This window comes from Streptomyces sp. NBC_00154 (assembly GCF_026342835.1).
In the GTDB taxonomy this organism is placed as follows: domain Bacteria; phylum Actinomycetota; class Actinomycetes; order Streptomycetales; family Streptomycetaceae; genus Streptomyces.
The window spans coordinates 4,099,028-4,560,400 of record NZ_JAPEMI010000001.1; the positions used below are offsets into that span (position 1 = coordinate 4,099,028).

General features: G+C 69.8%; 391 protein-coding genes, 11 tRNA genes, 7 pseudogenes and 1 riboswitch (2 of these 410 only partly in view). Of the genes and pseudogenes, 235 read left to right on the plus strand and 174 right to left on the minus strand.

Annotation, left to right across the window (positions count from 1 at the left end; genetic code table 11):
- The 4 genes from OHA03_RS18370 to OHA03_RS18385 all read left to right on the plus strand — a co-directional run.
- Window positions 1–654: the 3' portion of a xanthine dehydrogenase family protein subunit M gene (locus OHA03_RS18370; RefSeq protein ID WP_267004910.1), read on the plus strand. The gene continues 243 nt to the left of window position 1, outside the view; 654 of the gene's 897 nt are visible here — the last part of the coding sequence; its start codon lies off the left edge, out of view; it ends in the stop codon at window positions 652–654.
- Window positions 651–2,300 (plus strand): (2Fe-2S)-binding protein, encoded by a 1,650-nt coding sequence (locus OHA03_RS18375; protein WP_267004911.1) that lies wholly within the window; start codon window positions 651–653, stop codon window positions 2,298–2,300. The genes OHA03_RS18370 and OHA03_RS18375 overlap by 4 nt, the downstream gene beginning before the upstream one ends.
- Window positions 2,297–4,633, plus strand: coding sequence for a xanthine dehydrogenase family protein molybdopterin-binding subunit (locus OHA03_RS18380; protein ID WP_267004912.1), 2,337 nt, complete (start codon window positions 2,297–2,299; stop codon window positions 4,631–4,633). Before OHA03_RS18375 ends, OHA03_RS18380 begins: the two co-directional genes overlap by 4 nt.
- A 101-nt stretch (window positions 4,634–4,734) precedes the next feature.
- The gene (locus OHA03_RS18385) at window positions 4,735–5,259 is read left to right on the plus strand and encodes a hypothetical protein (protein WP_323181221.1); all 525 of its coding nucleotides are present in this window, start codon (window positions 4,735–4,737) and stop codon (window positions 5,257–5,259) included.
- 309 nt (window positions 5,260–5,568) lie between these two features.
- On the opposite strand, the gene OHA03_RS18390 is transcribed toward OHA03_RS18385, so the two are convergent.
- Entirely contained in the window at window positions 5,569–5,910 is a 342-nt protein-coding gene (locus tag OHA03_RS18390; RefSeq protein ID WP_267004913.1) for a hypothetical protein, read from the minus strand.
- A 1,064-nt stretch (window positions 5,911–6,974) separates the two neighbouring features.
- Between OHA03_RS18390 and mycP the strand changes: the two genes are divergently transcribed.
- From mycP to OHA03_RS18410, 4 genes are all read left to right on the plus strand, one after another.
- Window positions 6,975–8,219 carry a type VII secretion-associated serine protease mycosin gene (gene mycP / locus OHA03_RS18395; protein WP_323181222.1) on the plus strand — a complete coding sequence of 415 codons (1,245 nt, stop codon included), beginning with the start codon at window positions 6,975–6,977 and terminating at the stop codon, window positions 8,217–8,219.
- Window positions 8,220–8,419: 200 nt separating this feature from the next.
- On the plus strand, window positions 8,420–8,719 hold the full coding sequence (locus OHA03_RS18400) for a hypothetical protein (protein ID WP_267004915.1): 300 nt from the start codon (window positions 8,420–8,422) through the stop codon (window positions 8,717–8,719).
- A 26-nt stretch (window positions 8,720–8,745) separates the two neighbouring features.
- Entirely contained in the window at window positions 8,746–9,390 is a 645-nt protein-coding gene (locus OHA03_RS18405; protein WP_267004916.1) for a hypothetical protein, read from the plus strand.
- 74 nt (window positions 9,391–9,464) lie between these two features.
- Window positions 9,465–10,163, plus strand: a complete 699-nt coding sequence (locus OHA03_RS18410; RefSeq protein ID WP_267004917.1) for a hypothetical protein — start codon at window positions 9,465–9,467, stop codon at window positions 10,161–10,163.
- A gap of 157 nt (window positions 10,164–10,320) precedes the next feature.
- On the opposite strand, the gene OHA03_RS18415 is transcribed toward OHA03_RS18410, so the two are convergent.
- On the minus strand, window positions 10,321–11,493 hold the full coding sequence (locus OHA03_RS18415; RefSeq protein ID WP_267004918.1) for an acyltransferase family protein: 1,173 nt from the start codon (window positions 11,491–11,493) through the stop codon (window positions 10,321–10,323).
- Window positions 11,494–11,667: 174 nt separating this feature from the next.
- On the opposite strand from OHA03_RS18415, the gene OHA03_RS18420 reads away from it, so the two are divergent.
- The gene (locus OHA03_RS18420; RefSeq protein ID WP_267008091.1) at window positions 11,668–11,979 is read left to right on the plus strand and encodes a GntR family transcriptional regulator; all 312 of its coding nucleotides are present in this window, start codon (window positions 11,668–11,670) and stop codon (window positions 11,977–11,979) included.
- 125 nt (window positions 11,980–12,104) lie between these two features.
- Here the strand turns inward: OHA03_RS18420 and OHA03_RS18425 are convergent.
- Window positions 12,105–12,176: transfer RNA gene (locus OHA03_RS18425), tRNA-Cys, on the minus strand.
- 229 nt (window positions 12,177–12,405) lie between these two features.
- On the opposite strand from OHA03_RS18425, the gene OHA03_RS18430 reads away from it, so the two are divergent.
- The 5 genes from OHA03_RS18430 to OHA03_RS18450 all read left to right on the plus strand — a co-directional run bounded on the left by OHA03_RS18430 (window position 12,406) and on the right by OHA03_RS18450 (window position 17,567).
- A complete protein-coding gene (locus tag OHA03_RS18430; RefSeq protein WP_267004919.1) occupies window positions 12,406–13,869 on the plus strand; it encodes an MFS transporter in 1,464 nt (487 codons plus the stop codon).
- A gap of 32 nt (window positions 13,870–13,901) precedes the next feature.
- The gene (locus OHA03_RS18435) at window positions 13,902–14,099 is read left to right on the plus strand and encodes an Arc family DNA-binding protein (RefSeq protein WP_114249050.1); all 198 of its coding nucleotides are present in this window, start codon (window positions 13,902–13,904) and stop codon (window positions 14,097–14,099) included.
- Window positions 14,099–14,467 carry a type II toxin-antitoxin system death-on-curing family toxin gene (locus OHA03_RS18440; RefSeq protein WP_267004920.1) on the plus strand — a complete coding sequence of 123 codons (369 nt, stop codon included), beginning with the start codon at window positions 14,099–14,101 and terminating at the stop codon, window positions 14,465–14,467. Before OHA03_RS18435 ends, OHA03_RS18440 begins: the two co-directional genes overlap by 1 nt.
- Window positions 14,468–14,631: 164 nt before the next feature.
- Window positions 14,632–16,413 carry a DEAD/DEAH box helicase gene (locus OHA03_RS18445; protein WP_037822492.1) on the plus strand — a complete coding sequence of 594 codons (1,782 nt, stop codon included), beginning with the start codon at window positions 14,632–14,634 and terminating at the stop codon, window positions 16,411–16,413.
- A gap of 512 nt (window positions 16,414–16,925) precedes the next feature.
- Complete coding sequence (locus OHA03_RS18450; protein WP_030923018.1) at window positions 16,926–17,567, plus strand: IclR family transcriptional regulator; 642 nt, start codon at window positions 16,926–16,928, stop codon at window positions 17,565–17,567.
- Between the two features lie 149 nt (window positions 17,568–17,716).
- Here the strand turns inward: OHA03_RS18450 and OHA03_RS18455 are convergent, their stop codons facing one another.
- Window positions 17,717–18,850, minus strand: a complete 1,134-nt coding sequence (locus OHA03_RS18455) for an IS630 family transposase (RefSeq protein WP_267004921.1) — start codon at window positions 18,848–18,850, stop codon at window positions 17,717–17,719.
- Window positions 18,851–18,951: 101 nt separating this feature from the next.
- Between OHA03_RS18455 and OHA03_RS18460 the strand changes: the two genes are divergently transcribed.
- The gene (locus OHA03_RS18460; RefSeq protein WP_267004922.1) at window positions 18,952–19,740 is read left to right on the plus strand and encodes a S16 family serine protease; all 789 of its coding nucleotides are present in this window, start codon (window positions 18,952–18,954) and stop codon (window positions 19,738–19,740) included.
- A gap of 91 nt (window positions 19,741–19,831) precedes the next feature.
- On the opposite strand, the gene OHA03_RS18465 is transcribed toward OHA03_RS18460, so the two are convergent.
- The 7 genes from OHA03_RS18465 to OHA03_RS18500 form a co-directional block, all read right to left on the minus strand.
- Window positions 19,832–21,124, minus strand: a complete 1,293-nt coding sequence (locus tag OHA03_RS18465) for an MFS transporter (protein ID WP_267004923.1) — start codon at window positions 21,122–21,124, stop codon at window positions 19,832–19,834.
- Between the two features lie 302 nt (window positions 21,125–21,426).
- Window positions 21,427–22,035 carry a winged helix-turn-helix domain-containing protein gene (locus OHA03_RS18475; protein ID WP_267004925.1) on the minus strand — a complete coding sequence of 203 codons (609 nt, stop codon included), beginning with the start codon at window positions 22,033–22,035 and terminating at the stop codon, window positions 21,427–21,429.
- Window positions 22,036–22,118: 83 nt separating this feature from the next.
- A complete protein-coding gene (locus OHA03_RS18480; protein ID WP_267004926.1) occupies window positions 22,119–23,111 on the minus strand; it encodes a glycine betaine ABC transporter substrate-binding protein in 993 nt (330 codons plus the stop codon).
- Window positions 23,111–24,037 carry an ABC transporter permease gene (locus OHA03_RS18485; RefSeq protein ID WP_267004927.1) on the minus strand — a complete coding sequence of 309 codons (927 nt, stop codon included), beginning with the start codon at window positions 24,035–24,037 and terminating at the stop codon, window positions 23,111–23,113. The genes OHA03_RS18480 and OHA03_RS18485 overlap by 1 nt, the downstream gene beginning before the upstream one ends.
- Entirely contained in the window at window positions 24,034–25,290 is a 1,257-nt protein-coding gene (locus tag OHA03_RS18490; protein WP_267004928.1) for an ABC transporter ATP-binding protein, read from the minus strand. The genes OHA03_RS18485 and OHA03_RS18490 overlap by 4 nt, the downstream gene beginning before the upstream one ends.
- Complete coding sequence (locus OHA03_RS18495; protein ID WP_030923046.1) at window positions 25,283–25,930, minus strand: ABC transporter permease; 648 nt, start codon at window positions 25,928–25,930, stop codon at window positions 25,283–25,285. The genes OHA03_RS18490 and OHA03_RS18495 overlap by 8 nt, the downstream gene beginning before the upstream one ends.
- A 15-nt stretch (window positions 25,931–25,945) precedes the next feature.
- On the minus strand, window positions 25,946–26,419 hold the full coding sequence (locus tag OHA03_RS18500) for an Lrp/AsnC family transcriptional regulator (RefSeq protein WP_030923048.1): 474 nt from the start codon (window positions 26,417–26,419) through the stop codon (window positions 25,946–25,948).
- Window positions 26,420–26,541: 122 nt separating this feature from the next.
- Here OHA03_RS18500 and hppD point away from each other — a divergent pair, with 122 nt between their 5' ends.
- Window positions 26,542–27,687, plus strand: coding sequence for a 4-hydroxyphenylpyruvate dioxygenase (gene hppD, locus OHA03_RS18505; RefSeq protein ID WP_267004929.1), 1,146 nt, complete (start codon window positions 26,542–26,544; stop codon window positions 27,685–27,687).
- 137 nt (window positions 27,688–27,824) lie between these two features.
- Here the strand turns inward: hppD and OHA03_RS18510 are convergent, their stop codons facing one another.
- Window positions 27,825–29,492: a lipopolysaccharide assembly protein LapB gene (locus OHA03_RS18510; RefSeq protein ID WP_267004930.1), complete on the minus strand. Its 1,668-nt coding sequence runs from the start codon at window positions 29,490–29,492 to the stop codon at window positions 27,825–27,827.
- Window positions 29,493–29,589: 97 nt separating this feature from the next.
- Between OHA03_RS18510 and OHA03_RS18515 the strand changes: the two genes are divergently transcribed.
- Entirely contained in the window at window positions 29,590–30,957 is a 1,368-nt protein-coding gene (locus OHA03_RS18515) for an FAD-binding oxidoreductase (RefSeq protein ID WP_267004931.1), read from the plus strand.
- A 42-nt stretch (window positions 30,958–30,999) separates the two neighbouring features.
- On the opposite strand, the gene OHA03_RS18520 is transcribed toward OHA03_RS18515, so the two are convergent.
- Window positions 31,000–31,476: an SsgA family sporulation/cell division regulator gene (locus OHA03_RS18520; protein ID WP_267004932.1), complete on the minus strand. Its 477-nt coding sequence runs from the start codon at window positions 31,474–31,476 to the stop codon at window positions 31,000–31,002.
- 212 nt (window positions 31,477–31,688) lie between these two features.
- Between OHA03_RS18520 and OHA03_RS18525 the strand changes: the two genes are divergently transcribed.
- Window positions 31,689–33,266 carry an RDD family protein gene (locus tag OHA03_RS18525; RefSeq protein ID WP_267004933.1) on the plus strand — a complete coding sequence of 526 codons (1,578 nt, stop codon included), beginning with the start codon at window positions 31,689–31,691 and terminating at the stop codon, window positions 33,264–33,266.
- 108 nt (window positions 33,267–33,374) lie between these two features.
- Window positions 33,375–34,136 (plus strand): RDD family protein, encoded by a 762-nt coding sequence (locus OHA03_RS18530; protein WP_267004934.1) that lies wholly within the window; start codon window positions 33,375–33,377, stop codon window positions 34,134–34,136.
- 12 nt (window positions 34,137–34,148) lie between these two features.
- On the opposite strand, the gene OHA03_RS18535 is transcribed toward OHA03_RS18530, so the two are convergent.
- Window positions 34,149–34,496, minus strand: coding sequence for a hypothetical protein (locus OHA03_RS18535; RefSeq protein ID WP_267004935.1), 348 nt, complete (start codon window positions 34,494–34,496; stop codon window positions 34,149–34,151).
- A 370-nt stretch (window positions 34,497–34,866) separates the two neighbouring features.
- Between OHA03_RS18535 and OHA03_RS18540 the strand changes: the two genes are divergently transcribed.
- Together OHA03_RS18540 and OHA03_RS18545 are read left to right on the plus strand one after the other, a co-directional pair.
- Window positions 34,867–37,266 carry an immune inhibitor A domain-containing protein gene (locus tag OHA03_RS18540; protein ID WP_267004936.1) on the plus strand — a complete coding sequence of 800 codons (2,400 nt, stop codon included), beginning with the start codon at window positions 34,867–34,869 and terminating at the stop codon, window positions 37,264–37,266.
- A gap of 124 nt (window positions 37,267–37,390) precedes the next feature.
- A complete protein-coding gene (locus OHA03_RS18545; protein WP_267004937.1) occupies window positions 37,391–37,723 on the plus strand; it encodes a hypothetical protein in 333 nt (110 codons plus the stop codon).
- 92 nt (window positions 37,724–37,815) lie between these two features.
- Here OHA03_RS18545 and OHA03_RS18550 read toward each other — a convergent pair whose 3' ends face one another.
- Window positions 37,816–38,400, minus strand: a complete 585-nt coding sequence (locus OHA03_RS18550) for an isochorismatase family protein (RefSeq protein WP_267004938.1) — start codon at window positions 38,398–38,400, stop codon at window positions 37,816–37,818.
- A 168-nt stretch (window positions 38,401–38,568) separates the two neighbouring features.
- A complete protein-coding gene (locus OHA03_RS18555; RefSeq protein WP_267004939.1) occupies window positions 38,569–39,897 on the minus strand; it encodes a nicotinate phosphoribosyltransferase in 1,329 nt (442 codons plus the stop codon).
- A 79-nt stretch (window positions 39,898–39,976) separates the two neighbouring features.
- On the opposite strand from OHA03_RS18555, the gene clpS reads away from it, so the two are divergent.
- The 7 genes from clpS (at window position 39,977) to OHA03_RS18590 (ending at window position 44,873) form a co-directional block, all read left to right on the plus strand.
- Window positions 39,977–40,291 carry an ATP-dependent Clp protease adapter ClpS gene (gene clpS, locus OHA03_RS18560; RefSeq protein WP_030971071.1) on the plus strand — a complete coding sequence of 105 codons (315 nt, stop codon included), beginning with the start codon at window positions 39,977–39,979 and terminating at the stop codon, window positions 40,289–40,291.
- Window positions 40,292–40,355: 64 nt separating this feature from the next.
- Window positions 40,356–40,937, plus strand: coding sequence for a DUF2017 domain-containing protein (locus tag OHA03_RS18565; RefSeq protein WP_267004940.1), 582 nt, complete (start codon window positions 40,356–40,358; stop codon window positions 40,935–40,937).
- A 375-nt stretch (window positions 40,938–41,312) separates the two neighbouring features.
- Window positions 41,313–42,752 (plus strand): amino acid permease, encoded by a 1,440-nt coding sequence (locus tag OHA03_RS18570; RefSeq protein ID WP_267004941.1) that lies wholly within the window; start codon window positions 41,313–41,315, stop codon window positions 42,750–42,752.
- An 89-nt stretch (window positions 42,753–42,841) separates the two neighbouring features.
- Window positions 42,842–43,273: a Mov34/MPN/PAD-1 family protein gene (locus OHA03_RS18575; protein WP_030923086.1), complete on the plus strand. Its 432-nt coding sequence runs from the start codon at window positions 42,842–42,844 to the stop codon at window positions 43,271–43,273.
- 136 nt (window positions 43,274–43,409) lie between these two features.
- Window positions 43,410–43,535 (plus strand): putative leader peptide, encoded by a 126-nt coding sequence (locus tag OHA03_RS18580; RefSeq protein WP_256223732.1) that lies wholly within the window; start codon window positions 43,410–43,412, stop codon window positions 43,533–43,535.
- Window positions 43,536–43,644: 109 nt separating this feature from the next.
- Complete coding sequence (locus OHA03_RS18585; protein ID WP_030971063.1) at window positions 43,645–43,923, plus strand: MoaD/ThiS family protein; 279 nt, start codon at window positions 43,645–43,647, stop codon at window positions 43,921–43,923.
- Complete coding sequence (locus OHA03_RS18590) at window positions 43,923–44,873, plus strand: PLP-dependent cysteine synthase family protein (protein WP_030923093.1); 951 nt, start codon at window positions 43,923–43,925, stop codon at window positions 44,871–44,873. The genes OHA03_RS18585 and OHA03_RS18590 overlap by 1 nt, the downstream gene beginning before the upstream one ends.
- Before the next feature lie 169 nt (window positions 44,874–45,042).
- On the opposite strand, the gene OHA03_RS18595 is transcribed toward OHA03_RS18590, so the two are convergent.
- A complete protein-coding gene (locus OHA03_RS18595) occupies window positions 45,043–45,522 on the minus strand; it encodes a type II toxin-antitoxin system PemK/MazF family toxin (RefSeq protein WP_267004942.1) in 480 nt (159 codons plus the stop codon).
- A 182-nt stretch (window positions 45,523–45,704) separates the two neighbouring features.
- On the opposite strand from OHA03_RS18595, the gene OHA03_RS18600 reads away from it, so the two are divergent.
- On the plus strand, window positions 45,705–46,457 hold the full coding sequence (locus OHA03_RS18600; protein WP_267004943.1) for an MBL fold metallo-hydrolase: 753 nt from the start codon (window positions 45,705–45,707) through the stop codon (window positions 46,455–46,457).
- Window positions 46,458–46,532: 75 nt separating this feature from the next.
- Here the strand turns inward: OHA03_RS18600 and OHA03_RS18605 are convergent, their stop codons facing one another.
- Both OHA03_RS18605 and OHA03_RS18610 read right to left on the minus strand, forming a co-directional pair.
- Window positions 46,533–47,837 carry a PTS transporter subunit EIIC gene (locus OHA03_RS18605; RefSeq protein ID WP_267004944.1) on the minus strand — a complete coding sequence of 435 codons (1,305 nt, stop codon included), beginning with the start codon at window positions 47,835–47,837 and terminating at the stop codon, window positions 46,533–46,535.
- Between the two features lie 264 nt (window positions 47,838–48,101).
- Window positions 48,102–49,412, minus strand: a complete 1,311-nt coding sequence (locus tag OHA03_RS18610) for a PTS transporter subunit EIIC (RefSeq protein ID WP_267004945.1) — start codon at window positions 49,410–49,412, stop codon at window positions 48,102–48,104.
- Between the two features lie 191 nt (window positions 49,413–49,603).
- Between OHA03_RS18610 and OHA03_RS18615 the strand changes: the two genes are divergently transcribed.
- The 4 genes from OHA03_RS18615 (at window position 49,604) to rdgB (ending at window position 51,833) form a co-directional block, all read left to right on the plus strand.
- Complete coding sequence (locus tag OHA03_RS18615; RefSeq protein WP_267004946.1) at window positions 49,604–49,867, plus strand: PTS glucose/sucrose transporter subunit IIB; 264 nt, start codon at window positions 49,604–49,606, stop codon at window positions 49,865–49,867.
- Between the two features lie 89 nt (window positions 49,868–49,956).
- A complete protein-coding gene (gene rph, locus OHA03_RS18620; RefSeq protein WP_267004947.1) occupies window positions 49,957–50,694 on the plus strand; it encodes a ribonuclease PH in 738 nt (245 codons plus the stop codon).
- A gap of 103 nt (window positions 50,695–50,797) precedes the next feature.
- Complete coding sequence (locus OHA03_RS18625) at window positions 50,798–51,196, plus strand: hypothetical protein (RefSeq protein WP_267004948.1); 399 nt, start codon at window positions 50,798–50,800, stop codon at window positions 51,194–51,196.
- Between the two features lie 34 nt (window positions 51,197–51,230).
- On the plus strand, window positions 51,231–51,833 hold the full coding sequence (rdgB, locus tag OHA03_RS18630; RefSeq protein WP_267004949.1) for an RdgB/HAM1 family non-canonical purine NTP pyrophosphatase: 603 nt from the start codon (window positions 51,231–51,233) through the stop codon (window positions 51,831–51,833).
- A 52-nt stretch (window positions 51,834–51,885) separates the two neighbouring features.
- On the opposite strand, the gene OHA03_RS18635 is transcribed toward rdgB, so the two are convergent.
- The 5 genes from OHA03_RS18635 to bcp form a co-directional block, all read right to left on the minus strand.
- Window positions 51,886–51,960 (minus strand) — tRNA-Leu (locus OHA03_RS18635).
- Window positions 51,961–51,971: 11 nt separating this feature from the next.
- Entirely contained in the window at window positions 51,972–52,748 is a 777-nt protein-coding gene (locus OHA03_RS18640) for an HNH endonuclease (RefSeq protein WP_267008092.1), read from the minus strand.
- 56 nt (window positions 52,749–52,804) lie between these two features.
- Window positions 52,805–53,422, minus strand: a complete 618-nt coding sequence (locus tag OHA03_RS18645; protein WP_267004950.1) for an HNH endonuclease — start codon at window positions 53,420–53,422, stop codon at window positions 52,805–52,807.
- A 169-nt stretch (window positions 53,423–53,591) separates the two neighbouring features.
- Window positions 53,592–55,088, minus strand: coding sequence for a glycine betaine/L-proline transporter ProP (proP, locus tag OHA03_RS18650; protein ID WP_267004951.1), 1,497 nt, complete (start codon window positions 55,086–55,088; stop codon window positions 53,592–53,594).
- 112 nt (window positions 55,089–55,200) lie between these two features.
- The gene (gene bcp / locus OHA03_RS18655; protein WP_267004952.1) at window positions 55,201–55,668 is read right to left on the minus strand and encodes a thioredoxin-dependent thiol peroxidase; all 468 of its coding nucleotides are present in this window, start codon (window positions 55,666–55,668) and stop codon (window positions 55,201–55,203) included.
- A 127-nt stretch (window positions 55,669–55,795) separates the two neighbouring features.
- On the opposite strand from bcp, the gene OHA03_RS18660 reads away from it, so the two are divergent.
- The 3 genes from OHA03_RS18660 (at window position 55,796) to OHA03_RS18670 (ending at window position 56,995) form a co-directional block, all read left to right on the plus strand.
- Entirely contained in the window at window positions 55,796–56,116 is a 321-nt protein-coding gene (locus tag OHA03_RS18660) for a DUF3618 domain-containing protein (RefSeq protein WP_267004953.1), read from the plus strand.
- Window positions 56,117–56,171: 55 nt separating this feature from the next.
- Complete coding sequence (locus tag OHA03_RS18665) at window positions 56,172–56,510, plus strand: co-chaperone GroES (RefSeq protein WP_030923137.1); 339 nt, start codon at window positions 56,172–56,174, stop codon at window positions 56,508–56,510.
- A 58-nt stretch (window positions 56,511–56,568) separates the two neighbouring features.
- A riboswitch (guanidine-III (ykkC-III) riboswitch) is annotated at window positions 56,569–56,635 on the plus strand.
- 39 nt (window positions 56,636–56,674) lie between these two features.
- Window positions 56,675–56,995 (plus strand): multidrug efflux SMR transporter, encoded by a 321-nt coding sequence (locus tag OHA03_RS18670; RefSeq protein WP_030971037.1) that lies wholly within the window; start codon window positions 56,675–56,677, stop codon window positions 56,993–56,995.
- Window positions 56,996–57,013: 18 nt separating this feature from the next.
- Here the strand turns inward: OHA03_RS18670 and OHA03_RS18675 are convergent, their stop codons facing one another.
- Entirely contained in the window at window positions 57,014–59,389 is a 2,376-nt protein-coding gene (locus OHA03_RS18675; protein WP_267004954.1) for a transglycosylase domain-containing protein, read from the minus strand.
- 191 nt (window positions 59,390–59,580) lie between these two features.
- Here OHA03_RS18675 and OHA03_RS18680 point away from each other — a divergent pair, with 191 nt between their 5' ends.
- From OHA03_RS18680 to OHA03_RS18695, 4 genes are all read left to right on the plus strand, one after another.
- Window positions 59,581–60,381 carry an ABC-2 family transporter protein gene (locus tag OHA03_RS18680; RefSeq protein ID WP_267004955.1) on the plus strand — a complete coding sequence of 267 codons (801 nt, stop codon included), beginning with the start codon at window positions 59,581–59,583 and terminating at the stop codon, window positions 60,379–60,381.
- On the plus strand, window positions 60,374–61,264 hold the full coding sequence (locus OHA03_RS18685) for an ABC transporter permease (RefSeq protein WP_267004956.1): 891 nt from the start codon (window positions 60,374–60,376) through the stop codon (window positions 61,262–61,264). Before OHA03_RS18680 ends, OHA03_RS18685 begins: the two co-directional genes overlap by 8 nt.
- 32 nt (window positions 61,265–61,296) lie before the next feature.
- Window positions 61,297–62,277 (plus strand): ATP-binding cassette domain-containing protein, encoded by a 981-nt coding sequence (locus tag OHA03_RS18690; protein WP_267004957.1) that lies wholly within the window; start codon window positions 61,297–61,299, stop codon window positions 62,275–62,277.
- A 102-nt stretch (window positions 62,278–62,379) separates the two neighbouring features.
- Window positions 62,380–63,039, plus strand: a complete 660-nt coding sequence (locus OHA03_RS18695; protein WP_267004958.1) for a DUF1707 domain-containing protein — start codon at window positions 62,380–62,382, stop codon at window positions 63,037–63,039.
- 66 nt (window positions 63,040–63,105) lie between these two features.
- On the opposite strand, the gene OHA03_RS18700 is transcribed toward OHA03_RS18695, so the two are convergent.
- The gene (locus OHA03_RS18700; protein ID WP_267004959.1) at window positions 63,106–64,359 is read right to left on the minus strand and encodes an SGNH/GDSL hydrolase family protein; all 1,254 of its coding nucleotides are present in this window, start codon (window positions 64,357–64,359) and stop codon (window positions 63,106–63,108) included.
- A 152-nt stretch (window positions 64,360–64,511) separates the two neighbouring features.
- On the opposite strand from OHA03_RS18700, the gene OHA03_RS18705 reads away from it, so the two are divergent.
- Window positions 64,512–65,906 carry a DUF445 domain-containing protein gene (locus tag OHA03_RS18705; protein ID WP_267004960.1) on the plus strand — a complete coding sequence of 465 codons (1,395 nt, stop codon included), beginning with the start codon at window positions 64,512–64,514 and terminating at the stop codon, window positions 65,904–65,906.
- A 139-nt stretch (window positions 65,907–66,045) separates the two neighbouring features.
- On the opposite strand, the gene OHA03_RS18710 is transcribed toward OHA03_RS18705, so the two are convergent.
- Window positions 66,046–66,348 (minus strand): hypothetical protein, encoded by a 303-nt coding sequence (locus OHA03_RS18710; RefSeq protein ID WP_267004961.1) that lies wholly within the window; start codon window positions 66,346–66,348, stop codon window positions 66,046–66,048.
- A gap of 194 nt (window positions 66,349–66,542) precedes the next feature.
- Between OHA03_RS18710 and OHA03_RS18715 the strand changes: the two genes are divergently transcribed.
- The 3 genes from OHA03_RS18715 (at window position 66,543) to OHA03_RS18725 (ending at window position 69,286) form a co-directional block, all read left to right on the plus strand.
- Window positions 66,543–68,045 (plus strand): MFS transporter, encoded by a 1,503-nt coding sequence (locus tag OHA03_RS18715; RefSeq protein WP_267004962.1) that lies wholly within the window; start codon window positions 66,543–66,545, stop codon window positions 68,043–68,045.
- Window positions 68,042–68,632 (plus strand): TetR/AcrR family transcriptional regulator, encoded by a 591-nt coding sequence (locus tag OHA03_RS18720; protein ID WP_267004963.1) that lies wholly within the window; start codon window positions 68,042–68,044, stop codon window positions 68,630–68,632. The genes OHA03_RS18715 and OHA03_RS18720 overlap by 4 nt, the downstream gene beginning before the upstream one ends.
- Before the next feature lie 66 nt (window positions 68,633–68,698).
- A complete protein-coding gene (locus OHA03_RS18725; protein ID WP_267004964.1) occupies window positions 68,699–69,286 on the plus strand; it encodes a hypothetical protein in 588 nt (195 codons plus the stop codon).
- A 14-nt stretch (window positions 69,287–69,300) separates the two neighbouring features.
- Here OHA03_RS18725 and OHA03_RS18730 read toward each other — a convergent pair whose 3' ends face one another.
- The 4 genes from OHA03_RS18730 to OHA03_RS18745 all read right to left on the minus strand — a co-directional run bounded on the left by OHA03_RS18730 (window position 69,301) and on the right by OHA03_RS18745 (window position 73,438).
- Window positions 69,301–70,032 carry an SDR family oxidoreductase gene (locus OHA03_RS18730; RefSeq protein WP_267004965.1) on the minus strand — a complete coding sequence of 244 codons (732 nt, stop codon included), beginning with the start codon at window positions 70,030–70,032 and terminating at the stop codon, window positions 69,301–69,303.
- 241 nt (window positions 70,033–70,273) lie between these two features.
- Window positions 70,274–70,711 (minus strand): cupin domain-containing protein, encoded by a 438-nt coding sequence (locus OHA03_RS18735; RefSeq protein ID WP_267004966.1) that lies wholly within the window; start codon window positions 70,709–70,711, stop codon window positions 70,274–70,276.
- Between the two features lie 339 nt (window positions 70,712–71,050).
- Window positions 71,051–72,772 (minus strand): NAD-dependent malic enzyme, encoded by a 1,722-nt coding sequence (locus OHA03_RS18740; RefSeq protein ID WP_267004967.1) that lies wholly within the window; start codon window positions 72,770–72,772, stop codon window positions 71,051–71,053.
- A gap of 318 nt (window positions 72,773–73,090) precedes the next feature.
- Entirely contained in the window at window positions 73,091–73,438 is a 348-nt protein-coding gene (locus OHA03_RS18745; RefSeq protein WP_267004968.1) for a hypothetical protein, read from the minus strand.
- 752 nt (window positions 73,439–74,190) lie between these two features.
- Here OHA03_RS18745 and OHA03_RS18750 point away from each other — a divergent pair.
- Window positions 74,191–75,168, plus strand: coding sequence for a hypothetical protein (locus OHA03_RS18750; RefSeq protein ID WP_267004969.1), 978 nt, complete (start codon window positions 74,191–74,193; stop codon window positions 75,166–75,168).
- A gap of 375 nt (window positions 75,169–75,543) precedes the next feature.
- Here OHA03_RS18750 and OHA03_RS18755 read toward each other — a convergent pair whose 3' ends face one another.
- Window positions 75,544–76,953, minus strand: coding sequence for an LCP family protein (locus OHA03_RS18755; RefSeq protein WP_267004970.1), 1,410 nt, complete (start codon window positions 76,951–76,953; stop codon window positions 75,544–75,546).
- 320 nt (window positions 76,954–77,273) lie between these two features.
- The gene (locus OHA03_RS18760; protein WP_267004971.1) at window positions 77,274–78,497 is read right to left on the minus strand and encodes a hypothetical protein; all 1,224 of its coding nucleotides are present in this window, start codon (window positions 78,495–78,497) and stop codon (window positions 77,274–77,276) included.
- A gap of 130 nt (window positions 78,498–78,627) precedes the next feature.
- On the opposite strand from OHA03_RS18760, the pseudogene OHA03_RS18765 reads away from it, so the two are divergent.
- A pseudogene (locus OHA03_RS18765) lies at window positions 78,628–79,304 on the plus strand (cellulose binding domain-containing protein); the annotation flags it as partial.
- A gap of 116 nt (window positions 79,305–79,420) precedes the next feature.
- Here OHA03_RS18765 and OHA03_RS18770 read toward each other — a convergent pair.
- Both OHA03_RS18770 and OHA03_RS18775 read right to left on the minus strand, forming a co-directional pair.
- Complete coding sequence (locus tag OHA03_RS18770; RefSeq protein ID WP_267004972.1) at window positions 79,421–79,597, minus strand: DUF397 domain-containing protein; 177 nt, start codon at window positions 79,595–79,597, stop codon at window positions 79,421–79,423.
- Window positions 79,597–80,442 carry a helix-turn-helix transcriptional regulator gene (locus tag OHA03_RS18775; protein WP_267004973.1) on the minus strand — a complete coding sequence of 282 codons (846 nt, stop codon included), beginning with the start codon at window positions 80,440–80,442 and terminating at the stop codon, window positions 79,597–79,599. Before OHA03_RS18775 ends, OHA03_RS18770 begins: the two co-directional genes overlap by 1 nt.
- Window positions 80,443–80,636: 194 nt before the next feature.
- Here OHA03_RS18775 and OHA03_RS18780 point away from each other — a divergent pair, with 194 nt between their 5' ends.
- A complete protein-coding gene (locus tag OHA03_RS18780) occupies window positions 80,637–81,299 on the plus strand; it encodes an ATP-binding protein (RefSeq protein WP_267004974.1) in 663 nt (220 codons plus the stop codon).
- A 567-nt stretch (window positions 81,300–81,866) separates the two neighbouring features.
- Here OHA03_RS18780 and OHA03_RS18785 read toward each other — a convergent pair.
- The 5 genes from OHA03_RS18785 to OHA03_RS18805 all read right to left on the minus strand — a co-directional run bounded on the left by OHA03_RS18785 (window position 81,867) and on the right by OHA03_RS18805 (window position 91,798).
- Window positions 81,867–84,833, minus strand: coding sequence for a Z1 domain-containing protein (locus OHA03_RS18785; protein ID WP_267004975.1), 2,967 nt, complete (start codon window positions 84,831–84,833; stop codon window positions 81,867–81,869).
- A gap of 13 nt (window positions 84,834–84,846) precedes the next feature.
- Window positions 84,847–86,382, minus strand: coding sequence for an ATP-binding protein (locus tag OHA03_RS18790; protein WP_267004976.1), 1,536 nt, complete (start codon window positions 86,380–86,382; stop codon window positions 84,847–84,849).
- A 665-nt stretch (window positions 86,383–87,047) separates the two neighbouring features.
- Complete coding sequence (locus OHA03_RS18795; RefSeq protein WP_267004977.1) at window positions 87,048–87,368, minus strand: DUF6444 domain-containing protein; 321 nt, start codon at window positions 87,366–87,368, stop codon at window positions 87,048–87,050.
- A gap of 119 nt (window positions 87,369–87,487) precedes the next feature.
- On the minus strand, window positions 87,488–90,628 hold the full coding sequence (locus OHA03_RS18800; protein WP_267004978.1) for a DUF3427 domain-containing protein: 3,141 nt from the start codon (window positions 90,626–90,628) through the stop codon (window positions 87,488–87,490).
- A gap of 174 nt (window positions 90,629–90,802) precedes the next feature.
- Window positions 90,803–91,798, minus strand: a complete 996-nt coding sequence (locus OHA03_RS18805; RefSeq protein WP_267004979.1) for an SEC-C domain-containing protein — start codon at window positions 91,796–91,798, stop codon at window positions 90,803–90,805.
- Between the two features lie 108 nt (window positions 91,799–91,906).
- Here OHA03_RS18805 and OHA03_RS18810 point away from each other — a divergent pair, with 108 nt between their 5' ends.
- From OHA03_RS18810 to OHA03_RS18820, 3 genes are read left to right on the plus strand one after another with little or no spacing between them, the layout of a single operon-like run.
- Window positions 91,907–92,683, plus strand: a complete 777-nt coding sequence (locus tag OHA03_RS18810; protein WP_267008093.1) for a class E sortase — start codon at window positions 91,907–91,909, stop codon at window positions 92,681–92,683.
- A 54-nt stretch (window positions 92,684–92,737) separates the two neighbouring features.
- Window positions 92,738–92,896 (plus strand): DUF3311 domain-containing protein, encoded by a 159-nt coding sequence (locus tag OHA03_RS18815; protein WP_078852680.1) that lies wholly within the window; start codon window positions 92,738–92,740, stop codon window positions 92,894–92,896.
- On the plus strand, window positions 92,893–94,455 hold the full coding sequence (locus OHA03_RS18820; RefSeq protein ID WP_267004980.1) for a sodium:solute symporter: 1,563 nt from the start codon (window positions 92,893–92,895) through the stop codon (window positions 94,453–94,455). The genes OHA03_RS18815 and OHA03_RS18820 overlap by 4 nt, the downstream gene beginning before the upstream one ends.
- Here OHA03_RS18820 and OHA03_RS18825 read toward each other — a convergent pair.
- Window positions 94,421–95,800, minus strand: a complete 1,380-nt coding sequence (locus OHA03_RS18825; RefSeq protein WP_267004981.1) for an MFS transporter — start codon at window positions 95,798–95,800, stop codon at window positions 94,421–94,423. The two genes, OHA03_RS18820 and OHA03_RS18825, sit on opposite strands and share 35 nt — an antisense overlap.
- Window positions 95,801–96,009: 209 nt before the next feature.
- Here OHA03_RS18825 and OHA03_RS18830 point away from each other — a divergent pair, with 209 nt between their 5' ends.
- The 4 genes from OHA03_RS18830 to OHA03_RS18845 all read left to right on the plus strand — a co-directional run bounded on the left by OHA03_RS18830 (window position 96,010) and on the right by OHA03_RS18845 (window position 98,877).
- On the plus strand, window positions 96,010–96,537 hold the full coding sequence (locus tag OHA03_RS18830; RefSeq protein ID WP_267004982.1) for a helix-turn-helix domain-containing protein: 528 nt from the start codon (window positions 96,010–96,012) through the stop codon (window positions 96,535–96,537).
- 86 nt (window positions 96,538–96,623) lie between these two features.
- Window positions 96,624–96,959, plus strand: a complete 336-nt coding sequence (locus OHA03_RS18835) for a DUF6412 domain-containing protein (RefSeq protein WP_267004983.1) — start codon at window positions 96,624–96,626, stop codon at window positions 96,957–96,959.
- A gap of 127 nt (window positions 96,960–97,086) precedes the next feature.
- On the plus strand, window positions 97,087–97,857 hold the full coding sequence (locus tag OHA03_RS18840) for a YidC/Oxa1 family membrane protein insertase (protein ID WP_267004984.1): 771 nt from the start codon (window positions 97,087–97,089) through the stop codon (window positions 97,855–97,857).
- Window positions 97,858–98,016: 159 nt separating this feature from the next.
- Entirely contained in the window at window positions 98,017–98,877 is an 861-nt protein-coding gene (locus OHA03_RS18845; protein ID WP_267004985.1) for a fumarylacetoacetate hydrolase family protein, read from the plus strand.
- A gap of 87 nt (window positions 98,878–98,964) precedes the next feature.
- Here the strand turns inward: OHA03_RS18845 and OHA03_RS18850 are convergent, their stop codons facing one another.
- Together OHA03_RS18850 and OHA03_RS18855 are read right to left on the minus strand one after the other, a co-directional pair.
- Complete coding sequence (locus OHA03_RS18850) at window positions 98,965–99,444, minus strand: heme-degrading domain-containing protein (RefSeq protein ID WP_030923248.1); 480 nt, start codon at window positions 99,442–99,444, stop codon at window positions 98,965–98,967.
- On the minus strand, window positions 99,441–100,595 hold the full coding sequence (locus OHA03_RS18855) for a Gfo/Idh/MocA family oxidoreductase (RefSeq protein WP_267004986.1): 1,155 nt from the start codon (window positions 100,593–100,595) through the stop codon (window positions 99,441–99,443). Before OHA03_RS18855 ends, OHA03_RS18850 begins: the two co-directional genes overlap by 4 nt.
- A gap of 56 nt (window positions 100,596–100,651) precedes the next feature.
- On the opposite strand from OHA03_RS18855, the gene OHA03_RS18860 reads away from it, so the two are divergent.
- The 13 genes from OHA03_RS18860 to OHA03_RS18920 all read left to right on the plus strand — a co-directional run bounded on the left by OHA03_RS18860 (window position 100,652) and on the right by OHA03_RS18920 (window position 113,681).
- The gene (locus OHA03_RS18860; protein ID WP_267004987.1) at window positions 100,652–101,881 is read left to right on the plus strand and encodes an ROK family transcriptional regulator; all 1,230 of its coding nucleotides are present in this window, start codon (window positions 100,652–100,654) and stop codon (window positions 101,879–101,881) included.
- Between the two features lie 177 nt (window positions 101,882–102,058).
- Complete coding sequence (locus OHA03_RS18865) at window positions 102,059–103,279, plus strand: hypothetical protein (protein WP_267004988.1); 1,221 nt, start codon at window positions 102,059–102,061, stop codon at window positions 103,277–103,279.
- 54 nt (window positions 103,280–103,333) lie between these two features.
- The gene (locus tag OHA03_RS18870) at window positions 103,334–104,098 is read left to right on the plus strand and encodes a GntR family transcriptional regulator (protein WP_267004989.1); all 765 of its coding nucleotides are present in this window, start codon (window positions 103,334–103,336) and stop codon (window positions 104,096–104,098) included.
- A gap of 132 nt (window positions 104,099–104,230) precedes the next feature.
- The gene (locus OHA03_RS18875) at window positions 104,231–105,355 is read left to right on the plus strand and encodes a TIGR03364 family FAD-dependent oxidoreductase (protein WP_267004990.1); all 1,125 of its coding nucleotides are present in this window, start codon (window positions 104,231–104,233) and stop codon (window positions 105,353–105,355) included.
- Between the two features lie 71 nt (window positions 105,356–105,426).
- The gene (locus OHA03_RS18880) at window positions 105,427–106,101 is read left to right on the plus strand and encodes a phosphonatase-like hydrolase (RefSeq protein ID WP_267008094.1); all 675 of its coding nucleotides are present in this window, start codon (window positions 105,427–105,429) and stop codon (window positions 106,099–106,101) included.
- Window positions 106,098–107,210: an ABC transporter ATP-binding protein gene (locus tag OHA03_RS18885; protein ID WP_267004991.1), complete on the plus strand. Its 1,113-nt coding sequence runs from the start codon at window positions 106,098–106,100 to the stop codon at window positions 107,208–107,210. The genes OHA03_RS18880 and OHA03_RS18885 overlap by 4 nt, the downstream gene beginning before the upstream one ends.
- A gap of 79 nt (window positions 107,211–107,289) precedes the next feature.
- Window positions 107,290–108,108: a 2-aminoethylphosphonate ABC transporter permease subunit gene (locus OHA03_RS18890; protein ID WP_267008095.1), complete on the plus strand. Its 819-nt coding sequence runs from the start codon at window positions 107,290–107,292 to the stop codon at window positions 108,106–108,108.
- Window positions 108,095–108,892 carry an ABC transporter permease gene (locus OHA03_RS18895; protein ID WP_267004992.1) on the plus strand — a complete coding sequence of 266 codons (798 nt, stop codon included), beginning with the start codon at window positions 108,095–108,097 and terminating at the stop codon, window positions 108,890–108,892. Before OHA03_RS18890 ends, OHA03_RS18895 begins: the two co-directional genes overlap by 14 nt.
- Window positions 108,893–108,931: 39 nt before the next feature.
- Complete coding sequence (locus OHA03_RS18900) at window positions 108,932–109,993, plus strand: 2-aminoethylphosphonate ABC transporter substrate-binding protein (protein ID WP_267004993.1); 1,062 nt, start codon at window positions 108,932–108,934, stop codon at window positions 109,991–109,993.
- A 113-nt stretch (window positions 109,994–110,106) separates the two neighbouring features.
- Window positions 110,107–110,895 (plus strand): HAD-IIA family hydrolase, encoded by a 789-nt coding sequence (locus tag OHA03_RS18905; protein ID WP_267004994.1) that lies wholly within the window; start codon window positions 110,107–110,109, stop codon window positions 110,893–110,895.
- Window positions 110,896–111,033: 138 nt separating this feature from the next.
- Window positions 111,034–111,609 carry a hypothetical protein gene (locus tag OHA03_RS18910; protein WP_267004995.1) on the plus strand — a complete coding sequence of 192 codons (576 nt, stop codon included), beginning with the start codon at window positions 111,034–111,036 and terminating at the stop codon, window positions 111,607–111,609.
- Window positions 111,610–111,614: 5 nt separating this feature from the next.
- Entirely contained in the window at window positions 111,615–112,346 is a 732-nt protein-coding gene (locus tag OHA03_RS18915) for a class F sortase (protein WP_267004996.1), read from the plus strand.
- Window positions 112,347–112,667: 321 nt separating this feature from the next.
- Window positions 112,668–113,681 carry a glycoside hydrolase family 6 protein gene (locus OHA03_RS18920; RefSeq protein WP_267004997.1) on the plus strand — a complete coding sequence of 338 codons (1,014 nt, stop codon included), beginning with the start codon at window positions 112,668–112,670 and terminating at the stop codon, window positions 113,679–113,681.
- 51 nt (window positions 113,682–113,732) lie between these two features.
- Here the strand turns inward: OHA03_RS18920 and OHA03_RS18925 are convergent, their stop codons facing one another.
- The 3 genes from OHA03_RS18925 to OHA03_RS18935 all read right to left on the minus strand — a co-directional run bounded on the left by OHA03_RS18925 (window position 113,733) and on the right by OHA03_RS18935 (window position 118,092).
- Window positions 113,733–115,667, minus strand: a complete 1,935-nt coding sequence (locus OHA03_RS18925; protein WP_267004998.1) for a kelch motif-containing protein — start codon at window positions 115,665–115,667, stop codon at window positions 113,733–113,735.
- On the minus strand, window positions 115,664–117,595 hold the full coding sequence (locus tag OHA03_RS18930) for a cellulose synthase catalytic subunit (RefSeq protein WP_267004999.1): 1,932 nt from the start codon (window positions 117,593–117,595) through the stop codon (window positions 115,664–115,666). Before OHA03_RS18930 ends, OHA03_RS18925 begins: the two co-directional genes overlap by 4 nt.
- A 423-nt stretch (window positions 117,596–118,018) precedes the next feature.
- Window positions 118,019–118,092: transfer RNA gene (locus tag OHA03_RS18935), tRNA-Lys, on the minus strand.
- Window positions 118,093–118,275: 183 nt separating this feature from the next.
- Between OHA03_RS18935 and OHA03_RS18940 the strand changes: the two genes are divergently transcribed.
- The 4 genes from OHA03_RS18940 to OHA03_RS18955 all read left to right on the plus strand — a co-directional run bounded on the left by OHA03_RS18940 (window position 118,276) and on the right by OHA03_RS18955 (window position 124,403).
- Window positions 118,276–119,754 (plus strand): peptidoglycan-binding protein, encoded by a 1,479-nt coding sequence (locus OHA03_RS18940; RefSeq protein WP_267005000.1) that lies wholly within the window; start codon window positions 118,276–118,278, stop codon window positions 119,752–119,754.
- A 26-nt stretch (window positions 119,755–119,780) separates the two neighbouring features.
- A complete protein-coding gene (locus OHA03_RS18945) occupies window positions 119,781–121,946 on the plus strand; it encodes an SPFH domain-containing protein (protein ID WP_267005001.1) in 2,166 nt (721 codons plus the stop codon).
- 160 nt (window positions 121,947–122,106) lie between these two features.
- Window positions 122,107–122,697, plus strand: coding sequence for a lytic polysaccharide monooxygenase (locus OHA03_RS18950; RefSeq protein WP_267005002.1), 591 nt, complete (start codon window positions 122,107–122,109; stop codon window positions 122,695–122,697).
- A gap of 26 nt (window positions 122,698–122,723) precedes the next feature.
- Window positions 122,724–124,403: an AMP-binding protein gene (locus tag OHA03_RS18955; RefSeq protein WP_267005003.1), complete on the plus strand. Its 1,680-nt coding sequence runs from the start codon at window positions 122,724–122,726 to the stop codon at window positions 124,401–124,403.
- 84 nt (window positions 124,404–124,487) lie between these two features.
- Here the strand turns inward: OHA03_RS18955 and OHA03_RS18960 are convergent, their stop codons facing one another.
- From OHA03_RS18960 to OHA03_RS19000, 9 genes are all read right to left on the minus strand, one after another.
- Entirely contained in the window at window positions 124,488–125,999 is a 1,512-nt protein-coding gene (locus OHA03_RS18960) for an MFS transporter (protein WP_267005004.1), read from the minus strand.
- Between the two features lie 133 nt (window positions 126,000–126,132).
- A tRNA-Lys gene (locus tag OHA03_RS18965) sits at window positions 126,133–126,206 on the minus strand.
- 93 nt (window positions 126,207–126,299) lie between these two features.
- Window positions 126,300–126,644 (minus strand): HAMP domain-containing sensor histidine kinase, encoded by a 345-nt coding sequence (locus tag OHA03_RS18970; RefSeq protein WP_267008096.1) that lies wholly within the window; start codon window positions 126,642–126,644, stop codon window positions 126,300–126,302.
- A gap of 40 nt (window positions 126,645–126,684) precedes the next feature.
- The gene (locus tag OHA03_RS18975; protein WP_267005005.1) at window positions 126,685–127,443 is read right to left on the minus strand and encodes an IclR family transcriptional regulator; all 759 of its coding nucleotides are present in this window, start codon (window positions 127,441–127,443) and stop codon (window positions 126,685–126,687) included.
- A 185-nt stretch (window positions 127,444–127,628) separates the two neighbouring features.
- Window positions 127,629–128,480 (minus strand): ectoine/hydroxyectoine ABC transporter ATP-binding protein EhuA, encoded by an 852-nt coding sequence (gene ehuA / locus OHA03_RS18980; protein ID WP_267005006.1) that lies wholly within the window; start codon window positions 128,478–128,480, stop codon window positions 127,629–127,631.
- Complete coding sequence (gene ehuD / locus OHA03_RS18985; protein ID WP_267005007.1) at window positions 128,470–129,111, minus strand: ectoine/hydroxyectoine ABC transporter permease subunit EhuD; 642 nt, start codon at window positions 129,109–129,111, stop codon at window positions 128,470–128,472. Before ehuD ends, ehuA begins: the two co-directional genes overlap by 11 nt.
- Entirely contained in the window at window positions 129,108–129,848 is a 741-nt protein-coding gene (gene ehuC / locus OHA03_RS18990; RefSeq protein WP_267005008.1) for an ectoine/hydroxyectoine ABC transporter permease subunit EhuC, read from the minus strand. Before ehuC ends, ehuD begins: the two co-directional genes overlap by 4 nt.
- A gap of 19 nt (window positions 129,849–129,867) precedes the next feature.
- Complete coding sequence (gene ehuB / locus OHA03_RS18995; RefSeq protein ID WP_267005009.1) at window positions 129,868–130,770, minus strand: ectoine/hydroxyectoine ABC transporter substrate-binding protein EhuB; 903 nt, start codon at window positions 130,768–130,770, stop codon at window positions 129,868–129,870.
- Window positions 130,771–131,026: 256 nt separating this feature from the next.
- Window positions 131,027–131,986: a D-2-hydroxyacid dehydrogenase gene (locus OHA03_RS19000; RefSeq protein WP_267005010.1), complete on the minus strand. Its 960-nt coding sequence runs from the start codon at window positions 131,984–131,986 to the stop codon at window positions 131,027–131,029.
- 163 nt (window positions 131,987–132,149) lie between these two features.
- Between OHA03_RS19000 and OHA03_RS19005 the strand changes: the two genes are divergently transcribed.
- Both OHA03_RS19005 and OHA03_RS19010 read left to right on the plus strand, forming a co-directional pair.
- A complete protein-coding gene (locus tag OHA03_RS19005) occupies window positions 132,150–132,893 on the plus strand; it encodes a decarboxylase (protein ID WP_267005011.1) in 744 nt (247 codons plus the stop codon).
- Between the two features lie 103 nt (window positions 132,894–132,996).
- The gene (locus tag OHA03_RS19010) at window positions 132,997–134,070 is read left to right on the plus strand and encodes an LLM class flavin-dependent oxidoreductase (protein ID WP_267005012.1); all 1,074 of its coding nucleotides are present in this window, start codon (window positions 132,997–132,999) and stop codon (window positions 134,068–134,070) included.
- Between the two features lie 124 nt (window positions 134,071–134,194).
- Here OHA03_RS19010 and OHA03_RS19015 read toward each other — a convergent pair whose 3' ends face one another.
- Window positions 134,195–136,144 carry a bifunctional diguanylate cyclase/phosphodiesterase gene (locus OHA03_RS19015; protein WP_267005013.1) on the minus strand — a complete coding sequence of 650 codons (1,950 nt, stop codon included), beginning with the start codon at window positions 136,142–136,144 and terminating at the stop codon, window positions 134,195–134,197.
- A 435-nt stretch (window positions 136,145–136,579) separates the two neighbouring features.
- Between OHA03_RS19015 and OHA03_RS19020 the strand changes: the two genes are divergently transcribed.
- The gene (locus OHA03_RS19020) at window positions 136,580–137,794 is read left to right on the plus strand and encodes a M6 family metalloprotease domain-containing protein (RefSeq protein ID WP_267005014.1); all 1,215 of its coding nucleotides are present in this window, start codon (window positions 136,580–136,582) and stop codon (window positions 137,792–137,794) included.
- A 68-nt stretch (window positions 137,795–137,862) separates the two neighbouring features.
- Here the strand turns inward: OHA03_RS19020 and OHA03_RS19025 are convergent.
- From OHA03_RS19025 to OHA03_RS19055, 7 genes are all read right to left on the minus strand, one after another.
- Window positions 137,863–137,936 (minus strand) — tRNA-Lys (locus tag OHA03_RS19025).
- The gene (locus tag OHA03_RS19030) at window positions 137,927–138,691 is read right to left on the minus strand and encodes a bifunctional DNA primase/polymerase (protein WP_267005015.1); all 765 of its coding nucleotides are present in this window, start codon (window positions 138,689–138,691) and stop codon (window positions 137,927–137,929) included. Before OHA03_RS19030 ends, OHA03_RS19025 begins: the two co-directional genes overlap by 10 nt.
- Window positions 138,692–138,840: 149 nt before the next feature.
- A complete protein-coding gene (locus OHA03_RS19035; RefSeq protein ID WP_267005016.1) occupies window positions 138,841–139,182 on the minus strand; it encodes a hypothetical protein in 342 nt (113 codons plus the stop codon).
- A gap of 232 nt (window positions 139,183–139,414) precedes the next feature.
- Window positions 139,415–140,749, minus strand: a complete 1,335-nt coding sequence (locus OHA03_RS19040; protein WP_267005017.1) for an AAA domain-containing protein — start codon at window positions 140,747–140,749, stop codon at window positions 139,415–139,417.
- The gene (locus OHA03_RS19045) at window positions 140,746–142,353 is read right to left on the minus strand and encodes a hypothetical protein (protein ID WP_267005018.1); all 1,608 of its coding nucleotides are present in this window, start codon (window positions 142,351–142,353) and stop codon (window positions 140,746–140,748) included. The genes OHA03_RS19040 and OHA03_RS19045 overlap by 4 nt, the downstream gene beginning before the upstream one ends.
- On the minus strand, window positions 142,344–143,498 hold the full coding sequence (locus tag OHA03_RS19050) for a hypothetical protein (RefSeq protein ID WP_267005019.1): 1,155 nt from the start codon (window positions 143,496–143,498) through the stop codon (window positions 142,344–142,346). The genes OHA03_RS19045 and OHA03_RS19050 overlap by 10 nt, the downstream gene beginning before the upstream one ends.
- Window positions 143,443–144,372: a phosphatase PAP2 family protein gene (locus OHA03_RS19055; RefSeq protein ID WP_267005020.1), complete on the minus strand. Its 930-nt coding sequence runs from the start codon at window positions 144,370–144,372 to the stop codon at window positions 143,443–143,445. Before OHA03_RS19055 ends, OHA03_RS19050 begins: the two co-directional genes overlap by 56 nt.
- Before the next feature lie 247 nt (window positions 144,373–144,619).
- On the opposite strand from OHA03_RS19055, the gene OHA03_RS19060 reads away from it, so the two are divergent.
- Window positions 144,620–145,216, plus strand: a complete 597-nt coding sequence (locus OHA03_RS19060) for a histidine phosphatase family protein (protein WP_267005021.1) — start codon at window positions 144,620–144,622, stop codon at window positions 145,214–145,216.
- 185 nt (window positions 145,217–145,401) lie between these two features.
- Here the strand turns inward: OHA03_RS19060 and OHA03_RS19065 are convergent, their stop codons facing one another.
- Window positions 145,402–146,772 carry a tetratricopeptide repeat protein gene (locus OHA03_RS19065; RefSeq protein ID WP_267005022.1) on the minus strand — a complete coding sequence of 457 codons (1,371 nt, stop codon included), beginning with the start codon at window positions 146,770–146,772 and terminating at the stop codon, window positions 145,402–145,404.
- Between the two features lie 240 nt (window positions 146,773–147,012).
- Between OHA03_RS19065 and OHA03_RS19070 the strand changes: the two genes are divergently transcribed.
- Both OHA03_RS19070 and OHA03_RS19075 read left to right on the plus strand, forming a co-directional pair.
- On the plus strand, window positions 147,013–147,495 hold the full coding sequence (locus tag OHA03_RS19070) for a hypothetical protein (protein WP_267005023.1): 483 nt from the start codon (window positions 147,013–147,015) through the stop codon (window positions 147,493–147,495).
- 89 nt (window positions 147,496–147,584) lie between these two features.
- The gene (locus OHA03_RS19075; protein WP_267005024.1) at window positions 147,585–148,487 is read left to right on the plus strand and encodes a spermidine synthase; all 903 of its coding nucleotides are present in this window, start codon (window positions 147,585–147,587) and stop codon (window positions 148,485–148,487) included.
- An 11-nt stretch (window positions 148,488–148,498) separates the two neighbouring features.
- On the opposite strand, the gene OHA03_RS19080 is transcribed toward OHA03_RS19075, so the two are convergent.
- A complete protein-coding gene (locus OHA03_RS19080; protein ID WP_267005025.1) occupies window positions 148,499–149,038 on the minus strand; it encodes a hypothetical protein in 540 nt (179 codons plus the stop codon).
- 89 nt (window positions 149,039–149,127) lie between these two features.
- Between OHA03_RS19080 and OHA03_RS19085 the strand changes: the two genes are divergently transcribed.
- The 3 genes from OHA03_RS19085 (at window position 149,128) to OHA03_RS19095 (ending at window position 152,880) form a co-directional block, all read left to right on the plus strand.
- Window positions 149,128–149,847, plus strand: a complete 720-nt coding sequence (locus tag OHA03_RS19085) for a response regulator transcription factor (protein ID WP_267005026.1) — start codon at window positions 149,128–149,130, stop codon at window positions 149,845–149,847.
- Window positions 149,844–151,262 (plus strand): HAMP domain-containing sensor histidine kinase, encoded by a 1,419-nt coding sequence (locus OHA03_RS19090; RefSeq protein WP_267005027.1) that lies wholly within the window; start codon window positions 149,844–149,846, stop codon window positions 151,260–151,262. The genes OHA03_RS19085 and OHA03_RS19090 overlap by 4 nt, the downstream gene beginning before the upstream one ends.
- 130 nt (window positions 151,263–151,392) lie before the next feature.
- Complete coding sequence (locus tag OHA03_RS19095; protein WP_267005028.1) at window positions 151,393–152,880, plus strand: cellulose binding domain-containing protein; 1,488 nt, start codon at window positions 151,393–151,395, stop codon at window positions 152,878–152,880.
- A 178-nt stretch (window positions 152,881–153,058) separates the two neighbouring features.
- Here the strand turns inward: OHA03_RS19095 and OHA03_RS19100 are convergent, their stop codons facing one another.
- A complete protein-coding gene (locus OHA03_RS19100) occupies window positions 153,059–153,316 on the minus strand; it encodes an alpha-isopropylmalate synthase regulatory domain-containing protein (protein ID WP_267005029.1) in 258 nt (85 codons plus the stop codon).
- Window positions 153,317–153,836: 520 nt separating this feature from the next.
- On the opposite strand from OHA03_RS19100, the gene OHA03_RS19105 reads away from it, so the two are divergent.
- The 5 genes from OHA03_RS19105 (at window position 153,837) to OHA03_RS19125 (ending at window position 160,291) form a co-directional block, all read left to right on the plus strand.
- Entirely contained in the window at window positions 153,837–155,165 is a 1,329-nt protein-coding gene (locus tag OHA03_RS19105) for an ABC transporter substrate-binding protein (protein ID WP_267005030.1), read from the plus strand.
- 211 nt (window positions 155,166–155,376) lie between these two features.
- Window positions 155,377–156,375, plus strand: coding sequence for a carbohydrate ABC transporter permease (locus OHA03_RS19110; protein ID WP_267005031.1), 999 nt, complete (start codon window positions 155,377–155,379; stop codon window positions 156,373–156,375).
- Window positions 156,376–156,390: 15 nt separating this feature from the next.
- On the plus strand, window positions 156,391–157,311 hold the full coding sequence (locus tag OHA03_RS19115; protein WP_267005032.1) for a carbohydrate ABC transporter permease: 921 nt from the start codon (window positions 156,391–156,393) through the stop codon (window positions 157,309–157,311).
- 172 nt (window positions 157,312–157,483) lie between these two features.
- Window positions 157,484–158,959, plus strand: coding sequence for a GH1 family beta-glucosidase (locus OHA03_RS19120; protein ID WP_267005033.1), 1,476 nt, complete (start codon window positions 157,484–157,486; stop codon window positions 158,957–158,959).
- A gap of 300 nt (window positions 158,960–159,259) precedes the next feature.
- Window positions 159,260–160,291: a LacI family DNA-binding transcriptional regulator gene (locus OHA03_RS19125; protein ID WP_267005034.1), complete on the plus strand. Its 1,032-nt coding sequence runs from the start codon at window positions 159,260–159,262 to the stop codon at window positions 160,289–160,291.
- Between the two features lie 119 nt (window positions 160,292–160,410).
- Here the strand turns inward: OHA03_RS19125 and OHA03_RS19130 are convergent.
- The 3 genes from OHA03_RS19130 to OHA03_RS19140 form a co-directional block, all read right to left on the minus strand.
- Window positions 160,411–160,483 (minus strand) — tRNA-His (locus tag OHA03_RS19130).
- A 126-nt stretch (window positions 160,484–160,609) separates the two neighbouring features.
- Window positions 160,610–161,212: an oligoribonuclease gene (gene orn / locus OHA03_RS19135; RefSeq protein WP_267005035.1), complete on the minus strand. Its 603-nt coding sequence runs from the start codon at window positions 161,210–161,212 to the stop codon at window positions 160,610–160,612.
- A 10-nt stretch (window positions 161,213–161,222) separates the two neighbouring features.
- On the minus strand, window positions 161,223–162,458 hold the full coding sequence (locus OHA03_RS19140; protein ID WP_267005036.1) for a helix-turn-helix domain-containing protein: 1,236 nt from the start codon (window positions 162,456–162,458) through the stop codon (window positions 161,223–161,225).
- Window positions 162,459–162,974: 516 nt separating this feature from the next.
- Here OHA03_RS19140 and OHA03_RS19145 point away from each other — a divergent pair.
- From OHA03_RS19145 to OHA03_RS19155, 3 genes are all read left to right on the plus strand, one after another.
- Window positions 162,975–163,133 carry a hypothetical protein gene (locus OHA03_RS19145; protein ID WP_267005037.1) on the plus strand — a complete coding sequence of 53 codons (159 nt, stop codon included), beginning with the start codon at window positions 162,975–162,977 and terminating at the stop codon, window positions 163,131–163,133.
- Window positions 163,134–163,431: 298 nt separating this feature from the next.
- Entirely contained in the window at window positions 163,432–163,953 is a 522-nt protein-coding gene (locus OHA03_RS19150; protein ID WP_030923407.1) for a universal stress protein, read from the plus strand.
- 174 nt (window positions 163,954–164,127) lie between these two features.
- Window positions 164,128–164,700, plus strand: a complete 573-nt coding sequence (locus tag OHA03_RS19155) for an acetate uptake transporter (protein ID WP_267005038.1) — start codon at window positions 164,128–164,130, stop codon at window positions 164,698–164,700.
- A 103-nt stretch (window positions 164,701–164,803) separates the two neighbouring features.
- Here OHA03_RS19155 and glmS read toward each other — a convergent pair whose 3' ends face one another.
- Window positions 164,804–166,633 (minus strand): glutamine--fructose-6-phosphate transaminase (isomerizing), encoded by a 1,830-nt coding sequence (gene glmS, locus OHA03_RS19160; protein WP_267005039.1) that lies wholly within the window; start codon window positions 166,631–166,633, stop codon window positions 164,804–164,806.
- A 44-nt stretch (window positions 166,634–166,677) separates the two neighbouring features.
- Window positions 166,678–166,953 (minus strand): hypothetical protein, encoded by a 276-nt coding sequence (locus tag OHA03_RS19165; RefSeq protein ID WP_267005040.1) that lies wholly within the window; start codon window positions 166,951–166,953, stop codon window positions 166,678–166,680.
- Window positions 166,954–167,278: 325 nt separating this feature from the next.
- On the opposite strand from OHA03_RS19165, the gene OHA03_RS19170 reads away from it, so the two are divergent.
- Window positions 167,279–168,916: a beta-N-acetylhexosaminidase gene (locus OHA03_RS19170; protein ID WP_267005041.1), complete on the plus strand. Its 1,638-nt coding sequence runs from the start codon at window positions 167,279–167,281 to the stop codon at window positions 168,914–168,916.
- 91 nt (window positions 168,917–169,007) lie between these two features.
- Here OHA03_RS19170 and OHA03_RS19175 read toward each other — a convergent pair whose 3' ends face one another.
- The 12 genes from OHA03_RS19175 to OHA03_RS19230 form a co-directional block, all read right to left on the minus strand.
- Window positions 169,008–170,783 (minus strand): IucA/IucC family siderophore biosynthesis protein, encoded by a 1,776-nt coding sequence (locus OHA03_RS19175; RefSeq protein ID WP_267005042.1) that lies wholly within the window; start codon window positions 170,781–170,783, stop codon window positions 169,008–169,010.
- On the minus strand, window positions 170,780–171,331 hold the full coding sequence (locus OHA03_RS19180) for a GNAT family N-acetyltransferase (RefSeq protein WP_267005043.1): 552 nt from the start codon (window positions 171,329–171,331) through the stop codon (window positions 170,780–170,782). The genes OHA03_RS19175 and OHA03_RS19180 overlap by 4 nt, the downstream gene beginning before the upstream one ends.
- Entirely contained in the window at window positions 171,328–172,605 is a 1,278-nt protein-coding gene (locus OHA03_RS19185; RefSeq protein ID WP_267005044.1) for a lysine N(6)-hydroxylase/L-ornithine N(5)-oxygenase family protein, read from the minus strand. The genes OHA03_RS19180 and OHA03_RS19185 overlap by 4 nt, the downstream gene beginning before the upstream one ends.
- Entirely contained in the window at window positions 172,589–174,037 is a 1,449-nt protein-coding gene (locus OHA03_RS19190; RefSeq protein ID WP_267005045.1) for an aspartate aminotransferase family protein, read from the minus strand. Before OHA03_RS19190 ends, OHA03_RS19185 begins: the two co-directional genes overlap by 17 nt.
- Before the next feature lie 157 nt (window positions 174,038–174,194).
- Window positions 174,195–175,046, minus strand: coding sequence for a siderophore-interacting protein (locus OHA03_RS19195; RefSeq protein ID WP_267005046.1), 852 nt, complete (start codon window positions 175,044–175,046; stop codon window positions 174,195–174,197).
- A gap of 141 nt (window positions 175,047–175,187) precedes the next feature.
- The gene (locus OHA03_RS19200; RefSeq protein ID WP_267005047.1) at window positions 175,188–176,213 is read right to left on the minus strand and encodes an ABC transporter substrate-binding protein; all 1,026 of its coding nucleotides are present in this window, start codon (window positions 176,211–176,213) and stop codon (window positions 175,188–175,190) included.
- 113 nt (window positions 176,214–176,326) lie between these two features.
- Entirely contained in the window at window positions 176,327–176,686 is a 360-nt protein-coding gene (locus OHA03_RS19205) for a hypothetical protein (protein WP_267005048.1), read from the minus strand.
- A complete protein-coding gene (locus tag OHA03_RS19210; protein WP_267005049.1) occupies window positions 176,683–177,324 on the minus strand; it encodes a GNAT family N-acetyltransferase in 642 nt (213 codons plus the stop codon). The genes OHA03_RS19205 and OHA03_RS19210 overlap by 4 nt, the downstream gene beginning before the upstream one ends.
- A gap of 92 nt (window positions 177,325–177,416) precedes the next feature.
- Complete coding sequence (locus tag OHA03_RS19215) at window positions 177,417–178,577, minus strand: acyl-CoA dehydrogenase family protein (RefSeq protein WP_267005050.1); 1,161 nt, start codon at window positions 178,575–178,577, stop codon at window positions 177,417–177,419.
- 8 nt (window positions 178,578–178,585) lie between these two features.
- Window positions 178,586–179,530: a hydroxymethylglutaryl-CoA lyase gene (locus OHA03_RS19220; protein WP_267005051.1), complete on the minus strand. Its 945-nt coding sequence runs from the start codon at window positions 179,528–179,530 to the stop codon at window positions 178,586–178,588.
- Complete coding sequence (locus OHA03_RS19225; RefSeq protein ID WP_267005052.1) at window positions 179,527–181,620, minus strand: acetyl/propionyl/methylcrotonyl-CoA carboxylase subunit alpha; 2,094 nt, start codon at window positions 181,618–181,620, stop codon at window positions 179,527–179,529. The genes OHA03_RS19220 and OHA03_RS19225 overlap by 4 nt, the downstream gene beginning before the upstream one ends.
- Window positions 181,621–181,628: 8 nt before the next feature.
- Window positions 181,629–183,236 carry a carboxyl transferase domain-containing protein gene (locus tag OHA03_RS19230; protein WP_267005053.1) on the minus strand — a complete coding sequence of 536 codons (1,608 nt, stop codon included), beginning with the start codon at window positions 183,234–183,236 and terminating at the stop codon, window positions 181,629–181,631.
- Window positions 183,237–183,345: 109 nt separating this feature from the next.
- On the opposite strand from OHA03_RS19230, the gene OHA03_RS19235 reads away from it, so the two are divergent.
- The 4 genes from OHA03_RS19235 to OHA03_RS19250 all read left to right on the plus strand — a co-directional run bounded on the left by OHA03_RS19235 (window position 183,346) and on the right by OHA03_RS19250 (window position 185,909).
- Window positions 183,346–183,954: a TetR/AcrR family transcriptional regulator gene (locus OHA03_RS19235; protein ID WP_267005054.1), complete on the plus strand. Its 609-nt coding sequence runs from the start codon at window positions 183,346–183,348 to the stop codon at window positions 183,952–183,954.
- Window positions 183,955–183,995: 41 nt separating this feature from the next.
- Window positions 183,996–184,349 (plus strand): hypothetical protein, encoded by a 354-nt coding sequence (locus OHA03_RS19240; protein ID WP_267005055.1) that lies wholly within the window; start codon window positions 183,996–183,998, stop codon window positions 184,347–184,349.
- Between the two features lie 160 nt (window positions 184,350–184,509).
- The gene (locus OHA03_RS19245; protein ID WP_267005056.1) at window positions 184,510–185,037 is read left to right on the plus strand and encodes a GNAT family N-acetyltransferase; all 528 of its coding nucleotides are present in this window, start codon (window positions 184,510–184,512) and stop codon (window positions 185,035–185,037) included.
- Between the two features lie 92 nt (window positions 185,038–185,129).
- Window positions 185,130–185,909 carry a phosphatase gene (locus tag OHA03_RS19250; protein ID WP_267005057.1) on the plus strand — a complete coding sequence of 260 codons (780 nt, stop codon included), beginning with the start codon at window positions 185,130–185,132 and terminating at the stop codon, window positions 185,907–185,909.
- 13 nt (window positions 185,910–185,922) lie between these two features.
- Here the strand turns inward: OHA03_RS19250 and OHA03_RS19255 are convergent, their stop codons facing one another.
- The 4 genes from OHA03_RS19255 to OHA03_RS19270 form a co-directional block, all read right to left on the minus strand.
- The gene (locus OHA03_RS19255; protein ID WP_267005058.1) at window positions 185,923–186,915 is read right to left on the minus strand and encodes a cation diffusion facilitator family transporter; all 993 of its coding nucleotides are present in this window, start codon (window positions 186,913–186,915) and stop codon (window positions 185,923–185,925) included.
- A gap of 38 nt (window positions 186,916–186,953) precedes the next feature.
- Window positions 186,954–187,829: an acyl-CoA thioesterase II gene (gene tesB, locus OHA03_RS19260; RefSeq protein WP_267005059.1), complete on the minus strand. Its 876-nt coding sequence runs from the start codon at window positions 187,827–187,829 to the stop codon at window positions 186,954–186,956.
- Between the two features lie 19 nt (window positions 187,830–187,848).
- Window positions 187,849–189,006: an acyl-CoA dehydrogenase family protein gene (locus OHA03_RS19265; protein WP_267005060.1), complete on the minus strand. Its 1,158-nt coding sequence runs from the start codon at window positions 189,004–189,006 to the stop codon at window positions 187,849–187,851.
- A gap of 231 nt (window positions 189,007–189,237) precedes the next feature.
- Window positions 189,238–190,785 carry a PucR family transcriptional regulator gene (locus OHA03_RS19270; protein ID WP_267005061.1) on the minus strand — a complete coding sequence of 516 codons (1,548 nt, stop codon included), beginning with the start codon at window positions 190,783–190,785 and terminating at the stop codon, window positions 189,238–189,240.
- Window positions 190,786–190,917: 132 nt separating this feature from the next.
- Here OHA03_RS19270 and OHA03_RS19275 point away from each other — a divergent pair, with 132 nt between their 5' ends.
- The 7 genes from OHA03_RS19275 to OHA03_RS19305 all read left to right on the plus strand — a co-directional run bounded on the left by OHA03_RS19275 (window position 190,918) and on the right by OHA03_RS19305 (window position 202,578).
- Window positions 190,918–192,384, plus strand: a complete 1,467-nt coding sequence (locus OHA03_RS19275) for a sodium:solute symporter (protein WP_267005062.1) — start codon at window positions 190,918–190,920, stop codon at window positions 192,382–192,384.
- A 178-nt stretch (window positions 192,385–192,562) separates the two neighbouring features.
- Window positions 192,563–193,540 (plus strand): agmatinase, encoded by a 978-nt coding sequence (gene speB, locus OHA03_RS19280; protein ID WP_030970834.1) that lies wholly within the window; start codon window positions 192,563–192,565, stop codon window positions 193,538–193,540.
- Window positions 193,537–195,222 (plus strand): thiamine pyrophosphate-binding protein, encoded by a 1,686-nt coding sequence (locus OHA03_RS19285; protein ID WP_267005063.1) that lies wholly within the window; start codon window positions 193,537–193,539, stop codon window positions 195,220–195,222. Before speB ends, OHA03_RS19285 begins: the two co-directional genes overlap by 4 nt.
- Window positions 195,223–195,451: 229 nt before the next feature.
- Window positions 195,452–196,417: a serine hydrolase gene (locus OHA03_RS19290; RefSeq protein ID WP_267005064.1), complete on the plus strand. Its 966-nt coding sequence runs from the start codon at window positions 195,452–195,454 to the stop codon at window positions 196,415–196,417.
- A gap of 119 nt (window positions 196,418–196,536) precedes the next feature.
- Window positions 196,537–200,277, plus strand: a complete 3,741-nt coding sequence (locus OHA03_RS19295) for an ABC transporter ATP-binding protein (RefSeq protein ID WP_267005065.1) — start codon at window positions 196,537–196,539, stop codon at window positions 200,275–200,277.
- Window positions 200,278–200,554: 277 nt separating this feature from the next.
- On the plus strand, window positions 200,555–200,992 hold the full coding sequence (locus OHA03_RS19300; RefSeq protein ID WP_267008097.1) for a hypothetical protein: 438 nt from the start codon (window positions 200,555–200,557) through the stop codon (window positions 200,990–200,992).
- Window positions 200,993–201,087: 95 nt separating this feature from the next.
- Window positions 201,088–202,578: a S28 family serine protease gene (locus OHA03_RS19305; RefSeq protein WP_267005066.1), complete on the plus strand. Its 1,491-nt coding sequence runs from the start codon at window positions 201,088–201,090 to the stop codon at window positions 202,576–202,578.
- A gap of 75 nt (window positions 202,579–202,653) precedes the next feature.
- Here OHA03_RS19305 and OHA03_RS19310 read toward each other — a convergent pair whose 3' ends face one another.
- Both OHA03_RS19310 and OHA03_RS19315 read right to left on the minus strand, forming a co-directional pair.
- On the minus strand, window positions 202,654–204,480 hold the full coding sequence (locus OHA03_RS19310; protein ID WP_267005067.1) for a glycoside hydrolase family 3 protein: 1,827 nt from the start codon (window positions 204,478–204,480) through the stop codon (window positions 202,654–202,656).
- 216 nt (window positions 204,481–204,696) lie between these two features.
- Complete coding sequence (locus tag OHA03_RS19315) at window positions 204,697–205,605, minus strand: LysR family transcriptional regulator (RefSeq protein ID WP_267005068.1); 909 nt, start codon at window positions 205,603–205,605, stop codon at window positions 204,697–204,699.
- Window positions 205,606–205,705: 100 nt separating this feature from the next.
- Here OHA03_RS19315 and OHA03_RS19320 point away from each other — a divergent pair, with 100 nt between their 5' ends.
- Window positions 205,706–206,614 (plus strand): EamA family transporter, encoded by a 909-nt coding sequence (locus tag OHA03_RS19320; RefSeq protein ID WP_267005069.1) that lies wholly within the window; start codon window positions 205,706–205,708, stop codon window positions 206,612–206,614.
- Window positions 206,615–206,624: 10 nt separating this feature from the next.
- Here the strand turns inward: OHA03_RS19320 and OHA03_RS19325 are convergent, their stop codons facing one another.
- Window positions 206,625–207,413, minus strand: coding sequence for a sugar phosphate isomerase/epimerase (locus OHA03_RS19325; RefSeq protein ID WP_267005070.1), 789 nt, complete (start codon window positions 207,411–207,413; stop codon window positions 206,625–206,627).
- 121 nt (window positions 207,414–207,534) lie between these two features.
- Entirely contained in the window at window positions 207,535–208,599 is a 1,065-nt protein-coding gene (locus tag OHA03_RS19330) for a LacI family DNA-binding transcriptional regulator (RefSeq protein WP_267005071.1), read from the minus strand.
- 107 nt (window positions 208,600–208,706) lie between these two features.
- Between OHA03_RS19330 and OHA03_RS19335 the strand changes: the two genes are divergently transcribed.
- From OHA03_RS19335 to OHA03_RS19345, 3 genes are read left to right on the plus strand one after another with little or no spacing between them, the layout of a single operon-like run.
- Window positions 208,707–209,858, plus strand: coding sequence for a Gfo/Idh/MocA family protein (locus OHA03_RS19335; protein ID WP_267005072.1), 1,152 nt, complete (start codon window positions 208,707–208,709; stop codon window positions 209,856–209,858).
- A complete protein-coding gene (locus OHA03_RS19340) occupies window positions 209,855–211,000 on the plus strand; it encodes a dihydrodipicolinate synthase family protein (protein ID WP_267005073.1) in 1,146 nt (381 codons plus the stop codon). The genes OHA03_RS19335 and OHA03_RS19340 overlap by 4 nt, the downstream gene beginning before the upstream one ends.
- Window positions 210,997–211,827 carry a sugar phosphate isomerase/epimerase gene (locus OHA03_RS19345; protein WP_267005074.1) on the plus strand — a complete coding sequence of 277 codons (831 nt, stop codon included), beginning with the start codon at window positions 210,997–210,999 and terminating at the stop codon, window positions 211,825–211,827. The genes OHA03_RS19340 and OHA03_RS19345 overlap by 4 nt, the downstream gene beginning before the upstream one ends.
- A gap of 268 nt (window positions 211,828–212,095) precedes the next feature.
- Here OHA03_RS19345 and OHA03_RS19350 read toward each other — a convergent pair whose 3' ends face one another.
- A complete protein-coding gene (locus OHA03_RS19350) occupies window positions 212,096–212,563 on the minus strand; it encodes a transglycosylase SLT domain-containing protein (RefSeq protein ID WP_267005075.1) in 468 nt (155 codons plus the stop codon).
- A 432-nt stretch (window positions 212,564–212,995) separates the two neighbouring features.
- Here OHA03_RS19350 and OHA03_RS19355 point away from each other — a divergent pair, with 432 nt between their 5' ends.
- Both OHA03_RS19355 and OHA03_RS19360 read left to right on the plus strand, forming a co-directional pair.
- The gene (locus OHA03_RS19355) at window positions 212,996–215,296 is read left to right on the plus strand and encodes an ATP-dependent RecD-like DNA helicase (protein ID WP_267005076.1); all 2,301 of its coding nucleotides are present in this window, start codon (window positions 212,996–212,998) and stop codon (window positions 215,294–215,296) included.
- A gap of 129 nt (window positions 215,297–215,425) precedes the next feature.
- Window positions 215,426–216,715, plus strand: a complete 1,290-nt coding sequence (locus OHA03_RS19360; protein WP_030935925.1) for a citrate synthase — start codon at window positions 215,426–215,428, stop codon at window positions 216,713–216,715.
- Between the two features lie 528 nt (window positions 216,716–217,243).
- On the opposite strand, the gene OHA03_RS19365 is transcribed toward OHA03_RS19360, so the two are convergent.
- Together OHA03_RS19365 and OHA03_RS19370 are read right to left on the minus strand one after the other, a co-directional pair.
- Window positions 217,244–219,703 (minus strand): cation-translocating P-type ATPase, encoded by a 2,460-nt coding sequence (locus OHA03_RS19365; protein WP_267005077.1) that lies wholly within the window; start codon window positions 219,701–219,703, stop codon window positions 217,244–217,246.
- A 147-nt stretch (window positions 219,704–219,850) separates the two neighbouring features.
- Entirely contained in the window at window positions 219,851–220,159 is a 309-nt protein-coding gene (locus OHA03_RS19370; protein WP_267005078.1) for a heavy-metal-associated domain-containing protein, read from the minus strand.
- 331 nt (window positions 220,160–220,490) lie between these two features.
- Here OHA03_RS19370 and OHA03_RS19375 point away from each other — a divergent pair, with 331 nt between their 5' ends.
- On the plus strand, window positions 220,491–221,537 hold the full coding sequence (locus OHA03_RS19375) for a zinc-dependent alcohol dehydrogenase family protein (protein WP_267008098.1): 1,047 nt from the start codon (window positions 220,491–220,493) through the stop codon (window positions 221,535–221,537).
- A 112-nt stretch (window positions 221,538–221,649) separates the two neighbouring features.
- On the opposite strand, the gene OHA03_RS19380 is transcribed toward OHA03_RS19375, so the two are convergent.
- The 3 genes from OHA03_RS19380 to OHA03_RS19390 form a co-directional block, all read right to left on the minus strand.
- The gene (locus tag OHA03_RS19380) at window positions 221,650–221,847 is read right to left on the minus strand and encodes an AlpA family transcriptional regulator (RefSeq protein WP_030935124.1); all 198 of its coding nucleotides are present in this window, start codon (window positions 221,845–221,847) and stop codon (window positions 221,650–221,652) included.
- A gap of 218 nt (window positions 221,848–222,065) precedes the next feature.
- Window positions 222,066–222,449 (minus strand): peptidoglycan-binding protein, encoded by a 384-nt coding sequence (locus OHA03_RS19385; protein ID WP_267005079.1) that lies wholly within the window; start codon window positions 222,447–222,449, stop codon window positions 222,066–222,068.
- An 85-nt stretch (window positions 222,450–222,534) separates the two neighbouring features.
- The gene (locus OHA03_RS19390; protein ID WP_267005080.1) at window positions 222,535–223,485 is read right to left on the minus strand and encodes a sugar phosphate isomerase/epimerase; all 951 of its coding nucleotides are present in this window, start codon (window positions 223,483–223,485) and stop codon (window positions 222,535–222,537) included.
- Window positions 223,486–223,619: 134 nt separating this feature from the next.
- On the opposite strand from OHA03_RS19390, the gene iolC reads away from it, so the two are divergent.
- The 7 genes and pseudogenes from iolC (at window position 223,620) to OHA03_RS19425 (ending at window position 231,326) form a co-directional block, all read left to right on the plus strand.
- Window positions 223,620–224,672 carry a 5-dehydro-2-deoxygluconokinase gene (gene iolC / locus OHA03_RS19395; protein WP_267005081.1) on the plus strand — a complete coding sequence of 351 codons (1,053 nt, stop codon included), beginning with the start codon at window positions 223,620–223,622 and terminating at the stop codon, window positions 224,670–224,672.
- Window positions 224,669–225,556 (plus strand): deoxyribose-phosphate aldolase, encoded by an 888-nt coding sequence (locus OHA03_RS19400; RefSeq protein ID WP_267005082.1) that lies wholly within the window; start codon window positions 224,669–224,671, stop codon window positions 225,554–225,556. The genes iolC and OHA03_RS19400 overlap by 4 nt, the downstream gene beginning before the upstream one ends.
- 31 nt (window positions 225,557–225,587) lie before the next feature.
- Window positions 225,588–226,532, plus strand: coding sequence for a 5-deoxy-glucuronate isomerase (gene iolB / locus OHA03_RS19405; RefSeq protein ID WP_267005083.1), 945 nt, complete (start codon window positions 225,588–225,590; stop codon window positions 226,530–226,532).
- Window positions 226,529–228,439, plus strand: coding sequence for a 3D-(3,5/4)-trihydroxycyclohexane-1,2-dione acylhydrolase (decyclizing) (iolD, locus tag OHA03_RS19410; protein WP_267005084.1), 1,911 nt, complete (start codon window positions 226,529–226,531; stop codon window positions 228,437–228,439). Before iolB ends, iolD begins: the two co-directional genes overlap by 4 nt.
- Before the next feature lie 19 nt (window positions 228,440–228,458).
- A complete protein-coding gene (mmsA, locus tag OHA03_RS19415; protein WP_267005085.1) occupies window positions 228,459–229,958 on the plus strand; it encodes a CoA-acylating methylmalonate-semialdehyde dehydrogenase in 1,500 nt (499 codons plus the stop codon).
- A gap of 181 nt (window positions 229,959–230,139) precedes the next feature.
- Window positions 230,140–230,294, plus strand: a pseudogene (locus OHA03_RS19420) (DUF4291 family protein); the annotation flags it as partial.
- A 195-nt stretch (window positions 230,295–230,489) separates the two neighbouring features.
- The gene (locus OHA03_RS19425) at window positions 230,490–231,326 is read left to right on the plus strand and encodes a phosphotransferase family protein (RefSeq protein ID WP_267005086.1); all 837 of its coding nucleotides are present in this window, start codon (window positions 230,490–230,492) and stop codon (window positions 231,324–231,326) included.
- 127 nt (window positions 231,327–231,453) lie between these two features.
- Here OHA03_RS19425 and OHA03_RS19430 read toward each other — a convergent pair whose 3' ends face one another.
- Window positions 231,454–232,890 carry an FG-GAP and VCBS repeat-containing protein gene (locus OHA03_RS19430; protein WP_267005087.1) on the minus strand — a complete coding sequence of 479 codons (1,437 nt, stop codon included), beginning with the start codon at window positions 232,888–232,890 and terminating at the stop codon, window positions 231,454–231,456.
- A gap of 349 nt (window positions 232,891–233,239) precedes the next feature.
- On the opposite strand from OHA03_RS19430, the gene OHA03_RS19435 reads away from it, so the two are divergent.
- The 8 genes from OHA03_RS19435 (at window position 233,240) to OHA03_RS19470 (ending at window position 245,570) form a co-directional block, all read left to right on the plus strand.
- Window positions 233,240–234,058 carry a maleylpyruvate isomerase family mycothiol-dependent enzyme gene (locus OHA03_RS19435; protein ID WP_267005088.1) on the plus strand — a complete coding sequence of 273 codons (819 nt, stop codon included), beginning with the start codon at window positions 233,240–233,242 and terminating at the stop codon, window positions 234,056–234,058.
- Window positions 234,059–234,181: 123 nt separating this feature from the next.
- Window positions 234,182–236,938, plus strand: a complete 2,757-nt coding sequence (locus tag OHA03_RS19440) for an alpha/beta fold hydrolase (protein ID WP_267005089.1) — start codon at window positions 234,182–234,184, stop codon at window positions 236,936–236,938.
- On the plus strand, window positions 236,935–237,810 hold the full coding sequence (locus tag OHA03_RS19445) for an ABC transporter permease (RefSeq protein WP_267005090.1): 876 nt from the start codon (window positions 236,935–236,937) through the stop codon (window positions 237,808–237,810). Before OHA03_RS19440 ends, OHA03_RS19445 begins: the two co-directional genes overlap by 4 nt.
- 139 nt (window positions 237,811–237,949) lie before the next feature.
- A complete protein-coding gene (locus OHA03_RS19450) occupies window positions 237,950–239,563 on the plus strand; it encodes a von Willebrand factor type A domain-containing protein (protein WP_267005091.1) in 1,614 nt (537 codons plus the stop codon).
- Window positions 239,564–239,688: 125 nt separating this feature from the next.
- Window positions 239,689–240,147 carry a DUF1772 domain-containing protein gene (locus OHA03_RS19455; RefSeq protein WP_267008099.1) on the plus strand — a complete coding sequence of 153 codons (459 nt, stop codon included), beginning with the start codon at window positions 239,689–239,691 and terminating at the stop codon, window positions 240,145–240,147.
- A 176-nt stretch (window positions 240,148–240,323) separates the two neighbouring features.
- Window positions 240,324–241,634, plus strand: coding sequence for a sensor histidine kinase (locus tag OHA03_RS19460; RefSeq protein ID WP_267005092.1), 1,311 nt, complete (start codon window positions 240,324–240,326; stop codon window positions 241,632–241,634).
- Window positions 241,634–242,266: a response regulator transcription factor gene (locus tag OHA03_RS19465; protein ID WP_323181227.1), complete on the plus strand. Its 633-nt coding sequence runs from the start codon at window positions 241,634–241,636 to the stop codon at window positions 242,264–242,266. The genes OHA03_RS19460 and OHA03_RS19465 overlap by 1 nt, the downstream gene beginning before the upstream one ends.
- Window positions 242,267–242,525: 259 nt before the next feature.
- Window positions 242,526–245,570, plus strand: a complete 3,045-nt coding sequence (locus OHA03_RS19470) for a SpoIIE family protein phosphatase (RefSeq protein ID WP_267005093.1) — start codon at window positions 242,526–242,528, stop codon at window positions 245,568–245,570.
- A 153-nt stretch (window positions 245,571–245,723) separates the two neighbouring features.
- Here the strand turns inward: OHA03_RS19470 and OHA03_RS19475 are convergent, their stop codons facing one another.
- The 5 genes from OHA03_RS19475 to OHA03_RS19495 form a co-directional block, all read right to left on the minus strand.
- The gene (locus OHA03_RS19475; protein WP_267005094.1) at window positions 245,724–245,897 is read right to left on the minus strand and encodes a hypothetical protein; all 174 of its coding nucleotides are present in this window, start codon (window positions 245,895–245,897) and stop codon (window positions 245,724–245,726) included.
- A 168-nt stretch (window positions 245,898–246,065) separates the two neighbouring features.
- On the minus strand, window positions 246,066–247,157 hold the full coding sequence (locus tag OHA03_RS19480) for an ABC transporter ATP-binding protein (protein WP_267005095.1): 1,092 nt from the start codon (window positions 247,155–247,157) through the stop codon (window positions 246,066–246,068).
- Complete coding sequence (gene modB, locus OHA03_RS19485; RefSeq protein WP_267005096.1) at window positions 247,154–248,011, minus strand: molybdate ABC transporter permease subunit; 858 nt, start codon at window positions 248,009–248,011, stop codon at window positions 247,154–247,156. Before modB ends, OHA03_RS19480 begins: the two co-directional genes overlap by 4 nt.
- Window positions 248,008–248,838: a molybdate ABC transporter substrate-binding protein gene (gene modA, locus OHA03_RS19490; RefSeq protein ID WP_267005097.1), complete on the minus strand. Its 831-nt coding sequence runs from the start codon at window positions 248,836–248,838 to the stop codon at window positions 248,008–248,010. Before modA ends, modB begins: the two co-directional genes overlap by 4 nt.
- Entirely contained in the window at window positions 248,838–249,002 is a 165-nt protein-coding gene (locus tag OHA03_RS19495; RefSeq protein WP_267005098.1) for a hypothetical protein, read from the minus strand. Before OHA03_RS19495 ends, modA begins: the two co-directional genes overlap by 1 nt.
- A 151-nt stretch (window positions 249,003–249,153) precedes the next feature.
- On the opposite strand from OHA03_RS19495, the gene OHA03_RS19500 reads away from it, so the two are divergent.
- Window positions 249,154–249,618, plus strand: coding sequence for a molybdopterin-dependent oxidoreductase (locus OHA03_RS19500; RefSeq protein WP_267005099.1), 465 nt, complete (start codon window positions 249,154–249,156; stop codon window positions 249,616–249,618).
- Between the two features lie 61 nt (window positions 249,619–249,679).
- On the opposite strand, the gene OHA03_RS19505 is transcribed toward OHA03_RS19500, so the two are convergent.
- From OHA03_RS19505 to OHA03_RS19530, 6 genes are all read right to left on the minus strand, one after another.
- The gene (locus OHA03_RS19505) at window positions 249,680–250,075 is read right to left on the minus strand and encodes a molybdopterin-binding protein (protein ID WP_030921540.1); all 396 of its coding nucleotides are present in this window, start codon (window positions 250,073–250,075) and stop codon (window positions 249,680–249,682) included.
- Between the two features lie 151 nt (window positions 250,076–250,226).
- Window positions 250,227–250,655: an aspartate 1-decarboxylase gene (gene panD / locus OHA03_RS19510; RefSeq protein WP_267005100.1), complete on the minus strand. Its 429-nt coding sequence runs from the start codon at window positions 250,653–250,655 to the stop codon at window positions 250,227–250,229.
- On the minus strand, window positions 250,639–251,931 hold the full coding sequence (locus OHA03_RS19515; RefSeq protein ID WP_267005101.1) for an MFS transporter: 1,293 nt from the start codon (window positions 251,929–251,931) through the stop codon (window positions 250,639–250,641). The genes panD and OHA03_RS19515 overlap by 17 nt, the downstream gene beginning before the upstream one ends.
- Window positions 251,913–253,289 (minus strand): acetyl-CoA carboxylase biotin carboxylase subunit family protein, encoded by a 1,377-nt coding sequence (locus OHA03_RS19520; protein WP_267005102.1) that lies wholly within the window; start codon window positions 253,287–253,289, stop codon window positions 251,913–251,915. The genes OHA03_RS19515 and OHA03_RS19520 overlap by 19 nt, the downstream gene beginning before the upstream one ends.
- Window position 253,290: 1 nt before the next feature.
- Window positions 253,291–254,562: an ATP-grasp domain-containing protein gene (locus tag OHA03_RS19525; RefSeq protein ID WP_267005103.1), complete on the minus strand. Its 1,272-nt coding sequence runs from the start codon at window positions 254,560–254,562 to the stop codon at window positions 253,291–253,293.
- Window positions 254,563–254,612: 50 nt separating this feature from the next.
- Entirely contained in the window at window positions 254,613–255,644 is a 1,032-nt protein-coding gene (locus tag OHA03_RS19530) for an Inducer of phenazine A (protein ID WP_267005104.1), read from the minus strand.
- 251 nt (window positions 255,645–255,895) lie between these two features.
- Between OHA03_RS19530 and OHA03_RS19535 the strand changes: the two genes are divergently transcribed.
- From OHA03_RS19535 to OHA03_RS19595, 13 genes are all read left to right on the plus strand, one after another.
- On the plus strand, window positions 255,896–256,642 hold the full coding sequence (locus OHA03_RS19535; RefSeq protein ID WP_267005105.1) for an SDR family oxidoreductase: 747 nt from the start codon (window positions 255,896–255,898) through the stop codon (window positions 256,640–256,642).
- A gap of 240 nt (window positions 256,643–256,882) precedes the next feature.
- A complete protein-coding gene (locus OHA03_RS19540) occupies window positions 256,883–259,021 on the plus strand; it encodes an iron-containing redox enzyme family protein (protein WP_267005106.1) in 2,139 nt (712 codons plus the stop codon).
- A complete protein-coding gene (locus OHA03_RS19545) occupies window positions 259,014–260,852 on the plus strand; it encodes a carbamoyltransferase (protein WP_267005107.1) in 1,839 nt (612 codons plus the stop codon). Before OHA03_RS19540 ends, OHA03_RS19545 begins: the two co-directional genes overlap by 8 nt.
- An 86-nt stretch (window positions 260,853–260,938) precedes the next feature.
- Window positions 260,939–261,070 (plus strand): hypothetical protein, encoded by a 132-nt coding sequence (locus OHA03_RS19550; RefSeq protein ID WP_267005108.1) that lies wholly within the window; start codon window positions 260,939–260,941, stop codon window positions 261,068–261,070.
- On the plus strand, window positions 261,067–262,023 hold the full coding sequence (locus OHA03_RS19555) for a TauD/TfdA family dioxygenase (protein ID WP_267005109.1): 957 nt from the start codon (window positions 261,067–261,069) through the stop codon (window positions 262,021–262,023). The genes OHA03_RS19550 and OHA03_RS19555 overlap by 4 nt, the downstream gene beginning before the upstream one ends.
- A 103-nt stretch (window positions 262,024–262,126) precedes the next feature.
- Window positions 262,127–263,380, plus strand: a complete 1,254-nt coding sequence (locus OHA03_RS19560; protein WP_323181230.1) for an ATP-grasp domain-containing protein — start codon at window positions 262,127–262,129, stop codon at window positions 263,378–263,380.
- A 29-nt stretch (window positions 263,381–263,409) separates the two neighbouring features.
- Window positions 263,410–263,754, plus strand: a complete 345-nt coding sequence (locus tag OHA03_RS19565; RefSeq protein WP_267005111.1) for a hypothetical protein — start codon at window positions 263,410–263,412, stop codon at window positions 263,752–263,754.
- A gap of 224 nt (window positions 263,755–263,978) precedes the next feature.
- Window positions 263,979–264,176, plus strand: coding sequence for a hypothetical protein (locus tag OHA03_RS19570; protein ID WP_267005112.1), 198 nt, complete (start codon window positions 263,979–263,981; stop codon window positions 264,174–264,176).
- A gap of 64 nt (window positions 264,177–264,240) precedes the next feature.
- The gene (thyX, locus tag OHA03_RS19575; protein WP_093774214.1) at window positions 264,241–265,005 is read left to right on the plus strand and encodes an FAD-dependent thymidylate synthase; all 765 of its coding nucleotides are present in this window, start codon (window positions 264,241–264,243) and stop codon (window positions 265,003–265,005) included.
- A gap of 30 nt (window positions 265,006–265,035) precedes the next feature.
- Window positions 265,036–265,596, plus strand: coding sequence for a TIGR00730 family Rossman fold protein (locus OHA03_RS19580; RefSeq protein WP_267005113.1), 561 nt, complete (start codon window positions 265,036–265,038; stop codon window positions 265,594–265,596).
- A 17-nt stretch (window positions 265,597–265,613) separates the two neighbouring features.
- Window positions 265,614–266,663 (plus strand): isopenicillin N synthase family oxygenase, encoded by a 1,050-nt coding sequence (locus OHA03_RS19585; RefSeq protein ID WP_267005114.1) that lies wholly within the window; start codon window positions 265,614–265,616, stop codon window positions 266,661–266,663.
- A 59-nt stretch (window positions 266,664–266,722) separates the two neighbouring features.
- Window positions 266,723–267,958: an ATP-grasp domain-containing protein gene (locus tag OHA03_RS19590; protein ID WP_267005115.1), complete on the plus strand. Its 1,236-nt coding sequence runs from the start codon at window positions 266,723–266,725 to the stop codon at window positions 267,956–267,958.
- Between the two features lie 115 nt (window positions 267,959–268,073).
- On the plus strand, window positions 268,074–269,585 hold the full coding sequence (locus OHA03_RS19595; RefSeq protein ID WP_267005116.1) for a uracil-xanthine permease family protein: 1,512 nt from the start codon (window positions 268,074–268,076) through the stop codon (window positions 269,583–269,585).
- Window positions 269,586–269,664: 79 nt separating this feature from the next.
- Here the strand turns inward: OHA03_RS19595 and OHA03_RS19600 are convergent, their stop codons facing one another.
- Together OHA03_RS19600 and OHA03_RS19605 are read right to left on the minus strand one after the other, a co-directional pair.
- Complete coding sequence (locus OHA03_RS19600) at window positions 269,665–270,555, minus strand: LuxR family transcriptional regulator (protein ID WP_267005117.1); 891 nt, start codon at window positions 270,553–270,555, stop codon at window positions 269,665–269,667.
- A gap of 412 nt (window positions 270,556–270,967) precedes the next feature.
- Window positions 270,968–272,020, minus strand: a complete 1,053-nt coding sequence (locus OHA03_RS19605) for a helix-turn-helix domain-containing protein (protein ID WP_267005118.1) — start codon at window positions 272,018–272,020, stop codon at window positions 270,968–270,970.
- Between the two features lie 142 nt (window positions 272,021–272,162).
- On the opposite strand from OHA03_RS19605, the gene OHA03_RS19610 reads away from it, so the two are divergent.
- The 7 genes from OHA03_RS19610 (at window position 272,163) to OHA03_RS19640 (ending at window position 280,107) form a co-directional block, all read left to right on the plus strand.
- Complete coding sequence (locus tag OHA03_RS19610; protein WP_267005119.1) at window positions 272,163–273,452, plus strand: acetyl-CoA carboxylase biotin carboxylase subunit family protein; 1,290 nt, start codon at window positions 272,163–272,165, stop codon at window positions 273,450–273,452.
- Window positions 273,453–273,500: 48 nt separating this feature from the next.
- On the plus strand, window positions 273,501–274,724 hold the full coding sequence (locus OHA03_RS19615) for an MFS transporter (RefSeq protein ID WP_267005120.1): 1,224 nt from the start codon (window positions 273,501–273,503) through the stop codon (window positions 274,722–274,724).
- A gap of 48 nt (window positions 274,725–274,772) precedes the next feature.
- Window positions 274,773–276,029 (plus strand): ATP-grasp domain-containing protein, encoded by a 1,257-nt coding sequence (locus OHA03_RS19620; RefSeq protein ID WP_267005121.1) that lies wholly within the window; start codon window positions 274,773–274,775, stop codon window positions 276,027–276,029.
- A 4-nt stretch (window positions 276,030–276,033) separates the two neighbouring features.
- A complete protein-coding gene (locus tag OHA03_RS19625; protein ID WP_267005122.1) occupies window positions 276,034–277,320 on the plus strand; it encodes an acetyl-CoA carboxylase biotin carboxylase subunit family protein in 1,287 nt (428 codons plus the stop codon).
- 120 nt (window positions 277,321–277,440) lie between these two features.
- Window positions 277,441–278,166, plus strand: coding sequence for a 2OG-Fe dioxygenase family protein (locus OHA03_RS19630; RefSeq protein ID WP_267005123.1), 726 nt, complete (start codon window positions 277,441–277,443; stop codon window positions 278,164–278,166).
- Between the two features lie 173 nt (window positions 278,167–278,339).
- A complete protein-coding gene (locus OHA03_RS19635; protein ID WP_267005124.1) occupies window positions 278,340–278,771 on the plus strand; it encodes a PPOX class F420-dependent oxidoreductase in 432 nt (143 codons plus the stop codon).
- A gap of 766 nt (window positions 278,772–279,537) precedes the next feature.
- The gene (locus OHA03_RS19640) at window positions 279,538–280,107 is read left to right on the plus strand and encodes a hypothetical protein (RefSeq protein ID WP_267005125.1); all 570 of its coding nucleotides are present in this window, start codon (window positions 279,538–279,540) and stop codon (window positions 280,105–280,107) included.
- Window positions 280,108–280,603: 496 nt separating this feature from the next.
- Here OHA03_RS19640 and OHA03_RS19645 read toward each other — a convergent pair whose 3' ends face one another.
- Window positions 280,604–280,879 (minus strand): hypothetical protein, encoded by a 276-nt coding sequence (locus tag OHA03_RS19645; protein WP_267005126.1) that lies wholly within the window; start codon window positions 280,877–280,879, stop codon window positions 280,604–280,606.
- Between the two features lie 392 nt (window positions 280,880–281,271).
- Window positions 281,272–281,344: transfer RNA gene (locus OHA03_RS19650), tRNA-Arg, on the minus strand.
- 318 nt (window positions 281,345–281,662) lie between these two features.
- Between OHA03_RS19650 and OHA03_RS19655 the strand changes: the two genes are divergently transcribed.
- The 4 genes from OHA03_RS19655 (at window position 281,663) to OHA03_RS19670 (ending at window position 287,681) form a co-directional block, all read left to right on the plus strand.
- The gene (locus OHA03_RS19655) at window positions 281,663–283,315 is read left to right on the plus strand and encodes a dynamin family protein (protein WP_267005127.1); all 1,653 of its coding nucleotides are present in this window, start codon (window positions 281,663–281,665) and stop codon (window positions 283,313–283,315) included.
- On the plus strand, window positions 283,312–285,333 hold the full coding sequence (locus OHA03_RS19660; protein WP_267005128.1) for a YfjP family GTPase: 2,022 nt from the start codon (window positions 283,312–283,314) through the stop codon (window positions 285,331–285,333). The genes OHA03_RS19655 and OHA03_RS19660 overlap by 4 nt, the downstream gene beginning before the upstream one ends.
- 93 nt (window positions 285,334–285,426) lie before the next feature.
- Entirely contained in the window at window positions 285,427–286,035 is a 609-nt protein-coding gene (locus OHA03_RS19665; protein WP_267005129.1) for a single-stranded DNA-binding protein, read from the plus strand.
- 191 nt (window positions 286,036–286,226) lie between these two features.
- A complete protein-coding gene (locus OHA03_RS19670) occupies window positions 286,227–287,681 on the plus strand; it encodes an LAETG motif-containing sortase-dependent surface protein (RefSeq protein ID WP_267005130.1) in 1,455 nt (484 codons plus the stop codon).
- A 197-nt stretch (window positions 287,682–287,878) separates the two neighbouring features.
- On the opposite strand, the gene OHA03_RS19675 is transcribed toward OHA03_RS19670, so the two are convergent.
- From OHA03_RS19675 to OHA03_RS19685, 3 genes are all read right to left on the minus strand, one after another.
- On the minus strand, window positions 287,879–288,976 hold the full coding sequence (locus tag OHA03_RS19675) for a CU044_5270 family protein (RefSeq protein ID WP_267005131.1): 1,098 nt from the start codon (window positions 288,974–288,976) through the stop codon (window positions 287,879–287,881).
- Window positions 288,973–289,644 (minus strand): RNA polymerase sigma factor, encoded by a 672-nt coding sequence (locus OHA03_RS19680; RefSeq protein WP_267008101.1) that lies wholly within the window; start codon window positions 289,642–289,644, stop codon window positions 288,973–288,975. Before OHA03_RS19680 ends, OHA03_RS19675 begins: the two co-directional genes overlap by 4 nt.
- 503 nt (window positions 289,645–290,147) lie before the next feature.
- Window positions 290,148–291,098 carry a GlxA family transcriptional regulator gene (locus OHA03_RS19685; RefSeq protein ID WP_267005132.1) on the minus strand — a complete coding sequence of 317 codons (951 nt, stop codon included), beginning with the start codon at window positions 291,096–291,098 and terminating at the stop codon, window positions 290,148–290,150.
- 159 nt (window positions 291,099–291,257) lie between these two features.
- On the opposite strand from OHA03_RS19685, the gene OHA03_RS19690 reads away from it, so the two are divergent.
- The 5 genes from OHA03_RS19690 (at window position 291,258) to OHA03_RS19710 (ending at window position 296,377) form a co-directional block, all read left to right on the plus strand.
- Window positions 291,258–291,896, plus strand: coding sequence for an HD domain-containing protein (locus OHA03_RS19690; protein WP_267005133.1), 639 nt, complete (start codon window positions 291,258–291,260; stop codon window positions 291,894–291,896).
- A gap of 486 nt (window positions 291,897–292,382) precedes the next feature.
- Window positions 292,383–293,306, plus strand: a complete 924-nt coding sequence (locus OHA03_RS19695; protein ID WP_267005134.1) for an NADP-dependent oxidoreductase — start codon at window positions 292,383–292,385, stop codon at window positions 293,304–293,306.
- Window positions 293,307–293,592: 286 nt separating this feature from the next.
- On the plus strand, window positions 293,593–295,257 hold the full coding sequence (gene ettA, locus OHA03_RS19700) for an energy-dependent translational throttle protein EttA (RefSeq protein ID WP_267005135.1): 1,665 nt from the start codon (window positions 293,593–293,595) through the stop codon (window positions 295,255–295,257).
- 5 nt (window positions 295,258–295,262) lie between these two features.
- Window positions 295,263–295,685 (plus strand): thioesterase family protein, encoded by a 423-nt coding sequence (locus OHA03_RS19705; protein WP_030921448.1) that lies wholly within the window; start codon window positions 295,263–295,265, stop codon window positions 295,683–295,685.
- The gene (locus tag OHA03_RS19710) at window positions 295,682–296,377 is read left to right on the plus strand and encodes a hypothetical protein (protein ID WP_267005136.1); all 696 of its coding nucleotides are present in this window, start codon (window positions 295,682–295,684) and stop codon (window positions 296,375–296,377) included. Before OHA03_RS19705 ends, OHA03_RS19710 begins: the two co-directional genes overlap by 4 nt.
- Before the next feature lie 37 nt (window positions 296,378–296,414).
- On the opposite strand, the gene OHA03_RS19715 is transcribed toward OHA03_RS19710, so the two are convergent.
- The 4 genes from OHA03_RS19715 to OHA03_RS19730 all read right to left on the minus strand — a co-directional run bounded on the left by OHA03_RS19715 (window position 296,415) and on the right by OHA03_RS19730 (window position 304,145).
- Window positions 296,415–297,377: an ABC transporter ATP-binding protein gene (locus OHA03_RS19715; protein WP_267005137.1), complete on the minus strand. Its 963-nt coding sequence runs from the start codon at window positions 297,375–297,377 to the stop codon at window positions 296,415–296,417.
- Window positions 297,374–300,202 carry an FtsX-like permease family protein gene (locus tag OHA03_RS19720; RefSeq protein ID WP_267005138.1) on the minus strand — a complete coding sequence of 943 codons (2,829 nt, stop codon included), beginning with the start codon at window positions 300,200–300,202 and terminating at the stop codon, window positions 297,374–297,376. Before OHA03_RS19720 ends, OHA03_RS19715 begins: the two co-directional genes overlap by 4 nt.
- A 1-nt stretch (window position 300,203) precedes the next feature.
- The gene (locus OHA03_RS19725) at window positions 300,204–303,527 is read right to left on the minus strand and encodes an ABC transporter permease (RefSeq protein WP_267005139.1); all 3,324 of its coding nucleotides are present in this window, start codon (window positions 303,525–303,527) and stop codon (window positions 300,204–300,206) included.
- 213 nt (window positions 303,528–303,740) lie between these two features.
- Window positions 303,741–304,145 carry a globin gene (locus tag OHA03_RS19730; RefSeq protein WP_267005140.1) on the minus strand — a complete coding sequence of 135 codons (405 nt, stop codon included), beginning with the start codon at window positions 304,143–304,145 and terminating at the stop codon, window positions 303,741–303,743.
- A gap of 111 nt (window positions 304,146–304,256) precedes the next feature.
- Between OHA03_RS19730 and OHA03_RS19735 the strand changes: the two genes are divergently transcribed.
- Window positions 304,257–305,252: a methyltransferase domain-containing protein gene (locus OHA03_RS19735; protein WP_267005141.1), complete on the plus strand. Its 996-nt coding sequence runs from the start codon at window positions 304,257–304,259 to the stop codon at window positions 305,250–305,252.
- Between the two features lie 9 nt (window positions 305,253–305,261).
- Here the strand turns inward: OHA03_RS19735 and OHA03_RS19740 are convergent, their stop codons facing one another.
- From OHA03_RS19740 to OHA03_RS19805, 14 genes are all read right to left on the minus strand, one after another.
- Window positions 305,262–306,416 (minus strand): FHA domain-containing protein, encoded by a 1,155-nt coding sequence (locus OHA03_RS19740; protein ID WP_267005142.1) that lies wholly within the window; start codon window positions 306,414–306,416, stop codon window positions 305,262–305,264.
- A gap of 97 nt (window positions 306,417–306,513) precedes the next feature.
- The gene (locus OHA03_RS19745) at window positions 306,514–307,875 is read right to left on the minus strand and encodes a VWA domain-containing protein (protein WP_267005143.1); all 1,362 of its coding nucleotides are present in this window, start codon (window positions 307,873–307,875) and stop codon (window positions 306,514–306,516) included.
- Between the two features lie 83 nt (window positions 307,876–307,958).
- Window positions 307,959–309,332, minus strand: a complete 1,374-nt coding sequence (locus OHA03_RS19750) for a PP2C family serine/threonine-protein phosphatase (protein WP_267005144.1) — start codon at window positions 309,330–309,332, stop codon at window positions 307,959–307,961.
- A 2-nt stretch (window positions 309,333–309,334) separates the two neighbouring features.
- The gene (locus tag OHA03_RS19755; RefSeq protein WP_267005145.1) at window positions 309,335–312,094 is read right to left on the minus strand and encodes a serine/threonine-protein kinase; all 2,760 of its coding nucleotides are present in this window, start codon (window positions 312,092–312,094) and stop codon (window positions 309,335–309,337) included.
- A gap of 67 nt (window positions 312,095–312,161) precedes the next feature.
- Window positions 312,162–313,487 (minus strand): hypothetical protein, encoded by a 1,326-nt coding sequence (locus tag OHA03_RS19760; protein ID WP_267005146.1) that lies wholly within the window; start codon window positions 313,485–313,487, stop codon window positions 312,162–312,164.
- 50 nt (window positions 313,488–313,537) lie between these two features.
- A complete protein-coding gene (locus tag OHA03_RS19765) occupies window positions 313,538–314,569 on the minus strand; it encodes a glutamate ABC transporter substrate-binding protein (protein WP_267005147.1) in 1,032 nt (343 codons plus the stop codon).
- A gap of 11 nt (window positions 314,570–314,580) precedes the next feature.
- The gene (locus tag OHA03_RS19770; RefSeq protein WP_267008102.1) at window positions 314,581–315,906 is read right to left on the minus strand and encodes a hypothetical protein; all 1,326 of its coding nucleotides are present in this window, start codon (window positions 315,904–315,906) and stop codon (window positions 314,581–314,583) included.
- A 385-nt stretch (window positions 315,907–316,291) separates the two neighbouring features.
- Window positions 316,292–317,275 carry an N-acetylglucosamine kinase gene (locus OHA03_RS19775; RefSeq protein WP_267005148.1) on the minus strand — a complete coding sequence of 328 codons (984 nt, stop codon included), beginning with the start codon at window positions 317,273–317,275 and terminating at the stop codon, window positions 316,292–316,294.
- Window positions 317,266–318,531, minus strand: coding sequence for a 6-phospho-beta-glucosidase (locus tag OHA03_RS19780; protein ID WP_267005149.1), 1,266 nt, complete (start codon window positions 318,529–318,531; stop codon window positions 317,266–317,268). The genes OHA03_RS19775 and OHA03_RS19780 overlap by 10 nt, the downstream gene beginning before the upstream one ends.
- Before the next feature lie 3 nt (window positions 318,532–318,534).
- Window positions 318,535–319,437 (minus strand): carbohydrate ABC transporter permease, encoded by a 903-nt coding sequence (locus tag OHA03_RS19785; RefSeq protein ID WP_267005150.1) that lies wholly within the window; start codon window positions 319,435–319,437, stop codon window positions 318,535–318,537.
- A gap of 1 nt (window position 319,438) precedes the next feature.
- Window positions 319,439–320,380, minus strand: coding sequence for a carbohydrate ABC transporter permease (locus OHA03_RS19790; protein ID WP_267005151.1), 942 nt, complete (start codon window positions 320,378–320,380; stop codon window positions 319,439–319,441).
- A 7-nt stretch (window positions 320,381–320,387) separates the two neighbouring features.
- Complete coding sequence (locus tag OHA03_RS19795; RefSeq protein WP_267005152.1) at window positions 320,388–321,725, minus strand: ABC transporter substrate-binding protein; 1,338 nt, start codon at window positions 321,723–321,725, stop codon at window positions 320,388–320,390.
- A gap of 101 nt (window positions 321,726–321,826) precedes the next feature.
- Entirely contained in the window at window positions 321,827–323,050 is a 1,224-nt protein-coding gene (locus OHA03_RS19800) for an ROK family transcriptional regulator (RefSeq protein WP_267005153.1), read from the minus strand.
- Window positions 323,051–323,279: 229 nt separating this feature from the next.
- Window positions 323,280–324,350 carry a mechanosensitive ion channel family protein gene (locus tag OHA03_RS19805; protein ID WP_267005154.1) on the minus strand — a complete coding sequence of 357 codons (1,071 nt, stop codon included), beginning with the start codon at window positions 324,348–324,350 and terminating at the stop codon, window positions 323,280–323,282.
- 364 nt (window positions 324,351–324,714) lie between these two features.
- On the opposite strand from OHA03_RS19805, the gene OHA03_RS19810 reads away from it, so the two are divergent.
- The gene (locus OHA03_RS19810) at window positions 324,715–325,251 is read left to right on the plus strand and encodes an HNH endonuclease (RefSeq protein WP_018552807.1); all 537 of its coding nucleotides are present in this window, start codon (window positions 324,715–324,717) and stop codon (window positions 325,249–325,251) included.
- Between the two features lie 52 nt (window positions 325,252–325,303).
- Here OHA03_RS19810 and OHA03_RS19815 read toward each other — a convergent pair whose 3' ends face one another.
- From OHA03_RS19815 to OHA03_RS19830, 4 genes are all read right to left on the minus strand, one after another.
- Window positions 325,304–326,644, minus strand: coding sequence for an FtsX-like permease family protein (locus tag OHA03_RS19815; RefSeq protein ID WP_267005155.1), 1,341 nt, complete (start codon window positions 326,642–326,644; stop codon window positions 325,304–325,306).
- Window positions 326,634–327,377, minus strand: a complete 744-nt coding sequence (locus OHA03_RS19820; RefSeq protein ID WP_267005156.1) for an ABC transporter ATP-binding protein — start codon at window positions 327,375–327,377, stop codon at window positions 326,634–326,636. The genes OHA03_RS19815 and OHA03_RS19820 overlap by 11 nt, the downstream gene beginning before the upstream one ends.
- A complete protein-coding gene (locus OHA03_RS19825; protein WP_267005157.1) occupies window positions 327,374–327,934 on the minus strand; it encodes a PadR family transcriptional regulator in 561 nt (186 codons plus the stop codon). Before OHA03_RS19825 ends, OHA03_RS19820 begins: the two co-directional genes overlap by 4 nt.
- Before the next feature lie 113 nt (window positions 327,935–328,047).
- Window positions 328,048–331,041, minus strand: a complete 2,994-nt coding sequence (locus tag OHA03_RS19830) for a beta-N-acetylglucosaminidase domain-containing protein (protein ID WP_267005158.1) — start codon at window positions 331,039–331,041, stop codon at window positions 328,048–328,050.
- Window positions 331,042–331,351: 310 nt separating this feature from the next.
- On the opposite strand from OHA03_RS19830, the gene OHA03_RS19835 reads away from it, so the two are divergent.
- From OHA03_RS19835 to alc, 5 genes are all read left to right on the plus strand, one after another.
- Complete coding sequence (locus OHA03_RS19835) at window positions 331,352–331,582, plus strand: hypothetical protein (RefSeq protein WP_267005159.1); 231 nt, start codon at window positions 331,352–331,354, stop codon at window positions 331,580–331,582.
- Complete coding sequence (gene malQ / locus OHA03_RS19840; RefSeq protein WP_267005160.1) at window positions 331,583–333,799, plus strand: 4-alpha-glucanotransferase; 2,217 nt, start codon at window positions 331,583–331,585, stop codon at window positions 333,797–333,799.
- A gap of 20 nt (window positions 333,800–333,819) precedes the next feature.
- On the plus strand, window positions 333,820–334,050 hold the full coding sequence (locus tag OHA03_RS19845; protein WP_267005161.1) for a hypothetical protein: 231 nt from the start codon (window positions 333,820–333,822) through the stop codon (window positions 334,048–334,050).
- A 143-nt stretch (window positions 334,051–334,193) separates the two neighbouring features.
- A complete protein-coding gene (locus OHA03_RS19850; RefSeq protein WP_267005162.1) occupies window positions 334,194–335,114 on the plus strand; it encodes a LysR substrate-binding domain-containing protein in 921 nt (306 codons plus the stop codon).
- A 65-nt stretch (window positions 335,115–335,179) separates the two neighbouring features.
- A complete protein-coding gene (gene alc, locus OHA03_RS19855; protein ID WP_267005163.1) occupies window positions 335,180–336,325 on the plus strand; it encodes an allantoicase in 1,146 nt (381 codons plus the stop codon).
- 94 nt (window positions 336,326–336,419) lie between these two features.
- Here the strand turns inward: alc and pepN (OHA03_RS19860) are convergent.
- Window positions 336,420–338,992: pseudogene (gene pepN, locus OHA03_RS19860) on the minus strand (aminopeptidase N).
- Window positions 338,993–339,095: 103 nt separating this feature from the next.
- On the opposite strand from pepN (OHA03_RS19860), the gene OHA03_RS19865 reads away from it, so the two are divergent.
- Both OHA03_RS19865 and OHA03_RS19870 read left to right on the plus strand, forming a co-directional pair.
- Complete coding sequence (locus OHA03_RS19865) at window positions 339,096–339,320, plus strand: ribbon-helix-helix domain-containing protein (RefSeq protein ID WP_030921349.1); 225 nt, start codon at window positions 339,096–339,098, stop codon at window positions 339,318–339,320.
- On the plus strand, window positions 339,313–339,660 hold the full coding sequence (locus OHA03_RS19870) for a type II toxin-antitoxin system PemK/MazF family toxin (protein WP_093774296.1): 348 nt from the start codon (window positions 339,313–339,315) through the stop codon (window positions 339,658–339,660). Before OHA03_RS19865 ends, OHA03_RS19870 begins: the two co-directional genes overlap by 8 nt.
- Window positions 339,661–339,755: 95 nt before the next feature.
- Here the strand turns inward: OHA03_RS19870 and OHA03_RS19875 are convergent, their stop codons facing one another.
- From OHA03_RS19875 to pepN (OHA03_RS19890), 4 genes are all read right to left on the minus strand, one after another.
- The gene (locus OHA03_RS19875) at window positions 339,756–340,784 is read right to left on the minus strand and encodes an aspartate-semialdehyde dehydrogenase (protein WP_030921345.1); all 1,029 of its coding nucleotides are present in this window, start codon (window positions 340,782–340,784) and stop codon (window positions 339,756–339,758) included.
- Between the two features lie 186 nt (window positions 340,785–340,970).
- Window positions 340,971–344,270, minus strand: coding sequence for a S8 family serine peptidase (locus tag OHA03_RS19880; protein ID WP_267005164.1), 3,300 nt, complete (start codon window positions 344,268–344,270; stop codon window positions 340,971–340,973).
- A gap of 168 nt (window positions 344,271–344,438) precedes the next feature.
- A complete protein-coding gene (locus OHA03_RS19885; protein ID WP_267005165.1) occupies window positions 344,439–345,494 on the minus strand; it encodes a hypothetical protein in 1,056 nt (351 codons plus the stop codon).
- Window positions 345,495–345,755: 261 nt separating this feature from the next.
- The gene (gene pepN / locus OHA03_RS19890; RefSeq protein ID WP_267005166.1) at window positions 345,756–348,371 is read right to left on the minus strand and encodes an aminopeptidase N; all 2,616 of its coding nucleotides are present in this window, start codon (window positions 348,369–348,371) and stop codon (window positions 345,756–345,758) included.
- Window positions 348,372–348,502: 131 nt separating this feature from the next.
- Between pepN (OHA03_RS19890) and OHA03_RS19895 the strand changes: the two genes are divergently transcribed.
- Window positions 348,503–349,153: a DsbA family protein gene (locus OHA03_RS19895; RefSeq protein ID WP_267005167.1), complete on the plus strand. Its 651-nt coding sequence runs from the start codon at window positions 348,503–348,505 to the stop codon at window positions 349,151–349,153.
- 288 nt (window positions 349,154–349,441) lie between these two features.
- Here the strand turns inward: OHA03_RS19895 and OHA03_RS19900 are convergent, their stop codons facing one another.
- Window positions 349,442–350,260, minus strand: a complete 819-nt coding sequence (locus tag OHA03_RS19900) for an NAD(P)H-binding protein (protein ID WP_267005168.1) — start codon at window positions 350,258–350,260, stop codon at window positions 349,442–349,444.
- Between the two features lie 80 nt (window positions 350,261–350,340).
- Here OHA03_RS19900 and OHA03_RS19905 point away from each other — a divergent pair, with 80 nt between their 5' ends.
- Window positions 350,341–350,943 carry a TetR/AcrR family transcriptional regulator gene (locus tag OHA03_RS19905; RefSeq protein WP_267005169.1) on the plus strand — a complete coding sequence of 201 codons (603 nt, stop codon included), beginning with the start codon at window positions 350,341–350,343 and terminating at the stop codon, window positions 350,941–350,943.
- Here OHA03_RS19905 and OHA03_RS19910 read toward each other — a convergent pair.
- Window positions 350,927–351,583, minus strand: a pseudogene (locus OHA03_RS19910) (transposase); the annotation flags it as partial. The gene OHA03_RS19905 and the pseudogene OHA03_RS19910 sit on opposite strands and share 17 nt — an antisense overlap.
- Before the next feature lie 597 nt (window positions 351,584–352,180).
- On the opposite strand from OHA03_RS19910, the gene ltrA reads away from it, so the two are divergent.
- Entirely contained in the window at window positions 352,181–353,431 is a 1,251-nt protein-coding gene (ltrA, locus tag OHA03_RS19915; protein ID WP_267005170.1) for a group II intron reverse transcriptase/maturase, read from the plus strand.
- An 84-nt stretch (window positions 353,432–353,515) separates the two neighbouring features.
- Here ltrA and OHA03_RS19920 read toward each other — a convergent pair.
- The 6 genes and pseudogenes from OHA03_RS19920 to OHA03_RS19945 form a co-directional block, all read right to left on the minus strand.
- Window positions 353,516–354,049 (minus strand): annotated as a pseudogene (locus OHA03_RS19920) (IS110 family transposase); the annotation flags it as partial.
- Window positions 354,050–354,290: 241 nt separating this feature from the next.
- Window positions 354,291–355,130: an MOSC domain-containing protein gene (locus tag OHA03_RS19925; RefSeq protein ID WP_267005171.1), complete on the minus strand. Its 840-nt coding sequence runs from the start codon at window positions 355,128–355,130 to the stop codon at window positions 354,291–354,293.
- The gene (locus tag OHA03_RS19930) at window positions 355,127–355,777 is read right to left on the minus strand and encodes a CatB-related O-acetyltransferase (protein ID WP_267005172.1); all 651 of its coding nucleotides are present in this window, start codon (window positions 355,775–355,777) and stop codon (window positions 355,127–355,129) included. Before OHA03_RS19930 ends, OHA03_RS19925 begins: the two co-directional genes overlap by 4 nt.
- 203 nt (window positions 355,778–355,980) lie before the next feature.
- The gene (locus tag OHA03_RS19935; protein WP_267005173.1) at window positions 355,981–356,712 is read right to left on the minus strand and encodes a DUF2071 domain-containing protein; all 732 of its coding nucleotides are present in this window, start codon (window positions 356,710–356,712) and stop codon (window positions 355,981–355,983) included.
- Entirely contained in the window at window positions 356,709–357,047 is a 339-nt protein-coding gene (locus OHA03_RS19940) for a metalloregulator ArsR/SmtB family transcription factor (RefSeq protein ID WP_030970052.1), read from the minus strand. Before OHA03_RS19940 ends, OHA03_RS19935 begins: the two co-directional genes overlap by 4 nt.
- A gap of 157 nt (window positions 357,048–357,204) precedes the next feature.
- Window positions 357,205–357,846: a superoxide dismutase gene (locus OHA03_RS19945; protein ID WP_030921315.1), complete on the minus strand. Its 642-nt coding sequence runs from the start codon at window positions 357,844–357,846 to the stop codon at window positions 357,205–357,207.
- A gap of 153 nt (window positions 357,847–357,999) precedes the next feature.
- On the opposite strand from OHA03_RS19945, the gene OHA03_RS47840 reads away from it, so the two are divergent.
- Together OHA03_RS47840 and OHA03_RS19955 are read left to right on the plus strand one after the other, a co-directional pair.
- A complete protein-coding gene (locus OHA03_RS47840; protein WP_323181234.1) occupies window positions 358,000–358,497 on the plus strand; it encodes a hypothetical protein in 498 nt (165 codons plus the stop codon).
- Entirely contained in the window at window positions 358,494–359,126 is a 633-nt protein-coding gene (locus OHA03_RS19955; protein ID WP_267005174.1) for a histidine phosphatase family protein, read from the plus strand. The genes OHA03_RS47840 and OHA03_RS19955 overlap by 4 nt, the downstream gene beginning before the upstream one ends.
- Here the strand turns inward: OHA03_RS19955 and OHA03_RS19960 are convergent.
- Both OHA03_RS19960 and OHA03_RS19965 read right to left on the minus strand, forming a co-directional pair.
- Window positions 359,116–360,054 (minus strand): annotated as a pseudogene (locus tag OHA03_RS19960) (amino acid permease); the annotation flags it as partial. The gene OHA03_RS19955 and the pseudogene OHA03_RS19960 overlap by 11 nt on opposite strands.
- Before the next feature lie 30 nt (window positions 360,055–360,084).
- Window positions 360,085–361,476 carry an amino acid permease gene (locus tag OHA03_RS19965; protein WP_267005175.1) on the minus strand — a complete coding sequence of 464 codons (1,392 nt, stop codon included), beginning with the start codon at window positions 361,474–361,476 and terminating at the stop codon, window positions 360,085–360,087.
- 260 nt (window positions 361,477–361,736) lie between these two features.
- Between OHA03_RS19965 and OHA03_RS19970 the strand changes: the two genes are divergently transcribed.
- Window positions 361,737–362,330 carry a biotin transporter BioY gene (locus tag OHA03_RS19970; protein WP_267005176.1) on the plus strand — a complete coding sequence of 198 codons (594 nt, stop codon included), beginning with the start codon at window positions 361,737–361,739 and terminating at the stop codon, window positions 362,328–362,330.
- Window positions 362,331–362,337: 7 nt separating this feature from the next.
- On the opposite strand, the pseudogene OHA03_RS19975 reads toward OHA03_RS19970, so the two are convergent.
- Both OHA03_RS19975 and OHA03_RS19980 read right to left on the minus strand, forming a co-directional pair.
- Window positions 362,338–362,481, minus strand: a pseudogene (locus OHA03_RS19975) (FAD-binding protein); the annotation flags it as partial.
- A gap of 393 nt (window positions 362,482–362,874) precedes the next feature.
- Window positions 362,875–364,344, minus strand: a complete 1,470-nt coding sequence (locus OHA03_RS19980; RefSeq protein WP_267005177.1) for an amino acid permease — start codon at window positions 364,342–364,344, stop codon at window positions 362,875–362,877.
- A gap of 251 nt (window positions 364,345–364,595) precedes the next feature.
- Here OHA03_RS19980 and OHA03_RS19985 point away from each other — a divergent pair, with 251 nt between their 5' ends.
- Together OHA03_RS19985 and OHA03_RS19990 are read left to right on the plus strand one after the other, a co-directional pair.
- The gene (locus OHA03_RS19985) at window positions 364,596–365,084 is read left to right on the plus strand and encodes a ribose-5-phosphate isomerase (protein WP_267005178.1); all 489 of its coding nucleotides are present in this window, start codon (window positions 364,596–364,598) and stop codon (window positions 365,082–365,084) included.
- Window positions 365,085–365,166: 82 nt separating this feature from the next.
- Window positions 365,167–365,976 carry an Fpg/Nei family DNA glycosylase gene (locus OHA03_RS19990; RefSeq protein ID WP_267005179.1) on the plus strand — a complete coding sequence of 270 codons (810 nt, stop codon included), beginning with the start codon at window positions 365,167–365,169 and terminating at the stop codon, window positions 365,974–365,976.
- A gap of 200 nt (window positions 365,977–366,176) precedes the next feature.
- Here OHA03_RS19990 and OHA03_RS19995 read toward each other — a convergent pair whose 3' ends face one another.
- Window positions 366,177–367,409, minus strand: a complete 1,233-nt coding sequence (locus OHA03_RS19995; RefSeq protein WP_267005180.1) for a GNAT family N-acetyltransferase — start codon at window positions 367,407–367,409, stop codon at window positions 366,177–366,179.
- Between the two features lie 105 nt (window positions 367,410–367,514).
- Here OHA03_RS19995 and OHA03_RS20000 point away from each other — a divergent pair, with 105 nt between their 5' ends.
- Both OHA03_RS20000 and OHA03_RS20005 read left to right on the plus strand, forming a co-directional pair.
- Window positions 367,515–368,660: a PP2C family protein-serine/threonine phosphatase gene (locus OHA03_RS20000; RefSeq protein WP_267005181.1), complete on the plus strand. Its 1,146-nt coding sequence runs from the start codon at window positions 367,515–367,517 to the stop codon at window positions 368,658–368,660.
- Between the two features lie 99 nt (window positions 368,661–368,759).
- Window positions 368,760–369,266: an HD domain-containing protein gene (locus OHA03_RS20005; protein ID WP_267005182.1), complete on the plus strand. Its 507-nt coding sequence runs from the start codon at window positions 368,760–368,762 to the stop codon at window positions 369,264–369,266.
- Between the two features lie 5 nt (window positions 369,267–369,271).
- Here OHA03_RS20005 and OHA03_RS20010 read toward each other — a convergent pair whose 3' ends face one another.
- Entirely contained in the window at window positions 369,272–370,426 is a 1,155-nt protein-coding gene (locus tag OHA03_RS20010; RefSeq protein WP_267005183.1) for an acyltransferase family protein, read from the minus strand.
- A 478-nt stretch (window positions 370,427–370,904) separates the two neighbouring features.
- Here OHA03_RS20010 and OHA03_RS20015 point away from each other — a divergent pair, with 478 nt between their 5' ends.
- On the plus strand, window positions 370,905–371,099 hold the full coding sequence (locus OHA03_RS20015) for a hypothetical protein (RefSeq protein ID WP_136325240.1): 195 nt from the start codon (window positions 370,905–370,907) through the stop codon (window positions 371,097–371,099).
- Between the two features lie 242 nt (window positions 371,100–371,341).
- On the opposite strand, the gene OHA03_RS20020 is transcribed toward OHA03_RS20015, so the two are convergent.
- The 3 genes from OHA03_RS20020 to OHA03_RS20030 form a co-directional block, all read right to left on the minus strand.
- On the minus strand, window positions 371,342–371,530 hold the full coding sequence (locus OHA03_RS20020; protein ID WP_267005184.1) for a hypothetical protein: 189 nt from the start codon (window positions 371,528–371,530) through the stop codon (window positions 371,342–371,344).
- A 238-nt stretch (window positions 371,531–371,768) separates the two neighbouring features.
- A complete protein-coding gene (locus OHA03_RS20025) occupies window positions 371,769–372,551 on the minus strand; it encodes an IS630 family transposase (protein WP_267005185.1) in 783 nt (260 codons plus the stop codon).
- Complete coding sequence (locus OHA03_RS20030; RefSeq protein ID WP_267005186.1) at window positions 372,440–372,847, minus strand: helix-turn-helix domain-containing protein; 408 nt, start codon at window positions 372,845–372,847, stop codon at window positions 372,440–372,442. The genes OHA03_RS20025 and OHA03_RS20030 overlap by 112 nt, the downstream gene beginning before the upstream one ends.
- A 203-nt stretch (window positions 372,848–373,050) precedes the next feature.
- Between OHA03_RS20030 and OHA03_RS20035 the strand changes: the two genes are divergently transcribed.
- The 3 genes from OHA03_RS20035 to OHA03_RS20045 all read left to right on the plus strand — a co-directional run bounded on the left by OHA03_RS20035 (window position 373,051) and on the right by OHA03_RS20045 (window position 376,358).
- Window positions 373,051–373,836, plus strand: coding sequence for a sulfite exporter TauE/SafE family protein (locus OHA03_RS20035; RefSeq protein ID WP_267005187.1), 786 nt, complete (start codon window positions 373,051–373,053; stop codon window positions 373,834–373,836).
- A 223-nt stretch (window positions 373,837–374,059) separates the two neighbouring features.
- A complete protein-coding gene (locus OHA03_RS20040; RefSeq protein ID WP_267005188.1) occupies window positions 374,060–374,572 on the plus strand; it encodes an NUDIX domain-containing protein in 513 nt (170 codons plus the stop codon).
- 1,177 nt (window positions 374,573–375,749) lie between these two features.
- The gene (locus OHA03_RS20045; protein WP_267005189.1) at window positions 375,750–376,358 is read left to right on the plus strand and encodes a hypothetical protein; all 609 of its coding nucleotides are present in this window, start codon (window positions 375,750–375,752) and stop codon (window positions 376,356–376,358) included.
- A 27-nt stretch (window positions 376,359–376,385) separates the two neighbouring features.
- Here the strand turns inward: OHA03_RS20045 and OHA03_RS20050 are convergent, their stop codons facing one another.
- Both OHA03_RS20050 and OHA03_RS20055 read right to left on the minus strand, forming a co-directional pair.
- Window positions 376,386–377,618, minus strand: coding sequence for an XRE family transcriptional regulator (locus tag OHA03_RS20050; protein ID WP_267005190.1), 1,233 nt, complete (start codon window positions 377,616–377,618; stop codon window positions 376,386–376,388).
- A gap of 156 nt (window positions 377,619–377,774) precedes the next feature.
- Entirely contained in the window at window positions 377,775–378,146 is a 372-nt protein-coding gene (locus OHA03_RS20055) for a winged helix-turn-helix domain-containing protein (protein WP_267005191.1), read from the minus strand.
- A 175-nt stretch (window positions 378,147–378,321) separates the two neighbouring features.
- On the opposite strand from OHA03_RS20055, the gene OHA03_RS20060 reads away from it, so the two are divergent.
- Genes OHA03_RS20060 through OHA03_RS20080 form a run of 5 tightly spaced genes read left to right on the plus strand, consistent with a single transcriptional unit; the run spans window position 378,322 to window position 381,740 of the window.
- Window positions 378,322–378,576: a hypothetical protein gene (locus OHA03_RS20060; RefSeq protein WP_267005192.1), complete on the plus strand. Its 255-nt coding sequence runs from the start codon at window positions 378,322–378,324 to the stop codon at window positions 378,574–378,576.
- Window positions 378,573–378,962, plus strand: coding sequence for an XRE family transcriptional regulator (locus tag OHA03_RS20065; RefSeq protein ID WP_267005193.1), 390 nt, complete (start codon window positions 378,573–378,575; stop codon window positions 378,960–378,962). Before OHA03_RS20060 ends, OHA03_RS20065 begins: the two co-directional genes overlap by 4 nt.
- 26 nt (window positions 378,963–378,988) lie before the next feature.
- The gene (gene repSA / locus OHA03_RS20070) at window positions 378,989–380,398 is read left to right on the plus strand and encodes a replication initiator protein RepSA (protein ID WP_323181332.1); all 1,410 of its coding nucleotides are present in this window, start codon (window positions 378,989–378,991) and stop codon (window positions 380,396–380,398) included.
- Window positions 380,399–380,400: 2 nt separating this feature from the next.
- Window positions 380,401–380,601 carry an excisionase family DNA-binding protein gene (locus OHA03_RS20075; RefSeq protein ID WP_267005194.1) on the plus strand — a complete coding sequence of 67 codons (201 nt, stop codon included), beginning with the start codon at window positions 380,401–380,403 and terminating at the stop codon, window positions 380,599–380,601.
- Window positions 380,601–381,740 (plus strand): site-specific integrase, encoded by a 1,140-nt coding sequence (locus OHA03_RS20080; protein WP_267005195.1) that lies wholly within the window; start codon window positions 380,601–380,603, stop codon window positions 381,738–381,740. The genes OHA03_RS20075 and OHA03_RS20080 overlap by 1 nt, the downstream gene beginning before the upstream one ends.
- Window positions 381,741–381,811: 71 nt before the next feature.
- Here OHA03_RS20080 and OHA03_RS20085 read toward each other — a convergent pair.
- Window positions 381,812–381,885: transfer RNA gene (locus OHA03_RS20085), tRNA-Gly, on the minus strand.
- 160 nt (window positions 381,886–382,045) lie between these two features.
- On the opposite strand from OHA03_RS20085, the gene OHA03_RS20090 reads away from it, so the two are divergent.
- The 5 genes from OHA03_RS20090 to clpX all read left to right on the plus strand — a co-directional run bounded on the left by OHA03_RS20090 (window position 382,046) and on the right by clpX (window position 386,718).
- A tRNA-Pro gene (locus tag OHA03_RS20090) sits at window positions 382,046–382,122 on the plus strand.
- Between the two features lie 150 nt (window positions 382,123–382,272).
- Entirely contained in the window at window positions 382,273–383,661 is a 1,389-nt protein-coding gene (gene tig / locus OHA03_RS20095) for a trigger factor (RefSeq protein WP_267005196.1), read from the plus strand.
- A gap of 264 nt (window positions 383,662–383,925) precedes the next feature.
- Window positions 383,926–384,531 (plus strand): ATP-dependent Clp protease proteolytic subunit, encoded by a 606-nt coding sequence (locus OHA03_RS20100; protein WP_267008104.1) that lies wholly within the window; start codon window positions 383,926–383,928, stop codon window positions 384,529–384,531.
- 47 nt (window positions 384,532–384,578) lie between these two features.
- Window positions 384,579–385,262, plus strand: a complete 684-nt coding sequence (locus tag OHA03_RS20105; RefSeq protein ID WP_030921266.1) for an ATP-dependent Clp protease proteolytic subunit — start codon at window positions 384,579–384,581, stop codon at window positions 385,260–385,262.
- 157 nt (window positions 385,263–385,419) lie between these two features.
- The gene (clpX, locus tag OHA03_RS20110) at window positions 385,420–386,718 is read left to right on the plus strand and encodes an ATP-dependent Clp protease ATP-binding subunit ClpX (protein ID WP_030970081.1); all 1,299 of its coding nucleotides are present in this window, start codon (window positions 385,420–385,422) and stop codon (window positions 386,716–386,718) included.
- Window positions 386,719–386,794: 76 nt separating this feature from the next.
- On the opposite strand, the gene OHA03_RS20115 is transcribed toward clpX, so the two are convergent.
- Entirely contained in the window at window positions 386,795–387,778 is a 984-nt protein-coding gene (locus tag OHA03_RS20115; protein ID WP_267005197.1) for a hypothetical protein, read from the minus strand.
- A 138-nt stretch (window positions 387,779–387,916) separates the two neighbouring features.
- On the opposite strand from OHA03_RS20115, the gene OHA03_RS20120 reads away from it, so the two are divergent.
- The 20 genes from OHA03_RS20120 (at window position 387,917) to OHA03_RS20215 (ending at window position 416,526) form a co-directional block, all read left to right on the plus strand.
- Complete coding sequence (locus tag OHA03_RS20120; RefSeq protein ID WP_267005198.1) at window positions 387,917–390,538, plus strand: valine--tRNA ligase; 2,622 nt, start codon at window positions 387,917–387,919, stop codon at window positions 390,536–390,538.
- Between the two features lie 130 nt (window positions 390,539–390,668).
- Complete coding sequence (locus tag OHA03_RS20125) at window positions 390,669–392,192, plus strand: folylpolyglutamate synthase/dihydrofolate synthase family protein (RefSeq protein ID WP_267005199.1); 1,524 nt, start codon at window positions 390,669–390,671, stop codon at window positions 392,190–392,192.
- Between the two features lie 4 nt (window positions 392,193–392,196).
- Window positions 392,197–392,538: a DUF4233 domain-containing protein gene (locus OHA03_RS20130; protein WP_267005200.1), complete on the plus strand. Its 342-nt coding sequence runs from the start codon at window positions 392,197–392,199 to the stop codon at window positions 392,536–392,538.
- Between the two features lie 112 nt (window positions 392,539–392,650).
- Complete coding sequence (gene ndk, locus OHA03_RS20135) at window positions 392,651–393,064, plus strand: nucleoside-diphosphate kinase (protein WP_267005201.1); 414 nt, start codon at window positions 392,651–392,653, stop codon at window positions 393,062–393,064.
- 292 nt (window positions 393,065–393,356) lie between these two features.
- Window positions 393,357–394,376, plus strand: a complete 1,020-nt coding sequence (locus OHA03_RS20140) for a rod shape-determining protein (protein WP_267005202.1) — start codon at window positions 393,357–393,359, stop codon at window positions 394,374–394,376.
- Window positions 394,377–394,485: 109 nt separating this feature from the next.
- Window positions 394,486–395,505, plus strand: coding sequence for a rod shape-determining protein MreC (gene mreC / locus OHA03_RS20145; RefSeq protein ID WP_267005203.1), 1,020 nt, complete (start codon window positions 394,486–394,488; stop codon window positions 395,503–395,505).
- Between the two features lie 11 nt (window positions 395,506–395,516).
- Window positions 395,517–396,179 (plus strand): rod shape-determining protein MreD, encoded by a 663-nt coding sequence (gene mreD / locus OHA03_RS20150; protein ID WP_267005204.1) that lies wholly within the window; start codon window positions 395,517–395,519, stop codon window positions 396,177–396,179.
- Between the two features lie 61 nt (window positions 396,180–396,240).
- Window positions 396,241–398,415: a penicillin-binding protein 2 gene (gene mrdA, locus OHA03_RS20155; protein WP_267005205.1), complete on the plus strand. Its 2,175-nt coding sequence runs from the start codon at window positions 396,241–396,243 to the stop codon at window positions 398,413–398,415.
- Window positions 398,415–399,605 carry a rod shape-determining protein RodA gene (gene rodA, locus OHA03_RS20160; RefSeq protein ID WP_267005206.1) on the plus strand — a complete coding sequence of 397 codons (1,191 nt, stop codon included), beginning with the start codon at window positions 398,415–398,417 and terminating at the stop codon, window positions 399,603–399,605. Before mrdA ends, rodA begins: the two co-directional genes overlap by 1 nt.
- A 61-nt stretch (window positions 399,606–399,666) precedes the next feature.
- Window positions 399,667–401,208, plus strand: a complete 1,542-nt coding sequence (locus OHA03_RS20165) for a CYTH and CHAD domain-containing protein (protein ID WP_267005207.1) — start codon at window positions 399,667–399,669, stop codon at window positions 401,206–401,208.
- A gap of 50 nt (window positions 401,209–401,258) precedes the next feature.
- Window positions 401,259–403,214, plus strand: a complete 1,956-nt coding sequence (locus tag OHA03_RS20170; RefSeq protein WP_267005208.1) for a TIGR03960 family B12-binding radical SAM protein — start codon at window positions 401,259–401,261, stop codon at window positions 403,212–403,214.
- Between the two features lie 148 nt (window positions 403,215–403,362).
- The gene (locus tag OHA03_RS20175) at window positions 403,363–404,559 is read left to right on the plus strand and encodes a hypothetical protein (RefSeq protein ID WP_267005209.1); all 1,197 of its coding nucleotides are present in this window, start codon (window positions 403,363–403,365) and stop codon (window positions 404,557–404,559) included.
- A 123-nt stretch (window positions 404,560–404,682) separates the two neighbouring features.
- On the plus strand, window positions 404,683–405,465 hold the full coding sequence (locus tag OHA03_RS20180; protein ID WP_267005210.1) for a TIGR03936 family radical SAM-associated protein: 783 nt from the start codon (window positions 404,683–404,685) through the stop codon (window positions 405,463–405,465).
- 232 nt (window positions 405,466–405,697) lie between these two features.
- Window positions 405,698–409,702, plus strand: a complete 4,005-nt coding sequence (locus OHA03_RS20185; protein WP_267005211.1) for a ribonuclease E/G — start codon at window positions 405,698–405,700, stop codon at window positions 409,700–409,702.
- 268 nt (window positions 409,703–409,970) lie between these two features.
- Window positions 409,971–410,723: a phosphocholine cytidylyltransferase family protein gene (locus OHA03_RS20190; RefSeq protein WP_267005212.1), complete on the plus strand. Its 753-nt coding sequence runs from the start codon at window positions 409,971–409,973 to the stop codon at window positions 410,721–410,723.
- Entirely contained in the window at window positions 410,711–411,772 is a 1,062-nt protein-coding gene (locus OHA03_RS20195) for an iron-containing alcohol dehydrogenase family protein (RefSeq protein WP_267005213.1), read from the plus strand. Before OHA03_RS20190 ends, OHA03_RS20195 begins: the two co-directional genes overlap by 13 nt.
- Window positions 411,773–411,967: 195 nt before the next feature.
- On the plus strand, window positions 411,968–412,288 hold the full coding sequence (gene rplU / locus OHA03_RS20200) for a 50S ribosomal protein L21 (RefSeq protein ID WP_073723125.1): 321 nt from the start codon (window positions 411,968–411,970) through the stop codon (window positions 412,286–412,288).
- Between the two features lie 14 nt (window positions 412,289–412,302).
- Window positions 412,303–412,560, plus strand: coding sequence for a 50S ribosomal protein L27 (gene rpmA / locus OHA03_RS20205; protein ID WP_028813462.1), 258 nt, complete (start codon window positions 412,303–412,305; stop codon window positions 412,558–412,560).
- Between the two features lie 142 nt (window positions 412,561–412,702).
- On the plus strand, window positions 412,703–414,142 hold the full coding sequence (obgE, locus tag OHA03_RS20210) for a GTPase ObgE (RefSeq protein ID WP_267005214.1): 1,440 nt from the start codon (window positions 412,703–412,705) through the stop codon (window positions 414,140–414,142).
- A gap of 350 nt (window positions 414,143–414,492) precedes the next feature.
- Window positions 414,493–416,526 (plus strand): glycosyltransferase family 4 protein, encoded by a 2,034-nt coding sequence (locus OHA03_RS20215; RefSeq protein WP_267005215.1) that lies wholly within the window; start codon window positions 414,493–414,495, stop codon window positions 416,524–416,526.
- 72 nt (window positions 416,527–416,598) lie between these two features.
- On the opposite strand, the gene OHA03_RS20220 is transcribed toward OHA03_RS20215, so the two are convergent.
- The gene (locus OHA03_RS20220; protein ID WP_267005216.1) at window positions 416,599–420,174 is read right to left on the minus strand and encodes a bifunctional glycosyltransferase/CDP-glycerol:glycerophosphate glycerophosphotransferase; all 3,576 of its coding nucleotides are present in this window, start codon (window positions 420,172–420,174) and stop codon (window positions 416,599–416,601) included.
- A 22-nt stretch (window positions 420,175–420,196) separates the two neighbouring features.
- A complete protein-coding gene (locus tag OHA03_RS20225) occupies window positions 420,197–422,428 on the minus strand; it encodes a bifunctional glycosyltransferase/CDP-glycerol:glycerophosphate glycerophosphotransferase (RefSeq protein ID WP_267005217.1) in 2,232 nt (743 codons plus the stop codon).
- A gap of 282 nt (window positions 422,429–422,710) precedes the next feature.
- Between OHA03_RS20225 and galE the strand changes: the two genes are divergently transcribed.
- Window positions 422,711–423,682: a UDP-glucose 4-epimerase GalE gene (gene galE, locus OHA03_RS20230; RefSeq protein WP_267005218.1), complete on the plus strand. Its 972-nt coding sequence runs from the start codon at window positions 422,711–422,713 to the stop codon at window positions 423,680–423,682.
- Window positions 423,683–423,766: 84 nt separating this feature from the next.
- Here galE and OHA03_RS20235 read toward each other — a convergent pair whose 3' ends face one another.
- Window positions 423,767–425,830, minus strand: coding sequence for a hypothetical protein (locus OHA03_RS20235; RefSeq protein ID WP_267008105.1), 2,064 nt, complete (start codon window positions 425,828–425,830; stop codon window positions 423,767–423,769).
- A 552-nt stretch (window positions 425,831–426,382) separates the two neighbouring features.
- Here OHA03_RS20235 and OHA03_RS20240 point away from each other — a divergent pair.
- Genes OHA03_RS20240 through rfbD form a run of 3 tightly spaced genes read left to right on the plus strand, consistent with a single transcriptional unit; the run spans window position 426,383 to window position 429,329 of the window.
- Complete coding sequence (locus tag OHA03_RS20240) at window positions 426,383–427,453, plus strand: glucose-1-phosphate thymidylyltransferase (protein ID WP_267005219.1); 1,071 nt, start codon at window positions 426,383–426,385, stop codon at window positions 427,451–427,453.
- On the plus strand, window positions 427,450–428,436 hold the full coding sequence (rfbB, locus tag OHA03_RS20245) for a dTDP-glucose 4,6-dehydratase (RefSeq protein WP_267005220.1): 987 nt from the start codon (window positions 427,450–427,452) through the stop codon (window positions 428,434–428,436). Before OHA03_RS20240 ends, rfbB begins: the two co-directional genes overlap by 4 nt.
- Entirely contained in the window at window positions 428,433–429,329 is an 897-nt protein-coding gene (rfbD, locus tag OHA03_RS20250; protein ID WP_267005221.1) for a dTDP-4-dehydrorhamnose reductase, read from the plus strand. The genes rfbB and rfbD overlap by 4 nt, the downstream gene beginning before the upstream one ends.
- A gap of 57 nt (window positions 429,330–429,386) precedes the next feature.
- On the opposite strand, the gene OHA03_RS20255 is transcribed toward rfbD, so the two are convergent.
- On the minus strand, window positions 429,387–429,986 hold the full coding sequence (locus OHA03_RS20255; protein WP_267005222.1) for a dTDP-4-dehydrorhamnose 3,5-epimerase family protein: 600 nt from the start codon (window positions 429,984–429,986) through the stop codon (window positions 429,387–429,389).
- Between the two features lie 377 nt (window positions 429,987–430,363).
- Between OHA03_RS20255 and proB the strand changes: the two genes are divergently transcribed.
- From proB to OHA03_RS20280, 5 genes are all read left to right on the plus strand, one after another.
- Window positions 430,364–431,470 carry a glutamate 5-kinase gene (gene proB, locus OHA03_RS20260; RefSeq protein ID WP_267008106.1) on the plus strand — a complete coding sequence of 369 codons (1,107 nt, stop codon included), beginning with the start codon at window positions 430,364–430,366 and terminating at the stop codon, window positions 431,468–431,470.
- Between the two features lie 143 nt (window positions 431,471–431,613).
- Window positions 431,614–432,117 (plus strand): hypothetical protein, encoded by a 504-nt coding sequence (locus tag OHA03_RS20265; protein ID WP_267005223.1) that lies wholly within the window; start codon window positions 431,614–431,616, stop codon window positions 432,115–432,117.
- A gap of 82 nt (window positions 432,118–432,199) precedes the next feature.
- Complete coding sequence (locus tag OHA03_RS20270) at window positions 432,200–433,483, plus strand: glutamate-5-semialdehyde dehydrogenase (RefSeq protein WP_267005224.1); 1,284 nt, start codon at window positions 432,200–432,202, stop codon at window positions 433,481–433,483.
- Window positions 433,484–433,549: 66 nt separating this feature from the next.
- A complete protein-coding gene (locus OHA03_RS20275) occupies window positions 433,550–434,149 on the plus strand; it encodes a hypothetical protein (protein ID WP_267005225.1) in 600 nt (199 codons plus the stop codon).
- Between the two features lie 228 nt (window positions 434,150–434,377).
- The gene (locus OHA03_RS20280) at window positions 434,378–435,514 is read left to right on the plus strand and encodes a hypothetical protein (RefSeq protein WP_267005226.1); all 1,137 of its coding nucleotides are present in this window, start codon (window positions 434,378–434,380) and stop codon (window positions 435,512–435,514) included.
- Here the strand turns inward: OHA03_RS20280 and OHA03_RS20285 are convergent.
- Window positions 435,432–436,577 carry a M48 family metallopeptidase gene (locus OHA03_RS20285; protein WP_267005227.1) on the minus strand — a complete coding sequence of 382 codons (1,146 nt, stop codon included), beginning with the start codon at window positions 436,575–436,577 and terminating at the stop codon, window positions 435,432–435,434. The genes OHA03_RS20280 and OHA03_RS20285 overlap by 83 nt on opposite strands.
- 111 nt (window positions 436,578–436,688) lie before the next feature.
- On the opposite strand from OHA03_RS20285, the gene OHA03_RS20290 reads away from it, so the two are divergent.
- From OHA03_RS20290 to OHA03_RS20340, 11 genes are all read left to right on the plus strand, one after another.
- Entirely contained in the window at window positions 436,689–436,841 is a 153-nt protein-coding gene (locus tag OHA03_RS20290) for a hypothetical protein (protein ID WP_176902209.1), read from the plus strand.
- An 84-nt stretch (window positions 436,842–436,925) separates the two neighbouring features.
- On the plus strand, window positions 436,926–437,090 hold the full coding sequence (locus OHA03_RS20295) for a hypothetical protein (protein WP_030921167.1): 165 nt from the start codon (window positions 436,926–436,928) through the stop codon (window positions 437,088–437,090).
- A gap of 38 nt (window positions 437,091–437,128) precedes the next feature.
- On the plus strand, window positions 437,129–437,746 hold the full coding sequence (gene nadD, locus OHA03_RS20300) for a nicotinate-nucleotide adenylyltransferase (protein ID WP_267005228.1): 618 nt from the start codon (window positions 437,129–437,131) through the stop codon (window positions 437,744–437,746).
- Between the two features lie 19 nt (window positions 437,747–437,765).
- On the plus strand, window positions 437,766–439,502 hold the full coding sequence (locus tag OHA03_RS20305) for an LCP family protein (protein ID WP_267005229.1): 1,737 nt from the start codon (window positions 437,766–437,768) through the stop codon (window positions 439,500–439,502).
- A 103-nt stretch (window positions 439,503–439,605) separates the two neighbouring features.
- On the plus strand, window positions 439,606–440,037 hold the full coding sequence (gene rsfS, locus OHA03_RS20310) for a ribosome silencing factor (protein ID WP_267005230.1): 432 nt from the start codon (window positions 439,606–439,608) through the stop codon (window positions 440,035–440,037).
- Window positions 440,034–440,687 (plus strand): histidine phosphatase family protein, encoded by a 654-nt coding sequence (locus OHA03_RS20315; protein ID WP_030921157.1) that lies wholly within the window; start codon window positions 440,034–440,036, stop codon window positions 440,685–440,687. Before rsfS ends, OHA03_RS20315 begins: the two co-directional genes overlap by 4 nt.
- A gap of 140 nt (window positions 440,688–440,827) precedes the next feature.
- Window positions 440,828–440,900, plus strand: a tRNA-Ala gene (locus tag OHA03_RS20320).
- Between the two features lie 463 nt (window positions 440,901–441,363).
- Entirely contained in the window at window positions 441,364–441,537 is a 174-nt protein-coding gene (locus OHA03_RS20325; protein WP_267005231.1) for a hypothetical protein, read from the plus strand.
- Window positions 441,534–441,905 (plus strand): hypothetical protein, encoded by a 372-nt coding sequence (locus tag OHA03_RS20330; protein ID WP_267005232.1) that lies wholly within the window; start codon window positions 441,534–441,536, stop codon window positions 441,903–441,905. Before OHA03_RS20325 ends, OHA03_RS20330 begins: the two co-directional genes overlap by 4 nt.
- Window positions 441,906–441,908: 3 nt before the next feature.
- Window positions 441,909–442,142, plus strand: a complete 234-nt coding sequence (locus tag OHA03_RS20335) for a hypothetical protein (protein ID WP_030921150.1) — start codon at window positions 441,909–441,911, stop codon at window positions 442,140–442,142.
- A gap of 127 nt (window positions 442,143–442,269) precedes the next feature.
- Window positions 442,270–442,342, plus strand: a tRNA-Ala gene (locus tag OHA03_RS20340).
- A gap of 75 nt (window positions 442,343–442,417) precedes the next feature.
- On the opposite strand, the gene OHA03_RS20345 is transcribed toward OHA03_RS20340, so the two are convergent.
- Together OHA03_RS20345 and OHA03_RS20350 are read right to left on the minus strand one after the other, a co-directional pair.
- On the minus strand, window positions 442,418–443,995 hold the full coding sequence (locus OHA03_RS20345) for an NADH-quinone oxidoreductase subunit NuoF family protein (protein WP_267005233.1): 1,578 nt from the start codon (window positions 443,993–443,995) through the stop codon (window positions 442,418–442,420).
- Complete coding sequence (locus OHA03_RS20350; RefSeq protein WP_267005234.1) at window positions 443,992–445,356, minus strand: hypothetical protein; 1,365 nt, start codon at window positions 445,354–445,356, stop codon at window positions 443,992–443,994. The genes OHA03_RS20345 and OHA03_RS20350 overlap by 4 nt, the downstream gene beginning before the upstream one ends.
- 461 nt (window positions 445,357–445,817) lie before the next feature.
- On the opposite strand from OHA03_RS20350, the gene leuS reads away from it, so the two are divergent.
- The 5 genes from leuS (at window position 445,818) to OHA03_RS20375 (ending at window position 454,362) form a co-directional block, all read left to right on the plus strand.
- Window positions 445,818–448,691: a leucine--tRNA ligase gene (gene leuS, locus OHA03_RS20355; protein WP_267005235.1), complete on the plus strand. Its 2,874-nt coding sequence runs from the start codon at window positions 445,818–445,820 to the stop codon at window positions 448,689–448,691.
- A gap of 152 nt (window positions 448,692–448,843) precedes the next feature.
- Window positions 448,844–449,572, plus strand: coding sequence for a hypothetical protein (locus tag OHA03_RS20360; RefSeq protein WP_267005236.1), 729 nt, complete (start codon window positions 448,844–448,846; stop codon window positions 449,570–449,572).
- Window positions 449,573–449,710: 138 nt separating this feature from the next.
- Window positions 449,711–450,556, plus strand: coding sequence for a DegV family protein (locus OHA03_RS20365; RefSeq protein WP_267005237.1), 846 nt, complete (start codon window positions 449,711–449,713; stop codon window positions 450,554–450,556).
- Between the two features lie 102 nt (window positions 450,557–450,658).
- Window positions 450,659–451,774 carry a ComEA family DNA-binding protein gene (locus tag OHA03_RS20370; protein WP_267005238.1) on the plus strand — a complete coding sequence of 372 codons (1,116 nt, stop codon included), beginning with the start codon at window positions 450,659–450,661 and terminating at the stop codon, window positions 451,772–451,774.
- The gene (locus OHA03_RS20375) at window positions 451,771–454,362 is read left to right on the plus strand and encodes a ComEC/Rec2 family competence protein (RefSeq protein WP_267005239.1); all 2,592 of its coding nucleotides are present in this window, start codon (window positions 451,771–451,773) and stop codon (window positions 454,360–454,362) included. The genes OHA03_RS20370 and OHA03_RS20375 overlap by 4 nt, the downstream gene beginning before the upstream one ends.
- 26 nt (window positions 454,363–454,388) lie before the next feature.
- Here OHA03_RS20375 and OHA03_RS20380 read toward each other — a convergent pair whose 3' ends face one another.
- On the minus strand, window positions 454,389–454,844 hold the full coding sequence (locus OHA03_RS20380; protein WP_267005240.1) for a pyridoxamine 5'-phosphate oxidase family protein: 456 nt from the start codon (window positions 454,842–454,844) through the stop codon (window positions 454,389–454,391).
- Window positions 454,845–454,945: 101 nt separating this feature from the next.
- On the opposite strand from OHA03_RS20380, the gene OHA03_RS20385 reads away from it, so the two are divergent.
- A complete protein-coding gene (locus tag OHA03_RS20385) occupies window positions 454,946–455,773 on the plus strand; it encodes an arylamine N-acetyltransferase (protein ID WP_267005241.1) in 828 nt (275 codons plus the stop codon).
- Between the two features lie 184 nt (window positions 455,774–455,957).
- Window positions 455,958–456,842, plus strand: a complete 885-nt coding sequence (locus OHA03_RS20390; protein ID WP_267005242.1) for a YceI family protein — start codon at window positions 455,958–455,960, stop codon at window positions 456,840–456,842.
- 28 nt (window positions 456,843–456,870) lie between these two features.
- Here OHA03_RS20390 and OHA03_RS20395 read toward each other — a convergent pair whose 3' ends face one another.
- Window positions 456,871–457,116, minus strand: coding sequence for a hypothetical protein (locus tag OHA03_RS20395; RefSeq protein ID WP_267005243.1), 246 nt, complete (start codon window positions 457,114–457,116; stop codon window positions 456,871–456,873).
- A gap of 85 nt (window positions 457,117–457,201) precedes the next feature.
- Here OHA03_RS20395 and holA point away from each other — a divergent pair, with 85 nt between their 5' ends.
- Window positions 457,202–458,188 carry a DNA polymerase III subunit delta gene (holA, locus tag OHA03_RS20400; protein WP_267005244.1) on the plus strand — a complete coding sequence of 329 codons (987 nt, stop codon included), beginning with the start codon at window positions 457,202–457,204 and terminating at the stop codon, window positions 458,186–458,188.
- Window positions 458,189–458,411: 223 nt separating this feature from the next.
- Here the strand turns inward: holA and rpsT are convergent, their stop codons facing one another.
- Window positions 458,412–458,678 carry a 30S ribosomal protein S20 gene (rpsT, locus tag OHA03_RS20405; RefSeq protein ID WP_030921110.1) on the minus strand — a complete coding sequence of 89 codons (267 nt, stop codon included), beginning with the start codon at window positions 458,676–458,678 and terminating at the stop codon, window positions 458,412–458,414.
- A gap of 215 nt (window positions 458,679–458,893) precedes the next feature.
- Here rpsT and lepA point away from each other — a divergent pair, with 215 nt between their 5' ends.
- Window positions 458,894–460,768 (plus strand): translation elongation factor 4, encoded by a 1,875-nt coding sequence (lepA, locus tag OHA03_RS20410; RefSeq protein ID WP_267005245.1) that lies wholly within the window; start codon window positions 458,894–458,896, stop codon window positions 460,766–460,768.
- A 315-nt stretch (window positions 460,769–461,083) separates the two neighbouring features.
- On the plus strand, window positions 461,084–461,373 hold the start of the coding sequence (locus OHA03_RS20415; RefSeq protein WP_267005246.1) for a long-chain fatty acid--CoA ligase. 1,600 nt of this gene lie beyond the right edge of the window; 290 of the gene's 1,890 nt are visible here — the first part of the coding sequence; the start codon lies at window positions 461,084–461,086; its stop codon lies off the right edge, out of view.

Here is a 461,373-nt window from a genome sequence, read left to right on the forward strand (position 1 = left end):
GCCCGCATGGGGCGGCCCGACTTCGCCGCCCTGATCCCCGCCCTGGCCGCGTCCGCGCGCGCCGCCGGCCCGCCCCAGATCCGTAACGCCGGGACGCTCGGCGGCAACATCGCCACCGCCGCCCCGACCGGCGACGCCCTGCCGGTGCTCGCCGCCCTGGAGGCCGAGCTCGTCATCGCGGGCCCCGGCGGCGCCCGCCGCGAGATCCCCGTCTCGCACCTGCTGGCCGGCCGCGAGATGCTCGAACCCGCGGAGCTGATCGGCTTCGTCCGCGTACCGCTGCTGCACGCCCCGCAGGTCTTCCTGAAAGCGACCGGCCGCACCGGCCCCGGCCGCGCCACCGCTTCCGTCGCGATCGTCCTCGACCCGGCCCGGCGCGGGGTGCGCTGCGCGGTCGGCGCCATAGCGCCGATGCCGCTGCGCCCGCTGGAGGCCGAGCGGTGGATCGCCTCGCTGATCGACTGGGACGGCGAACGGGGCCTGGCACCCGACGCGCTGGCCGCGTTCGGCGAGTACGTCGCAGCGGCGTGCATCCCGGACCAGGCACCGCCCGCCGACGGGGGCGAGGCGCCACCGCTGCCCCCCGCCGTAATGCATCTGCGGCGCACGGTCGCCGCGCTCGCCCGACGCGCGCTGGGGAGGGCACTGTCGTGAGCAACAGCAACGCCAACCACGAGGACCACAACGAGCAGCACGGGGGCTGGCAGCCGACCCCGCAGGGCGGCGAGTACGACTCCGAGGCGACCGCCTTCGTCCACCTGCCGCCGGAGGACCTGGCGAACGCACCGCTGGCTGCCCCCGGCCATGGCTACGTACCGCCGATGATCCTGCCGCTGACCCCTGCGGCCGGGCTCGACCCGGCGGCGACGGGCAGCTGGGTGGTCCAGACGCAGGGCCTGCCGGAGGGCGGCGCGGAGCAGCCCGCGCAGGGCACGGTGCACTGGCCGGATCCGAACCAGCAGCACGGCTACCCGCAGCACGAGCAGCAGGCCCCGGGCGAGCAGTACCCCCAGCACCAGCAGCACTCCGCGGGCGAGCAGTACCCGCAGCACGAGCGGCACACCGCGGGGGAGCAGTATCCCCCGCACGAGCAGCACTCCCAGCACGAGCAGCACTCCCAGCACGAGCAGCACGGTGAGCCGCCGGCCGCGACGGGCCAGTGGGACTTCGCCGAGGCGACGGCCCCGGAGCCCCTCGGCCACACCGGCCAGTGGACGATCCCGGTGGCCGAGGGCGACCTCCCGGACGAGTCCGGCGAGTTCACGACCTCGGCGCTGGCCTCCCAGTGGTACAGGGACCGGACGCCGCCGGCCACGCTGCCGGGCGGCGCGCCCGCGCCGTGGGCGACGCAGCCCGAGCCGGCCCCCGAGGCCCCCGAAACGGCTGTGGGGACGCCGGCGCACGGCGTGGACGTCACGCAGGCACCTGTCCCGGAGTCCACGCGCGTCCACGTGCAGCGCGACGCGGACGCCGAGCTGCCGACGGAGCCTGCCGCCGACCCGACGGCAGACCTCGTTCCGGGCCCGACCCCGGACCTGGTCCCCGACCTCTCCCCGGACCTGGTCCCCGGCGTCGGGACCGACGCCGACATCCCCGCCGCCGACATCCCCGCCGCCGCGCTCGCTGCGGAGGAGGCCCCGGCCGACGCACCGCCCCTCGACCCGGCACTCCTCGACACATCGAGCGAGCACCCCGCCGCCTCCTACGTCCTGCATGTGAACGGCGCCGACCGCCCGGTCACCGACGCCTGGATCGGCGAGTCGCTGCTGTACGTGCTGCGCGAGCGGCTCGGCCTCGCCGGTGCCAAGGACGGCTGCTCGCAGGGCGAGTGCGGTGCCTGCAACGTCCAGGTCGACGGCCGGCTCGTCGCCTCCTGCCTGGTCCCCGCGGCCACGGCTGCGGGCAGCGAGGTCCGTACGGTCGAGGGCCTGGCCGTCGACGGCGAGCCGTCCGACGTCCAGCGGGCCCTGGCCAACTGCGGCGCCGTCCAGTGCGGCTTCTGCATCCCCGGCATGGCCATGACCGTCCACGACCTGCTGGAGGGCAACCACGCCCCCAGCGAGCTGGAGACCCGCCAGGCGCTCTGCGGCAACCTCTGCCGCTGCTCCGGCTACCGCGGCGTGCTCGACGCCGTGAGCGAGGTCATCGCGGGCCGCGAGGCCAGTGCCGAAGCCGCCGCCGTGCCCGGCCCCACGTCCGCATCCGCGGAAGCGCACGCCGACGAGGCGCGCATCCCGCACCAGGCAGCCCCGGGTGCCGGTAGTGTCCAGCCACATCTGCAGGACGGAGGCATGGCGTGAGCAACGACGCAGCCACCGCGGCCAACGCGACCCGCACGACGCTCACCACCCCGCCGGTCGACAGCCCCGACACCGAGCCGCCCGTGTTCGGTCTCGGCGCCTCGCTGCCGCCGGCCGACGCCCGTGCCAAGTCCGAGGGCACCTTCCCGTACGCGGCCGACCTCTGGGCCGAGGGACTGTTGTGGGCGGCGGTGCTGCGTTCCCCGCACCCGCACGCCCGAATCCTGTCCATCGACACCACCGCCGCCGCCGGGATGCCGGGCGTGCGTGCGGTCGTCACGCACGAGGACGTCCCCGGCGACGGCGCGTACGGCCGCCGTGTGGTCGACCGCCCGGTCTTCGCGTCCGAACTGGTCCGCCACCACGGCGAGCCGATCGCCGCGGTCGCCGCCGACCACCCCGACACGGCCCGCCTCGCCGCGGCGGCGGTCGTCGTCGAGTACGAGATCCTGGAACCGGTCACCGACCCGGAGAAGGCCTTCGAGGCCGAGCCCCTGCACCCCGACGGCAACCTGATCCGTCACATCCCGCTGCGCTACGGCGACCCGGACGTCGCGGGCGAGGTCATCGTCGAGGGCCTGTACCGCATCGGCCGCCAGGACCCGGCCCCGATCGGTGCCGAGGCCGGACTCGCCGTGCCCCGCCCGGACGGCGGCGTGGAGATCTACACCGCCTCCACCGACCCGCACACCGACCGCGACCTCGCCGCCGCCTGCTTCGGCCTGGAACCGGACCGGGTGAAGATCGTCGTCACCGGTGTCCCCGGCGCGACCGGCGACCGTGAGGACCCGGGCTTCCAGCTGCCGCTCGGCCTGCTCGCCCTGCGCACCGGCTGCCCGGTCAAACTGGCCGCCACCCGCGAGGAGTCGTTCCTCGGCCACGCCCACCGCCACCCGACGCTGCTCCGCTACCGCCACCACGCGGACGCGGAGGGCCGGCTGGTGAAGGTGGAGGCGCAGATCCTCCTCGACGCGGGCGCGTACGCCGACGCCTCGTCCGAGTCCCTGGCCGCCGCGGTGGCCTTCGCCTGCGGTCCGTACGTCGTTCCGCACGCCTTCATCGAGGGCTGGGCGGTCCGTACGAACAACCCGCCGTCCGGCCATGTGCGCGGCGAGGGCGCGATGCAGGTCTGCGCCGCGTACGAGGGCCAGATGGACAAACTGGCGGCGAAGCTGGGCATCGAACCGGCCGAACTCCGCCTGCGCAACTCCCTCTCGACCGGCGACATCCTGCCCACCGGTCAGACCGTGACGTGCCCCGCTCCGGTCGCCGAACTTCTGCGAGCGGTAAGGGACTTCCCGCTCCCCACACTCCCGAAGGACTCTCCCGAGGACGACTGGCTGCTGCCGGGCGGCCCGGAGGGCGCGGGCGAGCCGGGCGCGGTGCGCCGCGGCGTCGGCTATGCACTGGGCATGGTCCACATGCTCGGCGCCGAGGGAGCGGACGAGGTCTCCACGGCCACGGTCAAGGTCCACGACGGCGTCGCCACGGTCATCTGCGCGGCGGTCGAAACCGGCCAGGGTTTCTCGACTCTGGCCCGCCAGGTGGTCCAGGAGACCCTGGGCATCGAGGAGGTCCACGTGGCCTCGGTCGACACCGACCAGCCCCCGGCCGGCCCCGCCACGCACGGCCGCCACACCTGGGTCTCCGCCGGTGCCGTCGAACGGGCCGCCAAGATGGTCCGTACACAGCTCCTCCAGCCGCTGGCCCACAAGTTCGGCATGTCCACGGAGCTGCTCCAGATCGCCAACGGCAAGATCACCTCGTACGACGGAGTGCTGTCCACGACGGTCACAGAAGCGATGGACGGCAAAGAGCTCTGGGCCACCGCCCAGTGCCGCCCCCACCCCACCGAGCCGCTCGACGAGTCCGGCCAGGGCGACGCGTTCGTCGGCCTCGCCTTCTGCGCGGTCCGCGCGGTAGTGGACGTCGACATCGAACTCGGCTCGATCCGCGTGGTGGAGATGGCCGTCGCCCAGGACGTCGGCCGGGTCCTCAACCCGTCCCAGCTGGCGACCCGTATCGAAGCCGGCATCACCCAGGGCATCGGCACGGCACTGACCGAAAACCTCCGCACGGCCCGCGGTCTGATCCGCCACCCCGACCTAACGGGTTACGCACTGCCGACATCGCTTGACGCGCCGGACATTCGCATCGTCAAACTCGTCGAGGAGCGCGACGTGGTGGCCCCCTTCGGCGCCAAGCCCGTCTCGGCCGTCCCGGTGGTGACGTCCCCGGCAGCGGTGGCCGCGGCAGTCCGCGCGGCGACGGGCCGCCCGATAAACCGTCTCCCGATCCGACCGCAGGCGGCTGTGGCGGCGGCCAACTCCTGACCGAATTGCGTTGCACATGCAACACGGAGATGCGCGCTGTCCTCGCTGCTGACTACAGTGATCCCCAAAGCTGAAGACAGCTGCATACGGGGGAGGGTGCTGTGCTGCCGAGTGACGCCGGAGGATCGGCGGAAACACCGGGCGGGCCATTCGGGTCCGTCGTCGGTTTCGCGCAGAACGCGGTCGGTGAACTGGTCACCGAGCTTTCGTCGTTCACGAAGTTCCGCGACCGGATCGACGAACTCCTGCGTGACCTGAAGGCATCGCCGGCCGGACCGAAGAAGGTGGGCGAAGAGCCCATGGTCCGCACCCAGTTCGGCGGCGGCCACAACGGCTGGGCCGAGGCGGCCGACCTGTTCCTCTCGTACCAGACGGTCATCACCCAGCTCGAATCGCTGTCGAAGCTGCTGTCGGACTCGATAGAGGGCATGGGCATCGCGGTGCTCGCGTCCCACAAGGGCTACGAGAACCTCGACGTGGACATCCGGCGCCGCATGCTCGCGATCAACGACAACGCGCAGGCGCACTACGGGGGTTCGTACGACCCGACGGTGCCGGCCAAGCAGCATGCCGACCAGCGGGCGGCGGCGAAGCCGACGCCCGGCGAGTCCACCGGGACCATCTGACCGATGCAGACGACGATCAGCGGCTTGGCACGGGCATAGACGGGGGCACGAGATGGACCACGGGGAAAGCGGCTCGGGCACGCCGTTCGAGAGCATGTCCCACGAGGAGATGCTGGCATGGCTGGACCAGGCCAACAGCGGGGCGATACAGGGTGCGGCCGACCGACTGGTGAGCGCGGCCACGGAGATCCGCAAGATCGCGGAAGACCTGAAGGTGCGCCCGCAGTGGGTCGAATGGAAGGGCGAGGGCGCCGACGCATTCCGCACGTGGAGCGCGGACCTGGCCAACTCCACGTTGCGCCTGGGGGATTACAGCGAGGGTGCGTCGAAGTGGCTGACGCAGGCTTCGAACGCGATCGCGTCGGCCCAGGCGGCGATTCCGCGCACCCAGGCGGGTGCACAGGCCAACTTGGACGCGGCGTTGGCGGCGCGCAATGACCCGGATGCGTCGGCGGTTGCGCAGAAGTCGGCGGAGACGCTGATCGCAACCCAGGAGGCGAACCGCCAGGAGGCGGCTGCGCAGATGCGGAAGCTGGCGCAGACGTACTCGTTGTCGGCTTCACAGATGGACGGACTGGAGAAGCCTGCGTTTCCGCCGCCGCCGCAGGCGTTTGTGCCGCCCGACGAGGACCGTCGTGGCGGAGAAGGCAACGTAGGGCTTCACGAAGCCGGGCAGAGTTCCAGTACCACAGGCAGGGATTATGGATTGGCGGCAGAGGGACAGAGCCGCGAATCATCGGGCGGCGTGGCTACACCCTCAGGGAACACGGTGGCGTCCCAGTCGTTGAGCAACACCCCCGTGTCACGGCCGGTCGGCATGGAGATCGACGGAGTCGCCACCCTGCCGGACGCTACGTCAGTTCCGTCTGTGACGCCGTCAGGTCTTCCGGGAGGAGGCAGGCCTGAAAGCGTCCTTCCTTCCACGGGATTTCCCGTACCTCCCGCCATCGGCGGCGGACCTGTGATGCCATCCGGTCCAAGTGGCGGGGGCAGGCCGACAGGGATCTCGCGTCCGTCGATGCCGGGCACCGGGGCAGGTCCACTCGGTTCTGGTCCTATCGGTCGACCCTCTGGAGGCGGCGGAATCACCGGGGGACGTGCTGTTCCCCAGACTTCAGGGCGTCCGGCGGGTGGAATTCCTCGTGGGACAGTGATCGGCGGCGAGGGGGCGCAGGGGCGTGCGCCGATGGGCCGTGCCACGGGCACGGGAGGTATGGGTACCGGCACCGGTCCTGGCCAAAGCGGGGTGAGCGGCGGCCGCCGTCTGGCAGGCGAAACAGGCGGCGTTGTCGGCGGTCGTTCTCAGCAGCCAGGCCGTACCGGCACGCGCCCATTCACGCCCGGGGGCTCCGGTTTGGTAAGGGCGGCGACGTCGACCGAAGGTGTGCGTGGCACCGGTTCTGTAGGACGAGGTGTGCCGTTGTCTCCACATGGTTCCCGGACGGGCGATTCGCGCCGAGACGCGGGCGGTGAACGGCCGGACTATCTCACAGAGGACGAGGAAACCTGGCAGCAACGCGTTCGACGCGTTGTCCCTCCAGTCATCGACTGATCAGCACAGTACTGGCGAAGGAATGCAAATGCACACCGGCAGTAGAGGACTGACCCGACAGCGAACCACGGTGTCGACTGTGTTGGGGCTGCTACTGGTGGCCGTCGCTGTCACACCAGCACATGCGGACTCCGTCCGATCCAAGCAGTGGCACCTCGATGCCATGAAGGCCGAGGAGATGTGGGAGACGAGTACCGGTGACGGCGTCACCGTTGCTGTTATCGACTCCGGAGTGGACGAGACGAATCCGGACCTTGCAGGACAGGTTCTCAAGGGATTGAACCTGGAACACAATGTTTCAGGGGATGAATTCAAGGACTACAACGGTCACGGCACCGGAATGGCTGGCATCATCGCCGGTACGGGAAAAAGCCGTGGTGGCGACGGAGCATTCGGACTCGCCCCCGGAGCGAAAATTCTTCCTATTAGGATCTTCGACTCCACTAAGACCGCGAACCAGGCATCAGCTGACCGGCAGTTCAATAGAGAAGCCCCCGCCGCAATTCGGTATGCGGTTGACCACGGGGCGAAGATTGTTAACATTTCCCTGGGGCATGAGACCGGGTCGCAGCAATTGACGTCTGCCGTAAAATACGCGCTCGAAAAGGGTTCGCTGATCTTCGCTGCTGTTGGAAACAGCGGTGACAAAGCGAACATGGTTGAGTATCCGGCTGGAACCCCAGGCGTCGTCGGGGTGGGTGCCATCGGCGAAGATCTCCGCAAGACGGATGAGTCCCAGTACGGGGGGCAGGTGGACCTCTCAGCACCCGGTGAAGACGTGGTCTATGCATGCGCAGGGGAGACCGGCGTGTGCCGGGGGCACGGCACCAGTGACGCGACCGCCATCGCCTCCGCCTCCGCCGCGCTCATCTGGTCCAAGCACCGCGACTGGACCAACAACCAGGTCCTCCGCGTCATGCTCAACACGGCTGGCGGCCCGACCAGCGGCGCCGAGCGTACCGACTACATCGGCTACGGCATCGTCCGCCCCCGCATCGCCCTGAAGACCCCCGGCGACCCCGGTCCAGCCGACGAGTACCCACTCCCCGATCTCGCTGCAGCCGAGAGTGCTCAGCCCTCCGCCAAGCCCTCCAAGGCGACCGGAAGTTCAGAGAGCGACGACACGCCGGCCACCGCAGCCCCTGCATCCGACACCGACAGCAACATTGGTCTCTGGATCGGCCTCGGTATCGGTGTCGCCGCTCTCATCGGCGCAGCCGTCACTGCCCTGGCCATTCGCTCGCGCCGCCGCAAGGCCACTGTCGCGACCGCCCCGCCCGCGTACCCGCATCCGTACCAGCAATTTCCCTCTCAGCCCACGCAGCCGGCCTACGGCTCCCCTCCGTCCGCACCCCCCGGTTCCAACTCGCCGCGTGGAGGTCCTCCGACGCAAGGTCCTTACGCTTGAATTCGCGAATGGGACCTTGCGGACAAGGAGATGCGTGGGTGTGAGAGTTCTGCGGGAATGACTCGAACATGCTGGTCCGCGCATACATGCTCCAGATAGCGTTGATCCGCTCAGGGGATTCGCGTCGCTGGCCGTGCAGTGACTTCGCGTTGGCAACGAGTCCACCTGTGCGTGTGAGCAGGATCTGAAACGGGGACAGGGTGTCGTTCGACGAGGAATGGGCTGAGCTGCGCGCCGAAGCGGCGGCAAAGCAGACAGCGACGATGCAGCTCAACAGCTTCCAAGCCGGAGATGGCCCGTCCGGGGCCAAGGAGAAGGTGAAGATCACCGGCGCCGAGCTGCGACGGCGGGCCGGCAAGGCCGACATTGTCCGGGGAGACTCCCGGGACGCCGACAACAAGACGATGACGGAGACCGAGCAAGTAGGCCCCAGTCTCAAAGGATTCGCGTCGCGGTCGGCATTCGAGGTTTTCGTGAAGCGTTGGAATGCGCAGAATTGATGAATAATCATCGGAAGAGGCGTTTGGTGGCGGCGATGCTGGCCGGCGCCACGATGGGCTTCGGGGCGGGAGCATGTGATGGTAAGGAAGACGCGAAGAAAACCGATGTGTCTGGCGCTTCCGTCTCGGTAAGTAAGGTATGCGGCGGGATATTTGATGAAGAGTCGGTTTCTGTAGTCAAGTCCGAACTCGGAACCGAAATGGTAAGGAAACCGCGCGCTGGGGAATCGTATTCGGATGATCCCCCGAAAGCTGGACGAGTACTCGATGGGGCGAATTGGCGTGGTCGCGTAGTTTCGGTATGCAGTTTCTCCGGAGGCGACAAGGGCAAGGACAGCCTGGAGATCACTGCCGAGTGGGGACAAGGAGAATTCTCTGACAAGAGGGAGCTCGCCGATCCGGGCATGGCAACCGATTCCGTGGTCTTCGAGTTGGAGGAAGAATATCCGTTGATATCGGCGTTGTACGTGGCCTGCGAACGGCCTGATCTCTTTCGTGTGGGTGAAGAGCAGCCCCCTCTGAAGTTCGCCGTAACAGATCACATATCGCTAAATGCGCGCACGCGTGCGAAGATCCTCCAGAATTCGGCCCACCGGGTCCTGGAGGCTCTGCAGTGCCGGAATGAGGTCACATTCATCAAGCCGCCAGTGACCGTACCCGGCCTCAAGTAGCAGCGGCCCGCTGGCAGAACGGCCGCAGCTGCAGTGCGAGAACAGCGCGCGGCCTGAGGGGCGAGTTGATGTTCATGAGTGGTAGGTGTACCCGCAGATGGCTCTCCCGCGCGGTTGTCGCAGCCGCCCTGCTGGCCGGTGCCGTCGGCTGCGGAGGGGACGGGGACGACCCCGCCAAGGCGGCCCGTGAGCAGTCCGTGGCCCCCGAGCGGCTCTGCGGAGGTGCCGCCGTGTCCGCCGGGGCGGGGAAGGCGCTGAAGGCCATCACCGGCTCGTCGCGGTTCGAGGCGTCCGCCGAGAAGTCCACGGTGGCCCACGCCGCAGAGGAGGTGGTCGGCATTGTCTCTGGCCGTATCCCCGAGCCCGTCGGCAACAAGGGCGACGTCTGCCGCATCTATACCCCGGTCGGGACGCCTGACCACGAACTCCGCGTTACCTGGAGATTGTCCAACGAGGCCACGGGGGCGGACACCAGGCCACCCTCGGGGTTTACTCGGCTGGAGATCGGGGAGTGGGCGGCTGCCGCCCACGACGAGGCCTATGTCCGGTTCATCTGCCGGAGCCAGAAGCTGCCCGGGTCCGTGCAGAACCCTGCGTACGTCGAGATGAACGTCGAGCGGATGGGGATGCCGAAGGAGCCCGAGGGTGACGTCGAGGCACTGAAGAGGGCCTACGCGACCGTGGCGCACTCCGTGTCGCTGGCCATGGCGAAGCAGCTGGGCTGCGAGGGGGACGGCGGACTCGAGGCGCAGCCGTCACTGGACCCCGCGTAACGCAGGGAGCACAAGGGACGGTCGCCCTTGCATCATGGGGGCGACCGTCCCTTGTGCTCCCGCTGGAGGCCGCGACCGGAATCGAACCCGCGTAACTCGCTTTGCAGGCGAGTCTCTCAACCACTCGGGCACATGGCCCAGTGTGCGCGTCGCACGATCAAGTCGTCGTGGTCGGCTGCTCGGCGGCACTGCGGGGCGCCGGAACTGTCGCCGTCACCGTGGACGGGGCGGGCGCAGTGAACGTCTCCGTGAACACCGGTTGCGGACGTGGCGGGGCAGGGGCGAACATCCAGCCGATGGACGGTCGGGTCAGTGGCTGAACCAGTCGGCGGACCGGCGGAGAGCCGAGCGTCATCGTCAGCAGGACCGCGCAAAGCACCAGACCGGCGATCTCGATGGGGGTATTCACCCGGGCGATCCAGCCGTGTTCCCGGAACGGCATGATGACCAACGGGTGCAGCAGATAGATGGTGAAGCCGCCCGCCCCCAAAGCGGAGATCAGCGGCAGCCGTCGTCGGGGCATCAGCCTCAGCAGGCAGAGCACCAGGGCCGCGGCCGAGGCCAGCACCAGCAGCCGGATGACCCAGGCCCATTCCAGGCTCATCGGATCGGCGACGGAGTAGGGGTGGCGCATCGACAGCCAGTTGCCCTTGATGTCCCGGTGCCACAGCCAACCGGCGACACAGGAGGCCAGAATGCCGGCGACCGCCACCGGTAGGCTCCAGCGGCTGGTGAACCAGGTGTGCAGATAGCCCTGGCCGATCCGCCAGCCGAGGTAGAACAACGGCATATAGACAAGGGTCCGGCTGGCGGAGAAGGCCATCCCGAACTCGTCGATGTACCCCACCGCGAGGGCGACGCCGGTGGTGACCACCAGCGGGTGACGCAGCTGCACCACCAGGGGCAGCAGCAGCCGCCAGAAGAAGAGGGACATCAGGAACCACAAGGTCCACGGCAGTTGGACGACATGCAGGGTGAACTCGGCGCCCAGCCAACGGCTCTCCAGCGAGAAGAGCAGACTGAACACCAGGGCGGGCAGCACGATGCTCTGCAGCAGGGAGCGCAGGGGGCGGGGGCCGAGCGGACCCGGGCTGCTGAACACACCCGCCAACATGACGAAGGCCGGCACTCGGAAGGCCCAGCTTGCGATGTGGAAGGAGTGCAGCACGTCCTCCCGTTCCATGATGCTGCCCACGGTGTGCAGAACCACGATCAGTGTGGCGGAGACGAACCGAGTGTTGTCCCACCATGGATCCCTGGCCCGTTCGGCCCGCGCAGTCCCTTGGGGATTGCCGGTGACGGTGGCGGATCTCGGGGGTGGCTTGTCCATCGCGGCGAGGCTCCTGACAGCGGGCCGGCCGTGACATGGGCTGCCGCACTGGTGATCGAATCGGGTGGGTGGGCACACTGTGCCCGACCGTCGCGAAGGAGCCGGTTGCCGCTTCAGGTTCATACGGTGAACCCCGCATGTACATCAGGGGCAAGGGGTGCCGAGAGCGTGACGATGCCTGCGCCGGAGTACCAGGGGGCCGTGTCGGCCCTGGGGGTGGAAGCGGTGACGGGCCGGGGCGGGCCGCGGGCTCGGAACCTGGGCGTCTGGACCGGCCTGGGCATCGCCGCAGCGGCGGTGATCACTGCTCGCATCGCGAACGGGGCTTACCCGGTGGGCGGAAAGGTCCCCAGCGTGGTGGAGCTGTCGACGGAGTTCGGGATTGCGGCCTCGACGGCTCAGAAGGCGTTGACCCACCTGAAGGCTGAAGGACTCATCCGTACCGAGGTCGGGCTCGGCTCGTTCGTTGCCGATGGGCCGTCGTAGCTCCGGTCGTGGCTTCGGGCCGACCTGGCCGTGGGGCGGACCCTGGGCGGGAAATGAAGGTGGGGAAGTGGCCCCGAACGGGCCGCTTCCCCACCTTCAGCAGATCCGCGTGACTCCCGGACCGGAGACCGTGACCGGATTCGAACCGGTGTAACTCGAGTTGCAGTCGAGCCCCTGAACCACTCGGGCACACGGTCGTGCGCTTCTTGCGTTTTCTGCGTGTCCTGCTGATGTGTCGACCGTAGGGGCGGTGGGGGCGGGTGCTCAAGGGTGCGGGGTGGGGTGCAATGCGACTGCCATACGCCGTTCATGGTCGGTGTCCTGTTCCGCGCCCTGTTCCGCGCCCCGGTCCTACGACCAAGGGACCAGTGCGCGACCGACTCGCGCCAGGGGTCAAAGCGGATCTTGCCCCTTACTCTTGGGCTCATGACCGCCCTTGAACCGCGTGACGCCGATGTCTCGCCCCATGTTGTGGACGCTCCCGTCGTCGCCGAATCCGAAGGGCTGCTGGGCCGGACCTATCGGGCGCTCAGCATCGGCATCGTCTCCGTCGTGTTCCTGATCGCCTTCGAGGCGACCGCCGTCGGGACCGCGATGCCGGTCGCCGCCCGTGAGCTGCAGGGCATTCCGTTGTACGCGTTCGCGTTCTCCGCGTACTTCACGACCAGTCTCTTCGCCATGGTGCTCTCCGGGCAGTGGGCGGACCGGCGCGGGCCGCTGGCGCCGCTGGCCACCGGGATCAGTGCTTTCGGGGCCGGGCTGCTGCTGTCGGGGACGGCGGGCAGCATGTGGATGTTCATCGCCGGGCGGGCTGTGCAGGGGCTCGGTGGCGGGCTGGTGATCGTGGCGTTGTACGTGGTGGTCAGCCGGGCCTATCCGGAGCGGATCCGGCCGGCGATCATGGCCGCTTTCGCCGCGAGCTGGGTCGTCCCGTCCGTCGTCGGGCCGCTCGCCTCCGGCAGCGTGACCGAGCATCTGGGCTGGCGCTGGGTCTTCGTCGGGATTCCGGTGCTGGTGGTCTTCCCGCTGGCCCTCGCGCTGCCCGCGATCCGGCGCATGGCGTCCGGGCCTGCCGATCCGTCGGCGCCCGTCGAACCGTACGACCGCCGGCGCATCGGTCTGGCGCTCGGTATTTCGGTGGGGGCCGGTCTGCTGCAGTACGCGGGGCAGGAGCGGAACTGGTTTGCGCTGGTTCCGGCCGCCGCGGGCGTCGCTCTGCTCGTTCCCGCTGTACGGGGGCTGCTGCCCACGGGCACCGGGCGGGCGGCGCGCGGACTGCCGTCGGTGGTGCTGCTGCGCGGGATCGCCGCCGGGTCGTTCATCGCCGCCGAGTCCTTCGTGCCGCTGATGCTGGTGACGCAGCGCGGACTGTCCCCGACGATGGCCGGGCTGTCGCTCGCCGCCGGGGGCGGGACCTGGGCGCTCGGCTCGTACGTGCAGGCCCGGCCGCGCCTGGAGCCGTACCGGGAGCGGCTGATGGTGGGCGGCATGGTGCTGGTCGTGGCGGCGATCGCGGGCGCACCGTCGGTGCTGATCACGTCGGTGCCGGTGTGGACGGTGGCCGTCGCCTGGGCCGTCGGGTGCTTCGGCATGGGCATGGTGATCGCTTCGACGAGCGTGCTGCTGCTGAAGCTGTCGGCGCCGGAGGAGGCGGGGGCCAACTCCGCCGCGCTGCAGATCTCGGACGGGCTGTCGAACGTGCTGCTGCTGGCCGCGGGCGGCGCGGCGTTTGCCGCGCTCGGCGGCGGTGCGGTGGGGGCGGCGCACGACGCCGTGGAGGCGGGGGCGTCCGGGGCGCATCCGGGGGCGTTCGCGGTGGTGTTCCTGCCGATGGCGGGGGTGGCGCTGGTGGGGGCGTGGGTGGCGCGGCGGGTGCGGGTAGAGCCTTAGTACCGTCCGGTACCACGCGGTACCATTCATTCATGGCTGGTCTGAATCTGCGGTTCACCGAGGAAGAGCTGGACGCATTGCGTGCGCGTGCCGAGTCGGAGGGGCGAAGCATGCAGTCGTTTGCCCACGACGCGGTGATCACCGCCATAAACGAACACTCGCGCCTCTTCAACGAGGCAGCGGATCATGTGCTGAAGGTCAGTGAGGAGCTCAACCGGAGGCTGGCCTGATGCAGTACCTCACGCTGCCCGAGCTGCTGAACCTCGCGGAGCGGCTCGGTGTCGCCGAGGTGCGCGACTACGGGCTGCTCGAATCCGCCCTGGCTCGTCCTCGGGCGAGCGTGTTCGGCCAGGACGCATATCCGGATGTGTGGCAGAAGGCCGCGGCACTGATGGAGTCCCTGGCCCGCAACCATGGGCTCGTGGACGGCAACAAGCGCATCGCCTGGTATGCGACCTGGGTTTTCCTGCACATGAACGGCCATCCGCTGGACGCGGGTTTCGACGTGGACGAAGCCGAGCGGTTCGTGCTGGACGTGTGTCAGGGGGCGCTGGACATGCCCAAGATCGCGGAGCAGCTGCCCGGGTTCGCCAGGTAGGCATTCCCTGTGAAGAGAGTCTCAGCGGTCCCGAACCACGGCTGGTTCGTACGGGGTTCCGGCCGGGCCCCCGGTAGGGTGGCCCGGTTGTCGTATCGCGTGCGAGCCCTTCCCGGCCCGTGCGGACAGCGCCCCACGTACCCGAGAGCCCCGAACCGGAGACCGTGACTACTACCGCCTCCCACCACCTCTCACCCGCCTTTCCCGGCCGCGCCCCCTGGGGCACGGCCGGCAAGCTGCGAGCCTGGCAGCAGGGCGCCATGGAGAAGTACATCCAGGAGCAGCCGCGTGACTTCCTCGCGGTTGCCACGCCCGGCGCAGGGAAGACCACCTTCGCGCTGACCCTCGCGTCATGGCTGTTGCACCACCATGTCGTGCAGCAGATCACCGTCGTCGCGCCGACCGAGCATCTGAAGAAGCAGTGGGCGGAGGCGGCCGCCCGGATAGGGATCAAGCTCGACCCCGAGTACAGCGCGGGACCCGTGAGCAAGGAGTACCACGGGGTCGCGGTCACGTACGCGGGTGTCGGCGTCCGTCCGATGCTGCACCGCAACCGGTGCGAGCAGCGCAAGACCCTCGTGATCCTCGACGAGATCCACCACGCCGGTGACTCGAAGTCGTGGGGTGAGGCCTGCCAGGAGGCGTTCGACCCGGCGACCCGGCGGCTCGCGCTCACCGGTACGCCGTTCCGGTCCGACACGAACCCGATCCCGTTCGTCGCGTACGAGGAGGGGAACGACGGGATCCGGCGGTCCTCGGCCGACTACACGTACGGGTACGGGAACGCTCTCGCCGACGGCGTCGTCCGCCCTGTGATCTTCCTCAGCTACAGCGGCAACATGCGCTGGCGCACCAAGGCCGGTGACGAGATCGCCGCCCGCCTCGGCGAGCCCATGACCAAGGACGCGATCGGGCAGGCCTGGCGGACCGCGCTGTCGCCCACCGGTGACTGGATCCCGAACGTCCTCTCGGCCGCCGACAAGCGGCTGACCGAAGTGCGCAAGGGCATTCCGGACGCGGGCGGTCTCGTCATCGCGACCGACCAGGAGTCGGCACGCGAATACGCCAAGATCCTCAAGAAGGTCACCGGTGAGAAGGTGACCGTGGTCCTCTCCGACGAGAAGGCCGCGTCGAAGAAGATCGACAAGTTCAGCGAGGACGACTCGCGATGGATGGTCGCGGTCCGGATGGTGTCGGAGGGCGTCGACGTGCCGCGCCTCGCGGTCGGTGTGTACGCCACCACCATCTCGACCCCGCTCTTCTTCGCCCAGGCCGTCGGGCGTTTCGTACGGTCGCGTCGGCGCGGCGAGACCGCTTCCGTCTTCGTGCCGACCATCCCGATGCTCCTCGACTTCGCCAACGAGATGGAGGTCGAGCGGGACCACGTCCTCGACAAGCCCAAGAAGGGCAGCGACGAGGAGAACCCGTTCTCGGAGGAGGACAAGCTCCTCGCCGACGCGGAGCGGCTGGAGGACGAGGAGACCGAGGAGCAGCTGCCGTTCGAGGCGCTGGAGTCCGACGCGGTCTTCGACCGGGTGCTGTACGACGGTGCCGAGTTCGGCATGCAGGCGCACCCGGGCAGCGAGGAGGAGCAGGACTACCTGGGCATCCCCGGGCTGCTCGAACCCGACCAGGTGCAGCTGCTGCTCCAGAAGCGGCAGACCCGGCAGATCGCGCACAGCAGGCAGAAGCCGGCCGGGGAGGCCGACCTGCTGGAGAAGCCGGCCGAGGCCCGGCCGGTGGTCACCCACAAGCAGCTGCTGGGGCTGCGCAAGCAGCTCAACACGATGGTGTCGGCGTACACGCACCAGAGCGGCAAGCCGCACGGTGTGATCCACACAGAGCTGCGGCGGGTCTGCGGCGGGCCGCCGAGTGCGGAGGCGACGGCCGGGCAGATCCAGCAGCGGATCAAGAAGGTGCAGGAGTGGGCCACGCGCATGACGTGAGGCCGTGAGGCCGCCCGGTCGTGAGGCCGCGCGGTGACGGGTGTCGGGTGTCGGTCGGGGCGGGGCTGCGGGCCCCGGACCGACCCCGGTTCTGCCGTCCGGGGCCCGGCGAGGCGGTGATCCGGGCCGGCGAGGCCCTGACGGACAGAAAAATTGCGCCACATTCGTTCACGGTGAGTTAACGATGGTTCACTTCCGCACACGGAGCGTCGCGAAGACGTCGGCCGACCTGGACGCGCGTAGATGCTCGAAATCCCGTCGGCGCCGCGCTGACCGGCACTTATGCTTCCGAGGCACAACCGCATTTCCGCGGACGCCCGGATTCTGGACGAGGTCTTCCGCTGAGCGGACTGGCTCGCTACTGTCCCAAAAAAAGTGAACGCCCCGTGGCAATGCCGCCGCGGAGCGCAGACGGTGCCTTGGCCGCCGGCGGCCTCTCCGTGCATCGCCGCTGGGACCGGCGACGCAACCTCCGTGAGAGTGCCGCCACTCACCAAAGAGGAGAGGGCGTCGTGACCGCGGAGACCTCCCAGACGCTCGACCGGGGACTACGCGTCCTCAAGCTGCTTGCCGACACCGACCACGGTCTGACTGTCACCGAGTTGTCCAACAAACTCGGCGTGAACCGCACCGTCGTCTACCGTCTGCTCGCCACACTGGAACAACATGCCCTGGTACGCCGCGACTTGGGCGGCCGGGCCAGAGTCGGCCTGGGCGTGCTGCGCCTGGGCCGCCAGGTGCATCCGCTCGTACGGGAGGCAGCGCTGCCCGCGCTGCGGTCCCTCGCCGAGGACATCGGAGCCACCGCCCACCTGACCCTGGTCGACGGCACCGACGCGCTGGCGGTCGCGGTCGTCGAACCGACCTGGACCGACTACCACGTGGCGTACCGGGCCGGCTTCCGTCATCCCCTCGACCGCGGGGCAGCGGGCCGGGCGATCCTTGCCGCCCGGGCGAAGCCGGTGGCCGAACCCGCCTTCACCCTCACCCACGGCGAACTCGAAGCGGGTGCGAGTGGCGCTGCGGCCGCGCTGATGGGTGTGACGGGGGTCGAGGGCAGCGTGGGTGTGGTGATGCTCGCGGACGCGGTACCGGAGAGGGTCGGCCCACGGGTCGTCGACGCGGCCCGTGAGGTCGCGGACGCGCTGCGGTAGTGACTGGCGCCGTCCGGTGGCTGTGCACCTCAAGCGCCGGACGGGCTTCAAGCATCTGACGGGCCGGTCCGGCCGGGCGGGTGTCCTCGGGCGCCGGCCGGGCCGGGGGTGGCCGCACCCGCCCTCCGCCCCCGGCGGCTAGTGCCGGATCAGGCAATGTTTGCCCTGTCGACGACGGCGCGTAGGCGTCGGTCGTCGGCGTGGCGGTTTCGCCAAATGATGTAGCGGCGGATCATGCTGCCCTGTTCCTTGTGGTCGGCGTGGTCCGTGCCGTCGAGGGTGAAGTAGCGCAGGGCCGTGAACTGGGCCTCGATGCGGTTGAGCCAGGAGCTGTTGGTCGGGGTGTAGGCCATCTCGACGTTGTTTGCCGCAGCCCAGGTGCCGACGCGCTGGCACTTCTTCGTGGTCAGGTGCGGGGAGAAGTTGTCACTGATGATCGCGATCCGGACCTCTCGCGGGTAGAGCGTCCGCAGGTAGCGGCAAAACTCCAGGAACTGGGTGCGCCGCTTGACCGGTTTGATGTGGCCGTAGAGCTTGTCCTTGGCCAGATCCAGGGCGGCGAACAGGTGTCGCACCCCGCCGTAGCGGTTGTAGGTCGCTCGCCGCCGTCGGCGCGGTTCGCGATCTGGGTTCTTGTGCTTGCCGCCGCGCTCGGCCCACTGCCGGCCCGGGTGGGGCATCAGGTTGAGCGGCCCGAACTCGTCCATGCAGAAGATGACTTCGGGTTCGCCGTCCTCGGGTATGACCTCGCCGTCGGCGATCGCGTACAGGTGCTCGACCCGCGCTTTCTTGGCCGCGTAGTCCGGATCGCGGGAGGTCTTCCAGGTCTTCAGGCGTTGAAAGGAGACGCCTTCCTCGCGGAGCAGGATGCGCAGGCCCTCGTGGCTGATGTCGTCGACCACCCCCTCGGCGACCAGGAAGTCCGCCAGCTTGGTCAGACTCCAGGTCGAGAACGGCAGATCGTGCTCGGTGGGCCTGGACTTGGCGATCTTCTTGATCTCGCGGCGTTCAGGCAGTGTGAACGTCTTCGGCCGGCCGCCCTTGTACTTCGGGTACAGCGACTCGAAGCCGTCCGTGTTGAAGTTATGGATCACGTCCCGGACCCGGTCGTCGCTGGTGAACGACACCTCGGCGATCCTGGCCACGGGCATGCCCTGCGCGGACAGCAGCACCATCTGGGCCCGCCGCCAGGTCACCACCGACCCGGTGCCCCTGCGGACGATCCGCAGAAGCCGCTGCCCCTCGTCATCATCGATCTCACGGACCTGCACTCGTATCGCCACCCGGACAGGGTGACCGTCACACGCCGCCCGGCACAGCACCCGGACGGCGCGTCACATCACAACAGGGCAAACATTGCCTGATCCGGCACTAGATTGGGCGGGTGGTCACTCGTCTCTCGCGCCCCCGCACCCTCGCCCTCTGCGCCCTGCCCGTCGTCGCGCTGTTCGGCGTGGCCGCCTTCGCGCCGCTGCCGTTCACGCTGGCGCAGCCCGGTACGACCGCGAACGTGCTCGGGGACGTGCGCGGCACGCCCGTGATCAGCATCGAGGGCACGCCGACCCGGTCCACCAGCGGTCAGCTGCGGATGACGACGATCATTGCGACCGGGCCGAAGGCGGACGTCGGTCTGGGGGATGTGATCGACAGCTGGTTCCGGACGGACCGTGCGGTCCTGCCCCGCGACTCGGTCTACCCGACCGGCGGCTCCGAGAAGGAGATCGAGAAGCACAACCTCGAGGACATGGAGAAGTCGCAGAACGCCGCCGTCGACGCGGCCCTGACGTACCTCGGAAAGCCCCCCGGCTCGGTGGACGTCACCCTGCATCTCGCCAATGTGGGCGGGCCCAGCGCCGGCCTGTTCTTCGCGCTCGGCATTGTCGACAAGCTCGACGGCAACGGCTCCGGCGGCGATCTCACCGGGGGCCGCACCGTCGCCGGCACGGGCACGATCGAGGCGAACGGCAATGTCGGCGCGGTCGGCGGGGTCTCGCTGAAGACCCAGGCGGCCAAGCGCGACGGGGCGACCGTCTTCCTCGTCCCGAAGGCCGAGTGCAAGGAGGCGGGCGCCGAGCTCCCGAAGGGGCTCAAGCTGATCCCCGTCACGACGCTGAAGAGCGCGGTGTCCTCGCTGCAGGCGCTGGAGCAGGGGCACAAGGTCCCGAGCTGCTGACGGCCGGGCCGTGATCCGGCCCGGCGCGACTCGGTCGGTGCCGCCCCGACCTGACCCGACCCGACCCGGTCGGTGCGTGCGGGCCGCCCGCCTACTCGCGTGAGACGTCTGCCTTCACCGCGGCGGCCGCGTCACCGCCCCGCACTCCCTCGGACGGCCTGTCGTCCATCGTGCGCCACACGGGGAAGACCATCGGGCTCACCGTCGCCAGCAGGTACACCCCGCCCAGCGCCAGCAGCGCCCCGTCCACACCCACGCTCTCGACCAGCAGCCCCGCCACCAGGCCGCCCACCGGCAGTGCCAGCTCGCAGCCCGCGGTGATCGCCCCGGAGACCCGGCTGCGGAGCCGTTGCGGTACGCGTTCGTACATCACCGTGGTCAGGATCGGGTTCAGCACCCCGCCCGCGAGACCGCCGAGCAGCATCGTCACGGCGAGCGGCAGCGTCGTGTCCGTCAGCGCGGCCACCACGAACCTCGGCCCGCCGCAGAGCACCACGCACACCGTGAACACCGCCCGCCGTGAGAACCGGTGCCCCACCGCCCCGTACACCAGCGCGCCGGTCAGGCCGCCCGCCCCGAACAGTGCGGTGAGCAGCCCCAGTTGGGTCGCGCCGCCCAGTTCACGCTCGGCGTGCACCGGCAGCAGTACGGCGTTCCAGCCCTGGTCGGTGCCGTTCATGAAAAGCACCATCACCACGACGGCCAGCAGCAGCCGGTTGCCGAACAAGTAGGTGTAGCCCTCGCGCAGTTCGGCGCGGTACGTGCGCAGCGAGACCGGCGCGGCCGACCTGCGCGGCTCGGCCGACCGTACCCCTCGTACGCCTGCCGCGATCAGCAGTGCGGACGCGCCGAACGTCGCGGCGTCCAGCAGCAGTACGGTCTCCGCGCCCACGAATGCGATGAGCACCCCGGCCAGCGCCGCCCCGGTCATCCTGGCGCCGCGCGAGGTGGCGTCGAAGAGGCTGGCCGCGCGGGTGATCGTGGTCCCGGCGTGTTCGGCGAGATCCGGCAGAAGGACGTAGCGCGCGGTGTTGCCGGGCGTGTGGACGAGTCCGTTGAGCGCCATCAGCGCGCAGAGCATCCAGAACTCGAGCGCTCCCGCGTAGTGCAGGAGCGGGACGGCGGCGATGGCGAGACCGCACACCGTGTCGGAGGCGACGGAGACCCGCCGCCGTCCTGCCCGGTCGATGACGGGCCCGCCGATCACCGCGGAGACGACGATCGGCAGCGTGGCGCAGAAGGCGACGAGGCCGGCCCGGCCGGCGCTGCCGGTGGTCTGCAGGACGAACCACGGGACCCCGATCAGGGTGAGCGAAGTGCCCGCAGTCGATATCGAGTTGGCTGCGAGAAGAGCAGCGAGCGGTTTGCGGTTCCCCCCGTCCATGGCTAAGCCGTGCGAGGGGTGCTGGGGGCGGGCAGGCCATGGCGGTTCGGTAGGACGTGCAGACCCAATTCGACCAGGGCCCATCCCAGGCGCATGCGGAGGCTCTGCCGCGGTGACTGGCGGGGCGGGCGGCACAGGCGGAACTCGGAGGCCCGCTGCTGCAGTTCGGCGGAGCGGAGGTGGTGCAGCGGCAGGTGCATGTCGGAGTGCATGGCGAAGTCCTCTCGGGCGGTGAGGTCAGGCGGTGCGGACAGGCGGTGCGGCCGGGCGATGGGGTCAGGCGGCGCGGCTGGGCCGTGGGGTCAGTCGGTGGGGCGCGGGAAGACGTGCAGATGGGTGCGGACGACGGCCGAGCCCTCGGTGTCCTCGGCGACCCGGCCCCGGTAGCTGTCGACCAGGTCGTGGATCTTCTCGGCGAGCTCCAGCGAGAGCTCCGGCGTGAGCCGCACCTTGAAGTCGCTCACGTCCCACGAGTGCTGCCACTCCTCGGACCACTCGTGCATGGTGCCGAGCCAGGTGTTCAGCTCCTGCGTGTGCGAGCCGGCGATCTCGTGCAGGACGACTCCCATGGCGCCGCGCACTTCGGGGTTCGGGTCACGCAGGAACTCCGCCGTCCGGTCGAACGCCGTACCCATGTGCACGGCCCGCCACCACCGCTCGCGGCCCTTGCCGAGCGTCGGGTCGTCCTCGACGAAGCCGTACGTGGCCAGTTGGCGCAGGTGGTAGCTGGTGGCGCCGCTGGACTCGCCGAGCCGGTCCGCCAGTCCCGACGCGGTGGCGGGGCCGAACTCCCGGAGGGTGTTGAGCAGGCGGAGCCGCAGGGGGTGGGCGAGGCCGCGCAGGGTGCGGGCGTCGACGCGGTGGATGTTCGGGTCGAGCGGCTTCTCGCCGTCGGCTTCGTTCGCTGCCATGCTTCGACGATAGACATGCAAAGGTATCTTTGCAACGCTTCTTTGCAACGAATTCTTTGTAACTTCTCGGCGGGCGGGCGCCCCTAGCCGTTCTTGATGAAGCCTTCCTGGATCAGCCAGTCCTTCGCCACGATGTGCGGGTCCTGCCCGTCCACGTCCACCTTCGCGTTCAGCTCCTGCGCGACCTCCGTGGTCAGCCGTCGGCTGACCGGATCCAGCAGCCCCGCGATCTCCGGGTACTTGTCGAAGGTCGCGGTGTGGATGACGGGCGCCGCGTTGTAGTTGGGGAAGAAGTGCTTGTCGTCCGCGAGGACGTCGAGGTCCATCGCCTTGATCCGGCCGTCCGTGGTGAACACCTCGCCCAGCAGGCAGGAGTTGGACTTCGACACCTGTGTGTAGATGATCCCGGCGTCCATCTTCTTGATGTTGCCGGGCGGGATCGACATCCCGTACGCCTTCTCCATGCCCGGCAGCCCGTCGTCGCGCGAAGCGAACTCGTTCTCCACGCAGATCGTCACCGCCGACGGGTTCCTCTTCGCCAGCGCGGCGACGTCGGAAAGCGTCCTCAGGTGGTACTTCGCGTTGTTCTTCCTGCTGATGGCCAGGGCGTAGGTGTTGTTGAGGGTGGACTGCGGCAGCCAGGTCACCCCGTTCTTCCGGTCCTCGTCCCGGACCGCCTCCCACTGCTTCAGCGGGTCGGTGATCGGCTTCGCATGGCCGAGGTAGGTGATCCAGGCGGTGCCCGTGTATTCGTACATCGCATCGGCGTCGCCCTTGATGATGGCCTCGCGCGCGCTGATCGACCCGGGCAGGTTCGTCCGGTCCAGGACCTCGGCACCGGCGGCCTTGAAGACCAGGCCGATCATCTGGCCGAGGATGATGTTCTCGCTGAAGTTCTTCGAGGTGACGGTCAGCGAGGCGCCGTCCAGCGGCCGGCCCTGGCCGACGGAGCCCGGCACGACGTCGTCGGCCATCGGCGAACCGCTCTTGAGCCCGCAGCCGGCGAGCACGGGGGTGAGCACCAGCACACCGACGAGACCGGCCCGGATCTTGCGCGACGCCCCCGCCGTACGCATCACCCCACCTCCAGTCCGCGTGGCGTCAGCGCCACCTCGACCAGGGAGGCCATCCAGTCCACCAGCAGAGCCAGCACCACCGTCAGCACGGAACCGAGCACCAGCACCGGCATCCGCTGCGTCTGGATGCCCGAGGTGATCAGGTCCCCGAGCCCGCCACCGCCGCCGAACGTCGCCAGGGTCGCCGTGCCGACGTTGAGCACCAGCGCCGTCCGTACGCCCGCCAGGATCAGCGGGACGGCGAGCGGCAGTTCGACCTTCGTGAGCGTTCCCATCGCCGACATGCCGATGCCGCGCGAGGCCTCGACCAGGTTCGGTTCGATCGCCTTCAGGCCGGCCACCGTATTGGAGAGCACCGGCAGCACCGCGTAGATCACCATGCCGATGATCGCCGTCCGGGGGCCGATGCCCAGCCAGATCACCAGCAGCGCCAGCAGCCCGATCGCCGGGGTGGCCTGCCCGACGTTGGCGACCACCGTGACCAACGGGGCACCCTTGCGGAACCTGCGCCGGGTGAGCGCGATCCCGAGCGGGATGGCGATGATCAGCACCCAGAAGGTGGAGATCGCGGTCAGTTTGACGTGCTGCCACCAGCGAAGTTGCACATTGCCGCCGGAGAGCGAGTTCCTTGCGATCGAGTCGAGAGGGACGTTGGTGATCCACAGGTACGTGGCGACGAGGACGATCGCCAGGGCGACCGGTACCAGCACCAGCTTGCGCCAGGTGATCCGGCGCGGCGGTCCTGCGGGCGGCGGTGCGGGCTCCTCCTCCTCGTCGTGGAAGGCTCGGCCCCTGACCTCGAGCTCGCCGGGCGGCCGGGCGGGCGTCGACTGCTCACCGGTCCTGGGCGGCACCGGAACGATGGGGGGAATCGAACCGTTGGGGGGAATCGGCTGGTCGGGCGGGACCGGCTGGTTGGGGTTCATTCGCCTGCACCGCCCTCCTGGTCCCGCTCGGCCTGGTGGGCGCGCAGCTCCTCCAGGTCGTGCTGGTGCTCCATGGCGGTGAGCCGGTCGGCCTCCAGGAGTTCATGGACGGAGTTCATCAGGGTCTGCATGTCGACGACGCCGATGAACTCGCCGCGCCGCCCGGTCACCGCGACCCGCCCGCCGCTGTCGATGAGCACGGCCTCCAGCGCGTCGTGCAGCGTGCCGTCCCGCGTCACCGTGTCGTGGACCAGCTGCCCGGCACGCGCCAGCGAGCCACGGGCCCGCATCAGGTCACCGCGCCGCAGCCACTTGTACGGACGGTTCCTGCGGTCCAGCATCAGCAGCTCGTTGTGCGGGCCGGAGCGCAGCTTGTTGAAGATCTCCTGGAGCGGGTCGTCGACCGTCACCGTCGGGAAGTCGGCGATCTCCACTTCCCGTACGCGGGTGAGGTTGAGCCGCTTCAGGGCCGCGCCCGCGCCGACGAACCCGGACACGAAATCGTCCGTCGGGTTGGTGAGGATCGCCTCCGGGGTGTCGAACTGCGCGATGTGCGATCGCTCCCGCAACACGGCGATCCGGTCGCCCAGCTTGATCGCCTCGTCGAAGTCATGGGTGACGAAGACGATCGTCTTGTGCAGCTCGTGCTGGAGCCTGATCAGCTCGTCCTGGAGATGGTCGCGGGTGATCGGGTCGACGGCGCCGAACGGCTCGTCCATGAGTAGCACCGGCGGATCGGCGGCCAGCGCCCGCGCCACGCCCACCCGCTGCTGCTGACCGCCGGACAGCTGGCGCGGGTAGCGCCCGTGGAACTCCCGCGGGTCCAGCCCGACCAGGTCGAGCATCTCCTCGACGCGGTCCTTCACCTTCGACTTCGACCAGCCGACCATCTTCGGTACGAGGGCGATGTTCTCGGCGACCGTCATGTGCGGGAAGAGCCCGGACGACTGGATCGCGTACCCGACCTTGCGGCGCAGCTTCACCGGGTCGATGTCGGTGACGTCCTCGTCGTTGATCCTGATCCGGCCGGACGTCGGCTCGATCAGCCGGTTGATCATCTTCAGGGTGGTGGACTTCCCGCAGCCGGACGGACCGACGAAGATCACCGTCTCGCCGGCCTTGATGTCCATGGAGACGCTGTCCACGGCCGGGTTCGGGTTGCCGGGATAGCGTTTGGTCAGTTCCTCCAGCTGGATGGTTGCCCCGGAGGTGGCGGTGGGCTTGTCGGCGGCCCCGGTGTCGGTCTCAGGCACGGATCCCCCTGGGGATGGTGAGCCTCCCGAGCAGGACGTACGCGGCGTCGAAGAGCAGGGCGAGGATGACGATGCCGAGCGTGCCGGCGAGGACCTGATTGATCGCGTTGGCGCTGCCCAGCGAGGCGATGCCACGGAAGATCTCGTTGCCGAGGCCGGGGCCGGAGGCGTACGCGGCGATGGCGGCGATACCCATCAGCATCTGCGTCGACACCCGGATGCCGGTGAGGATCGGCGGCCAGGCGAGCGGCAGCTCCACCCTGCAGAGCCGGGCGATCCGCGACATCCCGATGCCCTTGGCCGCGTCGACGAGCGCGGGATCGACGCCGCGCAGTCCGACGATGGAGTTACGGACGACGGGCAGCAGCCCGTACAGCGTCAGCGTGATCACGGTGGGCGGGACCCCCAGCCCGACGAGCGGGATCAGCAGACCGATCGCGGCGAGGGACGGGATGGTGAGGATCGCCGCCGTCGAGGTGATGGCCAGTGAGCCGCCCCAGCTGCTGCGATAGGTGACGATCCCGATCAGGATGCCGAGCACGGTGGCGATGACCATGCACTGGAACACGGCGCTGACATGCTGGTACGCGTCGGTGAGCAGCTGCTGGTGCCGATTGACCAGGTACTCCCAGAAGCTCACGCGCCACTCCTTGACTCAGTCGCTGTCCTCCGCGGCCTGCTGGACGAGCGGGATGATGCGCAGAGGCACCGGATTCTCCATGACGATCGCCGTGGAGGCCCGGACAATGCCATCAAAACCGACAACACGGTCGATCACCCGCTGGAGGTCGGCGTTGGAACGGGCGACGAGCCGGCAGAGCATGTCGCCGTGCCCGGTCGTGGTGTGCAGCTCCAGCACTTCGGGAACGCCGTCCAAATGGGCCCGTACGTCGGCGCCTTGCCCCTGCTTGATCTCCAGCGTGGCGAAGGCGGTGACGGGGTAGCCGAGCGCTGCCGGATCGACGTCAGGGCCGAATCCGCGGATGACTCCGTTCGACTGAAGCCGGTCGAGCCGCGCCTGCACGGTCCCGCGGGCCACCCCGAGCCGGCGGGACGCTTCCAGTACGCCTATCCGCGGTTCGCGGGCGAGCAGCACGATGAGCCGCCCGTCCAGATGATCGATCGCCACGTGCGACTCCCTATGGTCACCCTGTACAGATAGTCCGCCCATCCAAGCAAACGGCTGTACAGACTGCCCAGTGGATGCGTGAACTATTGCGCACCTTGCGATGCGGGGGAGAGTCTTCGAGCATGACTGAGACGCTGCACAACACCCCCGTTACCGCCAGGCAGGCCGATCCCTTCCCGGTCAAGGGAATGGACGCCGTCGTCTTCGCCGTGGGCAATGCCAAGCAGGCCGCGCACTACTACTCGACCGCCTTCGGCATGAAGCTCGTCGCCTACTCCGGACCGGAGAACGGCAGCCGCGAGACCGCCAGTTATGTGCTGACCAACGGTTCGGCACGCTTTGTATTCACCTCCGTCATCAAGGCATCCACCGACCATGGCCGCTTCCTCGCCGGCCATGTCGCCGAGCACGGCGACGGCGTGGTCGACCTGGCCATCGAGGTCCCGGACGCGCGGGCGGCCTACGCGTACGCCGTCGAACACGGCGCGCTGGGTCTCGCCGAGCCGCACGAGATCAAGGACGAGTACGGCACGGTCGTGCTGGCCGCGATCGCCACGTACGGCCAGACCCGCCACACCCTCGTCGACCGCAGCGGTTACGACGGCCCGTACCTCCCCGGCTTCGCAGCAGCCGCGCCGATCGTCGAACCGCCCGCCAAGCGCACCTTCCAGGCCGTCGACCACTGCGTCGGCAATGTGGAGCTGGGCCGGATGAACGAGTGGGTCGGCTTCTACAACAAGGTTATGGGCTTCACCAACATGAAGGAGTTCGTGGGTGACGACATCGCCACCGAGTACTCCGCCCTCATGTCGAAGGTCGTCGCCGACGGCACCCTGAAGGTGAAGTTCCCGATCAACGAACCGGCGATCGCGAAGAAGAAGTCGCAGATCGACGAGTACCTGGAGTTCTACGGCGGCGCGGGTGTCCAGCACATCGCCCTCGCCACGAACGACATCGTCGCGTCGGTACGTGCGATGCGCGCGGCCGGCGTCCAGTTCCTGGACACCCCCGACTCGTACTACGACACCCTCGGCGAGTGGGCCGGCGAGACCCGTGTCCCGGTGGAGACGCTCCGCGAGCTGAAGATCCTCGTCGACCGCGACGAGGACGGCTACCTGCTGCAGATCTTCACGAAGCCGGTCCAGGACCGCCCCACGGTCTTCTTCGAGATGATCGAACGCCACGGCTCGATGGGCTTCGGCAAGGGCAACTTCAAGGCCCTGTTCGAGGCGATCGAGCGCGAGCAGGAGAAGCGCGGCAACCTCTGAGCCGGACGCTCGGATGTGAAGGGCGGGGCCTCCGGCGAACGCGGAGGCCCCGCCCTTCGTGCTGCTCCGTGCCGGAAGACGTGCGCCCGGCACGGGCTCCGCAGGCCGATCGGGCGCGACGCCGGGCACCGGCCCTGTCAGTGGACGCCCGGCGCAGGCGACGCCGCCCCGGCCGGAGCGTGCGTGTTGCGGCCCGGGCCGGCGGCCATGCGATCCGGCCCCGGGGTGGGCTGCACGTCTCGCGGGCCGGTCGCCGACGGCCGGCTCAGGGCGTCCAGGGCCTTCCGGGCCGCCGGGGCCGCCAGCGGTGAGAACTGCGCGTTGGTCCGCAGCGCCTCCTCCAGGTGGCGGCGGGCCGGGCCGAACTCCCTCAGATCCCGCTCGATCGCACCCAGGTGATACGCGTAGAGCGCCGTCCCTCCGCCCGTGTCCGCCGCCTTCTGCGCGTACTGCAGCGCACTCGCCGAGTCGCCCGAGCGGTGCAGCGCCCAGCCCAGCGCGTCGGCGACCGCCGCGCTGTGATGCCGGCGCTGCCACTCCGTCTTCAGGAGTTTCACCGCCGCGGCCGCGTTCCCGTGGTCGGCCTCGAAGCGGCCCAGCAGGAGCGCGTCGTCGACTCCGTAGCCGTCGGCTCGGGCCAGGCTCTCGCGAAGCCGGGTGTACTGGCTGAGGGACTCGTTGTCCAGGCCCAGCGACTCGTACAACTCGCCCAGTTCCAGCATGTATTCGGGGCGGGGGAGCCGGGACAACGCCGCCCGGTAGTCGCGCTGCGCCTCGTCCGTGCGGCCCAGGGCCGCCAGCGCCCGTGCCCGGCCGGCGAGCGACGGATGGTGGGCCGGATCGGTCCGCAGGGCCGCGCTGTACTGCGCCACCGCCTTCTCGGACTCGCCCCGCTCCCAGGCGAGTTCGCCCAGCCGGTGCAGGCAGTTCGCCTTCTCGGCGGGTGCCGTGGCCCGGTCCGCCGCGTTCTGCGCGGTGGCGAGCGCGTCCTCGTGACGGCCCTGGTTCCGGTACATCTGTGCCGTCCGTGAGAGCGCCGGGACGCCCGAGCGCAGCGCCGTGAACTTCTCCGCAGCCTTGCCCGCCGCCGTGTACTCACCGAGCCCGTCGTACGCGTCGATCAGTACCGGATACACCGTCCAGTCCTTCGGCTGCCGAGTCCGTACCGTCTCGCCCCACTTCTTCGCCGTGACGAAGTCGTGCCGCGCGTTGGCCAGCGCCGCCAGGCCCACCAGGGCCGCCGTGTTCCCGCGGTCACCCGGCTGTGCGTCCAGGGAGCGCTTCAGCGCCTGCTCGGCCCGCCCGTAGTACGCCGCGTCCGCCGAACGCTGCCCCCACTCCACGTAAGCCGTTCCGAGCACCGCCCACGACCGCGCGTCGGACGGATGCGTGCCCACCCAGCTCTGCCGGTCCCCGATCATCGCCTTCAGATCGGAGAGGGAGGCGGGAGAGCCCGAGTTCGTCGCCGCCAGGGCGCGCGAGACCCCTCCCGGCACGGACGGTGGCGCGGCCTTCTTGCCGTCGTCCGGTACGGCCACGACCGCACCCGTCACCAGCACGGCAGCCGCCACCATGCCGAACGCCGCCCTGCGCAGCGTCGTGTGCAACGAGGCGGGCGGCGGGTCCGCCGACGACTCCGGGTCCAGGTCGAAGGGCGGTTCTCTATCGGGCGTCGGCGGCGTCTCCGGCGGGACGTCGTCGCACGGCTCGGAGGGCGACGAGACAGGGGGCGGGCGATCCAGATGGTCCGGATCCGAGTGGTCCGAGTGCGGGGGCTCCGGAGGCTGCTGCGGCGTGACATCCATGCCGATCACTCTGCGTCAGTACGAAGAGCACACCGCACCTTGGGAACGCTGCCGCAGACGGGTTCACACCATTGGCCGTGGGTGTCACGCTTGGATCATGGACGATCTTCTCGAACGACTGAGCGCGGGCCTTCCTGCCGAGGCCCTGATCACCGATCCGGACATCACCGCCTCGTACGCCCACGACATGGCGAGCTTCTGCGACGCGGGCGCACCGGCCGTGGTGGTGCTGCCGCGCACCGTCGAACAGGTCCAGCACGTCATGCGGACCGCAACCGCACTGCGTGTCCCGGTCGTCCCGCAGGGGGCCCGTACCGGTCTGTCGGGCGCGGCCAACGCGTCCGACGGCTGCATCGTGCTCTCCCTGGTGAAGATGGACCGGATCCTGGAGATCAACCCTGTCGACCGGATCGCCGTCGTGGAGCCCGGTGTCATCAATGCCGCGCTCTCCCGCGCGGTGAACGAACACGGGCTGTACTACCCGCCGGACCCGTCCAGTTGGGAGATGTGCACCATGGGCGGCAACATCGGCACCGCGTCCGGCGGGCTGTGCTGTGTGAAGTACGGGGTCACCGCCGAGTACGTGATCGGCCTGGAGATCGTCCTCGCCGACGGGCGGCTTCTGACCACCGGGCGCCGCACGGCCAAGGGTGTCGCCGGATACGACCTCACCCGGCTCTTCGTCGGCTCGGAAGGCAGTCTCGGCATCGTCGTCGGCGCCGTACTCGCGCTGAAGCCGCAGCCGCCGCAGCAACTCGTCCTCGCCGCCGAGTTCCCGTCCGCGGCGGCCGCCTGCGACGCGGTCTGCCGGATCATGGAGCGCGGTCACACTCCCTCACTCCTCGAACTGATGGACCGTACGACAGTGCGCGCCGTCAACAAGATGGCCCACATGGGGCTCCCCGACTCCACCGAGGCGCTCCTGCTCGCCGCCTTCGACACCCCGGACCCCGCGGCCGACCTGACCGCCGTAGCCGAACTGTGCACCGCCGCGGGCGCCACCGAGGTGGTCCCCGCGGCCGACGCCGCCGAGTCCGAACTTCTCCTTCAGGCCCGCCGGATGTCGCTGACCGCCCTGGAGACCGTCAAGTCCGCCACCATGATCGACGACGTGTGCGTACCGCGCTCCAAGCTCGGCGCCATGATCGAGGGGACGGCGGCCATCGCGGAGAAGTACGACCTCACCATCGGCGTCTGTGCCCACGCGGGCGACGGCAACACCCACCCCGTCGTCTGCTTCGACCACACCGATGCCGACGAGTCCCGGCGGGCCCGCGAGTCCTTCGACGAGATCATGGCGCTCGGCCTGGAACTCGGCGGCACCATCACCGGCGAGCACGGCGTCGGCGTCCTGAAGAAGGAATGGCTGGCCCGCGAACTCGGCGAGGTGAGCGTCGAGATGCACCGGGGGATCAAGGCGGCGTTCGACCCGCTGGGGCTGCTCAATCCCGGCAAGGTCTTCTGATCCCCTCGGCAAGCCGTTCGGCCCTCCCCGAGAGGCTGCGCATCAGGCCTCGCCGTCCGCCGACTCGTCCGAGGGCCACGGGCCGCTCAGCCACAGGTCGTCGGCGGGCAGCGGTGCGAGCAGTTCGGCGAGTCCGGCGTCGATACCGAGCCGCTCGGTCTCGGTGCCGGGCGGCACCAGGCGCAGCGTCCGCTCCACCCAGGCGGCCACGGCTGCGGACGGCGCCTCGAGCAGGGCGTCGCCGTCGGGCGAGGTCAGCGCCACACAGATGACGCTGCGCCGCTGGATCTTGGTCGGCCAGATCCGTACGTCGCCGTGCCCGCACGGCCGGAACACGCCCTCGACCAGCAGATCGCGGGCGAACGTCCAGTGCACGGGGAAGTCGGAGCCGACGTGAAAGGTGATGTGCACGGCATACGGGTCCTCCGCGCGGTAGGTCAGGCGGGCAGGTACCGGGATGCTGCGCTCCGGCGACAGGACCAGCTTGAGCTGAAGCTCGCGTTCCACAACGGTGTGCATGAGGTGCGTCCTTTCGGTGCCAGTGAACCGGTCCCCTGACCGGCCCGCACATGGAGAGAGCGCCCTCCCCGTCCCCTATTACGCGACTTCCGGAAAAAACTTCACGGCGACCGGAAAGTGCCCCAAACACCGGGACTGGCACGGGGGTACGCGGCTGTCTGGTAGATGTGGTCCGTTGACTTGAAGCTTCGAAGAGATACGGGACCACGGTGATGAGCGCCCCAACCCCGGCACCCGGTGACGACAGGCCCCGCGAGGGGTATTACCCCGACCCGTCCATTCCCGGATATGTCCGGTACTGGAACGGCGCTTCGTGGGTGCCCGGTACCAGCCGTCCTGCGCCTCTGCAGGGCGAGTCGGTGCCCGAGACGCCTGCTGGAACGGCCCCGGAACCGCAGCGGCCGTCGGCACACGGCCCGGCACCCGCGCAGTCCGGCCCGGCGCACACGCCGGTGGACGAAACCGGTCCGGTCTTCCTGGACGAGGAGCCGTACGGTCCCGACCGCCCCGAACCCGCATCCGCCTGGCAGGCCGACGCCTCACGGCAGACCGGCTTCGGCGGCGAGCGCGACCGGCGGGTGTCCTGGGGCGGCACCGGGCAGCCCGGCGAGACCGGCGGGCCGGGGGAGCAGGGCGCAGCAGCGGCTCAGGATCCGCGTACGCCGGCGGGGCGCACCCCTGCCGACCGCGCCCCGGGCGGCAACGCCCCCACGGACCGGGTTCCCACGGACCCGCGGGGGCCCGGCTCGCAGGACCCCACGGGCGGCGCGCTGCCGGGCATGCGGGACGGCAACAGCCATGTCCCCGAGAGCACCGTCGCGATCCGGGTCAACCGTTCGGGCCGCAGCGGTGGCGCCAGCGGGACGGGGAGCGGGACCGGGGCCGGCGAGGCCGGGCGTCCGGCTGCCGAGGGCCGGGCCGGCCGGCCGCCCCGGCCCCATGAGGCGGAGCAGGAGCCGGGCGGCGGGACGATGTCGATCCGCGCGGTCGCCCCCGGCACCACCCCGCAGGCCGCCGCGCCCGCACCCGCCCCGGCGCCCGGGCCCGCACCCGCACCTGCCCCGGCTCCCGCTTCCGCGGACCTCAACAATCCGCTCACTCCGGGACCCGGCGGCGGCGCCGCCTCCTGGGCGCAGCAGGTCCATCAGCTCGCCGCCCCCCAGCAACAGCAGCAGCAACTTCCGCCCCAGCAGCAACAGCGTCAGCCGCAGTTCCGCGGCCCGCAGCCGGCTCAGCCGGACCAGCCCGTCGTGCCCTGGAAGCCCCCGGTCAACGACCACTTCCAGCAGCTCGCCCAGGCCCAGGCGGCGGCCCGCCCCGCCGGGCTCGGCAAGCGGTTCGCCGCCCGGCTCGTCGACACGGTCGTGCTGGGCGCGCTCGTCGGCGCGGTCGCGTTCCCCCTTGTCACGCGGGCGATGGACCACATCGAGGAGAAGATCGACGCGGCGAAGCTGTCCGGGGAGACGGTCACCGTCTGGCTGGTGGATTCCACCACGTCCGTCCTGTTCGGCGGGGCGCTCGCGGCGTTCCTGGTGCTCGGTGTGCTGTTGGAGGCGCTGCCGACCGCGAAGTGGGGCCGCACGCTCGGCAAGAAGCTCTGCGGGCTCGAGGTGCGGGACATCGAGTTCCACAGCGCGCCCGGCTTCGGGGCCGCGCTGCGCCGGTGGCTGGTCTACGGCGTGCTCGGCATCCTGGTGATCGGTGTGGTCAACGTGGCGTGGTGCCTGTTCGACCGCCCGTGGCGGCAGTGCTGGCACGACAAGGCCGCCCGCACCTTCGTGGCGGGCTGATCCCGCGTACTGACGGCTTGTCGGGTGACGGGACGTCGCGCGGTGCCGGGTTCCCCCGAACGCACCTGAGCCGTTGCGGGGGCCCCCGGGCCGGGATGCACTGCCCCCATGAGCAACGATCAGCCGACGCCCGGCCAGCCACCTGAGGACGACCCGTTCCTCAAGAAGCCGCAGGAGCCCCCGACGCCGCCGTCGGGGTCCGCGGCCGGGTCGGAGCCGGGGCCCGGAGCCGGGGCGGGGTCCGAGTCCGGGCCGGGCTCGGGGCAGGGCTCGGGGCCGGGGTCGGGGTCGCCCTACGACCGTGCTCAGCCGCCTCCTCCTCCGCCACCCCCGTACGATCCCAACGCCTACGGCGGCGGCCCGTACGGCGGCACCGACCCGCTCGCGGGCATGCCGCCGCTCGCCGAGCCCGGCAAGCGGATTCTGGCCCGGCTGATCGACTTCCTGATCATCTCGATCCCGCTGTACCTGATCTCGCTGCCGTTCGGCGGCGCGGTCGACGTGTCGGACAACAACGGCAACGGCGAAAGCGCCGGCGATGTGTTCAGCCAGACCTACAGCGGGCATCAGCTGCTCTGGTCGCTGATCGCCCTGGTGGTCTATGTCGCGTACGACACGTACTTCACGCACAAGGACGGCCGCACGATCGGCAAGCGGCTGCTCAAGCTGCGGGTCGCGATGCTCAACGACGGCCGGGTGCCGGACACCAGTGCCTCGTTCCTGCGGGCCGTGGTGCTGTGGCTGCCGGCGCTGCTGTGCTGCCCGTGCCTGTGGTGGCTGATCAACATCGTGCTGATGTTCACGGACAAGCCGTACCGGCAGGGACTGCACGACAAGGCGGCCAAGACCGTGGTGGTCTCGACCGCGTAGCCAGGAGCCCGATCAGCGGCGCAGGGAGTGCTCGCCCACGCGCTCGGGCGCGTGGACGGCCGGGATCCTGGCCCGGTGGACATCGTCGATGACGACATCTCCCGTAGACGTGGCGGAAGTGGCGGTGGGGACGGCAGGGTTCGTACGAACCCCGGTTGCCGTCTTCGCCGCCTTCCGCGTTTTCGTCCGCAGCGGCAGGGGTACGGTGACCGCCACCAGCAGGCCGAGCGCCATCGCCGCCGTTCCGATGACGGCGATGCCGACGCCCGAACTCGTACGCGACAGCAGCAGCATGGCGAGCGTCGAGAAGACGACGGTGACCGATCCGTAGGAGAGCTGTGCAGCAGTGGGACGCGGCATGGCGGTATCCGTCCTCGGGGCTTCGGATGGGCAGTCTCTCAACGCGGTCGCACTGTCACGCGACTCTACGACGGTGGATGCCCGGGAGGAACCGTTAGTAAGCGTGACCTAACCCACGGTGCCGGTGCACAGGGGGCGCACTGAGTCATCCCGGGTTCCGGGAGGGCGCTTCGGCGCGCCGGTTACCTGCTGGATGAACGTCCGAATAACGGAAATGCCCTTCTACATAGTGCACTTGGCCTGTCCAAGTCAAGATCTGTCTTTTCTCTCGTAACTCCGGTCGAATGTCGTCACTTGTGACGCGTATCCGCGCGCGGCCCCGCCACACCCCAAGGCTGCAGCCGCGGACGCCGGGGAGGGACAGCATCAAGTGACCACTAAGAGACGGGCGCTTCGCGCCACGGCGGTTGTCGTGGCCATGGCCGCCACCGCCGCTACGGCGTCAGCCTTCGCCACAGCCCAGGCGGACGAAAAGTCCCCAGGGGCAAGCAGCTCCATCGTCGACCGCCGTGATCCGGGGTCGGCCAAGGGCGGCGCGCACGACCTGGAAGGCCCTTACAGCGAGCAGCAGGACGCACAGCGTCAGGCCGCTCTGGAGCAGGTCATCGCGGGCGACAAGAAGGTGTCGACGCGCGACGGCTCCAAGGTCGTCAAGCTCGACGACAAGAAGTACGTCGAGCTCGGCCGCGAGAAGACGGACAAGATCTTCACGGTCCTGGTGGAGTTCGGCGACAAGGTCGACGACACGACCATGTTCGACCCGGACGGTGACGGGCCCAAGCCGCCCGTCAAGAAGTACGGCGGCACGCCCGGACCGCTGCACAACACGATAGCCAAGCCGGATCCGGCGAAGGACAACAGCACCGCCTGGCAGGCCGATTACAACCAGGCCCACTTCCAGGACCTCTACTTCGGTGAGGGCGCCGGCAAGAACTCGCTGAAGACGTACTACGAGAAGACGTCCTCCGGGCGCTACTCGGTCGACGGCGAGGTCTCCGACTGGGTGAAGGTTCCGTACAACGAGGCCCGTTACGGCTCCAACTACTGCGGCTCGTCCAACTGCGCCAACTCCTGGGACATGATCCGGGACGGCGTGAACGCCTGGGCGGCCGACCAGAAGGCCAAGGGCCGTACGCCGGAGCAGATCAAGGCGGACCTGGCGAATTACGACCAGTGGGACCGCTACGACTTCGACAACGACGGCAACTTCAACGAGCCCGACGGCTACATCGATCACTTCCAGATCGTGCACGCCGGTGAGGACGAGTCCGCGGGCGGCGGCGTCGAGGGCGCGAACGCCATCTGGGCGCACCGCTGGTACGCGTACGGGACCAACGCCGGTGCGACCGGCCCGGCCGACAACAAGGCCGGCGGCACCCAGATCGGTGACACCGGCATCTGGGTCGGCGACTACACCGCGCAGCCCGAGAACGGCGGCCTGGGCGTCTTCGCCCACGAGTACGGCCACGACCTCGGTCTGCCGGACCTGTACGACACCACCAACACCGCCGAGAACTCGGTCGGTTTCTGGTCCCTGATGTCGGCCGGTTCCTGGCTCGGCACCGGTAAGAACGCCATCGGCGATCTGCCCGGTGACATGACCGCCTGGGACAAGCTGCAGCTGGGCTGGCTCAACTACGCCTCGGCCAAGGCCGCGACGGACTCGGTCCACAAGCTGGGTGTCTCGGAGTACAACACCAAGGACAAGCAGGCGCTCGTCGTCACGCTGCCCGACAAGGCCGTCACCACCGCTGTCACGAAGCCCGCCGAGGGCTCCAAGCAGTGGTGGAGCGACATGGGTGACAACCTCAACAACACCCTGTCCCGTTCGGTCGACCTGACCGGCAAGTCCAAGGCGTCCCTGGACCTTTCGGGCTGGTGGGACATCGAGAAGGACTACGACTACCTCTACACCGAGGTGTCGGAGAACGGCGGCGCCAGCTGGACCGCGATCGACGGCACGGCCGACGGCAAGGCGATCCCGCGCGACGCCAGTGACAAGCCGGCCCTGACCGACGTCTCCGGCAAGTACCAGAAGCTCTCGTACTCGCTGGACGCCTACGCCGGCAAGAAGATCGACATCCGCTTCCGCTACACCACCGACGGCGGCGCGGGCGGTGTGGGCTTCGCGGCCGACACCATCGCGGTCAACGCCGACGGTGCCGTGCTCTTCTCGGACAACGCCGAGGGTGACGACAACGGCTGGACCGCCAAGGGCTTCTCCCGCGTCGGCGAGTCGTTCACCAAGGAGTACCCGCAGTACTACCTCGCGGAGAACCGCCAGTACGTCTCGTACGACCAGACCCTCAAGGTCGGCCCGTACAACTTCGGCTTCTCCACGACCCGTCCGGACTGGGTCGAGCACTACCCGTACCAGAACGGTCTGCTGATCTGGCTCTGGGACACCTCCCAGAAGGACAACAACGTCTCCGCCCACCCGGGCCAGGGTCTGATCCTGCCGGTCGACGCGCATGCGAAGCCGCTGAAGTGGGCCGACGGCACCGTCATCCGCAACAAGATCCAGCCCTTCGACGCGCCGTTCAGCTGGTGGCCGACCGACGGCTTCACGCTGCACAAGGCCGACGTGGCGGTCAAGATCAAGCCGCAGCTCGGCGTCCCGGTCTTCGACGACCACAAGGGCACCTACTGGTACGAGGAGAACAAGACCGGAAGCGTGAAGGTCGCTGACACCAACACGCGGATCACGATCGTCAGCGAGCCGCTCAGCGGCTCGACGATCACGGTCAAGGTTGGCGCCTCGCACAAGTAATCCCGCATCACCGCAGGTCAAAGCATGATCGGCCGTCGCCCTCTAGCGGGCGGCGGCCGATCGTGTTTAGGTGCCTCTTGTTCGGATTCTTATTGACACGACGTCTCACGGGGGAGTGCGGAGTATGGCCGGCGGAGGATTCAGCAAGTTGCCGAACGGCAGTGTGGTGGTCGCGATCACCCTGAACGGTCCGGCGGACGGAACGGGTCCGGGCAGCCCGGTCCGGGTCCTGGTCCACGCGGCCAACCGGGCCCGCGCACTGACCCGCCTGCGCAACCTGGGCCTGCGCGCGGTCTACCTCCGCGGCAACGCGGAACCCCCCACCCCCGACGAGGTCACCGCAGTGCTGCACCACCCGGACGGCCTCCTCTGGCGAGCAAGACCCGAAAACGCCCAGGAACTCTGGCACCCCATACGCACGCTGCTCACCCCAACGGTGCCGGCCCAGCAGACTTAGGGCCTCTCGTTTGGATCATGCTGGGCTCGCGGGGTCCGGCACGCACGATCGAGGACGAAGCGGCCGCCGGGCGGCCCCGGAAGGCCCCCGCCCTACACCACCGGCTTGCCGGAAAGCTCCACCCCGGCTTCCCGGAGCTCCTCCAGCGCCTGCCCCGTGGTCGCCGCGGCGACCCCCGCCGTCAGGTCCAGCAGGACATGCGTCGTGAACCCCTCCCGCACCGCATCCAGCGCCGTGGCCCGCACACAGTGGTCCGTGGCGATGCCGACCACGTCGACCTCCGTCACACCACGGTCCCGCAGCCACCGCGCCAGCCCCTCCCCGTTCTCGTCGAGGCCCTCGAAGCCGCTGTACGCCGCCGCGTGCGCCCCCTTGTCGAACACCGCGTCGATCGCGCCGGAGGCGACCGCCGGGGCGAAATTGGGGTGGAAGCCGACCCCCTCCGTACCGGCTACACAGTGCGCCGGCCAGGAGTGCTCGAAGTCCGGCTGCTCGGAGAAGTGGTCGCCCGGGTCGACATGGTGGTCCCGGGTGGCCACCACATGGCGGTAACCGGCCTGGGCCTCGCCGATCAGGTCGGTGATGGCGGCGGCGACATCGGCGCCCCCCGCCACCGCGAGGCTGCCGCCCTCGCAGAAGTCGTTCTGTACGTCCACGACGATCAACGCGCGATGCATGGCGGGTGTCCTTCGATGGGGCGGTCCGACGGGGGAGGTCCGACCGGGGGGAGAAATGCGAGCGGAACGGTGGGAGAAGGGACGGAATCGAGCCTAGAGACTGGGGCCGCCTTGCGGGAGGGGGCGTCCGCTGCTATCGCCGCCCGTCGCCCTCCCGCCGTCGCACGTTCAGACGTACTCCGTGGGAATGACCGGCTCTCCCTTGGACAGCTGCATCGCCGACATCGGCAGCCCCTGCCGCGCCGCGATGTGCCGCTGCCGGGCCGCGTCCAGCGGCTCGCGGGCGACCACCTCACCGCCCCTGACCAGCTCGGCCAGCAGCTGCCGGTCGGCCAGGCCGTCCGGCACCGGACCCGTGCCGATCACTTCGGCCTCGGCCACCCCGTACTCGTCCAGCCGCCGCGCGGCCCACTTGCGACCGCCCACCGAGGACTTCGCCCCCAACGACTTCTTCGCAACCGGCTGCAGCGGTTCCGCCGGATCGGCGGAAACCGCCCGGGCGACCAGCTTGTAGACCATCGAGCAGGTCGGCTGACCACTGCCGGTCACCAGCTGCGTGCCCACGCCGTACGCGTTCACCGGCGCCGCGGCCAGCGACGCGATCGCGTACTCGTCCAGGTCCGACGTCACCACGATCTTCGTCTTGGTGGCGCCCAGCTCGTCGAGCTGCTGGCGGACCCGGTGCGCGACCAGCAACAGGTCCCCGGAGTCGATCCGAACCGCCCCCAGCCCGGTCCCGGCGACCTCGACCGCCGTACGGACCGCCTCGGCGACGTCGTAGGTGTCGACCAGCAGCGTCGTGCCCCGGCCGAGCGAGTCGACCTGTGCCCGGAACGCGTCGCGCTCGGTGTCGTGCAGCAGGGTGAACGCGTGCGCGCTCGTCCCGACCGTCGGGATGTTGTAGCGGAACCCCGCCGCCAGATCGGACGTCGTGTCGAAGCCGCCGACGTACGCGGCACGCGCCGACGCCACCGCCGACAGTTCGTGGGTGCGTCGTGCACCCATCTCGATCAGCCCGCGCCCGCCTGCGGCCACCGACATGCGGGACGCCGCCGCGGCGATCGCCGAGTCGTGGTTGAGGATCGACAGGATCACCGTCTCCAGCAGCACGCACTCGGCGAAGGACCCCTCGACCCGCAGGATCGGTGAGCCGGGGAAGTACACCTCGCCCTCCGGGTAGCCCCAGATGTCGCCGCTGAAGCGGAAGTCCGCCAGCCAGGCGAGGGTCGGCCCGTCGACGACGTTCCGCTCACGCAGAAAGGTGAGCATCTCGTCGTCGAAGTGGAAGTTCTCCACCGCGTCGAGCAGCCGTCCGGTGCCTGCGACGACGCCGTAGCGCCGCCCCTCGGGCAGCCGGCGGGTGAATGCCTCGAACACCGAGTGCCGGTCGGCTGTGCCCGCCTTCAGTGCGGCCTGCACCATCGTGAGCTCGTACTGGTCGGTGAAGAGCGCTGTCGACGGCACACCGACCCGTCGCCCAAGGTCCGCAGAGTTCATGGCACGGATGCTACCCCTATTTCGTCAAAGTGACGAGATCTAGGGTCTGTTTGTGCGCTGCCCCCTCCTGGGTGGCAGCATGGGGTGGGTGAGCGTCGCCCCCGTAGAGATCGAGCGTCCAGAATCGGCCGAGGAGAACCTCGTCGTCCCCGAGCCCGATGTGCCCTGGGTGACGCTGGTCCACAACGACCCGGTCAACCTCATGAGCTACGTGACCTATGTCTTCCAGGCCTACTTCGGCTACTCCAAGGACAAGGCCCACAAGCTCATGCTCGACGTGCACCAGAAGGGCCGCGCGGTCGTCTCCAGCGGCAGCCGTGAAGAGATGGAACGCGACGTCCAGGCCATGCACGGCTACGGGCTCTGGGCCACCCTCACGCAGGACCGCAACTAGCACGCCCCCTTCCCCCGACCCGCCCCGTCCTCTGCCCCGCCCGACCCACCATCGGAGAAAACCCATGGCCGGCCACTTCGAGGCCACCCCCGGCGGCGGCGCGGCCGTCGCGCTCGACGAGGTGGAGATCGCGATCCTGCGCTCCCTCGCCGTCCAGCTGCTCGAGCTGATCGGCCCCGGTGACGAACCGGCCGAGGGCGAGGACCCGCTCGCCGCCCTGTTCGCCGAAGGACCCAGCGAACCGCCGACCGACCCGGCCCTGGCCCGCCTCTTCCCGGAGGCGTACGGCGACGACGACAGCGAACTGCGCGCCGCGTCGGCCGAGTTCCGCCGGTACACCGAGAACGACCTGCGCTCCCGCAAGCGCGACGACGCCCTCACCGTCGTACGCACCCTGGACGCGATCCCGGCAGGGGAGGACGGCGGGATCCTCACGCTCACCGCCGACGAATGCCGCAACTGGCTCGGCGCGCTCAACGACCTCAGGCTGACCATCGGTACCCGCCTGGACGTCTCCGACCAGGACGAAGGCGGCGAGGGATCTCTCTACCGGCTGCCCGACAGCGACCCGCGCAAGCCCATGGTCATGGCCTATCTCTGGCTGGGCGCGCTTCAGGAAACCCTCGTCGAGACCCTGATGCCGTAAGGGCTGTCCTGCCGTTCCCGGGGCCGGACCGAACCGCCATTCCCACGTGGACCCGAAGATCACCCGTGCCGTTCCCGCCGAGTGTTCGCTCAACGAACGCTCAAATCCGAATAACGATCCCGTCACCTGAACGGCCTTTTTTGCGGCGGCTTGGAAACGCTTGTCCGCTTTTTCCTGAGGTATGCGCCACATAATGTCCGGCGGATCACCGGTTGGCCCGTGATAAATCTTCACGACCACCCGGGGACGCCACCCCTGTTCCCGGGGGCGCTACAGCCGGCGGATCGCCGGTCGCACTCCATCCATATCCGGGGGGATCAGGACCTGATCCGCAGCCTCAACGGCGCGGATCGGCGTGGAGAAAGGCGCATCACCATGACATCGGCGAAGGTCGACAAGGGACAAGACGGCCGTCCGGCCGCAGCAACAACGGACGCGGCCGCCTCGGGCGAGGGATACCAGCGCGCCCTCGGCGCCCGCCAGATCCAGATGATCGCAATCGGCGGGGCCATCGGCACCGGCCTCTTCCTCGGTGCGGGCAAGGCCATCGCCAAGGCGGGACCCAGCCTCATCCTGGCCTATGCCGTCGCCGGCCTGGTGATCTTCTTCATCATGCGGGCGCTCGGTGAACTCCTCATGTACCGCCCGGTCTCGGGTTCCTTCTCGGAGTACGCCCGCGAATTCGTCGGGCCCTTCGCAGGCTTTGTCACCGGCTGGACCTACTGGCTCTTCTGGGTCGTCACCGGAATCACCGAAGTCACCGCGGCAGCCCAGTACATGACGTACTGGTTCGACATCGCCCAATGGGTCTCCGCACTGATCTTCACGATCATCCTGTACGGCGTGAACCTGATCTCCGTGAAACTCTTCGGTGAGCTGGAATTCTGGTTCTCGATGGTCAAGGTCACCGCCATCGTCGGCATGATCCTCATCTGCGCCGGAATTCTCACCCTGGGCTTCTCCGACGCCGGGGACACCGCGAGCGTGACCCACCTCTGGTCCGACGGCGGCTTCTTCCCGCACGGCATCAGCGGCACCCTCATGACCTTGCAGATCGTGATGTTCGCCTTCCTCGCCGTCGAGCTCGTCGGCGTCACCGCGGGCGAGTCCAAGGACCCGAAGACCGTCCTGCCCAAGGCCATCAACACCGTGCCGTGGCGCATCGCCGTCTTCTACGTCGGCGCGCTGATCATGATCCTGTCGGTCGTCCCGTGGACCGAGTTCGAGCCCGGCATCTCCCCGTTCGTCGCCGCCTTCCAGAAGATGGGCCTCGGCGTCGGCGCCGCGATCGTCAACTTCGTCGTCCTGACCGCGGCCCTCTCCTCCTGCAACTCCGGTATGTACTCCACCGGACGCATGCTGCGCGACCTCGCGCTCAACGGACAGGGCCCGAAGTTCTTCACCAAGCTGACCAAGAGCGGCACCCCGCTCGTCGGCACCACCTTCTCCGCCGCGCTCATGCTCGTCGGCGTGTGGATCAACTACCAGTGGCCCGGGGACGCCTTCACCTACGTCGTCTCCTTCGCCACCATCTCCGGCATGTGGGCCTGGATCATGATCCTCGTCTGCCAGATCCGCTACCGCTTCCTGGCCGACCGCGGTGCACTCCCGCAGTCCACCTTCCGGGCCCCCGGCGCCCCGTACACCAGCATCTTCGCGCTCGCCTTCATCGGCATGGTCATCGTCATGATGGCCGTCGACAAGGACGCCAGGATCTCGTTGTACTGCGCCCCGCTCTGGGCTCTGATCCTCGGCGTCTCGTACCTGGTGCTCAAGGCCCGTAACCCCGAGAACAAGGCCTTCGCCAAGAGCTGATCCAGCGCCTTCGGCACCTTCTGTCCAGCATGCGGGCCCTCGCGTACCACTCCTCGGAGTCGCGGGGGCCCTCTGCTTATCCTGGCGCCATGCTGACCCTCACCCAGGCGCTGTACGACCAGATCGTCGCGCACTCCCGCGCGGACCACCCCGACGAGGCGTGCGGCGTGGTCGCGGGCCCGGCCGGAACAGGCCGCGCCGAACGCTTCATCCCGATGCTCAATGCCGCCCGCTCGCCCACGTTCTACGAGTTCGACTCCGCGGACCTGCTGAAGCTGTACCGCGAGATGGACGACCGCGACGAGGAGCCGGTGATCGTCTACCACTCGCACACCGCGACCGAGGCCTACCCCTCGCGCACCGACATCACCTACGCCAATGAGCCCGGCGCCCACTATGTGCTCGTCTCCACCGCCGACACGGACGACGCGGGCCCCTTCCAGTTCCGCTCGTACCGCATCGTCGACGGCGTGATCACCGAGGAGGACGTCAAGGTCGTCGAGGCGTACGAACCCGCCTGACCCGGCCGCGGGCCGGGGGCGGCGCCCCGCCCCCGGGCCCGTTCCCCGCCGACAGAAGTCCACCAGGCGAACGCTCATCATCCAGCACGTGAGATCACATGCCGGAATCCGGACCGGGAATCGATACGATGAGCCCATGGTTCCCCATGACGTGAGCGAGAAGACGCCGGGCACGCTGCTCGTCGCGCGCCTGCACGTCGACCTGTGCAGGCTCTCCAGCGCGATCTGTACGAGCCGCCTCCCCGTCGCAGGCAAGGCCTGAGCCGGGTCCCGGCCCGAAGCGCCGACCATCGCACTTTCCCTGCGCGGGGGGCAGAGCCGCGCGCCCCACGCCCCACGCCACCACTCCGCTTTCGACAGGAGCCCACGCCATGGCCATCGAGGTCCGCATCCCCACCATCCTCCGCACCTACACCGACGGCGCGAAGGCCGTCGAAGGCAACGGAGAGACCCTCGCCGACCTCTTCACGGATCTCGACAGCCGCCACAACGGCATCCGTGAGCGCATCGTCGACGGCGGCGAACTCCGTCGCTTCGTGAACGTCTACCTCAACGACGAGGACGTCCGCTTCCTCGACGGCATCTCCACCAAGCTCAGCGACGGCGACAGCGTCACCATCCTCCCGGCCGTCGCGGGCGGCATGAACTGATGCGGTACGACAGCCCGCTCGCCGCGGTGGGCAACACCCCGCTCGTCCGCCTGCCCCGGCTGTCACCGTCGGACGACGTCCGCATCTGGGCCAAGCTGGAGGACCGCAACCCCACCGGCTCGATCAAGGACCGCCCCGCGCTCCACATGGTCGAACAGGCCGAGAAGGACGGCCGGTTGACGCCCGGCTGCACCATCCTGGAACCCACCAGCGGCAACACCGGTATCTCGCTCGCCATGGCGGCCAAGCTCAAGGGCTACCGCATCGTCTGCGTCATGCCGGAGAACACCTCCCAGGAACGGCGCGACCTGCTCGCCATGTGGGGCGCCGAGATCATCTCCTCCCCGGCGGCCGGCGGCTCCAACACGGCCGTCCGCGTCGCCAAGGAGCTCGCCGCCGAGCACCCCGACTGGGTGATGCTCTACCAGTACGGCAACCCGGACAACGCCGGCGCCCACTACGCCACCACCGGTCCGGAGATCCTCGCCGACCTGCCCTCCATCACCCACTTCGTGGCGGGCCTCGGCACCACCGGCACGCTGATGGGCGTCGGCCGCTTCCTGCGCGAACACAAGCCGGACATCAAGATCGTCGCCGCCGAGCCGCGCTACGACGACCTGGTCTACGGGCTCCGCAACCTCGACGAGGGCTTCGTCCCCGAGCTCTACGACGCCTCGGTCCTCACCACCCGCTTCTCCGTCGGCTCCGCCGACGCCGTCACCCGCACCCGCGAACTCCTCCAGCAGGAAGGCATCTTCGCGGGCGTCTCCACCGGTGCGGCACTCCACGCGGCGATCGGCGTCGGCAACAAGGCGGTCAAGGCCGGCGAGCCGGCCGACATCGTCTTCGTCGTCGCGGACGGCGGCTGGAAGTACCTGTCGACGGGCGTCTACACCGCCCCGACCACGGAAGCGGCCATCGAAACGCTGCACGGCCAGCTCTGGGCGTAGCACGTCGCTCAGGCGGTTCCCGGATGCCGGGCGGGCTGGAAACATCCAGCCCGCCCGGCATTTTCGGCCCCTCCTGCATGTGAGGAGTGGGGGCCGCGGCGGAGCCGCGCAGTGTCATGGTCGGGAAGGGGCAGGTGGCGGACAGCCCACCGCCGCCGCCCCCTGCACCTCACCCGAACCGTCGCACCTGATCCCACACCCCCGGATCCACCACCCCCACCCGCCGCCGGAACCCCCGCACCACCACATCCCGCAGCTCATCCGTCTCCAGGAAGCTCGCCCGTCCCCGCGGATCGCCCACCGCGCCCGGCGGTAGCGCGATCACCCCCGGCCGCTCCTCGTGATACTTGCTGGTGATCTTCGCGACGCGCGCGGTGCCATCGCGTACCGACAGCACCAGGCACGGCCGGTCCTTCGACCCGGGCCCGTCCTCGTACGGGACCTCGGCCCACCAGATCTCACCCGGCCGCGGCGTGCGCTCCGGCCCGCCCCCGGGCCCCTCCGTCCTCCCCGGCGGGCGCGTCCGCCCCCTCGGGCGCCCACCCGGGCGCCGGTCACCGCGCCCGAGCCGGCCCCGCCCGTCGGCAATCGCGGCAATGAGCGCCAGCAGTACGACCGCGCCGAGCACCGGCCACCAGGACATGTTCATGCACCGACGGTACCGGCGCCCCGCCGGCCCGCACCTCGCAACCGCTTCCATCGAACCGGTGACAGAGCAGGTGAGTTCGCCCACAACGGCAGGCCCTGAAGGAGCGACCAGGTGTTTGGCGCCTTACGCTCAACAAATCGCACGAACCCTCCCCGTTCCCACGTCTCGGAGGTTCACGCTCCATGAAGCTCACCGTCGTCGGCTGCTCCGGCTCGTTCCCGTCAGCGGGTTCGGCATGCTCGAGCTACCTCGTAGAGGCCGACGGCTTCCGGCTGCTCCTCGACATGGGTAACGGCGCCCTCGGCGAGCTGCAGCGCCACATCGGTCTCTACGACCTGGACGCCATCTTCCTCAGCCATCTCCATGCCGATCACTGCATCGACATGTGCGCGTACTTCGTGGTGCGCTACTACCGGCACGACGGCGGACGACCGGAGCCCATCCCGGTCTACGGCCCCGACGGCACCGAGCAGCGGCTGACGGCCGCGCACGGCGACACCCCGTCCGAGCGGGCGATGAGTGAGGTCTTCGACTTCCACACGCTGAAGTCCGGCTCGTTCGACATCGGCCCCTTCTCGGTCCGTACGGAGAAGGTCTGCCACCCCGTCGACACCTTCGGCATCCGCATCGAGCACGACGGCCGCTCGCTGACGTACTCCAGCGACACCGGAACCTGCGAGGGGCTGGACGAACTCGCCGATGGCACCGATCTGTTCCTCTGCGAAGCGTCGTTCACCCACGGCAAGGAGGACATTCCGGACCTCCACCTCAACGGCCGCGAAGCCGGCGAGCTCGCCGCGCGCGCGAAGGTGGGCCGGCTCGTCCTGACCCACATCCCGCCGTGGACGGACGCGGACCGCAATCTGGCGGACGCCCGCGCGATCTACGGCGGCCCGGCGGAACTGGCGGTCCCGGGCGCGGTCTACGAGATCTAGGGTCCCGCGTACGTACGACAGAGCCCCCACCTTCCGGACGGAGGGTGGGGGCTTCTGCGTTGGCGCTGCTGAGGCTTACGCCTTCGTCAGGTCCTCGAGCTCCTCCTCGGGCTCGCGGCCCGGGGTGGGGAGGTTGAACTTGGTGATCGCGAAGCGGAAGACCACGTAGTAGATCGCTCCGAAGGCCAGGCCGACCGGGATCATCAGCCATGGCTTGGTGGAGATGCCCCAGTTGATCAGGACGTCGGTGAGGCCGGCCGAGAAGCTGAAGCCCATGTGGATGCCCAGCGCCCAGGTGACCGCCATCGATATGGCCGTGAGGACCGCGTGGATCGCGTACAGCAGCGGCGCGATGAACATGAACGAGAACTCGATCGGCTCCGTCACGCCTGTGACGAACGACGTCAGCGCGAGCGACATCATCATGCCCATCACGGCCTTGCGGCGCTCGGGGCGAGCAGTGTGCGCAATGGCGAGAGCGGCTGCGGGGAGGCCGAACATCATGATCGGGAAGAAGCCCGTCATGAACATACCGGCGTTCGGGTCACCGGCGAAGAAGCGCGGAAGGTCACCGTGGAAGACATCACCCGCGGAGTTCGTGAAGTCGCCGATCTGGAACCAGGCGACCGAGTTCACGAACTGGTGCATGCCGATCGGGATGAGACCGCGGTTGATCAGGCCGAACAGGCCGGCACCCGTGGCACCCAGGCCGGTCATCCACTCACCGAAGTTGGTGATGACGTTGCCGATCGGCTCCCAGCCCACGACGACCAGCACACCGAGCACGGTGCCGACGGCGGCCGTGATGATCGGGACGAGCCGGCGGCCGTTGAAGAAGCCCAGCCAGTCGACCAGCCTGGTGCGGTGGAAGCGCTGCCAGAGCACGGCGGTCAGCAGACCGAGAATGATGCCGCCGAGGACACCCGGGTTCTGGAAGGTCGCAGCGGTGGCTGCCTCGGTGCCCTTCTGCCAGAAACCGCCGCCGAGACCGGTCCCGGTGTAGGTGGCGCCCTTGTGGCCCTCCTCGATCGGGAACTGGTGGATCACCGCGTAGTAGGTGAGGAAGCCCACGACCGCCGCGAGCGCCGTGGAGCCGTCGGCCTTCTTCGCGAAGCCGATCGCCACACCTATGCAGAAGAGCAGCGGCAGCCCGAACGAGCTGTCCAGGATGGCGCCGCCGGCGCCCGCGAAGACCTTCGCGACATCAGCCGGAAGGTGCAGCTTCTCCTGGACGTCCCCCTGGCCGAGGCGGAGCAGGAGCCCCGCGGCGGGCAGCACGGCGATCGGCAGCTGGAGGCTGCGTCCCACCTTCTGCAAGCCCTGGAACAGGCCGGAGCCCCGCTTCTTTGCGGGGGCCGCCGAGGCGGTGGCCGTACTCATCAACTTCCTCCAGTAGGCAAAGGCGCCGCCAGGAACAGGGATCTTTTTTGGGGGGCGACGACTCTAGAAACGTGACGGGCGTCACGTGGTCTGGACCACTCAGTGGTGTAGACCAGTTTTAGCACGGTGTGGGTTGTATAAGGAACCTGCAAATGTCGACTACTTCGCAGTAGCTCATCGATACGTTCAGTGACATGACGAAGGCCCCCGGACCGTGAGGTCCGGGGGCCTTTGCCGGCCGGGGGGTGGAGTCCGGCCGTAGACCTACTTGACGAGGTCTTTCTCGATCTCTGCCTCCAGTTCGTCGGGCTCCCGTCCAGGGGTCTGGAGGTTGAACCTGGTGATCGCGAACCGGAACAGCACGTAGTACACCACTGCGAAGCAGAGACCGATCGGAATGATCAGCCATGGTTTCGTCGCCAGGCTCCAGTTGATGACGTAGTCGATCAGGCCCGCCGAGAAGCTGAAGCCGTCCTTCACGCCCAGCCCCCAGCTCACCGCCATCGACACACCGGTGAGCACCGCGTGGATCGCATACAGGAGCGGGGCGACGAAGAGGAACGAGTACTCGATCGGCTCGGTGATACCCGTCACGAACGACGTCAGGGCGACCGAGAGCATCATGCCGCCGACCGCCTTCCGGCGATGCGGCTTGGCGCAGTGGTAGATCGCCAGGGCTGCCGCCGGAAGCGCGAACATCATGATCGGGAAGAAGCCCGTGGTGAACTGCCCGGCTGTCGGGTCGCCCTGCAGGAACCGGTTGATGTCACCGTGCACCACCGTCCCGTCCGGCTTCGTGAAGTCGCCGAACTGGAACCAGACGAAGGTGTTCAGGAACTGGTGCAGGCCGATGACCAGCAGTGCGCGGTTGGCGACGCCGAAGATCCCGGAGCCCAGCCAGTTCAGATCGGTCAGCCACTTGGAGAAGCTGATCAGACCGTCACCGATCGGCGCCCACAGCCAGGCGCACAGGGCCGCGAAGAGCAGCCCGACGAACGCCATGATGATGGGCACGAGCCGACGGCCGTTGAAGAAGCCCAGCCAGTCGACCAGCTTGACGCGGTGGTACCGCTGCCAGAACCACGCGGACAGCAGGCCCATCACGATGCCCCCGAACACCCCGGGGTTCTGGTACTCGGCGGCCGTCACCTTGGCGTCGCCGGTGACACAGGTGCCGAACCAGGTGCCGCCGGCGGTGAACGTGGAGCCGGGGGCGCAGTCCACCGGGAATGCGTGCAGCACCGCGTAATAGACGAGGAAGCCGGTCACCGCGGCGAGCGCTGTCGAGCCGTCCGACTTCTTCGCCATCCCGATGGCGACACCGACGCAGAACAGCAACGGCAGTCCCAGCCCGGAGTCCAGCAGCGCACCACCGGCCGCGGCGAAGACCTTGGCGACGTTGTTCCAGCCGAGCCCTTTGTTCCCGAACACGTCCTCCTGGCCGAGCCGGTTGAGAATACCTGCGGCCGGGAGCACCGCGATCGGGAGCTGGAGGCTGCGACCCATCTTCTGGAGGCCCTGGAACAGACCGTTCCACCACTGTTTCCGTGGCACGGCGGCGCTGTCGGAGCTCATCGTCGTCCTCCCGTAACAGGCCACGTTTGGCGGTCGACGCAAACTGGTGTAGACCAGTTGCGTCACGGTGCGGGCCCACCCGGAAGGCAGGGCGCCGGTGATCGTCATCATTGGTGATGGGTCGACAGCTCGCTCGTGAAGTTGGGCCAACCGTGCGTTACCGTGACGAAACGGACCCATGGTGGGCCGGCATGCGGACGCGAACAATCAGGGAGAACGACATGGCCAGCAAGGCTGAGAAGATCGTCGCCGGGCTCGGCGGTATCGACAACATCGAAGAGATCGAAGGCTGCATCACCCGCCTCCGCACCGAAGTCATCGACCCGAGCAAGGTCGACGAAGCCGCGCTCAAGGCCGCCGGCGCCCACGGCGTCGTCAAGATGGGCACCGCGATCCAGGTCGTCATCGGCACCGACGCCGACCCCATCGCCGCCGACATCGAAGACATGATGTGACCACCCGCTGAGCCCGTCCGGCTCCACACCCCACAGGCCCCGCTCCCGCCCGGACCGGGGCCTGCGGCGCAGCCGATAGGCTCGACGCCATGTCTCGTATCGACGGCCGCACCTCCGAACAGCTCCGCCCCGTCACCATCGAACGCGGATGGAGCAAGCACGCCGAAGGCTCAGTCCTCATCTCCTTCGGCGACACCAAGGTCTTCTGCACCGCCTCCGTCACCGAAGGCGTCCCGCGTTGGCGCAAGGGCAGCGGCGAAGGCTGGGTCACCGCCGAATACTCCATGCTGCCCCGCTCCACCAACACCCGCGGCGACCGCGAATCCGTACGCGGCAAGATCGGCGGCCGCACCCACGAGATCAGCCGCCTCATCGGCCGCTCCCTGCGCGCCGTGATCGACTACAAGGCCCTCGGCGAGAACACCATCGTCCTCGACTGCGACGTCCTCCAGGCCGACGGTGGCACCCGCACCGCCGCCATCACCGGCGCATACGTCGCCCTCGCCGACGCCATCACCTGGGCCCAGGGCAAGAAGCTCATCAGGCACGGCCGCAAGCCGCTCACCGGCACCGTCTCGGCCGTCAGCGTCGGCATCGTCGACGGCACCCCGCTCCTCGACCTCTGCTACGAGGAGGACGTCCGCGCCGAGACCGACATGAACGTCGTCTGCACCGGCGACGGCCGCTTCGTCGAAGTCCAGGGCACCGCCGAGGCCGAGCCGTTCGACCGCAAGGAACTGAACGTGCTCGTCGACCTCGCCACCGCGGGCTGCGTCGACCTGACGGCCTACCAGCACGTGGCACTCGCCCGCACCCTCGGCGAGTAAAGAAGCAACCAAGTACGCACCACAGAGCGTCGTGACGAGTACGGGCGCACGGGTCGAACCGTGCGCCCGTCCGCGTATCCGCATCCGGGGAGGAACCCGCACCATGGCCAAGGCCACCCGCCACCGTCGCACCACCGTCGCGCTGACCCTGACCGCCCTCACCATCGCTCTCACCGCAGCAACCGGCTGCGGCGCCGTCGACAAGGCGCTCGACTGCGTCCGTACCGCCGACGCCATCGCCACCAGCGTCAACAACCTCCAACAGGCCGTCTCCAACGCCTCGAACGACCCCACTCAGGCGGCCGAAGCACTCGACGAGATCGACAAGGAACTCGGCAACCTCGGCGACACGACCGACAACGCCGACCTCTCCAAGGCCGTCGACGACCTCCAGACCGGCGTCAAGAACGTCCGCACCTCCATAGACAACGGCGACGCCACCCCCGACGTCACCCCGGTCACCGACGCCGCCAAGGAGATCGGCAACGTCTGCACCTCGTAGCACCGGACCCGGCCCGCCCCGCGATAATCGGCACATGACCCGCCTGATCCTCGCCACCCGCAACGCCGGGAAAGTCAACGAACTCCACGCGATCCTCGCCGACGCCGGCCTCACCCACGAACTCGTCGGCGCGGACGCGTACCCCGACATCCCCGACGTCAAGGAAACCGGCGTCACCTTCGCCGAGAACGCCCTCCTCAAGGCCCACGCCCTCGCACAGGCCACCGGCCACCCCGCGATCGCCGACGACTCAGGCCTCTGCGTCGACGTACTCGGCGGCGCCCCCGGCATCTTCTCGGCCCGCTGGTCCGGCACTCACGGCAACGACCGCGCCAACCTGGACCTGCTCCTGGCCCAGCTCTCCGACATCGACGACGCCCACCGCGCCGCCCACTTCGCCTGCGCGGCAGCCCTCGCCCTCCCGGACGGCACGGAACACGTGGTCGAGGGCCACCTCCTCGGCACCCTGCGCCACACCCCGTCCGGCACGAACGGCTTCGGCTACGACCCGATCCTCCAGCCGGAGGGCATGACCGTGACCTGCGCGGAACTGACCCCGGCGGAGAAGAACGCGATCAGCCACCGGGGGAAGGCGTTCCGGGCGCTGGTGCCGGTGGTGCGGGAGCTGGTGGGGTGACATGCAAATGGTCGCCACCTTCGAAAGGAAGGTGGCGACCGCTTCTTGCCTGTGGGCCCGGTGGGATTCGAACCCACGACACACCGGACCTAAACCGGCGCCCTCTAGCCAGCTGGGGTACGGACCCGCGCGCCCACTCTACTGTGCGCGGCCACGTCGGTTCGAGAAGGATTCGGTCTGGCTGTGGCAGGACGGACACAGGTATCGCAGGTTCTCGCGGCGGTTGTCGATCCGGTCGCCGTTGATGTGGTCGATCTCCAGGACCAGGCGCTTGCCCCGCCAGAGATCGTCGATGCCGCACGCAGCACACTCGTGCGGGACACCTAGATCATCAAGTGCGCGTCGCAGAAAAGCGGTCCTTGTCCGGGGCGAGGGTGGGTCGAGCCGCCTCAGTATCTCCTGTGCAGGCTTGCGGTAGGGAGAAGAGGCCCCGAGGAAGTGGCCTTGCCCTGTGAAGTGTTCGGTTGAGATGCCGTGCGCTTCGATGCTCCGCTTCACGAGAGCACGACCGGCGCCGTTGTCGACACGACCGAGAAGCCTGAGCGTGCCGGCGAGGCTGAATGATGCCTCCACGGCCGCCACCAGATCGTCTCGGGCCAGGAAGCCTGCTCCATATCGGCGGCCACGCGTGAAATGAGAGGTGTCGATGCCGTACTGGTCGAGCTTCTTGCGGACATGTCCGTACGGGCTGTCCCGGGGTGGAAGGCCCATGTACTCCAGCACTTCCCGGATGCTGTGGGAGTGTGCCGCAGCCTTGGCCAGAAGTTCTTTCGAGTACGAGCGGCGTTCTCGCTCCGGCAGTGGTTCCTCGCGGAAATGGGACGTGTCTATGCCGTAGTGCCGCAGTCGCCGGTTCAGGTAGCCGCGCGATCCGCTGCCGAGTGTGGCGCCGAGTCTGCGCATCAGATCCACCATGCTGGATGACTCGGCAGCGGCCGCCCCCAATCGTTCGCGCGTGTACATGGGAGCGCTCACGCCGCCCTCCGCTTACGCCCGCGATAAGTGTCCGTCGCAGAGTGGCAGTTGGGGCAGAGGAACCGCAGGTTCCCCGGTCGGTTGTCCCACCAGTTGCCGTTCCTGTGATCGACCTCGAGCCGCAGTGGTTTGTCGTTCCATACGGTGTCCGTGCCGCACTCAGCGCAGCGTTCCGGTATCCCGATCCGAAGGAGTTCTCGACGGAGCCGTGCGCCGGCGATCCGCCCGTCCTGCGGAGAGCCCAACACGAGCAGGTCGTCGCGTGAGCCTTTGGATCGGCCTCGGCGCATCGCGAAGTGGGATACATCGCCCAGAGATGCGATCCGCCTGCTGATGTGCGTGTGGCTGCCGCCCACAGGGCTGATCCCCAGCCGCTCCAGCACCTCCGTGACCGAGGATGAGGCTGCGACCGCCTCCCTCAGAGCCTCCTCCGTGTAGCGCACCCATGTCTTCGGAAAGTGCGACGTGTCGATCTTCGCCTCTGTCATCTTCTGGCGCAGGTAGCGCCTGCTGCCCGCCGTAGGAGTGCCCCCGCACCACCGGACCGCGTCGCTGAAGTTGTCCGTTTCACGTGCTGCCTCTTCGAGCAGCTCACGGGTGTATCGAACCGTCATCGATCCCCTCCGTCCCCGACCGCACGTTCGCGATCTCGTAAGGAGCAACGAACCGTTTATCGGATAGTCACGTCCGAAATGCGGTGAGATATGGAACGGCCCGCCCCGCTTCGGCTGAAGCGGGGCGGGCCGTTCCCGGGGGACGGGGTCAGGGGTCAGGGGTCCGGATTCAGAACTTGGGCTCAGGAGTCTGTGCCGCGCACAGCTCCGCCGCCTCCTCCTCCGTCTCCACCGACGGGGGCGAGCCGTCCAGCGGCTGCTGGGCGGTCTCCTTCATGCAGGCCACCGCGATCACGCCGACCAGGGCCGCAGCCATCGCGTAGTACGCCGGCATCAGGTTCGTGCCGCTCCAGCTGATCAGCGCTGTGATCACCAGCGGGGTCGTACCGCCGAAGAGCGAGGCCGAGAGGTTGTAGCCGACCGACAGGGAGCCGTAGCGGACCTGGGTGGGGAAGAGGGCGGGGAGTGCGGCGGACATCGTGCCGAGCATGCAGACCAGGGAGAGCCCCAACATCAGCATGCCGATCGTGATGGCCGGGATGCCGTCCTGGCGGATCAGCAGGAAGGAGGGGAGCGAGAGGCAGAGGAAACCCAGCATCCCCGCCATCAGCAGCGGCTTGCGGCCGAAGCGGTCGGAGAGCTTGCCGACCTGGCTGATGATCAGCATCAGGAAGACCATGACGGCGAGCAGGATGAGCAGGCCGTGGGTCTCGCTGTAGCCGAGTTCGTCGGAGAGGTACGTCGGCATGTACGACAGCAGCATGTAGTCGGTGATGTTGTAGGCGCCGACGAGGCAGATGCAGAGGATCAGCGTCGGCCAGTACTGCCGGAAGATCTTTGCGAGGTCACCCTTGGCGGTCGTCTCGACGCTGTCGGCGGCCTCGGTGGCCTGAGCGTTGCTGCCCTCCAGTTTCTGGAAGGCCGGGGTCTCGTCGAGGCGCAGTCGGAGGTAGAGGCCGACCAGGCCGAGGGGGCCGGCGACGAGGAACGGGATGCGCCAGCCCCAGGACTCCATGGCGGGGGTGTCGAGGACGGCGGTGAGTGCGGTGACGAGACCGGCTGCGCCGACGTATCCGGCCAGGGTGCCGAATTCGAGGAAGCTGCCGAAGTAGCCGCGGCGCTTGTCGGGGGCGTACTCGGCGATGAAGGTGGATGCGCCGCCGTACTCCCCGCCGGTGGAGAAGCCCTGGACCAGCCGGAAGAAGATCAGCAGGGCGGGTGCCCAGAGGCCGATCGAGGCGTGGGACGGGATGACGCCGATGGCGAAGGTGCCGACCGCCATCATGATCATGGTGAGGGCGAGGACCTTCTTGCGGCCGATCCGGTCGCCCATGGGGCCGAAGAACATTCCGCCGAGCGGGCGTACCAGGAAGGCGACCGCGAAGGTGGCGAACGAGGAGAGCAGCTGGGTGGTGCTGTTCCCGGACGGGAAGAACACGTGCCCCAGGGTGACGGCCAGGTAGGAGTAGATGCCGAAGTCGAACCACTCCATGGCGTTGCCGAGGGAGGCCGCCTTCACCGCCCGCTTGACTGCCTGGTCGTCGGTGACGGTGATGTCGGACCGGCGCAGCCTGGGGTTCCTCCGCTTCCGGATGGCGCGGAAGAGGGTGGGGTGGCGTTTGACCGCTTCGGGGTCGGCCACCTGCTGAAGGTCGGAGGCCGCCATGGCCGGGTCCTTTCCTCGGTGGATGTTCCAGGAAAGGCTTCTGCGCGGTCATGGCGGTCGCAAACCGATGGGGCGTGAAAGTGCGACGCCCGTCACAGGGGCGCGGCGGCGGTCAGATGCCGAGGTCCTTGATGATCTTGGCTACGTGGCCGGTTGCCTTGACGTTGTAGAGGGCGCGTTCGACCTTGCCCTCCTCGTCGACGATGACCGTGGAGCGGATGACGCCCGTCACCGTTTTGCCGTAGAGCTTCTTCTCGCCGAATGCGCCGTAGGCCTGGAGGGTCTCCTTGGACGGGTCGCCGACCAGTGTGACCTCGAGGTGTTCCTTCTCGCGGAACTTGGCGAGCTTCTCCGGCTTGTCGGGGGAGACGCCGATGACGTCGTATCCGGCGCCGGTCAGGAGCCCCAGGTTGTCCGTGAAGTCGCATGCCTGCTTGGTGCAGCCGGGGGTGAGGGCGGCCGGGTAGAAGTAGACGATGACTTTGCGGCCCTTGTGGTCGGCGAGCGAGATGTCGTTGCCGTCGGCGTCGGGGAGGGTGAAGGCCGGGGCGGTGTCGCCGGGCTGGAGTCGCTCGCTCATGGTTCTCCTCAAGGGCATGTGGGGTGTACGGGACCGAGGGTAATAGGGGTGCCGCCGGGTGTGCGGGCGGCCGAGCTGACAGACTGTCGATGAAGGTTTACCGGACGACGACCACGGAGGCGGCGCAGTGTCGGATGCCAGGACCCCTGCGCAGATCGAGGCGGACATCATCAGCAGGCGTGAGCAGCTTGCGGTGGTGCTCGATGAGATCGGGGTGCGGGTGCACCCGAAGACGATCATCGGCGATGCGAAGGCCAAGGCTGTCGAGGCCGCCGACCGGACGGCCGGGCGGGCGTATGTCGCGGTGAATCGGACGGTGTCCGATGTGAAGGCGCAGTTTGTGTCGGAGGACGGCGCGCCGCGTCTGGAGCGGGTGATTCCGGTGGCGTTGCTGGCGGTGGGTGTGATCGGACTGGTTGTGGCGTCGGCGCGGCGCAAGAAGCGCTGAGAAGGCTGACCCCCGGGGGCGTGCGGCGCGGCTGTGGACAGGTAGGTTTCGGGTCGTGAGCGAGAACACCGACGACAAGCTGCCCATTCGTATGCTGCATGACCGCGTGCTGGTCCGGTCCGATACGCCCGAGGGCGAACGGCGTTCGGGCGGCGGCATCCTGATTCCGGCGACGGCTGCGGTCGGTCGTCGACTGGCCTGGGCCGTGGTGGTCGCGGTCGGCCAGAACGTGCGGACGGTGGAGCCGGGCGACCGGGTGCTGTACGACCCCGAGGACCGTGCGGAGGTCGAGGTGCGCGGTGTGGCGTATGTGCTGATGCGGGAGCGGGATCTGCACGCGGTGGCTGCGGACCGGTTCGAGGGTTCGGTGGATTCGACCGGGCTGTATCTGTAGCTCTCCCGATGTGCCCGACGTAAGGCCTGGTGACAGCCGTCACCAGGCCTTTTGCTTGTTCTTTGCTATGTTGGTGGGACCCCGACGAGACGCGCCGTACCGGGCTTCCGCAAAGACGACGCACCCGTGATGTCCGTGTGTCTGTGTGTGTCGGAGGTGCCGTCGTGGCGTGGGTTCTGCTTGCTGTGGCCGGTCTGCTGGAAGTGGGCTGGTCGATCGGGATGAAGTACACCGACGGGTTCACCCGGCTGTGGCCGAGTGTGTTCACCGGATTCGGGATCGTGGCCAGCATGGTGCTGTTGTCGCAGGCGGCGAAGTCGCTGCCGATCGGTACGGCGTACGGCGTGTGGGTCGGTATCGGTGCGGCGGGGGCGGCGGTGCTGGGCATGGTGGTGCTGCATGAGCCGGTGACCGCCGCCCGGGTCTTCTTCGTGTGTCTGTTGCTGGTGGCCGTGGTGGGGCTGAAGGCGACCTCGGGGCACTGAGCCGTCGGTCGGCCGGATTCACTGGCGGTCCGGGTCCGATTCGGGGTCCGGGGTCGATGCCGGGGCCGGGCGGGCGCCGCCCGCGCCGCGCGGGAAGAAGTCGTCGATGCCGCCGTTGTCCTCTCCGCCGTTGTCCCCTCCGCCGGTGTCCGTGAATTCGCTGGGCGGCTCGTCGGCGGGCGGCTCCGGCGGGAAGGCGGGTTCGCTGTCGGTGGGGACGGTGGGCGGGATGGCCGGGCTGCTCGGCTGCATGTCCGACGGCGTCGCGGACGGGGTGCCGGTGTCGGTCGGTTCGGTGGCTTCGCCGGTCGGCAGGTACGGTTCCTCGGCGCCGCGTTCGAGGGTGAGGTCGAAGTCCTGAACGCTGGTGCCCTGCAGCGCGGCGCCGGTGTACTGGGCCCAGGTCTGGGCGGGCGCGCCGCCGCCGTTGACCCGGGACAGGCCGAGTGCTCCGTACAGCGGTTTCTGCACCCCGGTGTCGGGGTCCTGGCCCATGACGGCGATGACGGTCGCGAGGTCGGGGGTGTAGCCGGCGAACCAGGCTGCCTTGTCCTCCTCGGCGGTGCCGGTCTTGCCGGCGGCGGGGCGGCCGGCTGCCTGGGCTGCGGTTCCCGAGCCGTTTTCGACGACGCTCTGCAGGATCGAGGTGGTGGTGTCGGCGGCTTCGCGGCTGACGGCCTGCTCGGTGGTCCGGTCGGGGAGGGGGAGGTCCTCGCCGTCCTTGCTGACCTTGTCGACGAGGGTGTACGTGGTGTGCCTGCCGTGGTTGGCGAGGGTCGCGTACGCCCCTGTCATGTCGAGGACGCTGGCGGTGGCGGTACCGAGCGCGATGGACGGCGATGCGGTGAGGTCGGGGGTGTTCTTGGGGATGCCGAGGTCGATGGCGGTCTGTTTGACGATGTCGGGGCCGACGTCCTCGGCCATCTGCGCGTAGACGGCGTTGACGGACTTGTCGGTGGCCATACGGACGGTGATCGGGCCGTAGCTGACGTCGTCCTCGTTGGCGGGGGCGTAGCCGGTGGGTCCGTTCGGCCCCTGGACCATGCGCCGGTTGGTGCCGTCGTAGACGGTGTTGGGGGTGATGCGCCGGCCGTCCTGGGTCCTGGAGCCGTTGGCGACCGCGGAGGTGAAGACGAACGGTTTGAAGGTGGAGCCGACCTGGTAGTCGCGGCGGGTCGCGTTGTTGACGTACTGCTTGGTGTAGTCGATGCCGCCGTACATGGCGACGACCCGGCCGTTCGCGGGGTCGATGGAGGCGCCGCCGACGCGGACGTTGCGGTCGGCCGTGCGCTCGTCGCTCGTCTGCGACATGACGTTGTCGTCGACGGCTTCGACGAGGGCGTTCTGTTTCTTCTTCTCCAGCGTGGTGGTGATCCGGTAGCCGCCGGTGGCCAGCGTCTTGTCGTCGATGATCTGGTGGGCGGTGAGGTAGTCCTTGACGGCCTGGACGATGTACCCGCGCTGTCCGGAGAGGCCGGTTGATCTCTTCACCTTGTCCGGCACGGGGAATTGCATGGTGGCGCGGTCGGCTGCGCTGAGCCAGTTCTCCTTGACCATGCCGTCGAGTACGTAGTGCCAGCGGGCGACGGCCGCCGCCTTGTTCTCGGGGTGGACGACGACGTCGTACGCGCTGGGGGCGTTGAGCAGGGAGGCGAGGTACGCGCCTTCGGCGGTGGTGATGTCGCCGATGTCCTTGCCGTAGTACGCCTGGGCGGCGGCCTGGATGCCGTAGGCGTTGCGGCCGAAGTAGCTGGTGTTGAGGTAGCCCTCGAAGATGTGGTCCTTGCTCACCTCGCGGTTGAGTTTGATCGCGATGAAGAACTCTTTGATCTTGCGGATGACGGTCTGTTCCTGGCCCAGGTAGTAGTTCTTCACGAACTGCTGGGTGATGGTCGAACCGCCTTGCCTGCCCTTGCCGGTGAGGGTGTTCCAGCCGGCCCGGAACATGGCTTTGATGTCGACGGCGCGCTCGGAGTAGAAGTTGCGGTCCTCGGCGGCAAGGACGGCGTGCTGGACGGGGAGGGGGACCTGGGCGAGCTGGATGTTCTGCCGGTTGACGTCGCCGTCGCGGGCGATGACGGTGCCGTCCTTGTAGAGATAGACGTTGGACTGCGCGGTGGCGGTGGGGTTGGCGGGGGGGATGCCGACGAGCTGGTATCCGGCGATGAAGCCGCCGATGAGGAGCAGGGCGATCACCAGGAGCGTGGCGAGTGCGGCCCGCCAGGTGGGGACGGCCCGGCGCCAGCCGGTTCGCCTGGGCCGGCCGGTGCGCCCCGTCTTCCCTCCGGGCGCGGCCGCCTGGCCTGCGGGTGCGCCGGTGCCGGCAGAGAGGTCCTTCGGGGGCCGGTTCCCGTTGCCGGGATCCCCGCTCTGCTGCTGTGGCTCGTCGCTCATGTCGGTGAAGACTCCTCGGCCGCGGTCAGTTCCCCCATACTGCACTTTTCTGTGCAATAAGCGCCGGATCGACCTCCGGAGGGAGGGCCGAAAAGCGGTCGCGGCGGCCGCTTCTGCTGGACTAGGGTCGTGCGCTTTGGTGCCCGGCGCCGTTGGGCGTCCGAGTGCGAACGAGTGCGGGGGCGATTGAGGTGCGGCTGTACGCGGTGGTCGCGGCGGGCGGGTTCCGGCGCTATGCCACCTACCGGATCGCGACGGCGGCAGGGGTGTTCACCAACACCGTCTTCGGTTTCATCCTGGCGTACACCTATATGGCCCTGTGGGACGAGCGGCCGCAGCTCGGCGGTTACGACATGTCCCAGGCGCTCACCTATGTGTGGCTGGGCCAGGCGCTGCTGGCGACGTGCGCCATGATGGGCGGCGGTTTCGAGGACGAGCTGATGGAGCGGATCCGTACCGGCGATGTGGCGATCGATCTCTATCGGCCGGTCGATCTTCAAATGTGGTGGCTGGCCGGGGACTTGGGGCGCGCGGCGTATCAGCTGATGGCACGCGGCATCGCACCGATGGTGCTGGGCGCGCTCGCCTTCCCGCTGGCGTTGCCCACCTCGCCGGGGATCTGGCTGGCGTATCTGGTCTCGGTGACGCTCGGCGTGGTGGTCAGTTTCGCGGTGCGCTATCTGGTGGCGCTCTCCGCGTTCTGGCTGATGGACGGGGCGGGCGCGTCGCAGATCGCCTTTCTGGCGGGGTTGTTCTTCTCCGGGATGCTGCTTCCGCTGACGCTGTTCCCGGGGTTGCTGGGGGAGGTGGCGCGGGCACTGCCGTGGTCGGCGCTGCTGCAGGTGCCGGCCGATGTGTTCCTCGGCAAGCACACGGGGTGGGGGCTGGTGGAGGCGTTCGCGTTCCAGGGCGGCTGGGCGCTGGCGCTGCTGCTGGCGGGGCGGCTGGTGCAGTCGGTGGCGACGCGGAGGGTGGTGGTCCAGGGTGGCTGAGCTTGCACAGCCGGCGCAGGCGGCGGAGGCCGGAGGGGGCGTCGAGGCGCCCGAGGTGGCGTTCGCCGAACGGTCGAGGCTGGTCGAGGGGGTCCGTGCGTACGGGCTGATCGCCTCGATGTGGCTGCGCTCGACGATGGCGTACCGGGCCTCGTTCGTCATGACGACGCTCGGGAACTTCGCGGCGACCGGCTTCGACTTCGTCGCGATCATGCTGATGTTCGCGCACGTCGACGAATTGGGCGGCTACACGCTGCCGGAGATCGCCCTGCTGTACGGGGCTTCTGGCACCGCGTTCGGCCTGGCCGATCTGGTGCTGGGGTCGATGGACCGGCTGGGCCGCCGGGTCCGGGACGGCACGCTGGACACGTTGCTGGTGCGCCCAGTGCCGGTGCTGGCCCAGGTGGCGGCGGACCGGTTCGCGCTGCGCAGGCTGGGGCGGATCACGCAGGGGCTGCTGGTGTTCGGGTACGCCCTGGCGACGCTGGACATCGACTGGACACCGCTGCGGGTGGCGATGGTGCCGCTGATGCTGCTGACCGGGGCAGCGATCTTCGGGGCGGTGTTCGTGTGCGGGGCGGCGTTCCAGTTCTTCGCGCAGGACGCCGCCGAGGTGCAGAGCTCCTTCACGTACGGCGGGAACACGCTGCTCCAGTACCCGCCGACGATCTTCGCCAAGGATCTGGTGCGCGGGGTGACGTTCGTCGTGCCGCTGGCCTTCGTGAACTGGCTGCCCGCGCTGTATGTGCTGGGCCGGGACTACCCGCTGGGGCTGCCGGAGTGGGTGGCGTTTCTGCCTCCGGTGGTGGCGGCGGTGTGCTGGGTGATCGCGGGGACGGCGTGGCGGGCGGGCCTGCGCTCGTACCGGAGCACGGGAAGTTGACCAGCGGGAGAACGAGGGCATCGGACATGGGCATGGACACGGATACCGACTTCATCGAGCTCGACAACGTCGAGAAGGTCTTCGACGTGCGCCGCAGGACGGGCTTCCTGCGCAGTGAGCGCCGCGAGGTCCGCGCGGTCGACGGGATCAGCTTCCGCGTGCCGCGCGGCGAGATGGTCGGCTACATCGGCCCGAACGGCGCGGGCAAGTCGACCACCATCAAGATGCTGACCGGCATCCTCACCCCGAGCGGCGGCCGGCTGCGGGTCGCGGGCATCGACCCGTCCAGGGAGCGTACGAGGCTGGCGCACCGGATCGGTGTGGTCTTCGGTCAGCGCACCACGCTCTGGTGGGACCTGCCGCTGCGTGACTCGTACCGGCTGGTGCACCGGATGTACCGGATCCCGGACGGTCGCTACCGGGAGAACCTGGACCGCTGCGTCGAACTCCTCGATCTGGGCGAGCTGTTGGACGTACCGGTGCGGCAGCTGTCGCTCGGGCAGCGGATGCGCGGCGATATCGCGGCGGCGCTGCTGCACGACCCGGAGGTGCTGTACCTGGACGAGCCGACGATCGGCCTCGATGTGGTCTCCAAGGCAAAGGTCCGTGGCTTCCTTCGCGACTTGAACGCCGAGCGGGGCACGACGGTGCTGCTCACCACGCATGATCTGACGGACATCGAGCAGCTCTGCCGGCGGGTGATGGTGATCGATCACGGCCGTCTGATGTACGACGGGGCGCTCGCCGGACTGCACGAGATCGGCGCGAGCGAACGCACCCTGGTCGTCGACCTGGAGCGAGAACTCCCGGCGATCCGGCTGGAGTCGGAGCCTTCGGTGCGTACGGTGAAGGTGGAGGGGCCGCGGCAGTGGCTGGCGTTCCCCGCGTCCGGATCGGCGGCGCCGCTGGTGGCGCGGATCGCCGCGGAGTATCCGCTGGTGGACCTGTCGGTGCGGGAGCCGGACATCGAGGCCGTGATCGCGAGGATGTACGCGTCGGTCGGCAGTGTGTAGAGAGATCTGAGGCAGCGTCAATTGTCGTTGACGGCAGCCGGATCGGTGACGTGGGCGGATGCGTTCAATAGGCTGCGCGGTATGACGAGCGAACATCCGGACATGCGTGCTTCCGATGCCGAGCGTGAGCGTGTCGCCGAGGTACTGCGCGAGGCGGTGGCTGAGGGACGGCTGCAGATGGAGGAGTTCGAGCAGCGGCTCGACGCGACCTACAAGGCCCGTACGCACGGTGAGTTGGAGCCGCTGGTCCGTGACCTTCCGGCGCCGGGCGGGGTGGTGGCACCGGCGGGTCCGGGAGGCTCGCCCGCACGGACGGGTTCGACGGGGGTCGACTGGGCGGCACGTGTCGGCGGCCCCGCCACCTCGACGGGGGCGTTCGCCTTCTGGGGCGGCTTCAGGCGAAAGGGCACGTGGACGGTGGCCCGGAAGTTCACCGCGTTCGCGATGTGGGGCGGCGGCGAGATCGATCTGCGCGAGGCCCGCTTCGAGGACCGTGAGGTCGTCGTCCGCTGCTTCACGATCATGGGCGGGATGCAGGTGACGGTCCCGCCGGAGCTGGATGTCGAGGTCAGGGGCATCGGCATCATGGGCGGCTTCGGCGACCGGGCGTCGGGCGAGGGCATCCCCTCGCCGGGCTCGCCGCGGGTGCGGGTCACCGGCTTCGCGCTGATGGGCGGGGTCGATGTGGAGCGCAAGCGGACGAAGGCGGAGAAGGAACGGGAGCGTGCCCGGCAACTGAAGAAGGGCTCGGGGGAGGACTAGGGCCCGTCCGGCGACGGGGACACGGCGGTGTGCCCGGCTCCGGGCGCACCGGGCCCATCGCTCCGGTCAGAGCTGGTCGGACGCCGGCCTGTTCTGGTGCAGGGTCCGCAGATCCACCTGGTGTCCCAGTCGCAGATATCCGTTGTCGTTGAGATGCAGATGGTCGCCGCAGTCGAACTCCGGGAGGAGCCGGCTCGGCCGGTACGGGTCGCGTACCACCCGGTCGAAGTCGACGACCTCGTCGAAGATGCCGCCCGCCCGGATCAGCGCGTTGACCTGATTCCGTACGGCGTCCCGGGCGGGCGTCCAGGCGAGGGAACCCTCGAACGGCATCAGTGTGGCCCCGACGACGTGCAGCCCGCGGTCGTGGGCGCGCTCCGTCATGGCCCTGAGCGCGTCCGCGATCCGCTGCGGGTCCCGCTCCTGCGGGAACTGCTGCACGTCGTTGACGCCGAGCGCGATGATGACGGTCTTCACATCGGCGACGCCCAGCACATCCCGGTCGAAGCGGGCGCTCGCCCGCTGCCCGTATATCTGCCCGTAGCCCTGCCCGTCGCGCAGGATGCGGTTGCCGGCGATGCCCTGGTTGACCACCGCGTACCGGCCGCGAAGCCGGTCGGCGAGGACATCGGGCCAGCGGCTGTTGGCGTCGAGGGTCGACCCAGTGCCCGCGGTCAGCGAGTCACCGATGGCGACGATCGCCCCCGCGGCAGCCTTGTTGCGGACGTCCACGGCGGTGAGGTAGCGCCACAGGTTGCTGCGCCACGTGCCGTGTCTGTCCGCCACGTACGAGGTCTGGTGGCTGTTCGGGTGGATGGTGACGGGACCGTCGGCGGTGGGCGTGCGCAGGGTGACGACGAGATCGGCGTCGGGGGCGACAGGGACGACGACCGGGTCGCTGACGACCTGTCCGCCCGCCGGGATCGTGACGGACGGGGCGCTGCGGAAGGAGACGGGCCGGGTGTTCACCGTGGCCTGATCGACGAGCAGCGGACGCGTACCGAAGAGGTTGGAGAGGGTGATGCGGGCCGCGTCGCCGCCGATGCTGGTGTGCACGACGTTACGGATGGTGCGCCGGGTCAGGTCGTCATCGGTGTACGTGTCCGCCACACCGGCCGTCGGAGCCCCGGCCCAGGTGCCGATCCAGACACCGGTGGAGTGGGCCGGCGCAGCGGGCGTACGGGCCACCGACTCCGTGCCGACCTGCTTGGACCCGCCACCGGAGAACAGTGCGGATCCGGCGAACGCCACGATCGCGGCGAGCGCGGCGGTGCCCGCCACGAGGGCTGTGAGCAGGGCGGGTCCGTGGCGCCTGGGCATGGGCGGAGTGTCTCCTCGTGGTGGTGCGGGCTGATCTCATGATGAAGCAGGGCGCGGGGGAACTCGACATGCGGCCCGGGAGTAGGTCAGGTAAGGACAATGCGTACGGGGCACCGGGGCGATGCGTACGTGTACGCGGACGGGTGGAGCGGATGGAACGGATCGAGCGGACCAAGTCGGACGAGCCGGGCGGGGGACCGGTCGAGCCCGCACGGGCGCTGGGCGGCGCGGACGGGAGCTCCGGCACGGCAGCCTCCGCTCCCGTACACCACTCGCCCCTCGCCTCCTTCGCGTACACGGCCGCCGACGAGGAGAAGCGGCGTGGCGTACGCCGCATGAAAACCACGGCCACCGGCCTCCTCCTGCTTGTCGCGCTCGTGTACGTCCTCGCCACCTGGGCGAAGAACGCGGGTGTGGGCGGCTGGCCGGGCTTCGTCGCCGCGGCCGCCGAGGCGGGGATGGTGGGTGCGCTGGCCGACTGGTTCGCCGTCACGGCGCTGTTCAAACGTCCGCTCGGCCTGCCGATCCCGCACACCGCCATCATCCCTACCAAGAAGGACCAGCTCGGAGCCTCATTGGGTTCCTTCGTAGGGGAAAATTTTCTTTCGGGCGATGTCGTACGCGGCCGGATACACGCTCTCGGCATCGGCGGCCGGCTCGGCGCCTGGCTGGCGGAGCCGGACCACGCCGACCGGGTGACGGCCGAGCTGGCGACCGCGCTGCGCGGTGCGCTGACGGTCCTGCGCGACTCCGACGTACAGGCCGTGGTCGGTGAGGCGATCACCCGGCGGGCAAACGCGGTGGAGGTCGGCCCCGGTCTCGGCAAGATGCTGGAGACGATCGTCGCGGACGGCGGCCACCGCAGGGTCGTGGACCTGATCTGCGTACGCGCGCACGACTGGCTGATCCTGCACGGCGACTCGGTGCTGGACGCGGTGCAGGGCGGGGCGCCGGGCTGGACGCCACGGTTCGTCGACAAGCGGGTGGGGGAGCGGGTCTACAAGGAGCTGCTGCGTTTCGTGACCGAGATGCGGGACATGCCGGAGCATCCGGCGCGCTACGCGGTCGACACGTTCCTGACGGACTTCGCCGCCGACCTCCAGACCGACTCGGACACCCGGGCGCGGGTGGAGCGGCTGAAGTCGGAGATCCTGGGGCGCCGCGAGGTCCAGGACGTCATCGCATCGGCCTGGTCGTCCGTCCGCACGATGATCATCACGGCTGCGGAGGACGAGCAGAGCGAGCTGCGGCTGCGGGCGCGCGCCTCGCTGATGTCGCTGGGGGCGCGGCTGGCGACGGACGGCCGGCTCCAGGCGAAGCTGGAGGGCTGGCTGGAGGACGCGGCGGTGTATGTCGTCACGACGTACCGCACGGAGATCACCTCGCTGATCAGCGACACGGTCGCGAGCTGGGACGCGGACCAGACATCGAAGAAGATCGAGGCGCACATCGGCCGTGACCTGCAGTTCATCCGAATCAACGGCACGGTGGTGGGTGCGCTGGCGGGGCTGCTGATCTATACGGTGTCGCGGGCGTTCGGCGCGTAACAACGCCCCTGCGAGGGTTCCGGGTGCGTACCCGGCCTGTCGTACGGGTACGCACCCGGCTTACGCGGGGGAGTGCTCTTGAATACGCGCCCCGCCGCCCTCGCGTTCAGCGTTCCATGGGCCTCGCGGGAGAAATTTCTCAGGCCGCGCGGCGGGTGACCGCCCATGACGCGGCGGCGACCGTGCCCGCCACGGTGAAGACGGCCGGCCAGGCGCCGAGCTTCTTGGCCAGCGGGTGCGATCCGGCGAACGCGGCGACGTACGCCGTGGTCAGAGCGGTGGCCGCGCGGGGTCCGGCCTGCCGGTTCCACTCGTACGCGGCGACGGACCCCGCGGCGGCCAGCGCGACGCCGCCCAGTGGCCGCTTCTTGGTCCAACGTGCGATCGCGTACCCGCCGACCAGTCCGCTTGCCGCCACTGCCGCTGCCGGAACCTTCGCCATAGCCGCCACCTTCGCCTTCTCGCCGGCCGGTTCTTCTCGCTGTCCGGCTCTTCTCGGCTTCCGAGGCTAATGCGGCGGGCGGACCTCAGGTTGCCGGAGGGGGTGTACATGCGTTTACCTTGGGGGTGAACGCATGTACACCCCCCTCAGGCTTCCGCCACCGGCACCACCGCCGAGCACCGTACGGAGAATGCATGTCCGCGGACATATCCGCCCCCGACGGGGCAACCGGGCAGACCCGGACCCCGCACCACCCCCGCTTCGCCGTGGGCGTCCTCGCGTTCTGCGGCGTCGTGGTCGCGGTCATGCAGACGATCGTCGTCCCGCTTCTCCCGCACATCCCGGCCCTCACCGGCGCGACCCCCACCGCCGCGAGCTGGCTGGTCACCGTCACCCTCCTCACCGGAGCCGTCTTCACGCCCGTCCTGGGCCGGGTCGGCGACATGTACGGCAAGCGGCGGGTGCTCGTCGCATCGCTCGCGGTCCTCGTGATGGGCTCGGTGCTGTGCGCGGTCAGCTCCCACATCGGCGTACTCATCACCGGCCGCGCCCTCCAGGGCGCCGCGCTCGCCGTCGTACCGCTGGGCATCAGCATCCTGCGCGACGAACTCCCGCCCGAGCGGGTCCTCTCCGCGGTCGCCCTGATGAGTTCGACGCTCGGCATCGGTGCGGCCGTCGGTCTGCCGGTCGCGGCGCTCGTCGTCGAGAACTTCGACTGGCACACGATGTTCTGGGTGTCGGGTGCGATCGGCCTCATCGACATCGTGCTGGTGCTCTGCTGCGTACCGGAGTCCCCGCTGCGCACCCGCGGCCGGTTCGACGCCGTCGGCGCGCTGGGTCTGTCCGCGGCCCTGGTCTGCCTGCTGCTCGCGGTGACGCAGGGCGCCGACTGGGGCTGGACGTCGACGCGCACGGTCGGCCTGCTCGTCGCGGCCGTGGCGGTGGCGCTGCTCTGGGGCGCGTACGAGCTCCGCGTGCCGACGCCCATGGTCGACCTGCGGGTCTCGGCCCGCCCGGCCGTCCTGCTCACCAACGTCGCCGCCCTGCTGATCGGCTTCGCCTTCTACGCGAACTCGCTGGTCACCGCGCAGATGGTGCAGGAACCGAAGGCGACGGGCTACGGACTCGGCGCCTCGCTCGTCGTCAGCGGGCTCTGCCTGCTGCCGGGCGGTGTGGCGATGGTGGCGCTCTCGCCGGTGTCGGCCCGGATCTCGGCGACGTACGGGCCGAAGGTCAGCCTGGCGCTGGCGGCGGGGATCATCGCCGTCGGCTATGTGGTGCGGTACTTCACCAGCCACAGCCTGTGGCTGATCATCGCCGGTGCGACGGTTGTCGCCTCGGGCACGGCCATCGCGTACTCGGCGCTGCCTGCCCTGGTGATGCGCGGGGTCCCGGTCAGCGAGACGGGTGCGGCCAACGGCCTCAACACGTTGATGAGGTCGATCGGACAGGCCTTCTGCAGTGCGACGGTGGCGGCGGTCCTCGCCAACATCACGTTCCAGGCCGGCGGCCGGACGGCCCCGACGCTCCACGCCTACCAGGTCGTCTTCCTGATCGCGGCGGGCGCGGCACTGCTGGCGCTGACGGTCACGCTGTTCCTGCCCGGCAGCCGTACACCTGAGGCAGGTACGGTCGGAGAGAACCGCAACGACCGCAAGGGCGGTGTGCGGACGATCCCGATCGAGGAGGGCGCATGACCGGCAGCCGGGCCGCCGTTCCGGCCCCTTCGCCGTCCCCGGTCCCCGCCGACCAGGGCACGGGCCGGGACGCGATCCTGCGCGCGGCGCGGCGGGCCTTCACCCAGCGCCCGTACGCCGAGGTGACCATCCGGGGGATCGCCGCAGACGCCGGAGTCAGCCCCTCCCTGGTCGTGAAGCACTTCGGCCGCAAGGAAGAACTCTTCAACACCGTCGCCGACTTCGGCCCGGCCGCCGAGGAACTCTTCGACGCCCCGCTCGACATGCTGGGCCGTCACATGGTGGTGACTCTCGTGCGCCGCAGGCGCGAGCTGAAGTCGGACCCGCTCCTGCGCGTCGTGTTCTCCCTGGGCAACCAGGACGAACGCTCCTTGCTGCGCGACCGTTTCCACGAGCAGGTCACCGAGGCGCTGATCGCCCGCCTCCCCGGCCGTGAACGCACCCTGCGCGCCGAGCTGATCGCCGGCCACCTGCTCGGCCTCGGCGCCACACTGAGCCTGCACCGCGAGGGCGCGGGTTCACTTGCCACCCCCGAACACCTCGCCGATCTGTACGCGCCGGCGCTCCAGACCCTGATCACGGGCTGAGGCCGCCGGGCGGCGCGGAGGGCCGACCATGGCGGTATGGTCTGGGCCAATCGACGAGGGGGCCTCATGTCTGTCCGTACCATCCGTGCCCGACGTACCACCCGTGCCCGTACCCGCATGCGTGCCGCCGCCGGGCTGACCGTGCTGCTGGGCGCGTGTCTGATGGGCTGCAGCAGCGTCGAGACGTCGGACGGACCCGGTGGCGACGTTCCGTACGTGGCGCCGTCGGCGAATGCGGCGGCCGCGTCCCGGGCGGCGCAGGCGCAGGCGGAAGCGGACGCCCAGGCGTCGGTCGATGCGGAGGACGCCGCCCGAATGTCCTCCGACAAACCCGCGAGCAGGCCCGCGCAGGTCCGCGATGCGTTCGCCACCCTGCAGGCGACCCTGAACGACACCTGCACCCCGGGCACGGGCAACTGCGCCTACGTCCTGGGCCGGGTCCACGACGAACTGGCGGGCCTGGAGGCGTCGATGAAGGCGTATCCGAAGGAGCCGGGGCACTTCAAGGAGCCCGTGGCCTGGATGACCACCCTGGACAGGACGCTGAAGGGCGACACCTCCACGGAGAACCTCGAGAAGCACCGCTCCGAGCTGTTCGGCACGCGCGACCGCATCAACACGTGGATGCAGGGCCACCCGGAGGACTACCGCTGACGGAGCCGCGTCATTCAGGAGAGCCAGTCGGCGTAATGGGTGGGGGCGATACGGACATCGCCCTTGGCGGTGAGGACGTCACCGTGGGCGGCGGCGAACATGCCGGCGGTGTCGTCGGTGACGACACTGCGACCGTCGGGGCGAGCGTTCAGGGTGATCCGGCCGAGTTCGTCGAGAGGGAAGACGTCCGGCCCGGCGACGTTCAGGATGCCGTTCAGAGGGGTACCGGCAGCGACTTCGGCGACAGTGTCGGAGACATCCTGGGCGGCGATCGGCTGGATCGGGGTGGTGGGCAGCCGGACGGTGTCGCCCTCAGTGGTCATGGCCAGAACCGAATCCATGAAGTCCATGAACTGAGTGGCGCGGACGATCGAGTAGGGGATCGACCCGGCCTTGAGGATGTTTTCCTGGAGGACCTTGGCCCGGTAGTAGTCGAGGCCCGGAACCTGGTCCACGCCGACGATCGACAGGATGACGACATGGCCCACCCCGCCCTTCCGGGCGGCGGCCAGGAGGTTGTCCATCGAGGTCTGGAAGAACGCCGGGGAGGCGTCGTCGAAGGTCGGGGAGTTCGTCAGGTTGACGACGACATCGACGCCGGCCACCGCCTGGTCCAGGCCCTGGCCGGTGATGACGTCGACACCTGTGGACAGCGAGTGCGGCACGGCCTCGTGTCCCGCCGCGTTCAGCTTCTTCACGACCTGCGACCCGATCCGGCCGGTACCGCCCATTACAGCGAACTTCATGGGTCACCTTTCGTCGCGCACCACTGCATGGCTCTCTGGAGCCCCGATGGCGCACTGGGGAGGGAAAGGGCACTGACAGCGAGTCCGAAATCGGGACCGGTGCCCCTTCTTCGCTTCACTCTCCGGCAATGGGCCGACGATTTCTTCTTCACCGCGATGCGATCGCGCGGTGGGTCATCAGCCCGGCCGATTTGCCGGCGTCCGGGAACCAGTTCGCGGTTCGCGGCCCGGACGACCGCGGTCACGCAGGCCGCGGAGCGCGCCGGTCCTTACGCTGTGCCAGCTCCTCGTCGTCGACCAGGGTAAGCATGGGCTGGCCCGGCGCGCACATCATCGTCACGAGGAAACGGCTCCGGGAGTCCGTTCGGTTGTTTCCGTCCTGATAGTGGATTACATCGCCGCCGGGCTCCCAAAAGGTTTCCCCGGCCTTGATCACACGCTCCGGCTCACCTTCGAGCTCGAAAAGCATCTCCCCCTCCAGCATGTAGCCGAATGCCGGCCCCGAATGCCGGTGCGGAGGTGTGCCCGGATCGCCCGGGGGGAATTCGACGAGAACGGTCATCACCTCGGCCCCTTCCGGGACGAACGGCGGCTTGGCCGTCTGCAGCACGGTCAGCGCGGTCTTCCACGCTTCGGACCGTGGTTCCTGCCCTGTGTTCGCGGGCTCGTTGCTCGACATGGTGAAGCCTCCAGTGGCCTGGGCTGCACGGCTCAGTCTCGCACCGGCCCGTACGTGTCGCCTGTCGCCCGATGCACGGCTCGGGCACCGTCAGGAGCGCATGTGACGTCGGCTCAGCGGGGCCGAGGCCGCCACCGGGTGCCATGCCATGCCGACCAGGATCATCGCGGTGAAACAGTGACCCGCCTTGAGCCAGGAGCGTGACACGGTCGAGGATCTCGGCGGGCCGGCCTGCCTGCTCGGGCGCGGCCGGGCCGGGCTCAGCCGGTGCAGGGCAGGACGAGCAGGCCCCGCACCGCAGCAGCCTGATGGTGTGGCGCGCATTCACGCGGACCTCGGTCAGGATTCTCCGGCGTCGCGGATGGCTCTGATCTCCGGGTAGACCGGCTGCCACATGGCGTCCCGCACCAGCTTGCCGAAGCCGTCGTCGACCTCCGTGCGGGCGACGCCGTCGTGGGCCGCGGCGCGGCCGACCGCTCCCGCCACCGCAGCGGAGGTCGCGCGCAGCGCGTCGGGCAGCGGGAGGACGGGCGCGCCCGGCGTACTCCCGTCGACCTGTCCGGCCACCGCGTGGGCGGCGGCGACGAGCATGCCGTCGGTGACACGGGTGGCGCGGGCGAGGATGGCACCCAGGCCCAGCCCGGGAAAGATCAGCGCGTTGTTCGCCTGACCGATCAGATACGTCACGCCCCGGTACTCGACCGGTTCGAAGGGGCTGCCGGTGGCCACCAGCGCCCGCCCGTCGGTCCATTCCAGCAGGTCGGCGGGGGTGGCCTCGGCCAGCGGCGTCGGATTGGACATCGGCAGGATGACCGGCCGCCGGGAGTGGGCGGCCATCTCCCGTACGACCTGCTCGGTGAAGGCACCGCCCTGACCGGAGGTGCCGATCAGCACCGTCGGCCGGACCCGGCGGACCACCTCGGCGAGGGCGACGCCGTTGTGCTGCGCGTCCCGTTCCCAGCCGGCCACCTCGGCCGCCGGACGGGCGTAGCGGATCTGGGCGTCGCGCAGGCCGTCCTGGTCGTCGGTCAGCAGGCCGTACCGGTCCACGGCCCAGAAGCGGCGGTCGGCCTCCTCCTCCGACAGCCCGTCGGCCACCAGGGCGTCGCGGAACTGGTCGGCGATACCTGTGCCGGCGCTTCCGGCGCCGAAGACGACGATGCGGTGGTCGGTCATCGCCATGCCGCTGGCCTCTGTCGCGGACAGCACGGCGGCGAGATTGACGGCGCCGGTGCCCTGGACGTCGTCGTTGAAGGTGAACACCCGGTCCCGGTAGTGGTCCAGGATGCGGCGGGCGTTGGCGGTGCCGAAGTCCTCCCAGTGCAGCAGCGCGTCGGGGAAGAGCCGGTTCGCGGTGGTCACGTACGCATCGATGAAGGCGTCGTACGCCTTCTCGTCCACGCGCGGATGGCGGTTGCCCAGGTAGAGGGGGTCCTCCAGCAGTTGCTGCCGGTTGGTGCCGACGTCCAGCATGACTGCGAGCGTGCGGTTGGGGTCGACCCCGCCGGCCGCGGTGTAGACGGCGAGTTTGCCCTCGGAGATGTCGATGCCGCCGACGCCCCAGTCGCCGATGCCCAGGATCGCCTCACCGTCGGTCGCCACGATCAGATCGACATCGCCGGCCCCGAGGCCGGAGCCGCGCAGCGCGCCCTCGATCTCCTCGGGGGCGTTCACGGAGAGATAGATTCCGTGCGGGCGGCGGAACTCGTAGCTGTAGCGCTCGATCGCGGTGCCGACGGTCGGGGTGTAGACGATCGGCAGCATCTCGCCTAGGTGGTCGCCGACGAGCCGGTAGAACAGCACCTCGTTGCGGTCGTGCAGGCCGGTCAGATAGACGTTCTTGGCGAGGTCGCTGGGCTGCGAACAGTACTGCGCGTAGGCGCGCCCCGCCTGCTGGTCCTGGGTGAGGGTCTGCGACGGCACCAGGCCCACCAGGCCCAGGGTCGCGCGTTCCTCCTGGGTGAAGGCCGTGCCGCGGTTGAGCCGTGGATCGGCGAGTACGGCCCGGCCCGTCGCGGTGGTCTCGAAGCGGTGTTCCCCGGCGATCCAATGGGTGCCCATGAGCGGTCTCCCGTCGTCGGCCCTCGTCGCATTGCCATGTTCCATCCGCTCACCCCAATGGCGCCACCGGAGAAAGGCCGGACGTCCATCGGCGACGTCCTGCTTCCCTATGAGCGTCGACCGAGCCGGCATTCCATCGGCCTTGGACGACCCCGGCAGCATCACCGCCGTCGCGGGGTACCGGGACGCCCCCGTCGCCGAGGGCGACAGACCCTGCACGTGACCCCGCCCCGGTACGAGCGGGATGCGACGCGTACCGGGGCGGGCGGCGGTGACGTAGAGGATCAGGACCGGGGCCGGGATCAATCGGGGCCGGGATCAGCTGAAGACGACGGACCGGAGCTTCAACCGCTCGGAGGCGTGACCGCCGAAGGGACGGAGGGAGAAGTCGTCGCCGTCACAGTCGGGGCCGGTGAAGACGGTGGCGGTCGAGGCGGTGAAGTTCCAGGGAGAGTCGGCGGGGTTCGACGAGTTGGGGTCGGCCACCTCGGGCAGCGTGACGCACTCTCCGCTCGGCGGGTCGACCAGCTCGGCAATCTGCGGGGTGCCGTCGAGACCGGTGTACCTGTAGGCGAAGACTCCGACGGATGCACTGGCCGAGCTCGGCAGCGTCACGACGAGCGCGAGCGCGCCGAGGGCAGCAGCGACGGTGGTACGAAGGCGCATGAAGGGCACTCCTTGTGAGATACGGAGGAATATGTTCCGCTTCAATCTGTCCCGGTGACCTGCGGTTATTGCGGAGCGCGCGCCTCCGTCACTCGGAAGTGAACAGCCGAATCGGTTCTGCCGACGGCCATGTGGGTCACTTCCCGCTTCGTCGCGCTCGTGGGGGCCGTTCGGGTGAAGAGTTGGGTGGGCGCGTCGAGGACCCGGGCGGTTTCGATGCCGTCCGGAAGGTGCCGCGCCGGCAGGGCGGCAGCGCGTACACGACCACACGCCACAGCACGAGAGAGAACTGGCAGCGCCCGGTGCTTTGCCGAGGCGGCGCACCACTCCCACCGGCCCCGGCCCCGCGCTGTCCGACAGCAGGTGGACGTCTACCGCTTCCCCCGCCACAACCGCGACCGCGGGATCGCGCGATAGTCCGCCCTGGAGGAAGGCCGGGCCCGACAACGCCTCCGCACGCAGTTGGGAATCATCCGGCGCCTGGTGAACACCGCCGGTGGCGAACTCGCGCTCACTGTCGCGGACATGGTGGACGTGCCGCCTGCGAACCACCGGCACAGCTCGCTCTGGTTCGCCTGACCCACACCGAGGGCGTGACTCGAAGTCCCGTTCGCATGGTGGGAGATGGCGATGGTGCGGTACGGTGACGAAATCCTCACGCTCTGTGTGCAAGCGCGCGCATAGGGCGGCCCCCGGCGGTGCGCCAACACCATCCGAGGGCCTTCATCACCAGTGGACAGGAACCACCGGAAATGCTGCGTCATGCTATCGCCCCGTCCCGGCGCTTCACGAAGGCATCGCACGATGTCGTGCGCCATCCGCGTCTGAGCAGTGACGCGAAGATCCTCCTCCTGTACGTCCAGGGCCTTCCCGAAGACACCCCTTGCAGGCCCCTGAGCGAACTCGCCCGGAAACTGGGCATCAAGGGTCGCGCGTACCAGAAGGCGAAGGAACAACTGGTCGCGCACGGGTACGTATACGAATGGCGGACCCAGGGCGGCCGAGGCCGCTGGATCACCGAACAGCTGGTCGCGAACACTCCTCTGACGGATGAGCAGGCAGAACATCTGCGAGGGGCCCCGCCCACCACCTCGCCACCGAGTACGCAGATTCCGACGGTCGGCGAACCGGCCACCCGGACGGTCGGTGGCTGTAAACCCGTAGAAGACCACAGTGATAAGACCACTCCCCACCCACCCTCCGAAGCCCGGCCGACGACGGACCGGGAACCCGAATCGACGCCGAGACCGGCCGACTCCCACCAACTGGCCTGCGCGGAACGGGTCCTGCTCTCGTTGCGCCACACCCGTCGCGAACTGCACCTGGGAGTGCGCGAGGCCCGCGCACTGGCCGTGGAGGCGGTCAAGTGGCTGGAGCGCGGCCTGAGCGAGTCCGACCTGAGACGGGCGCTGCTCGCCGAACGCCCGGAAGACGGCGTGCGCTCGGCGTTCGGCTTCCTGCGCTACCGCCTCATCCAGAAGCTCCCCGCGGACCCGGCCCCGCCCCCGCTGCCCCAACTCCCGTCGCCCGCCGCCCTGGTCGTCTGCTCCTCGCCCGGTGAGGAACACGTCTTCCGCCCCCTGGGAGAGGAGACGGAATGCGCCCCGTGCCGCCAGGCCGCGGCATGCGCGACCTTCTACGGCGCCCCCGCACCAGAGCCTGATGGCATCCCGTGGCGCGAACGGTTCGCGAAGATCGGGGTGACTCAGTCGAGCCCCGGCGGAGAGTAGAGAACGAGGGTGTCCTGTGCCATCGATTCCTAATGCCGTCTGTCAAGCCGCGAGAGCGACGGGCGGCGTGGGCTCGTAGCACCGTCCGTCGCGGAGGAGGGCCCAGAGGACATTGACGCGGCGGCGTGCAAGGCCGAGAAAAGCCAGGTAGTTGCGGGGGTTGCGTTCGTAGCGGGGGCTGAGTCTGCGGTAGCCGGACAGCCACGAGATCGTGCGCTCGATTGTCGGCGTCGACGTCAGCGGGCGAATCCGCGGCCGGCAGCACCGTTGGTTCCGCCGCAGCACGACGGCATCCGGTACGGACGCGGAGTCCGTACTCCCGCGTCCTGTCGCAGACGCGGAAGCACAGCTCGCTCGGTCTCTCGATGTGGTGCCCTATCGCAGGTCGTCGACGTCCAGTTCGGCGCCGGCCACCAGGGTGACCTCGCCCGCCGGGGCGGCGGCGTCCTCGACAGCGTGCGCGCCGGGTACCTGGGACGCGAGGACCGCGGCCCGGTCGGCGAGGCCCGGGGGATAGGTGACCGTGGTGCGGCCGGCGTGCGGCGCGTTGCCGGTGCCCGTGACGGTGAACCCGGCCTCGCGCAGTCTCTCGGCGACCGCGGCGGCCTTCCCCCCGGTGTCCGATCCGTTGAGGACACGCACGTGCACGGAGGACGCGTACAGCGGATCTTTCGCGTCCGCCTCCAGGCGCTTCTTGTCGATCTCCCTGTCCTTGGCCAGGGCGGTGAACACGGTGGCGGCCTGCGGGTACTGCCACACCACATTGGCCTTGTCCGTCGGGACGTCGGCTTCGCGCGGGTAGCTGGGAACGGTGAGGAACGTCAACCGGTTCTCGGGGATGCCCTTCAGCTCGGACGCGAGGCCGGTGAGCGCCTTCGCACCGGCCAGTTCGTCGTCCGTGGTGAGGGACTTGGTGAGGGACTGCAGCAACTTGTAGAGGGCGACGGGGTCGGTGATCTTCGACTTGGCCTTCTCGGCCAGCGCCGACATGAACTCCTGCTGGCGGCCGATGCGTCCGGTGTCGGAGCCGTCGCCCACGCTGTAGCGGGCACGCACGTAGCCGAGCGCCTTCTCGTCCCTGATCGTCTGGCAGCCGGCCTCCAGATCGAGGTGGGCCTTCTTGTCGTGGATGGCCTGCTCAGGGCAGACCTCTACGCCGTCCAGGGCGTTGACCATGCCCTTGAACCCCTGGAATTCGACCGACATGAAGTTGTCGATGCGCAGACCGGTATTGGCTTCGATCGTCTTGATGGTGCAAGCGGCGGCGTCGGCCACCTCGCCGCCTGTGCCGCCGAGCGAGAACGCCTCGTTGATCTTGAAGTGATGGACCTCGGAGGTCGTACCGTCGCCCTTGTCGCAGGTCGGTATTCGCACCCAGGAGTCGCGGGGTATGGACACGACCGCGGCCCACTTCCGGTTCGCGGGGATGTGCAGGACCATCAGCGTGTCGGAGTGCATGGTGCCCCCCTCCATGCCGCCGTAGCGGGCGTTGGCCCCGGACCTGCTGTCTGAGCCCACGACCAGGATGTTCCGGGACCCGGGACTGAGGTTCTCCGGGCGGTCGTCGCCGAGCTTGCCGTCGAGGTGGGCGCCGTGGATGTTGCCGTCGAGGTCGTTGTAGATCCACGCACCGGCACCGCCGGCGCCGAGGACGCACACGGCGCCGATACCGGCGGTCCAGGCAACGATCCGGCCCCGCCGCGTCAGCCCGTCCGACTTCCCGCCCGCTCGCCTGCGCGAGCGCCCGGCCGCCGGAGCACTCTTTCGTCCGCGTGTCCCACCCATGTGAATCGCCCCCCGCGCCCCGCCCCGACCACCCGGCGTGACCGGACACCAGACGCCCGATGTCGAGCACCGGACTTTATACGATCGTTTCGAACGTGCAGCTGTTGGTGCAGCGAGGCTCCGGCTTAATTAGTGCGGCGCGGCTTGATTGATGTGGAGTCTTGAAAGCTGAGGTAGAGCTGCGTGACGGCCGACAGCGTGAGCCAGGTGTCGTGGTCGTCGAGGAACGATCGCCACGACTGCGTCGCGGCGCAGAGCTCAGACGTCGAACAACTTCTGGAGCGGCCCACGCCGTCCTGGGGCTGCTCATGAAGAGAACGCTAGGGCGCGTCGGGCGTGAGGCGGATGACGGCCGGCTGCGTCGCGCTGTCGTGGCCGACAAGATTGGCCGCCGCGAGGATGGTGTGCGTCCCGGGGATGACGTCTGCCTCCACCATCGTCAGCCATCGACGCTGCAGGGGCGGAAGGCTGGTCTCCTGCCAGCCCTCTGTATTCGGCGGTGCGTCGATGCGGAAGTACGTGCCCTCCGCGGTCCGGTACGCCCAGGCGCCGAGCAGCATGCCCCCGGTGCCGTCGGGGACGGCCTGGCCGTAGGTCTTGTCCCTGAAGGAGCGCGGCGGCCCGGGCACCGGCTGCCAGCCGGTGCCGCTCCAGTGCAGCAGGATGCGCTCGTCCACATCCCGGGGCTCCTCGCGGTCCTCATCGCGCCCGTCAACGACCGAGTGCACCCCCAGGGCCCAGGCATCGCCCGCGGATCCCGCGCGGATGCCCCAGAGGATCGACCCGTTGTCGACCACCTTGGCGTCGTACGGGGCCTGGTAGCGGCGCAGGCGGGTCAACTGCCAGTCGCTGCCGTCCCAGTGGACCGCTGCGGGCTGCTTGGGACGGTCGTCGAATGCCTGGTCCCCGGCGACCCACACATCGTCCGCAGCTCGCGCCTCGATGTCGATGCCGCGGGCCGGCAGCGGCACGGTCCGCCATCGGGTGCCGTCCCAGTGCCGAGCGGCGCCCGAGGCGTCGAGGGCCCAGGCATCGTCGGGCGAGACCACATCGAAGTCCACCGGGGGGAAGCCCAGCGGGACCTGGTGCCAGCGGTTGCCGTCCCAGCGCAACGCCGGGCAGCGCTTCCACGGGCCGCTCGGCGCATCGCCGGTCTGCTGCGGCGGCACACCGCCCCACGCGTCCGGGTAGAGCCACACACTGCGTGGACCCGCAGCGGCAAGCCGCAACCACGGTTGTGCCCGCAGTTGGGCGGGGATCTGCACGGCCGACCACCGGCCTTCGAACAGCCGCAGCAGGCCCGGCTTCCATCTGTCCGCCGCCTCGCGCTGCTCGGTGACCGCCCACGCCTCGGTGGCCGAGACCGCCGCGAGGTCCGCCATGCGCACCTGGCCGGGCGGGCCCACGTAGTCGATACTCCAAGCCCCGGGCCGGGGCGGCGGCGGGGGAACGTCGTCCGACATACCGATCCTGCAGCCGCCGAGCAGCAGCAACAGGGCCGCCGCCAACAGCCGCACCGGCCCGCCGGATCTCCTCCGCCCCATCCGCCCCTCCCCTCGCAGAGCCCGGGACGCTACCGGTACTCCACATACGCGTCGAGTGCCCGCAGCACGTCCGCCTCGCGCGCGAGGGTTCGCCAGGTTGCGCTCGCACCCGCACACCGGTCATTCACGGGCCAACGGCATCGCCCAGACCTCGCGGGAGGCCACCGTCTACGGGGGCGGCAACCCCGGCGACACCCAGGCCCCGTCCGCTGCCGGCACCCGACCGCCTCTGCCGTGGCCGCCACCTCCGTCACCCTCACCTGGACCGCCGCCACCGACAACGTCGGCGTCACCGGCTACGACATCGTCCGCGTCAGCGGCGGCTCCGAGACCACGGTCGCCGCCTCCGCCACCAACACCGCCACCGTGACCGGCCTCACCGCCGACACGGCGTACACCTTCGCCGTCTACGCCCGCGACGCGGCCGGGAACCGTTCGGCCCGCTCGGCCACGGTGAGCGTGACCACCGACAAGAGCGGCAGCACCCCCGGCGTGGGCTGCTCCGTCGGCTACCGCGTTGTCGGCGAGTGGCCCGACGGCCTTCAGGGCGAGATCACCATCCGCAACACCGGCGCCACCACCATCAACGGCTGGACGCTCGCCTTCGCCAACGGCCAGACCGTCACCAACATGTGGGGAGGGTCCCCCACCCAGGACGGCGCCACGGTGAGCGTCGCTCCCGCCTCCTACACCTCCACCATCCCCGCCAGTGGGTCGGTCACCGTCGGCTTCGCCGCTGCCAAGGGATTCAGCAACGCCGCCCCGACCGCGTTCACCCTCAGCAGCACCAACTGCACCACGGCCTGACTTGGTCGTCCTGCTGACCGGCGGGGGTACTCGCCCCTGCCGGTCAGTGCGCCGTCAAAGCCGGTCAGCGCAACCGAGGAAGCTGTCGCGTCGAGGTAGCCGCGAGAGGAGGGCTGTCACAGGCTCCGTACGAACTCGGTCCAGGTGGTTCTTTGGACAGCCACTTGGGGACCTTGAGGTCGCTTCGAGTCGCGCACAGCGATAGCGGATACCAGGTCAGCGACCTCGATGCACTCGGTGCCACTACCGCCGCTATATGACGACTTGAACCAGTGTGCGCGTTCGTGATCCATCAAAGCTCCCCACAAACCCGATTCAGGAGCGCGGCAGACAGGTCGATATCCAACGCCTGCGCACGCAGGTACTCGAACGCCAATTTATAGCGCGCGAGTTCCTGTGGCTTCTCCATGAAGAGCCCGCCGCCGATGATGTCCACGTACACGACGTCGAGTTCAGGTGCGGGGCCGCCGAGTACGACGAAACTGCCGACCGCTGCGGCGTGTGCGCCCGCTTCGAACGGCAGTATCTGAACGGTGACGTGAGGTTGGGTGGCCTGCTCGCAAAGATGCTTCAACTGCTCGCGCATGACGTCGCGACCACCCACGATGCGTCGGATGACTGCCTCATCAATCACTGCCCAGATATGCGGCGGCTCGGTCCGAGCGAGGAGTTCTTGCCGCTTCATGCGGATGTCAACCATGTGGTGGATCTCTTGGTCCGTGCATCGCATCTCCGACGCGCGATGCACGGCCTCTGCGTAGGCGCGTGTCTGGAGCAGGCCAGGCACGTACATGCAGGCGTAGTGGTCCTCGCTGACCACTTCGTCTTCAAGCGTCAGCATGAGGTTCATCGACTCGGGGATGGGGTCCGCGAGGGAGCGCCACCAGCCCTGGATCCGGGCTCCCTTGGCGAGCTCGACCAGCGACGCACGTTCCTGATCCGAGGCGCCGTATTCACGGCAGAGGGCATCGACTGCGGGCCACTTGACCGTGCCTTCCTTCGTCTCGTAGCGACTCAAGGTTGCTTTGGAGATGCCGACCCGTGCCCCGGCCTCTTCCAGCGTGAGGCCCTTGCGCTCGCGGAGGCGGCGCAGATCCGCGCCGAGTTGGCGTCTGCGGGTGGTTGGTCCGACTGGCATGGCGGTGGTCCTTCGCATTGATCCCCAAGAGGGTGCATCGTGCGGAGCACATCGAGCAAGACAGCGCACTCCGGGGGGCGCGCATTAATCCTTGCGCTCCCACAAGGTCGCTATGAGAGTTCCATTTTGAGAGTTCCACTGACACCGTATTGAGCATCGGCCACATTCGGTGACCGTTAGGTGACGGAGGGGTGATGGACTTGGATGGGTGTCGTTTTGGCGTGGTCAGAAAGGGATGGGACCTGGCGTTCCTGGCTGAAGCGAAGGAGCTAGCCGGCCTCCGGCGCGTGATGCGACTGCACCTGGAGCTGTGGGGGCTGCCGGGAGTCGTCTACGCGGCGCAGATCTGCGTTACAGAGCTGGTCGCCAATGTGGTCCGGCATGTGGGCCCTGGGACGCCGTCATGTCTGGCTGTATTCATGAACGGCGATCGCCTTCGCATTGAGGTAAGCGATCCAGATGTGCGAGCACTCCCCACGCTCGTCACGACAGCGGGGGAGGCCGAGGCCGGACGAGGCATGGCGATTGTGGAGGGTGTCGCAGATCGCTGGGGTGTCATCCTGCGCGGCGACTCTAAGGTCACCTGGTGCGAGCTCGCCACTGGTCTCCGGTCATCAAATGATCACGTCGATGGACCTCAAGTCGCTAAGGCTGAAGCACTGTTGGGCTTATGCGGGCTAGGTGTGACCTCGACGGATGCCGATCGCGGACGGCTGAGTCCAACCGTGGGTAGGGAACTGGCGATCGGCCTCATCGCCGACCTCCTCCACTGGCTCCGCGCCCACGGCTGTGATCCAGACGAGGCCCTCGACCGCGCGCAGATGCACTTCGAGGCGGAGGCGGCTGAAGCAGTGTGAAGCCCCCCTCGACCTAGGAACTCGTCTGGATCGCTGAGCCCGGATCCACCGGCTGATCTCGGGGTGGGTGTTTCGGGGCTGTGCGGGCCGTGTCGGGGTTGAGTCGCGGACTCGGGCAGGGGGTGGCCGCTGGTCTGCCCAGCTTTTTCACTTGTCCACAGGTGTCGGGCCCTTTCGGGCAGGTCGGTCGGGAAGCTGGTAGCGCATGCACCGTGCTGAAGAGCTGGATGTACGGTCAGACCCGGATGCATCGGCGACACCTCGAAAGAGCGTAAGGAACACCGCGGATGCTTCCTTCATGTCCGGGCCCGCCGCGAAGTGCCACCCCGCCGTCCCCAGATGATCACCTCACCGTGTCACCCACACGCGCCGTTGACCGCCGAAAAGTGCGAAAGATGAGTTAGATCTGCACCCAAGCGAGTTTCCGAGAGGGACAGGGAACTAGAAACGGAGCGTCACACGCCACCGCGCCAGTCCCCGACGCTACTCCGATACGACTCTCGGCAGGGGGCAGGGCAACAACGTGTCGCTTGTACGCTCATGTTGGTGCCCACGAGAAGGGGTAGTTCAGCCGCTTGTGTCAATGATGGGGGAGTCGGACCGGCTCTTGTCGATGGCGCTGAAACTGATCGGGGGCCGTCCAGCCGCTGCGGTGGAGGCGGGTGCCACCAGGGAGAAGACCATGGCGACCTTCCCCGGGTCCACCTCCCCGTTCCGCACGACAGTCGAAGGATCATCCTCGATGACTGGGTAGAGGAGTATCGCTCCGCGTCGGTCTCGGGAGAACCGTTCCGTCACAGGGTCAGACGTCGGCGGTGTGGCGCGGGCTATACGTCGGGCCGTTGCGCGGTGCTTGCGGTCGCTGATGTAGCCGAAGATCTGGACACGGCGGCGCTCGCGCTTCGAGAGAGCCAGAGGAACTGATCCGCGCACACTCGCTGATACGCCGCGGCCAGTCGCGTAGTGGGGGGTGATCAATAGCCAGTCGTCGATCAGGTGAGAATTCTTGGCGATCTCGCGGAGGAAGCGCAGGTGGGGGAGGAAGGGGGCGGCGTTCCACCAGCGGAGTTTCTCCAGTACCTCCATGAGCTGAGCATGAGAGACCGATGCTGTGAGCGCGGTGAGGTGGTAGTCCTTACCGTAGGCCTCATCGTGGGTGATGAAGGTATCGGGGGTCGTTGAAAGGCGCTCGAGAAGAGGAAGCCACTGTTCGGTGTTGTGAGCCAGATCAACATGACTGAGCGGGTGGGCAGTCGGCTCGATGATCTGCCCCGGACCGGCTATCTCTTCGACCTGGGCGTTATACATCTTCGTGCGACTGCTGGGCTTGAGCCAGGGCAGGTGCTGGGACACCAGCGGAGGGATCTCTTGGGGAGTGACCAGCGGCTTGCCGTCGACGAGTTCGGCGTACTGGGCGAGCTGGTCGCGGAAGGTTTCCTCGTCGAGGCAGATGGCCTCGAAGGCCTCGTAGAGGTCGACCGTGGACTTGCTTGCCTTGGTGAGTTTCTCCGCGCGGCTGATGTAGAGGCGGACCAGGTCCTGGTAGCCGGGGCGGAAGCCGAACCAGCGCCCCATTTGCATGAGGGTGTCGGCCTGCTGGGTCGTGCGGCGGTAATAGGTGACCGTGAGGCCTTCGACGGTGAAGCCGCGGGAGAGTTTGGTGCCGCCGACGAGGATCTTCCAGACGTGGGGCTGGCGGTCGAAGTCGAGGTCGAGCTGGTCGAAATACTTGTCGCTGTCACCGTTCACGATGACGACCGGATTACCCCCCTTGCGGATACGGCTGCAGGCTTGGCTAATGTACGGGCGGAGTTCGTCGTACGAGGCGGGAGCCGGTAGGTCGGCGGCGCGGGCCTGGGAAACCGGGCGGATGTCGCGCTGGAAGAGGTCGGCTAGGCGGGCGTGGCCGGTGGAGTTGGTGATGTAGCCGGCCTGGTGCCACATGGTGTTGAGGCGCAAGGCGAGTTCCGCGTGGTCGTCTTTGCGGACCGACTCGTGCACCAGCATGGTGTGGTGCCGGTAGGGGCCGTCAGGGACGCCGTGGGCCGCGCGGTAGAGCTTCATCGCGCCGGTGAGGACGAAGCTGTCCATGGCCTCTTGCATGGACTTGTCGTCAATCTCATCCGGGGAGTAGATGCCGCGGACGTGGGACTTGGCGCGGGAGTTGGCGTACGTACGCTCGTCGTAAGGGATGAGGGAGTCCAGGTCGTGGAAGTCCTGGACGCCCATGTAGCCCTCGGGGCGGGGGAGCGAGATCAGGAAATCCCTGGGGAAGATGTCTTCGCTGTCGCTCGGGTCGATGAAGACATTCGCGAATGGGGTCGCGGTGTAGCCGACGTACTGGGAGCGCGGGAGCAACGTCAGCAGCTGGGCGATGCGAGAGTTGATCGCGGTGCGCTTGGGACGGTCCGATTCCCACTTCTTCGGGTCGGTGGTGTTGACGGACGCCTGGTCGGACTCGTCGTCGATGATCAGGGCAGGGAGCTCGCCGAGCAGGCCCTGGATCTGCTTGAGGTCCTTAATGAGCTTGTCGAGGACCGACTTGTTCTTCTTGACGACCATAACGCGGGCGTCCGCGTGGTGGAGGTTGCGCGGGTCGTACAGCGGCAGGCCGCGCTCGCGCTTCTCGAACTCGATGCCGCGTATGCCCTGGAGGAGGCTCTGGTAGTCCCGGTCGCGGGTGGTGAGGCGCTCGATATCGAAGGCGCTCAGGGCGGAGGGGCGTCCGCCGTGGGAGACGAACTGCGGCCATTCCTCGTCGTCGCCGATGTAGTCGATGCCGACCAGCGAGTCGAGGTCCTCGGGGTCGGCACCGCGCAGGATGTTCTCCTGGCCGATCAGCTCCATGTCGAGGCGACGCTGGGTCTGTTTGCGCAGGAGGTTCAAGGTGCCGCCGAGAATGATGACCAGGCGGTAGCCGGAGTCGATGGCCTTGGCGGTGACACCGGTGAAGTTCGCGGTCTTGCCGGACTGGACGTAGCCGACGACCAGGCCGCGTGCCTGGCGGCGGGAAACTTGCTCGGGGTCGGTGAGGCGCTCGACGACCGCGCGGCTGGCCTCGTCGAGGCCGGCGATCGCCTCGCTGCTCCAGCCCTTGGCGCGCAGCCGCTTCTCGTACGCGGGCCAGTAGAAGGCCCGCGCTTCGGCGCGTTCCCTGGTGTACCAGGGGGTGAACTCCGCGGTGATGGTGGTGTGGCCGGGCTTCTTGGATACCACGACGGCGTTGGTCAGGGCCTTGCGTACGCCGTCTTCGAAGCCGAGGTGGCCGTATATCTCCGCGCGGCGTTCGTCGGTACGGGGAGGTGCGGTGGTCCAGGCGGCCCGCTCTTCGAAGTCCCAGGAGGTGAGCTTGCGCTCCCACAGGACGGTCAGGGCATCCGACTCATCCGTCAGACGCTGGCTGAATGTGTCGTCCGCGAGGTCAGCGCAGGGGAAGTCCTCCGCCTCGGTCTCTGCCCGCTTCGCGAAGGGTTTGGGGCCACGGGTCATTCCGCCGAGTACAGCGGTGTGGATTTCCAGCAGTGAGTCGGTCACGGGATGCTGTCCTTCAGTGGGTGAAGCGTTCGCGCTGGGCGCTTACGGCAGCGAGCAGAATGGCGTTCCAGTAGTCGATCTGGTCGCTGCGCTTCTTCTCCCAGCGGGTGAAGCCGAACAGCTCCTCCAGCATGAGATAGAGCAGGGTCTTGACGACCGGGGCGTCATTGGAGCCACCGCGCTGACCCATGTTGAAGGTGTCGCGGTGGCTCTTGTTGAGCTGGATGACACGGTTCTCACGGTCGAGGTCGAAGAAGCGGTCTTCCGGGAGTGCGACCCAGGCGATGGCGATCGGGTCCTCGCCGGGCTTCTCCGGCAGTTCTTCCTGGATGACGCGCTTGACCTTCGGGGAGATGCCCTTGCCGGGCGGAATGACCGCATTGCGCTTAACCTCGGCGCGGGAGGATCCCTCGCGGTATACGGCCTCTGCGTTTTCGAGATACGTGCGGAAGGTACGGCCGTGAGCGTCCACGGCCTTCTCAACGCCGCGAGCAAAGGCCTGAGTTGCGTTGATCCCCTCCTTCTTCACGGTGAGGCTGAAGACTTGATTGGGGTGAGAGGGGAGATCAACTGCGATACGGGCGAGATTGAGATGCCCCTCGGACGCGCCCCGCTGGCCGTTCCAGCCGCCGGCCTGGACCAGGCGGTCATTGCGGTAGAAGTAGAAGCCCTGACGCTCGGCGAGCGGGCCGATGAGCTTGTACTCGGCGCGCGGCGACTTGGGGGGCCAGATATGGGCGGTCAACTCCATATCGCCGACGCCCTCAACCGGAGCGGTGAAGGTACAGGGATAGCCCGCCTTGCCCGGAACTTTGTAATTGAACGGATCGAGCGGCTCGACCTCGATGCTGTCGAGCAGTTCACGGGTGTGCACGTTCTCCACAGCAATATCGATCCGTACATCCCCGCGGTCCAGGAAGCGGTGCAGGTAGAGGCCGAGGTGCGTTTCCAGCTTCTGGATTGCCTCAGAGAGGAAGCGGTCGGTCTGGCTGACCTCCACGGTCTCGAAGGTCCTGACCCTGTCCCAGCGCACGACTGTGCCCTGCCACTCGATGATCCCGTCGTAGCGGTCGAGGAGGGCCTGGGCGTAGTCCGGGGTGACGGTGTCGCAGCGGTAACCGTCCGCGAGGGAGGTGGAGGTCAGCTGGCGTCCGGCGGCGCGGCTGGTCTTGGTCGTACTGACGACGGCGAGGGCATCGGCGTGCGAGAGCGACGCAGCTTTGAGGCCGGTTCCGTACATACCGAGGGAGTGGCTGCCGTACTCGCGGCGGTGGCCGACGGTCATGGCGGCGTCGAGGCCCGGGTCGTTCATGCCCCGGCCGTTATCGACGATGAGTAGGCTGAGCAACCGGTCATCGTCGCGGAGGAAGTGCACGACGACCTGACTAGCTCCCGCATCAAGGGAGTTGTCAATGAGGTCAGCGATGGCGACCTCGAAGCTGTACCCCTGGTTACGGAGGGCTTCGGCGTAACCGGAGTCAGGCGGGAGCCGTTTGCTGCCGCTGGTGGGGACGTCGTACTGCCAGTCGGCACCCGGTTTGTAGGGCATGAATCTCACATGGGTAATCAGGGCCGCGCGGGGCTGGGCGGACCGTGTGAGCCCAGAAGGTGGCCAGGAGGGTGGTGATAAATGTGACGGTACTTCAATGCGCCTGGCCAGGGCAGATGGTCCTGAATAGTGGGGCATAGGTCCCTGATGCCTGCTGGCGGGGCCAAAAGAGCGTTTTGTTCCGGAGGTGGCCTTGGCTGAGACAGTTCATGCTTCGCCTATTCAGGGGCGATTCCGAGGTTGGAGGCTCCGGTCGTGAGTGGGACGAGACTGTCCAGTCAACGGTGTACTCGTGTGGTGTGAGTTAACGGCGGCCGGCGGAGAGCCGGCCATCGAAGGCGATGTCGAAGGCCTGCAGCGCGGGCTTCCATCGCATGGTTCAGGGTTTGCGGCCCTGCCCGGTGGGGTCCAGGCTCATCACGGTCATGTAGAGGAATGCGCGCACACCAGCCGGGCCGCCCGCACCATCAGCTTCGGCCCGTAACTTTCCCGCCGGCGTGGCCAGGTGGGGATGTCGCCCACCGTGGTGGTGCCGCAGCCGGTGCAGGTCCGCGAGACGATCTGGTACTCGGTGACCTTCGGGCGCGGCGGCGGGGGCGGCACGTCGAAGACCTGGTGACTGCGCTCGTCGAAGATGGGGCGCCGGTTAGGGGGTCACCGCACCCTCAGCAGACGGCCGGATCACGGCGAAAGGTCTCGTCCGGGTCCTCGACCCGCTTCAGGGTGCCGCCGGGCGTGCCGTCCTGCTTGCCGGGACGACGCCCCGAGCGGGTGCGCGAAGACCGCTTCGGTGCGGGCTTGGTGAACGGAGCGTCCGAGGACGGCGGCTTGGAGGAGTTCGAGGAGTCCTTGCCTAACCGGCGCTCCGGCTCCGCGACCCGCGCGGCCAACTGCTTGACCAGCCCCGTCAAGAATTTGATGGTGGCGTCCTTCGCCGACAGCAGGAGCAGCAACTCCTCGCGCGTCGGCTCGCCTTGGGGCTCCACACTACAACCCTGCGGATCATGCGCTGGCAAGGGCCAACGAACCGTCACCCCCGCTGAACAGCTACCGATCTACAGCTGGAGTTATAGGGAGCGTCGTCTGCGATCAAATGGCAACGACGTCAACTTGCCGCAATGGTCGAATACGTCCAGACGTCCGCTGGAATGTCATGGCTGAGCCTCCAGACGATCCCCATAGGCTTGCTTCCCTTGTGCTCCACGTACTCGGCGGGACCAAGCAGCATCCAGGGCTGGGGCCCGCCGATGTCTGTCTTCTTGTAGCGGCGGACGAAGAGGAGGACGTGGGTGTCCTTGTCCTTGTGGGTCCGGTAGCGAACGCCGGTGGGCGATGTCTCCGAGGTCTGGTTCTGGGACTCCCAGTGAAACAGGGACTCGTTCAGGGCGTAGTCCTTGTAGCGAGTCTCTGGGGAGAAGTCCTTCTCGTCCTTCTCGAGAGTGATGAGTAGGGCGTCGGTCTGGATCTCCTCGCACCACTTCACCCCCTCGCGGAAGTGCCCCGGCATGAAGCCGCCCACGCACGACTGCCCCAAGGCGGGGAGGATCTCCTCGCGACTGTATGAGGCGTGGACGGTCAGCGGCAGGCTCGCGTGACCGCCGAGCAGCGGGACGGGGACGTGGTCGGCGAGATCCAGGACGTGTGCGAGGACTTGACTGAGTTCGTCACGGAAGGCGTGGTGGGGGCGAAGGGTGTCGAAGCCCTCCTGGTAGCTGTTGAAGTCGCCCCCCAACGGCCACAGCGAGAAGAAGAACATGCGGGCGTATGCCTGCTCCTGTTCGCTGAGCTCGTCGTAGGTGGGGGCGTCGTCAGTGAGGAGCTTGCTGTACGCGGCGACTCGGAGCGGATCATCGACGTGAAGGAAGGCCGATACACGCTTGAGTAGCGCTGTCTCTCCCTCCGGCCCAGTCTCGGCGAGGAGCTTGGCGCGACGGAGTAGCCCCGTCCATGAGTTCCCGTTGCCTCGGTAGAGCTCCTTGAGCTCTCGACCGCTCTCCTTGAGGTAGTCCGCGAGTCGAGGCTCGGCGTATGTGGCGACCTCACGCGCGAGCTGAGTGACGTTGACGCTGATCTGACTGCGGATGTTGTCGATGATCAGCTCCTTGGCTTTGGTCTCAAGGATGATCTGGCAGCCAGATGGCAACTGCGGAAAGTCGTGCTCGATGTTGGTGAGCAGGCGATTGCGGGTGTGGTTGGTCAGCGCGCGGAACTGTTCCTCGAAGCGGAACTCCTTGCGGTGCTGACCGATGAAGTCCAAGACGGTGAGGACGGCCTTGTCCTCGGTGCGGCGCAAGCCTCGTCCCAGCTGCTGGAGGAACACCGTGGCGCTGGACGTGGGGCGCAGCAGGAGCAGAGTGTCGACATCAGGGATGTCGAGCCCCTCGTTGAACAGGTCCACAGAGAAGATGACTTGGAGCGTGCCAGCCTTGAGCTGATCGAGGGCGTCCTTGCGCTCAGGGCGTGGGGTCTCGCCGGACAGGGCGACTGCATTGAGGCCGGCTCGACGGAAGAAGTCGGCCATGAAGTCTGCGTGCGCGACTGACACGCAAAAGCCCAGCGCACGCATCGCGCCCGGGTCGGCAACCTTGTCCTTCACGGCTTGTACGACGAGTCTCGCCCGTGCGTCATTGCCAGTGAAGAGATTACTGAGGGCCGTGGCGTCGTACGATCCTCGCTTCCACGTGATGGCGCTCATGTCGGTGTTGTCGGTGACGCCGAAGTAGTGGAATGGACTGAGTAGTTCGTTCTCAAGGGCTTCCCAGAGGCGCATCTCTGCTGCGATCCGGCCCTCAAAGAACTCGTCCTGGATGTTCAGCCCGTCCATGCGTTCCGGGGTAGCGGTGAGTCCCAGTAGTTCGTGTGGTTCGAAGTGATCCAGGATGCGACGGTATGTAGGAGACGTACCGTGATGGAACTCGTCGATCACGATGACGTCAAAGTGGTCTGGAGTAAAGCGGTCCAGCGCACGTGAGTTGAGTGACTGGACGCTAGCGAACACATGCGTCCAGTTGTCGGGAATCTCCCCACCCACGAAGAGTTCACCGAAGTTCGCATCAATCAGCACGTTCTGGTAGACGCGCAGCGACTGTTCCAGGATCTCCTTGCGGTGGGCTACGAAGAGCAGCCGCGGATCCCGGCCCAGTGTTTGCCGCAGGCGCTTGAAGTCCAAAGCTGCCATCACGGTCTTGCCTGTGCCCGTCGCGGCGACGAGCAGATTGCGGTTCCGGCCATGGACGGTCCGCTCCACCTGGAGGCGCTCAAGCATGTCGCGCTGGTGTGGGTAGGGCCGGACTTCAAGGCCGGAGAGCGTGATGGTGGTGCCACTGTTGCGGTTGATTCCGCCAGCGTGAGACAGCGCTTCATCGAGTCGCTGCGCGTCGCTGTCAGGGTCGTAGGACTCGAAGGAGCGCTCGCTCCAGTACGCGTCGAATGTTGCCTCGAATTTGCTGAGGACGGAGGGTGTGGCGACCGACGACAGCCGAACGTTCCATTCGAGGCCATCGAGAAGCGCGGCCTTGGACAGGTTCGAGCTACCAACGTATGCCGTATCGAAGCCGCTATTGCGGCGGAAGAGCCATGCCTTCGCATGGAGGCGGGTCGAGCGCAGTTCGTAATTGACCTTTACCTCGGCGCCGAATTCGCGGACCAGACGATCCAACGCGCGACGTTCCGTGGCGCCGATGTAGGTCGTTGTCAGTACGCGGATGGGGACACCGCGATCGCGTGCGGAGGAGAGCGACTGTTCAAGGACACGGAGTCCGTGCCACTTCACGAAGGCGCAGAGGAGGTCAACACGGTCTGCCGTAGCCAACTCGGCGCGTAGCTCAAAGCCCAGGCTCGGATCGTCAGGCGAGTTGGTGATCAGCGCCGTCTCGGAAAGGGGCGTAGCGGGGCGGATTGCGTAGACACCAGGAGCCTCTTGCTCCGCTACTGCGAGCAACTGTCGGGGGCCCTCGATGACAAGGTCGACCCACTCCGTCGCACCCTCGATGGTGTTGAGGGACTCCAGGATGTGGTTGGCGGCGAGTACCTGCTCGGCAGGGGAGAGATCCTGGAGGACTCGTCGCACGACGTTCCCGATATGGCGTGACAGCACGCGAGGTGCAGATTCAGAGCCGACTATCTCGTCGATGGAGCGCCAACCCGTGGTGTCGAGTTGCTTCATGCGTTTTTCGAGGCGATGAGTAATCAGCGTCTCGTAGAGCCCAGCAACCGGAGCCGTGTCACCCGCAAAATCGTTGGGCATGGCCGAGTCCCCCTCATCCGACACCTAGGCAGGCAGTTGTATCAGGCGGGACTGACAAAGCGTTTCGTCGGCTGCCTAGGTGTGGGGGCGTGGCTACGCGCCGGTCATAGGACAGACGGGAAGAGCCCCGCTCCGTGCTTCGGCGGGGCCCTTCGCAGATCGTCTCGGTACGCCCTACACCCCGTGGCAGTCCCGATAAGCCCGTCCCGACCCGCACCAACACGCCGCGGTCCGCGCCGGAGGCCACGGCACCGCGCGGCCGCGGGCCGCGAGCGTCGTTGCGTACTGGGGGAGGAGGTTCGGGTCGGACGGGGACGCGGCTTCGGAGGCGGCGAAGGCCTCGTACGAGGGGACCGTGCCGGTGACGATGCCCAGGTTCGGGGTGCCCGCGGAGTGGAGGTCGCGGAGGGCGGCTTCCAGGTCGGCGAGGTGTTCGGTGTGGGAGGGGTACTCCGCGCGCAGGGTGGGGTATGCGGCGAGGAGTTCACTCAGTTCGGGCTCCGGCCAGTGCAGGACCGCCACCGGGAACGGGCGGGAGAGCGCGGTGCGGTAGGTGCCCAGCTCGGCGCGGAGGCGGGTGATCTCGGCCTGGAGTTCGCTCGGGTCGGACGAGCCGAGTGACCACAGTCGCTTCGGGTCGTGGAGTTCGTCCAGCGGGACCGTGGCGGTGTGGAGCGTGTCGGTCAGGTCGTCCCAGGTGTCGTGGTCGACGCCCATCAGGCGGCGTACCCGGTGGCGGCCGATCAGCAGCGACTGGGTGGCGTACGGGACTTCCTCGCCCGGTGCCAGGAGCAGGGTCAGCGCGGTCGAGAGGAAGTCGTGGGCCGACTCCAGCTCGTCGTGCGATTCCAGGGTCTCGGCTGCGATCTGCCAGGGGCCGGGTTCGAGGGGCCCCGCCGCGCGGATGCCCTCGATGATGGCGCGGGCCTCGGCCTCGTGGCCGTACTCCCAGAGGTTCGATGCCTTGAGGGCCTTGATCAGGTACGGCTCGGCGGCGTCCGCGGCGAGGAGCTCGTCGTAGAGGGGGGTGGCGCGGGTGCGCTCGCCGGCGAGTTCCAGATGGGCGGCGGCCCGGAGGAGCAGCGGTTCCCGGTCGTCGGGGTACTGCGCCGCCGTGCGCAGCAGGCGCTCGGCTTCGGCAATGTGGTCAGCAGGCGTGTCGGGGCGCATGCACCACACCGTACTGCTGTACGGCTCCTGTACGGAGGGTTGTTCCGACCCTGGAGAGTTACAGGTCCTGCCCTTATCGTGCGGGCCGTGAGGCAGCGGATACCGGTCATGGTGCAGCGGAACCCGCGCGGGCGGCGCCTTGCCGCGCGCGGGCTGTGGTCGGGCGCCGAGGCGGTCGTGACCCTCGGTGTGGTGCTGCTGCTTCTCGTTGTCCATCAGCTGTGGTGGACCAATCGGCAGGCCAGGGCCGATGCCCGGCACAAGGTGCAGTCCCTGGAGCGGGAGTGGGAGCGGGCGGGGGACGGGGACGCCGATGTTCCGTCCGCCCCGTCGGGCGAGGGCGCGGACGCGGATACGGACACGGATACGGCGGGGGAGGGCGGGGGAGCGCCGGCGGGTGGTGCGCGTACGGGAGCGGCTGCTGCACCCCGCTGGGATCAGGCCTACGCCGTCATCCGTATCCCGCGCCTCGGGCTCACCGCCCCCGTCGCCCAGGGCATCAGCAAGAGCGGCGTCCTCGACAAGGGGTACGTCGGGCACTACCCGCGCACCGCACAGCCCGGTGGCGCCGGGAACTTCGCGCTCGCCGGGCACCGCAATACGCACGGTGAGCCGTTCCGCTACATCAATCGGCTGCGGCGCGGTGACCGGATCACCGTCGAGACCCGGCAGCGGGTGTACACGTACGTCGTCGACAAGACGCTGGCGCAGACCGCCGCCCGGGACAGCGGGGTCATCGCCGCCGTGCCGCGCAGCAATCTGAAGCCGGCCTTCGGGTACAGCGAGCCCGGTTCGTACGTGACGCTGACCACGTGCACGCCTGAATTCACCTCCCGTTACCGCCTTGTCGTGTGGGGGAAGCTGGCGGGTGTGCAGGAGCGGTAGCGGCGGTCACTAAGCTTTTCCGACGTGCTCAGACGACGTCCGCAGTTGTTGTGGTTGCTGGTCCCCTACGTGCTGTACCTGGGGGCGCTGCCGTTCGTGAACCGGGTCCGTCCCGTCGTGCTCGGACTGCCGTTCCTCTTCGTGTGGCTGCTCGGGGCGACCCTGCTGACACCCGTGGCGGTCTGGCTGACCCGGCGGGGGGACCGCCGGTGAACGCCGTAGTCGCGACCTCCGTCTTCGGGGCCTTCATGGTGGCCACCGTCGTTCTCGGGCTCCTCGCCGTGCGAGGCCGCGGTAACAGGGGCCGCGACGGGCTTGCCGAGTGGTCCGTCGGCGGGCGCAGCCTCGGGACCGTCTTCATCTGGGTGCTGATGGCCGGCGAGGGCTACACCAGCTTCAGCTATCTCGGCGCCGCGGGATGGGGCTACAACTACGGGGCCCCCGTGCTCTATGTGGTGGCGTACATGTCCTGCGGTTACGCCGTCGGGTATGTCGTCGGGCCGATGCTCTGGGCGTACGCGCGCCGGCACGGGCTCGTCGGGATCACCGACATGGTCGCGCACCGCTTCGGACGGCCCTGGCTGGGCGCCCTCGTCGCCGTCCTCGCGACCGTGTTCCTGCTGCCGTACATCCAGCTGCAGATCACCGGCATGGGCGTCGTCGTCTCCACCATCTCGTACGGTGCCATCAGCCTGAACTGGGCGTACTTCATAGCCTTCGCCGTCACCACGGGATTCGTCGTGGTCAGCGGACTGCGCGGCAGCGCCTGGGTGTCCGTGCTCAAGGACGTGCTGGTGATCGCCACTCTCGGGTTCCTCGCCCTCTACGTCCCGATGCACTACTTCGACGGGTACGGGCCCTTCCTGGACCGGCTCGTCACCGGGAAGAGCGAGTGGCTGACCTTCCCCGGGCACGGCGACAGCGGGCTCGGGCAGGCGTGGTTCATCACCACCTCGTTCCTCAACTCCCTCACCGTGGTGATCTTCCCGACCACCGTCGCCGGCTACCTCGGCGCGAAGAACGCCGACGTCCTGCGCCGCAACGCGATGTGGCTGCCCGCCTACAACGTGCTGCTGTTCGTCCCGATGCTGCTCGGCATGGCCGCCCTCTTCGTCGTGCCGGGGCTCGTCGGCGCCGAGTCCAACCTCGCGCTCTTCGAGCTCGTCGTGGACTCGCTGCCCGCCTGGGCCGTCGGCGTCATCGGGGTGGCGGCCGCGCTGTCGTCGATCGTGCCCATGGCCGTCTTCATGCTCGTCATCGGCACCATGTGGGGGCGCAGCGTGCTCTCGCTCGTACCGCGCTGGCAGCAGCGGCAGAAGGGCGCCGCGCAGACCGTCGTCGTGGCCGCGGGCGTCATCGCGCTCGTGCTGACGTACACCGAGCCGAACACGCTGGTGCGGCTCTCCCTCATCTCGTACGAGGGGATGGCGCAGCTGCTCCCCATGGTGCTGCTGGGACTGATGTGGCGGCGGCTGACGCTGCTCGGTGCGATGGCCGGGCTGGGCGTGGGCGTGGGTGTGGTCTGCGGGTTCGTGTTCACCGGGAACGACCCGGTGTGGGGCGTGAACGCGGGCATCGTCGCCCTCGGCGCCAACCTCGCCGTCGCGCTCGCGGTGACCTACGCCGGCCCGCGCGAGCACGACGACCGGCCGGACGGCGACGTGCTCGCGCGGGACGAGCCGGGGGAGAGGCGGGGGGCCGCGGAGAGCCGGAGGCCGGAGCTCTCGGGGGTGGGCGTCAGCGAGGCGAGCGACGCTCCCGCAGGAGCATGACGACCACCGTCGCCACCAGGGCCGTCGCGACCGAGAGCAGCACCGCCCCGTCCGCACCCGAGCCCGACGTCGCGACCGCGATCGTCAGCGCGACCCCCGCCGACGAGCCGAGGTAGCGGGCGGTGTTGTTCGCCCCGGAACCCATCGCCGCCCGCTCCGCCGGTACCGACTCCACCGCGACACGCGGCAGTGCGGCGTTGAGCAGGCCGCTGCCGATGCCGGAGACGACGAGCGCCAGGGTGAGCCGCAGCCACACCGATGGGCCCGCCGTTCCCGCGTCCAGGGTGCCCAGCAGCGCCAGCACCGCCACGGCGTGCAGGGCGAAGCCCGCGGCCAGCTGGTGGCGCGCCGAGACCCTGCCCGTCAGCCGCCGTGCCTGCAGCGCCACCACGAACGACGTACCGGACCAGAGCAGGAACAGCCACGCCGTGCCCATCGGTGACAGTCCGAGTCCCCCCTGCAGCAGTGTCGGCAGATAGCTGAACAGGCCGATCACCGCGAAACCGGTGAAGAGACCGCCCGCCAGCGACGTCAGGAACGGGCGGCTGCGCAGCAACGTCAGATCGATCAGCGGCGCCGCGGCCCGGCGCTCCACCACCACGAACACGGCGGTCAGCGCGAGCACGGCAAGCAGCAGCAGGCCGACACTCGCGCGCAGCCAGCCTTCCCGGCCCAGCGTGAGGGCCGTCAGCAGCGCGGTCATCGCCAGGCCGAGCGCCGCTGTGCCCGCGAGATCGGGGCGGCCGCCGCGCGGCGAGCGGGACTCGGAGAGCACGCGGAACGCAAAGGCGGCCGTGCCGAGTGCGGCGACCGCGAGTGCGGCATACACCAGCCGCCAGTCGACGATGCCCAGCGAACCGGCGAGCAGCGGGCCGAGCGCGATCCCGCCGCTCACGCACGCACCCCAGATCCCGGTCGCCCTGATCCTGGCCGTCCCCACCGGGAAGGCGCCGACGAGCAGGCCCAGGCTGGTCGCGAGGATCGCCGCGGTCGCCGCGCCCTGGGCGACTCGGGCCAGCGTGAAGGCGAGCGTGCTGGTTGCGAAGGCGCCGGCGGCGGTGGTGACGCCGAGGCCCAGGGTGCCGATGAGGAACAGCCTGCGCCGGCCGTAGTCGTCGGCGAGGCTGCCCACGACGAGGAGGAAGGCGGCCAGCCCGAGCGGGGTGCCGTTGATCAGCCAGGCCTGGCCGGAGGCGGGGGTGGCGAGCGCGGCGGAGATGCCGGGGACGGTCGTCAACGGAGACGTGTAGTTCATCAGCGCCACGGTGGTGGCCAGGGCGGTGACGGCGAGGGTGGCGGTGGGGCGGGGGGAGGAGGGGGAGAGGGCGGCGGTCGGGCGGGTCACGGCACGTCTCGGGGGGTGCGATGGGGTGTGCGCGAGCTGCTGAGTGGGGGGACGTGTGGGCTGCGGCATGGCTTCGCTCCGGGGCTCGGGTCGTTCGTTCCGGGTCGGCTCTCGGCCGCTATTGGTTCGATGAATGAACTTAGGGTTGTAGGCCGACGCTAACACGGGTCGGTTCATTCATCGAACCTTGTGGGAGTAAAGTGGTGCCCATGGCTCTCGGCAAGGACTACGCGACACAGCAGTGCTCGATCGCCCGCGCACTCGAAGTGATCGGCGAGCGCTGGACCCTCCTGGTGGTGCGCGACGCGTTCTTCGGCGTCCGCCGCTACAGCGACTTCCTCGTGCACCTCGGCATCCCGCGTGCCGTCCTCGCTGCACGGCTGCAGTCCCTCATCGAGGCCGGAGTACTGGAGAAGCGCCGCTACCAGCAGTCGCCGCCGCGCGACGAATACCTCCTCACCGACAGCGGCAAGGCCCTCTGGCCGGTCCTCCGCACCCTCGGTGTGTGGGGGAGCGAGCACATTCCCGGTACGCGTCCGATGCGGCTCTTCATCCATGCCGCCTGCGGTACGGAGCTGGGGCCGTACGGCAACTGCCCGGCCTGCGCCCAGGCCGTACCGCTGGAGGATGTCGAGATGCGGCCGGGCGACGGGCTCGACCCGAACCGCGATCCGGTCAGCCGCGCCCTGTTCGCGCCGCGCAGGCTGCTTCAGCCCCTGGAGGCCGACCCCGTCTGACGCCGGCCCCCTGCCACGGTGCCATCGTGTATAACGGCTGGAGGGCCGAACGGACGAGCCCACCGGGCCGGGCAGGGGAGGGATCGATGAGCGGCAGCATCAGCAACCGTCTGCGCGCCGGTGTCGCCCGCCTGCCCCGACCCGTCGGAATCCTGCTCTTCCTCCTCACCGAGGTCCTCCTCGCCGAGGGCGGCAGCCTCTCCGCCGCGGTCGCGCTGGCCGCCACCGCCGCCGCCGGTTCCGCGCTCGTCGCCTGCTCGGTCATCAGCGCCCGCTGCGCCGCCCCCGTGCCCCGCACCCGGGTCCGTACTGCGATGCGCGACCGCGAGAAACGCACCGCGTTCCTGCCGCAGCGCGACCCCGACGCCAAGGGGCGCAGGCGGCCCCGAGCCCCCGGCCGCGCCCTCCTGACGGCCGCGTAGGGACTTCGCCCACCTTCTTGCCTGTGTACGTACGCATACGCGTACCCGGGCGCACCCCCACGCGGGTCGTCATGCCGAGCCAGATGTTCTCTCCCCCGGCACGACGAGACCCCCGGAGGGCTCACCCATGTCCGTCTTCATGTCCGCTTTCGCCGGCCTGGTCGGCTCCTTCGCCGACCTCCTCCAGCCGCTCTTCCAGGGCGCCGCCACGGCCGCCGCGATCGTCCTCTTCACCGCGCTGGTGCGGCTCGCCGTACACCCCCTGTCGCGGGCCGCGGCGCGCGGGCAGAAGGCCCGCACCAAACTCCAGCCGCAGATCGCCGAATTGCGCAAGAAGCACGGCAAGAACCCCGAGCGCATGCAGAAGGCGCTCATGGAACTGCACAAGGAGGAGAAGGTCTCGCCGCTGTCCGGCTGCCTGCCCAGCCTTCTCCAGATGCCCGCCTTCTTCCTGCTCTACCACCTCTTCTCCAGCCAGAAGATCGGCGGCGACCCCAACGCGCTGCTCGGCCACGAGCTCTTCGGCGCCCCGCTCGGCGAGCGCTGGCACAACGCGATGGCGCACGGCGGGCTGTTCGGCGCGCAGAGCGTCGTCTATCTCGGCCTCTTCGTGATCGTCGCCGCCGTCGCCACGTTCAACTACCGGCGTACGAAGCGTCAGCTCGCCGCAGCCCCGGCCACTCCCGCCACCGGGCCCGACGGGCAGCCGATGCCGGGCATGGGCGCGATGACGAAGCTGATGCCGCTGATGTCCTTCTTCACGCTCGTCTCGGTCGCGTACGTGCCGCTCGCCGCCGCGCTCTACATCGTCACCAGCACCACCTGGACCGCTGTCGAGCGGACCGTCCTCTACCGCGACATGCCGGCCGCGGGCGCCGCCATGGCCACCGTGGCGTAAGGGGCATGGCCACTGCGGTGCAGTCGCCGCGGCGAGTGCGCCGGTCCAGTGTGTGAACAGGGTCTTGCGGAGTGATCCGATGTCTTGGAGGATCGGCCAAGCCTGGGATGGCCGCCACCCATCCGACGGGCCCGATCTCGACCAAGGGGAGACAGACCGTTGAAGCTGCTTCGCGTGGGTACGGCAGGTGCGGAACGACCGGCGCTGCTGGACCAGGACGGAACGCTGCGTGACCTGTCGGGAATCGTCACCGACATCGACAGCGACCTGCTCGCCGACGAGTCCGCGCTGGCCCGCGTACGGGCCGCCGCGGCCGCGCCCGGCGAGCTGCCCGTACTCGATGCCGAAGGGCTCCGGGTCGGGCCGCCGCTCGCCCGGATCGGCAAGATCGTGTGCATCGGGCTGAACTACCACGACCACGCCACCGAGACCGGTGCGGCGATTCCGACCGAGCCGATCCTGTTCTTCAAGGCGCCGGACACCGTCGTGGGACCCGAGGACACCGTGCTGGTGCCGCGCGGCAGCCGCAAGACCGACTGGGAGGTCGAGCTCGCCGTCGTCATCGGCCGCACCGCCCGGTATCTGGACTCCGCCGAGGAAGCCCTCGGGCATGTCGCCGGTTACGCGGTCGCGCACGACGTCTCCGAGCGCGAGTTCCAGATCGAGCGCGGCGGCACCTGGGACAAGGGCAAGAACTGCGAGACGTTCAACCCGCTGGGGCCGTGGCTGGTGACGGCGGACGAGGTGCCCGACCCGCAGGCGCTTGCGCTGAAGCTGTGGGTCAACGGCGAGCTGAAGCAGGACGGCACGACCGCCGACCAGATCTTCCCGGTGGGCGAGGTCGTCCGCTACCTCAGCCAGTTCATGACGCTGTACCCGGGCGATGTCATCAACACCGGTACGCCGGCCGGGGTGGCCCTGGGGCAGCCGGAGCCCAAGCCGTATCTGAAGGCGGGCGACGTCGTCGAGCTGGAGGTCCAGGGGCTGGGACGGCAGCGGCAGGAACTCAAGGACGCTTAGCCGCGTAGCCGGCCAAGAGCGTCCTTGGGCGGTCAGAGATCGGAGGGGTGAGTCGCTGCCGGTGCAGCGACCCACCCCTCCGGTGCGTCATCCGGCGATCGTGGTGGCGAACTGTTCCAGCGCCTCGACGACCAGCGCATGGTCGTCGGCCTGCGGGAGACCCGAGACCGTGACCGAGCCGATCACGCCCGCTCCCTCGACCGCGATCGGGAACGAACCGCCGTGCGCGGCGTACAGGTCCGGGTCGAGTCGCGAGGAGTCCTCGAACGTCGTCCCCTTCGCCCGGAACCGGGTCCCGACCAGGTACGAGCTCTCGCCGTACCGTTCGACCACTCTGCGTTTGCGGTCGATCCACGCGTCGTTGTCCGCGCTCGAACCGGGCAGCGCGGCATGGAACAGCTGCTGGGCGCCGCGCCGGATGTCGATCGCGACCGGCGCGTGCCGCCTCCGGGCCATGGAGACGAGCAGGCCGCCGAGGGCGTACGCGTCGTCGTAGCCGAAATGCGGCAGAGTCAGTCGGCGCTCCTGCGCGATTAGCTCGGAGATGGTCGGAGCGGTGGGGTTCATGCGGTCTGCTCCTCGGAAGCAGTGGGCAGGGTTACGGTGACGCCTTCGCGGGCCGAGCGGCGGGCGGCCTCGAGGACGTCCAGGGCCGCAGCGGCCTGCAGGGCCGTCACCGGATTGTCGCCCTTGCCGCGCACCGCGTCGGCGACCGCCGCGTAGTACGCCGGGTAGTCGCCCGGCAGGGTACGGACCGGGACGCCGCCACCGGTCAGCGGCGACTCGCCGGCACCGATCCGGCCCCACAGCGTCTCGGGCTCCTCGCCCCAGCCGGGAGCTGCGGCGGACGGGCGGTGGCCCTCGCGCAGGTCGGCCTCCTGCGGGTCCAGCCCGTACTTCACGTAACCGGCCTTCGAACCGAGCACCCGGAAGCGCGGGCCGAGCTGCGCCGTCGTGGCGCTGACGTACAGGTGCGAGCGGACCCCGTTCGCATGGGTGATCGCCAGGAACGTGTCGTCGTCGGTGGCGGCGCCGGGGCGGCGCGCGTCGGACTCCGCGTACACCTGGACGGCCGGGCCGAACAGCACGAGCGCCTGGTCGACGACATGGCTGCCCAGGTCGTACAGCAGTCCGCCGACCTCCTGCGGATCGCCCGACTCGCGCCAGCCGCCCTTCAGCTGCGGGCGCCACCGCTCGAAACGGGACTCGAAGCGCTGTACGTCGCCGAGCTCGCCGTCCTCGATCAGCCGGGCAAGCGTCAGGAAGTCGTTGTCCCAGCGGCGGTTCTGGAAGACCGAGAGCAGCAGGCCGCGCTCCTCGGCCAGCGCGGCGAGCGCGCGCGCCTCGGCCGCCGTACCGGCGATCGGCTTGTCCACGACGACCGGCAGACCGGCCTCGAGCGCGGCGGTCGCGATCGGGACGTGGGTCTTGTTGGGGGAGGCGATCACGATCAGGTCGAGCGCGTCCGGGCCGCCCACGCGGGCCCACAGCTCGTCGGGCGACGCGGCGAACGAGACGTCGGGGAACTCGGCGCGGGCCTGAGCCCGCCGCTCCTCGTTCGACGTGACGACCGTGTCGAGGACGAGGCCCTCGGTCGTGGCGATCAGCGGGGCGTGGAAGACGGAGCCCGCCAGGCCGTAGCCGACGAGTCCGACGCGGAGGGGGGTCTCGTGCGCGTGCGTCTGCTGCTGCGCCTCGGGAGTCGTGATGCCAGTCATGCAATCCACTTAAGCAACGCTGTTGCCAAAGTGCAAGCGAGAGAGACAATGGGGCCGTGAACAGGAGTAATGCCGGGGCCAATTTGCCGACCTTGCGCAGCCACAACGCGGCGCTCGTGCTGGACCTGCTGCGTGTAGCGGGCGAGCGCGGGATCAGCCGCCTGGAGCTGGCGGAGCGGACAGGGCTCACGCCGCAGGCCGTCAGCAAGATCACTGCCCGGCTGCGGGCGGAGGGCCTGGCGACGGAGGCCGGCCACCGCGCGTCCACGGGCGGCAAGCCGCGGACCGTGTTGCGGCTGGTCCCGGACGCGGGGCACGCGGTGGGGCTGCACCTGGACCGCGACGAGCTGACGGTGGTCCTGGTCGACCTGGCCGGGACGGTCGTCGCGAGCCGCAGGACGCCGCTGGACTTCGGCGCGCCGGCCGGGGAGGTCGTCGCGGTGGCGGCGGGCGAAGTGGGGGCTGTGCTGGGCGGGCCGGCGGCGGACGCCGTGCCGGAATCTCCCCAGCCGCGCCCCTTCCCGGAACCGGGGGCAGGTCCCCGGACCTCCGCGGCCTCCGCCCCCGGTGAGGGGGACGCGGCCGGGACCGCTCCCGTGGGGGACACGCGGACCGTGCTCGGGATCGGTGTGGCCGTGCCCGGGCCCCTGGACCATCGCGGGGGCGTGCTCCATCGGGTCACCGGGTTTCCGCAGTGGGACGGTTATCCGCTCCAGGACGCCCTCGCCGCTCGTACCGGGTTGCCCGTCGTCGTCGACAAGGACACCAACGCCGCCGCCCTCGGGCTCGCCCTGCGGGCCGACGGTCCGGGCGACTTCGCGTATCTGCATCTCGGGACCGGACTCGGCGCCGGGCTGTTTCTCGGCGGGGCATTGCACCGCGGGGCCCGTACCGGTGCCGGTGAGTTCGGGCATCAGACCGTGTCGCTGGACGGGCCGCCGTGCAGCTGCGGCGGGCGCGGCTGTGTCGAGGCGCTCTGTCTCGCCGCCGTTGCCGACGGCGATGTCGCGGAGGCCGCACGCGTGCTCGGGACCGGTGCCGCCAACCTCGTCGGGCTGCTCGACATCGACCGGGTGGTGCTGGGCGGCCGTACCGTCGGCGCGGATCCGGATGCGTACGTACGAGGGGTCCGCGCCGTGATCGAAGAGCGTGCACGGCGTGACGGCACCGGTGCGGCGGTACCGCTCGTCACCACCGCCGGTGCCGGCCGGCCGGTCGCCGAGGGGGCCGCACAACTGGTCCTCGCCCCGTTGTTCGGCCGTGTCGGCGGCGACGGTGGCGCATAGCGCCGTCGGAGCGGTACGGGTGTGGGCCGGTCGAGGGGTTGGGGGCGGCCGACCGGGTGGTCCTTGGGCATGTCGACGCCCGGCGGGTCGCGCGCGTGACAGCGTCGCCGCCTACAGCCGGTGAACTCCGGGCACGGGGCGATCCGGCCGTTCGCAAGCAGCGAAGGGTGTCCCCCCATGTCCCCCCAACCGCCCCCCGAACCGTCTCCGGAGCCGTCCCCGCTCCGGCCGTCCTCACCGCTTCCTCCCGCGCGGCCACGTCATGGACTCGCCCTCGGACTGGCCGCGGCGAGCGTGGTCCCCGCCGTCGTCCTCGGCGGCCCGTCCGCCGCCGCCACCCCGGTCCCGGCGCTCTCCGTCACCGCCGACCAGCAGCCCACCTGCGGCACACCGACGGCGGGCGATTTCCCGATCACGACCCGGATCCGCAGCGGCCCGGAGAGGTATGCCTCCGGCGGCGGTTACGGCACCTGGTTCCTGGATCTGACCAATACGACCTCCGAGTCGTGCCGGTCCATCCACCCGGTCCTGGTCCTCACCGACGAGGACCGGAAGCTGACCTCCGACCAGATCCAGCTGGAGTTCTCCGATCAGGCCCAACCCGATGTCGAGCACCGCGTCGCCTGGGAGACGACCGACCGCGACGAGCACATCGGTGTCTTCGGCGGTGACGGCGCCGACGACTTCGCCGGCTTCACGGTCCCTGCGGGCCGCACCGTCACCGTCGAGGTCCGGATGGCGTTCACCTCCGACACCGGACCCGGCCGGATCACCGTCAACGCCGCGATCGTCCAACGGCAGCGCGGCGCGAGCGCCGACAGCGGCAGGGTGCAGCCGAAGGACGACGGGGACTGGGTCGGTGAGTCCGACGACTATGTCTTCAGCGTCGTCGAGGACAGTGGCGACAGCGACACCGGCGAGGTCGGTGAGACCGACGAGTACGGAGACACCGACGAGTACGGCGACCCGGACGAGTACGGAGAGAGCGACGAGTACGGCGACACCGACGATTTCGGTGAGGCATCCGGCATCGGCGGGAACGGTGATGTGGGGGGCGCCGGCGATGTGGCGGGGAGCGGGGACCCCGGCCGGGACACCGCTCGCGACGGAACCGGAACCGGCCCCCGGGACAACGCCACCGGAGCAGTCGGCGGCACCGGTGACACCGCTGTCATCGGCGGCGTCGACGGCGGCGGAGGCGTCGGTGGTACGCCGACCCCGCCGGCCTCCGGGCGCGTCCCGGACTCCGGGCGGGCCCCGCAGGACCTTCCCGAGCTCGCCATGACCGGCCGGACGTCGACCGTCCCCTGGCTCACGCTCCTGACCGCCGGGTCCCTGCTGCTCAGCGGCGCCGTCGTCATCGCGTGGTCCCGGCGGCTGCGCCACGCCCGTCGCTGACCTGCCGCGCCGCACCATTCACCGGTGTTCATGTCCGTCTGCCACCATCGGGGCGTGGACTACCTGCTCGACCAGGCACCTGGCGCACCGATCCGCTCCGGCATTCCGGAGCACGGCCGTATCCCCAAGTACTACGCCGTGAAGGCTCATGTCTCGCTCCTCATCGAGGAGTTGGGCGAGGGCGGCATGCTGCCCACCGAGCGTGACCTCGCCGTCCGCTACGAAGTCTCGCGCGAGACAGTGCGTCAGGCGCTGCGCGAACTGCTGCTGGAGGGCCGGCTCGCCCGTCAGGGTCGCGGCACCGTCGTCGCGGGTCCCAAGCTGGAGCAGCCGCTCTCCCTCGCCAGCTATACGGAGGGGGTGCGCCGTCAGGGGCGGACCCCGGGCCGTCATCTCATCGGTCTGGAAAAGTTCCCCTGCACCGCCGCACTCGCCGCCGAGACCGGCGTCGAGCAGGGCGAACCGATCTGGCACCTGGAGCGCGTCCTGCTCGCCGACGACGACCGGGTCGGCCTGGAGAGCACGTACGTCTCCGTCGCCCGCGTACCGGATCTGGACACCGAGTTCGACCCCGACTCCTCCTTCTACGCCTACCTCCGCGACCGGCTCGGTATCTCGTTCGGCGATGCGGACGAGCGGATCGAGACGGTGCTCGCCACCCCGCGCGAGGCGTTGCTGATCGGTACGCCGCCCGCGCTGCCCATGCTGCTGCTCCACCGGATCTCGCGGGACGCGAGCGGGCAGCCGCTGGAACGCGTACGCACCCTCTTCCGCGGCGACCGGTTCTCCTTCACCGCTCACCTCGGCACGCGGGGCTGACACCGCAGACCGGCAATCGACTTGCATCGATAACGGAAACGTAACGGGTCTAGGCCAACCTTGAGGCCCAGTTCACCCTCCCGTCGCCGTACCGATCCGAACGGGCCACCCACCCCAAGCAGCGTTGCCGTCGTGAGAGTCATCGTCGTAGGAGCTGGCGTGGTGGGAACCATGCACGCCTGGCACGCAGTGAACCGCGGCCACGAGGTCGTACAGATCGAGCGCGAGAGCGAGGCACGCGGAGCATCGCTCCGCAATTTCGGACAGATCTGGGTCAGCGGCCGGGCCGGCGGCGAAGAGCTGGAGACCGCCCTCCGCGCCCGCGAGCTGTGGGAGGGCATCGGGGAGCAGGTCCCCGGCCTGGGCTTCCGGCCCTGCGGTTCGCTGACACCGCTCCGCACCGAGCTGGAGATCGCCGTCGCCGAGGCGGCCGTGGCCCGCCCCGACGCTGCGGCCCGCGGCTACAAGCTGCTCACGGCCGACGAGGCCCGCGCCGTCAACCCCGCGCTCCGCGGCGACTTCGTCGCCGCGCTGTGGTGCGAGCGGGACGCCGCCGTCGAGCCGCGCACCACTCAACTGGCTTTGAAACAGGAGCTGTTGGCGTCAGGCAGGTACACCTTCCTCGGCGGCCGTGAGGTCCGCGAGGTGGTCGGCGCGGCCTCCGTGCGCGACGACCACGGTGACGTGCACACCGGCGACGCCGTCGTCCTGTGCACCGGCGCCTGGCTCGGCGGCCTCGTCCGCGAGCTGGCCGGTCCCGATCTGCCGGTGCGCCGCGTCCGCCTCCAGATGATGCAGACCGACCCGCTCGGCGAAACGCTCACCACCTCCGTCGCCGACGCCGACAGCTTCCGCTACTACCCGGCGTACCGGAGCGAGGCGCTCGACGCCCTCAACGCCGGGCAGGCGCAGGCGCCGACCGCGGCCGAGCACAGGATGCAGCTGCTGATGGTGCAGCGCCGGGACGGCGGACTGACCATCGGCGACACCCACGAGTACGAGCACCCGTTCTCCTTCGACGTCGTCGAGGAGCCGTACGAACACCTCACCCGGGTCGTCGAGTCCTTCCTCGGCCGCCCGCTGCCGAGGATCCGGCACCGCTGGGCCGGGGTCTACGCCCAGTGCACCGACACCGGCCGCGTCGTCCACCGCCAGCAGGTGAGGGACGGCGTCTGGCTGGTCACCGGGCCGGGCGGCCGCGGTATGACCTGCTCGCCCGCCATCGCCGAAACGACCGCCGACGAACTGGACTGGTGAAGAAGTTGAGCAACTCGCAGAAGAACGACCGGAAGAACGACCGGAGGAACGAGCAGAGGAGCAGGCTCAATCTGGTCGTCCTCGACATGGCCGGGACCACCGTCGCCGACGGCGGCCTCGTCGAGCAAGCCTTCGGCGCCGCCGCACAGCGCCTCGGCGTGCAGCCCGGCTCCGCCGACCACACCGAGAAACTCGACTATGTGCGCGCCACCATGGGCGAGTCCAAGATCTCCGTCTTCCGCCACCTCTTCGGCGACGAGGACCGGGCCCAGCAGGCCAACGTCGCATTCGAGAGGGCGTACGGGGAGCTGGTCGACGGCGGCCGTATCGCGCCGCTGCTCGGCGCCCGCGAAGCCATCGAGCGGCTCACGGAAGAGGGCCGGACCGTGGTCCTCTCCACCGGTTTCGCCCGCACCACCCAGGACGCGATCCTCGCCGCGCTCGGCTGGCAGGACCTGGTCCCGCTGACCCTCTGCCCCGCCGACGCGGGCGGCCGCGGCCGCCCCTACCCGGACATGGTCCTCGCCGCGTTCCTGCGCACCGGAGCGGTGGACGGCGTCCAGCAGATCGTGGTCGCCGGGGACACCTCGTACGACATGCTCAGCGGCGTACGCTCCGGGGCCGGGATCGTCGCCGGGGTGCTGACCGGCGCACACGACAAGGACCAACTGGAACGCAACGGGGCCACGCACGTACTGGGTTCGGTCGCCGAGCTGCCGGACCTGATCGCCCGGGCGGAAGCATGACCGGCACACCCGGTGCAGCAGCCGGTCGGACCGCGCAGGGCGGCGGGATCCGGTTCGACGGGGTCAGCGTCGCGTACGGCAGGAACACCGTCCTCGACCGGCTCGATCTGACCGTTGAAGCCGGCGAGGTCATGGCGCTGCTCGGGCCCTCCGGATCCGGTAAGACCACCGCCCTGCGCGCCGTCGCCGGCTTCGTCCGGCCCGCCTCCGGGCGGGTCTGGCTCGGCGACCGCGACGTCACCGGGCTGCCACCGCACAAGCGCGGCATCGGCATGGTCGTCCAGCAGTACGCGCTCTTCCCGCACATGCGGGTCCAGGACAACGTCGCCTTCGGCCTCAAGGCCCGCAGGGTCGCAAAGGCCGAGATCCCCGCACGGGTCGCCGAAGCCCTCGAACTCGTCGGCATGGCCGCGTACGCCAAGCGCTACCCGCGCGAGCTCTCCGGCGGTCAGCAGCAGCGCGTCGCCATCGCCCGCGCGCTCGCCGTCCGCCCCGGTGTCCTGCTGCTCGACGAACCGCTCTCCGCGCTCGACGCCCGGCTGCGCTCCGGGATGCTCGCCGAACTTGCCCGCCTGCACCGGGAGTTGCCGGACGTCTCCATCCTGTACGTCACCCATGACCAGGTCGAGGCGCTGACCCTCGCCGACCGGATCGCGGTCATGGACAAGGCGCGACTGCAGGACTGCGGCACCCCGCAGGAGCTGTACCGCCGCCCGCGTACGGAGTTCACCGCGTCGTTCGTCGGCAACGCCAACCTGCTGCCGGTCACCGTCGCCGGGACCGCGGGCACCGTGGAGTTCGCCGGGCGCAGGCTCGACGTACCGACCGGCGAGGCGGCCGACGGCGTCACCGCCACCCTCTGCGTCCGGCCCCACCTGGTCGGACTCGGCGACGGGCCCAACGCGCTGACCGGCGCCCTCGCCGAGGTCCAGTGGCGCGGCTCCACCCATCGGCTGTACGTCGACGTCGAAGGCCACCGGATCAAGGCCGACCTCCCCGAACTGCGCGACACTCCGGCGCTCGGCGACCGGGTCACCCTGCACTTCGCCGCCGAGGACGCGGTGCTGCTCCCGGCCGGCGCCGGGGTCGGGGGAGGAGTTCGTGCCTAGCGCCGTGACCGGAGACGTTTCCTCTGGTGCGTCCGGCAGCGGCCTTGTCCTCAACCGCCGGACGGGCTCGAAGTACCGCATGGCCCCCCGGTTCGTGTGGGTGGTGCCGCCCGTTGCCGTTCTTGCTCTTGTCTTCCTCTATCCGCTGGTCCTCGTCGTCCAGCAGTCCGTCAGCCCGGACGAGGGCGGCACCTCGCTCGCCCCGTACGGCGACGTCTTCGCCTCCGCGTCATTCCGCTCGGCGCTGACCACCACCGTCTGGCTCGCCGTCGGCTCGACCGCCGGCTGTCTGGTGCTCGGTCTCGTCCTCGCCCTGGTGATCGCCTTCGTACCGTTCCCCGGCGGCAGGGCGGTCGCCAGGTTCATCGACGTCTTCCTCTCCTTCCCGTCCTTCCTGATCACCCTCGCCCTGCTGTTCATCTACGGCACCGTGGGCATGGCCAACGGCGTCTGGACGGATGCCACCGGAGCGGCGGACGGGCCCTTCCACTTCCTCACCACCCCGTGGGGCGTCCTCCTCGCGGAGATCACGTACTTCACCCCGTTCGTGATGCGGCCACTGCTCGCCGCGTTCTCGCAGCTCGACACCGCACAGCTGGAGGTCGCCTCCTCCCTGGGCGCGAAGCCGGCCCGGATCGTGCGGCAGGTGATCCTCCCCGAGGCGCTGCCGGCGCTCGCCGCGGGCGGCTCCCTCGTCCTCGTGATGTGCCTCAACGAGTTCGGCATCGTGCTGTTCACCGGGGCCAAAGGGGTCACGACCCTGCCGATGCTCGTCTACGGCAAGGCGATCCTGGAGTCCGACTACCCGGCCGCCTGTGCCGTCGCCGTCGTCAACATCGCGATCTCCGTGGGCCTCTACAGCCTGTATCGGATGGTGAGCCGCCGTGTTGGTGCATAGCCGTACCGGGAAGTGGGCCACCTGGGCCGTCTTCTTCCTGCTCTTCGTCCCACTGTTCGCACTGCCCCTGCTGGTGATCGTCGCCGCGTCGTTCACCACCAACTGGTCCGGTGCCTTCCCCTCGGGCCCGACCACCGAGCACTACCGGGCCGCCACCAGTGGCGACTCCCTCCAGGCGCTCACCACCAGCCTGATCACCGCCGTCGGCGCCAGCCTGCTCGCCCTCACCATCGGCTCCTGGGCCGCGCTCGCCGCCGCCACGCTGCGGCGGCGGGGCAAGAGGTTCCTGGACGGGCTGTTCATGCTGCCGGTCGCTGTACCGTCTGTCGTCGTCGGCCTCGCCGTGCTCGTCGCGTTCAGCAAGCCGCCGATGCTGCTCAACGGCACGCGCTGGATCGTGATCCTGGCGCACACCATTCTTGTCACGGCGTTCGCCTACCAGTCGGTCTCGGCTGCGACAGTGCGTCTCGACCCGATGTACGAGCAGGCGGCAGCCAGCCTCGGCGCCCGCCCCTCCTACGTCCTGTGGCGGATCAAGCTGCCGCTCCTGCTGCCCTCCCTCACGGCCGCCGCGGGGCTCTGCTTCGCCCTGTCCATGGGTGAGCTGAGCGCCACGATGATGCTCTACCCGCCCGACTGGACACCGCTCCCGGTGCAGATCTTCGCGGCCACCGACCGTGGCTCGCTCTTCACCGGCGCCGCCGTGGCCGTGGTCCTCATGGGCACGACGCTGCTGGTCCTGCTCGCGGTCTCCCGCATCCGCACCAAAGCCTCGTACCGCTGACACCCCGTACCGAACCCACTCCCAGGAGATACGACACCCATGCGCAAGAGCCACCTCAAGCCGCTGGCCGCCGTCACCGGCGCGCTCGTCCTCGCCGCCACCCTCTCCGCCTGCGGTGGTTCCTCCGCCGCCTCCGACGAGAAGATCGTCACCGTCTACAGCGCGGACGGGCTCAAGGGCGAGAACGGCGACGGCTGGTACGACAAGGTCTTCAAGGACTTCGAGAAGAAGACCGGCATCAAGGTCGAGTACGTGGAGGGCGGCTCCGGCGAGATGGTGCAGCGCGCCGCCCGCGAGAAGTCCAACACCCAGGCCGATGTACTGGTCACACTCCCGCCGTTCATCCAGCAGGCCGATTCCAAGGGCCTCCTGACGGCGTACGAACCGGCCGGCTCCGACCAGGTCGACGGCGCCGACAAGTCGTCCGACTCCAAGTGGACCTCGGTCGTCAACAACTACTTCGGCTTCGTCTACAACAAGAAGGAACTGAAGACCGCGCCCACCACCTGGGACGAGCTCACCGACGCGAAGTACAAGGAGAAGATCCAGTACTCCACCCCCGGAGTCGCCGGTGACGGCACGGCCGTACTCATCAAGGCCATGCACGACTTCGGCGGCAAGGAGCCGGCGATGGAGTACCTGAAGAAGCTCCAGGCCAACAACGTCGGCCCGTCCGCCTCCACCGGCAAGCTCGCCCCCAAGGTCGACAAGGGCGAACTGCTCGTCGCCAACGGCGACGTCCAGATGAACTACGCCCAGTCCAAGGACATGCCGAACCTCGGCATCTGGTTCCCGGCGAAGTCCGGCTCCAAGCCCACCACGTTCGCCCTGCCCTACGCGGCCGGACTGGTCAGCAAGGCCCCGCACAGCGCCAACGGCAAGAAGCTGCTCGACTTCATGCTCTCCGAGCAGGCCCAGAAGGACGTCAGCGAGGTCGGCGGCGGCTTCTCCGCCCGCAAGGACATCGAGGCCACCGACGCGAACGCCATCGAGCTCAGCAAGCTGATGGGCGGGGTGGAGGTCTTCGAGCCGGACTGGTCGGACATTGGCGCCAACCTGGACGGATATGTGGACGCCTGGAAGACGGCCACCGGAAGCTGACTGCGGCGACCGGCACGGGCCCACCGGACCGGCACCCTAAAATCGGGGATGTCGGCGCTGCACAACGCGGTGCCGCCGGCGTCCCCGCACACGGCGTACGGCAGGAGTCCCACATGGCAGAGCGCAAGCCGATCACATCCTGGCTCACCGACATGGACGGAGTCCTGATCCACGAAGGCACGCCGATCCCCGGGGCGGACGCCTTCATAAAGCGGCTGCGGGAGTCCGGGCTGCCGTTCCTGGTGCTCACCAACAACTCGATCTACACGGCACGCGACCTGCACGCCCGCCTGGCTCGCATGGGCCTGGACGTGCCGGTGGAGAACATCTGGACCTCCGCCCTGGCCACTGCGAAGTTCCTCGACGACCAGCGGCCCGGCGGCACCGCGTACGTCATCGGCGAGGCCGGACTCACCACCGCGCTGCACGACATCGGGTACGTCCTCACCGATCACGAACCGGATTACGTCGTCCTCGGGGAAACTCGTACGTACAGTTTCGAGTCGCTCACCAAGGCGATCCGGCTGATCAACGGCGGGGCCCGCTTCATCTGCACCAACCCGGACGAGACCGGCCCCTCCGCCGAGGGCCCGCTGCCCGCCACCGGCGCCGTCGCCGCACTGATCACCAAGGCCACCGGCAAGGACCCGTACTTCGCGGGCAAGCCCAACCCGCTCATGATGCGCACCGGGCTGAACGCGATCGGCGCCCACTCCGAGTCCAGCGCCATGATCGGCGACCGGATGGACACCGATGTGCTCGCAGGCCTGGAGGCGGGCATGCACACCTTCCTGGTGCTGACCGGTCTGACGACCCCCGCCGACATCGACCGCTACCCCTTCCGGCCGTCCACGGTCGTCGACTCCATCGCCGACCTGGTCGGCCTCATCGACGTCGGCTGAGCCCGGCCGGCACCGGCACGGGCGCGTGCGGGGGAGGGTTCCTGCGAGCCGTTCCCCGCACTCCCACGGACCAGCCCCGCCGCCCCAGCGGATGCGAAAACCCGCCGGACGCGTGAACCTGCCTTTAGGAGGTTCACGATGCGTTCCATACCCTTCACGTTCTGTGGAGCCGCAGTGGTTGCGGTGACACTGATGCCCGCCTCAGTCGCACTGGCCGACACCGGCTCCGGCCAGGAAAAGGACTCACAGACCCGCGCCACCCTCTCGGTGGATCCGTCCTCCATCGCCCCCGGGGGTGAGGTGGACCTGCAGTTCGACGGCTGCAAGGGCAAGAAGGCCAAAGGGATCTCCGATGCCTTCGACTCCGACGCCGGCTTCTCGGCCGCCGACGACAGCGGACTCTCCGCCACGGCCAGGATCCGCTCCGACGCCGCGGCCGGCGACTACGACATCTGGGTGACGTGTGACGACGACAAGGACACCCGGGTGTCCGGCACCGTCACCGTCGTCGACCGCGAAGGCGCCGCACCCGTCGCCCCGATCGCCCCGGTCCGCGCCGGAGGCGGCGGCACCGCGGCGCTCCTGGCCGGCGAGGCCGCCCAGCAGGACGGCCCCGGCGTCGTACACACCGTGATCGGGCTGGTCCTGGCCGCCGTCGCCTCCGTCGCCGTCGCCTTCCGCAGCTCCCGCCGTCGCCACCCGTCCACGGACTGAACGAGATGTCCGTCAAGGACCGCCCGACAGGCACCGGCCGGCTGCTCACCGGCGTGGCCTGGGCCGTCGTGTTGCTGGCCCTGTGGCTCTGGGGACGCGGCATCACCGACGGCTCCGGCGCCAGCTCCGCCCCGACCACCGGTGATGTCGCCGCGGTCGGCCGCCCCCTCGGCGTACCGCTGCCCGCGGCGCACGCCCCGATCAAGGGTGCGGCGCCCGAGCGGGTCGAGATCCCCTCGATCGGCATCAAGGCCCCCGTCGTCTCCCGCGGCCTGGACGCGGCGGGAGGGATCGACCCGCCGTCCTTCGCGACACCGCACACGGTCGGCTGGTACGGCAGCGGCACCCGGCCCGGCGCGGCGGGCGCCGCGCTCTTCGTCGGCCATGTCGACACCGAGACCAAACCGGCCGTCTTCTACGGGCTGAGCGCGGCCCGCCCCGGCGCCAAGATCCGGGTGGTCCGCACGGACGGCACGGTCGCCGAATTCACCATCGACGACGTCCAGGTCTTCACCCGGAACCGCTTCAACGCCCACAAGGCGTACGGGCCCCGCAAGGACGGCCGGGCGGAGCTGAGGCTGATCACCTGCGGCGGTACGTTCGACCGGGCGTCGCACGAGTACAACGCCAATGTGGTCGTCTCCGCCTATCTGACCGGCGAGAAGAAGAGTGCGGCCAAGGCAGCCGAGGCCGTGGGCAAGTCCGCGGAGTCCGCCGGGTCCGCCGACTCCGCGTAGGTCGTCCCGAGCAGATGAGAGATACCTGGCCCGGCCGGCCGCCCGTTCTCCCCCCGGGGCGCCGGCCGGGCCGGTCCTCGACCGCGGTGCGCGGGCTGCGGGAGAAGCCCGGCGCCGACACGGGAGGGCAAGGGGGCGTGTGGGCCACTCCTGAACACTGTAGGCCGGTGAACGGTCATGGCCCAGTCGTTTTTTGACGGTACGTCCAGAACTAGTCACTGTCCGTCGTTCGTGAACGTCCTCGTATGTACGGGCAAGCCGGACACCGGGGTGTGCCAGGATGGATTCGACCGGTCTTGTCCGGCACCCAAGGGGGAGTGGATGTACGGCAATTACACCGGCCGGTTCCGCACGGGGGCGGTGGCCGCGGCCGGCGCGATGGTGCTGCTCGCGGGATGTTCCTCGGCCGGCGACGACGGGGACAAGAACCCCGCCGTGATCGGCCGGCAGCCCACGGGCGGCGACCCGTACTGGGTCAACCCCGACGGGAACGCGGCCCGGCAGGTCGCCGCGTACACCAAGGACGGCAACGACAAGAACGCCGACCTGATCAGGAAGATCGCCCGGCAGCCGGTCGGCGAGTGGATCGGCCCGGACAACCCCGAGGCCGAGACCAAGGGCTTCACCGAGGCGGCCGCGAAGGCCGGCCGGGAGGCGCTGCTGGTCCTCTACAACATCCCGCACCGCGACTGCGACCAGTTCTCGAAGGGCGGCGCCGCCGACGGCAACGCGTACCGCGCCTGGCTGGAGAAGGTCGCCCAGGGCATCGGCGACCGACGGGCCACGGTGATCCTGGAGCCGGACGCAGTGCTGCACCTGGTCGACGGCTGCACCCCACAGGAGTTCCACGAGGAGCGGTACGACCTCCTCAAGGGCGCCGTCCAGCGGCTGAAGCAACTGCCGGACACCCGCGTCTACATGGACGCGGGCAATGCCGGCTGGCACACGCCCGACGCGCTCTTCCAGCCGATCCGGCGGGCAGGCATCGCGGACGCGGACGGCTTCGCGGTCAATGTCTCCAACTTCCAGACCACAGCGGCCAGTACGGATTTCGGCAAGCAGCTGTCGGCGAAGGTCGGCGGCAAGCCGTTCGTGATCGACACCAGCCGCAACGGAAACGGGCCCTACGGCGGCGGCGACCCGAAGGAGAACTGGTGCAACCCTCCGGGCCGCGCACTCGGCGAACCGCCGACGACGGACACGGGTGAGGACCTGGTCGACGCGTATCTCTGGGTCAAGCGGCCGGGAGAGTCGGACGGTGCCTGCAAGGGGGGTCCGAAGGCCGGGGCGTGGTGGCCGGAGTACGCGCTGGGTCTGGCCCGCAACACGAAGTAGTACCCGGGGGCGTCCGGTGGCCGGTTCTCCGTCCTCGAACTCCCCCTCGGCCTAGGGGATCTCCACCCACTTCCCTTCCGACGGCGTCCCCTTCGCGTCCGTGACGAACAGCATGTACCACCCCGACGGAACCAGCGCCCGGTTCTTCGGCACCGTCACCGAGACGCCCCCCGCCGTCCTCCTCAGCCCCAGGTCCACCGACCGCTGGTCCGTGTCCGTCACATGTGTCACCGCGCTCGGCCGCATCAGCTTCGCCGACGTGATCGTCGACCCCTGTGAGGTCGTGAACGTCCCCGTACCGCCCCGCCGCATGCTCTTGGGCCCCGCGGTCAGCTCCGGGCGCGAGTCGCGGTACAGGTACGGCGGGGTGTAGATCTCGATGCGCTGTTCGAAGATGCCGGGGCGGGAGTCCGCCCTGTCGGCGTAGAGCGAGTCGGAGCCGAAGATCATGACGCGGCCGTCGGGGAGCAGCACGGACCCCGAGTGGTAGTTGCGGCCCACCGCCGGGTCCGCGACGCGCTTGTAGCTGTCCGTCTTCGCGTCGTACAGCCGCGCCTGCAGGATGTTCGAGCCGCCGCGCCCCCGGTAGTCGTCGGAGCCGCCGGTGACCAGCACCGAGTCGTCCGGCAGCAGTGACGCGCTCGGATAGCGGGTGCCCTCGTCGAGCGACGCGCCGTTCCTGAATTTCGGGTCGGGGTCCTTGAGGTCGACCAGCCGGGACTTCTCGCTGGACCTCTCCGACTCACCGACCCCGCCGCCGCCGATGACCATGAACTTCTCGTCCTGGGCGGGAGGCAGCCGTACCGTCGCCGATGTCTCCATCTCGTCGGCGTCGCTCAGTCCCGGGATCTTCTTGAACCTGTTGGTCGCCAGGTCCCAGATGCCGGGGTCGCGGCCGATGTCGGCGGGTCCGTATCCGGCGTTCGAGCCGGAGTAGAAGAGCTTGCCGTCGTCCAGGAGGAAGACCGCGGGGTACGTGGGGAACTTCCGGACGATGCCGGTGTACGCCCACTTCCTGGTCTTCGGGTCGTAGATCTCGTCCTTGCCGGGCACGATCTGCCCGATCTCGTCCAGCCCGGACAGGGCGAGGACCTTGCCGTCCTCCAGCGTGGTCAGCGTCGGATACCAGCGTGCCTCGTTCATCGGGTCGACGGTGATGTACTTCTCCGCCACCGGGTCGAATTCGTACGCCTCCCGGATGCCCTGGAAATCCTTCTTGTCGAGGGCGAGCTTCTGGGCGATCCCGTACACGTTCCGGGTGTCGGAGCCGGAGAGGCCGGAGATCCGGTAGTTGTCCTGGGTGCCCGTCTCGTACTCCGTGCCGGCCTGCTGGGACTCGACGTAGATCCGGCCGAGCCCGGGGTCGTTGCGCAGGAACGCGCCAGTCCGTTTGTCGAAGACCTTGGTGGCCTTCTCCACCAGTACCGGGTCCTTGGAGACGAATGTCTTGCCGTTCCCCTTGCCGGTGAACCGGGTGCCCGCGGGCAGGGTGATCGGCTTGTCCGGGTTCTCGTTGTGGACGATCATCAGGCCGCCGGCCTTGGTGACATCGCCCTCGAGCTTCTCGTACCGCTTCGTGCCGCCGGCTATCAGCAGCTTGCCGTCGGGCAGCTGGGTGTGACCGGAGCAGAATATGTCCTTGGGCGTGGGTATGTTCTTGAACGTGTTGGCCCGTGGGTCCCACAGCACGGACCGAAAGCTCTTCGCGTCGAAGTTCTTCTGGTTGTTGCCGGAGCCCGCGACGAGCAGCACCTTGCCGGTGTGCAGCAGGGCGGCGTGGATCGTATTGATCCGGAACTCGGACGGCACGTCCAGGAAGTCCCAGTGTCCGTTGGCGGCCTTGTACTCCGGTTTGTTGATCGTGTACGCGTGGTAGCGCTCGCTGCCGAAGCGGTACAGCCACGGCCCGTTCGCTCCCGAGAGCGCCAGAACCACCGCCGTACTGATCGCCATGCGGCGGGTACGGCGGCTCGGGCGGTACTTCATCGTTTACGTCCCCCAAGGGCGATCTGCATGGTCTGGTCGTCGGCGAGCCGGCCGGGCCGCTCCTGCGGGGAGTGCGCCGGATGCGGGGCCGGTGCACCGCACCGCGGCGGTGGAGGTCCACCGCGCCGCTTCTTCTTCTCCGCGCGGACGGTGTACCGCCAGCCGAGGATCGGCGCCGTCGTGATCAGCAGGGCCAGCGCGGCCCAGGTCAGCATCGCCGGATGGCTGTGGCCGAGAGCGAAGGACGCGGTGATGGAACCGCCGAACACCAGCATGAAGAAGAGGTGGATGCGGAAGGTGCCGAACAGCGTGTCCGGGCTGGACGAGTCGCCCTTGGGCGTCACCACGAACGAGCTCTTGCGGCGCAGCACGGCATCCATCAGAGAACGTGCGTAGATCGGAGCGGAGAGCGCGGACATCATCATGCCCGCCAGGCCGCCGGAGCCCTCGGGCTCGTGCGGCGAGACGTTGTGCCGCCGGTTCCAGATGTACAGACCGATCTGGAGCGCCGAGGCGTTGCCGTACAGCATCATCCAGACGACCGGGTCGATCTGCACACCCGAGGCGCCCATGCCCAGGAACAGCGCGCAACTGAGCGCAGCCAGGATCCAGTTCAGGGCCGACATCGGATAGAAAATGATCATCATCGTGTAGTTGAAGAGCTTGCCGAAGGGGAGCGTCCCGATCCCTCTCCAGTACTGCTTGAGGATCGTTTCGTACGTCCCCCGTGACCAGCGCAGCTGCTGGGTGAAGAAGTCCGTCCACGCGGTCGGGCCCTCGCCGACGGCCAGCACGTCCGGGGTGTACACCGAGCGCCAGTACCGGCCGGTGCGCGGGTTGCGGGCGCGGTGCATCTCGAAGCCGGTCGCCATGTCCTCGGTGATCGAGTCGTACAGGCCGCCGATCTGCTGGAGGGCCGATATCCGGACGGCGTTGCTGGTGCCGACGAACATCGGGGCGCCGTAGCGGTTGCCCGCGCGCTGGATCAGCGCGTGGAAGAGGAACTGCTGGGACTCGGCGGCCTTCGTGACGAACGTGTCGTAGTTGCCGTAGACCTGCGGGCCGATGACGAAGCCTACGTCCGGGTCGCGGAAGTAGCCGAGCATCCGCTCCAGGTAGTTGGGCAGCGGTACGTGATCGGTGTCGACCGAGGCGAAGAAGTCGTACGCGCCGCCGTGCGCGTCGAGCCAGGCGTTGTAGTTGCCGTGCTTGGTCTTCGCGCGGTGCGCGCCCTTGGCCTGGTTCCAGTGCGGGACGCCCTTGCGGGAGAAGTGGTGCACCCCGAGGCGGGCACAGACCTCCTTCACCGCGGGGTCGTCGCCCTCGTCGAGCAGCCAGACGTGCATCGGCCCGCGGTGCCGGATGCGGACCGCGGCTTCGAGGGTCTTCGTCACCATCTCCAGGGGCTCCTTGCCCGGGACGAAGGACGTGAGGAAGGCGACCCTGGTGCCGGACTCCGGCACGACCGGGACCGGGTCGCGCGCGACCAGCGTCGCGTGCGCGTTCGACAGGACATTCATCGTGCGGAAGAGCTCGATCAGACCGATCGAGACGAGCATGACGATGTCGAGGATCAACAGCGTGTCGTTCTTGACGTTCGGGTCGCGCTGGGTCCAGTGCTCCGGCTGCATCAGCCAGGCGAACAGGCCGAGCGAGACGAGCGGCGCGGCGCCGAGCAGGAGCGCCGCGCGGATTCTGTGCGGCTCCTGCGAGAGCAGCGAGCGGTACTGCACGGTGTAGGGCTTGTCCTGATCGGGCTGGGTCAGTGGCCCGGCGAGCCGGCTGTAGTGCTCGTAGTCGTAACGCGGCAGCGCCTTCTGCGGATGGCGCCGCTGTACCCCGGTACGGAGCTGCGGGGGTATCCGCAGCTGCGTGGTCCGGGAGGAGTGGTCGTTGTTCTGCCCGGCGCCAGTCGGCGTCGACGTCATGGGTCATCCCCCTGCACGCACTGGTCACTGCGTGATCGGTCGGTCGTCTCGTCCGCGGCGAATCCCCCTCGACCGCCGCGGGCGCATCGCTGGTGGGCCACCTTCCCCTGAGGAGTGGGATGGCGCCCTGCCGGTTGCAGGATGCCCCTCGGCATCCGTCCATGAGCGGGACCCCCACCCCGCGGTTCCGCAACCGGAACTTCCCCCGTGCTGTCCCAACTGCGCGTGTCATCGGCCCGGTTGAAGCCGATGACCCCATGACAGGTTGTATGACCCAGGTCGTTATCGCAAGGGTGAAACAGGCTGTTAACCGGCCATATGTGCGATTTGGGTGACTCTTGCGGAGGGGCGCACGGAGGCGTACGGGCTGCGCGTACACGAACAAGGCCCCCTCACGCTCGGTGAGGGGGCCTTGACTCTGCGTGCGCCGCCAGGGACTCGAACCCCGGACCCGCTGATTAAGAGTCAGCTGCTCTAACCAACTGAGCTAGCGGCGCCTGCTGACCTGGAGAACTCTACCCGACCTCCAGGGGTGCTTCTGACCATTTCCTGTCGATCACGGCCTGTCGGATGGTCGTTTTTTCACTTCTATCCGTCAAAATGCAATATGTCCGGTGAGTTGAAACGCTGACGCCCGTGCAGGTGTGCCCAAAGATCTTGAGAGTGCGGAGGGGATTCGCATGACCGTGCCGGCCTTCGAGGAGTACGTGCCCGCCGTCGACTGCACCTGCGCGGGTTGTGCCGCCCAGCGCCGGGCCGCCGCCAGGGCTCTGCCGGCGCGGTACGGAGGACACCCCGTGGCGCATGGGGCGCGGCGCGCGCTGGTCATGGTCACGGCGGCCGGCGTGGTGCTCGGCACCGGCGTGGTCGAGGCGGCGAGCGCGGCGACCGGGCACCCCGCCGAAAGCGCCGGAGGCGCCGGGGCTGCGGGGTCCGTCGCATCTGCCCGGGCGGACCCGACGCCGACCCCGGCCGACCCGGAACAGGCTGACCCAAGTGACCCAAGTGACCCTGGCGACCCGGATCCGGCCGACCTGGCAGATCCGGGCGATCCGGCTGACCTGGCCGATCCGGAGGATTCGGATTCGGACGACTCGGAATCCGGCAGTCCGCAGGGTGTCCCCGGCCCACTGCGGGGGAGCGGGGCCGCGGGGCCGCCATCGTCCACGGGCTCGGCACCGGTGACGCCGAAGACCACACGGACGGACATCATCAACCGGGCAAAGAAGTGGGTCAGCCAGCAGGTCCCGTACAGCATGGCGAAGTACTGGTCCGACGGTTACCGGCAGGACTGCTCCGGCTATGTGTCGATGGCCTGGAAGCTGAGGAGCAACGAGTGGACCGGCAGTCTCGCCCAATTCGGCACCAAGATCGCCCGCGAGGAACTGCAGCCCGGCGACATCCTGCTCTTCCACAACAAGGCCAACCCGACGAACGGCTCGCACGTCACGATCTTCGGTGGCTGGACCGACTACACGCACAGCCACTACTCGGCGTACGAGCAGACGCCCTCGCACACGCGTAAGCGGACGACGCCCATGGCGTACTGGAGCCACTCCGGCAGCTACATCCCGTACCGCTACAAAGGGCTGTCCACCAAGACCGGCAGCAGCAGTTCGAAGGCGCTGTCGGCGTTCCCGGGCACCGCGAAATTCGGTCCCGGCGCCGGCAACACGTACGTCACCCGGCTCGGCCGCATGCTCATGGACCGCGGCGGCAAGCGCTTCTACGAGGCCGGCCCGGGACCGGACTGGGGCGAAGCGGACCGGCGTGCGACCCAGACGTTCCAGAAGGCACAGGGCTGGTCGGGCAAGGAAGCGGACGGCATCCCCGGCCCGGGCACCTGGCGGCTGCTGGTGAGCGGAACGGGCCGGAGCATCCCCGCAAGCGGCAGCGGGGACAGGGGCGGTTCAACCGCGGCTCCGGCGTTCCCGGGCCGGGACTATTTCCGGCCGGGTCAGTCCAACGGCCATGTCGACAAGCTCGGCAGACGGTTGGTGAGGAAGGGATACGGCAAGCACTACGCAAAGGGCCCCGGCCCCCGGTGGACGGAGGAGGACCGGCGCAATGTCGAGGCCTTCCAGCGGGCGCAGGGCTGGCGGGGCGCAGAGGCCGACGGCTACCCCGGCCCGGAGACCTGGCAACGACTTTTCGCGTGACAGAACGGAAATGACGGAGGCGGGAAATGAGATCCACGGTGTCGGACAGCTCCGGAGGTCCGGAGAAAAAGAACGGGATGGAAGGAGAGCCGGTGAACGGCGGCGAGGAAATGAGGGCCGGATGGGGGCCTGGCGCGAGTGCCGACGCAGAGTCCCGCACGGGTGCCGAGCCGGGCAACGGGACGGAATCCGTCCTCGACCTGGTGCTCGACCTGGTCCCGGGCGAAGCCAAGGACTCCACCTTCGGTGCGGCCTCGGCGTCGGTATCCGTACCGGCTTCGGACCCCGCGCCGGCTTCGGTTTCTGCCCCGGTTTCGGATCCCGTGCCGGCTGCCGAGACCGGGGCGGCATGGCCGCCGCCCGAATCCTTCGGAGCCGAGCCGGTGTCCGGCCCCGTGCTCGATGCCGCGCCTGAAGCCGCACTCGGCCCCGTGGCCGCCGGCCTGGTGTCGGTTGAGGCCGAGGGCGGAGACGTGCCGGTGTCCGGCCCCGTGCTCGATGCCGCGCCTGAAGCCGCACTCGGCCCCGTGGCCGCCGGCCTGGTGTCGGTTGAGGCCGAGGGCGGAGACGTGCCGGATTCGGTGCCTGCCCCGGTTTCGGATCCCGTGCCGGCTGCCGAGGCCGGGGCCGCATGGCTGCCGCCCGGACCCGTCGGAGTCGAGCCGGTGTCCGACACCATGCTCGAAGCCTTGCTCGATGCCGCACCCGGCGCCGTGCCGGCTTCGGTGTCTGCCCCGGTTTCGGTTTCGGTGTCTGCTCCGGTTTCGGACCACGTGCCGGTTTCGGTGTCTGCCACGGTTTCGGACCCCGTGCCGGGTGTCGAGGTCAGGGCCGTATGGCCCCCAGAATCCGTCGGAGTCGAGCCGGTGACCGACCCCGCGCCCGCTGACCTGCTCGACACGGCGCCCTACACCGTGCCCGACGGCGTGCCTGACGCCATGCTCGATGCCGTGCCCGACACCGTGCCCGAGACAGTGTCCGACGCTTTGCTCGATGCCGCACCCGCCGCCCTGACGTCCGTCGGAGCGGAGGCCGCGGCCGGAGCCGCGGGCGACGGTGCGGACGGCGACGGCGATGCCCGGTCGGAGACCGGGCGGCAGCAGGCAGTCAGCGTCAAGGAGCTCACCGAGGCCGTCCCCGTGCACGTCCTCGTCCGTGACGACTCCGCCAAGTCCCCCGCCGATCCGGCGCGGCAGGACGGCGGCGGGGGGAAGGCGACGGGTGTACGGCGGGCGCCCGTGGCCCGCAGGGGGCAGGTGCAGGCCCCCACCCGTCCCGCTCCGGCCGGGGATCCGTACCTGACCGAGAAGCCGGGGCCCGCACTGCCCGGATGGATCGCGGTGCTCACCGGGCTGGTCGGGGTCATCGGCGGTGGCGCCGTGCTGTGGTGGGCCGGTGCGGTGCCGCGTGGCGTGCTCGCGCGGGCCGGGATCGATGTGCGCCCGTACGACGGGATCGGCCCCGGGGCCTGTGCGGAGCTCTTCCTGCTGCTGATCCTGGTGCTCGTCGCGCTCGGCGGTCTGGGCCGCGGGCGGGTCGGGAGCGCGTGGGTGCTGACGCTCTTCGGTGAGTACCGGGGGAGCGTGCGCCGGACCGGGCTCGTCTGGACCAGTCCGCTGCTGCTGCGTCGCCGCGTCGACGTACGGCTTCGGCACTGGCGCAGCGAACCGCTGCCCGCTGTGGACGCGAACGGTACGGCGCTGCGCGTCGTCGTCCTCGTCGTGTGGCGGATCAAGGACACGGTGCGGGCGACGTTCGGGGTGACTGACCACGAGGACTATCTGCGCGAGCAGGTCGTGTCGGCGATTGCGCGGGTCCTCTCGCAGCTGCCCGCCGACGCCTTCCACGAGGACGCGCACACCCTGCGCAACGCGGAGGCGGTCGGTGACGCGCTGACCCTGACGCTGAAGGCGGAATGCGAGCCGGTGGGCATCGAGGTGTACTCCGCACAGCCGACCGGTATCGAGTACGCGCCGGAGGTCGCCGCTTCCATGCAGCGCCGACGGATCGCCGCCATCGACGCCCAACACCGCGACAGCGTGCTGACTTCCGTGGTTGACGCGGTGGACGACACGGTCAGCCGGCTGACCGCGCGAGGCCTCGTGACGCTCGACGACTACGAACGGAAGGCGCTGGTCAAGGACCTGACGGTGGCCTTCTACACCGGACGCACCAGTGGGGAAGGCTCCTGATCGCGCCGTCGTACTGCCTCCGCGGGTAACCGGAATCCCACTCCCATTGGTCTGGACATGTTCATGCCCTGTCAATAATCTAAGGCTTGGTCTAGACCGCACCATCACGCGCGCAGCAGTGCTCATGGAACCTCCCCCACGTTCTTGAGGAGCGACAGCAATGCGTAAACGGGCGAGCGCGGCCGTCATAGGCCTCGCCATCGCGGGCGTCTCGATGTTCGCGACGAGCAGCGCAGGCAGTCACGGCTACACCGACAACCCCATCAGTCGCCAGAAGCTGTGTGCCAACGGCACCGTCACCGGCTGCGGTGCCATCCAGTACGAGCCGCAGAGCGTCGAGGCTCCCAAGGGCTTCCCGGCGGCGGGTCCGGCCGACGGCAAGATCTGCTCCGGCGCCCACGACAACTTCGCCGCACTGGACGATCCGCGCGGCGGCAACTGGCCCGCCACCAAGGTCACCGCGGGTCAGGGCTTCAGCTTCCGCTGGCAGTTCACCGCCCGCCACGCCACAACCGACTTCCGTTACTACATCACCAAGAACGGCTGGGACCCCACCAAGCCGCTCACCAGGGCGGCGCTGGAGTCGCAGCCGTTCATGACCGTGCCGTACGGCGGTCAGCAGCCCCCGGCCACCCTGACCCAGCAGGGCACCATCCCCACCCAGAAGACCGGGCGGCACATCATCCTGAGCGTCTGGAACATAGCGGACACCGGGAACGCGTTCTACGCGTGCTCCGATGTTCAGTTCTGACGCCTAGTCAATTAACGTGCGGCGCCATGGGGAGCGCAGGCACCGTCGCGGAGTTCGTACAGCGCCAATGGGGCGACCACCGGCCCGGGTTGAGGCATGAGGACACCGTCCTCAGTCACCATCAGGTCGCCGCCGGCGCTGCTGCACGGGCGGCGCTCCTGGTGGATCTGCTGCCGGCGGGCAGCGAACCTCACCTGGGGGTGCTGCTCGACAACACCCCCGAATTCCCCATGTGGTTGAGCGCGGCGGCCCTGGCCGGGGCCGCCGTTGCGGGCATCAACCCGACCCGGCGCGGCGCCGAGCTGGCCCGCGACATCATGCACACCGACTGCAGGGTCCTGGTCACCGAACGCGCGCACCTGCCGTTGCTCGACGGGCTCGATCTGCCGGGCGTACGGGTGCTGGTCACCGACACCGACGCGTACGCCGAGCTGCTCGCCGGCTACGCGGGGGCCGAGCCGGGCGAGGCGGTGCTCGGGGAGGTCCGGTCCGCCACCCGCATGCTGCTCTACTTCACCTCCGGGTCGACCGGTGCGCCCAAGGCCGCGATCTGCACCCAGGGGCGGCTGGCTGCGGCCGGGCAGTCGCTGGTCGACCACTTCGGGGTCCGGCGCGACGACGTCCACTACGTCTGCATGCCGATGTTCCACGGCAACGCCGTGATCGCCGACTGGGCCCCCGCACTGGCCGGCGGCGCCTCGGTCGCCCTGCGCCGCCGCTTCTCGGCCTCCGGCTTTCTCGACGACGTACGGGCGTACGGCGCCACGTACTTCACCTATGTCGGCCGCGCCGTGCAGTACCTGCTGGCCACTCCCGAGCGCCCCGACGACCGTGACCATCCGCTGCGACTCGGCTTCGGCACCGAGGCGGGTGCCGTGGACGCGGCAAGGTTCCGGGAGCGGTTCGGGGTGCGGCTGGTGGAGGGGTACGGATCCTCCGAGGGCGGCGCGGCGATCCAGCGGACCCCGGACACCCCGGCGGGTGCCATCGGGCGGGCCTCCGCCCGGGACGATCTCGCTGTCGTCGACCCCGAGACCGGCGAGGAGCGCGCCGCCGCGGTCCTCGACGAGGACGGACGACTGGTCAACGGCGCCGAGGCCATAGGGGAGTTGGTCAACCGGGGTCGTACCCCTTTCGAGGGCTACTGGCGCAACGCGGAGGCGGACGCGGCGCGGGTGCGCGGCGGCTGGTACTGGACCGGGGACCTGTTCTTCCGCGACCTCGACGGCTTCCTCTACTTCGCGGGCCGCACGGACGACCGGCTGCGCGTCGACAGCGAGAACCTGGCGGCCGCGATGATCGAGAACATCCTGGCCCGCTGGGGGGACGCGGCGGCCGTCGCGGTGTACGCGGTGCCGGACCCGGTGGCCGGCGACCAGGTGATGGCGGCGCTGGCACTGCGTGAGGGGGCGGCGTTCGACCCGGCCGCCTTCGCCGCGTTCCTGGCGGCCCAGCCGGATCTGGGGACGAAGATGGCTCCCCGCTTCGTGCGGATCGTCCCGGCGATGCCGGTCACGGCGACGAACAAGGTGCACCGGGTCGCGCTCCGCCGCGAGGGCTTCCGGAGCACGGACCCGGTGTGGTGGAACGGGGTGGGCGGTGGTGAGTACGGCCCGTTGGGGGGCGAGGAACTGGCCGGCCTGCTCGCCGAGTACGAGGCGCACGGACGCACCGCCCTCCTGTCCTCGATCTCCCCCATGGCCTGAAGGGCATCGGAGGGGCCCCTCGACGGGCCCGAAACTCGAACCCGTCCGGCGAACGAGAACGGACAAGGTGACGTGGACGGCCCTTCAGTGCGTCGGGGCCAGTTGCTTCCGGGCCCCACTGCCGTGCCGCAGAAGTGCCACGGCGAGCGCCGCTCCCGCCAGCAGAATCAGCGATCCCGCCACCGACGCGTACTGCATGCTGTGCACGAACGCCTCCCGGCCCGCCGAGATCAGCGACGCGTCCCCCGTGGCCAGCGCCCCCGGCAGGGTCTTGCGGGCGGCCTCCGGTGCGGAGTCCGGCAGGTCCGCTCCGTACACCGCGGTGGCGACCGCGCCCAGCAGCGCCATGCCCATCGCGCCGCCGAACTCCTGACCGGTCTCCAGCAGCGACGCGGCCGAACCGGCCTTCTCCGGCGGGGCGGTCGCCAGCGCCAGGTCCGAGACGAGCGCCATGACGGTGACGATGCCCGAGCTCATCACGGCCGAGCCGATGAGCAGCAGCCACAGCGAGTCCGTGTCGGACAGGGCCAGCAGAGCGAACCCGGCGGCGGCGATGACGAATCCGGCGGAGATGACCTGCATACGGTCGATCCGCTGGGCGATCGCCGTGGCCGTCGGCGCCGCGGCTCCCACCGCCAGCGACGGGGCCAGGCTCCACAGGGCGGCCTCCATCGTGGACATGCCGAGCACCGACTGGAGGTACTGGGTGGTGAAGAAGGCGGAGCCCATCATCGCGAAGGCGGCGAGGGAGTTGAGGCCGATTCCGGCGGCGAAGCCCTTCCCGCGGAACAGCTCCCGGCTGATCATCGCATCGTCGCGGACGCGCTGGCGGCGGACGAAGACCCAGCCGACGAGCAGGCCGACGGCGATGAGCAGGGCGTTGCGCGCGTCGAGACCGTGGGCGGCGCTCTCCTTGACACCGTAGATGACGGGGAGCACGGCGCCCATCGACAGCGGCACGCTCCACAGGTCGAACCGCCCCGGGTTCGGGTCCTTGAACTCCGGGACCAGCACCGGCACCAGAACCAGCAGCAGCACCATCGCCGGCACATTGATCAGGAAGACCGAGCCCCACCAGAAGTGCTGCAGCATGAACCCGCTGAGCACCGAGCCGAGTGCGATCCCGCCCGCCATGGCGCCGGACCAGATGCCGACCGCGGTGCTGCGCTGCTGCTCGTTGCGGAACATGTTCCGTACGAGCCCCATCGTCGACGGCATCAGCGTCGCTCCGCCGATCCCGAGCAGCGCGCGCGCCCCGATCAGCATCTCGGGGCTGGTGGCGTATGCCGCGCCGACGGACGCGGTGCTGAAGGCGACCGCCCCGAGGAGCAGCAGCTTGCGGCGGCCGATCCGGTCACCGAGCGAGCCCATCGTGATGAGCAGGCCGGACAGGGCGAAGCCGTACACGTCGAAGATCCAGAGCTGCTGGGTGGCGCTCGGGGCGAGGTCCCGGTCGATGGACGGGATCGCGAAGAAGAGGACGGAGACGTCCATCGAGACAAGGAGGAGGGGGAGCAGGAGGACCACGAAGGCGGTCCACTCCTTGCGGCCGGCGAGGTCACTGCGATCAGTGGTGGTGCTCGTCGCGTTCGTCATGCCAGGAAATATACGAGCGTTTAAAACAAGTGTCTAGTACGTCTGTGTAACACGTTTGTATGGAACGGCGGGCAGCAAAAAACGCAGTGGGCGGTCTACGTACAAGTACGTAGACCGCCCACTGCGTTGTCTGTGCGCCGCCAGGGACTCGAACCCCGGACCCGCTGATTAAGAGTCAGCTGCTCTAACCAACTGAGCTAGCGGCGCCTGCTGACTCGAAAATAATACCTGGTCCCGGGAGGTGCTGATGACACGCGCCCGCGACGGGCCCGCGGGGACATCGGGCCTGACCGGACGCCCTTAGGGGCTGGGGAGTGACACGCGGGCGGTGAGCCCGCCGTCGGGGTTGGGGGTCAAGGTCAGGTCGCCGTGGTGGGCGCGGACGATACCGGCGACGAGGGCCAGGCCGAGGCCGTGCCCGCGGCGCGCGGGGTCCTTCTCGGCCAGACGTCCGCTGCCGCGCAGGAACGGTTCGGTGAGGTGGTCGACCGTGTCGGGCAGGAGGGGCCCGGTGTTGGTGACGGTCAGGACGGCGCGGCCAGGGTCTGCCGGGTCGGGGTCGGTGCTCAGGGTGAGCGATCCGCCGGTGGCCAGATTGTGCCGCAGGGCGTTGTGGAGCAGATTCAGGGTGAGCTGGCGGAGCAGTACGTCGTCGCCGGTGGCCGGGGCCGTCCTCCAGCAGCCCTCAGAGCGCCAGTGACAGCAGGACCGGAGCGGCCCGCCGGTTCAGGGTGTCCGCTGCCGAGCGCAGCCGGTGCGCATCCTCGACCGGCAGGGAGAGTGCCAGACAGCCGGCCGATGAGCCCGCCGTCAGCGGGACGGCCGCGCAGACCGTCCCCACCGCGTACTCCTGGAGGTCGAGCACCGGGACCGTCGCCGGCTGGCTGTCCAGCTTGGAGAAGAGGACCTTCTCGCTGGTGATGGTCCGCGAGGTGAGCCGGGCGATCTTGTGGCGCGAGATGTGGTCGCGGCGGCCGTTCTGGTCGAGCTGGGTCAGCAGGCACTTGCCGATCGCGCTGGCGTGCGCGGCGGACCGGAAGTCGACCCACTCGTTGACCGCGGGGGTGCGCGGACCGTCGGCGTACTGGGTGACCCGGATCTCGCCGTCGACGTACCGGCTGATGTACACCGCGGCGCCGACGGAGTCGCGCAGCTGGTCCAGTGTCTGCTGGAGCTTCGTCTCCAGGGCCTGCCTGCGGCCGGCGCCGGAGCCGAGAAGCAGGAGCGAGGCGCCGATCACATAGGCGCCGTCGGTGATCTGCTCGACATAGCCCTCGCGGCGCAGCATCAGCAGCAGCGGGGCGAGATGCCCGGCCGGCAGCCCCGTCTCGCGGGAGATCTGGGCGTCCAGAACGCCGTTGCCGTGCTTGGAGACCGTTTCGAGAACACGAAGGGCGTACTGCACCGAGTGGAACGGTGCGGTCGGTTCGGGCTTCAACGCCACGGTTTCCCCCTACCAGGTTGTGACCGCAAGACCAGGTCGTAACCGCAAGCTTCCGCACCACGATAGCCGCCAAATGGCGTTTGAGGGGGGCCTGTTGACGACTTGCTGAGGCGCCCCGGCGCTGTCAGCTGGGGCGCACCCGTCTGGCATATGCCAAAGTCATTAGCGGCCGATGGAGGGCGAGGTCACAGCACTGCGTCGAGGAACTCGCGCGTACGTTCGTGTTCAGGATCGGTGAAGATTTTTTCCGGCGAACCTGCCTCCACTACCCGCCCTGCGTCGAACATCAGCACCTTCTTCGAGACGTCCCGGGCGAAATTCATCTCGTGGGTCACGCAGAGCATCGTGATGTCGGTGTTCCGCGCGATGTCGCCCAGCAGGTCCAGCACGCCCGCCACCAGCTCCGGGTCGAGTGCGGACGTCACCTCGTCCAGGAGCAGGATCTCCGGCTGCATCGCCAGCGCGCGGGCGATCGCCACCCGTTGCTGCTGGCCGCCGGAGAGCTGGGAAGGGTGTGCGTCGACCTTTTCCGAGAGCCCCACCAGATCGAGCAGCTCGCGGGCGTGGGTCTCCGCCTCGTCACGGTCCATGCCCAGCACGCTGACCGGTGCCTCGGTGATGTTCTGCAGCACCTTCATATGGGGAAAGAGGTTGAACTGCTGGAAGACCATGCCGATCTTCCTCCGGGCCTCGCGCAGATGCTTCTCGGTCGCCGGCCTCAGCGAACCGTCGGGAGCCCTGACGTGGGACAGCGGGTCGCCGTCCACCCAGATCACTCCGTCGCTGACCTTCTCGAGCGTCATCAGCAGCCGCAGGATGGTGGTCTTGCCCGAGCCGCTGGGTCCGATCAGCGTGACGTGTTCGCCGCGCCGCACCGAGAAGTCCAGCCCGTCGAGGACGACATGGTCGCCGTACCGCTTCACGACGTTGTCGAAGCGGACCAGCGGATGGGCGGTCTGCGACGTGGCAGGGACCGGGACGATGTCCACGGGGGCCGCGGCCGCCGCCTTCTGCAGGGGGAGAGGTTCAGTGGCCAAGGCGCTTCTCCAGCTTTCTCATCAGCAGCGAGGTGGGGTAGCTCGCGACCAGGAAGACCAGTCCGGCGAGCGTGAATGCCTCGGTGTAGGCGAAGTGGTCGGCGCCGTACTTACGGGCCTCGAAGACCATTTCCTGCACCGTGATCACGGCGAGGAACGGGGTCTCCTTGAACATCGAGATCGCGTAGTTGCCGAGGGCGGGCAGCACATTGCGCACCGCCTGCGGCAGGATCACGGCCTGCCAGGTCCGCCGCGGGGTGAGCGAGAGCGCCCGGCAGGCCTCCCACTGGCCCTTCGGCACACCGTCGATCCCGGCGCGGTACACCTCGGAGGTGTACGCGGCGTAGTGCACGCCCAGCACCGCAATGCCGATCGTCAGCGGCTCCACCGAGGTGAACAGGGCTGCCGCGCCGACCAGTTGGACGAGCAGTGGGGTGGACCGGATGAATTCCATCACGACCCGAACCGGCACGGTCACGAACCTGCTCGGGGCCCGTCCGGCGACCGCGACGGCGAGCCCGAGTGCCGCGGCGACGAGCGTGCCGAGCACGGTCGCCAGCAGCGTGACCCGGAAACCTTCGAGCACCAGGGGAAGTGCGTCCCGGGCGGCGTTCCAGTCGAAGCCGTTCACCGGGCACCTCCGGCCGCAGAGGCGACGGCCTCCGTGGCGCTGCGGCTGCGCAGCAGCGAGCCCGCACCGGTCGGCAGACCCAGCCGTCGCTTGGCGCTCCGCTCCAGCAGATTCATCAGCAGAGTCAGCGCGTAGGCCAGGACGAAGTAGGCGACCAGCAGGGTCAGATACGCGGTGAGCGTCTCACCGGTTCGGTCGCGCAACTGCTGGATCACGGTCATCAGGTCGGCCGCGGAGATCAGCCACAGCAGCGGGGTGCACTTCAGCAGCTGGATCAGCAGATTGGTGAAGGACGGGATCATCTGCACCCAGGCCTGCGGAATGATCACCTTCCGCATCCGGTACAGCGGCGTCATGTTCAGCGCGACGGCCGCCTCGTACTGGGCGCGGGGTACGGAGCTGATCGCACCGCGCACCACCTCGGAGCCGTACGCGCCGTAGTTGAGGCCGAAGGCGACGACGCCGCAGAGCAGCGGCGTGAGTTCGTACCCCGTCAGCGGCGGCATTGCGTAGTAGAGCCAGAACAGCTGGATGTAGAGCGACGTGCCGCGGAAGAACTCCACGACCACGCGTGACACGCCGCGCGTCACCAGCAGCCGGCTGACCGACATCAGACCGAGGACGAAGGACAGGAGCAGGGCGAGCAGCGCCCCCAGGACGGTCGCCTGGAGGGTCACCCAGAGCCCCGAGCGCAGCTGCGGCAGATCGTCGACGAAGGCGGAGAAGAAATCACTCATGCGGTGGGGTCCGTCCCTGTCAGCCCTTGCACAGATCGGCCGTCTTCAGGGTTGTCGGTGGCAGCTCGGTGGCTCCGAAGCCGTACTCCTCGAGCAGGCCGACATAGCGCGACCTGTCGGAGACGATCTTCTTCAGCTCGCGGTTGAAGGCGTCCCGCAGATCCTCGTTGCCCTTGCGGAAGACGGCGCCGCCGGGGCTGTACTGCCGCTTGCCGTCGAGCTCCGGCAGAAAGGCTTCGGTGACCTCGGTACCGGGGTTGGTCCTCGCCAGCCACCGCAGCGAGATTCCGGTGAGCAGGAACGCGTCGATCCGGCCGCCCTTGACCGCGTCGGCGCCGTCCTGCGGCTTCTGCAGCGACTTGATCCTGTCCTTGGAGATGCCGGCCCCCTCGGCGTACGACGCCTCGACGGCACCCGACATCACACCGACGACGACCCCGGCGGCCTTCGCCGATGCCAGGTCGGTGACCTTCTTCGGGTTGCCCTTCTTCACCATCAGCGCGGTGGGCGAGATGAACTCGGGTTCGGAGAAGATGGCGTTGGCGCAACGCTCGGGCGTGATCGCCATGCCGGCGCTGACCACGTCGTACTTGCCCGCCTGCAGCCCGGGGATCAGGCCGTCCCACTCGGAGAGGGTGGGCTTCAGTTCGTCGACGCCGAGCGCCTTGAATATCTCCCGATGCAGGGTGGGCGCCTCGCCCTTGAGCTGCTTGCCCTCCATGTAGCCGTACGGGGCCTCATTGGCGTACGCGACCCGGACGAACCCCTGCTTGCGGAGCGCCTCCAGTGCCCCCGCACCGTCCGCGGAACCGGCGTCGGTCTTGCTGCACGCGGAGAGCAGACCGGGCACGACGAGCAGACCGCCTACGGCCGCCGATCGGTTGAGAAAGCCCCGACGGGACAGGTTCGGGAAGTCAGCCATGGTTCGCAGTCTCCTGGAGGGGTCGAACAGTCCGGACAGGTTCAGCGCCTGCCCGATCCCGTGCGCCTATGCAGGAAGAGGGTGCATGTAATCGAACGGTGACTGGGGCGTGACCTTCCCGTGTCTCCATGTGGGCGGAGCGCGACGGCCGGTGCGCAGCGCGTATTTCCCGGGGTGGAACGGTCCATGACTCACCGTCATGTGGCGATGTCCGTCATGGGTGGATGAAGTGGTCATCGAGTCCGACCGGTTGGGGTCACTCGCTCCGGTCCCGGACGGGTACGTACCCGAGCCGCTTGTCGACCACGTTCGGCAAGGGCTTCCCGGCCGCCCAGAGTTCGTACATCTCCACGAACTGCTCACCCAGCCGGTCCCGCCAGCCGACGGTGTCGCCGCTCATGTGCGGGGACACGATCAGCCCCGGTACGTCCCACAGCGCGCTCCCCGGATCCAGCGGCTCATGCGCGAACACATCGAGGGCCGCGCCCGCGATCCACCGCCTGCGCAGCGCGTCGGTCAGATCCTCCTCGACGACCATCGGGCCGCGCCCGACATTGATGAAGCGGGCCGACGGCTGCATCAGCCCGAAGAACCGCGCGTCGAACATCCCGCGCGTGTGCTCCGTCAGCGGCGCCGCGCAGATCACCCAGTCGGCGAGCGCCGCCAGCCGGTCCAGATCCTCGGCGCCATGGATGCTGCGGCGCGCGGTACGCCCGACGAGCGCCACCTGGACCCCCAGCGCCATCAGCAACCGGGTGATCTCCCGGCCGATCGGCCCGGCCCCGACCACCACCGCGCGGGCGCCCGCGACCTGCTGCGATTCGCGGTGACGCCACCGCCGCTGCCGCTGCAGCTCCAGCGTGCCGGGGACGTCCTTGGCGAACGCCAGCACCAGGCCCAGCACATACTCGGCGATCGGCCGCTCGAAGACGCCCCGGGCATTGGTCAGCACGGTGTCGGACGCGGCCAGCTCCGGGCAGAGCAGCCGGTCCACGCCCGCGCTCGCCGTATGCACCCAGCGGGGCCGCGGCCCGTCGCCCGGCCAGGCGGCGCGTACCGCGTCGGAGGTGAAGTCCCACACCAGCAGAGCATCGGCGTGCGGCAGTTGCCCGGCGAGGCCGGCCTCGTCCGTGTACCGGATCCGGACCCGTCCGGTCAGCCGGCCGAGACGCGGCGAAGGGTCGGTGTCCAGGACGAGCAGGGTGGGCTCTGGCATGAGAGACGGTGGCTCCGCTGTGTCTGAGATGTGCGGATTGACCACGCTCGCACCCCGGCCCGGCTCCGTCAACGGGAATGTGGGCGGCGGCTGCCGAGGGGAATACTGGGCAGAGAGGGGCAGTAGCGGCAGTACACCGGTCCAGCAGTGCAGGAGGGTGGACATGACGACCGTCGGATTCCTCTATCCGGGCCACTTCGCGGAGGACGAGTTCCCACGGATGGAGGTCATCCTCGATACCACCATCAGGTTGGTCGTGAACCGCACCGAACCCGGCGAGGACGACCGGCGCCCCGAGACCCTGCGAGAGCTGGGAGAGCCCGAACGCCTCGCCGCCGGTATCGAGGAGCTGCGGCGCGCCGGCGTGGAGTCGGTGGTCTGGGCCAGCACCGGTGGGAGCTTCGTGTACGGCTGGGAGGGCGCCCATGGGCAGACCACTGCCCTGGCCCGGGCGGCGGGACTGCCCGCCTCCAGCGCGTCGCTCGGCTTCGTCCAGGCGGTACGGGCGCTGGGCGCCGCCCGCGTCGCGGTCGCCGCGACCTACCCCGAGGAGATCGCCCGGCTCTTCAGCGAGTTCCTGGGCGCCGCGGGCATCGACGTGATCGCCACACACAGCGGCGGCGTCACCTCCGCAGCCGAGGCCGCCGCGTGGGGTCCGGACCGGCTGAAGGAGCTCGCCGTCGCCGCGGACCGCCCGGACGCGGACGCCGTACTGCTGCCGGACACCGCCCTGCACACCGCCGCGCACATCCGGGACCTGGAAGAACTCCTTGCGAAGCCGGTTCTCACCGCGAACCAGGTGACGGTGTTCGAGGCGCTGCGACTGGCCCGCCGCCGTACCTGGGCGCCGCAGCTGGGCACGCTCTTCGCCACCCGGGAGGCGCCACCGGCCCCGGTGGGGGCGTGACCGGCCCGGCGTGACCGGCCGGGGAATAAGCGGAGACAACCTCCTGTTAGGCATCCCGGACGTACGCGTCCGGACGCCAGCGCATCACCGGAGAGGCCTTCACGTGGACAACAACCGAGGCGACGACATTCGCGGCCGGGCCGAGGGAACGGCCCCCGTGCCGCTCTCGGTGCTCGACCTGGTGAGCGTGGGCCAGGGCCGCACCGCGACCCAGGCGCTCCGCACCAGCGTGGACATCGCGCAACTGGCCGAACGCCGCGGCTTCCACCGCCTCTGGGTCGCCGAACACCACTCCATGCCCGGCGTCGCCTCGTCGTCCCCGGCCGTGATCCTCGCCCATCTCGCCGCGCACACCGAGCGGCTCCGGCTCGGCTCCGGCGGGGTGATGCTGCCCAACCACGCCCCGCTCGTCATCGCCGAACAGTTCGGCACCCTGGAGGCCATGGCTCCCGGCCGTATCGACCTGGGCCTGGGCCGCGCGCCCGGCACGGACGGCGCGACCGCCGCCGCCCTGCGCCGCACCGACCGGCTGAACGAGGGCGCCGACGACTTCCCGCAGCAGCTTGCCGAGCTGACCCGGTTCCTGGACGACGACTTCCCCGACGGTCACCCGTACGCCCCCATCCACGCGGTCCCGGGCCCGGTACAGGGCCCCACCGGCCGCCCGCCGATCTGGCTGCTCGGTTCCTCCGGGTTCAGTGCGAGGCTGGCCGGCGTCCTCGGCCTGCCGTTCGCCTTCGCCCACCACTTCTCGGCGCAGAACACGATCCCGGCGCTCGACCTGTACCGGGAGTCGTTCAAGCCTTCCGCGGTGCTCGACGCCCCGTACGCCCTGATCGGCGTCTCGGCGCTGGCCGCCGACGAGGAGCGCGAGGCCCGGCGCCAGGTGCTGACCGGTGCGCTGTCGATGGTCCGCCTGCGCACCGGCCGGCCCGGTCTGATCCCGACCCCCGAGGAGGCGGAGGCGTACGCCTTCACCCCCATGGAGCGCGAGTTCGTCGACAGCTGGCTCGGCAACGTCATCCACGGAACGGCGGACGAGGTCCGCTCCGGGCTGGACGACCTGGCCAAGCGGACCGGTGCGGACGAGTTGATGATCACTGCCAATGCGCATGGGGGTGGGGCGCGGGTGCGGAGCTATGAGCTGATCGCGGATGCGTATGGGCTGCGCGGCTGAGGGGTGTGTGGGGCGGTCGTCCGCCTGACCGTTCTGTCCTCAAGCGCCGGGCGGGCTGAAGGATGCCCTCAAGCGCCGGGCGGGCTTGATTTTGCCGGGCGGGATCGGGTTGGTCGCAGGCCGCTCAGCGTTGCAGGGGTCTGGTGCCGATCAGTTCCGCGATGCGTTCCGGGGCCACCGCTCGTGAGTAGAGCCAGCCCTGGCCGGTGTCGCAGCCGATCCGGCGCAGCCGCTCCGCCTGGCCCGCGGTCTCCACGCACTCCGCGGTGACCGTCAGCCCCAGCCGGTGCGCCAGCTGCACCATCGCCTCGACGATCGTCTCGTCGGCGGGGCTGGGGTGCGCGCCGTCGTCGTAACGGAAGCCGCGTACGAACGAGCCGTCCAGCTTCAGTACGGACACCGGCAGCCGACTCAGATAGGCGAGGTTCGAGTAGCCGGTCCCGAAGTCGTCGATGGCGATCCGGACGCCCATGTCGCTGAGCGCCTGGAGCGCCTCCAGCGGGCGGCCCGCCGAGCCCATCACCGCGGACTCGGTCAGCTCGAGCTGCAGCAGTCCGGGTGCCAGGCCGGTCTCGGCAAGGATCTCCGCGACATCCGTCACCAGGTCCGAGTCCCAGACCTGCCGCACGGCGACATTGACGCTGATGAACAGCGGCGGCTCGGTCGGGTGGTCCAGCTGCCAGCGCCGGGCCTGGCGGCACGCCGACTGCAGCACCCACCGGCCGAGCTGGACGATCGAGCCGTCCTCCTCGGCGATCGCGACGAACCGATTCGGCGAGAGCATGCCGAACTGCGGGTGGTTCCAGCGGACCAGGGCCTCCACCCCGCGTACGACTCCGTCGGCCATCCCGACCAGCGGCTGGTACTCGATGGTGAATTCGCCGCGCTCGACAGCCGGCCGCAGCGTGGACGAGAGCGCCTGCCGCGTCATCCGGTGAGCGTTGCGCTCGGGGTCGAAGAGCGTCCAACGGGCCTTCCCGTCCGCCTTCGCCCAGTACAGCGTGGTGTCGGCGGCCTGCATCAGACCGGTCGCCGAGGTGCCGGCCACGGCCCGCTCCACTACGCCGATCGACGCCGATACGGCCAGCCGCTGTCCGGCCAGGTCGAACGGCTTCTGCAGGGCGGTGAGCACCGCGCGGGCGAGATCGGTGAGCTGCTGCGCACCGGCGGACTCCTCGACGAGGATCGCGAACTCGTCGCCGCCGAGGCGCGCCACGAGTGAGGTGCCGGTGCGGTGCTGGTTCTCCTGTTCGGCGCAGTCGGTGAGTCTGGCGGCGACGGCGGCGAGCAGCCGGTCGCCGATCCGGTGGCCCATCGTGTCGTTGACGGCCTTGAACCCGTCCAGGTCGAGGTAGCAGAGCCCGATCCGGCCGTGCCGCCGGGGACCGTCCTGGTCCGGCGGAGTCACCAGGGCGGCCGAGAGGCGTTCGAAGAACAGTGTCCGGTTGGGCAGCCGGGTCACCGGGTCGTGCATCTGGAGGTGGCGCAGCCGCTTCTGCAGCTCGCGCCGGTCGCTGATGTCGGCGACGGAGAGCAGTACGGGACAGGAACCGGGGGAGGAACCGGGTGGCGTCTGCGGCATTGGCGCGACGGTGATCTCGGCCCACAGCGAGCGCCCGTCGGGGTGCTTGAGCCTGCGCGTGCAGCGGAACCGGGACCGCCGGCCGCGCAGCACCTCACGGTACGCATGCCAGGTGCGGCCGTCCGACGAGACGTCGAGCAGATCGGACGCGGACTGCGCCGTCAGCGCCACGGGGTCGGCGCCGAGCAGCGCGCCGAGGGCGTCGTTGGCGGTGAGGATCAGGCCTTCGTGGTCGACGACGGCCATCGGAAGGGTGGCGGCCCGGAAGACGGCCCGGTAGTCGGCGCCGCGGCCGGCGGCCGGCCCGGACCCACCGATGCCGTCAGCGGGTCCGCCTGCGAGGCCGTCTCCGGCCCTGTCCGCGATCCCGTCCGCGGCCCCGTTTCCGGCCCGCGCCGACGCGGGATCCGTATGACGCTCCGTGACCGGCGGTCGCGCGGTAGGGGGCGCTGCGCCTGCCGGGGGCCTCGGCCCTTCGGAGGTTTCGCTCACCGCTCGCTCCCGCCGTGCAGTTCTGTCCTGAACAGATGTGGTCGGACTGGGCCCGCCGCGTGGAGTGCCGTTGTCGGGGCGGAAACCACGCAGGAAAGCGTGGTGAAGCATAGAGGTTGTCGTCCGGCCCGTTCCAGCTCTCCGCCCGTTCCGGGCCCGCGGATCGCCCCGCATGGACCATTCGCGCGCCGATCCGGTTTGCCCAGGACTGATTGTTTCTGCGCGGCTCTGTTCTCTCCAGTCGATCTTGGGTCCGTCTCGCGCAGTTGCGGTGATCGATTATGACTGTCCGTGAAAAGGCACCGGGTGGCGGCCTGTTTACCCGAGTGGGGTAGCACAACAGGGCGTATACCACCAAACCGGCACAGGCTGGATGGCGAGTCCCGCATCCCGCACCCGGAGGTCGATGTGCCGCGTAAGCGCAGACTCGCGGGAGTGGAGAGGCCGAGTCCGCGTGGCGTACTGGCAGGGCTGATCGCACTCCTGGCGCTCGCCGCCATCTCTCTTGTCGCCGGTCCGGCGGTGGCCGTCACCGGTGCGGCCGGCCCGTGCGCCCTGCCCCGGACCGAGGTGCACCACTCGCTGGGAGTGGGTGACTGGAACGACGCCTACCCGCGCCCGGACCACACGCTCGACGCGGTCATGATCTTCCTCTCCTTCACGGACGCCCGCCCCGTCACCACCCCCGCCGAGCTCGCTGCCGACTACTTCCCCGCCACCACCCAGTTCTTCCAGCGCGCCTCGTACGGGAAGTTCACCCTGCGCCCGCACCCGCAGCGGCATTGGATCCAGATGCCCCGGAGCTCCACCGCGTACGGGATAAAGCGCGACTGGGACGACGGCCGGCGCAGCGAGTATCTGCGTGACGCGATTGCCGTAGCCGACGACCAGGTCGACTTCTCGAAGTACGACATCGTCTATCTGGTCGCCGACCCGGACGCCCCCGGCGTCGACTCCGATGCCACCAAGGTCGTCAACTTCGACCGGCCGCTGCACGCCGACGGCACGGACATCAGACGTGTCGTCACCGTTTTCGAACAGCACCCGCCGGACCGGAACGTGCTGGCCCACGAGACCGGGCACGTCTTCGACCTGCCGGACCTCTATCACCGGCCGACGGACGGCAAGGGTGACTGGGACACGTATGTCGGCGACTGGGACGTGATGGGCAGCCAGTTCGGCCTCGCGCCGGATCTGTTCGGCTGGCAGAAGTGGAAGCTGGGCTGGCTGGACCGCGGGCAGGTGGCGTGCATCCAGCGCAAGCAGGACATCACCCTGGAGTCGATGGCCGCCGTCCCGGCACGTGGTGCGTCCCTCGGGACGCGGCTCGCGGTGATCAGGACCGGGGTGGGCGGCGTGGTGGCGATGGAGGCCCGCAGCGCCACCGGCAACGACCGGACGACCTGCAGCGAAGGGGTGCTGATCTACCGGGTCCGCAACGGGACGTCGTCCGGCGGCGGGCCCATCCAGGTCATCGACACCCACCCCCACACCGACGCCTGCTGGGACCTGTCGGTCTACCCGCCGCTCGCGGACGCCCCGCTGCGGGTCGGGGAGACGTACACCATTCCCGGTGAGCACACCAGGGTCGAGGTCGCGGACCGGACGCCGTCGGGTGCCTGGACGGTCAGGATCACCACCGGCACGTGAGCAACCGGTCCGGTGGTGAAGCGAAAACGAAGAAGCCCCCCGCTTGCGCGAGGGGCTTCTTCCGTCTGTGCGCCGCCAGGGACTCGAACCCCGGACCCGCTGATTAAGAGTCAGCTGCTCTAACCAACTGAGCTAGCGGCGCCTGCTGACGTCGTAGACCTTAGCACCCTGATCGGCGGGAGGAAAAATCGAAGTCCGGGCCGTCGACGCGGGCGCCGAGCGGGTCACGCGTACACAGGCCCAGAGCAGTACGTCGGGGCCCGGCAGCCATGGGCTACGGGTGTCGGGAGCGACCACCCATCGGGGCCCGGGCGAGGTGGAACCGCAGGCCAGAGGCGGGACGGTCACCGCGTCGCCGGTGCCGTGACAGAGCAGCGGCGGGAACCTGTTCTCCTGGTCGTCCGGCCCTCCGGGCGCCTGCGGGTCGTGTTCCGTCGCCGGCTCGGGGCGGCTGCCCCACTCCTCCCAGTCGAGCAGCGACGGCAGCCGCTGGGCGGTCCCGGGCGCGGCGAACAGCAGCATCCGCCCGCGGTGTGAGGCGACCGGCCCCGAGCCGGGCCCGTCGGCCCACAGGTGCTCCAGCATGCGCCGCCCGAAGAGCGCGGGCACATTGACCACGTCGAACGCAGAGCCGCACGGCAGCACACCGGGGGAGCCGGGGTGGGCCTGCCACTGGGCGAGCGTGGAGCGCGGATAGGCCGTGGCGCCGGCGAGCCAGGCGGCGCCCGCAGCGGTGACCTGCGCGGTCTGATGCCCGGCTTGATTCCCGGGCTGGGGTCCGGCCTGGGTTCCGGTCCGGTCCCCGGTCTGGTCCCGCAGGGCGGCGAAGATGTCGACGCTGTGCTGGGACCCGGTGCCGGGGTACAGGGTCGATTGGTCTGGCAGCCATGCACTCATGTGCACTGGTCTACCGGGAGTGACGGTCCGGATTCCAAGAGTTGCCGGAAATCGGGACAGGGTGGTGGGGAGAGGAGTATCTTGCCCGCGGGCATATGCCAGCGGCTGTACCCGGAGTCAGCTCCGGGCAAGGGCCGGACGCTCCGGCGTCACGGTCTGGCGCCGCCCAGCAGGCTCCGGCCGAATTCGACCATCTTCTTCGCGTAGTCCTCGGTCCACTCCGCGCGCTCCGCGATGTCCGCAGTGGTCAGCCGGTCGAACCGGCGCGGGTCGGCCAGCTGGGCAGCGGCGATCGCCTGGAACTCGACCGCGCGATCGCTCGCGGCGCGGAATGCCAGGGTCAGCTCGGTGGCGCGGTCCAGCATCTCCTTCGGGTCGTCCATCGACTCCAGGTCGAAGAAGTGCTCGGGATCGGCGACCGCCGCCGACGGCTCGAAGAGCAGGGGCGCGGGGCGCAGCCGCTGCCGCTCGTTCCGCTCGGGTTGTGCCATGTGGTGTTCCTCCTTCGGTGGGCCCGACGGCCACCCTCTATTGTCCAACCCGCCGCAAGTGCGCTTCGGGGCGGTGCACGGGGCCAGTGCGCGGGAGCGCGCACCAACACACCTCCGGGCGCGACGCGCGCCCCCCGGTGGCCCATCGCCCACGGCCCGACGACGTTACGGACACTCGCACCGACGGTGCTGCGGCGCCCACCGCACCGGCGACGCTACGGCGCGCACCGCGTCACGGCGCCCACCGCACCCGGTGTTCCGCGAGATGTGCCAGGACCGCGTGGTTCGCCTCCCAGCCGTCGGGGAATTTCACCGTGACACCCAGTTGGACCGGTTCCGTCGACGGATGTTCGTCCAGCAGGTCGGAGACGCCCTCGCGGCAGACCACGATGCAGGCATGGCGGTGCCGCGAGGCCAGGACGCACAGCCGGCCCGTCTCCAGGTGGAACGCCGTGGCGTCCGGGCGGCCGGACAGCGGGTGCAGGACCACCGTCACATCGAATTCGCGGCCCTGGAGCCGGTTCGCCGTGTCCACCGCCACACCCGTCACACCGAGCTCCGCGAGCGCCGCCCGCACCGCCGCGGCCTGGTCCCGGTGGGCGGTGCCGACCGCGACCCGGTCCGCCGTCACCGCAGCGGGCTCGGGTGAGCGCTCGCTCGTCGCCGCGCCGCCCCGGTCCAGCAGACGGCGCACCACCAGGGCCACCGCCCGTACCGCCTCCGGATCCGTGCGCGGGGTGTGCCGGGCCGGAAGTTCGAGCAGGCCCCAGCCGGACTCCGCGGCCTCGTCCAGCACTCGGTCCGGGGCGGAGCCGTCCGACGCGACACCGAACGACAGCCGCCGGTCGCCGTGGTCCGTGCCGCTGCGGAACGGGGTGTACGGGTAGAACGCGTCCGAGACCAGCGGCGCCGCCGACGCGGGCAGCCGCCATGACACCGGCAGCCGGTGCTGCGGCAACTCCGGGTTGTGCGCCAGCAGTGTGGAGACCGCGCTCGCCGACGGGTCGTACGACAACCCCGCCCACTGGTCCGCGCCGACGATCGAGAACGGGTCCAGCTGTCCGGGATCGCCGACGAAAAGCGCCCGTTCGAAGAGCCCGGCGACGGCCAGCAGCGCGTCCGAGCGCATCTGGTACGCCTCGTCGACGATCGCGTGCCCCCACGGCTCGACGTTCTTCACATGCGCCCACTTGGCGGCCGTCGAGATGACGACGTCAAGTCCGGCGAGGTCCGCCGCCTTTGCCGATTTCCGTACGTTGGCCAGGCCGTCCAGCACCTTGTCGTACGGGTCCGAGTCATTGCTGTGCAACCTTCCGACCGGCAGCCCCGGGTCCTTCTCGGCCAGCCGCACCACCAGGTCGTCGACCTGGGCGTTGGTCTGTGCGACCACCATCAACGGGCGCCCGGCAGCCGCCAGTTCGAGCGCGGCGCGCACCACCAGCGTCGACTTGCCCGCGCCCGGCGGGGAGTCCACCACGATGCCGCGTGCCGTGCCGTGCAGCGTGTCGTCCAGGATCGCGGCGGTTGCCCGTCCCGCCGCCGCGCCCGGGTCGAATCCGGCTGTCACAGAAGGTCCTCCGCGGTCACGGGGTCGGGGTTCTCGGCGGCGGCGCCCGGCGGACCGCCGTGCGTCCAGGGGGTGTCCTCCGGGTCCGGCAGCTTCGGGCCGCCGCGCTGGTCGTGCTCGAACAGCGTCCACGCGATCCGGTCGCCCGGCTCCGGCAGCGAACCCGGGGCCGGCTCCTTGCTCCGGCCCATCCGGTCGGTGATCCGCAGCACGAGCAGGACCTCCTCCGGTCCGGCGGCGTCCTCGGAGGCATACGCCACGAACTCCGCGGTCTGCGGCCTGCCGTCCAGCGAGCGGTACACCTTCGTCCGCTCACCGAGATGCGGGCGCTCGTCCGTCCGGACCGTGACCAGCGGGCGCGGCGAGGGCCGCTTCGACTCGCTGTACGCCATCACCACCTCGGTCACCTCCCCGACAAACGCCTCGCCGGCCAGCCGCCGCCCGGCCAGCACCAGCGGATCGTCCAGCGCCTCCTGGGCCTCCAGCTGCGCCTGCGCCGTCTCCCGGGACGCCAGCTTCTGGGCTGCCGTCACCGCGTCGTCGCGGCGCGGCTGCGGCGGCTCCCCGGACCGCACCCGGTCCCGGTGGCCGGTGAACGACCAGCGGTCCCGGGTCCAGCGGTCCTCGGACCTGGCCCCGGGCGGCAGCTGCGCCATCAGGTCCAGCCCCCGCCACACCGCATCCCAGGTCGGCCGCAGCACCCCGGCGAGCAGCGATCCGATCTCCCGTTCGGCCGCTGTCAGTTCGGCCAGCCGGGCGTCGGCCGCGAGCCCGTCCTCGGCCGCCGCGAGTGCCGTGCGCGCCCGGTCGTACTTCTCGATCGCCGGTGCGAGCAGCCGGTTGTCGAATGCCGGGTCCGTGGCCGGACCGGCCGGCGGGCACACCAGCTGGCCGCCGCCGTCCCGCTCCAGCTCGGCCCGGAGCGCGGCCTCGGCCCCGGACTCGCCCGGCGGAGGGTCGATCCAGGCCAGCAGAGCCCCGAGATGCTGGTCCTCCAGCGTGGACTGCCCGGTCGCCCAGTGCCGGTTCAGCAGATCGGTCGCGGCGAGGAGCAGCGAGGAGCCCGGTACCCGGGCCCGCTCCCCGTAGTGCGTCAGCCAGCGGCCGAGCAACGGGACACGGGCCGGGGCAGGGTACGGGGTGTCCGGATCGTCCTCGGCGGTACGCCGGAACCTCATGGAACGGCCCAGCAGCCGTACGAAGTCGATAGCCGCCCGGCTCGGCACGATCAACTGTGGTGCGTCCGTGCACAGTTCGACCTCGACCTTGACCTTCTTGCCGGTCTCGGGATCGGTCTCGTTGCGCTCGGCCTGCTCGACCACGTCCGCGTACGACTCGATGTGCGGCAGGACCGCCTCGGCCAGGTCGGCGAGGAACGCGAACCGCAGGTCACGGTCGCGCGGCTGGGCGACAGTCAACAGCCGCGGCGCGTCCCGGTCGGTTCCGACGAGCGCGCCGAGCGGGGCGCCCGCCTCACCGGCGGTGGTCAGCGGTACGAGGACGAGCGGCCGGCCGCTGAGATGGCGGTGCAGAACGGTGGCCATCGGCTGTGCCCGCCCGCTCTCCACGGCCTCGAGCCGGGCCAGGGTGCTGATCAGCGACATGGCGTTCCGCCCTCCGGAGCTGCCTGGCCGGTCGCTCTTTCCAGCGCCTCCGCGCGCAGGGCCGCCGCGCGGCGCAGGGCCGCGACCGTCGGATCCGCCGGGTCGCCCTCCTTGCCCGCAGCCGCGGCCAGTACGTCGGTGACCGTCGTCAGACCCCCGAGCTCGCCCCGGACGCTCCGGCCCAGCGCCTGCACCGCACCGGCCGAGCGTGCCTTGGCCCGGCAGTGGAAGGCCAGTTCGCAGGCGGCCAGGCACTCCGGTGCGTATGCCGCCGTGACCGATTCGACCGCGGCCGTCAGCTCCTGCGGCGAACACTCCGGGTCGAAGGTGGTGCCCTCGGGCAGGGCGGCCGCGATCTCCTCGATCCGGGTCAGCCGGGTCAGCTGACGGCGGGTGACCGCGCGCTGCTTGCGTACGTCCACCACCGACGCCGTCGGCAGGTTGGAGAAGTCCTTCGGGCAGACCAGCAGCACCCGGTGGCCGACCTCCGCGCCCGGAGTGACCGCTGCGATCCGCTCCAGCGCCAGGACGTACACCGCGGACTGCCGGGCCGCCGCGCCGACCTTCGCCGCATCCGCGGAACTGTCGATCATGGGGAACGACTTGATCTCCACAACCGTCCACCGGCCGTCGGGGTGCACGACCACCGCGTCCGGCTCCAGATAGGCGGGCGAGCCCGCCACCTCCAGGGCCAGCATCGGATGGTCGAGCAGCGCCCAGCCGCCCGCCCCCGTCGCCTCCCGCAGCGCCAGCGCCGTACGGGCCGCGCGCCCCTCGGGACCGGCTGCCGTCAGATCCGGTACCAGGACCTTGCGCGGCGCCTCGCTGCTGCCGCCGAGCCGCTCGTACAGCAGCCGCATCAGCTCCGTACCGCCGTCGGCCTTGACCTTCGCCTCGAAGGCGTTGCCCCGCATGAACGCGAACTGCGACTGGCCGAATGCGGCAGGGGAGCCGAGTGCCGTCGCCAGCGCGGCCTTGTCCACTCCGGCGCCGTCCAGCAGGGCGCGCCGCTTGCAGCCGGGGTTCGCGGCGAGGGCGGCCAGCGCGCGGGCATCGAGCGGATGCGGGGCGACGGCCGGACCGCGCAGCTCAGCGAGCCGCTGCCGGAGCGCCGTCGTCTGCTGCGTCGCCCGATGCTGCGTCATCGGTGGAGTCTGCGGAGGAGGTCCGCTGGCCGGGGATTCGCTCACCCGCGGAAGTCTTGCATCCGGCACTGACAATCGGGGACTTCGTGGCCGAAGCGGCTGGTGCGAACCGGGCCTGTACCGCGACCTTGACCCGGTCGACGAGCCGCATGACCGGCCCGGTCAGCAGCGCTCCGACGGCCATCACGGCAGCGCCCGCGACCGCGTCGAGGAAGTAGTGGTTGGCCGTGCCCATCACGACGATCGTGGTGACCAGCGGGTACATGACGCCCGCGGCGCGTACCAGCGGGTGCCGCGCGTGACGCCAGAGCAGGATTCCGCACCACAGCGCCCAGCCGACGTGCAGACTCGGCATCGCGGCGTACTGGTTGGTCATCCAGCCCATCCCGCGTGGCGCGCTCGCCTCGGTGCCCCACCAGCCGTACGAGCTGTACTGGGCCATCGTGTCGACGAAGCCGTGTGTGGCGTGCAGCAGCCGCGGCGGGCAGGTCGGGAGCAGCGCGAAGCCGACCAGGCCGAGCAGTGTGGAGGCCATCAACCAGGTTCGGGCGGTGCGGTACACGGCGGCTCGGCGCCGGTAGATCCAGATCAGGACGGCCGGGGTGACCAGGTAGTGCAGTGAGGCATAGGCGAAGTCGGCGGGTATGCCGATGGACGGGTGGGCGGTCATCAGCCGGTTGAGCGGGTGCTCCGCGTTGAGGAAGAGCGTCTTCTCCAGATGCAGTATCCGCAGCCCGTGGTCCACAGCGGTCGACACATCGCTGCGGACCAGCAGCCGGCCCGCCGAGTAGACCGCGTACACGACCGCGATCAGCGGCAGCTCGGCCCACCAGCGAGGCCGGTGGCTCGGCGCGGACGCGGTGGCAAGCGGCATTCGGAAGCTCTCCATCATGTGTTCATGCGACCGAGGGCGGCCGTTCAACCGTACGGTGCAGATCGGCCGTGATTCCCCCGGGGTACCCCTGCGGATGCCCCGGTTCGTGCGGAGATTTCTCCGCGGGGAAGGGGACGCGTGTTCGGCCCCGGAGGTTGCCTGTCGGGCACGTGAGCGATGATGGAAAAAGGCGGATCACCCGTCCCTGTTGTCGTTTTCTCCGAACCAAGATTCAGGGAGAGCCGTCATGGCACCGCGTATCCTGCTCGCCCGGCACGGCCAGACGGAATGGTCCGTCAAGGGCAATCACACCGGCAGGACGGACATTCCTCTGCTCGACGCGGGCCGCGCGGGCGCCAAGCTGCTGGGCGAGCGGCTGCACCGCGGACCGTGGGCGGACCTACCGGGCCTGGAGGTCCGCACCAGCCCGCTCGTCCGCGCCAGGGAGACCTGCGACCTGGCGGGCTTCGCGGACCGGGCGCAGCCGTGGGACGCGCTCATGGAGTGGGACTACGGGGCGTACGAGGGCATGACGCCGGCCGAGATCCAGGCGATCCGGCCGGGCTGGTTCATCTGGCGCGACGGGGTACCGGACGGCGAGACCCTCTCCGAGCTGTCCGCCCGTGCGGACGAGATCGTCGACTGGGCGCGCTCGGCCGAACGCGACGTGCTGGTCTTCGCGCACGGTCACATCCTGCGGGCGCTGGGGGCGCGCTGGCTGGGTGAGGACGTGTCGTTCGCGTCCCGCATCCGCCTGGACCCGACGTCGCTGTCGGTGCTCGGATGGGCATACGGGGCACCGGCCCTCGAACGTTGGAACGACACGGGCCACCTGGACCGGTGAGGTCCTGCCCTTACCCGGCAGCGTAGGTGTCCTCAATCACCGGACGGGCTCGAACTGTGGCCCGCGGGTGGGGCGAACCGTGGCCCGAATCTCAGCCCGCGCGGCCGAATTCGGCCCGCCCGGCGATTGAGGACCGACCCGGTGCGGCGGACCCGGATGTGCGTCGCGTGGGGCGGCACCCCGCCCTACACCTCCGCCCCCACCTCCCCGTACCGGTCCAGGAAATCCGTCACCTCCGGCGACCCCCACTGCGCCCGCAGCACCTGCACCGCCGCCGCCAGCATCGCCCGGATGCGGGAGGACTGGACCTGGGCCAGCAGGTCCAGCACCTGCTGCCCCGCCGTGGCCGCCTCCGCCGCGGCGCCGGCCCGGGCCAGGTCCGTCGTCAGCTCGGCGCGGTACAGCGCCAGGTTCCGGGTGAAGTGCGGATCCTGGAGCTGCGTGGCCCGCCGTGCATGGCGGACCGCCCGCGGCCAGTCGCCCAGCGCCGACCAGCACTGCGCCTCCAGCATCTCCAGCTCCGCCTCCCGGAAGAACGTCATCCACTCCGGGTCGGCATCGGACGCCCCGCGGCCGAACGCCGTGTGCGCCCGCCCCAGCGCCCGTTCGCAACCGCTTCGGTCGCCGAGCCCGGCCCGGCCCCCTGCCTCCCGCAGCGCGAGCAGCGCCAGCAGTCGCGGTGAGCCCAGGGGGCCCGCCGCCCGCTGCCCGGCCTCCGCCGCGCGTACCGCCTCACGGGGCCGCCCCGTGTCCCTCGCCAGGAACGACGTATTGCAGAACGCATGCGCCTCGAGCGCCGGGTCCCCGGCCACCCGAGCAGTGGCCAGCGCCTCCGCATAGTGCGAGCGGGCGTCGTCGAAGCGTCCCGAGTCATGCGCCAGCCACCCCACCGAGATGGCCAGTTCACCGGCCCCGGCGTGCAGCCGGTCGGAGGTGGAGCGGCGGGTGATGGTCCCCTCGTCCAGCAGCGCATAGGCCGCCCGCAGCGGTTGCGCGGCCCGCCGGTAGAGGCCGCCGCCGCCGTGCCGGTCGTCCAGCAGCCGGATCTGCCGTACCGCCTTCTCGACGGCCGTCACCTCGGCCTCGCCGACCCGCCGTTGGACGGGCACGGCAGCGGCGGCGATGGTCGTGGTGTCGAGGCCGAGGCCCAGGGATGCGGCCGCCATCGCGGTGGTGCCGCTCGTCATGAATACGCGACGCAGCACGTCGCTCTCCTCGTCGGTGTCGCTCTGGAGCGTGGGGGGTGGTGGGGTATCGGGAGTGTCGGGGGCGTTGCCGGTGGTTCTCGCCGCCCGGCCGCGTACGGACTCGCGCGCCGAGAAGCCCAGATCCGCCAGGGTCGCCCCGGGGAACATGTGCAGGAAGACTCGTTCGTACGCGTAGTTGGGACAGCGGATCTCGCCGGACTCCACGCGTCCGATGTACCGGGCGTCGCACGCGACCTGCTCGCCGATCTCGCGGGCGGACCTGCGTACCGCGGCAGCGAACTCCCCGGCGGAGCGCGGTCCGCGCAGCCGTCGGAAGGCGAGGTTGGGAACTGCCCCTGTCGACACCATGGCTGGGCCCTCTCTGGTGCAAGCCGGGCGCCTGGTTCCGGTGTCCGGCGGGGCAAGAACGTACCCTCTGTGACAGCCCACACACACAGCGTTTGCCTACAAAACGGATATCTCACCCACGATCCGCCATGAACTGCCACCCTTTGCGGCGGTGCCGCACCGTAGCCCTTGACGTAGTCGACGCGTTGGTCCATGCGGAGACGGAGTCTGGCTCCGCCCGGCGATGAGAGGAGAGGTCCCTTGTTGCATCTCGGCACGGAGGCCGGCTCGCGGACGACTGCGGCGACCCGAACGGCGACGACCAGTACTGCCACCACCCGTACGGCGAAGGCCGATCCCGGAACCGCGGAGTGCGATCCCCCCGGCACCTTCCTCGGCGGCGGCCCCTGTGATCTGGTGACCGTTCCGGCCCGCCAGGGGCTGGAGGCCGTGGACATCCTGCGCCGCGGCGCCGATAAGGAGGCCGTCGGCCCGGTCCTGCACGACGGCGCCTGCGACACCCTCGGCTTCCTGGTCCCGCCGGGCACCGCCGAGGCCTGGGACGTACCGGGCAGTGACTGTACCCAGACGAACGGCCGCGGGCTGCGCATCCCCACCGAGCCGCCGGTCTCCGGCGGTGGCTGGCTGCTGCCGCCCGCCGCCGCGGTCACCGATCCGGCCGCGCTGCGCGCCGCACTCGACCAGGCGGCCCGGCTGATCGAGGCGGCCGACAACTGCCGCTGAGCCCATAATGGCCAGGTGGGCGGGTTTCCCCGTCGCTGCCGGTCCTGCACCGGCCCGGGCGATGAAGCAGTGAGTAGGGACGAGCGTCAGTGGCACGTCGAGGTGCGTCGAGCGGTGGCGCGGGCGCCCGGAAACGAGCGGACCGCAAGTCCGACCGCAAGCCGGAGATCCTCTCCGAGACCGTCGACGGCGGCCTCGCCGAGCTGATCCCCGACCGGGAGCGGCCGCACGCCTGGACGCTGACCCTCGACGGCGCCCCGCAGTCCCACGTCGACCTCGACGACCCCTCGCATCTCTCCTTCGCCTATCAGCGCCGGATCGGTCACATCGCAGATCTGGCCGCCCCCGCAGGGCAGCCCCTGCACGTCGTGCACCTGGGCGGCGGCGCCTTCACCCTCGCCCGGTACGTCGCAGCGACCCGGCCGCGCTCCACCCAGCAGGTCGTCGAGCTGGACGCAGCGCTCGTCCAACTGGTCCGCCGGGAGCTGCCGTTGGACCCGCAGGCCCGGATCAGGGTCCGTTCCACCGACGCCCGCGCCGGGCTCGGGAAGATTCCGGACGACTGGGCAGATCTCGTCATCGCCGATGTCTTCAGCGGAGCCCGTACGCCCGCCCACCTCACCAGCGCCGAGTTTCTCGCCGACGTACGCCGGGTCCTGAAGCCCGCCGGACAGTATGTGGCCAACCTCGCCGACGGTCCGCCGCTGGCCCATCTGCGCGGCCAGATCGCCACCGCCGCCACCGTCTTCCCGGAGCTGGCACTCGCCGCCGATCCGGCCGTGCTGCGCGGGCGCCGCTTCGGCAACGCTGTGCTGCTCGCCTCGGCGCTCCCGCTCAAGGTCGCCGAACTGACCCGCCGGGTCGCCACCGACCCGCACCCCGGACGCGTCGAACACGGCAAGGAGCTCGCCGACTTCACCGGCGGCGCGGCACCGGTGAGCGATGCGGACGCCCGTCCGTCACCCGCGCCTCCGCCCTCCGCCTTCGAATGAGCGACCGGTGATCAGACGATCTCGACCATCGGCGGATGGTCGTTCCAGGTGCAGAAGACCGACACCGTCGTCCCGTCATCGGTGGTGAAGTTCACCCGGATCCAGGTCGTGTTCGTCCAGACCCGCATCGACCAGCCCGGGTCCGGTGTCGCCGAGACGAGTTTCGCCCAGTCGGCGCCGAGCTCGAAGACGACCCGCCCGCCGTCCGTCGGGTAGCTCTTTACCGTGCCGGAGGGCTTGGCCGGGCGCGGGGCCGGAGGACTGCTCGACAGGGTGCGGGACGGTTGCCGGGGAGGGGTCGCGGACGGCTTCGGAGTGGTACGAGGGGTGCTGCTGGGCGTCGGCGCCGGCGACGACGGCGGGCGTCTGGTCGAGGACGACAACGCGCCCGCTCCGCTGTGGTTGTCACGGGCGCTCGCGGAGATGGGCACCGCGCGCGGCGGGTCGTACGCCGTCCCCGCCATCACCGTGTGCACACCCCACCACGACAGCGTGACCGCAGCGCCGGTGGCGAGCGACCACGCGAGCGCGTGTACGAGTCCTCGTTGCATCCGGCACATCCTGCACCACAGGGCCCCGTGCTGTCCCCGTACCCACACGGACAGGACCGCGGGCCGGTCGATGGCGTACGGTGCCGCCCATGCCAAGTGTGCTCGTGGTCGAGGACGACCAGTTCGTACGTTCCGCCCTCATCCGGCACCTGACCGAGGCCTCCCATACGGTACGGAGTGTCGGCACCGCGCTGGAAGCGCTGCGCGAAGTCGCCCACTTCCGATTCGATGTGGTCATCCTCGATCTCGGTCTGCCCGACCTCGACGGATCCGAGGCGCTGAAGATGCTCCGCGGCATCACCGACGTACCCGTGATCATCGCGACCGCGCGGGACGACGAGAGCGAAATCGTCCGACTGCTGAACGACGGCGCCGACGACTACCTGATCAAGCCGTTCTCGGTGGAACACCTGTCGGCGCGAATGGCTGCCGTGCTGCGCCGTTCGCGCGCCGCCGGGGGTGGGGCACCGCCGCCGAGTGTCATCCAGGTCGGCGGACTCTCCATCGATCCGCTGCGCCGCCAGGCCGAACTGGACGGCACCGCGCTCGACCTCACCCGCCGCGAGTTCGATCTGCTGACCTTTCTCGCCGGGCGCCCCGGGGTCGTCGTCCCGCGCAAGGAACTCCTGGCCGAGGTCTGGCAGCAGTCGTACGGCGACGACCAGACCATCGACGTCCATCTCTCCTGGCTGCGACGGAAGCTGGGCGAGACGGCGGCCAGGCCGCGTTATCTGCACACCCTGCGTGGCGTCGGCGTGAAGCTCCAGCCGCCCGCGGTGCAACCGCCGGACCCGGAGCAGCCCGTATGAGATGGGCCCTGGTCAAGGTCTGCCTGGCCGTCACCGCGATGGTCGTCATCGCCTTCGCCGTACCGCTCGGTCTCGTCATCAAGGAGATGGCCCGCGACCGGGCCTTCTCCGACGCCGAGCGGCAGGCCGCCACGATCGGTCCGACCCTCTCCATCACCACCGACCGCGCCGAACTGGAGACGGCCGTCCTCACCACCGAGCCGGGCGGCGAGGGCCGGATGGCCGTCCACATCCCCGCCTCCGAGGAGCCGGACAGCCGGCCGGTGGAGATCGGCACCCGGCGCGCCACCCGTAAGGACGTGGAGACCGTACGCATCTCGGGGCGCGCCTCGATCAGCGAGGTCACCGGCGGTTCCGCACTGCTCCAGCCGACCGCGCTCGGGTCCGGGGGCATCGCCGTCGTCGAGGTGTTCGTACCCGAGGGCGAGGAGTCCAACGGGGTCGCCACCGCCTGGCTGATGCTGGCGGGCGTCGGCATCGCGCTGATCGTCGGCTCGGTCGCGGTCGCCGACCGGCTCGGCGTACGGATGGTGAAGCCCGCCCAGCGGCTCGCGGGCGCCGCCCACGACCTGGGGGAGGGCAGGCTGGGGACCAGGGTCCGCGAGGAGGGGCCGACCGAACTGCGGTCCGCCGCCGTCGCGTTCAACTCCATGGCCGACCAGGTCGTGCAGCTCCTCGCCAACGAACGGGAACTGGCCGCCGACCTCTCGCACCGGCTGCGCACCCCGCTCACCGTCCTGCGCCTCAACGCCGCCTCGCTCGGCGAGGGCCCGGCCGCCGAGCAGACCCGGGCCGCCGTCGAGCAGCTGGAGCACGAGGTCGACACGATCATCCGCACCGCCCGCGAACAACGCCCGCAGACCCAGGGACTGAACAGTGGGCCCGGGGCCGGCTGCGATGCCTCCGAGGTGATCCGCGAGCGGATGGACTTCTGGTCGGCGCTCGCCGAGGACGAGGGGCGCGAGGTGCGCCTCGCGGGAGTGGACCGTACGGTACGCATCCCCGTCGCCCGGCCCGAACTCGTCGCCGCGCTCGACGCGTTGCTCGGCAACGTCTTCCGGCACACGCCGGAAGGCACCGCCTTCGCCGTCGACGTGCACCACAGCGGCGACGCCGTGATCGTGCTGGTCTCGGACGCGGGCGGCGGCATAGCGGACCCCAAGGCGGCGCTGGCGCGCGGCGGAAGCGGTGGGGGAGGGGCGCGGGGCTCGGTGGGCTCGACCGGGCTCGGGCTCGACATCGTCCGCCGTGTCGCGGAGTCCACCGGTGGCGATGTGCGGATCGGGCAGTCGGTGCTCGGCGGCACGGAGGTCCGCATCTGGATCTGGCTCGACGGGTGTAGGCCCGGGCAGGGCGGGCGCCGTCGCCGGGTGGGCCGGCAGCGCCGCCGCCTCCGGTCCGCGGGCCGGTCTTAACCAGCACCGATGCGTCCCTTAAGCGAACCCTAAGAACATCAACTCGTGCCCGGTACAGCCCATTTGTCGGTTTCGGTGCCGCTAGCGTGCTCCCGCACCCCCACCCCCGTACGACAGAGGCAGGCACGCAATGGGCACCAGTACGCACCGGCGCACGGCGAGCACCAGGACCAAGGCGATCGGCGCCGTTGTCGCCGCGGCAGTGATCGGCTCAGCGGTCTTCGCCCTCACGGGCACGGCACAGGCCGCTTCGGTAGGCGCCGCGTACACCAGGACCAGCGGCTGGACGGGCGGCTACACCGGGCAGTACGTCGTCACCAACGACACCGACAAGGTCCAGACGGACTGGACACTCGAATTCGACCTGCCCGCGGGCACGAGGATCAGCTCCCTCTGGAACGGTGAACACACCGTCAGCGGCAACCACGTCACCGTGAAGCCCGCCGGCTGGAACAAGGAGCTGGCGCCCGGCAGGTCGGCCACCGTCGGCTTCGTCACCACCTCGGACGGCACGGCGGCGGACCCGACCGGCTGCCTGATCAACAATGCCGAGTGCTCCGTCGACACCGGAGCGACGCCGGAGCCCAGCGGACGCCCGACCGAGACCGCGACCCCGACTCCCACGGCCACCCCCACGGCCAAGCCCACGCAGACGGCCACGGCGACCCCCACCCCCACCCCCACCCCCACCGCGACCGCGACCGAGGGCGGCGGCGGTACGGCGGGCGGCGCCGGCTTCGCCCCGTACGTCGACACCTCCCTCTACCCGGCGTACGACCTGGTCGACACCGTCACCAAGACGGGGGTGAAGGAGTTCAACCTCGCCTTCATCACCTCCGGCGGCAGCTGCGCCCCGCTCTGGGGCGGCGTCACCGCCCTCGGTGACGACCACGTCGCTTCCCAGATCGGCGCGCTGCGCGCCAAGGGCGGCGACGTCCGGGTCTCCTTCGGCGGCGCGGCAGGCTCCGAACTGGCACTCAACTGCACCTCCGCCACCGACCTCGCCGCCGCGTACGGCAAGGTCATAGACACGTACAAGCTCACCAAGGTCGACTTCGACATCGAAGGCGGCGCGCTGCCCGACACGGCGGCCAACTCCCGCCGCGCCCAGGCGATCGCACAGCTCCAGAAGTCCCACCCGGCCCTCGACGTGTCCTTCACCCTGCCGGTCATGCCCGAGGGCCTCACCCAGCCGGGCGTGGACCTGATCGCCGACGCGAAGAAGAACGGCGTCAAGGTCGGTGCGGTCAACATCATGGCGATGGACTACGGCGCCTCGTACAGCGGCGACATGGGCTCGTACGCGATCCAGGCGGCGACCGCGACGCAGGCCCAGATCAAGGGTGTGCTCGGGCTGTCGGACGCGGCGGCGTGGAAGGCCGTGGCCGTCACCCCGATGATCGGTGTGAACGACGTCAGCACCGAGATCTTCAAGGTCGAGGACGCCACGCAGCTGGTGAAGTTCGCCCAGGAGAAGGGCCTGGCCTGGCTGGCGATGTGGTCGGGCACGCGGGACAAGGCGTGCGCGGGCGGGGCGAAGCCGTCGGCGGATGCGTCGTGCAGCTCGATCGTGCAGGAGCCGCTCGCCTTCACGAAGGCGTTCGGCGCGTACAAGTAGCTCTCTCCACCCCGCAGACCGCCACCCCCCGCGCGCATCCCGGCCGGCCCCACACCCCCCACATCCGGCCGGGGTGCGCCCCCTTTTTTTGCGACGGTTCCGACGTCGGTCGCCGGGCGGGCCTGATCTTCCGGCCCGCCCGGCGACCGAGGACAACGCGTGGCTGCGACCCGCCCCGTCACAGCCTCCGGTTCACCGCGGAGAGCACCGCCGGAATCGACGCCGTCAGCACGGACGTGTCCTGCCCCGCCCCCCACCCCACCGACCCGTCCACCCGGGACTCCACGTACGCCATCGCCGGGCTGCGCTGTCCCGTCCCCGTCGCGTGTTCCGTGCAGTCCACGATGTGGACCTCCGCGCAGACCGAACTGGAGACCACACCGACCCGGCTTCGCGCGGCCTGAACCCCCTCGGCGAACGCTGGGCCACAGGGCACCGCTTCACCTCGGCCGCACGGTTCGGAGGGAGAACGCGGATGCGGCCCAACGTGCCCCCTGGCTCCGCACCCTGTTCACCTTCCGGTGGGCGGGCGAGCAATATCCGGCCGTGGCCGAACCGGCCCGATGGTGCACGCAAAAACAGCGCGGCCGGTCTGCTTCTGCCGGATTCCCGCCTCCTGTCCCGCTCCAGCACCTCGCCGGCCTGGGCGTATTCACGGGCGCGCGCCGTCGATGGGTGGCGCTCGAACGCTTAGGCAAGGCTTCGACCGGACACGGTCGCGTGACTTGCAGGACACACTCGGGCAACGGAACCGTCTTCAACTCTTGACACCCACCCCCTTGAGGCAGCAACCTTCCGGCATCGGCGCATGGGAGCGCTCCCACATCGCACGGGAAATTCTCGTGCGGACGGCACTGCCCGTGTCTTCCCCCCTGCAACATCTGGCACTTGCACTCACCTGCGCGTACGGCGCGCAGTCAGAACGCCAGTCCCGCCCTGGAACAAGGAGTAGTGGAATGCGTATCACCCGCCCCGCCGCCGGCCGGCGTCGCAGAGCCGCGCTGGTGGCCACCACGGGCCTGACGGCCACCGCCCTGTTGCTGACCGGATGCAGCGACTCGGACTCATCGGACTCCAGCGGGAGCTCCGACGCAAACGGGAAGATCACGTTGACCGTCGCCGACTTCGGGCAGTTCGGTTACAAGGAAGCGGGTCTCTTCGCCAAGTACCACGAGCTCCACCCGAACATCACGGTCAAGGAGGACGTCACCGCCGACGAGAAGGTCTACTACCCCAAGCTGCTCCAGCAGCTGAACTCGGGCAGCGGGCTGGCGGACGTCCAGGGCCTCGAGGTCGGCCGGATCAAGGAGCTCGTCGACACCAAGGCGGACCAGTTCGCCGACCTCAGCAAGGTGATCAACGTCGGCGACTGGGTGTCCTGGAAGGAGAAGCAGGCCACCACGCCCGACGGAAAGGTGATCGGCGCCGGTACCGACATCGGACCGATGTCGCTCTGCTACAACACCGACCTCTTCAAGAAGGCCGGTCTGCCGACCGACCGCGACGAGGTCGCCGCGAAGGTCGCCGGGGGCTGGGAGGACTACCTCAAGCTCGGTGAGGAGTACAAGAAGAAGGCCCCCAAGGGCACCTTCTTCATGGACTCCGCCAGCGCGATGTTCAACGCCGTCGTCAGCTCGAACGCGCAGCAGTACTACGACGAGAGCGGCAAGGCGATCTACAAGGACAGCCCCAGCGTGAAGCAGGGCTGGAACCTGGCGGCCGAGGCGGCGGACAAGAAGCTGACGCAGGGCCTCGCCCAGTTCAACGACCCGTGGAAGGCCGCCCTGCGCAAGGGAACCATCGCCACCGTGGCCTGCCCCGCCTGGATGGCCGGTCAGATCTCGATCAACGCCGGTGACGCCAACAAGGGCAAGTGGAGCATCACCACCGCGCCCGGCGCGACGGCTGCCAACTGGGGCGGCTCGTTCCTCGGCGTGCCCAAGTCGGGCAAGAACGTCGACGAGGCCACCAAGCTCGTCAAGTGGCTGACCGCCCCCGAGCAGCAGGCCGCCGTCTTCAAGGCGATCGGCAGCTTCCCGTCCAACAAGGGCGCGTACGAACTGCCCGACGTGAAGGACGCCAAGCTCCCGTACTTCAACGACGCGCCGATCGGCCAGATCTACGCCGACGAGGCCAAGTCCATCCCCGAGACCGTTCTCGGCCCGAAGGACGGCGTCATCAAGGACACCATCTCCACCCAGATCAACAACATGGAGCAGCGCGGCACCAGCCCCGACGACGCGTGGAAGGCAGCGACCGAGGCGATCGACAAGGCGATCGGCTGACGGTCGCAGCAGCGGGCGGCCCCCGGGCCGCCCGCACCTGCGTGTCCCCACCCCGTGGGACACCGGGGCCGCGCACAGCCCGTCTCCCGATGGGCGTGCACGGGGCGGCCGGGTATCTCCCCGGCCGCCCCGTGCGAGCCCACCGCACGCGCCTTCGGCCCATCCAGCCCCGTACCCGGGTAACCAGCAATCCAGGGAAGGACTCCCGCCCGTGGCCACCTCGACTCCCACCCGGGATGCATACGCCCCGCCACCCCGCGGTTCCCAGCAGACACCGGCGAACGCCCGCCGACAGACGTGGCGGAGCCGGCTCTGGCGGTTCGACGACAAGGCATCGCCGTACGCCTACATAGCCCCGTTCTTCCTCGTCTTCGGTGCTTTCGGGCTCTATCCGCTGGTCTACACCGGCTGGATCGCCCTGCACCGGGTGGAGATGACCGGACTGAACCAGATGGAATGGGTCGGCTGGGACAACTTCGACAAGATCCTGCACGACTCGGAGTTCTGGACGGCCGTCAGCAACACCTTCCTGATCGGTGTCATGTCGACGGTCCCGCAGCTGCTCGTCGCACTGGGCCTGGCCCATCTGCTGAACTACAAGCTCCGCGCCAGCACCTTCTGGCGGACGGTCGTCCTCACCCCGTACGCCACCTCGGTGGCCTCCGCGGCCCTCGTCTTCGCCCTGGTCTTCCGGGCCGACGGCGGTCTGCTGAACTGGGCGCTGCACTTCGTCGGCCTCGGTGACACCAACTGGGTCAACGGGCACTGGACGTCCAAGATCGCCATCTCGGTCATCGTGATCTGGCGCTGGACCGGCTACAACACCCTGATCTACCTGGCCGCGATGCAGGCGGTGCCGACCGATCTGTACGAGGCGGCCTCGCTCGACGGAGCCTCGCGCTGGCAGCAGTTCCGCAAGGTGACGATTCCCTCGCTGCGGCCCACGATCCTCTTCACGATCGTCATCTCGACCATCGGTTCCATGCAGCTGTTCGGTGAGCCCCTGCTGCTGGAGGGCGGCACCCTCGGCGCGACCGGAGGCAACGAGAATCAGTACGAGACCCTCAGCGTCTACCTCTACAACTACGGCTGGAACCTGGGGCATCTCGGTCCGGCCGCCGCAGTGGCCTGGGCGATGCTCGCCCTCCTGCTGATCATCGCCGCGGTCAACTGGCTCATCGGCCGCTTCGTACGCAAATCCGCGGCCTGACCGGGAGCGATATCCATGACCATGACCAGCCCCACCAAAGTCCCGGAGCTCGGCCTCCCGGTACCTTCCGCACACCGCCTCCCGAAGCGCCCGAGCCGCTTCAAGCCCGGCGCCGGCAAGCAGCTGCAGGGCGGTCCGTTCGCCTACATCGCGCTGGCCGTCGTCGGTATCGGCTCGCTGCTGCCGCTGTACTGGACCCTGGTGGCCGCGTCCCACACCCAGGACGAAGTGCTGGCCTCCACTCCGCCGTTCCTGCCGGGCAGCCGGCTGCTGCACAACCTCGACGCCGCCTGGAGCCAGGCCCATCTGGGCAAGGCGATCGTCAACAGCGTCATCGTGTCCAGCTGCATCACGGCGGCGACGCTCTTCTTCTGCACCCTGGCCGGATACGCCTTCGCCAAGATGCGGTTCCGGGGCCGCGGCGCGCTGATGACCGGAGTCATCGCCACTCTGACCATCCCGCCGCAGCTCAGCGTCGTCCCGCTGTTCATGATGATGTCCGACATCGGCTGGGGCGGGAACCTCGAGTCGGTGATCTTCCCGACGCTGGTCAGTGCGTTCGGCGTGTTCTTCATGCGCCAGTATCTGAGCGAGGCGCTTCCGTACGAGCTGATCGAGGCCGCCAAGATCGACGGCGCGAACAACTTCCGCATCGTGCGGAGCGTGGTGCTCCCGGTGGCCCGCCCCGCGATGATGGTGCTCGGGATGCTCACCTTCGTGCAGGCGTGGAACGACTTCTTCTGGCCCTATCTCGCCCTGAACCAGCAGAACCCGACGCTTCAGGTGGCCCTCGGCCAGCTGAGCGCCTCCTACACCCCCGACCAGAGCATCGTCATGGCCGGTGCGCTGATCAGTACGCTGCCGCTGCTCGTGGTCTTCGTGATCTTCGGCAAGCAGATCGTCGGGGGGATCATGTCCGGCGCCGTCAAGGGCTGACCCGACGGCACCCGGTCCGCCGGGTGGCTCTCCGTCACCCGCCGCCCCCGACGTCCCGGACGTCCCGTACGGCCTGTCCCCGACCACAGGCCGTACGGGCCCGGAGCCCCACCCCGTACCTTTCTCTCCCTCCCCCTGCCTCTGTTCCGTCCACACATGGGAGCGCTCCCGCATGACTGCCGTACGACCTGACATCACCCCGAAGCCGGCATCCGAGGCAACGAACTCGCCGACACGCTTCCCGACGGGCTTCGTCTGGGGGGCGGCCACGGCCGCCTACCAGGTCGAAGGCGCGGCTGCCGAGGGCGGCCGCACGCCTTCCATCTGGGACACCTTCAGCCACACCCCCGGCAAGGTTCTGGGCGGTGACACCGGCGATGTCGCCGCCGACCACTACCACCGTTACCGGGACGACGTGGCGCTGATGAAGGAGCTGGGGCTGAAGGCCTACCGCTTCTCCGTCTCCTGGTCCCGGGTGCAGCCGACCGGCCGCGGCCCCGCCGTCGAACGCGGACTGGACTTCTACCGCAAGCTCGTCGACGAGCTCCTCGAGGCGGGCATCACCCCCGTCGCCACCCTCTACCACTGGGACCTTCCCCAGGAGCTGGAGGACGCGGGCGGCTGGCCCGAGCGGGCCACCGCCGAGCGCTTCGCCGACTACACCGCCATCATGGCCGGTGCCCTCGGCGACCGGGTCCCCGTGTGGACCACCTTCAACGAGCCGTGGTGCTCGGCCTTCCTCGGCTACGGCTCCGGCGTGCACGCCCCCGGCCGCACCGAACCGGCGGCCACCCTGCGCGCGGCACACCATCTCAACCTCGCCCATGGACGGGCGATCGAGGTACTGCGCGGTCGACTCCCCGCTGGAGCGCAGACCTCGGTCACCCTCAATCTGCACCAGGTCCGCCCGCTGACCGACAGCGCCGCCGACGCGGACGCCGCCCGTCGGATCGACGCCGTCGGCAACCGGATCTTCACCGGCCCGATGCTGCGCGGTGCGTACCCCGAGGACCTGATCGCCGACACCTCGCACCTGGTGGACTGGTCGAAGCTGGTCCACGACGGCGACCTGGCAGCCATCTCCCGCCCCGTCGATGTGCTGGGGGTGAACTACTACACGCCCACGATCGTCTCCATGCCGGAAGCGGGCAGGGGTGACTCCCGCGACGACGGTCACGGCAACAGCGACCACTCCCCGTGGACCGGCTCCGAGCAGGTCGCCTTCCACCTCTCGGAGGGCAAGAAGCGCACCGCGATGAACTGGGCGATCGACCCCGACGGGCTGTACGCGCTGCTCATGGACGTCACCCACGACCACCCGGGCCTGCCCCTGATGGTCACCGAGAACGGTGCGGCCTTCGACGACCAGGTCTCGCCCGACGGTCGGGTCGACGACCCGGAGCGGATCGAGTACCTGCGCGGCCACCTCGACGCCGTCCAGCGGGCCGTCGCCGACGGCGCGGATGTCCGCGGCTACTTCCTGTGGTCGCTGATGGACAACTTCGAGTGGGGGTACGGATACTCCAAGCGCTTCGGCGCGGTCTACGTCGACTACGCATCCCAGCGCCGCATCCCCAAGGCGAGCGCCCACTGGTACGCCGATGTGATCCGCCGTCACGCCCTTCCGCCGGTTCCCGAACTCCCCTGACTCCTCTGACTCCTCTGACTTTCCCAGGCAAGCGCACGCGACAGACGACGGAGACCCGGCCCGCGCCGGGTCTCCGTCGTTTCCGCAGCTCCCGATGTTCCGGCCGCCCCCGGATGCGCATCCGCAGATCCGTACCCCCCTGGTCACCTGCACCCGGCGTCGCCATCCCGTAGGGTGGGAGCGCTCCCATAGTTGGGGCCCGGCAGGCCTTCCGAGGTCGGACAGGTGTCACGGGGTCCAACAGGTGGACTTGGCTTGGTTATCCGACTATGAGAAGTTGACCGCGAACGGGAGGCAGCCATGGCGGCAGCGCGAGTACGGAGCGGCGGGCGGCCCACGCTCGAAGAGGTCGCGGCACGGGCCGGAGTCGGACGTGGCACGGCCTCACGGGTCATCAACGGCTCGCCACGGGTCAGCGAGCACACCCGTGAGGCGGTCGAAGCTGCCGTCGCCGAGCTGGGATACGTACCCAACCGAGCGGCCCGCGCACTCGCCGGGAACCGCACGGACGCCATCGCCCTCGTCGTGCCCGAGCCCGAGACCCGGTTCTTCGCCGAGCCGTACTTCTCGGACATCGTCCGCGGGGTCGGTGCGGCCCTCGCCGACACCGAGATGCAACTGCTGCTCACTCTCGTGGGCAACGACCGCGAGCGGAAGCGGCTGGCCCAGTATCTGACCGCGCACCGCGTCGACGGCGTGCTACTGGTCTCCGTACACGCCGACGACCCGCTGCCGGACCTGCTGGAACAGCTCGGCATGCCGGCCGTGATGAGCGGCCGCAGATCCGCCTCCGAGACGCTCGCCGCGGTCGACTCCGACAACTTCGAGGGTGCCCGCGGCGCCGTCGACCATCTCATCTCCCGCGGCCGCCGCTCCATCGCCACGATCACCGGGCGCCTCGATGTGTACGGCGCGCAGCGCCGCCTCGACGGCTACCGCAAGGCGGTCGCGGCGGCGGGTCTCGGCCCGGACGAGCAACTGATCGCCCCTGCCGACTTCACCGAGGACGGCGGGGCCCGTGCCATGCGGGAGCTGCTGGCCCGCCGCCCCGACGTGGACGCGGTCTTCGCCGCCTCCGACGTGATGGCCGCGGGTGCCCGTCAGGTACTCCGCGAGGCGGGCCGGCGGATCCCGGACGATGTGGCGCTGATCGGCTTCGACGACTCGGCCGTGGCCCGTCACATGGACCCGGCGCTCACCAGCGTGCGCCAGCCGATCGAGGAGATGGGCCGGGTGATGACGCGGGTGCTGCTCCAGGAGATCGCGGGCGAGAACGAGGAGCGCCCGCAGATCGTGCTCCCGACGGAACTCGTCGTCCGCGATTCGTCCTGACGGTCGCCCCGGCCAGGGACTGGAGTGACGACCGTCACACAAGGACCTGGTGAGGGAGGCTCAGTCGTACGGACACACGAGAAGGGCCCCGGTCCGAAGACCGGGGCCCTTCCCTTCAGGGTGAGTAACGGGACTCGAACCCGCGACATCCTGGACCACAACCAGGTGCTCTACCATCTGAGCTATACCCACCATGTCCGGTCTTTTTCTGACCGGCCGAGAAAAAGTGTACAGGGTCCGAGAGGGTGCTCGCGCCCTTGTTGTTCAGCCGCTGATCCCAGGCCTTGAAGCGCCCGTGACCAGCGGCTTCCCGAGGGTCTAAGCCGACTGCTGCGTCAGGCGTGTCGCAATGGCCTTCGCCTGCTCGGAGTCTGGCCCGGGCTGCGGTACGAAGACCGCTTCCCGGTAGTACCGCAGCTCCGTGATGGAGTCACGGATGTCCGCGAGCGCCCGGTGGTTGCCGTTCTTCTCCGGGCTGTTGAAGTACGCCTTCGGGTACCAGCGGCGGGCCAGCTCCTTGATCGAGGACACATCGACGATCCGGTAGTGGAGGTAGCCCTCCAGAGCCGCCATGTCGCGGGCCAGGAAGCCACGGTCGGTACCGACCGAGTTTCCGCAGAGCGGGGCCTTGCCCGGCTCCTTCACGTGCTCGCGCACATAGGCCAGCACCTGGGCCTCGGCGTCGGCCAGGGTGGTGCCGCCGGCCAGCTCGTCGAGGAGGCCCGAGGCGGTGTGCATCTGCCGCACCACCTCGGGCATCGTTTCCAGGGTCCTGTCCGGCGGGCGGATCACGATGTCCACCCCGTCGCCGAGCACGTTCAACTCCGAGTCGGTGACCAGTGCGGCCACCTCGATGAGTGCGTCTTCCGTCAACGAGAGCCCGGTCATCTCGCAGTCGATCCACACCATGCGATCGTTCATACGCCCCACCCTACGGGGCGCTGCGCTGCCCCGGCAGGGTCGGGCGTCCCGTGGCGTAAGCATCGGACCCCGGCTTCCCGTGATCCGGCTGACCCGTACCGACCGCCGTGGAGGCCGCGGCCACGGGGCCCGACGGGGTCCCCGTCGCACCGGCCCTCCGGCTCGCGGACGCGCCCTGTGCGGGCACGACCGTCTCGATCGCGGTCGCCACCGGGTCCAGCGCCCCGGCCTGCGGACGGCGGGCCCGGTAGGCGGCCCGGTAGGCGGCGGGGGAGGAGCCCAGCTGGCGCCGGAAATGTCCGCGCAGCGCGACCGGCGAGCGGAAGCCGCAGCGGCCCGCGACCTCGTCGACCGAGTAGTCGGACGTCTCCAGCAGCCGCTGAGCCTGCAGCACCCGCTGGGTGATCAGCCACTGGAGCGGTGCGCTGCCGGTGAGCGAACGGAACCTCCGGTCGAAGGTCCGCCTGCTCATATAGGCACGCCCGGCCAGCGTCTCCACGTCGAACTGCTCGTGCAGATGCTCCAGCGCCCAGGCCACGACCTCGGCGAGCGGGTCGGAGCCGATCTCTTCAGGTAAAGACCTGTCGAGGTAGCGCTCCTGACCGCCACTGCGCCGCGGCGGCACCACGAGCCGGCGGGCCAGCGCCCCGGCGGCCTCCGTGCCGTGGTCCGTGCGGACTATGTGCAGACAGAGGTCGATGCCGGCAGCCGTCCCGGCGGAGGTGAGCACATCGCCGTCGTCGACGAACAGCTCACGCGGATCGACATGGACCGACGGATAGCGCTTGGCCAGCGTCGGTGCGTACATCCAGTGCGTGGTCGCCGGGCGGCCGTCCAGCAGGCCCGCGGCGGCGAGCACGAACGCCCCGGTGCACAGCCCGACGATGCGGGCCCCTTCCTCGTGGGCGCGGCGCAGCGCGTCCAGCGCCTCTGCGGGCGGCGGCGAGGTGATCGAACGCCAGGCGGGCACCACGACGGTGCCTGCCCTGCTGATCGCCTCCAGCCCGTAGGGCGTGGTGAGTTCGAGTCCCCCCGTGGTCCGCAGCGGTCCCTCTTCCCCGCCGCAGACGAGCAGTCGGTAGCGCGGAACTCCCGCGTCCTGACGGTCGATTCCGAACACGGAGAGCGGGATGGAGCTCTCGAAGATGGGGCCGCCGCTGAAGAGCAGCACGGCGACGACTTCCCGACGTCGTCGTCCGCTGAGCTTCCGTACAGCCTCCGTTGCGGCGGCGGAGTCCTGGCTCATGACGCTAAGCCCCCCTCGGTGTTCGCGTCTCCCTGGTCCTTACGGGCCTGTCGCTCCTGCACATTTCCCCTCGGTCTTGCGCGAGTCCCCAGTCTTCGGCACCCAAGATCGAATCTACTGCGTCCCGCGGTGCCGGCGTGACAAGTTGACCAACCAGCACTATGTCGACAAGGCAACTTGGCGGGAAGCATTCGATCACGAAGCGTTTCACTCAGAAGCCGTGCAGGGAAGTGCGCCTCGTATTCGTGGCCCGTCCCCGTCGGGTGGAAGCGTACCGCCTGGTCTCTTCTTGCCTGGTGGCAAGGGGGTTGATCGGCCAATTCCCCAAGGAATGGGCCGGGGTGAGAAGTTGGCTGAAAATATATGGTTGCGCAAGTCTGAATCCGTCGTTTGACCGGCGCACACCCCTGGCGGAGCGACTGCGCCCGTAGGCGCCGGCGGTCGGGTGGGCGGGGCGAGGGTCCGGCAGGCCGCGAGGGGGACGACGGGCCCCGGTCGGATGGCGGTATCCGGCCGGTGGGTGTACCGGCGGACGGGGCGGCGGATGTGCCGAACGCCACGCGGGCGACCGGCGCCGGTGAACAGCTGAACACCGCCGCGGCGTCGCTTCCCGGCATCGCTCCGCCGCAGTGCTCCTGGATGCTGTACTTCGGTGCGGAGCGCGCGATGCCGTGACTCCGCGGCGCCGGCGTGTGACCGGCGGCGCCTGCCCGCCCGCTGGTCACCGAGTGCTGTCTCCTGTTCACGCAAGCTCGATGTACTACGCAACCGGCATTGCCATACGGTGCCGCCTCGGGCATGCTCCCTGGAACGTCGCACGCGCTTTGCGGGGGTCTGGGCAGTGGAGGAGTGGCGCCGTACCCTTGGGGGTAAGGGGTTGGGAAGATGATTCCCGGACACCGCATCACCGCCCGCTGATACACCTTCCCCAAGCCGCTCACTCCTCACGAGGACTCTCTTCGCCGAGACACCGATGGCCGGTCACGAAATCCCCGAACCCGCGGACCGCAAGCAGGTAGCCGACCCTCTGTCGGACCAGCAGGCGGTCGAAGAAACACGCCATTCCTGCGATCCCGCCTTCCGGCATGGGGTCGTGGTCGGCTTCGACGGCTCCACGTCCAGTGAGCGAGCCCTCGCCTATGCCATCGGGATGGCCCGGAGATCAGGTTCCGGTCTGATCATCGTCCATGTTGCCAACCGCCTGCCGACCACGGTCTGGGCAGGCTGTGAGCCGCCCGTCTTCGTCGACGTGCCCGACCACCGCACCGAGGTCCTCGGGCTGGAGCTCGCCTGTGCGGACTACCTCTCCGAGGTGCCGTGGGTGCTTGTCGAGCGGGGCGGCGACATCTGCCACGAGCTGGAGGACGTGGGCCGGGAGTACTCGGCCGACGCGATCGTCGTCGGCTCCACGCACGGCATCGTCGGCCGGATCTTCGGCTCGGTGGCGGGGCGGCTGGCGCGGCGCGCGCAGCGCCCGGTCGTGGTCATTCCCTAGCGCGGGCTCCTGGCGGACCCTCGGCGATCCCTCGCCGCTCCCTCGTTCTCCGACGTGGCGTCAACTCGCTGTTGGAAACAGGCAACCTACTCACCCGTAGAGGTGGATTGTGCGCTTGTGAAGGGTACATAAGGGTCACTGGAAACAGCACCACTGCCTTGAAGGGAGCCCGCCGTGGACAATGACGTCTCTGCGGGAAACAGCAGCACCTCCACCCTCGGCCATCTCGCCCTGGGACTCACCCTGTTGGCGTTCGGTATCGGTCACACCGGGGTCATCGACGGTGTGACGGCGGCCGACGCCGTCTCGCTCGCGCTGTATGTCGGCGGTATAGCCCTGTTCGTCGCCGGACTGCTGGAGTTCCGCGCCGGCAGCGGTTTCACCGGCACGGCCTTCGTCGGACTCGGCGCCTTCTGGTTCACCTGGGGCACCGGTGCCGGTGCCCAAGTCTCCAGTCACGCCGCGGGCCTGTTCCTGCTGCTCTGGGCACTGTTCGCACTGAGCCTGGCCCTCGGGTCGGCCGGCGGCGGTCGGCTCGCCCAGGGGACGTACGGACTGCTCTTCCTGGGGCTTCTGCTCCTGGGCGTCGGGCAGTTCGCCGACAGTGACGGGCTCGGCAAGGTCGGCGGCTGGCTCGCCGCGGTTGCCGGTCTCGCCGCCTGGTACGGGGCGACGGCGGCGCTGGCCAAATGGCCGACGGTGCTCCCGAAGCGCGCTGCCGGCCGAGGTGTGACGGCCACCGGCTGAGGCAGCCGTCGGCCGGTGCGACCCTGCCGACGCGAGAGAGCGACCCCGCACCCGTGGTGGCGTGGTGCGGGGCCGCTCCCTGTCCGGCGTACTGCCGCGCGTGCTACTCGACCGTGACGGACTTCGCGAGGTTCCGCGGCTTGTCGATGTCGCGGCCCATGGCCAGCGCCGTGTGGTAAGCGAAGAGCTGGAGCGGGATGCCCATCAGGATCGGGTCCAGCTCGTTCTCGTTCTTCGGTACGACGATGGTGTGGTCGGCCTTCTCCTGCACCTGGTGGGCGACCGCGAGGATCCGGCCGCTGCGGGCCTTGATCTCCTCCATCGCGGCGCGGTTCTTCTCCAGCAGCTCGTCGTCCGGCACGATCGCGACCGTCGGCATCGCGGGCTCGATCAGGGCCAGCGGGCCGTGCTTCAGCTCGGACGCCGGGTAGGCCTCGGCGTGGATGTACGAGACCTCCTTGAGCTTCAGCGAGGCCTCACGGGCGACGGGGTAGCCGCGCACCCGGCCGATGAACATCATCGACTTGGCGTCCGCGTACTCCGCGGCCAGCTTCTTGATCTCGTCCTCGTTCTCGAGGATCTCGGTGATCTGGGCGGGCAGCCTGCGCAGACCCTCGATGATCCGCTTGCCGTCGGCGACCGACAGGTCGCGGATCCGGCCGAGGTGCAGGGCGAGCAGCGCGAACGCGACCACCGTATTGGTGAAGCACTTGGTGGAGACGACGCAGACCTCGGGGCCCGCGTGGACGTACGTACCGCCGTCGGCCTCCCGGGCGATCGCCGAGCCGACCACGTTGACCACGCCGAGGACGCGGGCGCCCTTGCGCTTGAGCTCCTGGACGGCGGCCAGTACGTCGTAGGTCTCGCCGGACTGGGAGACCGCGACGTACAGGGTGTCGGGGTCGACGACCGGGTTGCGGTAGCGGAACTCGGAGGCGGGTTCGGCGTCCGCGGGGATGCGGGCCAGCTCCTCGATCAGCTGGGCGCCGATCTGGCCTGCGTGGTACGAGGTGCCGCAGCCCAGGATCTTGATCCGGCGGACCCCGCGCGCCTCGCGGGCGTCCAGGTTGAGACCGCCCAGGTGGACGGTGGAGAAACGGTCGTCGATCCGGCCGCGCAGCACCCGGTCGACGGCGTCGGCCTGCTCGGAGATCTCCTTGTGCATGTACGTGTCGTGGCCGCCCATGTCGTACGACTCGGCCTCCCACTCCACGGTGGTCGGCGTGGCCGTCGTGCTGGAGCCCTCGGTGGTGTACGTACGGAAGTCGTCGGCCTTGAGGGTGGCCATCTCGCCGTCGTCGAGGGTGACGACCTGGCGGGTGTGGGTGACCAGCGCGGCGACGTCGGAGGCGACGAACATCTCCTTCTCGCCGATGCCGAGGACGACCGGGGAGCCGTTGCGGGCGACGACGATGCGGTCGTTGAAGTCGGCGTGCATGACGGCGATGCCGTACGTGCCCTCGATCGAGCGCAGGGCCTCGCGGACCTTCTCCTCCAGGGTGTCCGCCTGCGCGCGGGCGACCAGGTGGACCAGTACCTCGGTGTCGGTCTCGGAGAGGAAGACGACGCCGTCGGCGACGAGCTTCGCACGGAGCTCGGAGGCGTTGTCGATGATGCCGTTGTGGACGACGGCGACCTTGTGGTCGGCGTCCAGGTGCGGGTGCGCGTTCTCGTCGCTCGGGGCGCCGTGGGTGGCCCAGCGGGTGTGGGCGATACCGGTGGTGCCGGTGAAGCGCTTGGGGATACGGGACTCCAGCTCGCGGACCCGGCCCTTCGCCTTGACCATCTTCAGCGCGGCGGGCTTCCCGGCCGACGCCTTGCCTGTGATGACGATGCCCGCGGAGTCGTAACCCCGGTACTCGAGCCGCTGCAGACCTTCCAGCAGCAGCGGAGCCACGTCACGCTTCCCGATGTATCCGACGATTCCGCACATATGGTCTCTTCCCCTCCATCGACGTACTTGTGAGTGCCCGTTGTTCAGCCGTAGACGATGCGGCGCAGCTGGCGGAGCGACAGCTCCGGCGGCGCGACCGCCCGGTGCGGCAGCTCGGCCGCGATCCGTTCGAAGATCTCCGCGTTCACCAGGCCGCCGGACTGCAGTTCCCGGTGGCGGCGGCGCACGAAGTCGTCGGTCGTCTCGTCGAAGTACGCCAGCACGTCGAGGATCACCCGGGTTGCTTCCCCGCGCTGAAGCGAGGTGGAGCGCACCAGGTGATCGATGAGGTCGTCATGCGACGGACGGCGTTCGAGCACTCGTCGATATTGCGGTGGATGAAGGCCGTACGCAACAATTCTGCCCGATTTCGGGCAGGCGTGAGTGCAATCGCACTCCCCGGGGCGCCCCAGGTGGCGTCGAGAGAGCTCGATATCACTTCTCGTCATCGAGAGATTGCTCAGAGTTGCTTCGGGGTGCGGGCCCCGTCCCGACCGGATGATTTCCGCTGTACGTCAGATTCCGTCGGCCACAAAAGGGGAAGTGGTCTACACCTTGACCACGCGTGGGCCGCACGATACGCATGGTGATGGTTCGTTTCTCAGGAGATCCACAGGTGTGAACCCGTCGAAAGGGACCCGGCTTGTGAGACTGCACAGGACACAGCGCACCGCCCTTCCCCGTCTTCTCGGCTCGCTGCTGCTCGTCACAGCGGCCGGTATCTCCAGTGCCGGCGCGGCTCCGGGAGCGGCGGCGGCGAGCATCGGCCCGGCCGCCTCCGTCGCGCCCCGTCCGCTCGGGCAGATCGTGCCCGCCCCCGCCGAAGCGAGGGCGGGCGGATCCCCGTACGTCATCACCGCGGGAACGAAGATCCGCATCGACCACGGCTCCAGCGAGGCCCGGAAGATCGGCGAGTATCTGGCGGGCGTGCTGCGCCCCTCCACCGGGTACGCCCTGCCGGTCACCGGCAGCGGCGGCAGCGACGGCATCCGGCTGCGGCTCGGCTCCCACGACAGCAAGCTGGGCGCGGAGGGCTACACGCTGAAGTCCGGCCGCGGATCCGTCACCATCACCGCGCGCCGCCCGGCAGGGCTCTTCCACGGAGTTCAGACGCTGCGTCAGCTGCTGCCGGCCGATGTGGAGAAGAAAAGCCGTCAGGCGGGCCCCTGGAAGGTTGCGGGCGGCACGGTCACGGACGCGCCGCGCTATGCGTACCGCGGCGCGATGCTCGATGTCTCCCGGCACTTCTTCTCCGTCACCGAGGTCAAGCGCTACATCGACCAGCTGGCCCTCTACAAGATGAACAAATTCCATCTGCATCTCTCCGACGACCAGGGCTGGCGCATCGCCATAGATTCCTGGCCGCGGCTCGCCACGTACGGCGGGCAGACGGAGGTCGGCGGCGGAGCCGGCGGCTACTACACGAAGAGCGACTACAGGGAGATCATCCGGTACGCGGCCTCGCGCTATCTGGAGGTCGTGCCGGAGATCGATCTGCCGGGCCACACGAACGCGGCACTCGCCTCGTACGCCGAGCTGAACTGCAACGGCGTCGCGCCGCCGCTCTACACCGGCACGAACGTCGGTTTCAGCTCGCTGTGCGTGCCGAAGGCCATCACCTACGACTTCGTGAACGACGTGGTCCGTGAGCTGGCCGCGCTCACCCCCGGCAAGTACCTCCACATCGGCGGCGACGAGGCGCATTCCACCAGCCACGACGACTATGTGGCGTTCATGAACAAGGCGCAGGCCATCGTCGGCAAGTACGGCAAGACCGTGGTCGGCTGGCACCAGCTGACCGGGGCCACGCCGGTCGCGGGGGCGGTCGCCCAGTACTGGGGTTACGACGAGACGGGCGCCGCCGAGCGCAAGCAGGTGGCGGACGCCGCGAAGAACGGCACGAAGCTGGTGCTGTCCCCGGCGGACCGGCTCTATCTCGACATGAAGTACAACAAGGACACCGCGCTGGGGCTGGCCTGGGCCGGCTATGTCGAGGTGCAGCGTTCGTACGACTGGAACCCCGGCACGTATCTCGAGGGCGCCCCGGAGAGCTCCGTCCTCGGTGTCGAGGCGCCGATCTGGTCGGAGACGCTGACCAACAGCGACGAGATCGAGCAGATGGCGTTCCCGCGGCTGCCGGGCGTCGCGGAGCTGGGCTGGTCGCCGGCGTCCACGCATGACTGGGACGCGTACAAGGTGCGGCTGGCCGCTCAGGGCCCGAGGTTCTCGGCGCTGGGGATCGACTACTACCGGTCGGCGCAGGTGCCGTGGCCCGCGAAGTGAGGTGACCGGGCGGTCCGGCTGACGCCTCTGTCCTCGATGATCACCGGACGGGCTCGATTCTTCGGGCTCGTCCGGCGATCGGGGCCACGATCTAGAACCCCGCGATCGGGTTCCTCAGGGTGCCGATCAGTTGCAGTGCTCCCGACGGGTCCGTGAGGTCGACCATCTGCTTGTTGTTGCGCAGCTGCAGCCGGTTCAGGCAGGACAGCGCGAACTCGTCGGTGAACATGTCGTACTGCTTGAACTTGTCGGCGAGCTGCGGCACCGACTCCTGGTAGCCGGACACGCACTCGGCGACCGTCCGCCAGAAGGTGTCCTCGTCGAGGACCGACTCGGTGGCGAGCCCGGCAGCCAGGAAGCGGAAGAAGCAGTCGAAGACGTCGGTGAACACCGACAGCAGTTTCATGTCGTCGGGGACCTCGGCGCGGATCCGCTCGACCTGCGGCGGCAGCACCGCGTCCGGGTCCATGACCGCGATCTCCTCGGCGATGTCCTTGAACACCGTGCGGGTGACGACCCCGTCCTCGACGACCAGGATGACGTTCTCACCGTGCGGCATGTACGCCAGGTCGTACGCGTAGAAGCTGTGCAGCACCGGCACCAGATAGGCGTCCAGATAGCGCCGCAGCCAGGTGGCGGGTGCCAGTCCCGATTCGGCGATCAGCGCGCCGGCGACGGAGTTGCCCTCGTGGTCGGTGTGGACGAGCGAGGCCATGGTCGCGACCCGTTCGCCGGCTGCCAGGCCCGGCACCGGGCTCTCCCGCCAGAGCGCGGCGAGCATTTTCAGGTACGGGGAGCCCTTGGCGGTGGCCGCCTCGTACGCCCGGTGGTGGTAGCCGATGGCCGCCCGCTCCCGGATGATCGAGAACCGCGCCGCGCGCAGCACCTCGTCGCGCTCTATCAGCCCGGCGAGCCAGTCGTTGATCGCGGGCGTTGCTTCCATGTACGCGGCGGAGAGCCCGCGCATGAAGCCCATGTTGAGGACGGACAGCGCCGTTTTGACGTAGTGCTTGTCCGGGTTGCTGGTGTTGAAGAACGTGCGGATCGACTGCTGGGCGAGGTAGCTGTCGTCGCCCTTCCCGAGGCAGACCAGATGGTGCTGGGCGAGTTCTCCGGCGAAGGTGACGGCCAGCTTGTTCCACCACTGCCAGGGGTGGACGGGGATCAGCAGGTAGTCGTCGAGGTCGAGACCGAGGCCGGTCATCGTGGCCGCGAACCGGGCCTGGGTCTCCCCGCTCAGTTCTCCGGCGATCAGCGTGGGGTAGTCGAGACCGGCGCCCGCGGTGAAGGTCGCGCGGTCGCGGCGGGCGGCGAGCCAGACCAGCCGGATCTCGCTCGCCGCCTCGGGGGCGTACGCGCGGTACTCGTCGACACCGAAGCCGAGCCGTCCGTTGTTGGCGACGAAGCAGGGGTGGCCCTCGGTCATGCCCGTCTCGATCGCCTGGAAACCGGCGGCGACGAGCTCGGCGGAGGTCACCGGCTCCTTGGTCAGTTTGTACGCGGTTCCGGCCAGCGTGGAGGAGATCTCCTCCAGGTAGACCGGCAGAATCTCCGCCGAGAGGCCGAGCGTCTCGCGCAGTTCGATGAAGAACTCCAGTGCGTCCAGGGCGAGTTCCTGGCCGTGCCGGTGGCGGGCGACGGAGGCCGCGTCGACCCGCCAGTGGTCGAGCGCGAAGAGCCGGGCGGTGAAGCGGTACTCGGTCGCCGTGTCGTCGCTGTGTACGGCATAGCGGTCGCCCCCGAGCGGTTCGGGGGTCAGCAGCCGCTCATGGGCGAACTCGGCGAGGGCCTTGCGGATGAGCTGCCGGTTGGCGGAGGCCCAGTGTGCGGGGGTGAGGTGCGCGACGGCGTCGGTGGTCGTGGTCATCGGGCGGCTCCTTCGCGTCGTGCGGCCTCGAACTGCTCCCGGGTGCAGGCGCTGAGCAGGGCGGTCTTCTCCGGCTTGGCGATCTCCCGGAGAACCTCGAAGCCGACGGCCTTGTTGAGTGCGTGCACCGCGCTGTTGCGTACGTCCGGCTCGACGACGACACGGCGTACCGACGGGTCGGCGAAGAGTGTCTCCATCACGGCGGTGATCACGGCGCGGGTGAAGCCGTGCAGCGGGGTGTCGGACGGGGCTACCAGGAAGTGCATACCGATGTCGCCGGGCTCGGCCTCGTACAGGCCCTTGAGCTCCACCTCGGTGGGGTCGTACCGCTCCATCAGGAAGGCGGGCTCACCGTTGCGCAGTCCTATGAACGCGTCGTGGTGCGGGTGGGCGGCGATCGCCATGTACTCCCGCTCGACGTCCTCGAGCCTGGCGCCGCCCATCAGCCAGAAGGAGGCCTTGGGGTGGGTGACCCAGCCGTGCACCACCTCGGCGTCGGCGAGAGGGTCGAGGGCGCGGACCGTGAAGGTGCCGAGGTCGGTGGTCATACGGCGAACTCCTGGAAGGCGATGGACTTCTCGACCGGGTAGTACTCACGGCCGAGCAGTTCGCCGATGATGTACGCGTTGCGGTAGGCACCCATGCCCAGGTCGGGCGAGGTGATCGAGTGGGTGTGCGTGCCCGCGTTCTGCAGGAAGACGCCGCGCCCGGTGGTGTCGATGGAGTAGTTGCGGGCCACGTCGAAGCGGCCCCGGCTGTCGTGGCGCAGCCGGTCGGTGATCGGCTCCAGGAAGGCGGGCGGGGTGTAGCGGTAGCCGGTGGCGAGGATCAGGCCCTCGGTGTCGAGGGTGTAGTCCTTGCCCTGCTCCTCCTGGCGCAGGGCGAGGGTGTACGTACCGCTGGACTCCTCGTAGCTCGCACTGTTCAAAGCGGAGTTGGTCAGGAGCCGGGTGGGGACGGGGCCGGGCAGGTTCTTCCGGTAGAGCAGATCGAAGATCGCGTCGATCAGCTCCGAGTCGATGCCCTTGAAGAGGCCCTTCTGGCCGGACTCCAGTCCGTAGCGGGTCTGCTCGGGCAGCGCGTGGAAGTAGTCGATGTACTCCGGGGAGGTCATCTCCAGCGTCAGCTTGGTGTACTCCAGCGGGAAGAACCGCGGTGAACGTGTCACCCAGTTCAGCCGGTAGCCGTGCACATCGATCTCGGAGAGCAGGTCGTAGTAGATCTCCGCCGCGCTCTGCCCGCTGCCGACGAGGGTGATGGACTTCTTCGCCTGAAGGGCTGCTTTCCCGTCCAGGTAACGGGAGTTGTGCAGGAAGTCGCCGCCCAGGTCCTGGCAGGCATCCGGAATGTACGCGGGAGTCCCCGTGCCGAGCACCAGATGCCGGGCGCGGAAGAGACCACCGTCGACGGTGGCCGCGGTGTAAAGGGCGGTGCTCTCGTCGTACGTGACGGACTCGACGGTCTCGTTGAAGCGGACGCTGCTCAGTTTGGCGGCGGCCCACCGGCAGTAGTCGTTGTACTCGGTCCGCAGCGGGTAGAAGTTCTCCCGGATGTAGAAGGAGTACAGCCGGCCGCGTTCCTTCAGGTAGTTGAGGAAGGAGTACGGCGAGGTGGGGTCGGCCATCGTCACCAGGTCCGACATGAACGGCGTCTGGAGATGGGCGCCTTCGAGGAACATTCCGGCGTGCCACTCGAAGTCCGGCTTGGACTCCAGGAACACACCGCTGAGTTCGTCGATGGGCTCCGTCAGGCAGGCGAGGCCGAGATTGAACGGGCCGAGGCCGATCCCGATGAAGTCGTGGGGGTCAGGCAGCGCGGTCAAGGGAGTCTCCCAGGTACTGCTCGGCGTGGCCGGCGATCAGGTCGAGGACCGCGGCGATGTCCCGCGCGGTCGTTTCGGGGTTGAGCAGGGTGAATTTGAGGTACTGGCGGCCGCCCACCTTGGTCCCGGCGACGACGGCCTCGCCGGAGGCGAAGAGCGCCTTGCGGGCGTAGAGGTTGGCCCGGTCGATCTCGGCGGGTGCGGTGACGGCGGCCGGGATGCAGCGGAACACCAGAGTGGACAGCTGCGGCTCGACGACGACGTCGAAGCGCGGGTCGGCGGTGAGCAGCCGCCAGCCCTCGGCGGCCAGGTCGCAGACCTCGTCGAAGAGTTCGCCGATGCCGTCCGCGCCCATGACACGCAGGGTCATCCACAGCTTGAGGGCGTCGAATCTGCGGGTGGTCTGCAGGGACTTGTCGACCTGGTTGGGGATGCGCTCCTCGGCCATCCGCTGCGGGTTGAGGTACTCCGCGTGGTACGTGGCGTGCCGCAGCGTCGCCCGGTCCCGGACCAGCACGGCCGAGGAACTCACGGGCTGGAAGAAGGACTTGTGGTAGTCCACGGTGACCGAGTCGGCGTGCTCGATGCCGTCGAGGAGCTGACGGCGCTCGCGCGAGGCCAGTAGTCCGCAGCCGTACGCGGCGTCGACATGCATCCAGGTGGAGAACTGCTCGCAGAGCGCGGCGATCTCGGGCAGCGGGTCGATGGAGCCGAAGTCCGTGGTGCCCGCGGTGGCGACGACCGCCATCGGGACGGCTCCCTCGGCGACGCACTGCTCGAGCGCGCGGGCGAGGGCCATGGTCTGCATGCGCTTGTTCTGGTCGACGGGGACGGAGACGACGGAGTCCGATCCGAGGCCGAGGAGTTTCGCCGACTTCTGGACGCTGAAGTGGCTGCACTCGGAGGTGAAGATGCGCAGCCGGTTGAAGTGCTCCGGGCGGGACTTGGCCTCTTCGCGGGCGAGCAGCAGGGCCTGCAGGTTGGACTGTGTGCCGCCGCTGGTGAAGATGCCGTCGGCGGCCGGTCCGAGGCCGATGCGGGCCGCGGTCCAGTCGATCAGCCGGCGCTCGATGAGGGTTCCGCCCGCGCTCTGGTCCCAGGTGTCCAGCGAGGAGTTGACGGCCGAGAGCACGGCCTCGCCGAGGACGGCGGGGATCACCACGGGGCAGTTGAGATGCCCCAGGTAGCGGGGGTGGTGGAAGTAGACGGCGTCACGGAGATAGACGCGGTCGAGCTCGTCGAGGGCGGCGGACGCATCGCCCAGCGGCCGGTCCAGATCGATCGCGTCGACGACCGGGGAGAGCTCGTCGACGGAGATCCCGGTGAACGGCCGGTCGGTGGCGGCGAGTTTGGCTGCGACCCGTTCGACTCCTGCGGTGACGGAGCGACGGTAGTGCTCCGCAGTTGTGTCATTGAGCAGGTGCGAACGCATGAAGGGGTCCTCCCGGATGCGGGGAACTTCATCGGGCCCTCAGGACAGAAGAGGGGGCGAAGGCGCGATGCCGAAGTAAGGTAAGCCTAACCTAACTTCACGTCGCGTTGTTCCCTCGCCCCCCGTGGGACGCAGAAGTTGTCCGAATTACATGCCCTTACGCGTCCTCGGTGGCCGCTTCCGCACGCAGCTGCTCCTCGCTCAGTCCGCGGCGCCAGTAGCCGACGAACGTGATGCGCCTGCGGTCGAATTGACGCTCCTGCACGAGATGGCGGCGCAGCGTCCGTACGGTCGACGACTCGCCCGCGATCCAGACGTACCCGGTCCCCTCGGGCAGTTCCGCGGCGCGCACGGCGTCCACGGCGGACGGTGCGCCCTCGTCCCGGACGAGCCAGCTGATCCGGGCGCGGGCCGCGGTGTTGAGCGCCTGGCGGTCCTCGGTGTGCTGGACCTCCAGCCAGACCCGGGCCCGCATGCCGGCCGGCAGCCACTCCAGGGCCGAGGACGCAGCGGGCAGCGCCGTCTCGTCGGCCCAGATCAGCACCCAGTCGGTGTCCTGAGGGGGCCGGAAGCGGACGGCCGTGTTGTCCTCGACGGCCGGTCCGAGCGCCTTGAGGAGATCGCCGGGGGCGGCGCCGGCGGCCCAGCGGCAGGCCGGGCCGCCGTCCTCGTGCAGCGCGAAGTCGATATCGATTTCGGTCGAACCGTCGGGGTCGCGGCGCTGCGCGCGGACCGTGTACGAGCGCATGACGGCCCGGACATCCTCGGGCAGGGCCCGCCAGGCGTCGAACCAGTCACCGTTCTCATCGACCGGAACGACTGGTTCCGGCTGGCCGGGGTGCGGCAGGAACAGCGACAGACTCTGATCCCGGCCCCCGGCGGCGAAGCCGTCGAGTCCCGGCCCGCCGAAGGTGATCCGGAGCATGGACGGCCCCAGCCGCCTGGTCCGGACGACCGTCAGGCCGAAGAACCGGAAGGGGGCGATGGGGGGAGCGGCGGCGGTCGTCATGCGAGGGCTCCTTCCAGGAACCGGGAAGCGTCGGTGACGCGGCCCGGCCCGGCCCGGCCGGGATCTTCCCGGCCGGGCCGGGCCGGTACTGCGTTGCTGCGATGAGCGGTTCCGGAATGGCTCCGGAGCGCTTCCGGTGCGTCAGCCGGCCTTCTTGGCGCCCTCGATGGCCTTCGCGAGGTCCTCAAGGATCGGCGCGCACTTGTCGTACGAGTAGATCGGCTCGGTGGTACGGGGGATGACCTGACCGGCCTTCACGGCGGGCAGCTGGGCCCAGGTCGGCTTGGACGTCAGGGCGTCGGGCTGCAGGGCCGAGGAGCGGTTGTCCATCATGATGATGTCGGCGTCGTACTTGTCGACGTTCTCCCAGCTCAGCTCCTCGAAGAAGCCCGCGGCGTTGACCTTCGGCTCGACGAACTTCACGCCCAGTTCCTGGAAGTACAGGGTGTCCGCGGACGTCTTGGCGAGCGAGACGTAGAAGAGGTCCTGGCTGGCCGAGCCGATCACGACCTTGATGTTCGGCTTGGACTTGGCGGCGGCGCGCAGCCGGGCCGCGGCCTTCTCGAAGCGGGCCTTGGCTGCGGTGATCTTGGCGGCCTTGACGTCGGCGCCCAGGGACGCGGCGAGGTCCTCGTGGCGCTGGATGGCCTTGGGGATGGTGGTCTGGGCGGCCCACAGGGCGACGCTCGGGGCCAGCTTGAGGATCTTGTCCTTGGACTCGTCCGGCACGTACCAGAGGGCGTCCTTCTCCCACATGGCGGTGACGAGCAGCTCCGGGCCGAGCGCCGCGTACTTCTCGACGTTGAATTCGCCCCAGACGTTGCCGAGGATCTCGACCTTGCTGATGTCGAGGTCGCCGGCCTGCACATCGGCCTTGCCGTCCTTGGTCTTCGTCGGGCCGAAGACGCCCTTGACCTCGATGCCGTAGTCGTGGAGTGCGGCGGCGACACCGGTGAAGGCGACGATGTTCTTCGGAGTCGACTTGGCCTTCGCGGTCAGACCGCGGTCGTCCTTGAACGTCCACGGGCCGGACTTCTCGGAGCTCGAACCCGAGCCGGAGCCTTTCTTTTCGTCGCCGCAGGCTGCGAGCACGGCGCCGAGACCGACGGCGCCGCCGGCGGCCAGGAGGCCGCGACGGGAGAGGGAGGTGGTCCGGACCTTGGGCATGGGTGTGTCTGCTTTCGTACGCGCCGGTGGGCGCCCGCTGACGAGTTCGAAGATAGGTTAGCCTAACCTCAGCAACTGTCCAGAGGTGCCCTGCCCATGGGCCGCCGGCCCGGCTACCAGACGAGAACTCCGCCACCCACGTCCTGGGCCCGCCGGGCCGCCGCGGTGATGTTGGCCAGGCGCTCGGCCACATAGCCTTCGCGGTAGCCGCAGTGCGCGTCGAGTGCCGCCGCGTACCGGCGCAGCAGCGCGCACTCGTCGAGGAACTCCTCGATGTCCTCCGGCTCGACGTACAGGTCGCAGGACGCGAGCTCGGGCAGGAACCGGGCCCCTAGCGCCCGGACCCGCTCCGACCCCCACAGATCGGTCCGGCAGCTCTCGAACCCGGCCATGACGCTGCCGTCCGGGGGATCGTCGAGAAGGTGCGGCCTGCCGCTCCTGCCCCGCACGAAGGTGTGTACCAGGAGCGTCATCCGCCGAAGTCCCTCCGGCACTCGTCGAGTCCCTCGATCCGCACGTCGACGGTCCGGTACTCCGCCCAGCGGTCGCGGTCGATCCGCAGCCGCTGCAGGGTCACGGGAGCGCCCCGCAGGGCGGCCACCTCGAGCCCGTCCGGCAGATAGCCGAGCCGACGCGAGACGCCCAGCGAACGCGGGTTGTCGAGCATCGCCGACGAGGTCGCGGTCCGGGCGCCGAGACCGGCGAACGCCAGATGCAGCACGGCGGCCCGCATCTCGGTGCCTATGCCCTGCCCCTGGTACGCCAGCCCCAGCCACGAACCGGTATTGACCTCACCGGTCACCGCGAAGTCGGTCGCCCCCAGGTCCTGCCGGCCGACCACCTTGCCCTCGTGCAGCACGGCGAGGCTCAGCACCCAGTTCCGCACCGACCAGTTGGCGACGGTGCCCAGCACGTGCTGGTACACGCCCCGGCCGCGCTCGGCGGGCGGGCTGTCGGTCCAGGGGACGGTGAACGGCATGCTGTCCGCAGCGTGCACCCCGTCGGCGGCGACCGTCGAGAGGTCGTCGAGCAACTCCAGGTCCGGAAGTCGAAGTTCCAGGCGGGGCGTGCGGATGCGGAGCCCGTAGAGGGGCCAGTGACGACGGTCCATGAACAGACTCTGCCGGGGCGGCCCCGGCCCTGTCGAACGAATTGCCCGCCGGCAGGAATCCGGCAGCCGCCCCCGGGGGCCCCGGACACGCCTCAGGCCGGCAGCCCCAGCTCCCGCGCGATCAGCATCCGCTGCACCTCGCTCGTTCCCTCGCCGATCTCCAGGATCTTGGAGTCGCGCCACATCCGTGCCACCGGGTACTCGTTCATGAAGCCGTAGCCGCCGTGGATCTGCGTCGCCTCGCGCGCGTTGTCCACCGCCACCGTCGACGAGTACAGCTTGGCGAGCGCCGCCTCCTTCTTGAACGGTTCGCCGTGCACGAGCCTCGACGCCGCGTCCCGCCAGCCGATCCGGGCCATGTGCGCCCGCATCTCCATGTCCGCGAGCTTGAACTGGATGGCCTGGTTGGCGCCGATCGGCCGGCCGAACGCGTGCCGCTCCTTGGCGTACTTCACCGACTCGTCCACACAGCCCTGCGCCAGACCCGTGGACAGCGCGGAGATCGCGATGCGCCCCTCGTCCAGGATCCGCAGGAACTGCGCGTACCCGCGGCCCTCCTCACCCAGCAGGTTCGCCGCCGGGACCCGCACGTCGGCGAAGGACAGCTCGCGCGTGTCCGAGGCGTTCCAGCCGACCTTGGAGTACGGGGCGGCGACCGTGAAGCCCGGGGTGCCGGACGGCACGATGATCGACGAGATGAGCGGGGCGCCGTTCTCCTTGCGGCCGGTCACCGCCGTGACCGTGACCAGTGCGGTGATGTCCGTACCGGAGTTGGTGATGAAGCACTTGGAGCCGTTGATCACCCACTCGTCCCCGTCGAGCACGGCCGTCGTCCGGGTGCCGCCCGCGTCGGACCCGCAGTCCGGCTCGGTCAGCCCGAACGCGCCGAGCGCCTCGCCCGAGCAGAGCCTGGGCAGCCACTGCTGCTTCTGCTCCTCCGTACCGAAGTGGTAGACCGGCATCGCGCCGAGCGAGACCCCGGCCTCCAGGGTGATCGCCACGGACGAGTCGACCCGGGCCAGCTCCTCCAGGGCGATCCCGAGGGCGAGATAGTCGCCGCCCATGCCGCCGTACTCCTCCGGGAACGGCAGCCCGAACAGGCCCATCCGTCCCATCTCACGCGCGATCTCGTACGGGAACTCATGGCGCTCGTAGAAGTCGCCGATCTTCGGGGCGACCACGTCGTGCGCGAACTCCTCGACGGTGCGGCGCAGTTCCTCGTGCTCGGCGGTCAGCCGGTGGTCCAGGGGCATGGCGGGGGTCACTCCTTGTGGGAGAGGGCTCGGACGGTACGGGACGGGCTCGGTCGGCCCAGTTGTTCGGCGAGCCACACGCTGGTGGCGGTGAGCGCGTCGAGGTCGACCCCGGTTTCGATGCCGAGGCCGTGGAGCATCCACACGAGGTCTTCGGTGGCGAGATTTCCGGTGGCGCTCTTCGCGTACGGGCAGCCGCCGAGGCCGCCCGCGGAGGCGTCCACGGTGGTCACTCCGTGCTGGAGCGCGGCGAGGGTGTTGGCGAGGGCCTGGCCGTACGTGTCGTGGAAGTGCACTCCGATGCTGTTGGTGTGCACGCCCTCCTCGTTCAGCTCGGAGAGCAGGTCCTGCACATGGCCGGGGGTGGCGACGCCGATGGTGTCGCCGAGGGAGAGCTCGTCGCAGCCGAGGTCCATCAGCGCCTTGGCGACCCGGACGACCTGGTGGACGGGGACGGGCCCCTCCCACGGGTCGCCGAAGCACATCGACAGATAGCCGCGGACATGCACCTTGTCAGCCTTGGCGCGGGCGACGACCGGCTCGAACATGGCGAGTGACTCGTCGACCGTGCGGTTGAGATTGCGGGCGGCGAACGACTCGGTTGCCGAGCCGAAGACGGCGATCCGGCGGGCGCCGAGTGCGACGGCCCGGTCGAGCCCGCGCTCGTTCGGTACGAGTACCGGGAGTGCGACCCCCTCGATGTCACCGAGACGGGGGAACAGGTCCTCCGCATCGGCGAGTTGGGGCACCCACTTGGGGTGGACGAAGCTGGTCGCCTCGATGGTGGTCAGGCCGGCCGCGGCGAGGCGGTGGATGAACTCCGCCTTCACCTCGGTGGGTACGACAGCCTTCTCGTTCTGCAGTCCGTCGCGGGCGCCGACCTCATGGATGCGCACCCGGGCGGGCAGATCCGGTGCGGGCACCGTCATGGGCAGGGTGCGGGCGGTGGTCATGCGTCCTCCCCGGGTTCGGCCGCGGGCGCCACCACGGCCAGTACCTGGTCCATGGCCACGGTGGAACCGGCCGTGACGTCGAGCTCGGTGACGGTTCCGGCGTGCGGGGCGGAGATGACGTGTTCCATCTTCATCGCCTCCACGACGAGGAGGCTCTGCCCGGCGACGACCTCGTCCCCGACGGCCACCTTCACGACGGTGACGGTGCCGGGCATGGGTGCGGCGAGCGTGTCGACGCCGGAGCGGCCCGCTCCGGTGAGCGACGCCTCGACGGGATCGTGGTCCTGGACGTGCCAGGTGTCGCCGTCGCGGCCCAGCCAGGTCCCCTCCGGGGAGGCGGCGTGGGTGAACGTGTGGGTGGCACCGGCGAGTTCGAGGACGATGCGGTGCGGCGACAGCTCGATCACTCTGGCCGTTTCCCTGCCGCCGGGCAGCGGAGCCAGCGGGCCGCAGGTGCCGGTCGGGGGCTCCGGCGGCTGCGCGCCCTCCCCGACATGGCCGAACGTCAGCTCGGTGCCCGCCGGGCAGGCGCGCAGTGAGACCTGCACCGGGTCATGGCCCGGCAGCCGGAAGTCGCGCACGGTCCGGGCCGGGGTGCCGCCCAGCCGCCAGCCGCTCGCCACCGAGAACGGGTCCACCCAGCCGGAGGCGTCCACGGGGGAGGCGGTCACCGGGGAGGACTGCCGCAGCAACGCCGCTGCCGCGTACACCTCCTCCGGAACCCCGTCCGTCACCAGCCCGTCCACCTCGCGCTCCACCAGTCCGGTGTCCAGCTCGCCCGCCACCACCTGCGGGTGGGCGAGCAGCCTGCGCAGGAACCCGGCGTTCGTCGGAACGCCCAGGATCACCAGCTCCGACAGGGCCGCGCGCAGCCGCCGCAGCGCCGTCTCGCGGTCCGGACCGTGGACGATGACCTTCGACAGCATCGGGTCGTACAGACTGCCGACCTCGACCCCCTCGCTGAGCCCCGAGTCGGTCCGTACGCCGGGTCCGTTCGGCTCGCGGAGGGAGAGCACCGTACCGCCGGAGGGCAGAAAGCCGCGGGCCGGGTCCTCGGCGCAGATCCGGGCCTCGATCGCATGCCCGGTGAGCGTGATGTCCGTCTGGCTGTAGGGGAGTTGCTCGCCGGAGGCGATCCGCAGCTGCCACTCCACCAGGTCCAGCCCCGTGATCAGCTCGGTCACCGGGTGCTCGACCTGGAGGCGGGTGTTCATCTCCATGAAGTAGTACGAGGCCGGGTCGTTGCCCGGGACGATGAACTCCACCGTGCCCGCGCCCACATACCCGCAGGAGCGGGCCGCCTGGACGGCCGCCTCGCCCATCGCCGTCCGAGTCTCCTCGTCGAGCAGGACGGACGGCGCCTCCTCGATGATCTTCTGGTGGCGGCGCTGCAGCGAACACTCGCGCTCGCCGAGGTGCACCACATTCCCGTGCTCGTCGGCCAGGACCTGGATCTCGATGTGACGCGGCCGGTCGATCCACCGCTCCACGAGCAGGGTGTCGTCCCCGAACGAGCCACGGGCCTCGCGGCGGGCGGCCGCGATCTCGTCGGCCAGCAGCGCCTCGTCACGCACCAGCCGCATGCCCTTGCCGCCGCCGCCTGCGGACGGCTTCAGCAGCACCGGCATCCCGATCCCGCGCGCCGCGTCCGCCAACTGGGCGTCGCTGAGCCCGCTCCCGGACGACCCGGGCACGACCGGAACCCCGGCCGCGGCCACCGTCTCCTTGGCCCGGATCTTGTCGCCCATCAGCGAGATCGCCGACGCGGGCGGCCCGATGAAGACAAGCCCCGCGTTCGCGCAGGCCTGCGCGAACCCGGCGTTCTCGGCGAGGAAACCGTACCCGGGGTGAACGGCCTGCGCGCCGGTGCGGCGGGCCGCCTCCAGCAGCGCGGGCACGTTCAGATAGCTCGCGGAGGCGGGTGCGGGACCGATCCGTACCGCCGTATCGGCCTCCCGTACATGCCGGGCGTCGGCGTCCGCGTCGCTGAAGACGGCAACGGACCGCACACCCATGTCGCGCAGGGTCCGGATGACCCGGACCGCGATCTCGCCGCGGTTGGCGACAAGAACGGTGTCGAACATCGTCATCTGTTCCCTCACATCCGGAAGACGCCGAAGCCGGGCTCACCCAGCGGGGCGTTGGCACACGCGGTCAGAGCGAGCCCCAGCACCTGCCGGGTCTCCAGGGGGTCGATCACACCGTCGTCCCAGAGCCGGGCGGTGGCGTAGTACGCGTTGCCCTGCGTCTCGTACTGCTCGCGGATCGGCGCCTTGAAGGCTTCCTCGTCCTCGGCGCTCCAGTCGTCGCCCAACTGGTCGCGCTTGACCGTCGCGAGGACGGACGCGGCCTGCTCACCGCCCATGACGGAGATCTTGGCGTTGGGCCACATCCACAGGAAGCGCGGTGAATAGGCCCGCCCGCACATGGAGTAGTTCCCGGCCCCGTACGACCCGCCGACCACGACGGTCAGCTTCGGCACGCGGGTGCAGGCGACGGCTGTGACCATCTTGGCGCCGTGCTTGGCGATGCCGCCGGCCTCGTAGTCGCGCCCCACCATGAACCCGGAGATGTTCTGCAGGAAGACGAGCGGGATGCCGCGCTGGTCGCACAGCTCGATGAAGTGCGCACCCTTCTGGGCGGACTCGGAGAACAGGATGCCGTTGTTGGCGACGATGCCGACCGGATGTCCGTGGATCCGGGCGAAGCCGGTGATCAGCGTCGTCCCGTACTCCGCCTTGAACTCGGCGAACCGTGACCCGTCGACGACCCGGGCGATCACTTCCCGCACGTCGTACGGCGTCCGTGAGTCGACCGGCACGACCCCGTACAGCCCGGCGGGATCGACCTTCGGCTCCTCCGCGGGCTCCACGGACCAGGGCAGGGCGGCACGCGCGGGCAGCGTCGAGACGATGTTCCGGACGATCCGCAGCGCGTGCGCGTCGTCCTCGGCGAGATGGTCGGTGACGCCCGACGTACGGGAGTGGACCTCGCCGCCGCCCAGCTCCTCCGCCGTGACCACCTCACCGGTCGCGGCCTTCACCAGCGGCGGCCCGCCGAGGAAGATCGTCCCCTGGTTCCGGACGATCACGGCCTCGTCGCTCATCGCGGGGACGTACGCCCCACCGGCCGTGCAGGACCCCAGCACGGCCGCGATCTGCGGAATCCCGGCCCCCGACATCCGGGCCTGGTTGTAGAAGATCCGCCCGAAGTGCTCCCGGTCGGGGAACACCTCGTCCTGCATCGGCAGAAACGCCCCGCCCGAGTCCACCAGGTAGAGACAGGGCAGCCGGTTCTCCAGCGCCACTTCCTGGGCCCGCAGGTGCTTCTTCACCGTCATGGGGTAGTAGGTGCCGCCCTTGACCGTGGCGTCATTGGCGACGATCACGCACTCCCGGCCGCTGACCCGCCCGATCCCGGCGATCACTCCGGCCGCCGGGGCCGCTCCGCCGTACAGCCCCTCGGCCGCCAGCGGCGCCAGCTCCAGGAAGGGCGACCCGGGGTCCAGCAACGCGTCCACCCGGTCCCGGGGCAGCAGCTTGCCGCGCGCCACATGCCGGGCGCGGGCCTTCTCACCCCCGCCCAGCCTGGCCACGGCAAGCCGCGCCCGCAGCTCGTCGCCGAGCGCGTGATGCGCCTCCTCATTGGCCAGCCAGCCCTGAGACGCGGGATCCGCCGCACTCGCCAGTACCGGTGCCTGCTGCATCCGTCGAGCCCCCTTGCCCGGTCGGCCGGTCCGGCCGACTCGGTTAATGAGCGTTAACACGTTTCCTTCAGGTTAACGCTCGCTAACCCGACTGTCTAGAATCGAATCCATGACCACCAGGACGGACGCCCCGACACGCCGAGAGCAGATCCTCAAGGAGGCTGCCCGCCTCTTCGCCGAGCGCGGCTTCCACGGCGTGGGCGTCGACGAAATAGGCGCCGCCGTGGGGATCAGCGGCCCCGGCCTCTACCGCCACTTCCCCGGCAAGGACGCGATGCTCGCCGAACTCCTGGTCGGCATCAGCGAGCGCCTCCTGGCCGGCGGACAGCTGCGGGTCACCGAGGACGCGACCTCCGGCGACGGCTCCCCGGAGGCGCTGCTGGACGCGCTCATCGAGGGCCACATCGACTTCGCCCTCGACGACCGCCCCCTGATCACCCTGCACGACCGCGAGCTGGACCGCCTCCGGGACACCGACCGCAAGCGGGTGCGCCGGCTCCAGCGGCAGTACGTGGAACTGTGGGTCGAAGTGGTCCGCGCCCGCTACCCCCTCCTGCCCGAGACCGAGGCCCGCGCCACCGTCCACGCGGTCTTCGGCCTGCTCAACTCGACCCCCCACCTGGGCCGCCCCGGCGCCCTCCCAGGTCGCACGGCGACGGCGGCACTGCTGCACCGGCTGGCGCGGGGGGCGTTCGAGGCGGCGGGCGAGCAGGCGTAAGGCACGCCGACTCCTGCGGACCTGCCGCTAATCTCTGCTGCATGGGTGAGCTCCTGCCGTTCCTCGTGGTCACCGGCGCGCTCGCCGCGATCATGGGCTTTTTCGCCTGGCTGGCATCCCTCGTCCGCCGCCGCGGTCTTGCCGGCGGAGCTGTCCGCGCCGCCATGGCCTCTTACGACGAGGCTTTCCGTGTGACCGCCCACGACGCGCACTACGAGATTCAGGCGCAGGCAGAACGCAAGGTGCCGGTGGCGTTGCCCGGCGATCCGTGGCGGCCGGTCCGTGGCGAGGCCGGACCGCAGGGTGAGGGCGGGCGAGGCCCTCTGCAGCGGCGTCCTCGCCGACGTCGGCGAGGTCTTCGCGGACGGGTGACCAGGTCCAGGCGTGATCGCTGACAGTTCCGCCCCGGCTGTCCTCTCCCTACGGTCCCGCCGAAGCGCAATGACATCGGAGAAGCACGGACACGTGGGCCCTCCCGAGGTTCGGGAGGGCCCACGTGTCGTTGGACGCCGACGGACGGCGACGTCCGAGCCGACGTATCACCAGCATCGCCGCATGCCTGAATTGCAGCTCCTTCGCCTCGACCACGCCCCGGCCCTTCTTGCGTTCGAGCAGGAGAACCGGGACTACTTCGCCGCGTCGATTTCCGATCGTGGTGACGACTACTTCGCCCACTTCGATGTGCGGCACCACGATCTGCTCGCAGAACAGGCTGCGGGGCAGCGCTTCTTCCATCTGTTGGTGGATGGCAGCGGTGCGGTGCACGGGCGGGTCAACCTGGCCGATGTGGCGGACGGTTCGGCCGAGCTCGGCTATCGGATCGCCGAGAAGAGCGCCGGGCAGGGGCTGGCCACGGCCGCCGTCCGTGAGGTCTGCGGCCTTGCCGCCGCGGAGTACGGTCTGACCACGCTGCGGGCCGTCACGACCCTCGACAACGCCGGGTCGCGAGCGGTGCTGGCCCGTACAGGATTCGTACCCACCGGTGAGATCCGGCTCGACGGCCGCCCGGGCCTTCGCTTCGTACGGGATCTGCGGGAAGCCGGGGACCCGGTCAGCACCGACCGGGTGTCCCGGCGCCCGTAGCAGCGCGGGGGCCCGGGAGCCGCGGGGGTGCCCCGCCGTCCGCCGTGCAAGACACCCGGCACGCTGCGCACACCTGACGGCACAATGGGTTCATGCCGATACCCAGCCGTGCCGCTCTCGTCGAACACCTCGTCCGTACGCGTATCGCCGGAGATGTCGCCACACCCCGTGACAACAACCTCTCCCACTACCGCAGGCTCGCCAACGGCGATCGCCACTACTGGCTGGGTCTGGAGCTCGGCAACCGGTGGGCCGATGAGCAGGATGTGCTCGCCGTCATGGCCGAGCGCTGTGGGGTCAGTGACGACCCGGAGCACCGGTACGGACAGGACACCATCGATCCGGAGCTGACGGTCGACGCGCTGGAGCGGATGGCGGCCCGGCTGCGCAAGGCGGCTGCCGGCTCGGAGCGGGTGCTGTTCGCGACCGGGCATCCGGGTGGGCTGCTGGATGTGCACCGGCAGACCGCGGATGCGTTGCGGGCCGCCGGGTGCGAGATCATGCGGATTCCGTCCGGGCTGGTGGCGGACGAGGGCATGGTCTTCCAGTTCGCCGATGTGGCCGTGATGGAGCGCGGGGCGACGCTGTGGCACACGCACTCCCCGGCGCCGATGGCGGCCGTCCTGGACGGTCTGGAGCGCGAGGGGCGGCCGATGCCGGATCTGGTCGTCGCCGATCACGGGTGGGCGGGTTGCGCCGGACAGCGGGGGCTCGACTCGGTCGGGTACGCGGACTGCAATGACCCGGCGCTCTTCCTCGGGGAGGCGGAGGGCACCCTTCAGGTCGTCGTGCCGTTGGACGACCATGTCCTGGACCCGCGGTTCTACGACCCGATGACGGACTATCTGCTGGATGCGGCCGGGCTGATCTGAGCGCCCGTCGCCCTCAGGCGTCGGGCGGGTCCGAGCCGGCGGCCCCGCGCCGTACGACCAGCCCCAGCCCCGGCGTCGGGTCCAGATACACCCGGCGGATCGCCGGATACCGTTCCTGCAGCTGCTCCTCGGCCTCCTCGCACGCCCACTCGATCTGCGCCGCGGTCGACGCGTCCCGGAAGTCGATCTTCGCGGCGACGAGGATTTCCGTCGGTCCCTGGATCAGGGTGGTGAGCTCCAGGACCTCGATGATGTGCGGTACGGAGAGAAGCTCCTCGCGGATCCCGGCCCGCATCGCCTTCGGCACCGGGCGGCCGATCAGCAGTTGGGCGTTGGACCGGCCCAGCACCCAGGCCACGTACACCAGCAGTGCGCCGATCAGGAGGGACGCGACGCCGTCCCAGACGCCGGAGCCGGAGAGCTGGCCGCCGAGCAGGCCGCCCGCGGCGAGGACCAGGCCGGCCAGGGCCGCCGAGTCCTCCATCACGACCGCCTTGACCGCGGTGTCGGGGGTGTGGCGCAAGTAGTGGGTGGTGGGTGCGCCCAGACGGGCGGCCTCGCCGCGGACCTGGCGCAGGCCCGTGCGCAGGGAGAAGCCCTCCAGGAGGAAGGCCACGGCCAGCACGATGTACGAGATCAGCGGGTCGCCGAGTTCCTCGCCCTGGACGAGGGTGTGGATGCCGTCGTAGAAGGCGAACACCGCGCCGCCGACGAACGTGGCGACCGAGGCGAGCAGCGCCCAGATGTAGCGCTCCGGGCCGTAGCCCAGCGGGTGTTCCTCGTCGGCGGGCTTCTCGCTGCGCTTGAGCGCGGTGAGCAGCAGGACCTCGGTGACCGTGTCGGCGACCGAGTGCGCCGCCTCGGAGAGCATCGCGCTCGATCCGCTGATCAGCCCCGCGACCGCCTTCGCCACGGCGATACCGAGGTTGGCGACCGCCGCGACGACGACCGTGAACGTGGACTCCCCACCAGGCGCGCTGTTGTCGATGCTGTTCTCGGCGCTCATGGTGGGGAGTATCCATGACGGGGCGGGCCGTGGCCTGTTCAGTCCCGCGGGACCCGGACCACGCCCTCCTGGATGACGGTGATCGCCAGCCGGCCGTCCTGCGTGTAGATACGGGCCTGACCGAGTCCGCGCCCGCCGGACGCGGACGGCGACTCCTGGTCGTACAGCAGCCATTCGTCGGCCCGGAACGGCCGGTGGAACCACATCGCGTGGTCCAGGCTCGCGCCGACCACGTCGCCGACCGCCCAGCCGCCGCGCCCGTGCGCGAGCAGCACCGAGTCGAGCAGCGTCATGTCGGAGACGTACGTGGCCATGCAGACGTGCAGCAGCGGGTCGTCCGCGAGTTTGCCGTTGGTGCGGAACCACACCTGGGAGCGGGGCTCCTGCGGTGTGCCGACGTTGGCGAACGGCGGGGCGTCGACATAGCGCAGGTCGACCGCAGCCCGCGCCTCCAGCAGCCGGTCCATGACACCCGGGTCGGTGAACGCGTCCGCGTACCGCGGGAGCATCTGTTCAGCCGTGGGCAGCGTCTCCGGGTCGGGAGCGGGCGGCATGTCCGCCTGGTGCTCCAGGCCCTCCTCGTACGTCTGGAAGGACGCCGAGAGGTGGAAGATCGGCTGCCCGTGCTGGACGGCCACCACCCGGCGGGTGGTGAAGGAGCGGCCGTCGCGGATCCGGTCGACGCTGTAGACGATCGGTGCGCCCGGGTCGCCCATCCGCAGGAAGTAGGAGTGCAAGGAGTGGGCCGTGCGGTCCGCGGGGACGGTGCGGCCCGCGGCGACGAGTGCCTGGGCCGCGACCTGGCCGCCGAAGACCCGGGGCACGACCGCCGAACGGCTCGTGCCCCGGAAGATGTCCCGCTCGATCTGCTCCAGGTCGAGCAGATCGAGCAGGGATTCAAGTGCTGAGCTCATGGAGAAGAACGTAACCGCTCTACAGACCCATGGACTTGGCGATGATCGACTTCATGACCTCGCTGGTGCCGCCGTAGATGCGGTTGACGCGGTTGTCCGCGTACAGGCGGGCGATCGGGTACTCGTTCATGTAGCCGTAGCCGCCGTGCAGCTGGAGGCAGCGGTCGATGACGCGGTGCGCGACCTCGGTGCAGAACAGCTTGGCGGAGGCGGCCTCGGCGGGCGTGAGCTCTCCCGCGTCCAGGGCCTCCAGGGCGCGGTCGGCGACGGCCTCGGCGGCGTCGACCTCGGCCTGGCAGGCGGCCAGCTCGAACTTGGTGTTCTGGAACGAGGCCACCGGCTTGCCGAAGACCGTGCGCTCCTGCACGTACTGCTGGGCGAACCGGACGGCGGCCTTGGCCTGCGCGTACGCACCGAAGGCGATGCCCCAGCGCTCGGACGGCAGGTTCTGACCGAGGTAGTAGAAGCCCTTGTTCTCCTCGCCGAGGAGGTCCTCGACGGGCACCTTCACGTCGACGAACGCCAGCTCGGCGGTGTCGGAGGTGCGCAGTCCGAGCTTGTCGAGCTTGCGGCCGATGGAGTAGCCCTCGGACTTGGTGTCCACGGCGAAGAGGGAGATGCCGAAGCGGCGGTCGTCCTCGCGCGGGGCGGAGGTGCGGGCACACACGATCACGCGGTCGGCGTGCACGCCACCGGTGATGAAGGTCTTGGCGCCGTTGAGGACGTAGTGCGTGCCGTCCTCCGAGAGCTTGGCGGTGGTCTTCATGCCCGCGACGTCGGAGCCGGTGCCCGGCTCGGTCATCGCCAGCGCCCACATCTCCTCGCCGGTGACGAACTTCGTCAGGTAGCGCTTCTTCTGCTCGTCGGAGGCGAGCAACTTGATGTAAGGCAGGGCGAGCAGCACGTGCACGCCGGAGCCGCCGAAGGAGACGCCCGCGCGTGCGGTCTCCTCGTAGAGCACAGCCTCGAACTTGTGCGTGTCCAGCCCCGCGCCGCCGAACTCCTCGGGGACGTTGATGCCGAATATGCCCAGCTCACCGAGCTTGTCGTAGAAGTCGCGCGGCGCCTGGCCCGCGGCGAACCACTCGTCGTAGACGGGCGCGACCTCGGCCTCGATGAAGGCGCGGATGGTCTCCCGGAACGCCTCGTGGTCCTCGTTGAATACCGTACGGCGCACGGGGGTGCCTCCTCTGTCAGCTTCGGTCAGCGGTGAGTGAGCTTCGGCCAGGGCTGGCTAAGCGCTTGCTCAGCTCTGGTCAAAAGTTACCCGGCAGTCACCGGGGCTGTCCAGAGTTGGCCGGCGGGGGTCGCCCACATCACAGCCGGCGCTCACGCACGACCGGCCGGCCCCGATCCCACTGCCGGACCGGCCGGCCGCGATCTCACCGCCGGACCGGTCGGCGGGGCCTCACGGCTGCCGCAGTGCGAACCAGAGCTCCGTCCGTACGTCCATGTCGTCCAGGTCCGCGTCCAGCAGCGTCGCGCAGCGGGCGATGCGCTGGCGGACCGTGTTGCGGTGGACCTGGAGGGCTGCGGCCGTGCGGTCCCAGCTGCCGTGGAGGCTCAGCCAGCAGCGGAGCGTCTCCGCGAGCGTGGGGGTGAGCGGAGCGAGCAGCGCGCGGGCGTGCGCCTCCGCCTCGGCGCGCGGGACGAGAGCGGCAAGGCCCCGGCCGGTGTCGGTGTGGTGGTGGGCCAGCGGGGTACGGGTGGCCACGGCGCGGCCCAGCGCGCGGGCCGCCTGACCGTCGGCGAGGTCCAGTGCCGTGATGGGGGCCGGGGCGGAGGTGCCGAGCGTCCAGCCGGGCTGCGGAGTGATCCGGTCGCCGCCCGGGACCAGGACCTTGACGGCGTCGCCGCCCCGGCCCGCGTCGACCAGGGCCGACCCGAGGGCGGCGCCCAGCGCCCCGGCGGTGAGCGGGTCGACCGGGCCGCCGCCGCTGCGGCGTGCGTGCACCACCGTCCAGAGTTCGGCGCCGCCGAGCAGCGGGGCGACGGCCACCGGGTCCGCGCCGAGCAGCAGCCGCACGAGCCCCGCCGACCGGCCCGCGGCGTCGGCGCCCTGGTGCGGGGCGGCCAGCAGGGAGAGGAGGACGACCGCGATCCCGGTGACCGTGTGGTCGCCCGCCTCGCGCCGCCCCGTCGCCAGCGCCAGGACGAGCCCCTGCCCGCCGCCGAGCGCGTACGCGAAGAGATGCGTGTCGCCGAGGGTGTCGGTCGCGGACGTCGGGGCCGGGGAGACGGGGGCGGCGGTGGGGGAGACCACGCGGGCCAGCCGGGTCAGGGCCGCCCGTACCTCGGGGGCCGGGCGGCGGCCCGCCGCGTGCAGCTCCTCGCCGGCCGCGGAGAGCAGCATCGCCCGGCCCGCCAGCTGCGCGGCAAGCTGGTGCAGCACCGCGGGCACCGGGTCCGGCCGGGCCGCGGCCGTCGCCAGTGCCTGCTGGGCGCGCGTCACCCGGCGCAGCTCCCGGTGCCGGGCCTCCGCCATCAGTCGCCACACCGCCCGCGCGATCGCTGTGAACGGCGTCGCGGGCGGCACCTCCACCAGTGGCAGCCCGTGCCGGTCGCACGCCTCGATCAGCGCCTGCGGCACCGCGTCGTGCACCGGGGTGACCCCGAAGCCGAGCGCCGCCGCCCCGGCCTCCACCAGCCGGGCGACATACGTGTCCGGCTCCTTGAGCAGCACTCCGGCGCTCAGCAGCAGCTCACCGCCGAGCAGATACGGGTACGGGTCGGCCATCTCCGAGGTGTGCACCCACAGCAGGTCGACGTGGGCCGGGCCCGCGATCAGGCGCAGCCCGAGATCCTCGCGGGCGAGCAGTTCGGCGAGCGGGATCGGCGGGGTGGGGGGAGCCGACCCGGAGGGGGCGGCGGACCCGGAAGGAGCGGCGGACCCGGAAGGAGCGGCGGGGACGGTGGATCCGGTGGGGGCGGAGGGCCCGGTGGGAGTGTCCGGCATGGACGGTCCATCCATTGGCTACGGCGAGATTGGATAAAACGTACACTTCAGCGCCGCCTGTGGGCCACCTACCGTCTTCACGAACCACACATCCCGCAATGACCCGCAACGTGACTGAGACGGAGGAAGCCCATGGCTGTCGACTACGCGGTGATCGTCGTCTATCTGGCCGGCATGCTCGCCATGGGTTGGTGGGGCATGCGCCGCGCCAAGTCCAAGAGCGAATTCCTGGTGGCGGGCCGCCGCCTCGGCCCCTGGATGTACTCCGGGACCATGGCCGCGATCGTCCTCGGCGGCGCGTCCACCATCGGTGGCGTCGGCCTCGGCTACCAGTACGGGCTCTCCGGCGCCTGGATGGTCTTCACCATCGGTCTCGGACTGCTCGCCCTGTCCATCTTCTTCTCGGCGCGCATCGCCCGGCTGAAGGTCTACACCGTCTCCGAGATGCTCGACCTGCGCTACGGCGGTAGGGCCGGCCTCATCTCCGGCGTCGTGATGTGGGCGTACACGCTGATGCTCGCGGTCACCTCGACCATCGCGTACGCCACCATCTTCGACGTCCTCTTCGACATGAACCGGACCGTCGCGATCATCCTCGGCGGCGCCATCGTCGTCGCGTACTCGACGCTCGGCGGCATGTGGTCGATCACGCTCACGGACATGGTGCAGTTCGTCGTCAAGACGATCGGTGTGCTGCTCCTGCTCCTGCCGATCGCGGTCATCAAGGCCGGCGGCTTCAGCGAGATGAAGGCGAAGCTGCCCACCGAGTACTTCGACCCGCTGGGCATCGGCGGCGAGACGATCTTCACCTACGTGCTGATCTACACCTTCGGCATGCTGATCGGTCAGGACATCTGGCAGCGCGTGTTCACCGCACGCACCGACCGCACCGCGCGCTGGGGCGGTACCGTCGCCGGTACGTACTGCCTGGTCTACGCGCTCGCCGGAGCCGTCATCGGCACCGCGGCCAAGGTGATGTACCCGAAGCTGCCCAGCGCGGACTCCGCCTTCGCGACCATCGTCAAGGACGAACTGCCGGTGGGTGTGCGAGGGCTGGTGCTGGCCGCCGCACTCGCCGCGGTGATGTCGACGTCGTCCGGTGCGCTGATCGCCTGCGCCACCGTCGCCAACAACGACATCTGGTCGAAGCTGCGGGGCGTGGTGTCGCGCGGCCGGGGCGACGAGCACGACGAGGTGAAGGGCAACCGGGTCTTCATCCTCATCATGGGTGTGGCCGTCATCGTCATCGCCATCGCGCTCAATAATGTGGTGGAAGCGCTGACCGTCGCGTACAACCTGCTCGTCGGCGGTCTGCTGGTGCCGATCCTCGGCGGTCTGCTGTGGCGCCGGGGCACGGCGGCCGGTGCGCTGGCCGCGGTCTCGGTGGGCGGCGTCGCCGTGATCGGCCTGATGGCGACCTACGGAATCCTCGCCAACGAGCCGGTCTACTACGGGCTGCTGGCCTCGCTCGCGGTGTACGTGATCGTCTCCCTGGCGACGAAGCCGACCGATGCGGCGGTGCTGGTCGCCTGGCGCGAGCGGCTGGCGGGGAAGGGTGCCGACTCGGACGAGACGGCCCCGGAATCCGTGACCGTCTGACCACTTGTCCTCAACATCCCCCATCGCCTCAAGGGCATGGGAGGTGTCCCCTCGACGGGCTCGATCCTGGCCCTGTCGTCCTCAATCGCCGGGCAGGCAATCCGAGCCCGTCCGGCGATTGGGGACACAACCCGTTGTACCCGCACCACCCCGCGTCATCAGAAGAAAGGCACTCCCCATGAGCAGCAACGAAACGCCGCGCGGCCCCATCGACTCCTCCCGCGTCCCGCGGTACGCCGGGCCAGCGACGTTCGCGCGGCTGCCCCGCCTCGACGAGGTCGGCACCGCCGATGTCGCCGTCGTCGGCGTGCCCTTCGACACGGGTGTCTCGTACCGCCCCGGTGCCCGCTTCGGCGGCAACGCCATCCGTGAGGCGTCGCGCCTGCTGCGCCCGTACAACCCGGCGCAGGACGCCTCGCCGTTCGCCCTCGCGCAGGTCGCCGACGCCGGTGACATCGCCGCCAACCCGTTCAACATCAACGAGGCCGTCGAGACGATCGAGGCCGCGGCCGACGATCTGCTCGGTACCGGCGCCCGCATGATGACGCTCGGCGGCGACCACACCATCGCGCTGCCCCTCCTTCGCTCCGTCGCGAAGAAGCACGGCCCCGTCGCCCTGCTCCACTTCGACGCCCACCTCGACACGTGGGACACCTACTTCGGCGCCGAGTACACCCACGGCACGCCGTTCCGCCGGGCCGTCGAGGAGGGCATCCTCGACACGTCCGCGCTCTCCCACGTCGGCACGCGCGGCCCGCTGTACGGCAAGCAGGACCTCGACGACGACGCCAAGATGGGCTTCGGCATCGTCACCTCCGCCGACGTCATGCGCCGCGGTGTCGACGAGATCGCCGACCAGCTGCGCCAGCGCATCGGCGACCGCCCGCTGTACATCTCCATCGACATCGACGTGCTGGACCCGGCGCACGCGCCCGGCACCGGCACCCCCGAGGCCGGCGGTCTCACCTCCCGCGAGCTCCTCGAGATCGTCCGCGGCCTGTCCTCCTGCAACCTGGTCTCCGCCGACCTGGTCGAGGTCGCCCCCGCGTACGACCACGCCGAGATCACCTCCGTCGCCGCCTCGCACACGGCGTACGAACTCACGACGATCATGTCCCGTCAGATCGCGGCGGCGAAGGGGGCCGAGGGCAAGTGACCCACGACCACCACGACGAGCGCCCGCAGCTCACCCCCGAGCAGATCGCGGCCGCGCTGAACCCGTCGGCCGGACGCAACGGCGGCGACCTCGTCGTCGAGACCCTCCAGGGCCTCGGCGCGACCACCGTCTTCGGCCTGCCCGGCCAGCACGCGCTCGGCATGTTCGACGCGCTGCGCCGCTCGTCCCTCTCGTACGTCGGCCTGCGCGTCGAGAACAACGCGGGCTTCGCCGCCGACGCGTACGGCCGGATCACCGGGGAAGTCGCCCCTCTGCTGCTCTCCACCGGCCCGGGGGCCCTCACCTCCCTCGCCGCACTCCAGGAGGCGGCGGCCGCCTCGGCGCCCGTGCTTGCCATCTCCAGCCAGATCCCGACCGCGGGCCTGGGCGGCGGGCGCCACGGTTACCTGCATGAACTCCGGGACCAGAAGGCGTCGTTCCGCGACGTCGTGAAGTCCGTCCACACGGTCCGTACGGCGTCGCAGATCCCGTCCGCGATCGCCGCCGCCTGGGAGTCCGCGCTGACGGCCCCGCACGGCCCGGTCTGGATCGAGATCCCGCAGGACGTGCTCCTGGCCGAGACCACCCTGCCGGCGGTCACCGCCATGGACGCCACGCCGAGGCCGCTCCACGCCCGCCCCGAGCTGACCGCCGTGGCGGCCCACCTGCTGGCGAACGCCGAACGGCCGGCGATCATCGCGGGCGGCGGAGTCGTACGCTCCGACGCGTCCGGCAAGCTGCTCGCTCTCGCGGAGAAGATCGACGCCCCGGTCGTCACCACGTTCGGCGGCAAGGGCGCCTTTCCCTGGGAGCACCCGCTCTCGCTCCAGTCCTGGCTGGAGGACCGTCACACGACGGACTTCCTCGAAGCGGCGGACGTCCTGCTGGTCATCGGCTCCGGACTGGGCGAACTCTCCTCGAACTACCACACGTTCAGCCCGCGCGGCCGGGTCATCCAGATCGAGGCGGACGCCGGGAAGCTGGAGTCCAACCACCCCGCGCTCGGCATCCACGCCGACGCCCGCGAGGCCCTCACCGACCTCCTCGAAGCGGTCGACCGCCGCGAGGACCCGTCGGCCGCGGAACGCGTCCGTACGGTGCTCGAAGCGGTACGCGAACGGATCGCCGGCCAGGACCTCACCCTGGAACAGCAGCTCATCGCCTCGGTGCGCGAAGCGCTGCCCGACACGTCCCCGAGCTTCTGGGACATGACGATCCTCGCCTACTGGGCCTGGTCCGCCTTCGACGCCCGCCACCCCAACACCATGCACTCGGCGCAGGGCGCGGGCGGTCTCGGCTACGGCTTCCCGGCCGCGCTCGGCGCGGCGGCGGCGGACCGTACGAAGCCGGTCCTGGCGGTCTCCGGCGACGGCGGCGCGATGTACTCGATCGCGGAACTGGCCACGGCCCGTCAGTACGACCTGCCGGTCACCTGGTTGATCATCGACGACGGCGGCTACGGCATCCTGCGCGAGTACATGACGGGTGCGTTCGGCGAGGCCACGGCGACGGAACTGTCCCGGCCGGACTTCGTCGCCCTCGCCGAGTCGTTCGGCGTACCGGCGGTCCGCACGACCCCGGAGACGCTCGCCGACGACCTGGCGAAGTCCTTCGCGGAGCCCGGTCCTTCGGTGGTCGTGCTCCCGGCACTGCTCAGGATGTTCGAGCCGACGCATCTGTAGGCCGCGACCCCACTGAGGTCCCGGGACACGGACCCGGAACCTCCCCTCGTCCGCGAGGTCCTCACCGACCTCGCGGACGAGTCGGTGCCGCTCGCCCCGAAGCCGGTGTCCCGCGTCACAACCCCGTCGTCCGGGCCGGACGCGTACAACTTTTCGGCCGCTCAGGAGTCTTCTGTGTGCCAGGTGTGCAGGGGGCGCACCACGCAGATCACTCAGGGGGAGACGTCTCATGACGGACCGGCCTCGTATTCACCGCCGCGCACACTCCGCGCTCGCCGTCACGCTCGCCGCAGGCGTGCTCGCACCCGTGGCCCTCGCAGCCACGCCCGCCGCTGCCGCGACTCCGACGGTGAGCTGTACCTCCGGCAAGGCGGGGCTCGCCGCCAAGCTGTCGAAGGACATCACCGCCGCACTCAAGGGGCGCTCGTCGACCACGGCGATCGCGCTCTACGACCGGACCACCAAGACGTCGTGCACGATGCGGTCCACGAGCAAGTACGACTCCGCGAGCGTCGTGAAGGCGACCGTCCTCGCGACGCTGCTCTGGGACAACAAGAAGCACAACCGCTACCTCACGCAGCGCGAGGTCAACCTCGCCACCGCCATGATCACCAAGTCCGACAACAACGCGACCACCAGCCTGTGGAAGCAGCTCGGCGTCACCAAGGTGAAGGCGTTCCTGAAGGCCGCGGGGATGACGCACACCGTGCCCGGCTCCGGGGGCTACTGGGGACTGACCCAGATCACCGCGCAGGACGAGCTGCGACTGCTGTCCCTGCTGACCGCGAAGAACTCCGTGCTCAGTGACAACTCGCGCGCGTACGAGCTCGGCCTGATGCGCAAGGTCATCTCCTCGCAGCGCTGGGGGACGCCCGCCGGTGCCCCGTCCGGGGTGACCGTCCAGGTCAAGAACGGCTGGCTGCCGCGCGCCACGCACGGCTGGCGGGTGCACAGCATCGGCGCGTTCACCGGGAAGGGGCACGACTACGGGATCACCGTGCTCACCCAGGACAACAAGACGATGAACGACGGCATCAACACCATCCAGGCGGTCGCCCGGGCCATCCACAAGGACCTGAACCCGGCCGCCACCGCGCAGACGACGATCGCCCCGCCGGCGAAGCCGCAGGAAGCGATTCCGGCAGTGCCCGAGGCTTCTGCGGTGCCGATGGTGACGGCCACACCGCAGCCGTAGTTCCTCGCGGATCCGGGTCCGGGCGTAGGCCGAACGGACCATCTTTGTGACGGCGGGATGAAATCCGCAGCTGACCGCGTTGGTGCCTTCCGGTAGATCAGGTCGAACGGGAGGCACCGGTGACGGACGCAGGCACGGACGCGGAGCGGCGGGGCTGGGCCCGGCGGCTGGGCGGCTACGCATGGCGCTACCGGCGCAATGTGCTGCTGGCACTCGGCTCGTCGCTCGCCGGGATGGCCGTGCTGGCACTCGTCCCGCTGATCACCAAGGTGATCATCGACGATGTCGTCGGCAACCACACCCGCTCCCTCGGAGTCTGGACCGGCCTCCTGATCGCCGCGGCCGTGCTGGTGTACATATCGACGTACATCCGCCGCTACTACGGCGGCCGGCTCGCCCTCGACGTACAGCACGATCTGCGTACCGAGATGTACGGGACGCTCACCCGGCTCGACGGGAAGCGGCAGGACGAGCTGTCCACCGGGCAGGTCGTCGGGCGCGCCACCAGCGACCTTCAGCTGATCCAGGGGCTTCTGTTCATGCTCCCGATGACCATCGGGAACGTGCTGCTCTTCCTCATCTCCCTGGTCATCATGGCGTGGCTCTCCCCGCTGCTGACACTGGTCGCGATCGCCGTCGCCCCCGCCCTCTGGTACATCGCCCGCCGCTCCCGCTCCCGGCTCTTCCCCGCCACCTGGTACGCCCAGGGCCAGGCCGCCGCAGTCGCCGGAGTCGTCGACGGGGCCGTCTCCGGGGTCCGGGTCGTCAAGGGGTTCGGGCAGGAGGAGCAGGAGACCGGCAAGCTGCGCGAGGTCGGGCGGAAGCTGTTCGCCGGGCGGCTGCGCACCATCCGGCTGAACGCCAGGTACACCCCCGCCCTCCAGGCCGTCCCCGCGCTCGGCCAGGTCGCGATGCTGGCGCTCGGCGGCTGGCTCGCCACCCGCGGCGAGATCACCCTCGGTACGTTCGTGGCGTTCTCCACCTATCTCGCCCAGCTCGTCGGGCCGGTCCGGATGCTCGCCATGGTGCTCACGGTCGGGCAGCAGGCCCGCGCCGGTGTGGAGCGCGTACTCGAACTGATCGACACCGAGCCCACCATGCAGGACGGCACGGTGGAGCTCCCGGCGGACGCCCCCGCGAGCGTCGAGTTCGACGACGTGCGGTTCGGGTACGACCCCGAGCGGCCGGTCCTCGACGGGTTCTCGCTGACCATCGAGCCCGGTGAGACCGTCGCCGTCGTCGGTGCCTCCGGCAGCGGGAAGTCCACCGTCTCCCTGCTGCTGCCCCGCTTCTACGACGTTTCGCACGGCGCCGTCCTGGTCGGCGGCCACGACGTCCGCGAGCTCACCCAGGACTCGCTGCGGGCCGCTATCGGCCTCGTACCGGAAGACAGCTTCCTCTTCTCCGACACGGTCCGCGCCAACATCGCGTACGGACACCCGGACGCCACCCAGGACCAGATCGAGCAGGCCGCCCGCGCCGCCCAGGCGGACCGTTTCATCGCCGATCTGCCCCTCGGCTACGACACCAAGGTCGGCGAGCACGGCCTGACCCTCTCCGGCGGCCAGCGGCAGCGCGTCGCGCTCGCCCGCGCGATCCTCACCGACCCCCGGCTGCTTCTCCTCGACGACGCCACCTCGGCCGTCGACGCCCGCGTCGAGCACGAGATCCACGAGGCCCTGGCGCAGGTGATGGCGGGCCGCACGACCCTGCTGATCGCCCACCGCCGCTCCACCCTCGGCCTCGCCGACCGGATCGCCGTCCTGGAGGAGGGCCGCCTCGCTGACATCGGTACGCACGAGGAGCTGGAGCGCCGCTCCCCGCTCTACCGGCGTCTGCTCACCGACCCGGACGAGCTGGGCGGCACCTCCCCGGGCCACCAGCCGGTCCTGGCGGACACGGCCGTCGAGGACGACCGGGCGCTCCAGGAGGAGCTGGAAGCCGACTTCGACGCCGAGCGCGGCATCAGCCCCGGGCTGTGGGTCCGCAAGGAGGAGCCGCGTGACACCGGCGCCGCCGGCATGCCCGCCACCCCCGAGCTGCTCGCCCAGGTCGAGGCGCTGCCCCCGGCCACCGACATCCCGGACATCGACGAGGCGCGCGCCGTGCGCGCCGAGGAGTCGTACGGGCTGCGCCGGCTGCTGCACGGCTTCGGCCTTCCCCTGCTGGTGAGCCTGACACTCGTCGCCGTCGACGCGGGCATGAGCCTGATCCTGCCGGTGCTGATCCGGCACGGCATCGACCAGGGCGTCACGCAGATGGCGCTCGGCGCGGTCTGGGCGGCCTCCGCGATCGCCCTGCTCGTCGTGCTGGCGCAGTGGGCCGCGCAGATCGGCGAGACCCGGATGACGGGCCGCACCGGCGAACGGGTGCTCTACTCACTGCGGCTGAAGATCTTCGCGCAGCTCCAGCGGCTCGGCCTCGACTACTACGAGCGCGAGCTGACCGGCCGCATCATGACCCGGATGACGACGGACATCGACGCGCTGTCCACGTTCCTGCAGACCGGTCTGGTCACGGCCTTCGTCTCGGTCGTCACGTTCTTCGGCATCATGGTCGTGCTGCTCGTCCTCGACGTGGAGCTTGCACTCGTCGTCTTCGCGACGCTTCCGGTGCTGGTCATCGGTACGTTCTTCTTCCGCCGCAAGAGCGTCAAGGCGTACGAACTGGCCCGTGAGCGGATCAGCGTCGTCAACGCCGATCTCCAGGAGTCCGTCTCCGGGCTCCGGATCGTGCAGGCGTTCCGCCGCGAGCGGGACGGCGCCGAACGGTTCGCCGACCGCAGCGACCACTACCGCGAGGCCCGGGTACGCGGCCAGTGGCTGATCTCGGTCTACTTCCCGTTCGTGCAGCTGCTGTCGTCGGTGGCCGCGGCCGCCGTTCTGATCGTGGGCGCGGGCCGGGTCGACAACGGCACCCTCACCACCGGTGCGCTCGTCGCGTATCTGCTCTACATCGACCTGTTCTTCGCGCCCGTGCAGCAGCTCTCCCAGGTCTTCGACGGCTACCAGCAGGCCACCGTCTCGCTCGGCCGCATCCAGGAACTCCTCCGGGAGCCGACCTCCACCGCCGACTCCGCGGAGCCGCTGGACGTGCTGTCGCTGCGCGGCGAGATCGCGTTCGAGAACGTGACCTTCGCGTACGGCGCCGGCGACGACGAGGAAGAGGCCCTCACCGGCATCGACCTGCGGATCCCGGCCGGCCAGACCGTCGCGTTCGTCGGCGAGACCGGCGCCGGGAAGTCCACCCTCGTCAAGCTCGTCGCCCGGTTCTACGACCCGACGGGCGGCCGGGTCACGGCGGACGGCACCGATCTGCGCCGCCTCGACCTCACCGCGTACCGGCACCGGCTCGGCGTCGTACCGCAGGAGGCCTACCTCTTCGCGGGTACGGTCCGCGACGCCATCGCCTACGGGCGGCCGGACGCCACCGATGCACAGGTGGAGGCCGCGGCCCGGGCGGTCGGTGCCCACGACATGATCGCCACGCTGGACGGCGGCTATCTGCACGAGGTCGCCGAGCGGGGCCGCAACCTCTCGGCCGGCCAGCGCCAGCTGATCGCACTCGCCCGCGCCGAACTGGTCGACCCGGACATCCTGCTGCTCGACGAGGCGACCGCCTCCCTGGACCTCGCCAGCGAGGCCCTGGTCAACCAGGCGACCGACCGGCTCACCGGCCGCCGCACCACCCTCGTCGTCGCCCACCGGCTGACCACGGCCGCCCGCGCCGACCGGGTCGTGGTGATGGACCACGGCCGGGTCGTCGAGGACGGCACGCACGACGAACTCCTCGCCGAGGAAGGGCATTACGCCGTGCTGTGGCGGACCTTCATCGGGGAGGACGAGCCCGCGGGGGTCTGACCCGGGGCGGTTCTCAGCGGATTCCTGAGATCTTGCCGGTCCGCAGGTCCGACTGAACCGTCAGACAGGTGTATGTGGGGTGCTTGCCGCCGCTCCGGGTGAGCCGCACCTTCGACCAGGTGTGTCCGGCGCCGCTGTCGCCCGCGGTGACCTTGAAGGCGAGATGCGTAGCTCGCCGGGTGCAACCTCCGGATGACCTCTCGCGTCGTACGCATGTACGCGTATGTGGCACGTTTGAGCGAGTGTGTTCGATGGGGCGGATGGGGTGGCTGGGGTGATGGGTCTGCTGGAGATCAGAGGAACCGGAAGGGCAACAAGGGGGAGCGGCGGCGGGGGGCGGCAGGCCCTGGTGCAGCTGCTCGTCCTGGCGCTGGTGAGCGCCGTCGGCCTGGTCCTCGGCGGTACCGGGGCGAGCAGCGCCGACGCCGTGTCGGCGTGCGGCGGACGGCCCGCGAAGACGGTGAAGTTCGCGACCGGCGAGCTGCGCGTCTACAGGAGCCGCGCCTACGCCTGCGCAGTCACCGTCGCCAAGAAGCCGGGCAAGCGCCGCCCGATCTCCGTCCAGCTGCAGGCACGCGGTGCCCGGCCCGTCGGCGACAGCGGCAGATACACCACGCAGGCAGGCCCGGTGACGGTGCCCGCGCTGCACCGATGCATACGAGCCGCGGGCTCGGTCTCCGGGACATCGCGCTCCACGGGCTGGATCCTCTGCTGACGCCGCCTGCCTGACGCCGGGACAACAGGGTCTGGCGGGCCGGGTGTTGCCCCCGCTAGGTTCACGACGAATGTTGTGAATCAAGGGGAGGGTGTATGCGCAAGGCGCTCAGAGGTTTCCTGTCGCTGGCGGTGCTCATAGGTACCGTGACTGCGACGGGTGCCTCGGTCGATGCGGCTACCGCCGCTGAACCGGCCGCGTTGGAGTCCGCCCAGGCCGCTGCGGGCAGTGACAGCGGTACGAGCACGGACATCAAGGACCGCATCCTGGCCATCCCGGGAATGAGTCTGATCGAGGAGAAGCCGTACGCGGGCTACCGCTACTTCGTCCTCAACTACACCCAGCCGATCGACCACCGGCATCCGTCCAAGGGCACGTTCCAGCAGCGGATCACCCTGCTGCACAAGGACACGTCCCGCCCGACGGTCTTCTACACCAGCGGCTACAACGTCTCCACGAACCCCAGCCGCTCCGAGCCGACCCGGATCATCGACGGCAACCAGGTCTCGCTGGAGTATCGCTTCTTCACCCCGTCCCGTCCGGCACCCGCCGACTGGTCGAAGCTCGACATCTGGCAGGCCGCCAGCGACCAGCACCGCGTCTTCACCGCGCTGAAGCAGATCTACTCCAAGAACTGGCTGACCACCGGTGGCTCGAAGGGCGGCATGACCGCCACGTACTTCGAGCGCTTCTACCCCAAGGACATGGACGGCGTCGTCGCGTACGTCGCGCCGAACGACGTGGTCAACAAGGAGGACTCGGCGTACGACCGGTTCTTCCGGAACGTCGGCACCGAGGAGTGCCGCGACCGGCTGAACGGTGTGCAGCGCGAGGCGCTGATACGCCGCGAGCCGCTGGAGAAGAAGTACAAGGAGTACGCCGACCAGAACGGCTACACCTTCAACACCGTCGGCTCGCTCGACAAGGCGTACGAAGCCGTCGTCATGGACTACGTCTGGGCGTTCTGGCAGTACAGCCTGCTCGCCGACTGCGATTCCATCCCGGCCGACGCCAAGACCGCCCCCGACCAGGCGATCTGGGACTCGATCGACGGCATCTCCGGCTTCTCCGCCTACGTGGACCAGGGCCTGAACACGTACACGCCGTACTACTACCAGGCGGGCACCCAGCTCGGCTCGCCGGACATCGAGCAGCCGTGGCTCGGCAACCTCAGCCGGTACGGGTACCAGCCGCCGCGCAACTTCGTGCCGCGCTCCATCCCGATGAAGTTCCAGCCGTCGGTGATGCGTGACGTCGACAGCTGGGTGAAGCACCACGCCCACCACATGCTGTACGTGTACGGGGAGAACGACCCGTGGGGCGCGGAGCGCTTCCGCCTCGGTGCGGGCGCCCGTGACAGCTACGTCTACACGGTGGCGGGCGGCAACCACGGCTCCAATGTGGCCGGTCTCGCCGCCGACGAGAAGGCGAACGCCACCGCGGCCATTCTGCGCTGGGCGGGCGTCGCCCCGGCCGCCGTGCAGTCGGACCCGGCGAAGGCGAAGCCGCTCGCTCCGTACGACGCGCGCCTCGACAAGAAGGACGTGACGAGCGAGCGCAGGCAGGGCCCCGCGCTGCGGCCGTAACAGGCCGGCACGACGTGATGAGTGCCGGGCCCGAACCGCCGCGGTTCGGGCCCGGCACGTGCGCACTCCCTTCCGTCAGTACGTCAGCCCGTAGCCGACCGGGTACAGCACCTGCGTCGGGTCACCCGCCCGCTGGACCGGGACCGGCAGCCTGCCCTGCGGTTCGGCGCGACCCGCGATCACCCTGGCGGCCGCCCGCAGTTCGACATCCGTCCAGGAGTAGGCGGCCAGGCTCGCCGCGTGGGCGGGCAGTTGGGCGATGTCGTACGGGTTGCGGATCGCGAGCGTGATCACCGGAACGCCGGTCGCCACGAGAGCGCCGACCAGGGTGCGCTGCGAATTGGTCGCCGAGACGTTGTACGTCCCCACGATCACCGCGTCCTTGCCCTGCGCGGCCGCCACCGCCTCGGCGATCTTCGCCTGGGAGGGTGCGGTGCCGGTGGACAGGGCGGTCGCCGCGTAACCCAGTTCACCGAAGGCGGTGGCGAGGGTGGTGGTCGGCGGCCCTGTGGTGCCGGACGGGGAGGCCGGATCGGCGCCGACCACCAGAAGGTTCTTGTGGGAGCGGCGGGACAGCGGCAGCACCGCACCGTTGTTGGTGAGCAGGGTGGTGGTGTGCTCGGCGATGCGGTCGGCGGCGGCGAGGTGCGCCCGGGTGCCGACGGCACGGTCCACGCCGCGGTGGGTGACGAACGGGTCGTCGAACAGCCCCAGCTTCGTCTTCAGCCGCAGGATGCGCAGGATCGATTCCTCGATCCGGGCCTCACTGACCTCGCCGCTCTTCACGGCCGCGAGGAGCGCGTTCCAGGAGACATCGAGGTTCGGCGGGTTCAGCAGCTGGTCCACGCCCGCCTGCAGGGCCAGGACGGGCACGCGTTCGTCGCCGTACTTCGTCCGTACGCCCTCCATGCCGAGCGAGTCCGTGACCACGACACCGTCGTAACCGAGCTCCTCGCGCAGGATGCCGGTGAGGATCGGCCGGGACAGTGTGGCCGGGTCCTCGGCCGGGTCGAGAGCGGGGACGACGATGTGCGCGGTCATGATCGCGTCGATGCCGGCGGCGATCGCGGCCCGGAACGGCGGGGAGTCCAGCTCGGCCCACTGCTCGCGGGTGTGGTGGATGTACGGCAGGCCGGTGTGGCTGTCGGTGTTCGTGTCACCGTGGCCGGGGAAGTGTTTGGCCGTCGAGGCGATCCCGGCGGCCTGATACCCCTTCACCTGGGCGGCGACCATCGCGGCCACGGCGGGCGGATGGGCGCCGAAGGAGCGTACGCCGATGACCGGGTTGGCCGGGTTGACATTGACATCGGCGTCCGGGGCGTAGTTCTGGTTGATGCCGATCGCGGCCAGCTCGGTGCCTGCGATCTTCCCGGCCCGGCGGGCGTCGGAGGACGAACCGCCCGCACCCAGCGCCATCGCGCCCGGCATCAGCGTGGCGGGCTCGCCGACGCGGCAGACGATGCCGTGCTCCTGGTCGGTGGAGATGAGAAGCGGCAGGGGAGTGGGGCCGGCGAGACCGGCGCGCTGGATGCCGTTGGAGAGGTCGGCGATCTGGTGCGGGTCACGGGTGTTGTGCGCCCAGGCGAAGTAGATGATGCCGCCGACGTGGTACTTGGCGATCAACTCGGCGGCGGTACGGACCCCGATCTCGGCCAGGTTGGCGTCGATGTCGGCCTGGTCGGGTTCGGTGGCGGAGTGCCCGTACACCCGCATCACGAAGAGCTGGCCGACCTTCTCCTCCAGGCTCATCCTGGAGATGAGCTGCTTGAGGCGCTCGGTGGTGGAGGCGGAGGAGGAAACGGAGGCGGCGGCGCCGGGGGCGGAGACCGCGCCGGTCGCGGCCGCTGCGACAGTCGCGGCGGTGGCGGTGAGGAGGGTGCGTCTGGAGGTGCGGTGGTGCACGTGAGCTCCTTCGGCCGTTCTCGGTGACGAGGGGATGGTGAAAGAAACTTCCAATGGTCACGGATATCCAGAAAGTAACTACCGGTCAAGAGGACAGCCCGAACTGGGCCCATCCGGCGAACGAGGACAGGCGCGGGCCGCATCCCGCGCACTCCTTTCCCCCGCGCCCCTTTCCCCCGCGCCCCTTTCACCCGCACCCCCGCACAGGCCCGACCCCTACACCAGCCCCACCCTCGCTCCCCGCCCCTGAAGGGCCGTCACCGCCGCCGTGATCGCCGGCCGCCGAGCCGCCTCCGTGCGCCACACCGCGTACAGCCTCCGCACCGGCACGGGATCGAGCCGCACCGCCACCACCCCGGCCGGCAGCGGCCCGCGCCCCAGCCGCGGGATCATCGCGACGCCGAGACCGGCGGCGAGCAGTGCCAACTGGGTGTGGTTCTCCTCCGCCTGGTGCCGGATGTCCGGCTCGTAACCCGCCGCCCGCAGCGTCCGTACGAGCCAGTCGTGGCAGACCGTCCCCGGCGGCTGGCAGATCCACCGCTCCTTCGCCAGCTCCTCGCGCCGCACCGCGTCCCGCCCGGCGAGCCGGTGGCCCTCGGGCACCAGCAGATCGCACCGGTCGTCGCCGATCACCGCCTGCGCCACGCCCTCCGGGGCAGGCAGCGGGGCGATGTCCCAGTCGTGCGCGACCGCCAGGTCGATCACGCCCTTGGCCACCAGATCGACGGACAGATGCGGATCGACCTCGGTCAGCCGGACGTCCAGAGCAGGGTGGTCCCGCTCCAGCTCGGTCAGCACACCGGGCAGCAGCCCGCGCGCCGCGGAGGCGAAGGCGCCGATCGACAGCCGCCCGGTGGGCAGCCCCCGACGCTCCTCCAGCGTCGTCTCGGCACGCTCCACGATCGCCAGCAACTGCTGGGCGGTGGCGGCGAGATGGAGTGCCTCCTCGGTGAGCGCGACACCGCGACCGCGCCGTTCCAGCAGTGTCGTGCGGGTCTCCCGCTCCAGCTTGGTGATCTGCTGGGAGACCGCCGACGGGGTGTAGCCGAGAGCTGCCGCGGCGCCCGCGACGGAGCCGTGGACGGAGATGGCGTGCAGGGCGCGCAGTCGGGACAGATCGAGCACCGGAACCTCCCGGACCTTGCCGATTCATTAGCGATGCTCAATTCCACCATGAAGAAATCCGCGCTGGTGCTACATGGTCCGGGCAGGTGATTCTCGGTTCATGCGTCCCCTTCACATAGCCCTGGCCGCCCTGGTGGCTGCCGTCTGGGGTGTCAACTTCGTCGTCATCGAGGTCGGTCTCGGGCACTTCCCGCCGCTGCTCTTCTCCGCCCTGCGCTTCCTGGTCGCCGCCCTGCCCGCGGTGTTCTTCGTCGGACGCCCCAAGGTCGCCTGGAAGTGGATCGTGGGCGTCGGACTCGTCCTCGGAGTGGCGAAGTTCGGGCTGCTCTTCATCGGCATGGACCGGGGGATGCCCGCCGGGCTCTCCTCCCTGGTGCTGCAGGTCCAGGCGGTCTTCACGGCCCTGTTCGCGGCGCTGGCGCTCGGCGAACGACCGGGCAGGGCCAGGGTGCTGGGGATGGCGGTGGCCCTCGCGGGCATCGGGGTGGCGGCGGTCGACGAGGGCGCGAGCGGCCCCGTGCTCGCCTTCGTCCTGGTGATCGCGGCGGCGGCCTGCTGGGGCGTGTCCAACGTCCTGACCCGCAAGGCCGCCCCGCCGGACTCCCTCAACTTCATGGTGTGGGTCTCGACCGTGCCCGTACTGCCGCTGCTCGGCCTCTCCCTCCTCTTCGAAGGCTGGGACCGTGACGCCGACGCGCTGGCCGCGCTGGACTGGAGCGGTGTCGGCATCATCGTGTACGTCGCCTGGATCACGACGGTCTTCGGCTTCGGGGCGTGGGGCTTCCTGCTGCGTCACTACCCGGCGTCGTCCGTGGCGCCGTTCACCCTGCTCGTGCCGGTCTTCGGGATGTCATCGGCGGCGCTGCTGCTCGACGAGTCGGTGAGCCCGCTGCGGTGGTGCGCGGCGGCGCTGCTGGTGGGCGGGGTGGCGCTGACATCTCTGGCGGGGACGCGCCGGCCGCGTCCCGCGACGACGGAGACCGCGGAACCGCAGCCGGCGGGTGCCTGAAACCGGGCACCTACTCCTTCGGCGCGCCCAGCCTCAGCAGATGGTCGCGTCCCGCGCTCAGTAGCCCGGGCAGGTCGGCCGCACCTGGGTGCCAGCGCTTCTCGTACTCCCAGCAGACCCAGCTGTCCGGGTCCAGGGTGTCCAGGCACGCCCGGAGCGGCAGCACCCCGGCCCCGAGGGGCAGCGGAGTCATATCGTCCGCCGACGCGATGTCCTTCACCTGTACGTATCCCAGGTGCGGAGCGAGAACCGCATGGCTCGCGGCCGGCTCCTCGCCGGCCAGCCAGGTGTGCATGATGTCCCACAGCGCACCGACCTGCCGGTGTCCGACCGTCCCCACGACACGGGCCACGGCGGCCCCGGCCCGGTGCGAGTCATGGGTCTCCAGGAGGATCCGTACGCCCAGATCGGCGGCGTACGGAGCGGCGGCGCCCAGCCGACGGGCGGCGTTCGCATCGGCCGTGTCCAGGTCCAGCCCGCCACCCCCGGGGAAGACCCGGACATTCGACGCGCCGAGATCCCGTGCCAGCTCCACCAGGCCGGCGAGCTCGTCCAGCACCGGCTGGTCGTCCCCCTCGGCGGCGACCCGGACGTACCCGGCGACGGTCAGGATCTCGACGCCGCCCCGCTTGAACTCATCGGCCACGTCGGCGCGTTCGGCCGGCGAGAGCCCCGGGTGCACCGGCTCCTCCGGGTGGGCGCGCAGCTCCACCCCCTGATAGCCGTGCTCGACGGCGAGCCGGATGACGTCGGAGACCGGCATCCCCGGCACTCCGAGGGTCGAGAAAGCGAGCTTCACGTGCGTTTTCCTTCCGTCGGTACGTGCCCCTGCGCCGTACGGACCGGACAGCGGCCCGCACATCATCGGCCCACGGCACGCAGTACGGGTACCCCCGACCCGGCGGCGGAACCCGGCCGGGTCACTTCCGAGGCGGCGCCGTCGACCCCCGGACCATCAGCTCCGCCGCGATCGTCGCGATGCCCCCCGGCGGCGGTGTCTCCTTGCCCATCGCCAGCCGGCCCGCCCGTGCCCCCGCCTCGAACAGCGGCAGCCGTACGGTCGTCAGCGCCGGGACCGCGTCCACCGAGAACGGCAGGTCGTCGAAGCCTGCCACGGAGATGTCCTCGGGGATGCGGAAGCCGCGGTCCCGGATCGCCGCGCTCGCGCCCAGGGCCACCGTGTCGTTGGCGGCGACGATGGCCGTCACCTCCGGTTCGCGGCGCAGGAGTTCGAGCGTCGCGTCGTAGCCGGACCGGCGGTCGTACGGTCCGTGCACGGTGAGGCGCTCCTCGTCGCCACCCAGCCCGGCATCCTGCATCGCCTCGCGGTGACCTTCCAGCCGGTGCCGGGTCGTCGTCCGCTCCAGGGGGCCCGCGACATAGCCGATCCGCCGGTGACCGAGAGAGAGCAGATGCTCGGTGAGGCGCCGGCCACCGCCCTGGTTGTCGAAGGCGAGCGCCGCCACGATCGCCTCGCCCTCCGGCAGCGGGGGCCGCCCGCACAGCACCACCCGGGTTCCCGCGTCCGCGAGTTTCGCCAGCTTCGCGTTCATCGCGGCCTGGTGCGCCGGGTCCTCCACGGCGCCGCCGGTGAGGATGACGGCTGCGGCGCGCTGGCGCTGGAGCAGGGTGAGGTAGGTGAGTTCGCGTTCGGGGGAGCCGCCGGTGTTGCAGATGACGGCGAGCTTCTCGCCCCCGGCCCGCCCGGAGCCGTCGCCCGGCCCGCCGATCTCGGTCTGCGCCGCCCCGGCCATGATTCCGAAGAACGGGTCGGCGATGTCGTTGACCAGGATGCCGACCAGGTCGGACGTGGCGGCGGCGAGCGAGCTGGCCGGTCCGTTCAGTACGTAGTCGAGGTCGTCCACGGCGCGCAGCACCCGCTCCCGGGTGGACGCCGCGACCGGGTAGTTGCCGTTGAGCACGCGGGAAACGGTGGCGGGCGACACCCGGGCGCGAGCCGCCACATCCGCCAGGGTGACTGTCATCGCTTCCTCCGAGGGTTTTGGACCGGGCCCTCTTGTCCGGGCCGCTGTCGGCAGGCTAGCGTCATACCGCATAGAAAGCGCTTGCTACGGCTGTATGGAGGAACTTCGTGACACGCAGGACAGTGCGCATCGCCATGAACGGCGTCACGGGGCGCATGGGGTACCGGCAGCACCTGGTGCGCTCGATCCTCGCGATCCGCGAGCAGGGCGGCCTCGACCTCGGCGACGGCGAGGTGCTGTGGCCCGAACCCGTCCTCGTCGGCCGCCGCGCCCACGCGCTGGAGGAACTCGCCGACCGGCACGGTCTGACCGAGTGGTCGACCGACGTCGACGCGGTCCTCGCGGACGAGTCGATCGAGATCTACTTCGACGCCCAGGTCACCTCGGCCCGCGTCGACGCGATCAAGAAGGCGATCGCCGCGGGCAAGCACATCTACACCGAGAAGCCCACCGCGACGGACGTCGGGGGCGCCCTGGAGCTGGCCCGCCTCGCCCGCGACGCCGGGATAAAGCATGGTGTCGTCCAGGACAAGATCTTCCTGCCGGGTCTGCTGAAGCTGAAGCGCCTCATCGACGGCGGCTTCTTCGGCGAGATCCTCTCCGTGCGCGGCGAGTTCGGCTACTGGGTCTTCGAGGGCGACTGGCAGGAGGCCCAGCGCCCGTCCTGGAACTACCGGGCCGAGGACGGCGGCGGCATCGTCGTCGACATGTTCCCGCACTGGGAGTACGTACTCCACGAGCTGTTCGGGCAGGTCAAGACCGTCCAGGCGCACGTCCAGACGCACATCCCGCAGCGCTGGGACGAGCAGGGGAAGCCGTACGCCGCCACCGCCGACGACGCCGCCTACGGCATCTTCCAGCTGGCGAGCGGTGCCGTCGCCCAGATCAACTCCTCCTGGGCCGTGCGCGTCAACCGCGACGAGCTCGTCGAGTTCCAGGTCGACGGAACCCACGGCTCCGCCGTCGCCGGGCTTCGCAACTGCCGTGTCCAGCACCGCTCGGCCACCCCCAAGCCGGTCTGGAACCCCGATCTCCCGGTCACCGAGTCGTTCCGCGACCAGTGGCAGGAAGTCCCCGACAACGCCGTCTTCGACAACGGCTTCAAGGCCCAGTGGGAGCTCTTCCTGCGCCACATCGTGCTCGACGAGCCGTACACCTGGGACCTGATGGCCGGCGCCCGAGGCGTGCAGCTCGCCGAGCTCGGGCTCAAGTCCTCCGCCGAGGGCCGGCGCCTCGACGTACCGGAGCTGACGCTGTGACGATCGACCTCCCGCAGGGCCCGTACGAACCCCGCACCACCCCGCTCGACCTCGCCCCGGGCGGGTCACCGCTCGCCTCCCGTACGGTCTTCTCCGCCGCGCATGTCGTCGCCGACCCGTACGCCGACGTCAGCCCCGACGGCCCCGCTGCCGTCGACTGGGACGCCACCCTCGCCTTCCGTCGCCACCTTTGGTCGCACGGTCTCGGGGTTGCCGAAGCCATGGACACGGCCCAGCGCGGCATGGGCCTGGACTGGGCGGGCGCCGCCGAGCTGATCCGCCGCTCCGCCGCCGAGGCGAAGACGGTCGGCGGCCGGATCGCCTGCGGCGTCGGCACCGACCAGCTCCCCGTAGGCCCGGCCACGCTCGCCGAGGTGAAGGCCGCGTACGAGGAACAGCTCGCCCTGGTCGAGGAGAGCGGAGCCCAGGCCATCCTGATGGCGTCCCGCGCCCTCGCCGCCGCGGCGAACGGCCCCGAGGACTACCTGGAAACGTACGCACACCTGCTGCGCCAGGCCTCGGAGCCGGTCGTCCTGCACTGGCTCGGCCCGATGTTCGACCCGGCTCTGGAGGGCTACTGGGGTTCGACGGACCTCGACGCCGCCACCGACACGTTCCTGAAGGTCATCGCGGAACACCCGGACAAGGTCGACGGCATCAAGATCTCGCTCCTCGACGCCGAGCGCGAGATCGACGTACGCCGCCGCCTTCCCAGCGGGGTGCGCTGCTACACCGGCGACGACTTCAACTACCCCGAGCTGATCGCGGGCGACGACCGCGGCTTCAGCCACGCGCTGCTCGGCATCTTCGACCCGCTCGGTCCGCTGGCCGCCCACGCGGTGCGCGTCCTGGACACCGGGGACGTCCAGGGCTTTCGTGAACTCCTCGACCCGACGGTCGAGTTGTCCCGGCACCTGTTCCGGACGCCCACCCGCTTCTACAAGACGGGCGTGGTCTTCCTCGCCTGGCTGGCCGGCCACCAGGACCACTTCACGATGGTGGGCGGCCTCCAGTCCGCCCGCTCGCTGCCGCACCTGACGAAGGCGTACGAACTTGCCGACCGGCTGGGCCTGTTCCCCGACCCGGAGTTGGCCGAATCCCGGATGCGCGCCCTGCTCACGGTCAACGGAGGTGTCCGGTGACGGACCTGTCGCGTCTGAGCATCAACCAGGAGACCGTCAAGCAGTGGTCGCTGCCCGAGCTCACCGAGGGCTGCGTCAAGGCGGGCATCGACAAGGTCGGGCTGTGGCGGGCCCCTGTCCAGGAGTACGGAGTCGGGCGCACCGCCCAACTCCTCGCCGACGCCGGGATCTCCGTCACCAGCCTCTGCAGGGGCGGCTTCTTCACCGCACTCGACCCGGCCGAACGGGCCCGCGCCCTGGACGACAACCGCGCCGCGATCGACGAGGCTGCGTCCCTGTCCACCGACACCCTGGTCCTGGTCTCCGGCGGCCTCCCGGCAGGCAGCCGCGACCTCCACGGCGCCCGCGAACGCATCGCGGAAGCGCTCGCCGAGCTGGGCCCGTACGCACAGGAGCAAGGCGTCCGCCTGGCGATCGAACCGCTGCACCCGATGTTCGCCTCGGACCGTTGCGTCGTCTCCACCCTGTCCCAGGCCCTGGACATCGCCGAGCGCTTTCCGGCGGAGCAGGTAGGCGTGGTCGTCGACACGTACCACATCTGGTGGGACGACCAGGCAGCCGCACAGATCGCCCGGGCCGGTGCGGACGGCCGTATCCACTCGTTCCAGCTGGCGGACTGGATCACCCCGCTCCCGGCGGGCGTACTGGTCGGACGGGGTCAACTCGGCGACGGAAGCGTCGACTTCCGCGCATTCCGCGAGATGGTCGAGGCCACCGGCTTCACCGGTCCGATCGAGGTGGAGATCTTCAACGAGGGCCTGTGGGCGCGGGACGGCGCCGAAGTTCTCGCGGAGGTCGCGGCCCGGTACGTCGAGCACGCCTGCTGAGAGCGGGTGCGAGGCGGTCGGGCAAAGAGATCGCAAAGGCGTGCAACCCTTTGGTGGCCTGCCCGGTCGTATCTTGCGTCGGGCGCTTCCGGGGAGGGATCCGGGGGGATCGGGAAGCCCTGATGAGGGTGGGGGAAAGCGAGAGGGGCCCGGTCTTCGACCGGGCCCCATTTCGCTTTACCGGGCCTGTTCCGTTCGTCTCCTGCAACCGGCCGGCCCGGACCGGGCCGGTTCGGTAGCCGTCAGGACCGGCTTCGGCGCCGGCTGATCAGTAGGCCGAGTTGACGTTGTCTATCGAGCCGTAGCGGTGGGCCGCGTAGTTGCAGGCGGCGGTGATGTTGGCGACCGGGTCGTAGATGTTCCACGAGGTGCCGGGGACGTGGTACGTCTTGAAGGTCGGGTCGATGACCTGGAGCAGGCCCTTGGACGGGATGCCCTTGGCGGCGTTGGAGTCCCAGTTGTTGATGGCGTTCGGGTTGCCGCTCGACTCGCGCATCAGGTTGCGGTAGATGCCGTTGTAGGAGCCCGGGATGCCCTTGGCCTGCATGATCTCCAGCGACTGGTTGATCCAGGTGCTGACGTTGCCGGTGGACTGGGCGGGGGTGGCGGCCGAGGCGGCCGGAGCACCGGCGACGGTGCAGGCCGCGATCGCGGTACCGGCGGTGACCATGCCCAGCGTGATCTTCTTGATCTGGGTCATGTGAGCGAACTTCTTGGACATCGCGGAGATCTGCATCGGAATTACCTCTCCCGTGGGGATGCCAAGAATTGTTAAGCGAGTTCAAACTTCCGGTCAATGACCCTCCTTACTATCGGAATACGTACAGGGATGGGCAACAGTGGATAAAATTGCCGCAAACAGGCCACAGAGCGGGCTTTTTGTCCTACTAAGTCGCATCATGGTGATGCGCGTCATATCACCCACATCACACGACAGAAGAGTCAAATCGGACTAAAACGGACATGGGTATATCGGTCCCGCACCACACGAAGAAAGCCTGCTATTCGTCCACGTGTAATGAATGGAAACGGGGCGTAATAAAAATCCGTCGGCCCATTCGGGGCGGCCGGGGGAGCCAGTCCTGGGCGCGCGACCGGCGGCGAGGGAGGGGCCCGGAGTCGGTGACTGCGCGTGTGGAGTGTCGGTGGCGCCCGATACCGTCGGTCCATGTCCAACATGGCCGTCCTCGAAGGGGTCCTGGAGCGGATCACCTACGCCAACGAGGAGAACGGGTACACGGTCGCCCGCGTCGACACGGGGCGCGGTGCCAACGATCTGCTGACCGTCGTCGGCTCGCTGCTCGGCGCGCAGGTCGGGGAGTCGCTGCGGATGGAGGGGCGCTGGGGGTCGCACTCCCAGTACGGCAAGCAGTTCACGGTGGAGAACTACACGACCGTGCTGCCCGCCACGATCCAGGGCATCCGCCGCTATCTCGGCTCCGGACTGATCAAGGGCATCGGCCCGGTGATGGCCGACCGGATCACCACCCACTTCGGCGTCGACACGCTCGACATCATCGAGCAGCAGCCGAAGCGGCTCGTCGAGGTCCCCGGGCTCGGGCCGAAGCGGACGAAGATGATCGCCGCCGCCTGGGAGGAACAGAAGGCGATCAAGGAGGTGATGGTCTTCCTCCAGGGGGTCGGCGTCTCCACCTCCATCGCCGTCCGTATCTACAAGAAGTACGAGGACGCGTCGATCTCCGTCGTCAAGAACCAGCCCTACCGGCTGGCCGCAGACGTCTGGGGCATCGGCTTCCTCACCGCCGACAAGATCGCGCAGGCGGTCGGTATCCCGCACGACAGCCCGGAGCGGGTCAAGGCCGGCCTGCAGTACGCGCTGTCGCAATCCACCGACCAGGGTCACTGTTTCCTCCCGGAGGAGCGGCTGATCGCCGACGCGGTCAAGCTGCTCCAGGTCGATACGGGGCTGGTCATCGAGTGCCTCGCGGAACTGGCCGAGGATCCGGAGGGGGTTGTACGGGAGAAGGTGCCGTCGCCCGAGGGCGGCGAGCCGATCACCGCCATCTACCTCGTACCGTTTCACCGTGCCGAGGTCGCCCTCGCCGCCCAGGTGCAGCGGCTGCTGCGGACGCCCGAGGACCGGATGCCCGCCTTCCAGGACGTGGACTGGGGCAAGGCGCTGACATGGCTGGCGGGCCGTACAGGGGCGACGCTCGCCCCCGAGCAGGAGGCCGCCGTCCGGCTCGCGCTCAGCCGGAAAGTGGCCGTGCTGACCGGCGGACCCGGCTGCGGGAAGTCGTTCACCGTTCGCTCCATCGTCGAGCTGGCCCGTGCCAAACGCGCCAAGGTCGTTCTGGCCGCGCCCACCGGGCGGGCGGCGAAACGGCTGTCCGAGCTGACCGGGGCCGAGGCGTCCACCGTGCACCGGCTGCTGGAGCTCAAGCCGGGCGGGGACGCGGCGTACGACCGGGACCGTCCGCTGGACGCCGATCTGGTCGTCGTCGACGAGGCGTCGATGCTCGATCTGCTGCTGGCCAACAAACTTCTGAAGGCCGTGGCACCCGGTGCCCATCTGCTGCTCGTCGGGGACGTCGACCAGTTGCCGTCGGTCGGCGCGGGGGAGGTGCTGCGCGATCTGCTCGCCGAGGGCGGCCCCGTTCCGGCGGTCCGGCTGACGACGATCTTCCGCCAGGCCCAGAAGTCCGGCGTCGTCACCAACGCGCACCGGATCAACTCCGGAGTGCCGCCCCTCACTCAGGGCCTCGACGACTTCTTCCTCTTCGTCGAGGACGAGACGGAGGAGGCGGGTGTGCTCGCGGTGGACGTCGCGGCCCGCCGTATCCCGGCCAGATTCGGCCTCGACCCCAGGCGTGACGTGCAGGTCCTCGCCCCCATGCACCGCGGCCCGGCCGGTGCCGGGCACCTCAACGGCCTGCTGCAACAGGTCATCACCCCGGGCCGCCCCGACCTGCCCGAGAAGCGGTTCGGCGGCCGGGTCTTCCGTGTCGGCGACAAGGTGACTCAAATCAGAAACAACTATGACAAGGGGGAGAACGGCGTCTTCAACGGCACGGTGGGCGTCGTCACTTCGCTCGACCTGGACGAGCAGAAACTGACGGTCCTCACGGACGAGGACGAGGAGATCCCGTACGACTTCGACGAGCTGGACGAGCTGGCCCACGCGTACGCCATGACGATCCACCGTTCCCAGGGCAGCGAATACCCGGCCGTCGTCGTCCCCGTCACCAAGAGCGCCTGGATGATGCTCCAGCGAAACCTGCTGTACACGGCTGTGACGAGGGCCAAGAAGCTCGTCGTGCTGGTCGGCTCACGGCAGGCGATCGGACAGGCGGTCCGGACAGTTTCCGCAGGCAGACGCTGTACGGCGCTGGATTACCGGTTGCGCGGAGGGTCCGGCGGAGGATCCCCGGAAAAAATGATCGATCAAATCGGTGGGAAACATCACGGAGGCCTTCCGGAACCGGAGTCAAGGGGGCAGGATGAGTAAGTTCGCGGCACTGAGTGCCGTGAGTAGGTCCAATGGACGACCCCGAGTGCACTCTCCTGAGCCAAATGGGGGAGGGTGGAGACAGTCAGGGAACCTCGAAGAAGAGGCACTACGTCGGTGAGGGATGACGTGAGCGACAACTCTGTAGTACTGCGGTACGGCGATGACGAGTACACCTACCCGGTGATCGACAGCACCGTCGGCGACAAGGGCTTCGACATCGGGAAGCTCCGTGCAAATACCGGCCTGGTGACGCTGGACAGCGGATACGGCAACACCGCCGCATATAAATCCGCCATCACCTATCTCGACGGTGAGCAGGGCATCCTGCGGTACCGCGGCTATCCCATCGAGCAGCTCGCCGAGCACTCGTCGTTCCTCGAGGTCGCGTACACCCTCATCAACGGTGAGCTTCCGAAGGTCGACGAGCTGTCGACCTTCAAGAACGAGATCACCCAGCACACGCTGCTGCACGAGGACGTCAAGCGGTTCTTCGACGGCTTCCCGCGCGACGCCCACCCGATGGCCATGCTGTCCTCGGTCGTCAGCGCGCTGTCCACGTTCTACCAGGACAGCCACAACCCGTTCGACGAGGAGCAGCGTCACCTCTCGACGATCCGTCTGCTGGCCAAGCTGCCGACGATTGCCGCGTACGCGTACAAGAAGTCGATCGGGCACCCCTTCGTCTACCCGCGCAACGACCTCGGGTACGTCGAGAACTTCCTGCGCATGACCTTCTCGGTCCCCGCCCAGGAGTACGAGCTGGACCCGGTCGTCGTCTCCGCGCTCGACAAGCTGCTCATCCTGCACGCGGACCACGAGCAGAACTGTTCGACCTCCACCGTGCGCCTGGTCGGTTCCTCGCAGGCGAACATGTTCGCCTCGATCTCCGCCGGCATCTCGGCACTGTGGGGTCCGCTGCACGGTGGCGCCAACCAGTCGGTGCTGGAGATGCTCGAGGGCATCCAGGCCAACGGCGGCGATGTCGACTCCTTCATCCGCAAGGTGAAGAACAAGGAGGACGGCGTCCGGCTGATGGGCTTCGGCCACCGCGTCTACAAGTCCTTCGACCCGCGCGCCAAGATCATCAAGGCCGCGGCCCACGACGTGCTGTCCGCGCTCGGCAAGTCCGACGAGCTGCTCGACATCGCGCTCAAGCTGGAGGAGCACGCGCTCTCCGACGAGTACTTCGTCTCGCGCAACCTCTACCCCAACGTGGACTTCTACACCGGTCTGATCTACCGGGCCATGGGCTTCCCGACCGAGATGTTCACCGTGCTCTTCGCGCTCGGCCGACTCCCCGGCTGGATCGCCCAGTGGCACGAGATGATCAAGGAGCCGGGTTCCCGCATCGGCCGCCCGCGCCAGATCTACACCGGTGAGGTCCTGCGCGACTTCGTCCCGGTCGAGGGTCGCTGAGCTTCGTAGCACCCCCCAGCACCACCCCGGCCTCGGCGCCGGCTGCCTTCGCCCCGCGTACCGCGCTTCGCACAGAGCGCGGTGTCCGGGGCGATTTGCTTGCCCCGGACCGGAACCGCGAGCCCTGTCCAGGTACCGGTGTGGTCCGGCGAGCATCCGTACAGAGTGCGAGAAGCGCCCCGCCATCGATCCCCCCACGGGTCGACAGCGAGGCGCTTCCCATATCCCGGAGCGGATTCCCCCCACGGGATCCGGCCGGGCGTCTGTGGGAGCCGAAGCTCCTGGGTGTTCCTCGTACCACTGCGCTGTACCGCTCTGTTCCTCATGGCGGTCCGCCGGGGTACGTACGCACGGGAGGGCCGCTCAAAGCTCCCCGGTGCACGTGCCCCGGCCAACGCTTGCCTGAAGCATCCCCCAAGACGCTTCGCCGGACGTCCCCCAAGACATCCTTGGCATCGCACTCTAAGACTCTCGAACCTGCTGAATGGTTACCCCAAAACCAATGTGATCTAAATCTCTTTGTGGAAATCATGTGAAGGAGCGCAGTCGCAGGCTGTTCGTCACGACGAAGACCGATGAGAACGCCATCGCCGCTCCCGCAATCATAGGGTTGAGCAGGCCAAATGCCGCAAGGGGCAGGGCGAGTACGTTGTAGCCGAAGGCCCAGAAGAGGTTGCCCTTGATGGTGGCCAGCGTCCGCCGGGACAGCCGGATGGCATCGGCAGCCACCTTCAGATCTCCACGAACGAGGGTGAGGTCGCTCGCCTCGATCGCGGCGTCCGTGCCGGTACCCATCGCCAGCCCGAGATCCGCCGTGGCGAGGGCGGCAGCGTCGTTGACGCCGTCGCCGACCATCGCGACCGAGCGGCCCTCGGCCTGCAGCCGCTCGATGACGTTCACCTTGTCCTCGGGCAGCACCTCGGCGTAGACCTCGTCGATGGAGACGGCACGGGCCACGGTGTCCGCCACGGCCCGGTTGTCACCGGTCAGCAGCACCGGCCGCAGGCCGAGAGCACGCAGGTCGGCCACTGCTGCCGCGCTGGAGTCCTTGATCGCGTCGGCGACCCCGAGGACGCCGCGCGCCTCACCGTCCCAGGCGACGGCGATGGCCGTACGACCACGGGCCGCCGCGTCCGCGAGGGCGGCGGACAGCGCCTCGGGGACGCCGATTCCGGCGTCGGTGAGCAGCTTCGGGCGCCCGACGAGGACCTGATGTCCGTCGACGGTGCCGCGCACCCCGAGCCCCGGGACGTTGGCGAAGTCCTCGGGGACGGGCAGGGCGGCCCCGGTCCGCTCGCGGGCGCCGGCGGCGACCGCCTGGGCGATGGGGTGTTCGGAGGCGTGCTCCAGGGCGCCGGCCAGCCGCAGCAGCTGCGCCTCGTCCGCGGTGTCCGCCGCCATGTGGACGTCCAGCAGTGTCATCCGGCCGGTTGTGACCGTGCCGGTCTTGTCGAGGACGATCGTGTCGACGCGGCGTGTGGTCTCCAGGACCTCGGGCCCCTTGATCAGGATGCCGAGCTGTGCGCCGCGCCCCGTGCCGACCATGAGGGCGGTGGGTGTGGCGAGGCCGAGTGCGCACGGGCAGGCGATGATCAGTACGGCGACGGCGGCGGTGAACGCGGCCGTGACGTCGTCCGTGAGTAGCAGCCAGACGACCAGGGTGACCAGCGCGATCAGCAGGACGACCGGGACGAAGACCGCCGAGATCCGGTCGGCGAGGCGCTGGGCCGCCGCCTTGCCGTTCTGCGCGTCCTCCACGAGCCTGGCCATCCGTGCCAGCTGGGTGTCGGCGCCGACCCGGGTGGCGCGCACGACGAGACGGCCGCCCGCGTTGAGCGTGGCACCGGTGACGGCGTCACCGACGTTCACATCGACCGGGACGGACTCGCCGGTGAGCATCGACGCGTCCACCGCGGAGGCGCCCTCGGTGACGGTGCCGTCGGTGGCGATCTTCTCGCCGGGACGGACGACGAAACGGTCGCCGACGGTCAGCCGGTCGACAGGGATACGCACCTCCGTGCCGCCCCGGAGGACGGAGACGTCCTTGGCGCCGAGATGCATCAGCGCGCGGAGGGCGGAACCGGCCTTCCGCTTGGACTTCGCCTCCAGATAGCGGCCCAGCAGGATGAAGGTGATGACCCCGGCGGCGACCTCCAGGTAGATCGTGGAGGAGCCCTCGGCCCGCGAGACGGTGAAGTCGAAACCGTGCCGCATGCCGGTCATGCCGGCGTCGCCGAAGAACAGCGCCCAGAGCGACCAGCCGAAGGCGGCAAGGGTGCCGATCGAGACCAGGGTGTCCATGGTGGCCGCGCCATGCCGGAGATTGGTCCAGCTGGCGCGGTGGAAGGGCAGGCCGCCCCATACGACCACGGGGGCGGCGAGGGTGAGGGAGAGCCACTGCCAGTTGTCGAACTGGAAGGCGGGGACCATGGCCAGGAGGACGACGGGGGCGGCGAGCACGGCCGAGACGATGAGGCGCTGACGCAGGGCGGCGAGGGTGTCGGCGGCGCCGGTGTCCGCGGCGTCCGCAGTGTCTGTGGGGCGTGCGGGGGGTGTGGCGTCCGCCTTGTCCTCGGTGCCTGTGGGGCGTGCGGGGGGTGTGGCGTCCGCCTTGTCCTCGGTGCCTGCGGCCTCGCTGACAGCCTTTTCGGTGGGGTTCGTGTCGTGGGCCGGAGCCGCCCGCTCGGTCGCGGGTGGCGGTACAGCCGAGGCGGGCGAGGTGGGCGGCGTCGGTGTGGGCCGCTGCAGCGGTTGCGCCGTGTAGCCGGTCTTCTCGACCGTGGCGATCACGTCATCGAGCCGGGTTCCGGCACCGAACTCGACGCGGGCCTTCTCGGTCGCGTAGTTGACGGTGGCGGTGACGCCGTCCATCCGGTTGAGCTTCTTCTCGATGCGGGCCGCGCACGAGGCGCAGGTCATCCCGCCGATCGCGAGCTCGGCCTCCGAACTTGCGGCTGTCGGGGCCTCGGCCTCTGTTGCGCTGTACATGTCCGAACTCCTGAAATGCCGACCGGGCCGTTCCTGCCAGTATCTGCTGGTCGGTCCGGCCCGGCGGTAAAGGGTGGTGCGGGTGGTGCGAATGATGCGGGGTTGCGCGGGTCTGCGCAGGAGTGTTCAGGTGGGCCGGGACGGTATTCAGGCCGGGCCGACGAGCTCGTAACCCGCCTCGTCGACCGCGGTGCGCACGGTGTCCTCGGCCAGCGGCGACTCGGAGACCACGGTCACCCGGCCGGTGGCGGCCACGGCCTTCACCGAGGTGACGCCCTCGATGCCGGAGATCTCCTCGGAGACGGCACCTTCGCAGTGCCCGCAGGTCATGCCGGTCACCTGGTAGACGGTGGTGACCCCGCCCGTCGTGGCCGCGGTGTCCGCGCCGTCGTGGCAGGAGCCGTTCGGCGAGCAGCAGGAGCCGGTGGCCTGGGTGAGCTGGATCTCGGCGGTCATGGTGTTCTCCTCTTCGACGCGTACGTCTCGGTGTGACGCCAGGGGCTCCCGGGAATGCTGGTGCGCCCCAACACTCATACTTTATACCCCTAGGGGGTATGAATGCGAGGAGGGGTGCGCTTTCGGACGAGTGTTGTCGGCCATCCGGCGGAATCCGGCCGGCGGCATCGCCGACCGGATTCGACGCGACGGGCGCGCCACAAGATCACCACCGGGGCGTAGATTCGGCGGCCTGATGGCCGGCCTGATGGCCGGCCTGATGGCCGGCCCGGTGGGCGGTCCGATGGATGGCCGGGCGATGGCCGGGTGGGCGGAACGAGAGGCGGGGCCGATGCGGGCTGTGGTGTTCGAGGAGTTCGGGAAGATCGCCGGGGTACGGGACGTGCCGGATCCCGCCCCCTCCGACCAGGGTGTCGTGGTCCGCGTCGAGGCGACCGGGCTGTGCCGCAGCGACTGGCACGGCTGGATGGGTCACGACCCGGACATCACCCTGCCGCATGTGCCCGGTCATGAACTCGCCGGTGTGGTCGAGGCGGTCGGGAGCGCAGTCGTCAACTGGCGGCCGGGCGACCGCGTCACCGTTCCCTTTGTCTGCGCCTGCGGCCGCTGCGCCGCCTGCGCGGCCGGGGCCCAGCAGGTCTGCGAGCGGCAGACCCAGCCCGGTTTCACCCACTGGGGTTCGTTCGCCCAGTACGTGGCGCTGGAACAGGCCGACGTCAATCTGGTGGCCGTGCCCGAAGAGCTGTCGTTCGCGACGGCGGCGGGTCTCGGCTGCCGGTTCGCCACGGCTTTCCGGGCCGTCGTCGGTCAGGGGAGGGTGGGGCCGGGTGAGTGGGTCGCGGTGCACGGCTGCGGCGGGGTCGGGCTGTCGGCCGTCATGATCGCGGTGGCCTGCGGGGCACGGGTGGTCGCCGTCGACGTCTCGGCTCGCGCGCTCGAACTGGCGCGGACGTTCGGAGCGGTGGAGTGCGTGGACGCCTCCGCCCATCCGGGCGGCGCGGGCGAAGCGGTGCGCGAACTGACGGGTGGCGGTGCCCATCTGTCGCTCGACGCGCTGGGCTCCCCGGTCACCTGCGCCGCCTCGGTCCGGAGCCTGCGGTGGCAGGGCCGTCATGTGCAGGTGGGTCTGCTGCCCACGGCGGCCGGTGACCCCGTCGTCCCGATGTCGCGGGTGACAGGCCTGGAGCTTGAGATCCTCGGCAGCCATGGAATGGCCGCGCACGACTACCCGCCGATGATGGACATGGTGCGGGCCGGCATCCTGCGCCCGGACCTGCTGGTGACCTCCACCATCGCGTTGGACGCGGCCCCGGCGGCGCTCGCCGCGATGGGAACGGCCCCCGGGGCAGGAGTGACGATCATCGAACCGGCGAAGTAGCCGCGCTCGCCCGGGCCCGGCGAAGACGGAGGCCCCGTACGGCGTCGGCGGATTCCGGAGGCCGATCGCCGGACGGGGCCGGAACGGAAACGGGGCTGAAAGGGACGAGGTGTCAGTCCCTGCGGCCCCGGTTGCCCGGGCGCGACGCGACCCAGGCGCGGACGGTGTCCGCGTACCAGTAGGGCTTACCGCCCTCCACATGGTCCGGCGCGGGAAGCAGCCCGTGTTTGCGGTACGAGCGGACGGTGTCCGGCTGCACCCGGATGTGCGCCGCAATGTCCTTGTAGGACCAGAGCCTTCTGTCCGTCATAAGTGACACCTCTCTGCACCGCAGCGGCAGCCGGGGGGCCGTCGGGGGAGCCGCGGTGCGCACGCCGACGATCACTCGGCCTGTGTTCGGTGAACGACGCGGAGTGAGCGGCGGAGAGGGGCTGTCGAGCGCCTGTGACGGAAGACCCGCGTAACGGAGACATGTGTGACGAGGGGGTGATCTCTGTGACAGAAGGCGTGCATTGGGGCCGAATTCGGCTAAGCGTTCCAGAGTGCCGACCAGGTCCGCGATCCGACCAGGCCGCTCGGAATGAGCGGCGGGTGGTCCGCCTGGAAGCGTTGGACAGCCGCGAGGGTCGGCGGTCCGAAGGTGCCGTTGACCTCACTCCACGGCAGATAGCGGCGGTTGGCCAGCAGGCACTGCACCTCCGAGACCCGGTCGCCCTGATCGCCGTAGAAGGTCGGCTCGTTGCCGAAGTAGAACGCGCAGACGGCGCCGGCGCCGGGCGGTGCGAGCGGCGGTGCCGGTTCGTGGTCGGTGGCCGAGGCGGCCGGGGCTGCGACGAGGGTGGCGGCCAGGGCGAGTGCGGCCAGGGCCGAGGCCCCGGCAGTCCTGGGGGTGCGGAACGCTTTTCGGACCACGGTGGGTTGCTCCTTGTTCGGTCGAGGGGTGCGGTGGGGCCGCACCCTCTTCTCGCCGAGAACAACACCGCAATCCGCCCCCACGTCACTTCCCCGGGCGGTTCGGCGTGTCGGGGGCCCGCACCGGGGTGCCGCACGAGCGGAGGAAGTCCCGGGTGCGGCGGGCGATCGGCAGGGGCTTTTCGGGCGGGCACGGATACATGTCCTGCTCGACGATCGCGAACAGATCGACGTCCAGCCGGCGGGCGGCGTCGAGCACGGGCCCCAGGGCGGGCACGCCGTTCGGCGGTTCGCACATCACCCCACGCGCCACGGCGGGCCCGAACGGCACCTCGTCCGCCACGACTTGGGCCAGGATCTCCGGGTCGACCTGCTTGAGATGCAGATAGCCGATCCGCTCGCCGAAGGTCTCGATCAGCTTGACGCTGTCCCCGCCGCAGTAGGCGTAGTGACCGGTGTCGAGACAGAGTGAGACCAGGTCCGGGTCGGTGGCGTCGAGGAACCGGCCGACGTTCTCCTCGCTGTCGACATGGGTGTCCGCATGAGGGTGGACGACGATGCGCAGCCCGTACCGGTCCCGCACCTCGCGGCCCAGCCGCTCCGTCTGGGTGGTGAGGTCGCGCCACTGCTCCGCGGTGAGCGTGCGGTCCTCCAGAACCTCACCGGTCTTGTCGTCGCGCCAGAACGACGGGATGACCACCAGATGCTCGGCGCCCATCGCCCGGGTGAGCGTCGCGATGTCGGCGACATGCGCCCAGGTCCGGTCCCAGACGTCCGGTCCATGGTGCAATCCGGTGAACACGGTGCCCGCCGAGACGGTGAGACCGCGGCGTCGGGTCTCGTCCGCCAGGCGGGCCGGGTCGGTCGGGAGATAGCCGTAGGGGCCCAGCTCGATCCACTCGTAACCGGCCTCGGAGACCTCGTCGAGGAAGCGGTGCCACGGCACCTGCTGCGGATCGTCGGGGAACCAGACCCCCCAGGAGTCGGGTGCCGAGCCGATACGGATGCGGGCCGGAGCAGATGCTGAGGAGGTCATATCGCCCACACTCCCGGCCTCGGAAGACGGGTGTCAAGGCTTCGTCCTTATGTCCGGACAAAATGTTGACAGGGTTCCGGAGAGAGGGCTAGACCTGGGGGCAGCCGCTCCGGTCGCCGGTCGAAGGGATGCGTATGCCTGAGATGTACGACGTGATCACCATGGGGCGGATCGGGGTGGATCTCTACCCGCTCCAGACCGGTCTGCCGCTGGCTCAGGTCGACACATTCGGAAAGTTTCTCGGCGGCTCACCGACCAATGTGGCCGTCGCGGCGGCCCGGCTCGGCAGACGGACGGCGGTGGTGACGCGCACCGGCCGGGACGCGTTCGGGGACTATCTCCACCAGCAGCTGCGGGAGTTCGGGGTGGACGACCGGTGGGTGACGTCCGTCGACGCGTATCCGACCCCGCTGACCTTCTGTGAGATCTTCCCGCCGGACGACTTCCCGCTCTACTTCTACCGGCAGCCCAAGGCGCCCGACCTGGAGATCCACGAAGCGGAACTCGACCTCGACGCGATCCGCGCGGCCCGGGTCTTCTGGATGACGGGCACCGGCCTGTGCGCGGAACCGAGCCGCACGGCCACACTGGTGGCGCTGCGCGCCCGGAGCGAGGCCCGGGAGCGGTCCCGCGGCGGGCAGGGACACGACCCCGGACCGCTCACGGTCTTCGACCTGGACTGGCGCCCGATGTTCTGGACCGACGACCCCGGCCACCCCGGCGCGGACCACCCCGTCCACCCCACCGCCTCCGCCCGCTACCGCGAGGCCCTTGCGCACGCCACCGTTGCCGTCGGCAATCTCGACGAGTGCGAGATCGCCACCGGGGAGCGCGAGCCGTACACGGCCGCCCGCGCCCTGCTCGCCGCCGGGGTCGAGCTCGCCGTCGTCAAGCAGGGCCCCAAGGGCGTCCTCGCCGTCCACCGCGACGGCACCGTCGCCGACGTCCCGCCCCTGCCCGTCGAGGTCGTCAACGGTCTCGGCGCCGGAGACGCGTTCGGCGGTGCGCTCTGTCACGGGCTGCTCGCCGGCTGGGAGACCGAGCGCGTCATGCGGTACGCCAACGCCGCCGGTGCCATCGTCGCGTCCCGGCTCGCCTGTTCGCCGGCCATGCCGTTCCCGTACGAGGTGGAAGAGGCACTCGTGCGGGGCGCCGTCACCGCCGGTGCACCCGGAGCGGGCTCATGACGCCCGCGGCCTCCTCCGTCTCCGACCTCGTCCGGCTGCGCGTGCGCCACCCGGAGGCCGTCACCGAGGCCGCCGCCCGGCGCCGAAGGCGCCCCCTCGTCGGCGACAGCGGCCGCCTGATGATCATCGCGGCGGACCACCCGGCCCGCGGCTCCTTCGCCGTCGGGGAGCGCGAACTGGCCATGGCCAACCGGTTCGAGCTCCTGGAGCGGCTCTGTCTCGCCCTCTCCCGCCCCGGCGTCGACGGCGTCCTCGCCACCGCCGACATCCTCGACGACCTACTGCTTCTCGGCGCGTTGGAGAACAAGGTCGTCGTCGGCTCGATGAACCGCGGCGGACTCGCGGGCGCCTCCTTCGAACTCGACGACCGCTTCACCGGCCACCGCCCCGACGACCTCGCCCGGCTCGGCTTCGACGCGGGCAAGCTGCTGCTCCGTATCGACTACGACGACCCCGGTTCCCTCGACACGATGCATGCCACCGCCCGCGCGATCGACGCCATGGCCGCGCACCGGCTGCCGGTCTTCGTCGAGCCGTTCCTCTGCCGCCGTGTCGACGGCAAGGTCCGCAACTATCTCGGTGCGGCGGCGGTGACCACGTCGATCGCCATCGCCTCGGGACTGGCCGGCACCTCCGCGTACACCTGGCTCAAGGTCCCCGTCACCGAGAACCCCGACGACATGGCGCGCGTGATGGAGACATCGACGCTGCCTGCCGTGCTGCTGGGCGGCGAGGTGGGCGGTGACCAGGAGGGTGCGTACGAGAAATGGCGCAGGGCACTCCGACTCCCCACCGTCCAAGGGCTGGTGGTCGGGCGGTCGTTGCTCTATCCGGTCGACGGCGATGTGGCCGGAGCTGTCGACACAGCCGTGGCGCTGCTGTAGCGGGAGGGCAGGGACGGGTATGGGAGAGGGCATGACTACGGACAACGACGAACGCGTACGCGACCGGCCGTCGTACGAGCGGCATCTGCCCGCCGGCAGCACGGCCGACGGACCGTATGCCCTGGACATCGACCCGAAGCGGGCCGGTTGGGACCGGTCGAGCCTGCGCGTGGTGGAGCTGCGGCCAGGCGGTGTTCACACGCTGGCCACCGGGGAGAGTGAATGGATCATCCTGCCGTTGACCGGTGGCTGTACGGTGCACACCTCAGGTGAGATCTTTGAACTGCTGGGCCGGGAAAGCGTGTTCAGCGGGGTCTCCGACTTCGTGTACGTACCGCGTGACGCCCATGCCCAGATCTCCTCCGGCGCCGGAGGCCGCTTCGCCCTGGCAGGAGCGAAGTGCGAGCGACGACTCCCCGCTCGCTACGGCCCCGCGCCGGAGGTACCCGTCGAGCTGCGCGGCGCCGGGAACTGCTCGCGCCAGGTCAACAACTTCGCCGCTGCCGACACATTCGACTGCGACCGGCTGATCGCCGTCGAGGTCCTCACCCCCGGCGGCAACTGGTCCTCGTACCCGCCGCACAAGCACGACGAGTACCGCCCCGGCGCCGAGTCCGTCCTCGAAGAGATCTACTACTTCGAGATCGAGGAGAACCGGGGCAGGCCCGGCCTCGGCTACCACCGCGTGTCCCCGTCCCGGCCCGGCGGTACGGACGTCCTCGCCGAAGTCCGCAGCGGCGACGCCGTGCTGATCCCCGACGGCTGGCACGGCCCGTCCATCGCCGCTCCCGGCCACACCCTGTACTACCTCAATGTGATGGCAGGTCCGGGAGAGCAGCGGGAGTGGCTGATCAGCGACCACCCCGACCACGGCTGGATCCGCGACACCTGGCCCGCCCAGCCGGTCGACCCCCGGCTGCCGCTCCACGGACTCTCCGGAACGTCCGGACTCTCCGGTCAGGAGGCACCTCGATGAGCACCCGCAGGCTCACCACCGCCCAGGCCCTGGTGTCCTTCCTCGCCCGCCAGTACACCGAGCGCGACGGCCGGCGACAGCGTCTGATCAGCGCCACCTGGGGCATCTTCGGCCACGGCAACGTCGCCGGAATCGGCCAGGCGCTCCTGGAGACGGGGGCCGCCGCGCCCGGGTCCGTATCCGCCCGGCCCGCCATGCCCTACCTCCAGGGCCGCAACGAGCAGTCCATGGTGCACGCCGCCGTCGGCTACGCCCGCCAGTCCGGCCGCCTCTCCGCGCACGCCGTCACCACCTCCATCGGTCCCGGCGCCACCAACCTCGTCACCGGCGCCGCCCTCGCGACCATCAACCACCTCCCCGTCCTCCTCCTCCCCGGCGACATCTTCGCGACCCGCCCCGCCGACCCCGTGCTCCAGCAGCTCGAAGTCCCGTCCGCGGGCGACCTCTCCGTCAACGACTGCCTGCGCCCCGTCTCCCGCTACTTCGATCGGATCACCCGCCCCGAAGCGCTCGTCCCGGCCGCGCTCCAGGCCATGCGGACCCTCGCCGACCCGGCGGAGACCGGCGCCGTCACACTCGCGCTGCCGCAGGACGTGCAGGCGGAGGCGTACGACTGGCCGGAGGAGTTCTTCGCCGAGCGCATCTGGCACGTACGCCGCCCCGCACCCGACGCCCACGAACTGGAACGGGCGGTACGGGCCGTGCGCACCGCCCGCCGGCCGCTGATCGTCGCAGGCGGCGGGGTCCATCACAGCGCGGCAGAGGAGACCCTCGCCGCACTGGCCGCCGCCACCCGGATCCCCGTCGCCTCCACCCAGTCCGGCAAGGGTTCGCTGCGCCACGACCACCCCGCCGACGTCGGCGGCATCGGCCACACCGGCACCGCGACCGCCGACGAACTGGCCCGTACCGCCGACCTGATCATCGGCATCGGCACCCGCTACTCCGACTTCACCACCGCCTCCGCCACCCTCTTCTCGAACCCGGCGGTCCGCTTCCTCAACCTCAACATCACCGGCTTCGACGCCCACAAGCTCGCCGCGCTGCCGCTCGTCGCCGATGCCCGCACCGCCCTCGAAGCGCTGACCGAGGCCCTGAACCGGCGCAACTACCGCGTCGACCCGGCCTACGAGACCGAGTACACCGACGCCAAGGAGCGCTGGGAGCAGCGCGTCGACACGGCGTTCGCCGCGGACGACCCGGCTGCGCGGCCCACCCAGGCCCAGGTCCTCGGTCTGCTCGACACCCTGGTCGACGACGACGACATCCTGATCAACGCGGCGGGCTCGCTCCCCGGCGACCTGCACCAGCTGTGGCGGACCCGCTCCCGCAGCCAGTACCACGTCGAGTACGGCTACTCCTGCATGGGATACGAGATCCCGGCCGCGATCGGCGTACAGCTGGCCGCCCCCGGCCGGCCCGTCTGGGCGCTCGTCGGCGACGGCACCTACCTCATGAACCCCACCGAGATCGTCACCGCCGTGCAGGAGAACCTGCCGGTCAAGGTCGTCGTCCTGCAGAACCACGGCTACGCCTCGATCGGCGGACTCTCCGAGTCGGTCGGCGCCGAACGCTTCGGTACCGCGTACCGGCAGCGCGCCACCGACGGCAGCTTCACCGGCCCCCCGCTGCCCGTCGATCTCGCGGCCAACGCGGGCTCTCTCGGCATGCGGGTGCTGCGCGCCAAGACCGTGCGTGACCTGCGTGAAGCCCTCACCGCTGCGCGGACCTCGGACCGCCCCACTTGTGTCTACGTCGAGACCGAAACGGCAGACACAGTGTCGGGCCCCCCTCCGGCGCAGGCGTGGTGGGATGTTCCTGTAGCCGAAACGGCCACCCGCCCGTCGGCGGTCAAAGCCCGGGAAGACTACGACCGGCAAGTCGCAGCCCGACGCCGCCACCTCTGAAGGCCTGAAGGAGTACGTAATGAAGACCGTCAACCACTGGATCGGTGGCAAGACCGTCGAGGGCACGTCGGGCAACTACGGCCCGGTCACCGACCCGGCCACCGGCGCCGTCACCACCCAGGTCGCACTCGCCTCCCTCGAAGAGGTCGACGCCGCGGTCGCCGCCGCGAAGGACGCGTACGCGACGTGGGGCACGTCCTCGCTGGCCGCCCGCACCGCCGTCCTGTTCCGCTACCGGGCACTGCTCGACGCGCGCCGTGACGACATCGCCGCGCTGATCACCGCCGAGCACGGCAAGGTGCACTCCGACGCGCTCGGTGAGGTCGCCCGCGGTCTGGAGATCGTCGAGCTGGCCTGCGGCATCACCACCCAGCTCAAGGGCGAGCTGTCCACCCAGGTCTCCAGCCGGGTCGACGTCTCCTCGATCCGCCAGTCGCTCGGTGTCGTCGCGGGCATCACGCCGTTCAACTTCCCGGCGATGGTGCCGATGTGGATGTTCCCGCTGGCCATCGCCTGCGGCAACACGTTCGTGCTGAAGCCGAGCGAGAAGGACCCGTCGGCCGCCAACCTGCTGGCCGAGCTGGCCGCCGAGGCCGGACTGCCGGACGGCGTGCTGAACGTGCTGCACGGCGACAAGGTCGCCGTCGACGGACTGCTGAACCACCCGGACGTCGCCGCGGTCTCCTTCGTCGGCTCCACCCCGATCGCCCGCTACATCCACACCACCGCCTCCGCCAACGGCAAGCGCGTCCAGGCGCTCGGCGGTGCGAAGAACCACATGCTGGTCCTGCCGGACGCGGACCTCGACGCCGCCGCCGACGCCGCGGTATCCGCCGCGTACGGCTCCGCCGGTGAGCGCTGCATGGCCATCTCCGCGGTCGTCGCGGTGGGCGCGATCGGTGACGAGCTCGTCGCCAGGATCAAGGAGCGCGCCGAGAAGATCAAGATCGGTCCCGGCAACGACCCGGCGTCCGAGATGGGCCCGCTGATCACCGCGGCCCACCGCGACAAGGTCGCCTCGTACGTCACGGGCGCGGCCGCCCAGGGCGCCGACGTCGTCCTCGACGGCACCGGCTACACCGTCGAAGGGTTCGAGGACGGCCACTGGATCGGCCTCTCCCTCCTCGACCACGTGTCCACCGACTCGGACGCCTACAAGGACGAGATCTTCGGCCCGGTGCTGTGCGTCCTGCGCGCAGAGACGTACGAGGAGGGCGTCGCCCTCATGAACGCCTCGCCGTTCGGCAACGGCACCGCGATCTTCACCCGCGACGGCGGCGCCGCCCGCCGCTTCCAGCTGGAGATCGAGGCCGGCATGGTCGGCGTCAACGTGCCGATCCCGGTGCCGGTGGGCTACCACTCCTTCGGTGGCTGGAAGGACTCGCTCTTCGGCGACCACCACATCTACGGCAACGACGGCGTGCACTTCTACACCCGCGGCAAGGTCGTCACCACCCGCTGGCCGGACCCGGCCGACGCCCCCGCCGGTGTGGACCTCGGCTTCCCCCGCAACCACTGATCCCACCCCACCCGCACCGGGCCCCCGGCCGCACCGGCGGCCGGGGGCCCGGCGGTACTTCGACGGGGGACCGTCCGGCGGGGCGCGGCGTTCCGGAACAGTCGGCGGCGCCGGCCGTACCGTGCCGGACCTGCCGAAACCCGGTGGCAGGACGCGGTGCGCCTCGCCCATCCGGGACCCCATGACCGCCCCGGCCTTCCCCACCGCGCCCCGATACGAGATCCGCGCCCGGCACACCGCCTCCACGGTCACCGTCTACCGGCGTACACACCGTCCATCGGGCTGCCTGCCGCCCGTGACGGCCGCTTCCCAGCCTGGAAGCGCGACCGCATGACATGAGTCATCAAGGCGCGTTCACAGCCCCTTTCGGTGCCTGAAGAGAGGCCGTCCGCGCCGTTGCGGGCCTGGTCGGCGACTGCGCGGCCACTCGATGACCACCGCTGACGTCGTGTGGTCGATTGATATCGTCCGCGAATGACCAGTCGCAGCCGCGACCGCGTCGCAGACGTCCGCAGCGTCGTGATCGCGCACATGCCCGACTACCAGGTCGACTCCGTCGTGCAGCTCGGCGAGGGTCTGGACAACCTGGCGTACGAGGTGAACGGTGAGCTGATCGTGCGCTTCAGCAAGGAGCCCGACCTGGCACGGCGGGCCGCCCTGCTGAACCACGAGGCCCGCGTGCTTGCTGCCGTCGCCGACATTTCGCCGCTGCCCGTGCCCCAGCCGACGTTCACGGTCGCGGAGCAGGGTTGTCTGGCCTACTTCAAGCTTCCCGGCGTGCCACTGGTGGGTATGCCGCGGCACCAGCGATCGGCTCACGGCACGTCGATCGGCGCCACGCTTGGCGAGCTGCTCACTGCGCTGCATGCTGTTGCGATCGATCGGATGGCCGTGGAAACGGACCACCAGCCGGTGGCCGAGTGGCGACATGAGGCCATGGAGAACTATGTGACGGTGGCCGGGCAGGTACCGGCGGCGCTGCGTCGATCCGTCGAAGCGTTCCTGGACGCCGCACCACCGCACGATGGCTGCACCCCAACGTTCTCCCACAACGATCTGGGGATCGAACACGTTCTCGTCGACCCGGTCGCATGGACGGTGACCGGCATCATCGACTGGAGTGATGCCGCCGTCGTCGATCCGGCTTGCGACTTCGGGCTGCTCTACCGCGATCTCGGCCCCGCGGCCACCCGCGCCGCCATCAGCACCTATCGAACCGACGCCAACGACGTCCCGGCTCTCAGCGAGCGCGCCGTGTTCTATGCCAGGTGCAGTGTCTTCGAGGATCTGGCATACGGCATCGAGACGGAACAAGGCAATTACGTCGACAAGAGCCTTGCCGCGATGGAGTGGCTGTTTCCGTCATAGCCGCCTCATCTCGACCGAGCCGCCAGGGACATCAACCCGCCGGGAGGGAACCAGCACCCCCGATGATGCAAGGAATTGGGCTGGGAACGCGGCTTGACATGGATCATCAAGCCGCGTTGACAGACCTTTAAAGCCCCAGCACCTCGCCGTACTTGATGGCCCCGTGGGGCAGTGCGAAGCCGAACGGGGTCAGCGACTTGCCCAGCGGGTACGTCTCCTCGGTGCTGCTCGGCACGAACCAGACGCCACCCGACCTGGGCTCACCGGCGTTCTCCCCGGGCGCGCTCACCGCGGTGTCCCACAGTCCGTCGCGGTTGTAGTCGCCGACGGCCACCTGGGCGCCGAAGCGGTCGCCGGCCTCGGCCGTGCCGGGCATGTTCGTGGTGCTCTGGCTGCGGGCCAGACCGCCGTAGAGGCCGTGCTCCGTGCCGTTCATGGTGACGTACCCGCCCGCGTCCTTGACGGTGCCCACGTCCTCGCCGGGCACACCGACCACCAGTTCCGGACGGCTGTCGCCGTTCAGGTCGCCCGCGGCCAGCGTGGCGCCGAAGTCGTCGCCCTCCTCGGCGGTGCCGCCGACCTCCGGGTTCGACTGGGTGATGCACTCGCTCTCGGTGCCGAAGTTCGTGGTCTTCGAGCCCTTGAGCAGGAGCACCGCACCGCCGAGCCGGTCCTTGCAATGCGTGGTCTCCGACTCGGGGTTGGGCTGTACGAGGCCGACCGCGAGGTCGTCCGTGCCGTCCCGGTCGAAGTCGGCGGCGGCGAGCGAGCTGCCCCGGTCGGCGTCGGCGTACCACTGGGCCGGCTTGGCCTGGTCGTCCCAGCGCGTGATGAAGGTGCTGGAGTCCTCCGTGCCCTGCCAGGTGGCGGCGAGGTCGTCCCGGCCGTCGCCGTCGAAATCGCCGGTTGCCAGGTCGCGGGTGGCGCCGCCCATGCTGTAGCGGCGCAGGGTGGTGGTGGTTACGGGGGCCGCGGTGAGCGGGCCCGGGCGGAACCGAAGCGAGCCGCTCTCCTCGCTGTTCTCGCCGTACGCGAGGTCGGTGTCGCCGTCGCCGTCGTAGTCGCCCGTGGCGATGGTGCGGCCGATGCTGCTGAACTCGCCCGTGCCCCTGGCCACGGTGGTGCCCTTGACGTTCCACCCCGAGCCGTCCAGGACGGTGATGGTGCCCTCGTCCTTGAGCTGGTCGGAGGTGAGCGACTCGCCGCTCGCGCCGACGACGAGCTCGAAGACGCCGTCGCCGTTCACGTCGACGGGTGCCACGGAGGACCCGAAGCGGTCGCCCGCCTCGGGCGTGCCTGGTATGCCGGCCTCAGCCTGGCTGATGACACCGGTGGACTGGCTCGGGCTCTGCGGGCCGCCATAGATCACGCTGATGTAGCCGGCCTTGGCCTTGCCGTCCACCGTGGCGTTGGGCATGCCGACCGCGATGTCCGCGTATCCGTCGCCGTTGAAGTCGAACCGCGGAGTCGTTGCAGCCGCGGCGCTCCCGGCGAGTGGCAGGGTCAGACCGGCGGCGGTGAGGGCCGCTGCGGCGGCGGTAACGGCCAGGGTGCGTGCACGCACGGGGAACTCCCTTAGTCGAAGGGGGCAATGAGAGCGAAGTTTCTCGGAGATGTGACTCACGAGGTGTACGAAGGGTTGTGTGAAGGTGGCGGAACACGACCAGGGACTCGCCGTCTACGCGGGCACCATCGACAACCATCCAATCGGGGGTGGTCGGCGGCGGCGCTGGTCCCGGCCGAGTCGCCCTACCTCACGGACGTCACGCCTCCGACCGGCTGAACCACCCTGAACTCCCCGGATCGCTGCCCCGGTGGCTGCTCCCACCGACGCGGCCTGGCATCCTGCACGGATCCGCCGGACCTTCGACCGTGGAGGCCGGCTCATGGCAGCGGGACAGAGGGAGACAGCCGTGGAACCAACGCCTGCCCGGGAGCGGCGAGACGCGCTTCCCGAGGGACTTGCCGAGGCGATACACGACACCGCCGAGGAGATAGCGGCGTTGCTGCGCGGCCGGACGGACACGGGCATCCCGGTCCCCGGATCCACCTGGACACTCGGTGAGGCGGCAGCCCACCTGGCGCAGGCCAATGAGCTGATGGCCGATATCGCGGCCGGTCAGGAACGCCCGTACGGGGACGGTACGCCGCAGAGCCTGGCGGCGGCCAACGAGCGCTCCCTCGCCGGGTTCGGCGAGCGTGGAGCCGATCCGCTCGCCGAGATGATCGTGGCGCAGGCCGATGCCTTCCTCACGGCGGCGGAGCAGCGCCCGTTGGACGAGACCGTGATCACCCCTCTGGGCTCGATGGATGTGGCCACCCTCGGCTCGTACCTGCTCACGCACATGCTCGGCCACGGTTACGATCTCGCCCGCGCGGTGGGCCGTCCGCACATGCTCGACGGCGCCCGGGTCGAGCTGTCCATGCCCTTCATGATCACAAGCATGCCGCGGGTGGTCGCCGCCGCCGCTGCCGGACTGAACGCGCGCTTCGCGATCCGCCTGCGGGGTGGACAGCGCTTCGGTGCGACCTTCACCGACGGAGCGCTGACCGTCGGCCCGGGGCCGTTGAGCCGCCCGGACTGCACCATCCTCATCGAACCGGTCACCTTCCTGCTGATCGCACTCGGCCGCTGCGATCCGTGGGGCGCCATGGCCCGCGGCCGCGTGCTCGCCTGGGGCCGCAAGCCCTGGATGGCCCCTCGTTTCCCGGCATTGTTCACGGCGCCCTGAGAAACACGCGTCCGGCATACCGCGTACGGAGTACGGCGGGGGAGGAGCGTACGTCTCAAGGAGGCTCGGCAGTTCCCCCTTTCGGCAGCCCGGGAGCGCGGGACGGGCGCTTAGGGTCGAGATATGCAGACCCCTGACTCCCGATGGCGCCGATGGTCCCGCGGACGCGGCCGGTGGGCGGCGGCCCTGGCCGCGCTCGTCGTGCTGGCGGGCGCCGGCACCTGGACCGCGGCGGCCGACGACAGCGCGCCCGCGGTGCACCGCGAGGACCGGATGATGCGGGTGGACGGGGTGTCGATCGACACCTCGTACTTCACGTCCGGGGGTTCGCAGCGCCGGCCCGCCGTGCTGATAGGGCACGGCTTCGGCGGCTCCAAGAACGATGTGCGGGCGCAGGCCGAGAAGTTGGCCGGTGCCGGTTACGCCGTCCTGACCTGGTCGGCCCGCGGGTTCGGGAAGTCCGGCGGGGAGATCTCGCTCAACGCACCCGGCCGCGAGGTCAAGGACGTGTCCGGGCTGATCGACTGGCTGGCCCGCAGGCCCGAGGTGCAGCTGGACGGCAAGGGCGACCCGCGCGTCGGCGTCACCGGTGCCTCGTACGGTGGCGCGGTCTCGCTCCTCGCCGCCGGGCACGACAAGCGCGTCGACGCCATCGCACCGGTCATCACATACTGGAACCTCGCCGACGCGCTGTTCCCCGACGGGGTCTTCAAGAAGCTCTGGGCGGGGATCTTCATCACGTCGGGCGGCGGCTGCGACAGGTTCGAGAAGCAGCTGTGCGACATGTACGAACGGGTCGCCGTCTCCGGGAAGCCGGACGCCGCCGCCCGCGCCCTGCTGACCGACCGCTCCCCGTCCGCCGTCGGCGACCGCATCAAGGTGCCCGCGCTCATCGTGCAGGGACAGACCGACTCCCTCTTCCCGCTCGGCCAGGCCGATGCCATGGCACGCACCATCAGCGGGAACGGTGCACCCGTCTCCGTCGACTGGATCGCGGGCGGGCACGACGGCGGGGACCTGGAGAGCGGTCGGGTCGAGAGCCGGATCGGGTCATGGTTCGACCGGTACCTGAAGGAGGACAAGGGCGTCGACACCGGGCCCGGCTTCCGCGTCACCCGTACCGGAGGCATCGACTCCACCGATGGGGCCGCCCTCCAGCGCGGCGCGAGCAGCGACCACTACCCGGGGCTGTCGAGCGGCGCCCGGCAGATCGCGCTCACGGGCACGGGAGGCCGACAGGAGATCACGGGCCTGGGCGGGAGCAGCGGTCAGGGCGGCACACAGGACGACGCGAACGGCAGTGCACAGGACAGCGCCTCCGCCGGTCCGCGGACGCAGGCCTTCCGGAACCCGGCCGGCGCCAACCCGCCCGCCATCTCCGCCGTCCCGGGCGTCGGCGGCGGACTCGCCCAGCTCTCCACCCTCGGCGTCGGGCTCTCGCTCGACTTCCCCGGCCAGTACGCCCGTTTCGACTCCGTACCCCTCGGCACATCGATGCGTATCACCGGATCACCCACCGTCCGCGTGAAGGTGACGGCCGGACAGGGTGATGCGGTGCTGTTCGGCAAGGTGTACGACGTGGCGCCGGACGGGCGGCAGCAGGTGCTGCCCGCCCAGCTCGTCGCCCCCTACCGGATCACGCCCGCGCAGCAGAACAAGACCGTCGAGCTGACCCTGCCCGCCGTCGACCACGCGCTCGACGCCGGACACCGGCTCCGTCTGGTCCTCTCCGCCACCGACCTCGGCTACGCCTCACCGGCCGAGCCGACCACGTACACGGTCTCCCTCGACGGCCCGCTGACCGTCCCCACCGCACCCGCGGTGAAGACCGCGTCGGCCGGACTGCCGTGGTGGACCTGGGGACTTCCCGCCGCAGCCGCCGTCATCGCGCTCGCGCTGCTGCTCACCGCACGCCGCCGCACCGCGACCCCGGCCCCGGACCCGGCGCTCGCCGACGTCCCGCTCCAGATCACCGGCCTGTCCAAGAAGTACGCCAGGTCCGCCGACAGGTACGCGGTCAAGGACCTGTCCTTCCGGGTCGAGAAGGGCCAGGTCCTCGGACTCCTCGGACCGAACGGGGCGGGGAAGACCACCACCCTGCGGATGCTGATGGGGCTCATCGGCCCCGACAGCGGCGAGATCCGCGTCTTCGGGCACGCCATCCGGCCGGGTGCGCCCGTGCTGTCCCGGGTCGGGGCGTTCGTCGAAGGGGCCGGCTTCCTGCCGCACCTGTCCGGGCGGGCCAACCTGGAGCTGTACTGGCAGGCCACCGGACGCCCCGTCGAGGACTCGCACATCGAGGAGGCCCTGGAGATCGCCGGACTCGGCGACGCGCTGGCCCGCGCGGTGCGGACGTACTCGCAAGGCATGCGGCAGCGGCTCGCCATCGCTCAGGCCATGCTGGGCATGCCGGACCTCCTCATCCTCGACGAGCCGACCAACGGCCTCGACCCGCCCCAGATCCGCGAGATGCGGGACGTGATGATCCGGTACGCGGCCGGGGGCCGGACCGTCATCGTCTCCAGCCATCTCCTCTCCGAGGTCGAGCAGTCCTGTACCCACCTGGTGGTCATGGACCGTGGCCGGCTTGTCCAGGCGGGCCCGGTCGCCGAGATCACCGGCTCCGGCGACACGCTGCTGATCAGCACCGCGGCAGAGGTCGCCGAACCGCTGGTGGACAAGGTCGCCGCGCTGCCCGGCATCGGCTCCGCGGTCCGTACGGACGACGGGCGCGGGCTGCTCGTACGGCTCGACGGAGCCGCCTCGTCCTCGGCGCTGATCGCCGAACTCGTCCGACTCGACGTGCCGTTGACCGGTGTCGGACCGCACCGCCGCCTGGAGGACGCGTTCCTCACCCTGATCTCCGGAGGCTCCGCATGAGTGCCGCAGTCGATGTCACCGACGCCGCCGAAGCCCGCGGATACCGGGCGCGGCACACCCTGCCGCTGCGCGTCGAGGCCGTAAGACAGCTGCGCAGGCGACGCACCCTGCTGATGGGCGGGGTGCTGGCGGCCCTCCCGTTCATCCTGATCATCGCTTTCGCGATCGGCGGCACACCGGACTCCCGGGGCGGCGGCGACCGGCTCACGCTGATGGACACGGCGACCGCGTCCGCTGCGAACTTTGCCGCGACGTGCCTGTTCGTCTCCGCCGGGTTCCTGCTCGTCGTGCCGGTGGCGCTGTTCTGCGGGGACACCGTCGCCTCGGAGGCCAGCTGGTCGTCGCTGCGCTATCTGCTGGCGGCGCCCGTCCCCCGGGCCAGGCTGCTGTGGAGCAAACTCGTCGTGGCACTCGGCTTCAGCCTGGCCGCGATGGTGCTGCTGCCACTCGTCGCTCTGGCCGCGGGAGCCGCCGCGTACGGCTGGGGGCCGCTCCAGCTCCCCACCGGCGGCGCGCTGGCGGCCGGCGACACCGTGCCCCGGCTCGCGCTCGTCGTCGCGTTCATCTTCGTGTCCCAACTGGTCACCGCCGGGCTGGCGTTCTGGCTGTCGACGAAGACCGACGCCCCGCTGGGCGCGGTCGGCGGCGCTGTCGGGCTGACCATCGTCGGCAATGTGCTCGACGCCGTCACCGCACTCGGTTCCTGGCGCGAATTCCTGCCCGCCCACTGGCAGTTCGCCTGGGCGGACGCGCTCCAGCCCGACCTGGAGTGGGGCGGCATGGCAAAGGGTGCGGCGATCTCGGTGACGTACGCCCTGATCCTGTTCGCGTTCGCCTTCCGGGGGTTCAGTCGTAAGGACATCGTGTCCTGACCTTGATGTTCCGAGGCGATTCGCAGCCTTCGCGCCCGCCGTTGCCGCATCGAGATTCATCCGCAACGTCTTCGTCTGCTCCTTGACGCCGTCCCGAACGTCACATTCACAAGTACTGACACGACGTTGGGGGCAGGGAATGGAACGCCGGACGTACAGAGGGACATACGCAAGGACGTTGGGTCTGCTTCTGGTGGGCGGGGTGCTGCTCACCGGCTGCGGGGGCGGGGGGAGCACGAACGACTCGGCGGTCGACCGCGCGAGCGGTAAGCGAGGGACGAGCGCGGGCGGCCAGGTCGCGCCCGCGCCGGCCCCCGGCGCGTCGGACGACGGCGCGCAGAACGCGGAGGACGGGCGGCAGAAGCCCGTGGCGCCGGACTATCTGTCCACGTTCGCACTGGACGTGGACACCGCCAGTTACGGGTACGCGCGCCGCAAGCTCGCCGACGGCGAACTGCCGGGAGCGGAGACCGTGCGGCCCGAGGAGTTCGTCAACAGCTTCCGCCAGGGCTACCGGCGGCCGGCCGGCAACGGCTTCTCGGTGACGGTCGACGGAGCCCGTACGGACACCGGCGAGGGAGACGGTGCGCGGGCCGGCGACTGGTCGCTCGTACGCGTCGGTCTGGCCACCCGCGTCGCGGAGCAGCACGGCGAACGTCCGGCCGCCGCGCTCACCTTCGTGGTCGACATCTCCGGCTCGATGGCCGAACCCGGCCGCCTCGACCTGGTGAAGAAGTCCCTCTCCCTCCTCACCGACGAACTCCGCGACGACGACTCCGTCTCCCTGGTCACCTTCAGCGACGAGGCGAAGACCCTGCTGCCGATGACCCGGCTGCGGGACCACCGCGGAAGGATCCACGACGCCGTCGACTCCATGGAACCCACCGACTCCACCAATGTGGAGGCAGGCATCCGGCGCGGCTACGAGGAGGCGGTCGACGGCCATCGCGAAGGCGCCAACAACCGGGTCGTCCTGCTCTCCGACGCCCTTGCCAACACCGGCGAGACCGACGCCGACGCCATCCTCGAACGGATCGACGCCGCCCGCCGCGACTACGGCATCACCCTCTTCGGCGTCGGCGTCGGCAGCGACTACGGCGACGAGCTGATGGAACGCCTCACCAACAAGGGCGACGGCCACACCACGTACATCGCCGACGAGACCCAGGCGCGAAAGGTCTTCGTCGACCAGCTCCCCGCCCACATCGAACTGCGGGCACGCGACGCCAAGGCCCAGGTCGCCTTCGACCCGAAGACCGTCCAGCAGTTCAAGCTCATCGGCTACGAGGACCGGAAGGTCGCCGACGACGACTTCCGCGACGACAGCGTGGACGGCGGCGAGATCGGCCCCGGCCACACGGTGACGGCGCTCTACGCCGTACGGCTCCGCGACGGCGCCGCCGGACATGTGGCGACCGCGACGGTGCGCTGGCTGGACCCGAAGACGCGGGCGCCGCACGAGCAGTCCGGATCGGTCGAGACCGGCGCGATCGACGGCAGGCTGTGGGGCGGCGACAGCGGCAGGCGCCTCCAGGTGGCCGCGGTGGCTGCGTACTTCGCGGAGGACCTGCGCGGCGGCAAGCTGCCGGGTCAGCCGGGCCTCGGTGAACTCGCCGATCGGGCGTCCGAGTTGGCGACCGACACGGAGGACAGCTCGGTCCGGAAGCTGGCGACCGCGATCGCCAGGGCGGACGGGCTCAAGGGCGTCAGCGGATCGGACGGCGGGGGACAGCAGGAAGGCGAGATGGACTGACCGCGGGAAGATCCCGGAGGGCGGCGAGCCGGGGCGGGCAGAGGACGGACAAGGGGGCGGGGCCGAGCGGCGGCCTTGCGGAAATGGCACCGCAGAGCCCACCCCACCACGCCATGATGTGGGGCATGGCCTCCCTGCTGCTCGCGCTCGCCACCTTCACCACCGGCCTCTACGCCGGCTTCCTGGTGTGCTTCATGATCGGGATCATGCCCGGCCTCAAGCCGCTGCCGGACGACCATTTCGCCGCCGCGATGCGCCGCTTCAACGAGAAGGTGCCGGGGCCGCTGTTCCTCGTCCTCTTCCTCGGGGTGGTCGCCTTCCCGGTCGCCGCCCTCGTCGTACCGGTCGACGGCCGGACCTCCGCCGAGGGCGGTCTCGTCGTGGGCGCTCTGGCCTGCGCGGTGCTCAGCCATCTCGTCACCGTGAGCGGCAACATCCCGCTCAACTCGGCACTCGCGGCATCCGAGGACGGCGATGACGGCGCGGCCCGCCGGGCCTTCGAGTCCCGCTGGAACACCCTGCACCGGATCCGCACCGTGCTGTCGACGGGTGCGTTCGCGCTGTTGGTCGCCGCGGCCGTGTAGGGCTGCCCCGGGGGGTGGGGATGTCCGGCGGATCGCGGCGGGCCCGCGACGTCCGGTACATCCCCAAGTCCTCGGCTTCGCCCCCGCAGCGAGTCCCGGAGGTGGGGCCGGCCCTACCTCCGGGACTCCGGCAGCACGGATGGTCCGGGCGGATCGGCGTCTTCTACGGTGAGGCCATGCGCCCCCGGAATGTGTGGCAGGCCCTGGCGAGCCCCCGCTATCTGCTGTCGTCCTGGCCCTGGCGGTCGGCCGGATACCTGCTGAGCGGAGCCCTCGCAGGCATCCTCGTACTCGTCCTGATCACACTGGGCGTGGTGCTCGGCGGCGCGCTCTCCCTCGTAGCGGTCGGGCTGCCGCTGCTCGCCCTGACGGCCCTCTGCGGCATCCCGGTGGGAGCCATGGAGCGGGGCAGGCTCCGCCTGATCGACCGGTCCCCGGCGCCCGATCCGCACCGTCGGCCGGCCGAGCCGGGTCTGTGGAGCTGGCTGACGTACCGCTACCGGGAGCAGGCCACCTGGCGGGAACTCGGGTACGCGCTGCTGCTCGCCGTGGTCCTCTGGCCGCTCGACGCCCTCGCGCTGGCCGCCTGTGCGGCCGTGCCGCTGTCCCTGATGTCCACCCCCGCGGTGATGCAGCTGTACGGGAACGGCGAAGAGGCCCGCGTGGTGAAGCAGTGGACGGTCAGCGGCTGGCCCGAAGCCTTCGCCACCGCGGCCGCCGGTCTCGTACTCCTCGCGCTCGGCTGCTGCGTCCTCGGCCTGCTGGCCGGAGCGCAGGCGGAACTGACTCAGCTTCTGATCGGTGACCGCAGAAGCGAGTTGGGGGACAGGGTCACCGAACTCACCCGATCGCGCGTCCGGTTGGTCGACGCCTTCGAGGCGGAACGCCGCCGTATCGAACGCGATCTGCACGACGGCGCCCAGCAGCGCATCGTCGCACTCACCATGACCCTCGGACTCGCCCGCCTCGACGCCCCGCCCGGCCCCCTCGCCGACCAACTGGCCAAGGCTCATCAGGAGGCGGGCCGGGCGCTCGCCGAACTGCGCGAGCTGATTCACGGCATCCACCCCAAGGTGCTGGCCGACTACGGCCTGGAGGCGGCCGTAGCCGACGCGGCCGACCGGTCGTCGACACCCGTCGACCTTGACCTGGCACTGCCCGACCGGTACCCGGAAGCCGTCGAGGCGGCCGCGTACTTCGTGGTCTGCGAGGCTCTGGCGAACGTCGCCAGGCACAGCGGCGCGAGCCGCGCCGAAGTGACGGGCGGCCACGCGGCGGGCCGGCTGGTCCTGGAGATCCGTGACGACGGCCGCGGCGGTGCGCGAACGGGCGGCGGAGGAACGGGACTGACCGGCCTCGCCGACCGGGTGTCCGTACTGGATGGCAGACTTGCGCTGTCCAGCCCGCCCGGCGGCCCGACCCTCTTGCGCGTGGAGATTCCTTGCGTTCCCTGCCTTCCCTGCGAACGGACCGATCGCTCCGGGTAGTGCTGGCCGAGGACAGCGTGCTGCTGCGCGAGGGCCTCATCGGACTGCTCACCCGCTGCGGCCACGAGGTCGTCGCCGCCGTCGGCGACGCGGAAGGACTCCTCGCGGCGGTCGCCGCGCATGCGCCGGACATTGTCGTGACCGATGTCCGGATGCCGCCCGGCTTCCAGGACGAGGGACTGCGCGCGGCGGTGGAGCTCCGCGCCGAGCAGCCCACTCTGCCGGTGCTGGTGCTCAGCCAGTATGTGCAGCGTACGTACGCCGCCGACCTCCTCGACTCGGGCGACGGTTCCGGCGTCGGCTATCTGCTCAAGGACCGGGTCGGCCAGGTCGAGGAGTTCGTCGACGCCCTGCGGGAGGTCGCCGACGGCGGTACGGTCGTCGACCCGGAGGTCGTACGCCAACTCCTGCGCCGCCGCCGCGATCCGCTGGAGCGGCTCACCGCCCGGGAGCGGGAAGTGCTGGCACTGGTCGCCCAGGGCAGGTCGAACGGGGCGATCGCCGCAGAGCTGGTGGTCTCGGAGGCCGCAGTGGGCAAACACATCGGCAACATCCTCGCCAAGCTGGACCTGCCACCGGCCGACGAGACGCACCGAAGGGTCCTGGCGGTGCTGGCCTTCCTCCGCGCGTAACCCGGCCCCTGGCCGGGACGGTTCGCCCTTCGACCGGGGAAGCGTGGCCACCTGGCCAGAGCGGCTTGTGTCGCCCAGTTTGCGGAGGTCATCCCGGTGAGGGGCGGCACGCCCTGGGAGCAGGCAGTGCCGCTTTTCGGCGCCTTCGGCCGGGCGATGTCTCAGCGTTACGCATGGGCGACTCGTCAGTACACTGAAAAGGAAATACCACTCAATCCGGGTGTCCTGCCCTACGCGGGTTCGCGGAGGGAAGTGAGCGATGGCTGAACAGCTCCTCATGGACGAGGCCGGCGCGGCGCGACTTCGGATGATCATTGAAGCAGGTGCGGAACTCACGGGTGCCGATCTGCTCAATTTCGCGCTGGAGCACGCGGTGACTGAGGCGGGTGGCCTGGGCGGAATGGTGCATGTGCGGGGCCCCGGGGGCCGGGGGCTGTTGCTGATGGCGAGCAGCGGGCTGGTCCGCACCGTGGCCCAGGACTGGGAAGAGATCGAGGAGCACAGCGAGACCGCGCCCGCCCGGGCGGTGAGCGGCGGCGCATCGGTATGGATGCCCGCAGCCGACGACGACCGGGCCCGTACCGCGGAGGTCTCCGCGGAGCCCGGCACGCAGGGTGACTGCACGCAGGGCGACTCACCGGACCGGACACACGAATCGGCCCCCGGAGACACTGTCGGTAACCACCCCCACGGTTCCGCCCCCTGGTCACCCACCTCCGCGCTGCCCGACGGGAGTGGACTGCTGGCCGTTCCGCTGCTCACCCCGGGCGGGACGGCCGGCGCGCTGTCCGTGCTCACTGTCGGCAAGGGGCAGCCCACGCCGTGGCAGCGCGGGGCCGTCGAGGTGCTGGCCGCCTGGGCCGCCCTGCGACTGCGGGACCAGTGGACGGGGCCGGACCGGACCGAAGCAGGTCGGCTGCGCGAGAAGCCGCCCGTCTCCCGGCTGCCGAAGGAGCCGTCCGCCACCCTGCTGCGACAGGCGCTGGAAGCTCTCAAGATGGGTTCCTGGGAATGGGACCTGGCCACCGGGGAGCAAGTGTGGGACGAGTCGACCCTCGCCATCCTCGGCATGGATGGGGAGTCCTCAAAACAGACTTTCGAGACGTGGACCCAACTGGTCCACGCCGACGACCTGCCCTGGCTGCTCGTCGAGATCGAGCAGGCGATCCGCAACCGCCGAGTGTCCGCTGTGGAGTACCGGATCTGCCGCCCGGACGGGACCGCGGGCTGGGTCAGCGCGCGGGGCCGGGTCCTGCCGGGGGAGGAGGGTCAGCCCGCCCGCATGGTCGGCACGGTGTGGGACACCACTGAGAGCCGGATCGCCCGGGACTCGGTGAGCCGCGCGCTGCTGCACATGAGTGAAGCGTTCTTCGCGGTCGACAGCGGGTGGCGGATCACCTTCGTGAATGTGGAGGCGGAGCGGTTCCTCGGCGCCTCGCACGACCTCCTCGGCCGGATCCTGTGGGACGCCCTCGACGAGATCGGCGTCGACGCCGTGGAACTCGGCCTGGAGGGGGCCTACCGGCGGGCCGCCGAAAGCGGCACACCGGGCGGATTCGACGTGCGGTGGCCGACCAACCGACGCTGGTACCACATGCGGCTGGTCCCGGTGCCGGACGGCCTGACGGTGTATGCCAGCGATGTCACCGAGATCCGGTCGCAGGAGGCGGAGTCCGCCACGGCGGAACGCGTCACGGCCGACCGCACGGCCCGTATCACCGAGCTGACCGGCGCGCTCGCCGAGGCCCTGACCATGCAGGACGTCGTGAACGCCACGGCCGAGCGGGTCATGGCACCGTTCGGCGCCTCCGGCCTCGTCTTCCACCTCATCGAGGACGAGACCGTACGGGTCGCCGGGGCGGTCGGATACCCGCAATCGTTTCTCGACCGGGTCGACGGGGTGCCGGTCAACGACATCACCCCGGTCGAGGAGGTGCACCGCACCAGGACGCCGACCTTCATCGACTCGGCGGAGGACTACGTCGAGCGCTATCCCGACAGGGTCGACTCCCCCGCGGCGATCAACAAGGCCGCCTGGGCCTTCCTCCCACTGATCGTCTCAGGACGTTTCACCGGGTGCTGCGTCATCTCCTTCACCGAACCGCGCCACCTCAGCGGGGAGGAACGGGCCCTGCTCATCACGCTCAGCGGGCTGATGGCACAGGCCATCGAACGCGCCCGGCTGTTCGACGCCGAGCACACCAGGGCCCAGGAACTCCAGCGCGGTCTGCTGCCGGAAGTTCTGCCCACGCTGCCGGCCGTCGCCTCCGCCGCCCGCTATCTGCCCGCCAACGAGGGCGTCGAGGTAGGCGGCGACTGGTACGACGTGATCCCGCTCTCCGGCGCCCGGGTGGCGCTGGTCATCGGCGATGTGATGGGGCACGGCCTGTCCCAGGCGGCCACCATGGGCCGGCTGCGCACCGCCGTCCACACGCTCGCCGATCTCGACTTCGCGCCCGACGAGCTCCTCAACCGCCTGAACGACGTGGTCAACGACCTCGGTGACGACTTCTACGCCACCTGCCTGTACGCCGTGTACGACCCCGTCACCCGCACGTGCACGTTCGGCTCCGCCGGGCACCCCCCGCCGGCGGTCGTGCACCCGGACGGCACCACCGAGTTCCTCACCCGCCCACCGGACCCGCCGCTGGGCGCCGCTCTGCCGCCGTTCGAGACCACCGAAGCGGTCCTGGAGGAGGGCAGCCTGCTCGTGCTCTACACGGACGGGCTGATCGAATCCGCAACCCGGGACATCGACCGGGGCATGTCCCACCTGACGAAGGCGCTGGCCACCGCCGCTGCCGCCGTACAGGACCAGGACGAGGAGGCATCACTGGAGCGGCTGTGCGACGACATCCTGGCCGAGCTGCTGCCGGGCCAGCAGCTCACGGACGACGCCGCGCTGCTCGTCGCCCGCACCCGCGCGATACCCGCTGAGTCGATCGCCGGCTGGGTCCTCTCCGACGGCCCGATCGCCGCACAGGAGGCCCGCAACCACGTCCGGGACCAGCTGGCCGACTGGCAGCTCGACGAGCTCGCCATGACCGCGGAACTCCTGGTCAGCGAGCTGGTCGGGAACGCCGTCCGGTACGGCCGAAGCCCCATCGGACTCCGGCTGCTGCGCGCGGAGGGCCTGATCTGCGAGGTCTCCGACGGCAGCCTGACCACGCCCCGCATCCGGCACGCCACCGAGACCGACGAGGGCGGCCGCGGACTGCAGTTGGTTGCCGCCCTCGCCCAGCGCTGGGGTGCCCGCTACACGGCCACCGGCAAGTGCATCTGGACCGAACAGCCGGTGCCCTGACCGCCCTTCAGCCGGGCGCCGGCAAAGCAGCGGTCCGGTCCTTCGAACGCAAGACGCCTTCGAACGCAAGAAACGCCCCTGAGGGGGCCCGGGTGGCCCCTCAGGGGTGCGCCGACACTGCGGTCTCCGTGTGTGGCGGTCGACCGCTGGAGATCAGTTGTGGCCGAACTTTCGCTGCTTCCTGTGGGACACCGGCTCCGATATCGAGCGCACCGTGTCGGGCGTGGCCGTCGTCTGCGGCTGCTGCTCCTTCGTCTCCGCAACAGCGCTGCGTTCATGGCCGCCAGTGCGGGCACCACGGTTCTGCCGGCTCTGTTTCTTGCTCACGATCGTGCCTCCTGTTAGCGGCTGTCGTTCTCGGAAAATGGGCCACTATCAGATTCGCATGTGAGTGCGAACGTCGCATTTCGGGCATTGCTGTGTGCTGTGTCGCCAGGTCGGTCCGGATCGCCACCGGATGTCGCCGGGCGGCCCATCGGGGCGCCTTCGCTGTGGTCAGGCGGGGTAGGCGTGCGTCTGCGCCGCTTTGACCGTTGCCCAGACCGTGGCGCCCGGGTGGAGGTCGAGCTCGGCCGCGGCGACCGTGGTCAGGTCGGCGGCGAGGGGGAGTTCGCCGGTGAGGTCCGCGCGGATCTGATCGCCGTGGGTTTCCAGGCCGGCCACCTCGCACCGCCACAGGTTGCGCGCGCTGGAGCCGGTGGGGCGGTCGCGGTACAGGGTCACGGCGCCCGGCGGGAAGGCGACGAAGGCGGGGCCGGTGAGGTCCTCGGTGGTGGTGATCACGGGTCCCGCGTCGAGTCGTACGGTGTGGCCCTCGGCCCGCCCCTTGTAGAGGTTCAGGCCGACCAGCTGGGCGATGTAGTCCGTACGCGGATGACGGGCGATGTCGGAGGGAGCGCCTTCCTGGACGATGCGGCCGTGCTCGATGACGACGAGCCGGTCGGCGAGGACCATGGCATCCAGCGGGTCATGCGTGACCAGCACGGCGACTGCCTCGAACTCGGTGAGGTGACGTCGCAGTTGAGCGCGCACATCCAGACGGGTCCGGGCGTCCAGCGCGGCGAGTGGTTCGTCGAGCAGCAGCAGCCGGGGGTGGGTGGCCAGTGCGCGAGCCAGGGCGACGCGCTGGGCCTGGCCGCCGGAGAGGCGGCGGGGTCTGGCGCCGGCATGGTCGGCGAGGCCCATGCGGTCCAGCCACTGCGCGGCCTGCGCGCGGGCCTCGGACTTGGACGCGCCCTGGCAGCGGGGGCCGAAGGCGACGTTGTCCAGGGCGGAAAGGTGCGGGAAGAGCAGATAGTCCTGGAAGACCACGCCGACCGGACGGGACTCGGGCGGCGTACGGTCCAACGAGGTCCCGTCGAGGCGCAGATGACCGCCGGTGAGCGGGGTGAGCCCGGCCAGCGCGCGCAGTGCGGTGGTCTTCCCGGCACCGTTGGGCCCGAGCAGCGCGACGACGTCGCCGGGCGCGGCGGTCAACGCCACGTCGAGTCGGAAGGAGCTGCGCTCCACGACGAGACGGGCGTCGAGGCCGTCGCGGCGTACGGCGTCGGAGACGGGGCCGGCGGTGGCGCTGTCGATGTGGGTCATGACGCCGTCATCCAACGGTCCCGCAGCCCGGCCAGCACCGCGATCGACACGGCCAGCAGCACCAGACTGAGCGCGATCGCCGCGGCCGGGTCGCTCTGCAACGCCAGGTAGACGGCCAGCGGCATCGTCTGTGTACGGCCCGGGAAGTTGCCGGCGAAGGTGATCGTCGCGCCGAACTCGCCCAGCGCGCGCGCCCATGCCAGCACGGAGCCGGCCGCGATGCCGGGGGCGATCAGCGGCAGGGTGACCCGGCGGAACGCGGTGAAGCGGGAGGCGCCCAGGGTCGTGGCGGCCTCCTCGTAGCGAGGGTCGGCCGCCCGCAGTGTGCCCTCCACGCTGATGACGAGGAACGGCATCGCGACGAACGCCTCCGCGACCACGACCCCGGCCGTGGTGAACGGCAGAGTGATCCCGAACCAGGAGTCCAGCCACTGGCCCACGACGCCGTTGCGGCCGAGAGCCATCAGCAGTGCCACACCGCCCACCACCGGGGGCAGGACGAGCGGCAGGGTCACCAGGGCGCGTACGAGGCCGCGTCCGGGGAAGTCCGTACGTGCCAGCAACCAGGCCAGCGGCACACCGATGATCAGGCTCACCGCTGTGGCCGCGGTGGCGCAGACCAGGGACAGCTGCAGCGACTGCCAGACCTCCGCACTGGTCAGCTGGTCGGGCAGGCTGCGCCACGGCGCCCGTACGAGCAGTGCTACCAGGGGCAGCAGCAGGAACGCCAGGCCGATCAGTGCGGGTACCAGCAGCGGAAGCGGAGCCCCCGCGCGGCGGCGCCGGACGCGCCCGCGCCGCGGCCCGCCCGGGACGGGCTCGACCGCGGCGTCGGACTTGTCGAACGAGGTCACGGCTTGAGGAACCCGGCCTCGGTCAGGACCTTCTGGCCCTCGGCGGACTGCACCAGTTCGATGAATGCCTTTGCCGCGTCGGCGTTGGGCGCGTCCTTGAGCAGGGCGATCGGGTAGTCGTTGACGGCGTCGGCCGACTCGGGGAACTCCACGCCCTCCACCTTGTCACCCGCCGCCTTCACGTCCGTCTTGTAGACGACCGCGGCGTCGGCCTCCTTCAGCTCGACCTTGGTCAGGGCGCTCTTGACGTCCTGCTCGTACGAGACGGGGGTGAGCTTCAGCTTGCCGGCGTCGAGGGCCTTCTGCGCGGCGGCGCCGCACGGCACGGTCTTGTCGCACAGGACGACCTTGAGACCGGCCTTGGTGAGGTCCTTGAGGGAGGAGACCTTGTCGGGGTTGCCCGGCAGGGTGGCGATCTCCAGCTGGTTGCGCACGAAGGTGGACGGGGTGCCGGACGCGTCCTTCGCGTCGGTGACGATCGCCATGGTCTTGGGGCTGGCGGCGGCGAAGACGTCGGCCGGGGCGCCACCCGTGATACCTGCGGCGAGGGTGTCGCTCCCGCCGAAGTTGAAGGTGACCTTCGTGCCGGGGTGGTCCTTCTCGAACTCCTCGCCGAGGGTCGTAAAGCTCTCCTTGAGCGAGGCGGCAGCGAACACCGTCACCGTGCCGGACAGCTTCTTCGACGAGTCCGTGGGCGCCGAGGCGGGCGAGTCCGACTTGGCCGACGAGTCGTCGGACGAGGAGCAGGCGCTCAGTGCCAGCAGCGCAGCGGTACCTGCAACGGCCACCTGCAGGGTCCGGCGGGTCCGGCGTGCGGAACGGGTCATCACGGGTCCACTCCCTCTGATTCTTCTCTGTCCGGTCCGAGGATGATCCGGCGGCCCGGCTCGTCGCGCTCGGCGTGCAGCCTGCCGCTGTCGACCCGGCGCCCGAGCGCGTCGACACCGACGCCCGTCAAGACAGCCGCCTCCCCGATCCGGTGGGCATGCACATGGGGATGATACTGCCGCAGATGCAAGGGAGAAGTCTCCTGTTGCATCGCATGAGCTGGACGGTTTGTGAACGGGGTGGGCATGTGCGTTTGTACGGGGCTGCGGTCCGGGTACCGTCATCCGGGGAGGTGATGGCCAGTGAGCCGACCCTTGACGGAACGGGTTGCCGATCCGGTGGCGGAGCTCGCCCTGACCGGGGACCTCGCGCGCCCGGCCCGGCTGACCGTGTCCGACCTGCTCGCCTGGCCCCAGCATCGCGTGAGGGTCAGCTTCGAGTGCGCGACCAGCGGCATCCAGCACCACGGCTTCACGGGACCGCTGCTGCACGACGTCCTGTCCGCCGCCGGTCCCGCCTTCGACCCGGCTCGGCGCAAGGACCGCCTTCGCTTCCTGATCGCCGTGACGGGCGCGGACGGCCACCACGCCCTGCTCTCCTGGGCGGAGATCGACCCGGACTTCGGCCGTGCCGCCGTCCTGCTCGCGGTCAGCATCGACGACGCCCCGCTCGACCGTGCCGGACCTCAGCTCGTGCTGCCTCAGGACCGCTGCGGGGCCCGGCACATCAGCGGCATCAACGCGATACGCGTGGACGGTGGTTACACCTCGTGGACGTGACACCGGCGAGCGGGAGGAGTTGACGCGTGATCCACGGGGGCCGCCGCCCGTGAGCGCCGCGTCAGGCGCGGTCGATGTGCACGTTCGTCGACTTCACACGGGCGGTGGCCTCCATACCGACCTCCAGGCCCAGCTCCTCCACGGCCTCCCGGGTCAGCAGCGAGACCAGTCGGTGCGGACCGGCCTGGATCTCCACCTGGGCCGCGATATCGCCGAGCTTCACCGCGGTGACGATGCCGGGGAAGGCGTTGCGTACCGAGGTGTACGAGGCGTCCTCCTCGCCACTCCCGGTCTTGGCGAGTTCCACGGAGAAGGCGGCCAGATCCTTGCCGTCGATGAGCCGCCGCCCACCCTCGTCCCGGTGGGTCGCCACCCGGCCGGCGTCCGCCCACCGCCGTGCGGTGTCGGGACTCACGCCCAGCAGCCGGGCGGCCTGGCCGATTGTGTAGGACTGCATGTGCGCCAACATAGGTGCACTCACCCGCGGGACCCAAACAGGCCCCGGCGCGCGCCGATCGCGCGCCGGAACTGCGACGTTGTCGCCGAGCAGTGATCCGCCCCGTGCACAGGCCCGGAAACCGGTTCCCTCCGTGGTGGCCGCGCCGTGTTCATCGGGCCCCCGGCGCCGTGCGGGCGACCGAGGGGCTGGTGGTCAGGCCCGGGACGAGGGCCTCCGTGGGGTCGGCGCCGAGGTGGACCACGCGGTTGCGCTCGTCCACGTGGACCACGCTGGGGCGCAGCGCCAGGGCCTCCTCACGGGTGTAGAGGCCGTACGCGATGATGATCACCAGGTCGCCGGGGGAGACCAGGTGGGCGGCGGCGCCGTTGATGCCGATCACGCCGGAGCCCCGTTCGCCGGGGATGGTGTACGTCTCCAGGCGGGCGCCGTTGGTCACGTCGACGATCGCCACCTTCTCGCCGGGCAGCAGGTCCGCCGCTTCGAGCAGGTCCAGGTCGATGGTGACGGAGCCGACGTAGTGCAGGTCGGCCTCGGTGACAGTGGCACGGTGGATCTTGGACTTAAACATGGTGAGCATCGTGGGCACTCCTGACGGGTGTGGCGGGTGGGGTGGGGACGAGGCCGAGTTCGGCGCCGAAGGACGTGGTGCGGTAGGCCCGTACGAGCCAGAGGCCGGGCAGCGCCGCGGCGAGCGTCATCAGGACGATCACCGCCTGATGCGCGCCTGCCGCGAGCAGCGGGCCGGCTACGGCGGCGCCCAGCGGGGTGGTGGCGTTCATGACCGTACGCATCAGGGTCAGGGTGCGGCCCCGCAGGCCGGCCGGGATCCGGGACAGCCGCAGCACCTGCGACGACACGGTCATCGGGGTGGACAGCACGTTGCACAGAACCAGGCCGATCAGGACCACAGACAGGTCACCGGCGAGGAGCAGGAGCAGGGAGGCGCCGGCCACCGCCTGGAGGACTCCGATGCGCAGCATCTGACGGTCCGACGGCGGCACGGCGCCTGCCGCCAGCGAGCCGGCCAGGTTGGCCCCGCCGGACAGCGCGAGGATCAGGCCCAGGGTGTGGGCGCCGCCGGGGAACCGGTCGTGGGCGAACCACGGTTCCAGGACCATCAACATGCCCATGGCCAGATTGAACAGACCGAAGCCGACGGTGATGGCAAGGAGCACCCCGTCGCCGCGCAGCAGGGCGACCACCGGCCGCCAGCCGCCCGGGGGCGCGGAGCGTACGGTGTGCGCCGGGCCCGGGCCGCCGCGCGGCACCCGGACGGCGAGCACGGCGAGGCCGAAGGCGAGATAGCTCGCCGCGTCCAGGAGCAACACCGACGCGCCGCCGACCAGCGGGATGAGGAGACCGCCGACGGCAGGACCCAGGATCCGGCCCACCCCGAGCGACACCGACTCCAGCGCCGAGGCGGCCGCCAGCGCGCGCTGCGGCACGAGATCCGGCAACATCGCCGGAACCGCCCCAAGCGGGACGATCTTGAGCAGTCCGTACACCGCCGCCACCAGGTACAGCTGCCAGAGCCGGACCGGGCCGAACGCGGCGGCCGCCGGGATGCTCGCCACGGCCACGCCACGCAGCACGCAGTCGGCGACGAGGACGGCACGGCGGTCGAACCGGTCGAGCAGCGGTCCGACCAGGAAGCCGCCCGCGATCACCGGCGCCGTGTAACAGATGCCGAGGACACCGAGTGCCGCCGCATCGCCGTGCACCAGGGCGAGCCAGGTCAGCGCGGTCCAGGTGGCGCCGTCGCCGAGCTGGCTCAGCATCGCCCCGGACCACAGCAGGCGGTAGTCCCGCAGCCGCAGCGGCGTCAGACAGGCCCTCATGAGACGGCGGTGCATTCCAGCCGGAACTCCGCCGCGGCCTTCGCGATGGCGCTCTCCACCTCGCGGGTGCACAGGCTGCGGAACCGGAACCGGGCTCCGACGTGTTCGTAACCGCCGGTCCGGGGGACCACATAGCCGGCCGGTGGCACGACCTGCGCGTACGGGCCGTCGACGAGGGCGGTGAGCGGCTCGGCGGCGATCACCCGGCAGGGCGCGGGCACCGGCGTCGGCACGAGCAGCCAGCCCCCGGTGTGCCAGGTCTTCGGCTCGGTCAGCGCGGGGCGTCGGCCCAGTTGTACGTCGACGGCCGCGGCCATCAGGTCGATGCCGTGGACCTCGCGCCACACGAAGGGGATCTCGGCGCCGCCCACCCGGTAGCCGGCTTCCAGGAAGTGCAGGTTCGTCCGTCCGTCGGGGCCGGTGCCGACGAAGACCTCCAGGTGGAACACCCACGGCTCCGCGCTCAGCGCACCCGCGATGGACGCCGTGAACTCACCCAGTGTGTCCAGGAGCTGCGGGTCGTCCTCCTCCGCCGAGCCGAGCACGGCCCCGGTGGTGAAGTCGGCGCAGGAGTTGACGTAGCGGGAGGCGCGCCAGGGGCCGAGCCGGCCACCAAACCACAGGCCGTCGATGTGGTAGATCCGGTCGGCGCAGAACTCCTGCACCAGCCGGTCCTCGCCGGGCAGTTCGTCCAGCGCGGACAGGCCGGCGGGGGAGTCGATGCGCAGCACTCCCCGACTGGCCGTGCCGCGGCGGGGTTTGACGATGACGGGCCAGCCGTGGGTATCCGCGAAGGCGCGCACGGCGGCGGCGTCCGGGGCGTCGGCGAAGGCGGGCGTGCGGACACCGGCCGCGCTGACCGTCTCGCACATCACCAGCTTGTCCCGGAACCTCGCCAGGTCCTGCGGGGACTGGCCGGGCAGGCCCAGACGGGCGCGGAGCCCGGCGGCGGTGTCGAGGTCGCCCTCGTTGAGCGCGACCACCCGGTCCGGGGCGCCGAAGAGGGCGGTCAGTGTCGCGGCCGCGGCGCTGACCTGGCCGAAGTCGTCGGTGGCGGTTACCTCGACGACGCCGGCGGCGGCAGGCGGAAGTGAGGACCAGCCGAGCTCCGTGGTCACGTAGGTGACCCGGTGGGTGGTGTGGTCGATGTAGTTCTCGTACAGGGCGTGCTCGTCGCGCCAGCGGTGCACGACCAGGATGTGCGGGCGGGTGTCGACGGCCGCGTGGTGGGTGGTGGTGCCGGGCGCGCGGCGCTGCCCCGTACGGCTCGTGCAGGCGGTGTCCTCGACCGGATTGCCTGCCGGGACGGTTGCCGGATCGCGTGGGGCGGTCCGCTGCGGGGCGGTCCGGTACGGCATCGGGTTGTGGGTCATGTCAGGCACCTGTCTCTTCGGTCTCTATGCGGATGCCGTCGGCGACCCGGCCGCACCGGGCGACCGCCTCGTCGGCGTCGCGGCCGGAACTGAGCACATAGCCGGTGCTCGCGTGCGCGAGGGTCAGCAGCGGAGGGACGGCCTCGCCCGGGTTCAGCGCGATGGCCGCACCCGTCTCGTGCGGAGTCAGCTCTTCGAAGAAGGGGAGATAGAGGTCGTTGGTCTCGCCCTCGGGGATGCGCCTGACCACGGCCGGCAGGTCCTCGTCGACGGTGATCGACCGGATGGTGCCGGGCTCCGGGGTGAGATAGCGCAGCGCGGCGCCGCCGAGCGGGGCGGGGGAGACCGCGGGCAGCTCCTCGATGCCCAGCGGGACGGTCAGCATCATCCGGGCCGGGTTCAGCCCGAAGGCCCGCCGTGCCAGTTCCGGGGCGCCGCAGCCGCCGAGGCGGGCGTGCGACTCCAGGACCCGGGGGCCGTCGGCGGTCAGGACGAACTCGCTGTAGGAGGGGCCCTCGGTCAGCCCGACGGCGTCCAGGAGCCGCACCGTGAGGTCGTGGAGCGCGTCGTGGTGCGGTTCGGCGATCCGGCTCGGCGCGCTGACCTCCCACTCCACGAACCGTTCGTTCATCCGGTACTCCGAGAACCCGATGACCAGGTGCCGGCCGCCGTGGGAGAAAGCGTCGGCGGCGACCACCGGACCTTCCAGGTACTCCTCGCCGAGCGCGGCCGAAGCCCCGTCCTGCTCCAGGGCCTTGAAGGCAAGGGCGGCCTCGTGGGCACTGGACACCAGCTGTACGAGCCGGCTGGCCGCGCCGTCGACGGGCTTGATCACGCCACGGGAGGCCCCGAGCGAGTCGAAGAACTCCGCCGCCTCCCCGGGGCTGTGCAGCACCCGGTGGCGGACCGGGCTGAGCCCGTGCGCCTCCAGGGCTTCGCGGGTGCGGGCCTTGTCCTTGAGGATGCGGGCGGTCCGCTCGCTCACGCCGGGCAGTTCCAGGGCGTCGACCACGTACCCCACGGCGATGCCCGCCGGCTCCGAGGTCGTCATCACCCGGTCGAAGGGTCGCTCCTCGTGGAGGGGACGCAGCGCTTCGAGAATGGCCGGGCCGTCGTTGATCGGGGCGTGCACGATCCGTTCGCAGTGGCGTGCGATCGACGGGTCGTAGCTGCCCTTCTCATGGACCAGGACCACGTCGATGCCGAGTTCCTCGGCGCCGACGATCGGGGCGGGACGGCCGCCGACCACGGCTATGCGGTGGGTGCGTGACATGGGAATCTCCTCGCTCTCGGTCAGGGGGAAGACGGGTGCCGGGACAGGCCTCAGGAGAGCCCGAGGCCCTCGGCCACCAGGCGGGCGGCGATGTCGTGGCCCAGGTCGGTGAAGTGCGCCCGGTCCACGAAGAGCCAGTCGCGCGGGCCGGCGGCCTCGGCGAGCAGCGGACTGAGGTCGAGGAAGGGGACCCCGAGCTTGTCGCAGGCGACCTGGAGCTGGTCCGCGTACCGGCGGGCAGGCTCCATGGTGGCGATGTCGCCGTACAGTTCCCAGAAGTTGGACCGCTTGTCCAGCTCGTCGAAGAGCAGCTTCTCCTCGGGCGCGGGGGTCTCCCGCACCCACCCGGCCAGCGGCTGCAGCACGAACGAGACGCGTGCCCCGCTGTCGGCCGCGAGCAGCTTCCAGTTCTGCAGATGGCGGGCCGTCAGTTCCACCGAGGAAGCCATGCGTTCATCGAGCGGAAGCACCGCCGACGGGGCGGTCGGCGCGGCAGCGCCGGCGGCTCTCCGGTCGCGCCGCCCGAACCGAGGCGCGGGGGTGCGGTGCCGCTGCCGTAGCTCCTCCATCTGCTCGTAGTACTCACCGCAGTTGAAGAAGCCCCCGTGGTCACCGCGCTGCTCCTTCGGCAGCCGGGAGAGCGCGAGGTTGTTGAGGCCGGAGAAGACCACGATGTCGGTGACCCGGGGCAGCAGATGGCGGTAGAGAGCGAACAGGGTGAATTCCTGAGCCGAGTTGTAGCTGCGGCCCGCGAAGTTGAGCCACGGAGCCGACGGCGCGTAATCGCTCCACAGGCGGGAGGGCAGGGTCGCCGCGTCGCTCCGCGCGCCGATGCCGAAAGCTGTGGAGCTGCCCGCGAGCAGCCGGACAGGTCCCGTCTGCGCAACGCTGCCCGCCGACGCGCTCCTGTCGCCGGGACCCTGGGAGTAACGGAACCCGAAGTCATCGGTGTTGATGACGTCGGACCGGTAGCCGGCGCGGTGGAAATACATCAGATACGGCAGCCATCGGGTCTGGGACCGGTCGTCGAAATCGTCGTAGGCCAACATCTGCGGGGTGAGCGTCACCCTCTGCTCCGCCATGGTTCCTCCCGGTTCGTGAAGGGTCCGCCTCGGTCGGAGGTGACTCTTCCGTCGGTCCCGGAGGATCGGAACCATCAGAAATATGACGCCGCACAGTCATGAAGGCAGCGGCCGGTTCAGATCCCTGCAGCTGCAAGCTTGTGACCCTTTCGAGGCCCGACGGCCCGGCGCACAGTCGTTCTGGGCAGCACAGCCCGACGGAGAACGACCGCGGGAACGACCGCGGACAGACGACTGTGGGGAAGGCCGGCATGACCAGAACAGCCGTGGTGACAGGGGCGAGCAGCGGGATCGGCGCGGCCGTCGCCCGACGCCTCGCCAAGGACGGGTTCGACACCGTGCTGGTGGCCCGCCGGGGCGAGTTGATCCAGCGGGTCGCCGAGGAGACGGGCGGGCGGGCCGAGACGGTCGACATCACCGACGCCGACGCCGTACGAGCCCTGGCCGAGCGCCTCGACTCCTGCGACATCCTGGTGAACAACGCGGGCGGCGCGCTCGGCGCCGACCCGGTGAAGGGCGCCGACCCCGGCCACTGGCAGCACATGTACGCGGTCAACGTGCTGGGCACGCTCCATGTCACCCAGGCCCTGCTCCCGCTGCTGAGGCGCAGCGCGGGCACCGTCGTCAACGTGACCTCGACGGCTGCGTTCGTCAACTACGAGACAGGCGGCGGATACAGCGCCGCGAAGCATGCGCAGCACGCCCTGACCGAGACGCTGCGGCTCGAACTCTGCGGCGAGCCCGTCCGGGTCGTCGAGGTGGCACCCGGGATGGTGCACACCGAGGAATTCGCTCTGAACCGCTTCCACGGTGACGGGGAGCGGGCCGCCGCCGTCTACGCGGGGGTCGACCGGCCGCTGACCGCCGAGGACGTCGCCGAATGCGTCTCCTTCGCGGTCGGCCTGCCGCAGCACGTCAACATCGATCAGCTGGTGGTGCGCCCACTCGCCCAGGCGGCCCAGCACAAGATCCACCGAGGCGGCCTCTTCGCCGGCTGAGGCCGGGCACCCGCCCGCGCCTGCTCGCCCAACGAGCTGCCGGCACCGACACCCGGCGACGTCCGAACCCAGTGATGTCCGAACCCAGGAAAAGGGGCTCTCCGTCATGACCTTTCTGCGTGGATTTCTGGCCCGGCTGCTCCTCGCCCCGACGCGCAAGCCGCGCAAAGGGAAAGCCGATGCGTCCATCTACCCCATGTTCTGAGCACTTTGCCGGCCGGATTACGGAGAGGAAGACCTGTGGAAGGCGCAACGTCTCGCACCGTGTACGCGACGGCCGCGGACCCGGAGTGCCGGCCGGCCGGTGCCCGGCTGATGGCGGCCGTGCGTACCGAGGTCCGCCGTCACGGGTCCGCGGACCCCAGGTCGGCGGCAGAGCTCGGCGCGCTCGCCGCCGACTGGTCGCGGCACACGGCCGAGCACTTCCGCGCGCTGCTCGACGACTGCGGCACCGACGGTGCGCGGGACACCCTGGTGCGGAGGGTGGCGCTCGACTGCGCGCCGCTGGCGCTCGTGGCGGGCGCCTGGCTGCAGGGAATCAGCTCGCCGGCCGGCGCCGACGACCCCGCCGTTCTCCGGGTCCTGGCCCGCTATGCCCATGACGTCGGCGTCGGACAGCCCGCCGCATCACGGGGGGCCGCCTACCTCGCGCTGCTGCGCACCCTGAGACTGTCCGAGCACGCGGCGCCCGTACCCCGGCTGACACTCGACCGTCGCATCGACGACCACTGCTTCGACCTGGCGGCACTGCTGCTGACCATGAGCCGGCTGCCCGAGAACTTCCGTGACGAGCTGCGCGGCGCGGACTGGTGCCTGCGGGCAGTCGGGCTGCTCCCTCCGCTCGCCCTGGTCAAGCAGGCGGTACCGGCGGCGAGTTGGTATCGCATCGACCTCGCGTGCGAGGAGGCCGCACCGTGGCCGCCGGACGCCTTCAGCGACGTACGCCGCGCGAAGGGTGAGCGGGACCCGCACCGGCCGGACGGCGACTGGCCCGACGGGTTCACCGACACCGACAAGCAGCGGTTCTCCGCCGGGTTCCACTGGACGCTCGATGCACTGCGGCAGTGGAGCGACGGCGTGTACGCCCGCCTCGACGCGGCCCGCGACCCGGCCCGGGACATGGCGGAACTGCTCAGGCTGCGGGCCCGCGAGGGTGCCGTCTACCACCACGCGTTCCAGCTCGAAGGCCGTTCGCTCTCCGACTGGCTCGCCGAATGCCGCACCGACCCGGTGCCGCTGCTCGGCGCGCTGGCCCGCAGCCGTCTGGTGCGGCCCGGCCGGTCGGCGGCGAGCCCGCTGGTCAACGGCTTGACCGGAGAGGACGGAGCGATGTTCCGGGTCTTTGCGCCCGCCGAACTCGCGGTGATCCGCCGCTGGATCGACGCCCTCCCCGCCGCCTCGGCCGAAGCACCGGCGGCCCGCGCCGCCCGGAGCCCGGCGTCGCTCGTCCTGCCCTCGTGGGAAGCCGCGCCCGACGAGCGCGGAACGGCCCCGAAGGGGCTGCGCGATGCCTACCGGCAGCTCCAGTCCCGCACCGACACCCCCGCCCTGAGCGACTGGGCCGCCCGCTACGCACAGCGATGGCTCGACCGCTCGCGGCACGGCCTCGACCGGGACGGGAACCGGCTGCCGGAGCGGTGGCCCGCCGAGGGACTGCGGCCCTGGCTGGCCGAGCAGCACGAGCGGCACGCGGCGGAGTTCACCGCCGGACAGGACGTCCCGGTGCCGAGCCGCGAGGCACTCGTCGAGTCGACCGTCCAGCTCGCCCCGCTGACGATGATCGACGGCGGCTGGCTGCTCGGCTTCACCGACTACGAACTGGCCGCCTCGCACACCGGGTTCCCGCTCTTCGAGACGTACTGGGACGAGCTCGGCAACGGGCAGCCCGGCCTGAACCACCCACTGATCTACCGGGAACTGGTGGCCGAGATGGGGGTCGAGCTGCCGCCGACCGGCACGGCTGAGTTCGCCGCCTGGCCCGGGTTCGACGAGCGCTCCTTCGAACTGCCCGTCTACTGGCTGTCCGTCGCCCGCCGGCCCCGCACCCTCCAGCCCGAAATCCTCGGCCTGAACCTCGCCATGGAGCTCTCCGGTGTGGGCGGCTCCTACCGCAAGGCCCGACTGGCCCTGCTCAGTCACGGGTTCAGCACCCGGTTCGTGGACATCCACAACACCATCGACAACGTCGCCAGCGGACACGCCGCCTGGGCGTGCGACGCCGTGGACGCCTACCTGGCCGCCGTGCCGGCAGGCCCGTCCGGCGCCAGGGAGCAGATCTGGCGCCGGATATGCATCGGCTTCCGCTCGCTCGACCCAGGCACCACCCCAGTCCTGGCCCGCTGGGCAGGGCGCGTACGGAGGAGTAAGGCCCATGCCTGACCTGGTTCTCGGCTTGTCCGCCTACTACCACGACAGCGCGGCCGCGCTGATCGCGGACGGCGTGCCGGTCGCCGCCGCGCAGGAGGAGCGGTTCAGCCGCCGCCGGCACGACCCCGCCTTTCCCGCCCGCGCGGTGGAGTACTGCCTGCGGGAGTACGGGGTCACCCTGGACGATGTGTCCGCAGTCGCGTACTACGAGGATCCGGCACTCAAGTTCCGTCGAGTACTTGCCAGCTATCTGGGCGCCGCTCCGTTCGGCTTCGGTTCCTTTGCGCGCGGACTGCCCGAATGGCTGTCCTGGAAGCGCCGGACCACCGAGGTGGTGACGGCCGAACTGGCCGCCCTGGGGCGCGGCGAGGTACCCGCGGTCGAGGTCCGCAGGCACCACGCCTCGCACGCCGCCTCGGCCTTCCTGCCCAGCCCTTACGAATCCGCCGCGGTGCTCTGCGTCGACGGCGTCGGCGAATGGGCCACCACCACCCTGTGGCACGGGCGGGGCAGCGATCTGCGGCAGCTGGGCGAACTGCGCTTCCCGCACTCCCTCGGCCTGCTCTACTCGGCCTTCACCTACTTCTGCGGATTCAAGGTCGACTCCGGCGAGTACAAGCTCATGGGTCTCGCCCCGTACGGGAAGCCGCGGTACGCGGAGCTCATCCGGGAGCGGCTGATCGACATCAAGCCGGACGGCTCCTTCCGCCTCGACATGCGCCACTTCGCCTTCCTGAAAGGGGAGGTGATGACGGGCAGGGCCTTCGAGAAGCTCTTCGGCGGCCCGCGCCGTAACCCCGAAGGTCCACTCACGGAGAGGGAGTTCGACCTGGCGGCCTCGGTGCAGGAAGTCACCGAGGAGGTCATGGTCAGGCTCGCCCGCACGGCCCGCGAACGCACCGGCGAGAGCCGGCTCTGCCTGGCCGGCGGGGTCGCGCTCAACTGTGTGGCCAACGGACGGGTGATCGAGGAGGGCATCTTCGACGAGGTGTGGATCCAGCCCGCCGCCGGGGACGCCGGGGGAGCGCTCGGCGCAGCCCTGGCAGTCGCCGCCGACCGGGGGGCGCCCCGGGCCCACCTCGGCAGCGGCCGGGACGCCATGTCCGGCGCCCTGCTCGGTCCCGAGTACGGGGACGCGGAGATCGCCGAGTACCTCGACAACAGGTCCATCCCCTACACCCGGCTCGACCCGGCGTCGGTCGCGGACCGGCTGGCCAAGGAGCTGGCCTCGGGGAAGGTGGCCGGCTGGTTCCAGGGCCGGTCCGAGTTCGGTCCGCGGGCGCTGGGCGCCCGGTCGATCCTGGGCGACCCGCGCGACCCCCGGATGCAGTCCGCCATGAACCTCAAGATCAAATTCCGCGAGTCGTTCCGTCCGTTCGCACCCTCGGTGCTCGGCGAGGACGCCCGTGACTACTTCGACCTCCGTCAGGAGAGCCCGTACATGCTGGTGGTCGCCGGGGTCGCGGCCGGCCGGCGGCTCGACCCGCCGACGGACACCGGCGCGGCCGTCGGCCTGGACCTGCTGCGGGTTCCGCGGTCACGGATTCCGGCCGTGACCCACGTCGACTTCTCGGCCCGGGTCCAGACGGTGACCGCCGACGCCAACCCGGCGTACCACCGCCTGCTGACCGCCTTCAAGGCCGAAACCGGTTGCCCGGTCCTGGTCAACACCTCCTTCAACGTGCGGGGCGAGCCGATCGTGAACTCGCCGCACGACGCCTACACGTGCTTCATGCGCACCGGGATCGATGTCCTCGCCATCGGCAACTTCCTGCTGGACAAGGCGGATCAGCCCAGGTGGCAGGAGCCGGGCGACTGGCGCGAGGAGATCCCGCTCGACTAGCGCGCAGAGCGGCAACGAAGCAACGACATGAAGACGCGAGCAACGCAAAGACGCGAACGACGCAAAGACGCAGGGAGCAGAGACAGATGCGCAGAGTGGTTCTTCTCGCCGTCTACCTTCTCGTGGTCACGCCCGCGGGCCTGGCGAGCCGACTGATCCGTGACCCGCTGACCCGTCGCACACGGCGGTGCGTCCCGAGCTACTGGGTGCAGCCGTGACGGCCGGCCCGGGCACCGCGCGTTACGGACTCGACGACGGGCTCCGCGACGTCCTGGCCAAGGAGGTGCACGAGCGGATCGAGTGCGCCGAGCCGCTGGCGCCGGACGCCCACGGCGCGATCCTGGCCCGCATCGGCGGATACGTCCTGGAGCGGCACCTGCCCGGCGAAGTGCTCGACGGTCTGCGGGAGTTCACCGACTCCGGCGCCCCCGCCCTGATCATCGAGAACCTGCCCCGGCCAGAGGTGCCGCCCACTCCGGTCGGCGGCTTCTGCGAGGAGCCTCCGCTCGCGGTGATCAATGCCCTGCACCTGGGACTCGTCCGGCTGCTCGGCGGTGTCCCGTTCGCCGTGGGCTACGAGAACCGGGGGCTCCTGATGCGCAATGTGGTGCCCAATCCGGCGGCGGCCGGTACGACCAGCTCGTGGGGCGCGGACGCCGAGTTCTTCTGGCACTCCGACAACCCGCACCTTCCTTTCGGCGAGCCGGGGTACGACCCGCGGCCGTTCGTCCCCCGGCACCTCGCCTTCTATGCGGTTCGCAACCAGGAGCGGGTGCCCACCGAGGTGGTCCCGGTCGGTGACGTCCTGTCCGGGCTCGACCTGGAGACTCGAAGGGACCTGGCCCGGCCGGAGTTCGAGATCGGGCCGCCCGCCTCCACCGGCGCCGACGCGCCCGGCCCGCTGCGTGACACGGCCGTCCTGAAGGCGGGCCCGGACGGCCGCCCCCGAATCCGCTACGACCAGGGCACCACCAGGGGCGGCACGGCGCGCGCCGCGGCCGCGCTCGTCCGGCTGGCCGAAACCCTCGAAAGCACCGCTGCCGAACGGTTCGCGCTGGAGCCGGGGGGTTTCCTCGTCTTCGACAACTACCGCGTCCTGCACCGCCGGCGGGCCTTCGTCCCCGACCCGCCGGCCACCGCGCGCTGGCTGCGCCGCTGCTACGCGGGCTGAGTGGAGCACCGCCCGCACCCATGAAGATCCGGCCGCGTGGACGACGTACGGCTTCATCGCCCGACGCGCCGACTCATCTGCGACATAACGACTTACCTCTGGAGTGGACATGTTCCGAGTAGCAGTGATCGGCGGCCGGCCCGCCCCCGTGGCCGGTGCCAAGGAGCTGGGCATCGATGTGGTGCTCGTGCACGAGGAGGGCGCTTACGATCCCGCCGTCGCGCGGCACTGCGAACGCATCGTGCACGCCCCGATAACCGATGGGCCCGCGATCCTGGAGGTGCTGCGTCCGCTGCACGAGGAGCGGCCGTTCGACCGGGTGCTGACCACCACGGAGCCCGCCGCCGAGTCCACCGGATACGTCGTCGACGCGCTGGGTCTCACAGGGGTCACCGAAGCGACGGCCAGGGCCCTCAAGGACAAGGCGCTCACCCGCGAGCTGCTCGCCAAGTACGACCTCAGCCCGGTCCGTTACCAGGTGGTGCACAGTGCCGAGGAGGCGGCCGAGTTCCAGCGGTCGGTCGGCGGCCGCATCGTGCTCAAGCCGGTCGACGGCGTCGCCAGCCTGCACATCCACCCGGCCGCGAACGCCGAGGAGGCCGCGCGGGCCTGGCGCGACCTCGCCGCCGACGGGTTCGACGCGCCCATCGCGGAGGAGTATCTGGAAGGCCCGGTCGTCAGCGTCGACTCGTTCTCCTTCGACGGACGGCACGTGCCCATCGGGTACTCCGAGTACCGGATGAACGAGCGCTTCGTGGAATGGGAGGTCAGCACCCCGAGCCGGGCGGCCGCCCCGCACCTGGCCGAGCTGCGCGCGCTCACCGTGCGGCTGCTCGACGCCGTGGGGCTCACCGAAGGGCCCTCGCACAGCGAGTTCGTGCTGACTCCGCAGGGCCCCCGGGTGCTCGAATCGCATGCCCGGCTGGCCGGCAGCGGGGCGCCCGAACTGGTGCGGCGTGCCTTCGGCGTGGATCTGAACCGCTGGTTCCTCACCGTCCCGCTCGGCATCGACGAGCTGCCCGCCACCTCCCCCGAGCCTGTCGGCGGCGCCGCGGTGCGGTTCTTCACCCCGCTGCCGGGACAGGTCTGCGCGGTCGAGGTGGCCACCGAGGTGGGCGTCGAGGTGAGGCGGGTCCCGCAGGGGGAGGCACCGCTGGTCTTCCTGCCGTACCTCGACGAGTTCAGGCAGCTGCCGGCCGCCGCGGTCATCGCCAAGAGCCCGGGCGACACCGTGCCGGAGCTGCTCACCGTCGCCGACTGCGTGTCCGGATATGTGATCGCGTCCGGCGTGGACCGGGAGGCCGCGGTCGCCCGGTGCGAGGAGATCGACAAGGACATCCGTTTCCTGACCGACTGACCCGCCCACACCATTGAAGGAGAAGAGAGTTGGAAACCAACGAGCACACCCTGAGCGCGGCCGCGCTCCTGGAGACCGCCCACAAGGCCGTCTCGCAGGGCTATCCCTGCGACGACCGGCTGGCACGTGCCGCGCTGCACCTCATCGAGTGCGCCACGGACGTCGTCGTACGTCTGCCGGACCGTGACATCGACTCGGCGCGGGAGGCGCTCGGGCTGGCCCGCGCGGCGGTGGTGACCGCGACCTGTGCCGTACGGGAGATCCACGCCCAGGCCCGGGAGACGTCCGAGCCGGTGTCCCTGCCCACCCCCGGGAAGCTGCCGGCCGGGTCCGCGCGTGGTCCCGGCCGGGTCTGCTGCGGCCTCGACCGGTAGCCGGGCGACCGTTCCGCCGAGGTCAAGAGCCCCGTCCGCGCCCCACGCCGAAGCCCCGCTGCCGCACTGCGGCAGCGGGGCTTCGGCGTGGGGCGCATGTTCGTGCACTTGGTTTCGTACTTACGCACTGCACAAGTCTGACCTTATTGGAGGCCGCCTGTTTTCGAAGAATAGAGATGTGAGCGGGGGAGCCGCCCACAAACAACGAGAAGAGGAATCGAATTATGCGTAACGACACGTTCCAGATGAAGCTTTCCACCACTCGCCGTGGGATTCAGTCCGCCCTGGTCGCTGCCGCTTCGGCGGTACTCGTCGCCACTGCGGTGGGCGTCGCGACCGCCGGTTCCGCCGCCGCCGACACGACCACGACGACGACCACCCCCACCACGAGCGCCTCGCCCGACGATCACGGCTGGGACTGAACAGGCATATTCCAGCAGCACAATATCGAGCACCGCTGAACAGAATCCATCGGAGGAACGTACGATGACGATCAGCCCGGCCCTTGAGGTCCACGCCCCCGACGCACCCGTCTTCGGTCCCGAAATCGAACTGCGCAGCCAGATCACGGTCGAGCTCGTCGACCACACCGCCTCCGACCTGGGAGTCGTGCGCGCGGCGCGGGTCTCCACGGCCGGCGAGGAGGCGCACCGCGAGGAGCGTGGCGACGCATATATCGGGGGCCTCATCCGGTATTTGATGCGCAGCCGTCACGGCAGCCCTTTCGAGCACAATTCGATGACCTTCCTGGTGCACGCGCCGATCTTCGCGATCCGCCACATGATGCGCCACCGAATGTGGTCCTTCAATGAGGAGAGCGCCCGGTACAAGGACCTCAAGAACGTCTTTTACGTGCCCGACCGCGACCGGGCCCTGAAACAGGAGGGGAAGCCCGGCCACTACCAGTACGTACCGGGCAGCGAGGAGGACTACGAGCTGCTCTCCACCGCCACCAGCGAGGCCTACCGGTCCGCCTTCCGCGAATACCAGAAGATGCTCGATGCCGGAATCGCCCGCGAACTGGCCCGCATGGTGCTCCCCGTGGCCACCTTCTCCACCGTGTACGCCACCTGCAACGCCCGCTCGCTGATGCACTTCCTCGGCCTGCGCACCAACCGCGCCGACGCCGCCTATGTGTCGCACCCGCAGCGGGAGATCGAGGTGGTGGCCGAGCAGATGGAGGACGAGTTCGCGCGGCTGATGCCGCTGACCCACGAGGCCTTCGAGAAGTTCGGACGCGTCAGTCCCTGACCGGATCGCGATCCGACGGAGGTTCCTGCCATGAGAATCACGGTCTACGCGGGCTCGGCCCTGGGGAACCAGGCCATCTATCAGGAAGCCGCCGCGGCCTTCGCCAAGCAGCTCGTCGCCGAGGGGCACGAGATCGTCTACGGCGGGGGAGCGGCCGGCCTCATGGGGGTCGTCGCCGACTCCGCCCTGGCGGCCGGCGGCCGGGTCACCGGAGTGATCCCGAAACACCTGGTCGATGCCGAAGTCGCTCACCAGGGCCTGACCGAACTGCACATTGTCGACACCATGCACCAACGCAAGCAGATCATGGCCGACCTGGCCGACGCCTTCGTGGCGCTGCCGGGCGGGGTGGGCACCGTCGAGGAGATCCTCGAAGCCTGGGCCTGGCTCATCCTCGGCCGGCACGGAAAGCCGATGGCGATGCTGAACGTGGACGGCTACTGGGACCGTCTTCTGCGGATGATCTGCCGCATGTCCGCCAGTGGATTCCTGCGTGAGCAGGAGCTGGGCACCCTCGCGTCCGTCGGGGACGCGAACGAATTCCTCGACCTTGTAAGCCAGTGGGAGCCCCCGCCGCCGCGATGGGGCTGAGATCGGGAGTAGGAGCGATGTCGGTACTGAATGTGGAGAGCGCGGCCCCCGAGGCCGCGCAGGTCACCGTGGTGGACGGCTATGTCCCGGTGATCGACCTGAGTTCCGCACGGTCGGGCGGGGCGGCGGAACGGCAACTGGCCGCGGTGATCGACGAGGTCTGCCGTACCAGCGGCTTCCTGGTGATCGTCGGCCACGGCGTGCCCGAGCGCACGATAGCGGAGATGTACCGGGCCACCCGGGAGTTCTTCGCGCTGTCGGCCGAGACCAAGGCGGAACTGCTCGCCGTCCCGGCCGACCCGCTGATGCGGGGATTCGGCCGCCAGGGCAGCCTCGCCGCCTCCAACGCGGAGGCCGAGGTCGAGCAGGAGCGGGCACTGCCGGACATCTCGGAGACCTTCACGGTCAACCGCCTGGGTGAGCCGGATGCGGACCGGGCGCTGCCCGCCGACGCCGACCCGGCGCTGCGGACCCCGAACCGCTGGCCCGAACTGCCCGGCTTCGCCGAGGCGTACCGGTCCTACTACGCGGCCATGGAGGTGCTGGCCGCGGACATCATGCGGCTGTTCGCCCTTGCGCTCGATCTGCCCGAGGACTGGTTCGAGGACAAGATCGAGCAGCACATGACCAACCTGACCGCCAACTTCTACCCGCAGCAGCCGGAGCCCCCCGCACCCGGGCAGCTCCGCAAGGGAATGCACAGCGACTGGGGAAGCCTGACCATCCTGTACCAGGACGACGGCCCGGGCGGACTGCAGGTCCTCGACAAGGCCGGCCAGTGGCTCGACGTGCCTGTCATCGAGGGTTCCTTTGTTGTCAACATCGGTGACCTGATGGCCATTTGGACCAATAATCGGTGGGTGAGCACCGTCCATCGGGTGGTCAATCCGCCGCGTGAACTGGCTGGAAAGGAACGCTATTCGGTCCCCTTCTTCCACCAGCCCGCTTACGACGCCCTCATCGAGTGCATCCCCACCTGCACCGGGCCGCTCAATCCGCCGAGGCACCGACCGGTGCGTTCGGGCGACTACATCATCGGTAAGTTCAGCAGAGCGTATGGCGCGTAAGTCCGGGACGAACAGTTCCGCGAACTACGGGATGCCGTCGAAAGCGAGGTGAGAACACCATGGCCAGAGCAGTTCTGCTGCTGGGCGCCGAGGGTGCCGCGGCCGAGCAGCTGGTGGGAGCGGCCCAGACCCTCGAGATCCACCTACACATCGCGACCCACCGGGAGCTGTACCGGAGCTGTCCCGACGAACTGCGCAAGCAGCTCGCCGGAACCGTCTTCACCGACTTCCGCAGCACGGCGTACGCCGTCGACCAACTCGCCGAGTACTGCGCCCAGGAAGGCATCGGCGGAGTGGCGGTCGGCCGGGAGACGCTGTCCCCGGTCGCCGCAGCACTGACCGACCGGCTGGGACTGCCTGGCCATGATCCAGCCATGGCAGAGTCCACCCGCGGCGCGTGGCAGATGGCGCAGACCCTTCGGGCGCGCGGCGTGCCCGGGCCGCGCACGCTGGCGGTCGTCTCCCCGGAGGCCGCCGAGGAGCGGCTGCGGTCGGCCGGCCTTCACTACCCGGTCGTCGTCAGACCGGCCGGGGGTTCGGGCAGCATCGGGCTGACCCTCGTCGAGACGCCGGACGAGCTGCCCGGCGCGGTCCGGCGCGCCCTGAAATGGCGCGAGGACATCACGTACGGAATCCGCTTCGACGCCGTCGCGGTGATCCAGGAGCACCTGGAAGGCGCCGAGTACGGCGTGGAGACCGTGCTGCACCGCGGCGGCTGCACGCACCTGGCGATCGTCCGCCGGATCTCCACCGGCGGCCGGAACGGCGAGGAGCTCGGCCGTACCCTGCCCGCCGACGTGGACGAGCTGACCCGGATCACGATCCTGGCCACCGTGGAGCGCGGGCTCGCGGCCCTGGGGCTGCGGGACGGCATCGCGCACAGCCATCTGAAGATGACGGCAGAGGGCCCCCGGCTCATCGAAGTGGGCGCCGGCCCGCCCGACGGACCCGTCATGGAGATGATCGAGCACGCCACCGGCGTCAGCGAGGCCGCGGCCTATCTCCAGGCCGTCCTCGGCGAACTGCCCGACACCCGGCCGACCCGCAGCGGTGCGGTGGCGATCCGGTTCATCAACACCCCGCGGCACGGTGTCTTCCGCGGGCTGAGCGGCCTCGCCGCCAGCCCGCATGTCATCGCCGTCCGCTCCTACGCGGAACCGGGCGACCTGGTGGGCAGCACCCACTCCAAGTACACCCGTCTCGGCCACGTCATCGTCCTGGCGACGGGACCGGACCAGGCCGACGCCCGCGCCGACGAGGCCATCGCGGGCATCTCCAGCTGCATCGAAAGCTGAGCCCCTCCCGGAGAGACCGGCTGTCTCCCCTCTCCGCACCCACCCCTTGAACGGCACCGCCGTGCCGCCGCCACGGCGGTGCGGCGGCCTGCCCATGACCGGAGGAACGAGAACCATGAAGGGAACACAGAGTCCGGGTCCGGCACGCCGGGCCCTCGGTGTCGGATGGCGACTGCACGGCGACGGCCGGGCACCGCGACCGGGCGCCGCGGTGATGCCGGACGAGCGGCTGTCCTGGCCGCGCACGGTGGGCCTCGGAGCCCAGCACGTAGTGGCGATGTTCGGCGCGACATTCGTCTTTCCGGTGGTCATGGGGCTCGACCCGAACCTCGCCATCATGATGTCCGGAGTCTCGACCGTTCTGTTTCTGCTGGTGGTTCAGGGCCGGATCCCCAGTTACCTCGGCACGAGCGCCTCGTTCGTCGGCGCGGTGGCGGCCATCCGGGCGGCCGGCGGCACCACGTCCACCGTCACCGGTGCGATCCTCGTCGCGGGGCTGGTGCTCGCCGCGGTGGGCCTGATCGTCCACTTCGCCGGGCCCGGACTGATCAACAAGGCATTCCCGCCCGTCGTGGCGGGCGCGGTCGTCCTGCTCATCGGGCTCAACCTGGCGCCGGTGGTGGCCGACATCTACTGGCCCCAGGACCAGTGGGTGGCTCTCGCGACCATGTGCGTGGTCGTCGTCACAGGCGTGCTGCTGCGCGGATTCTGGAGCAGGCTCGCGGTCTTCGTCGGCCTGGTCTTCGGATACGTCTTCTCGTGGGTGCTGGACATGACGACAGGCCCGATCACCGCGCCCGGGGCCACCGGCGAGGTCAGCCGCCATCTGCGGGTGCAGCTCTCGGAGGCCGCCTCGGCCCCGTGGTTCGGCCTGCCGACCATGCACGCACCGACGTTCACCGCGTCCGCCGTGCTCCTCGTGCTGCCCGGCGTGATCGCCCTGGTGGCGGAGAACACCGGGCACATCAAGGCGGTGGCCGAGATGACGGGGTCCGACCTCGACCCGGTGCTCGGGCGCGCCATCCTGGGCGACGGCCTGGCCACGGCGGTCTCCTCGGCGGTCGGCGGCGCGCCGACCACGACCTTCGCGGAGAACATCGGGGTGATGGCCGCGACCCGGGTCTACTCGACCGCCGCGTACTGGATGGCGGCCGCCGCGGCCCTGCTGTTCGGCCTGTGCCCCAAGTTCGGCGCGCTCGTCGCAGCTACCCCGGGCGGTGTCCTCGGCGGCATCACCGTCGTCCTGTACGGGATGATCGGGCTGCTCGGCGCCAAGATCTGGATCAAGTCGTCGGTGGACTTCGCGGACCCGGTGAACCTGGTCCCGATCGCAGCCGGCGCGGTGCTGGGCATCGGCGGGGTTTCGCTCAAGGTGACGGACACCTTCTCGGTCAGCGGGATAGCCCTGGGCACCCTGGTCACCCTCCTCGGCTACCACGTCCTGGCGGCCCTGCGGCGTCCTGTCGCCGAGTCGGCTCCGGAGTCCCGTCCGGCACCCGTCGCGCAGACGCGCGAGGCCGCACCCACGACGCCGGCTCCCGCCGCCCGGCTCGTGCCGGCCCCGGTCCAGGAGCCCGAGCCCGCCCTCCTCGAGCCCGGCCCGGCTCCGGCGGTTACGGCTTCCTAGACCGGAACAGCGAAGCGCATCAACCAGCCGGCGCTACGGCGCACCCGCAGCCGGGGTGTGAAGTGATCCCAGGGTCACTTCACACCCCGGCTGTTTCGCCTGCCTCGGGAGGCGGGCCGCCACCGGCCAGCTGACCGAGCCGGTATCCGAGTTGGAAGCGGCTCTCCGCCTTGAGATCGGCCTTGAGTTTGGCCAGGTGGGTGGCGTACGCGCGGGTGCTGAGCCCGATCCGCTTGGCGATGGCATTGTCGCTGTCCCCATGGATGAGGCACCTGATAATGGTCTCGCGCAACACGGCGCTGATATGGCTCGATTCATTCGGCGTCCGGGATCCCTGAAAGGGTTTGGCGCGCTGCCAGTTGCGCTCGAACACCTCGGTGAGGAAACGCACCACGGCCGGTTCCCTGATAATGACGGCCTGGTCCCGCTCGGTGTCGGCAGGGACGAATGCCATGCTCCGGTCGACGATGATCAGCCGGTCGAAGAACTCGTCGAGAGTACGGACCTGGGCGCCGAGCGAGGTCATTTCGGTCACGTATTCACGGGTGGGTCCGTCGTGCCAGGCGGTGTGCTGGTAGAGCGTCCGCACCTCCACCCCGCGGTCGAGCAGCTCGGCGGTCTGCTGACGGATCTGTTCGAGTGTGGCCTTGGGCCGGCCGCCCCCCGGCTGGGCGGTGAACAGCTCCGAGGTGCTCTGCTGCACACTCTCGTTGACGATGGCGCTGATCGCGGCCTTGCCCTGGATGCGGACGATGGACTCGCTGCCCTGCGGTCCCGCGGTGTGCCGGGAGTCGACGATGAGGGGTCGCAGCAGGTCCGTGAGGTTCCGGGCCTCCTCCAGCATGGTCAGCGCGGAGGAGCGCAGCAGCGCTCCGATCCGGGCCTCCACGATGCCGGGCTCCACCGCGACGAAGCGCGAGGGGGACGAGGTGTCCTCGCGGACCATCCCCATGGACAGGAGCTCATCCATGATCTCGCGATCCTCGCGGATACCGTCCGCAGGGCACCCCGACCGGCCGTCCGACCGCTCCCGCTCGGACTGCGCACCCGAGTCCTTCCGGAGGAGTTCGACGTACGTAGCGCGCGCCTTTGTGCTGGGTATGGGCACCACTGGCTTTGCCGGATACATAGCCAACTCCGTTGAGAGTATTGGTGATCACGCAGAAGGAGGCGGAGTCTAGCTTCCATGGGCCAGGTGCCGATAGGAGCCGAATCCGCCGCCGACAGGGCAGGGTTGTGTGCCTGCTGCATGGGCATTGTGCCTGTTCGTCCGCAGCGCAGTGAACAGAACGCGCCTATTTCACAGAGATGTCAAATAGCGGTCGGATTCCGGCCAGGGGCGAAGCCGTGACCGGGCCGGCCCGCGCGGAACCGCCGGTGTGTCAATCCGTCCCGGATGCGCCGGGATCGTCGCTTTCTCCCAGCGCAATCCCCAATTGCCACGCGCGAAAACCGGCTTGGAAGCGGCTCTCCACCCCCAGTTCGTCGGTGATGTCCTTCACGTGCCGGCGAAAGGTCCGGGTCGCCATCCCCAGCCGCTTGGCAATCACCTCATCCTTCAGGCCGGTCGCCATCAGGCGCAGGATCGAGGTTTTCAACTCTTCGGTGGATGGCTGGAATTCGGCCTGATGGGCGTCAAAGGGCCGGCCCGACTCCCAGAGGCTCTCGAACATCCGGTACAGGAAACCCACCACCGTCGGGTCGGTGACCACCGAGGCCCCCTGCGGCCGGCCCGCGGCCCGGGGCTGCGGGACGAACGCCGTCTCCCGGTCGAAGACGATGATCCGGTCGAACGCCTCGGCGGTGGTGCGGATCCGGGCACCGGCCGCAGAGACCGACCGCACATAGGCCTGCGTCGACAGGCTCGCCCGCGCGGTGTGCTGGTACAGGGTGCGCAGTCGCACTCCTCGCTCCAGCATCGACAGGCTCTCCGCGACGATCGAGCTCAGCGTGTCGGGGTCGCGGCCGCCGCCCGGCTGGATGGAGACCATCTCCTCGGTGCACAGCCGGGTCATCATCGACAGTTCGCGGCGCACCTCAGCGGGATCGTCGAAGGAGCGCAGCCCGTCCGAGTTGCGCCCGGCACGGCTGCGCTCCGCGAACAGCGGAGCCAGAGGCCTCAGTTGGGCGTGCATGCGGGTCAGCTCCTGCTGCCGCTCCCGGATCTCCTGCTCCAACGGCGCCCGGGCGAGCATCTCGGCGATCGCCGGGTCGGCCGGCAGCAGTTCGCCGCCGTCGGTACTGGACACGAGCAACCCGAGTTCCAGTAGGTTGTCGCGCGCAAGGGTCAACTCGCTTATCTCCAGGCCCAATTCGGCCGCTGCATCGTCGGCGTCGCGGAGCCCGCCGTTCCGCAGCGCCCATTCATAGACGGACAGCGAGACTGGCTCGAGAATGAGCGCCGAGGCGCCGCGTTGTGTCCCTGAACGCGCCATTTGTCGAGATCCTCTTCCGGTCTGGCCAGCTTAGGACACCGAGTATCTCTCCAACTGAGCCGCTGTTGCTGGCAAAGTCTTCATATCGCGCTGTACAGCACGGTCGATCTGAACGACCGAGGTTCCCCGGAAGGGTGAAACAATGCGCCGAATCGCATTCCTGCGATCCATTGAGATTCAGCAGACAAAGCCTTTTCTCACAGCCCTCGAGGCACGTCTCCAGCGGGAGGACACCGAAGCAAAACTCTTCTACACGGACGGCGAGTGCGGACCCGATGACTTCCCCGGAGAATCGGAGAAGATAGCCGGTGGCATATCCGCCGACGAGCTCGCCAAGAAGGTCATCGACTGGGGCGCTCACGGAGTGATCTCCCTTTCCATCGCTGACGAGAACGCCCTGCGCGACTCGGTGGTGCGGCGCCGCCTGGAGACCGTGGGGATTCCCATGGTGGCGCACAGCCTGGCCGCCACGAGCCTCACCGCCAACAAGTGGGAGACGAAGCGGCTGCTGGAGGAGCACGGATTCGACATTCCGCCCGGAGTGCTCGTGGACAGCGATGTACTCGCCGGTCGCGGCCTGCGCATTCCCGCGTACGTCGACTCGATCCTGATCCAGACCGCCGACATGGGATATCCCGTGCTCAGCAAGCCGCTCTGGGACTGCATGGGTGCCGGCATGGTGCCGCTGGCCGACGAAGCGGAACTGGAACGGCACTTGGCCGAACCACACAGCGGAAATTTCATCCTGGAACGCTGTGTGTCCGGTGAGATCTGCTCGGTGGAAGTGGTCGGAGCCCGCGGGCAGTACGTGGTCCACCCGGTAGTGTGGCAGGGTCCGGCGGAGATCGGCCCGGTCTTCAACTTCGGCCGGCTGCGCTATGTGGCACCGCGCCGGGAGGCGGATCCGGCATTCGCCCCGGTGGCCGAGAAACTCAAGAAGCTCGCTCGTGCCCTGGATCTGCACGGAGCGGTCGGGCTGGACATGATTTACGAGGACGGAATCTACCGGATTCTCGAAATCAATCCACGAGTCACCGGAACGACCACCCCCTGCATAGCCTCCACCGGCTTCAACACGTACGACTGCCTGCTCTCCATCCTGGACGGGACCTGGCCGGACGAGGCGGACCACGGGCACGGCCTCCAGCGGGTGTGCCTGCAGTTCCCGGTGCGTGAACTCTCGCCGGAATTCGTGCACGACGTGACCCGCGAGCTGGACGTCGTACGGACGCAGTCGCTCAATATCGATGGTGTCGACCACCCCAATTTGATCATCACCTGCGAGCTCGACGACCGGGCGGAACTCCCGGGGAAGCTCGAATCGCTCTGGCAGCGCCATGAATTCACCGACCGGTCATTCCTGCGGCAGATCGCGGCGGCCGTAGGAGTGGCCGACACGGAAGCGGCGGCGACCGCTGTGGCAGCGGCATGACGAAATCCGAAGTGTGGGAGAAAGAAATGAAGGAAACGGCAGGCAGCCATGCGGATTGACGGCTATCGCAAGGTCGTGACCCAGCCAGGCATCGGCCTGCTCATGCTCCTCGGGTTCTTCTCGAAGATCGCGGTGGTGGCGATCCCGGTCGTGATGAACCTCGGCGTCGTGTTCGGCCTCGACCGAGGCTTCGGCGCCGCCGGCCTGGTGATCGCGCTGTGGACGGTGGGCGTGGCGGTCGGCGGTCCGGTGCAGGGCCACATGATGGACAAGTACGGCGTACGGCCCGTGCTCATCGTCTCGTTGACCGGCCAGGCGCTCTTCTGGGGGATCGGCCCCAGCATGTCCTACGGGGTGCTCTCGGTGGCCGCTGTCGGCTGCGGACTCCTCAACCTTCCGGGGTTCGCCGTCGTGCGGCTGAGGCTCGCGGTCGCCATCCCGGAGGAGCAGCGGCACACCGCCTTCGCGCTCGACGCCATGACGTCCAACATCTCGTACATGGTGGGCCCGGCGGTCGGTGTGACCGTGGCGACCACCGTCTCCAGCGATGTCTCGATGCGGGGCCTCGGCCTGATCGTCGCACTCGCCGGGGCGGGCCTGGCCCTGCTCAACCCCCAGGTCCGCGACTCCGCCAAGGGCACCGGCAGCGAGCCCGCCCCCCGCATGAAGTTCCGCGAGTGGTTCAAGCCCGCGCTCGTCCCGGTCCTCGTGGCCACCACCGCCACCACTCTGGCGACCGCCGGCTACGAGACGGCGATCGTGGGCGGGCTGCGCGACTCGGGCCAGGTCGAATGGGCCGGCCTCGTCCTCACGGTCTGCGGCCTCTGCTCCTTCATCGGCGCGCTCCTGTACGGCACGCTGAAACGGCCGCCCCACTTCGCCGTCATCTCGGCGCTGGTGGGCCTCACGACCGTGATCGGCGGCTTCGCCACCGGCGACTGGCGCCTGCTGTGCCTGGCCATGGTGCTGCCGGCCGCCCTCTGCTCGCCCTCCTTCGCGGCGACGGGCGGCGCCGCGAGCGGGCTGGCGCCGGCCGGGGCGCGGGGAGTCGTGATGGGCATCTACAGCGCCTCCCTCACCCTCGGCAACAGCATCGGCGCCCCCCTGTCCGGCGCGATCCAGGACGCCAGGAGCCCACTCTGGGCCTTCGTGGTCATCGGGCTCGCCAGCGCCGCCCTCTCCGGTGTGGCCCTCGGCTGGACTGCCTGGCTGGCTCGCAGGCCGACCGCCGAGCCGCAGAGCGCACCGGTCCTCGCCGACGCCGCCGCCTGACGGCAGTCACCTCATATCACCTTTCATGCACAGCAGTTGGAGACCTGAATGGACACCAAGGGTTACGTCGTCATCGTCGACGCATTCGCCCCGGCCCGGTTCTTCCCGCCGGAGTTCCACGAAGCGGGCTATGCATGCGTGCGGGTGCAGAGCACCCCTGAGATTCCGCCGGCCTTCGCCGGCTCCCTGGACCTGACGCTCTACGCCGACAACATCGTCCACACCGGGGACCTCGAAGAGACCGTACGGGCCGCAGGTGCGTACGAACCGGTGGCGGTCTTCGCCGGCAGCGAGTTCGGCGTCGAGTTCGCCGACCGGCTCAGCGAGGCCATGGGCCTGCCGACCAACGGCACGGAGCTCAGCGCCGCCCGCCGCGACAAGTTCACGATGATCGAGACGATCAAGACCGCAGGGGTACACGGAGCCAGGCAGCTGCTTGCCACAAGTGCCGAGGAACTCGCCCAGTGGCATGCGGATTTGGGTACCCGCGCCGTTGTCAAGCCGCTCAAGAGCGCGGGCAATGACGGCGTCAAGTTCTGCGCCACCCCGGAGGAGAGTGCGGCCGCCTTCCTCGAACTCACCGGCGCGGAGAACCTGTTCAGCCAGCGCAACGAGGGCGTCGTCGCCCAGGAACATCTCTTCGGCGGCGAGTACATGGTCAACACCGTCAGCCGGGACGGCAAGCACCATGTCACCGACATCATCGCCACCACGCGCCTTTCCGTGAACGGCGTTCACGACATCAGCAACTCCTGCTATCTGCTCCCCCGTCACGGTGAGGCGCAGGACCAGCTCGTCCCGTACGCGTTCGAAGTCCTTGACGCCCTGGGCGTGCGGCACGGTCCCTCCCACATCGAGCTGAAGCTCACCCCCTCAGGACCCGTGCTCATCGAGATGGGCGCCCGCATCTGCGGCGGAGACCTCCCGCACTATGTGCAGCTGGCGACCGGCGAATCCCCCTTCGACTGGACCGTCGACGCCTTCGTGCGGCCGGACCGCTTCCACGAGCGCCGCGACAACGACTACGAGATCCAGCGGTACTTCGCCTCGGTCGGCCTGGTCTCCGCCAAGGAGGGGCAGCTGGAGTCGCTGCGCCACCTCAAGGAGATCGAGGAGCTCGAGAGCTTCCACGACCTGTCGCAGTTCGTCCCGCTCGGGGGCACGGTCGTCCCCACGGTCAACGACAGCACTTACGTCGGCTTCGTGCGGCTCTTCCACGAGCTCGAGGAGGTCGTCATGCGCGACATCAACACCATCCACTACCTGGACGGCGACGGAATGTACGCAATCTCCGAGGAGTCCTGACCCCATGAACGCGAACAACGCCGCCCTGCCGCACATCGTCGTCATCAACCGCTGGCGCGAGCAGTACGCCCGCTATGCCGAATACCTCGACCACGCCACCCACCGGGTCTCCTACATCACCACGGAGGTGGGGCTGCCGTCCGTACCCGAGGCGGCGGGCGACATCCTGGTGGTGGAGCGGACCGACGACCTGGAGGCCGTGCGCGCCGCACTGAGGGTGCTCGCCGTGCGGCACGGACGGCCCGAGGCGATCGTCGCCCTCAAGGAGGACGATCTCCTGATCGCCGCCGAGCTGCGCGAGGAGTGGAACTGCCCCGGCCAACGGGTGGGCCACCTGGCTCGCTTCAGGGACAAGTACCTCATGGCCACCGCTGTCGCGGAAGCCGGGCTCGACCTGCCGGACTTCACCCTCGCCGGCGACGAGACATCCATTCTGGAGTTCGGCGCGAAGCACGGCTGGCCGCTCATCCTGAAGCCGGTGATGGGCAGTTCCAGCGAAGGAGTCGTCAAGCTCGACGGCCCCGAGGACGTCCTCACCGTCGACCTCGCGGACACGCCCATGATGGTGCAGACCTTCAACCCCGGCCGGATCTACCACGTGGACGGCGTCTTCACCGGCCGGGAGATCCAGCACTGGCGCGCCTCGCGCTATGTGAACACCTGCCTGGGATTCCGCTCGGGCGACTTCCTCGGCTCCGTCGAGGAGGACGACGAGTCGGTCAACAAGGCCATCGGCGAGAGCACCGCCGACTACCTCCGGGCGCTCTCCGGCGATCCGCTCGTCTTCCACCTGGAACTGTTCGTCAACGACACCCCGGACGGCCCCCGCTGCAGCTTCCTGGAGGTGGGCGCGCGGGTCGGCGGCGCCGAGATCCCCTTCGTCTGGCGTGAACTCCACGGCTACGACCTGATGGACGCCGCATTCCAGCTCCAGCTCCAACGCCCCGTTCCCCAGGGACAGCTGAGTCGGCCCGAGGAAATCGGCGGCTACCTGCTGATCCCGGCCCCCGGGGCACGGCCGTGCCGCATCACCGAGGTCACCTCGATGGTCGGCAGCACCCCGGGACCGTACGCCGAGGCGCTCCTGGAGGTCGGTGACATCCTGCCGCGGGCCGACGCGTACTACGAGCACGTCGGCGGCCGCTTCCGCTTCCGGGGTGCGACGAGCCACGAAGTGGAGCAGGCCCTCGTGGCAACCGCCGCGGCCTTCCGGGTCTCCGGCGTCCCGGCCACCCCCGCGGACCAGGCCGCCGCACCCCTGGGTCAGCTGGCCGGCGCGAGCAGGGGCTGACCGGGTTCCGTCGCTCCCCGTGTCCGGTTGCCGAATCAGCAGCAGCCGGAACACCTCCACCAGTCATCGCCGCACCAGAGGCCTGTTCAGCCGGAACAGTCACGAGAAGGAGAGCTCACCATGTCCGCAGTAGCCACCATCGCCACCGCCCCCACGACCGCCACCGGGACGACCCCGTTCCGCCACTTCTCCCCGACCCTGCTCCGTCGGGCCCTGGCCCGGCATGCGGAGTGGGAGCGCAAAGAGTTCACCTCGTCCTGGGAGGACCTGCCGGTCGATGCGTATCTCAACGGCGGGGCGACGTTCCGCCGCCGAAGGTACAGCCAGTTCCACCTGGCCGACGGCCGCCTGGTGCCCAGCGGCCAGATCGTGTTCGAGCAGTCCAAGGAGGTGAACTCGCTGTTCGGTGGCGTCCAGCGGCACTTCGAGCCGCTCCGTGAGGACGTGGCGGCCTCCGCGTTGCTCGAGACGGTCGTGTTCACCTTTCTGGACAACCTGCCAGGGGAGATCGACCGGTCCGACGCCGCCATAGGCGTCCACCAGATCCGGATCACCGCAAGCCGCGACGAGGCCTCGCTGCCCGCTCCGGAGGGCATCCACGAGGACGGCCACCACTTCGTCGCCCAGGTGCTGATCAACCGCGAGGGCGTCACCGGGGGCGAGTCGCAGCTGTACGACCGCGACCGCAACCCAATCTTCCGGACCACGCTGCTCGAGCCGCTCGAGTCGATCGTCATCGACGACCGTCGGGTCTTCCACGGCGTCTCCGGCGTCACCCCGGCCCCCGGAGTCACCGAGGGCATCCGCGACATGATGCTGATCGACTTCTTCCCGCTCACCGACTGACCGGGGCGTCCCGGCCGAATGCTCCGCCGAGGCACTGGGCTCCTCCCCGAGTCCGTTGCTCCCGGCGGAGCTTCGGCACGTCCGCGGGGACACGGGTACACCGACCAGGGTGAGATCAAGAACCGGCCCGAACAGAGTTCAGAGAGCAGAGGGGCGTCCCATCCATGCAGCCCATGTCCGAGGCCGAGTGGCGTGCGTTCGCCCTCTCCGGCACCCGAACGGCGAAGCTGGCGACTCACCGCAAGGACGGCCGCCCCCATGTCACACCGGTGTGGTTCCTCCTCGACGAGGCCGAGGCCGGCCGGCCGCAGGTTCTCTTCACCACGTGGCACGAATCCCTCAAGGCGAAGTCCCTGCGCAGGAACCCCCGGTTCGCACTCTGCATCGACGACCAGGAACCGCCCTACGCGTACGTCATGCTCGAATGCACCGCCACCTTCACCGACGCCGCGGCCGACCTTCGCCACTGGGCCACCAGGATCGGCGCCCGCTACATGGGCGCCGACCGGGCCGACCGGTACGGACAGCGAAACTCGGTCCCGGGGGAATACCTGATCCGTGCCACCGTCGACCGGGTGACCGCCTTCGCCGGCATCGCGGACTAGGTTCTGTCCGATGGGTCGAGTCGCGTACCTGCGTGCGCATGGTGTCAGTCGGCATGGGGAGGCGCGATGGACCCTCCCGGGGGAGGGCCTGGCGCGACGCGGACTGTGTGCCCCGGATGGACTCGAACCTGCAACAGATTCCAATACCACCCGAGTCCTCCGGGCCTCATCCGGTGACTGGCGAGGCTGCGCAGGCCCGGGAGGTGGAAAATGACTGACGTCAACTCCACCGAAAAAGCCGAGACTTCGGGCAGTGCGGTCCAGCCCGAACCAGGAGAAGGACTGCGCCTCGAAAGTCTTCTCCCTGGAGAAAGACCAAGAATGCAGCGGCGGCCGGCGGTGGCTTCGGCGGCACGCTTACGCACCCCAGGTCATGGGGCAAAGCGTTTGCGCGGGCCATAGAGCGCATGGCGTGCGCAGCACCGTTCGACTGAGCGGTCCTTGTTTGCCTGCGCGCATAGCGTGTGGTCCCGAAGTGGTCCCGCCCGAAGTCTGGTGACTCGGCATCGGCTATGCGGACCCATGCGCCAGTGCCCTGGTTGCCGTAACGAGATGGGCTGGTCGAGTGCTCGGGAAGCGTGTGTGACTAATCCGAGCAGTGCGAAGTACTGCTTAAAGGTATATGTACTTGCGCCCCAGGTTGTCGGGTTCCGAGGCCTGCGGTTCCCACACCTTGTCATCTCCGCTGCTGCCGCTCGGATCCCGTGTCCGAACGACCCGGGAATGCAGCGGCAGGGGATAGCCGACAGCTCCTCAAGGAGACAATATGATGCAAAAATCCCGACGGCGGCTGCTGGTCGCTTCGGTTCCAGTTGTGATGGCGGTCGGGTTGTCGACCTCGCTCGTTGCGCCTGCCCACGCCGACAGCGGGCCGTCGCTGACCCTCGCCGAGTCCCACCAGCAAGCGTTCGTTGCAGGCGGGACGGGGACCTACACCATCACCGTCGGCAACGCCGGGCCCGGCGCGACCGACGGGTCCGCCACCAAGGTCACCGGCACCCTGCCCGCGGGCATGACCGCACTCGCCGTTGGCGGAAGTGGCTGGAGCTGCACGACGTCACCCAGCCTGAATTGCACCCGCTCTGACGCCCTGGGACCTGGGCAGGCATATATGCCTATCACCCTGACCGTGGGTATCGCGCCCTCCTTGGCAGGGAAGACCGTCGCCAGTAGCTTCCGCGTCGCCAGGGGTGGCCCCACCACCTTCCAAGAGGAAGGCTCCCTCACTGCCAACGTCACCGTCACCCAGACCCAGACCCAGACGCAGACTCAGAACCAGAACCAGACGGTTACCGTGAAGTGCCCGAGCGATCACGACAAGCGCACCGCGGTCTGATGAGGAGGTGGAATTGACATTGGTGGACGATGCGCCTGTGCTGGATCCAGCGGAACCCATTGCACGTGTGCTCGGCCATCATGGCCTGGGCCGTGGCTATTGGCGCTCCTCGCCGTTGACTCCGAAAGCGGAAACAGAGGCTTCCACCACTGCGTCCGTTGTTTGCTCTGCCGGCGGGGAGCCGCTGGACGGCGGCTGAGTTCGATGGAACGGCTTTGGGCTGGAGCTGCTTTGGTGCGAATGATCATGGCCCCCGTAAACTTCCGGCGCGTCGGACGGTCTGTGGACCTGCCCGGTAAAGCACGACGTTGGGGCCGTGATCTTCCAGGCTCGCGCCAAAGTGGCTGCCCCGGCATGGCGGGCGAGCTCTGAGCCATCCGCGAACCTTCAAAAGGGGCCCAGCCCCGATGAGGCGATCGGCCGGTCCCACGGCGGACCGGCCACGAAGATCCACCCCCTGTGACGGCCGCGGTGATGTACGCCGGCAGGGAGTCGGTCACGACGGCGGGTTGGCCGCCATCCGGCAGGCACCGTTCGCGGCGCCGCCCGGCACGCCGGCCCCGGTCAGGGCACTCACACAGCCTTGCAGGTCGGCGTGCACACCTTGGGTGCACGCAGTTCTGACGGCGTCCGAGACTTCGACGCCCGCCTGCTGGACCATGTTCGTGCAGGCCGGGATGTCCGCGTGCGCGGCGGGGGCGGCGAAGGCCACGCCGCCCAGTGCGAGGGTCAGACCGGCTAGGACTCGGGCTGTACGGGCCGACGTGCGCATGGGAGCCACCTGCTCTCAAGGGTTGGTCGGGGACTCGCGGATTCCAAGGCGCCGAGATGCGGACGCGGCCGGTGTACAAGTGTGGTCCCGGGCCCCCGCACCCGTCGTCTCGGCAGGACCGCCCCTTCTCCGTTCGACGCTAGAGCAGTCCACCGCCGCGCGCACTCCGGCCCGGTGGCGGGACACTCCCTTGAGCCCTCCAGGAAAACTTCGACACGTATTCGACAGAGCCACCCGCAGAAACCCGGTGACAGCCGGACAGCGCCGGACCTTCCCCACTGTGACCTGGGGTCGGTCCGGCGCTTATGCGTTCGCTACGCGGCCCTCGCTACGGTGCGGTGACCTGCCAAAAAGGCCCTCCCTAGGGAGGGCCTGGGTTGGTGCGGACTGTGTGCCCCCGGCAGGACTCGAACCTGCGGCCAAGCGCTTAGAAGGCGCCTGCTCTATCCACTGAGCTACGGGGGCCGGGTGGTGGCCTCGGCGGCCTGGAGGCCCGGGACCGGGCCGGTCCGTGACCTTGCCGGGACAAGGATAGGGCTCCGATCGCCTCGACCCGGTTGCTTCACCTGCGTGGCACGATGTGGAGGTTCGGTGAAGCGAACCGATAATCGCAGGTGGGTGCGGATCGTGCACTGCTTTTGACGCCTGGCGCCCCGGGTGTTGTGCACTCGTTATGCCTGCGCCCCACTCGTCCCCTCTGTCCCGACGGCGTAACCGGCGCGCAGAGGCGGCTATACGCTTCAAAATGGCGCCAAAATTGGGCATTCTTCGCATGTGGTGACCATGGACGTACGGCCTCAGCTCATCGACGCACTTTCCGCCCTGCGCGACCGTGTCGCTGCCGTGCGTCTGCCACTCCCGCTCCCTGGGGCGGCACGTGCCCGTCAGACCAGGGTCGAGCTGCTCGCACAGCTCGACGACTACCTGCTTCCCCGACTGAAGGATCCTGAAGCGCCGCTGCTCGCGGTCGTCGGTGGCTCCACCGGGGCCGGGAAGTCGACGCTCGTCAACTCGCTCGTGGGGCGACGGGTCAGCGAGGCCGGGGTGCTGCGGCCGACCACCCGGACCCCTGTCCTTGTCTGCCATCCGGATGATCATCACTGGTTCGCCGGGGTACGCGTACTGCCGCAACTGACCCGGGTCTGGCTGCCCCCGGAGGAGTCCGCGGATCCCGGCCTCTGCGACGACCGCGACGGGCTCGGCGATGGCGAGCAGGAGGACGGGACCGCGCTGCGGGTCGAGACCGCCGCGAGTCTGCCGCGCGGACTCGCGCTGCTCGACGCCCCGGACATCGACTCGCTCGTCGTACGGAACCGGGTGCTGGCAGCCGAACTCGTCTGCGCTGCCGACGTCTGGGTCATGGTCACCACCGCTTCCCGGTACGCCGACGCGGTGCCGTGGCAGATGCTGCGTACGGCAAAGGAGTACGACGCCTCCCTCGTCATCGTGCTCGACCGGGTGCCGCACCAGGTGATCGCCGAAGTGTCGCGGCAGTACGGAGCGCTGCTCACCAGGGCGGGTCTCGGTGAGGTGCCCCGCTTCACCATCCCGGAACTGCCCGAGTCGGCGGGCGGCGGCAGCGGGCTGCTGCCCACCACCGCGGTCGCACCGCTGCGCGCCTGGCTCGGTCACCGCGTGCACGATCCGGCGGCCCGCCAGCAGGCCGTGGGGCGTACGGCGACCGGGGTCATCGACTCGCTGGACGTACGCATGCCGGAGCTGGCCGGGGCCGTCGCCGCGCAGTACGCGGCGGCCGTGCGGCTCACCGGCGTGGTCGAGGACGCGTACCGGAAGGAGGGCGCCCGGGTGCAGCGGCGGCTGCAGAACGGCGGTGTGCTCGCCGGGGACGCCCGCACCCGGTGGCGCGGATATCCGCTCTACAGCTCCTCCGAGGAGCTTCTCGACGCACTGGTGGAGAGCCTGGCCGCACTCCTGCAGTGCGCTGTCGCCGCAGCCGACGAGCAGATCCGCACGACCTGGCGGCACGAGCCGGCAGCCGGCGTGCTCGGGTCCGAGGCCGTCGGCCGGCAGGCCGGGGGATGGGGGCCGGCCGAGGACATCCGAGGCCGGATCGCCATGGCCGTACGACGGTGGCGGCGGGTGCTGGAGGAGCTGGCCGAGGAAGAGGTGCGCCATCTGGAACGCAACGCCGCACCCGACGCCGAGACGGTGGCCGCACTGCTGGCCGCCGCGCTGCTCGGCGGACGCCGTGCCCGCAGCGCCGGGGAACAGCTCGCCGAACGCATCGGCGTGCAGGGGGCGCTGCGACTGCGCGACAAGGGAGGCGCGCTGCTGACCACCTATCTCGACCGGGTGCTGAACAGCGAGCGTGACCGGCGGCTCGCGCCGCTCGACGCACTCGATGTGACCCCGGAGCCGCAGGCAGAACTGATTGCCGCGCTGTCCGTACTGCAGAAGGAGAGGTGGCAGCGTTGACTGTCGTCACTGACCAGGACCACAGCCAGGAGCAGGGCCGGGTGCGGGACACGGACCCGGACACGGACCGGGACATGGAGCGGGAGGCGGGGCGGGGCCGGACTGCGGATGCCGTGATCCGCAACGCCCCCGAGCCCGTCGGGCGCTGGGACGACGGGCTCATTGCCCGGCGTGCCGCTGCCGCCTCCGGGAAATCCGATGCCGACCCCGGCCGCGAGGCCGCCTCCGACGACGAACGGCCCCAGGTCGAGGCGTACGTACCGTCCGGCAGCCCGCTCGGGCCGCGGCTCGACGCGCTGCGTGAGCTCGTCGGACTGTCCAGGGCCCGGCTCGACCGGGCCACCCTCGCCGAGGCGGGGCGCGTACTAGACGAGGCTGCCGCCCGGCAGCGGCTCTCCTCCCGGCACACCGTCGTCGCCATTGCCGGTGCGTCGGGCAGCGGCAAGTCGACCCTCTTCAATTCCCTCGCGGGCGCGCAGATCTCGGACACCGGGCTGCGACGGCCGACCACCGCCGCGCCCATCGCCTGCTCCTGGACCGACGGCGCCGCCGGACTCCTGGACCGGCTCGCCATTCCCGGGCGGCTCAGGCGCAGGCCGCACCAGGGCGGTACGGAAGCGGACGAGGCGCTTCAGGGGCTCGTTCTCGTCGATCTGCCCGACCATGACTCGGCGGCGGCCGGGCACCGCGAGCAGGTGGACCGGGTGCTTGCGCTGGTCGACGCGGTGATCTGGGTCGTGGATCCGGAGAAGTACGCGGACGCGGCTCTGCACGAGCGCTACCTGCGGCCGCTGGCCGGGCACGCGGAGGTCACGTTCGTCGTTCTCAACCAGGTGGACCGGCTGCCCGGCGACGCCGCCGACCAGGTCCTCGACGACCTGCGTCGGCTGCTCGACGACGACGGCATGGCGCTCGGCGAACACGGCGAACCGGGCGCCACCGTGTTGTCCTTGTCGGCTCTCACCGGCGACGGGGTGGGCGAACTGCGTGAGCTGCTCGGCCGGTTCGTCCAGGAGCGCATGGCCGCGGCGCGTCGGCTCTCCGCCGATGTTGACGCCGTCGCGGCCAGACTGCGGCCGGCGTACGTCGCCGAGGGGCGGCCGGGGCTCGGGGAACGTGCCCGTGAGGAGTTCGCCGACCGGCTCGCCGAGGCCGTGGGCGCGGCCGCGGCAGGTCAGGCCGCCGAGCGCGAGTGGCGCAGGAACGCCGGGCGGGCCTGCGGGACGCCCTGGCTGCGGCTGTGGCGCTGGTACGAGTCCACCAGGCGGCCGCGAACCATGGACTGGGCAGCAGCGCTGCCCGCGCCGCCGGAGGAGCAGCTCACTGCTCGGCAACGCGTCGAGCAGGCGGTACGCACGGTGGCGGACGCCGCCGCCGACGGGCTGCCCGTCCCCTGGGCGCAGGCGGTCCGCGAGGCCGCGATGAACGGGGCAGAGGGGTTGCCGGAGGCGCTTGACGAGCTGGGGGAGAAGAGCGGTACGGCGGCGGAGGGCCAGGACCAGGGCCAGGGCAGGGCCGTGGGGGAGGGTGAGAGTGCGGGCGAGGATGCGGGGCGTGGCGCGTCGCCCGTCGACGCCGAAGGCGGGGCTGCGGTCGCTGCCGCGACGGCCGGTGGATCAGGTGGGGCACACAGCGGGCGGGCGGCCGGCAGGCCACCGCGGCCCGCATGGTGGCCCGCCGCCGTACTGGCGCAGGTCTCCATGACGCTGCTGCAGATCTTCGGCGGCCTCTGGCTGATCGGCCAGATCGTCGGCGTAGTCGAGCCGGGGCTGCTCACCGCCGCATCGGTGATGATGGCCGGGGTCGTCGGCGGGCCGCTGGTCGAGTGGTCGTGTGCGGCCGCCGCGCGTGGGCCCGCACGGCGGTACGGGCAGGAGGCCGAGCGGCGGTTGCGCGTGGCGGCGGCGGCCTGCGGTCGGGCGCGGGTACTCGATCCGGTGGCGGCCGAGCTGGTGCGGTACCGCGAGGTGCGGGAGCGGTTCGTGGCGGTGACGGAGTTTTCCACAACCGGCCGGTAGTCCACAGCCCTCAGCAGGATCCCCGCCTCCCCTTCAGCATGAGATCAGTGACCGCGCGGCAGCGGTCACGGGCGACGAAGGGGAGGCGGAGGCATGAACGAGACCGTGGTGACACTGGTGGGCAACGCGGCGACCGGGGTGGAGTTCCGGGAGACCGCGACCGGCGGAATGGCGCGGTTCCGCTTGGCCGTGACGGCCCGCCGTTGGGACCGGGAGAAGCAGTTCTGGACGGACGGGCACACCAGCTTCTACACCGTGTGGGCGTGGCGCACGCTGGCCTCGAATCTCGCGGGTTCGGTCGCTGTGGGAGAACCACTGGTCGTGCACGGTCGGTTGAAGGTGCGCGAGGAGGAACGGGACGTGCAGCGCCGGACGTTCGTGGACATCGAGGCGTTGGCGGTCGGACACGATCTGACACGGGGGACGGCGGCGTTCCGCCGGGTGGTGCGGGGTGATCCGACGCTGACGGCCGGGCCGAGCAGGCGGGGCGGGCCGGCGGAGGAAGGGGGAGAGGGGAAGGCCGACGGGTTCGGGGGGCCGGTCGAACGGGGGGAGCCTGTTGCGCGGTCCGCGAAGCGGACGCAGGGCGCGCACAGGGCGCAGGGGGAGCGGAGGGTGCAGAGTGAGCGGGGCGCGCGACGTGGGGGGCGTGGACCGACGGTACGTCAGGAACAGATCCCGGAGCTGGCGTCGGCGCCGTGACCGGGCCTGTGGGCACGGAAGTTACCGGCGATAACGATTCTGAGTCGGAATGGTTGTACGACGGTATGACGGGGGAATACGCATCGCCGTTTCCTTAGGATCTCCCAGTACTCACAGGGCACTTGAGTCGGCTGGCGGGACAAACCCCACACGCGTACCAAGCGCGAGGATCCCGCCCGGAGGGGACATCTGTGTTTTCTGCTTCTTCAGCGACCGCTTCAACATCCACGGCGGGGACGAATCCCCCACGGAGACCGGGCATCTCCCGGCTGGCTGCATCGGCGGTGGCATCCGGGCTCGTCATAGCCGCCGCCCTCGTCGGCGCAGGCAGCGCGGCCGCCGACGAGGCGCCCCAGCACCAGGGCGGCGCGACTGCCGTCCTGGACGGGTTGAAGACATACGACCGGGCCGTGCTCCACACGGACGGCAAGAAGCAGGAACTGGCCGCCGGGCTCTTCGAGATGACCGTCGACGGCGGCGGCAAGCTCAAGACGTACTGCATCGACATTCACAACCCCACCCAGGACCAGGCGAAGTACCTGGAGACCCCCTGGAACCAGACCTCGCTCGGCGCCAACAAGAACGCGGGCAGGATCCGCTGGATCCTGCAGCACTCCTACCCGCAGATCGACGACCTCGCGGCGCTCGCCGAACAGGCCGGCACCGGGCCGCTGACCGAGCAGACCGCGGCGGCGGGCACCCAGGTCGCCATCTGGCGCTACTCGGACAACGCCGACGTCGACGCCTCCGACCAGCAGGCTGAGAAGCTCGCCGACTGGCTGGGAGAGCACGCCGAGGACGTCGCCGAGCCCAAGGCTTCCCTCGCTCTGGACCCGGCAGCGGTCTCCGGCCTGTCCGGTGAGCGGCTCGGGCCGGTCACCGTCCACACCGACGCCGGTCAGGTCTCGGTGACCCCGCCCGCCGACTCCGCCAGCGGCGTCAAGGTCACCGACAAGAGCGGCAAGCCCGTCACCGCGGCTGCCAACGGCGCCGAGCTCTACTTCGACGTCCCGGCGGGCGCCGCCGACGGCACCGCCTCGCTGACCGTGCAGGCCACCACCTCGGTGCCGGTCGGCCGTGCCTTCGCCGGGGTGACCAAGAGCCAGACCCAGATCCTGGCCGGCTCCAGCGAGTCCACGGTCTCCGCGACCGCCACCGCGACCTGGGCCAAGAAGGGCGCAATCCCCGCGATCACCGCGAAGAAGAACTGCGCCAAGAGCGGCGTGGACGTCACCGCGAGCAACGAGGGCGACGAGGCGTTCACCTTCGAGCTGGCCGGTACCGAGCACACCGTCGAGGCCGGACAGACCGAGACGGTGACCGTCCCGGTCGCCGAGGACCAGGCGTACGACTTCACGATCACCGGTCCGGGCGGGTTCACCAAGACGTTCAAGGGCGTCCTGGACTGCAAGACCACCGGCAGCGGCACCGGCGGTCTCGACACCCAGACCGCCGACCAGCCCGCCCCGGCCACCGCCGGCGGCAGCTCGACCGGGACCGGGGGCGACCTCGCCGAGACCGGCAGCTCCAACGCCACGCCGATCATCGCGGGCATCGCCATCGCACTCGTCGTCATCGGCGGCGGCGCGATCTTCCTCCTCCGCAAGCGGAAGACGGAGTCCGCGGGGCAGTCGACCGAGGAGTAAGCGGAACGTGACATCCGAGCGGCATATTGTCACGATGTGCTGCTGACAGCCCCGGTACGCCCACGCGTACCGGGGCTGTCGCGTGATAAGACACCCGGCCTCACTGCGGCACTTCGCGGGCAGCAGGAGGGTGCCGTTTGAAAGTGCTGGTCACGGCCACTCGCCGATGATCGAGATCCGCTTGGAACGCACCCTGGCTAGTCCTGCGGCCGGACCCCGCCCTTGTCCACCACGGACCGCTTCAGTACGGCGCGGGCTCCGAGCAGGGCGCCCTTCTCGCCGATCTCCGTGTCCTTCGTCAGGAAGGTGCGCGAGCCCAGGAAGGAGAGCCCCTTCGGGTCGAAGACCCACTCCGAGCGGGTGGCGTGCCGGGTGTCCTCACGGGCGATGCCCACCCCGTGGCGGCCCAGCGCGTCCACCGCGTCCGGGGCTTCGGTCACCCCGGGGATCAGCGCCGCGGCCTTGTACAGCGCGGCGGCGATCTCCGGCGGCAGCACGGTCTCTCCGATCAGGTACCCGATCTGCTCGAACACCGCCTGGGCGTGCTCCTCGCCCTCGTGCTTAGGGGTGAGGGCGGTGAGGTGCTCGAGCAGCTTCTGCGGGTCGGTGGGCAGGGCGGCCAGCCAGCGGTAGGTGGGCCGGTTCAGGCCCTCGCGGGTGCCGTCGGTGTCCCCCAACTCGGCGTTGATGGGGAGGGTATCCCCGTCCTCGCGGATGTACCCGAGCTTCTTGAGTGGGCCGGGCTTCTGGGCGTACCAGATCTCCCGTTCCTTCAGCGGTCCCGTCACCAGCTTCCCGCTGGTGAGGTCGCTGTCCTGGACCTGGCTGCGCACATAGACGAACTGGTCGTCGCCGACCGGTCCGGCGTCGCTCTTCGCCGCCGCGTCCGAGATCCGGTTCAGCACCAGGGCGACCGGCTGGGCGTTCCCGGCGCGCGCCGAGGCGCTGCCGTCCGCCTGTGCCGCCCCCGGTCCGGCCGCCGGGTCGCCGCCGCCCTGCGCGGTGTAGCCCACGATCAGCGCACCGGCCAGGGCCAGCGCCGTGACCGGGGCCAGGACGGACGGGCGCAGGAGGCGTGGGCGGGCGGGGCGGTCGGCACGGACCGCGCGCTCCCGGCCCCGGTCCTGGCCTCGGCTCTCGGAGCGGTCGGCGTCATCGTCGATCAGGTTCATCAGGCGTTCCCTGTGGTGCTCGTGGCGGCCCGGCGGAAGGTCGAACCCGGTGGCGGGCGGCAGCAGCCGCGCCAGCTCGGCGCGCTCGTCCCGGCCGTCGTCGGTACCCGTTGTCGCGGTCATCGCGATCCCCCTTCGTTGGGCAGGGCGACGAATGCCGCCCTGCCCTCTACCTCTCCGCGGCCCCTGCGGGGTTCCCGCCCGGTTTCCCGCCGCTCCTCCGAAAGCCGATCCTCCGCGAGCCGTTCGCCCGCCAGCGAGCGCAGCCGGGCCCGGGCCCGGGAGAGCCGGGAGCGTACGGTGCCCACCGGGACGTCCAGCGCGGCCGCCGCCTGGGCGTAGTCCAGCCCGGCCCACACGCAGAGCGCGAGCACCTCGCGCTCGGGCTGCCGGAGCCGGTCGAGCACCTCGCGTACGGCCGCCAGCTCGCGCTGGTGGTCCAGGCGTTCGGCGGAGGCCTCGGCGAAGTCCTCGGTCTCCTTCGGCTTCGGCTGCCGGGCCAGGAACGCGAGGCGGCGGCCGACCCCGCGCCGGTGGTTGCGCGCCCTGTTGGTGGCGATGCCGAGGAGCCAGGGGCCCAGCGGACCGCCCTCCGGATCGACCTGCTCGCGGGTGCGCCAGGCGACGAGGAAGGTCTCCGACATGACGTCCTCGGCGGCCGAGAGGTCGCCGGTGAGGCGGCAGGCGTGGTGGTAGACGGTCCTGGCGTACCGATCGTAGAGGTCCGCGAAGGCCTCCCGGTCGCCCGCGCGGATCCGTTCCCGTACGCCGGGGTCTGCCGGTGCCCTCAGGCCGTCCAGGGCGGCCCGGTCGCCCGAGTCGCCCGGGGGTTGCGCCGGTCGCGCCGGCTGTTCGATGTGCTCCACGCCGTGTTCCTCTCCGCGACCCGCACCGGGTTCCCGTGGCCCGCGTCACAGGGGTGGGGGCCGGATCCTGTCCCTGTGACGCGGCAGCCGGGTCCCGCCCGGTGGACGATCCTGCCAACCGCCGCTCCGGACGCCGGAACGGGGGGTGGGACTCGTTCGCAGCCTTCAGCGCTTCGGTGCGTAACTCGCTTGCCTTGCAAGGTGTGCAGGGGTCCATCGAGCCAACGGGGAACACTGGGTCGAGCTGATCTGCGATGAGGGCTGGGGCCTATTGGCGGAAAAGTGGTCCAGGTCCGGGAGGAGCCCGTAGCCATCGAGCTCCTTGACGCTCGACCCGCGTACCGGGCCCTCGGGCCGCCTTCGGGCCATGGAAGGGCACCTGGCGTCGTGCGTCTCGGTGTCCGTGGAGCGATAACTTCGCCTTACTGCTACCCCGTGCCCGCGCGGTGCGCTGTGCTGAAGCGGCGCTGATAGGCGGCGGGGCTGATCGACATTTTCCTCGCGAAAACTCTCCGCATGCTCTCGTAACTCGGGAATCCGGCAAGGGATGCCACCTGCGTTGCAGTGTGCCCCTGGTCGAGCAGAGCTTTCGCCATGTCGAACCGGATCATCTCTACGTACCGGGCCGGTGTGGTGGACAGTTCATTGTGAAAGAGTCGCGTGAGATGCCGAGAGCTCAAATTCAGGTGCTTGGCAAGCTCGCCGATTGAGTGATTTCCCGCGGGATCAGCCGTCACCAGGTCGGTGATCCTACGGATGGCCGGAGATCGGGGTGGCGGTCCTTGCAGGGGGGCGGAGAACTGCGACTGGCCGCCTGAACGCTGCAAATAGACCACCAGGGCGCGGGCGACATCGCGGGTCAGATCAGGGCCGTGATCCTCCTCGACGAGTGCCAGCGCCAGGTCGATGCCGGCGGTCACGCCCGCCGAGGTGTACGTGGTGCCGTCGCGAACATATATGGCATCAGGTTCGACCCGGCTGGCCGGGCACCGGGTGGCGAGTTCTTGCGTGACCTTCCAGTGCGTGGTCGCACGCTTGCCGTCCAGGAGACCGGCGGCGCCGAGGACGAATGCTCCCGTGCAGATGGACGCGACCCGGTCGGCCCGGAGCGCCAGGGTCCGGGCGGCCTCGACCAGCTCACGGGCGACAGGGCTGCGCGGGTAGAGGTCTGCGCCGGCCACCAGGAAGGTGTCGGGAGCGGACTGCGAGGCGGCGGCGTCGACCGCGATCCGGATCCCGACGGACGAGGTGACGTCGGTGCCGGTCGGTGACGCCAGCACGACCTGGTAGTCGGCACCGAACCGGTTCGCTTCCGCGAACACCTCCGCGGGGCCGGCGACGTCCAGCAGTGTGACCCCGTCATGGACGAGGATCACCACCCGATGCGTGGCGGAGCCTCCATCCCCGTTCCCCGCCTGTCCGGATTCAGGTGACTCATGGCGGGACCGAGGTGGCGCCGAGGGCCCGGTGGTCGGCAGTGTTGAAGACGGACGCACCCGTCCATTGTTAACACACCGATACCGGAAAGCGCAGAGGTCATGACCGAGATCATCGCCGGGGTAGAGATTCCTGAAACAGCTGCGGTCGCCGCAGCCACCCGCCTCATTCAGAAGATGACCAGCCCTCTCCTCTACCATCACTCCCGGCGCGTTTTCGTCTTCGGTGCCGTTCATGCTCGCAGGCTCGGCCTGCAGCCCGACCCGGAGCTGCTCTATCTGTCCGCCATGTTCCACGACACCGGCCTCTTGACGCCCTTTTCCGACGTGGAGCAGCGCTTCGAGGTCGATGGAGCTGACCATGCACGCAAGTTCATGCTCGACCACGGTTTCCCGACCACCGCCGCCGACGTGGTCTGGACAGCTATCGCGCTGCACACGACGCCGGGAATTCCCGGCCGGATGGGCCCGGAGATCGCCATCACGAATTTCGGCGTTCTGACCGACGTGCTCGGCTTGGGTCTGGACGAGCTGGATCGCGCTCAGGTGGAAGAGATCACCGCCGTTCATCCGCGGGGCGACTTCAAGAACGAGTTCCTGCAGGCCTTCGTCGACGGACTCAAGCACCGCCCGGAGACCACGAACGGAACCGTGAATGCGGACGTGCTGGAGCATTTTGTTCCCGGCTTCCGTCGCACAACCACGGTCGAGCGCATCATCGGTGCGCCTTGGCCGAGCTGATCGGAGAGCCGTAAAAGACAACGTGACGGGGGTCGTCCTCGCCCCGGCCGTCGTCCCGTACGAGGCGCCGCTGCTGCCGAGCGCGCCGCAGCGGGTGTGCCCACGGTTGCCCGGGGATGGCGGCTCGCTGCCGCAACGACCGCGTCGGACCGCCTGCCCCGGCGGGGGTCGACCGCCTGGCAGGGACGTCAGCGCTTTCGAGGACCCATCCCCCCGCCGACCTGCATCGCCACAAGTTCCAAGGCTCTTTTGATGGCGGACGACCTTCACGAGGAAACCACAGAATAATCCTCTGCGGTCCGTCAAAGGCTTTCCGTGTCCAACGGTCACGACGAAACCGGTCTCGGTTTCTATCCCAGCAACTGGACTTTGGCGCATGATGGCGCGAATATCCTCGGTGTGGTTCGAGAGCAGGCCGGAAAATGCGCGATTCTTTCTGTGCTCGCGAAACTCCAATTCGAAAATTTCTTCCAGAAAGGACCCATCATGCAAGCCATCACCGTGCGAGACCGTGACGCGGGTGTCGGCGGGCTCTCCCTCACGGACATGCCCTACCCCCACGCCGCTGAGAACGATGTCATTGTGCGGGTGCATGCCGCGGGGTTCACCCCTGGAGAGCTCGACTGGCCGGGAACCTGGTCCGACCGTGCCGGCCGCGACCGAACGCCGAGCGTGCCCGGGCACGAACTCTCCGGCGTTGTCGCCGAACTGGGCTACGGAACCACGGGCCTGACCGTCGGCCAGCGGGTGTTCGGACTGGCCGACTGGACGCGAAACGGTTCACTGGCGGAGTACGCCGCGGTGGAGGCCCGCAATCTCGCTCCGCTTCCCGCGGACGTCGGCCACACGGTGGCCGCCGCCCTGCCGATCTCCGGGCTGACCGCATGGCAGGGCCTGTTCGACCACGGCCGCCTCACCACAGGCCAGACCGTCCTCATCCACGGTGCCGCCGGCGGTGTCGGGTCGATCGCCGTGCAGCTCGCACGCGAGGTGGGCGCCCGAGTGATCGGCACCGGACGGGCCGCCGACAGGGACACAGCACTCGGTCTCGGCGCGGATACCTTCGTAGACCTGCAGAACGACCGGCTCGAAGACATCGGCGAGGTCGACCTCGTATTCGATGTGCTCGGCGGCGACATCCTCGAACGCTCGACCGCCCTGGTACGCGCCGGTGGCACCCTCGTCACCATCGCCGTGCCGCCCAGGATCCAGCCCGAGAACGGTCGGGCCGTCTTCTTCGTCGTCGAAGCTGACCGGGTCCGCCTCGCGGATCTCGTCCAGCGTGTCCGGGACGGACGACTCAAGCCGATCGTCGGGGATGTACCGCCGCTGTCCGAAGCGCCCGCAGCGTTCGCCCCCAAGGGGCGCCGCACACGCGGCAAAACGATCATCCAGATCGCGGAGGACTGAATGCGAGCGCCCGATCCTGAAGATCAGGCCTCCTCGCCCAACGCCTGATGGCCATGGCCGCCCGCGTCGTTACGTGCTTGCCGAGCAGGACCCCGAGTCGGTGCTCGTCCAGTACGCCCGGCTCGCTGTCCGGGCGGCAGAACGCGCACGGACCGCTCCTCCGGGCTTGATCGTCCGTACCGCCCTGATCAGGGGGGCTCCGAGGTTCCCGTTTCCGTCCTGGGGTGGACGTCAGGCAAGATGGGGTGTATCTGCCCACACCTCTATTGCTGCCGGACGGTTTCTCTTGGCTGAGTTCATCTACACCATGCGCAAGACGCGCAAGGCGCACGGCGACAAGGTGATCCTCGATGACGTCACCCTGAACTTCCTGCCCGGCGCGAAGATCGGTGTCGTTGGCCCCAACGGTGCCGGTAAGTCCACGGTGCTGAAGATCATGGCGGGCCTGGAGCAGCCGTCCAACGGTGACGCGTTCCTGTCGCCCGGCTTCAGCGTCGGCATCCTCATGCAGGAGCCGCTGCTCGACGAGTCGAAGACGGTGCTGGAGAACGTCCAGGCCGGCGCCGCCGAGATCATGGGCAAGCTCACGCGCTTCAACGAGGTCGCCGAGCTCATGGCGACGGACTACTCGGACGCGCTGATGGAGGAGATGGGCAAGCTCCAGGAGGACCTGGACCACGCCAACGCGTGGGACCTGGACGCCCAGCTGGAGCAGGCCATGGACGCCCTGGGCTGCCCGCCCGGCGACTGGCCGGTCGTCAACCTCTCCGGTGGCGAGAAGCGTCGCGTGGCGCTCTGCAAGCTGCTGATCGAGGCCCCGGACCTGCTCCTCCTCGACGAGCCCACCAACCACCTCGACGCCGAGTCGGTGAACTGGCTGGAGCAGCACCTCTCGAAGTACGCGGGCGCCGTCGTCGCCGTCACGCACGACCGGTACTTCCTGAACAACGTCGCCGAGTGGATCCTCGAGCTGGACCGCGGCCGCGCGCTCCCGTACGAGGGCAACTACTCCACGTACCTCGACAAGAAGGCCACCCGGCTCAAGGTCGAGGGCCGCAAGGACGAGAAGCGCGCCAAGCGGCTCAAGGAAGAGCTGGAGTGGGTCCGCTCCAACGCCAAGGGCCGGCAGACCAAGTCCAAGGCACGTCTCGCCCGGTACGAGGAGATGGCGGCCGAGGCGGACAAGATGCGGAAGCTGGACTTCGAGGAGATCCAGATTCCGCCGGGCCCGCGGCTCGGTTCCATCGTCGTCGAGGTCAACAACCTCTCGAAGGCCTTCGGCGACAAGGTGCTCATCGACGACCTGTCGTTCACGCTGCCGCGCAACGGCATCGTCGGTGTCATCGGTCCGAACGGTGCGGGCAAGACCACGCTGTTCAAGATGATCCAGGGCCTGGAGACGCCGGACACCGGCGCCATCAAGGTCGGCGAGACCGTCAAGATCTCCTACGTCGACCAGAGCCGCGCCAACATCGACCCCAAGAAGACCCTCTGGGCGGTCGTGTCGGACGAGCTCGACTACATCAACGTCGGCCAGGTCGAGATGCCGTCGCGAGCGTACGTCTCCGCGTTCGGCTTCAAGGGTCCGGACCAGCAGAAGCCGGCCGGTGTCCTCTCCGGTGGTGAGCGCAACCGCCTCAACCTGGCGCTCACGCTCAAGGAGGGCGGCAACCTGCTGCTCCTCGACGAGCCCACCAACGACCTCGACGTCGAGACCCTGTCCTCGCTGGAGAACGCACTCCTGGAGTTCCCGGGCGCCGCAGTGGTCATCTCCCACGACCGCTGGTTCCTGGACCGCGTCGCCACGCACATCCTGGCGTACGAGGGCGACTCCAAGTGGTACTGGTTCGAGGGCAACTTCGAGTCGTACGAGAAGAACAAGGTCGAGCGTCTCGGCGCGGACGCGGCCCGCCCGCACCGCGCCACGTACAAGAAGCTCACGCGAGGCTGATCGTCTTGGCTCGTCATATCTACAGCTGCCCGCTGCGCTGGTCGGACATGGATGCATTCGGCCACGTCAACAACGTGGTCTTCCTCCGCTACCTGGAGGAGGCGCGCATCGACTTCATGTTCCGGCTGGCGCCGGGGGACGGCTCGCCGTCCTTCGCGGGCGGGTCCGTCGTGGCCCGGCACGAGATCGACTACGTGCGCCCGCTGGTCCACCGGCACGCGCCGGTGACCGTCGAGTCGTGGGTCACGAAGATAGGTGCCGCGTCGCTGACGATCTGCTACGAGATCAAGGACCCGGACCAGGTGTACGTGCGGGCCTCGACCGTCGTCGTGCCGTACAACCTGGCCGAGGAGCGGCCGCGGCGAATCTCCGCGGAGGAGAAGCACTTCCTCCAGGAGTTCCTGGCCGAGGAGCCCGCCGCCGCATGACGGTTCCCGTGCAGCTGTTGGAGTTCGCGGACGCGAGGGAGGCGGCGGATCTTGCCGCCTTCCTCGGCCGGCTGCTCCACTACGACCGGGCGGCCGCCGTCCGGCTGCAGGCGGGCGGCGGGGCGCTGGCCGTGTTCGGCAGGCCGCCGTCGTTCGAGGTCCTCGCCATCCGGGCGGCGCGGCTGCGCGGCACGCACGACTTCGACATCACCGTGTCCGCCGGTGAACTCCTCGAATCGCTCGACATCGATGGCGGCACCCACGAGGCACACGGTGCGGGCACCCTGCCCGCGCCCGTCACCGGGCCGCCGTGGACCGGGGTCCTCCCGCCGCGCGGCGGCTGGCACGAGCAGCCGGGACTGCCCGACCCCGTCTCCCTGCGCGTCGAGCTGAGCGCCGCGGTGGCGGAGTTCCGCTCCCGCGACGAGGCGCTGCCCGCGGACCGCCGCACCAGGGCGGAACGGGACCTGATCGGCCGCGAGATCTGGTCGCGCACGGTCGGGGAGACGGAACTCCCGCTGCGCGCCGTCCACGCCGCCCAGTCCCTCGGCTTCCTCCGCCCGGCCCCGGACTTCCCGGTCGCCGTGCTCGCGTCGGGCCCCTGGCTGCGGCTGCGTACCCCGTTCGGCTCGATCGCCCTGCGCGGTGCGGGCGGCCTCGGCGATCTCGGGGTGTCGGTCGGCGTCCGATGACGCCGCGTCCACAGCGGAACTGCGGGAGAGGCGCCCGCTATCCGCGCTGCTGGTCGTCCGGCCACACCCCGATGTGGTCCTGCTCCAGTTCCAGCATCACACGGTGCTCCATCCCGAGCGTCTCCGTGTAATCGGCGGGCAGTTGCAGTCGCCCCGCGCGGTCGAGCATCGCGTACTCGTGGGCCACCTGGGACTCCTGGCCCGTCGCCGCGTCCACCTCCGTACGGCGCAGCACCTCGGACGACGTACGGCCGTCGCGGATGGCGACCGTACGGCGGACCTCGCCCGCCACCGCCTGGTCGTGGGTGACGATCACGATCGTCGTGCCCAGCTCCTCGTTGGCCCGGCGGAACGCGGCGAAAACCTGCTCGCCCGTCGCCGAGTCCAGCTCGCCGGTCGGTTCGTCGGCGAGCAGCACCGAGGGATTGTTGGCGAGCGCCACCGCGATCGCCACCCGCTGCTGCTGGCCGCCGGACATCTGCGCGGGCCTCCGGTCGCGGCAGTCCGAGACCTCCAGCATCTGCAGCAGCGACTCGGCGCGCGCGGCGCGTTCGCGGCTCCGGCCGCGGCCGCGCAGCTGCATGGGCAGCGTGACGTTCTGGACGGCGGTGAGGTAGGGGAGCAGGTTGCGGGCGGTCTGCTGCCAGACGAACCCGACGACGTCCCGGCGGTAGCGGAGCCGTTCCTTCGGGCCCATCGACAGCAGATCGCAGCCCGCGACCTTCGCCGACCCGGCCGTCGGCACGTCGAGGCCCGCCAGAATGTTCATCAGGGTCGACTTGCCGCTGCCGGACGCCCCGACGAGCGCCATCAACTCGCCCTCGGTGACCAGCAGATCGAGGCCCTGGAGGGCCTGCACCTCCACCCCGTCCGCGCTGAAGATGCGGACCAGCCGATCGCAGGCGATCAGCGCGTCGTGCCCGTACGAGGGCCGGTCGCGGCGTGCGGCGGCCCGCTGTTCGAGCTCCGCCAGAGTGGTCTCGGTCGTCGACGACGTCATCGGGTGTCTCCTGCCCTGAGTTCGGTGATCGATCCACGGCGCCCGGCCAACCAGGCCTGTACGGCTGCCACGGTGGCGGCGAGGGCGACCACGCCGAGCGCCGGCAGCGCCAGCGACCACGGGTCGGCCCGCAGCGGAGCGGTGTCGAGTGCGTCGGAGCCGGGCCCGCTGGACAGCGCCAGCTGTACCAGGTCGACGCCGGGTGCCAGCAGAGCGATCGTCGACCAGCCGACGAGCAGTCCGCCGACGGCGGCCAGCAGCGCCTGCGGCATCGCCTCGAGTCCGAGGAGCCGTCGGCCCTGCCGGACGGTGAGGCCCATGGTCCGCAGCCGGGCCAGCAGAGCGGTGCGTTCCGGAGCGGTCTGGAGCAGCGACAGCAGCACGGCGAGCAGTGCGTAGCCTGCGCCGGCCGTGATCGCCGCCGCGTAGATCCGCTCGGCGCCCGACTGCATGGGGGTGTCGACGAACGCCGCGCGTTCCTCGGACCGCAGGTGTACGGAGAATGTCGAGCCCGCCCGGTGCGCGGCCGCGCGCAGCGCCTTCGCGTCCGGGGAGCCGCCGGTGACCAGCAGGGCGGTGGTCTGCCGGTGGGTGAGGGACGCGGCGTCGACGATCAGGAAGCCGGCGCTGTCGACAGCCGGTGTGCGCGTCACCGTTCCGACGACGCGCACCTTGAAGTCCCCGGCCTGCGAGTGGATGTCGCGCGGCCGTTCGCCGAGCCGCTCTGCCACGGCCGGTGAGGCGAGGACGGGCAGCACCCGGTCCTTCGACGGCAGCGTGCCCTTCCTGGGCGCCGCTCCGGTGGCCTTCAGCCGGTCTGCGGGGAACGATCCGAAACCGGTCGCGCGCGCCAGCTTCGCGTACGTCCCCGGATCGACACCGACCAGCGCGGCGCCCTTCGCGTCCTCGATGCCGGCGTCGTTGGACGGCAGCGGTACGCCGTACTCGATCTGGACCGGCGCCACATCCCGTACACCGCCCGCCTTCCGGACGTCCCGGACCAGCCGGTCCGGCAGCGGCATCGCATCGCCCTCGCCGCTGATCCGCGCGTCCGCACCGGTGATCCGCACCGCCGCATCGTCCCGGGCGTCCGCGACGCCCGCCAGCACCGAGCCGCCGAACGCCGCCGTCGTCAGTGCGACCAGCAGCGCCAGCAGGGCCGGTGCGCCACTCACCGACGCGCGCCCGGCACGGGCCAGTGCGAGGAAGCCGACCGCGCCGCGCAGCCGTGCGACGGTGCGGGAGGCGAGCCGCAGCGGCAGCGGGTACAGGCGGGCGAGGACCAGCGCCGCGATCAGCCCGACCAGCACCGGAGCGGCGCTGACCAGGAAGTCCGTACCGCCGCCCGCGGCGGTGCCGCGGCGGCGCAGCGCGGCGACCGCGCCGACGGCCAGCACCAGCACGGTGAGTTCGGCAACCGTGCGCCGCCGCGACGGGCGGGCGGTCATCATGTCGTCGCGGGCGCCGTGCAGCTGCGGTCTGCGGTGAACGAGCGTCGTACCCAGCGGCAGGGCAACACAGACCAGTACGGCGACGGCTGTGGCCCCCACGACCGCTGGCCACAGCCGGGCCCCGCCGACGGCGGCAACGGCGAGCAGCAGACCCAGAGCCGCCGCGGGCACCGCCGTCACCGCGGTCTCCGCGAGCAGCCGCCCACCGATGCCGCGCAACGATCCGCCGCGTGAACGCAGCAGGGCCAGTTCACTGTGGCGGCGGGCGGCGAGCAGGCCGCCCGTCATCAGCAGCACGACGGCGGCGACCGCGCCGATCCCGACGGCGGCGACCGTGACGACCGGGCTGATCGCCGAACGCAATGCGTCGTACCGGGTGAGGACCACGTCCAGATCGGTCGTCAGTGTCGCCGCCGGACCGGCCAGCGCCCGGAGCTTCAGCAGCTCCGGACCGCTCTCCAGAGACGCCACCTGGGAGCGCAGCCGGTCCACGTCGAGCGCGGTGAGCCGGGAGGCGTCCGGCGCGATCCGCCAGTACGGCTCGGGCGCACCGGTCGTGGACAGCAGGGCGGGCGCCGCGTCCGGCGGCAGCAGCAGGGCCGCTATCCAGTAGTAACGGGGAGGGGCCTGCCTGACGTCCGCCGGGACCAGCGAAGGGGTGCGCAGCAGGCGCTCGAACGACCAGTAGGCGGCACCCGGAAGCTTCGGGGCGACGATGCCGGTGATCCGTACGGTCAGCGGCTCGTCGCCCCGGGTCGGTACCGCGATCGTCGAGCCCACCTTGAGCTCGAGGGTCTTCGCGGTCTCTTCGGTGACCGCGGCCTCGACCTCCTTGGTCGTAGTGGTGACCTCGCCGTGGACGGCGGGCCAGGCGCCGTCGCGCAGCCTGGCGTGGGCCGGCAGGGCCGACGGGGTCGCGTACGTCAGCTTGGGGTCGAGGCCACTGGGCCGGGGCAGCCATTTCTCCCCGGCGGCGATCGGCTCCGTCGTGCGGATGCCGTACGAGGACTGGAAGGCGTCGGCGCGCACCGGTTCGGGCAGCCGGGCCAGCACCTTGCGGTGGACCGCGCCCAGCGCCGCCTTGCGCACCGCGACCGCGCGCTCCGCCTCTACGCCCAGGGCGGGCGGCGGAGCGGTCAGCTCCAGGACGCTCCGCCTGGGGTCCTCGACGATCAGGTCGTGGCGCAGCCCCTTGCTCTCGTACGCGTCGACGGCCCGTGGAAACGCGGCGGCGAGGAATGCTGTGACCAGCACCAGCAACCCGAGCGCGCAGGCGGCCGCGGGCGCGGTGCGCAGCCGGGTACGGACCCACGGGGCACAGGCCGCGGCCCGGGCGACGCCTGCGGAACGACCGCTGTCGGAACGTGGGCTCATGTCAGTTGTCCCCCTGGTGGCGCAGCGAAGTCACCGGGTCGGCGCGGCGCAGGGCGATCGCCGCCACGATCAGCAGCGGCAGCACGGCGACGCCCGCCAGCAGCGCGGCGACCTGCCCGGCCGGCAGCTGCACCAGCACGGGCGGCACCGGCTGGGCGGCCTGCCCGGTCAGCACGATGAGTGGCACGACGGCCCTGGTCAGTACGGCACCGAGCGCGAACCCGACCAGCAGCGCGATGGCGATCAGCACGCCCTGCTCGGCGGCGATCATCCGGGCCGGCCCGCGGCGCGGCGCCCCCAGCGCCCGCAGCACGGCGAATTCGGCGGACCGTTCGCGCTGCGACCCGACAGCGCTCACCGCGAAGCCGACCGCTGCCAGCGCGGCGGCGACGACCGCCACCGCGAGCAGCGCGGACTGCGGTCCGGCACCCAGCGGGTCGCCCAGCAGATCCCGGGCCACCTCGTCGCGGACCAGGACCTGCGCCGGGTCGGTGTCGGGCTGCTCGCGGAGTGCGGCGGCGACCTTCCCGGCCTGGCCGGGTTCGGTGCTCAGCCACCATTCGGTGGCAGTGAGGACCGCGTTCGGACGGTCGGCGAACACCTGGCCGAGGGCTCTGAAGTCGAGCAGCAGCGCACCGCCGTCCCGCTGCCGGGACGCCTCGGCGGCAGTGGGGGTGGCGGCGCCGCCCGGCCCGGTGGTGGGCACCTGACGGACCGTCCGCACGATCTTCACCCGGACCGTTTCGCCGGCCAGCGTGACATCGACGTCCTGCCCCACTTTCGCCCCGGACGCCTTCAGATAGCTGTCGGTGGCGACCCCGCGGAGCGATGGGGCCTCGGCGCGGGCCGCAGCGACCCGCACGTTGAGCGTCGGCACCCCGTAGTCCGCTTCATCGACCGGCACGGACCCGGTGTCGTATCCGAGCGTCAGCGGGTCCCGGTCGGACGCGGCCGCCTGGACGGGGGTGCCCGGCCGCGTCTCGTTGAGCAGACTGGTGGTCAGGGCGGCCCGCCAGCGGAACCCGGTCGGGACGGCGACCGGCTGCTCGGTGCCGTCCGCGGTCACGGTCCGCAGCCGGCTCACGGCGACCCGGTGTGTCTCGGCACGGTCGACGGGCTGCCTGCTGTCCAGCTCGAACCCGGTCACGGCCAGCTCACCGGCGGCCGCCACTGCGAGCGACAGGGGATGCGCCCGGCCATCGGCCGGCACGGGTCCGACGAGCACCTGGTACGGAATGCCGTAACGGTCCTCCAGCTCCACGGTGACCAGCGGGGCCATGCCGGACGGCGACGCCCGGTGCGGTGCGGAGGCCACGGTGATCCGCAGGTCGAACCTGATCTCCCTGCTGCCCTTCGGCAGCAGCAGCCCGGTCCGCGCGGTCTTCGGCGGTTCGAGCGCGCCGAGCAGCCGGTCCACCGGTTCGCCGGCGAGATCGTCGCGCATCAGCATCCGCTCGTCGGCGTGCGCGGTGTCCAGGGCGACCACGTCCGCCGTGCGGTCGCCGGACAGATCCACCGTCGTACGGAACGCGGGCGCCGCCTCCCGTACCCCCGGCAGCTGTGCGTATGCCCCGGCCTTCGTCGGATCGCCGTTGATTCCGCCGACCGTGCGCACCGACGCGCCGGTCCTGAAGTCGGCCTGGTCGCCCTGCGAACGGTCCCAGGACGCACTCTGCCCGATCGCCAGCATTCCCATCGCGGCAGCCAGGACCAGCAGCAGCACCGGTCCGGCGCCGCGCAGCGGGCGGCGGCTGAACTGCCAGCCGGCCAGCGCGGTGGACAGCCCCCGACCGCCCGCCGCTCGACGTTCCGCCAGCCTGGCTGCGGGCGGCAGCAGCCGCAGCGTCAGCACGGTGCCCGCGAGCAGCAGCAGCGCGGGCGCGGCGACGAGCAGCGGATCGACGCCGAGATCGCCCTCCCGGTCACCGCTGAGCGCACCGCTGCCGGAGCTGCCGGTCTGCCGGTCGAGCTGCCAGTACGCCACCGCCGCGATCAGCAGCAGTCCGATGTCGGCGCCCGCGCGCACCGGCCCGGGCAGCGCGGCGGCCCGGGTACGGCTGCGCACCCCCGCGCTGGCCGCCAGCGCGGGCGCGACGACGGCCAGCGCACAGGCCAGCGCGACGGCGGCGGCCACCAGCCACACGGTGCCGGTCGCGCCCGCGTCGAGCCGCAGCCCGAGCCGGGTCAGCTCGCTGCGGTCCGCCAGCAGCCGGGTCAGCGGCCCGGCCAGCAGCGGGGCGACGACCGCGGCGGGCAGCGCCAGCAGCAGCGCCTCGATCGCGGCGAGCGAGGTGATCCGGCCGCGCGAACCGCCGCGGGCCCGCAGCAGTTCCGTCTCGCCGCCGCGCTCACTGCTCAGCAACCGGGCCACGAGCAGCAGCGCGTAACCGGCGAGCAGCACCAGCTGCACGGCGACGATCATCAGGGTCGAGCGGGACACCAGCAGCGCCCGGTCGATCTGGTCGAGGACGGTGGGCAGCAAGGTCTGCGCGAGGGCCCCGTCCTTGAACTCCGGGGTGGCGAGGAGCGCCTTCGGGCCCCTGGTCGATGCGGTATGCAGCGCGTCGATGCGGTCCGTGGTGACGGTACGGAAGTCGGCGACGGCCAGCCACGACATCTCGCCCGAGCTGATCCGCCCGGAGTCGAGCGCCGCCGGATCGGTGAGCAGCGGACCGTACGTGGTGAAGAAGACCTTGCGGATGCCGCGCCCGCCGAGCTCGTCCAACTGCCAGTACGGGTCGGCCTGGTCGGCCGCCTCGTAGAGGCCGGTGATCAGGACCGGCAGCCTGGTGCCGTCGGCGAGCCGGTCGGTGAGCGTGAGTTGTGCGCCGGGCTTCAGCTTCAGGACATCCGCGGCGACGGAGGGCAGGGCCACTTCGACGGGGGCGCCGCTCTTCCCGCTCCCGGCGCCGGGCATGCGGCCGGCGGTGAGACGGACGCGGCTGCGGTCGAGCGCGGCGAACCGGGTGAGATCGGGATCGCCGCGCCGGGCCGCCGGAGCCTGCAGGCTGCGCGGCAGGGCGTACGGCCCCGAGGCCTCCAGCGTCCGTACGGTCACCGCCAGGCTGTCGAACGTCTCATGGGCGGCCTTGCGCGCGGTGGCGTCAGCCGCTTCCCGCTGCTCGCGCTCCACCTGCGCGGAGATGACGAGCGAGGCGGACGCGGCGGAGCGGTGGGTGAGCGTGTGGCGCAGGGCCGCGTCGCCGATGGAGCCGGAGAAGGCAGTGAGTGCCGCCAGCACCGATGTGGTGAGCAGGACGGCCAGGACGGCTGCGGCGAGAAGGAGCCGATGCGCCCTCACCCGCAGAAAGACGAACCCCGTCACCTGGCCCCCTCGACACTGTCACCCCACACGCCCCCCGACGCTCCCAGGATGCTTTCAGAGCGCACCCACCTCTGGAAACCGCTTACAGGTGCACCTTGATGGGATCGTGACCGTTATGCGGCGGCGGAGCACCGCATTCCGCACGGTGCATGAGTGCGGGAAGGGGGGAGAAAGGTGCGGGAAGGGGAGAAAAGGGAGAACGGGGCTGAGCCGTCAGCCCTCGGTGTTCACCATCGAGGCGGCGGCGTACGTGAGGTAGTCCCACAGCTGCCGCTCGTGCTCGGGGGACAGCCCGAGCTCGTCGAGAGCCACCCGCATCCGGCTCAGCCAGGCATCGTGTGCGGCCCGGTCCACCCGGAACGGGGCGTGCCGCATCCGCAGCCGAGGGTGACCGCGCTGCTCGCTGTACGTCCGGGGACCGCCCCAGTACTGGATCAGGAACAGCGTGAACCGCTCCTCGGCCGGCCCCAGATCCTCCTCGGGATACATCGGCCGCAGCAGCGGGTCCTCGGCAATCCCCTGGTAGAAGCGGTGGACCAGGCGCCGGAAGGTGTCCTCGCCGCCGACCTGCTCGTAGAAGGTCTGCTCCTGAAGCGTGTCGTGCGGATTCTCTGTCACCCGTCCATGGTCGCAGACGCACCGGCCGAGGACCTGGGTCCTAGGACCCGGGCCCGGACGGTCACTGTGCGCCTCGTCGCTTCCGGCGGGCGCGAGCGGGAGAGTGGAGGTATGGGCCCATACCTCGATCAGTTCTCGGAGGCCGGCGCCGGGGCCCGGTGGGCGATGGTGCAGGAAATGGTCGCGCGCGGTGCGTTGAAGGACCCCGCCTGGCGTGCCGCGTTCGAGGAGGTGCCGCGCCATCTGTTCGTGCCGTACTACTTCGTGACCGGGACCGGCGGGCCCGAGCGGCTCTGGTGCGAGGACCCCGATCCGGCCCGGCGGACCCGGTGGCTGCACGGGGCGTACGCGGACGAGGCGCTGGCCACCCGGATCCGGGACGGTGAGCTCGTCTCGTCGAGCAGTCAGCCGTCGATGATGGCCCGGATGCTGGAGGAGCTGGAGATGGCGGACGGCATGACCGTCCTGGAGATCGGTGCGGGCACCGGCTACAACGCCGCGCTGCTCGCTCACCGCCTCGGCGACGACGCGGTGACCACCATCGATCTGGACCCGGAGATCACGGAGTCGGCCCGCAGGCATCTCGCGGCGGCCGGCCACCACCCGACGGTGATCACCGGGGACGGGGCGCGGGGCTGCCCCGAGCGGGGCCCGTACGACCGGATCATCGCTACCTGCACCCTGCCGTCGGTACCGCAGGCATGGCTGGCGCAGTGCAGGCCGGGGGCCCGGATCCTGGCGCCGTTCGCCACCGGTCTGATCATGCTGGGGGTGCGGGAGACGGCGCACGGAAGGTCCGCCGAGGGGCGGTTCCTGCACACGCCCGCGTATTTCGTGCCGCTGCGCGGGGCGGTGCCACCACCGGTGCGCCACCCGCACACCGCGGGCTTGCCGAGGCGGGTGGCCGACAACGAGTTGTTTCTGTTCCTGCTGACGCTGACCGAGCCCACTCTCGACCCGCGCGAGGCCCTCTCGCTCTGGCAGCGCGAGGGACGCCCCGAGCGGGCGAGGTTCGGCATCACGGTCCGGGACGGGCGGCAGTGGGCCTGGCTGGACGACCCGGAGGGGCCGTACGCCTGGCCACTGTCCGCCGACCTCACGGACTGAGCGTTCCGGTCAGCCGCGCCGGATGGTGATCGTCGTCCACGCCCCGACGTGCACCTGGTCGCCGTCCTGGAGCGGAACGGGGACGTAGGGCTGGATCGGGTCCTCGGCGCCGTTGAGCGTGGTGCCGTTCGTGGAGTTCTGGTCGACCACGGCCCAGCTGCCGTCGGGTTGCTGCACCAGCACCGCGTGCTGGTGCGAGACCCCCGGGTCCTCCGGCGGCACGGACAGATCGACATCGGGGGACTCGCCGGTGCTGTGCCGACGACGGCCGATGGTGATCTGGTTGCCGGTGAGCGGAAGGCGCTGCTCCGGGGAGTACGCGGGCAGGTTGAGCCCGGTCGCCTCGGGGCCGCTGCGCTGCATCATCGCCAGGAAGTACTCACGGTCCGGGGCGATGACCGCCGTCCAGTTCGCGGGCGCCTGGTTCGGGACGTGGCTCTGGAACGGCGGCGACTGCTGCTGCCTCGGGGGCTGCGGAGCCTGCGGTGCCTGCGGCTGCGAGGGCGGCGGCAGCATCCAGTCGTCACCACCCGGCTGCTGAACCTGTTGTTGCGGCGGCGCGGTCTGCTGCTGGAAGGACGGCGGGGGCGGCGGGCCCTGTTGCTGGAACGGGTTCGGCGGGGGCGGCGGGCCCTGTTGCTGGAACGGGTTCGGCGGCTGCTGCGGACCCGGTCCCGGAGGACCCGGGTGGCTGCCGGGACCGGACAGCGGCTCGGCCGGACGGTTCACCTGCGAGGGCCGCGAGCTCTGGTATTCGAACGGATCGCGCTGCTGCGGCGGCGGGGGCGGCGGACCCTGCTGCGCCTGGAAGCCGGGCGGCAGGTTCAGACCGGGCACCGGTCCGCCGGCACCCGGGCCACCGGGGCCCCCGGGCTGCGGGGCCAGCGGGGTGTACGACGTCGCCGTGTTCGTGAGGAAGTTCCACCGGCACTCCTCGCAGAACGGCGCCATCGCCTCACGCGGGGTGCGGCACTGCGGGCAGAGCTCCGCCTGCTGCGTCGCATCGGGGCCGGGGCCCTGCGGGTAGCCGTAACCGGGAGCGGGCGGCGGGGGAGGCGGCGGTGGGACTGCACCCGCGGGCGCGCCCGCGCCGGCCATGCGATGGCCGCAGACCTCGCACCAGTCGTCGGAACCCGACTGGTGTCCGTTCGGGCAGGTCGGCATGTCGGCGCTTCCCCCTCTCCTCGTCCGGCCCCGGGGGCCGTCATCTCTGTTGCTTCGCCAGGTCGCCGAGCCGGCCGGCTGCCGGTCGGCCATCAGGTCATTTCTTCACGCGAACGGTCTTGGTGGAGCGCGTTTCGAGGGTCATCTCGTCGGCCTCCGCCACCTTCGCCTTCAGTCGCACAGTACCTGTCGCCGCATCGACGACGTCCACCACCTTCGAAAGCAGTTTCGCAGTGTCAGCGTTCCCGGAGGCCGATGCCAGCTGCACCGCACGGCCCAATTTCGCCGTCGCGCCGTCGAAGTCTCCCGACTTGCGCGCTTCGAGCCCCTGTTGGATGACTTGTGCTAGTTCGGCCTGGCCCGTGTAGTGCGCGACCTGCGGATTGATCGAGGTGGACGCCACCATGTCGTCGGTCCACACCGCCCGCACCAACCCCTGCGAAAGCGTCTGCGGAGCCGCAGTCCCCGACGGGTCGGGGAGGATCAAGGAGACACGGGCCGCGAGCATTTCCTGCCCGATCCCGGCCTCCGGCACCTGTACACACACGTGGTAGTCGCGGGACTCGTCGCCCCAGGACCCGGTCGGGTAGTCCCCGGCGCGCGGGCCCGCGTCGGTGCGCCGGTCGGTCAGCTCGGCGACCGTCGGCGCGACCTGCTTCACGAACTTGATCTCGACTCCGACGGGCGTCCAGAGCCGCAGCACCACGTCCGCGACCTCTTTGCCCATCGCGTTCTCCATCATCTGCGTGAAGTCCGCGGCGAGCCCCGCCGGATCGGCGACGATGTCCACGGTGCCGAGCAGCGCGGAGGCTATGGCTGTGACTTCTTTCACCTCCCAGTCGGTGCCGACGCCGCGGGCGTCACAGGTGAATCGGCCCGCGCACGCCTCGAGCGCGTCCCGCAGGTCCTGGGGCGACTCGTGCTCGTTGCGGCCGTCGGTGAGAAGGATCCCGTGCCGGATGTCCACATCGGCGGCGCCGAGCAGCCGGTCGGCAAGCCGCAGCCAGGTGCCGATCGCCGTACCGCCGCCCGCACTGAGCCGACGCAGCGCCTCCTTGGCCTGGGCCCTGGTCTGTGCGTCGGCGGTGGCGAGGCGGCCGTTGCCCGGGTAGACCTCCTTGGCGACGTGGGTACCGCCGACCACGGCGAACGACGTGCCGTCGCGCAGGGTGTCGATGGCCGCGGCCGTCGCGTCGCGGGCGTTGCGCATCTTCGTCGGCGGATAGTCCATCGAGCCGGAACAGTCCACCATGATCACCACGGCGGCGTTCGGCCCCTGCCCCGGCACATGGGCCGGCGAGGCGGTCGCACCGGTCAGCGGGACGCCGCCGGTGGTGCCGCCGCCGGTCGACGTGACCGTGACGATCGCGTTGACCTCGCGGCCGCCCTCCGGCAGATATTCGTTCTGGTACACCTCGACGGAGAACTGCGGCACGTGGGACTTGGAGAAGTTGGCCATCTGATCGGCTCCTGGCGAAGGTGGCAGAGCTGGCAAAAGGTCGCAGTGGGCGAACGGACGGACGGAACCGGACTCAACAGGACTCAAGCGGTGCTGTAGGCCGATCCTGCCCCTTGCGGCGGTACCGCGAACGGCAGCAGAGCCACTGTTACGTTGTCGTGGCCCCCACCGTCGAGCGCGTGACCCACCAGCACCTGGGCGCCGTGCAGCGGTCGTTCGTGCGCGTCCGGGGGGACGGCGGCGGCCATTTCGACGGCCGACTCCGCGTAGTTCCACAGCCCGTCCGTGCACACCACCACCAGACCGGGCCGGTCCGGTTTGAACGAAGCGGTGTGCGGCTCCAGTTCGTACGCATCGGCGCCGAGCCAGCCCGTGATGGCGTGGGCGCGCTCGTCCGCGTACGCCTCGGCCTCGTTCATCAGGCCCGTGGCCACCATCTGCGCGGCCCAGGAGTCGTCCTCGGTGAGCCGGGCCGGCGGGGTGGTCCGGTCGTCCGGCACCCAGTAGACGCGGCTGTCGCCGACCCAGCCGACGACCAGCAGGCCGCCCGCCATGACCGCACCGACCAGGGTGCAGGCCGGGGCGTTCTGATGGTGGTGCGGATCGTGCTCCTGGGCCCGGCCGTCGTCGTGGGCCAGGGAGTTGACCGACTCGGCGGCGGCGACGATCGCCTCGTGCATCGCCTGCTGCGGGTGGACGCCGCGCGGCAGCGAATCCAGCAGTGACTCGTTGGCGGTGATCGCGGCGGCGGCGGAGGCCTCGTCGGGGCGGCTCGCGGAGGAGACGCCGTCGCAGACGATCGCGACGACGGCCGGTGAGCCGTCCGGCAGGGCGGTGGTCGATACGGCGAACGAGTCCTCGTTGCGGTGATGGCGCAGCCCCCGGTCGCTGACGGCCGCCACCGAACCGAGTTCCTGCTCCATGTGGTCGCGCTCGCGGGGCTGGGCGTGACCGCAGTTCTCGCAGTAGCCGTCGGGGTCGACATGACCGGCGCGGCAGGCGACGCACAGCTTGGTGCCGTCCGGCGGGGTGAGGGCCGCCTCCGGGAAGGCGGCGCCCGCGAAGGTACGGGGGTCGGGGGTGACGGGCGCCGCCAGCTCGAAGTCGTCCGAGTCGGAGCCCGAGGTGTTCGGACGGTCGAAGCGGACCCCTGCGGGAGCAGGTACCGGGGCATCGCCCGGCGCGGGCGGCTCGGACCGGTCGGCCACGGTGGCTGCCGACCATTCGACCGAACCCGAGGCCGCCGCGGTGGGCGCGCCCGGCCCGGAAGCCGCCGGGCCGCCCGGCGCGCGGCCCTCCACGGGCGCGGCCATCGCGATCGTCGGGTGATCCTCCGGCGGCGCCGGTACGACCGACAGGTCGTACCCGCACGCACCGCAGAACAGGTCGCCCGATTCCAGCGGCTCCTCGCAGTTGGGACACCTCGACAAGGCGGTCTCCTGGTGCATCTGCGACATCTTCACACCCACGTCCGGGGGCGGAAGCGGTTGGCCCGCTCCACCAGTTCGATCCTCTCGTCGCCACGCTGCGCAAGCCGGGCGAGCATCCGGTACGAACGCTCAAGACCGAAACGCAGCCCGCGTTCGTCCACCTCGCTGCCGAGCAGCATCCTCGGTCCGGCAGGAGCACGGGACTGCGGGGAGTCCGGCCGGTCCGTGGGGCTTCCGGAGAGTACCCAGTCCAGCGCCGTCCCCAGCACCTCGGTCGACAGTTGCTCGCGGCGCACCGCGTCCAGTCCGAAACTCTGCAGCCCGGACACCTGATCGGCGGCGGCTGTCAGATCGGCGATCAGCGGTTCGTGCGGGGCGCGTTCACGCAGCCGGGCCCGTACGGCGGCGACCCGGGCGGCGGTGTAGTGGATCGACGCCTCGGGCACGGATTCCAGCGTCCGTACGGCCCCGGCCCGGTCCCCGGCCGCTATCTGCACCCGGGCCAGGCCGAACGCCGCGCTGACGAAGCTCGGATCGGTCGTCCACACCAGGCGGTAGTACTCGGCGGCGTTGTCCAGCTGGCCGAGGACCTCCGCACAGATGCCCAGCGCCAGCTTGGGAGCGGGCTCACCGGGGAACGCGTCGTAGACCGCGTCGAACGACAGCGCGGCGGTCTCGTGGTCACCCGTCACCAGCGAGGCGATCCCGCGGTACCAGACGACCCGCCAGTCGTCCGGGTGCTGAGCCTCCAGACCGGTCAGGGTCTGTCCGGCGGCGCCCAGTTCGTTCATCTCCAGGCGGGCGCGCAGCTCCCGGAGCCTGGTCTCCAGCGAGGCGGCGGGTACGGCCTGCAATGCGGCAATCAGTTCGGCGGGTGCGGACGCCATCAGTCCGGCGAGGAAGCCCGCGTTGGGGTCGTTCGCGTCCACCCGCGGTACGGGCAGCGCGAGCGAGGTGGCCCGCGCGTCGAGCCCGGCCAGCCGCGGTACGCCCGGAGCGGAGACGCCCGGCAGGGGCCCGGGGACGACCGGTGCGACCGGTGCGGGCGCGACCCGGGGTGCCGGAATGGCTGCCTGCGTCTGTGCGTACGGGGCGGTGGCGCCGCTGCCGCCCCGCACGTGCGTGGCGGATGCCGACAGCGGTGCGGCCCCCGGAGCCGACTGCCCGGGAACGAACGGCGGCGCACCGGGCGCCACCTGCCCGACGGCGGCCGACGAGGCAACCGGAACTCCGCCGAACGCCGCAACCGGACTCCGGTCCTTCCCCCTGCGCCGTCCGGCCGGCTCCGTCCGTACCCCGAGCCGCGACACATCGTCCGTCAGCTCGGCGAACAACTGCGTGTCCGTGACCCGCAGTTCCGTGCCGAACAGCGTCGAGAGCGCCGGCCGCGGCCGCCCCGTCTGCAGCGCCACGACCTCCCGCAACACCCCCGTCAGCTGCTCCGCCATCTCCGACGCAGAGGCGAACCGTCTCGCCGGATCCGGATCCGTGGCCCGCACCAGCAGCCGGTAGAACGACTCGTAGGTCCGGAACACCTCGATGTTGTCCGGGTCCGGCAGCGAGTCCACGAAGACGTTCGTGTACCCCTGGAAGTCGAAGGTGAGCACCGCGAGAGTCCGCGCGACCGTGTAGAGATCGGAGGCGACCGACGGGCCGACCTCCGCGACCTCCGGTGCCTGATAGCCCACCGTGCCGTAGATGGCCGACTCCTCGTCGTCCATCCTGCGCACCGCGCCCATGTCGATCAGCTTGAGCTGGTCCTCGGTCTGGATCGCGTTGTCGACCTTGAAGTCGCAGTACAGCAGATTGCGGCTGTGCAGATGGCCGAGCGCCTCCAGCGCCTCGATGCCGTACGCGCAGGCCTGCTCGACCGGCAGCGGATCCCGCTTCCCGGACGGGGTACGGCGCTCGTTCGCGATCTCCTTGAGCGCCTTGCCGCCGACGTACTCCATCACGATGTAGCCGTCGAGCGAGCCGGTGCGCTGGTCGAGATGCTCGACGAAGTTGTAGATCCGGACGATGTTGGAGTGCTCGATCTCGGCGAGGAAGCGGCGCTCCGAGATCGCGGCCGCCATGGCGTCCTGGTCACCTGTGTCCAGCAGGCCCTTGAGGACCACCCAACGGTCCGAGACCGCACGGTCCACCGCGAGATAGACCCAGCCGAGCCCGCCGTGCGCCAGACAGCCCGCCACCTCGTACTGGCCGTGCACGATGTCGCCGCCGTGCAGCTTCGGTACGAAGGAGTACGGGTGGCCGCACTTGGTGCAGAACCCCTCGGTCCGGCCCGGCCGTTCACCACGGGACCGGCCCACCGGGGCCCCGCAGTCGGAGCGCGAACAGAACCGTTTCCGCTCCGGCACCTCCGGGTTCTCCATCACCGCGGAGCGCGGATCGGGGCGCGGCACGTCCGGCACCTGCACCAGACCCGCGCCCAGCCGGTTGCGCCCGGACGCCCCCGTCGACGTACCGGAGGAGCGCACCGACACCGAGCGGGACGTGGCGCTGCCCGACAGGGAGCGCGACAGCCGCCCCGACACCGAACGCCGGGAGGTCGACGAGCGGGCCGAGGAGCGCGAGGAGGCCCGGGACGACGCCCGCGAACCGCTCCGTGCCGAACTGCTGTTGCCCTTGCCACTCGCACCGTTGGCCGCGATGCCGGTGGGCGGCGAGCTCACCATCCCCGTCGGTGAGACGACCGGAGCCAGACCGCAGGTGTCGCAGTACAGCTCACCGCCGCCCATGTCCTCGTAGTTGCCCTCGCACGCGGGGCGCTGGCACTGCGTACTCATGGTCTGTCCCCCTGTTCGCCCCGCCGCAGCAGCGGCCCGTTCACCCTGCCCGTACTCGTACGCCCGCTCATCGCCGGTCCTCCGGTGCGCACGGCCGGCGCGGGTTCAGCAGCTCCGCCACCGCCTCCTGGTAGCGCAGCACCGACTGCGCGGCGACCCGCAGATCGCACGGCGCGCTCCACAGCATGCGGCGCGCCGCGTCGTACCGCTCGATCAGTACCGGGTCCTCCGCCAGGCCGTGCCGGGCCACCTTCGCCTTGTACGCGTCCAGCCGGCCGCGCAGCTCCGCCCGGACCGCCAGCGGCGCGGTGACCGCCGTCAGCGACTCGCGGGCGCGCAGCAGTTCGTCCTCGGCCTCCCGCTCCAGGGACTCCAGCAGCGGTGACAGCCGGTGCCACTGGGCGTGCCTGCGGTACTCCGACGCGGCGGCCAGCCGCTCCTGGAGGGCAGTCGGCGGGCCACTGACCGCGGGCACCTCGGAGGCGGCGATCTTCGCCAGCACCTCGCCGCGCGCCGACCGGGCCTCGGCCAGCGTGCGGTCCGCGCGGGAGAGGATGTCGCGCAGCTGGACGAGGCGCTGCTCGGCGTCCTGCCGGACCGCAAGGACCGCCTCGATCTCCCGGCGCACGTCGTCCAGGGCGCGGGCCGCCCGGTCGTAGCGCGCCGTGTCCGGACGGCCGCCGCCGGGCGCCGCGCTGCCGGGGCCCGGCAGCCAGAACGCCAGCGGATCGGAGATCACCTGAACCCGCAGCGTGGTCAGCTCATGGGTGATCGACTCCAGGTCGTCGCCCGCCGGATGCTCCCCGGGCCGTACGCCGACGGAGTGCGCCAGTGAACGCGTACGGCGCAGTTCGGCGGCGAGCAGATCTATCCGGGCGGGCAGCGCGGACCATACGGAGTCAGAGGCGACGACCATGTCCAGCGAGCGCGCGTACAGATCGTTCATCCGGGCGACCAGCTCCTCCAGCGAGAACCGCTCGGAGAGCTTGGCCGGGCCGGTGATCGACGGATCGGCCCGGGTGGCGGTGGACGCCAGCGTGACGCTCTGGCCGCGCAGCAGCTCGGTCAGCGCCAGCAGGTCGTCACGGTTGGGGGAGCGCCGCCTGGCCCGGATCTCACGGGCCTCCTCGATCGCTGCGGCGTAGGCGTCGAAATACCCCCACAGCAGCGTGATGGACTGCTCGGTGGTGGCCCAGCGCTCCTTGGTGACACCGGTCAGATCGGCGCCCTCCAGGAGCCGGCGGCCGGCATGGTCCTGCAGGGCGAGGAGCGAGGTCTCGATCGCCTCGTGCTCCGCACCGAGCCGGGCCAGCGCACGGTCCGCCTCGTCCCGGTCCAGGACCGGGCCGGGGGGCTTCCCCGCATAGCCGGGGAAGGGGCCCGCGACGCCCATCGATCACCTCTCTGCTCTCCCTGCCGGGCCGGGCCCGGCAGGATCAAGGACTAGTTGCTCCGGTACTTGGGCGCAGGCGGCGCCGATATCCCGGGCAGTCCGCTCGCCAGCCACTTCCGGTACGACACCATCCAGGGGCTGTCGGCGCCTCCCTTGCGGTAGTCGACCAGCACCTGATTGATCCGGGCCACCAGGTCGTTCGCGCCGTGTTTCGTGGCCACGCCGTAGTACTCGGTGGTGAACGGCTTGTCGCCCTTGAGGACGACGGCCGGGTCCTGGGCGGCCTGGCCCGCCGCCAGTGCGTTGTCGGTGACCACCGCGTCGACCTCACCCAACTGCAGCCGGACCAGGCAGTCCAGCTGGTTGGGGACGGTGAGCTGGTCCTCGTCCGCCTCGGTGCCGTCGTGCCGGTCCTTGAACCTGGCGCCGAACGACTGCTTCTCCAGTGCCTCGTACGCGGTGGAATCCTCGGCGGTGCAGACCCGCTTGCCGGCCAGGGACTTGTCGTACCCCGTGATCGGCGAGTTCTTCGGCGCGAGGACCTGCTGACCGGCCTGGAAGTAGGCCGTGGAGAACGAGACCCGTTCCAGCCGTTTGCAGTTGATCGTCATCGTCCGGACGACGACGTCGACCTTGTCGTTCTCCAGGGCGGCGATGCGCTGGTTGGTGGGGATGGCCCGGAAGATCACCTTGTCCGGGTCGCCCAGGATGTTCTTCGCGATGGCCCGCACCAGATCGATGTCGAACCCTTCGAGCTTCCCGGTCTCCGGGTTGCGGTAGCCCCAGCGGAAGCTGTTCTGGTCGACGCCGGCGATCAGCTTCCCGCGCTCCTTGATCTTCGCGATGCCCGGCCCGTCGGCGCTCGACGGCTGCAGGCTCGCCTCCGGGTCCGTGCAGTCGTCGGCGCTGGCCGGCACCGCCGTGGCCGTACCCGGCCCGGAGACACCGACGCCGAACGGCCCGGAGCCGCCGTGCGAGAGCGGCAGCAGGGTGAGCGACGCCGTCACCGCACAGGCCACGGCCATCCCCGTCACCCCGCCCCAGCCGCGCAGCCTGCCCCGGGTGGAACTCGTCCTGGTCATCGTTCCCCCTCTCACCGGTACTCCGACAGTCTGCGGTTGACCCCGACGATCGAGGCGACCGCGGCCAGCACGGCGAGAGCGGCCGCCCCGATCGGCAGCCCGCCCAGCGCCCCGCGCCCGTCCTCGGCGGCCCGGGTGAACTCGCCCTGCTCATGGGCGAGTGCCTTCTCCAGCGCCTCGTCCACCCGGTTGAAGGAGTCCCCCGTGGAGTTCCTGGGCCCGATGATCTGCTTCAGGGCGCCCTCGTAGTCGCCGTTGTCGTCGGTCGTGCGGGCGGTCCGGTGGCGGCCCTGCCACTCGGAGACACCGCTGATGGCATCCGCCACCGGCCCGCTCCCCTGGGAGTCGTCGGCGAGCTTCCTGGCCGTCCCCAGCTCTTCGCGGAGGGCCTTCATGCCCGTGGTGTAGTCGGTCTCGTACTTGTCGTTCTTGCCGTCCGCGGTCAGCACGGCGCCGCGGGCGACGAGGGTGAGGTTCTCATTGGCGCGCGCCTTCAGCGAGTTGATCCGTGCGTGATTGAGCACATCGAGGGACTGCTGCCCGTGCACATTGGCGTCCTGCAGTTCGGACCGCGCGACCGTGTGCCCCACGCCCAGCCACAGCAGCAGCACCGTCGACGCGGCGGTCGCGGCGAGCAGTCCATGGTTGAAGACCCGGTTCGTCCTGCGGTAGTTGCGCCGCTGCGCCCAGAACAGCGCACCCAGCGCAACGACACCGAGACCCAGCGAGAGGAACGGCCACGCTCTCGCGGAGTCGTAGTCCTGGTCGAGCCGGCCGGTCTCCGCGGTGTACAGCCGCTCGGCGGCCGGCAGCAGCTCGGTGGACATCTTCTGGTTCGCGTACCGGAGATAGGCGCCGCCCAGAGGCAGCCCCTGCCGGTTGTTGGCGCGGGCCCGCTCGATCAGGCCGGTGTACCGGGGGAGTTCCTCGTTGAGCTTGGTGATCTCCTGGCCCGACGGCGACGACGCGTCCGTGGTGGACGCCGCCTTCACCAGCAGCCTGGACGCGTCCTTGATGTCCTTCTCGTACCGCTCATGGACGTCGCGCGGCTCCTGCGCCCCCGCGAGGAACCCGCCGGCCGCCGCAGTGTCGGCATCGGCCAGCGAACGGTAGATGTTCGCCGCCTCGGCGCTCAGCGGCTGGCTGCGGCTCACCACGTCGTCGGCGGCGGCCGACCGGCCGGAGATCTCGAACGCCGTCACGGCCCCGAACGCAATGACGAGCACCGCCAGCGCGGCCCCGATGATCTGGAGCCTGCCCGGTTCGGTCGTCGCCGCAGTCCTCAGCCGCGCCGTCGACTCGGACCAGGCGCTGCGACGCGGCGCGGGTACCGGCACAGGTACGGGCGCGGCCGGCTGGGCCGACGCGTGCTCCGGCGCCGTGCGCACATTCGGCGGGTATGTCACGTGACCTCCCCCTCGGTCGCTGACGGTGGCCCGCCCCCCGGCCGATCGGGGGACTGGTGCCCGGCCAGAAGTATGGCCGCAGGGACTGACATCCACACCAGGAACACCTGGATCCTGCACCGGACCACGGATGCACAAGCATTCGATCAAGGACGGCGCCGTCGATCAAGACGATCGGCGGCGCAGTCCCCGAAGCGGACCGATCTCCCCATTCATGAACACGTTCGGGACAACTGATCGGTTCCCGTACGCAAGGGGCGTCCCGCAGCACGATGGCCACAGGACGCCCGTCCGCGTTCCCGATGTTCCCGATGCGTCAGCCGTACTGCGCACGGAGCCTGTTGTGCACCTCCGGGGCCGCCCCCGTGCGGTCCAGTCCCAGCAGCCCGGCGCCCAGGACCGGCGGCTCCGCCACCAACCGGATCACCGCCTTCGGTGCACGTACCGCGAGGAGTTCGGTGATCGCGTCGTCCAGCTGCGGGTGACGGGCCGCCAGCACGCTGCCGCCCAGCACCACCGGTGCCTCCTCGTCCAGCAGCCCGAGGCGGGTCAGCGCGACCGAAGCCATCGCGACGACCTCCTCCGCGAGCCGGTGCACCAGAGCACGCGCCACCGGGTCCCCGGCCGCACCGGTCGCGAACAGCACCGGCGTCAGCTCGTGCCGGCGCTCGAACTCGATGTGCCCCAGATGCACCGCCTCGATCAGCGCGTACATCGAGTCGAGCCCGAAGTGGGCGGGGAGCGTGCGGACCAGCTCCGTCGGCTCACCGCGCCCGTCCTCGGCCCGCGAGGCGAACCACATGGCCTCCTCGGCGAGACCCGAACCGCCGCCCCAGTCACCGGAGATCCGGCCGATCGCGGGGAAGCGAGCGGTCCGCCCGTCCGGCACCATGCCGACACAGTTGATCCCCGCACCGCAGACGACGGCCACGCCCCGGGGCTCGTCGACGCCCGCGCGCAGGATCGCGAAGGTGTCATTGCGGACCTCGACCGTGCCGCCCCAGCCACGGGCCCGCAGTGCCTCGGTCAACTCACGCTCCTCGACCGGGAGATCGGCATTGGCGAGACAGGCCGACACATGACCGACGGAGTCGACGGGGCCGCCGGTCCCACACGCTTTCGCCAGCGCCTCGTCGAGCGTCGCGCCGAGGACGTCCACTGCCACCTCGACGGAGACGGCCTGCGGCTGGAAGCCGCCCCCGCGGGCCGTGCTCAGCACCGTTCCGTCCGGTCCGATCAGTGCCACATCGGTCTTGCTGTTCCCCGCGTCGATGGCGAGGACCGCAGCGTTCACGCCCACGCCAGGTGCTCCCGGTTGTGCGCGATCAGCTTGTCGGTGAGCGCCTCGGCGTACTCGAACTGGCCGATCAGCGGGTGGGCGAGCAGTGCCTTGAAGACCCGGTCCCGGCCCCCGCGCAGTGCCGCTTCCAGGGCGAGGTCCTCGTACGCCGTCACATGGGAGATCAGGCCGGTGTACAGCGGATGCAGCTCGGGAACGGCGAGCGGCGTCGCGCCCGTGCCGTCGACCCGGGCCTGCACCTCGATCACGGCGTCGTCCGGCAGGAACGGCAGCGTCCCCTTGTTGTACGTATTGACCACCTGCACCGCGGAGCCGCCCGAGCCCAGCAGCGAGGACGCCAGGTCCACGGCCGCCTCCGAGTAGAACGCGCCGCCGCGTCGGGCGAGCAGCGCGGGCTTCTCGTCCAGCGCCGGGTCGCCGTACATGGCGAGGAGTTCCTTCTCCATCGCGGCGACCTCGGCCGCCCGGGACGGCTTGCTGCCGAGCTCCCGTACGACCTCGTCGTGCGCGTAGAAGTACCGCAGGTAGTACGAGGGGACGACGCCGAGCCGGTCGACGATCGCCCGGGGCATGTGCAGATCGTCGGCGATCGAGTCGCCGTGCTCGGCGAGCAGCTTCGGCAGCACGTTCTCGCCGTCCGGACCGCCGAGCCGGACCCCGAGCTCCCACGTCAGGTGGTTGAGCCCGACATGGTCGAGGTGCACCTCGCCGGGGGTGACGTCGAGCAGCGCGGCGAACTTCCGCTGGAAGCCGATCGCCACGTTGCACAGGCCGACGGCCTTGTGCCCGGCCTGGAGCAGCGCCCGGGTCACGATGCCGACCGGGTTGGTGAAGTCGATGATCCAGGCGTCGGGGTTGGCACGGCGGACCCGCTCGGCGATGTCGAGGACGACCGGGACGGTGCGCAGCGCCTTGGCAAGGCCGCCGGCCCCGGTGGTCTCCTGGCCGATGCAGCCGCACTCCAGTGGCCAGGTCTCGTCCTGGTTGCGGGCGGCCTGGCCGCCGACGCGCAGCTGGAGCAGGACCGCGTCGGCGTCGGCGACGCCCGCGTCGACGTCCGAGGTGGTGACGATGCGGCCCGGGTGGCCCTGCTTGGCGAAGATCCGCCGGGCGAGGCCGCCGACGAGTTCGAGGCGGTCGGCCGCCGGGTCGACGAGCACGAGCTCCTCGACGGGCAGTGTGTCCCGCAGCCGGGCGAAGCCGTCGATCAGTTCAGGTGTGTAGGTGGACCCGCCACCAACTACTGCGAGCTTCATAGGTCAGCCCTTTACTCCGGTCAGTGTGACGCCCTCGACGAAAGCCTTCTGAGCGAAGAAGAAGACGAGGATCACGGGGGCCATGACCAGTACGGTCGCGGCCATGGTCAGGTTCCAGTCGGTGTGGTGCGCGCCCTTGAAGGACTCCAGTCCGTAACTGAGCGTCCAGGCGGCCGGGTTCTCGGAGGCGTAGATCTGCGGCCCGAAGTAGTCGTTCCAGGCGTAGAAGAACTGGAACAGCGCGACGGCGGCGATGCCCGGCCTGGCCATCGGCACCACGACCTTCAGCAGGGCGCGCAGTTCGCCGCAGCCGTCGACCTTCGCCGCGTCGAGGTACTCGTTCGGGATGGTCAGCAGGAACTGCCGCAGCAGGAAGATGGAGAACGCGTCACCGAAGACCATCGGGATGATCAGCGGCCAGAGCGTCCCGGACATGTCCAGCTGCTTCGCCCAGAACAGATACATCGGGATGACGACGACCTGCGGCGGCAGCATCATCATCGAGATGACGAGCATCAGCGACAGCTGCCGGCCGCGGAAGCGGAACTTGGCGAGCGCGTACGCCACGGGCAGCGACGACACGACCGTGAGGACGGTGCCGAGCCCCGCGTACAGCAGGGTGTTCTTCCACCAGGTCAGGAAGCCCGGGGTGTCGAAGACCCTGCGGTAGTTGCTCCACTCGAAGGGGTGCGGCCACAGATCGCGGGTCAGCGCCTGCTGGTCGCTCATCAGCGAGGTGAGGAACAGGAAGACGAAGGGCAGCACGAAGAAGAGCGCGGCCGCGACGCCGAGCGCGTGCACGGCGATCCAGTTCAGGAGTGCCTTGCGGCGTGCGACGCGTTCGGCCGGGGTGACCGGCCCGGCGGACGGGTCGGTGGCCTTGAAGGTGTCGAGAGCCTGCGCCACGTCACTCACCTGCCTGGATCAGCCCGCTGCGGCGCCGCATCAGCAGTGCGGTGAACGCCATGGCGAGTACGAAGAGAACGAGCGCGACCACACAGGCGGACCCGTAGTCGAAACGCTGGAAGCCGAGGTTGTAGACGAGCTGCGGAAGCGTCAGTGTCGACTTGTCGGGATAGCCCGGTTCGAACTGCTGCCCGGAGCCGCCCATCACCCCCGAGGCGACCTTCCCCGCCACGAGTGGCTGGGTGTAGTACTGCATCGTCTGGATGATCCCGGTGACCACGGCGAACATCACGATCGGCGAGATGTTCGGCAGTGTGACGAAGCGGAACCGCTGGAACGAGGTCGCCCCGTCCAGCTCCGCCGCCTCGTACTGCTCCTTCGGTACGTCGAGCAGCGCGGCCATGAAGATCACCATCAGGTCGCCCACCCCCCACACCGCGAGCGCGGTCAGGGCCGGCTTGGACCAGGCGGCGTCGGTGAACCAGCCCGGCGTGGGCAGCCCCAGATCGCCGAGGATCGAATTGACCGGCCCCGTCCCCGGGTTGAGCAGGAAGACGAAACCCAGGGTCGCCGCGACCGGCGGGGCCAGATACGGCAGGTAGAACAGGGTGCGGAAGACACCCGCACCCGTCTTGATCTTGGTGATCAGCAGGCCGACGCCGAGACCGAAGACGACCCGGCAGCTGACCATCACCACGACCAGCCACAGGGTGTTCTGCAGGGCGGGCCAGAACAGCGGGTAGTCGTTGAAGACGTACGACCAGTTCTTCAGCCCGTTGAACTCCGGGGCCGCGAAACCGTCGTAGTGGGTGAAGGAGAAATAGAGCGTGGAGATCAGCGGGTAGGCGAAGAAGACGCAGAATCCGATCAGCCACGGCGACATGAAGGCCGTCGTTCGAAGCGCCGCACGGCGGCGCTTCGAACGGAGTGTGTACGTGCTCATCGCGGTGCTACTTCGCCTGTGCGACGGCTGCGTCGATTTCCTCGGCGGTCTTCTCCAGACCCGCCTTGATGTCCGTCTGCTTGCCCTTCTCGATGTCGAATCCGAGGTTCTGCAGGGACACCAGGTACGCGCCGCCGTTCACCGAGGGCGGGGTGGTGGTGCTGTGGGGGTTCGCGGCGATGTCCAGGAAGGTCTTGAACCGCGGGTCGTACTTCAGCTTCGGCGACTTCAGGGCCGCCAACGTCGACGGCACATTGTGGATGGCGTTGGCGAAGGCGACCACCGCGTCGGTGTCGGTCGTCATGAACTTCACCAGCTCCCACGCCGCGTTCTGCTTGGTGGAGGTGGACGCGATACCGGCGATTGTGCCGGTCAGGTAGCCCTTGCCGTACGTGTCGGCCTCGTCGTCGGCGACGGGCATCGGGGCCACCCCGATCTCGAACTTCGGCTTGGTGTCCTCGGCCATGCCGAGCCGCCACTCACCGTCCAGCTGCATGGCCACCTGGCCGGTGTGGAACGGGTGCTTGGCGCCCCACTCGTCACCGAACGAGGTGCGGTACTTCTCCAACTTCGCGTAGCCGCCCAGGTCGTCGACCAGCTTCTTCTGCGTGGCGAGCATGGACGCGAAGGCGGGGTCCTTGGCGATGTTCGACTTGCCGTCGGCGTCGAAGTACGTCGGGTTCCAGCCGCCGAGGTAGTGCTCGGTCGTCGACTCGTAGCCGTGATAGTTCGGCATGAAGCCCAGCTGCTCGTACGAGTCGCCCTTGGTCTTCGTCAGCTTCTTGGCGTCCTCGGCCAATTCGGACCAGGTCTTCGGCGGGGCGGTGATCCCGGCCGCCTTGAACGCGTCCTTGTTGTAGTACAGCCCGTACGCGTCACCGAGCAGCGGCAGCGTGCAGCGCACCCCGTTGTACTGGGTGTACTCGTTCATCGCCTTCGGGAACGTCTTGTCGGGGTCGATCCCGTCCTTCTTCAGGAAGGAGTTCAGATCGATGAAGGCCTTGGACGAGCAGAATTTGCCCACATTGTTCGTGGTGAACGAGGACACCACGTCAGGTGCCTTGGAACCGCCCGCGCGCAGAGCCTGGTTGATCTTGTCGTCGGTCATGTTGCCGACGACCTTCACATGGATGTTCGGGTGCGCCTTCTCGAAGGAGTCGACGGTGGCCTGAATGGCCTTGACCTCGCTCGGGGCACTCCAGCCGTGCCAGAAGTTGATGGTCGTCTCCTTGGACGGATCATCACTGGCGCCGTTGCTGCTCTGACCGGTACAGGCAGAGGCGAAGAGGGATATCGCGGCGGTCGCGGCGAGCGCGGCGGCCGTCTTCCGGCGGTTTCCGGACATGGCAGTGTCTCCCGATGGGTTGGGACGGGGAAGAGGCTGGATCTGCGAACGTGCGGGTCTGTGAAGGTGCGGGTCCGCATGGGGACGGCCGCGGCAGGGGATCAGCGTGAGGTGTCGAAGACTTCGTCGCGGGTCGTGACGAGGGCGCTCTCCAGTGCCCCGCGCAGTACGGGCCGGTGGGTCACGGCGCCGGTGATCAGCCGGGGCCGGGAGGCCGCCAGCTCGGCGAGTTCCGCCTGAACCCGCTCGCGCAACGGTTCGCCGCCGGCTGTGATCAACTCGCCCGAGAGCACCACGAGTTCGGGGTCGAGCACGGCGATCATGGAAGCCAGGCCGGTCGCGAGCCCGGTGGCGAACAGATCGAGGAGCCGGGGGTACGGGCCGTCCTCGCCGCACTCCGCGACCTCGGCGGCCCGGGCGATCAGACCGGCCGCGACCTCATGGTGGGTGCCGTCCGCGCGGCTCAGTTCGTCGTCTATGCCGAGCTGCCCGGCCAGCCGGGACAGCACCTGCGCGCCCGCCAGTTCCTGGAAGCCGCCCGAGTTCGCCTTGGTGACCTGGCGGACCAGCGGGGCGCCGGGCACCGGCAGGAAGCCGACCTCACCGGCGCCGCCGGTGAAGCCGCGGTGCAGCCGTCCGTTGATGACGAGGGCGGCACCGAGCCCCTCCTCGTTCCACAGCAGGACGAAGTCGTCGTGTCCACGGGCCGCCCCGAGCCGCTGCTCGGCCACGGCGACGAGGTTCACATCGTTCTCGTACTCGACCGGCATCGGCAGGAACGCGGCCAGCTCGTCGAGCAGTGTGGGGGAGTGCCAGCCGGGCAGGTGGGAGGCGTACCGCAGCCGTCCGGTGCCGGGGTCGAAGGCGCCCGGTGTGCCGATGACCACCCGGTGCACCTCGGCGCGGGTGAGTCCGGCGTCCTTGACCGCGCCGTCCAGCGCCTCGGTCACCTGCCGTACCACGCTGTCGGCGCGCCGGCCGGGGGTGCGCAGCTCGAACTCGCCGACCGTCTCACCGGTCACGTCGGCGACGGCGGCGACGATCCGCTGGGCGTTCACATCGAGCCCGGCGACATGGGCGGCCCGGGCGTTCACCGCGTACAGCTGGGCGTTGGGCCCCGGCCGTCCCGCGACGGTGCCGGTGGCGACGACCAGACCGGCCGCCTCCAGTCGGGCCAGCAGCTGCGAGGCGGTGGGCTTGGAGAGGCCCGTCAGCTTGCCGATCCTGGTCCGGGAGAGGGGGCCGTGCTCCAGCAGCAGATCGAGGGCGGCCCGGTCGTTCATGGCCCGCAGGACGCGGGGGGTACCCGGTGTCGTTCCGGCCATGAGCACCTGCCCTCTGTTAGGAAACTTTCCTATTCGGTGAGAGGACGGTATGGCGCACGTCACCGGCCCGTCAATGGGCAGGGCTTCGCCGGCAACCAAAGCGTTACCTGGAGGGCCGGTCAAGCCGCATTCACGTCAAGGTGCGCGGCCCGGTCAAGCCGCTTTCACGCGAAAGGGCGCCCGGCGCGGCTCCTTGCGGGCCGGGCCGGACGCCCCTGGATCCGGGGTCCTACTTGCCCAGGTTCTGCGACGGCGGGGTGATCGGTGACGTGGCCAGCGACTGCGGCGACGTCGTCGACGCGTACGCCGACGGGGCGGCCATTGCGGCCGTCGGGTCCGCCGCCGACGGCTCGTCCGGCTGCGCCGGTACGCCGCCGACCATCCGGATGCCTGCCTCGTCGAAGGCCACCTTGATCCGCCAGCGCAGCTCGCGCTCCACGCCCAGGGACTTGCCCGGCATCGTCTTGGCCGTCACCCGGACCGTCATCGAGTCGAGGAGCACGGAGTCCAGGCCGAGGATCTCCACCGGACCCCACAGGCGCTCGCTCCACGGGTCCTCCTTGGCCATCGTCGCGGCGGCCTCGGTGATCACCGTACGTACCCGGTCGAGATCCTCCGTGGGGCGCACCTGCACGTCGACCCCGGCGGTCGACCAGCCCTGGCTGAGGTTGCCGATCCGCTTCACCTCGCCGTTGCGGACGTACCAGATCTCACCGTTGTCACCGCGCAGCTTGGTGACCCGCAGCCCGACCTCGATGACCTCGCCGGAGGCGACACCCGCGTCGATGGTGTCGCCGACGCCGTACTGGTCCTCCAGGATCATGAAGACGCCTGAGAGGAAGTCGGTGACGAGGTTGCGCGCGCCGAAGCCGAGCGCCACACCGGCGACACCGGCGGAGGCGAGCAGCGGGGCCAGATCGATCTGGAACGCGCCCAGGATCATCAGGCCGGCCGTACCGAGGATCAGGAAGGAGGCGACCGACCGGAGGACGGACCCGATGGCCTCGGAGCGCTGACGGCGCCGTTCCGCATTGACCAGCAGCCCGCCGAGCGCGGTGCCTTCGACGGCCTGGGCGCTGCGGTTCATCCGCTCGATGAGCTTGCTGAGAGCACGACGGATCGCGATGCGCAACACGATCGCGATCGCCGCGATGAGAAGGATGCGTAGACCGGTGTTCAGCCAGGTGGACCAGTTCTCCTCCACCCAGCCCGCGGCATCGCCTGCCTGCCTGGCGGCTTCGTCCAGCGAGCCGCCCGGCTCGGGTGACGGGGCAGCGGCCAACAGCGCGGACAGGGACACGGCGGAACCTCCATATGGGCGAGGGCTGACCAACCACACTAACGGGGCATCCGGAATGCTCCGTTGCCGTGACGGAGGGGAGAGACCCGTTCGGACCGGGGATACAGAAGGTGTGGGGGCCGGAGCCGAATCAGGGCGCCGGGCCGGGTGTGGCCGATCGCACACCGGGCCGGGGCCGCCGCGGCGGCGGCCTCGAAGCGCCTGATCCGGGGTCTTCGGGCGGTGCGCGCGACAGCGGGCCGGGGAAAATCCTTCCGGCCCGTTACTCGCACGTGGTGGCGCTTCCACCAGGCAGGAGGAGAGACTGAGATCGGATCGTCCCGGCGCGAGCCACGCGCCGCCGGCGTACAAGGAGGCATCCACCGTGCCGCATGTCCTGGTTCTCAATGCGTCGTACGAGCCGCTCGGCGTCGTACCGCTCCGCCGCGCGCTCGTCCTCGTCCTCGAGAACAAGGCCATCTGCCTCGAGGAGTCCGGCGCCTTCATGCACAGTGCCACCCGTGCTGTACCGGCACCCAGCGTCGTCCGCCTGAAGCGGTTCGTACGGGTCCCCTACCGGGGGCCCGTTCCACTCACCCGCCGGGCGCTCTTCGCCAGGGACGGCGGCCGCTGCATGTACTGCGGCGCCGCCGCGACCAGCGTCGACCATGTCATTCCACGCAGCCGTGGTGGCCAGCACGCCTGGGACAACGTGGTGGCGGCCTGCCGCCGCTGCAACCACGTCAAGGCCGACCGCCATCTGCCGGAGCTCGGCTGGCGGCTGCACCAACAGCCCGCCCCGCCGACCGGCCTCGCGTGGCGCATCATCGGGACGGGCCACCGGGACCCGCGATGGCTGCCGTACCTGCAACCGTTCGGCGCGGACGACGCAATGGCCCGGATCGATGGCATTTCAGCCTGACGATCCGGGCTTCTGCGTCTTCAGGGGGTGCGGATCCGCGGAGCGCCAAGCGCTACGTGAACCGCAGCTCCGTGGGGTGTGCCGCGCGCCGCAGCAGCGGCAGTGATGTCGCCGCGGCCAGCAGGCAGCCGGCGTACACCAGCACGGGTACGAGCAGCGGGAGCATCGAGGGCACGGAGCCGGGTGCGACAAGGGAGGCGTACGCGAGGTGCACCGCCATGCCGCCGATGCCTGCGAGCAGGACCGCGGGGGCCAGTGGGAGCGCGGTCTCCAGGAGGAGAGTCCTGGCCAGAACCGCGTGCGGTACTCCGGCCGCGGCCTGGGCGGCGAGTCCTCTGCGGCGAGTGGCAAGGGACTCGGCGGTGCCCACGGCGAGGCCGAAGAGGCTGATGACCAGGGCCACCAGGACGGCGGCCCCGGCGAGGTCGATACCCGTGGTGTAGAAATCGAGGTCGCCCGCCGAGTAGTTGCCCCCGCGCAACCCGGCGAGCAGCACTTCCCTCACCCCCACGAATCCCACCCCGACGACGGTCACCAGCAGCAGAGCGGCATGGGTACGCGCGGCGGCCCACGGGTCGTCCCTGAGGCGACCCGCGGCGATCAGTACCGCGGGACTCTTCGCACGGAGCGTCAGCCGTCGGCCCATGAAGGCGGCCGAGGCCCCGGCCGCCCAGACCGCACCGGCTCCGGTGAGGAACACCACCGCGAACACCAGCAGCGGGAACGACGCCGCGTCGAGGCCGCTGCCCCGGAGGACGAGGAGGAAGGCCGCCGCGGCGATCAGCACCGTCGGAATCAGGAGCGCGAGCAGCGTCCGGTGTCCGCGCTCCGGCCGTACCCGGCGTACCCAGCCGAGCGGCGAGGCGACGACCCGGCGCAGTGCGAGCGCGCTCACCAGTGCCGCGACCACCGGCACGACGAGAACGACCACCACGAAAGCCGCCCAGGCCGACGGGGGCGGTGTGTGGCCGGAGCCGGTGAGGACCGCGGCGAAGACGGCGAACCCGCCGACCGATCCCGCCAGACACGCCAACGCGGACTCCAGCGCCGAGATGCGCCGCACCTGCGCGGGTGACGCCCCGGCGAGCCGCAGCCCGGCCATCCGCCGGTCGCGGTGCACGGCGCCGATGCGGGCGCACTGGCCGAGGAAACCGAGCACAGGGACGAGCAGGAGCAGCAGCGTGACCACCACACCGGCGCGCTGGCCGGGCTGGTTCAGCAGGCCGTGCCCGTACGGGATCGAGACCTGCCCCGAGACGGCGGCGACCGCGATCGCCGCGAGGGCGAAGCCCGTGGCGAGCAGGGCGCCCACCGCGGTGAGCGAGATCCGCCACCACTCACGGCGGTCGGAGCCGCGCGTCAGGATCCACGCGATGCGGGCGTCAGCCTTCATGGTGAGCGACCTCCTGGGCGGTGAACTGCGCCGTGCCGGAGTGGACGGCCCCGTCCCGCAGCCACACCTCCCGGTCCGCGTACGCCGCGATCTGTGCGTCATGTGTGATCAACAGCACCGCGGTGCCGGACTCGCGGGCGGCGTGCACCAGAGCGGTCATCACCTGCTCCCCGGCGAGCGAGTCGAGCGCGCCGGTCGGCTCGTCCGCGAAGACGGCCTTCGGCCCTGTCACCAACGCCCGTGCCAGTGCGACCCGTTGACTCTGGCCGCCACTCAGCTCGCCGGGCCGCAGACCGGCCTGTCCGCGCACGCCGAAGCGCTCCAGCCACTCGTCCGCCCGACTCTGCGCCTCGGTGCGGGCGGTCCCCGCGAGCAGCAGCGGCAGCGCCACGTTGTCGAGCACGGTGAGCTCGGGGATCAGCTGCCCGAACTGGAACACCACGCCGAAGTCGGTGCGCCGCAGCTCACTGAGGCGCGCCTCGGGCATCCGGTCGAGCCGCTCCTGTCCGTACGAGACCGAACCCTCGTCGGGACGGACGATCCCGGCCAGGCAGTGCAGCAGCGTGGACTTTCCGCTGCCGCTGGCGCCGGTGACGGCGAGAATCTCACCTGCGTGGAGGTCGACCGACGCGCCGCGCAGCGCCTGGGCGGCCCTCCCGTACGACTTCTTCAGGCCTGTGGCCGTGAGCAGGGGCGCTGTCGCCCGGGAGGGCTGCTCGGGTTGCGTACTCATGCTGTGTCGACCTCCGCGGTCAGGGTGGCGAGACGGGTCGATGTGGTGGTCATCCACCGCACGTCGGCGTCCAGATGGGCGAGGGCGTAGTCGGCGGAGAGCACCGTGCTGAGGTCGGTGCCCGGCGTTGTCTTGAGTTCGGTCAGTTCGCGCATCCGCGCCATGTGGGCGGCACGCTGGGCCTGGAGGTACGCGGCCGCGTCGGACGTGCGGTCGCTGCCACCGGCGGCAGCCGCGACCAGGATCGAGACGACGACCTTGGCGAAGATCTCGTTCGTCACGAAAGGTGCCGGCGGGGTGACCTCGTCGGCCCACCTGGCGAGTTCGCGTGACCCTTCGTCCGTGGAGCGGTAGAGGGTGCGCTCGGGGCCACCGTCGGAATCGGTGCCTTCGACGGCGGCCAGACCGTCACGCACCAGGCGTTGCAGGGTGGTATAGACCTGCCCGTAGGCCAGTGGGCGGGCCTGCGGGAAGCGTTCGTCGTACCGCCGTTTGAGGTCGTAGCCGTGGCTGGAACCTCCGGCGAGCAGTCCCAGAAGGATATGGCGGGTGCTCATGAGGCCGACTATATACTCGGTATATGTACTGAGTGAATACTTGACGGTGGGCAACTACCGCAGGAGTGGTGAACCACTGGTGTTTCAGTTGAGTTCGTGCCGGACGCGTGCGGCTACTCCGCGACGGCGTACGCCTCCACCGACCAGAGCGAGTAGCCGAACTCGGTGGCCCGCCCGTCGCCCTGAATCCTGAGGAAGCGGGTGTCCTTCGCGTCCATCCGGACGGACTCGCGGCCGCCCTTGCCGTCCCGGACGGTCGCCGCCGTACGCCAGGTGCGGCCGTCCGCGGAGACCTGTACGCGGTAGCGGGAGGCGTACGCGTCCTGCCACTGCAGCACCACCTGGCCGATCCTGGCGGGCTCCGTCAGTTCCGCCTGCCACCAGGCGCCGTCCTCGGCCGGGGACGACCAGCGGGTGGTGGGATCGCCGTCCGAGGCGGCCGCGGCCGGGAAGTCCGGGGTCTCGTCGCCGGACGAGGAGGCGGTGGCGGTGCGGACGAGATCGGGGCCGGCGGTGCGCGGGTAGGCCCGGACCGTGAGGGTGCTCTCCTCGCCACCGAACCTGAAGGGCACCTCGTACTCGCCGGCCGGCGTGTTCGCCGGGACCGTGATCTCCACCGGGACGTCGGTACGGGACCCGCGCGGCACCGTCGTCCGACCGGGGACGGACACCTTGATGCCCTTCGGAGCCTTCGCGGTGAGTGCGCCGCGCACCGCGGCGGGGCGGCGGGCGGCGAGCCGTGCCTCGACCCGCTGCGGGCTGCCGCCGATCTCCGCGTCGGTCTCGCCGCGTACGAGATCGAGCCAGGCGGCGGGTTCGTCGCCGAACCACGGCACGAGGGCGCGTACCTGGGGGGCTTCGGGTGCGGTGACGGTTCCGGAGACGATCGGCGGCAGCGTGCCCGCGCTCGCGCCCGGGGCCGTCGCCAAGGAGTCCGTGGGCCAGATCAGCCGGATCGCGTCGGTTCTGAGGCCCTCGGCCGCGGTCTGGGTCCAGCCGGTCCGCGACACCGGGCCGAGGCTGCGCCAGCCCTCGCCCGGCACATGGGCCTGCAGCGTCGCGTCCGCCCCCACCCCGGGAACGGTCATCGCGGTCACGACCTCCATCGGGCGGGCCCGTTTCAGCCGCACCGTATAGCTGCCCGGGGCCTCGGTCACCGTGCCGGCGTCCCGGTCCGCGCCAGTCCACGCGTCGGCCTCCTTGCGCACCCGGTCCAGGAACGGACCGAGGACACCCTTGCCGACCGTCGCGCCGCTCGCCCCGGCGGCCTTCCGCAGCGGCTCCAGCGCCAGCGACGCCTTCCATGCGGCCGCGCCATCGCCGCGCGCCTGGGCCTGCAGCAGATCGACGGCGAGCTCGCCCGCCCGGCCGTACCGGGCCAACTGCTCGGTCCACGGCCGTACTTCGTCGTCGAGTCGCCCGTCCGCCAGGCCCTTCAGCCGCTGCGGTGCCTGGCGCATCACCGTGAAGGCGGCCCGCAGCTCGCGCGCCGCGTCCGCCTGCGCCGTCGTATTCGCCGTCGCACGGGACTTCCAGAACGCGGCGAAAAGCGGCTGCAGATATGCCGACTCGTCGCTGCCCAGCACGGACGTCGCACTGTTCCGGGCCAGCGCACGCAGCGCCTCCCGGGCCCCCGCGTCGTCGCCCGCCAGATCGTCGATCGCCGCCTGCCAGGACTCCTGCGGCAGGTAACCCTTCGGGTTCCAGGCGAAGTCGGCGGCGGTGAACAGCGGGATGCGGGACGCGGACGGCTGCTCCATCGCATTGGCGAGCAGCGCCGCCGAGCCGATCGCGACCGCAGGGTCCCGGCCGGTGTACGGGCCGAGGAAGATACGGTCCTGCGCGTAGTCGTTGACCGGGTAGTTGTCCATCGTGACGAGCGGATGCCGGAACGTGGCGCGCGCACCGGCCAGTTCCCGTCCGGTGATGGTCCGCGGTACGACCCCGACCCCGGTCCAGGCGATCTGCACCCGGTCGTCCAGCTCCTTGGCGAGCGCGGTCCGGTAGTCCGTGGCCCCGTCCTGGTAGAACTCCGTCGGCATCACCGACAGCGGCTCCGAGCCGGGATGCCGCTGCGCGAGATGCCGGGCGACCTCGCTCGCGACCCGCGCCTGCGCCCTGGCCGCCGCCTCCGGGCCGCGGCCGAACGTGGCGGCGTCGTTGTCGCAGTGCCATTCGCTGTAGCTGACGTCCTGGAACTGGAGCTGGAAGACGCGCACGCCCAGCGCCCACATCGCGTCGATCTTCCGGGTCAGTGCCTTCACGTCGCCGTCGGAGGACATGCACATGGCCTGGCCGGGGGCGACCGCCCAGCCGAGGGTCACATGCCGGGCGCGGGCCCGTTCGGCCAGCGCCCGGAAGTCGGCGCGCCGCTCGGCGGGGTACGGATCGCGCCAGCGGGCTTGCCGGTACGGGTCGTCGCCCGCCGCATAGAGGTACCGGTTCTGCTTCGTACGCCCCATGAAGTCGATCTGCGCGAGCCGCTCCTCGCGGGTCCACGGCTGCCCGTAGAACCCCTCGGTCATTCCGCGTACGGCGGTGCCCGGCCAGTCCCGCACGGTGACCCCGGCGACGCTCCCGTTCCGGACCAGCTGACGCAGCGTCTGCACGGCGTGGAACAGGCCGTCGTCACCGACACCGTCGAGGGCGACGGTGGAGCGGCCCGCGACCGTGCCGACCGCGATCCGGTAGCCGCCGGACGGCAGATCGGCGCGCTCGGGGGCGCGCAGCGTGCGCAGGGCGTCCTGCGCGCTGTTGCCGCCGAGCCGGATGACCGGCCCGCGTCCCGGCAGCGCCTCGTGCACGGTCCGCACCCCCGTGTCGCGCAGCACCTGTCTGGCGGCGTCGACGGCGTACGGATCGGCGTGCGCGTCGGCGACGAGGGTCACCTCGCCGGAGAGCGGTACGGCCGCCCCGGACGCCTTGATGGTCTGGGGCCGCGGCCACACGGTGGGCAGCGCGCCCTCGTCCGTACGGTCGGGTGTGGTGACGGCGGGGGAGCCGGGGTCCGACGGCGCGGCGAAGGCGGCCGGGGTCCCGGTGGAGAGCAGTCCGCCGAGCACGGCGACAGCGACGGCGGTCGCGTGCTTGCTGTGCCTGAGCCGCATGCCGTACTCCCTCGCTCCCACCGATGGGCTCCGAGCCCACCACCCCACGCGTGAGGGTGTCAATGCGTGTGGCCGTTGTGCCGTATATGCCCGTTGTGACGGATGGGGCGGGGTGCCGGGGATGACCGGCCGGCCGCAGCAGAGACGCCGTCGAATGGCCGAATACGGCGGACAACTTGCGGGTAACTGGCCGCTGAGGAACGGAATGTGACCCGGAGCACGTTGACGTCGTTGTCGTAACGCCTATGTCTGCGGCTGCGTCCGCTGGGTAGGCCTGCTGTGTCCAGTTCTCCACGGCCAGGAGGCCGCCATGCCCGCTGCCGCGCAGCTTCTGCTCTCCGCCCTGTCCAAACAGGTGCCGGACCCCGGACCGTTGACCGGCGAGCCCGCGTTCGCCGATGCCATACCCCTGACCAGCGAGCCGCCGCTCGCCGATGCCACACCCCTGACCAGCGAGCCGCCGCTCGCCGTCACCGCCCCACTGACCAGCGAGCCGACCGCCCCCGGCACCGCGCGGGGCACGGAGTCCCCAGGAGTCTGAATGGGCTTGTCCCGGCTCGCCGCACTGCACGGCGTCGCCACCTCCTACGCACCGTCCGCGGATGTCACTGTGTCCGTACCCGACGACACGGTCATCGCCGTGCTCGCCGCGCTCGGCGTGGACGCCGCCACCCCTGAAGCGGTGCAGGAATCGCTTGCCGCCGCGGAGTCGGTGGCCGCCTCCCGGCTGCTCCCGCCCACGCTGGTGGTGTGGACCGGGGATCCGCTGCCGGCCGCGCTGACCGCGCTGCGGCCCGGTACGACGCTGGACATCGAGCCCGAGGACGCGGCCGGTTCGCCTCCCCCGCCTCGGATGCGGGTGCCGAGCGGACAACCGGATCCGGCCGTTTCGGCGACGGTCGGCACGGTCAGCGGAACCGGCAGTACCGGTTCCGCTCCCGGTACACCCGCCCCGACCCCCGCCTGGTGGGCCGAACCCCCGCTCGGGGTACACCGGTTGACCGTCCGCGCCCAGGACGGCCGGACCGTGACCACCACCCTGATCGTCGCCCCGGCCCGGGTACCCCAGCCGCCGCGGCGCACCCACGGTTTCCTCGTCCAGCTCTACTCCCTGCTCTCCGGCCGCTCCTGGGGCATGGGTGACCTCGGTGATCTCGCCGATCTCGCCGCCTGGTCGGGGCGGACCCTCGGCGCCGGGTTCGTCCAGGTCAACCCGCTGCACGCCGCCGTGCCGGGTACACCCACCGACCCGTCGCCGTACCGCCCGTCCTCGCGCCGCTTCCCCGACCCCGTCCATCTGCACGTCGAGTCGATCCCGGAGTACGGGCACGTACAGGACCGGGCCGCCCTCGACGACCTGCGGCAGAGCGCCGAAACACTGAGCGACACCGTGCTGAACAAGGGCGCCCTGATCGACCGGGACGCCGTCTGGGACCTCAAGCGTCAGGCTCTCGAACTCGTACAGAAGGTGCCGCTGACCCCCGGCCGGCGTGCCGCGTACTGCGACTTCCTCGCCACCCAGGGGCAGGCCCTGGAGGACCACGCCCTGTGGTGCGCCCTTGCGGAGGTACACGGCTCCGACTGGCACGCCTGGCCGTCCGCACTGCGCGACCCCCGCTCCCCGCAGGTCGCCCGCGCGCGTGCCGAGCTGCTCGACCGGGTCGACTTCCACTGCCGGCTCGCCTGGCTGACCGACAACCAGCTCGCCGCCGCCCAGAGCGTCGCGCGGGACGCCGGGATGGCCGTCGGCATCGTCCACGACCTCGCAGTCGGCGTGCACCCCGGCGGTGCCGACGCCTGGGCCCAGCAGGACGCCTTCGCGCACGGCATGTCGGTCGGCGCGCCCCCGGACGCCTTCAACGCGCGCGGTCAGGACTGGGGGCTGCCCCCGTGGCGCCCCGACGTCCTCGCCGCGTCCGGCTACGGCCCGTACCGCGCGCTGCTGCGCGGCCTCCTCGCCCACGCCGGCGCCCTGCGCATCGACCACGTCATGGGCCTGTTCCGGCTCTGGTGGGTCCCCGAGGGAAGACCGCCCACCGACGGCACGTACGTGAGCCATGACGCCGAGGCGATGCTCGCCGTCCTCGTCCTGGAGGCGCACCGGGCCGGTGCGGTCGTCATAGGGGAGGACCTCGGCACGGTCGAACCGGGCGTACGCGAGGCGCTCGCCCGGCGCGGAGTGCTCGGCACCTCCGTGCTCTGGTTCGAGCGCGACTGGACGGGCACCGGCCGCCCGCTGCCCCCGGAGCGCTGGCGGGAAGGCTGCCTCGCCACCGCCACCACCCACGACCTGCCGTCCACCGCCGCCCGGCTGACCGGCGACCATGTGACACTCCGCCACCGCCTGGGACTGCTCACCCGCACCCTGGAGCAGGAACAGGCCGAGGACGCCGCCGACACCGCCACATGGCTCGGCCTGCTCGCCCGGCTTGGCATGCTGCCGGAGGGGGAGGGCGACGAGGAGGGGGCGGTCCGCGCCGTCCACCGCTTCCTGCTGCGCACCCCTGCCCGCATGGTCGGCGTCTGGCTCCCGGACACGGTCGGCGACCGCCGTCCGCAGAATCTGCCCGGCACCTGGGACCAGTACCCCAACTGGCGGCTGCCCGTCGCGGATGCGGAAGGCCACCCGGTCACCCTGGAGGAGCTTGCGTCGTCGCCGCGTCTGCACCATCTGATGGAGGTACTGAAGCCCGTGGACAGGCGCCCGAAAGAACAGTCGACGCACCGTACGGCACCCCCGGGCGCGCGCCGCTCCTAGACGTTCGCTACGTTTGCACCGTGGACAAGAAGAACGCAATGCGCGCCGGCGCCGTGGCGGCCGGTACGACGCTGATGATGCTGCTCATGTCGTCCCCCGCGCTTGCGCTGACCCGTGACGACGGTGACGACCCCGGCCCCGGCCTGAGCGTGATGGACACGATCGGCCTCTACGTCGTGGCACCCATCGGCCTGTTCGTGATCATCGTGGGCCTGGTCATGCTCCTGGACAAGTCCAAGAAGCAGGCCTGACCCTCCCGCTGCGCGGCCCGGGCCCGCGTAGTTCCACCAGCGCTTTTTTCAGGGCGCCCCGAAGTGTGTGAGCACTTCGGGGCGCCCTGCTCCGCGTTCCGGGCCGGACGGGCCGGGCCTGCCTCGGCGGCTAATGTGCGGACATGACCGAGTGGGACATCAAGAAGCTCAGGATCCTGCGCGTGCTGAGCGAGCGCGGGACCGTCACGGCGACCGCCGAGGCGCTGCTGATGACCCCCTCGGCAGTGTCCCAGCAGCTCTCCAACCTGGCCAAACAGCTCGGCGTACCCCTGCTGGAAGCCCAGGGCCGCCGGGTCCGGCTCACCGACGCCGCACATCTCGTGCTCCGCCACGCCGAAGCGGTTTTCGCCCAACTGGAACGCGCCGAGGCGGAGTTGACGGGATATCTGCGGGGCGAGGCGGGGGAGGTGCGGGTCGGCGCGTTCCCGACGGCCGTGCCCGCCCTCGTCGTGCCGGCGGTCCGGCTCCTGTGCGCCGACGACCGGCCCGGACCGTCCGTGCGGGTACGGGAGGCGGAGGCCGCGGAGGCGTACGAACTCCTGTCGGCCGGCGACGTCGATCTCGCGCTCTCCCTCGCCGCGCACGCGCCGACCGCCCACGACCCCCGCTTCACCCTCCTCCCTCTGCTCGCCGACCCGCTCGATGTCGCCCTCCCCGCCGGACACCGGCTGGCGGAGGCCCCGGGGCTGCGGCTGGCCGACCTCGCGGCCGAGCCGTGGATCTTCGGTGGCTCGGGCCCCTGGTCGGAGATCACCACGGCCGCGTGCGAGGCCGCCGGGTTCGTACCCGAGCAGGCGCACAGCGCCTCCGGGTGGACCGCGATCCTCGCCATGGTCGAAGCGGGCATGGGTGTCGCGCTGATCCCGCGGATGGCGTCGGCGGAGCGCCGTAGGGGTGTGGTGATGCGTGTCCTGGAGGCGGACCTGCCCCGGCGCCATGTGGTCGCCGCCGTACGGCAGGGTGCGGAGGACGGGCCGGCGGTGGCCCGGGTCCTGGCCGCGCTTCAGCAGGTCAGCGCGGTCCGCGCAGAACCATTCAGCTGAGCTGAAAGAACCGTGCGAAAACTTTCGATGGACCTGATGGGTCGCCCGGTACGACAGTTCCGCACATGACCTCCGACGTGAACGAGAACCCTGCCAAGGACAACGACCCCCACGCCAATGACGCGGCCCCGTACGGCGGGGGCGACCCGTACGCCGACTACCGCACCGGCGACTTCCCCTTCACCGAACTGGTGGACCTCGCCGACCGTCGCCTGGGCGCGGGCGTGGTCGCCGCGAACGACGAGTTCTTCGCCGAGCGCGAGAACCTGCTGAACCGCGAACGCGCCGTGTTCGACCCCGAGCACTTCGGGCACAAGGGCAAGATCATGGACGGCTGGGAGACCCGGCGCCGCCGCGGCACCGACGCCGCACACCCCTTCCCGGCCCCCGAGGACCACGACTGGGCCCTCGTCCGACTCGGCGCCCCCGGCATCATCCGCGGCATCGTCGTCGACACCGCCCACTTCCGCGGCAACTACCCGCAGCGCGTCTCGGTGCAGGCGACATCGGTCGAGGGCTCACCCAGCCCCTCGGAACTCCTTGCCGACGACGTGAAGTGGGAGGAGATCGTCCCGCCGACCCCTGTACGTGGCCACGCCGCCAACGGCTTCGAGATCACCGGCGGCCGCCGCTACACCCACATCCGCCTCTGCCAGCACCCCGACGGCGGCGTCGCCCGCCTCCGCGTCCACGGCGAGGTGGTTCCCGACCCCGCCTGGCTGGCGACCCTCGGCACGATCGACCTGATCGCGGTCCTCAACGGCGGCGCGTACGAGGACGCCTCGGACCGCTTCTACTCCTCACCGACCCAGATCATCCTGCCCGGCACCTCCCGCAAGATGGACGACGGCTGGGAGAACCGCCGCCGCCGCATCCGGGACACGAACGACTGGGTCCGCTTCCGCCTGGTCGCCCAGGGGGCGGTCCGCGCGGTCGAGATCGACACGGCCTGCCTCAAGGGCAATGCGGCCGGCTGGATCGCCCTCCAGGGCCGCAACGGCGAGACGGGCGAATGGTTCGAAATCATCCCCCGCACCAAGCTCCAGCCCGACACCCTCCACCGCTTCCTGCTCCACGCCCAGGCAGTGGTCACCCACGTCCGCCTCGACGCCTTCCCGGACGGCGGAGTGGCCCGCATGCGCCTGCACGGCACACTCACGGAACCGGGCGCCGCCGAACTGGCGGCACGCTACGAGGAGTCGGGCGCGTAATCCCTGTTGCCGCCACCCGGACGAACGGCTGTGGAACAGGGGTGCCCCGGACCGTGCGGACGGTCCGGGGCACCCCTCTGCTCGTGGGCAGACGCTACGCGTTTGCCGCGGCCGCGTCCGCCGCCTGGGCCTTCAGCGCGCGCTCCACGCCCGCCCGCGACTCGGAGACCAGTCGGCGCAGTGCCGCGCTCGGCTCGGCCGAGTCCAGCCAGGCGTCCGTCGCGTCCAGGGTCTCCTGCGAGACCTGGAGCGTCGGGTAGAGCCCGACGGCGATCTGCTGGGCCATTTCGTGGCTCCGCGAGTCCCAGACGTCCTTCACCGCTGCGAAGAACTTCTCGGTGTACGGGGCCAGCAGTTCGCGCTGGTCGGTCTGGACGAAGCCGCCGATGACCGCCTCCTGGAGGGAGTTCGGGAGCTTGTCGGACTCGACGACCGAGGCCCAGGCCTCCGCCTTCGCGTCGGCCGACGGGCGCGCCGCGCGAGCCGTCGCCGCGTGACGCTCGCCCGCGGCCGTCTTGTCGCGCTCGTACTCGGCGGCGATCTCGTCCTCGTCCAGCAGGCCGACCGCGGCCAGCCGCTCCACGAACGCCCAGCGCAGCTCGGTGTCGACGACGAGGCCCTCGACCGTCTCCGTGCCGTCCAGCAGCGCCCGGAGCAGGTCCAGCTGGACAGGGGTGCGGGCCGTCGCCGCGAAGGCGCGGGCCCAGGCCAGCTGGTGGTCGCCGGCCGGCTCCGCGGCGCGCAGGTGCGCGAGCGTCGCCTCCGTCCACTGGGTCAGGCCCGCCTCGCGGAACTCCGGCGCCGCGTACAGGTCCAGGGCCAGCTTCACCTGACGGTGCAGCGACTGGACGACGCCGATGTCCGACTCCTTGCCGATGCCGGACAGCACGAGCGAGAGGTAGTCGCGCGTCGCCAGTTCGCCGTCGCGGGTCATGTCCCAGGCGGAGGCCCAGCACAGGGCACGCGGCAGCGACTCGGTGAAGTCGCCGAGATGCTCGGTGACGACCCGCAGCGACTCCTCGTCGAGCCGGACCTTCGCGTACGACAGGTCGTCGTCGTTGAGCAGGACGACCGCCGGGCGGGCGGTACCGGCCGGGAACGGGACCTCGGTGCGCTCGCCGTCGACGTCCAGCTCGATCCGGTTCGTGCGGACCAGCTTTCCGGCCCTGTCGAGGTCGTAGCAGCCGATCGCGATCCGGTGCGGGCGCAGCGTCGGCTCGCCCTTGGCGCCGGCGGGCAGCGCCGGGGCCTCCTGGAGGACGGTGAACGAGGTGACGTGACCGTTCCCGTCGGTGGTGATCTCCGGGCGCAGGATGTTGATGCCGGCCGTCTCCAGCCACGCCTTCGACCAGGTCTTCAGGTCACGGCCGGAGGTCTCCTCCAGCGCGCCCAGCAGGTCGGACAGGCGGGTGTTCCCGAACGCGTGCGCCTTGAAGTACGCCTGGACGCCCTTGAAGAACTCGTCCATGCCGACGTACGCCACGAGCTGCTTCAGGACCGAGGCGCCCTTGGCGTACGTGATGCCGTCGAAGTTGACCAGGACATCGTCCAGGTCACGGATGTCCGCCATGATCGGGTGCGTCGACGGCAGCTGGTCCTGGCGGTACGCCCACGTCTTCATGGAGTTGGCGAACGTCGTCCAGGAGTGCGGCCACTTCGAGCCCTCCGCGTACGCCTGGCAGGCGATCGACGTGTACGTGGCGAACGACTCGTTCAGCCACAGGTCGTTCCACCACTCCATGGTGACGAGGTCGCCGAACCACATGTGGGCCAGCTCGTGCAGGATCGTCTCGGCCCGCGTCTCGTACGCCGCGTCCGTCACCTTCGAACGGAACACGTACTGGTCACGGATGGTGACCGCGCCCGCGTTCTCCATCGCGCCCGCGTTGAACTCCGGGACGAACAGCTGGTCGTACTTGGCGAACGGATACGCGTAGTCGAACTTCTCCTGGAACCAGTCGAAGCCCTGCCGCGTGACGTCGAAGATCGCGTCCGCGTCGAGGAACTCGGCGAGCGACGGGCGGCAGTAGATGCCGAGCGGAACGGACTGGCCGTCCTTCTCATAGCTGCTGTGCACCGCGTGGTACGGGCCGACGATCAGGGCCGTGATGTACGTGGAGATGCGCGGCGTCGGCTCGAAGACCCAGATGTCGTCCTTGGGCTCCGGCGTGGGGGCGAGATGACCGTCCAGCCCGCCGGCGCCTTCACGGTGAACTGGAAGGTCGCCTTCAGGTCGGGCTGCTCGAAGCTCGCGAAGACCCGGCGCGCGTCCGGGACCTCGAACTGCGTGTACAGGTACGCCTGCTGGTCGACCTGGTCGACGAACCGGTGCAGGCCTTCGCCGGTGTTGGTGTAGGCGCAGTCCGCGACCACTCGCAGCACGTTGGAGCCCGCGTGCAGGTGCGGCAGCGCGATCCGCGAGTCGCGGAAGACGGCGGCGACGTCCAGGGCCTTGCCGTTCAGCTCGACCTCGTGCACGGCCGGGGCGACCAGGTCGATGAAGGTCTCCGCACCGGCGTCGGCGGAGTCGAAGCGGACAGTGGTCACGGACCGGTAGGTGCCGCCCTCCTGCGCTCCGGAGAGGTCGAGATCGATCTCGTACGCGTCCACGGTCAGCAGGCGCGCCCGCTCTTGTGCCTCTTCGCGGGTCAGATTCGTGCCAGGCACGCGGTCATCTCCTTCGATGGTGACGTTTCCGGTCATCCTTCCACGTCGATCACCGGCAGAAGCGGAGTAGCCACCCTTTGCCTACTGCGGTAGCATTGGTGGTATGAAGATCAGTGTGAGCTTGCCGCAGGAGGATGTCGCCTTCGTCGACGAGTACGCCATGAAGACCGACGCGGATTCCCGGTCCGCCGTGATACACGCCGCCATCGAACTGCTGCGTGTCGCCGGACTCGAGGCGGAGTACACGGAGGCGTTCGAGGAGTGGGACGCCAGCGAGGACGCCGCGCTCTGGGACCGTACGGTGGGGGACGGAATCGCCGATGCGTAGAGGCGATATCCACCTGGTCGATCTGGAGCCGGCCAGGGGCAGCGAGGCCAACAAGGTCAGACCGGCTGTGATCGTGTCCAACAACGCGGCCAACCAGTCTGCGGAGCTCAGCGGCCGAGGTGTGATCACCGTGGTGCCGGTGACGTCGAACATCGCGCGTGTGCTTACGTTCCAGGTCCTCCTCAGGGCTGACGAGAGCCGTCTGCTGAAGGACTCGAAGGTCCAGTGCGAGCAGGTCCGGGCAGTCTCTCCGGACCGTGTCCTGAAGCGGATCGGCACCGTCCCGCGTCCGCGCATGGCCGAGATCGATGCCGCCCTGCGACGGCACCTCGCCCTCTGACACATGCGGACGCCGGTGCCCGCACACGCTCTCCGGCGCATGCGAAAGGGCGGCCACCGAGCACCGGTGGCCGCCCTTTCACGTGCTTACGGGCGTCAGCCGTTCAGCTCGGCAGCGACCAGTTCCGCGATCTGCACGGCGTTCAGCGCCGCGCCCTTGCGCAGGTTGTCGCCGGAGACGAAGAGCGCCAGACCGTTCTCGACGGTCTCGTCGGCCCGGATGCGGCCCACGTACGACACGTCCTGGCCGGCCGCCTGGAGCGGGGTGGGGATCTCCGAGAGCTCGACGCCCTCGGCACCCTCGAGCAGCTCGTAGGCGCGCTCCACGCCGATCGGGCGGGCGAAGCGGGCATTGATCTGGAGCGAGTGGCCGGTGAATACCGGGACCCGGACGCAGGTGCCGGACACCTTGAGCTCCGGGATCTCCAGGATCTTGCGGGACTCGTTGCGGAGCTTCTGCTCCTCGTCGGTCTCGAAGGAGCCGTCGTCGACGATCGAACCGGCCAGCGGCAGCACGTTGAAGGCGATGGGCCGCTTGTAGACGGCCGGCTCGGGGAACTCGACGGCGCCGCCGTCGTGGGTGAGCTTGTCGGCGTCGGCGACCACCTTGGACGCCTGTCCGTGCAGCTCGGAGACGCCGGCCAGACCGGAGCCGGAGACCGCCTGGTAGCTGGTGACGACCAGCGCGTCGAGACCGGCCTCGTCGTGCAGCGGGCGCAGCACGGGCATCGCGGCCATCGTCGTGCAGTTCGGGTTCGCGATGATGCCCTTGGGGCGGTTCTTGATCGCGTGCGCGTTGACCTCGGAGACGACGAGCGGGACCTCGGGGTCCTTGCGCCATGCGGAGGAGTTGTCGATCACCACGGCGCCCTGGGCGGCGACCTTCTCGGCGAGCGCCTTCGAGGTGGCGCCGCCGGCCGAGAACAGCACGATGTCGAGACCCGTGTAGTCCGCGGTGGAGGCGTCCTCGACGGTGATCTCCTGGCCCTGCCACTCGATGGTGGAGCCTGCGGAACGGGCGGAGGCGAAGAGCCGCAGCTGGTCGGTCGGGAATTTCCGCTCGGCCAGGATCCTGCGCATGACTGTGCCGACCTGACCGGTGGCGCCGACGATTCCGACCTTCACAGGGACTCCTTCAAACGTACGAACTGGCACGGTTGCCGCTCCATGATGCGTATGTCCACGGCTTCCTTGTCCAATCCATTGTCCGGCAGACGGACAGTGTCCCGGCGCGGGCCGGGACAGAGCAGTGGGGCGGGCGCTCCACAGAGCGCCCGCCCCACTGTCGTCACCTACGACGCAACCGGATCGTTACGGCGTGACCTTCTCGATCACGACGCTGCCGGTGCCCGCCGCGGTGCCGCGGCTGTTCACCAGCTGCACCTCGCCGAAGAACTGGCGTCCCTCGGGAGCCGCACCGCCGACCACGACGTCCGCGCCGACCTGCGCCGACGCGCCGCTGGCCAGGTTCACGGCCTTCGACTCGTCGACCTTGAGGGTGCCGAGCGACGGGGAGTAGTACACGTCGCGGTAGTCGTACGTGGTGGTCCCGGCCGGAACCGAGTAGCCGTCCACGACGATCGTGTACGTACCGGCGGCGGGGTCGGCCAGGCTGACCGACTCCTCCGCACCCGCGCTCGTGGAGGAACCGACCTCGGTGCCCTTCGCGTCGAGCACATACAGGTCGATGTCGGCGTTGGCGTCCGAGGTGCCGCCGATGGCGACGTCCAGCTTCTCGACGCCCTCACCGATGGTGACCGTGGTGACCTGCTGGTCACCCGTCTTGATCGACGGGGTGGCAACCTTGGCCGAGCCCAGCGAGCCGCCCTTGAGCTTGCCCTCCAGGTCGCCCGCGGAGTTGGTGACGGTCCAGTTCACCGCGGTCGGCGTGCCGATCTTCGCCTCGGGCAGCGTCTGCACGGCCGGGTCGAAGGACGCGCCGAGCAGGCTGACATCCAGCTTGAAGGGGTTGTCCAGCAGCGGCGACGTACGCCGTGACTCGACCTCGATCTCCCAGACACCGGGGGCCGGGTCGACGTACGAGCGCACGTCCGGGCGGCAGGTGTTGGTCGGGTTGTCGTAGTTCGGGTAGCAGAACGGCGTCCCGCTGTCCTCCATCTGCACCCCGTACGGGTGGATGGAGATGAAGCGGGTCTGGCTGCCCGAGCGCAGTGCGCTCATCGCGACCTCAAGGGTCTTGGCGCCCTCCGGCACGTTCACGAAGTACGACGTGGTGCTGTTGCGTTGCACCGAGCCGGACGCAGTGAACGCGTAGGCGGGCTTCACCAGGTCCTTGGCGACGACGACCGTGGCGAGGATCTGCTGGTCCACACCGGAGGTCTTCGCGTCGTCGACCTGCAGGATCGCGCTGTGCACACCCGCGCTGCCCGGCTTCGCCTGGACCTTGACGGTCACCGGCTTGCCCAGCGGCAGCGAGACGGTGCTGCTGCCGGTCAGGGCGAAGGTGCCGTCGTTGTTCTTCCAGGACAGCTTGTGCGCGACGGCCTTGTCCGGGCCCGTGGTGCGGGTGACCGTGACGTCGTACGACTTCTTCTGGCCGACCTTCAGGCCGCCCTCGCGGTCGTACAGGCCGGTACCGAAGCCGGGGGTCTTCAGCGCGAAGTCGATCGCAGTGTCGACCGGGGCCTTCACGGAGTACTCGTGCGCCGGGGAACCCTGCTTCTCGATCTGCTTCCAGGCGCCCACGATGTTGATCAGGCCGGCACCCTGGGCGTGCGCGGGCACACCCTGGATGTGGGTCGCGGTGCTGGTCAGCGCGGTACGCAGGTCGGCCGGGGGCAGCTCGATGTGCTTCTGCTTCGCGGCGGACAGCAGCAGCGCGGTCGCACCGGCGGCCTGCGGCGAGGACATCGAGGTGCCCTGCAGCATGGAGTAACCGGCCGGAAGCGAGTAGCCCGCCTCCTTGACCGGGCCGCCGGGCAGCCAGGTCTGGGTGGTGTTGATGGAGGCGCCGGGGGCGGTCAGGATCGGCGCGAAGCCGCCGTCCTCACGCGGGCCACGGGACGAGAACGGCAGCATGTCGTACTTCTTGGTGACGTTGGAGCCGTAGTTGGCGGCCCAGGTCTCCTTGGAGATGGACGCGCCGACGGAGATGACGTGGTCGGCGAGGCCGGGGTCACCGATGGTGTTCACACCCGGGCCGTCGTTGCCGGCCGAGATGACCAGCTGGACGCCGTAGGTGTCGATGAGCCGCTTGTACAGCGCCGCGCGGGCGTTGTTGCCGTCGTTGAGCGGCGGCAGGCCACCGATCGACATGTTGACGACATCGACACCGCGGTTCACGACGAGGTCGATCATGCCTTCCATGAGCGCGATGTTGGTGCAGCCGCCGGACCAGGTGCAGGCGCGCGAAGAGACGATCTTCGCGCCGGGCGCGGCGCCGTTCATCTTGCCGCCGAAGAGCCCGTTGGCGGAGGTGATGCCGGCGACGTGGGTGCCGTGCTCGCTCTCGATGACACCGATGTTGACGTAGTCGGCCTTGTCGCCGGCCGCGTTGTACTCGACGTTCTTGCGGGTCTCGACGACGAACGGGATGCGCTCGACGACCTGGGTCCGCGGGTCGTCCGTGCCGAAGTAGGAGACCTGGTGCTTCTCCTTGTACGGCTTCAGGACCGCGTCGTTCGAGAAGTCGGCGTCGTTGTTCAGGTCGACGCGCGTGGTACCGGTGACCGGGTCGTAGAGCACGGCCCAGGTGTCGGTGGTGTCGCCGTCCCGGTTCAGGTCCCCGGCCATGTCGCCACCCTTGGTGGCGGCCTCGGAGAAGAGCTGGATCTTGTACGAGCCGGCCGGCGCCGAGTAGGTGCGGCCGCCGATCGTGAAGACGGGGCCGGTCACCGAGGCGGTCATCCGCAGCCAGGTGCCGTCGCCGTCGTCGACCGGGTCGGTGGCCGTCACCCAGTCGACGATCTTGCGCTCGCCGGTGGTGGTCTTCTGGAGCGCCGGGTGACCGAGGTCGACACCCGAGTCCAGGATGCCGATGGTCACGCCGCGGCCGTCGGCCTTCGGGTGCTGCTGGACGAAGTCGACCGCGCCCGTCTCGAAGGACGGGTTGTACGGGTTCTTCGCCGGCGTCTTCTTGCCGGGCGCCGGGTAGGTGCCCGTGGCCTGCGTCTTCGCCCCGGCGGCCCGGTCGCCCGCGGGCGTCGGGTCGTCGAGCATGATCTCCTGCTTGAGATCGATGCCGCGGACGGACGTCAGCTTCGAGGCCGCCTTGATGGTCGCCTCGGCGGTCGCGGTCGGGACGGTCGCGCGTACGTAGCCGAGCTTGTCGTACGTACGCCCCAGCACGGACCCCTTCACGGCGTCCAGCTGCTCGGCGACCTGCTCGGTCGCACCGGGTGTGGTGGCGACCATCATGGTGACGTTCTTCTCGCCCTTGGCCTTCGCCTTGGTCAGGACGTCGGCGTCGGCCGCACCGAGCTTGTCGCTCGTGGCGGTCGCCTTCACGGGGGTGTCGGCCGGGTCGTCGGCGGCGAAGACCGGGGTCACGCCGGAGGCCGCCAGTGCGGCCACCAGACCGGCAGCGGCCGCGACTCGGGCCACGCGTCTCGCCCCGGATATGGAGCTGGGGGATTCGGAGGTCATCAGCATCCCTGTATGTGAAAGAGAAAGTCCGGAATTCGGTACCGGATGACCGCTCAGCCTTTCGTAAACGACCTGCGTTTGTGGAGGGTTGAGGGAGGCGAGATGCGGTCATGGCGTACTCCCGCCACTGGGGCTGATGCGTCATGAGGGACGAAAGGGTCGATAACTGCCCCTTCACCGGGGCAGGATGACCACATACGCGGCAGGTTCGCGGTCGGCCGCCGCCATCAGGGCGGTACGCACCACGGTCGCCTGCTGGTCCGCCGCGATGCGTAGCTTCCTCGGCGCGACGTGGACGACGGTGACCCCGAGCCGTTCCAGATGCTCCCGCTCGGCGGCGCAGCCGGACCAGTCGGCGTCGTGCCCCTCCAGGCGTCGGTCACCGTCGAGCGTGCTGTGCAGGGGCGCCCGGCTGTCGAGTTCGACAGCGACGCCCTGGTCGGGCCAGTAGGCGTCCACCCCGCCGAGGTGCGGGCCTCCGGGCAGCCGCAGGTCCACGTTCCAGAGCGGCTCCGGCAGGTCGTAGGTCCGCACCATGTCGTACAGCCGGCTCTCCGCCAGCGCCCGCCCCTCGGCGAGCAGCGAGTCGACGGCGTTCACGATGTGGGGCCGGTCCAGCAACTTGCTGCGGCTCAGCTCACGTACGACCGCGGCGGGTTCGCAGTGTCCGCCGCGGACCGCCTCGGTGAGCAGCAGCCGGACGGCGCCGGTGTCCCCGAGGCCGGTGACCGCATCCGCGAGTGCCCGTGCCACGGGGGCCACCGGCAGCCCGGCGAGCTGCTCGGGGCGGGGCAGCTCGGTCGTCCGCACCACGTGCACGTACCGGACGGACCGCAGTCGCCGGGTGCGCGGCACCAGCACGTCGATCCGGTCGAGCGAACTCATCGGCGGTACGAGAGAGAAGCCGTGGAGGGCGAGCGCGGCGGGGCCGGTGACCATGGCCTCGCCGTACCCGGTCGACCGCGCCGCGCCGCCCTGCGCGGGGACGGCGCGCCGCCGCCCGACGTACAGCAGGGCGGACCGCAGCCGCTCCTCGCCGGTGGGCGCCCCCGGGTGCAGTACATACACGCCGGGCAACGGCTGCTGCCACGGACCACCGGCCCGGCACTGCGCGGCAGCCCGCGCGGGGGACACGCCGAGTGTCTTCAACTGCTCGACGGACAGCACGCGTTGCCGTTCGCCGGCGGGGAGGCGGAAGTGACAGGGGGAGAGAGGGGTGTTCTGGGTCATGCTCCGGGGTATGCCGCAGGCCGCGGTGCGGCTAACCCCTGTTACACGCCCGTCGACAATTCAGGACAACGCCGTCCTAAAGTACGGACGTTCGACAACCGAAAAGGGTGATCCCGCCGGGGATTGTGCGTCCCGTCAGCCCACGCGGGCCGCTCCGGTCCTCCTCGGCCGATTCCGCCGGCCCCGGCCCCGGACGGGCCGAAGATCAAGCCCGTCCGGGGATTGAGGGCAACACTGCCGTGCTCGCCCCGGGGCGCCCCGTCAGAGGTCGGCCCCCGCCTCCGCGTCACACGCCTGCGCCCGCAGCGCCCGTGCCAGATCGTCCCGTGCCTCCAGCACCAGTCGACGCAAGGCCGGCGCCGCATCCGCATGCGCCTCCAGCCAGGCGTCCGTCGCGGCCAGCGTCGCCGGGTCGTCCTGCAGCGCCGGGAACAGCCCCTTCACCACGGACATCCCGATCTGGATCGACCGCTCGGCCCAGACCCGTTCGATCGCATCGAAGTACCGGGCTGCGTACGGCGCCAGCAGCTCCCGCTGCGACGACTGCCCGAACCCCGCGATCGTCGCCTCCACCAGCGCGTTGGACAGCGCGTCCGACTCCACCACGGCCGCCCACGCCTGCGCCTTGACCGCAGCCGACGGCCGCGAGGCCAGGCACCGCACCTGGTGCCGCTTGCCGGACGCCGTGTCGTCCCGGGTCAGTTCGGCATTGATCACAGACTCGTCGGCGACCCCGTGCGCGGCCAGCGCGGACAGGAACGCCCACCGCAGCTCCTGGTCGACCTCCAGCCCGTCGATCCGCGCGGACTCCCCCAGCAGCGAGGACAGCAGCTGGAAGTCCGCGTCCGAGTCCGCGACCGTCGCGAAGAACCGCGCCCATGCCAACTGGTGCTCGCTCCCCGGCTCGGCGATCCGGAGCTCCCGCAGCGCACCCTCGGCCAGCGCCCGCCCGCCCTCCTCACGCCACCCGGGGGCGGCGTAGTGGACGAGCGCCGTCCGGGTCCAGGCGTGCAGCATCTGCAGGACGCCGATGTCGGTCTCCTGGCCGGAGAAGGCCAGCACGAGCGAGATGAAGTCCTGGGCCGGCATCAGCCCGTCCCGCGTCAGATTCCACAGCGCGGACCAGCACAGCGCCCGCGCCAACGGGTCGGTGATGTCCCCGAGGTGCGCGCGCAGGGTGGCGAGGGACGCCTCGTCGAAGCGGACCTTGCAGTACGTGAGGTCGTCGTCGTTGACGAGGATCAGCTCGGGCCGCTCCAGACCGGCCAGCGCGGCGACCACCGTGCGCGGCCCCGCGACATCCACCTCGGCGCGCGCGTACCGCACCAGGTCGCCGCGGGTCGTGCGGCGGTACAGACCGACCGCGACCCGGTGCGGCCGCAGCTCGGGGTGCGAATCGGCGGCCTCCTGGAGGACCGCCAGCTCGGTGATCCGGTCCGCCGCGCCGTACGTCACCACCGGCGTCAGCGAGTTGACGCCGGCAGTCTGCAGCCACGACCGCGACCAGGTGACCATGTCCCGCCCGGATGTCTCGGCCAGCACCGACAGCAGGTCGCCCAGCTGCGTGTTGCCGTACGCATGCTTCTTGAAGTAGCGCCGGGCACCCTCCAGGAACGCGTCCCGTCCCGCGTAGGCCACCAGCTGCTTCAGCACCGACGCACCCTTGGCGTACGTGATGCCGTCGAAGTTCAGCTTGGCGTCCTCCAGGTCACGGATGTCGGCCGTGATCGGGTGTGTGGACGGCAGCTGGTCGGCACGGTACGCCCAGGACTTGCGGTTGTTGGCGAAGGTGATCCAGCCGTCCTTGAAGCGGGTCGACTCCACCATGGCGAAGACGCCCATGAAGTCGGCGAACGACTCCTTCAGCCACAGGTCGTCCCACCACTGCATGGTGACGAGGTCGCCGAACCACATGTGGGCCATCTCGTGCAGGATGACGTTGGCACGGCTCTCGTACGACGCCTGCGTCACCTTGCCGCGGAAGATGTACTCCTCGCGGAACGTGACGCAGCCCGGGTTCTCCATCGCGCCGAGGTTGTACTCGGGCACGAACGCCTGGTCGTACTTCCCGAACGGGTACGGGTAGTCGAAGTTGTCGTGGAAGAAGTCCAGGCCCTGCTTGGTGACGAGGAAGATGTCGTCCGCGTCGAAGTGCCGGGCGAGGCCCTTGCGGCAGAGCGCGCCGAGCGGGATGTCCAGCGTCGTGCCGTCGTCGAAGGTACGGCTGTACGAGTCGGTCACATAGTGGTACGGACCGGCGACGACCGCTGTGATGTACGTCGAGATCGGCTTCGTCTCGGCGAACCGCCAGACTCCGCCGTCGCGGGACTCCTCGGCCCCGTTGCTCCAGACCGTCCACCCCTCGGGCGCCGTCACCTCGAAGCGGAAGGGAGCCTTCAGGTCGGGTTGCTCGAAGTTCGCGAAGACGCGCCGCGCGTCGGCCGGCTCGTACTGCGTGTAGAGGTAGACCTCGCCGTCCTCCGGGTCGACGAACCGGTGCATGCCTTCGCCGGTCCGGCTGTACGCGCACTGCGCGTCGACCACCAGGACGTTCTCGCCCTCCGGCAGACCGTCCAGCGCCACCCGCGTCCCGTCGAAGACGACGGCGGGGTCGAGCGCCTGCCCGTTCAGGGTCACCGAGGTCACGCTCGGCGCCAGCAGATCCGCGAACGTCGACGCCCCCGCCCGCGCGGAGCGGAACCGGATCGTGGTCACCGAGCGGAAGGTCCGGGGATCGGCCGGCCGGTCCCCGCCGTCCCCGCCGCCCTCGGGATCACCGATCGCGGACCGCAGGTCGAGCACGACGTCGTATCCGTCGACGGTCAGCAGCTCGGCCCGCTCGTGGGCTTCGTCGCGGGACAGGTTTTGACCGGGCACAGGTGCACTCCTTTGTGTCACGTTCGAACAGTTTGATCCTCCCATGTGCCTCCCGGCCCGGGCGCGCGGGAATGGCAGGGCCGTTCGGCGGTGTTCTCGCGCACAGGTGCGATCGCCTCTTGAGGAGAGACATGTCTGAGAACGCCACGGTGAACGGCAAGACGCCCGCCGATTTCTGGTTCGACCCGCTCTGTCCCTGGGCGTGGATGACCTCGCGCTGGATGCTGGAGGTGGAGAAGGTCCGCGACGTCGAGGTCCGCTGGCATGTGATGAGCCTTGCCGTCCTCAACGAGAACAGGCTCGACGAGCTGCCCGACGAGTACCGCGACATGCTCGAGACCAAGGCCTGGGGCCCGGTCCGCGTCGTCGTCGCCGCCCAGCAGAAGCACGGCGACGACATCGTCGGTCCGCTGTACACCGCGCTCGGCACCCGCTTCCACAACCAGGGCGAGGGCCCCACCCGTGAGGCGATCGTGGCGGCGCTCGAAGACGTCGGTCTGCCGGCCGAGCTCGCGGAGTACGCCGACTCGGACACATACGACGCGGAGCTCCGCGCCTCCCACCAGGAGGGCATCGACAAGGTCGGCCAGGACGTCGGCACGCCGGTCATCGCCGTGCCGGGCTCCGACGGCGAGCAGGTCGCCTTCTTCGGCCCGGTGGTCACCCCTGCCCCGAAGGGCGAGGAGGCGGCGAAGCTGTGGGACGGCACGCTGCTGGTGGCGTCGATCCCCGGCTTCTACGAGATCAAGCGGACCCGGACGCAGGGCCCGATCTTCGACTGACGTACCCACCCGGTGCGGGTTCCGGCCACCGTCCGGAACCCGCACCGTGATGCGTCACGCGTACAGCTGGGCGGGCTTCGTCAGGCGCCCTGCCACTCGATGGAGCGTCCGGACGGGGCCGGCCATCGACTCCGCAGGGGCAACAGCCGGGCGGTTCAGCGGAGTTCGTGGCGGTCCGCACGCTGATTTGGCGACCGGTAGCGGATGGTCGTCCTCCGGATTGTGGTGCCCCGCGGCCACGTCGTGGTGCTCGGTCTCGAGACAGGTGAAATTCGCCGCGCGGTGGTTTCACCGGAAGGACTCGGCGGCGCGTGCGGCCCAGTCGGCGAAGGTGCGCGGCGCGCGGCCGAGGATCTGCTCGACGTCGGGGCTGACCTTCTGCTCCGCCGCCAGTGGCTCACCGAGGATGCCGAGCGTGCCCTCCACCACCGGCTCGGGCATGAACTGCAGCATCTGCGCGCGGGCCTCCTCGCGGGTCTGCTCGACGAATCGGACCGGAGTGTCCAGTGCGCCGCCGATCGCCTCGGCCCGTTCCCGCTGGGTGACCGGCGCGGGCCCGGTCAGTTCGTACGTACGGCCCGCGTGGCCGGCCTCGCGCAGGACCACGGCCGCGACCTCGGCGACATCCGCCGGGTCGACGGTGGGCAGCCCGACGTCGCCGAAGGGTGCGGCAACTGTGCGCTGCGTACGGATCGACTCGGCCCACGCGAAGGTGTTGGAGTTCAGGCCGCCGGACCGCAGGACCGTCCATGCGAGACCCGGCCGGCGGACGGCCTCCTCGAACGCCCCCGGGTGACGGTAGGCCTCCGGCCGCGTCCCGACCCCCAGGGAGGAGAGCAGGACGACGCGCCGGACCCCGCCGGCCGCTGCGATGTCGATGATGCCCTGCGGGTCGTCGCCCGCGACGAGCAGGAACAGTGCGTCGGCGCCGTCCAGCGCGGTGCGCAGGCTCTCCGGATCGGCGAGATCGGCCCGCTGGTGCCGTACGCCGTCGGGCAGCTGCGCCGGAGGCCGCCGGGAGACGGCCGCCACCTGTTCACCGGCCGAGGCAAGGATCCGCACGAGTTCCCGTCCGACGTTTCCGGTCGCACCCGTTGCAACGATCATGAGAACCCCATGTGTTAGTTAGTTGACTGACTTAGATGCGACGATAGCCGGTCGCCCGTCGCACGTCTACAGTTAGTCAGGTGACTCACTCAAAAGGCGTCCGGCAATCACCGGGCAAGCGGGAAAGGCTGGCGGCCGCCGCGGCCCGGGTACTTCACGAGCAAGGTGTCGAACAGACCACGATTGCCGACATCGCACGAGCGGCCGACGTCCCGTTGGGAAACGTCTACTACTACTTCAAGACCAAGGATCAGCTCGTCGAGGCGGCGATCGACGCACATGCGCAGAGCCTGAAGTCGATGATCGGTGTGCTCGACGAGCTTCCCGCGCCCCAGGACCGACTGAAGGCACTCCTGAACGGCTGGGTCGAGCAGCGCGAGCTCACGGCTCAGTACGGCTGTCCTACCGGGACCATGGCCTCGGAACTCGACAAGCGGGCCGACGGCCTCGACCTGTCGGTCGCCAAGGTCATTCAGGCGCTGCTCGACTGGGTCGAGCAGCAGTTCCGGGCGATGGGCCGCAGTGACTCCCGTGAACTCGCGGTCGCCTTGATCGCCGCCTACCAGGGGATCTCGCTGCTCACCAACACCTTCCGGGACCCCGACCTGATGGCCGCCGAAGGACGTCGGCTGGAACGCTGGATCGACTCGCTTCCCAATCTGGAAGTCAAGCGGCATGAGTGACTGGGGGTATGACGTCGTAGCACCGTCGGTCACGGATCAGGGCCCAGAAGACGTTGACGCGGCGGCGGGCGAGTGCGAGCACGGCCTGGATGTGACGTTTACCCTCGGCTCGCTTTCTGTCGTAAAAGCGGCGCGAGTTGGGGTCGCAGCGGATGCTGATCAGCGCGGAGGTGTAGAAGACGCGTTGCAGGCCGCGGTGGTACTGCTGTGGCCGGTGCAGGTTGCCGTGGGACTTCCCCGAGTCGTGCGGGGCAGGGGCCAGGCCGGCGAAGGCAGCCAGGCGGTCCGGGGTGGCGAAGGATGCCATGTCGCTCCCCACAGCGGCCAGGAACTCCGCTCCCAGCAGAGCGCCGATTCCCGGCATGCTGGTGATCACGTCGGCGAGTTCGTGGCGGCGAAACCGGCCCTCGATGAGCTTGTCGATCTCCGCGATCTTCTCGTTGAGGGCGATCACCTCCTCGACCAGTGCCCGCACCATCGCCGCGATGGCCGCTTCGCCGGGGACGGCGGTGTGTTGCCGCTCGGCGGCCTCGACCCCCGCGGTGGCGAGGTCATGGGCGTTGCGGACCTTGCGGGCGGACAGCCACTTGGCCAGGCGGCTCACACCCACGCGGCGGATCGATGCCGGAGTCTGGTAGCCCGGTGTGTCCTGAACATGAATGGGAGTTGATAGTAGGGCAGCTTCTGGAAATGGTGCTGTGCGAGAGATGAAGGATTTCGGCCCTTCGGAGTCGCCCTGTGGGGGGAGGCTTCAAACCACCTCATGCCGCATTAGCTGAAGACTGTTGTGGTGAGCGATGAGGAAAAGGCATCCAAGAGATGTCAGGTAGGGACTGGGAAGACGAGCGCAAGCGAATCGCTGCTGACGTGTCGAAAACAGAACAGACGACATCGAAACCGAGGCGCTCTGGCTTGTCTCGGGATAAGCCTGACGGGAGCCCACCTACTGGTCAGGCGGTGTCCGGCATGAAGGCGACGTGAGCCCAGTCTGCCGCTCTCGCGTGGAACAGGAGAAGGCGCGCTCCGACACTGCCCACCCAGCACGGGTGGCGAGAGGGAGTGCCCCAAGCGGCCGAAACCGCAAGGGGTTGAGTACCGATGCGGGGTGCGCCGGCGGACCGGCTCGTAGTAGTGCTGAAGCCTCTGTAATGGGGGTGGAGCGAAGGGGCCGGGTCGTCCGTGACCGAGTGTGTCGTATCAACCAGAGGTATCTGGGAGGAATTCGATGGGCCGGTTGATGTCACAGACCAAGCCGTTCGATATCTCGAAGTGGGAAGTGAAGGAGGCGTGGGAGGAAGTCAGGGCGAACAAGGGCGCCCCGGGCGTGGATGGCGAGTCCATCGATGAGTTCGAGAAGGACCTGAGGAACAACCTCTACAAGGTCTGGAACCGAATGTCGTCGGGCTCGTACTTTCCGTCTCCGGTGCGCGCGGTGGAGATTCCCAAGCCCCACGGCGGTGGCATGCGGATGCTCGGTATTCCGTGCGTCGCTGACCGGGTGGCGCAGACCGTGGTGGCACGGCATCTGATGCGACGAGTGGATCCCATTTTCCACCCGGACAGCTACGGATACCGGCCCGGACGGTCCGCGCTGGACGCGGTCGGGGCCTGCCGGGAACGCTGCTGGAAGCGCGACTGGGTCGTCGAGTTCGACATCCGGAAGTTCTTCGACAGCGTCCGGTGGGACCTGCTGGTCAAGGCGGTGGAAGCGCACACCGACGCCGTCTGGGTGAACTTGTATGTACGGCGATGGCTCGCCGCGCCTCTGCAACTGCCCGACGGCAACCTGCTGGAACGGGAACGCGGAACGCCTCAGGGCGCCCCGGTGTCTCCCGTGCTGGCGAACCTGTTCCTGCACTACGCGTTCGACATGTGGATGAGCCGGGAGTTCCCGTCTGTCACCTTCGAACGCTATGCGGACGACGCGGTGCTGCACTGCGTCACCGAGCGCCAGGCCCGCCAGGTGCTGGCCGCGCTCCGGAGCAGGATGGAAGAGGTCGGGCTGGAACTGCACCCGGCCAAGACCCGGATCGTGTACTGCCGGGACGCGAAGCGCCAGAGCTCCCACGAGCATATGGAGTTCACGTTCCTCGGCTACACATTCCGCGCCAGAGCAAGCCGGACCCGGAGTGGGCAGACGTTCCTGTCATTCTCCCCGGCAATCAGCAAGGAAGCCCTGAAGAAGATCAGTGCGGAGGTCCGCTCCTGGCGGCTGCAACACCGCACCGGTTCGACTTTCACGGACCTCGCACGGCGGATCAATCCCGTCGTTGCGGGCTGGCTCAACTACTACGGCCGGTACGGCCGTTGGGTGTTGATCCCGTTCCTTCAGCGAATCAACGCCTACTTGGTTCGCTGGATCCGCAGAAAGTACCGTCGGCTGGCGCCGTTGCGGAAGGCCATTGCGAAGCTCCAGGAGATCGCCCAGCGGTACCCGCGGATGTTCGCGCACTGGCCGGACACGACACTCGCCGCATTGGCCTGGTGATCAGGATGACAAGAGCGGAGTGACGAGAGATTGTCACGCTCCGTTCTGTGGGAGCCCGGGGGTGAGATTCCCCCGGGCGACCCGACTCAGCAGCACCAGCGGCCCCTTGGTGGTCACATCCAGCGCACGTTCCAGCGCGGGGAACATGCTGGTCAGCGTTCCGCGCAGGCGGTTGATCGCTCGGTTGCGGTCGCAGGCGAGGTCGGTGCGGCGGGCCGTGAACAGCTTGAGCTCGATGGTCGCCTCGTCGCTGGGCCGCATGGGCTTCAGATCGCGGCGGACACGAGCCTGGTCGGCGATGACGAGCGCGTCGCGGGCATCGGTCTTGCCCTCGCCCCGGTAGCCATCGGTGGCACGGTTGACCGCGCGGCCGGGGATGTAGAGCAGTTCCTGCCCGTGGTTGACCAGCAGAGCGATCAGCAGTGCGGCCCCGCCGTCCGCCATGTCCACCGCCCAGGTCACCTCGTCCGCGAGGGCGAGGACGTCGGCGAGGAGCTGGAGGAGATCCGGCTCGTCGTTGGCCACCCGGCGCGACAGCAGCTTGGTGCCGTCGGCGTCGAGAACGAGGCAGTGGTGGTGGGTCTTGCCGCTGTCGACTCCGGCCCATATCCGGCTCATCGCGCTCCCGAAGCTCGTCGTTGCAGTACGTACCACGGACGACCTCGCCGGCATTGCCTTACACAGCGACTTGTTCGCACTTCCCAATCAGCGGCCTGGTCGTCGTGGGGTGCTGGGCGGCGAAGCGAGTTCAGCCACGAACGGCAGCCGCCTGAAAGCCACACCCAGCACCCCTGGGTGACCCAACCCTACGAATGGCTCGATCAACCCGTCCAAGAACGTAAGGCTCGCCTGACTGGGTTCACGCGTCGAGCCGGCTCGTGATCTCGACCGCGTCACCGACGGCCACCACACCCTCGCGGACCACCGCGTTCTTCACGCCGAAGCTGACCTTGTTGCCGTAGTCGGGTTCGCGGCGGTACGTCGCCAGGGTCCGGACCGGCTCCGGGCCCGCCCGGAGGCCGGTCGACTGGTCCACCAGCGGGACGTTGCACCGCATCGCCCTCACGGAGTAGGCCAGTTCGGCCGATCCGATGGTCATCCGGCGTACCCGGTCCTCGAAGTGCGGCTCGTCGGCGCCGGACAGGACGATGTTCGGGCGGAAGCGGTCCATCGGTACGCCGGCCGCGTCGCCGCGGGCCTCGATACGGGCGTTGAGGCCGGCCAGCGACGCGGTGGAGGCGACCAGCACCGCATGGGCGTCGGCGAAGGCGACCTTGCCGGGGGTCTCGCCCCAGCCGTCGCGGTCGAAGTCGGGTGCCACCCGTACCAGCCGGGACTTCGCACCGAGCGCGTCCGAGAACCACTCGGCGACCGCGTCCCCCTGGTCGCACGCCTCGCCGAGCGGACGGTCGAACATACTGACCGTGCGGCGCGGGCCGTCCCGGTCGACGTCCAGCTCCAGGGGCTCCAGGTCCGGCACGGAGAGGGCCAGCACGGCGCCGCCGTCCAGGACTTCGGCCTTGATCGCAGCCATCGCGGGGTGTGTCCGCTGACTGCGGAACGCGCCGTCCTCGGCGTCCACCACCATGAACGTACGGTCGTGCACCAGACCGGTCCGGGTGATCTCCGCCCGGTCGACCGGAACCGCGCCGCAGCCCTTGACGGGGTAGTACGCCAGTCCCTGAACGGTGATGGTCATGACGTCCCCTCCTGGGCAGCCGCTTCGAGCGCCTCGACGCTGCCGGACATGATCGTGCGGATGTGCCGGGTGATGAGCTCGATGGGCCAGTCCCACCAGGCGACGGCGAGGAGCCGGGTGACGGTTTCGTCGTCGTAGCGGGTACGGATCAGCTGCGCCGGGTTGCCGCCGACGATGCCGTAATCCGGGACGTCGCCGACGACGACCGATCCGGCACCGATGACGGCGCCGTGCCCGATCCGTACACCTGGCAGGACCGTCGAGCCGTAGCCGAACCAGACATCGTTGCCGACGACGGTGTCGCCCCGGTCGGGCAGTCCGGTCAGCAGGTCGAAGTGGTCGGCCCAGGAGCCGCCCATCGTGGGGAACGGAAACGTGGAGGGGCCGTCCATACGGTGGTTGGCGCCGTTCATGAGGAACCGCACCCCGGTCCCGAGCGCGCAGAACTTTCCGATGACGAGCTTCTCCGGGCCGTAGTGATACAGCACGTTGCGGGTTTCGAAGGCGGTCGCGTCATCGGGGTCGTCGTAGTAGGAGTAGGCGCCGACCTCGATCAGCTCCGACGTCACCAGGGGCTTCAGCAGGACCACACGCGGCTGTCCGGGCATGGGGTGCACGGCGGTGGGGTCGGCGGGGACCGGACTCATGGCGCCCATCATCGCATTCACCCCGGAGGGCACACGTTTCTTCGGGGGCTCGCTCGATGCCGAGGGGCAATGCCGTGACGCCGGCGCAGGGTGCGGGGCAGGCGGCGGTTCACCGAACCGGTCGCAGTCGGGCCGGCGCCCGGCGCCACCGCGGTACGGACCGTCGGCGCCGAGGGACACGACGGGTTGATGGCCACCGCTCGTCAGCGACGGGCCATGGCCCTCGCCGGCAGCGGGCGCCAGCGGGCGGCGACGTCGCGCATGACCAGGACGCTGTCCAGGGTCGCGGTGCCGGCCGGGAAGCGGTCCGGGTCGTCGAAGAAGGTCGACCGCGCGGATCGGACCCGCCCGGCTTCCACCTGCCACGCGTCCGTTTCCAGTTCCATGGCGTCGAGACGGCGGCCTGAAGCCCTTGGGGACAGGCCCCTGGCCCCGGCGCGGAAGAAGTCCGATGCCTCCTGGAGATCGGTGAAGAGCTCACTGCCGCGCAGTTCGTCGGTGACCTCGGCCGTGACGTCGACCCGAATCTCGCCGTCCCGGGTGGCGAGAGCGACCCGTACCTCGTCGGGCGTCTCGTGCACCGTGAAGTCGGCGCGGCCGTGTTCACCGGGGAAAATCCGCCCGCCCGCCCAGGAGTTGATCCGTGAGCCGGTGTCGCGGCGTGTGATGTAGACGCCGGTCTCGATGCCGTCCGGGCCGTCCCACTCGACGGAGATGCGGTGCGCGGCGTTCTCGCTGCGCAGACCCACCGGCGGCGGTGCCCATGCGGGGCGTGCGGAGCCCAGGCGCAGGAGGCAGATGCCGGCGACGGCGTGGCCGCGTACCAACTGGGGTCGCAGGCCGGCGGGCAGCAGGCGGGCGGCGGCGTCCGGGGTGACCCGGTAGTTCACCAGGAGGCGGCGCTCGATGACGCTGGAGAGTCGGGGCTGGATCACGATGTGCCGCCTTCCTCTTGTGTGGCGGACCGCCACTTGGTGTGGCGCAGGACGATCTGCTCGGGGCAGACGGAGCTCAGGAACCGTCCGATGCTGGTCGCCAGCCGATCCTCGGCCAGCGAGTAGAGGATGCGGTTGCCGTCGCGGCGCTCGGTGACCAGTCCGGCGCCCTTCAGTACGCCGAGGTGGCGGGAGATGGACGGTGCGCTGATCGCGAACCGGGCCGCGATCTCCCCCGCCGCCAGTTCGCCGCCCCGGAGGTCCTCCAGGATCTGGCGCCTGGTCGGATCGGCGAGGGCGCGGAAGGCGCTCGCCTCGTCATCGGTCGTTGCCATGCCAGATATTTAGCACATGAGCTAATTAGCAAACAAGCTAAGTGTCCGGAAATGGGGGAGCCCCCGCGAGTCACGTCTTCGCGGAGGCTCCCCGTTCATCCGCCTGCCGGTGAAGGTTGAGAAGACGATCACGAGGCAGGACGTCCGTGCGTCCTGGTCAGGGGGCGAGCAGCAGAACGTCGGCGCGCTCCTTGGCGGCCGCGTACCGCTTCGCCACGTCCTGCCAGTTGACGACGCGCCACATCGCCTCGATGAAGTCGACCTTCTGGTTCTTGTACTGGAGGTAGAAGGCGTGCTCCCAGGCGTCGAAGACCAGGATCGGAACCGAGCCCTGGCCGACGTTGCCCTGGTGGTCGTAGACCTGCTCGACGATCAGCCTGCCGCTGAGCGGCTCGTACGCCAGCACCCCCCAACCGGAGCCCTGCGTGGTGGCAGCGGCCTTCGTCAGCTGGGACTTGAAGCCCGCGTACGAACCGAAGGAGTCGGTGATGGCGTCCGCGAGGTCGCCGACACCGTCCGCCGCGAGGGGCTCGCCGCCGCCGTCGCCGCTCATGTTGTGCCAGTAGATCGAGTGCAGGATGTGGCCGGAGAGGTGGAACGCGAGGTTTTTCTGCAGGCCGTTGACGGCTCCCCAGGCCTCCTTGTCGCGTGCCTCTTCCAGCTGCTCCAGGGTGTCGTTGGCGCCCTTGACGTAGGCGGCGTGGTGCTTGTCGTGGTGGAGCTCGATGATCTGCGGGTTGATGACCGGTTCGAGCGCCGCGTAGTCGTACGGGAGTTCCGGGAGCGTGTACGTGGCCATGGGGCGAGCCCTCCAGCTGCTGTCCTGTTGTTATTGCAACTCATATGCAAGAGCAGGCTAACAGCAGGAAGGGGGGAGTGTGATCAGCCCTTCGGCTCAGGACCGCGGGCCGCCCCGCGTGATCACTGCCAGGTGGCTCACCGTCGGCCTGATGTGCGGCGACGGGCGGGCGGGGCCGAGGGGGTCGGCACACCGGCGGGCAGGCTCGTCGCGGCCGGGGCGGCGGACGGATGCGCGGCGCGGATCGCCTCCGGTGCACTGCCCGTCGGATCGCGGAATTCGGTGCGCGGTGCGACCCCGGTCCTCAAGGGCGTCACGGCGTCGCCGGTCCGGTACCGTGCCGATGTGGTTTACAACTACCTTTCCCCGGAGGGGAGTTGGTTGCCCGGCGGAGCGCCGGGCTGCTGCGGCGGGGCGCTGACCGCCGCGTTTCCTGGGCAGGTTCCGGCGCGACCGGACGCCTCGGCCCGTGACCACGAGCCACCGGCAGCGGGCCACCCGGTCGGAATCCGGCAGGTTCTGCGCCCGTACCCGGCGCGCACTGCCCGCCACACCGCGCCGTACCTCAAACTGGTGGACGAACCGGAACGGCGGGGCCGGCGGCCCGGGGCGCTCGCCGCCCACGCCCGGGCCCGAACGGAGAGCCGATGACCATCTTCCCCACGACCCTGGTGCTCGCCCGGCACGGACAGACCGTCTGGCACGCCGAGAACCGCTACGCCGGGGTGAGCGACGTCGCGCTCACCGACGAGGGCCGCCGCCAGGCCGAGCAACTGGCGGACTGGGCGGTCCGGCATCCGGTCGACGCGATCTGGACGTCGACCGTCTCCCGCGCCATCGAGACCGCCGAACCCGCCTGCCGGGCGCTCGGCCTCGTACCCGGGCGCGAACACGATCTGCGCGAGTGCGACTTCGGGGCGGTGGAGGGGCGGACCCTCGCCGAATTCGCCGCCGAGGACCCGAAACGGGCCGAGGCGTATGTCGCCGATCCGGTGACCCATCCCTTTCCCGGGGCCGAGGACCCGCGCACGGCGGCGGCCCGGGGGACGGCGGCGCTGCGCCGGATCGCACACTTCCATCCGGGGCAGCGGGTACTGGTCGTCGCACACAACACGCTGCTACGGCTGGTGCTGTGCGAACTGCTGTCGATCCCGCTCGGCGCCTACCGCCGGGTCCTTCCGCAATTGCGCAACGCGGCAGTGAGCGAGGTGCAGCTGGGGGACGAGGGCGGCGCGCTGCTCTCCCTCAACGTGCCGTGCGCCCCCCACATCAGTTCTTGACGGCTGCGGCCCGGCGCTGGCGTACGACACCGATGACGGCCAGTACGACGGTCAGCGCACCGGTCGCCAGCAGCTGGTCGCGTGTGTCGGGCTGGCGCAGCATCAGCAGGAAGATGCCGGCCATGGCAGCCAGCGCGATCAGTGTCCCCACCGGGAACAGCCACATCCGCACGACCAGCTTCTCGGGCGCCTCGCGCTCCAGCCGGCGGCGCGGGAGCAGCTGCGATACCGCGATGAAGATCCAGACGACCAGGATCACCGCGCCGATCATGTTGAGCAGCCACGGGAAGACATCGTCCGGCCGCCAGTAGCTCAGCAGCACACACAGGAAGCCGAAGACGGACGAGACGAGCACTGCGTTGCGCGGCACGCCGGAGCTGACCCGGCCGAGGCGCTTCGGGCCCTGGCCCCGGGCGACCAGCGAGCAGGCCATCCGCGAAGCGCCGTAGATGTTCGCGTTCATCGCGGAGAGCAGTGCGATCAGGATGACCACGTTCATGATCTCCGCGGCGCCGCTGATGCCCAGGTGGTCGAGGGTCGCGTAGAACGGGCCGACCGTCGCGACCTTCGGGTCGTCCCACGGCACGAGGGTGACGATGACCGCCATCGAACCGACGTAGAACAGCGCGATCCGCCACATCGCCGTACGGACCGCCTTGGCCACGCCCCGCACCGGGTTCTCGGACTCGGCCGCGGCGATGGTGACCGTCTCCAGACCGCCGTACGCGAAGACGGAGGCGAGCAGCCCGATGATGAAGCCGTTGGAGCCGTTCGGCAGGAACCCGCCGTCGCCCCGGAGATTGGCGCCGCCCGGGGCGTCCGTGCCGGGCAGCACCCCGAGGATCGCCAGCACACCCAGCACCAGGAAGAGCGTGATCGCGACGACCTTCAGCGAGGCGAACCAGAACTCGAACTCGCCGAAGTTCTCGCGTACACGCCCCGCCACGGATCCGCCGGGTCAGGCCCGTCGCCGGTCCCGCAGTTCCCGCGCCCCCGCGACGAGCAGCACCAGACCCGTCGCCCCCGCCGACCACAGCACCTGCGGGCGCGCCACGTCATCGGTCAGCATCAGCACCAGTACGGCCACGAGCGCGGCCAGCGTCACCCAGGTCAGCCACGGGAAGCACCACATCCGCAGGGTCAGCGCCTCGGGCGCCTCGCGCTCCAGCCGGCGTCGCAGCCGCAGCTGCGACGCGGCGATCAGCCCCCAGACGAACAGCAGCACCGCGCCTACCGAGTTGAGCAGATAGAGGAAGACGGAGTCGGGCCACTTCAGATTGAGCAGTACGGAGACGAAGCCGAAGGCGACCGAGGTGAGGACCGCCCGCCGCGGCACCCCGCCCCCGCCACCGCTCCCCGACACCTTGAGCAGCCCGCGCGGCCCCTCGCCGCGCTCGGCCAGCGAGAAGACCATCCGGGACGCGCCGTAGAGATTGGCGTTCAGCGCGGAGAGCAGCGCCACGAACACCACGATGTTCATGATCTGCCCGGCCGACGGCACCCCGATCGTGTCCAGGACCTTGACGTACGGGCTCAGTCCGGCCTGCTGCGCGGTCCACGGCAGCACCGTGACGATCACCAGCATCGAGCCGACGTAGAAGAAGAGGATCCGCACGACCGCGCTGCGCACCGCACGTCCCACCGCGCGCGCCGGATCGTCCGTCTCGGCCGCGGCGATCGTCACGACCTCCAGGCCGCCGAATGCGAAGACGACGGTCAGCACACCTGAGACGACGCCGCCCCAGCCGTTCGGCAGGAAGCCGCCCTGCCCGGTGAGATTGGTCAGCCCGACCGGATCGGTGTCCGGGAGCAGACCGAAGCCGGCGAGCAGCCCGAGCACCAGGAAGATCACGATCGCGGCGACCTTGAGCGCGGCGAACCAGAACTCGAACTCGCCGAAGTTCTTCACCGCGGTCAGATTGGTGACGGTGAACACCACCATGAACGCCAGCACCCACGCCCACTGGTCCACGCCCGGCACCCAGCCGTGAGCGATCTGTGCGGCGGCCGTCGCCTCCACGGCGAGGACGACCACCAGCAGGAACCAGTAGAGCCACCCCACACTGAACCCCGCCCAGCGGCCGAGCGCCCGCTCGGCATGGACGGAGAAGGCGCCGGAGGCGGGTATCGCGGCAGACATCTCGCCGAGCATCCGCATCACCAGCATCGCGAGCGCGCCGGCGATCAGATACGACACGACGATGCCCGGCCCGGCGACCGCGATCCCGGCGCCCGAACCGACGAAGAGCCCGGCGCCGATCACCCCGCCCAGGCCGAGCATGGTCAGATGGCGCTGCTTCAGCCCGTGCGAGAGCGGCTCCTGCTGCGTGGGGGGAGGGGCGTCGTGCATGGGGTGCGGGTCACTCTCGGATAATTTATGGGGAACCTACAGTCTCACGCTGGGAGACGTGGTCCGCCGGGCGCCCCCTCCAGGCCCCCACCTCAGTGACGAGCATCACGCCGCCACATGATTGCGTACCGGTCTTTGTATGAACCCCACTAACCGGCCAACCGCCGCTTTGTGGGCGGCTGATGGTGATCGAGCGTTAACCCGTGGGCTAACGTCAGCCTCAGTCTGTCCCCACCTGCCTTCACCACCGCGGAGTCCCGATGAGCACTGCTGCCGCCCCCGTCCGTACCGGAGCGGTCCTCGCCGACCTGCTGCCCGCCGCCAGGCACCGCTACGCCATTGACACCGCCCTGGTCGTCGGCGGCGCCGCGCTCACCGGCATCGCCGCGCAGATCGCCGTCCCGGTCCCCGGCTCCCCGGTCCCCGTCACCGGCCAGACCTTCGCCGCGCTCCTCGTCGGCACCGCGCTCGGCGCCCGCCGCGGTTTCCTCTCCCTCGCCGTGTACGCGCTCGTCGGCATGGCGGGCATGCCGTGGTTCGCGGGCGGCAGCTCGGGCGCGGGCGGCGCCTCGTTCGGTTACGTCCTCGGCATGCTCCTCGCCGCCACTGTGGTCGGCGCCCTCGCCCGCCGCGGCGGCGACCGCTCCGTGCTGCGCACCGCCGGCACCATGGTGCTCGGCTCCGCGATCATCTACGCGGTCGGTGTCCCGTACCTGGCGCTGTCCACCGGGATGTCGGCAAGCGCCGCGATCGCGGCCGGCCTGGTGCCGTTCCTGCTCGGTGACGCGCTGAAGGCGGCGCTGGCGATGGGCGCGCTGCCCGCCGCCTGGAAGCTCGTCGGCCGCCGCGGCTGACGGAGGCTCACGCGCTTTCGTAAGCCCCTCCGAAGAGGCTCGCCGGGTCGCACTGCGACAGCAGACCGGCGAGCCTCTTCCGCGTCCGCTCGTCGTGAAGCGCTTCGGTACGGTCCCCGCCGCCGAACGAGAAGCTCGGCGACCGGCCCACGGTCGGTGGAGTGGCTCCGAGGCCCCGGACGCCCGCCGTACAGCTCCCGCCGTCACGTCCCTGCCGCCGAGCGGCGGCAGCAGCCGCACCGCCGGGGTCCGCAGAGCCGGTCCGCGTCCGGTCCGCTCGGCATCGCGCTGTCCGCGCCCGGGGGCGGACACGACGGCGGCCCGGACCTCGTCGGCATCGGTGACGCCGACGAGGTCCGGGCCGGAGCGTGGAACCTGTCCGGAACCCGGCCAGTTCCTCCGCATGTCCGGGGTCGCCGGGACGGAAGGTGATCTGGGCGGGCAGCTGGTCGTTCGTGGAGAGGCTCTCCGTTCGCCCGGTGTGCGGCAGGAGAGAGCCTCCCCGGTGTACCTGACATCGACCGTCAGGTGGGGACGGGCTCGATCAGGCGTCGGCGGACGCGTCCGCCGTGACCGCGGCCGTTCCGGCCCTGCGCTGACGGACCTCACGTACCAGCGAGATCGCCACCACGATCGCCGCGACGAGCAGCGAGAGCAGTACCTGCTCACGGCCGCTGTCGTCGGTCAGCATGTAGACCAGCACGAACGAGATCATCGCGATGGTCGCCCAGGTCAGATACGGGAAGAGCCACATCCGCACGACCAGCTTCTCCGGCGACTCGCGCAGGATGATGCCGCGCATCCGCAGCTGGGTGAAGCAGATGACCAGCCAGACGAAGAGGGCGACGGCACCGGAGGAGTTCAGCAGGAACTGGAAGACGGTGTCCGGCCACTGGTAGTTGAAGAACACGGCGACGAAGCCGAAGACGACAGAGGACAGGATGGCCGCCCGCGGCACGCCCCGCTTGTTCGTCCGGGCGAACGCCTCCGGCGCGTCACCGCGCTCGCCGAGCGAGAACGCCATCCGCGAGGCCGTGTAGAGGCCGGAGTTGAGGCAGGACAGCACGGCCGTCAGCACGATGACGTCCATCACCTGTCCGGCGTGCGGAATGCCGATCGAGTTCAGTGCGGCCACATAGCTGCCGTCCTTGAGGATCGACGCGTCGTTCCACGGCAGCAGCGTCAGCACGATGAAGATCGAGCCCAGGTAGAAGACGGCGATCCGCCAGATCACGCTGTTGGTGGCCTTCTGGACGGCACGCTGCGGGTTCTCCGACTCGCCGGCCGCCAGCGTCACGATCTCGCTGCCCATGAACGAGAAGACGACCATGAGTACACCGGTGAGGATGGCACCCGGCCCGTGGGGGAAGAAGCCGCCGCTGTCGGTGAGATGCGCGAGCCCCGAGCCCGGATTGTCCGAACCGGGCAGCAGTCCGAAGACGGCGAGCAACCCGACGACCACGAACGCGGCGATCGCCACGACCTTGATCCCGGCGAACCAGAACTCGAACTCTCCGTACGAACTGACCGAGACCAGGTTCGTCGCGGTGAGCACCAACATGACGATCAGTGCCCATGCCCACTGCGGGACGGCCGGCACCCAGCCCTCCAGGATCTTGGCACCCGCCGTGGCTTCGACGGCGAGCACCACGACCCAGAAGAACCAGTACAGCCAGCCGATCGAGAAGCCGGCCCAGCGGCCGAGGGCCCGGTCGGCGTAGGCGGAGAAGGAGCCCGAGCTGGGCCGGGCCGCGGCCATTTCGCCGAGCATCCGCATCACGAAGACGACCATGAGGCCGACCAGCGCGTACGAGAGCAGAATGGCCGGTCCCGCGGCGGCGATACCGGCACCGGAACCCACGAAGAGGCCCGCGCCGATCACTCCGCCGATGGCGATCATCGAGAGGTGACGGTTCTTGAGACCGGCCTGGAGCCCGTCCGAGGAGCCCGGCTTGTCCGCCCGGCCCGGCTCGCCGGGCTGGTGGCCCGGCCCTGCCAGAGTCGTTTGCGTCATGGATCGAATCCTTACGTTCTGGATCACTCGGTTCCGTGGCTGTGCCGCTGCACGGTGGTGGGCGGCGGGACCCAGGCATTGAAGCCCGCAGAACCTCGGAAGCGGAACCCCCTCTTCCGGATCATTGTCCGGATCGTTGCCGGTGTGGGGTTGCGCACACACTCCCCGCACAAGAGCTCCGCACGGGGTAGGCCCGGAGGGTCCCGACCCCGATGACGGCTACCCCGTGATCCGCATGCCACACTCGACACATGCGCGTGTACCTCGGCTCAGACCATGCCGGCTTCGAACTCAAGAACCATCTCGTCGAGTGGCTCACGGCCCAGGGCCACGAAGCCGTCGACTGTGGCCCCCACATCTACGACGCCCAGGACGACTACCCGCCGTTCTGCCTGCGCGCCGCCGAGAGGACGGCCGCGGACGCGGGCAGCCTCGGCATCGTGATCGGCGGCTCCGGCAACGGCGAGCAGATGGCCGCCAACAAGGTGAAGGGCGTACGTGCCGCGCTCGCCTGGAGCGAGCAGACCGCCGCTCTCGGCCGCGAGCACAACGACGCCAACGTGGTGTCCATCGGTGGCCGCATGCACACGGTGGAGGAGTCCACGAAGTTCGTCGAGATCTTCCTCGCCACGCCGTACTCGGGCGAAGAGCGTCACACCCGCCGCATCGAGATGCTGACGGCGTACGAGACGACGGGCGAGCTCCCCCCGATCCCGGCCCACCACCCGCAGCAGGGCTGACCGCCCTACCCCCCGTGCCGCCGGCCTGCCCGGCGGCACAGCCATTTCCCCATATCCCACGTCACCGAGGAGAGCCGCCGCCGTGCCCGAGGGACACACGATCCACCGCCTGGCCGCGGACCACCGCGATCGGTTCGTGGGCGGGCCGGTGCGGGTCAGCAGCCCGCAGGGCAGGTTCTCGGACAGCGCGGCGCTCCTCGACGGCCGTGGGTTCACCGGCGTCGACGCGCACGGCAAACACCTGTTCCTCGGCTTCGAGGACGCCGGGTGGATCCACATCCACCTCGGCCTGTTCGGCAAGCTCCACTTCGGTGCGACACCGGTTCCGCCGCCCACGGACACCGTCCGGCTGCGCCTGGTCAACGACGACCACCACGCGGACCTGCGTGGCCCGACCACCTGCGCCCTCATCACGGAACCCGAGAAGCGCGCGATACACGACCGACTGGGCCCGGACCCGCTGCGGACCGACGAGGACGGCGAACGCGCCTGGCGGCGGATCTCACGCAGCCGTATCACGGTGGCCGCGCTGCTGATGGACCAGAAGGTCATCGCGGGCGTCGGCAACGTGTACCGGGCGGAGGTCCTGTTCCGGCACGGCATCGACCCGTACCGCCAGGGCAAGGACCTCACCCGTGCGGAGTGGGACGCGATCTGGGCGGACCTGGTGACGCTGATGCGCGCGGGTGTACGGAACAACCGGATCGACACGGTGCGTCCGGAGCACATGCCGGAGGCGATGGGGCGGGCGCCGCGGGTGGACGACCACGGGGGCGAGGTGTACGTGTACCGGCGGGCTCGGCAGGGGTGCCACATCTGCGGCACGGAGATCCGCGCGGCGGAGCTGGCGGCCCGCAACCTCTTCTGGTGCCCGACCTGCCAGCGCGCCTAGCCCCGTGCCCTCAATCGCCGGGCGGGCTTGATTTTGCGCCCCCACGCGCCCCCACGCGCCCCCACGCGCCTTCCGCACCGCCCCCGGACGTCCCCCGGTCGGCGGACGGCCCGATTTCCCCGCCTGCAGGCGCCTTCAAGGCCGCGCATCTTCTCCGAGCCGCGACCGGCCGCCGGGCGCCTCCGGCAACGTCATCCCCGCTAGAACCCCCGCGGAAGCCACGGCTCCACCATCTCCGAGAACGCCGACGCCGCCTCCGCCACCGCGCCCGCCCGCAGCTCCTGTACCCGCCCGGCCCGCGCCAGTGAGACCAGCGATTCGCCGCCCAGGTACGCCGACCCCAGCTCCCGTACGGAAAGCGCCAGATCAGCCGGATCATCCGTCCGCTTGCACGACGCGCCCCCCTTCGTGTCGGCCGTGAGCCGCCAACGCCCCGCGTTCCACGGGCAGAACGCGTCCTCGACCTCGAACACCACGTCCACCGCAGCCCGGTACGCCCGAGCCTCCAGCGCCGCGCCCAGCTCAACCAGCCGTACGTACAGCGAGTCGCGCAGCTTGATGTTGCATCGGCGTACGTCCGAGACGAGATGCAGAACCGCATCGTCGACCGGCCGGTTCCGCGCCTCGACCGTCGACGTCAGGTCGATCTCGAAGAGGAACCGCCACAGCGCCGCGTACGCCGCCGGGTCAAGCGCCGACAGGTCGTCCACGGCGATCCGGCCCTTGGGGCCCGCCGCGTCCCAGTCCGGCTTGATGCGGAACGTCGAGTACCCGACGACCTCACCCGCCCGTTCCGCCAGCAGGCACTGCAGCGGCGACGCCCCCTGCCGCGCGCTCGCCGGGTCGATCAGCGCCCTCCGCTCCCAGCCGGGACCGTGCGCCGGCGTCCCCGGCCGCCCCGCCACCAGCTGCTCGTACACGCCCTCGCACGCAGCGGTCGCCTCGTCCGGCCTGGCGTACCGCAGGCGGACCTCGTCCGTGCCGTCCGGCACCGCCAGCCGCACCCGGTCCGTGTCGATCTCCAGGGACATCTGCTTCGTGGCCGCCCCGTACCCGAACCGGCCGTAGATCGCGGGCTCCGAGGCCGTCAGCACGGCTAGGGGTTCACCCAGCGCCCGGACGTCGTCGAGCTGACGCCGCATCATCGAGGTCAGCAGTCCGCGCCTGCGGTGTGTGGCTGCTACACCGACCATTGTCACGCCGGCTGCGGGCACCAGCGCCCCGCCGGGCACGGCCAGCCGGAAGCTGAAGGCCCCCGCCGTACCGACCACGTCCGGGCCGTCCCAGATGCCGATCGACCGCTCGTGCTCGGTCAGCTCCTCCCAGAGCTCGCGCTCCTCCGGAGAGTCGGCTACGCCGCCGAACGCGAGCTCCAGGCTCCCGAACCATTCGTTCCATTCGGACGGACGCAACACCCGCAGCTCAGTAGTCATATGCCATGCCTACCAGGGGTACGGCAGACGGGCGACCCGTTTTCGAACGCATTGTCACAGGGGTCCCCCTGCACCTGAGGCGCTCGTGTGGATAAGGTCCCCGCAATGGCCCGTCGCGCAGGAGCAGACTCGTACCCGGCCCGATTGCAGAAATCGGCGCACCGGGCGCGCATCGCGCTGCGCAAATCCGGTGTCGACTACTTCCGCGGCGACGGCTCCGACTGGATCGCCCTGGCCGGCCTGCTGCTGACCGTCCCGGCCATCACCTGCGGCACGCTGCTGAACGCGGTGTGGTGCGCACCGGCCGCGCTCGTCCTGCCGATCGTCGCGGGTGGTCTGCTGCTGCGACCGGCCAGCCTGCTGGGGCTGTACGCGACCGCTGCCGCGGCCCTGATCGTGGAGTCGATCGCGCTCGGCCCGTACTCGGAGGGGCCGGCCCGGGTGACGCCGGGCACCGTCCTGGTGGTCGCGGCCTGCGGTTTCTTCGGCCTGATCCTCGCCCAGTTCCGGGCCAGGGTCGGCGTGCCGTGGCGGCGCGGCGGCACCATGCTCTTCGACCTGCGCGAACGCATCCGGGTGCAGAGCGCCCTGCCACGGCTGCCGCAGGGCTGGCACCGCGAGATGGCGCTGCGCCCGGCGGGCGGTCAGTCGTTCTCCGGCGACTTCGTCGTCGCGGCCCGCACCAACGGCGGCCGCACCCTGGAGGCCGTACTCACCGATGTCTCCGGCAAGGGCATGGACGCGGGATCCCGTGCCCTGCTGCTGTCCGGCGCGTTCGGTGGCCTGCTCGGCTCGCTTCCCCCGCACGGCTTCCTGCCCGCGGCCAACGCCTATCTGCTGCGCCAGGACTGGGACGAGGGCTTCGCCACCTCCATCCATCTGGTGCTGGACCTCGAATCGGGCGACTACGAGCTCCTCTCCGCGGGCCACCCGCCGGCCCTGCAGCTGCACGCGGGCAGCGGCCAGTGGGAGGAGAAGGCCGCGGAGGGCCCGCTGCTGGGGGTGTACGACGGGGCACAGTTCGACGCGGTGAAGGGCTCACTGGCCCCCGGCGATGTGCTGATGCTCTTCACGGACGGCCTGGTGGAGGCCTCCGACCGGGACATCGCGGAGGGCATGGACCGGCTGACCGGCGAGGCCGACCGCTATGTCGTCACCGGCTTCGACGGCGCGGCCTGGCATCTGATCGAGGCCTGCGCGAAGGACGTCAACGACGACCGGGCGCTGCTGCTGCTGTCCCGCCGGTCCTGAACCGTACGAGCCAGGGCTCGGCACGCGGCACCGCCCGTCATGACGACGCCCGTCCACGCGGCCCTGCGCCGGACGACTGCCCGTCCGTAGAGTCGTCCCATGCCCACGCCACGCACACCCCTGACCCTGACCGAAGTCGAGGCGATCGCCCGCAACGCGCACGCCGGCCGGCAGGACAAGGCGGGACGCCCGTACGCCGAACACCTCGCCGCCGTCGCGGACGGTGTACGGGCCAGGGGCGGCAGTGCCGACCAGATCGCCGCCGCCTGGCTGCACGACGCGGTCGAGGACGACGTCCTGTCCGCCGAGTGGCTGGCGGACGCCGCGCTGCCGCAGCAGGTCAAGGACATGGTCCTCGCCGTCACCAAACGGCAGGGCGAGGACCTGGCCGCGTACACCCGGCGCATCCTCGCCACGCCGGGCGCCCTGCTGATCAAGGAATCCGACCTCGCCCACAACGCCGACCCGGCCCGCCTCGCGGTCCTGGACCCGGCGACGCGTACCCGGCTGACCGCGAAATATGCGCAGGTACGCGCGCTGCTCGGACTCAGCGCCGGTGAATCGCCCACCGAACAGCTGGATCCGGCCAACACCACGGAGGGCTGATCCACTCAGAGCTTGGTGGCGTCCCGCCGGAACGCCCAGTCCATGTCCGGCTCGGTCACGAAACGCAGCGCCCGTCGCACCGGCGGCGTACACATCAGCGTCACCGCGCAGGCCGCGACCAGCGAGACGAGGACCAGCCCGGCCGGTGAGGCCAGCCACTCGTACCGGTCGAACAAGCCGACGTAGCCGGCACCCTTGACCAGGAATCCGTGCAGCAGATAGCCGCAGATCGTCCCGGCGCCCAGCACGGTGAACCACATGTGGCGACGCGGCACCCATGCCAGGAACCCGATGGTGAGCAGCAGCGCGCAGCCGAACATCATCAGCGTCATCACCGCACCCGACCACCACGGGGCGCCCATCTCAGGCGCGCTGTTGCTGCGGTAGAACCAGCCCAGCTGCATCCGCGGCGCCGCCCAGTACGCGAACAGGGTGGCCCCGGCGAACAGCGGCAGGGCCAGCAGCCGCACCTCACGCCGGCGCACCAACTGAAAATGCTCGGGCTTCAGTTGGAGTCCGAGCACGAAGAACGGCATGAACTGCAGGACCCGCTGGAGATCGAGGTCGTCGCCGATCGTGGGGGAGAACGACGCGAGCACGGCGATGACGAGCGCGACCGGCAGCGGGTGGCGCAGCGCCTGCCAGACGGGCGTGGTGAGCCGCCAGATGAACAGCGCGGCCAGGAACCAGGTGAGGAACCAGGGGTCGATCAGGCTGATCGGATGATCCGGCGAGTCGTCCGCGTACCGCTTGAAGAGCGAGTACGCCGTCTCGAACACCACATAGGGCACGGCGATACCGGTGACCAGGCGCTTCATCTTCTTGGCGCTCATGTCGAACGAGCGTGAGAAATAGCCGGAGATGATGATGAAGGCCGGCATGTGAAACGTGTACGCGACCATGTACAGCGCACGGGCGGTCCGGCTCCCGTCCATCACCGGCACCCACGCGTGCGCCACGGCGACCAGCACGATCGCCAGATATTTGGCGTTGTCGAAGTAGGCGTCACGCCGCTTCGTCGGCGCGACCGCCGAGGGCTGGTTCACCACCGGTGCGGGGGGCCTCGCGGTGATGGTCGTGCCGCCCTCGCGTCTGGGCTCCGACTCCCGGGTCGCTGGGCGGAGCGGGGCCCTCTGAAATGTGTTCGGAGCGTGGAACATCTAAAGCACCTTAGACGCCTCGATTGGAATTCGTAAAACTGCCGGCAGGTATTGCGTGTTCCCGCCCAATGGAAAGTGAAACTACCGAAAACCGCACCCTATGGCCCGATTGATCCTCCTTAAATGGTGCATATCGCCAGGCGGTTGGGCGGAGTGAATTTCATCGCATCCGGGGTGGCGAAACGCGTGTGAACGACCTGTGTGGATATGGAAACGATCACGGTCCCGGGTTTTTTGATCGCCGCCCGCGGGTGGCCCCGTGCTGCAGGCCGCCTGCCGGGCGGGGCCCCGGAAGGGTGGGTCGACGGGCCTGTCCGCCCCGCGCACGCGGGGCGTGAGGATGGCGCGATCCCGACAGTTCGATTCGTCACCTGGCAGCAACCACAGGGGAGTTGGTGGCACGATGGATGCAACGGAGGAGTGCTCGGCCGCACGCTTCCGGGCCGGCAAGGCGGACCGACCAAGGGTGTGATCAGTCGTGGCCATTTCACTGTCTGTGGTGCTTCTGTTGGCGATCATCCTGGTGGTCCTGATCCGAGGCGGCTCCATCAAGGCCGGACCCGCGATCGTCGCGGTGCTCTTCGGCTTCTTCCTGGCATCGACCGGCATGGCACCGTCGATCAACAGGTTCATGAACTCGATAGCGGAGACCATCAACCAGATCAGCTTCTGATCCGCACCGCAGAAGGCGGGACGCGGAACGCAGAAGGCCCGGTCCGACGAGCAATTCGCCGAACCGGGCCCACGCATGGAGCGGGCGACGGGAATCGAACCCGCGTAGCTAGTTTGGAAGACCCCGTATGCGGACGGGGCCTGACCTGCGGAGACGCTGACCTGCGGCTGAGCTGCCAGGTCCCCGCAAGTCCCCGTGGCTCCCCGCTGCGTTCCTCTGGTTCGGGCACGCGGCGGGCACGCTTACATCAGCTTGATGATCAGGGGCGTGAGGGCTGTGATGACGCTAGCTGCGGCCGTAACCAAGGATGTGACGTTGGTGACGGTCAGGGTTCGCTGCTCGTTGTGTTGGGTGATATCACTGGTGTAGCTTGCTTCCCATAACCTATTGCGTACGCCATGGGTTATGGGTGACTGCTCCTCATCTGGCATGAGGCTCCTTCACTCGGATGCCATAGGGCGCTTGATCTCTTGACGGGGAACCCAAGCGTCCAATAGGCGTGTCTTGATGTTGGCCGACAGGGTATCAGTGAGCTGCCTCAACTCTCCTGACTCCGGTTCGCTTTGGCGTTCGCCCGGTGGCCGGGCACTCTCTGGCGACTCACATGGTGGAGCCTCCTGGCCGGTTGCGCCAACCTCACGGGTCAGAACACCTAGTAGACCGTCGCGGCTAATTTTTGGGATAGAGGTGGCGCAGTTTGATGCGTGCGTCGTGGGTGGTGAACTGCCAGTCGACCTGACGTTGGTCGGTGTTGGTGGCGTTCTGCCAGGCCGAGAGTTCGGTGTTGAGGTTGTCGAGGTCACCGATCCGGCGGTCGAGGCATTGCCGGGTCAGCGCGGAGAGTTCGATCTCGGCGATGTTGAGCCATGACCCGTGTTTGGGCGTGTGATGGATCTCGAGGCGCTGGGCCAGGGCGAATGCTTCTTCTGGTTCGAATGCCTCGTACAGTGAGGCGATGCCGTGGGTGTTGAGGTTGTCCATCACCAGCACCACGGATTCGACGTCGGGGTAATCCACGCTCAGCAGCTGCTTGACCTGGCCGGCCCAGTCGATCCGGGTCCGCTGGGACAGCGCCTGGACTCGACGCCACCCGCGAAGGGGTTCGACCCACACGAAGATCGAGCACGTGCCGCAGCGGATGTACTCGCTGTCCTGGCAGGCATCGCGACCAGGGCGGGCCGGGAGCGGGTCGCGGACATGGTCGAGGAGCTGGTAGGGCTTCTCGTCCATGCACACCACGGGACGTGCCGGATCGTAGGGCCGGGCATAGATGGCCAGCACGTCTTCCATCCGGGCCGCGAACTCCGCGTTCGCTCGCGGTGGGATGGTCCAGCACTTTCTCAGATGAGGACGCAGTTGCGTTTTTTTAAGACCCGCCCGATGGTGGAGTGGTCCAGATCGGGGATGTCCTCGACCAGCGCGACGTGCTTCTCCAACAGCCGCAGCGACCACCGGGCATAGCCCTGGGGTGGCTGTGAGCACGCCATCGCGATCAGCCGGGCTTCGACCTCGCCGGTCACCGGCGAGGGCACCGGCGGGAGGTCGCGCTTCTTCCGCGCGATCGTGGCGTGAACATCGCCACCGGTCTCGGCGAAACGCTTGGCGACCAGCCGCAACGTCTCACCGGAGACACCGAGCCGGGCCGCGATCGCCTCCTTGGTGTCCACCTCACCCACCGAGCTGTCCAGTGCAAGCAGCACCCGCGCACGCATGATCATCGAGGCCCCACGAACACCCGTCGTGGTCACTCGGACCAGCTCCTCACGATCCTGCGCGGTCAACCTGACCGGCCGCTTCTTCTGCGAACCCACAACAACAGTCCTATCTGGCAAAGGGGAAGGAATCTGCCAGACACCAACCTCCCAGTCAGGTGCACCATAACTAAGCGGCGACACGCTACTAGTCTGTCGCAGGTCGCGAGCGGGACAGTCTCAGGCGCGGGGGGCATCAGGTGGAGTGGGAGCTGGTCGCGGCCGGCCTCGCGGTCGGGATGCTGATCGCTGTGGTGACCTCGCCGGTCGGAGTGTCCGGGGCAGTGTTCCTGCTCCCCGTGCAACTCAGCATCTTCGCCGTGCCCAACCCGGCCGTAACACCGACCAACCTGCTCTACAACGTGGTGGCGGGGCCGGGTGCACTGCTGCGCTACCGACGCGACGGCGCCCTCGGCGGGCCGCTCGTGCGCCGTCTGGTGCTGGGCACGCTGCCCGGCGTGATCCTCGGAGCGGTCATCCGCGTGTTCGCCCTTCCGGGCCCGAACTTCTTCCGCTTCCTGGTCGCCGCTCTCATGCTGCCGCTCGGAACCTGGCTCATCATCACGACCCTCCGCCCGAAGCCTCCGGGGACTCAACACCCTCAGCCTGCGCCCCGGACGGTCACCGCCCTGGCGCTCGCGGTCGGGATCGTGGGCGGCATCTACGGCATCGGCGGCGGTTCGATCCTCGGCCCCATCCTGGTCGGCCGCGGCGTCCCCGTCTCCCAGGTCGCCCCGGCCGCACTCGCCTCCACCTTCGCCACCTCGCTGGTTGGCGCCTCGACCTACGCCCTACTGTCCCTGAACCACAGCGGCAGCATCGCCCCCGACTGGTTTCTCGGCCTGGCTTGCGGTCTGGGCGGCCTCGTGGGTGGCTACCTCGGCGCCCGCCTCCAGTCGCGAATGCCCGAGACCCTCCTCCGCTTGCTCCTTGGAACTTTGGCCGCCGGGCTAGGCACGGTCTATGCGATCAACGCACTGAGCTGAGCTGCCCTTCAACCTTCACCGTCCCGACAGAACTCAGGGGCCGTGCCCGACTGCCTCATGGGCCGTCTATCACGCGAGGATGCGGGTCCGTGAGCCTGAGCACGATAGGTGTCGTATTTGCGCGACAACTGTCGTCATCCGCGTCCGGCCTCCTGGTGCAGGTTCTCCTGGGTCGGCCTCCACGGGGCTCCGAGAAGCGGCGTTGTCAGTGGGCTCTGCCAGGGTGTGCGGCGTGGACGAACTGGTGGAGCGTGTCGACGATCAAGATCGTGTGCTGGGGGTGGTGGTCAGCCGCCGGCAGGCCATCCGGGAGGGTTGGCTGCACCGGGTCGCCGTGACGGTGTGTCGTGATGAGCGTGGGCGGATCCTCGTTCACCGGCGGTCGGAGCAGCTGTCGCGCTTCCCCGGGCTCTACGAGGTCGTGGTCGGTGGCGCCGTGGATGTCGGTGAGTCCTATGAACAGGCCGCCGTGCGGGAGCTGGCCGAAGAGCTGGGCATTCGTGTGCTGCCGCGCTTGCTGTTCACGTTCCTCAACCGCAGCGGTTTGAGCCCTCACTGGCTCAGCGTGCACGAAGCCGTGGTGCCGGACACCGTGGCCGCCGATCCTGATGAGGTCGCCTGGCATGGCTGGCTGACCGAGCCGGAGCTGCGGTCGGCCCTGCTGGAGTGGCGCTTCACCCCCGACAGTCACGAAGCCTTCAGCCGGTATCTCGCGTTCCGGACCGCGCGGTCCTGACCTTGCCCGCTTCTCGGGCTGGGGTGTCTGCTTGCGGCCAACTTGCCTGCAAAAAGCACGGAACACGTCAACAACGATGCGAATTCGGCGACAGATATCGTGCTCAGTGCTTCAAGAAAGGCCAGGTCGGGGTGGGAGGTTAACGACAACTATCGTGCTAGGGCTCAGTCCGGAGGAGTTCGAACTTCAGAGAGCCTCGTCACGGGGAGAGTAGCCGGGCCAAAGTGGGGCCTGTCGCGCAGGAGATTCGACGGTACTTCTGCGCTTGGACTGTCGATGAGCTGGCCTAACGCGCCCGTGCGACCCCGTTGGCGACCTTTCTGATGCTTTGGCCATGGGCCGACCGTCGAGCATATGACGTCACCTCTGGAACGCGTATGCGCAGAATGTGAGTGCTTACACCCGATCAAGGACGTGTACCGCTTGGGCGACGGCACCTATCGGTGCGATGAGTGCTACGAGCGGCTGGAGCTGGACCACCTCATCAGTGAGCGACAACCACAGAGCGACGCCGTCCCGACGCGGCCCCTCGGAGATGCCCGCGAAGCTGGCCACGGCGAAAGTACGGCCGCTTGAGATGAACGTTCAACTGACCGACAACTCCCACCCACCACCCTCCCCAGCTCCCATCCCGTCCGCCTTCGGCCCACACGTCGTGGAGCGGGCGTGGTTCAGGGCGTCAAGGTGGAGCGCGCCACTGTACGAACGACCTTGACGCCCTGGGCCGCGACTGCTCGGCTCTGCCTGGGTCGAAGGTGGTCGGGATGGGAGCCCACGACGCTCGCCACGATCCGGCCGGCACTCGCGAACGGCGCCCGGTCCATCCCGGAGTCTGAGCGCCCCCGCCGGAGGCATGTCTTGTGCCTTCCGTTTCCTCCTCGGTCAGGCTCTCTCGCTCTAGTTGCGCGACCGGCGTAGCCGGGGCCCAGAGCGGGGCGGAGACTGGAGCGCAGGGCCCCGGCGGTGAGCCGGGGAGCGCGCGACGAGCGGAGCGAGGAGCCTTGATGAGGTAGAGAAACCTGTAACAGTCGCAGCCGCACCGGCACCTTGCGCACCGCACACCAGCTGCTGCACCAATCTCCATGCCATGACAACGAGTGCCCCCGGCCGACCGCGGACCGGAGATGTGGTCGATGCTGTCATGGACGTTTTTCCCCGCAAGCATCTTCGAGGGGCTATGACCGATTACCTGCAGGCCGTCTTCGCCATGCTCGGCCCGGGAGAGGAACGCTTCGCCGATCCTGCGGCCTGGCTCAGTCTGGAGGAGGAACTCGGCAGGAGGCTTCCGACGGACTACAAGCAGATCGTCGACGCCTACGCACCCGTACAACTCAACGGACACCTCTACCTATCTCATCCGGCGTCCGAGTCGTGGAACCTAGGCGAGAAGATCCGCTCGGCATCAAAGGCCTGGTCGGAGAGTGCATGGGAGTCCTATGTCACGGGGCCTGACGACGATCCACGCGTCTTCTGCAACCTCCCACAGCTCAGCTTCGGTACCGCCGAGGGCCTCGTCCCCCTCGCCGCCACCGATCAGGGAGCCGCAGTCTTCGGAGCTCCGCAGGTCCACGGGTTCTCAGACGGTGTGGTGGTACAGGGGGAAGAAGGCGATTGGGGCGGATACCCGATGACCTTCGCCGAGTGGCTGTACCGCTACCTGATCGGCGAGGAGATGGCTGGCTGGGACAGCGCGACCTTCTACCCCGGCCCCGTCCTACTGGAGTACCTGCCTACCGCGCCGGGCCAACGCACCCGCGATGCCCACGGCCCGGAGCGCGGCATGTGAGCAGGACACCAAACGAGACGACCTCTCTTAGCTGGCGCGAGTGAGCGCAGTCAGGTGATCCAGGTACTCCCGGCCTGCCGTCTCCGTCGCGTAATCCCGGTTGATGATGGCCGCCAGCTCACGGCTGACCATGAGCAGGGAGGGCAGAGACTGCCGGTCGCCCTTCAGCGCCCACTCGCCGTAGTTCACGGCCTGGTCCAAGTCGCCCTGCCGGGCCGCGACCACGCCGAGGGTGATCCGCGCCTCCGCCATGCGCATCGGTGAGCGCTCGGAGCCGTCGAAGTCCGTGCCCGCCCGGATCACCTCGTGGGCAAGGTTCTCGGCGAAGCGTTCCTCTCCCAGCAGGCGGTAGCAGTCCATCGCGTAGAAATCGAACTTCGCCGGGTCCACCACAAAGTGGTGATCAAGGTTCTCGGGGTACGGCATTCCTTCGAGGAGCTTCCGCCCTCGGTCCAACGCCACTTCCGTCTGCCGCCGGTCTCCCAGCCGCGCCCACCCCTTCGCCTCCTGGGCGGCAAGCTGTACCGCCACCCCGTGGTTGGGAGACGCGTCGGTCCCGGCCTGCGAGGCTGCCAGGATTCCGCGGTAGTCGCCCGTCGTGAGGGCGAACCATGCGCGCATCTCGTGGGCCCAACCGGAGATCTCCGGGTTGTCCGCCTCACGAGCTAAAGACAGTGCTGCCCTGCGGGTGCTCTCTGCCGCTGCGCGGTCGCCCATGTCGTACTCGACGCAGCCGATTAGGAGCGCGAGCCATCCGGACAGGGTGAGCACTTCGCGGTGCTGCGCGAGCGTGAGGCGTTGGGCCTGAAGCCCGGCAACGTGCTTGAGCCACTGCCTGCCCTCGGCGGCCAACTGCCCGCTTGGCAGGTATGGGTACTCCGAGCACAGCCGGTCGGTGGTGATCCGGAGTGCGTCAAGGGTGGCGGTGTCGACGTCGGATGCCTGCAACCGGCTGATGATGTCCAGTGTCTCCATGCCGCTCGCCGCGACGATCTCGGCGTTTCCATCTCGCTGCCCGGCGACGGGGAAGATTGCATGGGTCACGGTGCCGAAGGTGGCGGCAATGATCGGCTGGTAGAAGTCGCTCGGCATGACCTCGCCGGACTCCCACCGCTTCCATTGGCGGACCATGCTGGAGCCTTCGGGCAAGGGCTTCGGTGAGTGGGCCCGGAGCGCGGCAACCACTTCGGCCTGTGACCACTGCCGGGCGTCTCGCTCGGAGGCAAGTCGTCGCGCCCATGCCGGCCGTTCGTCGCTCATGTGCTGCCCTCCCGTCGGGGTGCTTGCCTGTCGAGTCTGGCACTCAGAGAGCCGGTGACACGGGGGGTGACAGGGGGTTGGCACCAAGGCTGTCCCCCGGTGACACCACGCCTGTCCCTAGTTACTCAGTTGTGCTGACAGCAAGGTGGATCACTGTCAGGTACCGCTCAAGGGCTGGGTTCGCTTCTCCAACTCGGCTACGCGGGCGGCAAGTTGCTGAATCTCGGAGTGGATGGCGTTGATCTCATCTCGGCTAACCGGAGCGCTGGCGTCTTGCCCGGCCCCGTCTTCGCTCGGCCGGTCCTGCACGAAGTACCCGCGCGTCGGCACGGAGATGATCACGCCCTCATCTGCAAGCACCTTGAGCGCATTGCCCACGGTCACCGTCGTGACCTTGAACCGGTCTGCCAGGTCGCGCAGTGATGCGAGCCGGTGCCCTGCCGGGAGTGGGGTGCTCGCGATCTCGTCGCGCAAGGCGTCGGCGATCTGCACCTTCTTGGACCTGGGGTCGTGGGCTTCAACCGTCATGGGCCGAGACTACCCACCAGGGCGACATAGCACAGCCTATGCCGTGCTAACACTTGCGCCCTAGTCTGCTATATAGCAAGCTATGTCATGCGGTTAAGCCGCAAACCCGGAGGGCGACGCATCTACCGCCAAGCAGTCCGCCGCCCTCCTTCGTCCCTCGAAGGGAGCTTCCATCATGCCCGCGACGCTCGTCGTCTCGCACCCTGCACCGTTAACCGCTCCGCTGTCCCGCACCGAAGACGGTGTCATCTACGAGGCCTCGCCGTGCCAGGCATGTGGGGTCGCCGGTGGTGCGGACTGGATCAAGGTGGACGGCACCGGCGTCCTGGTGCACATCGCCCGTGGCCGGGAGCTCTGCCCGGTGGCCGTGTGCTTCGACTGGGAGACCGGTAGGCCGCTGCCCGCGCTGACTGAGGCGGTGGCCGCATGAACGCCTTGATCGTTCCTCTCGTCATTGGTCCCGCTCCGGTTCAGCCGCCTGCGCTGCGGGCTCCGGACACGCCGCTTGGCCGCGCCCGGCTGGCTCGGGGCTGGTCGCAGGTCAAGGTGGTGCGGGCGCTGATGCTTTTGGCTGATCACTGGGGCTGGGACATTGCGGCCGAGAACTCGCTCAAGGTCTTCGTCTCCCGCTGGGAGAACGACACCCACCGCCCGGGGCAGACGTATCAGGTCCTGCTCTGCGCGATCTTCCGTGCCACCCCGGCCGAACTCGGCTTCACCCGGCCCGCCGCCGCCTCGACGCTGACCGAGCGGGTGGCCGCTCTGGAATCGGTGATCGAGGGCCTCACCGAGCGGCTCGGGGAGGTGGCTGCGTGACCCTTCCTGCGCTGTCCTCGGCGGCCGTGGCTGACACCGCGGCTGCCGTGGGCGTTGATCCCCTGACCTTGGTCGACATGCTGCGCGTCGCCAACTCCCCGCGCTTCGAGCGCTGGAAAGAGCAGGTGCGGCGGACCGGCGGCTGTGCCCAGCCCATCCATCTGAGCGGCCACTCCCAGACCGTTGACACGCGCACGGGCGAGTTCTTCGAGTACTCGACCAGCAGCGAACCGGGCGGGCGGCTGCGGATCGCCTGCGGCAACCGCCGTGCGTCGCGCTGCCCGTCGTGCGCCTGGACCTACGCGGGGGACACCTACCACCTGATCATGGCCGGACTGGTCGGCGGCAAGGGCATCCCCGACGCCGTGGCCGAGCGCCCCCGCGTCTTCGCCACCCTGACCGCCCCGTCCTTCGGCCCGGTCCACAACCGGCCCGACTCCGGCCATTGCCGCTGTGGCGCCGCCCACGCCGTGGACGATCCCGCCCTCGGTACCGCCATCCATCCGGAGCGCTACGACTACGCCGGGGCCGTGCTGTGGAACAACCACGCGGGAGCGCTGTGGCAGCGCTTCACCATCTACCTCCGCCGTGAGGTCGCTGCCCGCGCCGGACTGACGCAGGCGGCCTGCAAGGAAGAGGCGCGGGTCTCGTTCGGGAAGGTCGCCGAGTTCCAAAAGCGCGGCGCGGTCCACTTCCACGCGGTCATCCGCATCGACGGACCGGACGGGCCCGACACCCCGGCCCCGGCCTGGGCCACCGTCGAAGTCCTCGACGACGCGATCCGGGCCGCCGTAGCGCGCGCCACGGTTCCCGTCCCTTCTGCCGGCCGATTCCCCGCCCGGACCCTGCGCTGGGGAACACAGATCGACGTGCAGCCCATCGGTGCTCTTGAAGGCCAGACCGACGTCAGCGAACAGGCCGTGGGCGCCTACGTCGCCAAATACGCCACCAAGGCAGCAGAGACCACCGGCACCCTCGACCGCCGCATCGGGGAGCTCCGTGAACTCGACATGCACCCCGGCCTGCCCGACCACACCCGGCGCCTGATCGAAGCCTGCTGGGACCTGGACGCCGACTACCCGGAACGACTGCTCGCCCACTGGTCCCACATGCTCGGCTTCCGCGGCCATTTCTCCACCAAGACACCCCGCTACTCGACCACCCTCGGAGCCCTGCGCGGCGCACGGGCCGACTGGCGCGCCCAGCAAGAACGCCGGGAGAAGGGCCTGCCCGACCTCGACCAGGACGACATGGCAGAGGGCTCGGGAGAGGACACGACGCTGGTCATCGCGCACTGGGAGTACGCCGGACAGGGCCACACCCCCGGCGAATCCTGGCTCGCCGCCTCCATCGCCAACGAGATCAGGCAAAACCGCGAACTCGCCCGAGAGAACCGCACCGAACTGGAAGCCTTCGACACCGTGGGGGAGTGGTGACCATGGAACGGCTGCTCACTGTTGGCCAGGTCGCCGAACTCCTCGGCACCACCGTCCGGTTCCCCCGGCGGCTCATCGAGGAGCACCGGATCGAGTACGTCAAGATAGGCCGACACGTCCGCATCTCCGAACGCGCAGTCTCTGCCTTCATCGAGGCCAACACCGTTGTGCCTTCGGCGCGTCGGCTGAGGAGTGTGGCCTGATGGCGGGCAAGAAGCGGTCGTTCGGCCGTGTTCGCAAGCTGCCTTCAGGGCGCTACCAGGCTCGCTATCAGGGACTGGATGGCATCGATCGCCCAGCACCGCACACCTTCCGCACGAAGCGTGAAGCGGACGACTGGCTGGCCGAACGCCAAGCTGAGTTGCGTGCGGGGGATTGGACCGACCCTGATGCCGCTTTGGTCGCCTTCGGCTCGTACGCCTCGACCTGGATCACAGAGCGGGGCATCAGTGCGTCGACCACTGACCTGTATCGGTCGCTCCTCCGGAACCACCTCGCGCCGACTTTCGACTGCGTCGCCCTCGCCGACATCACTCCCGCCATGGTCCGAGCCTGGCGTGTCGCTCGACTGGACGCGGGTGCCGGCGCTTCCTCGGTGGCCAAGTCGTACGCACTCTTGCGGGCCGTGCTCATGACCGCTGTGGAAGACCGACTCATCCGACGCAATCCCTGCCGCGTCAAGAGGGCGAGCGTTGCCCCTACCCCTGAGCGGCCCACAGCGACTGTTCAGGAGGTCTATGACCTTGCGGGGGCGATCCAGCCCCGCTACCGCGCCCTCGTCCTCCTGGCGGCCTTCACAGGGCTTCGCTGGGGCGAGCTGATCGGGCTGTCCCGCCGTGACATCGACCTCAACTCGGGAACCCTGCGGGTGCGCCGGAATGTGGCTGAACTTCACAGCGGCAAGCAGCTGGTGAAGGAGCCCAAGAGCACGGCAGGCAAGCGCACGGTCGCGATCCCAGCCGTGATCGTCAGCGATCTGGCCACGCATCTCGCCGTGTTCGCCGAGCCGGGGCCGGACGGTCGGGTCTTCATCGGGGCCAAGAAGGCGACCCCTCGCCGGAACCATTTCGGCAAGCTGTGGCGCAAGGCGTGCGATCAGGTGGGGATCAAGGGCCTGCATTTTCATGATCTTCGCCATACCGGAAACACCCTCGCCGCCGCGACCGGTGCCAGCACTCGTGAGTTGATGACCAGGATGGGCCACAGCACCGCGCGTGCCGCGTTGATCTACCAGCACGCCACGGCTGAACGGGAACGGCTGATCGGTCAGGCAGTGAGTGCGGTCGTCGAGCAGGCTCGGAAGCAAGATCCCAACCCGAACGGGCACGCAGCGGGCACATAGGTCGGAACGAAGATCGGAAATGCATCAGGGCCAGGCTGGAGGATGAACCTCTGACCTGGCCCTGAGTGGCATGGAGCGGGCGACGGGAATCGAACCCGCGTAGCTAGTTTGGAAGACTAGGGCTCTACCATTGAGCTACGCCCGCAGGCGCCGCAGGTCCTCGGGACCGCGGCACGAGGAGCATCCTAGCGGGTCGCGGACGTTGTCCGCACACCTCATTGCGGCACCGGGTGCCGCAATCCACGCCGCCCCCGTAAAGCGGTCTGTGTACTGCCGGTCTGCATGTACCCTTCGTGTCGCACCGACGGGGTGTGGCGCAGCTTGGTAGCGCGTCCGCTTTGGGAGCGGAAGGTCGTCGGTTCGAATCCGGCCACCCCGACCACATGCAAGATCGCATTGTGGGAGTCATCCCCCTTGCCGTTACTATGCAAATTGCGTGCCCGTGTGTCTGATGTACCGGGCTCGATCCGCGGAGCCGCTGTCCGGTGGCCGAGCAGAACCCCAAGAAGTCAGCCACCAAGGAGACCGAACCGTGAAGAGCGCCGTGGAGACCCTGAACCCGACTCGGGTTCGGCTCAGCATCGAGGTGCCCTTCGAGGAGCTCAAGGACAGCCTCGACGCGGCGTACAAGAAGATCAACCAGCAGGTCACGGTGAAGGGCTTCCGTAAGGGCAAGATCCCCAACCGCGTCATCGACCAGCGGTTCGGCCGTGGTGCTGTGCTGGAGGAGGCCGTCAACGACGCCCTCCCGAAGTTCTACACCGAGGCTGTCAACGAGGGTGAGCTCAACGTTCTGGGCCAGCCCGAGGTCGACATCACCGAGCTGAAGGACGGCGAGCTGCTGGCCTTCACCGCCGAGGTCGACGTGCGTCCCGCGATCGAGATCCCGGACTACTCCGGCATCGAGGTCACCGTGGACGCCCTCGAGGTCAGCGACGAGGACGTCGAGAAGGCCGTGGAGCAGCTCCGTGGCCGCTTCGCCTCCACCAACCCGGTCGAGCGCGCCGCCGCAGAGGGCGACGTCGTCACGATCGACCTGCAGGCCAAGGTCGACGGCGAGGTCCTGGAGGACGGCGTGGCCGAGGGTGTCTCGTACACCATCGGTTCCGGCGAGCTCCTCGACGGCATCGACGCGGCCGTCACCGGCCTGGAGGCGGGTGGCGAGGCCACCTTCACCTCCGAGCTGAAGGGGGGCTCGGCCGAGGGCAAGGAGGCCGAGGTCACCGTCAAGGTCACCGCCGTCGCCGCCCGTGAGCTCCCCGAGCTGGACGACGAGTTCGCCCAGATGGCGAGCGAGTTCGACACCCTCGACGAGCTGAAGGCGGACAGCCGCAAGCGCCTCGAGAACACCAAGCAGTACGACCAGGCCACCCAGGCCCAGGAGCGCGTCCTCGACGAGCTGCTGAAGCTGGCCGAGGTCCCGATCCCCGAGAAGCTGCTCGCGGACGAGGTCCAGACCCGCAAGCACAACCTCGAGCACCACCAGCTCGGCCAGATGGGTCTGACCCTCGAGAAGTACCTGGAGATCCAGGGCAAGACGCTCGAGGAGTTCGAGGCCGAGACCTCCGAGCAGGCGATCAAGGGCATCAAGACCCAGTTCATCCTGGACGAGCTCGTCAACAAGGAGAAGCTGAACGTCAACCAGGAGGAGCTCACCGAGCACCTCATGCGGCGCGCTGCTTCCTCCGGCATGAGCCCCGACCAGTTCGCCCAGGCCGTCGTCGAGGGCGGCCAGGTGCCGATGCTCGTCGGCGAGGTCGCCCGCGGCAAGGCGCTCGCCGTGGTCGTCGAGGCCGCCAAGGTCGTCGACACCAACGGTGAGCTCGTCGAGCTCGAGGACGACGAGGAAGAGGCCATCGAGACGGTCGAGGCCGCCGAGGGTCACACCGAGGCCGCCGCCGAGGAGAAGACCGAGGCCTGAGCCTCGCGCTGAACCCGTACGACGGGCTCCGGACGCTCAGCGTCCGGAGCCCGTCGTCGTATCGGTGGCCGACCCCCACAACCCTTGTGCGCACTGCTCAGCTTGCGCTCCCAGCGAACAGTTGCGGAAGCGGGATGGCGTTGTCCTACCTGCGCGTTAGGGTCCATGAATAGGAAGGGTGGGGGAGTCCCCGCCCGCCCGGTACGAAGACGCTGAGACGGCCGGAGCCGTCAGAGACGAGCAGGTGGATACGTGACGAATCTGATGCCTTACGCCGCCGGAGAGCCGTCCCTCGGTGGTGGCCTCGGCGACCAGGTCTACAGCCGACTGCTCGGCGAGCGCATCATCTTCCTCGGTCAGCAGGTCGACGATGACATCGCCAACAAGATCACGGCGCAGCTGCTTCTCCTTGCCGCGGAGCCGGACAAGGACATCTACCTCTACATCAACAGCCCCGGTGGCTCGGTGACGGCCGGCATGGCGGTCTACGACACCATGCAGTACATCCCGAACGACGTGGTCACCATCGGTATGGGCATGGCGGCCTCGATGGGCCAGTTCCTGCTGACCGGCGGCACCGCGGGCAAGCGCTTCGCGCTCCCGAACACCGACATCCTCATGCACCAGGGTTCGGCCGGCATCGGCGGTACCGCGTCGGACATCAAGATCCAGGCGCAGTACCTGCTCCGCACGAAGCAGCGGATGGCGGAGATCACCGCCCGCCACTCCGGCCAGACCGTGGAGACGATCATTCGCGACGGTGACCGCGACCGCTGGTACACCGCGGAGGAGGCCAAGGAGTACGGCCTCATCGACGAGATCATCACGATCGCCTCGGGCGTTCCGGGCGGCGGCGGCACCGGGGCCTGAGCCCTGTCCGCCCAGCCCGCAGCCCCAGCCCCCAGAACGCCACCAGGATGGTGAACACCCACATGAACAACTTCCCCGGCGCCTCCGCGAGCGGTCTCTACACCGGCCCGCAGGTGGACAACCGCTACATCGTGCCTCGCTTCGTGGAGCGCACCTCGCAGGGTGTGCGTGAGTACGACCCGTACGCGAAGCTCTTCGAGGAGCGCGTGATCTTCCTCGGCGTCCAAATCGACGACGCCTCCGCCAACGACGTCATGGCGCAGCTGCTGTGCCTGGAGTCGATGGACCCGGACCGCGACATCTCGATCTACATCAACAGCCCCGGCGGCTCGTTCACCGCGCTCACCGCGATCTACGACACGATGCAGTTCGTGAAGCCGGACATCCAGACGGTCTGCATGGGCCAGGCGGCCTCCGCCGCGGCCGTGCTGCTCGCCGCCGGTACGCCCGGCAAGCGCATGGCACTGCCCAACGCCCGTGTGCTGATCCACCAGCCGTCCTCGCAGACGGGCCGTGAGCAGCTCTCCGACCTGGAGATCGCGGCCAACGAGATCCTGCGGATGCGTACCCAGCTGGAGGAGATGCTGGCCAAGCACTCCACCACGCCGCTGGAGAAGATCCGCGACGACATCGAGCGCGACAAGATCCTGACCGCCGAGGACGCCCTCGCCTACGGTCTCGTCGACCAGATCGTCTCCACCCGCAAGAGCGCGGCCGGAGCGATGGCCTGACGTCGGTCTTTACCCCTTGGCACGGTCGGTTCACACGGTCGTGACCGCGTGAACCGTGCCAAGGGGGGCCCGAACGGGGGGCCAGGCAAGGTACCGTCGGATAGAGGCACCAGGAGCCGCTGCACCAAGCTGCTCCCAGGCGAAGGGGAAGCACCTCGTGGCACGCATCGGTGATGGCGGCGACCTGCTCAAGTGCTCGTTCTGCGGAAAGAGCCAGAAGCAGGTGAAGAAGCTCATTGCGGGACCCGGTGTGTACATCTGCGACGAGTGCATCGATCTCTGCAACGAGATCATCGAGGAGGAGCTCGCGGAGACCTCCGAGGTGCGGTGGGAGGAACTTCCCAAGCCGCGCGAGATCTACGAGTTCCTCGAGGGGTACGTCGTCGGTCAGGAGCCCGCGAAGAAGGCCCTCTCGGTCGCTGTGTACAACCACTACAAGCGGGTCCAGGCGGGCGAGAACGCCGGCGCGCAGGGCCGGGACGACGCCATCGAGCTGGCCAAGTCCAACATCCTGCTGCTGGGCCCCACGGGCTCCGGCAAGACGCTCCTCGCGCAGACGCTGGCCCGCATGCTCAACGTTCCGTTCGCCATCGCCGACGCGACGGCGCTGACGGAGGCCGGCTATGTCGGCGAGGACGTCGAGAACATTCTGCTGAAGCTGATCCAGGCCGCGGACTACGACGTCAAGAAGGCCGAGACCGGGATCATCTACATCGACGAGATCGACAAGGTCGCCCGCAAGAGCGAGAACCCGTCGATCACCCGTGATGTCTCCGGCGAGGGCGTCCAGCAGGCCCTGCTGAAGATCCTGGAGGGCACCACCGCCTCCGTACCGCCGCAGGGCGGCCGGAAGCATCCGCACCAGGAGTTCATCCAGATCGACACGACGAACGTGCTGTTCATCGTGGGCGGTGCCTTCGCCGGCCTGGAGAGGATCATCGAGTCCCGGGCGGGCGCCAAGGGCATCGGCTTCGGCGCGACGATCCGCTCCAAGCGTGAGATCGAGGCGAGCGACCAGTTCCAGGAGGTCATGCCGGAGGACCTGGTGAAGTTCGGGATGATCCCCGAGTTCATCGGCCGCCTCCCCGTGCTGACCTCGGTGCACAACCTGGACCGCGAGGCGCTGCTGCAGATCCTCGTCGAGCCGCGCAACGCACTGGTGAAGCAGTACCAGCGGCTGTTCGAACTCGACGGTGTCGAGCTGGACTTCGACCGCCCGGCGCTGGAGGCCATCGCCGACCAGGCGATCCTGCGCGGCACCGGCGCGCGTGGTCTTCGGGCCATCATGGAGGAAGTCCTGCAGTCCGTGATGTACGAGGTGCCGTCCCGCAAGGACGTCGCCCGCGTCGTCATCACGGCGGACGTGGTCCGCAACAACGTCAACCCGACGCTGGTCCCGCGCGAGCCGCGCACGATCGGCAAGAACGACGGCGGACGGCACGAGAAGTCCGCGTAGCGGCAGCGATACCAACGTGAAGGGGCGCCCGGCCAGGTGACTGGCCGGGCGCCCCTTTTCAGTGCCGCGCGAAGTGTTACTTGACCTCGACGCGGACGTCGTTGCGGAGCTTGGCCGCGTTGTTGGCGGCGCTCTCCACCGACATGCTCTTACCGGTCATCATTGCGGCCATGTCCATGTCGATGACCACGGCGACGGTGCTGTGGTCGCCCCAGATGCAGATGGGCATGGACGTCGGCTTGGCCGATCCGCTCTCGCCCGAGATCTTGGTTTCCTGGCACTTCAGGATGCCGTTCTCGAACCCGGCCGGGGTGTAGGTCTTCGGACTGCCCACCAGTTCGCCGCTGGACTCCTTGTCCTTGGCGGCTTCGGTCTTCATCTTGCCGAACATGGCGTCGACGACAGCGGCGGGATCCTCGATCTCGCCGTACACACCGCTGAACGACAGCAGCTTCTGGGCGGCCGCGTCCCCGGAGGCGTAACTGCCCGCAGCACTCTTGGGGTTGGCCACCCCGTACTGCTCGAACTCCTTGAGGTCGTCGTCCGTCATCTTGTCTTCGGTGCTGGTCGGCGCCTTCTTGTACGTGCCTCCGAGCACCGTCGCCGGCGTCGTCAGCTTGTACGTCTTGCCGTCGTCCGCGACCGACGTGCTGCTGCCCCCGCCCGACGTCAGGAAGTACGCCCCGCCCGCGATGACCGCGAGCGCGACCACGACGACGCCGATGATCAGGCCGGTCTTCTTCTTCGGCGCGGCCGGCGGCATCGGGACCTGGCCGCCGTAGGGGGCCTGGCCGTACGGGGCCTGGGGCTGCTGACCGTACGGGCCCGGCTGCTGGGCCTGCGGGTAGCCGTAGCCCGGCTGGGGCTGCTGAGGAACACCCTGGGGGGCCTGCTGCGGGTACCCGTACCCCGGCTGGCCGCCCTGCGGCGGCTGACCGCCGTACGGGCCCGGCTGCTGGCCGTACGGGCCGGGCTGACCCTGCGGCGGCTGGCTGCCGTACGGTCCGGGCTGGCCCTGCGGCGGCTGGCCCCCGTACGGGCCCGGCTGGTTGTGGCTCATCTGTGCTGTCCCCTCCGGAATGCTTATGCGTTCCGAACATCCTGTCGGAAGCCCCACTGGCATGGGGCGACGGGAGCCACACCGTTACTCAACAAACCGGTTTCAGTGCACGACTGTGACGGCCCTAAACTGTCCCCCGTGACCGAGAACACTCAGCAGACGCCAGCCAGCAACCCCGAACTGCCGACCCAGTACGCACCGGCCGAGGTAGAGGGGAAGCTGTATGAGCGCTGGGTAGAACGTGGTTACTTCGAGGCCGACGCGACAAGCGACAAGCCTCCGTTCACCGTTGTCATCCCGCCGCCGAACGTCACGGGCAGCCTCCACCTGGGGCACGCCTTCGAGCACACGCTGATCGACGCCCTCACCCGCCGCAAGCGGATGCAGGGCTACGAGACGCTGTGGCAGCCCGGCATGGACCACGCCGGTATCGCCACGCAGAACGTTGTCGAGCGTGAGCTCGCCAAGGAGGGCAAGTCCCGCCACGACCTGGGGCGCGAGGCCTTCATCGACCGCGTCTGGCAGTGGAAGGGCGAGTCCGGCGGACAGATCTCCGGGCAGATGAAGCGCCTGGGTGACGGTGTCGCCTGGTCGCGTGAGCGCTTCACCATGGACGAGGGTCTGTCCCAGGCCGTCCAGACCATCTTCAAGAAGCTCTACGACGACGAGCTGATCTACCGGGCCGAGCGCATCATCAACTGGTGCCCGCGCTGTCTCACGGCCATCTCGGACATCGAGGTCGAGTACCAGGACGACGACGGCGAGCTCGTCTCCATCCGGTACGGCGAGGGCGACGACTCCATCGTCGTCGCGACGACGCGTGCCGAGACGATGCTGGGCGACACGGCCGTCGCCGTCCACCCGGAGGACGACCGCTACAGGCACCTGGTCGGCAAGGACATCGAGCTGCCGCTCACCGGCCGCCGTATCCCGGTCGTCGCCGACGAGCACGTCGACCCCGAGTTCGGCACGGGCGCCGTCAAGGTCACGCCCGCGCATGACCCGAACGACTTCGAGATCGGCCAGCGGCACGGTCTGCCGAGCCTCGCCGTCATGGACGAGCACGCGATCATCACGGCGCACGGTCCCTTCCAGGGCCTGGACCGGCTGGAGGCGCGCAGCGCCATCGTCGGCGCTCTGCGCGCCGAGGGCCGGATCGTCGCCGAGAAGCGTCCGTACGTCCACTCCGTCGGCCACTGCTCGCGCTGCAAGACGACGATCGAGCCGCGGCTGTCCATGCAGTGGTGGGTCAAGGTCGGCCCGCTGGCCAAGGCGGCGGGCGACGCGGTCCGCGACGGCCGGGTCAAGATCCACCCGCAGGAGATGGAGAAGCGGTACTTCGACTGGGTCGACAACCTCCATGACTGGTGCATCTCGCGTCAGCTGTGGTGGGGCCACCGCATCCCCGTCTGGTACGGCCCGAACGGGGAGATCGTCTGCGTCGGCCCCGATGAGCAGCCGCCGACCGGCGAGGGCTGGACGCAGGAGACCGATGTCCTCGACACCTGGTTCTCCTCCGGCCTGTGGCCGTTCTCGACGCTCGGCTGGCCGGAGCAGACCGAGAGCCTGGCGAAGTTCTACCCGAACTCCGTCCTGGTCACCGGCTACGACATCCTCTTCTTCTGGGTCGCCCGGATGATGATGTTCGGCCTGTACGCGATGGACGGCACCCCGCCTTTCCACACCATCGCCCTGCACGGCATGGTCCGCGACCAGTTCGGCAAGAAGATGTCCAAGTCCTTCGGCAATGCGGTCAACCCGCTGGACTGGATGGACAAGTACGGCTCCGACGCACTGCGCTTCACCCTGGCGCGCGGCGCCAACCCGGGTGTCGACGTCCCGATCGGCGAGGACTGGGTCCAGGGTTCGCGCAACTTCGCCAACAAGATCTGGAACGCCACGCGCTTCGCGCTGATGAACGGCGCAACGATCGAGGGCGAGCTGCCCGACCCGTCGCAGATGTCCGCGACGGACCGCTGGATCCTGTCGAAGCTCAACAAGACCGTCGCCGAAGTCGACGCGTTCTACGAGGATTTCCAGTTCTCCAAGCTCAGCGACGCGCTCTTCCACTTCGCGTGGGACGAGGTCTTCGACTGGTACGTCGAGCTGTCGAAGACCACGTTCTTCGCCGGCGGCGAGCAGGCCAAGGTCTCCGGCCGGGTCCTCGGTGAGGTCCTCGACGTGATGCTGCGGCTCCTGCACCCGGTCGTCCCGTTCGTCACCGAGACGCTCTGGACCTCCCTGACCGGCCGCGAGTCCGTCGTCGTCGCCGACTGGCCGAAGGACTCCGGCTTCCGTGACGAGGCCGCCGAACAGGAGATCGAGCTCGTCCAGCAGGTCGTCACCGAGGTCCGCCGGTTCCGCTCCGACCAGGGCCTGCAGCCCGGCCAGAAGGTCCCGGCCGAGCTCACCGTGACCGGCACGGCGCTGGCCCCGCACGAGGCGGCCATCCGCCAGCTGCTGCGCCTGCAGCCCGCCGGGGACGGCTTCCACGCCACCGCGTCGCTGCCGGTCGCCGGGGCCACCGTCGCCCTCGACCTGTCCGGCACCATCGACGTGGAGGCCGAGCGCAAGCGCCTGGCGAAGGACCTGGGCGCCGCCGAGAAGGAGAAGGCCCAGGCCAACGCGAAGCTCGGCAACGAGGCGTTCCTGGCCAAGGCCCCGGACAACGTGGTCGACAAGATCCGTACCCGGCTCGCCAAGGCCGACGCGGACATCGCGCGGATCACCGCTCAGCTGGCGAACCTGCCGCAGAGCTGATGACCTGAGTGCGAAGCCCCCGTGCCCCTGACCGACCAGGGGCACGGGGGCTTCGCCGTACGGGCGCCCATTCGTGCCCATTGCCCGGGCGCTGCGCCGGATGTCCGTCCCGGTCCGTAGACTGGGCCCCGTGAGTGAGCCCCGCCCTTCCGACCGGCACGACGCGTCCGAGTCCGACGACACCTTCGCGGAGATCGTCGACGAAGCGACCCAACGCGACCCCGACCTTGCGGTGATCGAGGCCGGCAGCCGCACCCTGCGCACCGCCTCGGGACCGGTCCCGGGCGACGAGGTCCCCGCCCGCCCCGCCGACCCGGAGGTGGACAAGGCGCTGCGCGCGGTGGAGCAGGAGCTCGCCGGCCGCTGGGGTGAGACCAAACTCGAACCCTCGGTGGCGCGCATCGCCGCACTGATGGACGTGCTCGGCGAGCCGCAGCGCGCGTACCCCTCGATCCACATCACCGGCACCAACGGCAAGACGAGCACGGCGCGCATGATCGAGGCGCTGCTCGGCGCCTTCGACCTGCGCACCGGCCGCTACACCTCGCCGCACGTCCAGTCGATCACCGAGCGGATCAGCCTGGACGGCTCGCCGATGGACCCCGAGCGGTTCATCGAGACGTACCGGGACATCAAGCCGTACGTCGAGATGGTCGACGCCCAGCAGCCGTACCGGCTCTCCTTCTTCGAGGTGCTGACCGGCATGGCGTACGCGGCCTTCGCCGACGCACCGGTCGATGTCGCGGTCGTCGAGGTCGGCATGGGCGGCAGCTGGGACGCGACGAACGTGATCGACGGCTCGGTCGCCGTCGTCACCCCCATCTCGCTGGACCACACCGACCGGCTCGGCACCACGCCCGCCGAGATCGCCGGTGAGAAGGCCGGAGTCATCAAGCAGGGCGCCACGGTCATCCTGGCCCAGCAGCCGGTCGACGCCGCCCAGGTGATGCTGAAGAAGGCCGTGGAGGTCGACGCCACGGTCGCCCGCGAAGGCATGGAGTTCGGCATCGTCTCCCGCGAGATCGCGGTCGGCGGACAGCTGCTGACACTGCGTGGCCTCGGTGGCGAGTACGAGGAGATCTTCCTCCCGCTGTACGGCGCCCACCAGGCGCACAACGCGGCGGTGGCGCTCTCCGCGGTCGAGGCGTTCTTCGGTATCGGTGCCGAGCAGTCCGGCTCGCTCGACCAGGAGACGATCCGCCGGGCCTTCGCCTCGGTGCGCTCGCCCGGCCGCCTCGAAGTCGTACGGAGCAGCCCGACCGTGGTCCTGGACGCCGCCCACAACCCGGCGGGTGCCCGCGCCACCGCCGACGGGCTGTCCGAGGCATTCGGCTTCTCCCGGCTGATCGGCGTGGTCGGCGTCAGCGACGACAAGGACGTCCGGGGGCTCCTCGAAGCCTTCGAGCCGATCTTCGCCGAGGTCGTCGTCACACAGAACTCCACCGGCCGCGCGATGAACGCCGACGCACTGGCCGCCATCGCGGTCGAGGTCTTCGGCGGTGACCGTGTCCAGGTCGAACCGCGCCTCGACGACGCGCTGGAGGCGGCGATCACCCTCGCCGAGGAGGAGAACGAGTACGCGGGCGCCGGCGTACTCGTCACAGGTTCCGTGATCACGGTCGGCGAGGCCCGGCTGCTTCTGGGAAGGCACTGACCCTGTGCGTACGCTCTGTGCATCGACGCTGATCGGCGAGTTCTTCGTGATCGGCTTCGCCGGACTCGTCGCCATGAAGTCCGACGACCTGTCGAGCGCCACCGTCTGGACGGTCTGCGGCATCGGCATGCTGCTGTCCGTCGTGCTCTGCGGCGTGATCACCCGCCCCGGCGGCGTGCAGCTCGGTTGGGCGCTGCAGATCGCGCTGGTCGCCGGCGGGTTCTTCATCCCGATGATGTACATCCTCGGTCTGCTCTTCGGCGCCCTCTGGTGGGCCTCGGTGCACTACGGGCGCAAGATCGATGAGGCCAAGGCCCGCTGGGCGGCGCAGGAAGCGACCAGCTAGGACCCCGGCGGCCGGCCGAAGCCGGTCACGGCGGGCAAACCCGGCCGTTGGCCCGTCCGCGTAGCCCTGTAATCTCGCCTCACCGCACCCGCATGCCTTCAAGGAGCCGCACATGACTCAGCGCACCCTCGTCCTTCTCAAGCCCGACGCCGTCCGGCGTGGGCTGATCGGCGAGATCGTCGGCCGGATCGAGCGCAAGGCCGGCTGGCAGGTCACCGCGCTGGAGCTGCGCACGCTGGACCGTGCGACCCTGGAGCAGCACTACGCCGAGCACGTCGGCCGCCCGTTCTACGAGCCGCTCGTCGAGTTCATGCAGTCCGGCCCGGTCGTCGTCCTGGTCGCCGAGGGCGAGCGGATCATCGAGGGCGTCCGCGCCCTGGCCGGCCCGACCGACCCGATCGCCGCCGCGCCCGGATCGATCCGTGGCGACTTCGGGACGATCACCCGCGAGAACCTCATCCACGCCTCGGACTCCGAGGAGTCCGCAGAGCGAGAACTGAAGCTGTTCTTTCCGGGACTTTCCTGACCTCGGATCAGCCGAACAGCGCTGATGACCTGGGGCGACCGAAGTAATTCGGTCGCCCTTCGGCATATGACCGCCGATCGGGGGAACGCATCCCTCCGACGTAGCGTCACCATGAGTGGAACGGCCACCCGTTCCGCCCAAACTGGCGAAGGCCCCTCGCGCGGTGTCCGTGCATACGGCACTACGATGGAATCTTCCACGCCCGCAGCGCTCACTTCGCCTACCAAAAACAAGCCATCATCGCTTTCTTGGGAAGGCCCGACGCATCCTCATGGGGAACAAGGGGAACTCAATGTCGTTCATCGGCCGTGACATGGCTATCGACCTCGGGACTGCCAACACGCTGGTGTACGTCAGGGGGCGCGGCATCGTTCTGAACGAGCCGTCCGTCGTGGCCATCAACACCAACACCGGCGGCATCCTGGCAGTCGGTTCCGAGGCCAAGAAGATGATCGGGCGCACGCCCGGCAACATCGTTGCCGTGCGGCCCCTGAAGGACGGCGTGATCGCCGACTTCGAGATCACGGAGCGGATGCTCCGTTACTTCATCCTGAAGATCCACAAGCGCCGCTACCTGGCCCGCCCGCGTGTCGTCGTCTGCGTTCCCTCCGGCATCACCGGGGTCGAGCGACGCGCCGTCATCGAGGCGTCGACGCAGGCCGGTGCGCGCCAGGTGCACATCATCGAGGAGCCGATGGCCGCCGCCATCGGCTCGGGCCTGCCGGTCCACGAGGCCACCGGCAACATGGTCGTCGACATCGGCGGCGGCACCACCGAGGTCGCGGTCATCTCGCTCGGCGGAATCGTCACTGCCCAGTCGATCCGGGTCGCCGGCGACGAGCTGGACAACGCGATCATCCAGCACATCAAGAAGGAGTACTCGCTCCTCCTCGGTGAGCGGACCGCCGAACAGATCAAGATCACCATTGGCTCGGCGTACGAGATCGACAAGGACGAGCACACCGAGATCCGCGGTCGCGACCTGGTCTCCGGACTGCCCAAGACCGTGGTCATCTCCGCGGCCGAGGTCCGCAAGGCCATCGAGGAGCCGGTCAACGCGATCGTCGACGCCGTGAAGACGACGCTCGACAAGTGCCCCCCGGAGCTCTCCGGTGACGTCATGGACCGCGGCATCGTCCTCACCGGCGGCGGTGCGCTGCTGCGCGGACTGGACGAGCGGCTGCGCCAGGAGACCGGCATGCCGATCCATATCGCCGAGGATCCACTGGACTCGGTGGCGCTCGGATCAGGCAAGTGTGTCGAGGAGTTCGAGGCGCTCCAGCAGGTGCTGGACGCCCAGCCCCGCAGGTAATACCGGGTCGACAACACAGCGGTCCGCCGTACGGGCGCTGCCGCCCCGCACGGCGGATCGTTGATATACAGACACGAACATCCCGACGAGGAAGGCACGGCCGCCGCACGTGAGGGACACACGAGAGAGCCGGCTGCTCCTGGTTCTGCTGATCGCCATCGCATTCGCACTGATTACGGTGGACATCCGTGGCGGCGAGGAGTCACCGGTGGACGGCGCCCGGCAGGCGGCCGCAACGGCCTTCGGGCCGGTCGAGAAAGGCGTCGCGGCAGCCGTCGATCCGGTGGGCAACGCCATAGGGGCGATCCGTGCATCCGGTGCACGACACGACCGGATCGCCGTCCTGGAACAGCAGAACGCCGCGCTGAAGGCGAAGCTCGGCAGCGACGACCGCAACCGCAGCCGGGTCCGCGAACTCGACAAGCTTCTGAAGAAGTCGTCCGCCGGGCAGTACGGCATCAAGGCTGCCGAGGTCATCGCCATAGGAGCGGCCCAGGGCTTCTCCTGGACCGTCACGATCGACGCCGGCTCCGACGACGGCATCAAGCGCGACATGACCGTCATCAACGGCGACGGGCTCGTCGGCCGGGTCACCACCGTCGGCCCGGACACCGCGACGGTGCTCCTCGCCAACGACCCCGACTTCACCGTCGGCACCCGGATGGAGAAGACCGACGAGCTCGGCTTCGCCACCGGCCAGGGCGACCGTCCGCTGTCCGTCCAGTTCCTCAACGGCAAGGCCAAGGTGAAGAAGGGCGACCGGCTGGTCACCTTCGGCTCCAGCAAGGGCAAGCCGTTCGTGCCGGGCGTCCCGGTCGGAGAGGTCGTCCGCGTCGACCCGTCGGGCGGTGACCTCACCCGTACCGTCTACGTCCGCCCGTACGCCGCCTTCAGCAGGCTCGACATCGTCGGCATCGTCGTCCAGGCACCGCGCGAGGACCCCCGCGACATGGTCCTGCCGAAGAAGGCCGAGAAGCCGAAGCCCACCCCGACGGTCACCGTCACGATCTCGCCCAACGGCGACATCGTCGACACCCACGGCAAGGTGGTCGGGAACGTCAACGGGACCCCCAGCGGGAGTCCGAACCCCACCGGATCCACCGGCAACGCGGTCAACGAGCAGAGGTAGAGCTGATCCCCATGCGCTTCAACAGGACTCTGCTCTCCACCGCCCTGGTCGTGATCGCCCTCGTCGTCCAGGTCTCCGTACTTGCCCGGCTGCAGCTGCCCGGCGCCGTCCCCGACCTGCTGCTCCTCGTCGTCCTCGGTCTGGCCTTCGTGTACGGACATGTCGCCGGCGCCCTGATCGGTTTCGGCGCGGGACTCCTCGCCGACCTGGCACCGCCCGCCGACCATGCCGCCGGACGCTACGCCCTGGTCCTCTGCGTCATCGGCTACTGCGCCGGGCTTGTCCGGCCGGACAACGGCCGGCTCAAGTCCGCGTTCGTCCCGATGGCCGCCGTGGTGGCCGCAGCGATCGGGTCGACCCTGCTGTACGCCCTCGTCGGCGCCCTCGTCGGGGACACCGCCGCCCGTCATGTCGGCCTCGGCAGCCTGCTGTTCACCGCAGCCGTCTACGATCTGCTCCTCGCGCCGTTCACCGTTCCGCTGATCATGGCGCTCGCCAGACGCACCGAGAACGACCCGCTCTCCGATTCCTCGAGCGGCGGCGACATGGCCGCGGGCTGGCTCTCCTCCGGCACCGGACTCAGGATCGGCAGCCCGCGCGGCGGACTGCGTTTGAAGGCTGCCCGCAGCCGAGCGGCACGGGCCGGACGGATCAAGGGAGTCAAGCGACTGTGAGGCTGAACCTCGCCGGGGACACCCCCCGGACCCCCGGCCCGACCACTACCGGGGGCGCCCCGTGAGTAACATCCCGGAGACGGGCCGGACCCAGCGGGTCCAGATCCGGCTCATCATCATCCAGGTCCTCGTCTTCTCCCTGCTGCTGACGCTCGGCGGCCGCCTCTGGTACCTCCAGATCCGCAACGGCCAGGAGTACACCGACGAGGCGAAGAACAACCACGTCCAGCAGGTCGTCCAGCCCGCGGTCCGCGGCTCGATCCTCGACGCGCGGGGAGTGCCCCTCGCCGACAACGAGACCCGCCTGGTCGTCTCCGCCGACCGCACCGATCTGATGAAGATGGACGACGACGGCAAGGGCGTCCTGACCCGCCTCGCCGATGTGCTCGGCATGAAGCCGAAGGACGTCTTCGACAAGATCCGGCTCTGCGACGCGAAGACGCCGCAGCCCTGCTGGAACGGTTCGCCGTACCAGCCGATCCCGGTCACCGACGAGGCCACCACCCAGCAGGCCCTCCAGATCCGCGAACGTGCCGAGGACTTCCCCGGCATCACCGCCGAACCCACCGCCGTACGCCGCTACGCCGCACCCGGCAAGGCCAACACCGCCCAGGTCCTCGGCTACCTCTCGCCCGTCACCGACGAAGAGATCACCAAGGCCAAGGACACCGACTCGCCGTACCTCCGCTCCGACCAGGTCGGCCGCTCCGGCCTGGAGCGTACGTACGACAAGGAACTGCGCGGCAAGGCCGGCGTCACCCGCTACGAGGTCGACAACCTCGGCCGGGTCATCGGCCAGGCGAAGGACGACAAGGCCGAGCCCGGATCGAGCGTCGTCACCTCCATCGACGCCCGGGTCCAGGCCGTCGCGGAGTACGAGCTGAACGACGCGATGAAGGTCGCCCGCACCCAGTTCGACAAGAACACCAACGAGAACTACAAGGCGGACTCCGGCGCCGTCGTCGTGATGGAAGCCAAGACCGGCCGCGTGGTCGCGATGGCCTCCCTGCCCGACTACGACCCCAACGCCTGGGTCGGCGGCATCTCGGGCAAGGACTACGCCCGGATGACCAGCAAGAAGTCCAACTATCCGCTGCTCAACCGGGGCATCCAGGGTCAGGCCGCCCCGGGCTCGATCTTCAAGGTCGTCTCGACCGCGGCTTCCATCCAGGCGGGCTACCCGTTCGACGGCCACTACACCTGCGGCAGCTCGTACACGGCCGAGGGCCACACCTACCAGAACTTCGAATCGCAGAGCCACGGCCCCATCACCCTGGGCCAGGCACTCGAGGTCTCCTGCGACACCGTCTTCTACGCCCTCGGCTACCAGCAGTGGCAGAAGGACGGCGGGATGAAGCCGAAGAAGAACGCCAAGGACTGGTTCTTCAAGACCGCCCACCAGTTCGGCCTCGGCAAGGAGACCGGCATCGACCTCCCCAACGAGGTCACCGGCCGCGTCCCCGACCGCCAGTGGAAGAAGGACTTCTGGAAGGCCAACAAGGACACGTGGTGCGAACAGGCCAAGAAGTGGCCCAAGAAGAAGGACTTCAACACCGTGCTCGCCCACGAGAACTGCCTCGAAGGCATGAAGCTGCACGCCTATGACTCGATCAACTACTCGATCGGCCAGGGCGACACCCTCGTCACCCCGATCCAGATGGCGACCATCTACGCCGCCATCAGCAACGGCGGCACGCTCTACGACCCGACCGTCGGCAAGGCGATCGTCAGCCCCGACGGCAAGCACGTCAGCATGATCGGGCCCAAGTCGCACGGCAAGCTGCCGGTCAGCGCCAAGACCCTGAAGGAGATGGAGGGGGCGCTGGCGGGCGTCGCGACCCGCGGTACCGCCGCCTGGAGGTTCGGCGGCTGGCCGCAGGACAAGATCCCGATGCACGCCAAGACGGGCACGGCCGAGGTCTACGGCAAGCAGACGACCTCGTGGTTCGCGACGTACACCAAGGACTACTCGATCGTCATGACGATCTCCCAGGGTGGTACGGGCTCCGGCGCCTCCGGGCCTGCCGTCCGCAACATCTACGACGCGCTCTACGGACTCGACGACTCCGGCAAGCAGGATCTCAAGAAGGCGCTGCTGCCCACCCCGCAGAAGTCCCTGCCCAAGATCCAGCACGACGGCTCTATCGACGCCCCGACGATCAAGCCCTACGACCCGGACTCGCAGAAGGTCCCGGCGGAGCAGACACTCGCCGCGGTGCTCGGGAGGCGTGACTGATGTCCGGCTTCTCCGTCTCCCGGTACGCCCCCAAGCGTTCCGCCTGGGGCCGGCTCACCGCCCGCGACTCGGTCGTGCGCCGGCTCGACTGGCCGCTCCTCGGCTCCGCCATCGCGCTCTCCCTCATCGGCTCCGCCCTGGTCTACTCCGCGACCCGCGGCCGCGACGCCCTCACCCACGGGGACCCGTACTACTTCCTGCTCCGGCACGCACTCAACACCGGCATCGGATTCGCCCTGATGGTCGGCACGATCTGGCTCGGCCACCGCACCCTGCGCGGCGCCGTCCCGATCCTCTACGGCCTCTCGGTGCTCCTGGTCCTCGCCGTACTCACCCCGCTCGGCGCCACCGTCAACGGCGCCCACGCCTGGATCATCATCGGTGGCGGCTTCTCCCTGCAGCCGTCCGAATTCACCAAGATCACCATCATCCTCGTCATGGCGATGGTCCTCGCCGCCCGCGTCGACGCGGGCGACCAGGTGCACCCCGACCACCGGACCGTCGCCAAGGCGCTGGGCCTCGCGCTCCTCCCCATGGTGATCGTCATGGGGATGCCGGACCTCGGCTCCGTCATGGTCATGGCCGTCATCGTGCTCGGCGTGCTCCTCGCCTCCGGGGCGTCGAACCGCTGGATCTTCGGCCTCCTCGGCGCCGGCGTGGCCGGAGCCGTCGCCGTCTGGCAGCTCGGTCTGCTCGACGACTACCAGATCGCCCGCTTCGCCGCCTTCGCCAACCCGGCACTCGACCCGGCGGGCGTCGGCTACAACACCAACCAGGCCCGCATCGCGATCGGCTCCGGCGGACTCACCGGCACCGGCCTCTTCCAGGGCACCCAGACCACCGGTCAGTTCGTCCCCGAGCAGCAGACCGACTTCGTCTTCACCGTCGCGGGCGAAGAACTCGGCTTCCTCGGCGCCGGACTGATCCTCGTCCTCCTCGGCATCGTCCTGTGGCGCGCCTGCCGGATCGCCCGCGAGACCACCGAGCTGTACGGCACGATCGTCGCCGCCGGAATCATCGCCTGGTTCGCCTTCCAGGCGTTCGAGAACATCGGCATGACGCTCGGCATCATGCCCGTCGCCGGACTCCCCCTGCCGTTCGTGTCGTACGGAGGGTCGTCCATGTTCGCCGTCTGGGTGGCCATCGGACTGCTCCAGTCGATCAGGATGCAGCGGCCGATAACGGCCTGAGCAGGTGACCCATCCGCCGGGCCCCCTGCCGGGCGGCGGCAAACGCGTCTAGATTCGGTGCATGGCGGACTCGAAGCGCGAAATCGAGCGGAAGTACGAAGCCACCGTCGACACCCGGCTCCCCGAGCTCACCCGAGTGGCCGGGGTCGCGGCCGTGGACCACCGCGGCGTCATGGAACTCGACGCCGTCTACTACGACACCGAGGACCAGCGGCTCGCCGCCGACTCCCTCACCCTGCGTCGCCGCACCGGCGGCGACGACGCGGGCTGGCACCTCAAATTCCCCGTCGCCCATGGGATCCGTGACGAGATCCGGGCCCCGCTCTCCGACACCCTTCCGCGCAGCCTCGCCGCGCTCCTGCGCTCCCGGGTCAGGGAGACGGAACTCGTCCCGGTCGTCCGACTGCATTCCTCGCGCGACGTCCACCATCTGCTCGGCCCCGACGGGTCGCTCCTCGCCGAACTCAGTGTCGACGAGGTCCGGGCCGTTCGGCTCGCGGGCGGCAGCGGTACAGCGGCCTGGACCGAGATCGAGGTCGAACTCGCCGATGACGGTGACCCCGCCTTCCTCGACGCCGTCGAACACCGGTTCCGCAAGGCCGGCGTGAAGCCGTCCGCATCGGCCTCCAAACTGGCCCGGGCTCTCGCCGAGACAGCCCCGGGGGACAAGACGGTCCCGAAGAAGCAGCGCACCGCGAAGAAGACCGCACCACGGCCCCGGACGGCGGGCGACCACGTCATGGGGTACGTACGCGACCAGATCACCGCCGTCGTCGCCCTCGACCCCGCCGTACGCCGTGACCTCCCCGACTCCGTGCACCAGATGCGGGTCGCCACCCGCAGACTGCGCAGCGCCTTCAGGACGTACCGGAAGATCCTCGACCGCACCGTCACCGACCCCGTCGGCGACGAACTGAAATGGCTGGCGGCCGAGCTCGGAATCGACCGCGACCAGGAGGTCCTCGACGAACGCCTGCGCGCCCGGATCGCCGAGCTGCCCCGCACCCTGGTTCTCGGCCCCGTCCGCAGCCGGCTCCGGATCTGGTCCGTGGCCCGGCGGGCCGGCTCCCGGCGCCGGACCGTCGGCGTACTCGACGGCAAGCGCTACCTGGCCCTCCTGGAAAGCCTCGACGCACTCCAGGCCGCGCCGCCGCTGCTGCCCGCCGCGGCCCACGCCCCCGAGGACGCACTGCCCCGCGCCGTGCTGCGGGACTACGAGCGCCTCGCCACCCGTATCGACCACGCCCTGGAACTCCGGCCCGGTCCCGACCGCGACCTCGCCATGCACGACGCCCGCAAGGCGGCGAAACGCGCCCGGTACGCGGGGGAGGCGGCGACCGTCGCGCTGGGCCGCCCCGCCAAGAAGTTCGCCCGGCGGATGAAGGCCGTACAGACCGTGCTCGGCGACCACCAGGACAGCGTCGTCGCCCGCGACGCCCTGCGCACACTGGCCGCCCAGGCGCACGCCGCGGGGGAGACCGCATTCACCTGGGGACTGCTGTACGGGCACGAGGAGGCGACCGCCGCCGCCCGCGAACAGGAGCTTCCCGAGGTGTGGGAACGGGCGTCCCGGCCGAAATTGCGGGCGGCGCTGGAAGGCTGAGCACCGGGGTACGCTGGATGGTCACCCCTGCCGGCTCTCGAAAGTTCGCGATGTCTGTCGAATCGGTCTTCCCACAGCTCGAAGCTCTGCTCCCGCATGTGCAGAAGCCCATCCAGTACGTCGGCGGTGAGCTGAACTCCACCGTCAAGCCGTGGGACGAGTGTGACGTCCGCTGGGCTCTGATGTACCCGGACGCGTACGAGGTCGGACTGCCCAACCAGGGCGTCATGATCCTTTACGAGGTACTCAACGAGCGCGACGGCGTCATGGCCGAGCGCACGTACAGCGTCTGGCCGGACCTCGAAGAGCTGATGCGCGAGCACAAGGTCCCGCAGTTCACCGTGGACAGCCACCGCCCGGTGAAGGCGTTCGACGTCTTCGGGCTGAGCTTCTCCACCGAGCTCGGCTACACCAACATGCTCACCGCCCTGGACCTCGCGGGCATCCCCCTGGACGCCCGGGACCGCGGCCTCGACGACCCGATCGTGCTCGCGGGCGGCCACGCCGCCTTCAACCCCGAGCCGATCGCGGAGTTCATCGACTGCGCGGTCATCGGCGACGGCGAGCAGGCGGTCCTGGAGATCACCGAGATCATCCGCGGCTGGAAGGCCGAAGGCCGTCCCGGTGGGCGCGAGGAGGTGCTGTTCCGGCTTGCGAAGACCGGTGGCGTCTACGTGCCGAGGTTCTACGACGTCGAGTACCTCCCGGACGGCCGCATCGGCCGCGTCGTGCCGAACAAGTCGGGCGTGCCGTGGCGGGTCTCCAAGCACACCGTGATGGACCTCGACGAGTGGCCGTACCCGAAGCAGCCCCTCGTCCCCCTCGCCGAGACCGTCCACGAGCGGATGTCCGTCGAGATCTTCCGCGGCTGCACCCGCGGCTGCCGTTTCTGCCAGGCCGGCATGATCACGCGCCCCGTGCGGGAACGAAGCATCACCGGCATCGGCGAAATGGTCGAGAAGGGTCTCAAGGCGACCGGCTTCGAGGAGGTCGGCCTGCTGTCCCTGTCCTCCGCGGACCACAGTGAGATCGGCGACATCGCGAAGGGCCTCGCCGACCGGTACACCGAGGACAAGATCGGCCTCTCGCTGCCCTCCACCCGCGTCGACGCGTTCAACGTGGACCTGGCCAACGAGCTGACCCGCAACGGCCGCCGCTCGGGCCTCACGTTCGCCCCCGAGGGCGGCTCCGAGCGCATGCGCAAGGTCATCAACAAGATGGTCTCGGAAGAGGACCTCATCCGGACCGTCGCCACCGCGTACGGCAACGGCTGGCGCCAGGTGAAGCTGTACTTCATGTGCGGCCTGCCCACCGAGACCGACGAGGACGTCCTCCAGATCGGCGACATGGCGGTCAACGTGATCGCCAAGGGCCGCGAGGTCTCCGGGCAGAACGACATCCGCTGCACCGTCTCCATCGGTGGCTTCGTACCCAAGCCGCACACCCCGTTCCAGTGGGCCCCGCAGCTCAGTGCCGAGGAGACCGACGCCCGTCTGGAGAAGCTGCGCGACAAGATTCGCGGCGACAAGAAGTACGGCCGCTCGATCGGCTTCCGCTACCACGACGGCAAGCCCGGCATCGTCGAGGGCCTGCTCTCGCGCGGCGACCGCCGCATCGGTTCCGTCATCCGCGCGGTCTACGAGGCCGGCGGCCGCTTCGACGGCTGGCGCGAGCACTTCTCGTACGACCGCTGGATGGCGTGTGCCGAGAAGACGCTCCCCGGGTTCGGGGTGGACGTCGACTGGTACACCACCCGTGAGCGCACCTACGAGGAGGTCCTGCCCTGGGACCACCTGGACTCCGGTCTCGACAAGGACTGGCTCTGGGAGGACTGGCAGGACTCGCTCGACGAGACCGAGGTCGAGGACTGCCGCTGGACCCCGTGCTTCGACTGCGGCGTGTGTCCGCAGATGGATACGTCCATCCAAATCGGGCCGACCGGCAAGAAGTTGCTGCCGCTGGCGGTCAAGAACGCCGCGCCTGCTCCCAGCGGGCACGTGCACTGAGGCGAGCGAGACACTCGGTCGCCGTCGGCCAGTGGCTCCCGATGACACCCACATCCGGGTATCCCCGGACGGCACGGTTCGGGTGACAGCTCGATGACGAAGACCCGGCCCGGGAAACCCTGGGCCGGGTCCTCGCGTCCTGTCCGGCATGGACCAGGAGAATCAGCCCCGCGCGTACGGCAACCATCAGGCGCCTGCGCACTACGAGTCCGGCGACGGCTGTCTGACCACGCTCATCAGGATTCCGGTACGGATCGTGGTGCTCGTGATCGTCCTGCCCGTACGGATGGCCTGGGACGCGCTCGTCGCCACCTCCCGCGCCGCCGACCGGATGCTGCTGCGCCCCGTGGGCCGGGCGCTGGCGTGGCTGTGCCGGGTCCTCGTGGTGATCCCGCTGGTCCGGCTGTACGAGTCGGTCCTCACCCCGCTGGGGCACGGACTGCGGTGGCTGGGCGCGGCCGTCTTCGTGTGGCCGTGGGTGGCGCTGTGGCGGCATGTGGTCGTGCCCGTGGTCCGGTACGGCATCGTCGCACCGGCGGTGTGGCTCTACGCGTCGGTCCTCACCCCGGTCGGGCACGGGCTGCGCCGGGTGTACCGCGTACTGCTCGTCCCCGCCGGACGGGGCGTCGCCACCGCGATCGGCCGGCTGCTCACCGCTCTCTTCGTGTGGCCGGTGGTCGGCGTGTGGCGGTACGTCCTGGTCCCGCTCGCGCTCACCCTCGGCCGGCTCGCGGAGTACCTGATCGTCGCGCCGCTGGCCTGGACGTACCGGGAACTGCTCACCCCGCTCGGCCACGGCATCGCCTGGCTGGCCGGCGTGGTGGCGCGCGGCCTCGTCGCGGCGGTCCGGGGGCTGGGCGCAGCCGTCGCCTGGCTGGTCGTGACGGTCCTCGTCACCCCCGTGGGGTGGATCCGGCGGCGGGTCCTCGCCCCGGTCGCCCGGGAGATGGCCGCCGCGATCGGTGTCGCCTGGCGCATCGCCGGATACGTCTCGCGGGCCGTAGGCCGCGCTCTCGCCCGGCTGGCGTGGTATTTCATCGGTGCCCCGGTGGCCTGGACCTACCGGACGGTGTGCACACCCGTCGGACACTTCGTACGCGACATGGTCTGGGCTCCGGCCGCACGCGCCGCCGTCGAGGCGGGACGCGCGGCCCGCGGCGCTCTGCGCACCGCACGCGAGACAGTGCGCCAGGCCCGCCGCGACGCATGGCGGGCGCTGGTCGGCCGGGGCCCGGTCCCCGAGCCCCGGGAACCGGTGGCCCCCCTTGCGCGTACTCTGGGTAGTACAACGACTGTGCCCAGCGCGGCGCCCGAACCAGAGATCTCCCTGCGAAAGCAGGGGTGAGCCGGACCGGACACCCCCGGGCCACCCGTATTTCGAGGGCGGCGTGCCACCGCGTCCGCTCCGCACCGAGGAGAAGAACCACTGGGCAAGCGACAGCCCGAAGGCCCGCCGCCCGCACCGGCAGTGCAGCGCATCCGACTGCGCTACACCAAGCGCGGCCGCCTCCGGTTCACCAGCCACCGCGACTTCCAGCGCGCCTTCGAGCGGGCGCTGCGCCGCGCCGAGGTGCCCATGGCCTACTCGGCGGGGTTCACCCCGCATCCCAAGGTGTCGTACGCCAATGCCGCACCCACCGGCACGGGCAGCGAGGCCGAGTTCCTGGAGATCGCCCTCGCCGAACGTCGGGATCCCGACACGTTGCGCGACCTGCTCGACGCGTCGCTCCCGGACGGCCTCGACATCACCGACGCCGTGGAGGCCCGCACCTCGGGTCTCGCCGATCGGCTGACTGCCTCCGTCTGGGAGATGCGGCTCGACGGGGTCCCGTTCGAGGACGCCGAGAAGGCCGTCGCCGGTTTCCTCGGCGCCGAGAGCGTCGAGGTCCAGCGCCGCACGAAGAACGGCATGAGGACCTTCGACGCCCGCGCCGCTGTCGCGGACCTGGAAGCCGTCGATCCGCAGGCTGATAGGCCGGGGGACAAGCCCTGTGCGATACTGCGGCTGGTTGTTCGGCACGTGACACCTGCCGTGCGACCTGACGACGTCCTGTCCGGTCTCCGCGTTGTGGCCGACCTGGCGCCGCCGGTCCCCGCAGCGGTGACCAGGCTGGCGCAGGGGCTCTTCGACGAGGAGTCCGGCACGGTGACCGACCCGCTCGCGCCCGACCGCGAGGCAGCCCCGACCGTGCTACCCACGGCCACCGGGACCGCCGTCGCGACGGCGCCGGAAGGTGCAGGTTCCGCGTAAGGCGGTCGTTGTAGCGCAGTCCTCGGACTCGGGAGCCACCTGGGTCGGGCCGCGCGCTGACCCATAAGACTTTCGCCAGGCCGTGCGTACATCGCGTACGGAACCGGCGAGCCAGACATTCAGCTCCCGTGCGGCGCCCGCGCCCCGGACGGCGGTACCGCGTTTTCCATGCGGACCGTGCCGGACCGGAATCAGGCGTGGCGCCCGGGAGCGTGACGGGAGAACCGCCCGCATGCTCGAACCGAACGAGCCCGGCACGACCGGGAACGCCGAAGGGAACAACACCCCCGGGGACAAGCTGCCGCCGCGCCGCAGGCGCCGTGCCGCTTCCCGCCCGGCCGGCCCGCCGTCGGGCGCCGCCGGCTCGGAGGCTGCGGCGCCGGCCATACCGGCCGTTGACGCCGCAGTGTCCGACACCACCGTCGCCGCCGACGAGGCGGAGGCCGCACCGCCGGCGCGTACTCGTCGCCGTGCGGTCCGCAAGGCGACCGCCCCCGCGGGTGCGCCGGAGGCCGCCGAGCTCGTGGAGACCTCCACGAGCGCTGCCCCCGCAGAGACTGCGGAGCCCGCCCCGGTCGAAGAGACCCCTGAGGCCGCTGAGGCGCCGCGTGTGCGTCGCCGTGCGACCCGTAAGGCGACCGCTCCGGCGGGTACGCCGAAGGCCGAGAAGACCGCCGAGGTCGCCGAGACCGAGGCCGCCCCGGTCGAAGAGACCCCTGAGACCGCTGAGGCGCCGCGTGTGCGTCGCCGGGCGTCCCGGAAGGCCACCGCTCCGGCAGGTGCTCCGCCGGCCGCCGAGGCCGTGGAGGTCGTCGAGCCCACCCCGGCCGTCGAGACCGAGGCGCCCGAGCCGCCCGCCGTCGCCGAGCCCGTCGTGGCCGAGGCGCCCCGCCGTACCCGCCGCCGGGCATCCGCTCCGGCCGGTACGCCGCAGACCACGTCGGCCGACACCGGGACCGATGAGACCGTGGAGGCCGCACCGGTCGCCGAGGCCGCTGAGCCGGAGGCCCCGCGCGGCCGTCGTCGGGCGGTCCGTAAGGCGACCGCTCCGGCGGGTGCGCCGCAGACCGCCGAGGCCGTTGCCCCTGCCGAGATCGTCACCGAGACCCCGGTCGAGGCCGCTGCCGCCGAGGAGCCGGCCGCCGAGCCCGAGGAGGCGGCCGAGAGCGCCGCGCCGCGTGGCCGTCAGCGCCGTCGGGCCACCGCCGCCGCGGGCAGGCCGGAGTTCACCGGAAAGGTCGAGGAGCCCGCCCGTAAGAGCCGTCGCGCGGCGCGCCCGGCCGTGGCCGTCTTCCAGGCGCCGGTCTTCGCCGAGCCGATGTTCCAGACCCCGGAGACCGCCGCAGCCGCGGCCGCGGCCGCCGGCACCCCCTCGCGTTACGACGAGGCCGAGGAAGAGATCGAGACGGTCGAGGAGACCGCCGTGACCGAGGAGGCTGCTGCCGAGGCGGCCCCCGTCGCCGAGGCCGCGCCGCAGGGCGGCTCGCGTCGGCGTCGCCGCCGTCGCGGCGAGGCCGCCGAGACCGAGCCCGCCGACGAGCGGACGCCCGCGCCCGCCGCCCCGGTCGAGGAGCCGGTCGAGGACGAGCACGAGCTGGAGGCCGAAGGCGAGGCCGAGCACGAGGGCGAGGAGTCGGACGAGTACGGGGACCGGCCCTCGCGCCGTCGTCGTCGCGGTGGCCGTCGCCGTCGCCGCGGTGAGCCGACCGAGGGCGAAGAAGCCGCGGAGCAGCACGCCGCCGACACGTCCGAGGACGAGCACGAGGCCGACGAGGAGGAGGAAGAAGAGGACCACGAACTGACCGCTTCCGGCTCCAGCAGCAGCCGTCGCCGCCGTCGTCGCCGTCGTCGCAGCGGTGACGCCTCGCCCGAGGCCGAAGCCGGTACGGACGACCCGGAGCGTACGGTCGTCAAGGTCCGTGAGCCCCGGAAGAAGGAAGCCGAGCGCGAGCCCGGCACCGGCTTCGACGAGGTCCAGTCCATCAAGGGCTCGACCCGTATGGAGGCGAAGAAGCAGCGTCGCCGCGAAGGCCGTGAGCAGGGCCGCCGGCGCGTCCCGATCATCACGGAGGCGGAGTTCCTGGCCCGCCGCGAGGCCGTCGAGCGCGTGATGGTCGTCCGTCAGAACGGCGAGCGCACCCAGATCGGCGTCCTCGAGGACAACGTGCTCGTCGAGCACTACGTCAACAAGGAGCAGGCCACCAGCTACGTCGGCAACGTCTACCTGGGCAAGGTGCAGAACGTACTGCCGTCCATGGAGGCTGCCTTCGTCGACATCGGCAAGGGCCGCAACGCCGTCCTGTACGCCGGTGAGGTCAACTTCGAGGCGCTCGGCATGGCCCATGGGCCGCGTCGGATCGAGACCGCGCTGAAGTCCGGCCAGTCCGTCCTCGTCCAGGTGACGAAGGACCCGATCGGCCACAAGGGCGCCCGCCTGACCAGCCAGGTCTCGCTGCCCGGCCGTTACCTGGTCTATGTGCCCGAGGGCTCGATGACCGGTATCAGCCGCAAGCTGCCCGACACGGAGCGCGCCCGGCTGAAGACCATCCTCAAGAAGATCGTCCCCGAGGACGCGGGCGTCATCGTGCGCACCGCCGCCGAGGGTGCGAGCGAGGACGAGCTGCGCCGCGATGTCGAGCGGCTGCAGCAGCAGTGGGAGGACATCCAGAAGAAGTCGAAGAGCAACGGCAGCGCCAACGCGCCGACGCTGCTCTACGGCGAGCCGGACATGACGGTCCGAGTCGTCCGCGACATCTTCAACGAGGACTTCTCGAAGGTCATCGTCAGCGGTGACGACGCGTGGGAGACCATCCACGGTTACGTCGCACACGTTGCCCCCGACCTGACGGACCGTCTGTCGAGGTGGACCTCCGAGGTCGACATCTTCGCGACCTACCGGATCGACGAGCAGTTGATGAAGGCGCTGGACCGCAAGGTCTGGCTGCCCAGCGGCGGCTCGCTGGTGATCGACAAGACCGAGGCGATGGTCGTCGTCGACGTCAACACCGGCAAGTTCACCGGTCAGGGCGGCAACCTCGAGGAGACCGTCACCAGGAACAACCTGGAGGCGGCCGAGGAGATCGTGCGCCAGCTGCGGCTGCGCGACCTCGGCGGCATCGTCGTCATCGACTTCATCGACATGGTCCTGGAGTCCAACCGGGATCTGGTGCTGCGGCGTCTGCTGGAGTGCCTGGGTCGCGACCGTACGAAGCACCAGGTCGCCGAGGTCACCTCGCTGGGCCTGGTCCAGATGACCCGCAAGCGGGTGGGCCAGGGTCTGCTGGAGTCCTTCTCCGAGACCTGTGTCCACTGCAACGGGCGCGGCGTGATCGTGCACATGGAGCAGCCGACGACGGTCGGGGGCGGCGGCAACGGCAAGCGTGCGAAGAAGCGCGGCCGCGGTGGCGCCGGTGAGCAGCCCGAGGCTCTCGTCGAGCACGAGCACGAGCACGAGCACGTGGAGGCCGAGGTGGAGACCGAGGCCGAGGTGGCTGCCGAGGTCGCCGTTCCGGTGGCACTTCCCGAGCCGGAATTCGTACCGGACGAGGAGCTGTACAGCAGCCCGGCCGAGGCCGAGGCGGCCGCTTCGCGCGGCCGTGGCCGTCGGCGCGCGACCCGCAAGGCAACGGCCCCGGCCGGCGCCCCGAGGACGGCGCCCGAGCCCACCCCGGTCGTGGAGCCGGAGCCGGTGACCGAGCCCGTGCCGGTCGTCGAGGCCCCGGTGGCCGAGGCTCCGCAGGGCCGTACGCGCCGTCGGGCGACCCGCAAGGCGACTGCTCCGGCGGGCTCGCCGGCCGCGGCCGAGCCGGTCGAGGCGCCGCTGCCCGTAGCGGACGTGGTTGCTGCCGAGGCCGTGGTGGTCGAGGCCCCGGTGGCCGAGGCCGCACCCGAGGAGGTGGCCGCCCCGCCGCGTGCCCGGCGCCGGGTGACCCGCAAGGTCACCGCCCCCGCGGGCTCGCCCGCAGGTGCGGACGGTGCGGAGGTCGTCGTGGTGACGGGCTCCACCGAGCCGAAGCCCGAGGCCGCACCGGCCCCGGCCGACGCCACCGCCGTTGCCCCGGAAGCCGCGGAGACCGCGGAGGCCGAGGCCCCGGCGAAGAAGACGGCCCGCAAGACCGCCAAGAAGGCCACCGCCAAGAAGGCAGCCACCAAGAAGACGGCTGCCAAAAAGACCGTCGCGAAGAAGACGACGGCCAAGAAGGCGGCGGCGAAGAAGACGGCGGCGGCGGAGCAGTAGTCGCCGCAGGGCTTTCAGAGGTCGGGCCCGACCAGGCCCGACCTCTGCAGCAGCGGACGCATCCGGACCGGCCCGTACGAGTGGCCGGTCCGGATGCGTCCGCTGCACCTGCCGCACCCGCCCGGTCCTCGGAGACTGCGCGGGACCGGACCCGGCCGGGGCGGCTTCGCTCACGTGACCCAGGCAACTGTCCTCGGGCCGTCGTCGGACGCGCCGCGACCGGACAATGAACTCGTAGAGCACGACCCAGGAAGCAAGGAGAACCTTCATGATCGGCCTGATACTCGCAGCCGGTGCCGGACGGCGTCTGCGCCCGTACACCGACACCCTTCCCAAGGCCCTGGTGCCGGTAGGCCCCGAGGGTGACGAGGAGAGCCTCACCGTCATCGATCTGACGCTGGGCAACTTCGCCGAGGTGGGGCTGACCGAGGTCGCGATCATCGTGGGTTACCGCAAGGAGGCCGTGTACGCCCGCAAGGAGGCTCTTGAGGCCAAGTACGGCGTCACGATCACGCTGATCGACAACGACAAGGCCGAGGAGTGGAACAACGCGTACTCCCTCTGGTGCGGCCGCGACTCGATCAAGCACAGCGTGATCCTCGCCAACGGCGACACCGTGCACCCGGTCTCCGTCGAGAAGACGCTGCTGGCCGCACGCGGTGACGGCAAGCGGATCATCCTTGCCCTCGACACGGTGAAGCAGCTCGCCGACGAGGAGATGAAGGTCGTCGTGGACCCCGAGAAGGGCGTCCAGCGGATCACCAAGCTGATGGACCCGGCGGACGCGACGGGCGAGTACATCGGTGTCACCCTCATCGAGGGCGATGCGGCCGACGAGCTCGCGGACGCGCTGCGGACGACCTTCGAGCGCGACCCGGACCTGTACTACGAGGACGGCTACCAGGAGCTCGTCAACCGCGGCTTCAAGGTCGACGTGGCGTCGATCGGCGACATCCAGTGGGTCGAGATCGACAACCACGAGGACCTCGCCAAGGGCAGGAGGATCGCGTGCCAGTACTGACCCGCCTCATACCGGCGCCGATCGTCGTCGATATCCGCGCGGGTGCCCTGGCCGATCTCGCGAGCGTCCTCGCGGACCAGAGGATCTCCAGCTCGGGCAAGCTGGCGGTCGCGATCAGCGCAGGGTCCGGTCAGGCGCTGCGCGAGCGGCTCTCGTCGAGCCTGCCGAGTGCTTCCTGGTTCGAGGTCGGCGGCGGCTCCCTCGGGGACGCGATCAAGCTCGCCGAGGCCATGAAGTCCGGGCGTTACGACGCCGTGGTCGGCCTCGGCGGCGGAAAGATCATCGACTGTGCGAAGTTCGCCGCGGCGCGTGTCGGGCTGCCGCTGGTCGCGGTGGCGACGAACCTCTCCCACGACGGTCTCTGCTCGCCGGTCGCCACACTGGACAACGACGCGGGCCGTGGCTCGTACGGTGTCCCGAACCCGATCGCGGTCCTGATCGACCTCGACATCATCCGCGAGGCCCCGGCCCGGTTCGTGCGCTCCGGGATCGGCGACGCGCTGTCCAACATCTCCGCGGTCGCGGACTGGGAGCTCGCCCATGAGGTCAAGGGCGAGGACATCGACGGCCTCGCTGCCGCGATGGCCCGCCAGGCTGGTGAGGCGGTGCTGCGCCACCCCGGCGGCATCGGGGACGACAGCTTCCTGCAGGTGCTGGCCGAAGGGCTGGTGATCACCGGTATCTCGATGTCGGTCGCGGGCGACAGCCGCCCCGCTTCCGGCGCGTGCCACGAGATCAACCACGCCTTCGATCTGCTCTTCCCTCAGCGTGCCGCCAGCCACGGCGAGCAGTGCGGTCTGGGCGCGGCGTTCGCGATGCATCTGCGCGGTGCCCGCGAGGAGTCCGTGCAGATGGCCCGGACACTGCGCGGCCACGGCCTGCCCGTGCTGGCCGAGGAGATCGGCTTCACCGCGGACGAGTTCGTCTCGGTGGTCGAATTCGCTCCTCGGACCAGGCCGGGGCGCTACACGATCTTGGAGCACCTGAACCTGTCCGCGGACGGGATCCGGGATGCCTACGACGAGTACGTGAAGGCTGTCGAGGCCTGAATCAGGGGCCCGGTTTGACCGGCTGTCCAAGGCCCCGTAGCCTTGACCGTCGGCGTTTGTTCGCCACACCTCTGAGCACTGACCTCCCGCTCGTACGGGAGAGGCCGCTCGTCCAATCCGGATCGTCGCGGGTCTTCGGACCCGTGTGAGCGGCTGGCATCAGGGGATTCCGTTCCGAGCGAGAGTGAGATCCGCGTGTACGCCATCGTGCGCAGCGGTGGCCGCCAGCACAAGGTTGCTGTCGGTGACATCGTTGAGGTTGACAAGATTCCCACTGCCCAGGTTGGTGACACGGTCGAGCTCTCGACCCTGCTCGTGGTCGACGGCGACGCCGTGACCAGCGACCCGTGGGTGCTGGCCGGGATCAAGGTTCAGGCCGAGATCGTGGACCACCACAAGGGCGCGAAGATCGACATCCTTCGCTACAAGAACAAGACCGGCTACCGCCGTCGCCAGGGTCACCGCCAGCAGTACACGGCGATCAAGGTCACCGGTATCCCCGCGGCTGCGAAGTAAGGGACTGAGAAAAGATGGCACACAAGAAGGGCGCATCGTCCACCCGGAACGGGCGCGATTCCAACGCTCAGCGGCTCGGCGTCAAGCGCTTCGGCGGCCAGGCCGTCAACGCCGGTGAGATCCTGGTCCGCCAGCGCGGCACCCACTTCCACCCGGGCACGGGCGTCGGCCGTGGCGGCGACGACACGCTGTTCGCGCTCGCCGCTGGTGCGGTCGAGTTCGGCACCCACCGTGGCCGCAAGGTCGTGAACATCGTTCCGATCGCCGAGTAATTTCGGCGCTCGTCGAGCGGTTTCTGCGGAGGCGGACCTCACTTCCCGTATGGGAAGCGGGTCCGCCTTTCGCGTGTTTCTCCTAAGAGAGACAGCATGAGCTTGAAACATTTCTGCATGTATGTAACTGGAGGTTCCAACCATGACCACCTTCGTGGACCGCGTCGAGCTGCATGTCGCCGCGGGTAACGGAGGCCACGGCTGTGCCTCCGTTCACCGTGAGAAGTTCAAGCCGCTCGGCGGCCCGGACGGCGGCAACGGCGGCCGTGGCGGCGATGTGACCCTGGTCGTCGACCAGGACATCACCACGCTCCTCGACTACCACCACAGTCCGCACCGCAAGGCCACCAACGGCCAGCCCGGCGCGGGCGACAACCGCACCGGCAAGGAGGGCCAGGACCTCGTCCTGCCGGTCCCCGACGGCACGGTCGTGCTCGACAGGAACGGCAACGTGCTGGCCGACCTGGTCGGTCAGGGCACCACGTTCGTGGCCGGCCAGGGCGGCCGCGGAGGCCTCGGCAACGCGGCACTCGCCTCCGCCCGCCGCAAGGCCCCCGGCTTCGCGCTGCTCGGCGAGCCGGGCGAGTCCCGGGACATCGTCCTGGAGCTCAAGACCGTTGCTGACGTGGCTCTGGTGGGTTACCCGAGCGCCGGCAAGTCCTCGCTGATCTCGGTCCTGTCCGCGGCCAAGCCGAAGATCGCCGACTACCCGTTCACCACGCTCGTCCCGAACCTGGGCGTGGTCACCGCGGGCAGCACCGTCTACACCATCGCCGACGTCCCGGGCCTGATCCCGGGCGCCAGCCAGGGCAGGGGCCTCGGTCTGGAGTTCCTGCGGCACGTCGAGCGCTGCTCGGTCCTCGTACACGTGCTGGACACGGCGACGCTGGAGTCCGACCGCGACCCGGTCTCCGACCTCGACATGATCGAGGAGGAGCTGAAGCAGTACGGCGGTCTTGACGACCGGCCCCGCATCGTCGTCCTCAACAAGATCGACATTCCGGACGGTCAGGACCTCGCCGACTTGATCCGGCCGGAACTGGAGGAGCGCGGCTACCGCGTCTTCGAGGTGTCCGCCGTCGCCCGTACCGGTCTCAAGGAGCTCTCCTACGCGCTCGCCGGTGTGATCGCCGAGGCGCGTGCCGCCAAGCCAGTGGAGGAGGCGACCCGCATCGTCATCCGTCCGAAGGCCGTGGACGACGCGGGCTTCACCGTCACGCTGGAGGAGGACGGCATCTACCGGGTGCGCGGCGAGAAGCCGGAGCGCTGGGTGCGGCAGACCGACTTCAACAACGACGAGGCCGTCGGCTATCTGGCGGACCGTCTCAACCGTCTCGGTGTCGAGGGCGAGCTGATGAAGGCCGGCGCCCGGGCGGGCGACGGTGTGGCCATCGGCGCCGAGGACAACGCGGTCGTCTTCGACTGGGAGCCGACCGTGGCGGCGGGTGCGGAGATGCTCGGGCGTCGTGGCGAGGACCACCGTCTCGAAGCGCCGCGTCCGGCCGCGCAGCGCCGTCGCGACCGTGAGTCGGAGCGGGACGAAGCCAGCAAGGAATACCAGGAGTTCGACCCGTTCGCGTAGCGCGGGATGCCGAGGGGCCTGTCCCCGGACCAGAGAAATCTCTGGTCCGGGGACAGGCCCCTCGACCGTTCCGGGAGACTCTCCGGCCGGCTCTCCTACTCCTTGCCGGACGGCCTGTTGTTCGAATATGTGGGCTGATTCCGTACGGGATCACGGTAAATGGTAGGTTTTGTCCAAAGATTGGATAAACTTTCGCCCGGTGCGCAGCCTTTTGGTGCTTCTGTGTGTCTACCTCATGCGAGGACAGAAGCCTGCCCTCGCGCCGACTGAGGGGGTAGGGGGAGCGTGATGACACTCGCGCGAGGCTGCCCGGGGATTGCTGCGAGCTGCGGCCCGGCCGAAAGACGCTGGTGAAGATTTCATTCCTGGTACGTGACCTGTGCCATATGGGCGGGGTGGTCAGCGCGACGCAGAACCTTGCGGGCGCGCTCGCCTCCCGGCACGGGGTGGAGATCGTGGCCCTGCGCAAGGTGCGGGACAAGTCGTACTTCCCGCTCGACCCGCGGGTCTCCGTGCGCGTTCTCACCGACCTGCGGGGGCATTCCCCCGCCTCCGACCTGGAGCACCCGTTGATCGGGGTCTTCCCGAAGGTCTACCCGGTCGACCCGGCAGAGAAGAAGCCGGTGGTCAGCAGGCTGGCCGAGCTGCGGCTGCTGGAATTCCTCGCGACCACCGACTCCGATGTGGTGGTGAGCTCCAGCCCGCGGAACACGATCATGCTCTCGTACGCCGAGGGTGACTACCTGCGGGTCACGCAGGAGCACTCGATGCCCTCGATCTACGCGAAGTACTACCAGGGCCGGCTGTTCAAGGCGTACCACTCGCTGGACGCGCTCACCGCTCCCACGCCCGAAGAGGCCGAGAGCATCGGCAAGCAGGTGCCCGGCGTCCGTAACCGGCTGGCCGTCATGCCGAACTGCGTGCCCGCCGCACCGGTGCAGTCCAAGAGCACCAACAAGGTCATCATCGCGGCGGGTCTCCTCAAGGAGAACAAGAACTTCGTGGCGGTCGTCGAAGCCTTCGCCACCGTCGTACGCAAGCATCCCGACTGGCGGCTGCGCATCTACGGCGAAGGAACGGAGAAGGCCGATCTGCGCAAGCAGATCGAGAACCTCGGCCTGCACAACACCGTGGCGCTGATGGGACCGGTCGCCCCGGTCGCCCCGGAATTCAGCAAGGGTTCGATCTTCGTGCTCCCGTCCAAGCGGGAGGCGTTCGGCAATGTGATCGTCGAGGCGATGGCCGCCGGTCTGCCTGTGGTCAGCACCGACGCCGACCATGGACCGCGCAACATCATCACCCACGGCGAGGACGGTCTCCTCGTCCCGTGCGGCAACAGCGACGCCATGGCCGAGGCCGTCCTCGAACTGGTCGAGAACGACGAGCGCCGCAAGCTGATGGGCGAGGCCGCGGTACGCAACGCCGTGCGTTTCCACGAGCCCGCGAGCTGCGAGCGCTTCGAGGCGATCCTGCACGACGCGTTCGCCCGGCGGGCACTGCTGACGACGGCCGGCGCACAGGTGGACCCGGAGGGATCGGTCCGGATCGAGGTCGGCGCGCTGCCACCGGAGGCGCACGGCGCCGAGATCGCCTGCCGTCTGGTCGGCAGGCCGGACCAGGAGCGGCGGTTCGCGATCGAACCCGGGGGCACCGCAGTGGTGCCGTGGCGCGGCGGACTGCCCGAGGGGATCTGGGAGCTGTCGGTACGTACTCCGGCGGGCATCGAGGTGCCGCTGACGGTGGACGGTTACGGCTGCGACTTACGTGATGTGTTCAATGTGCCGTTGCCCCGGGAGGACGGCGCCCCGGCCCTGGAGCTGCTGCTGCCGCACCGGGGCGAGATGGACCGCCTCCGGATCCGCAGCGTGGTGCGCGACGCCCATGTGGAGATCGACGCGCTGGCGGTCAGCACCGAGACCATCGAGATGGAAGCGGTCGGCTGGGGTGTGGAGCTCGGCCGGGGAGCCGTCCTGGAGGCCGTGCTCCGCAAGGACAAGGAAAGGGTGATGACCTTCCCGGTGGCGGCCGTGGAGGGCCGCCGGATCACCGCCCGGGTCGACTGTGCCGCGCTGGTGCGTGCGCACGAGGGACCCGAGCAGATCTGGGACATGTGGCTGCGGCCCGCGGAGGAGGCGGACCGGGTCCAGGTCGGCAAGCTGGCCACCGACGTGCTGCAACCGATCGGGGTGTTCACCTTCCCCCGTCCGGTGATCCGGGTACTGCCCGAGCCCAGTACGACACTGCCGGCCAAGGTGCGGCGCCGGGTGACCAGGGCGCTGAACGGTGGCAAGCCCGTGCCGCTTCCGGTCACCAGGATCGAGATCAGGCCGTACTTCACGGCTCTGTCGCAACTCGCCTTCAAGACGGTGGACGTACAGCCGTAGGACGGCACGGACAGGGGACAGAAGGGCGGGCCCGCGGAGATCTTCTCCGCGGGCCCGCCCTTCTGCGTGTGGCTAGTTCCCGTCGGAGAGCTCTGCGGGCTGCTCCATCATGCGGTCCACGACGCGCTGCGAGGCCCGGCCGTCGTCCAGGTCGCAGAACAGGTGGTGGAAGCGGTCGAAGCGCTCGCGGTACTCGGGCCAGACGCTGTCGATGTTCCGGATGGAATCGATCAGCTCACCGGAGGTGCGGATCAGCGGGCCGGGCGAGTCCTTCTCGAAGTCGAAGTAGAACCCTCGCAGGGTGTCGCGGTAGTGCTCCAGGTCGTACGTGAAGAAGAGCATCGGCCGCTTGAGGTGGGCGTAGTCGAACATCACGGACGAGTAGTCGGTGATCATGATGTCGGCGGCCAGATACAGATCGGCGATGTCCGGGTACTCGGAGACGTCCCAGACGAAGCCGTTCCCGGCCCCCGGCACGGCATCGACCACGTTGGAGTGACGGCGGATCAGCAGCACGTGGTCGTCACCGAGCCGGCGGCGCGCGTCCTCCAGATCCAGCCGTAGGTCGAACAGGTACTGGCCCGCGCTGTGTGACTGGTCGTCGCGCCAGGTCGGCGCGTAGAGGACGACCTTCTTCCCGGCGGGCAGACCGAGCTTCGCCTTGACCTGCTCGACGATCTTCTCCCGGTCGGGGGAGTAGAGGTAGTCGTTGCGCGGGTAGCCGGCTTCGAAGATTTCGCCGTCGTACGAGAAGGCGCGCTTCAGGATGGGCGTGCTGAACCGGTTGGACGAGACGAGCAGGCTCCAGTTGTTCGCCTCGAGCGCCAGCCGGTTCTGGTACTCGCGGTCGAAGTAGAGCGTCTCGATGTCATGGCCGATCTTCTTCAGCATCGTGCCGTGCCAGGTCTGCACGATCACCTGGCCGGGGCGGCGCACCAGCCACTCGGGCAGGTGCCCGTTCGTGACGATGTACCGGGACCTGGACAGGGCCTCGAACCACTCGCGGCCCCACATGCGGACCTTCTCCGTGGCCGGCGGCAGGACGACCTGCCCGTCCCGGACGGCCCACAGGTGCTTGAGGTCACTGCCGCGGCGCAGGAGCTCCTCGTGGATGGCACGGGGGCTGTCGGAGTATTGCTTGCCGTTGTAGCTCAGGTAGAAGACCTGGTCGAGCAGCGGCTTCTCGCGGCCGAGCTCGTACACCTCGCGGCGCAGCTGCAGCTGCCGGTACGGGCCGAGCTCCATGTCGCTCAGCTCGGAACGGCAGTTGAGCTGCGGGAAGTCGCCCCAGCGGTGCTCGAACCAGTAGCGGCGGCCGCCCAGTTCGGTGTGCAGCGGGAACTGGGAGGTGGCGAGCCGGTCGATGACGAAGGCCGCGTCCGGGACGTTCTCCTCCTCGGACCGCAGGAAGAGGTTCCACCGTCCCGCCTTGAGCGGAACCTGGCCGGAGCCTCCCATGACCGACGGGTCGAAGGAGGTGGTGAAGGTCCCGGACGGGGCCCATTCGACGGCCGCCACGCGTTCGTCGAAGCGGCTGCGGGCCTTGAGGACCAGTTCGGCGCCGACGAGCCGGGGGCTCGTGCGGCCGCTGACGACGATCCGGCCGTCGCGCTCGGAGACGTCGGTGATCACGGCACGCCGCGCCCGGCCGATGATCTTCAGATAGCCGTTGTGGCCCGAGACCAGGGCCAGCTCCTGATGGGTGCCCTCGTCGCCGAAGCTCTCCGGCAGGTCGAGGCGGAGGTCGGCCAGGCCCTCCCGGACGACACTGCTGAACTGGCGCTCCGTGCCGTCGGAGGCCGTGGCGAGCAGGGCCGTGCTCCACAGCCGGCGATCGGGCTGGGCCTTCTCGTCCACCGCGTCGGCGGCGAGCAGGGCCACCTCGGCAACGGGTACGCGCACGCGGAACGTGGCGGTGTCACCGGCCCGCTCCACGGTCGCCGGGAACTTCTTGATCTCACCGCTCTTGGGGTTGGCCAGCCGCAGGTCGAGCGTCTCGCCCTGCTTCAGCGTGACCCGCAGCTCACCCCGGATCTCCAGCTGGTCGCCGTCCAGTCGGCGGTCGGTGACGAGGGCGAGGACCTTCTCGATGCGGAGCTTGAGCGCGCTGCGCTCGACGCTGGGCAGCAGCCGGAAGTCCTTGTCGAGCCACTGGTAGGGCGGGAAGTTGGCAGCCGCCCCGCCGCGCGCCCACACACCGCTGCGCCGCACCAGGCCCGAGGAGTAGACGTTGATGCCGACGTGCCACAGGCCCTCCTGCCAGGCGCCGCCCTTGCGGAACTTGGCGGGGTCGAGTTCGAGCTCCCAGCCGGCCCAGTCGTAGTTGTAGCGCTTCTGACCGGAGCTGGTGGTGCACTCGGGGCGGTGGACGTTCTTCGCGGGCAGGAACAGCCGGCGTCGCGAGTTGTCCCGCTTGAGCTGGACGACCTTGATGCTGCTGCGCCTCGTCGACATGTCGATCTTGTCGATCCAGGCGTCGCCGGACAGCACCAGCCGGCCGTTCCTCCACTCGACCGAGCGCAGCGGCGCGCGCAGGTCCAGGTCCTGGTCGATGCGCAGCGCGGCCTTGGGCAGCTCGACGGAGCTCGACTCCAGCGGCGCGAAGCTGGCGTACTTACGGAAGGCGCCGGAGACCTCGACGGGCTCCTTGCGGCGCTGCGAGGCCAGCAGCGCGATCAGCTCGGGCGTGGCGTGCTTGCGCACGAGCAGCCACTGCACCCGCAGGTCCGCGGGCAGGGCCATGACGATCTGCGGGTCGATCGTGTCGAGGTAGCGGTTGGCGGCCTCGAGAAAGGCCTCGTGGAACTCCGCAGTCGCGTCGGGCAGCACGCGCAGGAACAGCCGCAGGTCGTCGCGGAGCACGCGGTCGTCGTACTGCCGCTTGTACTCGGCGAACTCGGGGCCCTGCTGCTGGGAGAGGAAGTCGCTGACCAGGCTCACCGCGGTGACCCGGTCCCTGATCGCCTGGGGCTCCCGGCGGCGCTGGGTGATCGACGGGGCGGACTCGCCCTCGCGCAGCCGCCAGAAGTACGTCGGCTCACCGATGATGTCGATCGCTTCGGCCCGGTAGTGGGCGGGGAGGACGACGGGGATGTCCTCGTGCAGGATGCCCTCGGGGAAGGCGAACCCGTGCTTCTCCCAGAAGGTGCGCCGGAACACCTTGTTGCAGGCGATGCGGTCGGCGACGAGATTGGGGTTCTTCGAGATGTGGGTCCGCTTGCGGGCCTCGCCCGCCAGCATCTTGAACAGCGGCACCTGCCAGGACTTCTCGCCCTTGAGGTGGAAGACGTTCCCGGTGGCGAAGTCGGAGCCGCTTTCGTCGAGGCTCGCGGTCATCAGCCGGTAGGCGTCCGGCGGGATGATGTCGTCGCTGTCGACGAACGTCAGGAACTCTGCGTCGGGAGATATGTGCGAGATGCCCGTGTTGCGGGCTGCGCCGAGACCGCCGTTCTCCTTGCGTATGAGGATGAACCGCGGGTCTCGGGTCGCGTATTCGGCGGCTATCGCCGCGGAGCCGTCCGGGGACCCGTCGTCCACCATCAGGACCTCGATCTCACGCAGCGTCTGCGACGCCAGCGAGTCGAGGCAGGCCGGGAGATAGCGCTCCACGTTGTAGATGGGGACGATGACACTGAGCCGAGGGGCCATGTCTTTCAGGATTCCTTTCGGTTCAGACCCGCTCGACCGGTTCGAGCGCCTGAGCTGGGGAGGGTGCCGGCTTGCGTTCGGCAAGCGGCACGACGGGAAGAAGACTCTCCTCGCCCAGGAAGACTTTGCGGACGACACGCTCCGCGGCGTGACCGTCGTCGTAGTCGCAGTATCGTTCGCGGAACTGGCTGCGGAGGGTGGCGGACTCCTCGCTCTGCCACTCGCCGGATCCGAGGATCTCGGTGAGCTGCGCCTGGCTGGTCGCAACAGCGCCGGGAGGCTCGGCCATCAGGTCGAAGTACGTACCGCGGACCGCCTTGTAGGTGTCCCAGTCGTCGGCGAAAATCACGATCGGCCGATCAAGATTCGCATAGTCGAACATTGCTGACGAGTAGTCGGTGATCAGGGCGTCCGAGGCGAGGTAGAGGTCCTCGACACACTGGTGCGCCGAGACATCGATGATGCGACCGCTGGTCTGGAGCTCGGCCATCCGCCCGTTCGGCTTGTAGAAGTAGTGGCCTCGGACCAGGAGGGTGACGTCCTCGCCCAGTTCATCGGCCAGCCGTGGAAGGTCGAGCCGCGGGGTGAAGTCCTTCTGGTACTCGCGGTGGGTCGGCATGTAGAGGAAGACGCTGGAGCCGTCCTTCAGGCCGAGCTCCCGGCGAACCCTTGCCACATCGGCGGCAGTTGAGTTGATCAGGACGTCGTTGCGCGGATAGCCGGTCTCCAGGGAGGTGTACCGGCACGGATACACCCGCTCCCACACCGTGGTCGAGAACCGGTTGGAGGAGAGACTGTAGTCCCAGCGGTCACAGCGCTTGAGCAGGTCCTCGAAGTCCATGCTGGTGGAGGCCGGGAAGTTCATCTGGTCGAGCCCCATGGTCTTCAACGGCGTGCCGTGATGGGTCTGCAGATGAATCTGGCCCTCGCGCTTGACCACCGCGTTGGCGAAGTTCACGTTGTTGACCAGGTACTTGGCGCGGGCCACCGCCGTCCAGTACGAACGGGAGCCCACGACCGCCACCTCGACACCCTTGGGCACCCGGCCGACCTGGTCGGTCCTGACCGCCCATACCCGGCGGATGTGCGGGGCCAGACGGGCCAGTTCGGCGTCGATGGCCGCGGGGTTGCAGGAGTAGCCGCGGCTCCAGTAGGCGGAGAACACCGCCAGGTTGTCGTCCAGTCCCAGCCTCAGCTGGGACTGGTAGAACATCCCCATGGCGGCGCGTTTGGCGCGGATGACGCGTTCGCGGCTGCGAAGGCGGGACCGGTTGCGCAGCCGACGGGCCCGGGTGGCGGCGGCCAGCGCCGGATAGGAGCCCATGCCGAGCAGCGCGTACTTGTAGCCGCGGCCGCCCGAGGGGCGTACGAAGCCGTCCGGCAGTCTGCGTCTGTAGTCCGCGGACGCCCGGTGGAAGAACTCGGACCGTGCGTTGCGCGGCAGCCGGCCCGGCTTCTCCATGATGGTCAGATAGTGATCGGCCATCTTCCGGAAGACCGCCGTGCGCCAGTGGTCGAGCTCGGGGTGCTTTTCCAGATAGGCGAAAATGCGGTCGTACTGGTCGAAGACGTCGAAGTGTTTGCGGCTGACGGTACGGAGGATGTTGCCGCCCTCGCGTCGCTGCCGGTAGAAGACGCACGTGCGGTCGAGCACCGCCAGGCGGTCCGCGGTTATCAGGGTGGAGTACGTCCAGGGGGCGTCCTCGTAATAACCGGGCGGGAACTGGAAGCCGTGCCGGGTGACGAAGTCGCGTCGGTATGCCTTGTTCCATACGATCTGCAGCAGGTCCAGCAGCTCGGGACGGTCCGCCAACGAGAAGACCGCGGGCCCGGTCTCGGCGAGCAGGTCGGCGCGCTGGTTCGGCAGGCGCCGGCCGTCCCAGTAGGTGCGCGTGTAGTCGAAGATCAGGACGTCGGGATCGTCTGTCGCGTCGAGCCGCCGGGCGATGGCGCCCAGGGCGCCGGGCGCAAGGGTGTCGTCACTGTCCAGGAACAGCAGATAGTCACCGGTCGCCTGTTCGATGCCGGCGTTGCGGGCGCGGCCCAGGCCCACATTCTCACCGAGGTGCAGGACGCGCACACGGGTGTCGCGACGGGCGAACTCGTCCAGGATCTCGCCGGAACCGTCCGGCGAGCAGTCGTCGACAGCGACGATCTCGAAGTCGGTGAAGTCCTGCTGCAGTACGGAGTCGATGCACTCCCGAATGTATCCCTGCACGTTGTAGGCAGGTGCGATGAGTGTCAGTCGAGGCATCCTTCACCAGTCCAGAGAGCTGTCGAGGGTCCGTGTGACGGCGCCGATTCGTACCGTCGAACGACGGGATGGCGCCGAAGTACCCGGACAGCGTAATTGATCGTCATTGGCTCGCTGTGGCCCTGCGTTGGCCGGGACTTCACCCGAAGGTGTCCGTCCCGGCACCTCCCCTACGAGGGGGCATATTGAACGATAGTGCCGATTGGTCCTATTTGCGCGACTCCATTTTTCCCACACGTAGAGTGAAGCCGACGGTATGACCTCGTACAGGGAGACGCGCGAATGGCCTGGATGGTTACAGGTGGGGCGGGATATATCGGGGCGCATGTCGTGCGTGCGATGCTCGCGGGCGGTCAGTCGGTAGTCGTGTATGACGACTTGTCGACGGGAAGCGCAGAGAAGATTCCCGCCGGGGTGTCCCTGGTGGTCGGCAGCGTGCTCGACCGGCAGCGCCTCGACGCCGCGATCCGTGACCACGGTGTGACAGGCGTGGTGCACGTCGCAGGGAAGAAGCAGGTGGGCGAGTCCGTCGAGCGGCCGCTCCACTATTACCGGGAGAACGTGACCGGGCTGGAGACACTCCTGGAGAGCATGGTCGCGGCGGGTGTCGACCGGCTGGTGTTCTCCTCGTCGGCCGCCGTCTACGGCATGCCGGATGTGGATCTGGTCAGGGAGGACACCCCGTGTCTGCCGATGAGCCCGTACGGCGAGACGAAGCTCGTCGGAGAATGGCTGATCCATGCGGCCGCTCGGGCCCACGGTCTGCGCTGCGCATCGCTCCGTTACTTCAATGTCGCGGGTGCCGCCTCCCCCGAGCTCGCCGACGCCGGAGTATTCAATCTCATCCCGATGGTCTTCGAGCGGCTGGCGGCCGGTGAGGGACCGAGGATCTTCGGCGACGACTACGAGACGCCCGACGGCACATGCATCCGTGACTACATCCATGTGGAGGACATAGCCTCCGCGCACCTTGCGGCCGTGCGCAGGCTCGACGAGGCCGAGAGCGGTACCGACCTCACGCTCAATATCGGCCGCGGTGAGGGCAGTTCCGTGAAGGAGATGGTCGACCGGATCCTCAAGGTGACCGGCCGCGGCGACCTCACCCCGGAGGTGACGGCCCGCCGTGCCGGTGACCCGGCGCGCGTGGTCGCCGGGGCCGACCGGATCCGGACGGAGCTGGGCTGGTCGGCCACGTACGGAGTGGACGAGATGATCGACTCCGCGTGGCGGGGCTGGCTCCACCACCACCCGTAGGCTCCACCACCCGTCACGAAGAGCAACGGCGAAGGGACCCGCATGCCTGCGGGTCCCTTCGCCGTGGTGCCGGTGCGCCGGGCGCTATACCTCGGGCGTTGCCTTCAGCAGGGACTTCGAAGCCTCCGCCGACGTCGTCGTTTCCTCGGTTCCGGCCCCGCGCGGCGCCGGAATCATGGACAGCAGCCGCTGCGCCATGCGCGCACGGTGACCGTCCGCCATCGCGCAGAGACTGCGTGCCGCGTCGTTGAAGCGCTCCAGCGACGGCGGATCCGAGGGGCCGAGCAGATGAAGCTTCAGCTCGGCACGGCTCCGGGCCAGCGTGTCGTGCTCCGGATTGCGTACGGAGTGCAGCAGTGCCGCCACACCCTCGGCGTCCGGGGTGAGGATCGTCGCCGCGCGGACCGTCGGGAACGCTTCCCGGAAGGCGTCCTCCGGCAGCTCGCTGGTGTTCGCGACGGCGTACGGCTTCTCGCTCGCCAGGTAGTCGGTGACCACGCTCGACACATCGCTGATCAGCAGATCCGCCTGGTTGAAGCAGGCGTACAGCGCGGGCTGCGGGGCCGTGATGATCTGGTGCTCCCAGTCGGGCAGGGATTCCCAGTAGGTCTCTTCCCAGGCTGCGGTGGCCGCGGCGACCGCTTCGGCACGGCCCGCAACCGGTGCGCTCTGGGCCAGCATCCGCTCCGCGTCGTCCGAACCCTTCCGGAAGGTGGAGGCGGTGACCCGTTCGAGCTCCGTGGTCCGCAGGGCCAGCGCGGCCGCGGCCTCGGGGCCGGGCCGGGAGCCGGTGCGCCGGCGGTTGGCCTCGCGGATCAGCTCCTGCATGCGCTCGTTCGCGGCTCCCGCACGCGGATCGACCGAACCCGTCATCGGGTGCGGCTTGTAGAGGAGCCGTACCCCGGGATCGGCGAGCAGCGCACGGACGATGTTCTCGCCGGCCAGGATCACCGATGTGTTGCCGGGGTTGCCGTCCCAGCCCTCCCAGGTCGGGGCGTAGAGCACGGTGGTGAACGGGCCGGTGGGCGGCCCCGCGTACGGGGCGATCGGTGCCAGTTGGGGGCGGCCGATCTCCACCACGTCACGGTCGTCGATACCGACCTCGGCCTGGGCGTAGCGCTCCCGGGCGGCCGGTCCCGCGACCCAGACCTCGTCGTACGCCTTCGCGTAGGGATTGCAGCTGGAGAGCTTGTCGCTCTCACCGTGGTTGACGAAGGCGTGCTTGATCGTCGGGATGCGCAGGACCTGCGAGGTCTTGCCCGAGTTCGCGGGGTGGATCAGCATCTTGAGCGTCGAGTGCTCGAGGCGCATCAGCTGGGCGACCCTGGGGATGCACACGATGGGGATGTCCGTCGCGCCGATCTTCTGCATCATGAAGCGCTCGCGCAGCACGATGAGCGGGCGACCGTCGGTCCGGGCCAGCGTGTCGAGCCACATGTTGGCCTGGTACGCGGACGAGGAGCCGCCCGAGAAGTACATGCCGACGGTCGGCTGGTACTCGGCGAGCCAGGCGTCGAACCAGTCGAGCACCTCTTCCTGCGAGGCGGGACGGCGACGCGCGAGCCGCCACAGCAGGACGGCCAGTCCGGTGCAGGCGAGAAGGACCGAAAGCCCGATGCCGGCCGCGGCGTATTCCGGCTCGTCGCTCGCCGCCGTCACCAGCAGGCCCGCGGTCGCGGGCAGGCCGAACAGCAGCAGCCGCGGACCGGGCCCGCCCATCAGCAGCGCGGGGGGCGCCGGGGTGATCCGCAGGGCGGAGGCGTCGATGTTGCGCGTGAGCAGGGGCATGGTGCGGCTGGCGCGCACAAGGATCGCCGTGGCGTGACCGGCGAAGTGGAGCGCGTAGAAGAAGAGCAGCCCGCAGACGAGGGGGAGGTAGGCCGTTTCCTGCTGCTGGCTGTCCAGTTCCAGCACGCCCACGACGAGCAGGAGGTCACGTATGACCTGTCGTACCGTGACATCGGCCCTGACCTTGGTGAACTGCGAGTTCAGTCCTGGCTGCCAGCGGTGCAGGGCGGCTTCTGTCGCGAGACCGGTTGCCGTGGCCGCGATGAGCAGGGGGACGTTCGGGAGAAGCGCGGCGGTGGCCTGGGCGACGAACGACGCGGCCAGCACGAAGATGAAGAAGGGCTTCGCGGCAGGCCGCATAGTGAGGGGAAGAGGTTGCACTCGGGGGACTCCAAGCAGCTCGAGCTCGCGCAGGGCGCGGTTGCGGCCGGATGGCACGGTGGTCGGGCCGACTGGTCAAGCCAGGGCCGGGGCCCCGGAAGTGGGTGTGATCCGCCCCCACCGTAGAGAAGGCACGTCATCCACTTGTGTGGCTCAGGTGAGGACTATGTAACAATATGCAGCTTCGTACAACCATTCTAGATGATGACCGCGCGGCTGTGCACACCCCGTCAGGCACCTGTGAGCGGACAGTCGCGGGCCGGTCCGCGCAGATGGAGTGCGGACCTGAGTCCGGGGATGGCCTCGGATGGCCTCGGGCGGGCGGAAACGCGGTCGGTGCGGAAAATAATTCCCGCAACCCTCTCTCGCGACGGAAGAAGCGTACGAGACGAGAAAATGTTTCCGAGTGTCAATCGGGCGCATCTCGATTTCATGGGTCCATTCGCGGCAGATCGGACAGTGAATCTCAGTAAAATCGCCCCGAAGGTCGCGGTCGCGACATGACCGGAATCTCACCATCGGGCAGGGAAAATGAAAGCTCTCGTACTTTCCGGTGGGGCCGGCACCCGGCTCCGTCCCATTACGCACACCTCTGCCAAACAACTGGTCCCGGTGGCGAACAAACCGGTGCTGTTCTACGGCCTGGAAGCCATTGCGGAAGCGGGCATCACCGAGGTCGGCATCATTGTGGGCGACACTGCCGCAGAGATCCGCGCGGCCGTCGGTGACGGTTCCCGGTTCGGCATCGAGGTCACGTACATCCCGCAGGACGAGCCGCTCGGACTCGCGCACGCGGTGCTGATCGCCCGGCGCTTCCTGGGGGACGACGACTTCGTCATGTACCTCGGCGACAACTTCATCGTCGGCGGGATCGCCGGCCTGGTCGAGGAGTTCCGCGCCGACCGGCCCGATGCGCAGATCCTGCTGACCCGGGTGCCCGACCCGAGCGCCTTCGGTGTCGCCGAACTCGACGGCGACGGCCGGGTGGCGGCGCTGGAGGAGAAGCCGAAGGAGCCGAAGAGCGATCTGGCGCTGGTCGGCGTCTATCTCTTCACCGCCGTCATCCATGAGGCGGTGCGCTCCATCGCGCCCTCCTGGCGGGGCGAGCTGGAGATCACGCACGCCATCCAGTGGCTGATCGACCAGAAGCGCGACGTCCGCTCCACCACGATCCGCGGGTACTGGAAGGACACCGGCAATGTCACCGACATGCTGGAGGTCAACCGGACGGTGCTGGAGACCGTCGAGCCGTCCGTCGAGGGCGCCGACGTCGACGACGAGAGCGAGATCATCGGCCGGGTCCGGATCGAGGCGGGCGCCAAGGTCAGCGGCAGCCGGATCGTCGGCCCCGCGATCATCGGCGCCCGCTCGGTGATCAGTGGCGCGTATGTCGGTCCGTTCACCTCGGTCTCGGAGGACTGCCGGATCGAGGACAGCGAGATCGAGTACTCGATCGTCCTGCGGGGCGCCTCGATCGACGGTGTCCGTCGCGTCGAGGCGTCACTCATCGGCCATGACGTCGAAGTGACCCCCGCGCCCCGCTCCCCGTCCGCCCACCGACTCGTGCTCGGCGACCACAGCAAGGTGCAAATCTCCTCATGACCACTCGCATCCTGGTGACCGGCGGGGCCGGCTTCATCGGCTCGCACTACGTCCGCACGGTGCTCGGCCCGCAGGGGCTTGGAGATGTCGCCGTCACCGTGCTCGACAAGCTCACCTACGCGGGCAACCCGGCCAACCTCGACGAGGTCCGCGACCATCCCGGTTTCGCGTTCGTGCAGGGCGACATCTGCGATGCGGAGCTGGTCGCCAAGGTGATGGCCGAGCACGACCAGGTGGTGCACTTCGCCGCCGAGTCCCATGTGGACCGATCCATCGACGGCGGCGCCGAGTTCGTCCGTACGAATGTGGTGGGCACTCACACCCTGGTCCACGCCGCGCATCTGGCGGACATCGAGACCTTCGTGCACATCTCCACCGATGAGGTCTACGGCTCGATCGACGAGGGCTCCTGGCCCGAGACCGACCCGCTGGCACCCAACTCGCCGTACTCCGCGGCCAAGGCGTCCAGCGACCTGATCGCCCTCTCGTACCACCGCACCCACGGCCTCGACGTGCGCGTGACCCGCTGCTCCAACAACTACGGGCACCACCACTTCCCCGAGAAGGTCATCCCGCTGTTCGTCACGAACCTGCTGGACGGCAAGCCGGTCCCGCTGTACGGCGACGGCGCCAACGTCCGCGACTGGCTGCACATCGACGACCACGTGCAGGGCATCGAACTGGTCCGCACGAAGGGCTGCGCCGGTGAGGTCTACAACATCGGCGGCGGCACCGAACTGTCCAACAAGGAGCTCACCGGCCTGCTGCTGGACGCCTGCGGTGCCGACTGGGAGACCGGCGTCATTCATGTCGAGGACCGCAAGGGCCACGACCGCCGCTACTCCGTCGACTGCACGAAGATCCGCAACGAGCTCGGCTACGAGCCCCGCAAGGACTTCCGTACCGGTCTCGCCGAGACCGTGCAGTGGTACCGCGACAACCGTGCCTGGTGGGAGCCGCTGAAGGACAGGGCCGCGCTGTGAGCCCCGTCTGGCTGGTCACCGGAGCCGCCGGCATGCTCGGCCGGGACGTCCTGGCCCGGCTCGCCGGCGAGTCCGTCACCGCGGTCGCCGCGAACCGCGTGGCCCTCGACATCGCCGACCCCGCCCTGGTGCGTGCCGCCCTGGAGTTCCACCGCCCCGCCGTCGTGGTGAACTGCGCCGCCTGGACCGCTGTCGACGACGCCGAGTCCCAGGAAAAGGCGGCGCTGCGGGTCAACGGCACGGGCCCCGAGGTCCTCGCCGCGGCCTGCCGTGAGCACGGCGTCGTGCTTCTCCAGGTCTCCACCGACTACGTCTTCGCCGGGGACACCGAGAAGCCGTACCCGGAGGACGCCGCCGTCGGCCCCCGCAGTGCCTACGGCCGGACCAAACTGGCCGGGGAACGCGCGGTGCTGGACACCCTCCCGGACACCGGTTACGTCGTCCGTACCGCCTGGCTGTACGGCGCGTACGGCCCCAACTTCGTCCGTACGATGATCAAACTGGAGGGCGTCAAGGACGCCCTCGATGTGGTCGACGACCAGCGTGGGCAGCCCACTTGGACCGCCGATCTGGCCGACCGGCTCGTCCGGCTCGGACAGGCCGCCCTGGCCGGCGCCGTCCCCGCGGGCATCTACCACGGCACCAGCGGCGGGCAGACGACCTGGTTCGGCTTCACCCGGGAGATCTTCCGGCTGCTCGGGGCCGACCCGGCGCGTGTCCGTCCCACCACCAGCGACGCCTTCGTCCGCTCGGCACCCCGGCCCGCGTTCAGTGTGCTCGGGCACGACCGCTGGGCGGCGGCCGGGATGGAACCGATCCGCGACTGGCGGGCGGCGCTGGAGGAGGCGTTCCCCGCCCTGCTCGCAGCGGAACGACGCGGCTCGCAGCGATGATCTCGACCTCTGAATTCCGCCGGGGCCGCCCGTACTTCCCGCGCGGCCCCGGCCTGCTCAGCCTCGGGCGCGCAGCTCCGCGTAGTACGCCTGGCAGGCCTCGTACGACGGCAGCAGCCCCTGCTCCTCGGCCTCGGCCAGTGAGGGTGCAGCGGCATCCTTTTCGGAGAGGAGCGGCGTGACGCCCTCGGGCCATTCGATGCCCAGCTCGGGGTCGAGCGGATTGATGCCGCGTTCACGACCGGGCGCGTAGCCCTCGGAACACAGGTAGACGACCGCCGTGTCGTCGGTCAGCGCCATGAAGGAGTGGCCGAGCCCCTCGGCGACGTAGACGGCGTGATGAACCACGTCGTCGAGACGTACCGCTTCCCACTGTTTGTACGTGGGGGAGCCGACCCGGATGTCCACGATGACGTCGAGCACCACGCCCCGTACACATGTGACGTACTTGGCCTGGCTCGGCGGCACATCGGCGAAGTGGATGCCGCGCAGGGTGCCCCGGCTGGAGACCGAGAAGTTGGCCTGCGCCAGCTGCAGACCGTGTCCGGCGGCGTCGTTGAGGTCGGACCTCTTGAACCACTCGTGGAAGCTGCCGCGACTGTCCGGGAAGAGCTTGGGCTCATGCACCCAGGCCCCTGGCAAGGAGAGCTGCCGCATGCGATCACATCCTTGTTCTGGCGTTCGAGACAGACCGGAATGGCGAAAGCCAATTTAACGGGAATTGTCGCCGTTCATGGCTCCGGTGAATGAGATGTCCCGATGGTCAATCGGATTGATGCGCAATGATTGAAACCGGCCACGGTGGTATGGAATATGTGAATCGTTTGATGTGACTTTCGTTGTCATGCCATCCACAGGCTGTGCGGTCATTACTCCGTGGCCGGAGGATGGAAAGTGGGAGTCCGATTATCGGGAACGCCTGTTCGGTCCGATGGCCCACCCTGCTCGCGTACCCTGACGGCCAGGCAGACGCAGCCGATGACGATGAAGACGACGAGGGCAGGAACGTGCACGTGGCAGGGGCAAGGCAGGGCGTGACCGAAGCGCGCAGGATCGTGATCAAGGTCGGTTCCTCGTCCCTGACCACCGCGGCCGGCGGCCTCGACGCCGACCGGGTCGACGCGCTCGTCGATGTCCTCGCCAAGGTCCGGAGCGGCGGGGAGAAGGAGATCGTTCTCGTTTCCTCCGGAGCCATCGCCGCCGGACTCGCCCCGCTCGGCCTGCACCGCCGGCCTCGGGACCTGGCCAGGCAGCAGGCCGCGGCCAGCGTCGGCCAGGGGCTGCTCGTCGCCCGTTACACCGCCTCCTTCGCGCGTTACGGCGTACGCGTCGGCCAGGTGTTGCTCACCAGCAACGACACCAGCCGCCGCGCTCACTACCGCAACGCCTACCGCACCCTCGACCAGCTTCTGGCGATGGGCGCGCTCCCGATCGTCAACGAGAACGACACCGTCGCCACCGACGAGATCCGGTTCGGCGACAACGACCGGCTCGCCGCGCTCGTCGCCCATCTCGTCCGAGCCGATCTGCTGGTCCTCCTCTCCGATGTGGACGGCCTCTACGACGGCGACCCCAGCACCCCCGGCACCTCACGCATCGCCGAAGTGACCGGCCCGGCCGATCTGGCCGATGTCACCATCGGCAGCGCGGGAAAGTCGGGCATCGGTACCGGCGGCATGGTCACCAAGGTCGAAGCCGCCCGAATCGCCACGGCCGCCGGAGTGCCGGTCGTCCTGACCTCCGCGAGCCGCGCCGCCGACGCTCTCGCCGGCCGCGACACCGGTACGTACTTCCGCCGCACCGGACGCCGTTCGGCGGACCGGCTGCTCTGGCTGGCCCACGCCTCCACCCCGCAGGGGTCGCTGACCCTCGACGACGGGGCGGTGCAGGCCGTCGTCGAACGCCACAGCTCGCTGCTGCCGGCCGGGATCGCCTCCGTCGAGGGCGAATTCACCGCGGGGGACCCCGTGGAACTGCGTGACCTCCAGGGCCGCCCCGTGGCCCGCGGACTCGTCAACTTCGATGCCAAGGAGATTCCGCAGCTGCTCGGCCGGTCCACCCGGGACCTGGCGCGCGAACTCGGCCCTGCGTACGAACGCGAGGTCGTACACAGGGACGATCTGGTCATCCTGCACCGCTGACCGGCCCCCTGAAACGGCTGAAAGTCCGGACTTCGGGCAGAGACCTTCATGAAAACCGCCCCACGCCAGGCCCCGGGCTGGTCAACTTTGTAACGGGGACACAGCGGGGTACAGCACAGCAACGCATTCACAGGAGGCCGCCGGTGAGACGAGCTCGCCCGGGGGCGCCGCCCCGAGGAACGGGTGGCCGCGCCTTGACCAGCGTCGGAGCAGGTGTCGGCTTCGACGAGGTCCGGTCCGTCGACCGGACCGCCGACGGGACCACCACCGACCCCGAGCCGGTGGTGGCGAAGGAGGAACACACCCGGTCGAAGCTGTGGCACATCACGCTCAGCGTCTCGGGTACCGAGACACCGCTGAAGGAGGTCAGGCGCGCTCTCGAACAGCTCGCCAACGACCATCCCTTCCTGCTGACCAGCCGGTACGCCAACGACCACGCGGAGATCCGCTACTGGGAAGAGGCACGGGACCTGCACGACGCGGCGGCGGTCGCACTGCGGCTGTGGGGCGAGCACCGCTCCAGCGCCAAGCTGCCGCCCTGGGAGATCGTCGGCCTGGAGGTCATCGACCGGGAGACGTACCACCAGCGCATCGCCGAGGGATACGGACCGCCCCCGGCGGCCCCGGTCGGCGTGCACCCGTACTGACCGTTCGGCTCCGCTTGGGACGGCCGTCTCGCATCACGGGATACCTGCGGGATGTCCGCAGTGTGCGCACTACTCTGCGGGCATGACCACGCTTTCGCCGTACGACAACATGTCCCCGGTCGCCCAGGCCGCCTACCGGGCCCGCTCCGCCGCCGCGGACATCGCGCCACTGCCGCGCGCGGCGAAGGACGACGCGCTGCTGGCGATCGCGGACGCGCTGGAAGTGCGGACGGCCGAGATCGTCGCGGCCAACGCCGAGGACGTGGCCCGTGCGCGCGAGGCCGGGACCAGCGAATCGATCGTCGACCGGCTCACCCTCACTCCCGAGCGGATCCGGGCCATCGCCGCCGATGTGCGGGACGTGGCGGCGCTGCCCGATCCGGTCGGCGAAGTGGTGCGCGGCTCCACCCTGCCCAACGGCATCGACCTGCGTCAGGTCCGGGTGCCGCTCGGCGTGGTCGGGATCATCTACGAGGCCCGGCCCAATGTCACGGTGGACGCCGCGGCGCTCTGCCTGAAGTCCGGCAATGCCGTCCTGCTGCGCGGCTCGTCCTCCGCGTACGCCTCCAACAGCGCACTCGTCCGGGTGCTGCGCGACGCGGTCGGCGGCTCCGGACTGCCGGCCGACGCGGTGCAGCTGGTGCCGGGCGAGAACCGTGACTCGGTACGGGAACTGATGCGGGCCCGCGGTCTTGTCGACGTACTGATCCCGCGCGGCGGTGCCTCCCTGATCCGCACGGTCGTCGAGGAGTCCACCGTTCCGGTCATCGAGACCGGTACCGGCAACTGCCATGTGTACGTGGACGTGCAGACCGACCTCGACATGGCCGTCGACATCCTCATCAACTCCAAGGCCCAGCGGCCGAGTGTCTGCAACGCCGCCGAGACGCTGCTGGTCCACAAGGACGTCGCCGCGGAGTTCCTGCCCCGGGCGCTGGACGCGCTGGCCGACGCAGGGGTGACGGTGCACGGCGACGAGCGGGTGCTGGAGTTCGCCGAGGGGTCCAAGGCCACCGTCGTGCCGGCGACGCCGGAGGACTGGGAGACCGAGTACCTCTCGTACGACATCGCGGCCGCCGTCGTCGAATCGCTGGACGCGGCCGTCGCCCACATCCGGCTCTGGTCCTCCGGCCACACCGAGGCGATCGTCACCACGTCACAGGCTGCCGCCCGCCGGTTCACTCAACTGGTGGATTCCACGACGGTCGCCGTGAACGCGTCCACCCGGTTCACCGACGGGGGGCAGTTCGGGTTCGGTGCGGAGATCGGAATCTCCACCCAGAAACTGCACGCCAGGGGCCCGATGGGCCTGCCGGAGCTGACCTCGACGAAGTACATCGTGACCGGGGACGGTCACGTACGGTGATCTTGGGTACCCGGCGAGTTTGCAGTCTCCCTGCCCAAAACGACCCGCCGGGGCTACGCTGAAGCTGTGCCGGACGACGTGGGGGGCAGGCCGTTTCCGGACGGCTGGGAGCCCGACGACGACCGCGGGGGCGCGGACGAGGACTTCGCCTCCGTGGTGTTCGACGAGGACTTCGTCCGGGCTGCCGAGTTCCATGAAGCCACCGCGGTCGAGCGGCTGTTGGCTGCCGCCCAGGCGCGTGCCGAGGCCGAGGCCGCCCGGGCCCGCGCCGGCGGCGGCCCCGCCGACGACGAACTGTACGGCGACGGATACGGGCCGGGCAGCGCATACGGCCGCGGGAGCCCCTACGGCGACCCGCTGGACCACGACGGGCTCGACGACTACGACAACGGCCCGTACGGGCGCCACGGCGGCTCTCTACGCCCCTACCGGGGCGCCGCGCGGTGGCACCGCCCGGTGGCCTGGCTGCTCGCGCTGCTGATGGGCATCGGCATGGTCGCGCTGGCCTTCAGCGCCGTCTACCGGGGCGCCTCGGCCAACCGTCAGGACCAGGTCCCACCACCCGCCACGACCGGCGTGGACAGCGCGCCCGGCTCCGGTGTCACCCCATCCGCTTCCGCCGACTATTTCCGCCCCGCGGTGTCTGCGGTCCCACGCACGCACTGATGCGCGGCTGCCGTGGCGCGTGAGAGCTCGCTCCGAGTTCTCACACGCCAGAGCGTTTACGTTCGTGGCAATCGACCTACCCTGAAAGTGTGACCCCTCCCCCGGAGGGGGCTTCTCACTCGTCCGCACACGCGAACTCGTGACGGACAGGCCCTGCCCGAGGCCCTTTCGGCCGAAGCAGTGCGTAGCGTGTCGGCTTCGGCCGGTGACGTGGAGTCGGGAGAAGTCATGACAGGCCGTGGAGAACCGCCAGAAGGAGCACCCGAGGGGCTCCCCGGCGGTGGTGAGGACGAGTACCGGTCCGTCGTCTTCGACGAGTCGTTCGTTCGCGCTGCCCGGCTCCAGGAATTCTCCGCCCAGGAGCGCATGGGCGAGCACGCCCGCGCCGTACGCAGCCTCCCGGCCCGGCACTTCCGCACCGGAACCCGGGCCGTCATCGCCCTGATCGTCCTGATAGCCCTCGCCTTCGCCACGGCCGTCTACATGGGCCTCAGCAATCCGTACCAGCCACCCGTCGGCAGACGCGCCGAACTGCTCCGGTCGACCGTCATACCCCTGGCGCCCCGCGGCGCCGTCCCCGGCGGCAAGGCTGCCGACCTCTACGCCACCAGCCCCGCCGCCCACTTCCGGACAGGTGCCGCAGGCATCAACCTTCCGATGACCCGGCGGACCGAAAACTTCTCGGACAGCCAGGTGATCACTGCCCTGACCACGGTCAAGGACTACCTGGTGGCGTCCTCCCTCGACCCCGACGTCCTCACCGGCGGCTCGGTGCGGCCGGTGGGGCTGCTGCTCGACCCGGACCAGACGAACCAGTTCGACCGGAGCATGACCCGATCGGCCGACGACGGGCAGCATGCCGCGACCGGCTGGCTGGTGCGGTTCGATCCGGCGAAGGTGGCGCTGGCCGACCCGGACATCCGGGTCCAGGGCACCCTGGCCTACTCCGAGGCGGGGTCCGACACCCTGGAGGTGGTCTCGGACCACACCTTCACGTACGCCCTGCGTCCAGCCGCCGCAGGCCCCCAACGAGCAGGCGGCGTCTCGCTGTTCACGGTACGGCGCGAGCTGCACTTCCGCTTCGACCGGGAGGACCTGCGGCTGCACCGGCTGGAGCTGCGGACCAGCTACGTCCAGGCCGGACCGCAGGCCTGCTCGACGGACAGGACCGGCACCCTGCACCCGCTGCTCGCCGGCGAGCGCGCGGCCTCCCGCGGGCCGGCGGGCACCGACCCGTATGCGACGGGCCGGCCCACAGCGGCGCTCTGCGGGACGCTGGAGGTCAGCTCCCGGCCGGCCCGGGCCCCTGAGGGCTCCCCGGGTCCTCCGTCCCCGACCGCCGGGTCGCCCCGGAGTCATCCGTAGCGCCACCCTTGCCTGCCGCACCACCGCCGTGGCTGCCGCCGGTGAACTTGTCGCGCAGCTTGCCGCCCAGATCCCCGGCGCCGCCGGCTATGTCGCCGACGAGCTTCATCAGCGGGTCCTTGCTGGTGCGCACCGAGTCGGCGTAGTGCGAGGCGGACTCCCGGAACGAGTCCGTCACCGACGTGTCCTTGTCGTCTTCGCGCCGCGGGTAGTGGCCGTCCATGATCCGCTGGTAGTCGCGGCTCTCGGACCACTTCTTCAACTCGGCCGCGCGCACCGTGGTGAACGGGTGGGATCGGGGCAGCACATTGAGGATCTTGAGTACGGAATCGCGCAGGTCGCCACCCTTCTCGTACTCGTCCGCCTGGGCGAGGAAGGCGTCCACATTCATCTCGTGCAGATGATTGCCGCCGGCAATCTTCATCAGACCGCGCATGGAGGCCTGCAGATCCTGGCCGACCAGCAGCCCCGCCCGGTCCGCGGACAGCTCCGACTTGCGGAACCACTCGCGCAGCGCCATCACGATCGTCATGATTGCCACATTGCCGAGCGGGATCCAGGCGACCTTAAGGGCGAGATTGGTGAGGAACAGCAGAATCGTGCGGTAGACGGCGTGACCGGAGAGGGCGTGCCCCACCTCATGGCCGACGACGGCCCGCATCTCCTCCTCGTCGAGCAGCTCCACCAGCCCCGTCGTCACCACGATGATCGGCTCGTCGAGACCGATGCACATGGCATTCGGTTGCGGGTCCTGGTTCACATACATCGGCGGGACCTTCTCCAGGTCCAGGATGTAACAGGCGTCGCGCAGCATGTCGTTGAGATGGGCGAACTGGGCGTCGCTCACCCGTACGGAGTCGGAGAGGAAGAGCAACCGCAGACTGCGCTCGGGCAGCAGGCCGCTCAGCGCCTTGAACACTGTGTCGAAACCGCTCAGCTTGCGCAGGGCCACCAGAGCCGACCGGTCCGCCGGGTGTTCGTACGCCCGGGACGAGATGCCCGAGAAACGCCTGCGCTGCCTGCTCGGCACGTGCTCGTGACTCGCGTGGCTGTTGTCGGTCATGAACTGGGCCCCCTGTTCGTACGAGACGTCGCTCGCCCCCTGACAAGTCCCAGCGTAGGTGCTGGGGCTACGGTGTGCGGGGGGCTGTGGATAACTGAGGAGACGCCCAACATGCCGCACACCGTTGCTCTGCTCGCCGCCGCATCCGAGGACCAGGGCCCGGGCAACACCCTTCGGATCGTGCTGCTCGCCGCGCTCATCGGCGCGGCGCTGCTCGCCTGGTTCCTGCTGCGCGGATACCGCAACGACGACAACAACGACTGAGTCGGCGTGAGCGTGCCCGGGGCCCCCGCATACGATGTCCGCGACGTCTTCCTTCCGACTCCCGATCGATAGGTCCTGCCGAAGATGAGCCTCACGAGCACCGCACACCAGCTGGTCACTCTCGCCTCCGAGGGCGGCGAGCACGGTGGTAACCACGAAAGCCTCAGCCCGTACCTCACCGGAGGCGGTGCGTTCGTCACGCTTCTGCTCCTGCTGTGGATCACCACCCGCTTCAACCGCGACCGCTGAGGCAGAGGCGTACAGCTGTGCCAGTAGGCTCTGCACGCATGGGAGAGCAGGAAGTGCCTACCGGCCGCGGCAAACGCCGACTCGGCGTGATGGGCGGGACGTTTGACCCGATTCATCATGGACACCTGGTGGCGGCCAGCGAAGTGGCCGCCCAGTTCCACCTCGACGAGGTGATCTTCGTTCCGACCGGGCAGCCGTGGCAGAAGAGCCACAAGCAGGTTTCCCCGGCCGAGGACCGCTATCTGATGACGGTCATCGCGACGGCGTCCAATCCGCAGTTCTCGGTCAGCCGCAGTGACATCGACCGTGGCGGACCGACGTACACGATCGATACGCTGCGGGACCTGCGCGCGGTCCATGGCGACGCGGACCTCTTCTTCATCACCGGCGCCGACGCGCTCTCGCAGATTCTCACCTGGCGGGACGCCGAGGAGCTGTTCTCGCTGTCCCACTTCATCGGTGTGACACGGCCTGGGCACGTACTCACGGACGACGGGCTGCCGGAGGGCGGTGTCTCCCTCGTGGAGGTCCCGGCGCTCGCGATCTCGTCCACGGACTGTCGTGCGAGAGTCGCGCAGGGGGAACCGGTCTGGTACTTGGTGCCGGACGGTGTGGTCCGCTACATCGACAAGCGCCAGCTGTACCGCGGCGAATGAGCCACGGAGAGGGGCACCGGTGAACGACCGACAGAACCCGTACGACCCGTACTACCCGCAGCCGCAGATCGTCGGCTACGACGAGTACGGGCAGCCGGTGTATCAGCAGCCCGGGCAGCAGCAGGAGCAGCAACAACAACAGCAGCCCCAGCGGCAGTACGACCCGTATGCGCAGCAGGGGCAGGGGCAGCCGGGATACGGATACGACCCGTACACCCAGCACCAGCCCCCGCAGCAGTCCCAGCCCCCGCAGCAGCCTCAGCAGTACGACCCATACGCCTCCCAGCAGCCTCAACAGTCTCAGCAGGAGGCCTACGGCTACGACGGATACGGCTACGACACCGGCCAGCAGCCGGCCGCGGTCGACACCACGGCGCAGTGGAACATCCCGCAGCAGGCCCCCACACCGACGGCCGCCCCGGCGCCCGCCCCGCAGCAGCGGGAGCGGGAGCCGGAGTTCGAGCCGGAGACGGTCGTTCCCGAGCAGCGCCGGGCGGACCGTGACTACGGCACCGGGCAGTTCTCCTTCATCGAGGAGCCCGACGAGGACTCCGAAGACGTCATCGACTGGCTGAAGTTCACCGAGAGCCGCAGTGAGCGGCGCGAGGAGGCGCGCCGCCGCGGCCGCAACCGGATGGTCGCGCTGATCGTCGTGGTGGCCCTGGTCGTGGTCGGCGGTGTCGGCTACCTCTGGTCCGCGGGCAAGATACCGGGCCTCGGCGGCTCGGAGAAGGAGAACACCGCGACGACGGGTCCGCAGAAGCGAGACGTCATCGTGGTCCATCTGCACGACACCAAGAAGGGCGGCACCTCCACGGCGCTGCTCGTCGACAACGTGACCACCAAGCAGGGGACCACGGTCCTGCTGCCCAACTCGCTCGCGGTATCCGACGACGAGGGCAGCACGACCACCCTCGGCAAGTCCGTCGACGACGACGGCTCCAACGGCACCCGCGAGTCCATCGACACACTGCTCGGCACCGAGATCAGCGGCACGTGGCGGCTCGACACCCCGTACCTGGAGAACCTCGTCGACCTGGTCGGCAACATCGAGGTCGATACGGACATCGATGTGCCGGACGCCAAGAAGGGTGCGTCGCCCTTGGTCAAGAAGGGCGAGGCGCAGACCCTGAGCGGCCAGATGGCCGTTGCGTACGCCACCTACCGGGGCCCCGGTGAGGCCGAGACGAAGCAGCTCATGCGGTTCGGGCAGGTCATGCGCGGAGTGCTGCGGAAGATCTCGGACGATCCGAAGGCCGCCACGGTCACGGTGCAGACGCTGGCGCAGATCCTGGACCCGTCGCTGCCCGAGAAGGACCTCGGCGCGTCCCTCGCGAAGCTCGCCGAGCACGCCAAGATCGGCGACTACAAGACGGCACTGCTGCCGGTGCAGCCCGACGGCACCCTCACCGACGCGGCCACCGAGAGCGTCGTCAAGGACATCCTGGGGGGCACGGTGAAGGCCCCGGACCAGGACGCGGCTGTGCGGGTCGGCGTCAAGAACGGCACCGGGAACCAGGACGGCACGGAGTCCGCCCGGATCAGGCTGGTCAACGGTGGCTATGCCTTCGTCGGCGGCGGGAGCACCGACACCGCGGTGTCGTCCGCGGTCGTCTACAGGGCGGCGGCCGACAAGGAGAAGGCGACCCAGGTCGCCAAGACCCTGGGCCTGCCGACGAGCGCGGTGAAGCAGGGCAAGCCTGCCGCGAACGTCGATGTGTCCGTTGTCCTCGGCCAGGACTACAAGATCAAATAGTCGGGGCTCCGCGCCCTGAACGATCTTCGAAAGATCGCTGCGTGGGCTGTCGGCGGTCCGTGAGACCCTAGAGGTTGATCTGACCGCCGACGAAAGCCTGCTTGTGACCGCCACGGACCGCTCCATCGAGCTCATCAACGCCGCCGCTCAGGCGGCCGCCGACCGGCTCGCGCACGACATCATTGCGTACGACGTCAGCGACGTGCTGTCGATCACGGACGCATTCCTGCTGGCCTCGGCCCCTAACGACCGCCAGGTCAAGTCGATCGTCGACGAGATCGAGGAGCGGCTCCAGAAGGAGCTCGGTGTCAAGCCGGTGCGCCGCGAGGGCGACCGCGACGCCCGCTGGATCCTCCTCGACTACGTCGACATCGTGATCCATGTCCAGCACAGCGAGGAGCGTGTCTTCTACGCGCTCGAGCGCCTCTGGAAGGACTGCCCCGAGATCGCGCTCCCCGAGGACGCCGTCAAGACCCGCGGCAAGGCCGAGGAGCACGCCCAGCTCACCGGCAGCACGGAAGGTGACCTGAGCTGAACGGCAGCAGTAGCGGCAGGGGCCGCAGGATCGTCCTCTGGCGACACGGCCAGACGGCGTGGAACCTGGAGCGCCGGTTCCAGGGGTCCACGGACATCGAGCTGACCGAGACCGGCGTCGGGCAGGCCCACCGGGCCGCCCGGCTGCTCGCCTCGCTGAAGCCGGACGCGATCGTCGCCTCCGATCTGCGACGGGCGGCGGCCACGGCCGCCGAGCTCGCCGCGATCACCGGGCTGGAGATCGCCCATGACGCGGGGCTGCGGGAGACCTACGCGGGTGCCTGGCAGGGCCTCACTCATGAGGAGATCGTCCGGCAGTACGGCGAGCAGTACGCCGCGTGGAAGCGCGGCGAGCCCGTGCGGCGCGGCGGTGGCGAGCTGGAGACCGAGGTCGCCGACCGGGCCGCCCCCGTCGTGCTCGATCACGCCGACAAGCTGCCCGACGGCGGCACACTCGTCGTGGTCAGCCACGGCGGCACGATCCGCACGACCATCGGGCGGCTGCTCGGCCTGGAAGCGCACCACTGGGAAGGGCTCGGCGGACTCTCCAACTGCTGCTGGTCGGTGCTGGGCGAGGGTGCGCGCGGCTGGCGCCTGTTGGAGCACAACGCCGGCACGCTGCCCGAGCCCGTGCTCGGCGATGACGCCTAGCGTGCCTCCTCGGGGCGCGCCGGTTCGGTGGCCGGAGGCCGCCTCCGGGCGGCGTCGGCCGGATTTCACTTTCTGGCTGGTCACAGGCTAAAGTTCTTCTTGTTCGCAGCGCGGAAACGCAGGGAAACACAGCGAACAGCGGGGCTATAGCTCAGTTGGTAGAGCGCCTGCATGGCATGCAGGAGGTCAGGAGTTCAATTCTCCTTAGCTCCACAATCAGGATCCCGTCCCCGTCAGGGGGCGGGATCCTTGCGTTCCGGGCTCGCTCCTCACGGCGTAGGCGCAGCGCCGCCAGCCCCCACTCTCCTCGTCCGCCGGGGTGTACGCCACGATCCGGCACTCCGGCAGCCCGCAGGTCCTGGGGCCGGTGCACGACGGGACAGTCTTTCTCGGCCACCGTGAACAAAGTCCACGCCACATTGCGGATCCCTGTCGCCGTGATCGCGACCTTCATCGTCAATGTCGCCGCCCCGGCGATCCGTACCGAACTCGGCGCGTCCGGCAACGGGTTGCAGCCCGTCGCTCGCGGTCTTCAGCGCTGCCTCGTTCGCCTGCGTACTGGCTTCGGGCGCCGGGCAGTTGATCGCCTTCCGGCTGGTTCAGGGCGTGGGTGCGGCGGTGGGGATCCCAAAAGATCCTGGTTCGGGGCGGGTTCGTCCTGGTGACTGTCGCTTCAGTGGCTGTCGGGCTCGTGATGCGTGATGGAGGGGAGGGCGAAATCGGGCTGTATGCCGCTTTGGTCGTCATGGGGGCCGGACTGGCGTTGGGCTTCGGTTCCACCCTGCCGGGCGCGCCCGCCGCCGTACGGCCGGAGGGCGCCGCCGATGCGAGCGTGTGCTGGTGGCCGTGACCCAGCTCGGCCGGTTGATCGGTGTCGCGACCTTCGGCACGCGCTTCCTCAACCACCTTGATACGCCAGGGGCGCACGGGTCCGCGGGCGCGCTGTGGGTAAGCGCCTTCGCGCTCCTGATGGCCGCGATCGCGGGTGCGTCGGCAGGTCTGTACGGCGTCGGCAGCCGGTCGATTCTCCGCAGGGCTGACCCCCTTGCGGGGCCATGGCAGAATCGGACCGCCGGAGGGGGAGACGGACCGAACGGGAGGGAGCGCGCGATGCCTGCGAGCCGCCACGAGGTCGCGGACCTGCCCTTTGTTCCCGAAGTTTCCCGAGTGTCCGAAGCCCCCGAGGTCTCCGAGTTCCCCGAAGGCGGCGTCGGCTGACTCATGGGTGCACACAGGCGGAAGTGCGACTGGTGCGGCAGCGGTACGCCCATCGTCAGGGACATGGACCCGATCAACCTCGAGTACCAGTACTGGTGCGAGGAGTGCGCGCGGGCGCTGATCATAAAAGGCGACCCGATCGAGACATATCGGGAACTGGAAGGGGAGCCGATCTACGGGCGGCTCCTGGAGGAGCACTGCACCCTGAAGCGCTTCTACTCCTTTGCCACCGCCTGAGCGCCCACGCCAGGCGACCCTCCCGAATCGGGTCATACCGACACCGCGGGGAATCGATTTGGTGGTGGGCCGGGGTGACCGTGTAATGTTCTCGATGTCGCCAGGGAGACCGGGCGGAAAACAGCACGGGGCTATAGCTCAGTTGGTAGAGCGCCTGCATGGCATGCAGGAGGTCAGGAGTTCAATTCTCCTTAGCTCCACAGTGAAGTAACAGGAAGCGGGTCATCCGAATCGGATGACCCGCTTCCTGTCTGTGCAGGGCTTGTTTGTGCAGGTCAACTACGGCCGCTGCCAAGAGCCTTGCGGCCGGCGGCCGGCGGCAGCGCGGGACGTTCCGCCGGTGCCTGCTCAATACGGAGTGCCAGCGCGGGGCACCGGCGCACAGCGCGCTGCGCACGCCCTCGCAGATGCACCGGAACCGCGGCGTCCGCGAGCGCGGGATAACCGTCTGGGCCCAGCCTGATCAGCTCCGGGACGATGTCCGCGCAGAGTCCGTGCCCCTTGCAGAGTGTCCAGTCCACCGCCAGCTTCTCGCCGCTCGGAATGGACTCCTCCAGGTCCTGGTAGCCGGGCGCGGGCAGGGGCAGGACCCCGACCGTCTCCCGGCCGCAGCCGCCGTCCAGGACGTGCGCGGCCAGATCGTCCGTGAACGCGGACAGGGTCGAGGCCAGGAAGCGGGCTGAGCCGTCCGGATGTTTGCAGGCGCCCCGGCCCTTCACCGCCTGCGTCACCTCGCGCAGCGCCTCCAGGGCTGCGGGACCGCCGCCGTTCAGCAGGTCGGACAGTCCACCGGCCGCGGCCGGCAGCCCCAGCTTGCAGGGGCCGCACTGGCCCGCGGTCTCGGCGGCCAGCCAGTTCGCGATCCGCAGCGACTCGCCCAGCGGGCAGGTTTCGGGCCCGATCGGCAGGATCGCGCCCGCGCCCAGCGCGCCGCCCGCCGCCGCCAGGGATGCCCGGGAGACGACGGCGTCGTGCGTGGCCATCGCATCGATCCAGTTGCCGTGGTAGCCGCCGGTCAGCACGCCCTGGGGCAGTGGCGGCGCGCCGGCGAGCTGGAGTACGTACCGCAGGGGCACACCGGTGGGCACCTCGATGACCATCGGGCGCGAGACGGCGCCGGAGAGGGTGAGCAGCACCGTGCCGGGCTCGTCGGGCAGTCCGGTGTGCCCGTAGCGTCGGGCGCCGATCCGGGCGGCGACGGCGAGCTGCGCGTATGTCTCGGCGTTCGACAGCAGTGTCGGGGCGCCGCCGACGCCCGACTCGGCCGCCCGCTCGCGACGGCCCGGCGGCAGCGCGGGGCCACCGCCCGCCGCCCTGATGACCGCGGAGGCCTCGCCGGAGACCATCCGCTCGGGGGTGCGCACCACCCGGGCGCGCAGCTGCTGTCCGCGACGGTCGGACAGGCCACGCTCGGCGAGAGCGTTGCGTATGGAGATCTCCGTGGAGTTACGGGTGACGGCGACGATCAGCGTGCGGGCGCCGAGCGCCTCCGCCGCCAGCAGGGCGCCGTCCAGGATCAGGTGCGGTGCGCGGTTCAGCAGGACGGTGTCCTTGCGACAGGCCGGCTCGCCCTCGCTGCCGTTGATCACGACGACGGGGCGTACCCCGCGCCGGATCGATGCCTTGGCGACGGCACGCAGCTTCTTCCCGAAGGGGAAGCCCGCACCGCCGCGGCCACGCAGCGAGATGGTTTCGGCCAGTTCGGCCAGGCGCTCTCCGGTCATCGGTTCGAGCGGTCCGTGCACCTTCAGATGCATGGCGAGGTCGAGCCGCTCCACCAGGTCGAAGCCGGTGGTCAGCTGAGGGAGGCCGACGACACGGACTTCGGGCACGTCGGGGAGGGGGAGGTTCACGGTCGGTCTCCTGCGGGTGCCTGCCAGGGTTCTCCGGCAGGGGGCGGATAGAGCGGCCCCGGTAGCGGTGCGGTCTCGTCGACGGCGGGCAGCGGGCCGGTCGGCACGTCGGTTCCGTACGGGTCGTACGGGTGCTCCTGGGCGGGTTCGTACGGGGGACGGAACGTCTGGGTCTGCGCCTGGACCGGTGGTGCCGGTGAGGGAGCGGGCCAGCGGCCGGCCGGTTGCTGAGGGCTCGGCCCGGGGACCGGGACCGCGTTCTCGGCGGCCCGTGAGACAGCACGGTAGGCGGCGGAGATTCCGGGGTCGGGGCCTGTACGGGTGGGGCCTGTGCCCCCGACGGGTCCGGTGTCGGGGCTCGTGGCCAGACGGTCGGCGTTGCGGGGCGGAGCCTCGTACGAAGTCTCGTACGGAGCCTCGTACAGCGGTGGGGCGGGTGCGGAGAGAGGCGTGCGCGGGCGGTCGAACGATGATGGCAGCGGGGTGCCTCGCAGCTCCCGCCCGGGCTCGTCGCGACCCAGTTCGTCCCGGCCGAGCCCGCCGTAGGCACGTTCCCGGCGCAGTTCCTCCCGGCCCAGTTCCTCCCGACCGAGCGGAAGTACGCGCTCCGCGCCGGGCAGAGGGGACTCGCGGAGCGCCGGATCCGGCTCGGAGAGGAGGGCGTCCGGCTTGATCAGAGCGGCGATCAGGTCGGTGATCCGGCGTTTCGTCGGCGGCGGCAGCAGCCGCAGGCACAGGGCGGCGGCCACCGCGACCAGACAGAGGCTGTACATCACGACGACCCAGGTCGCGGGTGGCCGGCCCGCGTACAGACCGTGGATCAGCGCCGCACACCAGGCCGGATAGGACAGTGCGTGCAGCGCGCGCCAGCGGCCCGCGATGCGGCCCGGGGTGGCGAAGGCACTGCGCAGCGCGCCGGTCGCGGCGGCGACGACCATCAGCAGGCCGGCCAGCGAGCCGAAACCGATCAGCCCGGCGGTGCCACGCACACCGAGGCCGAAAGGTATGACGGCGCCGAGCAGCGCCACATGTCCGAGCGTGACCTTCACGGTGACATGCAGGAGCAGGAAGCCGAGCGAGGCGGCGGCAGCGGCCCGGTGGATGCCCTGGCCGAGCAGGCGCTGCCGTGAGGACAGGAACAGCCGGTCGGTGGCGATCAGGCCCCAGGCCACCGCGGTGGTGAGCGAGACCAGTGACAGCACACCGGTGGTGAAATCGAGTGCGGCGCGCAAGTCGTCGCTCCCTGCGACGGCGAGCAGAGGGATGAGAACCAGCACGGCGACGGTGAGCCCGCCCTGTACCGAGCGGTTCGGTCCGGCGCTCAAGGTGGGGGATGAGCGGATCTTGCGATGAGGGTTCATTGGGGCGACTCCGAATTGTTCGGCAAAGCGGTCCCGTTGCGGCATGCTAAGTCGCTCCATACCGGCCAGTACGGGGTTTGAGCGGTTGCCCCGATAGAGGGCGGTACGCGGAGTAACCCCCGCTTCCCGGACGTTCCGTCGCTGCCTCACGGAAGCCCGGCAGAGCCTTCCGGACGATCCGCTGCCGCTTCCTGGGGCTCCTCCCGGGGCGTTCCTCGGGCCTTTCCGGGGGCTCCGTCGTCCGTCGTTGTCCACGGAGCGGCAGCGCCGGGCTGCGCTCCGGGCCTGTGCGGTACCCTGACGCCATGCGTGCCGTACGCCTTCTGCTTAGCGAGCCGCGCTGATCAGTCCCGACCGGTGTGAATGCCTGGTTGGAATCGGCGCGGCGTCCCCTCCTGTGCGAGGGGCTTTTTCGTTTCCGTAAGCGCTGGCAGATGACGATCGATGGAGCTTTGAGGATCATGAGCGAGACGAATTCCGCATCCGAGGTGGCTGCGCCGCACCGCTATACAGCGGCGATGGCTGCCGACATCGAGGCACGCTGGCAGGACTTCTGGGACGCCCACGGCACGTACGAGGCGCCGAACCCGACCGGCGATCTGGCGGACAATCCGGAACTGGCCGCCAAGCCGAAGAAGTTCATCATGGACATGTTCCCGTACCCCTCAGGTGCGGGCCTGCACGTCGGTCACCCGCTGGGCTACATCGCCACCGATGTCTTCGCCCGTCACCAGCGCATGACCGGGCACAACGTGCTGCACACCCTGGGCTTCGACGCCTTCGGCCTGCCGGCGGAGCAGTACGCCGTACAGACGGGTACGCACCCGCGCGCCTCCACCGAGGCCAACATGGAGAACATGAAGGCCCAGCTGCGCCGGCTGGGGCTGGGCCACGACAAGCGCCGCTCGTTCGCGACGATCGAGGCGGACTACTACAAGTGGACCCAGTGGATCTTCCTGCAGATCTTCAACTCCTGGTACGACACCGAGGCGGACCGGGCCCGGCCGATCGCCGACCTGGTCGCGCAGTTCGAGAACGGTGAGCGCCCGACCCCGGACGGCCGTGACTGGAGCGCGCTGAGCGCCGTCGAACGCGCCGACGTCCTGGGTCAGTACCGCCTGGCGTACGCGTCCGACGCGCCCGTCAACTGGTCGCCGGGGCTGGGCACCGTACTGGCCAACGAAGAGGTGACGGCCGACGGCCGTTCCGAGCGCGGCAACTTCCCCGTCTTCAAGGCCAAACTGCGCCAGTGGAACATGCGCATCACCGCCTACGCCGACCGGCTGCTGAACGACCTGGACGGGCTGGACTGGCCCGAGGCGATCAAGCTGCAGCAGCGCAACTGGATCGGGCGTTCCGAGGGCGCGCGTGTCGACTTCCCGGTCGACGGCGCGGGGGACATCACCGTCTTCACCACCCGCCAGGACACCCTGTTCGGCGCCACCTACATGGTGCTGGCGCCCGAGCACGACCTGGTGGAGCGGATCATTCCGGCCGCCTGGCCCGAGGGCACCCACCCGGTGTGGACCGGCGGTCACGCGTCCCCGGCCGAGGCAGTCACCGCCTACCGCAAGCAGGCCGCTGCCAAGTCCGACGTGGAGCGCCAGGCCGAGGCCAAGGACAAGACCGGTGTCTTCACCGGCGCGTACGCGACCAACCCGGTCAGCGGCGACAAGGTGCCCGTCTTCATCGCCGACTACGTCCTGATGGGCTACGGCACCGGCGCGATCATGGCCGTTCCAGCGCACGACGCGCGCGACTTCGCCTTCGCGCGCGCCTTCGAGCTGCCGATGCGCTGTGTCGTCGAGCCGTCGGACGACCGCGGCACGGACCCCTCCACCTGGGACGACGCATTCGCCTCGTACGAGGCGAAGCTGGTCAACTCCGCGAGCGACGAGATCTCGCTGGACGGCCTGGGTGTCGTCGAGGCCAAGGCGAAGATCACCGCATGGCTGCAGGCGAAGGGCCTGGGCGAGGGAACCGTCAACTTCCGGCTGCGTGACTGGCTGTTCAGCCGCCAGCGCTACTGGGGCGAGCCCTTCCCGATCGTGTACGACGAGGACGGCATCGCCCACTCGCTGCCCGAGTCGATGCTGCCGCTGGAGCTGCCGGAGGTCGACGACTACTCGCCGCGCACCTTCGATCCGGATGACGCCGACACGCAGCCCGAGACCCCGCTGTCACGGAACGCCGACTGGGTCAACGTCACGCTGGACCTGGGCGACGGCAACGGCCCGAAGAAGTACCGCCGCGAGACCAACACCATGCCCAACTGGGCAGGTTCCTGCTGGTACGAGCTGCGCTACCTGGATCCGAACAACGACCGGCAGCTGGTCGACCCGGCGATCGAGCAGTACTGGATGGGTCCGCGCGAGGGCCGGCCGACCGGTGGCGTCGACCTGTACGTGGGTGGCGCCGAGCACGCCGTACTGCACCTGCTGTACGCGCGGTTCTGGTCCAAGGTCCTGCACGACCTGGGGTACATCTCCTCGGCCGAGCCGTTCCACAAGCTGTACAACCAGGGCATGATCCAGGCGTTCGTCTACCGGGACAGCCGCGGCATCGCGGTTCCGGCGGCCGACGTCGAGGAGCGCGACGGCGCGTTCTACCACCAGGGCGAGAAGGTCAGCCGCGTCCTGGGCAAGATGGGCAAGTCCCTGAAGAACGCCGTCACGCCCGACGAGATCTGCGCCGAGTACGGGGCGGACACGCTGCGTCTGTACGAGATGGCGATGGGCCCCCTGGACGTGTCGCGGCCGTGGGACACCCGCGCCGTCGTCGGTCAGTACCGGCTGCTGCAGCGGCTGTGGCGCAACGTCGTCGACGAGGAGACCGGTGAGGTCACCGTCGTGGACACCGAGCCCGGCGAGGACACGCTGCGCGCGCTGCACAAGGCCATCGACGGCGTCGGCCAGGACATGGCCGGGATGCGCTTCAACACCGCCATCGCCAAGGTCACCGAGCTGAACAACCACCTGACCAAGGTGGGCGGCCCGCTGTCGCGGTCCGTCGCCGAGCGGCTGGTGCTGCTGGTCGCGCCGCTGGCGCCGCACATCGCCGAGGAGCTGTGGCGCAGGCTGGGCCACACCGATTCGGTCGTGCACCAGGACTTCCCGGTCGCCGACCCGGCGTACGTCGCGGACGAGACCGTGACCTGCGTGGTGCAGGTCAAGGGCAAGGTCAAGGCACGGCTGGAGATCTCCCCGTCGATCACGGACGAGGAGCTGGAGGCGCTGGCCCTGGCCGACCCGGCAGTGGTCGCGGCGCTGGACGGGGCCGGGATCCGCAAGGTGATCGTGCGTGCGCCGAAGCTGGTCAACATCGTCCCTGCGTGACGGTCTCCGGCTAGCCGCCGAACGGCACACGACGGTGTGAGGGCTTTCCCTTACGGGCAGGTTAGGGGTTCCGAAGGAACCCTCGGCCTGCCCGTTCCGTTTACGGTGGAGGGGCCGGTAGTCGGCAGCCGAATCGACATCCAAGGGGCGTCATGGAAGCCGTGATCCTGATCCTGGGGCTGCTCTTTGTCGCGTTCATGGCCCTGGGCGTCTATGTGAGCGTCAAGGTCATCGGCGCGGCGAAGCGTGGCGTGGACCGCACGATCACGCAGGCGCGCCGCACGGTCGAGGAGACCACGCTGCGGGCGAAGAGCTTCGGCCAGGTGGGAGTGGCCGGAGAGCTGGCACAGCTGCGGCTCTCGCTGCGGACGTCGATGCGAGCCACCCAGGAGGCGTTGCAGGCGGGCGTGGCCGAGGACGCCTCGCTGTCGGAGTCGCTGGGACTGTTCGAGCGACTGAGCGTGCACGGGCGGGAGCTCGATGACGAACTGAAGAGGCTGGAGCGCGAGCCCGACCGGGCGACGGTCGCGTCGCTGCTGCCGGGCCTGAAGCAGCGCACGGAGCGGATCACGCACTCGGCGGAGTCGCTGCGGTGGGCCGCGCGCGACCGGGCGCGGCAGTTCGCCGACGACGATCTGGCGGCGCTGAACACGCAGATCGATGTCGAGGCGGGGGCGCTGCGGCACTGGACGGTGGAGGAGCCTTCGGCTGGTGCTGGTGCTGGTGCTGGTGCTGGCGGCGGTGCTGGTGGGCGTGGGGGCGACCGGGCGCGGAGCGCGCAGACCGGCGAGGAGGGTCCGGAGGCGCTCACGGCTCGGGACCCCAGGGCGCAGGCCGGTTACCCCTGGCAGAAGGCCGTGCGGCCAGAGACGACCAATTGAGCAGGTGGGGCCGGCCGAAAGCCCGGGCTCGAACTGATGTGATCGGTCGTGGCAGGATGCGGCCCGAAGCGATCGGAAGTGATCACTCGGTCGGGGTCGGACTGCCGAGACAGCGCCCCGGCAGGTAACCTCCCGCTCATGTCCCGCCATGTCGCGATCGTCACCGATTCCACGGCCTACCTGCCGCCCCAGGCGATGGAGCGGCATGGCATCACCGCAGTGCCGCTCACCGTTGTCCTCGGCGATCAGGCGCTGGAGGAGGGCACCGAGATCTCGGCCCGCTCCCTCGCGCTGGCGCTCCAGAAGCGGCACCCCGTGACGACGTCCCGCCCCAGTCCCGAGGTCTTCGCCGCCACATACCGGGCTGCGGCCGAAGCCGGCGCCGCCGGCATCGTCTCGCTGCACCTCTCGGCCGAATTCTCGGGCACGTACGACGCCGCGCTGCTCGCCGCGAAGGATGCCCCGGTGCCGGTACGGGTGGTGGACACCGGCATGGTCGCCATGGCCCTGGGGTTCTGCGCCCTGGCTGCGGCCGAGGCGGTGGAGGCGGGCGGCAGCCTGGACGAGGCGGTCGTGGCCGCCGAGAAGCGGGCCGCGGGCACCTCCGCTTACTTCTACGTCGACACGCTGGACTATCTGCGCCGCGGGGGACGCATCGGCGCGGCCCAGGCGCTGCTGGGGTCGGCGCTCGCGGTGAAACCCCTGCTCCAGTTGGACGGTGGCCGGATCGAGCTGCTGGAGAAGGTGCGGACGGCGTCGAAGGCGATCGCGCGGCTGGAAGAGATCGTCGCCGAGCGGGCGGGCACCGGCCGGGTGGACATCGCCGTGCACCACCTGGCGGCGTCCGAGCGGGCCGAGCGGCTGGCCGAGAGGCTGCGGGAGCGTGTTCCGGGACTCGTCGATCTGCATGTCAGCGAGGTCGGCGCGGTGATCGGCGCGCACACCGGTCCCGGTCTGCTCGGAGCAGTGGTTTCGCCTCGCTGATCTCGCTCGTGAAGGTGAGGGAGTTATCCACAACCGGTCGGCTTTCCACCGGAATCAGGGCTGCTCAACGGGTTCCGGCGAATGTGCCTAGCGTCATGAGGCATGGCTCCCCGATCAGATCGTGCACATCGAGCACACCGTGCAAGTAGTGGAAGTGGACCCGGCCGCGCTGCGGCGTCGGACGTGCGCGCCCGGCGCGGGTCCGGTGCGGGCCAGGGCGTCGGCGCCGGACACGGTCCTGGGTCCGGCTCCGGACCTCGACCCGGACCCGCACCCGGGCGACGACGGTTGGCGCGTGGGCGTGCCGCCGGGGTCGCGGCGGCTTCGCGGCATCGCGCGGACGCACTCATGGCCGGTGCGTACGGGGGGCGCGTCTCCCGGCCGGTGGTGGGCCTTGCGCCGCCTCCGGTACCACAGCCGACTCCGGCAGAGGAGAACGCGCGGGCGGTGCCGACGGCTCCGATCGCGCCAGGGCGGTGGGAGCGGCTGGTTCCGGCGGTGCGGGAGCGGCTCCCGATGTGGTTGCAGCTCAGGTGCGGTCTGGAGCCGAGAACCCTCGCCGCGCTCGCCGTCGTCCTGGTCGCCGCCGCGGTCTTCGCCGCCGTCCACTTCTGGTCCGCACGCCCGCAGTCCGTCCGTGCCCCCGATCCGGTCAGCGAGGGCGCGCAGGCCCCGGCATCGGACCCACGCATGGAAGGGGGCGTGGAGCGGGCCCGCACCCCCGATCCATCACCCGGACCGCCGCCCACCGGAGGACCGGGTGGAGGGATCGTCGTCGATGTGAGCGGCAAGGTGAGCCGGCCGGGCATCTACCCCTTACCGTCCGGTGCGCGTGTCGCCGACGCGCTGCGGGCGGCGGGCGGAGTCCGGAGCGGCGTGGATCTCACCGGGCTCAACCGGGCGCGGGTGCTCATGGACGGGGAACAGGTCGTGGTGGGTGCGCCACCCGGGCCGCAGGCCTTCGGCGCCACAGGAGGAGCTGCCGTGGGAGGGGCTGCGACGGGCGCCGGTGGCGGCCCCGCGACCGGTCCGGTCAGCCTCAACAGCGCGACGGTGGAACAGCTGGACACCCTGCCCGGTGTCGGCCCCGTTCTCGCCCAGCACATCGTCGACTACCGCACGCAGCACGGCGGCTTCCGGTCCGTCGGTGAGCTCCGTGAGGTCAATGGGATCGGCGACCGCCGGTTCGCCGACCTCCAACCGCTGGTGCGGCCATGAGCCGCCCCGAGGACCTGCGACCGGCAGCCCGTCCGGACGTCCAACCGGGCACCCATCAGGACGTCCATACGGTGTCGGGCCGACGGCTGGGTGTCTCCGACCCGCAACAGGAGGGCCCGGTCGATCTGAGGCTCGTCCCGCCTGCCCTGGCGACCTGGGCAGCCGCGGCCCTCGCCGTGGGGGCGCCGGGGCGCTGGACGGCTGTGGGGACAGTGGTCTGTCTCGTCGCCGGCCTGGCGCTCCTGGGCGTGTCGCGGGCATCGGCGGCCCGGGCCACGTGCGCCCGGCCTGCCGGCGAGGGAGACGCCCGGGACGGCGGGGAGAGCGCCGTACGGAAGCGGCGCCGACTGCACGCCACCGCGGCCGCCGCCGCTCTGCTGTGCGCGGCTGCCGGGGCGACGGCTGCCGGGCTGCACAGCGCGTACCTGCGGCAGGAGCCGGTTCATGGCCTCGCGCAGCGCTTCGCGCAGGTCGAGGCGGAGGTGACCGTGACGTCCGACGCACGGCAGACCCGGACCCAGGTCCGCGGTGACCACAGCACCCCGGTCGCCCTGCTCCTGGACGCCGAGATCACCCGGCTGACGGCGCCCGACGGCGCCGTCACCCGGCTCCGGGTCCCGGTGCTGATGATCGTGTCCCCCGACCGCTCGGCGGCGCAGTGGCAGCGGCTGCTGCCGTCCACACGGCTGCGCCTGAGCGGCCGCCTCTCGCCGCCTCTGCACAGCGGGGAGCGCAACGCCGCCGTACTGCGGCCGGACGGCAACGGCCCGCCCCGCGTCACCGGGCCTCCCACCCTTGTCCAGCGCGCGGCGGGTGTTCTGCGCGCCGGGCTGCGCACGGCGACCGAGGGGCTGGAGCCCGATGCGCGTGCGCTGCTGCCGGGGCTGGTCGTCGGTGACACCTCGCGGGTCACCCCCGAACTCCACGATGTGTTCCAAGCAGCCGATCTCACGCACCTGATGGCGGTCTCCGGCGCCAATCTGGCGATTCTGCTCGTGCTGCTCATCGGGCCACCCGGCACCGCGCTTCGGGTCGAACGCCGCGGTCTGGCACCTCGGTTGGGTCTGTCGCTGCGGATCACCGCGCTGCTCGGCGGGGGACTCACTCTCGCCTTCGTCCTCGTCTGCCGGCCGGAGCCGAGTGTGCTGCGGGCCGCGGTCTGCGGGCTGATCACGCTGCTGGCCATCGGCACGGGGCGCCGCCGGTCGCTGATTCCGGCACTGGCGGCCGCCGTTCTGCTTCTCGTGCTGTACGACCCGTGGCTGGCCCGTAGTTATGGCTTCGTGCTCTCCGTCCTGGCCACCGGGGCACTGCTCACCGTTGCGCCGCTATGGAGTGCCGCCCTGCGGCGGCGCCGGGTGCCGCCCCGGCTCGCGGAGGCGCTGGGTGCCGCTGCCGCGGCGCAGGCGGTGTGTGCGCCGGTCGTCGTGGTGCTCGCCTCGCGGGTCAGCCTGGTGGCGATTCCGTGCAATCTGCTGGCCGAGTTCGCGGTGGCGCCCGCCACCGTCCTCGGGTTTGCCGTGCTCGCCCTGGCGCCGGTGGCCATACCGGTGGCCCAGCTCCTCGCCAAAATCGCGGGGTGGCCGGCCGGGTGGATCGCCTCCGTGGCCCGCACCGGAGCGGCCCTCCCAGGGGCGGAGGCCGACTGGCCCGACGGCTGGCAGGGAGCGCTGCTGCTTGCCGCCCTCACGGCGCTCGCGGTGCTGTCCGCCCGCCGCATCGCGCGCCACCCGTGGGTGTGTTCGGCCGCGGCACTGCTGCTGATCCTCGCTGTGCTGCGACCGGTGCCGCTGACCCGGGTGCTGACGGGATGGCCGCCACCGGACTGGGTGTTCACGATGTGCGACGTGGGCCAGGGGGACGCCATGGTGTTGGCGGCGGGGGCCGGCGACGGCGTGGTCATCGACACCGGGCCGGATCCACGGCTCGCCGACCGATGCCTGCACGACCTGGGCGTCACCCGGGTGCCACTGCTGCTGCTCACGCACTTCCACGCGGATCATGTCCGGGGCCTACCCGGCGTGTTGCGGGGCAGAGCGGTGGGCGCGATCCAGACGACGAGCCTGGACGAACCGCCGGACCAGGCCGCGTTCGTACGCAGAACGGCTGCCGCCGCACGGGTCCCTGTGATGCGGGCGGCGCCGGGGGAGCGGCGCCGCATCGGTCCGCTCGACTGGCGCGTCCTGTGGCCCGTCGGCGGTGTCACGGCAGTCCCCGAACCGGAGGAGCCCAACGACGCCAGTGTCACGCTGTTCGTCCGGACCGGCGGACTGACCCTGCTGCTCCTCGGAGATCTCGAACCACCGGCCCAGCAGGGGTTGTTGCGCCAGTACCCGGCGCTGCCGCGGGTGGACGTCCTCAAGGTCGCCCATCACGGTTCCGCCCACCAGGACCCCGCGTTGCTGCGCAGTGCTCACCCGCGACTCGCGCTGGTGAGCGTGGGCAGGGACAACCCGTACGGGCACCCGGCGGCCGGTACCGTCGAGGCGCTCAGGTCCGGGGGAGCGGTGGTGCTGCGCACGGACCTCGACGGCGCGATCGCGGTGACGGGTTCCGGGCCGGGGCTGCGGGCGGTCGGACGCTCATGACTCCTGCCCGGCCGATCGCAGCCGCCTCAGATCAGCCACGTGCCGTCGGCCATCAGCTCGCGCCCGGTCAGTTCGTTCTCCTCCCGCCAGGCCCTGACCGCGTACGGCGTGAAGCGGAGGTACACCCAGGGCGTGCGGCCACGCAGGTCCCAGTCGAGTTTCGTCGCGAAGGCGTCGCCCGATTCCGCGGAGAGTTCCGCGCCCTCCACGACCTCGGCGGTCGCGTCGATGAGCACCACATCGCGGGTGTGGCCCAGGCTGATCCTGGCCTGTCCGGTCGGAGTCACATTGTGCGCGGTCGGATTGGTGCGCCGAGTGGCCATCAGGAGCGTCCCCCGGTCCCACACGAACGACAGCGGCACCAGTGTCGGCACACCATCCGCCGAAGCCGTCGCCACCCAGGCGTCGTTGTCCTTCTCCAAGCGGTTGAGCACATCCTGCTTGCGCTGTTCCCGGCTGCGCGCCGGCTCCGCATTCGTCATGCTCCGTACGCTAGCGAGTGCGCGCGATCGGGCACCTCGGTCGGCGGTCCTAGGACCACCGGATCATGGCGGGGGGCGGCGCACCGGGACAGACTGTGGCCATGGACCCGCAATCGCCGCAGACCGTCGACGCCTATCTGGACCGCATCGGCGCCGTCCGTCCCGCGCACCCCGACGCGGCTGCCCTGCGCGATCTGCAGGTGCGGCACCTCACGACCGTGCCCTTCGAGAATCTGTCGATCCATCTCGGCGAAGACATCGTGCTGGAGGAGAAGGCGCTCCTCGACAAGGTGGTGGGCGCCCGGCGTGGCGGCTTCTGCTACGAACTGGGCGGCGCCTTCGCGGCCCTGCTGCGGGCCCTCGGCTTCGGCGTCACCCTGCTCCAGGGCCGCGTCTACGGGGACGGCGGACGACTCGGGATTCCGTACGACCATCTCGCGCTGCGCGTCGAGACCGACGACGGCACCGGACCCTGGCTCGCCGATGTCGGCTTCGGCGACCACGCCCACTTTCCGCTCGTGCTCGACGACCGTACGGACCAGGAGGACCCGCGGGGTACGTACCGGATCCGGGAGACGCCCGACGCCACGGACGGTGCCGGGGATCTCGATGTGCTGCGTGACGGTGTGCCCCAGTACCGCCTCGATCTGCGGCCGCGGACTCTCGCGGACTTCCGGGCCGGCGCCTGGTACCACCGCACCTCGCCCGATTCGAACTTCACCAAGTCCCTGGTCTGCTCCCGGCTCACCGGCGTGGGCAGGGTCACCCTCAGCGGGCGCACCCTCATCACGACGGTGGTTGGCGAGCGACATGAAGTTCCGCTGGCCACCGACGCCGAGGTGCTCGCCGCCTACCGTGAGCACTTCGGGCTGCGGCTCGACCGGCTGCCCACAGTTCGCACGGCGGGCATTCAAGGACCGAACGGTTGACGCACACAAGCGGAACGTTCAATTCGGACCTTCGGTAACACCTCTACCCAAGACCTGTCCAGACCCTCCGTTTGCCTCGAACACCTCAAGGGTGATCGAATGCATGCTCGTCGGCGGGCCGCTGCTCCGACAACGACGTCCAGCCGTCAGGCCCCATGGTGAATCTCCCCCGGGGGTACTGAAGATGTTCGGCCGTTGGCTGGGAAGCAAGAAGGCGACGCACGCGGCGGGCAGCAGCCCGCTCGCCGGACTCGCGGTGCCGCGTACTGCGGGGGTGCTGAGCTGCCGTGTGCTCGATCCGGTCAACGTGGCTGTTCAGCAGGCCGAGTTCGTGGTCACGGACAGCGCGGGCCGCAAGGTCGTCGGCGGCGAGACGGACCCGTACGGGAACGTCCTCGCCACCGTCCCGGCGGGCGAATACCGGCTGGCCGTCACGGCGGAGGGCTTCACGCCGTTCCATGGTTCGGCCACCGTCGGCGAGAGTGGCCACGCGGGCCTCGGCGACGTGATGCTTCAGGTCTCCGCGCCCCCGCAGTTGCCCGCCCCCGGTGACTGGGAGATCGAGCCGAACCACTCGCAGATCGGGTTCACCGCCCGTCACATCGGGCTGGCCCGTATCCACGGCCGGTTCAACACGTTCGCCGGTGCGGTACGGATCGCCGACCGCATGGAGGACTCCGCCATGCACGTCATCATCGATGCCGCGTCGATCGACACGAACGTGCAGATGCGCGACGACCACCTGCGCTCCAGCGACTTCCTCGACGTCGGGCGCTACCCGACGCTCGAGTTCTACAGCGACCGATTCGTTCACCGGGGCGGCAGCCGCTGGGGCGTCAGCGGCGCGCTGACCCTGCACGGCGTCAGCCGTACGGTGACGCTGGACACCCAGTACCTCGGCCTGGGCAACGGTCTTGAGGGCGAGACCCGGGCGGCGTGCCGGGCCACCACGGAGCTGCACCGTGAGGACTTCACGCTGACCTGGCAGACGATGCTGGCCCGCGGTATCGCCGTCGTCGGTCCCAGCATCGCCATCGACATGGACATCCAGATCGTCCCCAAGAGCTGACTCCGGGGTGGCCTGCGGCCGGGCGCCGTCAGGGCGCTTCCAGCCATCCCTCGTACTCCGCGGCGAACGCGTCGAGCGTCGCGGAGTCCAGCCGGCCGGCCGGGTCCTCGACGACCACCAGCCACTGGGCGTCCTCGGCGTCGTCCTCGCCGGCCAGCGCGTCGCGTACGAGCTGGGGCTCCTCGGCGACACCGAAACGGTCGGCGAGCTCTCCGGCCACCTCCTCCGCCGTGTCGCGGTCGGGCAGCACCAGCACATGTCTCACATCGCTCACCTGCCCATTCTCCGGTACGGCGACGTATGCGGGGGACAGGCGGTCCGAGGCGGGCTGTCAGTGGGGCGTGGGATGCTGGACGGCGATGGCCACCAGAAGGAATTCCACCGACGACCCGCTCGCCCCCCTCACGCTCGCCGTGGGCCAGGAGGACCTCCTCCTCGACCGTGCGGTGCAGCAGGTGGTGGCGGCGGCCCGTGCGTCCGACGCCGACACGGACGTCCGCGACCTCACCTCCGACCAGGTCCAGCCGGGCACTCTTGCCGAGCTGACGAGCCCTTCGCTCTTCGCCGAGCGCAAGGTGGTGATCGTGCGCAATGCGCAGGATCTCTCCGCCGACACGGTGAAGGACGTCAAGGCGTACCTCGGCGCGCCGGTCGAGGAGATCACGCTCGTGCTGCTCCATGCGGGCGGCGCCAAGGGCAAGGCGCTGCTGGACGCGGCGCGCAAGGCGGGTGCGCGGGAGGTTGCCTGTCCGAAGACGACCAAGCCCGCCGAGCGGCTCTCGTTCGTACGGTCGGAGTTCCGGGCGCTGGGGCGTTCCGCGAGCCCCGAGGCCTGCCAGGCGCTCGTCGACTCCATCGGCAGCGATCTGCGCGAGCTGGCGAGTGCGGTGTCGCAGCTGGTCGCGGATGTCGAGGGCACGATCGACGAGGCGGTGGTCGGGCGCTACTACACCGGCCGTGCGGAGGCGTCCAGCTTCACCGTTGCCGACCGGGCGGTGGAGGGACGGGCGGCGGAGGCGCTGGAGGCGTTGCGCTGGTCGCTGTCGACCGGGGTGGCGCCCGTACTGATCACCAGTGCGCTCGCGCAGGGCGTACGAGCCATCGGCAAGCTGTCCTCGGCACGCGGGGGGCGTCCTGCGGATCTTGCGCGTGAGCTGGGGATGCCGCCGTGGAAGATCGACCGGGTGCGGCAGCAGATGCGGGGGTGGACGCCGGACGGGGTGGCGGTGGCGCTGCGGGCCGTCGCGGATGCGGATGCGGGGGTGAAGGGCGGTGGGGACGACCCCGAGTACGCCCTGGAGAAGGCCGTCGTTGCTGTTGCGCGGGCGGCGCGGAGCGGCCGGTGACCGTGGCACGGCGAGGTGGGTGCCGGTCGTGACCGGCTGGGCTTGAGCGGGTATGCCGAAGGCCCCGGTTCGCCGCCCTGGGGAGGGTGGCGGGCCGGGGCCTCGGTTTTAGCTTGGTGCGCCGCACCCGCGTGGCGAACGCAGGTTCGGTGTGCGGCGCGGGGGCCGGGCAGGGGCGGGAGAGAGGGCCCGCTGGTCCGTTCCGGCGGTTACATCAGAAAGCTCAGCCCTGGAGGGCGGCAACCTTGGAGGCCAGCGCCGACTTCTTGTTGGCGGCGGCGTTCTTGTGGATGACGCCCTTCGAGACAGCCTTGTCGAGCGCGCGCGAAGCGTCGCGAACGGCCGTGGTGGCCTTCTCGACGTCGCCCGCTGCGGCAGCCTCACGGGCCTTGCGGATCGCGGTCTTGAGCGAGGACTTGACGGCCTTGTTGCGCAGGCGCGCCTTCTCGTTCGTCTTGTTCCGCTTGATCTGGGACTTGATGTTCGCCACGAAAGAGCCTTTTCAGGTTCGTTGGATCTTCGATGTGCGCCCCGCCGCCCGTAGGAGCCACGAGGCACAGCTGTCAACGGTACCAGCCGCGCTCCGACCGGCCCAAACCGGTCTCTGCCCCGCAGCCGTGGGACGATGGAAGCTACGTATAGATCCGACCGACCCGACATCGACCCGAGACACGGCGTTCGGCGTCTCAAGAATCAGGACCCTGCGTGCCCGCGACTCCTACCAACGTGCCCGAGCCGAGCCGTACCGACCCGGCGCTGATCCGCAACTTCTGCATCATCGCTCACATCGACCACGGCAAGTCGACCCTTGCCGACCGGATGCTCCAGCTGACGGGCGTGGTCGACCAGCGGCAGATGCGCGCTCAGTACCTCGACCGGATGGACATCGAGCGCGAGCGCGGCATCACCATCAAGTCCCAGGCGGTCCGTCTGCCGTGGGCGCCCACCACGGGCGAGGGCGAGGGCAGCACCCACGTCCTCAACATGATCGACACCCCGGGCCACGTGGACTTCACGTACGAGGTCTCCCGCTCGCTCGCCGCCTGCGAGGGCACGGTCCTGCTGGTCGACGCCGCGCAGGGCATCGAGGCCCAGACGCTGGCCAACCTGTACCTGGCGATGGAGAACGACCTCACCATCGTTCCGGTGCTCAACAAGATCGACCTGCCGGCCGCGCAGCCCGAGAAGTTCTCCGAGGAGCTGGCCAACCTCATCGGCTGCCAGCCCGAGGACGTCCTCAAGGTCTCGGCGAAGACCGGCGTCGGCGTGGACGCACTGCTGAACCGCGTGGTCAGGGATGTCCCGGCGCCGATCGGCAAGGCCGATGCCCCGGCCCGCGCGATGATCTTCGACTCGGTCTATGACTCGTACCGCGGCGTCGTCACGTACGTCCGTGTCGTCGACGGTCAGCTCAACAAGCGCGAGCGCATCAAGATGATGTCCACCGGCGCCACCCACGAACTGCTGGAGATCGGTGTCTCCTCCCCGGAGATGACCCCGGCCGACGGCATCGGTGTGGGCGAAGTGGGCTACATCATCACCGGGGTGAAGGACGTCCGGCAGTCCAAGGTCGGTGACACGATCACCTCCCTCAGCAAGGGCGCGACCGAGGCGCTGGGCGGTTACAAGGACCCCAAGCCGATGGTGTTCTCGGGTCTGTATCCGCTGGACGGCTCCGACTACCCGGACCTGCGCGAGGCCCTCGACAAGCTCCAGCTCAACGACGCCGCCCTGGTGTACGAGCCCGAGACCTCCGCGGCCCTCGGCTTCGGCTTCCGTGTCGGCTTCCTCGGGCTGCTGCACCTCGACGTGATCCGCGAGCGGCTGGAGCGCGAGTTCGGTCTGGAGCTCATCGCCACCGCCCCCAACGTGGTCTACCGCGTCGAGATGGAGGACGGCAGCGAGCACATCGTCACCAACCCGAGCGAGTTCCCCGAGGGCAAGATCGACAAGGTGCACGAGCCGGTCGTACGTGCCACTGTCCTCGCCCCCAGCGAGTTCATCGGCGCGATCATGGAGCTCTGCCAGAACCGGCGCGGCACCCTGCTCGGCATGGACTACCTCTCCGAGGACCGGGTCGAGATCCGCTACACCCTGCCCCTCGCCGAGATCGTCTTCGACTTCTTCGACCAGCTGAAGTCCAAGACCCGCGGCTACGCCTCGCTCGACTACGAGCCCACCGGCGAGCAGTCCGCCCAGCTCGTCAAGGTCGACATCCTGCTGCACGGCGACAAGGTCGACGCGTTCTCCGCGGTCACGCACAAGGACAAGGCCTACGCGTACGGCGTGCGGCTCGTAGCCAAGCTGCGTGAGCTCATCCCGCGGCAGAACTTCGAGGTGCCGATCCAGGCGGCCATCGGCTCCCGGGTCATCGCCCGTGAGACCGTCCGCGCCATCCGCAAGGACGTTCTCGCCAAGTGCTACGGCGGTGACATCTCCCGCAAGCGGAAGCTGCTGGAGAAGCAGAAGGAAGGCAAGAAGCGGATGAAGATGGTCGGCAATGTGGAGGTGCCGCAGGAGGCCTTCATCGCCGTGCTGTCCACCGACGAGTCGGGCGGGGAGAGCAAGGGCAAGAAGTAGTTCCCGGCGGATTTCCGCTTCTGTCCCGGCTTGAGCCAAGCTGCCCCTACTCGGTGGTAGCCCCAACGGACCCTTGCGTCGCAGCGCCCTGCGGCGTGGGGGTCCGTTTGTTATGAAGCGGCGTCCGATTGCCTCTTACGCGGCGGACGTGCGCGCTCTACCCTGATCACGGCTCGTAGTTACTCGCGAGTTAAACAAGCGGAATCACGTACGCAGGATCAGCACGCAGACGGACGCACGTAAGCAGGAACAAGCAGCAGCACGCAGCAACCAAACAACCGGTCGTGAAGCACTGCCGCAGGCCCGGAGGATGTCGTGAGCGACACACAGACCCTGATCGATAACCGACCGCCCTCCGTGGCGACTCTCTTCATCGACCGCGTTGCGGCCACTCCGGACGGGGAGGCCTACCGCTACCCGGTCCCCTCGGCCACCGGACAGGGCGCCGACGAATGGAAGTCGCTGAGCTGGGCACAGGCCGCGGAGCGCGTGTACGCGATCGCCGCAGGGCTCATCGGTCTGGGGGTGGAGCCGGAGGAGCGGGTCGCGCTCTCCTCCGCCACCCGCGTCGAGTGGATCCTGGCCGACCTCGGCGTGATGTGCGC

What these genes read in the sequence shown, in the direction of transcription:
- mycP (WP_323181222.1), top strand. Translation starts at nt 6,975, where the DNA reads ATGAAGGCCGAGGAGATGTGGGAGACGAGTACCGGTGACGGCGTCACC.
- OHA03_RS18410 (WP_267004917.1), top strand. Translation starts at nt 9,465, where the DNA reads ATGAGTGGTAGGTGTACCCGCAGATGGCTCTCCCGCGCGGTTGTCGCA.
- OHA03_RS18415 (WP_267004918.1), bottom strand. Translation starts at nt 11,493, where the DNA reads ATGGACAAGCCACCCCCGAGATCCGCCACCGTCACCGGCAATCCCCAA.
- OHA03_RS18420 (WP_267008091.1), top strand. Translation starts at nt 11,668, where the DNA reads ATGCCTGCGCCGGAGTACCAGGGGGCCGTGTCGGCCCTGGGGGTGGAA.
- OHA03_RS18430 (WP_267004919.1), top strand. Translation starts at nt 12,406, where the DNA reads ATGACCGCCCTTGAACCGCGTGACGCCGATGTCTCGCCCCATGTTGTG.
- OHA03_RS18435 (WP_114249050.1), top strand. Translation starts at nt 13,902, where the DNA reads ATGGCTGGTCTGAATCTGCGGTTCACCGAGGAAGAGCTGGACGCATTG.
- OHA03_RS18440 (WP_267004920.1), top strand. Translation starts at nt 14,099, where the DNA reads ATGCAGTACCTCACGCTGCCCGAGCTGCTGAACCTCGCGGAGCGGCTC.
- OHA03_RS18465 (WP_267004923.1), bottom strand. Translation starts at nt 21,124, where the DNA reads ATGGACGGGGGGAACCGCAAACCGCTCGCTGCTCTTCTCGCAGCCAAC.
- OHA03_RS18475 (WP_267004925.1), bottom strand. Translation starts at nt 22,035, where the DNA reads ATGGCAGCGAACGAAGCCGACGGCGAGAAGCCGCTCGACCCGAACATC.
- OHA03_RS18480 (WP_267004926.1), bottom strand. Translation starts at nt 23,111, where the DNA reads ATGCGTACGGCGGGGGCGTCGCGCAAGATCCGGGCCGGTCTCGTCGGT.
- OHA03_RS18485 (WP_267004927.1), bottom strand. Translation starts at nt 24,037, where the DNA reads ATGAACCCCAACCAGCCGGTCCCGCCCGACCAGCCGATTCCCCCCAAC.
- hppD (WP_267004929.1), top strand. Translation starts at nt 26,542, where the DNA reads ATGACTGAGACGCTGCACAACACCCCCGTTACCGCCAGGCAGGCCGAT.
- OHA03_RS18510 (WP_267004930.1), bottom strand. Translation starts at nt 29,492, where the DNA reads ATGGATGTCACGCCGCAGCAGCCTCCGGAGCCCCCGCACTCGGACCAC.
- OHA03_RS18515 (WP_267004931.1), top strand. Translation starts at nt 29,590, where the DNA reads ATGGACGATCTTCTCGAACGACTGAGCGCGGGCCTTCCTGCCGAGGCC.
- OHA03_RS18520 (WP_267004932.1), bottom strand. Translation starts at nt 31,476, where the DNA reads ATGCACACCGTTGTGGAACGCGAGCTTCAGCTCAAGCTGGTCCTGTCG.
- OHA03_RS18525 (WP_267004933.1), top strand. Translation starts at nt 31,689, where the DNA reads ATGAGCGCCCCAACCCCGGCACCCGGTGACGACAGGCCCCGCGAGGGG.
- OHA03_RS18530 (WP_267004934.1), top strand. Translation starts at nt 33,375, where the DNA reads ATGAGCAACGATCAGCCGACGCCCGGCCAGCCACCTGAGGACGACCCG.
- OHA03_RS18535 (WP_267004935.1), bottom strand. Translation starts at nt 34,496, where the DNA reads ATGCCGCGTCCCACTGCTGCACAGCTCTCCTACGGATCGGTCACCGTC.
- OHA03_RS18545 (WP_267004937.1), top strand. Translation starts at nt 37,391, where the DNA reads ATGGCCGGCGGAGGATTCAGCAAGTTGCCGAACGGCAGTGTGGTGGTC.
- OHA03_RS18550 (WP_267004938.1), bottom strand. Translation starts at nt 38,400, where the DNA reads ATGCATCGCGCGTTGATCGTCGTGGACGTACAGAACGACTTCTGCGAG.
- OHA03_RS18555 (WP_267004939.1), bottom strand. Translation starts at nt 39,897, where the DNA reads ATGAACTCTGCGGACCTTGGGCGACGGGTCGGTGTGCCGTCGACAGCG.
- clpS (WP_030971071.1), top strand. Translation starts at nt 39,977, where the DNA reads ATGGGGTGGGTGAGCGTCGCCCCCGTAGAGATCGAGCGTCCAGAATCG.
- OHA03_RS18565 (WP_267004940.1), top strand. Translation starts at nt 40,356, where the DNA reads ATGGCCGGCCACTTCGAGGCCACCCCCGGCGGCGGCGCGGCCGTCGCG.
- OHA03_RS18570 (WP_267004941.1), top strand. Translation starts at nt 41,313, where the DNA reads ATGACATCGGCGAAGGTCGACAAGGGACAAGACGGCCGTCCGGCCGCA.
- OHA03_RS18575 (WP_030923086.1), top strand. Translation starts at nt 42,842, where the DNA reads ATGCTGACCCTCACCCAGGCGCTGTACGACCAGATCGTCGCGCACTCC.
- OHA03_RS18580 (WP_256223732.1), top strand. Translation starts at nt 43,410, where the DNA reads ATGGTTCCCCATGACGTGAGCGAGAAGACGCCGGGCACGCTGCTCGTC.
- OHA03_RS18585 (WP_030971063.1), top strand. Translation starts at nt 43,645, where the DNA reads ATGGCCATCGAGGTCCGCATCCCCACCATCCTCCGCACCTACACCGAC.
- OHA03_RS18590 (WP_030923093.1), top strand. Translation starts at nt 43,923, where the DNA reads ATGCGGTACGACAGCCCGCTCGCCGCGGTGGGCAACACCCCGCTCGTC.
- OHA03_RS18595 (WP_267004942.1), bottom strand. Translation starts at nt 45,522, where the DNA reads ATGAACATGTCCTGGTGGCCGGTGCTCGGCGCGGTCGTACTGCTGGCG.
- OHA03_RS18600 (WP_267004943.1), top strand. Translation starts at nt 45,705, where the DNA reads ATGAAGCTCACCGTCGTCGGCTGCTCCGGCTCGTTCCCGTCAGCGGGT.
- OHA03_RS18605 (WP_267004944.1), bottom strand. Translation starts at nt 47,837, where the DNA reads ATGAGTACGGCCACCGCCTCGGCGGCCCCCGCAAAGAAGCGGGGCTCC.
- OHA03_RS18610 (WP_267004945.1), bottom strand. Translation starts at nt 49,412, where the DNA reads ATGAGCTCCGACAGCGCCGCCGTGCCACGGAAACAGTGGTGGAACGGT.
- OHA03_RS18615 (WP_267004946.1), top strand. Translation starts at nt 49,604, where the DNA reads ATGCGGACGCGAACAATCAGGGAGAACGACATGGCCAGCAAGGCTGAG.
- rph (WP_267004947.1), top strand. Translation starts at nt 49,957, where the DNA reads ATGTCTCGTATCGACGGCCGCACCTCCGAACAGCTCCGCCCCGTCACC.
- OHA03_RS18625 (WP_267004948.1), top strand. Translation starts at nt 50,798, where the DNA reads ATGGCCAAGGCCACCCGCCACCGTCGCACCACCGTCGCGCTGACCCTG.
- rdgB (WP_267004949.1), top strand. Translation starts at nt 51,231, where the DNA reads ATGACCCGCCTGATCCTCGCCACCCGCAACGCCGGGAAAGTCAACGAA.
- OHA03_RS18640 (WP_267008092.1), bottom strand. Translation starts at nt 52,748, where the DNA reads ATGGTGGATCTGATGCGCAGACTCGGCGCCACACTCGGCAGCGGATCG.
- OHA03_RS18645 (WP_267004950.1), bottom strand. Translation starts at nt 53,422, where the DNA reads ATGACGGTTCGATACACCCGTGAGCTGCTCGAAGAGGCAGCACGTGAA.
- proP (WP_267004951.1), bottom strand. Translation starts at nt 55,088, where the DNA reads ATGGCGGCCTCCGACCTTCAGCAGGTGGCCGACCCCGAAGCGGTCAAA.
- bcp (WP_267004952.1), bottom strand. Translation starts at nt 55,668, where the DNA reads ATGAGCGAGCGACTCCAGCCCGGCGACACCGCCCCGGCCTTCACCCTC.
- OHA03_RS18675 (WP_267004954.1), bottom strand. Translation starts at nt 59,389, where the DNA reads ATGAGCGACGAGCCACAGCAGCAGAGCGGGGATCCCGGCAACGGGAAC.
- OHA03_RS18690 (WP_267004957.1), top strand. Translation starts at nt 61,297, where the DNA reads ATGGACACGGATACCGACTTCATCGAGCTCGACAACGTCGAGAAGGTC.
- OHA03_RS18695 (WP_267004958.1), top strand. Translation starts at nt 62,380, where the DNA reads ATGCGTGCTTCCGATGCCGAGCGTGAGCGTGTCGCCGAGGTACTGCGC.
- OHA03_RS18700 (WP_267004959.1), bottom strand. Translation starts at nt 64,359, where the DNA reads ATGCCCAGGCGCCACGGACCCGCCCTGCTCACAGCCCTCGTGGCGGGC.
- OHA03_RS18705 (WP_267004960.1), top strand. Translation starts at nt 64,512, where the DNA reads ATGGAACGGATCGAGCGGACCAAGTCGGACGAGCCGGGCGGGGGACCG.
- OHA03_RS18710 (WP_267004961.1), bottom strand. Translation starts at nt 66,348, where the DNA reads ATGGCGAAGGTTCCGGCAGCGGCAGTGGCGGCAAGCGGACTGGTCGGC.
- OHA03_RS18715 (WP_267004962.1), top strand. Translation starts at nt 66,543, where the DNA reads ATGTCCGCGGACATATCCGCCCCCGACGGGGCAACCGGGCAGACCCGG.
- OHA03_RS18720 (WP_267004963.1), top strand. Translation starts at nt 68,042, where the DNA reads ATGACCGGCAGCCGGGCCGCCGTTCCGGCCCCTTCGCCGTCCCCGGTC.
- OHA03_RS18725 (WP_267004964.1), top strand. Translation starts at nt 68,699, where the DNA reads ATGTCTGTCCGTACCATCCGTGCCCGACGTACCACCCGTGCCCGTACC.
- OHA03_RS18730 (WP_267004965.1), bottom strand. Translation starts at nt 70,032, where the DNA reads ATGAAGTTCGCTGTAATGGGCGGTACCGGCCGGATCGGGTCGCAGGTC.
- OHA03_RS18735 (WP_267004966.1), bottom strand. Translation starts at nt 70,711, where the DNA reads ATGTCGAGCAACGAGCCCGCGAACACAGGGCAGGAACCACGGTCCGAA.
- OHA03_RS18740 (WP_267004967.1), bottom strand. Translation starts at nt 72,772, where the DNA reads ATGGGCACCCATTGGATCGCCGGGGAACACCGCTTCGAGACCACCGCG.
- OHA03_RS18745 (WP_267004968.1), bottom strand. Translation starts at nt 73,438, where the DNA reads ATGCGCCTTCGTACCACCGTCGCTGCTGCCCTCGGCGCGCTCGCGCTC.
- OHA03_RS18750 (WP_267004969.1), top strand. Translation starts at nt 74,191, where the DNA reads ATGCTGCGTCATGCTATCGCCCCGTCCCGGCGCTTCACGAAGGCATCG.
- OHA03_RS18755 (WP_267004970.1), bottom strand. Translation starts at nt 76,953, where the DNA reads ATGGGTGGGACACGCGGACGAAAGAGTGCTCCGGCGGCCGGGCGCTCG.
- OHA03_RS18760 (WP_267004971.1), bottom strand. Translation starts at nt 78,497, where the DNA reads ATGGGGCGGAGGAGATCCGGCGGGCCGGTGCGGCTGTTGGCGGCGGCC.
- OHA03_RS18770 (WP_267004972.1), bottom strand. Translation starts at nt 79,597, where the DNA reads ATGGATCACGAACGCGCACACTGGTTCAAGTCGTCATATAGCGGCGGT.
- OHA03_RS18775 (WP_267004973.1), bottom strand. Translation starts at nt 80,442, where the DNA reads ATGCCAGTCGGACCAACCACCCGCAGACGCCAACTCGGCGCGGATCTG.
- OHA03_RS18780 (WP_267004974.1), top strand. Translation starts at nt 80,637, where the DNA reads ATGGACTTGGATGGGTGTCGTTTTGGCGTGGTCAGAAAGGGATGGGAC.
- OHA03_RS18790 (WP_267004976.1), bottom strand. Translation starts at nt 86,382, where the DNA reads ATGCCCTACAAACCGGGTGCCGACTGGCAGTACGACGTCCCCACCAGC.
- OHA03_RS18800 (WP_267004978.1), bottom strand. Translation starts at nt 90,628, where the DNA reads ATGCCCAACGATTTTGCGGGTGACACGGCTCCGGTTGCTGGGCTCTAC.
- OHA03_RS18805 (WP_267004979.1), bottom strand. Translation starts at nt 91,798, where the DNA reads ATGCGCCCCGACACGCCTGCTGACCACATTGCCGAAGCCGAGCGCCTG.
- OHA03_RS18810 (WP_267008093.1), top strand. Translation starts at nt 91,907, where the DNA reads ATGGTGCAGCGGAACCCGCGCGGGCGGCGCCTTGCCGCGCGCGGGCTG.
- OHA03_RS18830 (WP_267004982.1), top strand. Translation starts at nt 96,010, where the DNA reads ATGGCTCTCGGCAAGGACTACGCGACACAGCAGTGCTCGATCGCCCGC.
- OHA03_RS18835 (WP_267004983.1), top strand. Translation starts at nt 96,624, where the DNA reads ATGAGCGGCAGCATCAGCAACCGTCTGCGCGCCGGTGTCGCCCGCCTG.
- OHA03_RS18840 (WP_267004984.1), top strand. Translation starts at nt 97,087, where the DNA reads ATGTCCGTCTTCATGTCCGCTTTCGCCGGCCTGGTCGGCTCCTTCGCC.
- OHA03_RS18850 (WP_030923248.1), bottom strand. Translation starts at nt 99,444, where the DNA reads ATGAACCCCACCGCTCCGACCATCTCCGAGCTAATCGCGCAGGAGCGC.
- OHA03_RS18855 (WP_267004986.1), bottom strand. Translation starts at nt 100,595, where the DNA reads ATGACTGGCATCACGACTCCCGAGGCGCAGCAGCAGACGCACGCGCAC.
- OHA03_RS18865 (WP_267004988.1), top strand. Translation starts at nt 102,059, where the DNA reads ATGTCCCCCCAACCGCCCCCCGAACCGTCTCCGGAGCCGTCCCCGCTC.
- OHA03_RS18885 (WP_267004991.1), top strand. Translation starts at nt 106,098, where the DNA reads ATGACCGGCACACCCGGTGCAGCAGCCGGTCGGACCGCGCAGGGCGGC.
- OHA03_RS18890 (WP_267008095.1), top strand. Translation starts at nt 107,290, where the DNA reads ATGGCCCCCCGGTTCGTGTGGGTGGTGCCGCCCGTTGCCGTTCTTGCT.
- OHA03_RS18900 (WP_267004993.1), top strand. Translation starts at nt 108,932, where the DNA reads ATGCGCAAGAGCCACCTCAAGCCGCTGGCCGCCGTCACCGGCGCGCTC.
- OHA03_RS18905 (WP_267004994.1), top strand. Translation starts at nt 110,107, where the DNA reads ATGGCAGAGCGCAAGCCGATCACATCCTGGCTCACCGACATGGACGGA.
- OHA03_RS18910 (WP_267004995.1), top strand. Translation starts at nt 111,034, where the DNA reads ATGCGTTCCATACCCTTCACGTTCTGTGGAGCCGCAGTGGTTGCGGTG.
- OHA03_RS18915 (WP_267004996.1), top strand. Translation starts at nt 111,615, where the DNA reads ATGTCCGTCAAGGACCGCCCGACAGGCACCGGCCGGCTGCTCACCGGC.
- OHA03_RS18920 (WP_267004997.1), top strand. Translation starts at nt 112,668, where the DNA reads ATGTACGGCAATTACACCGGCCGGTTCCGCACGGGGGCGGTGGCCGCG.
- OHA03_RS18925 (WP_267004998.1), bottom strand. Translation starts at nt 115,667, where the DNA reads ATGAAGTACCGCCCGAGCCGCCGTACCCGCCGCATGGCGATCAGTACG.
- OHA03_RS18930 (WP_267004999.1), bottom strand. Translation starts at nt 117,595, where the DNA reads ATGACGTCGACGCCGACTGGCGCCGGGCAGAACAACGACCACTCCTCC.
- OHA03_RS18940 (WP_267005000.1), top strand. Translation starts at nt 118,276, where the DNA reads ATGACCGTGCCGGCCTTCGAGGAGTACGTGCCCGCCGTCGACTGCACC.
- OHA03_RS18945 (WP_267005001.1), top strand. Translation starts at nt 119,781, where the DNA reads ATGAGATCCACGGTGTCGGACAGCTCCGGAGGTCCGGAGAAAAAGAAC.
- OHA03_RS18950 (WP_267005002.1), top strand. Translation starts at nt 122,107, where the DNA reads ATGCGTAAACGGGCGAGCGCGGCCGTCATAGGCCTCGCCATCGCGGGC.
- OHA03_RS18955 (WP_267005003.1), top strand. Translation starts at nt 122,724, where the DNA reads ATGGGGAGCGCAGGCACCGTCGCGGAGTTCGTACAGCGCCAATGGGGC.
- OHA03_RS18960 (WP_267005004.1), bottom strand. Translation starts at nt 125,999, where the DNA reads ATGACGAACGCGACGAGCACCACCACTGATCGCAGTGACCTCGCCGGC.
- ehuC (WP_267005008.1), bottom strand. Translation starts at nt 129,848, where the DNA reads ATGAGTGATTTCTTCTCCGCCTTCGTCGACGATCTGCCGCAGCTGCGC.
- ehuB (WP_267005009.1), bottom strand. Translation starts at nt 130,770, where the DNA reads ATGGCTGACTTCCCGAACCTGTCCCGTCGGGGCTTTCTCAACCGATCG.
- OHA03_RS19000 (WP_267005010.1), bottom strand. Translation starts at nt 131,986, where the DNA reads ATGCCAGAGCCCACCCTGCTCGTCCTGGACACCGACCCTTCGCCGCGT.
- OHA03_RS19005 (WP_267005011.1), top strand. Translation starts at nt 132,150, where the DNA reads ATGACGACCGTCGGATTCCTCTATCCGGGCCACTTCGCGGAGGACGAG.
- OHA03_RS19030 (WP_267005015.1), bottom strand. Translation starts at nt 138,691, where the DNA reads ATGAGTGCATGGCTGCCAGACCAATCGACCCTGTACCCCGGCACCGGG.
- OHA03_RS19035 (WP_267005016.1), bottom strand. Translation starts at nt 139,182, where the DNA reads ATGGCACAACCCGAGCGGAACGAGCGGCAGCGGCTGCGCCCCGCGCCC.
- OHA03_RS19045 (WP_267005018.1), bottom strand. Translation starts at nt 142,353, where the DNA reads ATGTCGCTGATCAGCACCCTGGCCCGGCTCGAGGCCGTGGAGAGCGGG.
- OHA03_RS19050 (WP_267005019.1), bottom strand. Translation starts at nt 143,498, where the DNA reads ATGACGCAGCATCGGGCGACGCAGCAGACGACGGCGCTCCGGCAGCGG.
- OHA03_RS19055 (WP_267005020.1), bottom strand. Translation starts at nt 144,372, where the DNA reads ATGCCGCTTGCCACCGCGTCCGCGCCGAGCCACCGGCCTCGCTGGTGG.
- OHA03_RS19060 (WP_267005021.1), top strand. Translation starts at nt 144,620, where the DNA reads ATGGCACCGCGTATCCTGCTCGCCCGGCACGGCCAGACGGAATGGTCC.
- OHA03_RS19065 (WP_267005022.1), bottom strand. Translation starts at nt 146,772, where the DNA reads ATGGTGTCGACAGGGGCAGTTCCCAACCTCGCCTTCCGACGGCTGCGC.
- OHA03_RS19080 (WP_267005025.1), bottom strand. Translation starts at nt 149,038, where the DNA reads ATGCAACGAGGACTCGTACACGCGCTCGCGTGGTCGCTCGCCACCGGC.
- OHA03_RS19085 (WP_267005026.1), top strand. Translation starts at nt 149,128, where the DNA reads ATGCCAAGTGTGCTCGTGGTCGAGGACGACCAGTTCGTACGTTCCGCC.
- OHA03_RS19090 (WP_267005027.1), top strand. Translation starts at nt 149,844, where the DNA reads ATGAGATGGGCCCTGGTCAAGGTCTGCCTGGCCGTCACCGCGATGGTC.
- OHA03_RS19095 (WP_267005028.1), top strand. Translation starts at nt 151,393, where the DNA reads ATGGGCACCAGTACGCACCGGCGCACGGCGAGCACCAGGACCAAGGCG.
- OHA03_RS19105 (WP_267005030.1), top strand. Translation starts at nt 153,837, where the DNA reads ATGCGTATCACCCGCCCCGCCGCCGGCCGGCGTCGCAGAGCCGCGCTG.
- OHA03_RS19115 (WP_267005032.1), top strand. Translation starts at nt 156,391, where the DNA reads ATGACCATGACCAGCCCCACCAAAGTCCCGGAGCTCGGCCTCCCGGTA.
- OHA03_RS19120 (WP_267005033.1), top strand. Translation starts at nt 157,484, where the DNA reads ATGACTGCCGTACGACCTGACATCACCCCGAAGCCGGCATCCGAGGCA.
- OHA03_RS19125 (WP_267005034.1), top strand. Translation starts at nt 159,260, where the DNA reads ATGGCGGCAGCGCGAGTACGGAGCGGCGGGCGGCCCACGCTCGAAGAG.
- orn (WP_267005035.1), bottom strand. Translation starts at nt 161,212, where the DNA reads ATGAACGATCGCATGGTGTGGATCGACTGCGAGATGACCGGGCTCTCG.
- OHA03_RS19140 (WP_267005036.1), bottom strand. Translation starts at nt 162,458, where the DNA reads ATGAGCCAGGACTCCGCCGCCGCAACGGAGGCTGTACGGAAGCTCAGC.
- OHA03_RS19150 (WP_030923407.1), top strand. Translation starts at nt 163,432, where the DNA reads ATGGCCGGTCACGAAATCCCCGAACCCGCGGACCGCAAGCAGGTAGCC.
- glmS (WP_267005039.1), bottom strand. Translation starts at nt 166,633, where the DNA reads ATGTGCGGAATCGTCGGATACATCGGGAAGCGTGACGTGGCTCCGCTG.
- OHA03_RS19175 (WP_267005042.1), bottom strand. Translation starts at nt 170,783, where the DNA reads ATGACCACGACCACCGACGCCGTCGCGCACCTCACCCCCGCACACTGG.
- OHA03_RS19180 (WP_267005043.1), bottom strand. Translation starts at nt 171,331, where the DNA reads ATGACCACCGACCTCGGCACCTTCACGGTCCGCGCCCTCGACCCTCTC.
- OHA03_RS19190 (WP_267005045.1), bottom strand. Translation starts at nt 174,037, where the DNA reads ATGCGTTCGCACCTGCTCAATGACACAACTGCGGAGCACTACCGTCGC.
- OHA03_RS19195 (WP_267005046.1), bottom strand. Translation starts at nt 175,046, where the DNA reads ATGACGACCGCCGCCGCTCCCCCCATCGCCCCCTTCCGGTTCTTCGGC.
- OHA03_RS19200 (WP_267005047.1), bottom strand. Translation starts at nt 176,213, where the DNA reads ATGCCCAAGGTCCGGACCACCTCCCTCTCCCGTCGCGGCCTCCTGGCC.
- OHA03_RS19205 (WP_267005048.1), bottom strand. Translation starts at nt 176,686, where the DNA reads ATGACGCTCCTGGTACACACCTTCGTGCGGGGCAGGAGCGGCAGGCCG.
- OHA03_RS19210 (WP_267005049.1), bottom strand. Translation starts at nt 177,324, where the DNA reads ATGGACCGTCGTCACTGGCCCCTCTACGGGCTCCGCATCCGCACGCCC.
- OHA03_RS19215 (WP_267005050.1), bottom strand. Translation starts at nt 178,577, where the DNA reads ATGCCCCTGGACCACCGGCTGACCGCCGAGCACGAGGAACTGCGCCGC.
- OHA03_RS19220 (WP_267005051.1), bottom strand. Translation starts at nt 179,530, where the DNA reads ATGACCACCGCCCGCACCCTGCCCATGACGGTGCCCGCACCGGATCTG.
- OHA03_RS19225 (WP_267005052.1), bottom strand. Translation starts at nt 181,620, where the DNA reads ATGACGATGTTCGACACCGTTCTTGTCGCCAACCGCGGCGAGATCGCG.
- OHA03_RS19230 (WP_267005053.1), bottom strand. Translation starts at nt 183,236, where the DNA reads ATGCAGCAGGCACCGGTACTGGCGAGTGCGGCGGATCCCGCGTCTCAG.
- OHA03_RS19235 (WP_267005054.1), top strand. Translation starts at nt 183,346, where the DNA reads ATGACCACCAGGACGGACGCCCCGACACGCCGAGAGCAGATCCTCAAG.
- OHA03_RS19240 (WP_267005055.1), top strand. Translation starts at nt 183,996, where the DNA reads ATGGGTGAGCTCCTGCCGTTCCTCGTGGTCACCGGCGCGCTCGCCGCG.
- OHA03_RS19245 (WP_267005056.1), top strand. Translation starts at nt 184,510, where the DNA reads ATGCCTGAATTGCAGCTCCTTCGCCTCGACCACGCCCCGGCCCTTCTT.
- OHA03_RS19250 (WP_267005057.1), top strand. Translation starts at nt 185,130, where the DNA reads ATGCCGATACCCAGCCGTGCCGCTCTCGTCGAACACCTCGTCCGTACG.
- OHA03_RS19255 (WP_267005058.1), bottom strand. Translation starts at nt 186,915, where the DNA reads ATGAGCGCCGAGAACAGCATCGACAACAGCGCGCCTGGTGGGGAGTCC.
- tesB (WP_267005059.1), bottom strand. Translation starts at nt 187,829, where the DNA reads ATGAGCTCAGCACTTGAATCCCTGCTCGATCTGCTCGACCTGGAGCAG.
- OHA03_RS19270 (WP_267005061.1), bottom strand. Translation starts at nt 190,785, where the DNA reads ATGCCGGACACTCCCACCGGGCCCTCCGCCCCCACCGGATCCACCGTC.
- OHA03_RS19275 (WP_267005062.1), top strand. Translation starts at nt 190,918, where the DNA reads ATGGCTGTCGACTACGCGGTGATCGTCGTCTATCTGGCCGGCATGCTC.
- speB (WP_030970834.1), top strand. Translation starts at nt 192,563, where the DNA reads ATGAGCAGCAACGAAACGCCGCGCGGCCCCATCGACTCCTCCCGCGTC.
- OHA03_RS19290 (WP_267005064.1), top strand. Translation starts at nt 195,452, where the DNA reads ATGACGGACCGGCCTCGTATTCACCGCCGCGCACACTCCGCGCTCGCC.
- OHA03_RS19300 (WP_267008097.1), top strand. Translation starts at nt 200,555, where the DNA reads ATGGGTCTGCTGGAGATCAGAGGAACCGGAAGGGCAACAAGGGGGAGC.
- OHA03_RS19305 (WP_267005066.1), top strand. Translation starts at nt 201,088, where the DNA reads ATGCGCAAGGCGCTCAGAGGTTTCCTGTCGCTGGCGGTGCTCATAGGT.
- OHA03_RS19320 (WP_267005069.1), top strand. Translation starts at nt 205,706, where the DNA reads ATGCGTCCCCTTCACATAGCCCTGGCCGCCCTGGTGGCTGCCGTCTGG.
- OHA03_RS19330 (WP_267005071.1), bottom strand. Translation starts at nt 208,599, where the DNA reads ATGACAGTCACCCTGGCGGATGTGGCGGCTCGCGCCCGGGTGTCGCCC.
- OHA03_RS19350 (WP_267005075.1), bottom strand. Translation starts at nt 212,563, where the DNA reads ATGCAGATCTCCGCGATGTCCAAGAAGTTCGCTCACATGACCCAGATC.
- OHA03_RS19355 (WP_267005076.1), top strand. Translation starts at nt 212,996, where the DNA reads ATGTCCAACATGGCCGTCCTCGAAGGGGTCCTGGAGCGGATCACCTAC.
- OHA03_RS19365 (WP_267005077.1), bottom strand. Translation starts at nt 219,703, where the DNA reads ATGTACAGCGCAACAGAGGCCGAGGCCCCGACAGCCGCAAGTTCGGAG.
- OHA03_RS19370 (WP_267005078.1), bottom strand. Translation starts at nt 220,159, where the DNA reads ATGACCGCCGAGATCCAGCTCACCCAGGCCACCGGCTCCTGCTGCTCG.
- OHA03_RS19375 (WP_267008098.1), top strand. Translation starts at nt 220,491, where the DNA reads ATGCGGGCTGTGGTGTTCGAGGAGTTCGGGAAGATCGCCGGGGTACGG.
- OHA03_RS19380 (WP_030935124.1), bottom strand. Translation starts at nt 221,847, where the DNA reads ATGACGGACAGAAGGCTCTGGTCCTACAAGGACATTGCGGCGCACATC.
- OHA03_RS19390 (WP_267005080.1), bottom strand. Translation starts at nt 223,485, where the DNA reads ATGACCTCCTCAGCATCTGCTCCGGCCCGCATCCGTATCGGCTCGGCA.
- iolC (WP_267005081.1), top strand. Translation starts at nt 223,620, where the DNA reads ATGCCTGAGATGTACGACGTGATCACCATGGGGCGGATCGGGGTGGAT.
- OHA03_RS19400 (WP_267005082.1), top strand. Translation starts at nt 224,669, where the DNA reads ATGACGCCCGCGGCCTCCTCCGTCTCCGACCTCGTCCGGCTGCGCGTG.
- iolB (WP_267005083.1), top strand. Translation starts at nt 225,588, where the DNA reads ATGACTACGGACAACGACGAACGCGTACGCGACCGGCCGTCGTACGAG.
- iolD (WP_267005084.1), top strand. Translation starts at nt 226,529, where the DNA reads ATGAGCACCCGCAGGCTCACCACCGCCCAGGCCCTGGTGTCCTTCCTC.
- mmsA (WP_267005085.1), top strand. Translation starts at nt 228,459, where the DNA reads ATGAAGACCGTCAACCACTGGATCGGTGGCAAGACCGTCGAGGGCACG.
- OHA03_RS19425 (WP_267005086.1), top strand. Translation starts at nt 230,490, where the DNA reads ATGCCCGACTACCAGGTCGACTCCGTCGTGCAGCTCGGCGAGGGTCTG.
- OHA03_RS19440 (WP_267005089.1), top strand. Translation starts at nt 234,182, where the DNA reads ATGCAGACCCCTGACTCCCGATGGCGCCGATGGTCCCGCGGACGCGGC.
- OHA03_RS19445 (WP_267005090.1), top strand. Translation starts at nt 236,935, where the DNA reads ATGAGTGCCGCAGTCGATGTCACCGACGCCGCCGAAGCCCGCGGATAC.
- OHA03_RS19450 (WP_267005091.1), top strand. Translation starts at nt 237,950, where the DNA reads ATGGAACGCCGGACGTACAGAGGGACATACGCAAGGACGTTGGGTCTG.
- OHA03_RS19455 (WP_267008099.1), top strand. Translation starts at nt 239,689, where the DNA reads ATGGCCTCCCTGCTGCTCGCGCTCGCCACCTTCACCACCGGCCTCTAC.
- OHA03_RS19460 (WP_267005092.1), top strand. Translation starts at nt 240,324, where the DNA reads ATGCGCCCCCGGAATGTGTGGCAGGCCCTGGCGAGCCCCCGCTATCTG.
- OHA03_RS19470 (WP_267005093.1), top strand. Translation starts at nt 242,526, where the DNA reads ATGGCTGAACAGCTCCTCATGGACGAGGCCGGCGCGGCGCGACTTCGG.
- OHA03_RS19480 (WP_267005095.1), bottom strand. Translation starts at nt 247,157, where the DNA reads ATGACCCACATCGACAGCGCCACCGCCGGCCCCGTCTCCGACGCCGTA.
- modA (WP_267005097.1), bottom strand. Translation starts at nt 248,838, where the DNA reads ATGACCCGTTCCGCACGCCGGACCCGCCGGACCCTGCAGGTGGCCGTT.
- OHA03_RS19505 (WP_030921540.1), bottom strand. Translation starts at nt 250,075, where the DNA reads ATGCAGTCCTACACAATCGGCCAGGCCGCCCGGCTGCTGGGCGTGAGT.
- panD (WP_267005100.1), bottom strand. Translation starts at nt 250,655, where the DNA reads ATGCTCACCATGTTTAAGTCCAAGATCCACCGTGCCACTGTCACCGAG.
- OHA03_RS19515 (WP_267005101.1), bottom strand. Translation starts at nt 251,931, where the DNA reads ATGCACCGCCGTCTCATGAGGGCCTGTCTGACGCCGCTGCGGCTGCGG.
- OHA03_RS19520 (WP_267005102.1), bottom strand. Translation starts at nt 253,289, where the DNA reads ATGACCCACAACCCGATGCCGTACCGGACCGCCCCGCAGCGGACCGCC.
- OHA03_RS19525 (WP_267005103.1), bottom strand. Translation starts at nt 254,562, where the DNA reads ATGTCACGCACCCACCGCATAGCCGTGGTCGGCGGCCGTCCCGCCCCG.
- OHA03_RS19530 (WP_267005104.1), bottom strand. Translation starts at nt 255,644, where the DNA reads ATGGCGGAGCAGAGGGTGACGCTCACCCCGCAGATGTTGGCCTACGAC.
- OHA03_RS19535 (WP_267005105.1), top strand. Translation starts at nt 255,896, where the DNA reads ATGACCAGAACAGCCGTGGTGACAGGGGCGAGCAGCGGGATCGGCGCG.
- OHA03_RS19545 (WP_267005107.1), top strand. Translation starts at nt 259,014, where the DNA reads ATGCCTGACCTGGTTCTCGGCTTGTCCGCCTACTACCACGACAGCGCG.
- OHA03_RS19550 (WP_267005108.1), top strand. Translation starts at nt 260,939, where the DNA reads ATGCGCAGAGTGGTTCTTCTCGCCGTCTACCTTCTCGTGGTCACGCCC.
- OHA03_RS19570 (WP_267005112.1), top strand. Translation starts at nt 263,979, where the DNA reads ATGCGTAACGACACGTTCCAGATGAAGCTTTCCACCACTCGCCGTGGG.
- thyX (WP_093774214.1), top strand. Translation starts at nt 264,241, where the DNA reads ATGACGATCAGCCCGGCCCTTGAGGTCCACGCCCCCGACGCACCCGTC.
- OHA03_RS19580 (WP_267005113.1), top strand. Translation starts at nt 265,036, where the DNA reads ATGAGAATCACGGTCTACGCGGGCTCGGCCCTGGGGAACCAGGCCATC.
- OHA03_RS19585 (WP_267005114.1), top strand. Translation starts at nt 265,614, where the DNA reads ATGTCGGTACTGAATGTGGAGAGCGCGGCCCCCGAGGCCGCGCAGGTC.
- OHA03_RS19590 (WP_267005115.1), top strand. Translation starts at nt 266,723, where the DNA reads ATGGCCAGAGCAGTTCTGCTGCTGGGCGCCGAGGGTGCCGCGGCCGAG.
- OHA03_RS19595 (WP_267005116.1), top strand. Translation starts at nt 268,074, where the DNA reads ATGAAGGGAACACAGAGTCCGGGTCCGGCACGCCGGGCCCTCGGTGTC.
- OHA03_RS19600 (WP_267005117.1), bottom strand. Translation starts at nt 270,555, where the DNA reads ATGGATGAGCTCCTGTCCATGGGGATGGTCCGCGAGGACACCTCGTCC.
- OHA03_RS19605 (WP_267005118.1), bottom strand. Translation starts at nt 272,020, where the DNA reads ATGGCGCGTTCAGGGACACAACGCGGCGCCTCGGCGCTCATTCTCGAG.
- OHA03_RS19610 (WP_267005119.1), top strand. Translation starts at nt 272,163, where the DNA reads ATGCGCCGAATCGCATTCCTGCGATCCATTGAGATTCAGCAGACAAAG.
- OHA03_RS19615 (WP_267005120.1), top strand. Translation starts at nt 273,501, where the DNA reads ATGCGGATTGACGGCTATCGCAAGGTCGTGACCCAGCCAGGCATCGGC.
- OHA03_RS19620 (WP_267005121.1), top strand. Translation starts at nt 274,773, where the DNA reads ATGGACACCAAGGGTTACGTCGTCATCGTCGACGCATTCGCCCCGGCC.
- OHA03_RS19625 (WP_267005122.1), top strand. Translation starts at nt 276,034, where the DNA reads ATGAACGCGAACAACGCCGCCCTGCCGCACATCGTCGTCATCAACCGC.
- OHA03_RS19630 (WP_267005123.1), top strand. Translation starts at nt 277,441, where the DNA reads ATGTCCGCAGTAGCCACCATCGCCACCGCCCCCACGACCGCCACCGGG.
- OHA03_RS19635 (WP_267005124.1), top strand. Translation starts at nt 278,340, where the DNA reads ATGTCCGAGGCCGAGTGGCGTGCGTTCGCCCTCTCCGGCACCCGAACG.
- OHA03_RS19640 (WP_267005125.1), top strand. Translation starts at nt 279,538, where the DNA reads ATGATGCAAAAATCCCGACGGCGGCTGCTGGTCGCTTCGGTTCCAGTT.
- OHA03_RS19645 (WP_267005126.1), bottom strand. Translation starts at nt 280,879, where the DNA reads ATGCGCACGTCGGCCCGTACAGCCCGAGTCCTAGCCGGTCTGACCCTC.
- OHA03_RS19655 (WP_267005127.1), top strand. Translation starts at nt 281,663, where the DNA reads ATGGACGTACGGCCTCAGCTCATCGACGCACTTTCCGCCCTGCGCGAC.
- OHA03_RS19665 (WP_267005129.1), top strand. Translation starts at nt 285,427, where the DNA reads ATGAACGAGACCGTGGTGACACTGGTGGGCAACGCGGCGACCGGGGTG.
- OHA03_RS19675 (WP_267005131.1), bottom strand. Translation starts at nt 288,976, where the DNA reads ATGACCGCGACAACGGGTACCGACGACGGCCGGGACGAGCGCGCCGAG.
- OHA03_RS19690 (WP_267005133.1), top strand. Translation starts at nt 291,258, where the DNA reads ATGACCGAGATCATCGCCGGGGTAGAGATTCCTGAAACAGCTGCGGTC.
- OHA03_RS19695 (WP_267005134.1), top strand. Translation starts at nt 292,383, where the DNA reads ATGCAAGCCATCACCGTGCGAGACCGTGACGCGGGTGTCGGCGGGCTC.
- OHA03_RS19710 (WP_267005136.1), top strand. Translation starts at nt 295,682, where the DNA reads ATGACGGTTCCCGTGCAGCTGTTGGAGTTCGCGGACGCGAGGGAGGCG.
- OHA03_RS19715 (WP_267005137.1), bottom strand. Translation starts at nt 297,377, where the DNA reads ATGACGTCGTCGACGACCGAGACCACTCTGGCGGAGCTCGAACAGCGG.
- OHA03_RS19720 (WP_267005138.1), bottom strand. Translation starts at nt 300,202, where the DNA reads ATGAGCCCACGTTCCGACAGCGGTCGTTCCGCAGGCGTCGCCCGGGCC.
- OHA03_RS19735 (WP_267005141.1), top strand. Translation starts at nt 304,257, where the DNA reads ATGGGCCCATACCTCGATCAGTTCTCGGAGGCCGGCGCCGGGGCCCGG.
- OHA03_RS19740 (WP_267005142.1), bottom strand. Translation starts at nt 306,416, where the DNA reads ATGCCGACCTGCCCGAACGGACACCAGTCGGGTTCCGACGACTGGTGC.
- OHA03_RS19745 (WP_267005143.1), bottom strand. Translation starts at nt 307,875, where the DNA reads ATGGCCAACTTCTCCAAGTCCCACGTGCCGCAGTTCTCCGTCGAGGTG.
- OHA03_RS19750 (WP_267005144.1), bottom strand. Translation starts at nt 309,332, where the DNA reads ATGTCGCAGATGCACCAGGAGACCGCCTTGTCGAGGTGTCCCAACTGC.
- OHA03_RS19755 (WP_267005145.1), bottom strand. Translation starts at nt 312,094, where the DNA reads ATGAGTACGCAGTGCCAGCGCCCCGCGTGCGAGGGCAACTACGAGGAC.
- OHA03_RS19760 (WP_267005146.1), bottom strand. Translation starts at nt 313,487, where the DNA reads ATGGGCGTCGCGGGCCCCTTCCCCGGCTATGCGGGGAAGCCCCCCGGC.
- OHA03_RS19765 (WP_267005147.1), bottom strand. Translation starts at nt 314,569, where the DNA reads ATGACCAGGACGAGTTCCACCCGGGGCAGGCTGCGCGGCTGGGGCGGG.
- OHA03_RS19780 (WP_267005149.1), bottom strand. Translation starts at nt 318,531, where the DNA reads ATGAAGCTCGCAGTAGTTGGTGGCGGGTCCACCTACACACCTGAACTG.
- OHA03_RS19790 (WP_267005151.1), bottom strand. Translation starts at nt 320,380, where the DNA reads ATGAGCACGTACACACTCCGTTCGAAGCGCCGCCGTGCGGCGCTTCGA.
- OHA03_RS19795 (WP_267005152.1), bottom strand. Translation starts at nt 321,725, where the DNA reads ATGTCCGGAAACCGCCGGAAGACGGCCGCCGCGCTCGCCGCGACCGCC.
- OHA03_RS19800 (WP_267005153.1), bottom strand. Translation starts at nt 323,050, where the DNA reads ATGGCCGGAACGACACCGGGTACCCCCCGCGTCCTGCGGGCCATGAAC.
- OHA03_RS19815 (WP_267005155.1), bottom strand. Translation starts at nt 326,644, where the DNA reads ATGAAGGCTGACGCCCGCATCGCGTGGATCCTGACGCGCGGCTCCGAC.
- OHA03_RS19820 (WP_267005156.1), bottom strand. Translation starts at nt 327,377, where the DNA reads ATGAGTACGCAACCCGAGCAGCCCTCCCGGGCGACAGCGCCCCTGCTC.
- OHA03_RS19825 (WP_267005157.1), bottom strand. Translation starts at nt 327,934, where the DNA reads ATGAGCACCCGCCATATCCTTCTGGGACTGCTCGCCGGAGGTTCCAGC.
- OHA03_RS19830 (WP_267005158.1), bottom strand. Translation starts at nt 331,041, where the DNA reads ATGCGGCTCAGGCACAGCAAGCACGCGACCGCCGTCGCTGTCGCCGTG.
- OHA03_RS19835 (WP_267005159.1), top strand. Translation starts at nt 331,352, where the DNA reads ATGCCCGCTGCCGCGCAGCTTCTGCTCTCCGCCCTGTCCAAACAGGTG.
- malQ (WP_267005160.1), top strand. Translation starts at nt 331,583, where the DNA reads ATGGGCTTGTCCCGGCTCGCCGCACTGCACGGCGTCGCCACCTCCTAC.
- OHA03_RS19850 (WP_267005162.1), top strand. Translation starts at nt 334,194, where the DNA reads ATGACCGAGTGGGACATCAAGAAGCTCAGGATCCTGCGCGTGCTGAGC.
- alc (WP_267005163.1), top strand. Translation starts at nt 335,180, where the DNA reads ATGACCTCCGACGTGAACGAGAACCCTGCCAAGGACAACGACCCCCAC.
- OHA03_RS19865 (WP_030921349.1), top strand. Translation starts at nt 339,096, where the DNA reads ATGAAGATCAGTGTGAGCTTGCCGCAGGAGGATGTCGCCTTCGTCGAC.
- OHA03_RS19870 (WP_093774296.1), top strand. Translation starts at nt 339,313, where the DNA reads ATGCGTAGAGGCGATATCCACCTGGTCGATCTGGAGCCGGCCAGGGGC.
- OHA03_RS19880 (WP_267005164.1), bottom strand. Translation starts at nt 344,270, where the DNA reads ATGCTGATGACCTCCGAATCCCCCAGCTCCATATCCGGGGCGAGACGC.
- OHA03_RS19885 (WP_267005165.1), bottom strand. Translation starts at nt 345,494, where the DNA reads ATGACCCAGAACACCCCTCTCTCCCCCTGTCACTTCCGCCTCCCCGCC.
- OHA03_RS19895 (WP_267005167.1), top strand. Translation starts at nt 348,503, where the DNA reads ATGTCTGAGAACGCCACGGTGAACGGCAAGACGCCCGCCGATTTCTGG.
- OHA03_RS19900 (WP_267005168.1), bottom strand. Translation starts at nt 350,260, where the DNA reads ATGATCGTTGCAACGGGTGCGACCGGAAACGTCGGACGGGAACTCGTG.
- ltrA (WP_267005170.1), top strand. Translation starts at nt 352,181, where the DNA reads ATGTCACAGACCAAGCCGTTCGATATCTCGAAGTGGGAAGTGAAGGAG.
- OHA03_RS19925 (WP_267005171.1), bottom strand. Translation starts at nt 355,130, where the DNA reads ATGACCATCACCGTTCAGGGACTGGCGTACTACCCCGTCAAGGGCTGC.
- OHA03_RS19930 (WP_267005172.1), bottom strand. Translation starts at nt 355,777, where the DNA reads ATGAGTCCGGTCCCCGCCGACCCCACCGCCGTGCACCCCATGCCCGGA.
- OHA03_RS19940 (WP_030970052.1), bottom strand. Translation starts at nt 357,047, where the DNA reads ATGGCAACGACCGATGACGAGGCGAGCGCCTTCCGCGCCCTCGCCGAT.
- OHA03_RS19945 (WP_030921315.1), bottom strand. Translation starts at nt 357,846, where the DNA reads ATGGCCACGTACACGCTCCCGGAACTCCCGTACGACTACGCGGCGCTC.
- OHA03_RS19955 (WP_267005174.1), top strand. Translation starts at nt 358,494, where the DNA reads ATGACCATCTTCCCCACGACCCTGGTGCTCGCCCGGCACGGACAGACC.
- OHA03_RS19965 (WP_267005175.1), bottom strand. Translation starts at nt 361,476, where the DNA reads ATGCACGACGCCCCTCCCCCCACGCAGCAGGAGCCGCTCTCGCACGGG.
- OHA03_RS19970 (WP_267005176.1), top strand. Translation starts at nt 361,737, where the DNA reads ATGAGCACTGCTGCCGCCCCCGTCCGTACCGGAGCGGTCCTCGCCGAC.
- OHA03_RS19980 (WP_267005177.1), bottom strand. Translation starts at nt 364,344, where the DNA reads ATGACGCAAACGACTCTGGCAGGGCCGGGCCACCAGCCCGGCGAGCCG.
- OHA03_RS19985 (WP_267005178.1), top strand. Translation starts at nt 364,596, where the DNA reads ATGCGCGTGTACCTCGGCTCAGACCATGCCGGCTTCGAACTCAAGAAC.
- OHA03_RS19995 (WP_267005180.1), bottom strand. Translation starts at nt 367,409, where the DNA reads ATGACTACTGAGCTGCGGGTGTTGCGTCCGTCCGAATGGAACGAATGG.
- OHA03_RS20000 (WP_267005181.1), top strand. Translation starts at nt 367,515, where the DNA reads ATGGCCCGTCGCGCAGGAGCAGACTCGTACCCGGCCCGATTGCAGAAA.
- OHA03_RS20005 (WP_267005182.1), top strand. Translation starts at nt 368,760, where the DNA reads ATGCCCACGCCACGCACACCCCTGACCCTGACCGAAGTCGAGGCGATC.
- OHA03_RS20010 (WP_267005183.1), bottom strand. Translation starts at nt 370,426, where the DNA reads ATGTTCCACGCTCCGAACACATTTCAGAGGGCCCCGCTCCGCCCAGCG.
- OHA03_RS20020 (WP_267005184.1), bottom strand. Translation starts at nt 371,530, where the DNA reads ATGCCAGATGAGGAGCAGTCACCCATAACCCATGGCGTACGCAATAGG.
- OHA03_RS20045 (WP_267005189.1), top strand. Translation starts at nt 375,750, where the DNA reads ATGACCGATTACCTGCAGGCCGTCTTCGCCATGCTCGGCCCGGGAGAG.
- OHA03_RS20050 (WP_267005190.1), bottom strand. Translation starts at nt 377,618, where the DNA reads ATGAGCGACGAACGGCCGGCATGGGCGCGACGACTTGCCTCCGAGCGA.
- OHA03_RS20055 (WP_267005191.1), bottom strand. Translation starts at nt 378,146, where the DNA reads ATGACGGTTGAAGCCCACGACCCCAGGTCCAAGAAGGTGCAGATCGCC.
- OHA03_RS20060 (WP_267005192.1), top strand. Translation starts at nt 378,322, where the DNA reads ATGCCCGCGACGCTCGTCGTCTCGCACCCTGCACCGTTAACCGCTCCG.
- OHA03_RS20065 (WP_267005193.1), top strand. Translation starts at nt 378,573, where the DNA reads ATGAACGCCTTGATCGTTCCTCTCGTCATTGGTCCCGCTCCGGTTCAG.
- OHA03_RS20075 (WP_267005194.1), top strand. Translation starts at nt 380,401, where the DNA reads ATGGAACGGCTGCTCACTGTTGGCCAGGTCGCCGAACTCCTCGGCACC.
- OHA03_RS20080 (WP_267005195.1), top strand. Translation starts at nt 380,601, where the DNA reads ATGGCGGGCAAGAAGCGGTCGTTCGGCCGTGTTCGCAAGCTGCCTTCA.
- OHA03_RS20100 (WP_267008104.1), top strand. Translation starts at nt 383,926, where the DNA reads ATGCCTTACGCCGCCGGAGAGCCGTCCCTCGGTGGTGGCCTCGGCGAC.
- OHA03_RS20105 (WP_030921266.1), top strand. Translation starts at nt 384,579, where the DNA reads ATGGTGAACACCCACATGAACAACTTCCCCGGCGCCTCCGCGAGCGGT.
- OHA03_RS20115 (WP_267005197.1), bottom strand. Translation starts at nt 387,778, where the DNA reads ATGAGCCACAACCAGCCGGGCCCGTACGGGGGCCAGCCGCCGCAGGGC.
- ndk (WP_267005201.1), top strand. Translation starts at nt 392,651, where the DNA reads ATGACTCAGCGCACCCTCGTCCTTCTCAAGCCCGACGCCGTCCGGCGT.
- OHA03_RS20140 (WP_267005202.1), top strand. Translation starts at nt 393,357, where the DNA reads ATGTCGTTCATCGGCCGTGACATGGCTATCGACCTCGGGACTGCCAAC.
- mreD (WP_267005204.1), top strand. Translation starts at nt 395,517, where the DNA reads ATGCGCTTCAACAGGACTCTGCTCTCCACCGCCCTGGTCGTGATCGCC.
- rodA (WP_267005206.1), top strand. Translation starts at nt 398,415, where the DNA reads ATGTCCGGCTTCTCCGTCTCCCGGTACGCCCCCAAGCGTTCCGCCTGG.
- OHA03_RS20165 (WP_267005207.1), top strand. Translation starts at nt 399,667, where the DNA reads ATGGCGGACTCGAAGCGCGAAATCGAGCGGAAGTACGAAGCCACCGTC.
- OHA03_RS20170 (WP_267005208.1), top strand. Translation starts at nt 401,259, where the DNA reads ATGTCTGTCGAATCGGTCTTCCCACAGCTCGAAGCTCTGCTCCCGCAT.
- OHA03_RS20175 (WP_267005209.1), top strand. Translation starts at nt 403,363, where the DNA reads ATGGACCAGGAGAATCAGCCCCGCGCGTACGGCAACCATCAGGCGCCT.
- OHA03_RS20185 (WP_267005211.1), top strand. Translation starts at nt 405,698, where the DNA reads ATGCTCGAACCGAACGAGCCCGGCACGACCGGGAACGCCGAAGGGAAC.
- OHA03_RS20190 (WP_267005212.1), top strand. Translation starts at nt 409,971, where the DNA reads ATGATCGGCCTGATACTCGCAGCCGGTGCCGGACGGCGTCTGCGCCCG.
- rpmA (WP_028813462.1), top strand. Translation starts at nt 412,303, where the DNA reads ATGGCACACAAGAAGGGCGCATCGTCCACCCGGAACGGGCGCGATTCC.
- obgE (WP_267005214.1), top strand. Translation starts at nt 412,703, where the DNA reads ATGACCACCTTCGTGGACCGCGTCGAGCTGCATGTCGCCGCGGGTAAC.
- OHA03_RS20220 (WP_267005216.1), bottom strand. Translation starts at nt 420,174, where the DNA reads ATGGCCCCTCGGCTCAGTGTCATCGTCCCCATCTACAACGTGGAGCGC.
- OHA03_RS20225 (WP_267005217.1), bottom strand. Translation starts at nt 422,428, where the DNA reads ATGCCTCGACTGACACTCATCGCACCTGCCTACAACGTGCAGGGATAC.
- galE (WP_267005218.1), top strand. Translation starts at nt 422,711, where the DNA reads ATGGCCTGGATGGTTACAGGTGGGGCGGGATATATCGGGGCGCATGTC.
- OHA03_RS20235 (WP_267008105.1), bottom strand. Translation starts at nt 425,830, where the DNA reads ATGCGGCCTGCCGCGAAGCCCTTCTTCATCTTCGTGCTGGCCGCGTCG.
- OHA03_RS20240 (WP_267005219.1), top strand. Translation starts at nt 426,383, where the DNA reads ATGAAAGCTCTCGTACTTTCCGGTGGGGCCGGCACCCGGCTCCGTCCC.
- rfbB (WP_267005220.1), top strand. Translation starts at nt 427,450, where the DNA reads ATGACCACTCGCATCCTGGTGACCGGCGGGGCCGGCTTCATCGGCTCG.
- OHA03_RS20255 (WP_267005222.1), bottom strand. Translation starts at nt 429,986, where the DNA reads ATGCGGCAGCTCTCCTTGCCAGGGGCCTGGGTGCATGAGCCCAAGCTC.
- OHA03_RS20270 (WP_267005224.1), top strand. Translation starts at nt 432,200, where the DNA reads ATGACCACGCTTTCGCCGTACGACAACATGTCCCCGGTCGCCCAGGCC.
- OHA03_RS20280 (WP_267005226.1), top strand. Translation starts at nt 434,378, where the DNA reads ATGACAGGCCGTGGAGAACCGCCAGAAGGAGCACCCGAGGGGCTCCCC.
- OHA03_RS20285 (WP_267005227.1), bottom strand. Translation starts at nt 436,577, where the DNA reads ATGACCGACAACAGCCACGCGAGTCACGAGCACGTGCCGAGCAGGCAG.
- OHA03_RS20290 (WP_176902209.1), top strand. Translation starts at nt 436,689, where the DNA reads ATGCCGCACACCGTTGCTCTGCTCGCCGCCGCATCCGAGGACCAGGGC.
- OHA03_RS20295 (WP_030921167.1), top strand. Translation starts at nt 436,926, where the DNA reads ATGAGCCTCACGAGCACCGCACACCAGCTGGTCACTCTCGCCTCCGAG.
- nadD (WP_267005228.1), top strand. Translation starts at nt 437,129, where the DNA reads ATGGGAGAGCAGGAAGTGCCTACCGGCCGCGGCAAACGCCGACTCGGC.
- OHA03_RS20335 (WP_030921150.1), top strand. Translation starts at nt 441,909, where the DNA reads ATGGGTGCACACAGGCGGAAGTGCGACTGGTGCGGCAGCGGTACGCCC.
- OHA03_RS20350 (WP_267005234.1), bottom strand. Translation starts at nt 445,356, where the DNA reads ATGAACCCTCATCGCAAGATCCGCTCATCCCCCACCTTGAGCGCCGGA.
- leuS (WP_267005235.1), top strand. Translation starts at nt 445,818, where the DNA reads ATGAGCGAGACGAATTCCGCATCCGAGGTGGCTGCGCCGCACCGCTAT.
- OHA03_RS20360 (WP_267005236.1), top strand. Translation starts at nt 448,844, where the DNA reads ATGGAAGCCGTGATCCTGATCCTGGGGCTGCTCTTTGTCGCGTTCATG.
- OHA03_RS20365 (WP_267005237.1), top strand. Translation starts at nt 449,711, where the DNA reads ATGTCCCGCCATGTCGCGATCGTCACCGATTCCACGGCCTACCTGCCG.
- OHA03_RS20370 (WP_267005238.1), top strand. Translation starts at nt 450,659, where the DNA reads ATGGCTCCCCGATCAGATCGTGCACATCGAGCACACCGTGCAAGTAGT.
- OHA03_RS20375 (WP_267005239.1), top strand. Translation starts at nt 451,771, where the DNA reads ATGAGCCGCCCCGAGGACCTGCGACCGGCAGCCCGTCCGGACGTCCAA.
- OHA03_RS20380 (WP_267005240.1), bottom strand. Translation starts at nt 454,844, where the DNA reads ATGACGAATGCGGAGCCGGCGCGCAGCCGGGAACAGCGCAAGCAGGAT.
- OHA03_RS20385 (WP_267005241.1), top strand. Translation starts at nt 454,946, where the DNA reads ATGGACCCGCAATCGCCGCAGACCGTCGACGCCTATCTGGACCGCATC.
- OHA03_RS20390 (WP_267005242.1), top strand. Translation starts at nt 455,958, where the DNA reads ATGTTCGGCCGTTGGCTGGGAAGCAAGAAGGCGACGCACGCGGCGGGC.
- holA (WP_267005244.1), top strand. Translation starts at nt 457,202, where the DNA reads ATGGCCACCAGAAGGAATTCCACCGACGACCCGCTCGCCCCCCTCACG.